Below are 329,577 nucleotides of genomic sequence, written 5' to 3' on the forward strand. Positions count from 1 at the left end.
CTACAAAATAACTGAAACGCCCCCTTTTAGGGGGCTGAATGAAAGCCACCTTCTTCAGAAGGTGGATTCTTTACTTTCTGCTTACTCAGTTTCCATGTAAGCATTAAGCACTACTATTTTAGATGGCCCTGTCGGGTTCACTTGTTTCTGCCTGAGCCGTTTGCTTGTTATTTTTCTTGGTTATTTTAGGGCCTTTACGTAACTTGGCTCGGGTGCGTCTGCGATCGTAATCCGCGCGTTTAAACGACAGTGCTCGCGACAGAATAAAGCCTATAAAACCTGCAACACACAACATTATTTGCTGTAGTTCCATACTCTTTTCATGCAATGCTTTTATCTCTTCAAAAAAATGATTCAGATTTAACCTGACTTCGATATAGCCAAGGTTATTGTTATTTTGAATGACATTTTCAATCAGCGGTGGATAACTGTGCAGCAGTTGCTTCATTTCTTGTGAGTCAGGGCCTAGGTCTTCATTACTAATACTTTGCGCAAACGCCAGTCTCACTCCTTGAGAGTTATACATGTGAACAGATATGACCTTGGGATCTTGTGCCAGTTTTGTAGCAAGCCACTGCAACTGTTGATCGTTTTGCAGATACATAGCTGGGGCCGCACCTGTTGCAGCTTGCTGGGCTAATAAGCGGGCCATGATGTTAGTCTGAGAGTTAATCAAGTTTTGGCCATTTTTAAGGCTGGTTTGCCATAAGTTAATCAAGCCAAAAATGAGTGCTATGGCTAAGATGACTTGAATAATCCTGCTAAACTTTTGCCTTTTCTTAAGACCTTTAACAAAAATCACTTTAATCCTCAGGTGTTTTTCTATTTAATGAGTGTTGCTTGCTTTAGGTGAGGATGAACTACAGTATTGGTTGGCTTACAAGTTCACACACCTTAATGCAATATTCTACTTTCTCACAGCGTGTTATTGCTGATGTTTACCAAAAAACATTGCACACAGTGAGCTATGTTCAGTGTAGCACTATGCTGCAATCAATGAATATAATCGGCGATATTTTGTTATAAATTTAAGTCATTTGGGAGTGTTTTAGCGGATGTCATCATTTGAAAATCAAGCTGTTTTATCATGGTTATTTCATCAAGAGTCAGCCAGTTTAAAAGTCAACCAAGTACACTTTTCACGTTATCAAGAAGCCGATTATGCCAACTTTAGTGCAAAGTTTGATTATCGCTTAAGAATCGTGTTTACGACTCAAGCCGCACAACAGCTTGATGCTTGGTTAGGGCAATTATCAATTCAAAGTGCAATTTGTGTACTTAATCGAGCCAATGATTTACAAGGTATTGAGCTGAGCTTTAACCAAGATATAACGCCCTCACTATCTGAATTAACCTCTTCAACGCAACTTGAATATTTTTGGGTGAAACAGCCGTTAGCAAAACTCCATCAACCAGGTTTATTGGTGATGGACATGGATTCTACTGCGATTGAGATTGAGTGCATTGATGAACTCGCCAAAATGGCTGGTGTTGGTGATGCTGTTTCTCAAGTTACCGCACAAGCTATGCGAGGTGAGCTGGACTTTGAACAGAGTCTTCGTGCCCGTGTCAGTAAGCTTAAAGATGCACCTGCGACAATTATTGATCAGTTATGTTCTCAACTACCTATTATGCCTGGATTGCCAGCATCATTATCTGAGTTACAAGACAATGGTTGGAGGCTGGTTGTTGCGTCGGGCGGCTTTACCCCTTTTGTGAATGATTTAAAGCGTAAGCTAAAACTTGATGCTGCCTACGCTAACGAACTTGTGATTGAGAATGACAGATTAACCGGCGAGGTAACAGGTACCGTTGTAGATGCAGAGTATAAAGCCAAGGTTGTTAAACATTCGAGTCAGCAGTGGGGAATTGAGTTTGAGCAAACCGTATCTATTGGTGACGGTGCCAATGATATCCCAATGATTGAAGCTGCTGCACTTGGGTTAGCTTTTCATGCTAAGCCTAAGTTAAAACAGCATGCCAATGTGGCCATCAGCCATCTTGATTTACGCGCTTTAGTATTTTGTCTTCAGGGTTAAAATAGAATTATTACTCTATAAATGATTGAAATTTGTCGTGGTAAGCATTAGCTTTAGATCACTTTGAGCCGTTTAACCATGATGACTGTATGACACTGCAACAAACCTCTCACTTCTTGCCTTATCGCGATGGACACCTCCATGTGCGCCATATTGTTTCATCAGCTAATCGGCATAATCATGACCCGATTTTGATGTTGCATGGTGCCATGTCTAACGGAAAGGTGTTTTATAGTGAATCTGGCAAAGGCTTAGGGTGTTTTCTGGCTAAGGCAGGTTTTGATGTCTATGTCATGGATACCGCTGGTAGAGGTCTCAGCAAACCCATCATTGATAAGCAATATCGCTTAGGTCAGGGCGAAGTGATCCGTGAGCAATTACCGCAAGTGCATCAATTCATTTTAGATAAACATCCATTGAATCATAAAGTTCATTGGTGTGCGCATTCGTGGGGCGGGGTGTTAATGGCCAGTTGTATGTTGCGCTTTGAGCATTTACAAAGCCAAGTCGCATCATACTTAACCTTTGGCACCAAACGTACTATTAAGGTGAACTCGCTTAAAAAATGGTTGTTAGTTGATATGCTGTGGAATCGCGTAGCCCCTCTTTATGCGAGTAAAGCCGGTTACCTTGATGCCCAAAAGCTCAGAATAGGCATGGATAATGAGAGTAAAGCTTCATTAGACCAAACTATAGACTGGGTGAGAGGAGATTGGGTTGATCACGATGATGGCTTTGATTATTCAGCGTTAGTTTCGAATGCTAAGTGGCCTAAAACTTGGTTTATTGCTGCTAAGAACGATCGAGTGTTAGGTAACCCATCTGATGTGAAAGATATGTTGGCAGAGTGCCAGTTAACTGAGGCTAAATATACACTATTAGCTAAATATAAAGGGTATAAGCGAGATTATGACCATGCATCCATGCTGACGCACCCAGATGCAGTGAATGAACATTTTATTCAAGTAAAACAATGGTATCTATCGCACTAGTCTAATTGTGCATTAAGCTGAATAACGACATTATTTTGCCTATGAACTTGCTTTAGGCGTTGCTTGTTGCAAGCTCGGGTAGCGCAGTTCTACTTCTGAAGTAATATCGATGAACTCACCACGGCCAATAACGCGCCATAGTTCAGCCTCTAGTTGCTTCGCCCGATGTTTAGCATGTATATGGATATACTCAAGTTCACGACGAATATAGCTCATATCGGGCTTGCCTGCTGCGCCGTAATACACTCTTAATGCCATAAACCGACCAACGCTTTTGCTTTGTTGAATATACTGTATTTGATGCATTGAAGTTTCAAGTTCAGATACTGGCTGACATGCTAAACTGATATTGCCACCTGCATGGCGCTTGATTTGAATAAATACCTCAAAAAAGCCCATATCATGGCTGGGTTTCATTTGTTTTAATGGGTCGATAATTTTTTCTTTTAATATGCCTTCGCCCAGTAACGGGGTGAAATTGTACTGCAAGATCTCGTCGGTATTTTGTGAAAACAAATTACTGATGTCGTCGGAACGGGTACCAATACCAATGCAAGAAAATTGAGGTGATTTCTCACTTTTATCAATAAAGAATGGCACACCAACCATTTGTCTCATAGCCAAGCTTTTCATGCCATCAGCGAGCTCTTTTACTTCTCCGTCACTGTCTGAAAGCTGTGACAGTTTTTCTTTGTTGTTAATAATTAACTTATTAATAAACTCTACACCGCTATGAGGGCTATGTCCTACTTTGGCGCTTAGGTGCAATGTTTGACCATTCTGGCGGCTGCGCAGTAATTGGTAGGGTAAGTTCGACAAGTTGGTTTTGCCAGCCATTGACTGTAGGCGGGGGAAGCTTAGTAATACTTCACTATTGATAGTGAGATTAGCTGGATTATCTAAAAATATTTGTAAGCCTCTGGTGGAAATATCATGCGTAATGCCTTGTACTTTTTCATCTCGCTGCTGCACTCTCACTAACGTTTTGAAAGCGAATCTTGCCTCTCTCCGTCTTTCGCTAAACGGCATAGAGACTTTTTTTATGCTATCTTGCTGGATTTTTTGCTGGGCAAACATTTTCAGATTGTTGACATTAGAGTTATCAAACCATTTTCGATAATGTGGCTTGGCATCTTCGTTGGTTAAGTCAACAAGCTGTAGTACATAAGCAAATTGCGATAGTTGCTGCTCTGTTAAACTGGCATAGTGCTGATCGTCACCAGGCAGAGTCGAGTTTTTATAGCTTTTAGTGTGATCGACTTTGTGTGTGGTAACCCGAAATACTCGCCAGCTGGCCTTACTTGAACTAAAACCTAGAAATAGTGGCAGGCTGTTGTGCGCCTTTAATTCTGCTAGAGACGCTGAATAGAATAATAACCTGCCATTGGCATTATGAGTAAAGCAATAAATTAGGTTATGGTCACTATTGTCTGGTTCTTTTATGACGTGAATTAAACGCTTTGTGTTCAACAAACCTGGCAGTTGGTTGATATTATTTTCGTCTTGAAAATAGTGTTGAAGCGGTTGGTTTCCCTGACCGATAAGTTCATGCGAAATATAGGGGCGTCCTTTATTCACGGATATATATAAAGGCAGATGCGTTTGAGCGGGGAGGTAATGTCGCTCATAACCTAAACCACGTGCAGTTACGCACACATCATTGACATCCACTTTATAACGGAACTTATAACCGCGTATTAACTGGGTGATAATTTGATCGAGTTCCTTACCGCCGCCTATGCGTCTGAGTCTGAATATGGCATTGTCGGACTTCTCTTGAATATCAACAATATGATATTCAACCCCTTTTTCAAGATCTTCGAAATAAAACTCTTCGCTAATATCAAGCAGTTTTACCTTTAAAGGCTTATCAGGGTTAAATTGGTGCTTCAGTGGCAACTTGACTCGAGCGCCTCCAACAGATAAATCTAATGTCACGCCAGTCGTGCGTGCCCCATGATCTTGGGTTGCTTCTAATTTAATGCTGTAATTCATCCGCTCTTCACTGCGGTTAAAGTAGTTACCTAGAACTACAGCCGGTACGATGATAGATTCAACTTGATTTAATGCTTCTGATTCAGGTTTTTGTCGAACTCTAACACGTCTTTTTTTGTGAGCTTCAATAACATGTTCATAAACACCTAAGGTATAGGTGTTTCGATATAGAGGAAGTGTTGCCAGTAAGGTTTTCTTAGCCGGTTCATCAAGGAAATGGCGCTGATCAGCTATCACGACTTCTTCACACGGCAGCTCAGAACGGTCACGTAAATCGATAATTCGCGTGCATGGAGCCGAAATACGGTTAAGCTCCATCTTCAATAGAAAACGGGTGGAATTGCTGACATCTGCGGTGAGGCGCTCAAAGAGATCTTTAAAATCTGGTTCCATCATTAATGGTTTGAGCTGCTCTATTAGTGCAGTGTGATTATCTAAACTCATTCTCTAGGGCGTTTTTTAATGATTATTGTTCGGCTGACTGTTAACCTTTATCGGCAAATATAAGGCTTTCTTTAAAAAGCAATTATCCGATACCGGCTGAGCATGGGAGTTTACCCTCCTATACTAGCACAGCAGCATAAATGAATGACAATGGCTTATGGCAAAAAATAAAACAGCATATGTATGTAATGAGTGTGGACAAGACTTTCCGAGATGGCAAGGTCAGTGCAGTGCATGTCAGCAGTGGAACACCATCACAGAAGTCCGTTTAGGCAATTCTAGTGCTACCCGCACACACCAATTTTCAGGCTATGCCGGTACAAGTGGCAGTGAAGTACAAACACTTGATCAAATTGACTTGAATGAGTTACCTCGAATCGCCAGCCCATTTACAGAGTTAGACCGAGTACTCGGCGGTGGTATTGTGCCTGGTAGTGCCATCTTGATTGGTGGTCACCCTGGGGCGGGTAAGAGTACGTTACTGCTGCAAACCTTATGTCAACTGGCGCAAACCATGCCGGCTTTATACATCACGGGTGAGGAGTCGTTACAGCAAGTGGCAATGCGAGCACACCGTTTAGGTTTGCCTACGGGGCAATTGAAAATGTTGTCTGAAACTTCCGTAGAAACTATTTGTGATATCGCCATCAAAGAAAAGCCCAAATTAATGGTCATCGACTCGATTCAAGTCATGCATATGAGCGACATTCAATCGTCGCCAGGCAGCGTGTCGCAAGTCAGAGAGTCGGCATCTTATCTGACACGCTTCGCGAAGCAGCAAGGAGTAGCTGTGATTATGGTTGGCCATGTGACAAAGGATGGCAGCTTAGCTGGACCAAAAGTATTGGAACATTGTATTGATTGCTCTGTGATGTTTGAGGGGGATAGTGACAGTCGTTATCGTACTTTACGTTCCCATAAAAACCGTTTTGGTGCGATTAACGAGCTGGGTGTGTTTGCTATGACCGAACGTGGTCTGAAAGAAGTCGCGAACCCTTCTGCCATTTTCTTATCACGTGGTGATGAAGCGAGTTCAGGTTCGCTTGTCATGGTGGTATGGGAAGGTACACGCCCGCTACTCGTCGAATTACAGGTCTTAGTCGATAACTCTGCTATGGCAAACCCGAGACGGGTAGCAGTGGGAATGGATGCAAATCGTTTAGCGATGTTACTGGCGGTTATGCACCGTCATGGCGGTTTACAAATGTCGGATCAAGATGTGTTTGTTAACGTAGTGGGAGGCGTGAAAGTATCTGAAACCAGTGCCGATTTAACCCTGTTACTTGCCATGGTTTCAAGTTTTCGTGGTGAAGTTTTGCCGGTAGACTTAGTCGTGTTTGGAGAGGTCGGTTTGTCTGGGGAAATTCGCCCAGTACCTAATGGGCAAGAGCGTTTAGTTGAAGCGGCCAAGCACGGCTTTAAACGGGCGATTGTGCCTCTAGCCAATAAGCCCAAAAAAGCACCTCTCGGTATGGAGGTGATTGGGGTGAGTAAGTTATCCCAAGCATTAGAAGCGCTGTAATTAGGAGACTCATTCCGCTAGGAAGATACTGCAATCAGCGCTAGCGTTGCGCTGATTGTTATTGGACTACTTTGGCCGAGAAACGTTAGATAGGTTGCTGACTTTCGGCCAACATTTCTAATTCACGGTTAAGTAGTTCTGCATCGCCCATGTTTAATTCAATAATACGGCGTAAATGACTGATGCTTTCTACATCAATATGCACACAACGTAAACCAAGGTGCTCAGTTGCTTTATGGGCTAAATTCATTTCCATCACAACTTCAATATCTGACTCGGGTAAAATAAACTCTAGATGATAATTACTATTTATCTGCCCAGAAAAATTGTCAGGACGCTTAATTAACGCACCACTTAAACTTAAATCTAAAATTTTAGTTCGCCAAGTATTCTCACCCTGATAAATGTAAGCACTTGCCGCAAACAGTATCCGTGAAAACTTCCGTCGGTCATCCATAATTCACCCATTATGCAACGATTTATTTATCTAATCATACTCGAAATATAGCCATTGAGTATATTATATAAGCTAACTATTGATTGTTTTTAGCATAGATTTGCTGCGGTAATTCGATAATGAATTTAGCACCTACCCCAGGGGCAGTGATCAATTCAACTTTTCCCATCAGCACTTGGTTTACCAAGTTCAGTAAAATGTTCATGCCCAGTCCGCTACCACCTTTGCCGCGTTTGGTGGTGAAAAATGGAGTAAAAATTTGCTGTTTGACTGATTCTGTCATGCCAGCGCCATCATCTTGATACACCATGCGGATGCCATTTTCATGTTCAGTGATAGTTAAAGATAAATTGCCCGACTCGCCTTCTGCGTAAGCATGAATAATTGAGTTGTTTAACAAATTACTTATTATTTGATAGAAAACGCCAGGGTGACTATGCAAGATGATATTTGGAGGACATTGATAATCCACTTTGTGAGGGGTGCGTGAAAGCAGCGGTTGCAGTGACACAAATATCTCATCAATGTAGTGTTTCAAATCAAAGTCGCGTAATTCTTCATGTGACTGATCAACCGATACTTTTTTAAATGATTGGATCAGTTTCGCAGCCCGATTGAGATTGCTTAGGACGAGGGCTGCACAATCAGCGACTTCAGTTTGATATTGCTGAAACTCTTCATGAGAGACCTCACCTTTTTCATAAGCTTGATTAAACTGGTTAACGCGATCAGCAAGGTGGGAATTGGCTGTCACACATATCCCAATAGGGGTATTAATTTCATGAGTAATACTGGCAACTAAACCGCCTAGTGTTGCCATTTTTTCTTTATCAACAAGTTCATTACGGGTGTGGTGTAATTCTTCAGTACGCTGTTTAACGTTATCTTCTAGTTCAAGGTTAAGCTGTTTGAGAGCGGCTTCGGTTTCTTTTAATGATTGAATATTTTTAATGGTACCCGTAACCCGATTGGGTCGACCTTTGTCATCTCTTTCAATCACTTTGCCGCGATTCAGTACCCATAACCAACTATTATCGGGCATTAAACCTCGGTAGGTTAGTTCAAAATCTTCGGTGCCAAATTGAAAGCATTGTTTCACTGTTTCGAGTATTTTTGGGTAATCATCTGGGTGGATCGTTTTCTCTAAAGTGTGCTGTAAACTTTCTTCAACCTCAGGGTATTGCAAGAACACATTGCTACGAATCGCTTTTTTAGAAACGATATCCCAATCCCAAAATTCATCACCACTGCCCCACAGAGCTAATTGCAAGCGCTGTTCGCTTTTAGCAATTTTATCCATCATCGCTTCTTTGGCACGGTATTTACGTAATCGGACTGATAAAAATAGCCAAGTGAGCAATATTAACGCCAGTAAGTAAATACAATATGCCCACCAAGTCTGCCAAGGGGGCGGCACAATAGTGATATCTAAGGTACGAACAGGACTATATTGACTGTTGATATTTTTTGCTCTTACTTGAAATTGGTAAGTGCCAGGGGAGAGCCCTGTAAAGTGTGCAATGTGGCTATTGATATCACTAAACCATTGACTATGCAGCCCTTGCATTCGGTATTCATAGTCTAATTGCTCAGCTTGATGCAGATTAATACTATGAAACTTGAACGAAAATAACGCATCTTGGTAACTGAGTGTCAGCGCTGGTGCATAACTGATATGATTTGCTTGTTCAAACCTAGGCTCTAACTCGACTCTTTGAGAACGGTTCAGTAGAAAAAATTCATCGATAATCGGGGTTTTAGGTTGAGATATTCTGGGAAGATTCTCGGGTAAAATATGATTGAAACCGTTAATGCCACCTAAGTAAACCCTGCCATCAGCATCGACAAAGCCTGCGCCAAAATTAAACTCGTCATCTTGTAGACCATCTATGGCAGTATAATTTTTAATCGTGAAAGTTCGTGTGTTTATCACACTTAAGCCACCTGATGTGCCTACCCAAAGGTTCTCTTGTAAGTCTTTTACCATCAAGTAAGCAACGTTATCAATTAAGCCTGCTTGTGAGTTAAACAGCCTGATATCTTTGTTTTGAGGATCAAATGAAAATATGCCATCACTGGATGATATCCAAAGGCGCTGGTCAATAAAGTAACCTGTAAATAAGTGCTTACTTGGAAAACTCTTTGTGGTTTGTGGATTATAGAAAGTCATATTACCTTCTATGGACATTTTGATTAAGCCGCCGCCATAAGTCAGTACCCAATAGCTACCGGCGTCATCTTGTAAAATGTCTGACACTTCATCGATAGGAAGGCTATTAGGGTCACTAGGGTTACTTTTCCAAGTTTGGAATCCAAGCTCTTCATTGATAAATAAACTCAGGCCACCATCCTTGGTCGCGATCCAAGCTTGTTGTTTATTATCGAAAAACATACTGTATAAATTATTGCTGCCAATACTATTGCTTGAGTGGGGTTGGTGTTGATATTGACGCATCCGGTTCGTTTGTTTGTTGAAGATATACAGACCTTGCCCACGGGTACCAATCCATAGCTCGCCTTTATCATCTTGTTTGACAAAACTGACAAAGCTGAGTGGATTAAAATCGACATGCTGAAAAGGTTTAAACCCCAAAATTTGTTTTTGTTGGTTTTCTTCTGCAATGTATAAGCCTTGTGCTGTGCCAACCCACAACATTTGCTGCTTATCTCTGTATATGCTGCGGATATCTGTATTGAGAATATTACGTTGGGCAAAACTATATTGGTTGATGGGATTAAACACTAAACTGTCTAAGTATGTCCTGTTTAAGCCATCACCTTTGGTGCCTATCCACAGTTGCCGTTCATCATCAAGCCATAGGCGGCTAATGGCTGTGCTGCGAAGGCTGTGAATATTTCCAGGCTCATACTCAAAGTGACTGTACTGTTGAGCGCTTGCATTGAGTTGTAGCAGCCCTATCCCTGAATGGGCATAGGCAATCCATAAGTGTTGATTGACATCGAACAGCAAATCGCTGATGACAAACTGCTGTTGATTGGCGGGCAGTTGCTTTGAAAATACTTCTACCACTGGTGACTCTAACTCTCCCTGAGCAAGGCTGACTGTGAGTAGCTCAGGATCTGTATTCGCAAGCCATAACTGGTTATTAACACCTTGTGTTATTGCACTTATGGGTTGCTGTAAGCTTTGGTGTTGAAATGAATGGAACTGATTGTTTTTAGGGTCATAGAGCTGCAGGCCATTTTCATGGGCAACCCATATGCGCATCGTATCATCACGAAAAACATGACTGATAGATTCGCCAGTTAACCCACTTTGATGCAATTTAAAATGCTGAGTAACTGTTAAGCTGCTCAACGAAAATACAAAAACGCCTTGCTCGCTACCCAACCAGATATTGCCCTGCTTATCTTCAGAGATATCGTTAATACCACTTTGCGGTAAGCCAGAATCTGCTTGATTGAAGTGCTCAAACGAGTCAGTTTGAGCATGATAACGATTTAATCCATCATTGAGCGTAGCAAGCCATAATTGGCCGGACTTGCTCAAGTAAAGCTGCTGAACATGATTGGCGGAAGGGCCCATAGGGCTTGATTTGAGATAGATCTTAATGCTGTCGCCATCATAGCGATTTAACCCTGCCTGGGTGGCAATCCATAAGTAACCAGATTGATCGGTAACAATATCATTGACCGTATTCATTGATAAGCCGTGTTCGGCTGCCAGTGAGTCAAATTGAAGACTTGCATGTGTTGGTAAGGAAAAACTGGCTAATAACCAGAACGTTAAACCCAACAGCATTGTCAGTAAGTGGGTAAAAGGCAATTTCAAACTCGCAATCCAATTGGGTTTTATTGTCAATCTAAGATCATTAAATAAGTGTAGAGCGAATCTGAGAAATTGCGAATATATCAATAAAGTAGCAAATAAAAAGGAGCACACTGTGCTCCTTTAGTTTTCTAGCATCACCAGAAGTGTCTCTGGCTTTGTTTGAGTTATACCAGTAAGTGACCCATTAATGCGATAACCGGAAGCGTTACTAAGGTACGCAAAATGAATATCACAAATAACTCGAAAAAGTTTACTGGGATTTTACTACCAATAAGTAGCGCACCTACTTCACTCATGTAAATTAACTGAGTAACCGATAAGGCTGCAATGACAAAACGTGTTAAATCAGATTCAATCGAACTGGCTAGAATGGCGGGAATAAACATATCCGCAAAGCCAACAACAATCGTTTGTGAAGCGGCACTAGCCTCTGGAATCTGCAGTAGTTCCAATAGTGGAATGAATGGCATGCCTAAATAGGTAAAGATAGGAGTATGCTCAGCCAAAATAAGTGCCACAGTACCAATCGCCATCACTACAGGGATCACACCAAAGACCATATCTACCGCATTCTTAACACCTTCAGACAGTAGACGTTTCACGCCGCCAGCATTTTCTGCGCGTTGCAGTGCTAGTGCAAAGCCATGGGATACCACACCTTTACCTTCTGGTAATGCTTCGTGGCTTACATGTCTTGGTTCATTATTTATATACAGATCTTTCTTACGTGACAGAGGAGGCAGCTTAGGCACAATAATCGCGGCTACGATACCCGCTAAACAAACTGTCAAATAAAAAGGAACAAACAAATGTTCAAGTTTTACTTGAGAAATCACCACCAAGCTGAAAGTAATCGATACCGCTGAGAAGGTGGTACCAATGACAGCAGCTTCACGCTGAGTGTAGAAGTTGGTCTCATATTGCTTGTTGGTCATCAAAATACCGACACTGCCATCGCCTAACCATGAAGCCATACAGTCGATTGCGCTGCGACCTGGCAAGTTAAAAACAGGGCGCATGATCTTTGTTAGCATGGTGCCAAAGAATTCTAGCAATCCAAAATTCAATAATAGAGGCAGCAACATCCCGGCAAAAATGAATACTGAAAAGAGAACAGGCAGTAGATCGTTCAGTACTAAACCACCGGTGTCACCTGAAATAATAGGTTCAGGACCTACTTCAAAGTAAACCAGTACAATAAATATGGCACCTAGAATACGAACAACAGTCCAAAATGGCGATACGTTTAATAGGGTGTTGAAAAAATGGTGCTCAGTAACGGCCTTCGGTTTTATCAGCTTCACTGCAAGCGTTGCTATGGCCATGAATACCACGATAGCAGTAACGAGTCCTGGAATGATGTCGCCAAAATAAGCTTGTACTGATTTAGACATCACTGCGATCGGGATTGTTAGCGCATCTTCATAACTAATAGGGGTCATGAAAAGTAATAGACCTATCAGTGATGGGATCACAAAGGTCAAAATTGTTTTTAAACTGTGTTTTTTTTCTTGAGTCACGTTAATACGCCTTTCAATTTATCTTTATTACACTTCACCAAACGGCGTTGTTAGCATGCTGTATAGGCCACTTTATTGAAGGGGCAAGATTACCCCCAATAATCACTCATGTAAAATGATTCATAAAACGAATAAATATCCCATAAAAGTGAGTAGTTATATTCTAACTTTTTTTGCACAATAAGATCTATAAAAAACATTTGTAATCAATAGTTTGTTGCGATGTTAATCTATCGTTCTGTTGGTGTTTTAAATTTTCTCTTTGGTAAAACTGTCACCTTTTGCTCAAAGGTTGAAAAACTATTTCTTATTCAATAAGTTTTTGATTGATCTGCATGGTGATGAGGGGGGCAAAATCGTGTAAACCTAACCTATTAGCATTGCTCAAAATTAGGGTTAGGTCAGTTTTATTTCATTTTAATTAGGGTAAGCTAACTTTATAACGTTATTTTTTTGATTTATTTTGAAACACAATATTGTATCCACCCTAGCGATTCGTTTTGGTATGTTGGGCTTTTTTGGTGTGATACTGGCGATTGGCACAGCGATACTGTTGCAAAGTGCTGAAGTTGGTATTGCAAATTTGCTCCCTATCAGTTTGAGTGAGCTGGGTACCTATTCGCGTTCGCCAAGTGCACTCATTCTTAATGGCGGGATATTCTTTTCCGGATTAACGATGGCGCTTGCTTGCTTGTTTGCTATGCAGCTGTCTCCTAAACCATGGGGAGCACTCTTTTGGATTACCTTCGCCTTGATGTTTGTCGCCTTTGCAGCCACAGGCTTGTTTCCGATGAATGTTTACCACCTTCATCTACATGCTATCACTGCTTATATTAGCTTTGGGGTACTGAGTAGCTGTTATTGTTTGCTTTATTGTTTCAGCATGCCAAAAAATGAGCGTCTGTTGATTATGGGATTAGCGTTAACAGTGTGCTTAATTCAAGTGACGCAAATTCTACTGCCGCAATACTTTGCTTGGGTAACAGGTCGTGACTTTACCGAATACAAAGTGGTTGTTGATTCAATTACCTCAAAGCCGCCACAGCCTGCAGTGTGGTGGCAGGCGATGCTTATGTGGTTGAGTGTGCTATTTAATCTTTTTTGGCTATTAGCTATGCTGCGCCAAATGTCTGTCAATTCAGCTTCTTTAGCGCAGAATAAAGGCTAGTTAGCTGTGTTGACTCATTCCTGCATCGCCAAACCAATAACCGTTACATTCACTTGAATCGGATAGTTGCGCGGCTAATTGTTGTAAATCTGTTGTTTGATGCTGGGTTCGTATTATCTGATTTGCCAGCGTAATGTCATCAATGCTGCTAACAGACAGCCGCCAATAATCAACGCCCATTTGTTGCATTTTCGGGATTTGCGCAATTAAATTCACTTTGGCTGCAGACTGCGTTTGAATGCCATTAAGGCGTAATAAAGGCTGCTTTTCTTGGGTTTGTGCCAGTAAACCTTTAGGATGTTGTTGGCAGATTGTTTTACAATTATCTTTACTCAAATCATAGTGCTTGGCGGTAAAGCATCGTGCAGAATGAGCCAATGGGATATAACCATGACCGTAAACTTCCACTTCAAAATCAGGCTTATCTGCTATCACCTTTGATAGCCACTGCTGTGATAATTCAAACGGCATGACAAAACGCTGCATGCCTTTTTTATGCAAAATATCCAATGACGCACGGTTATAGTTATTGATGGTTGGACCGCACACGAAAGGGATATTGGCTTGACTCGCCAGATGCACCGCTGCCATGTCGTTGGCCTCAATCATAAACTCGCCATTGTCTATATATCGGCTAAGCTCTGTGAGTTCTGATTGCGCTTCGATCAACGCCATGGTCGACAACACCACATTTTTCCCTTTGCTTTTCAGTGTTGAAGCTATCTCTAAGTAGTCATTGAATTTAAGTTCGCGGCGACGACTACAGACGGTTTCACCGAGATATACGGTATTTATTTTGCTATCAGCAACGGCTTGATAAAAGTCTTGTACTGTTTGTTTATCCCAGCAATAACTTAAAGGGGCCAGTGAAATATTCATTTATGTTCTCTTTCTTCTCTAGTGCAAGTTATTTAGTGAAAGTTATTGCCACTGCCTTGCGTAGGCGCCTAATGTAGTAATTTGCCCTTCAGACACTTTTGCTAAAGCTTGATTCCATGCTGCTGATTCAACAAATGCTTCGGGATTAGCCTGATAACGGTCGATGGCTTGGCGCCAGACTTGCGCTACTTGTCCAACGTAAGCTGGGCTGCGTTGTCTGCCTTCGATCTTGAGTGATTTGATGCCTGCTTTGGCTAGTTTAGGCAGTAAACTGAGCGTGTTAAGGCTGGTTGGAGATTCAAGTAAATAGTTTGGCGTGCTGTCATCCTCAGCCAAATAACGGCCTTTACATACTACAGGGTATCCAAGATGTTGATCTTTGCTAGAGCGTTCAATCAATACATCGTTTAAACGAGTCAGTTTATCTTCACCTTCATCTTGCCACCTTACATGTTTAGCTGGAGAACAAGACCCACCGGTATTTGGCGATTCACCAGTCACGTACGATGACAGATGGCAGCGTCCTTCAGCCATAATGCATAAACTACCAAAAGCAAATACCTCTAGCTCAACAGGGCTGACTTTCGCAAGATCACTCACTTGCTTCATTGACAACACACGAGGTAATACCGCACGTTCGATATTAAAATTGTCTTTATAAAAAGATAACGCTGCGAGGTTTGTCGCACTGGCTTGAACGGATAGGTGCAGTGGCAGTTGCTTGTGCTTAGTATTGGCGTAATCGAGTAATGACATGTCAGCGACGATGAGGGCATCTAGACCGATATCAGCAGCAATATCTATGGCTTCATACCAACGTTTTTCTTCACCGGGTTTTGGAAATGTATTGAGGGTAAGAAAAACCTTACGATTTTGCTGGTGGGCGAGGGTAGCCGCTTTTTGCAATTGAGCAGGGGAAAAGTTTAATCCAGCAAATGAACGGGCATTAGTATCGTTTTTCAGTCCTAAATATACAGCATCGGCGCCGGCATTAAACGCAGCCTTCATCGATGCTAAATTGCCTGCGGGGCATAGCAGTTCCATGTGTTGTGCTCTTATTCTTATTTGAAAGGTTGGCAGTGTAAAAGTGAATGACGTCACATGAATTGATTTAAAACAGGTTTAGTTTGATAAATTCACAGTAAAATGCATCCATTATTTAGAAATGACTAATTGGGATATTTCATGGCAAATGCTTTTACTCATAAAATGGCAAGCGATTTATTAAATGTCGCGCCTAAGATGAGCCGTCAAACCTTGGCGATGGTGCCAGATAAGTTAAAGTTTGAATTACTCAGTCGTCTGGTTAATTTGGTGTTGAGCGAACAGATTGCTGATGAGGAGTTAGATTTCCTTCACGGCAAGTGGGTTGGCATTGTTGTCGAAGATATTCAGTTGTCATTTGCTGTGAGTCTAGATAAGCAATTAAAAATTGCGCCTATGGAAAACCCTGATGTGGTGTTCACGGCCAATGTTCCAGAATTAGTACTGGTTGCAGCGGGCAAAGAAGACCCTGATACCTTATTTTTTCAACGAAAGCTGTTAATTGAAGGTGATACTGAGCTAGGTCTTGAGGTAAAAAATTTATTGTTGAGTATTGAACTTGATGCGCTGCCTAAGCCTGTGCAAGTGGCAGTAGAGAAGCTTGCTGTGACGATTCAAACTTTGCAGGGTTATAGTCAGTAACTGAACAAGGCCGAGTATTCGTATGTTGGATTAGAAAAACGCCTCATTTTTGATGAGGCGTTTTTATACCAATTGGGATAAATAAGTGGTCAGAGATTACGCAGGAAAATCGCTTAGAACAAGGCAGAAATTGCAGCTAGCTAGTTATTCTACCTACAAAAATTCTAACGAAGTGATAAGCGATTTTAACCAGTAAGAATTATCACATACTTGTGCTAATTGGTATTTTTAAGCTTTGCCTGTAATCACAGCATACTTTATCAGTAGCTCATCTTGTGATTCTTTATGATTAGGGTCTGGGTCAATACAATCTATCGGACAAACAGACACGCAGGTTGGTTTGTCGTAATGCCCCACACACTCAGTACATAATGCTGGCTCAATTTCATATATCTCTTCGCCCATGGTGATAGCTTCGTTTGGGCACTCAGGCTCGCACATATCACAATTAATACAGCTATCGTCGATAATTAATGCCATGGTTAACTGCCTTTTAGCTTAAGCTGGAGCTTGTTGATGCGGGTTGCGGGTATCTTGCCCTTGGGGCAGATTACGCATCACAATGGCTTTTTCGACGCAGATATCGGCTGGCACATCTAAAAAGACAAAATGCCCTGAACCTAAACCGGCTTCAACAGACTCGCCTTTACGGTTAATCAACTGCTCAATAGTGAGGTTAAAGTTACCTTGTGGTGTCATCACTTCGATGCTGTCACCGACGCTAAATTTATTCTTCACATCAATTTCAGCTAAACCTTGGTCATTTCGCTTACCTGTAAATTCACCGACGAACTGCTGGCTGTCACTGATTGAGTAGCCATAATCATAATTTTGATACTCATCATGGGTATGACGACGCAAAAAGCCTTCGGTGTAACCGCGGTGTGCTAAGCCTTCAAGGTTGTACATCAGTGTACGATCGAAATCTTTGCCTGAAGCCGCGTCTTCAATGGCTTGACGATACAGCTGCGCTGTGCGGGCAACGTAATAAAATGATTTAGTACGACCTTCAATTTTTAAGGAATCCACACCCATCTTGGTTAAACGCTCAACGTGTTGGATTGCGCGAAGATCTTTCGAATTCATGATGTAGGTGCCATGCTCATCTTCAAACGCTGGCATATACTCGCCAGGACGCCCAGGCTCTTGCAGTAATACGACTTCATCAGATGGCTTACCTGCACCTAATGTTGGGTTTTCAATTTGTACGCCATGCTGGTCTACAATCCCTTGCGGGTTAACTGCGACAATATCGCCTTCCATGGTTTCCTTGGCTTCATGAACATCGTATTTCCAACGACATGCATTAGTACATGTACCTTGGTTTGGATCGCGCTTGTTAATGTAGCCAGACAGTAGACAACGGCCCGAATAAGCCATACATAGGGCACCATGAACAAACACTTCTAGTTCTATGTCTGGGCAACGTTGACGAATTTCTTCAATTTCATCGAGTGAAAGCTCACGAGAAAGGATGACGCGCTTAATGCCTTGTTGTTGCCAGAATTTAACTGATGCCCAGTTAATGGCATTTGCCTGTACGGATAAGTGCACCACTTGCTCTGGGAATGCTTCACGTACCATCATGATAAGACCTGGATCTGACATGATCAGCGCATCAGGATTCATGGCAACCACCGGCTCCATGTCTCTAATATAGGTTTTCAGCTTTGCGTTATGCGGAGCGATGTTGCTGACCACATAAAGCTTCTTACCTAAGGCATGGGCTTCATTAATACCCGTTGCTAAGTTTTCCATTTTGAAGTCATTGTTACGTACACGCAGACTATAACGTGGTTGACCTGCATAAACAGCATCAGCGCCATAAGCAAACGCGTAGCGCATGTTTTTTAAGGTACCTGCGGGTGACAATAGCTCTGGTTTAAACATAACTTCTCTCAAATTAGCTGGAAAATCGCACAGTATGCGGGGGCGGAATTTTACTTAAGGATAGTAGTAGATGCAAATAACATCAGCGTATATCTAGCTTGCTGAGGTGATATTTCATGTGCAATGGCGCAAAAAAAACATAAAAGCGACCAATCACATCAGTATTAGAATGATATAAGGCAATTGAGTGTAAAAAATAATGTTTCAAGGATGCTGTAATCTGAGTTTATTCGTTATAATCTTGTTCTTAAATTGAAAGTGATTGGAAGCCAAGTATGTCAACTGAACATCAGTTATTAGTCGGATTATTAAAAAAACTTAAAGACGATGCATTGGTGTTACCCACATTGCCAGAAGTCGCGATGCGGGTGCAGGAAGTCGTGGCCAGTCCGGATTCAAGCCTCAAACAAGTGGGTGAAATTATTGGTCAAGACGCCGCCATTTCAGCTCGAATTATCAAAGTGGCCAACAGTGTATTGTATTGCCGTGCATCTAAGGCTGAAAACGTCAGTGCTGCTGTGAATCGTATTGGGCTTGTGCAAATCAAATCGCTGTCAACTTCAGTGGCGATGGAGCAGCTGTTTATCTCTACCAACGAAATGGTGTGGGAGGTGATGGATGAAGTGTGGAAAACCTCAATTGAAGTCACCGCAGCGGCCAATGCGCTGTTAAGCATTTACAACAAACGCAAACCGGCGCGTAAGTTCGATAAAGAAACCCTAACCCTTGCTGGCTTGGTACATAATATTGGCGCATTGCCAGTTTTGTCTGAAGCTGAAAAACAGCCTGAAATGTTCACCCAAGTGAATCAATTACGCTCGCTAGTTAGAAAAATGCAAGGACCAATTGGTAAAGCTGTTTTGAAAAGCTGGGATTTTGCCCCAGAAGTGACTGAAGTAGTTGAGCGTTGGTCGGATTTACATTATCTACCAGATGAAGTCAGCTATCTCGACTTTATCCGCAGTGCTGCATTCTATTGTGGTGAGTTGCGTGCTGGTGGAGAGTTAGAACAACGCTTGGATATATTTGCTCAACGTGGTTTGCCTGTGACGCCGGATGATCTGGCTAGTGAAGAGTTTTTAGATATTTACCATTCGATCAAACTCAGTTATCAATAAACCATTTACCCCAGAACTTACTTCTCCAATGACGTTAGCGCTTAAACATACTCAAGCGCTAATTCATCATTCACCTGAATATGAACTGAGTTTTCATCCAAGCGTTACCTTTGTATTGATGTTAATTGTCCCTGTGCCGAAGTTTTGTCTTAATAGGCTGGATTGACATTTATGGACGTTGAGCCGACAGCTGCTCAATTAACGACAGTGGCATGGGAGCTAATTGCCGCTTTTTGTTCATGCATACCATTTCAATGGTGGCGGTTACAGCAGGCTTACTGGCAGCGGGGCGCCAAATTTGTTGCCGCCATACAGTACGATATTTACTTTCAAATGAAAACTGGGTTCGCACATCAATAATATCAGCAAACTCAACACCATCATGGCACAACATATCGCTGCGATAGACCGCAAAGCCTAATCCGTGTTGCTGCCAAAGTTGATTGAGTTCTTGTGCGCCAATCACATGCTCACGGGCACGTTCAAAATACTTTAAAAAGTTTGGATGGTATACAACGCCTGAAAAGTCAGTGTCTTCATAATAAATTTGTACTGGGAAATGAAATACAGCACTGAGTTGATTGGTGGTTAGTGTCATCATTAAGGCTATGGTTATGTGTTCGAAGTGGCAGTGTAACTTTTAATCCTCAAATGGCAAACTAAACTCATATTGGTTTGCCACTGGAGAGGTTATTGAGTCGAGATTACAATTATATTGAAATATTTATTTGACTCGACTGAGGTGAATTGGCTGACTTTGTGTATGCTGTTGTTTCAGTAATTGCTTAGTTAGCTCTTCTGCTGAAATAGCTGGACTAAATAAGAAGCCTTGTCCCCATTGACATTGGTAGTTGCTTAGTAAGGCTAACTGACGTTCTGTCTCTATACCTTCAACAATCACATCTAGTTGCAATTCTCGTCCAAGATTGACTACGTTTTTAAGAATAATATGGCTGGCATCATGCTCTAATGCACCACTCATAAATCCTTTATCTAGCTTGAGTGTATCAATAGGGAATTGGGTTAAATAGTTAAGTGATGAGTAGCCCTTTCCAAAGTCATCGAGTCCAATTCGTACACCTATGTCTTTTAATTTCGACAGCACTAGCTTGGAAAGCTCAACATCTTCAATCAATAACGACTCAGTGATTTCAAGCTCAAGCTTATTAGGGGTGAGCCTTGTTTCATTGAGGATTCTGGCGATGTCACTGACAAAACTGGCGTGAGTTAATTGTATCGGTGAGATATTGATAGAAACATTTGTCTCCAGTAACCCTAGTTCATCCCAATGTTTGGCTTGAATACAAGCTTGCTCTATGACCCATAAGCCAATTTCAATAATTTGTCCGCTTTGCTCTGCTTCCGGAATAAATTTATCTGGTGCGATAAAACCTTCTTGTGGGTGATACCAGCGCAGTAACCCCTCTGCACCAATAATTGAGCGTGTTTTCAAGTCAATTTTTGGCTGGAATAATAAACTTAGTTCATGATTCTTGAGGGCAAAATTTAATTTGTTTTTAATGGATAAGCGTTCAATTAAGGCGGTGGATAGCTGCTCATTAAAGAAGAATGTCCCATTACGGCCACTTTGTTTTGCCGCGTACATCGCAGTATCTGCATGTTTAAGTAAAGTTTTTACATCAGTGCCATCTTGTGGGAATCTTGCAACACCGATACTGGCGGAGCTATTGAGCCAATGTTCATTGATTTGATAGCCAGCATTTAATGCTGCACGGATCCGCTCCATAATTTTAGGCAATTCATCTTTGGCCTTAGGGGAGGTTTCATTGATAATGATGGCGAACTCATCGCCGCCGAGTCTGGCCAATACATCATGTTTCTTTAAGCTGTGTTTTAAGCGTTTTGCAACTTGAATAATTAACTCGTCACCGACATCGTGCCCCATAGAGTCATTGACTTCTTTAAAATGATCCAAGTCAATAAATACCACTGCGCCATAGTTGCTGCTTTGTTGTAGTTGATTTTGCAGTGTTTGATTGAAATTATAGCGATTATAAAGACCGGTGAGACTGTCATAATTCGCGCGTAAACTGAGTTCATTTATTTGTTGATAGCGTTTATAAATGTAAAGCACCACAATGAACACAATCACAGTGACAAGAATAAATAAAGCGTATAACCACCAAGGGCGATTAATTTCGAAGGTAAACTGCGCTTCGTGAGGGCTCCAAATGCCATCACTGTTGGTCCCTTGCACTTTGAATGTGTAGCGTCCTGCTGGCAAGTTGGTATACATAGCTTGCGGAGAGTTTTGCGCGCTAATCCAGCTATCGTCAAATCCTACAAGTTGATAACGATATTGGTTTCTTTCTGGCTCAGTGTAATCAAGTGATGCAAATGAAAATTGAATAATACTTTTGTCATAATCAATTTTGGGAACATGCTTTAGTTGCTGGCCAATTAACTCTTTGTCACCGGCAATCACTGCGGAAGTGATATGTATACGGGGTTGATATGGGTTGGTGCGTATCTGCTGCGTATCAACACTCAGTAGCCCTATATTACTTCCTAGCAGCAACTGTTTATCTACCAAAGCAATTGCTGCTTCATAAAAAGTCATGTTTTCTTGGTTAAATACACTGGGGTAATGGGTAAAACGCTGTTTTTCTATGGAGAACTTCACTAATTGATATCGGGTTGTCACCCAAAGGTCGCCATGTTCATCACCGATCACTGCTTTCAGGCGATTATCCTTCAAACCATGTTGTTCATTAAAATATTGTATGTCGAAGCTAGCATCTTGGTTAACTGTGATTTTAGCAAGGCCTAGGCCTTGTACCGCTGCCCAAATGATACCTTGTTTGTCTTCATAAAGGCCGCTCACTCTTAGGTTTTCTACTTCGGTGCCAAGGTTTAAGTGTTGGGTTGTGTTATTGATTGGATCAATGATAAAAATGCTATTTGTTGTTGCAGCCCACAAGTGTCCTTGCTGAGTTAAAATAGTCTGAAAGCTAAAGTTTCCTCCCGTGACATACAGGTTTGTATTGTCATCAAAGTAAGCATTAAGTCGTTGCTGTTCTGGGTGGAAATAAAAAATGCTGGTCATATAGCCCGTTAACCAAGCGCCGCCTTGATTATCTGGTTCAACCGTATATAAGTCTCTCTCCGGTAAACCGTGCGGGTTACCTTTTCGGTTATTGTAATGCACAAGTTGCTGTTTTTCGTGGTAGTAAACGCTTAAGCCTTCAGCGTGAACGAACCATACATTTTGCTGTTTATCGACTCTCACCCCCCAGACTTCATCATTAAATATGTCTGTAGAATCAGAATATGGGTGTAGCGTCATTGTATTGTTTGGTAAATCAAACTTATCTATACCACCATCGCTGGCAATGTACACCTGATTATCGAAGCTGTTGGCAAGACTGTATACCACCGAGCCAGATAACTCTGAGTTATGGGGCAGTTGTTTATAAATCTGGCTAGCTGACTTTAAGGGGCTGTAATAAGCCACGCCTTTATCGCTGGCGAACCATGTGTTACCAGCCGTATCGACATAGATTTCAGAGATAGAGTTAGAAGGCAATGAGTCATCATTGAATACCTGACTGGTCAGGTATTCGTATTGACCGGTAAATATATTGAGTGAGACAACACCATCATCTAGACCAACCCAGAATTTATCATCGCTGATTTTCTCAAGGTTATGTATCGTATTACGGGGTAAATAAGTACCATCAAGCACAGAGCCTTTATTATGTAATCGCTTGTAATGGCCTGTTTTGGGGTTAAATAACACTAACCCTGAGTAGTGGGTACCGAATAAAATGGTGTCATCTGTTGCGCGAATACCCACATAAAAGTAGTCACCAAAAATCTCTCCCTCAGTGGGGGCTTCGTCAGCCTCCAGCAATAAGCTTGATTCATTGGGCTTAAACAGTGTTAGGGTATGACTATCTGCTTTTTTATAAGCCAGACCAGCATCTGTACCTAACCATAATGTACCTTGAGCATCTTCTACCGTTGCGTAAGTAGAGTTAATGATTTCTTCACCGTCGATGACTAAAGGGAAATGGCTAAATGTATCATCAGGGTGGTATAGGCTGAGACCTGAGCCTGTATTTAACCATAAACGGCTTTTTTCATCGATATACAGTCCAAGGATCCAATTGGACGTGATCCCAGAGTTTTGAGTGTTATAAATAGAAATGTTTCCGGCTTTATCGAGTTTATTGAGACCGTCTTCAGTGGCAAACCAAATATTGCCCAGTTCATCCTCTATAACATCAGTGACAAAGTTGTTGGAAATATGGTTAGGCTTGCCGGGGGAGAATTGATAATGGATGAACTCACGGCCATCATAACGGCTTACGCCAGAGTCGGTGGCGAACCATATGAAGCCATTTTTTTGTTGGTAAATTGTATTTACTATGGTTGAGGGGAGTCCGTCAGCAACGTTGAGCCTATCAAGTGGGAACTTAATCGCCAATGAAGATTGTATGCTGCTAAATAACAGCGTAATACAGCATACTAAAAAAAGTAACAGCTGTTTTATTTTAAACATCAACGCCTTATTAGCTTATTGTTTTATTATTGCCGTGGACATGTTTAAAATGTTTTGCACATTTTGAATGACTGATTGTGACATAAATTAGAGCTGGGTTAAATTAATTTTAATCTCTCGATATCAGTCAGTCTAAGCATTGAAGTAACGATGCAATAACAATGTTGTCATTGTCTTAACGGTTAAGTGAGTAAAGGACATTTGATGCTTGTGTGATTAAGTAAGTTAACTCGAAGTAATTGTGAAGCTTTTTAGCGAGGGTCACAGTACGGGATGATGAATGGATTATGCGCTATTCATTAATTCAATTAGTAAACAAGTCGTTTGTATTTTATGCATTTTTGGTGGGGCAATAGGTTATTCAAAGAAGAAATTCTTTGGTAATACAATGATGTTGTTGGCAGTGATCAAGTAAAGATTTAGCGGTCAGTTCAGGCACACTGAGCACTTGAGTATAACAATTATCTTGCTGAACTCGACGTAAAAGTAAGTCAAAATCTCCATCGCCTGAGAGCAACAGGATGTTATCTACTTTTTCTGCTGTATCCATAATGTCGATGGTAATGCCAACATCCCAATCCCCTTTTGCAGAACCGTCACTGCGTTGAATATAAGGTTTGGTTTTGACTTCAAACCCCATGTGGCGCAATGCATCTTGGAATTTTGTTTGGCCATCGTCTTTTGGGGCGATTGCATAGGCGGTAGCGGAAACCAATTGATATTGTGAGCTGAACTGCTTAAGAAAATAGCGATAGTTGAAACTTCTGCCGAATGCCTGCCTACAGGTGTAGTAAATGTTTTGTACATCAACAAATATAGCTAATGTTTGCATACTCTTTCTCGTGTTATCTAGCACTGCTATTGTTGTTTTCGAACATAAAGTCAGCCTTTCGCATGGTTTTTCTTGATTAACTTAATGTTACTTCTCTAGCGATTGGTTAGTAAATTCGATAATTTACTTCTGAGTTGTAGGCTTGATGCCCATGAAATACTCTTCAGCTCTAACCGTCACAACTTTCTCTGTGCTGTCATCTTACTTAACAGCGGTTTGATCAGCAAATAAAGTGTACATAGTCTTTATCTGCTTTTGGCTCTGGGGCTATTTCTTCTTCGGTTGGCTACTTCTACACGGTTTATTATTTGGCCTTGTGCGGTTCATTAATGCGCTGGTATTCAGTCAGCGCTTGCGTTTTGTCACGCTCTAATACTTCAACGTCTTGGCGATCTTGCACTTCTAATGAGTTGATATTATGCACCGCATCTTCAATATTGCGCTATATCGGCAGCATATTTTGTTGGGCAAAGCATAGAAAAACAGAGGCTAAATCGCCTCTGTTTTTGGTAGTAAGATGTTGCTATTTGGTCATACGCTTATATTTAAGCTTATGTGGCTCAACCACATCAGCGCCATAAGTGTCTTTTAACCAAGTTGAGTACTCAGTGTAGTTACCTTCATAGAAGTTAACTTTACCTTCGTCACGGTAATCAAGGATATGAGTCGCGATTCTATCTAAGAACCAACGGTCATGCGAGATCACCATGGCACAGCCTGGGAACTCCAATAAGGCCTCTTCTAACGCGCGTAAGGTTTCAACATCTAAGTCATTTGTTGGCTCATCGAGAAGTAATACGTTACCGCCAGCTTGTAATAATTTGGCTAAATGCACACGGTTACGTTCACCACCAGATAAAGTGCCGATGATTTTTTGTTGATCACCACCACGGAAGTTAAAGCGACCAACATAGGCGCGGCTTGCTACATCCGTATTGTTGATACGCATGATATCTTGACCACCTGAAATTTCTTCCCAAATTGTATTCTTATCATTCATTGAGTCACGGAACTGCTCAACTGATGCAATTTGCACTGAATCACCCACTTCAATACTACCGCTATCAGGCTGTTCATCACCGGATATCATTCTAAATAAGGTAGATTTACCCGCGCCGTTTGCACCTATGATGCCGACGATAGCGCCTTTAGGCACAGTGAATGTAAGATCATCAATCAATACGCGGTCGCCGTATGATTTAGTCAAGTTGGTGACTTCAATGACTTTGTCACCTAAACGAGGTCCTGGTGGAATGAATAGCTCATTGGTCTCATTACGCTTTTGGTAATCGTTAGTGTTTAGTTCTTCAAAACGCGCCATACGCGCCTTGCCTTTCGATTGACGACCCTTAGCGCCAGAGCGAACCCATTCTAATTCTTTAGCAATGGTTTTTTGCTTGGCACTTTCTGTGGCGGCTTCTTGTTTTAGGCGGTTATCTTTCTGTTCAAGCCAAGAAGAATAGTTACCTTCCCACGGAATACCTTCACCACGGTCAAGTTCTAGAATCCAACCTGCGGCATTATCGAGGAAGTACCTATCATGGGTAATCGCAACAACAGTGCCGTTGTATTCTTGTAGGAAGTTCTCAAGCCAAGCGACAGACTCTGCGTCCAAGTGGTTGGTGGGTTCATCAAGTAACAGCATTTCTGGCTTTTCTAGCAATAAGCGACAAATAGCCACACGGCGACGCTCACCACCTGATAGCACCTCAATTTTTTCATCCCAATCAGGTAGACGCAGGGCGTTGGCAGCTCTATCAAGAATCGTATCTAAGTTATGCGCATCAGTGGCTTGGATAATCGCTTCCAGCTCACCTTGCTCTTTGGCTAGCGCATCAAAATCTGCATCAGGCTCAGCATATAAGGCATAAACCTCATCTAAACGGGTAAGAGCATTTTTAGCTTCGCTGACCGCTTCTTCAATGGCTTCTCTTACCGTTTGCGACTCATCAAGTTTTGGCTCTTGCGGTAGGTAACCAATCTTAAGCCCTGGCATCGGGCGCGCTTCACCTTCAATTTCAGTATCTAAGCCTGCCATAATTTTAAGCAGTGTAGATTTACCTGAACCATTAAGACCTAGGACACCAATTTTGGCGCCTGGGAAAAAGCTAAGTGAAATGTCTTTAAGAATTTGCTTTTTGGGCGGAACAATTTTTCCGACACGTAGCATGCTATAAACGAATTGAGCCATGAGGTCAGTGCTTCCTTTGAACTATGTTGCAGCTAATTCTACGCAATTAACCGTCTAACTCAACTGTTAGCGCGGCTTGTGCTGCAGTTTTACTCAATTACATGATGGCGATACAGGGTGTAATAGGCTTTGGTTCAGGTGAAACACTACCTGATATTTGCAATCGTTTTGAAAATAGAACACAGATAATTTCATGTTAATTGGGCTGTGAATCACATTCGTTGCAGAGTAGAATACCGCGCAACCCTACTATATTAATACATGTGATGGAGTCACCATGCTGAAAAAAGCGATGAACATTGCCGATTATGATCCACAGTTATTCAAAGCCATTGAAGATGAGACGCTTCGTCAAGAAGAGCACATCGAATTAATCGCTTCAGAAAACTACACCAGCCCACGTGTGATGGAAGCTCAAGGTTCTCAGCTTACTAATAAGTACGCAGAAGGTTACCCTGGTAAGCGTTACTATGGTGGTTGTGAGTATGTTGATACTGTTGAAACACTTGCAATCGATCGCGTAAAAGAGCTATTTGGTGCAACGTACGCTAACGTACAACCTCACTCAGGCTCACAAGCTAACAGTGCTGTTTTCATGGCACTACTTCAGCCAGGTGACACTGTATTAGGTATGAACCTAGCCCACGGTGGTCACTTAACACACGGCTCACCAGTAAACTTTTCTGGTAAGTTATATAACATCATTCCTTATGGGATTGATGAGTCAGGTAAAATTGACTATGACGAAATGGAGCAGTTAGCGCTAGAGCACAAGCCTAAAATGATGATTGGTGGGTTCTCTGCTTATTCTGGTATTGTCGATTGGGCAAGAATGCGTGAAATTGCTGACAAAATTGGGGCTTACCTTTTTGTTGATATGGCGCATGTTGCTGGTTTGATTGCTGCAGGTGTTTACCCAACGCCAGTACCACACGCACACGTTGTGACATCTACAACGCATAAAACATTAGCGGGTCCTCGCGGTGGTATTATCATCTCTGCTGCAGACGATGAAGCGTTATACAAAAAGCTAAACTCTGCTGTATTCCCAGGTGGCCAAGGTGGCCCATTGATGCATGTCATTGCAGGTAAAGCGGTTGCCTTTAAAGAAGCATTAGAGCCAGAATTTAAGGTTTACCAACAGCAAGTTGTAAATAACGCAAAAGCGATGGTTGAAGTCTTCCTCGAGCGCGGTTATAAAATCGTTTCTGGCGGTACTGAAAATCACCTAATGCTAGTTGATCTGATTGGCCGTGGTCTTACTGGTAAAGAAGCCGATGCTGCACTAGGTAGCGCTAACATTACTGTGAATAAAAACTCAGTACCTAATGACCCTCAATCTCCATTCGTGACTTCTGGTATTCGTATCGGTTCGCCAGCGATTACTCGTCGCGGCTTCAAAGAAGCAGAATGTAAGCAACTGACTGCATGGATTTGTGACATTCTTGATGATGCGCAAAATCAAGATGTGATTGACCGTGTGAAAGCACAAGTACTTGAGCTTTGCGCTAAGTACCCAGTTTACGCTTAATCAAATTGGCAAAGGCCACTCTGAGTTTTTAGGGTTTTGGCTTAACCAACTGCTATAAATGAGATAAACTTCTATGGCCGCTACTGTTAGCGGCCATTTGTTTTTCTGCAGGAGGCACAATGCATTGCCCTTTTTGTAGCGCGACCGACACCAAAGTTATCGATTCCCGTTTAGTGGCTGACGGCCACCAAGTAAGACGCCGCCGTGAATGTATGGAGTGCCATGAGCGCTTTACTACTTTTGAAGGGGCTGAGCTAGTCATGCCGCGTGTGATTAAACAAGATGGCACACGCCAACCATTTGATGAAGACAAACTACGCGGCGGTATGTTGCGAGCAGTAGAGAAACGCCCTGTATCCATTGATCAGATTGAGCAAGCTCTCAGTAAAATCAAATCCTTCCTAAGGGCGACCGGTGAGAGAGAGATCAATTCTGAGATGATCGGAAATTTGATGATGGAGCAACTTATGGGATTAGATAAAGTGGCTTATATACGCTTTGCTTCCGTTTACCGCGCTTTTGAAGATGTGTCTGAATTTGGCGAAGCGATTGCTAGCTTACAAACCGATAAATCATCGAAAGAAAAATAAGTTAACAGAAATTGAACGATATCATTGCTAAGTCCTGCAATGACAGCCACTTTTGCACACTGTGAATAGGAATATCATGGCTAATTGGTCCCTTGTTGATCGCAAAATGATGACGCTTGCATTGCAACTAGCCGAAAAAGGGCGTTACACCACGCGCCCCAACCCTCGTGTTGGCTGTGTAATCACTAAAGATGATGAAGTGATCGCTCAAGGTTATCATCAACGGGCAGGGCAAGGTCACGCTGAAGCCAATGCGTTAACATCATTGAAAGAAGCTGGTATTTCGGCAGAGGGTGCAACAGCCTATGTGACTTTAGAGCCTTGCAGTCATTATGGTCGGACTCCTCCCTGCGCAGAAGGGTTAATTAATGCCAAAGTAGCCAGAGTTGTGGTGGCGGTGCTAGATCCTAACCCACTGGTTGCAGGCCGCGGCGTTAACTTATTACGCGATGCGGGTATCACTGTTGATGTTGGTTTATATGAAGCACAAGCTTTCACATTAAACCGTGGTTTTATGAAGCGGATGCAGCATAACTTGCCTTGGGTAACTCTGAAGGTTGCAAGTAGCCTTGATGGTAAAACCGCACTGGCTAACGGTGAGTCGAAATGGATTACTGGGCCAATGGCCCGTCAAGATGTGCAGCGGCTCAGGGCACAATCGTGTGCGTTAATCTCCGGTAGTAATACTGTATTGATTGATAACCCCACTCTTAATGTTCGCTATAGTGAGCTTGGCAGTGTTTGTGAACAATTAACTGAGACTGAAACTCATCAACCGATAAGGGTGATTTTAGATACTCATGCTAAACTTCGCCCAGATTTGAAACTGTTCCAGAGTCAGTCTCACATTATCTTAGTGTCAGCGGCTCCTTATACTGATGAAGTTAAACAGGCATTTCCAGACTACGTTACGTGTTTGGATGGTGAATTAGATGAGCTTGGTCGCATAAAATTAGCGCCAGTTCTAGTACATTTAGCCAACCACTATCAGTGTAACTCTGTACTCGTTGAGGCGGGGGCAACATTATGTGGCAGTTTTGTTGATACTAAACTTGCTGATGATTTAGTGCTATATCAGGCACCTAAAATTCTAGGTAGTGCCGGTCGCAACATGCTTAATTTACCTAATTACACTGCGATGACTGACGTGCCGAGTATGCAATTGGTAGATGAACGTAATATCGGCGACGATAAACGATACATAATTGAATTCTAATTTCCTGCCCATATAGCAGGTACAACATTGAAAAGTGAGTGTTATGTTTACAGGGATCATCGAAGCCCTAGGTGAAATCACCAAACTGCAGCGTCAGGCCGATGATATTCGTCTGACAGTGAATAGCGGTAAATTAGATTTATCAGATGTGAAGCTAGGTGACAGCATTGCAACCAATGGTGTTTGCTTAACTGTGGTTGAGTGTCTTGCAACTGGTTATGTAGCTGATGTGTCGGCTGAAACGGTAGCGCTAACCTGTTTTGCTAACTATCAGGTTGGTCAATCCGTCAATCTAGAAAAAGCAGTGACAGCAAATACACGTTTAGGTGGCCACATGGTCAGTGGGCATGTGGACGGCATTGCGACGATTGATGAGCGCGTGATGCGTGGCCAAGCCATTGAGTTTTGGTTGAGTGCACCGCAATCTCTAGCCCGATACATCGCTCATAAAGGCTCAATTACCATCGATGGTGTTAGCTTAACGGTTAATGAAGTCAAAGGTGCACAGTTTAGACTAACCATTGTGCCGCACACCGCAGCAGAAACAACATTAGTTAACATGCAAGCGGGTGACAAAGTGAACATTGAAGTGGATTTAATCGCCCGCTATTTGGAGCGTTTGGTGGACCCAAGTGCCCAAGCGACACAAAATGAATCAGGTGTCACCATGGAATTACTCGCTAAAAGCGGGTTCATGGGTTAAACATATATCAATAATAACTCTACAAGAAAGACGATCAAAAGGTCCTAACATGGCGTTACACAGCATAGAAGAAATCATCGAAGATATCCGTCAAGGTAAAATGGTTATTTTGATGGATGATGAAGACAGAGAGAACGAAGGCGATTTGATCATGGCGGCTGAGTGTGTCACGCCTGAAGCTATCAACTTTATGGCTACCTATGGCCGTGGTCTTATTTGTCAAACCATGACTAAAGAGCGTTGCCAGCAGCTTAATTTACCTTTGATGGTGACTAACAATAATGCGCAGTTCACTACTAACTTTACTGTGTCAATTGAAGCCGCTCAGGGCGTAACCACAGGTATTTCTGCCCATGATCGCGCTGTGACAGTACAAGCTGCAGTTGCTAAAGAGGCAAAAGCCGCGGATTTGGTACAGCCTGGTCATATCTTCCCTTTAATGGCGCAAGATGGCGGTGTGTTAATTCGTGCGGGTCATACTGAAGCAGGTTGTGATTTAGCGAGACTTGCTGGGTTTGAGCCATCAGGGGTGATTGTTGAAATTTTAAACGATGACGGCACAATGGCCCGTTACCCAGATCTTGAAGTTTTCAGTAAAAAGCATGATATCAAGATGGGCACCATTGCTGATCTAATTGAATATCGTAATAACAAAGAAACCACGGTAGTGCGTGAAGCGCAGTGTCAGTTGCCAACACGATTTGGTGAATTTGAAATGGTGACCTTTAGAGACACTATTGATAACCAGTTACACTTTGCTTTAGTCAAAGGCGAGGTATCTGACAATTGTTTAGTGCGGGTGCACTTGCAAAATACCTTCAATGACTTGTTACATTCTGAGCGTGATCAAAAGCGCAGCTGGCCATTAGAAAATGCAATGGAGCGTATTGCTAACGAAGGTGGCGTGTTGGTGTTATTGGGTAATCAAGAACACACCAGCGACATTTTGGCCAAAGTAAAATCATTTGAAGCTGAAGATAAAGGCGAAGCACCGGCATCAGCACCTTGGGAAGGTACTTCTCGCCGTGTAGGTGTAGGGTCACAAATCCTATCTAGCCTTGGTGTGAGCAAAATGCGTTTATTAAGCACGCCGAAGCAATATCACTCTTTGTCTGGTTTTGGATTAGAAGTGACTGAGTACGTAGGTGAGTAGTCACCGCGACTCAATTTAACATTTTCATTAATTGCATGGAGCTTGAAGCGACAGGCTGTGATATCATACCGCCTCTTTCGCCCAGGCTGGGTGCTTTAGCTAAATTAGGTAAGATAAAATGAACGTAGTTCAAGGTAATATCGAAGCGAAAAATGCCAAAGTGGCGATCGTAGTATCGCGTTTCAACAGTTTTGTTGTTGAGAGTCTGCTTGAAGGCGCAATTGATACATTAAAACGTTTTGGTCAGGTAGCTGATGACAACATTACCGTTGTGCGTGTACCTGGCGCAGTTGAATTACCGTTAGCAGCACGTCGTGTCGCTGCAAGTGGCAAGTTTGACGGCATTATCTCACTTGGCGCAGTTATCAGAGGTGGTACACCACATTTTGATATGGTTGCAGGTGAGTGTAATAAGGGCCTTGCTCAAGTTGCACTTGAGTATGATATCCCTGTTTCATTTGGTGTATTAACCACAGATACCATTGAGCAAGCTATTGAGCGCTCTGGTACTAAAGCAGGTAACAAAGGTGGTGAAGCTGCCCTTGGTCTACTTGAAATGGTTAATGTACTGCAAGAGTTAGAACAACAGTTGGTATAGTAGGAAATTTAATGAAGCCTTCAGAGCGCCGCAAGGCACGCCGTTTAGCCGTTCAAGCTATCTATTCATGGCAACTAAGCCAAAATAATGTTGCAGATGTTGAGCATGAGTTTTTAACTGAACAAAAAACTGATGGCGTTGATATTGCTTACTTTAGAGAATTGCTCGCTGGTGTCGCATCAAAAACAGATCAAATTGACGCGCTAATTAAGCCGCACCTTGATCGTGATTTTGATGATGTATCACCTGTTGAGAAAGCCATCGTACGCCTCGCTGCTTACGAACTGACTTTCCGCAAAGATGTGCCATTTAAGGTAGCAATCAATGAGGGTATTGAACTTGCTAAAGCCTTTGGTGCTGACGATAGTCATAAGTTTGTAAATGGGCTACTTGATAAGCTAGTTAAGTAATCAGTCTCGTGGTAAAACGGTATCTTCGGATACCGTTTTTCATTTCTAATCAATATGCTTTTTCTAACAGAGTAGGTTAGTGGGTAACTGCTAAAAAGATTGTGAAAGAATTTCAACTGATTGAAAAGTATTTTCGTGAGCAAGGACTCAAGCGCAAAGATGTCGAACTGAGTATTGGCGATGACTGCGCATTAGTACAGCCTGCCGAGAATAAATCCATCGCGATTTCTTGTGATACCTTGGTAGAAAATGTTCACTTTTTACCTTCCATACCTCCCCGTGCGCTTGGGTATAAATCGCTAGCCGTAAACTTATCTGATTTGGCATCAATGGGGGCGGAACCTGCGTGGATGACCCTAGCCTTGACCATGCCTTCAGTTGATGAAAGCTGGTTAGCATCATTTAGCCAAGGTTTATTTGAAGCTGCAGAATACTATGGTGTTTCGCTGATTGGTGGCGACACCACTCGTGGTCCGTTGTCAATCAATATTACTATTCACGGGCAAGTACCTACAGGGAAAGCTTTGAAACGCAGCGGTGCACAAAATGGTGATTGGATTTACGTTACTGGCACATTGGGTGACTCTGCACTTGGGTTAGATATTTTACGCGGAAATGTGTCAGTGAGTGCTGAGCATGAAGGCTACCTTATTAATCGTCACTATAACCCGACACCTAGAGTCCTTGCTGGACAAGCGCTACGTACCCTGGCGACAAGTGCGATTGATCTTTCTGATGGTTTAGTCTCTGATATTCAACATATTTTAAAAGCGTCTGATGTAGGGGCCAATATTGAGGTTGATGCGATTCCTATGTCACCTTCATTACTAGAAAGCGTTTCACCGCAAGAAGCACTGGGTTATGCACTCACTGGTGGTGAAGATTATGAACTACTATTTACAGTACCAGAATCTCAGCGTGGTGCCATTGATACAGCGTTGATCCATGCTGGGGTTAAGTTTGTTAAAATTGGCCAAATTTGTCCTGGTAATAAATTAAAATTAACTCTTAAAGGTGAGCCGTTTGAGCCCACTTTTTATGGCTTTGAGCATTTCTAATGAAACTTCTTTCTGACGATCCTGCGGTTAAACGTCTCAGCTTATCTAATCCTATCCACTTTCTTGCATTAGGTTTTGGCAGTGGCTTGGCAGCAAAAGCACCGGGTACGTTTGGTACGGTTGCGGCCATTCCGGTATTTTTATTATTAGCACAATTGTCATTACCTATGTATTTACTGGCAACGTTTATCAGTATCGTTATCGGTATCTATATTTGTGATAAAGCTGCTAAAGATATGCAAGTACATGATCATGGTGCGATTGTTTGGGATGAAGTGGCAGGGTTATTAATAACGTTGATTGCTGTGCCTGCTGGCTGGCAGTGGCTATTGCTGGGTTTTGTGCTATTTCGCTTTTTTGACATTCTCAAACCGTGGCCGATTAAGTGGCTCGATGCCAAAGTCCATGGTGGCTTTGGAATTATGATAGATGATGTGCTCGCCGGTATATTCGCTTTGGGCTGTCTGCAAGCCATTGCCTATTTCTGGTAGTTTTTAAGTGGTTAATAAAAAAGTCAGCTTATGCTGACTTTTTTTGTCTCTACGATAATGAGCTTTATTTAGTTGAATAACGCCAATCGCGCTTGCTCAAGTTCATTGTTTGTTTCAACAATTTGCGAATAATAGTTGGGACGATTGAGGCAATTGAAGATCTTTCCAACGGGATTAAAACGCATTGCCCATAGTTTCTCTACAGGTGGGAGGTGACACATAGCTTGACTGTCATTATTAATCTTATCCGTTGTACCATTGAGGTAATGTGTTACTTCTACAGAGAATTGGGCTCTGGTGTTGTCGCTACTTTGCGGCTGAAGAAAATAGCTAAACAATGCATCGCTATAGCTAGATAATGAGCTTATTTCAAATTCTTGTTGGGTTAATTGTGCAAATGTTTGGTGGCTGAATAACCACTCACCGGCGAGTAGCGTATGGTAATTTGATTGTTCATATGACAATGATTGTTGGTAGATGTGGGCAAGTTTAACGGTTTCATTCTGTGATGCGCGGCTTTCTAATAATTGCTGGTACCATTGACGCGTCAGCTGGATATTGGTTTCGAGCATGCCTGCAGCGAACATGTTGCTGTATAAATCCTGCGGATGACGGTAAACATTAGCATAAAGCTGATAATCGTCGGCTAGGAAGTCCAGTATTTCGATGGCGATATTATTTGCTTTATGCTCCGTTTCAGCCCCTCCAACCTCACTTTCCTCCGTTGCATTTAACAGGGTATACAAGAATGCTAGTTGGCTCGCTTTGCCTAGATACTTGTAATTCAAAGACTGTCTTGGCGCATCGAGTTCAGTAGATTGTTGCCACAAGGATAATGTTTGTAGCTGCTGATAAGATTCAATCATCTGCTGCTGAGCAGCAAGTAACGATTGTGCAGCAGTGTGATTATCTTTGATAAACTGCTGACAGTGACTAATATCTTGCTGAATACACGCTTGTTCAAATTCATCCAGTAAACTTATCTCTTCAGTGGATAAGTTGAAATGGCCTTGGACAGCATGGCTGTCATTAAAGATGTCATCATTAGTGCCAACGAGTGTTAAGGCATGTTGAAAGGCATTTTCTTGCTCAGCAATATTGCGCTTATCTAACCAGCTGATGACCGTTTTTGTGTGATTAGATTTTGCCTCATCATTGAAGTTGATTGCAAAGATGTACACAGTAAAGAGGCCAATAATGGTGAAGATTAGCGTAAATAGGGCACCGAAAAACTTAACTATGGCAGACATATATATTGAATGTGGTGAGTGTTGCTGGCTAATTTAACAATAAAGTGGCAGTGAGTACATTAGCTATAACCATTATTGAGGCATAGCTTAACTTCTACTGCCATTGTATGTTATTGCAGTAACTCTTTGGCGTTAGCTAAGGTGTTCTCTGTAATAATATCCCCACCGAGTAACCTTGCAAGCTCATTTACCCGTTGTTGCTTATTTAATGGTGTCATTTTGGTTTCAGTCTGGCCACCTTTATTAAATTTATTGACGAACATATGCTGGTGGCCATTACCGGCAACTTGCGGTAAATGAGTGACACAAAATACTTGAGTAGATTCGCCTAAACTGCGCAACATCTTACCTACTACCGCAGCGGTCGGCCCCGATATACCTACATCTACTTCATCAAAAATTAAGGTGGGTGTTGACACTTTTTTGGCTGTGATAACTTGGATACCAAGACCTATGCGTGACAGCTCGCCTCCCGATGCAACTTTGGCGATAGCTTGCAAAGGTAGCCCTGGGTTAGTGGTAACTAAAAACTCAACTTTATCAGCACCGTTAATACTCAACTGATCTGGGTTATGGTTCACCTCAATCATGAATTTGCCTTTAGGCATATTCAATTGCTGGATTGATTGAGTCACCAGTTTATTGAGCTCTTTGGCATATCGCGTGCGGCTTTGGTTAAGCTTTTGAGCTTGCTGTTGATAAGCTTCACGACTTTGTTGCAGTTGCGCTTTAGCTTCATCCAGTTTTTCTTCATCTGCACTCAAATCGGCAAGTTCAACTTGCAGTGTCTGATGGTAATTTGCTAATTCATCAGCAGGAACGTGGTGTTTGCGGGCAAGTTGCATAGCAGTAGATAACCGGTTTTCGAGGTATTGAAAGTGTTGAGGATCGAGCTCAATACTGGAAACATAAGCTTCTATTTCGGCGCTACTTTCTTGTACTTGGATTAATGCTTGATTGAGCATCTCAGAGACTGAAGTTAAGTTAGGATCAATCTCAGCAAGTTTATCGGTCATTGACATGCTATGTACCAATAAACTATTGATATTAGCCTGCTCATTTTCATTGAGTATATTAAGAGTGTGTTGGCAAGTTTCAATCAGTTCACTGCCATTGGCTAAGCGTTTATGTTCCTGCTCTATTTCAGTGAACTCATCTAACCCCAGGGCAAACTCATCTAATTCTTCAACCTGATATTGTAATAGCTGCTTTCTCGCTATGCGTTCTTGCTGGGCGTGCTCTAGTTCTGCGAGTGTTTGCTCTGCTATCTTGGTTCGTTGATATGCGTTTTGCACGCCATCGAGCAGCATTTTATGGTTTGCGTATGCATCAAGTAGGGTAAGCTGGTGCTCGCTTTTTAGCATGGCGTGATGAGCATGTTGGCCATGAATACCCACTAATAATTGCCCTAAAGACTTTAATTGGCTAACGGGGACAGGATTACCATTAATATAAGCTCTTGAGCGGCCATCAGCATTGATGGTGCGCCGTAAGATACAGTCATGATCCATATCTAGATCATTATCTTCTAACCAACGCTTGGCTAAAGGCACATCTTCTAGAGAAAAACTGGCACTTAGCTCAGCTTTAGTTGCACCTGGGCGTAATGAATTGGCATCTGTACGGTTACCTAAACATAAACCTAGCGCGTCAATGGCAATGGATTTACCTGCACCAGTTTCACCAGTGATGCTGGTCATGCCCGCTTTAAAATCGAGCTCTAAGAAACGTACAATTGCAAAATTATTAATGCTGAGTTGGCAAAGCATAGTGATGTCCTGTCTTAAATTTACTCAACCACTGTATTGATAAACAGTATATACTGATTTTATATACAGTAAAGTTTTTGCAGGTAATTTGTACTAATTTATTAAGATTTATATTTAACCATCTGATTTAAAAGGCTTTATATGTTGTTTTGATAGTTGCTGAATATGTGCGAGGTTTCGCGAGGAGTGATATTACTATTAGTAAGTCGCCGGCCGATTGCTAAATTATTATTGTGTAGTGATTATCTGTAGGATGGCGTTGAAAGATTAATGACTAGAACGAGGCTGAAATATCTCAGTGGCTCGTCCTAGTTTAACGCCTGGTGTGTGATGACGTGAGATATTAGCTAATATCTGTATGATTCAGCGTTAATCTAAACTAATCCCTATGTTAGACACACCGGATTCTATGATCTCTTTTCTTAGTCCTTGAACTAAAGCTTTTGACACGTTTTTTTCTGATTCAATAGCATCGAGTAATATATTTTGCATCTCTTTTTCTTGTTCCATGAAAGGGTGAGCAAAAACATATTCATCGAGGGCTTCGTCAGTCAGAGATTCATCGCTGAGTGCTTCAATATAATGTGCAACGGTGCTTGAAGATAATTTACTAATGTTAGTGATGTCATCTTCTGCTTTGCCTTGAATCGCATTAAGCAAGGTTGATACCGCTACTGCAGCATCCATTGCTGGATATGCACCATAGGCTTCAAACTCTGCTGGCTCTGGTGTGATTTCTTCAATTCTTTGCAAATGAACATCGGTATTAAACTTGAGCTTATTGTCATATTGGCTCTGCCATAATAATTCCATGGCCGTTTGTAAAACCTGCGGATTACCATATTCACATACTTCAGAAAAAAGCTGGTAGTTAGGTAACATTCGCTGACATAAAGCGGTTGCAAATAATTGCTTTTGGGAAAAAGACAGCGCTTTTAGTCGTTTGAAAAATCCACTTTTGTTACTCATTGGGTATATCCACTGATAATTGGTTGATAACTTGCTTAGCTGCGGATTCTACCTTAGTTAGTTCATCAAGTAACTCAAGTATTTCCGGCTCTATGTCATTAATCGAGGTTTGACGCTTTAGTGCCGTTTCAATCTGCTGGCAGAGCTTTTGCGTTCGAGGTACACCGCTATAGCAACTGGCTCCATGCAGTTTATGTACAACCTGTTGTAACACTTCAGCTTTTTCATCAGCTAATGCCGTCTCAATGTTGATGACAGTTTCTGGAATTGAGTCGAGCAGCATTTTAAGCATATCAAAGGCTAAATCAGGCTTTTGATTGGCTTGAGATAAACATAATTCCCAATTTAAAGTGTGCACATCAAAATGGGTAAATTGCGGCGAAGCTACCCACTTATCAATCACGACCTTCAACGATGTTTCGTCGATGGGTTTAGGTAAGAAACCATCCATACCACTTTGTAAAATATTTTCACGCTCTTCAGCAATAGCATGGGCGGTCACGGCAATAATGGGCGTATTACGGTTTAGAGAGTTTTCGCGGATTAATGTAGTTGCAGTTAGCCCGTCAGTACCAGGCATTTGAATATCCATAAAGATAATATCAAATACTTGCTCACGGGCCAGTTCTACTGCTTTATCACCATTATTGGCTGTGACAACATTAATCACTAACTCTTGCAGTAGAGTATCAATCAGTTTTAAGTTTGCTTGATTATCATCAACTGCTAACACACTCACATTGAGTTTATCTGCCATGGTTTCCACCACAGGCTTTTCTTTCAGCATTGATGGTGTTGGTGGATAGATCATTTGCCTTGCGAGTGTGTAATCACTGACAGGCGACTTAAGCAATACATCTGTATTAGGCTTAAGTACATCTACGATCATTTGTTCATTATGGGTTTCATGCAAAACGACCAAGCAGTTTGTATGCTGCTTTGCGTGAGTTAAACAATGTTGGATATCTGTAGCTTGCTCAAAGGATTTACAGCTGAGCATGATGTAATCGAAAAACAGATTATCGTTTTCTAATGTGCTTTCAAAATGGTCTAACTGCCCTACGCTGGTGAGCGACATTCCCCATGCTTCAAATAAGCGATTATAGTTGTCGCGGCTTTGCTCTCTTGGTTCAAACAACAACACGGTCTTATGTCGTAATACATCCATCGGCAAAGCTTCACCAATTTGGAATTGGCTTATTTCAAGCGGTAAGATAAACCAGAAATTAGAACCTTGGTTAGGCGCAGATGTAAAACCTATTTGGCCGCCCATTTGATTGATCAGCCTTTTAGTGATGACTAACCCAAGACCCGTGCCGCCAAAGCGTCTTGAAATAGATGAATCAGCTTGGCCAAATGCTTGGAATAAATATTCTTGCTGGCTTTCGTCAATACCAATACCAGTATCGATAATCTCACATCGAAGCGTGACAGATTCATTTTCTATGCTAGCTAGATGTATTTTTATACTAACACTGCCTTGATCAGTAAATTTAATCGCATTACCCACTAAGTTGGTAATGATTTGGCTTAAGCGCATTGGATCGCCGCTGACGCTTTCTGGCACGTTAGGGTCAATATCGATGATTAACTCCAGCCCTTTCTCTTGTGCGCTAGCAGCAATAATACTGACTGTTTCTGCAATGGTTTCTCGTAATGCAAATGGCATTTTCTCTAACACCATTTTACCGGCTTCAAGTTTCGAGAAATCTAGAATGTCATTGATGATCCCCAGTAAATTACTGGCACTTCGCTCAATGGTTTTGATGTAATCAAGCTGACTTGAGTGAAGCGGTGTTTTGATTAATTGTCTGGCAAAACCAATGACGCCGTTAAGTGGTGTGCGCAGTTCGTGGGACATGTTGGCTAAGAACTCAGATTTGATTCGGCTTGCTTCTAATGCGCGCTTTTTAGCTAAATCAAGCTCAACGTTCTGGATTTCAATTTGCTCCAACGTTTCCCGTAAGTCTGATGTTGCCTGATCAATGTTTTGTTGCATTTCATCGTGGTATTCAGACAAGGAGCCCGCCATGGCATTGATACCTCGCTTAAGTAAATCCAGTTCACCAATTAGATTGCCTTCGAGGCGGGAGTCCAACTTACCTTCACGAATTTTTGCTACTACACGTACCATTTCTGTAATGGGGTGGTTAACGTATTTGACGAGGCGGAAGGTGAAAAACAGATTAAATTGCACCCCAATTAATACAATAATAAAAGCCGCGATTGCAGCGCGATGCTGCGCCAACAGGGCATTTTCCTTATTAAGTAACACAGAAATATAGCCAAGCAATCGTTCATTTTGATGATTGATGATCGCTTTTGTCGGGGTAGTAATGGAGCTAGCGCTAGGAGATGCGTTGGTAAATAACCCTAGATCTGTGTTGGAGATAATGGGAACGCGCAATACCATTGAATCTTCAATGGTTTGATGCTCACTGTCTGCCAGATTTTGTAATGGCTGTTTATAGCGCATGTTTTCAAAATCTTTATGGTAGTGAGAGGTCACAAAAAGCTGGTTATTGGCATCGAAAATGGCGATTGAATGAATTAACGATGCATGATTGAGCTGAGCTGCGGCAAGTAAACGTTTGCTAGAATCTCTGTCTTGATTAACCACACCGAATTCACTGGCAATAGCCAAAGGTTCGGCAATACTTTGACCTTTAGCAATTAATGCGTCTTCCAACTCATAAAAACGGTTTATAGTGAAATAGCTACCGAGTAGAATACCCACCACAATCGTTGGCGCCAATGAGAGCACTAAAACCCAAGACCGAAGACTAAATTTGGTTAAGTTGTCAGTACTTTTCATGATTTCTATGGGTATTTCCGATGATATAACCTAAGTAAAGTCTAGACTGCCAGATTTTAAGCAGCTTTGACCAGTTTTTTATGTGATTTGAGGCAGATATGGCCAATTTTTATAAACCTAAAGCGAATAAATCAAAACAACTCTCTGCCAAAACACCATTAAGTATAACTCAGCTCGATCACATGGGGGCTGGCATTGGTGAGTATCTAGGGAAAGTCGTATTTGTGCCGGGCGCGTTAGCTGGTGAGCAAGTGACAGTGCAGCTGACCGAGCAAAAAAAGCGTTTCGCTAAGGCAAAACTACACAGTATTGATCACGCATCGGATGCACGAGTAAAGCCTATCTGCCAATATTATGAGCAGTGCGGTGGCTGTGATTTGCAGCATTTACAGGTTAATGAGCAAAGGCAACATAAACAGGCAGCCTTGATTAGCCTCATTGAAAAGCTATCTACATTAAAAACCATCGAGCCTAAGTTAATTGCACCAGCCCTTGTGGGGGAAGCCACGGCTTATCGCCGCCGAGCACGTTTGGCCACTTTGGTGAATAAGAAAAACCAACGTTTGCAATTAGGCTTCAGAGCTGCAAACAGCCATAGCATTGTACCGGTAAACACTTGTCCAATTTTAATGCCTGAACTCGCAGCATTGATTGAACCATTTTCAATGATGCTAAATCAGCTCAAGGGCAAGGCGAGTTTAGGTCATTTAGAATTAACTCATGCTGATAATGGTATTTTTGCAGTACTTAGGATCACTAAGTCGTTAGCTAACTCAGATATCAAATGGCTATTTAGCTTTGCGCAGAAGCAGCAAATTATATTGATTCTGCAAACTGAAAATGCGTTACGCCAAGTTTATCCTGAACTAAGTTCACTTGAACTAGTGACACTACCTTATTATGGTCTAAATAATGGCAGCCTTAGTTGTGAGTTTACCCCTGGCAATTTTGTACAAGTGAATGGCCAAATTAACCAAGCAATGGTGGCTCAAGCCGTTGACTGGTTAAACCCACAAGCGGATGAGCGCATCTTAGATTTATTTTGTGGCGTTGGTAATTTCAGTTTGGCTTTGGCAAGTTCGGGTGCGCAAGTGATTGGGGTTGAGGGTGTTGAATCAATGGTGGTTCAGGCCAAACACAATGCTGAGCAAAACCAGTTAGACAACTTAACTTTTTACCATGCCGATTTAAGTGCGGATTTGTCTGAGCAGCCTTGGTTAGGCCAGATTGATAAGATGTTGCTTGACCCAGCGAGAGCGGGCGCATATGAAAGTTTGCACTGGTTAGAAAAGTTGCAACCTAAACAAGTGGTTTATGTGTCATGTAATCCTGCTAGTCTGGCTCGAGATTGCAATGTGTTGTTTGAACAAGGGTATCAGCTAACAAAAATAAACATGATTGATATGTTTCCGCAAACGCATCATATAGAAGCAATGGCGATGTTCGAACTTATGCCTTAATTTAGTTATTAATTTTTGTTCAGTTAATAGATTAAGGATAGGTTCTACTCAGGATTTTGATTACAATAATCAACCATATTTTATAGGTATCAGTCGCCGGAGATTTAGCTTTGGCTATTGGTCGCAGGAAGAAGTGAATTAAGGAATTTACATGGTTTCAGTCCGTGAAGCACACTTTAATACCGAGCCTTTTCAATTAGATGAATGGGTCGCACGTTATATTGAAGATAATGATGATGCTAAACGACTCAAAGATTTGATTATTTCACTGGAAGCGATACCCGTGACAAATCAAATCGCCCATGCTCAGCTTTTAAGTCGAGCTCGGGAAATGATTGAAATTCTTGCGCCTCTAAATATGGACATCGAGACCTTACAAGCCGCTGTATTGTTTGTTGTGCTTGAAGCTGGGCTAATCGATTGTGAAATCATCGAAGAAAAGTATGGTAAAAGCTTGGCCAAACTGGTTGAAAGCGTTGTTACCATGGAAGCCATTGGCGCTTTGAAAGTAGATGGGCACTCTGCCAGGACCGGTGAGTCACAAGTCGATAATATTCGTAAAATGTTACTTGCGATGGTTGCTGATGTACGTGCGGTGGTGGTGAAGCTTGCCGAGCGTGTTTGTTTATTACGTGCAGTCAAAAACTCCGATGAAGAAACGCGAGTACTACTTGCCAGAGAAATTGCTGACATATATGCACCACTGGCTAATCGCTTGGGTATTGGCCAATTGAAGTGGGAGTTAGAGGATATTTCATTCCGTTATCTTCACCCACAAGTCTATAAAGATATTGCTAAACAATTAGATGGTAAAAGGCTTGATCGCGAAGTCTATATCGACAAGTTTGTTTCAGATTTACAAGCCCGTTTGGATAAAGATGATATCCGCGCCAAAGTGTATGGTCGGCCTAAGCATATTTACTCCATCTGGCGCAAAATGAAAGGTAAAGACCTTAAGTTTGATGAGCTGTTTGACGTACGCGCCGTTCGTATCGTCACTGATCGCTTACAAGATTGTTACGGTGCGTTAGGTGTGGTGCATACCTTATGGCACCATATCCCACGAGAGTTTGATGACTACGTGGCCAACCCTAAACCTAATGGTTACCAATCTATCCATACCGTAGTGGTGGGGCCTGAAGGTAAAACCGTTGAGATCCAAATTCGAACCGAAGCGATGCATCAAGACGCTGAGCTAGGGGTCGCTGCGCACTGGAAATATAAAGAAGGCGCGGCCAATGCTAAGCAAAGTGGTTATGAAGAAAAAATTAACTGGTTACGTAAAATTTTACAGTGGCAAGAAGATGTTGCTGAAAGCGGTAATCTCGTTGATGAAGTCAGAAGCCAAGTGTTTGAAGACCGTGTGTATGTGTTCACGCCTAACGGTGAAGTCGTCGACTTACCTTTAGGTTCGACAGTACTCGATTTTGCATATTACATTCACTCTCAAGTGGGTCATAAATGTATTGGTGCCAAAGTTGATGGCAGAATTGTGCCGTTTACATATCAGGTTGAAACTGGTGAACGCATTGAAATCATCACCTCAAAACACCCAAACCCTAAGCGTGACTGGCTAAACCCTAACTTGGGTTATATTAAGTCGTCGCGCTCACGCTCAAAGATCCAGCATTGGTTTAAGCAGCAAGACAGAGATAAAAACATTGTTGCCGGTAAAGAAATGCTTGAAAACGAACTGTCACGAATTGGCTTGAAACTGAAAGATGCCACTGTGGCTATCGATCGTTTTAACTTGTTATCTATGGATGATATGTTGGCGGCAATTGGTGGTGGGGATTTACGTTTAAATCAGGTGGTTAATTACACTGAAGGTCAGATACGTAAAGAGCCTGAAACAGAAGAAGACCTCGTTGAAGACATCATTAAGAAATCTTCCAGTAAGCCTAAAAAGTCAGGTTCAGGACAGGTTGAAGTAAATGGGGTTGGTAACTTGATGAGCCATATTGCTAATTGTTGTCATCCGGTTCCTGGTGATGAAATCTTTGGCTATATCACCATGGGGCGGGGGATTTCTGTGCACCGTAGCGATTGTGAGCAGGTCAAAGAGCTAATGCGTGCTCACCCAGAGCGTAGTGTTGATGTGGTTTGGGGGGAGAACTACTCAGGTGGTTATCGGATTAAAGTGGCTGTTGAAGCCCATGACCGCAGTGGTTTACTACGTGATGTCACGACCGTGCTAGCCGCTGAAAAATCCAATGTTATGGCAATGAGTTCATCATCCGATGTGAAAACCCAAACCGCTACGGTCGAATTGGAACTAGAGTTGTATAACTTAGATGGTCTTTCAAGAGTGCTGGCAAAGCTCAATCAAATTGAAGGTGTGATGCAGGCTAGACGGGTATAACAAGTAGATGCTTGGACAGCTTGGCTATTCAAACTAGTTATACATAGCTAGCATGTATAGCAAGAGCTATTAATTGTAGAAAATAAAATGGGCGATTGTATAAAGGTGAAACCAATATGGTTTCACCTTTTTAGTCAATAAGGCGTGGTTAAACTTTTGCTTCAAGCTGGGTGAGCATTAACCAGCCTAAAACGCCTAACTAACAGCAGTAGAATACCGAAAAAGGCATAAGATGAATCATCGCAACGCAATTGAAAAACTGCAATGGATTATGACGCAACTGCGGGACCCAGAAACGGGTTGTCCTTGGGATAAAGTGCAAGATTTTACATCCATCGTTCCTTTCACCCTAGAAGAGGCCTACGAAGTTGCAGATGTCATTGAGCAAGGCGATTTTGACAGTTTGCCCGACGAGCTAGGTGATTTGTTGTTTCAGGTCATTTTTTATTGTCAATTGGGTAAAGAACAAGGTGACTTTGATTTTGAAGATGTCGCCAACCGTATTTCCGATAAGCTTATACGTCGCCACCCGCATGTGTTCAATTCAAGTGATGTCTCACTAACCCAAACTGATTTATCTACACAGGTTCATCAAGAAGGAGAGGTCGATAATATTGTTTCGACTTCTCAAGTTAAGCAGACATGGGAAGCCATTAAGCAGCAAGAAAGGCATCAGAAGCAGCAAATGTCATTGCTTGATGATATTCCTAAAGCACTGCCTTCACTTAAACGCGCCATCAAGATCCAAAAGCGTGTTGCGCGTGTCGGGTTTGATTGGGCCGAACTTGAACCTGTGGTTGCCAAAGTGCATGAAGAAATAGATGAAGTGATGGCCGAAGCGAAGCACTTAGCCACTGAGCCAGAAGTATATCAACCAAAAGTTGCTGAAGAGATGGGGGATTTATTATTTGCTGTTGCTAATATGGCTCGGCATCTTGGCGTTGATCCTGAGCAAGCTCTCAGACAAGCCAATTATAAATTCGAAAAACGCTTTAAAGGAGTAGAGTCACTTGCGCAGAAAAGTGATAAAGCACTTGAACAACACTCTTTGGAAGAGTTAGACCTTTATTGGGAGCGGGTAAAACGAACTGAGATAAAGTAATAGCACCTAATAGATCGTTAAAAATAGGCTAGAAGCCGTTTTGTTCAAGCTTGAGATTGATTAGTTTTCACCATGGCGTTTAGAGAATTGCCTGCGTGATTTTACTGCAAATGTTGACTGCACTTGTATCACAGCAAAGGAGAGCAAAGATTAGGGCTAATGAGTGCGGTGTACTACACTATAAAGGATCAAAATTTATTCGTTTAGTATTTGTTGTCTAGGGTGTGTTTTGGTACAATGTCGCCCCGTCCTAGTGCTTTCTTACAAGCACGTATTTTCCAACACAATTTCTCAGGTTCAGCATGACTACAAGGTATATCTTCGTAACTGGTGGCGTAGTTTCATCACTAGGTAAAGGCATTGCAGCAGCATCATTAGCAGCAATTTTAGAGGCGCGTGGCCTTAATGTAACCATTATGAAACTTGACCCTTACATCAACGTTGATCCGGGCACAATGAGCCCGACACAACATGGTGAAGTGTTCGTTACAGAAGATGGTGCTGAAACTGATTTAGACTTAGGTCACTACGAACGTTTCATTCGTACCAAAATGAACCGTCGTAACAACTTCACCACGGGTCGTATTTATGAAGAAGTACTGCGCAAAGAGCGTCGTGGTGACTATTTAGGTGCAACTATTCAGGTTATTCCTCATATTACGACAGCCATCAAAGAGAAAGTCATTGCGGGTGGTGAAGGTCATGATGTCGCTATCGTTGAGATTGGTGGCACAGTAGGTGATATTGAGTCCTTACCATTCCTTGAGTCAATTCGTCAATTAGGTGTTGAGCTAGGACGCGAGCGCACTTTATTTATGCATCTGACCTTAGTACCTTTCTTAGGTGCAGCAGGAGAGGTGAAAACTAAGCCGACTCAGCACTCTGTTAAAGAATTACGTTCAATCGGTATTGCACCAGATGTGCTTGTCTGCCGTGGTGATCGTGCGATTCCAGCTAATGAAAAAGCCAAAATTTCGCTTTTCTGTAATGTTGAAGAGCGCGCGGTTATTTCATTGAAAGATGTTGATAGCATCTACAAAATCCCAGCATTGCTTCGTGCACAGGGTTTAGATGAGCTAGTTGTTAAGCGTTTCCACCTTGAGTGTCAGGATGCTGATCTTTCTGAGTGGGAAAATGTGATTTACCAAGAAGCGAATCCAAATGGTGAAATTACTATTGGTATGGTGGGTAAGTACATTGAACTGCCAGATGCTTATAAGTCGGTTAACGAAGCATTAAAGCATGCTGGTTTGAAGAACCGTTTAACAGTGAACATTCAGTATATTGATTCTCAAACTGTTGAAGCAAAAGGTGGTGAAGTCTTACAAGGTTTAGATGGTATTTTAGTTCCAGGTGGTTTTGGTGAGCGTGGCGTAGAAGGCAAAATCTTTGCTGCTAAATACGCACGTGAAAACAACCTGCCTTACTTTGGTATTTGCTTAGGTATGCAAGTGGCCCTAATTGAATTTGCGCGTAATGTTGCAGGTTTAGAAGGTGCTCACTCAACTGAGTTTGACTCTGAATCTGCACACCCTGTTATTGGTTTAATCACAGAGTGGATCAATGAAGATGGTGAAGTTGAAGAACGCGATGAAGCGTCTGACTTAGGTGGCACTATGCGTTTAGGCGCGCAGCTTTGCCATTTAATTGAAGGTACTAAAGCTGCCGAAGCATACGGTAGTGCAAGTTGTGTTGAGCGTCACCGCCACCGTTATGAAGTGAACAACAACTATATTGAACGATTAGAAAAAGCTGGCTTGAAATTCAGTGGTCTTTCTTCTGATCGCAAACTTGTTGAGATGATAGAAATCCCATCGCACCCTTGGTTTGTTGCTGGTCAGTTCCACCCTGAGTTCACCTCAACACCGCGTGATGGTCACCCACTATTTGAAGGTTTTGTAGCAGCCGCTGCAACCTACCAAAAAGGTGATTTAAACGATTAAAACAAAGTAGGCCGTGATTAATAAACACGGCCTTTTTTTATTTTTTTGAACCAACTCGCAACTCAAAAGCGAAAAGCTTATTGATGCAGATAGACTTTAGGTCTATTCTAGTGCTGTTGGTTTTTTATTACAGAAATGAAAGTCAAATACGAATAAGTTTGTTGTTTATGGAGCGATAACAGATTAAATGAAGTTTATTGGTATTGATTTTTTTATTTTGTATTTAACTTTCAACTTTACACAAAAGTAAGAGGAAATTATGGCTAACATCATTAAAGTTATCGGACGTGAAATCATGGACTCACGTGGTAACCCTACCGTTGAAGCTGAAGTTCACCTAGAAGGTGGTTTCATTGGCTTAGCTGCTGCGCCATCAGGTGCATCAACGGGTAGCCGTGAAGCATTAGAGTTACGTGATGGTGATAAATCACGCTACCTAGGTAAAGGTGTTTTAAAAGCAGTCGAAGCTGTGAATGGCCCTATCGCGCAAGCATTGGCTGGCAAAGATGCTATTGCTCAAGCTGAAATTGATCAAATTATGATTGATTTAGATGGCACAGAAAACAAAGCAAACTTTGGTGCTAACGCCATTTTAGCTGTGTCTTTAGCGACTGCAAAAGCTGCCGCTGCTGCCAAAAAAGTCCCTTTATACGCACACATTGCTGATATTAACGGTACTCCTGGTGTGTACTCAATGCCTTTACCTATGATGAACATCATCAATGGTGGTGAGCATGCTGACAACTCTGTTGATATCCAAGAGTTCATGGTACAGCCTGTTGGCGCAGCAAACTTCCGCGAAGGTTTACGCATGGGCGCTGAAGTATTCCATAGCCTAGCGAAAGTATTAAAAGCTGAAGGCCACTCTACCGCGGTTGGCGATGAAGGTGGTTTCGCGCCAAACCTTGAGTCAAACGCTGCCGCTCTTGCTGCAATCAAGAAAGCCGTTGCTAATGCAGGTTACGAGTTAGGTAAAGACATCACGTTAGCTTTAGATTGTGCAGCTTCTGAGTTCTACAACAAAGAAGAAAACATCTACGACCTGAAAGGTGAAGGCAAGCAATTCACTTCTGAAGAGTTTAACCACTTTTTAGAAGGTCTAGTTAACGAATACCCAATTGTATCGATTGAAGATGGCTTAGATGAATCTGATTGGGACGGTTTTGCGCATCAGACTAAATTGTTAGGTGATAAGATCCAATTAGTAGGTGACGATTTATTCGTAACTAACACTAAGATTTTAAAGCGTGGCATCGACAACGGTATTGCAAACTCGATTCTTATCAAGTTCAACCAAATCGGTTCATTAACTGAAACCTTAGCTGCGATTAAAATGGCGAAAGATGCTGGTTTCACTGCTGTTATCTCTCACCGTTCAGGCGAGACTGAAGATGCAACTATTGCTGATTTAGCTGTGGGTACTGCAGCAGGTCAAATCAAAACAGGTTCATTAAGCCGCTCAGACCGTGTAGCTAAGTACAACCAATTGCTTCGTATTGAAGAAGCATTAGGTGAAAAAGCACCTTACAACGGATTAAAAGAAGTTAAAGGTCAGGGCTAATCTGACTAAATCTTAAAAAGGCCACCACTCGGTGGCCTTTTTTGTTGTACTATACTTGCATCGCTTTTCATCAACACTTGTTTCATTACTATGAGATCTTTAGTTGTCATATTGCTAGTGATTATTGGCTTACTCCAATACCGCCTTTGGTTTGGAGAGAATAACTATTCCCAGCAAATGGTGTTGCAGGCTCAGATCTCTGAGCAACAAAAGAGTAATGAAAAGCTAGTTGCACGTAACCAAATCCTCAAGCAAGAAATTATTGATTTAAAAAGTGGCACTGAAGCCATTGAAGAACGTGCAAGAAACGAGTTAGGCATGGTGAAAAAAGGGGAAACCTTTTACCGTGTTGTTGGTAGTGAAATTCGTTCTAGTAACCCATTCGGACAATAATCCCTATTATGACCAAAGATATTATCGCCATTGTACCGGCAGCTGGTATAGGTAGTCGTATGCAAGCTGATATACCCAAACAGTATTTGCCCTTGAATGGTCAGCCTATTATTGCGCATACACTGGCGTGTTTAGTTGAACATCCAAAAATTAATAAAGTTGTTGTGGCACTTAATCCAGAAGACGATATGTTTGCTGAACTTGCAATTGCCACTCATCCTAAAATACAGCAGGTGATAGGTGGTAAAGAGCGAGCCGATTCTGTATTGGCGGCGCTTTTGCAGACAGACGAGCAAAGCTGGGTATTGGTGCACGATGCTGCCAGACCTTGTTTAACCCATCAAGATATTGATGTGCTGATTGATGCTTCACAGCAATTTCCACAAGGGGCTATTTTAGCGTCACCAGTAAGAGATACAATGAAACGTGGTAATGCTCAAGGTCAAATAGTATCTACCGTTGAGCGAGAGCAGCTTTGGCATGCTCTTACGCCGCAATTCTTTCCGGCAAAGCAATTGAAACAAAATCTGCAGCAGGCTTTGGTTCAAGGGGCAAACATTACTGATGAAGCAAGCGCAATGGAGTGGGCGGGTGTTGCTCCTGGTTTAGTAAAGGGGCGCGCAGATAACATCAAGGTGACACATCCTGATGATTTAATGTTAGCGCAATTGTTTTTGTCCCAATAAAACCGATTGGCTGATTGGGTCATGACGTTGACTCAATGACGGCTTTGTTTGAGAAGGTTAAAATATAATGAATATACGAATTGGTCATGGTTTTGATGTTCACAAATTTGGCGGAGATAAGCCGTTAATTTTAGGTGGTGTGGTAGTGCCTTATGATCAAGGACTTATTGCTCACTCAGATGGTGACGTTGTATTACATGCCGTGAGTGATGCAATTCTAGGGGCAGTGGCTCTAGGCGATATCGGCAAGCACTTTCCAGATACGGATCCTGAATTTGAAGGGGCTGACAGCCGCGAATTATTGAAGCATTGCTATCAATTGGTCAATCAAGCTGGTTATTATTTGGGTAACCTTGATGTGACTATTATTGCGCAAGCACCGAAGATGCTGCCACATATCACAGCAATGAGACAATGTATCGCTGAAGATTTATCAGTGGACATCAGTCAAATCAATGTGAAGGCAACCACGACAGAGAAACTTGGCTTTACTGGCCGTAAAGAAGGAATAGCAGTTGAGGCTGTGACCTTATTAACTCATTCAAAATAAATGAGAATAAAATGATAGACCAATTGCATTACCTACACGGAAAACCCGATGTAACTGCCAATATTCGTACGGTAAATGAAGATTTTATTGTGCAAGAAATATTACCCTTTGCACCCACTGGCGAAGGTGAGCATCACCTAGTACACATTCGAAAGTCGGGCCTTAACACGGCACAAGTGGTCGATATGTTGGCAAAATTTGCCAAAGTTCATCCTAAAGATGTGGGTTATGCTGGGCAGAAAGATAAGAACGCCGTCACAGAGCAATGGTTTGGTATTCGTATTCCAGGAAAAGACACGCCCGATTGGAAAGCACTTAATCAAGATAATTTACAGGTGCTTGAGTGTCACCGTCACAGTAAAAAACTGCGAATTGGTGCGTTGATTGGCAATCGCTTCACACTCACTCTGAAACAAGTGTCAGATATTGAAGCCTTATTGGAGCGCTTAAACATTATCAAAGCACAAGGCGTACCTAATTATTTCGGCGAGCAGCGTTTTGGTCATCACGGCAAAAATCTTATTCAAGGTCGCAAGATGTTAAATGGTGGCCGTAAAATTAAAGATCGTAAAAAACGCAGTTTGTATTTATCTGCAGTTCGCTCCAACGCATTTAATATTGCTGCCTCTGCAAGATTAGCAGAGTCGCAGCAGCAACCGCTTGATGGTGATTGTGTCATGCTTTCAGGCAGCAAAAGCTTTTTTGTTGTTGATACATGGGATGAGGAAAATTTATCTCGGCTTGCCAGTCATGATATTCAATTGTCAGCGCCATTATGGGGGAGAGGAGATGCACTATCCCATAAGGATGCATTGGCGTCAGAGCAAGAAGCATTATCAACATTGGCTGATGATTTAGTTAGCTTAGAGCAAGCTGGGCTGAATCAGGAAAGGCGTCCAATAATATTGATGCCACAAGCTGTGAAGCACAGCATCAATGGAGATAGTGTTGTAATTGAGTTTTTCTTACCTGCAGGCAGCTTTGCTACGTCGATATTACGTGAGCTAGTGGATTATCAAGATGTACAAAATCAACAATGGCTAGAGAGCCTAAAGCAGGAAACGAAATGATCAATGTTGTTGTCAGTAACGATGATGGGGTTCATGCACCAGGCATCAAGGCATTAACTCAAGCACTTGAACAAGTTGCGAATGTGCTGACTGTCGCACCAGATAGAAATTGCTCAGGCGCCAGTAACTCATTAACCTTGACCAACCCATTAAGAATTAATAACTTAGACAATGGCTATATTGCTGTTAATGGTACTCCAACGGATTGTGTCCATTTGGCAATAAGGCAATTATGCGAGCATGAACCGCAAATTGTGGTCTCAGGTATTAATGCTGGTGCCAATATGGGCGATGACACCTTGTATTCAGGCACCATCGCTGCAGCAATGGAAGGGCGGTTTTTAGGTTTGCCAGCCATTGCAATTTCGTTAGCAGGCAAAGAGCTAACCCATTATGAAACGGCAGCGCATTATGCGGTAAAAATAGTGCAAGGATTATTAGATCACCCGATTAACAGCGATCAAATACTCAATGTTAACGTACCAGATTTACCATTAGCGCAAATTAAAGGTATTCAGGTTACCCGTCTTGGTGCGAGACATAAGGCCGAAGGCATGATAAAAACCAGTGATCCTGCTGGTAGAGATATTTATTGGTTAGGCCCTGTGGGTGCAGAGCAAGATGCAGGTCCAGGTACCGATTTTTGCGCAGTAGCAGAGGGATATATTTCAATAACGCCTTTAACTGTGGATTTAACCGCTTATAAACAGATAGACCCATTAGCTGATTGGATTTCAAAAATATGACATTAGTGGCATCAAGATTATCATCAAATTTAGCGCAGAAGCTCGCGGAGAGTGGCATTGTGGATAATCAGGTATTGTCAGCGGTGGCAAATACACCTAGAGAATTATTTTTGGATGGCGCTTTGGGGCACAAGGCTTATGAGAATACAGCATTACCTATAGGCCAAGGACAAACGATTTCACAACCTTACATAGTGGCGCGTATGACAGAGCTGTTACTGAACACTGCGCCAAAGAGTGTACTCGAAATTGGCACTGGTTCTGGCTATCAGGCTGCAATTTTAGCGCAGTTAGTGCCTCAGTTATGTACCATCGAGCGGATCAAGTCCCTACAAATTCAAGCTAGGCAGCGCTTAAAGCGTCTCGATCTGCATAATGTGTCATTCAAATATGGTGATGGTTGGAAGGGCTGGCCTAACCGTGGACCTTTTGATGGCATCATGGTCACTGCAGCAGCAGCAAGTATTCCACAAGCATTATTAGAGCAGTTAGCTGAGGGCGGCGTATTAATCATTCCTGTGGGGGAGGAGCAGCAGCAATTGCTAAAAATCACTCGCCAAGGTGATAAGTTTCATTCACAGACTATTGAAGCTGTAAAGTTTGTGCCTTTGGTTAATGGTGAACTTGCATAGGCTAAGGAATAGTTGTGAATTTTTTTGACAATGGATCCGTTAACCATATTTCCAATAACACATACCTATGGCTATGTTGCTTATGTTTTGCATTGCTGATTTTTAGTGGCTGTAGTTTCCAATCTCATCAACCCGCTCCGGTAGACAGTGTTACCTCTGCACAGCCTCGGTATGATCGCGGCTCTTTAACTGCTAACACCTATAAAGTAAAAAAGGGCGATACACTGTATTCTATCTCATGGGGGGCGAGTAAGGATTTTATTGACGTTGCAAAGATAAATAACTTACGTAAACCGTATATTATTTATCCAGGGCAAGTCCTAAAGTTGTCGGGTCAGGTTTCTACTCCGACCAGTGTCAAAAAAAATACAAAGCCTAGCACATCCAGTGTGAAAACAGCGTCTAAAACCACTCCGTCTAACGCTAATTCCATTGCAAATCAACAAGTTGCTAAAAATAGTCAATCTTCCGTCACAAAAAACGATAGTACAAAAAAAGAGCTTGATCAGAAAGCGAAGCCTGCGTATTCTGTAACGACTACCCAACAAAAAGTTAACCAAACTGTAAGTAAGCCTGTTTCGACATTACCAAGTAAGGTGAAAAGCTGGCAATGGCCAGTGAAGGGCAAGTTAATAGGGCGATTTTCTGCTTCTCAACAAGGCAATCAAGGAATAAAGATTGCTGGTAATCGAGGAGATTTAGTAAAAGCAGCTGCTGATGGAAGAGTTGTTTACGCGGGGAACGCACTGAGGGGATATGGAAACTTAGTAATTATCAAACACAACGATGATTATTTAAGTGCATACGCCCATGCAGACAAAATACTGGTTAAAGAAAAGCAATACGTCAATGCAGGTCAAACTGTTGCAACAATGGGGAGTACGGGGGCGAGCAATGTGATGCTTCATTTCGAAATCAGGTATCACGGCAAGTCAGTAGACCCATTGAAATATCTACCTAGACAGTAATCGTTTAGCAACATAATTATCGGAGGATAGGCAAGTGCAGTAGATTAAATACCACATATTAGGTTTGGGAGAGTTACTATGAGCCAAAAAAATAGCGCTGCAACAGCAGAAAATCTTGTCGACTTAGCAAAGGAACCACAATCTAGACCCGTTGCCAATGATGGTGCATCAGGACGCCAGAATGACATCGATGAAAAAGTTCAAGACGACCTACAAAAGAACCTTGACGCCACTCAACTGTATTTAGGCGAAATCGGTTTTTCCCCACTTCTTACCGCAGAGGAAGAAGTCTACTTCTCACGCAAGTCACTCAAAGGTTGTGAAAAATCACGCAATCGAATGATCGAAAGTAACCTACGACTCGTTGTTAAGATCGCAAGAAGATATAACAATCGTGGTTTAGCCTTACTCGATTTGATTGAAGAAGGTAATTTAGGTCTGATCAGAGCGGTTGAGAAATTCGACCCAGAACGCGGTTTTAGGTTTTCTACTTATGCGACATGGTGGATCCGCCAAACAATTGAGCGGGCTATTATGAATCAAACTCGGACCATTCGTTTACCTATTCATGTGGTGAAAGAATTAAACGTTTATTTACGTACTGCACGCCAATTAGCACAAAAACTGGATCATGAACCAACCGCTGAAGAAATTGCTGAAAAACTAGATGTGTCTACTGGTGATGTCAGCCGTATGCTGAAGCTTAATGAACGTATTACTTCAGTTGATACACCTCTAGGTGGCGAAGATAATGACAAGGCTCTACTAGATGTGATTGCTGATGATGATAGCGTTGGGCCAGATCACAGAGTGCAAGATGAAGATTTATCAAAATCCATTGTGGGTTGGTTGAACGAACTCAACACTAAGCAACGCGAAGTATTGGCTAGACGATTTGGTTTGTTGGGTTATGAGCCATCAACACTGGAAAATGTAGGTGCTGAAATTGGATTAACCCGTGAGCGTGTTCGTCAAATCCAAGTGGAAGCCTTAAAGCGTTTAAAAGATTTACTTGGTGCGCAAGGCTTGTCAGTAGAGGCCTTATTTAGAGAGTAAGTTGGCGCTAGCAGCGGTAGATTTATACGCTGAAATAACATTCATATTGTGGTATTTGTGAATAGAAAAGGAGCACGAAATGTGCTCCTTTTTCGTGTGATAAATTCAAGCTAGTGTTTCGCCATATTTTTTAAGCGATATAGCTCATCGAGAGCTTGTCTAGGCGTGAGTTCGTCTGGGTTAATATGCTCTAATGCCAATTCAACTTCACTGTCTTCAGGCGCAGGCATAGTTAACGGTAAACTTGTTTGATTGGTTAAGCCTGATTCTAATGGTCCACCACGAGACTCTAGTTGTGTCAGTTTATGTTTGGCTGACTTTATCACACGGGCGGGTACACCTGCTAAGGCAGCAACCTGTAAACCATAGCTTTTGCTGGCCGCACCTTCTTGAACTGCATGCATGAATGCGATGGTGTCACCATGTTCAATTGCATCGAGGTGTACATTTGCTACCGCTGGGATCATCTCTGGCATTTGCGTTAATTCAAAGTAATGCGTAGCAAATAATGTCAGCGCATTTACTTTGGTCGCCAAATACTCTGCCGCAGCCCAAGCCAGTGATAAACCATCATAGGTGGAAGTACCACGACCTATTTCATCCATTAATACCAAACTATTCGGCGTGGCATTGTGGAGAATATTGGCTGTTTCTGTCATTTCTACCATAAAGGTTGAACGGCCTGAGGCGAGATCATCAGAGGCGCCAATACGAGTGAAAATGCGATCAATTTCACCGATCACGGCTTGATCCGCTGGAACAAAACAGCCGATATGAGCCATTAATGTGATCAATGCAGTTTGGCGCATATAAGTCGATTTACCGCCCATATTCGGGCCGGTAACCATCAACATGCGACGCTGAGAGTTGAGATTAACCGGATTAGCAATAAATGCTTGTTGGCTGACTTGCTCAACCACCGGGTGTCGTCCAGCATCAATCTGCAGGCCAATCACATCTTCCATTTGTGGACAATGGTAGTTAAGCGTTTCGGCACGTTCTGCGAAATTATTCAGCACATCTAGTTGGGCGGCAGCAGTTGCAAAATCTTGCAAGTCTGACAGTTTTGGCAACATTAAATCAAACAGTTGTTCCCACAGTTGTTTCTCAAGTGCCAGTGCTTTTCCTTGGCTTGAAAGTACTTTTTCTTCGTACTCTTTGAGTTCAGGTGTGATGTAACGTTCAGTGCCTTTCAGCGTTTGTCTGCGTTGATAACTAAGTGGCACCTTGTCTGACTGTAAACGGCTTACTTCAATGTAATAGCCATGCACTTTGTTATAGCCGACCTTGAGGGTGTTGATACCCGTTTGTTCTTTTTCTCTTGCTTCTAATGCGACCAGATAATCACTCGCCCCATCACTTAATTTGCGCCACTCATCAAGCTCGCTGTTATAGCCTTCTCGAATAACGCCACCATCACGAATGAGCATGGGAGGGTTATCGACAATGGCTGCGGATAATAATTGGTGTTCTTGAGGGAATTCGCCAAGTAATTTTGCAAGTGCACGTAATTGAGGCTGCTGACAATGTGCTAATGTTTGCTGCAATTCAGGCAACAAGCCTAAAGCTTGTCTTAAACGTGAGAAGTCACGCGGCCTTGCACTGCGCAATGCCAATCTCGCCATGATGCGCTCAACATCACCTAATAACTTTAATTGCTCATATAAGCTGTCGTACAAATTGGCTTCAATAAGCTCACTCACAGCTAGATGACGTGCAGTGATTGCTTGATGGTTTCGAAGAGGCTGGTGGATCCAGCGTTGCAACATACGACTTCCCATTGGTGTTGCAGTGTTGTCCAATACAGATGCAAGCGTATTATCAAAGCCGCCAGATAAATTGACTGTTAACTCCAAATTTCTACGGGTAGCGGCATCTAATACAATCGAGTCAGACGGATTAAATCGAACAATAGAATTGATATGAGGTAGGGCCGTTTTCTGCGTATCTTTGACGTATTGCATTAAACAACCAGCAGCTTGTAATGCACTCGTGTCTTGGGTAATTCCAAAACCACTTAAATCTTTAGTGCCAAATTGGCTTAGTAATAAGTTAACGCTAGTATCATAGTCAAATTCCCATTCAGGGCGTCGGCGTACACCTTTAAACTGAGAAATAATCAGCGTGTTAGTGAAATCTTCGTTATACAGTAATTCTGCTGGGTTAGTTCGTTGCAGCTCTGCTTCTAACGCTTCATCAGTCTCAAGCTCTGCTATCACAAATCTACCAGAAGACACATCTAGCGTGGCATAGCCATAACCCACTTTAGCTTGATACACAGCCGCTAACAGATTGTCTTGCCTCTCTTGTAATAGTGCTTCATCTGTCAATGTACCTGGGGTAACAATTCTAACAACTTGTCTGTCAACTGGGCCTTTGGAGGTCGCAGGATCGCCTACTTGCTCACAAATTGCCACGGATTCTCCCAGTTGAACTAACTTGCCTAAGTAGTTTTCGACAGAATGATAAGGAATACCAGCCATCGGTATCGGATCGCCACCACTCTTACCGCGAGCGGTCAATGAGATCCCCAACAATTCAGATGCTCTTTTAGCGTCATCATAAAATAGCTCATAAAAATCACCCATTCGATAAAACAGCAGCATTTCAGCATGGGCTGCTTTCATGGTGAGGTATTGGCGCATCATGGGGGTGTGATTTGATAAGTTGCTGGTATCAATACTTGTCATTCGGTAATTAGACTCTTGGAAGCTATAGCAATATTTTAAGGAGCTAATCTTAGCAATTTTATGTTGTAAGAAGAAATAGCCGAAACAGATTCGTGTGCTAAAACATTGAAACAAAATGACTAAAAAACTTGCTGCTAAAAAAAGTTTAACCAGCACTTGATACTGTATGATTATACAGTATACTGATCATCATATTGAACAAGAAGCATGTTCTTGCTTCGGCAAGATTACTATATTTATTAGATTATTGAATACCTTATGAGGGTTTTGTAATGTCGGTTGATCCAAATAAAGAGAAAGCGCTTAACGCTGTATTAGGTCAAATTGAAAAGCAATTTGGTAAAGGTTCTATTATGAAGCTTGGCCAAGACCGCACCATGGATGTTGAAACTATCTCTACTGGTTCGCTGTCGCTTGATGCTGCACTCGGTGCGGGTGGATTACCAATGGGGCGTATCGTAGAAATCTACGGTCCTGAATCTTCAGGTAAAACAACACTCACACTTGAAGTGATTGCAGCAGCGCAACGTGAAGGTAAAACTTGTGCCTTTATTGATGCCGAGCATGCACTAGACCCTATTTATGCGAAAAACTTAGGCGTAGATATTGATAACTTACTGTGTTCACAGCCTGATACTGGCGAGCAAGCACTGGAAATTTGTGATGCACTAACTCGCTCTGGCGCAGTAGATGTCATCATTGTTGACTCGGTCGCTGCACTTACACCTAAAGCAGAGATTGAAGGTGAAATTGGTGACTCTCACATGGGCTTAGCTGCGCGTATGATGAGCCAAGCAATGCGTAAACTGGCGGGTAATTTAAAGCAATCAAACACATTGCTTATCTTTATTAACCAAATTCGTATGAAAATTGGTGTGATGTTTGGTAACCCAGAAACGACAACGGGTGGTAATGCTCTTAAATTCTACGCTTCAGTGCGTCTAGATATCCGCCGTACAGGTGCGATTAAAGAAGGTGATGAAGTCGTGGGTAACGAAACCCGCGTAAAAGTTGTTAAAAATAAAATTGCAGCACCGTTTAAGCAAGCTGAATTCCAGATTCGCTATGGTGAAGGTATTAACCGCGTAGGTGAGTTAGTTGACCTAGGTGTTGCCAATAAATTAGTTGAAAAAGCTGGCGCATGGTACAGCTACCAAGGCAAAAAAATTGGCCAAGGACGTGCGAATGCGGGTAAGTATTTAGTCGAACATCCTGAAGTTGCAGCTGAAATTGATGCCGCTCTGCGTGGACTGCTACTTGCCAATAAGTCTGCAGCAGGCACCGAAGAAAATATTGATTTAGAGACAGGCGAAGTATTCTGAATCAGTCAGCAAAATCATACGCGGTCGCGCTGTTAGCGCGCCGCGAATATTCCCGCCAACAGCTTCAAACAAAACTTGAACTTAAAGAGTTTGAGCCGCAAGAAATTCAACTCACATTAGACTATTGTCAAGCCGAAGGCTTTCAGAGCGATCCACGTTTTGCTGGTATGTTGCTTAGGAGCCACATTGCTAAATATCATGGTGTAAACCGTATCCGTCAGGCAATGACACAAAAAGGCCTTAGCAAAGAGGTGATCAGTCAAGCTATTGATGAGTCTGACTGTGATTGGTATGCACTCGCCAGAGAAAAAGCCATTAAGAAATATCGCATTCCAAAAACTAATGACTACAAAGAAAAATCTAGACGGATAAGACATATGGTAGGCCAAGGCTTTGACTTTGATCAGGTCGCCTTTGCATTAGATTATGACCCGTTATCTGAAGAGTATTAGTATTCTAGTTAGTTTGCTTTTGCAGGTGCTATCAATTACCAACAGTCAACTTCTACCAGCAGCATAAAACCGCTTTACGTGTACGCTTTAACAATAAATGCGCTTATCTCAAGTGCAATCTAGCTTAACGCTTGATCTAATCGATTTCTCTATCTCGCAAATTGATAATGAATAGGTATATAATGCGGTCAATTCTGGCGTATAGTCATTGGCCTTGGGCTATATTCCAAAAACAGAATAACGGCTAAATTTCTACTCAGGATCATTTCATGTTTCAGACCACTGCAGAATTAAGAAGTGCATTTCTAGCGTACTTTGAGAAAAACGGACACCAAGTTGTCGATAGTAGTTCACTAGTGCCGCACAATGACCCAACGTTATTGTTTACCAATGCGGGTATGAACCAGTTTAAAGAAACATTTTTGGGTATGGAAAAGCGCAACTATAACCGCGCGACTACTTCACAGCGTTGTGTGCGTGCAGGTGGTAAACATAATGACTTAGATAATGTCGGTTATACCGCGCGTCACCATACTTTCTTCGAAATGCTAGGTAATTTTAGTTTTGGTGATTACTTCAAAGAAGATGCTATTGCATTTGCATGGAACTTCTTAACTAAAACATTGCAGCTACCTACTGAAAAGCTTTGCGTGACTATCTATGATACTGACGATGAAGCATTTGAAATTTGGAATAAGAAAATTGGTGTAGCAGCGGAAAACATCATTCGCATTGGTGACAATAAAGGTGCTGCTTATGCGTCAGATAATTTCTGGCAAATGGGTGATACTGGTCCATGTGGTCCATGTACTGAAATCTTTTATGATCATGGTGAGCACATTTGGGGTGGCCGTCCTGGCACACCGGAAGAAGACGGTGATCGCTTCATTGAAATCTGGAACATCGTTTTCATGCAATACAATCGTCAAGCTGACGGTGAAATGAAACCACTACCTAAGCCGTCCGTTGACACCGGTATGGGCATTGAGCGTATTGCTGCCATCATGCAGGGTGTTCACTCAAATTATGAAATCGATATTTTCCAAAAATTGATTGCTAAAACAGCCGAGATTATTGGTGTTAATGATTTAGAGAATAAATCACTTCGCGTCATTGCCGATCATATTCGCTCATGTGCTTTCTTAATTGCCGATGGTGTCATGCCGTCTAATGAAGGTCGTGGCTATGTATTGCGCCGTATTATTCGCCGTGCAGTTCGCCATGGTAACAAACTCGGTGCCACTGATGCCTTTTTCTTCAAGCTAGTGCCAACATTGATTGATGTCATGGGGGATGCTGCTAAAGAACTTGTGGCTATGCAAGCAATTGTTGAAAAGTCACTAAAAGCCGAAGAAGAGCAATTTGCCCGTACTTTAGAGCGTGGCCTGCAAATTTTAGATGGCGCATTAACTCAACTTGATGGTGACATCTTAGATGGTGAAACTGTATTTAAACTTTATGACACCTATGGTTTCCCTGTTGATTTAACCGCGGATGTATGTCGCGAGCGTGATATCAATGTTGATGAAGCGGGCTTTGAAACTGAGATGGCGAAGCAACGTAGTCGTGCACAAGCAGCAGGTAATTTTGGTGCAGATTACAACGCTGGCTTGATGATTGAACAAGATACCCAATTTAGTGGTTACACTGAACTTAGCACTGAAGCCAAAGTTACCGCTATTTATGTTGATGGTGAACAGGTTGAGTGCTTGCAAGCTGGTACAGCTGCTGTTGTTGTGCTTGAGAATACACCATTCTACGCAGAGTCTGGTGGCCAAGTAGGCGATAAAGGCTTGCTAACTTGGCAAGGCGTTGAATTTACTGTGTCTGATACACAAACTTTTGGTGTTGCGACAGGCCACCAAGGGGAATTGATTAGTGGTGAGTTATCAGTCGGTCAATCTCTTACTGCACAAGTTGATAAGAAGCTACGCCATCGTACTGAACTTAATCACTCGGTGACTCACTTATTACATGCGGCATTACGTCAAGTACTTGGTTCTCACGTTACTCAGAAAGGTTCTTTAGTTGACCCTGAGCGTTTACGTTTTGACTTCTCTCACTTTGAAGCGGTTAAGCCTGAAGAATTAAAAACAATTGAAGATCTTGTTAATACTCAAATTCGTCGTAACCATGAACTGGCTACGGCTGAGATGGATATTGATGAAGCTAAAGCTAAAGGTGCAATGGCATTATTTGGTGAGAAGTATGATGACAAAGTGCGTGTTGTGACTATGGGCGATTTCTCAATTGAACTTTGTGGTGGTACCCATGTAGGCCGCACGGGTGATATTGGTTTATTTAAGATCACTTCAGAAGGCGGTATTGCTGCAGGTGTTCGTCGTATTGAGGCCGTTACTGGTGCAGCCGCGATGGCATACGTTGCCGAGCAAAAATCACAACTAGACCAAGCTGCAGCGCTACTAAAATCTGATAGCGCATCAGTAGTGACTAAGCTACAAGCTCAACTTGATAAAGTGAAAACCTTAGAGAAAGAACTGTCTCAGTTAAAAGATAAGTTGGCTGCTGCGGCGAGTGCTGACTTAGCTGGTGACGCGGTTGATGTTAATGGCATTAAGGTACTGGTGAAAAAGCTTGAAGGTGCCGATCCAAAATCACTTCGTGGTTTACAAGATGAGCTAAAGCAAAAGCTTAAATCTGCAGTTATCGTGCTAGGTATTCCGGGTGATAACAAAGTGAATCTGATTGCAGGTGTCAGTAATGATTTAACCAAGCAACTGAAGGCTGGTGAACTGGTAGCGATGGTTGCACAACAAGTTGGTGGTAAGGGCGGCGGTCGCCCTGATATGGCACAAGCTGGTGGTAGCCAACCTGAATTATTAGATGATGCGCTTGCTTCAGTATTACCTTGGGTTACAGAGCGATTGTAATAATCAGAATATATTTAAATAGCCTATTTTGAAAATAGGCTATTTTTTTATCTATAAAGTTGTATTTATAGGTAATTTTGCTTGAGACAACTAATTAGTTTTGGCATAGTAAATTTCTGCATCTAAAAAGGGATAAGTAATTAGCTTTTATAGACTAATCTAAATCTAGCTACTTAGGGTGTAGCGATAAATTTAGTCAAAATGACCACACTGTTGTTGCTTTTTTGTGCTGCATCTTTTGTGGTAATTACGTGTGAATGTATTAAGTTTGTTGCGCGAACTTAGCTTAATTGGGTCAAAAGAGACGAATATTCGATAAAATGTCGTTTTTGAACAAAAAAAGCTTATTTATCCGCTATTTTTAGAAATAGATACTATGATTTTATCTAAGGCTAACCTTATAATGAGCGCATATTACGGACAAAGCGTGTTATGCAGATTGAACTAAAAGGAGCAATCGAATGCTGATTTTGACTCGTCGTGTGGGCGAAACTTTAATGATTGGTGATGAAGTCACCGTAACAGTACTAGGTGTAAAAGGTAATCAAGTACGAATTGGTGTTAATGCACCAAAAGAAGTCTCTGTACATCGTGAAGAGATTTATCAGCGTATTCAATCTGAGAAGTCAGGTTCTTCATCTGAAGGTGGTAACTTCTAAGTCAGCTTAGTCGTTAACTCACGCTATAGAAGTCAGCATATTGCTGGCTTTTTTGTTTTCTGAATCTATCAACAATTTACTTGGTTAACTTACCTAAGCAGCAATAGATAATGGTTTACTTGCGAGCTTATTTCCTGTTTGCTCTCAACTTTAATATGTTCATGCTAACCCTTACGTATGACATTGTGATGACAATCGTTTTAGGCTGAATAATTAAGATCGTTTAGCGAACAGATAAATCTGATCCATTATGTTTTATGTTATTTGTCATTAATATGTTCAGACAAAAACACATTTTTTAAATTAATTCGGTTTGTTTTAGCACAATATGATTTAAAACTGTGCAAATGACGATGCAGAGCCTAAAAAGGGTTTGACTTATTTTTGTCAAACAGTAATATGTGCGCCAAGAAAACGGAGAGGTGGCCGAGTGGCCGAAGGCGCTCCCCTGCTAAGGGAGTATGGGCTTTAACTCCCATCGAGGGTTCGAATCCCTCCTTCTCCGCCATTTCTTACCCGATATCAGGGCGCGTGTAGCTCAGCTGGATAGAGTACCTGGCTACGAACCAGGCGGTCAGAGGTTCGAATCCTCTCACGCGTACCATTATCGATAGTGTTGCAAGAAAATATAAGATGCGCGTGTAGCTCAGCTGGATAGAGTACCTGGCTACGAACCAGGCGGTCAGAGGTTCGAATCCTCTCACGCGTACCATTATCGATAGTGTTGCAAGAAAATATAAGATGCGCGTGTAGCTCAGCTGGATAGAGTACCTGGCTACGAACCAGGCGGTCAGAGGTTCGAATCCTCTCACGCGTACCATATTTGTGTGGAGAGGTGGCCGAGTGGCCGAAGGCGCTCCCCTGCTAAGGGAGTATGGGCTTTATCTCCCATCGAGGGTTCGAATCCCTCCTTCTCCGCCATTCCTTTTGCAAGTTTTAAGCAATGATTTTGTTTTGAACTATGCTTTATGGAATTAAAACTGATTTGCGCGTGTAGCTCAGCTGGATAGAGTACCTGGCTACGAACCAGGCGGTCAGAGGTTCGAATCCTCTCACGCGTACCATATTAAAATGCCCTGCAATTGCAGGGCATTTTTTTCCTATTGGTCAGCTAAGCAATATCCTTTGTTTCACCTCGACAAACCATCAGTTTATCCAAATGATAAGCGCCCCTTACACACAGTAAATCATCCAAGCCTTAGCAATTTATTCATACCAACAATGACAACGTTAGCAAAAATGAAGTTTATTAAAAAAAGCACTCGTTATTTATCGATTCTTAGTAAAACTAAAGCATTATTTGAATAATATTCATCAAGGTTGTTCGGCTTACTATTATTTTGGTCAGACCATTTTACAACTGGGTATGGTAACTGGTATAGATATGTTTATATTTTGTTATCAAGTAAGGTTTTTTATTCATAGCGAACTATGAGATTCGTTTTAATCTGATTGTCCTGAATGAATAATTACGCAGTAACCCAATGAGTTGATGTCTTGTGCTCCTCGGTTATCTCTTTTCAACAATATCGCCTTTGAGTATTTCAAAGCTGTTTTGATAAAGATTACGCGTTAAACCAAATAATAATGATATAAGAGGGACTATGGAATCAATCACAGAACAACTCACCACAGCGCTGAGCATTATGCTCATGGGGATGGGGTTAGTATTTATATTTTTGAGCTTACTGATCGTTGGTATTAAGGTGGTTGCTAAACTCTTTCCTGTTGTCACAACTCAATCACCATCAACCGTATCTGTTGGAAGTAAACCTGCAACTACACAGCTAGAACCTGCACTTGTCGCTGCAATTACCACAGCCGTTCATCAGTATCGTACAAAGGCAAATTAGTCATGGGAGACGTTATGAATAAGCCATTAGCACTAACCGAGGTTGCCTTACGCGATGCTCATCAATCTATTTTAGCTACCCGTTTACGCATTGATGACATGCTACCCATTGCTCCTTTGTTAGATAAAGTAGGGTACTGGTCAATGGAGTCGTGGGGCGGGGCCACATTTGATGCTTGTATTCGCTATTTGGGAGAAGATCCTTGGGATCGAATCCGTGAACTGAAAAAAGCCATGCCCAATACGCCACAGCAAATGTTATTACGTGGGCAAAACTTATTAGGCTACCGTCACTATGCTGATGATGTTGTCACCCGTTTTGTGGAACGCGCTCATACAAATGGTGTTGATGTTTTCCGTGTATTTGACGCAATGAACGATGTTCGCAACTTAGAAACAGCAGTAAAAGCGGTTAAACAAGTTGGCGGACATGCACAAGGCACTATTTCGTACACAACTAGCCCTGTACACACTCTGAGTACATGGGTTGATATGGCCAAAAGCCTTGAAGATATGGGCGCTGATTCTTTATGTATTAAGGATATGGCTGGGTTACTTAAACCTATGGAAGCATATGAGTTAATAAGTCGCTTAAAATCACAAACTGATCTACAAATCTCTATGCATTGTCATGCTACTACAGGCTTGAGCACTGCAACCTACCAAAAAGCCATTGAAGCTGGCGTTGATGTATTAGATACAGCGATATCTTCAATGAGTCAAACCTATGGTCATAGCGCCAGTGAAACACTTGTGGCGATGGTCGAAGGTACTGAACGTGAAACTACCTATGACATGGCGCTTATGGAAGAGATTGCCGCATACTTTAGAGAAGTGCGTAAAAAATACGTTCGCTTTGAAGGTGCATTAAAAGGCATCGATTCGCGAATTTTACGCGCGCAAGTACCTGGTGGCATGTTAACCAATATGGAAAACCAGCTAAGAGAACAAGGTGCTAGTGATAAACTTGATGCCGTATTGGAAGAAATTCCTCAAGTAAGAAAAGATTTAGGCTATTTACCGCTTGTGACACCAACGTCTCAAATTGTGGGTTCACAATCTGTGATCAATGTGCTGATGGGCGAACGTTATAAATCGCTAACCAAGGAAACTGAAGGGGTACTCAAAGGCGAATACGGCTCAACACCTGCACCTGTTAATGCAGAACTGCAAAAGCGCGTATTAGGTGATTCGACAGCGATAACCTGTCGTCCAGCCGATCTACTTGAACCTGAGTTAGATAAATTACGCACTGAGTTAGCTCAGTTAGCAAGTGAGCAGGGTTTAGAACTGGCTAAAGAGCAAGATGATGATGTGATGACCTATGCGCTGTTTAACCAAATCGGTCTACAGTTTTTGCAAAACCGTGGTAATCCTGATGCATTTGAACCGGCTCCTAGCGTTGATGATATTGACACATCACCAGCTGTAAAACCTGCTTCAACTGTGACGAACGAGCCACAGACCTACACAGTAAATGTGCAAGGTCAAAGCTATGTTGTTGAAGTTGCCGAAGGTGGTGATATCAGTCAAATTGCACCTGTGTCAGCTCCTCAACCAGCGCCTGCTAATACGAGTGTTGCCGCAAATGATGTCGCTGCCGGCCCGGTCAAGGCTGAAATGACAGCACCTCTATCTGGCAATATTTTCAAGGTATTAGTCAGTGAGGGACAAGCTGTGAAGAATGGTGAAGTCGTGCTCATTCTAGAGGCGATGAAAATGGAAACTGAAGTCCGAGCATCTGAAGATGGGGTGGTGACGAGTCTTGCTGTAAAACAAGGTGATTCAGTCACTGTAGGCTCGCCATTGTTGGCAATAGCATAAGAGGCGATCATGGAAGGATTATTAGCATTTTGGAATGAAACAGGTGTCGCTAACTTTGAAGCTGGCCAGCTAGTTATGATTGCCGTAGGGCTATTGCTGCTTTATTTAGCAATAGCAAAAGGCTTTGAACCTTTATTGTTATTACCTATTGGTTTTGGCGCTATTTTGGCCAACATCCCCAATGCGGGTTTTACTGAACCAGGGGGCATGCTTTATTACATTTATGAAGTGGGGATCGGCACAGGTATTTTTCCTTTGCTTATTTTCATGGGCGTGGGTGCCATGACTGATTTTGGGGCACTGATCGCCAACCCGAAAATGTTGTTACTTGGAGCATCTGCTCAGTTTGGTATTTTTGCCACGCTACTTGGTGCCATTGGTCTTAATCTGGTTCCGGGTTTTGAGTTTTCAATGACTGACGCTGCAGCCATTGCGATTATTGGTGGCGCTGATGGTCCCACAGCTATTTTCTTAGCCTCAAAATTAGCGCCTGATTTACTCGGTGCGATTGCTGTTGCTGCATACTCGTACATGGCATTAGTACCGCTAATTCAACCGCCAATTATGAAGCTGCTGACCACACCAGCTGAACGGGCGATTAAAATGGATCAATTACGCGAAGTCAGCAAAAAAGAGAAAATTATTTTCCCCTTGATGGTGCTTGGGTTAACCATTTTATTCTTACCCGCAGCGACGCCACTTGTGGGCATGTTCTGTTTGGGCAATCTTATGCGTGAGTCTGGTGTCGTTGATAGGCTTTCAAACACAGCGCAGAATGAACTGATCAATATTGTGACTATTTTCCTTGGCCTGGCTGTGGGATCAAAGCTGTCGGCTGATAAGTTCTTAACCCTAGAGACTATCGGTATTTTGGTATTGGGTGCGGTGGCATTTAGTATTGGTACTGCCGCAGGTGTACTCATGGCTAAGCTAATGTGCAAACTCACCGGTGGTAAAGTTAATCCACTTGTGGGGGCGGCGGGTGTCTCGGCTGTTCCTATGGCTGCCAGAGTCGTTAATAAAGTTGGCTTAGAAGCTAATCAGCAAAATTTCTTGCTTATGCATGCGATGGGGCCGAATGTCGCCGGTGTACTCGGTAGTGCCGTTGCAGCTGGTGTATTACTGGCAGTATTGGGGTAAGTCTTCATTATTGAATTGTTCAGCAGCTGTTGAGTCGAGTTCAGCCTAGCCACTGTCATCGACTCAATCATTGCTTGGTTATTAAATCCATTTGAAATCTCAGATGGATTTTTTGTTTCTGTAGATAAATCATTTCCCAATAATTTGTATTCTCATTTACCTCTTTTGGTGCATATTTCAGCATTTGTTAATCAGCCGTGCACAAGTATGTACCGTCCTATTACGCTATTACACTGTTGCTTCTGATGTAACTTATTGAATTTTAATAACTCATTAAAGTTGGCACAAAAAGTGGAGTAACCCTTTAGAGATATATTGTGACCAATTTATCTGGGGGCGTTAATTAATCCGTTCGAGATAACGGCTTATTAACCAATGACAATCTGGTTATAGATTAGCAAAGGCGCTATTTAATACTTCGTAAGGGGTATTAAGTTGCGCCTTTTTTGATTAATTAATTGAAAGAGGAAGCATATGAATATCACCAAATCACTGACAAGCAAGTTGTTAAAGTCGGCGGCACTCACCATTTCAGTCGCGGCATCAGTAGCAATGATGCCGGCTCAGGCTGAACTCGGTTATCCCGAAAAAGAAGAACTGACGTTTGGGTTTATTAAACTCACAGACATGGCACCGATTGCCATTGCTTATGAGAAAGGTTATTTCGAAGAAGAAGGTTTGTATGTGACGATTGAGGCGCAAGCAAACTGGAAAGTATTACTTGATGGCGTGATTGATGGCCGTTTAGATGGTGCGCATATGTTGGCGGGTCAACCCATTGCAGCGACGATCGGCTATGGTACCGAAGCACATATCATTACGCCTTTTTCAATGGATCTAAACGGTAATGCGATTACCGTGTCGAACGATGTATGGGCAAAAATGAAGCCTAACATCGCCAAGCAAGCAGACGGTAAACCTGTTCACCCGATTAAGGCTGATGCGTTAAAGCCTGTGGTTGAATCATATATTGATGCGGGTAAGCCATTTAATATGGGAATGGTTTTCCCTGTATCGACTCATAACTATGAATTACGTTATTGGTTAGCCGCAGGTGGCATTCATCCAGGGTTTTATGCACCTCACAAAGGCGATACCTCAGGGCAAATTGATGCGCAAGCGTTATTGTCAGTAACACCGCCACCACAAATGCCTTCAACCTTAGAAGCCGGCACTATTTACGGTTATTGCGTGGGTGAACCGTGGAACCAACAGGCCGTATTTAAAGGTATTGGTGTACCTGTTGTGACTGATTATGAGATCTGGAAGGATAACCCTGAAAAAGTGTTTGGTATCACTGCAGAGTTTGCTGAAAAGTACCCTAACACCACCATCCGTTTAACACGTGCACTTATTCGCGCAGCTAAGTGGTTAGATGACAATAACAATGCTAACCGTCCTGAAGCGGTCAAAATCTTATCGCAATCTAATTATGTCGGTGCAGATTACGATGTGATTGCCAACAGTATGACTGGTACCTTTGAATACGAGAAAGGTGACAAACGTGCAGTACCTGATTTCAACGTATTCTTTAGACACCATGCAACCTACCCATATTACTCAGATGCAATTTGGTATCTCACTCAAATGCGCCGCTGGGGACAAATATCGGAAGATAAGCCAGATGCTTGGTATAAAGATGTCGCTGCTAAAGTCTACCGTCCTGATATTTATGCAAAAGCTGCGCAGTCATTAATCGACGATAAGCTAATAGCAAAAGAAGCATTTCCTGATTTTGCCAATGAAACAGGCTTCAAATCACCACAAACTCACTTTATTGATGATCTCGTGTATGACGGCACACAGCCTAATCAGTACATCAATTCATTTACTATTGGCCTAAAGCAGGGCGATAAGCTGTAAGGCAAGGAGTGCCACTATGAGTTCTGTATCGAATATTCGTCATACGGGATTAGGTAAGTTGAGTATGGCTCAGATAACACAATCAATTTTGCCTAGCTTAAAAGCCTTGTTACTGCCTGCCATTGGCATTGTTGGATTTTTACTGTTGTGGTCGATGACCGCCAGCAGTATTAATACTTCACTGGGAAAGTTCCCTGGCCCTACCGCGGTGATCAGTCAGTTTGATAATTTGTATCAAGAGCATGTAAGCGAGCGTCAAAAGGCGCAAGCTTTCTATGAAAGGCAGCATAAACGTAATGCCGATCGATTGGCTAAAGATCCTAGTTATCAAGCTAAAGTGCGACCTTACACTGGTAAGGAAACATTCTGGGATCAAATTGTCACTAGTTTGATTACTGTTATGTGTGGTTTCGGCTTAGCCGCAGTGTTAGCCATTCCTTTGGGGATTGCTATCGGCCTTAAGCCTGGTTTACAAGCTGCTATAAACCCGATGATCCAGATATTCAAGCCTGTATCACCATTAGCATGGTTGCCACTGGTCACCATGGTTGTCAGTGGCGTGTACGTTTCAAGTGACCCATGGCTGGCTAAGTCATTCATTAACTCTATGTTGACGGTGACCTTATGCAGTGTATGGCCAATGATCATCAATACTGCCATAGGTGTGTCACGTATTGATCAAGATTTGCTCAACGTGAGTCAAGTCTTGCGGCTCTCTACATTCACGCATATCAAGAAAATCGTTCTACCTGCTTCTATTCCAATGATATTCACTGGCATGCGCTTATCACTTGGTGTGGCCTGGATGGTGTTGATCGCCGCTGAAATGCTGGCGCAAAATCCAGGGCTTGGCAAATTCGTCTGGGATGAATTTCAAAACGGTAGCTCAGAGTCGTTATCACGCATAATGGCGGCGGTATTGGTGATAGGTTTCATTGGGTATTTGCTAGATAAAGGCATTGTCACTTTGCAGCGCTGGGTGTCTTGGGAAAAAGTTTAAGCAAACTTGGGGGAGTTTCACATGGGAAGTTTTCTAGACATTAGCGGTGTTGATATGGAGTTTCCAACACCCAAAGGCACGTTTACAGCCTTGAAAGATGTCAACTTGAAGATAGAAAAAGGTGAGGTTATCTCACTCATTGGTCACTCAGGTTGCGGTAAATCAACCGTGCTGAACATTGTTGCGGGTATACATCAAGCTACTCGTGGCGGTGTGATTTTAAATAGCACTGAAGTTAATCAGCCTGGACCTGAGCGCGCTGTGGTTTTTCAGAACCACTCACTGCTACCTTGGTTAACGGCTTATCAGAATGTTGAGTTAGCCGTTAAGCAAGTGTTTTCAAAGTCGATGTCTAAAGCACAAATGCACGAGTGGATTGAGCACAATTTGCAGTTGGTGCATATGGAGCATGCAATGGACAAGCTACCTAGCGAGATCTCCGGCGGCATGAAGCAAAGAGTCGGGATTGCCAGAGCGCTGTCAATGCAGCCTGAAGTGTTGTTAATGGACGAACCATTTGGTGCGTTGGATGCGTTGACTAAAGCGCACATGCAAGACTCGTTAATGGATATTCAGGCTAAGTTGAATAACACCGTCATTATGATTACCCATGATGTGGATGAAGCTGTGCTGTTGTCTGACAAAATCGTGATGATGACTAATGGTCCAGAAGCCACTGTTGGCGAGATATTAACTGTGGATTTACCTCGTCCAAGGGATCGGCTCGAATTAGCGCAGTCTCAGCAGTATAACGGCTATCGTTCGCAGGTTTTAAAGTTCCTTTATGAGAAGCAGCGCAAGGTAGAACCGATGCAGTCCACAAAAAGTGCATTTAAAATGCCTGAATTGAAACAAAATGCTAAATATGTCACAGAAAAGTGAACGGCGGGTTGTTAAAGTTGCCCCGAGGTGACGTAAGGCTTAATGGTTTGTGGCCTTGTGTCGTCGGCAACTTGCATTGCCAAACTAGATAAAAATATAGGGATAGATGATGAATAAAAAAATTGCACTGTCGGCACTGACTACCGCGGTATTAATGGCTATGGGTTCAGCTCATGCTGCTGATGATAATGCAACGTCACTTGCTGAAGCTTTTACAAAAGGTAAAGCAACTGTTGACCTTAACCTACGTTATGAAAATGTTTCTCAAGATAATGCGTTAAAAGATGCTGATGGCTTAACGCTTCGTACTCGCTTGTCATTTGCTACAGCAGACTATTATGGTTTATCTGCAGTGGTTGGTTTTGAAGACTCGCGAAATGTTGCTGGTGTCGATGATTATAACGATGCGATTGGTAACAACCCTGAATACTCTGTCATTGCAGATCCAAATGTGACTGAGCTAGACCAAGCATACTTACAATATCAGTACCAAGGTTTCAAAGGCCGTGTCGGTCGTCAGGTTATTGCTTTAGGCAACCAGCGTTTTGTTGGTCATGTTGGCTGGCGTCAAGACCGTCAAACCTTTGATGCAGTCACAATGCAATATGCATTCAATGACGCATTCAAAGTGGATTACGGCTACATTTATAAGCGCAACCGTATTTTTGCAGAAGTGAAAGATGTTGATTCAAAAGATCATATCTTCAATGCGTCTTACAAGTTAGGTTTCGGTACTGTGACCGGTTACGGTTATTTGCTAGAAGTTGATCAAGATGCATCAAATGCCCTTGATACTTATGGTGTTAACTTTACTGGTTCGACTGAATTAGCTGACACTAAGTTGCTATATAAAATTGAATACGCAACGCAAGAGTCTTCAACAGCAGATACCAAGTTCGATGCTGACTACCTAGCACTCGAAGCTGGCGCGGTTTTATTTGGTGTGACGGCTAAAGTGGGATACGAGAACTTAGGTTCTGATGATGGCCAATACGGCTTCTCCACACCACTAGCAACGTTGCATAAATTTAACGGTTGGTCGGATCAATTCCTAGCGACACCTAAAGAAGGTTTAGTCGATATCTACGCTTCTGTAGGCGGTAAAGCCTTTGGTGGTAGCTGGGGACTTGCATATCACAAGTTTGATGCAGATCAGTCTTCTGCAACAGTTGATGATCTAGGTTCAGAAGTAAATGTGTCTTACGTAATGCCAATTAAAAAGCACTATAAAGTGGGTGTTAAGTATGCGGCATACTCTGCAGGTGATGCGGATGCGGGTAAGGTTGATACTGATAAAGTTTGGCTGTGGGGTAGCGCTAAATTCTAATAGGAGTTTAGTGGTCACAAGACCCATATTAAGCTTTAAAATGAGTTAAAGTGATGTAAAAAAGAGCAGCCTAGGCTGCTCTTTTTTACTTTTTGTTGCTTATATATACAGGCCTATTCAACTACGTGTTTTCACTGACTTAACATTTCATTTACTTACCTAGATTGACACTAATTTACCTTCAAGTGTTGTCTTATGTGTTGAGTGTGTAAGTAAATCGTTAAAAAGAGGTAAGCATGTTAAATTTTAAATTGAGTAGATTAATGTTAGGTAGTGTGTTGTTAGCGTCATTTGTTGGCTGCAGCAGTGATAGTGATGAGGACACGACCACCCAATATAGCTACTTTCAATACTATAACGCTTCAGCGAATAGTACTCTCACTGCATTGGTTTTGGATGATTACACTTATTCAGGCATAGACTTTGCCGATGCGATACCTCGTTACAGCTACTCAGAGGGAAGTAGTGAAGTCAGCATCCTTGGCTTAGATGAAGACGGTAATAGCGTTGAACTGTTAGAGGCAGATACTCAGTTTGATTTAGATACTGAGCATTTGTTCGTGTTATATGGGGATTTTCATACACCGCAACTATTGGATCTACAATTTAACCGTGAAGACATGGATGATCTTAATGATGATGAGGACAATGATTACAGTAAAATGCAGGTGTTGATTGCCAATGTATCAGCCGAAGACTCGAGTTATGATGCGTATATCTCGCTTGCTACCCAAAGTTTTACAGAAGCCACGGCTTTAGGGAACGTTGGCTACGGAGAGTATTCGCAAGAGCAGGTATTTGATACAGGAGAGTACTTGATTTACCTCACAGAGCCTGGTTCAAGTGAGGTTATTTACACCACAAGTATTATGGGGCTAACTGATAATACAGCCTACAAAATGTTGATCAGGCCTAGTTTTGGTGTTGGGGAATTGAAACTGGTGATTGATTCCGTTGATTCAACCACCACGGTGCAGAGTTACCCAGCCTTAGAGTCACTTGCTAGCATCAATATTTATAATGGATTAGATTCACAAGACGTCGATATTCAAATTGCCAGTCAACAAGAAACCCAGTTTGTGTATGACATTCAACCTTTTAGTTTGAGTGAGTTTCAAAACATGGGGTACAACGATTATGCCGTGAGCGGGGTGTCTAGTGCAGATGATTCCAGTCTATTTGACAATGTATTAGTGACGTTTAACCAAGACGAAGTGTATACGCTTATTGTTTATTCAGAAGACGACACGGTTAAAACCATGGCTGTCAGTCATGACCTGCGTCCTCGTCCTTATGAGTCTTTAGTTGCCATCACGAACCTCGTCGATGTGGCTGACAATTTGGCTGTATATTTTGTGCGAGACTCTGAAACCATTGAAACTGCACAATACCAGATGACTGACATAGACTTTGAAGAGCAGCAAAGTGAGTTGATCCCGCATGGTGATTATGACATCAGCATTGTCAAAACGGATGATAATGGTACGCAAACATTAATGTATCAATCTGAAAGTTTTGAATTTAATGGCGACAGTAATTATCAATTCATTCTAGTGCCTGATAGCACTAGCTCGTTTGGACATAGATTAACGCTTCTTTAATGCTATCAAACCTTAAGCATTAAGCATTAAGCATTAAGCCTTGAACCATAAAAAATGCCGCACAATATGAGCGGCATTTTTATGTTTTTATCTAATTGCTAAGTATTAAGCTGTCTGCTCGGTACTGGCAACTTCTTGTGAATTAAACTGTTCTACGTCTAATTGACCTTCACTTTTGCCAACCACAACAGCGGTCATCATGTCACCCGTCACATTGGTTGCAGTACGAATCATGTCAATTACGCGGTCTATGGCTGCAATAAAGGCGATACCTTCAAGCGGTAAACCAACCGCGGCTAGAGTGACGGTTAGCATAACAACTGCACTACCTGGTACACCCGCAGTCCCCACTGAAGCAACAGTTGCAGTGACAGCAATGAGCATATAGTCCGACATATCTAATGGAATACCATAGATTTGCGCAATAAAGATGGCTGCAATAGCAGGGTAAATACCGCCACAACCGTCCATATTCATCGTTGCACCAAGAGGAAGTACGAAAGAACCGTAGCGTTTTGATACACCCATAGATTCAGTACACTTTGTGCTAACTGGCAGGGTACCAAAACTAGAAGCGGTACTAAATGCAACTAACTGAGCTGGCATAGCCTTTCTGAAAAACTTCAATGGGCTTAGCTTAGCCGCAAATTTAATTAGGCCGCCATAAACAAAGATTATATGGATCAATGCTGCAATATAGATGGCTAAAATAAACTTACCCAGTGGCAGTAAGGTTGTTAGACCATATTCACCCACAACCCATGCCATTAGACCAAATACACCAATTGGCGTCAGCATTAACACCATGCGAGTAAGTTGGAACATCACTTCAGCGCCTGCTGCAATCACATCTTTCAATGGAGTCGCTTTTTCGCCTACTGCGTTAATTGCGATACCAATAAGTGCTGCAAACACGATTATTTGTAAAATCTTACCTTCTGCCAGTGAAGCAAATGGGTTCACTGGGATCATATTTAGCAGGACTTGGGCAAAGCCAGGTATATCGCGTTCACGTACTTCAGAGGTCGCAAGTTCGAGCGTGCCCCCCATATCGATTAGGCTACCAACAGTTAAACCGATAAATGAAGCCGCCGTACCGGTCAACATGAACAAGCCCAAGGTTTTAAAGCTGAGGCTTTTAAGGTTTGCTTGCGATCCAAGTGAGGTAATGCTGACGACAATGGCACAAAACACCAATGGGGCAACCAACATACGGATGGCGTTGATGAACAAATCACCTAACGGTTTTAGATTAACCGCAGTTTCGCCCAAAATCACACCGGCTAGAGTCCCCAGCACAAAGCCTGCGAGGACTTTCTGCCAAAATGGGATACGTTTAAATGCTTGTAATATCATGTTATTTCCAGAGTTTATTATTTCATCAATCACCCTTTAGATATGGTGAGAGTGAGTTTATTGTTTGGTCTAAACTACAATTCGAACATCGTTACGGTGAAAGACAAAGCCTAATATAGGGTCTGTATAACAAGGTAAAATCGTTGCAGATTAATAAAGATTAATTGCATTGTATTGAGCGTGAACAAGACAAACAAACGTGATTTGTTATAACTTATACACACAAAACGTCTTGTTGCTAAAATGTTGATTTTATACATTTTATACCAAAATATGAAGTGTTATTTTTAGCGGCTTTTTATGTGGATTTTCAAAGGGTAAGTAAATGCTTGAGTTGTGGATCATGTTTAGCGGCGCATTTTTAGCTGCAACATTGTTACCAGGTGGATCAGAAGTTTTACTTGTTGGCTTGCTTACACAGCAACCTCAAGCATGGATGAATTTATTAATAGTGGCAAGTATTGGCAATACCTTGGGCGCTGTGACCAGTTATTATTTGGGTTATGTTGGTCGTTTTGCTAAATCGCCCGAAGACTTTAAACATAAACATTACCAAAAGAGTGTTGCTTGGATTGAAAAGTACGGCACTTGGTCGTTGATCATGTCTTGGCTGCCACTGATTGGCGACATTTTATGTTTAATCGCGGGCTGGCTAAAACTGCCAATAGGTCGTTCAATTTTGATGATATTGATTGGTAAAACGATTCGCTACAGTGTGATTGTTGTCGGTTTTATGTATTTCTCTTAATGCGTTTATCTATTTGGGCATCAGTATGCTTTAAGTCGATCATCCAAATACTTCAGGGTGTTGTTAAAAGCTGCCTGTAGTTAGAAGAGCTAACCAGCTTATTTATTGAGTAGAGCGGTATAGAATTCAACATCTTGGCGAATAGTCATTGAACCTTTCCTTAATTGATACTCTAAGTTGATATCGCTGTATTTTGTTACACCTTTTTGTGCCATCTTGCGCTGCATTATGGCACTCTCAACTAATCAATAGTTCATAAGAGCAATGCCCAGCGCACTGCCTTGGGATGATTAAAGGAGTGTTAAGTGAAAAAATGGATGCTAGTAGCGGGCATATCTGCCGCACTATTAGGTTGTGCAACCTATCAATCAAACACCTTACCTGATGGTATTAACTTACTTGAGACCGTTGAAGCGCAAGCTGATAAGGTGAATATCCCATACAAAAAGTATCAGTTAGACAATGGCTTAACTGTCATCCTGCATCAAGATAAATCAGACCCTCTCGTCCATGTTGATGTGACTTACCATGTTGGTTCTGCGAGAGAATTAGCAGGTCGCAGTGGTTTTGCGCACTTATTTGAGCACATGATGTTTCAAGGTTCGCAAAATGTAGGTGATGAGCAGCATTTTAAAATTATTACCGAAGCGGGTGGTACGCTAAACGGTACAACCAATACTGACAGAACCAATTATTTTGAAACCGTCCCCAGCAATCAACTTGAAAAAATGCTGTGGTTAGAATCTGATCGAATGGGCTTTTTCTTGCCAGCTTTAACGTCTGAAAAGTTCGAAGTGCAACGTGAAACGGTTAAGAATGAACGTGCTCAACGCATCGATAATCGTCCATATGGCCGTATGAATGAAAGGTTTAATCAGGCACTTTATCCAGAAGGGCATCCATATTCATGGCCAGTCATTGGTTGGCCTGAAGACTTAGAGCGTGCATCTTTAACTGATGTAAAACACTTTTTCCAACGTTGGTATGGGCCTAATAATGCCACGTTAACCATTGGCGGTGATTTTGATGAAGCACAGGCGCTGGCTTGGGTTAAGCAATATTTTGCTGAAATACCAGCAGGCCCTGAGGTGAAGGCTGATGAAAAAACGTCAGTGACACTTGATAAAACGCGCTATTTATCGATGCAAGATAAAGTGCATTTACCCTTGATTTATATTGGCTTTCCTACGGTTTATGCCGGTCATGGCGATGAAGCAGCTTTGGACTTATTAGCCAATATTATTGGTGGTGGTAAAACATCACTGTTTTATAAGAATCTCGTTCGTGATGGCTATGCGGTGCAGGCGGCGGTGAGTCATCCCTGTCAGGAGCTTGCCTGTCAGTTCAGTATGTATGCCTTAGCTAACCCAGCTAAAGGTGGGGAGTTGGACTTAATAGAGCAAAAAATCAATGCTTCTATTGCTGAATTTGAACAGCGCGGTGTGACTGAAGAAGATCTACAAAAAGTGAAAGTGCAATTTGAATCAGATACTATTTTCAGTTTACAAAGTGTTCAAGGTAAAGTGTCGTTATTAGCTGCAAACCAAACCTACTACGGCAATCCCAATCAAATTGAGAAAGACTTAGCGCGTTATGCCAATGTCACCCAAGCAGACGTCATGAGAGTGTTTAACACTTACATTAAAGATAAACCGATGGTGGTAATGAGCGTGGTGCCTGAAGGGCAAACACAATTAATTGCCAATGCGGACAACTTTACTGCACCAACACCTGCGATTGCAGAAGAAGCGGTCGATGGAGAGTTCAATTTTAATCAAATTACGTCCAGTTTTGATCGCAGTGTTATGCCTTCAGAAGGGCCTGCACCAGTGGTAAAAGTGCCACAACTTTGGCGTGATAGCTTAGCTAATGGTATTGCTGTTATTGGCACACAAACTGATGAAACACCTACAGTTGAGTTAGTTATTTACCTTGATGGTGGTCATGCACTTGTCCCTGTTGAAAAAGCGGGTTTAGCTCAAATCACTGCCGCAATGCTCAATGAATCTTCAACACTGCGCTCTAGTGAAGAACTAGCCAATGCCCTAGAGATGCTGGGCTCTTCAATTTATTTTGGCTCGCAAGCAGCGCAAGGCGTGATTCAAGTATCCAGTTTAACGGAGAACCTCGATGCGACCTTAGCTCTAGTGGAGGAGCATTTATTCACGCCAGCATTCACGCCAGAGGATTTTGCTCGCATCAAGCAGCAACAACTGCAAAGTGTTCAACACAGTTTGTCTGATCCTAACTACCTTGCAAGAGCTAAATTTTCAGAGTTACTTTATGGTGATAAAACGCCATCTGGGGTAAGTCAATCAGGTAGTGTAGCGTCTATTTCGGCGATTAGCCTTGATGATGTTAAGCAATTTTATGAGCAACAATACCGCGCCGGTAATGCCAAGATAGTAGTGGTATCAAATTTAACTAAATCACAATTAACGCCGAAGTTAAACGCTTTTGCCAAGTGGCAGGGAGAAGCCGTTGTTGCCAGTACACAACCCAATGAAACTCTCGCCAAGACTGGTAAGATTTATTTGTTAGATCACCCTGGCGCGGCTCAGTCTGTGATTGCTATCGGCAACACATCTCTGCCTTATGATGCTGATGGCGAGTATTTTAAAGCGACATTGATGAACTACCCATTAGGTGGTGCATTTAACAGCCGAATTAATCTGAATCTTCGTGAAGATAAAGGTTATACCTACGGGGCGAGAAGTGGCTTTAGAGGCGGCAAGGAAACAGGAAGATTTAGTGCTGGCGCCAGTGTGAGAACGGATGTAACGGCAGAGTCTCTCACTGAATTTTTCAATGAAATTAGCCAGTTTCAAGCCAATGGTATGACAGATAAAGAACTGGCATTCATGCGTAGCTCCATTTCTCAAGGGCAGGCCTTGAAATATGAAACGCCATATCAAAAAGCCGGATTCTTAAGAATGATCCAGCGTTATAATTTGGCTGATAACTTTACTGAGACCCAGCAAAATATTATCCAAAATGTTGAATTAGATGAGTTAAATCAACTCGCTAGTCAGCTATTGAAGCTGGATGATATGGTGATTTTAGTGGTGGGGGATGCCGCTACGGTTGAAGACAAATTAAAATCGCTCAACTATCCGGTTATAATGATAAAATAATCTGTGCTGGGGCTTGAACTTATGTCATTGTGCCCCATATTTATAACAGCGTAATTATCTCTAAAAACGGTAACCTTCAAGTTGCCGTTTTTGCTTTATGTAAACAGATGTTATCAGCTGCGGCAGCACAAGCATTTATAAGGTAAACTAGCGCTACTGTTGCCCCTGGGTACAAATGAATACAATACACGGAAGTATTGCCTAACAATGACGAAATGAGTCATAGGCATCGCAACGCTGAAGAATAGCTTGCTATGCGTTAACTACATGAGAATCGAATATTGAAATCTTTCAATGAAGTCATCGAGCAGCTTAATAATGAGACTGGGCGCGATGCATTACTGGGGATGCAACGTGGTATTGAGCGTGAAGCATTGCGGATCAATGAGAATGGGCAACTTGCACAAGATCCTCATCCTTCAGCGTTAGGTTCAGCATTGACTCATTCAAGGATCACCACTGATTACTCTGAAGCCTTGTTAGAATTCATTACTCCAGTCAATAATCATATTGAGACCTTGCTTGAAGGGTTAACTCAAACGCATGCCTACAGTGTGCAGAACATGTACGGCCAACGTTTATGGCCTGTGAGTATGCCGTGTTATGTGGGGGATGTTAAAGACATTCCTATCGCCCAATATGGCACGTCTAACACTGGCAAAATGAAAACCTTATACCGTGAAGGGTTAACCCATCGTTATGGTGCACTGATGCAAATCATTGCGGGGGTTCACTTTAACTTTTCTGTGTCTGATGAGTTATGGCAACTGTTGTATGACAAGCAACTTAACAATTCTGACATCATTGCCAATGGCGATGGCTCTAAGCAAAACTTTATCTCAGAATCCTACTTCGGCTTAATTCGTAATTATCGCCGCTTGGTTTGGGTGATGCCTTACCTGTTTGGTTCATCTCCAGCATTATGTAGCTCGTTCATTAAAGATCAGCTGGTAGGTTTTGATTTTAAGAAAACGGGTCATGGTACTTTGTATTTACCTTATGCCACCTCATTGAGAATGAGTGACTTGGGGTATACCAATAAAGAGCAAGAGTCGTTAAATATTAGCTATAACTCATTGCCACAATATCTTGATGGTGTCGGCGCCGCCATTCGCATGCCTTCTGATAACTTTGCCCAAATAGGTGTGAAGGTCGATGGCCAGTATCGCCAGCTAAACAGTAACGTTTTGCAGATTGAAAATGAGTTTTACTCGCCAATTCGAGCTAAACGAGTGACTAAATCTGGAGAGAAACCTTCTGAAGCACTTGCTCGTGCCGGTGTTGAATACATTGAAGTGCGTGCTCTAGATGTGAACCCATTTAGTCCAATTGGTATTGATGCCTCGCAAGTTAGGTTCTTAGATTTATTCTTACTGCATTGCTTATTAACGCCTTCAAAAGCTGGCACTGAGACAGAAGAAGCTGAGATAGCGGCTAACTTGCAGGCGGTGATTGTACAAGGCCGTAAACCTGGTTTACGCCTGACGCGAGATGGACAAAGTGTTGGACTACAGTCTTGGTTAACTGAGCTATGTTCTCAGCTAGCATCATTAGCTCGCTTGCTTGATGATGGCGTTGATGGTGTTTATAGCCAGGCGCTAAAACATTGGCAAGCGGCGGTGGACGACCCGAGTTTAACACTATCTGGTCGTATCCACGATGAAGTCGTCGTCAAAGGGCGAGATCATGGAGACTGGGTTCAAGGCTTAATGACTCAGTATCATCAACAGTTATCGAGTTATGCTTTGTCGGATGAAATGCGAGATAATTATCAGCACGAAGCGCAAGACTCACTTGAGCAGCAACAAAGCATTGAGTCTCAGCCACAACCGAGTTTTGATGATTTCTTGAATGATTATTTTAAAGATGTCGTTAGCTAATCGATTAAGTTGTTTGAAATTACCACGAAAAATACTGACGCGGTTTAGTATTGTCCTCACACTGACTTTTATGGTTACGGCTTGTTCAACCCATCAAAGTCAGGTGGCTGAATGTGGTTTTGTATCTGGCTATTTAGCGCCTGATATAGAATCACATTTATACCGCACTGTGGTAACCAGTGTAAATCAGAAGCCCATCATATCCCGCCCTAATTACCGCTTAGCTCCGGGGACATATGAGTTTACTGTGGCTGAACTCATTTCTGCCCCCGAGCTGAAGGTGAGTGTGGAGTCCAGGCAAACCAAAACTATTAGCATTAATGTCGAGCCGAATAAACGTTATCACTTAGGCGCACAGTTCCTAACTGACAAGTCCTATGTTGGACATGATACTGACTACTGGCAGCCGGTTATTTGGCAAGTTGATGAGGTCGAGTGTCAGTGGCCATCTCAAAGCTAACACGCTGATTTATTTGTTGTGATAAGCCGCATGAATTGGCATCGGTTCACATTGCAATATTTAGCGTTAGATGTGAAACTGTTTAGCAGTGTTGATTTGAATAACGATTGTTGATTACTGTTTTGATTACCCATTTTATTAAGCATCGTCTGGCGCTTTTAAGCTGTTTCTTTGTGCTATTTCTCAGTGGCTGCGCGACGCCTCCCCCAAAAGACCCCGAAAACATTTGTGCCATCTTTAAAGAAAACCGCTCATGGTACAAAGCGGCTGTGAATACCCGTAATAAATGGGGGGTGCCCGTACACGTACCCATTGCGATGATGTATCAAGAAAGTTCATTTAAGCATAATGCCAGGCCGCCAATGCAATATTTCTTAGGCTTTATTCCTACCGGTCGTGCCAGTAGTGCCTATGGGTATGCACAAGCGAAAACCATGACATGGGATGACTATGTTAAAGAAACAGGGAATTCATGGTCAAGCCGCACTAATTTTGCAGATGCCATGGACTTTATGGGCTGGTTTATCGCTAAAACCCATAAGGTGAATGGTGTATCTAAGTGGGATGCGAAGAATCAGTACTTAAATTACCATGAAGGTTGGGGTGGTTATCGTCGTGGAACCTACCGAGCAAAAGCTTGGTTAGGCCCAGTGGCAGACAGAGTTGATGAACGCTCTCGTCGTTATGCTGCCCAATACAATACTTGTAAGGACGACCTTGATAGCTCTTGGTTATGGCGCTTATTCTTCGGCTAGGTTGAGTTAACCAATAGAGCACAAAAAAGGCGCATTAAGCGCCTTTTTTAGTTTGGTATCAACAATGTAACATAATTAGCTGAACTCTTTTAATATCCAATCTAGTGGCGCTTGGTATTGCTCTGGCATCCACTGTTTCAGCGAACCAACGCTGTTATGTACTAACGCTTGATTGTGAGCAGACAGGTTAAGATGACCGACTTTTCGACCCACACGCACTTCTTTGTTATACCAAAATAGCGCTGCGTTTTGCAGACTTATCCAGCGGTCATCCTTTTCAACACCAATCAAGTTCACCATCACACATGGGAAATTAACTTGTGGCGTATCAATGGGCAAATTACACAGGGCACGTAAGTGGAGCTCAAATTGGCTAATGTGACAGCCTGCTTGCGTCCAGTGACCTGAGTTATGCACACGAGGCGCAAGTTCATTGACGAGTAAGTTATCACCGAGCCTGAAGCATTCCATCGCCATCACACCAACATAATCTAAGCCATTCATAATAGTGCTTAGCATTTGCTCTGCTTGTGCTTGTAAGTGATTGAGGCGAGATAGCGGCGCAATAGAAGCCATCAAAATGCCATCTTGATGCAGGTTTAACGCTAAAGGATAAAACAAGCAGCGACCATCTTGGGTACGAACACCCACTAATGAAACTTCTTCATCAAAGTTGATTGCTTGCTCTGCAATGGCTTCGTTGCGCCAATCGCTTGGAATGCTGGTGGACTCAGCTTGTTTTAGCCAATGCTGACCTTTACCATCATACCCACCAGTGCGACGTTTAAGCAGTACTCGTTCACCATATGATTGGTGCAATGTCGCTTCTTGGGTGTCTTGCTCAACAAGTTGCCAAGGGGCGGTGGCGACATTTAATTCGTCCAGTAGGCTTTTTTGGGTAAACCTGTCGGCTAATCTTGCGAAAATTGGACCATTGATAAAATGGGGATGCTCACTGAGTTGTAAACTCGTGGCAGACTCTGGCCACTGTTCACGCTCTGCGGTAATAATATCATTCTCACCTAAAGGTAATTTGTCAATACCGGGTGTCATAATATCGACAGGGCGAACATCGAGTGCAAGCGGTTGACCTGCATGTGCCATCATTGCGCCAAGTTGGCCATTACCTAGCACCCATACTTTTTGTTGCTGCGTCATTATGCTTCTCTCGGATCTGGATTATCTAAAATGCTATTGGTTTGCGCATTTCTAAAACCTTCCAAACGTTGCATTAATTCAGGGTCTTGTGTCGCTAGGATTTGACTCGCTAATAATCCTGCATTGAATGCTCCAGCTGTACCAATAGCTAAAGTACCTACAGCAATGCCTTTCGGCATTTGCACGATTGAGAGTAGGCTATCCATACCTGATAGTGCTTTAGATTGAACCGGCACGCCTAATACTGGCAGTGGCGTTTTAGATGCAATCATACCTGGTAAATGTGCGGCACCACCGGCACCACCAATAATGACTTTATAACCTTTGTCTGCAGCGGTACTGGCAAAGTCCATCAGCTTATCTGGAGTACGGTGGGCAGAGACGACTTCCACATGATATGGCACTTTTAGCTCATCCATAATTTGTGCGGCGGCTTCCATGGTTGGCCAATCACTTTTTGAACCCATAACAACGGCAACAAGCGCTTGCATGTATACTCCTTAAGGTACTGATATTTAGTAATTATATTTTTATGATTTTGATTCAGACCGAGAATATCATTTGGCTGAATTTAGATGGCATAAAAAAAGGGCTAGATAATAGCACGTTGCCTCTTTTTTGGCTGTAGTTCAGTGTTTTTTGCGGCTAACACTCAGTTTATAAAATCGAATATTCAGCAAAATGCCATCGTTGATAAGCAGTCAATATGACTGATTATATTTAGTGCGCTAGTGAATCGTCTTGTTAGTGCCAGTTTTGACAGATTCTAGAATTTTTCAAACTAAATTTGCCCTGCAACACACGCTATTAGTATGAGTTTGTGCTATAAACTTGTTATCAATATGAAGCTTTTTCAGTTGATGCTGTGCAATATTGAACTATTTAAAGATTTTACTTAAGCGCTCTACCTTTCAAATCTCTGCAGGATGCTCGCAACACTAAAGGATGTTTATTACTTTGCTCAACCAATGAGGGCATAGATGCTAACCCATAATAATTATAATTGTGTGTCCCCCCTATTTAGATTAGGTAGTAGAACCAAAAGGCTGATTAAAAAATCGGGGAACAGGGCCTGCTTATTTGCCAGTAGCCTTGCACTGAGCATTTGTTTCGCCTCTTTTGCTAATGGAGCGCCATTACATGGTATTGTGTTTGCAGAAACCGATACGGAAGACGTGAACTTATTAGAACAGCAGCCAATGGGGTTGTTTAGTTTAATCATCAAGAGCAGTAGTGAGAAATTAGCATTCACCCAAGAACAGGTCAGCCTTACTCGTGGTTGGTTTGAGCTGAAACGTTTAGATAATGCTTGTTTATACAATAAGTTTAAAAGCACTCAACGGGAAAAACTTGGCCACTATAGTAAGTTACCCATCAGTGTATATCCGCCACTTAGAGTGGTGACCTTATATGACAACCCAGGTGAACTTCCTGAGTTAATCGATTTATCACAACACCAAGCAGTTTCGCCTGGCAGTATTGGCATTGCCCAAGACCGCTCTTACGGTGATTACATTAACGGTATGGTTGAGCAGCATCCTGAACATTTTTTCAAACGTGGCGGAATGGACTCTTCTGAGACTTTGATTGATATGTTAGTCAAAGGGCGAGTGCAGGGGATAATTGAATATTCCGGTGAAGTTGAAGCCTATATTGACCGTCATAATATGGATGTAAAAGTGCACTCAATCCCAATTAAGCATGTCACGGAGCCTGATTATGGCTACATGGTGTGTTCAAAATCTGCAACTGGTCTAGCTTTAATTGAGGCGATGGATGAGATTATGCAGCAAACGAATTTTCAGCAGCAGTACATTGAGACTCATAATGCGTTTTTTACCGAAGAAGAGCGGCAATTATTAGCACCCGAATTGGAAAAAATATTTAATTAATCGCAGTAAACATGTCTATTGGCGGCATTTTACACTAGGTAAAGCTAACTCAAGCTTTACCTTTTTTATTTTTGAATAACCCTTTTTCGATTTGTTTACGTTTAAATAGGTAACGAAGCAACAAATGAGTGAGTTATATGATGACAATAAAGAACTTACGCTGTTTATTAGTGAGTGGTGTAATCGCGAGCTGTAGCATGTTTACGGGTACCATTAGCGCTGCGACACCTGAATACCTTGGCGCAATACAAAATGTCAAACCACAAGTAGTGGGTAGTGCAGGCATTGCCCCTCCTCAAAAAGTGACCCTTCCCGCTCAATTTATCAGTAATGGAGTTCGTGTTGCAGGTGAAACTCCTCAGTTGCAGATAGTATTGCGTACATCCCCTATTGAGCAGGTTAATTCGTCACTGGCTAGGGATGATATTGCAATGAGTAAGAGCAATAATCCGAGGGCAAGCCACAGTTTATTGAAGCAGCTATATCAATCTCCCAACTTGCCTTATGCCAATACAATTACGGCAGATATGCTCGTTAATCAATTTGAATTTGCCGATGAATATGCATTTGAAGTTTTTGCCGATGATTGTTTCAGCGTGTTTTCAGAGCTAGCGCCTTCTCCATACAATCATGGCGCTTATCTATTGATGCTAGTGGTTAAAGCCAATGGTGATGGGCTATATGCATGTAGCAACAATGGCCAGTTACCGCTAACACTGAACTTTAACCCCAATGTAATCAGTGAATTTAGAATGATAGGTTACAACCCAATTGACCAACGTAACCTTAATGCAAGGACGAGCTACCAGCAGCAACGACAAGCCGTGACGACACAAGCAATCATTTTTATCGAACTTCGCCGCAATGAGTTAGGCTACTTGCAACCTAGGCCGCGTGCTAAATATGAATTGCATCAGCAATCAACTGGAGCCAACTCGACTGTGCAGCCTTATGAGAACACTGCTTTACACAGACAAGTCCAAGACATATTTGCTAAATTGACCTTACCATCAAAGCAAAATAGTAACAGTGTGATGTTATCGCTGGAAATGATGCATAGTGGCCGCCATCAAGCCAGTGAAACTTGGTTGTTTTATGCGGCAGTCGCGGGTTGGGTTCAATTAATTAATCAAAATGTATATTTGCATCACTTCGACTATGCTAATTTGATTGAGCTAGCTCAGCAAGGCATGGCAACTGAGCAAAACGACGATAAGAATGCATTTTATCAGTGGTTAGTTAAGCATAAAGATAAGTTCAAGCAGCGAAACTGACCGCCTATATTGAGGAAATAAGGTGTCACAGGCTTCTACAATACCAACCACCCCAGAAGGGGATGAAGCGTTAATGTTGCAATTTCAGCAAGGCGACGTGCAAGCGTTTGAGCAACTTTACTTGAAGCATAAAGGTCCACTCTATCGGTACTTTGTTAGGCAGATTCAAGACAAACAATTAGCCGAAGATTTATATCAGGATACTTGGAGTAAAGTGATCAATGCTGCTGCTCGATACAGTGTTACAGCCAAATTTACCACTTGGCTGTATAAGATTGCCCATAATTTGATTATTGATCATGTCAGGGCAGTTAAGCCGTTAGATAACACGCAAGCGTTAGACGAAGAGCAAACCATGGACAGTTTTAGTGCTGATGATAGTCATCAACCTGAACATCAGTTTGAAAAAGATCAACAGCAACAATCCATGAAAGATTGCATTGAAAAATTGCCAGCTGTGCAAAAAGAAGCCTTTCTGCTCAATATTGAATTAGGGTTAACGGCAGCCAGTATTAGTGAGATTGCTGGCGTTACCCTAGAAGCCACCAAAAGTCGCATTCGCTATGCTTATAAGAGTATTAAGGCTTGCGTAGATGCTAGGTGGCAGGAGGTAAGTCATGGCTAAACCAACACAACATGAATCAGATGATGAGTTTACTCAGCTGCAGCAACAAGTATCTGAGCAATATCATCAGCAAGCATTAGAGCAACCAAGTGCTCAACTAGATCAAGCCATATTGTCTCAAGCGAACCGTCATGTGCAATTGCAACATGATGAGGCGGATATTTCGGAACCTTCTAACTCTAATGAACCCAATAAGGTAGTTAAGCTAAGCTGGTGGAAACAACATAAGTTAGGCTTATCCAGCGCAGCTTCAGTTGTGATTATTGCTGGGCTATTTGTAATGAACCCACAAGAGTTTGACGATATTAACCAGATGCCTAATGAGCTGCAGATGACCAGCCCTGAATCTATGTTGATGAGTGCGCCACAAACAACGGCTTCTGAGCCAATGTTAATGAACAGCTCTGAGCTGAGCAAAAGCCCTGAGCAGGCTAGCAGCCCTGAGCGAATAAAAGCGAATAGTAGTGAAACATCAAGTATGCCTGCCATTAGATCTTCTCAAGCAGATATGCCAGCGCAATCTTATGAGGATGCCGCTCAACCTATGGTTGATGCCGCAGCTAATCCGTTAACAGGTTCACCGCACGCTAAATTGAAAGGTCGCTCAATTAACGAAATAGCAGCGCATTCTGAAACTCGTGTATCACTTGATACCGCGGAATCTGCTTTAACTCAATTAACTGAACTGCTTAAACAGGGGGAAACGCAACAAGCGCAAGCTTACTTAATGCATATCCAGCAGCGTTTTCCAGAGTTATTGCAGCCGGAGCATCCATTACATCAGCAGTATAGAGAATTGAGTCAGCAATTTACCGATTATTAAAATAAAAATGGAGACCTAAGGTCTCCATTTTTTATGTTTAACTTGGGGTAAATGGCTTAATTATGCTGCGGCCATTGCAGCTTGATCTTGGCGCTGCATTCTCAGTAACCACTTACCATAGATGTAAATACCTACAGCAGAGATAATGCCGATAGCACCAATAATATACCAAGCCATACCAATGTTATTGGCTTCATAAAGCGCATGAGTAAGTTGTTGCGCTTCAATTCCCGTGACCTCTACAAGACGGGTAAAGGCTTCACCTTGAGGAATAGCATCAACTTGGGTTTGAGTTAAGCCGTTGCTCAATAGTTCATTACGAGAAATCACCTCTTTCGAAGCATACATTTGGTAAAGCTTCGGCGCGAAGTAACCCTCTAATGTCCAGCCAATACCTTGAGGTAGCATCACAAACCCTAAGTACATGGCTTTTTTACCTTCAGGGGCAATGTTACCCATAAATTCGTTCTTCTTAGGGCTAATCATCATTTCACCTAAAGAGAACATTGCAATCGCTAATACAATCATCCAAGCAGCATTGAATGCACCAACAAGCATGATAGCAGCGATACTTAGGATACAACCGACTAGCATTGCTGTGGTAATGCGGTACTTTGCGGTAAAAGCGGCAACCAAGAAACAGGTGGTCATGATCATACCAGCGTTAAGGTTGAGCATCCCCTCAGGCATGACCTTGGTTCCTTCATTATTCAGACCTAGCCAGAACTGTAAAATACCACTACTGGTGCCTTCTGGACCAAACAGCGAGGTAACGATAATGCTGGTATCAACCCACTCAGCAATATGGATAGGCAACACATCAAACAATGAGTTAAATAAGAACCAGAAGCCAGCAAATACCAGCATGTAGTAGATGACGACAGGCTTTTTCAGCTCGCGTAGTGCGTCTTTCCACAGTGCTTCTTGTTGGATTTCTCCTGATTTGATTTTCTTGGTGCGCTCAAGGCGCTCTTCTTTACCTGGCTCTTTATACATCAGCAAGAATAAGAAGTTCAGTGAAATAATTGCGGCACAAGCGAAGAATACGTTATCCCAAGACAGTTGACGCATATGTACGGCAACTAGAGGTCCAAGGAAGCCACCAATGTTCACAACCTGATAGAAAATACCCCAAGCCATGGAGGTGTTTTCACGGCGAGTGGATAACACTAATGTGCCTTGAATACCGGGTTTGAAAATACCTGTACCCGCGGCCAGCAACATGGCACCAATCAAAAAGCCCCAAAAACTAGGGAAAAATGCCATGAATAAATAGCCAGCAATTTTGATGATGGTAGATGCAAAGATGGTTTCTTTGTAGCCGACTCGGTCAGAGATACCGCCGGTAAGTACTGGAATGAAAGTTTGCAGCATTGCCCAAACGGCTAGAATGATACCGTAGTCATGCAAGTCAATACCCAGACCACCTTCAGAGGCTGGTGACTTTGCGTAAAGGCCCGCACTGGCTTTTACACCATAGTAAGCAATTCGCTCAACCAGTTCCATGCCGCCTACCAGCCAGAAAATGTAACCTAAACTGGTAATCGAGGCCCACATTCCTAGCTGTTTAACTTCGGTGAGATCGTTTGTTGATTGTGGGTTTGTGCCCATAATTCACCCTTTTATTGATATTATCGTGAAAAACTAGCAGACACTTTACCTAATTTGTAAGTAATTACCAAAGATTGTGTTGCAAAAAAGCAGGTTGTATACCTGCTTTTTAACACAGGGAGGGGCATTGATACCTAAAACGTCTAAAAACCGAACAGAAACTGGGTAGGTGTATTCAGATAATTGTTTTAAGTGTTATCTGTAATGAGTTAATCATAGAAGCGTATTAAAGGAACCATCTTACTGCTAATTGATATTGTTGCTCAGTTTGGGTTTCATCGAGCCCTTGCTCAACCCTCGCAGGTCGGTCACTGTGCACATAGTTGTATTCCGCTTGAATAAACCAGTTTTTGTGTAATCGGTATTGATATGACAGGGTGAATGCCGCGCCATCTTCATTGTTATCATCATCAACCATTGCATCATTATCAGTGACGGAAAATAGCTCGCCGCGCACACTCAGGCGCTGTGGTCCCCACCGTTTACTGAGTAAAACGAAGGCTGAGTCATAGTCATTATTCACTGCATCGCCGCCATCTGGCCCCTGCATCAAGGTGCTGCCAAGCATATATTGGCTGATAAATTCGATGGAGTAAGGCAAGCGCCACTTAATGCCTGCATGACTAAATTGAGTAAGCCAAGTATATTGGCCATTAATGACTATGCTGGTATCGGCGCGGTTATCATAATAACCAGCAGTAAGCTTGCCATGGCCTTGATAGTGCCATTGCCCATGAATATGGTAACCGAAACGGTTATCAAGTTCTTTGAAAGGATCTGAATCTCTGGCTTGATCTTTAAATATGCCATCTAGGCTTGGCATATTACTGATGGGCAAGGTTTCATTGAGTAAGGTTTGCCGAGAGCTTAATGTCCAACCATGCCAAGCTAACATTGCACCCGCGGTGTCATTATTTTTTAAAACGGCACCTGATAGTGCAAAATTATGCTTAGAGTTGTTGGGTTTTCCAAGACGTTCTAAAGTGACCTCCGCACCAAGGTGGCGAAATTCTTCACCTAGCCAACTATTCATGGTGGAGTAGCTTAAGGTGTAAGGTGATGTCCAAGCTGTTGCGACGTTTTCCAAAGAAATACTGGGGTACATTAAACCCAGTTTTGCCTGCCACCTAAGACCAGACTGTGATGGCAGACCGCGGTATTTCACCATGGCCTCTGTGATACCAATATTATTATTGATGCCATCAACATAGCTATTGGCTACGACTATCGCTGACAGCGGATTATCCCAATCAACACGGTATTGCAAACCTGCTTGTGCCAGAGATACTTGAGTGCCTTCATTAAAGCGAAACTTTCCAAGCCCACCTGCAACGTAACTATCTGAGGCAAATCTATCTGCTATGGCATTGCCTGTAGGAGCTGCGATGGCATAACTGTCCAGTGCAGTGGTGTGGGTTAAACGCATATCAATAACAGCAGCAAAATCATGCTCTGCGGCGCAGAGCTGCACAGTGCATAAGCTGAATAATCCTAGCCAATATTTCATCCGTTTTCCTTGTTATTATTTGACGGACAGCGATTTACCGATTGTGAGTGTTGGTCTCTTTTGTAATGCTTGACGCTTTTCTTGTTTCCCTTGTAGATAGTTGCACTCTATTTGACCTTTAGCGGTACTTAGAGCTCATTAACCACTGACTGAGCTTATTGGCATCAACTGGCTTAGATAGATAAAAGCCCTGTCCCATTTCGCAGTGATGTTTGGCCAACCATTGCAAAGAACCTTCATCTTCAATGCCTTCTGCGACAACCTTTAAGCCAAGATTATGAGCTAGCTGCAATGTGGAGCAGACGATAATGCGATCATCTTCGCTCGTCATTAGGTTTTGCACAAATGACTTGTCTATTTTTAGTTCATCTACAGGGAGTTGCTTTAGTTGAGCCAAAGAGGAATAACCCGTGCCGTAATCATCAATGGAGAGTGTCAGTCCATGCTGTTTAAGCTCCGTGAGCTGCTTAATCGCATTTTGTGGATCTGCAACGACGGCATCTTCGGTGATCTCTAAGGTTAGTGCTTCAATTGGCACTTGCTTAGCCTGTATTTGTTGCAGCACATATTGGCCGAAGACGTTATCTTTTAAATTCTCAGCAGAAATATTCACCGCAATACTCAACTCAATACCTTGCTCTTTCCATGCATGATATTGATGTAGTGCTTGGTCTATCACCCAACGCGTTAGTGCATTCATTTGTCCCATCTTCTCGGCGATAGGGATAAATGAATCGGGTGGGATCATGCCTCTTACTGGGTGTTGCCAACGGACTAAGGCTTCAACATGGGTAACCTTGTTGAGCTTGAAATTGAGCTTAGGTTGGTAGAAAAGCACCAGTTCATTATTTTCAATTGCCGGTTTTAAATCATTGACCAACTGTAATCGGTCTAAGGTATTTACATCAATTTGCTGGTGGTATATCTGAAGATGTAACCGATTTTTCTTGGCGTGTTGTAGCGCGGTATCGGCTTGACGAAGTAATGTCTCAATATCGCTTGGGTAATGAATAAAGCTAATACCAATGGTGGTTTGTAGGTGCAAAGAGATATCTTGATAACAGTACTCTGCCTCAACTGTTTGTTGAACATGGCGTATTAATTCAATGAGTTCTTTCTGCTCAGTGTGTTCAATGGCCAACACAAATTCATCGCCGTTTAATCGGCACACTGAGTCAATCTCATCAAAACTCGATAATCGACGGCCAACTTCCTTGATGACAACATCGCCAACGACATGGCCTAATGTGCCGTTGATTTCTGTCATACGACGAATGTTTATCAGACATATTGCCAAGGGGGATTTATTGTCGAACCAATCAGTCGTTATACGCGTGAGTTCATTCTTATTGCCAAGATTGGTGAGTGGGTCATGATAGGCTTGGAAAGCAATTTTATTCTCACGGCTTAAAATGGCGTTCTGCATTGCTGTGATTTCTTCTGCAAGCTCCTGCATTTCTGCGCTGCTACCTACTTCCACTTTTGAACTATAATTGCCTTTTGCGATAAACCTTGCTTGTTTAATCAACAAAGTCAGTGGTTTAGTCACACCTCTTGCAATAATGTATGCAACTAAAAGAGACATGGGCAGCATCAGTAAAATCAGCAGCAGTTGTTGAAACCATTGCTTTTGAGCAGACTCAAGCGCATCACTGCGACTTAAATACATAAAAGCATGCAGCTGGGCATTATTATTTGACGCTAGATTGAGCTCTCCTAAGGCTGACTGCCATAGAATAAACTCATCATTGGTTTGATCATGGGCAATAAAATCATTGATGACTTGGCCATCATCATCAGAAAAGCTTGAGTTAGACAGGCTGATTAATTGGCTTTCTGTCGTGTCACTTACCAGCATAAAACCGGTATTTAAGCCTGTTTGCTCTGATAATGATTGGGTTAACTCATCACCAATAATATAGCCAAAGCCAACCCAACCGATGATGTTCGATGCACCGCTAGTGAGTGGCGAAAAACGTAACTGATAAACATGGTTATCTAGCGGGTATAAAGGGCTGATAGCTTCAAATTCAGTTGAGAGCGGAGTGCGAAACTGCTTTCCCTGCTCGGGACCTACGCTCACTTTGCCCTTATTGATGCCATCAGGTGTTGTGACTAGCTGGCCAATAACGTCACCTTGTATATTTACTGCAATGGCTAAATCGGCATTGATCCGTTTTCTGTGGTTATTTAATGCGACTAAAAAGCTACGGCTATCATCATCGATAAATACGTCTTTCAGCCCGAAGTCTTTGGCAGCCGTTTCTGCAAAGGCGGAGAGGTAGTAGTTTCGGTTATCGTACTCAGACTTGAACACCAGCTCGGCAACCGAAAGCTGATTGGCTAGCTGTTGCTGCTCTAATCGCTTATTTGCATAATATGTAATCGCAAACGATATCGCTTGAACGGCGATTAGAAGCACCATAAAAAAAGCAAAGATGCGTGTTTGAATGCTGTTGAATGATTTTGCCATTAATACCCTTCCAGAAATTCAAAGTCATCTAAGCTTTGCTGAGTGGGAATATCATCCATAGTGGCATTTATTGGTATCGTTAAAGTTTGCGGCAGTGGCGTGCTAAGCTTTTGGCTGTAGGTATTGTCTTCAAGTTGAAGCTGGGGATGCCATACATTCAATTGGTACTCGGTGTCGGGTAGGGCGTTAAATTCAACCTGGCCTTGCTCATTCGTCACGCCATAAAAAGAAGTGTCAACAACCAACACGTGTCCACTCATCCAATCATGGATATTACAACCCATTGAAATATGACCCGCTTGATCAAAAACCATATCTTTTTGAGCACTATCTTTACGTAATTTGAAAGAAAAGCGTTTAGGGCCAGAAGCGGAATAGATATGGTGAGTGATGTCATCATCATTGACAAACTTCAGCTGGTAGCCTTTCTGGATGACAGTAATGTAAGGAGTAAATTGCTTATTTTCTTGATGGACTTCAATCGGTGATTTTGTTGGCTGTTGGCTAAGATCTTGCTCGGTTAATGGAGTTATTGGGGTCAAATAAACCACCATGTTTTCCATGGGAGTGGAATCGGCATTAACTATGGTGAGTTGACTGGTGAGTTGACTGGTGAGTGGATTACTCAAGGCTGGCAAACTTGTTAAACTTGCACTACATATCAGTACTGCCGCAATAGCATTATTTGCCACACTTTTTATGTTCACACTTACCTCTAGTTTCTCATGAGTCAAATCACTAATTTGCTGTCAAAGCTTGTGCTTCATTTGGCAATAATAGTCAGGTCTAGAAAAATAAGAACGTGAATGAGCTTATAATATTTCACAAAATAAATATATTTACTTAACAGTAAAATAGCAAAGAAAAAAGCAAAACGTCAGTTTTGCTTTGGTAGTGGTGTTAAATGCTAACCTAGCCGTTTAATCAGGAATGATTCACTGAAAGTGTTTATCCACCACAACATTTCTTGTACTTCTTGCCACTGCCACAGGTGCAGGGGTCATTGCGATTGATTTTTGCTTCAGCGGTTACCGCTTTAGGCTTATTGATTATTGCTTCAAGTTCAGCAATGTTTTCATCAGTACTGGCATCAACACTAATCGTTGCAAATAGCTTATGGGCCTCAAGGATTAGCTGAATTTCAGCTTGTCTTTCATTGGTTTGTACTGAAAGGATTAATGGTTTGGCTTGAGTGCCCGGTTTAGCCTGACGCTTAGTATTGTAACCACTCTCTCCATAAGCGGGTTTAGGGGTTCTGCGCCCTTTGAAGAAAAATTTATCTGACATGGTATCGCCTATGGTTGTTAAATCGTGGATAGTTTGAATGAAGCTTAGTGGAAAATGACACTTTAGCCTTATCAATGAAAGTTGGGGGTTATGACATGTTATAGAAATTCATGACTAAACCATTATTCAAAAGCAAAGGCAGCCAATAGGCTGCCTTTGCTACAAACATCAAAAGCTGATGAGGGTTAGCGCATTACGCTTCTAATTTCGCTAGCTCTGACTTTTGCTCGTTCATTTTTTCAATGTCACGGGTAAATTCAGCTAACTTTGCGCGCTCTTTTTCAATGACAACTGCAGGTGCTTTCGCCACAAAACCTTGGTTATTAAGTTTACCTTCAATACGCTTGGTTTCGTTTAGCAATTTCTCAAGCTGTTTGTCGATACGCGCCATTTCTGCTGCCACATCAATTAAACCCGCCATTGGAATTAATAACTCCATTTCACCCACTAACTGGGTTGTTGACATTGGGGCTGTTTCATCTTCAGCCAGCACTGTCATTGACTCAAGCTTAGCCAGTGTTTTGAAAAAGGCTTGGTTAGCTTCAAGACGGGCTTTATCTTGCTCGCTGACACCACGAAGTAGGGCATTTAGCGGCTTAGATGGGGCGATGTTTAGCTCAGCACGAATATTACGTACAGCCACAATCACTTGTTTAACCCATTCGATATCTGCCATGGCGCTAGCATCAACAGTGGCTTCATCAAACTGTGGGAATGGCGCTAACATTAGTGTTTCGCCTTCAACGCCTGCTAAACCTTTGACACGCTGCCAAATAGTTTCAGTAATGTAAGGCATGATTGGGTGCATTAAGCGTTGCATTTTTTCAAGTACCGTCACCAAGGTATGGCGCGTACCACGTTGCTCAGCTTCGCTACCATTTTGCAATACAGGCTTAGTTAGCTCTAAGTACCAATCACAGAATTGGTTCCAAGTGAACTCATAAAGCGTGTTTGCTGCAAGGTCAAAACGATAAGCTTCCATGTGTTCATCAAACGTCTTCACCGTTTGGTTGAACAAACTGATGATCCAGCGATCGGCTAATGACAATTGCATTTCACCGCCATTTTGGCCGCAATCTAATGCTTCACCAATGGCATCATCTGCAGCGCCTTCAACTTGTACTTCAGTGTTCATCAATACGTAGCGAGAAGCGTTCCAAAGCTTATTACAGAAGCTGCGGTAACCGTCAAGACGCTTCATATCCCAGTTGATGTCACGGCCAGTTGAAGCCATGGCCGCGAGAGTAAAGCGCAGTGCATCAGTACCGTGGGCTTCAATGCCTTCGGCAAATTCTTTTCGGGTGCTTTTCTCAATTTTGGCAGCAAGTTTAGGCTGCATCATGTTGCCTGTGCGTTTTTCAACAAGCGACTCAAGATCGATACCGTCAATCATATCCAGCGGGTCAAGTACATTACCCTTAGACTTTGACATCTTATTGCCCGCTTCATCGCGGATAAGGCCAGTGACATAAACGGTTTTGAATGGGACTTGCGGCGTGCCATCTTCATTTTTAATGAAGTGCATGGTCATCATGATCATACGGGCAACCCAGAAGAAGATAATGTCGAAACCTGTCACCAACACATCAGTAGGATGGAAGGTTTTTAAATCTTCTAGATTATCAGGCCAACCTAAAGTTGAGAATGTCCAAAGTGCAGAGCTAAACCAAGTATCAAGTACGTCGTCATCTTGGCGAAGTGTCATTGAATCAGCAATCTTGTGCTTGGCACGTACTTCGGCTTCATCACGGCCAACATAAACTTTACCGTTTTCATCGTACCAAGCTGGAATACGATGCCCCCACCAAAGCTGACGAGAAATACACCAGTCTTGAATATCGCGCATCCAAGAGTAGTACATGTTTTCGTATTGCTGTGGTACAAACTTAATGTCACCATTTTCAACGGCTTCGAGTGCTGTTTTAGCCATAGGCGCAACAGCAACGTACCATTGGTCAGTGAGTAATGGTTCAATCACCACGCCACTGCGATCGCCATAAGGTACTTTCAAACCGTGTGGCTCGATTTTCTCGAGTAAACCAAGGGTTTCAAATTCTTCTACAATGGCGGTACGCGCTTTAAAACGATCGAGACCTACGTAGCGTTCTGGTAAGTCGATTTCGACATCTTTATTCGGCGTACCATCGGTATTAATCACTTCAACTTGGCTGCGTACAGCGGCATCCAAAGTAAAAATGTTGTACATAGGTAGACTATGACGTTTACCAACTTCATAGTCATTGAAATCATGTGCTGGCGTGATTTTTACACAACCGGTACCAAATTCCATGTCGACATAATCGTCAGCCACAATTGGAATTAAGCGGTTAACAATCGGCAGTAAAATGTGTTTACCGATCAGTGATTGATAACGCTCATCATCAGGGTGAACTGCAACTGCGCTATCACCTAACATTGTCTCAGGACGTGTAGTCGCGACTTCTAGGTAATCTTTACCATCTGCCGTAAGTGCGCCTTCAGCAAGCGGGTATCTGAAGTGCCACATGCTGCCTTGCTTTTCTTTGTTCTCTACTTCGAGATCAGAGATTGCGGTGTGTAACTTACAATCCCAGTTTACTAGGCGCTTGCCACGGTAAATCAGGTCATCTTCATACAGGCGAACAAACACTTCTTGAACGGCTTTAGATAAGCCTTCATCCATGGTGAAACGCTCACGCTCCCAATCAACAGATGCACCCATGCGGCGTAGCTGTTTGGTGATGGTGCCACCAGATTGTTTTTTCCAATCCCAAACTTTATCCATGAAAGCATCACGACCTAAATCATGGCGTGATTTGCCTTCTTCAGCTTCAAGCTTACGCTCAACGAGCATTTGAGTTGCAATACCAGCGTGGTCAGTACCCACTTGCCACAGGGTGTTTTTACCCTTCATACGTTGGTATCGCGTCAAAGCATCCATAATTGTGTCTTGGAATGCGTGGCCCATGTGTAGGCTACCCGTCACATTCGGTGGCGGGATCATGATGCAATAGTTGCCTTGAGATGCGTCACCGTGAGGCTTGAAGTAACCTTGCGCTTCCCAGTTCTGGTATAGCGTTTGTTCGATAGACTTAGGATTGTATGTTTTTTCCATGGGATCGTATGTTCTTCATTAAAAAATGGGTTAAACGGCAAGAGGTTGCGTGTTCACTTGCATGCCAAGTTGTTGATATTGGCGATAACGCAGGCGAGCGGCTTGCTTTAGGGCAGTGTCTTGCGCGACAAAATCAATTATATGAGGCAAGTTTACCGCAAATTGCGGCACTTGGTCTGCTAGATTGATCAGTACTTGGCGACTTTTATTAGGACCAACGGGATCAAAGCCGATTTCAACGGGCGAACCGGTATGTAGACCTTCACCTTTAAGATTATGTGGTACAAAACTTAACGGATCTAATTGCCACAACAATTCATCCATTTGATGCGCTTGTTGTTTGTCTTGGCAATGAATATAGATGGTCTGTTGTTGACGATAATACTGCTCAGTTAATAGGCAGGCACTGTGCAGCACATCATCAATAGCTGATGAGGTCATAAGTGTGTCTGGCATGAGAAAAAACTGGGCTTGAGGCATTAACGTGTAGTGGTAATTAATTGAACAGGGATTTTATACTAAAACAGGTGGTTTTAGCTAGTTATCAACGACAGATATTCTGTGATTAACCATTTCTAAAGCGTGTAAACTCCAATAAAAAAGGTGAAGCACTGGCTTCACCTTCTTCGAGTAAGCTTTAGCGGATTATTCGCTAATTTCAACGCCTGCTTTGTTAATTAAGTATTGCGCTAATAATGGTACAGGACGGCCAGTTGAGCCTTTATTTGCGCCACTGTTCCAAGCTGTACCTGCCACATCAATGTGTGCCCAGTTATACTTCTTAGCAAAGCGAGATAAGAAACACGCTGCAGTGATAGAACCAGCAGGACGACCACCAAGGTTAGTCATATCAGCAAATGGGCTATCGAGTAGGTCTTGATACTCATCCCATAGTGGCATGCGCCATGCGCGGTCGCCACTTTGCTCACCGGCATTTAATAGTTCATGTGCAAGTGGATTATGTGAGCTGAATAAACCTGATGCATGTTTACCTAAGGCAATCACACAAGCACCCGTTAGGGTAGCGGTGTCGATCACGACTTCAGGCTCATAACGCTCAACATAAGTTAATACGTCACATAACACCAAGCGACCTTCTGCATCAGTATTTAATACTTCAACCGTTTGGCCTGACATTGTAGTTAAGATGTCACCTGGACGGTAAGCATCGCCTGATGGCATGTTTTCACAACCGGCTAAAATACCAATTACGTTAACAGGAAGCTTCATTTCACAAAGTGCTTTCATTGCACCGATAACACCTGCAGCGCCGCCCATGTCATACTTCATTTCATCCATGGCTTCGCCAGGTTTTAATGAAATACCACCTGAGTCAAAGGTTAACCCTTTACCCACAAGAACAATTGGCTTTTCAGTGCTATCAACAGCGCCTTGATACTCCATGATAGTCATGATTGACTCATTGGTGCTGGCACGGCCTACGGCAAGATATGAGTTCATACCCAGCTTAGCCATTTGCTCTTCACCAACAGTAGTGACTTTTAGGGTTTCATAAACTTCAGCCATTTGGCGAGCTTGTGAAGCTAAGTATGCTGGATTACAAATGTTAGGCGGCATGTTAGCTACGTCACGACATAAGCTCATACCTTCAGCAACTGCCGAACCATGTTCAATTGCGCGTTCGCCAATGGTCAGTTCACGACGAGTTGGTACGTTGAATACCATTTTACGTAGAGGACGACGAGTTTCACCTTTGCGCGTTTTTAATGCATCAAAGGTATAAAGGCTATTTTGCGTACTTTCTACTGCTTGACGAACTTTCCAGTAAGTATCGCGGCCTTTTACGTGTAATTCGGTTAGGAAACAAACTGCTTCCATTGAACCTGTTTCATTAAGCGTACTAATCGTTTTAGTTATGATTTGTTTGTACTGACGCTCATCAAGTTCACGTTCTTTACCACAGCCAACCAAGAGTACACGTTCACTGAGAACATTCGGTACATGGTGCAGTAGTAACATTTGTCCTGGCTTACCTTCTAAATCACCACGACGTAATAAATTGCTGATGTAACCATCACTAATTTTATCCAACTGCTCTGCGATACCAGATAAACGGCGGGGTTCGTAGACGCCAACAACGATACAGGCTGAACGTTGTTTTTCGGGGCTGCCGCTCTTAACGCTAAATTCCATGAGCACTCCTAGATTGTTAAAGACAAATTTTTATATTTATAAGATAATGATCTGATTAGGCAAAAATGCCTGATTAATTGCGAAAAGATGATAAACTTCAATCATTCAGAAATTTGCTTGTTATTTTTAGTTGTTAAAGCAAGCAATGAAACGATTTGAAACACCCTCTCAGCTGGTCAGAAAATTATCAAAACTGCTAAAAGTAGACAGTTTACATGAAAGTTACTCTGTTACCAGTAAAAAGATAAGTTTAGCTCTCGGATCCTACTTGTGATTGTATTTAGATACTTGATTGGTGAAGTTTTAAAAGCACAGTTTGCGGTATTAATTGTGCTATTAACTATTTTTATTAGCCAACAATTTGTCCGTGTTTTAGCCGATGCCTCGGATGGCGAATTCCCTGCATCTTTAGTGTTAACTTTACTTGGCCTTAATCTGCCTCAGTTAACCATTCTAGTCTTGCCTCTCAGTTTCTTTTTAGGCATTTTGCTCGCCCATGGGCGAATGTATGCCGAAAATGAAATGGTCATTTTGCATGGTGTCGGTGTGAGCGAGTGGTACGTTACTCGAGTAACCTTGTTATTGGGCGCGTTTAACCTTGTGTTTACCATGATGCTAGCCTTGTACGTCAGCCCATGGGCAGAAGAGCGCCAAAATCAGGTATTAGAGCAGGCTAAATCAGAAGCCGGTTTAGCGGCTTTAGTACAAGGGCGATTCCAAACCAGCCCCAATGGGCGTGCAGTGTTATTTGTTGAGAGAATTGGCAAAGATAATAAGCTAGAGAACGTATTTGTTGCTCAATTGCCAGATAAACAAAGTGGTGAACATATTACCAATGTGGTGGTGGCTGAGCAGGGTAAAGTGATTGAAGATGCATTTGGCAGTCAGCAATTAGCACTCGATAGCGGAATACGTTATCAGGGCAGTCCGCAGGTGCCAGACTATCAAATCATTGAATTTGGTGGTTACCAGATGGAGATCAAAGAGCAGGCGGTGGATGAGCGAAGTCGCAAGCTGTCTGCTATGCCGATTGGTCAATTATTCAAAACGGATACTGCTGAAGCCGTGGCAGAGTTTCATTGGCGAATTGCCATTCCGCTTGCCATCCCGATTATGACACTCATTGCAGTGCCTTTGGCGCGAGTGAATGTTCGCCAAGGTAAATTTGCTAAAATCTTCCCAGCTATTTTGTTATATCTCGGCTATTTTGGACTGATGGTTGCTGGCAGACGCGCCCTTGAAGATGAAGTGATTCCATTGTATCTAGGTATGTGGTGGATCCATGCCAGTGCCTTGGTGTTAGGTATCTTCTTATTGAGTAAAGAGCGGCCTGTGGCATTAAAACTGTTTAACAGCATCAAACGTAAGCAGGTGAAAACAGCATGATCATTGATCTTTATATTGCGCGGATCATTCTAAGCACCTCTGCTTTGTGTTTACTTATTTTGACTGGTTTATCAGGCATTATTAAGTGGGTTGACCAGTTACGTGTCGTTGGTCGCGGCAGTTATACCATGCTTGATGCCGGTATTTATGTGCTGTTTTTGATACCGCGAGATATTGAAATGTTCTTCCCGATGGCTGTGTTGTTGGGGGCCTTGATAGGCATGGGTATGTTGGCATCTAATTCAGAACTGGTGGTGATGCAATCATCAGGTTTATCTCGCTTACAAATTACCTTGTCGGCCATGAAAACGGCTATCCCATTAATGATAATGGTGATGGTATTGGGTGAATGGGGAGCGCCAGCTGCTGAGCGTACAGCAAAAGAGATGCAAGCGGTGAAAACCTCAGGCGGCAGTTTGATTGCTTCCCATCGAGGAGTTTGGGCGCGAGATGGAGACATGTTCGTCAACATAGGTGAAGTCTTGGATGTGACTCATTTAGGCAATATTACCTTTTATGAGTTCAATGATGAGCAAAAGCTTACGCGCATGACCTATGCTCAACAAGCCACATTTGAACAGGGGGTGTGGCAATTGCAACAAGTAGAAACCACACTCGTGACTTCAGATCGCATTACCCCGATGACTTCAGAGACTGAAATTTGGGAGTCGACGTTAACTCCAGATAAGTTAAGTGTGGTGTCGGTGAAGCCTGAAGCATTGTCTATTCAAGGCTTAGTCGGGTATTTGGAATATTTAGAGGCCAACAATCAAGACAGTTCTCGTTATGAGTTAGCTTTGTGGCGTAAGATGATGCAGCCGGTTACGGTTGCTGTGATGATGTTGGTGGCGCTTTCATTTGTATTTGGCCCATTGCGTACCGTCACTATGGGAGCAAGGGTGTTGCTGGGTGTGGTGGCCGGATTTAGTTTTTACATTAGTAACGAAATCTTTGGTCCTATGAGTATGGTTTATCAACTGCCAGCGGCCATTGGTGCGATAGCGCCAAGCTTATTATTTGCCAGCTTAGCCTTGTATTATATTCGTAAGTAGGCTCGCAATAGCATTGACTTGTTATCAGCAATTCAAATAAAAAGAGCAGCCAAGGCTGCTCTTTTTATTTATGGGCAATATGCTTGGATTCAATTCGCTGCGCCATACCGTCTCATTACTTGTCTTGTTATTTAAGCACCGTACCAGTTACGCATTTGGTTGGCCTCTTTAGACAATACGACCACTTCAGATTGGGTCATTTTATCCTGCAGAGCTAGTTTATCGCTATTGAGTAATATCATTAAATTGCCTAAGCCTAGCGCAGACCACACCACACGGGCGCAAGCGGTAATGAAGCCGATATTTTGCCCGTTGGGATGTTGTACCTTTAGGCGCCATGCTCTCATACCTAAAGTCTGGCCGCCTTTACTCCAAAATAAGGCGTAAAAACCACCCACACAAATTGCTAGCCAAAGCTGGTAAAAGCCTTGATAAAGCGGCGTGTTGTTTAATGAATCTGAGATATGTTCATGGCCATTGAGCGACACAAGTCCAATACTATATAAGCCAAAGAAAAAGCCAAAGCCTAACGCACCGGCCACTATAAATACCGCAACGGCTAAAAGGGCATCGTAGATCATTGCGCCTAAGCGTCGAAAAAAGCCGGCTCTAGGAAAGTTTGCATGTTCTGGTGTAATCATGGAGAAACCTAATCTATTTTTATTATGTTATTCGTCTTCTTCGCGGACAAACTTTATGCTGGAAAAGCCATATCGGGCAAATTCACTGCGGCGGAATGCTTTCTCTGCTTTTGCGCCTTTTTTAGAGGTCACAGCAACCTGTGCTTCCATCGCTAAAAATTGGGTTAGATCGATACCTTCAGCTTCAGCGACCGCTTCATATAAATCACGGTGCTTATCGTAACTGAAAGGAATCGTTTTGGTTTTGCCTTTAAATGTATAAATTACTTGGCGCGCCATAAGAGGTCCTTTGAGCGGTAATTGACCCAATGAAAATCTATGAGCCTTTAAATAGGGCTAATTGTCACATGTTACTGGGTTAAGGCCAATGTCAAATTGCACCTTAAGCGGTATTTTTCCTCGCTTTACACTAAACGTAACACTTAGTTCAGAGGTTTTAACATGTACTGTGTATGTTCCGGATAGCTAGATAAGCTGCTAATAAGTGTTGCTGATGGATGTTCAATTTGGCTAAACCCCAGCTTTTGCCAAAAGTGAACAGCACTGGGTAAAGCGACCAAAGCTTGGTGGGTTAATGGGGATTTTTCTGGCTGTTCAAAAGCTGTTGATGACAAAAGTTGAGTTAATGCCCCATATAGTTGTTGAGCGATCCCTTGGCCACGAAAAGACTGAGCAATAGCCATATCATGAATATACAAGCAATCAAAAAATGGAGCTGTGGGTAGTGGTTGATCCCATTTAGGTATGTGATGTAACTGCCATGAATGAGCAAGCACATATCCAGCGATACAGTTTTCAACGTCAATTACTAAGCAGCTATTTGGGCTGAATCGCCATTTATCTTGCATTACAGTTAATGACTCTAGCGTATCATCAGCATAGCACTGTGCTTGAATAGCCATAATTGCTGGCCAGTCGTGAGAGGTTATATTTCTTATCATTATCAGTACCAGATAAATTTACTGAGCAATGACTTCAGCTTTGTTGAAGTGAGCGCTACCCGTGTATTTTTCAATTAATGCTTCGATGGTACCATCTTGCGATAACTGCGAAATGGCCAGGTTAACCTGTGGCAACAATGCATGATGTTCTTTACGGATCCGCAATACCAGTTTGCCGTCCGAATGGATACCGGCTAGTGCTATGTTTATGCCTAACTCATTTGCCCAATATAATGCAGGCAAGTCACCTGAAATAGCCAGATTAACCCGTTTTTTATCAATGGCTTTAACGAGCTCTCTTTCAGAGGTGAAGTCGACACGGTTGAAGGTATCGTCATCGTGATACAAATAGCCTCGTACAGTACCGATATCTTGTCCTTTTATCTTAGCTAAATCCTGCCAGTAAGCCGCATTTTCAGTACGGCAAATAATGTATTCTTTGATAGGGAGTATGGCAATGGATTTGACAAACTTTGCGCCAATGTCGTGGTTTTCAAACCAATCAGGACTGACGACATCAAAGTCAAGTAAGCCAGTTTCTAAAGCTTGATTAGTGCGCTTGGGTGGGTAATTGTGTTTTTCTATTGGCACTTGGGCTTTGGCCATTATCATGGGGACGAGTTCACCTAATATCCCCGGTTGCTCTGATTGGTTCGGAATATAATAGGGTACCCAGCCGCTTGAGGCGTTAACATTGTAACGCAATGGCTGTGCAGCTTGAGCAGCTTGAGCAGCTTGAGCAGTAAAGCTAGTACAAATAACAGCAAGTAAAAACACAAATTTATACAAAGGCATTATCCCATATTAAGAATAGGCTTGTTCACAAAGTTGTTACAGTTAACCATATCAGAGTCTTATGGCAAAACAATAGTCTTGGTCACAAAATGTGAGTGTTAAATGTCCTGCATAATTTTAATCATCAAGCAATAACAAACACAGGTTGGCATGCTGATTATGCGGACTCACTTGATACGTTTTATGATGTTTGATTAAGGAGGTTTTCTTATTGCCTTGGCTGAATATCAAACCCAGTGATAAACCTAAGCTTGCTAAAGTTGTTTCGCTGCCGCGCACATACAGGTTGATAGGCTTAACCAGCTCACCTTTTTCGATGCCTTGTGTTAATTCCTGAGCACAGGCAATAATGCTGGATGAACCATCACTGTTAAGCTTTAATTTAGCATCAATTTCTGTGTCATTGATGACTGTCCAATCTTGTTGTTCTAATTGTGCAAATAACGACTGTAACTGGTCACCAAGTAGTTCGCTCTGTTGCGCTATCGAGTAGTATTTGACGATTTGCTGCATGCGTTTGGGTAGCTGCGCCCCCGCGCCTTGGCTACGTGCCATCCTGATCCACGACTCAATATCCTGCGCAACAAGTTTAGAAAAGCGCTTTTTCTTTAATGCTTCAACTAACCAACTACACAGATAATGGCTTTGCTGAGCGGGTGTGCGAGGGGATTTGAATTGCTCACTCCATTGCTCAAGCTCAGAGATGGCTGTTTGTGCTAATGCTAAAATAGCTTGGTTGTAGTTTTGGGGCGTCATAGTCGGTTTCACTTAAGCTTGAATGCACATTCGCGCTAGATTAAATACTTTTGTGCTGAGGTTAATCAACAAGTGGTTGTGAGGCAGGATTATACACTTTTGTGATGGTACTCGCGTCACATTTTATGGTGCATCTCATTTTATATACTGTACTTTATGAGGCTGCTTCTTATGGCGCTTCTATGGGAATAATAATGGTAAATAGAGTGCCGTGGTCTTCATCAGCTTGTGAACTGTGAATGCTCACATCGCCTCCAAGTACACTGTTGACAATATTATAGGCGATATTCATTCCTAGCCCAGAGCTACCTTTGCCCAGTTTGGTGGTAAAAAATGGATCGAAAATCTTATTGAGATTATCTTTGGCGATGCCGTTACCATTATCACGAAAATCAATATGCACAGTATGGGCATTTTTCTGCGATACGGTTAAGGCTATCAGCCCTTGATCGCGTCCATCAAAGCCATGGATGATGGCGTTATTGAATAAGTTAGTGATCACTTGCCCAAGCGGGCCTGGATAACTATTGAGAGTGATGCTCTGGTCGCAATCAAGCTTAACTGAGTATTGGGTGTTTTTAATTTGGTGCTGCAAGGTATGGAATACTTCGCTCAATACTTCATGTAAATTGAATTGGCGCTTAACTTCACTGGATTGATCAATGGCTACTTGCTTGAAACTATGAATCAGTTCAGCCGCTTGATTAAGGGCTCGTTGCATAATAGCTAACCCTTCAAGGCTTTCAGTTTCAAACTCTACTAAGTCCTCCAAAGTAGCATCGCCATTTTTGGCCTGCTCAAGGAAACGTCGCATATTGTTGTCAAAGGTAGAGCTCATTGTGACGGCAATACCAATGGGGGTATTGATTTCATGAGACACACCCGCAACCAGTGCACCCAGTGAAGCCATTTTTTCGTTGGTGACCAGTTTATCCTTAGCCAGCTCAAGATCTGATAAAGCGGCTTGCAGCTTATCTCTTTCTTGCTCTAAGTGATGTTTGTGTAGTTTTTGCTGCTCTTGCAGAATATCTAATTGCTGTAAATCTTGCTGAAGCTGAGCCACGTTATTGAATACATCACCGAGTTCATCGTTATTGTGCTGTAAGTCGATATCACGCTTACCTTGTCTAAGCTGCTCAACGGCGTCTGCTAATGTGGCAATGGGATGGTAAATGGTTTTACGGGCAAAATATTTCATCGAAATTAAAATAACGATGGCAATCACGCTCAAAGTAATTAATAAAAAACTACTGAGTTTATTAATAAAACTCAACTGAGCTAATTGCTCTGATACCTGCTTTTGTGCGCTTAGAGTCAGCTTTAGCAGTAATGCTTCAATTTGAGCCAGCTCATTTTGTTTCATATCGGTAAAGGTGTACATGGCTTGGGTGTACTTGCCTGGATCATACAATTCAAATAATCGGTGACCATCTTTGATAAGGGTGTTGAAGTGATGTTCAATGACTTGTAAATCTTTAATTTCATCAGGATCTTGCTCTAATGGTTTGAGCAACTCAAACCATTGTTTAAAGTTTTCAGCATTACGTTCAAAATCTTGTTTAGAGCTAATATCGTTTAGTAAGTAGCGAGACAAGGCGTTGTACATATCGCCAGCCTCGTCGACGAGCTGCAAGTAATACTGAATGGCCGGTATATCATCGTTACGTAACTCATTTTCATCGGAGGAAAGGTTTGCGCCGCGGATCTCATCTTGAGCTCTGCTGTCAATAATGGCCTCTAAAGGGATACCGACTCGGGTGATTAAGGTATCGGCAATATTTTTGGCTGCTTGCTCATAACTGGGGTTATAACGGTCAAATATTTGCTCTATGTAACGGGTGTTTATTGACTGTGTTAGTTGAGTAATTTGTTCATATAAGGCTACTTGTTGATCAGAGCTTAGTAGTTGTTGATTGATAATATGTTGCTGGGATTGCTTCAGTTTATCGAGGTTGTCACGATATTTTGCTTTTTGACTGTAATCCCCCAAGAGGTACTCAGCGACATTACTTTGCATGGATTTATGGGCCACACTCATGGTTTCTGCAGCAGCTTCAAGGGGAAAGTCAAGGGTAAGGGTTTTATCGGAAACACTTTGAATTTGGTAGCTGGTAAAAGCAAATAGCGTTGCAATGAGAAGCACTAACGCTGCAATAGAGTTAAAAACCGCATTGAGGCGGGCGAGTATTGAGGTCCTTTTCATAATATTCGCTAAACATGGATGAGTTTATAAAGTGTAGCAAATGAGCTTGAAAATAAAGAAAAAAATTGAATAAATTTGTTGCTGAATAAAAAACGCTGCAAAGCAAATGCCTGCAGCGTTTGGTGGCTAATCAGATTTTAAAAAACCATTAAGTTGATATTACTTACTCACCACAAGTTTTGCCGCCGTCATGATCAACTCAGATGCAGGACGCACCTTGTAGTTCGGGTTGGCATATTGGAAATGAATCAACCCAGTATTATCGGCAATATAGATAGCAGGAACTGGTAATACAAGGCGTTGCTCACCGTTGTCCATCGGGTACAGCTTATTACCAACATTGAGTTTAGACTGGTACATGTCGGTGACTTTTTTGCTGGTAAAAAAGGCCAAACCGAATGCTTTCGCAGCCGCTAGGTTTTCATCTGAAAGTAGCAGGTAGCTTAATTCATTTTCAGTCATCGACTCGCGTAAACTCGCTGGGCTATCAGGCGAAATACCGACTAACTGGAATCCCATTTCAATCAGTTTAGGTTCAATGGCTTTTAGTTGACCCATTTGGATATTACAAAATGGACACCAACCACCACGATAAAAGAAAAATACTGTAGGTTTGCTTTGAGTAAGTTCGGCAAGATTGACTTTGTTGCCTTTGATATCGCTCAGGGTCACATCTGGGATATTGTGGCCATTGAGCAGGGGAGAAATATTGTTCTCATCAACGGCAATAGGTTTAGCATAAGCATTTAAAGTCAGCAGTGCAGTGGCCACTGTAAGTAGTACTTTCTTGAGCATGAGGGTTCCTTGTTATCATACTTTTTATTGGTTCGTACATGAGACCTGTTAACGCTATAAAAAATTTCAAAAAAAGGCGCATTAAGCGCCTTTTTTATTTTCGAGTCATTATTTCAGTTTTTTGTACTTAACGTCAGATGATTTTTTGCCTACTTTAACGTGGCGGTTACTGAGGTTTTTCTCAGCAATCATTTGCTCTCCTGCGTTATCTGAACGCTGTTTTTTCTTAGCAAAGCTGCGTCGTTTTTGAATCTGTTTTAACAGTAATTCACGGCTACTGACTTCATATCCAGGCACAGAAATACGATGAATTTTTTGACCAATTAACTTTTGAATGTCTTGTAACGTACGCTCTTCTTCACGACTCACAAATGAAATTGCAAACCCCGTTTTACCCGCGCGGCCAGTACGACCAATACGATGAACGTAATCTTCTGCTAAGAAAGGCAAATCATAGTTGACTACATATTCTAAATCCTGAATATCTAGGCCTCGTGCTGCTACTTCTGTTGCGACCATAACGCGTGCTTTACCCTCAGTAAACTCTCTGAGTGCGCGGCGACGACTACCTTGGGCTTTTTCTCCATGCACCACAACTGAGTTAATGCCATCTAAGTTGAGCTCTTTCACTAACTCATCAGCCGCTTCACGAGTGGCAGTAAATACTAATACTCTGTGCCAGTTTTTGGTGCCAATGAGCTCAGAAAGTAGTTCTCGCTTACGGCGCTGCTCCACAGGGTAAACGACTTGGCTTACTGTTTCTGCTGTTGAGTTTTGTGCATCGGCATTAATGGTTTTAGGCTTATTCAACATCTCATTGGCGAGGCTTTTTACTGCGCTTGAGAAGGTGGCCGAGAATAATAAGTTTTGGCGGTCTTTATTTACTGCTTGCAAGATTTTTTGAATATCAGCACTAAAGCCCATGTCTAACATACGGTCAGCTTCATCGAGTACTAAGAACTCGACGAGAGACAAGCTCAAATTACAGGCTGTCATGTGCTCAAGTAATCGGCCTGGTGTGGCCACAATGACATGTGCGCCTTGTTTTAGTTTTTGAGCTTGGGTATCAAGCTTAACTCCGCCGTAGATAGTTAATACAGTCAGATTAAGGTTTTTTCCATATTCGCTGATATTGTCAGCCACTTGTGCTGCTAGTTCACGGGTTGGCGTTAAGATCAGTGCGCGGCAGTTTGAGTGTTGAAGTGTTTTTGGCGTCTCAACAATTTTTTGCAAAATGGGTAGGGCGAAAGCTGCGGTTTTACCTGTACCTGTTTGTGCGCTAGCAAGCACATCTTGCCCACGACGAATTGCAGGAATAGCCTGTTTTTGTACTGGGGTCATTTGCTGGTAACCACAGTCAGCAATCGCACTAAGTATTTCTGGAGCGAAGCTATAAGATTCAAATTTCATGGCGTTATTCCTGTGTTGTCTTCAACTGATTAATATAGATGAAGGGATTCGTCTGTAAACGGTTAAGCCAGTTAACCTTGCTGCAAAATGACTTGTTATACTACTTGCCGTGTTAAGTTCATTACTTAGCACAACACAGTGAGTCATGACTTAAGACAACAATGTGCTAACTAAACGTCAGCTAACTAAATGGTAGCTAAGCAAATACAGCCAAATCATTGCTATCACACCACTGCTGTCAAATAACCTCAGTCAAACCCGTCCCGTAAACAATAAGATTTTGCGGCCGCGGAGTATAGCAAACTTTTAGGCTTAGCTTATATCTAATTGATGATTTTTTGAGTAAAACATGCAAAACAAAAGGGAGAAGTTAACCTTCTCCCTTTATCTTGTGTTGTAGCATCATCACTTTTAAGTGACTAAATCGCTTGAGTCACCTTGTTAAGCCACGCTAAATCATCACCACTGAGTAATGGCGATAAGCTGCTGCATACTTTTTCATGGTATTGGTTTAGCCAGTTTACTTCCGATTCGGTCAGTAAGTTTTTATCGATTAAGCGTGTATCCATTGGGATAAGCGTAAGCGCGTCAAATTCAAAGGTTTCACGCTCAGCACCGGCAAGAGCCTGACATGGACGCACTGCCACTAAGTTTTCAATACGGATACCAAAACCATCTTCACGGTAGTAACCCGGTTCGTTAGACAGCACCATACCTGGCAGCAACGCTACGTTATTGGCATTTTTAGCAATACGTTGTGGCCCTTCATGAACACTAAGGAAGTGTCCAACACCATGACCTGTACCATGATCATAATCAAAACCATGTTGCCACAAGTATTGACGGGCAAAGGCGTCGAGTTGTTGGCCCGTTGTGCCTCTTGGGAACCTGGCTTGATCTAACGCAATGTGCCCTTTTAACACCAAGGTGACCATTTTACGTTGCTCATCAGTGACATTGCCGATTGCGATAGTACGAGTAACATCTGTGGTGCCATCCAAATATTGAGCGCCAGAGTCAACCAAGTAAATGCTATCAGGTGTCATCATGCTAGGGCCGGCATTATTGTGATTGTAGTGACACATTGCGGCATTAGCACCGGTAGCTGAAATGGTGTCAAAGCTAGGCTCTTGATAAAGTGGGTCGGTTAATCGAAAGCTTTCAAGCTTATCGGCCAATTGTGCTTCATCATGCATTACGCCTTGCTCAACTTGCGCATCTAACCATGCTAAAAAACGGCTCACTGCAGCGCCGTCACGAATGTGGCTGGCATACATGCCTTCAAGTTCAGCGCTATTTTTTTGAGCCTTTGGTAACGCGACAGGATCAAGGCTTGCAATTAAGTTTGCGCCAGCTTGTTTTGCCGTTAATTGGCAAAATGCGTTAGCAGAATTAGGATCCGCCAGCAGGTTAATGCCACTTAATTTAGTCAGTTCTGCAGCGAGCTCTGTTTCAGGCTTCACCTTGACGCCATCACCTACATGCTCTGCAAAACCTTGTGGTAGTTTTGCCGTGTCGGTAAAGAGTGTCATTGTCCCATCAACACTGAGCAGTGCATTACCAAGAATAACAGGCAATCTAGGTACGTCATTACCGCGAATGTTGAGCAACCAACAGAAAGAGTCTAATGCAGCAATCAGTGCCATATCAGCACCTTGTGATTTGATGATATCGCCTATGAGTTGTCGCTTCTCAATACTGTTCTTTCCCGCGCCTTGGTGATCAAATAAACGGAAAGGGCTTGTTGGAAGTGCTGGGCGAGATTGCCAATGTACATCGATAGGGTTTTGATTGACATTGACTAATGAGATGCCTGCTTTTTGCAATTGGCTTTGTGCCTGCTGATACCAAGCGTAGGTGTGTAAACGAGAGTCAACACCCACCTTACTGCCTTTAGGGAGTGTATCCATTAACCACTGTATTTGCGGATCGTCAGTTAAGCTTAGATATTGAAAAAGCTCACCATTGACCTGTTGACGCACTTGCACTGTATAGCGACCGTCAGTGAAGATAGCAGCGGTTTGCTTCATGACAATAGCCATGCCCGCAGAGCCCGTAAACCCAGTCGCCCACTGTAGCCTCTCATTACGTTCGGGGACATATTCTCCCAAATACTCATCGGCACGTGGAATAATAAAAGCATCGATGTTTTCTACGGTTAATTGTTGACGAATGGCATCAAGACGTTGGCCGATTTCACAAGGCTGAGACATGAGATATGGACTCCAGTTAGGACTGTGTTGGATAGGCTTGATTATCTCAAGCTCGTATTATGCGATGCAAGTTAACCATAATTTGACTTTATCAGGCAAGTTGTAACTTTATATTGTATACAATTACAAACTGGCTATGATAGATACCATCATATAAACAGTCCACTTACTGTTTATTCCTTTATTAGTTTTAAATGTAGACAAATGAGTGTTTTAAGCTGCAAAGCTTAAAGCGACATTTTCTGTCTAGGAGTTACGCTGCCATGGCAATTAATACAGAGACATTTGCTAAAAATACACAAATTAACGGGGCAAAGGGGATTGGTGGGCAATCGCCGCAACAGGCATTAGCCTTATTGTCAGATATGACCCAAGGGGTAGCACCGATTTCATTGGCTGAGTATCAAGCGCGTATTGCCCATGCCCAAACGCTGATGCAGCAGCACAGTATTGATGCGATATACCTTAATGCTGGCACCAACTTGTATTATTTCACTGGCACCCAGTGGTACGCCAGTGAACGTATGGTTGGAGCTATTCTACCTGCTCATGGTGAACTTCAATATATTGCCCCAGCATTCGAACTCGATACCCTTGAAGGCTATATGGTGATTAAGGGGAAAGTGAACACATGGCACGAGGATGAAAGCCCATACGAGTTAGTCTCTAAGGTGCTGACTGATATGATGCCAAATAAAGATATCACCCTTGGCATTGATGAGTCTGCCGCCTTTTTTGTGGCTAACGGCATTGCTAAAGCTGCGCCTTCGATGCAATTAGAGGATGCGAAAGCGATTACCGCGGGTTGTCGCATGATTAAATCAGCCAATGAATTAGCTATTATTCAACGGGCGATGGACATGACGTTGGTGGTGCATAAAGCGGTTGCCAGTATCTTGCACGAGGGCATCACAACAGCACAGGTGACCGCGTTTATTGATGAGGCGCACCGTAAAGTGGGCGCAACTACAGGTTCGTTTTTTTGCATTGTATTATTTGGCGAAGACAGTGCTTACCCTCATGGGGTTAAATCTCCTAAGTCTCTGGCTATCAACGACACTGTATTAATTGATACCGGTTGCGAACTGTTTGGCTATAAGTCTGATATTACGCGAACGTATGTGTTCGGAGAGCCAAGTGACCGCCAGCGACAATTGTGGCAATTAGAGCAACAAGCGCAATTGGCCGCCTTTGATGCGGCTATAGTAGGGCTTGCTTGCGGCGAGGTTGATACTGCTGCGCGTAACGTGCTGGTGGAAGCAGGCTTTGGGCCTGGATATGACATTCCCGGTTTGCCGCATCGAACAGGACACGGTATTGGTTTAGATATTCACGAATGGCCATACTTAGTGAAAAGTGACACCACACCACTTGCTGCAGGTATGTGCTTTAGTAACGAGCCGATGTTATGTGTGCCGGGAGAGTTTGGTGTGCGTCATGAAGATCACTTCTACATGACCAATGATGGCGCAAAGTGGTTTACTCAGCCTGCATTATCTATTGATGATCCTTTTGGTAACGTTTGATCATCTTTTTACTCATTGCTGAACTCTAATTACCTTTCATTGCAAAGCCTCACCCCAATATTAAATTGGGAGTGAGGCGCTATGATCGTTAACAGCAGCTGTTATTACTTTTGCCAAAACTGGCGTCTGCAGCTAAATCTGAAGAGCTAGCTGAAGCGATGTCAGCTTGCTGGCAGGCATGATTTTGAATCGCGCCATTGGCAGCACCCTTTGTGAGTGCTTGTTTTAGCAATTCAAATGATCCCATGATATTTTCTCGTTTGGTGGCAATATTCATTCTCATAAACTGACCACTTTGTTCACCAAACCAAGCGCCTGGTGTGAGTCCCATTTTGGCTTGCTTAAATATTTGCTGTGTAAGCTGGTCTTCACTTAACTCAAGTCCACTGAAGTCGAACCAAACTTGGTAAGTTCCTTGAGGTTGGTACATGCGAAGCCTAGGAATATGTTGCTTGATGAAATCATTTATCCAATCAAGCGTGCCTTGCAAATACGCCATCATGTCATCTAGCCATGCATCGCCATGTTGATAAGCTGCAACAGTGGCATAAGAAGATAAGGCATTAGCATGGTCCAAATATAAATCGCTAATATGCTGCTTGATCTTGCCATGTAAATCTGGGTTATTGATATAGATATAACCGTGTGAAATGCTATGCATACCGAATGTTTTTGCAGGTGAGCCCAATAACGTAATTATGTTGTCACTCTCAAACTGAGTAAGGCTAGTAAATACATTGCCTTGATAAATGATATCGGCGTGTATTTCATCACTGATAATCAACACGTTATGACGTTGAGCTATAGCGACCACATCGGCTAGTTCAGCCCGTGTCCAAACGCGGCCTGTGGGATTATGTGGATTACAAAAAATCATTGCTTTAACCTGATTATCAATGATTTGTTGTTCCATGCCTTTTAGGTCTAGTTGGTATTCCCCTTGAATCAATTGCAGATCATTTTTGATTAACGTGCGCTGTGCTTTCGTTATTAATCCTGAAAACTGGTGATAAGCTGGTGATTGAATCATTACCGCGTCGCCTTTATCGGTCAGTTGCCTTAGTAACAGTGCAATACCAGATAACACCCCTGGCACCTGGACAAAGTGCTCCGGTGAAAGGGTGATTTGATGGCGTCGAAGATGCCAGTTGGAAATGGCTTCAAATACAGCTTTCTCAATAAACTCGTACGAGTATACCCCTCGAGAAACTAAGCGCTGTAGTTCATCGCTAATAGGTTTTGCGATAGAAAAATCCATATCTGCTACCCAATATGGAAACACATCCGTGCTGCCATAGAATTGGTTCAGCATGGCAGGTTTACTTTTAATAAATTGATTGTCTGCGACTGGCGCGTGTGGTGAAAAATGCATTCGTGTTGCACTCCATTAAATTAGGTTATTCCCTAGTTAAGACGGAGTCAGTTAAAAAAAGACGAAATAAAGTTGTGCGAGCGTAAGTGGTGATGAGTAAGAGGTGATCAGTGAGCGCTAAATAGACGCGGTGATAAGTAAGTAGACTAAGCGCAGTGCTTACCTATAACGCTTGCTTCAGCATAGGGCTGAATAGCACACGCTTAGTCATTTATTCGCAATGCAAATATCTGCACTACGGATATTTGCACTACGAAATTAAGCAACAGTGATTAATTGATTGCAAACAGTTCCACATCAAAAATCAACACAGAACCACCTTCAATCTTACCCGTTGCGCGGTTTCCATAAGCCAGTTGACTAGGGATGTAGAAACGGAATTTGTCACCCACACTCATTAATTGCACACCTTCAGTCCAACCCTTAATGACTCGGTTTAATGGGAAATCGATGGTTTGGCCGCGGTCAACCGAACTATCAAACACAGTGCCATCAATAAGAGTGCCATGATAATGCACTGTCACCGAGTCAGTAGCTTTAGGATGCTCGGTATTGTCGCCTTTCACTAGCACTTCATATTGCAAACCAGACAGCGTTTCAAATACCTCTTCGCGTTGGACATTTTGCGCTAGAAACTCTTTGCCCTTAGCGATATTTTCTTTGGCTGCTTTTTGATTATTCATGTGGGTAAAAAAATAAAAAATGACGCCAGCAATAACGACGACAGCAAGTAACATTCTCATGGGGTTTCTCGTAGTGAATTAGCTAAGGGCTTGTTTATATCATATTTACCTGATTTGCGTTAACGATACACGTCCAATTCAGTGACGATATGTATTTATGTGACGGCAAAAGTGGCAGCTTGTAAGTAAACATACAGCAGATATAGCACTGCCAAAGTTTGGAATGCGGCGAGGAACCAAAAGGGAATTAGAAAGGCGCGCTTTTGGGTTTTATGTCGCAGAGATTGCATCGCCCAATAAGCCGCTGGCCAACAAGCGAGCACACTAAACAACAATAAGGTACGCTCCCTAACACGACGCTTTTGTTGTTTATGCATCTTTGCCGCTCGTTTATCAATAAAAAATATCAAGCCAGTCAGCATATTGAGCACTAACCACACGATGGCGATGTAGGGGTGGTAAAGGTAACCACAAGTACCAAATAAGCAAAAACAAATCAGCGCAACTAACATCATGATGGGCATAACTAAGCCTGTTTCTTATTGATTAAATGTCGCAGAAGGTACTCCAGTGGCCCTTGTTTGAAAAACTGCAAATACAGGAACGCGATTAATACTTGCATTAGGCTAAACGCGAGCGCAAATAACATGTAATCAGCTCTATCAAATTGGCTCTGCCATTGCGGAAACACATGCCTGAAGCACATAATGCCAACAATAGATTGAAGGATATATAAGCTCAACGCTAAACGCCCCACTGATTGTAGCGGCACCAATATATTGGCATTGTTTTTACAGACCTTAACGATAATGTGCAGGTAAATCATGGCCATTGGAATGGCTGAAAGGGTCATTAATACATTTGATAACTCAACGAGTACGGCGCTTTCATTAAAGCTCAGCAGGCTATCGGCACTTGATAACAGTAAAGATAGACAAAGTAGACCAAGTAGTTGTTTCTGACGAAAACCATTTTCTAAGTAGCCTTGCTGAAAAAGCGCAATGCCAATTAGCATCATGGCGCTACAATACCAAAGCGTACTAAAAGGTAAGATAAGTAGCATAAAACCTGTCATGACTAACTGCATCAACAACTGACCAAGGTAACCACCTGTCCAAACCTCCAGTTGGGCTTGGTAAAGCTCTGAGCCTCGATAAAATGGCTCATCTTCAAGGGTCATTGAAATAACGGCAATAAATACTGTGGACACAGTCAGCATAATTAATGCTTTTTTGATTAAGCTTTTAGGCGTGTGTTCGCGATAGTGGTACACCAGAAAGCTACACACGCCATAAGTCAGTAATATATCGCCAGAGAAGATGAATATGCTATGCACTGCGCCAAATATTATTAGCCATTTGGCTCTGCTAGCGATAATGGGATAGGGCTCAATATGTTGGGCTTTGATGCGTCGAAATTGTATGTAAATGCCAATGCCAAACAACATGGAAAACAAGCTAATAAAACGACCTTCAAGAAAGAAGTTGCTAAAGATTTCCCAAAAAATATCGACAACCAGTTGCGGCTGGTGGGGCGGATAACCATAAAAGCTATTACCCATAAAATAGATATTGAGAAAGAAAATCCCTAGTAACGCAAAGCCTCTAATGGCATCGAGGTTGGGTAAACGCTCCGTTAGCATTGCTGATGGAACATCGTTGCTGACTGACTCTTTGTGTGCTTGTTCCGTATTAACTTGGCTAACTGCCTGCATATCGAGTTCCATTCGAAAATAAGATGACAAAAGCGTTACGTTTTTTTACTGTGCAACCACGTCAATGTGGTGAGTAGTAGAATGCGGCCAGCTTTTTACTTACGGCTATAACGTCAGTTAATGCTAGAGCAGTCAGGCTAAAGTGGTACACACTCATTACACGGTAACAAGTAATGATGCGAAAAAAAAGAGGTAACCCATAAGGTTACCTCGTAAAGTATCAAGCAGACATTGCTAATGAAGGTTAAAAATATTGAAACTTACTTCATTGGCTTTTCAGAAATCCACAACTTAATGGTGCCTTCAACAACGACGACACCTTTGTCATCGTAAGCTTTGACATCCACCAACATATCACCGACTTGCCATTGCTCAGGATGAACTTGGGCAACACATAAAATATCGCTCCCTGCCTTGGCGGTGTAATTGACACTCATACCTTTAGGGATCCAACGAAGATGCTTAGGGATCGATGCCTCGGCCATCGTGCCCATTGCCATTTCTAACCCGTTACAAATGGCGATGACATGTACAGTACCAATGTGATTTTGTACGCGTTTGCGTTTTTTGATTAATACTTCACAGCGATTCTGCTTTAAGTCAGTCACCTTAGGGTTCACTGTGCCAAAATAGGGCGCCATCCGTGAAACCATTTTAGAGAAAATTTGTTGTCCAAAAGGGTATTTGGTCACCTTTTGATAAAGCGCCATGACTTTATTTACTTTTGTGGTCATCGTCATTCCATGTATAAATCCATCTGGTCGGATGAGGTTAACATTCTTGTTACTTAATTTGAAATAAATATTCATTATCAATGCTGTTGAATCACAGTATAATCTGCGCGAACCAGCATGATTAAGGGCATATTTTGAATAAGTTTGTGGTATATCTAAAAGGCATGGCGATGGGCGCTGCTGATGTGGTCCCCGGTGTTTCTGGTGGAACGATTGCATTTATTACAGGCATTTTAGAGCCTTTTCTTGATGGTCTCAGAAAAATCAATTTTTCCTTGTTCGGCATTATTAAGCAGCAAGGAATAAAAGCCGCCTTCATGCACATTAATGGGCCATTTCTGGTGTGTGTGTTCAGTGGTATTCTAACCAGTATTTTTACCCTCGCTAAACTAATCTCTTGGTTGCTAGAGACCCATCCGATCCCTGTATGGTCATTTTTCTTTGGCTTAATCCTGTTTTCTGTCGTGCACGTGGCTAAACAAGTTAAACGCTATAACTTAGCCCGAATAGCATTGTTTATTGCAGGTGTTGCTTTTGCTTGGGTGATTACTGTGCTTAATCCTATCGCCCTAGAAGCTACTTATTTAAACTTCTTCTTTGCTGGCTTAATCGCAATTACAGCCATGATTTTGCCCGGTATTTCAGGCAGTTTTATGTTGTTGCTATTAGGTATGTACCCTGCTGTGTTAGCAGCGGCAAAAGGCTTTGAAGTGAGTTATTTGGTGTGTTTTGCCGCAGGTTGTGCCATTGGCTTACTGAGTTTTAGTCATGTGTTATCGGCATTGTTAAGGCACTACCATGATGCAACTTTGATGTTTTTAACCGGATTAATGCTAGGCACACTAGGTAAGATTTGGCCATGGAAAGAAGTACTCACATGGCGCGAGAATTCTAAAGGCGAACAAGTGCCGTTAACGGAAGCTAATTTATCGCCAATGCAATTTGAACAGGTAACAGGTGAACCATCACAGTTATTACTCGCCATTGTGTTTGCCATTGTTGGCATTGGTTTAGTGTGGGGCTTAGAGCGCTTTGCTAATCACAATAAATAACACTTAGCGCTTGTATTAACGCTTCTGTTAACGATAGCTAGTTAGAGTCTGACAGTTATTGTCGCAATGAGGTGTTGATGGAATTGTTGGTTGAATATGCTAAGGCGGATCAGAGGCGATCCGCCTTTTGTTTTCAGCCCTAAACCATCTACTTCAGTAGGTGGTTATCATCAATTAGGGTTTGCCTGTATCTTTGTTTGTATGGCATGCCAGCTTGAGGTTGATTCAGCTATGCTATGATATTTAAAGCACGCAGCAAGCACATTCCTGTGGGCTCGACGAAAACATCCATGTTTTCAACGGCTTTAAATATCATTACTCATAGATGCTACTGAGGCTACAAAATAACTGAAACGCCCCCTTTTAGGGGGCTGAATGAAAGCCACCTTCTTCAGAAGGTGGATTCTTTACTTTTTAATTTACGTTGACGTTATCGCCAGAAAAGTACTTTTGCTGTAACTGAGATTTAGGCATTGGTTTATCAAAATAATAACCTTGTATAAGATGACATTTGTACGCAGATAAAGTTTGGTATTGCTTTAGTGTCTCTACACCTTCCGCAACAACTTTGATATCAAAAGTTTGACTGATTGCCATAATGGCCTCAATCAGTGCGTTGCTTTGAGAGTTGTGATTGATGTTTTCAACAAAGCAGCGATCTATTTTAATTTCGGTTATGGGCAAGAAGTTCAAATAGCTTAATGATGAATAACCGGTACCAAAGTCATCGAGTGAAATTCCAAAACCGACATTTCGTAAAGTGTCAAGGATGGGGGTGACTTGGTCTACATCATCAATAAATACATTTTCGGTGATTTCCAGTGTTATCCGCTCTCTATTTATGCCTACCTCATCAGAAACGTCAATCAAGCTATTTACAAAACCATCGCAAAGCAGTTGTTTAGGCGAAATATTAATTGATGCACATAATGCTTCATGTCCATTACTGGATACACTCAATATGTCTTTGCAGGTGGTTTTAAAAATAAATAAGCCAATGTCGATAATTAAGCCTGTTTGTTCTGCTGTTTCAATAAACTTAATCGGCGGCACATCTCCGAGCTTTTGGTTATGCCATCTGGCGAGCGCCTCAACACTCACTATGCGTTTGCTGTCGGTGTCGATTTGAGGTTGGTAATGCACTGTTATTTCATTGTGTTTAAGGGCTTTTCGCAGTTCTTCTTCAACGAGGTAGTCGTGTTGGATTTTTTGGCTGATTTCGTTACTAAAATATGCAATGGCATCACAGCCAGCTTTCTTAGACTGATTGAGTACAATATCGGCTTTTCTGATTAATGACTCTGGTGTATCACCATCTTGTGGGTAAATGCTTATACCAATGTTGCAGTGTGCGGTTAGGTTTTTTCCATCAATAATCAACTTTTCTCTTAAGATACTTTGAATTCGTTGTAATAGATCTGTTAGTTCCTGTTGCTGATTAATATTTGGCGCGCAGAAAATAAATTCATCGCCACCAAAGCGTGCAATGCTGTCATGTTCGCCTAACAAGCTTTCAAATTTACTGCTGATGATTTGTAAGAACTTGTCGCCTGAGGAGTGTCCGTAGAGGTCGTTAATTTTCTTAAAATCAAATAGATCTATAAAAATAATGGCAAGCTGCGTATTTTCTGCCTTTGCAAATTGGATACCTTCGTGGATGTCTTTAGATAAAGAAGCGCGATTAGGCAACCCCGTGAGATTGTCATGCATTGCCATGTGTTGCATTTTTAATTGATTTTCTTGTAATGCATCAAATGACTCCTCGAGGTTTGCTTGAAAACGGTTTAAGCGATTAATAATCATCTGACTGACGACTAGGCTTAATATAATGATGAGCAAGGTTGAAAATACACTTAACAACAAGATGTTGTTGAACTTCTTTTGATTCAATTGATTTAATTCGTTTAACTTCTCTTCAAGGTAGTCATTAAAAATATTGGCACTAAAACTGGTACCTAGGACCCAATTCCATTCAGGATAAGCCTTGATATAGCTGACTCTTTGCGGGTGTGTTTGCAGTCTTGATATTGTCATGTCATAGGTGAGATGAGTACCTTCGTTAGCGAGATTATCAATGTCTGACTGAAAAAGAGATGCATCTAGTTTGCTAATTTCGTTTATATTTTTTCCTCTTAGTTCTGGGGAACTATGAGCGATAATCCTACCTTCCTGATTGATGATGTAGAATTTAGTATTGTTATCTTGCGGAGCATTGTTAAACCACATTGTTAATTCAGACTTTAAGTCATCTTCCACATCATCAAGGTACTCACCAGTGCCAATAAACCAGTCAAAATGTGCAAAATATTTACCGAAACCGAGCTTTTCAAATTCAATATCAATGGGCTGCTGTGGTTTTTGGTATTGCCATTGATAAAAGGCTTCGCCCTGATTATTTTTTATGAGATCGATGTGTTCTTTTAAAATAAGCGTACCCTTTTGGTCTTGGGCATTGATTAGTTGCTGGCCTTCTAAGTGGGTTTTTAATGGGTGCATTACATTCATGCCATCCATTTGAAAGATGAAAAAGTAGCCTCGCTTCTCGGCATAGCGGATAGGCCTTAGTGCATTGATAATCATACTTTTAATTACATCATCAGGCTTATCACGGTTTTTTTGGTAGATGTTTTCAGCAATTTCAATCGCTTCGTACACTCTTTGCTTACTTTGCTTTTTTAACTGTGGGATGACGCTTTGGTATCGGTATTCAATGTAGTCGATAGCTTGGTTGACTTGGGACTGGATTTGCTGTTTTTGAGTTGCAATTATATCGTTTTCTAGAGACTCGATACTTTGTTGGGACTTTTCTTTGTTACTCAATAGAATCATTGAGTTAACTGCGACTGCAAAAGTAAGAATCATTAGGGTAGGCGCAAATTTTATCAATTTTACTAATTTAGCGTCATTGATGTTTGTGCCCATTTGTTTACCTTCCCTATGTGAACATTGATTGATTATAGAATAAACAGTGGCAAGGTTAATGATGGTGCGCACGTTTTTATATATTTTTATCCATGCATTTCACATTTTTACGCACTTAAGAACCTTGTCTATAGCCCCTTGTCTATAGCCATCGCCTTTTTGTTTGATTTGATGCGAATGCGTTAAATACCATTAAGCATAAAAAATTGAACTAATCTGCTATACAGATCGTATATGTTTAAAAATTATATAACTTAACTAATCTGTTGTTGCTGGGTTAAGCCCTTCAGTGTAGTTGGTGGTTAAAGATAGTGGCTATTAGAGCGTAATAATTAGGAATTGACTATTCGCACTTAAATTAGGAGGGGAGTATGTCAAAGCTGCAAAGTGTGTGTGAGCAAAGTTCGAGTCAGGCTAACATTCAGATCGGCATTAGCAGTTGCCTACTGGGGCAACAAGTGCGTTTTGACGGAGGTCATAAGCAATCAATGTATTGTAAAAAAGAGATAGCCGCACATTTTGAATATGTGCCAGTTTGCCCTGAAATGGCAATCGGTATGGGCGCTCCTCGTAAAAGTATCAGGCAAATCAGAGATGGGGAGACGATTTACATCCGCAGTGCTGATGGCAGCGTAGATGTGACTGATGACCTCAATCGATTCAGTGAGCAAAAGGTGGCCGAACTGAGTGATTTAGATGGCTATATATTATGTGCAAAATCACCTACCTGCGGAATGGAACGTGTCACGCAATATAAAATAGGTACCAACAACGGTACTAAGTCAGGTGTCGGGGTATTTGCCCAAAAATTAATGCAAACCTATCCGCATTTGCCTGTGGAGGAAGAAGGGCGATTACATGATCTCGTGTTGCGTGAAAACTTTTTTACTCGCGTCTTTGCGCACAATGATTGGCAGAATATGATGCGCTCTGGCGTGAGCAAACATAAATTGATTCAATTCCACTCGCGTTATAAATACATGCTGATGGCCCATAGCCCTGCTTGGTATCGCGATTTGGGTCCAATATTGGCAAATATTGAAGACGTTGAGCAAACTGCGGCTCAATATTTTGCTGGGTTTATGACTGCGCTGAAAATTAGAGCTACAAGAAAGAATCACACCAGTACCTTGCAACACCTTCAAGGCTACTTTAAGAAAAAGCTTACAGGCCAACAAAAACAAGAGCTGTCGAGCATGATCATGAAATATCGTGAGGGATTAGTGCCATTGTTGGTACCCATTACCTTGATTAATCATTATCTCACGCAATTTCCGACTGAGTACATTGAGAATCAGGTATACCTCAACCCGCACCCTGAAGAAATGAAGTTACGCTATGCCTATTAGTCTGTGTTTGTAAAATCTAGGCCATAATTTGGCGTCTTGAATGTACCGAGTGAACACATCCCCATGAATACATTAATGTGGTTTAGGCAAGATTTACGACTAACTGATAATCAAGCGCTCACACAGGCTTGTAAAGCCGTAACAACAACTGCTGGTGGTAGCGTGAGGGCTGTGTATTTTGCTACGCCTTTGCAATGGCAACGGCATGATGTCGCAGCAATACAAATCGATTTTATCAATCGCCAAGTTAACTATTTAGGCCATGAACTCGCAAAGCTAGGCATACAACTGGATGTGATAACCGTTGCAGATTTTCGGGCGCAAGAAAACGCATTAGTCGAGTATATCGAGCAATATGACATTGACGCAGTTTATGCCAGTGTCGAGCCAGAATGGAATGAATCGCTCCGTGATAAAAACATCGTTGATTTGCTTAGTCGCGGCACCGATAGTGGATTAACAAGGCCATGTCTGCTGCATTTATTTGACCAACACTGCGCTATTGCGCCGGGCAAAGTGACAAACTTGTCTGGGGGCATGTATAAGGTATTTACCCCCTTTGCTAAAAAGTGGCGTTCGCTGGCACTATCGTTACCTTTCCAACCTTTGCCTTGTCCTAGCATCAAACTAGGAGGGCGAATTGCTGTGTCCTTCACTGATGTCCCGTTCGAGTTAGGCAATCATTACCCACAGCAAGTGAGCAGCCAAGCTTGGGCCGTAGGGGAACTCGCTGCCAGTGACCAGTTAAACCAGTTTATTGCCAGCAAAATTACCTTATATGCTCAGCATAGGGACTTTCCTGCAATGCAATTCACAAGTGGGATCTCACCTTATTTAGCCATTGGTATGTTAAGCCCAACCCAATGTCTCGCTGCGATACTGATCCAATTCCCTGATGCATTGGTGAACGAAGCGAGCCGATGTAAAACTTGGATTAACGAGATTATTTGGCGTGAATTTTATCGTCACCTGTTAGTGGCTTTTCCAAAGCTTTCGCGAAATCAAAACTTCAACGCGTTGGGTGACAATATCCAATGGCGTAATAACCTAGAAGAGTTTGATGCTTGGTGTCAGGGGAAAACGGGTTACCCGATTGTCGATGCTGCCATGACACAACTGAACCAAACGGGTTGGATGCATAATCGTTTACGCATGGTAGTCGCCAGCTTTCTCACCAAGCATTTACTCATTGATTGGCGCTGGGGCGAGCGCTATTTCAAACAAAAGCTGATTGATGGTGACTTAGCTGCAAATAACGGTGGTTGGCAGTGGTCTGCTGGTACGGGGTGTGATGCCCAGCCCTATTTCAGAGTGTTTAATCCTCACACACAAAGTGAAAAATTTGACCCTCAGGCGCAGTTTATCAAACAGTATTTACCACAACTGCAACACTTCTCAGCAAAAGCGATTCATCATGGTGAATTGACGACTGTTGCAGATTTATTTGCCCCTGATATCAGTCATTACCCTGAAATGATTGTTGATCATAAAGCCGCACGTCTTCGCGCCATTGAGGTGTTAGGGGCGTTAAAAAAGAAAGCTTAAACAAGTCTAGCGGTAACACTAGGGGCTATACTCAATTCAATCTTGATCACAAATACATGAATTCCTCACTGCTGCTTGGTTAAGGATCGGCGTGTGACCATTGCAGTTTATTTAAGATGCATTTAAAATGCATGTTATAGTGTATTGAATTAAATCAAATTGATTGGGTAGCAAACATGCTAAACATTGATGATCCAAAACTAGTTGAAACCACCCCCGCGCTGTTTCGTTTAGGCTTTAGACCTTTCTTTTTAGGCGGTGCAATCTTGGCTACCGTATTCATTCCACTTTGGTTACTGACCTGGTATCTGCCGCAATTCAGTATTTTCAGCACTGGCTTTTGGGCAAGTGTATTACCTCTGTGGTGGCACCCCCATGAAATGCTATTTGGCTTTGCATTAGCGATAGTGTGTGGATTTTTACTGACCGCGGTGCAAACTTGGACGAATCAACCTACTGTAAAAGGGGCGTCTTTAGCGGTTATTTTTGGCTGTTGGTTAACCGCAAGGTTGTTATTGCTGCTGCCGTTTGAAATCCCCATTATTCTTGCTGCAATTTTTGATAGCTTATTCTTAGGGTTAAGCGCTGCGGCATTATGGCGCTGTATTTACCCAGTGAAGCAATGGCGTAATATTGGCTTTCCGATAATGTTAATGGTGGCCATGCTGGTTAATTTACTCAGCTATTATGCCCTGTATCAACGTGACTTCGTATTGGCGACTCAAATCTGGCAGGCAATGATTTGGTGGGTGGCATTGGTCATCACCATTGTCGGCGGTAGAGTCATTCCATTTTTTACAGCGATGCGCATTAAAGCAGCAAAACCCGATCCCATAGTGTGGTTAGATTGGAGCATTATTTTGCTGATGATCACGCTGTTTATACAAGCTTTGACACATGTGTTGCCAAAAGGTATCGAACAGTTCATTCTTGCCGCCGCTGGCACGTTGCAATTAGTGCGATTTGCCCGTTGGCAAGGGCATAAAACATTGAAAGAACGCATGTTATGGTCACTGCATATTTCATATCTGGCTTTACCGCTAACCCTTTTAGCGTTAGCTTGGCATATTAACAACGAGCACGCTTACCGTACTTTATTGCATTTATTTGCGATAGCAGGCTTAGCCTCATTGTGTTTGTCGATGATGTCTCGAGTGTCTTTGGGTCATACTAGCCGCAATATCTATCAAGGCCCGAATATGACATTGGCATTTTTATGTTTACCCATAGCGGGTTTATTGCGCGCTGTGATGCCGCTATGGATGCAAGAATATAGCCAGTTTTGGTTGTGGAGTGCCTCAGCTTTTTGGGCGGTTGGATTCGGCATGTTTGTGTGGTTTTATCTACCCATTTTATCGCGTCCTAGAATTGATGGACGACCAGGATAAATACTTTCAGGATAAATACTTTTTAGGAAAACAAAGTTATGAACTTACGTGTTAGTGCTGCTTTAGGTTTTGCTGTTGGCATGTCTTGCTTAATGACATTCAACGCAGTCGCAGCGGGTGATAAAGTTGACCCGAATCAACAGAAGTTTCCTGTGCAATACCAAACTTGGTTAGCAACGCAGGAACAGTCTGAATCAGAAGATATGTTGGCCCATTATCCTGCAAGCATTATTTTATGGGCGGGTTCATCATTTGCAAAAGAATACCGCAGTCCGCGAGGTCACCAATTTGCAGTGGCTGATGCTACTCACACGCTCAGAACCGGTGTTGCTGTGCCCGAAGGTGAAAAAGGGCTGTCAGCAAGCTGCTGGACTTGTAAAACCCCTGATGCACCAAGGTTAATGAAAGAAATGGGTGTAGAAGGCTTTTCAGCGGCTAACTTTGCCGACTTAGGCACCGAGATTTCCGCCACGGTTTATTGCTCAGATTGTCATGTTGATGGCAAAGCGGATCTTGCACTACCTAGACCTCATGCCCAAGATGCGATGGCGAAAGTACAACTGCCTTTTGAAAAGCAGTCACTAAACATGCAAGGGGCACAAACTTGTGGTCAATGTCATGTGACGTATTACTTCCAGCCTGAAAAAAGTAATAAAGTTAATATCCCATGGATCTTCGGTAATACCGCTGATGACATTGAAAAATACTATGATACTCGCCGATTCTACGAGTGGATCCACCCAATTTCAAAAACGCCTATCTTGAAGTCTCGCCACCCAGAGTTTGAACACTGGAGCCGCAGTGAACATGCTGAAAAAGGGGTCACCTGTATTACTTGTCATATGCCGGTAGCCACTGATGAAAAAGGCAATGAGTACACTGACCACAAAGTGGGGAAAGCGCTAGATCACTTTGATAGCGCCTGTGCCGGTTGCCACACTAGCGAAGCAGAAATCACCCGTACGTTAGACAAACATAAAGCAGATATTGATGCTAAAGCCCGTCAGGTGGAAGACTTATTAGTCAAAGCCCACTACGAAGCCAAAGCCGCGTGGGATGCAGGCGCAACATGGCCGTTAATGAATGACGCCATCATGGGGATTCGTCATTCACAATGGCGTTGGGACTTTGCCATGTCATCCCATGGTTTATATGCCCACAACCCAGAAGAAGGTCATGCACTGCTGGATAAAGCCATTGAGCAAGTCACCATGGCAAGAAGACTATTAAACATGGTGCTTAAGCACACCGGCGCTGATGATGTGGTTTACCCAGATATTAGCACCAAAGAAAAAGCCCATGCCGCGATTGGCTTTATTGAATCTGATGCAGTGAAAGCAAAAGAGAAGTTCATTAAAGAAGAAGTGGAGAAACACTGGGAGCCAGTGACGAACACGGGATATTAGTTGGTTTGGTCTGATATGACCATATAGCAAAAAGCAGCTTATCAATAAGCTGCTTTTTTGTTGATGGGTAACGCCCCGCGCTCAATTGGCTTGTTATATACTTTATTTAGCGTACCCATTAATTGGCGCAACAGTTGACCGCTGCTCGAAAGTATGGAGTTTTAATAGGTCTAGATTTTTGGTGTTAACAAAAACTATGAAGGTCTCAATACTTCCTGTACTTGAATACGGATATAGAATTGTACCTTTTGGTAATTCTCCAATTGCATCAGGAGATGACTGCAAAGTTAAAGGAGTCGTTAATTCAACCGCGCCGGACTCTAATAATTGCCACTTTTGCCAAAATACTCCAGCTATAAAGCAAAATATAAAACCTAGAATAATTCCAATAAATTTCAATTACGCCTCCATGCTCGACAAGGTATATTACGCCCGCATAGGGGCTATAATTGTGCAGCGAAACGGAACTGAGCCAAGCGTTAGCAGTCCCTTCACTTTATGCGCTTGTTATATGCACGTTACTCATCAAGTCGTCGTTCTTTTTCTGCTTCGGGTAATTTATCCCACAGAGTTTCATAGTAAAACTTTTTAATTAAAGGGTAATTAGCCTGTGCAAATTCTTTTACTTTATTAGCATCAGAATACTTCATCGGCTGATGAAATAATTCGTTAGCCTTTTCCATGAAATCAAATAACTCTACGAACTCATTTGGCGATAATTTAATTGAAGGTAAATTATCTACAATTTCAAATTCAGCATCTTTTGAATCAAAGATTTCTAACCAAATTGTACAGCCATCTTTGTCGCAACACTCAAGATCAAAAGCTCCGTCATAGACATCTACAATAGTTGCAACATCACCAACTTTAGGAGAACGTGTACCTATGTGATTTTCATCCAATGTGAACTCACGATTCAACTTTTTAATTCTGACGACTGAATATTGCTTCATCCGTGACCTTAGTGCATATAACTTTTAAATAAGGGGGCAGGCATGTGGGCTAAAATCCGAACGAAGTGAGCAGCCCACATGTTTGCGTCCCAGCCCGCGCAGCGGGCGAACTTGATTTTTTTGTTAGGTTAATAATTGCCAAACCTTATAAAAAGATAAGACTAGACCTAGCAAAATAAATAATAAACCCATAAAAGAATTAGTTCGCGGATATCCGGTTTCTTGAAGGCCGTTATGAACCCCTGGTACCGGTGGGTGAATTTTAGTTTGCAAAGGGTGATTAATCCATTCACCCATTCCGATAAGGAGGGCTGCTATCGAGAACACCTGAACAGTAGCATTTTCCACTCCTTTTAACTCTACGGTTAACGACAATACTAAAGTTACAGCACTAATAACCATTACTGCTTTATACCAATAATCGATTTTAAGGTTTTGAAGTGGATTACTCATTAAACATCCTTATTAACCTAACATTTATATAGTGCGCATGCGCATTTATTTTGAATACTTTGAAATATGCGCACGGTTAACTATTTATATTTCATTAAGTTATCAGAGAATGACCCAATACACCATCTGGTAAAATGCGCAAGATCAAATAAGGTTTAGTATTTGAGTTTTTCAATATCAATAACGTTGTGGCGTTTTATTAAATCATCATTTCTTAATTAACGTCGTGGTGCTTCGCCCACACCCGAGTTAAGGGGGAAAGCGCTTGTCCCCCTTAACAATCCCTCAGCGCCCCAACCAAGTTATTCTTTCAAAGCGAATAAGCTTCATACTCCAATAAAAATACCTAACAGCTCAGATGGCACATCCATGTGCCCCTGAGCTTTAACCATCATCCATGATGGTTATACGGTATTTTCATCTGCGTATTTCAGCAACTTGGAACGGGGAATAGCTGTAGGCTGCGACAGTGTTATGATGTTTAATACCTTAATTCCCATATTTAGTTTTGAGCTATTACATACGTACCTGCAGGCTCAATATTCTCCCTTGGAAGTGCCCGAATGCGTTGAGTTAATTCACGTGATGAAGGCAGGACGCCGACATAGCCTCAGATGAGCCATGGTCGCTCCTTGGCATCCATGCCAGCGCGACATTTGTATATCCATATACATCAGATGGCGATTATGAGGCGCTAGTTAATTCACTCTGTAGCATGAGGATTAGCACTTCGCGGGAGCTGCGGGGTGATCCAAGAGGGAGTCGCAGTTCACTCCCTTTTGGTCGGGTGTGGGTTGAAAACCCACGACGTTAATTCTATAAAGCCAAAAGGGCAAACGCAGTTTGGAAAAGAATCAACCAATAACCTTAAACAAACAAAATAGTTATGTTTTAACCTTCACCTGTGAATCAACCACAAACTCACCCAACTCACCAGTTTCAACCCTTTCCCTTACCGATTGTAACAGCCCATAGCTCAAAATCCCTATGGTCACAATTTGATAAATCAGCCCAGACCAAGACATCAAATAATACGATAGGCATAGGTTCAGGGCGTTGGTGATAACAAAGGCGATTTTTAATTGGTTGCCAGTGAGATATAGCAGGCTGAAACTCATTATCACACCAGAGGCAACGGCGCACCATTCAGCCCAATGCACTGCAAAAAATAGGCCTTGAGCGATAGCGACTGCACTGAATAGCAATGCAAATACGTGTGCCCGTGATGCCTGTTTACACCATGAGTTTTGGCCAGCAGTGAAGCGTAATAAGTTAAGTAGTTGGTTAGCCATGCCTAATGGGCTGCCCATCATGGCAAAGTGCACTGCGGTAAGAGTTGAGGCTGCCATATTGCCAGACATAAATGCGCGTTGTTGTTTTTGGGCACTGGCCCACCATCCAACAAACATGGAAATAAAACCCACTAATTGGGCCAACATTAACTCTGGTGAAATCGCAAACAACATAACATGACAGCTGATAAAAAGGCCGCGCAGTGTATGTTTTTTGAGCGAGAATGCAGTGATCTACATCATTTTTTACTCATTTGACCTAGGTTTGAGGTGAAATACACTGCCGAATGATATTGGCTGTTTCATAATTGTGTCATTAGGTTTGCTATAGATTTGCGCATTTGTGATGATGGTTGATGTAATTATTCACTTTTTACTGAGAAATTGGTGATCAATTTAGCTTAATTATGCGTATTGAATGATAAGTATGTGCAGTTAATTTTGCGCACAAGATACGTCTAAATTGAAATGGTTAGTCATTCATCTAGGCATGTTCAATTTTTCTCAGAGGAGAAGTTAATGTCATCTGTTGGAAATCAATCACCATTGAGTCATGCCCAATTGTCAGTAGAAGAACCACTGCAAACCGCTGGCACTGCCGCACCAGATGCTTCCAAAGTCAGCCGAGATAATACCGATGTACTGCAAGTGAATGCTCAGTACTCCAATGTATCTGTGCTAGACAGTTTTATTGAAATGTATCAACGCCTTAATAAGAATAATCTTGAGATACTTGCGCAAGTGTATGATGAAACTATTGAGTTTCAAGATCCCTTGCATCAAGTACTTGGACTGACAGCATTAACTGAATATTTTGCTGAGCTTTATAGCAATGTCTCCAGTATCGCTTTTGATATTCATCAAGTGCAATTGATGCAAACTGTTGATGGTTCTCAAGCGCAAATTGCCAATGCTTATCAAGAGCAAATTGCCAATGGTTCTCAAGCGCTACCTGAACAAGGGCTTCAATCAGCGTGTTTATTTTGGACCATGACTTACCAACATCCAAAGCTTAATCGCGGTCAAGCCATCAATGTTGAGGGCATGAGCCAGTTACAGTTCACTGACAAAATCATTAAACATCGAGATTACTTCGATGCAGGTCAGATGTTGTACCAACATGTGCCCATTCTTGGCAGCATGATCCGCATACTCAACAAGCGGATAGGGGGGCAGGCATGAGTCAAGCCGTATTGATCACGGGGGCGAGTTCAGGCATTGGTTTTGAATTGGCCAAGCATTATGTTGCACAAGGCTGGCAAGTGATTGCTTGTGGCCGAAATGCTCAGCAATTAGCTTTGTTATCAGGTGTGCACCCATTGGTATTTGATATCACTGACGCTTCGCAAGTCAAGGCGGCTGGCGAGCAACTTGCACATGTTATTGCGCAGCATGATTTGTCATTATCTGCTGTGATCCTCAATGCTGGCACTTGTGAGTACATTGATGATGTTATTAAGTTTGATAGTGCGCTATTTCAGCGTGTGATCCATACAAATGTCATTGCAACTGGCTACTGCCTTGAAGCATTTTTACCTCAGTTGGCTGCTGGTGGGCGCCTTGCACTGATGAGTTCAAGCGCGACCTTTTTACCGTTTTCTCGTGCGCAAGCATACGGTGCATCAAAAGCGGCAATCACCTATTTAGCCGATAGCTTACGGGTTGATTTAGTGTCGCGAAATATCGGTGTCAGTGTGATTAATCCGGGCTTTGTGGAAACCCCGCTTACTGATAAAAATGATTTTGCGATGCCCATGCGGATAAGTGCCCAGCAAGCAGCTCAAGCCATTTACAAGGGAATGATAAACGGCAAAAGTGACATTCATTTTCCGAAAAAATTTACTTGGTTACTTAAACTGTTCTCTTTGTTACCTAATGCATGGATTACCCGTGCGTTAGCGCCAAAACCTGCGCTACAACATAACGAAACTAGGAAAATGTCATGAAGAATATTGCTGTTATTGGTAGTGGCATTGCTGGCTTAACCTCTGCTTATTTACTTAGCCGTAAGCACAATGTCAGCGTATTTGAGGCCAATGATTATATTGGTGGCCATACCGCAACTGTCGATGTTGAGCTTGATGGTCAATCTTATGCAATCGATACCGGTTTTATTGTATTTAACGACCGGACTTATCCGCGCTTTCAAAAGTTGATGTCGCAAATCAATAGTTCAGCATTGCCGACCGAAATGAGCTTTAGCGTTCATAATGCGATGACTGGGCTGGAGTATAACGGTCATAACCTAATGAGCTTGTTTGCTCAAAAACGTAACGTATTTAACCCACAGTTTTATCGTTTCTTGAGTGAGATCATTCGCTTTAATAAGCAGTGTAAGCAGATTTATCAAACAGGCGAGTACCCTTGTGAATCCTTAGGCGAGTTTTTAGCAAGCTATCAGTACAGCGATTTTTTCTGTCAGCACTATATTCTGCCCATGGGGGCGGCCATTTGGTCGGCCAGTATTGACGATATGCGCGCGTTTGCCTTGCGCTTTTTCATTCGCTTCTTTCAGCATCATGGCTTATTGAACGTATCAGATAGACCGCAGTGGTATGTATTAGAAGGGGGATCAAGAAGTTATATTCCTGGTTTAACGGCACCTTTTAAAGAGCGGTTATTTCTCAACATGGGCGTTAAGTCTATTGTACGTCTAGACGATTCGGTCAAGATTTCGTTCGTGGATGGCAGTTCACAAATCTTTGATAGTGTTGTACTAGCTTGTCACAGTGATCAGGCGCTAGCCATGTTGGCAGATCCCAGTGAAGATGAACAAGCCATTCTATCTGCTATGGAATACCAAGATAATGAGGTGGTGCTGCATACTGACACCGCGCTGCTGCCTAAACGCAAAGCGGCTTGGGCAAGTTGGAACTATCGTCTAGACGGCGTTGACAGTAGTGATATTAATTCACGCCCTGCCAGCGTGACTTACAATATGAATATCTTACAGCGTTTACCTGATGATGCGCCTACTTTCTGTGTCACGCTCAATCAAACAGCATTAATTGACGAGTCAAAAATTTTACGCAAATTCAATTATGCTCATCCTGTATTCAACCAAGCCAGTAGCGAGGCACAGGTACAAAAATCACGCATTAATGGGGTGAATAATACCTACTTTGCCGGTGCCTATTGGTACAACGGATTTCATGAAGACGGGGTGCGGAGTGGAGTTGATGTGGCTGAGTTATTTGGCATCGCACTATGAAAACCACACTGAACTCGGTTGCATCAACGCTAAATACAGCTGTGGCAATGCCAGAAAAGGGTGTGAGTGACACTCGCCAAATGGATAATACTCTGATGACAGGGGTTTATCATGGGCAAGTGACGCATCAGCGCCTTGTGCCTAAGAAACATGGTTTTACATACGACATGGCCATGCTGGTGTTAGATTTAGATGAATTATCTCAGCTAGAGCAAACTTCCGCCGTGTTTTCGGTATCGAAAGCCAATTGCTTGCGATTTAATTGTGCCGATTATCTTAATCAACTGTCTTCTCAATTTGGCGATAAGCTGCAACTCTCCAATGAGCAACTTGCTAATACCCCTACAGGGCTTAAAGCCAGAATCATCGCCACCGTTCGCCATTTAGGGGGCGAAGGTGATACTGATAAAGTTGTGTTTGCTGGGCAAATTCGTCATTTTGGCTGGTATTTTAGCCCTGTTAATTTTTACTTTTGCTATCAAAAGGGGGCGTTAAGGTACATGTTGGCGGAAGTCAGCAATACTCCTTGGAATGAACGTCATTGCTATTTAGTGCAGATCAATTATCACCACGCACAGCCAACGCTCACTGATAAAGTATTTAGCGTCTCTCCCTTTATGGATTTACAAATGGGGTATCGTTGGCGAATTAATACCTATGCTAAACAATTAATGGTTGGTATTGATAATGTTTCACCAGAGTCTAAAACCTTGTTTCATGCAGGGTTGAAGCTTGAAGGAACGCCTATATCTGCTCAATCAATGCGCGGATTTTTATGGCGGTATCCATTGATGACATTCAGCATTATTGCGGGCATTTATTGGCAGGCATTAAAAATTTTCTGTAAACGCATTCCTTTCATAGGCAAGTCCGTTGCCAAATAAGTCTGCATCAGAGATAAGCCTAGTCGGTTACCTTACAGTTAGCAATTCGCGAGTCTGTACACTGAGTGTCATCACAAATCGTTAAGTTTGCTGATTGATTGTCAAGTTTCAGATATGCGCTGTGTAGTTAATTTTCTAAGTTTTCAATGAAGTGGGTGATGATATTTACCCGCGACAGATCTTTTTTATGATGAGGCTCGTATTACTTACTAATTATACAACTGTGCTCAGTTCACTAACTCAGTTCGAGCGTTCAGTTAAAGCGCTCAGTTAAAGAGAAAGTCTACGGTTCGAGAAGCGGAGATAAACATGGAAAATACAGCAATTCAGGCTCAACTCAGTCAAGCCAGCTTTAGTGATAGTTTGGCTAAAAAGGTACTAGTTAAAGCGCTTCAGCATCTTGAGCAAGGTTATTTGACCATTATTGATAATCAAAAAATTAGCAGCTTTGGGCATGAGGCTAGTCAACTGCATGGCACGATTGTGGTTAATCATCCCAGCTTTTACCGTCAGGTGATGTTATCCGGTTCAATTGGTGCGGGTGAGGCCTATATTCAAGGGCATTGGTCTAGCCCTGATTTAACCAAAGTTGTGCAAATTTTTGCCCGTAATCTGGGGTTGTTAGATTCCATCGAACGTTATTTTTCATGGGCAAGTCGCAGTATTAACCGCATTAAGCATATCTTTAATCGCAACTCGCAAGCTGGGTCTAAGCGCAATATCCTTGCCCATTACGACTTGGGCAATGATATGTACCAACAGTTTCTTGATCCGGAAATGCTGTATTCCAGTGCTATCTATCCAAGTCAAGATGCTAGTTTGTCAGAAGCGCAGTTACACAAACTGCATACCATTTGTGAACGCTTGGATTTGAAGCCTGGACAAACCTTGTTAGAAGTAGGCACAGGTTGGGGAGCATTAGCGATTTATGCCGCCAGTCACTACGGTGTGCATGTCACCACAACCACCATATCTGATGCGCAGCATGAATATGCTCAAGATAGAATCAAACAACTGGGTCTTGAAGGGCAGGTAAAACTGTTAAAGCAAGATTATCGTTTGTTAACTGGACAATATGACAGAGTGGTATCGATAGAGATGATTGAGGCTGTCGGTCATGAATACCTCGCAGGTTTTTTCAAAAAGTTAAATCAACTACTGAAACCCGATGGACGTATGTTGCTGCAAGCGATCACTATTGCCGATCAGCGTTACGATAGCTACCGCAGTTCGGTGGACTTTATTCAGCGTTATATTTTCCCTGGTGGTTGCTTACCGTCTATCAGTGAGATGACAAAACATGTGTCTAAATCTACCGATATGGTCGTCAGTGAAATTGATGATATTGGTCAGGACTATGCCAAAACCTTATGGCATTGGCAGCAAAACTTTGAAGCGGCTCATGAGCAAGTTTCGGCGCTTGGTTATGGCGAAGATTTTATGCGTATGTGGCAGTTTTACTTATGCTATTGCGAAGGTGGTTTTTTAGAACGCACGACCAGTGCGGTTCATTTGGTGGCGAACAAGCCGCAATATCGTCAAGCCATTTAGTGGCTTGACTCATTTCACCATGCCACAACTAAGTGGGTGCAATAATGGCTAAGTTTCAATTATCGCAGCGTGAGATTTCACTTCAAGGTGTGGCAAATGCGCCAGCATCATCGGGGTTAACCATGGTACTGTTTAATGCGGCAAGCTTTCAGTTAGTGTGGTGGCTTGGTGTGTTGTACGACAATCAATATTTATGGTTGTCAACGACTGTCATCGCTGTGCACGTGCTGCTATCAAAACAGAAACAGGTCGATGTCATTACTTTACTGGCTTGTGCAATCATAGGTATTAGTATTGATGGTATGCTGGTGTTATCAGGCGTTTTTCATTTCGCTCAATCTCCTATTTGGCTAATGTGTTTATGGTGTATCTTTGCTTTATCGCTTAATTACAGCCTAGCGGCCTTTAAACGTCTTCCCACTCTCCTCCAAGCTACGTTAGGAGGTGTTTTTGGTGCTTTGAGCTACATTGCAGGCGCCAAATTCGAAGCGGTATCATTTCCTCTGGATCTGTTTTTGACCAGTATTCTACTGTTTTTGATCTGGTCAGCCTTATTCCCCGTATTGTTATTTATCTCAAGTTGGGTAAGTCATCATTACATAGGGGAACAAAATGAAAGTGCATCAAGCGGGCGAGAGCGATAACCTCACAGCCTATCCACTTCGCTTAGTACATATCATATTGCTGAGTTCGGTTGCCTTATTCATGTCAGCTGCTTCAATCAAGGTTAATGCTAAACCTGTCGAACAGACATATTTATCGCATTTTAGTGTGGGCAGTGCTGATACTGACACTTTGCAAAAAGTGGGGCAGGCTGAAATGTCGTTAATGTGGTTTGATATCTACAGTGCGCAATTATTTTCGCGTAATGGCGAGTACCAAGATGAGCAATTGCCGGTCATCTTACACATTGAATATCACAGAGAAATAGATGCGCAAGATATTGTCGAGGCGACAGTGGAACAGTGGCTGCATTTAGGCCTCAATGAGCAATTCATTAACCAATACCAACACCACCTCACCCAAGCTTGGCCAGATATTTATCAAGGTGACACCTTAACCTTTAATGTTGATGCGAATGGGCATGGTCAATTTTTTTATAATGGCGCCTTGTATTATCAGGTAAGTGATATGCAGTTTAGTCAAACCTTTCTCGATATCTGGTTATCTGAAAACACCAGTCGTCCTAAGTTACGTCAATCATTAATTGGGTTGGTGAGCCATGATTACTAATAAATTAAGTATTAGTGGCTGGGTGATGAAAACAAGAGTGATAACAGCTTGGTTTATTCACACCAAAGCTAGATTATCCTTGTTACTGCGTAGTAGCCTGATATTGAGTTCGCTGCTGCTGTTGGCCTCTTGTTCAAGTGCCAGCATTGAAGATTATGCCGATACTAACCCTAAGCTTGATTTAGCGAGCTTTTTTGATGGTGAGTTATACGCAGCTGGCGTAGTAGAAGATTTTTCTGGCAAGGTTGTGCGCAAGTTTACGGTAAAGATGCAGGCGAGCTGGCAGGAGAATGAAGGCAAGTTAGAAGAGTGGTTTGTGTATGATGATGGTGAAAAGCAAACGCGTATTTGGTATATCACAGATTTAGGTGATGGTCAGTACAAAGGCAAAGCCGGTGATATTATTGGTGAGGCGACAGGGGTGGCCAAAGGCAGTGCCTTACGCTGGCGTTACGATATGCTGCTAACGGTGGATGACAGTGACTATCAAGTGCATTTTGATGATTGGATGTATCTTGTTGACGAAAATACCATCATCAACAAGAGTGACATCATCAAGTTTGGCTTAACTGTGGCTAAAGTCACCCTAGTGATTAGCAAGATACCAAAAGCGTAATGACTAGGATTACTTTATTATCAAACTGATAAGTTTTTAGCCTTTTAGCTTTGAATTATCAACCTGCTTTCGTTCGTAATAATCAAACGGGAATAGGTTGCGAATTTGCTGGACCAAATCTTCATGAATATTGGCGGAGACATGTAATCTCACATCACCTAATCGCTCTGCACGAATAGTACATGTCAATTTATGCTTCTTAGCTAAGCTCCGGCAATGACGTTCAAACGCTTCTGGAATTTTGCCTTTATGACGATTGAGGCGGCCGTCTTTGAAGTGCATTTCAAAAATCGTCAGTCCTTTTTTACTGCCAAAAATGAACTTGTAAATCAAAAATGCTGCAGCGGCCAGAAACAATACCTTTAACACAGTATCATTCATGATGTTTATCCCTAAAAAAGTATGATTACCTTTTAATAAGATACCTTTATATGAGCGAGGGTAAAGCCATATACATCATAAATTGTGCACTTGGTTGGTAATAATTTGTCTCAAAAAGTGCAATTTTGGTTATTTGTGATAATTTTAAAGCGTTGGCGGTTTTTACCGTTTTATGGAAAACAACTTATTCAAGGATGAAGCTATGGCTATTTCTAATGCGAAACGCTGGTCTGAAATTTGTGAGATGCAAGTAAACATACTCGAAGGGCTCAGACGTCAATTTCCGCAACGTGGCGAACAAATCGAAAATCTCGCTTGCCATTGGCAAGCACTCAAACACCAAGTGGACAATAACCCCTCGTGCATTGACCGCTCTTTGTTTAATGAGATGTTGCTTTAGCCATTCATGCAATAAAACAGCATGATGGTTGACCAAAATGTATTTCTAAATCTGCTGTAGCTGACTCAGCATGTGATATATTCTGCTTCATTGCCTAATTGCAAAGGAGTTGCTGTGCAGCTAGATTCTCACCCCCTTTTTCATCAACAGTGCTTTATTAATGGTCATTGGTGTGATGCCGACAACGGTGCTACTACACCAGTGGTAAACCCAGCTACAGGCGATATTATTGGCCATGCGCCAGCGTTAACACCTGAGCAGATACAAGCAGCCATTACTTCAGCACAACAGGCACAATTAGCTTGGCAGCAACAAACTGCAAAAGTGCGCAGTGAAAAGCTGTATAAATGGTATCAACTACTGGTTGAACATGCGCAAGACATCGCTTTTATTATTACCTGTGAACAAGGGAAACCCTTGGCTGAAGCTAAAGCCGAAGTGATGTATGCGGCATCTTATGTGCAGTGGTATGCAGAAGAAGCAAAGCGCATTTATGGCGAGCAAATACCAGCCCATCAAAGTGATTTATCAATCCATGTTTCTAAACAAGCAGTAGGTGTATGCGCTGCGATTACGCCGTGGAATTTCCCTGCGGCTATGATCACCCGTAAACTCGCACCCGCTTTGGCTGCAGGTTGCAGTATGTTGGTTAAACCTGCCCCGCAAACACCTTTTACCGCTTTTGCTCTGGCTAAGCTAGCCCATCAAGCGGGATTCCCAGCGGGCTTGGTTAACGTATTGACAGGCGATGCAAACATGCTGGGGCAATGTTTTACTGAAAGCCCCATTATTCGCAAAATTTCATTTACAGGCTCGACAGCGGTTGGGGTTAAACTCATGCAGCAATCTGCGCCGACGCTGAAGAAGTTATCGTTAGAGCTGGGTGGTAATGCGCCCTTTATTGTGTTGGCAGATGCTGATGTCGACCAAGCCGTAACAGGGTTAATGTTATCTAAATTTCGTAATAATGGCCAAACCTGCATTTGCGCTAATCGCATCTATGTCCATCAAAGCATCTATGCAGAGTTTGGTGAGAAACTTAGCCAAGCTGTGGCTAAATTGCATGTGGGCCGAGGCGATGACCCTAGGGTTACCACAGGGCCTTTGATTAATTTAGCCGCGGTAGAAAAAGTGCAGCAGCAAGTGGATGATGCGCTGAGTAAAGGTGCAAAATTAATTTGTGGTGGGCAGCGACATCAACTTGGTCGTCACTTTTATCAACCAACGATTCTCGCCAATGTGACTGCGCAAATGTTATGTACAAAACAAGAAACCTTTGGGCCTGTGGCACCGTTAATTGAGTTTGATAGCGTTGAAGATGTGATTAACCAGGCCAATGACACCGAGTTTGGTTTAGCAGCCTATGTATTTGGTGAAAATCGACAACAGCTAAATCATGTCGTTAATGCATTGGAGTACGGTATGGTGGGGATAAATACTGGGTTAATTTCTACTGAGGTTGCGCCCTTTGGCGGTATTAAATCATCTGGGTTTGGTCGTGAAGGTGGCAGGCAAGGGCTTGAAGAGTATTTAACGCTTAAGTACAAGTGTCATAAATACTAAATTAATGGCTATTTTCAGCTCAGTTTAAAACAGACATTGGACGCAATGGAATACTTGTGCATAATCACAATAACAGAAACATGAATATTTTTATTCAATGGTGACAATGACCTATGACTTTCCCTCTGATTGATTTATTAGCGTTTATTTGTTTTGTGGTGTGCTGGTTGGGTTACACTAACTTTTCAAAGCGCAAGGCAAAAACCACTGATTGTATTTCTCGTTGTTTACACATGCACCGGATCCATTGGATGAATCAACTTATTGGTCATGAGGTGAGGGTGGCTGAAGCCGCGCTAATGGCAAATATTGAACGCAATATTGCGTTCTTTGCTTCAACAACCTTACTGGTATTAGCGGGTGTGCTGACCTTATTTGCTCAGGTAGACAGGCTAGAAGAGGTGATTAACTCTATTCCACTGGCATCTGATCCTAACCATGCATTAGTGCAAGTGAAGTTAGGTGTGTTGGTCGGTATTTTTGTGATGGCTTTTTTCCAATTTACTTGGGCAATGCGTCAGTATGGATTCTTGAATGTAATGATTGGTGCTGCGCCAATTGATTTATCCAGTAGGAATGAAAACTTGTTTGCTTATGCCAGACAAATGGCCACAGTTGGCGATCAGGCAGCGCATTCATATAACTATGGTTTACGCTCTTATTATTTTTCAATGGCGGCATTATGTTGGTTTTGGAACCCCTATGCTTTCATCGTTGCTAGTATCTTGGTTGTTTATACCTTGTACCGACGTGAGTTTAAGTCCCGAGCGGTAAAAGCCTTTACCGCTGCTCAAAAACATTTAGAGATAGAAGCGAAGTCCAGAGGCATCGATTTTATTAAGTAAATCGACATTGACCTGTTTTTGTTATTCCTTACAGCTTGTACTAGATGAGCGAGCTAACTTTTTAGCGAGCTCATCAAGTATCATTTATCGCACCATTTGCTCACTAAACTAAGCTCGCGAGTTTGATGTGCCTGTATAAAATGAAATGCTATACGCACTTTCATGTTACTTTCGTACTTTATTCACTTGAATATCTAGAGAATACTTTTAGGCACAATGCGCCGCATTTTAACGCCAATCCGTTTTGATAACTCAACTTGATCATCTGGGTTAAAGTCTTGAGTGATCCGCCAAGCATTATCGGGTTTCATTTCCTCAATCATGAGATGTTTTACATCATCGGTGATATGTTCTGAATGGATGATTACCAAGCTTTCAGTGTTAAGGTGGGCACTGCGTGGGTCTAGATTATAAGTACCTATGACTGTAATTCCATTATCAATCGTCATGGTTTTAGCATGAAGACCAAATATCGGCGTAGAATCGAGGCGTTTGTGCATGTGCTCAGACATTACCTTCTGTCTAATTTTTGCATCAGGTTTAAATTCATATATTTCCACCCCTGTTTTTAATAGCGCTTTACGGTTACGTTGATAGCCGCTAAAAGCTTCTAGATTGTCATTGGACGCCAAACTGTTGGTGAGAATTTTAATACTAATGCCTTTATCCACTAACTGTTTTAAGAAGGTTCGGTCGTCTTTTGTCGTCACTAAATAGGGAGTTTGAATTAATATATTATTACTGGCAGATTGCGCTAATTCGATGAGTTTACTTCGGGTAATACTGCCACCACTTAAAAACGAGGTTTGATCATTTTTACCCGGTTCATCGGCGACATATTCCACATTATCTAAAAAGAGGAATTTTCCAGCTGCTATCAACTCATTAAACGTTTGCGGCACTTGTTCAATACCACGGCGAATATCGGGGTGAAAGTTTTCTGGATTACAGGCATAAGAATGTAGGGTGCTAAAATCTGGGTTACTCGTGTAGGGGTTATCGTCTACCAACTGCTGTACTGACACGCTAATGTTGCTGTTCCAATACTGTTCAAATGAAGTCTCAATGCTGCTTACCACTTTTCCTGCTAAAAATACGTCTCTATCCCTGAAGTTATAACTGTGGTCAAAACCAAAATACTCATCTGCGATATTTCGCCCGCCAGTGATCGCGATTTTACCATCGACCAGAAATATCTTATTGTGCATTCGCTGGTTAAAACCGTGAAAATCAGTGGTCAGGGCTGCAATTTTGTTGATGATGTTCTTGCCAATATTGGCGTTGGGATTGTAAATCTTAATGCTAATATTCTCATGGGCGGCAAGCATTAATAATTCATAGCCTTGTGCTTCAAGCATGATGTCATCAACTAATACCCTGACTTTTACACCGCGCTCTGCGGCTCTGACCAGATGGTCTGTGGCAATTAAACCAACATTATCAATTGAAAAAATAAAGTACTGTATATCAATGCTGTGCTCTGCGTGATCGGTCAGCCAAGCTCTCGACATCATGGCTTCTGTCCCTTGCTCAAGTACATAGACACCGGTTTGCTGCTTGAGCTTATTTTCAAAGGGTTCAATAAATGCGGAAAGTACGTTAGTTGTTTTACTGTCAAGCTGGTCACAATGATTGAGCGTTGATGACGGAACGCTATCTGTTGTCCCATTGCAGCCAGTGATGAGAAAGCTGCCTGTAATGAGCAAGAGACTGATACATACATGGTTAACTAAGCTAAATGGTTTCATGGTGACTTCGCACAAGAAAAGACTTGTGTCTAACATACTGAAATAATTTTATTTTGTCATGGGGTATAGCAAAGAGAGATAAATTGAAATAATCGGTTTTGCGCTAGTGACTAAAGTGATCACAGGCCAGTGTTTATATTGTTAATCTTCGAATGAGATGAGAAGGCATCATTGAGTTCATTTTGGCTGTTAAAGTTATATAACGCTGTATAAGAGATGATATATACAAGACTAAGCAACTAACGCCAGATATGAAAAAGCCGCTTAGATTTCTCTAAGCGGCTTATCAGAATTGGTGGCCCCTCCCAGACTCGAACTGGGGACCTGACGATTATGAGTCTGATTTTTAGCTAAACCTCAGTGAACCTTAATGCACTTCTATATATCTTGATTGTCACTTAAGCTCCTGATTTATAGTTGTTTAATTTTGCTTATCTTGTTCACTGTAATTCATCGCGTAACTTGGTTATACTTTCAATCTGCTACATATTTGCTACACAGGGAGTGGTATGGCTATCTTATCAAAAATTAATGCGACCTCGATAAAGAACTTAACTGTTGAAGATAAGCGGCTCAACGATACCGAGATTAAGGGCTTCCACGCTCGGATTTCAGCAAAGGGAGCTGTCTCCTATTATCTCTTCTATCGTCACAACGGCAAGCAGGTAAATTTCCTATTAGGCAAGGGCAATGCAATTACTCCTACTCAAGCTCGTGATATGGCTAAAGCCCAAGCAGGCAAGGTTGCATCAGGTGTTAATGTTCAGTCAGATAAAAAAGCAGCTAAAGCAAAAGAGTTAGCCAAAAAGTTTAATAAATTTTCAGTCTATGTCGAAGAGAAGTATCACCCTTGGCTCATTGCTAATAGCACTCGAACAGCCGACCAAATCAAAAGTGTTTTACTTAACAATTTTAAAGAACTCGCTGATATGCAGTTATCAGAGATTTCAGCATGGCACATTGAGCAATGGCGCTCTAAAGCCAAAAAGCTCAATAAAGCTGAAGCAACCATCAACTATAACGTGAACACCTTAAAAGGGGCTTTGAGTCGAGCTGTTGAGTGGGGAGTTATAGACTCTCATGAGTTAAGCAAAGTGAAGGCTTATAAGCTCGACAACAACAGAACTCGCTATCTAGACCCATTAGAAGAGAAAGCTCTGTTAAGTACATTGACCGAACGTGACAAGCTAATAAAGTTAAAGCGTTTGAGTGCTAATGAGCATAGACAAAAGCGCGGTTACCCGCAGCAACCATGCCTTAGCAGTCATACCTACGCAGATCACATCGAGCCAATTGTCATCCTTGCAATGAATACAGGTATGCGAAGAGGGGAGATTTTATCGCTCAAATGGTCGAACATAGATTTTTCAGTAAAAGTGTTAACGATTAAAGGTGAATCGGCAAAGTCTGGTAAAACTAGGCATATCCCACTAAACAATGCAGCCTTCAATGTGCTGACCAAATGGCGTGAGCAAAACCCGTTTACATCTTTTGTATTTGAAGGTAATGAAGGGAAGCCGTTAACCGATTTTAAAAAAGGGTTTGCTAAGGTGGTTGAAGATGCAGAGTTACAGGACTTTCATTTTCATGATTTGAGGCATCATTTTGCTAGTCAATTAGTGATGAAGAGTGTTGATCTAAACACGGTGAGAGAGTTACTTGGTCATGCAGATATGACGATGACATTAAGGTATGCTCACTTAGCACCAGAGCATAAAGCGGCAGCGGTAAACTTGATTGGTTAATACAAGTAAGGGAATGACTTGAAAGCATATTATCGACTATCAGAATTAAATGAAACTTGTGGGCTGTCTGATGCGGATATTCAGTATTTAAGCACAGATACCGAAGTATCATTTTGCCTATACTGCCAATCAACAGATGTGCTGATTGGCGGTTGGGTAAAGGGTAAGTTTAGCTGTTTCGGCCAAGCGAAGTATGCAGGGCTTATTTCAATGACCAAAAATCAGCAAACTGAATTGTTTGAAAAAAGCAAAATATATGTCGGCAGTTCGACCATATTGCAACAAAACAAAATTTCCCATTATTCGACCGACTACCCGTTCACTGTTGAGGTGCCAAATACCGTTATTGAAAAATGGTTAGCTACACCTTTTGATAAGATCCCTTTCGAATACATGCCTTTTTACTTTTATCCTCAAGAGCGTACCAGCATGTTAAAAGAGTTTGAGAACATGTGTAAGGGCGTAGCAAGTAGCAGGGATACATCAACGCCCTGTGAGCCTCCAAAGCCACTTAAGAAAGAGTTATTTCATCATAGCCAGAGCTTTACGCTAGATGATGCCTGCATCACTTCAGAAGAGCTTAAGAAAGCTAATAGCTATTTTTCACGCAATATTCGGAACAATTTAGAAGATGATGAGCCCAAACAGCTCGCGAATTCAACTCAAAAAAATAGTCGCCCTATAGACCTTTTATTGCAGACGATGCTTGAGCAATACCCTGATGAGCAAGCAAGTCAGATTTGGAATCGGCTAGGAGAAGATATTTTGAATGATCCTAGACAGTTTGATACTGACGAAATTATTGATGAAATTGGTAATGATATATTGTACTGGTTCGACATAAAGTCTGAGCTTAAACAGATGAAGAAAAAGAGCTTTTATAATTTAATACGAGAACTGAAAAAAACTTTGTCCTAGCAGTCCTAGAAGGACTCCTAGGACTAGAAACGCCTTTTATTGTCCTCCATGAACTTAAACGTACATGGAGGCAAACATGCCAACAGCAATACCCACCGCAGAAACCAAACGCGCACTATCTGAAATAGAAACAGCCGAATATATCGGTATGAGTCGTTCCTTCCTACGTCAGTCGCGTATGGAAGGTAATCGCGATAATAGAACCCCAGCCCCACCATTTATCAAAATTGGTCGAGCAGTTCGCTATCTTAAAGAAGATTTAGACCAGTGGCTTGATAGTTTTTATCGCATGGAACACTTAGGGCAGAGTGCCATAGGTGGTAAACATGCCTAAGTTAACAAAGGAGCAAAATCGATTTTTAATTTGGCTTTCATTAAATGGCAATCACTTTGAAATTTGCCGTGAAGTAGGCAATTCATACCGAAAAACAAATGGGTTAGACCGCTACGTTAGCAAGCATGGCCAGCGATATAAGTTTGATATGCGAACACTCACTAAACTTGTTAAAGAGGGATTAGTTACCAGTGAGATAGTATTTCCTTTTGGCATTAAGTATGAGCATTACTTTTTGACTGAGCAAGGAGCTAATTACCTATCTAAACTCAGGTTTGGAGCTTGCTCAAATGGATAAGTTTCGAAGGAGTAATCTTGTTAAGGCAATGGATAGTGGTGATGAGGTTCTATCACCCTATTTGTCTAAAGTGGAAAGTGCTGATGCAGCTTTTATTTCTAGGAGACTTGCGCTTTTTCCTAATTTGATAAAAAGAACAATATTAGAGGAAGCATTTGCTAAACCAACGCCCTATCTTAGAAATCGTCATATTCTAGACACTACCTCACAGTTGTTTAAGCTTTTACCGAAAAAGTTAGCGCATATGTTTTTTGGTTTTGATGACGATATAAATCTCAAAGCCAAAGAGTGTGCTGAATATTGCAGGCGTATTGTGATAGACCCTAGTGCCGTTCAATTTATCAGCATTCATCATCAAGCGCTCGATGAAACTAAATTTTATATAAATAGCAAAGTTAATCTTGGAAGCGTGCCAGAAACACTCGGTAGTGACACCGAACAGCTTCTTGCATTTAACCTAATTCATCCCGAAAAATACGGGAATGATACCGAATTACTTCACGCAATTGACCAAATCCATCCCGAACAATGCGGGAATGATACCGAATTGCTTCCTGCAATTGACCAAATCCATCCCGAACAATGCGGGAATGATGCCGGATTGCTTCCTGCAATTGACCAAGTCCATCCCGAGAAATGCGGGAATGATGCCGGATTGCTTCCTGCAATTGACCAAAGTCAGATAAAAGATTGCTCTGCTGATACAAAGGAGTTGATTGCAGATTTAACTTCGAAGCAACAGCAAACATTGTATGAGTTTCTATCTAGGTACATTGAGTCATTTGGTCTTAACCGGTTAGATCTGAATCAATCGATGAAAATATCAGGTTGTATAAAACGGTATTCAGATAAGCGCTGGTGGCTAAAGAAGTTTCGTAAAGTTATTACTCAGGCCAATGAAAAGGCAGCATTACACCTCAATTTTGTTAATAGTAAGAGACAGATTTACGCTAGTAATATCACAACTAAGAACCGAATAACTCAACGGTTGAGAAATGAAGAATTATTGAGTTCTAGCATCATCGTTAACGATGCAGGGCAGAGTTACACATTAAAGGAGGTATCAGACCTAAATGTGTCTAATCCAAAAATCAGAAAAGATGAGCTGATTTGCCGTGCTAGAGGCTTTGAAAACTTGGCTAAAGATGAGGGGCATGAGGCGTTATTTATTACCATTACATGTCCTTCAAAGTATCATCGAGCCTTTTCAAAATCAGGTGCCCCTAATCCCAAATGGGAAGGGTTAATGCCAGATGAAGCCAATGCCTATTTAAATCATCAATGGCAAAAAACACGAGCTGAATTTAAGCGAAATGATATCAATCCATATGGCTTTCGTGTGGTTGAGCCACAGCATGACGGAACACCTCATTGGCATATGTTATTTTTTATTGAAGCTGAAAAGCTTGATGCAATGCAAGATATTATCCGTCATTACGCCTTAGAGGTTGATGGTGACGAAAAGGGCGCTTTAGAGAACCGGTGTGACTTTAAAAAAATTGACCCGAGTAAAGGTTCAGCCACTGGTTACATCCTAAAATACATCGTTAAAAATATTGATGGTGAAGGTTTAGGTGAAGACCAATTTGGCAATGATTCACTTTTAGTCGCTCAACGTATTGATGCGTGGGCTTCTTGCTGGTGTATTCGTCAATTTCAGCAAATTGGTGGTGCTAGCGTATCGGTTTGGCGTGAACTGAGGAGACTACGTGAAAAGCTATTTAACACCGATACGGAAAATAATACATCAGTGTTAGAGCAAGCAAGGTTTGCAGCGGATAACAGTGATTGGCAAGCTTACACGACTGCTATGGGCGGCATTTCAATTAATCTAAAAGATAGACCTATCAAATTGCATTATGAGCTCAACGTTGATGAACAAACGGGTGAATGTTTACCTAGTTATTATGATGGTGAGCTTACCACTAAAATTAAGGGACTGTGGTTCGCTGGGCAAGCGATTGCCACAAGGCTTTATCAATGGAGGGTACAAAAAGCATAAGCGGTTTAATAAGGCGGCTAGACGCAATGTCTAATGCTTTAAACTCATGCTTTAAATTACAGTAATATCTACCATCACAAAGCTTCTTTTTTAGCTTCAAAAGCAACAACCATCCTGTAAACCTACTTTAATCCCACGATTTATCATTAGACAGAATGGCTAAAGTGCTTTTACTTGGAGTTCTGTAAATAACTGTACTAATAAAATTTAGAATATACGATTTTAAGATTTTTGATATAAATTAACCATTACTAGACTATGGTTATTGCCTAAATTGATAGAATCGTTGAGAATCTAAAATTGTATAAAAATAAGTCCGTGAAGTTCACAAATCATTATTTATGAATAAAGGAGCATATATTGGCACTTCCTAAATATAAAGATATAGTTGACCTAATTAAAAAGGGATCAACATTAGAAGCCCAAGAGCGTATTCTTGAGTTGCGTGAAGCAGCGTTAGAGCTACAAGAAGAAAACTTAGAGCTAAGAGAAGTGAATGCCAAATTACAAAAAAGGCTAGCTACCAATGAGTCGTTAAAATTTGAAAGTGGTCTTTATTGGCTTATTGAAAATGATAATCGGGATGGTCCGTTTTGTCCCAAATGTAAAGATACTAAAGACCAAATGGTTAGAATGCATAAAGATGATGATGGGTGGTGGTGTTACACCTGTAATCTGGGGTTTGGTACTACGTCGTACACATAAATGTTACTAAATAAAGGCAAGACAAAGCTCGTGATTTTCATTATCTAAAGCAATAATATTACCTTTATTTAAGAGACCAAAATTAGTGTTCCACTAATCTAGTGTCAAATAGGAATGGAAGCCTGTGAAAAAAATTGATTTGCATATTCATACCGTAAGCACTCCTAGTGACAGGAGGTTTAATTTTAGTATTGATCGGTTGAAGTGGTATGTTACAGAAGGAAACCTAGATGCTATTGCTATTACCAATCATAATATGTTCGATTTGGAGCAGTTTCGCACAATCCAACAGCAAATTAAGATCAAGGTATTTCCGGGTATCGAAATTGATATTGAAGATACACACGTTTTAGTCATAGCGGAAGATAATCTAAACGATTTTAAAGCTCGTTGCGATAAAATCACTGCTCTAATACCTAACGAATACACCTCAATTACATTTGAAGAGTTCCAAGCAGTATTTACAGATTTATCAAAGTACTTGTTGATTCCTCACTATAAGAAGTCTCCTGAAGTAAAAGAAGAGACACTCATTAAGCTTTCTGATTTTGTCACAGCGGGAGAAGTTACTAGCCCTAGGAAGTTTACTCACTGCATAAAAGACCATGCTGCTCTAGTTCCTGTATGTTTTAGTGACTTACGTATAGAAGAAAACCTCAAGGTTATTCCATCGAGACAAACTTATATAGACATCGGCGATATTACTCTTAAAGCTTTAAAAGTTGCACTATCGGATAAGCATAAAGTGCATTTATCAAAAGAAGAGGGGCACCAGTTTTTTGAGGCTTTAAACAATGGCCTGAAGATGTCTACTGGGTTAAATGTTGTCCTAGGAGAAAGATCAACTGGTAAGTCACACACTCTGAATCTAATTTCGGAACAAAATAGCACTGACGATATACGAGTTAAGTACGTTAAGCAATTTTCTCTATTGCAGATAGATGAAGATGATGAAAGAGAGTTCTCAAAAAACCTATCCACAAGTCAGTCAAGAATTACCGAAGACTACCTAAAAGAGTTTAAAGTATCAGTTGATTTGATGAGAGATGTTGACCTTTGCCAGTCAAATCGAGAGCTCAACGACTTTGTGAGCTCTCTACTTAATCACGCAAAGGAATCCCATAAACTTGACTCTTTTGCCAAGGCAAGGCTCTTTTCAGAATCAAACTTTACTGTCGATGATTTGGAGTCACTGAATGCATTGGTTATTGCAGCAATGACTTTAGCTAATAACTCTGGCTACAAGGCTATTGTGAATAGACATATTTCAATCGATAGCCTAAAGAATTTAGTCATCGACTTAATAAACGAATATAACAAAAACAGAGAGCTGGAGCTTAAGAAGTCATTTGTGAATGACCTTGTGGACAATATCAAGAGTGAGTTAAAGCTGCACACAGCTGCCGCTCCTATTAGTGAGGTCAACTTATACAAATTTGCTCTCGATCAAAGGAAAGTTGATAAGTTTGATACCCTGTGCAAAGTCATTCAACAAGATAAAGAGTTTTTGCGTAAAGACATACAAGGTTTTTCAAAGGTTGCAAGAAGGAGCGGATTTGCTAACGCTCGTAATGTTGGTGCAGTACTAGGAAAACAGATAGCGTTTTCCAATGCCTTCTCTCATTATGGTACCAGTGGTTTTGCTTATCTTGAAGAACTTCGAAAAATCGAAGCTCTGGCTGAAACTGATTATCACAAGCTTTTCGTAGAAATTAGCTATGATATTTTAAATTCTTCTGGCTATAAGGTATCCGGTGGCGAGCGTTCGGAATACAGACTGCTACAAGAAATAAGTGATGCTAGCCAGTTTGACTTGCTGCTTATTGATGAGCCTGAGTCTTCTTTTGACAATAGATTCCTGTTTAGAAAAGTTAATAACCTTATAAAAGAAATGTCTAGTTTTATGCCTGTGATTCTCGTGACACACAACAGTACCGTTGGCGCATCTATTAAGCCTGACTATTTGATTTATACGTACAGGAGAATTGTTGAAGGTACAGTTAAGTACGAGTTATATACAGGACATCCAACAGATAAAGTACTAGTCGGACTTGATGGTACAGAAATAAATAATCACACGGTATTGCTTGATTGTTTAGAGGCAGGTAGCGAACCATATTTAGCAAGAAGGAGAAAGTATGAAGTGCTTGAAGATCGATAGTAGCAAGGGCTTTTATTCATTGGATGGGGCGATTTGGAAACCACTCGATGAAATTTCTAAAGAAGATATACTAGTCATTGTAAACAAATGCTTAGAAGACAGCTTTGAGATGGATGATCCATCAGAGGTCACAGTGCATAACAAAGCACACGAAATAATCTACAAGAGCCTCTATGCAAAATTTGTAGAACTAAATAGTCAACGTTCTAGATTTAAGGATGAAAGCGAGAATCTATTCAAAGAGTCGCTAGCAAAATATAGCGAGTAGTTGGCCTAATAGCTTACTATCACCGTTCAAATAACTCTGCTACTTGGAGCTTTCCATATAACATTTAGTTGTCTTTCTTGAAATGTAAGAAACGAGTGAATTTGAAAACTATATTGAGCAGTTTAAGATAAGTGGTATTTCTAAGCATGAATTTGATACTAAAGGTCGATATCTGCTACATATTTGCTACACAGAACTCCAGATACGAAAAAGCCGTAGCGGTTACTAACCTGCTACGGCTTATCTGAATTGGTGGCCCCTCACAGACTTGAACTGTGGACCTGACGATTATGAGTCGTATGCTCTAACCAACTGAGCTAAGGGGCCGACTTAAGACAGTCGTCACTATCAAAAGCGCAAAAGAGTATACGAAGTTTATTGGGGCTTGTCACCTGCGTTTTACATTGAAATTTGATTTTCATTGTTGATTGCTTATCTGTTGTACAAACAACGCATTATTTGTGCTGGTGTCGCGATGAGTGATTAGCTCATATTAGACAACACGTATAAAAAAACCTGCCGAAGCAGGTTTTTATACGCATTCTAGTAAAAGTTATTCGTCTAGGAATGACTTCAGAATTTCAGAGCGAGAAGGGTGACGTAGCTTACGCAACGCTTTTGCTTCAATCTGACGAATACGTTCACGAGTCACGTCGAACTGCTTACCCACTTCTTCAAGTGTGTGGTCAGTGTTCATGTCGATACCAAAACGCATACGCAATACTTTTGCTTCACGTGCAGTTAAGCCTGCTAGTACTTCGTGAGTGGCATTACGTAGACTTTCACCTGTGGCTGAGTCTAATGGCAGCTCAAGGGTGGTATCTTCGATGAAATCACCTAAGTGCGAATCTTCATCATCACCGATTGGCGTTTCCATCGAGATAGGCTCTTTAGCAATCTTCAATACCTTGCGGATTTTATCCTCTGGCATCATCATGCGCTCAGCTAGCTCTTCTGGAGATGGCTCACGACCCATTTCTTGTAGCATTTGACGAGAGATACGGTTTAGCTTGTTGATCGTCTCAATCATGTGTACTGGAATACGGATAGTACGTGCTTGGTCAGCAATCGAGCGAGTAATCGCCTGACGGATCCACCAAGTTGCGTAAGTCGAGAACTTATAACCACGGCGGTATTCGAACTTATCTACGGCTTTCATTAGACCAATGTTACCTTCTTGAATTAAATCCAAGAACTGTAGGCCACGGTTGGTGTACTTTTTAGCAATAGAGATAACTAGACGTAAGTTAGCTTCAACCATTTCTTTTTTCGCACGGCGGGCTTTCGCTTCACCGATAGACATACGACGGTTGATGTCTTTAATGCCTGCAATCGTTAAATCAGTTTCTTCTTCAATTGCAGTTAACTTAGTCACGCAGCGTTCAACATCTAGTTCAACCATGCGAAGGCCTTCTGCATAAGGCTTGTTGCTGGTCTTTTCAGCTTCAAACCACGCTAGGCTAGTTTCGTTGCTGGTGAATGCCTTGACGAAGTTTTTCTTCGGCATTTTAGCTTGTTCAACACACAGTTTCAGGATTAGACGCTCTTGTACACGAACGCGATCCATCATGGTGCGCATGCTTTTCACTAGGCGATCAAACTGCTTAGGTACTAGGCGGAATTCTTTAAATAGTTCACCAATAACGAATAGTGAACCAATTGACTCAGGGTGATCACGGCCTTTTTTTGCAATAATTGCTAAGCTTTTTTCGTATGCTTCACGTAGTTGCGTAAACTTCTCTTTGGCTTCTTCAGGACACGGACCTTTTGGACCTTCTTCCTCGTCATCATCGTCATCGTCGCCATCATCGTCTTCGTCATCAAGCTCTTCGTCTGAAAGCTCAGAACCTACGTGAGTAGCAGTTGGGGCAACATCATCTTCGTCAGGATTGACAAATCCAGAGATAATATCAGACAAGCGAATTTCATCAGCTTCATACTGGTCAAATTGCTCTAAGATCATAGCAATTGCTTGTGGGTATTCACTCACTGAGCATTGAACGGTATTAATACCTTCTTCAATGCGCTTAGCAATTACAATTTCGCCTTCGCGGGTCAGTAGCTCAACAGTACCCATTTCGCGCATGTACATACGTACAGGGTCAGTGGTACGGCCTAATTCACTCTCTACTGTTGCAAGGGCGGCAGCAGCTTCTTCTGCTGCATCTTCGTCTGTGCTGTCTTCCGACATCATCATGTCATCGGCATCAGGTGCTTCTTCAAACACGCGGATACCCATGTCATTTATCATCTGGATAATATCTTCAATCTGGTCAGAATCGACCATGTCTGCAGGTAAGTGGTCATTCACTTCTGCATAGGTTAAATAACCTTGCTCTTTACCTTTAGCGAGCAACAGTTTGAGTTGCGACTGCGGAGTGTGATCCATAGATATCATCCAAGTTTGGGTAACTGAAAAACGAATGCAAACTTAAGCGTGTTAAGTTTTATGCGAATCGTCCATTATAGCTGTGGGAGCAAGTCATAGCTAGTCCACAACCTTGTTTGAGCGCAGATTTTTAACATTTATTTGCGCTGTTATTTTATTCCTTTAATGATCGAAATCAGTTTTTGTAACTGAATTCGCTCAGCCTTAGTCAATGATTGTTTAAGGCTCAATTCTTGGTAACGCTGTTCAATATATTGATTGTTCAACCAAACCAAGGTTTGTTTAAACTCAGGTATCAGGTTTTCATCCGCCACTTGATGGTCCCATTGGGCTAATTTAATGAGCATGCCTTTTTGAGGATGCTCTCTATACAATTCAAGTAGTTGTGCGCTGTTTAACTGTTTATCCCGAGTTATTTCAAGCAAACTTTTCAGCATTTCAATGCCGTTCATTTGCAGTTTGTTCAATGCAGGTTGTGTCGGTAAACCGTACCCCAATTGTGGAGCCTGTATCAGTAAGGCTATAGCAAGCCTTAGTGGTGTTCCTCTACCTTGTAAACCTTTAGCATTGAGCGGTTTTGGCTTTTGTTCAACAAAGCCTAATTTCTTTTTTAGATCATCCGCACTGTTCATGCCTAACTTGTGTGCGAGATTCTCAAGTAATAAATTTTGCAAGACAGAGTCTTGTATTTTGCTAATTAAAGCAATGGCTTGCTTGGCTAGAGAGCCTTTGTCGCCAGCGTGCTTTTGACTCAGAGTATCAAACAAAAACTCTGGTAAGCTCATCGCTTTGGTCATCAGTTGCTCAAAGGCAGCTTTGCCTATTTGCCTTACCATGGTGTCTGGGTCTTCACCTTGTGGTAAAAACATGAATTTAACCGAATCACCAGGTTTTAATAATGGCAGTGCAGTTTCTAGGGCGCGCCAAGCGGCTTCTCTACCTGCGTTATCGCCGTCATAACAACAGATAACCTCTTTTGCACTACGAACAAGTAATTGAAATTGTTCAGCAGTCGTTGCTGTACCGAGCGAAGCAACAGCGTAATCCACGCCAAATTGTGCCAGTGCAACGACATCCATATAACCTTCAACAATCAACACATGCTGCGGATCTCTGTGCTGTTGTTTTAGCTCATATAAACCATAAAGCTCATTACCCTTATGAAATATGGGCGTTTCTGGTGAATTCAAGTATTTAGGTGTGCCATCACCTAATACTCGTCCACCAAATCCCACCACACGGCCACGTCGGTCGCGAATGGGGAACATTAATCTATCGCGGAATCTGTCGTAACGTTTGCCATTATCATTGGCAATCAGCATTCCTGCGGTCAGTAATTTGTCTTGGGCATCTTGATTCTGACGATAGCGACCTAATAATCCGTCCCATCCATCTGGTGCGAAACCAATGCCAAATTTTTCAACCACTTCATCACTTAAATCTCTAAAAGCGAGGTAATCAATGACTTTTTGTTTATCTTGATGTTGACGAAGTTGGTTTTGATAGTAGAGGTTTGCCTCATCCATCAATTGATATAAATCACGGCTTAAGCCGGTATCGACACGTTTTCCTGTGCCTTTTTCTCGAGGAACATCTAGCCCGAGTTGCCCTGCAAGTTCTTCTATGGCATCAACAAATTCTAGTCGGTCGTACTCCATGACAAAGTCAATGGCGTTGCCGTGGGCACCACAACCAAAACAATGATAGAACTGTTTGTCTCTGCTTACGGTAAAAGAGGGCGATTTTTCACTATGAAAAGGACAGCAAGCCGAATGGTTTTTACCGGCTTTTTTCAAAGGAACTTTGCGATCAATAAGATCGACAATGTCTGTGCGAGCTATGAGCTCATTGATAAAATCACGAGGGATCGCCATTTATTGCATTATTCTCGAATTTACTTTATCAACCAATTAAAACAAACAAGCCGTGCAGGTGCACGGCTTATTCAACACTAACAACTAATTACTTCAATTTTTCACGGATTAAAGCACCAATGGCACTCATATCTGCACGTCCTTGAACCTTAGTTTTTAATGCTCCCATTACTTTACCCATATCCGCCATGGATGCTGCGCCAACTTGCTCGATGGTCGCATCGATAATCGTTGCGATTTCTTCATCGGTTAGTGGCTTAGGCAAAAATGTTTCAATTACTTGAACTTCTTCTGCTTCAGCTTGAGCCAACTCAGGACGGTTCGCTGCTTCATATTGAGCAATCGAATCCTTACGTTGTTTCACCATTTTGGTTAAAACCGCTATAGCTTGGTCATCAGTCAAAGATTCGCGGGTGTCCACTTCAATTTGCTTGATGGCTGCTAAGGCCATACGAATCGTGCCTAAGCGTACTTTTTCTTTAGCACGCATGGCATGTTTCATTTGTTCTTTAAGCTGGTCTATTAGGCTCATAATGCGATATTAGTATAAACGTACGCGACGTGCGTTTTCGCGAGAAAGCTTCTTCGCAAGACGTTTAACTGCAGCAGCTTTAGCGCGCTTACGTGCAGTAGTTGGCTTCTCGTAGAATTCACGAGCACGCACGTCAGCTAAGATACCTGCTTTTTCACAAGAGCGCTTGAAACGACGTAGAGCTACGTCGAATGGTTCGTTTTCACGTACTTTAATAATTGGCATACGCCATCACCCCTTAGGTGTAGTTGTGTTGACCTTTTTAAATTCCGAATTTTCGGCACCCAAATAGGCCAAAGGCTAATTAAAATGGTGCGGAATTTTACACCGACTCACGCTCAGTTGTAAACCCCTGATTCACTCTCTTTGTTTTTTTGATGGTCGATGAACGCATACAAGGTCGAGTCAGGCTAGATTTGTAGCTGCTATAAACGGCGGCGGCTTTCCGCAATCGGTGTTCAATCGACTTATTCGTCAGTAGTGGCACATTAGATAATGAACAGGTAGAATTAGCTCCCCATTTTTTGAACAAACAATAGAGTGATTATGCGGGTTATTGGAATCGAGACCTCCTGTGATGAAACTGGCATTGCCGTATATGACGACGAGCAAGGCTTGTTATCTCATATGTTGTATAGCCAAGTTAAGTTACATGCTGATTATGGTGGTGTGGTGCCTGAATTAGCATCGCGGGATCATGTTCGAAAAATTATTCCTTTGATCAAGCAGGCGCTTAGTGATGCTAACTCCACTTTAGATGACATTGATGGCGTGGCGTACACCAAAGGCCCTGGCCTCATCGGTGCTCTATTGGTGGGTGCTTGCGTTGGTCGCTCACTTGCTTATTCATGGGGCAAACCTGCCGTAGGTGTGCATCACATGGAAGGCCATTTACTGGCACCTATGCTAGAGGATGATGCACCAGAGTATCCATTCATTGCATTACTTGTGTCTGGTGGCCATACCATGTTGGTTAATGTTGAAGGGATTGGTCAGTACGAAGTGCTGGGTGAGTCAGTTGATGATGCAGCAGGTGAAGCGTTTGATAAGACGGCTAAACTCATGGGGCTTGATTACCCAGGAGGCCCGAGACTTGCGAAGCTTGCCGCTCAAGGTGAGCCTAATTGTTATAAGTTCCCGCGTCCGATGACTGATAGACCTGGTTTAGATTTCAGTTTTTCAGGCCTAAAAACCTTCACCGCTAATACGATTCAGTCAGAGGCCGATGATGAGCAGACTCGCGCTAATATTGCTCGCGCATTTGAAGAGGCTGTGGTTGATACGCTTGCGATTAAATGTAAGCGCGCGCTGAAGCAAACGGGTTATAAAAGGTTAGTGATTGCCGGTGGCGTGAGTGCCAATACACGCTTGCGTGAAACCTTAGCTGAGATGATGAGTAATATCGGTGGGCAAGTCTATTATCCTCGTGGCGAGTTTTGTACTGATAATGGCGCCATGATTGCTTATGCTGGCTTACAACGTTTAAAGGCTAACCAAGTTGAAGATCTTGCGGTAAAAGGTCAGCCTCGCTGGCCGCTTGATAGCTTACCGCCAGTGACAGTGGAATAGCCTAGTCAGTTGAACTAATAAAAATCCCAGCCTTGTTGCTGGGATTTTTATTGGGACTGCTTTTTCTTACGTGAGACTTTTGATTCTTCACCTAATCGCAACCGCTCTATGTTGTCTTTGTGTCGAATTAGGATCAAGGTTGACAGCATTGCCACAGGTAACACAAATCTGTCGTCATAAAGCCATGTAAATACTGGCGCAAGTAATGCCGTGGCCATCGCGGCGACTGAAGAATAACGAGTGATGAAAACCAGCACTAACCAAGTTGCAATTAATGTAAACGCGAGATCCTCACCAATAGGGGCCATTGCGCCGAAAGCTGTAGCGACACCTTTGCCACCTTTGAAACCAAAAAATACCGGATAGATATGACCTAAACAGGCGCTGATAGCGATAAAACCAAGAGATGGCGCATCCAAGCCAATCTTGTAGCCAATATAAGATGGAAGCGCACCTTTGAGCATGTCAAAAAACAGCACCATTGCAGCGGAACTCGCTCCACCAATACGTAACACATTCGTTGCACCAGGGTTACCTGAACCTTCGGTTCTTGGATCAGGTAAGCCACGAATTTTACAAACCAATACTGCACTTGAGATCGAGCCTGCAACATATGCGGCAACAATCATCAATAAAGTAATGGCAAAGGTGGTCAAATTGGTTTCCTTACGCTTCTTAGGGTATTATCGCGCCAACAAAAAATACAGTGATGCCGCCGATATCAGTTTTATGCGCTTATCCTACTGGTTTACGCGGGATTGAAAAAGGTTTATTAGATAATATCAGTCGATAAACCTGTAAATAATCATGTTCAGGCAAATAAAATTGGACTGTTAAGCTGTCAAGGAGATCCAAGTGGACAAAGTGCTTATCCGAGAGTTAGCAATTGAAACCGTCATCGGGGTTTATGAATGGGAAAAAACCATTAAGCAAATCTTATTGATTGACCTTGATATGGCTTGGGATAACCGCAAAGCTGCTGCAGGTGATGACTATCAATATGCTCTTTGCTATGAAACTGTATCGAATAAATTGACTGATTTGATTCAGCAACAGCCCATTGAGCTGATTGAAACAATTGCTGAAATGATAGCTGATACCATTTTAACTGAATTTAAAGTCAGTTGGGTAAAAGTCGTCGTGATGAAACCGGGAGCGGTAAAACAAGCAAAATCTGTTGGTGTAGAAATTGTTCGCCAAACGACGAGTCATTCGAGCAATAACAGTAATTAGCATTCGTTGCATCATTGGATCACTGACATGGCACAAATCTTCATTAGTTTAGGTACAAATATCGACCCGCAACGGCATCTTACAGCCGGGTTAGTTGAGCTACATCAAGCATTCGGTGAGTTACAATTTTCCCGAGTCTTTGAAAGCGAGCCAGTCGGATTTAGCGGAACTAATTTTTTAAATATGGTGGCTATTGCGCAAACGGATAAACCAATTGCCGATGTGGTATCTATTTTTAAACAGATTGAACAAGACAATGGCCGCGTCAGAGGTGAGAAAAAATTTAGCCCGCGTAGCTTAGATATTGATTTACTGCTCTACGATGATGCGGTTTGCTCTGAGCCTGTTGCGCTTCCTCGAGGTGAGATCTTATATAATGCTTTTGTTTTATGGCCATTAGCTGAAGTCGCTCCCCATTTGCTGCACCCGATTAAACAACAAACCTACGCACAGCTTTGGCATGATTATGATAAGAGTACTCAAAAGCTATGGCCTGTTGATTTCGATTTCCCCAAAGCACTTCTAAGTAACGATTAAATTAGGTTTTCCCATGGATACATTTCAGGTCATTCTATTAGCAATCATTCAGGGCATCACTGAATTTTTGCCTATTTCAAGTTCAGCCCATTTAATATTACCAGCGCACATTTTCGGTTGGGAAGATCAAGGTTTAGCATTTGATGTTGCTGTACATATCGGTTCTCTACTTGCGGTGATTATCTATTTTCGCGCTGAATTGTGGTTAATGCTTAAAGCTTGGCTTAACAGCATATTCCATAAGCAACATACACAAGACAGTAAATTAGCTTGGTGGATTATCTTAGCAACTTTACCTGCTGTGGTGATTGGATTTACAGCCAAAGATTTCATCGAGACCTATTTACGTGGACCTGAAGTGATCGCAATTACCACGGTATTATTTGGTCTATTGCTTTGGGTCGGTGACAAGATGTCACGAAACGAGTTAACGGAGTACCAAACTGGATGGCGTAAGGCATTACTGATTGGTTTTGCTCAGGCTCTTGCCGTTATTCCAGGCACATCTCGCTCTGGTATCACTATTACTGCAGCCTTGATGTTGGGCTTGCAACGTGAAGCCGCAGCGCGTTTCTCATTTTTAATGTCTATCCCTGTTATTCTCGGTGCAGCCATTTTAATGAGTAAAGATGCGATTACGCAGCCACAAGTGTTTGACATGCAAGCTATGATATTAGGTATTGTCATGTCGTTTATTGCTGCTTATGCATGTATTCATTTATTCTTGAAAATAATTAGCCGCATTGGTATGACACCATTTGTGTTGTACCGCTTAGCGCTTGGTGCACTATTATGTGGTTTCATTTTCTTTTAAAGGTGACAACCTTTTAGTTGATGACACAATAAAATCGGGCTTAGCCCGATTTTTTTATCTAAATAAGGAAATCTCATGAACGCTTTGCCGTTATCTTGTCCTATTTGTCGTGAGCAGTTACAGCTGCATGTGGCATCAAATGGTTTTTATTGTGTGAATCAACATCACATTGATCCCAGTGAAAATGGGGTTTATTCCTTATTGATTTCGAAAAAGCATAAGCTACAGTCAGTATCTCGTCAGCAAATGCGTACCAAGCAGTTTTTGCTCGCATCAGGTTTGTATGATCCTCTGGTTGATACCGTGAACGCGATGGTTGCTGAATTACCTGTGTCTGAGGGTGAGATGCATCATTTAGATTACCAGTGTGCAGATGGCTTCTTTTTACGTGCGATAGTGAATGCTTGTAAGCAAGATTGGCATCATTGGGGCGTATCAGATGCAGAAAATGCCTTATTCTCTGCCGCTAAACAGCAAACCCCAGGCCGTTTGTTACTCGGCACAATGAAGCGTTTACCTTTTACTGATGCATCAATGGACTTGATAACGGTAATTGACTCGCCATTGAAGGGCAAAGAGTGCCTACGGGTACTAAAGCCTGATGGCAAAATTATCGTGGTGATCCCTGATACGCGTCATTTATGGGAGTTGAAACAGATAATTTATCCAAATCTGGAAGATAAACCATTACAGTTAAATCTACCTAAAGGGTTGGCCGTTGATAAACAAATTGATGTGAACGTTACCCAAAGGGTGAGTGCCCAGCAGGCTAAAGATTTATTGAGTATGGCCAGTTTCAGCTGGCGAGTAGACAGCAATATGAACCATGAATTATTGCAATGCAATGAAATGGATGTGCAGTTTGCTTGGAAGGTATTATTGCTAAGCGTGAGCTAAGCTCTGCTTGTCCGCCAAAATAGACAGCCATTAAAACAAGTTACTGAACAGCGGATACAATTAAGGCTTGATACTCATACTGTCATGAACAGCATGAGTATCAAGCCTTAACAATCAACCTATTAAAATAAGCTAATTAAATGACTCTTACTTCTTGTAAGAAGAAGCCATGTTGTCTAAACGGTCGTTAGCACGCTTAGCTTCAGCTTGAGCGTCCATAGCAGCCGCTTTAGCGCCTTGAACGTCTGCAGAAAGTTTGCTTTGCTCAGACTTTAATGCACCCACTTCAGCTGAAAGTTGGTCAACTTTGTTGCCTAGGTTAGCAACACTCTCTTCTAGTGCAGTTGTATTTGCACAACCACCTAATAAAGCAGTCATAGCAACACCAGCAATCATCATTACTTTTTTGTTCATGGGTAAATCCCTTAATCTATAGGTTGTATACAAAGCAGAGTGTTCTGCCAAGAGCTCTTTATGTTACACAATATTTTATATTCTAACAGTTTTTTACATGCATGAGGCCGTAATGACGGTAGATATAAGATATCGCTTTAAAATAACGAATTTAAGCAAAAATGCAAGTGAGATAGATAAAAACCCTAAATATCAGATGCTTTTTTGTGAATTATTTCGCTATTCACTACTAGTTTAGCTAAAAAATATAACGTTGAGGTGGCAAATAGCAACTAAAGGCTTATTTTTGTTAATTCTTTCGTTGCTTATCCAGATTGTGCAGATAAATAATTTTGCTTTACCGTCTGAATAATTTCGAGTCTTTGGTTAGCTATCTGCTGTTTAATTTCCGCCCCTTTAAAACCTGCCGCAATGATAGCTTTAACATCTACACTGCTAGCTTGCGAGAAACAGTCATTAAGGTAGTCTGCTTCAATATATGGCGTCGTTTCAAACCCTGTGCGCCCTTGGGCATCAGCTTGGCAGCAAATCAGTAAGTCTGGCAGGCGTTCAGGTTTTCGCCACACATCAGCTTTATCAAATATTTTCAATACAGTTTCTGCTCTTAACTGTAAGGCATTATGGATATTTTGATGTTGATCGCTGACGAGAACGGCTAAATCCCTTATGTGATTAGGCACCCGCAAGCGTTGGCAAAGCCGCTTGATAATAGCGATACCTTTTTGACCATGGCCATGATGCTTTGGCCACATAGATTGAGGCGTGACAGCCTTTCCAACATCATGGGTTAAGGCAGCAAATCGAACACTAACGCTGTGGCTTAATAAGCTCGCTTGTTCTAGAACTAACAGAGTATGAATGCCACTGTCGATTTCTGGGTGCCATTGGGCTGGTTGAGGAACACCGAACAATGCATCTATTTCTGGCAATATCACCTTTAATGCACCACAGCTTTTGAGCACGTCAAAAAATACATGAGGCGTTGCCCCCGACAGAACTTTGTCGATTTCTTGCCATACCCGTTCAGGCGTGAGTTGTTCTAGCTCTCCAGAAGCGACCATTTGCTTCATAAGACTCATGGTGTCTGGAGCAATAGTAAACCCTTGTGTGGAGAATCGCGCAGCAAAGCGAGCAACTCTCAGTACGCGCAGCGGATCTTCACTAAAAGCGGCAGACACATGCCTGAGCGTTCGGTTGTTGATATCTTCAAGCCCATTATAAGGGTCGTAGTAATTGCCTTGCTCATCTTGCGCAATGGCATTAATGGTGAGATCGCGGCGCAATAAGTCTTGTTCAAGGGTGACACTCTCATCGGCATGGCAAATAAAGCCTTGATACCCAGAGCCTGATTTTCGTTCAGTACGTGCTAAAGCATATTCTTGATGTGTTTTAGGATGTAGGAAAACAGGAAAGTCTCGACCAACTTGGGTAAAGCCTTGGTCTATCATTGCTTGAGGGGTTGAGCCAACCACGACAAAGTCTTTGTCTTTTACGGGTAGATCTAACAATTGATCGCGTACAGCTCCACCGACGAGGTATACTTGCATAAGTCTCAAATTAGCTAAGTTTCATGGTTAAATAGCTTATCAGAGTTATATTTTTACGGCTAACTTTTGACATCAAAGTCTGCAGGTATTAACTTGACGCGATATTCTTCAGTTTGGATGTATTAAACGCATGTATAAAGCCTTTTATGGATTAAACGATAATCCATTTTCTATTGCACCCAATCCACATTATCTGTTCTTAAGTGACAGGCATAAAGAAGCCCTAGCACATTTGACCTATGGGCTAGGTGAAACCGGTGGCTTTGTATTGTTAACAGGCGAGGTTGGAACGGGTAAAACCACAGTTTCACGTAGCTTGTTACAACAATTGCCTGATAATACTGATACCGCGTTTATTCTTAATCCTTCATTGACTGAACTCGAACTATTAGCAACTTTATGTGATGAGCTACATATTCAATACGGTGAGCAGCCCACGTTAAAACAACTCACTGATTTAATTAGTCAATACCTACTTGAAAATCACAGAAATAAACGTAATACCGTATTGATCATCGATGAAGCGCAGCATTTGCGCTCAGAAGTGCTGGAACAACTAAGATTATTGACTAATTTAGAGACAGATACCAAAAAGCTGCTTCAGGTCATTCTCATTGGCCAGCCAGAGTTACAACAGCTGTTAAAGCGTCAGGATTTGCGTCAACTAGCACAGCGGATCACAGCTAGATATCATTTATTACCTTTGTCTGCGCAAGAAATTGGTTTCTATGTGAGTCACCGCTTACAAGTCGCAGGTCGGCACGAGCCACTTTTCACTGCAAAAGCCATAAAAGCCTTACATAAACACGGTGGCGGCATACCGAGGCTCACCAATTTATTATGCGAGCGCGCCTTGATGGCTGGTTATGGCCAGTCAAAAGTGCCGATTGATCATAAAATGGTGAACCAAGCTGCAAAAGAAGTATTGGGACATGACGAAGTACAAGAAGACAAACGCTGGCCAATTGTGGTTGCTATTAGTTTAGTATGTACCTTCTGTTTAGCTTTCTATGGTTTTTATCAATATAACAGTGGTAGTGCAGACTCTGTATCCGTTACTGGACAAGCGAACGCTGCTCAAGCTAATACGGCTCAAGCGAATACACTTGTTGCTAAGCAGCAAGATGTAGCTAAACCCGATCCCAGCCAGATGCTATTAGATTCAGCCATGAATAGCAGTCGTAGTATTGATGTTGCCCATGCAGGTTTACTCGGAGTGTGGGATAAGCGTCCCTTGATTGGCTTGTCTTTTTGTCAGGCTGCTGAACAACAAGGGCTGACGTGTTATCAGCAACAAGGTAACTGGCATAGTATTATGCAGTTGAACTTCCCCGCGGTTGTGTATCTGTATGATGCAAATATGCAAACCTTTTATGGTGTTGTGGTTGAACGTCAGGGCGAGCAAATATTATTACAACTTAATGAGCAACGTTTTTGGGTTTCAAAGGTGTGGTTTGATCGTCATTTTAGCGGCACCTTTGAGCTACTATGGCAATCTGATAATGCCGTTCAAAGGGAAATTGGTCCGAACGCGAGCGCTGAACAAGCTCAATGGCTTGAAAATAACCTCGCGCTATTACAGCAGCGACCTTCTCGTCGCTTAAATCATTTCGACGACGAATTATCACGACATGTGCAGACTTTTCAGCAGCAAAATGGTTTGAAAGTTGATGGTATTGCAGGCAACCAAACGCTAGTGCGGATTAACCTTAGTTTAAGCCAATCAGGCCCTAAGTTAAGCCGCGAAGGGGACATGCGATAATGTCGATATTACTCGATGCGCTTACACGGGAAAAACAGCAGCAACAGACGGTCAAAGATGTTGTGATGCAGCCAGTGATGCCAACCACTCAAGCAAAAGCTGGCTTGGCGAGCTACCGCATGAGAAAAGTGGCGTGGCTGTTATTAGCTGTTTCTGGCGGTGTTGCTGCGGCTTGGGGATTGAACTGGATGTTGCAACCTGCGCAGCCTTCTTCAAATCCAAGTGCTCATTCAAATACTCAAGACGTTGCTTCAGTCAGTACACCAAACACGGCTAACGTCGATAACCATGGAGCAGACCGAGCCGAAGTCGCATCAGTAAATACGACTCAAAGCACTAGCAATATAAGACTTGCTGGCAAAGTTGCGCTGCCCATTGCACAGCCAATGGAACCAGTTGTTGCTGCTTATTCAAATCAACAAATCAGACAAACCCGTGTTATTGATCAATCTTCATCGAATGACAGCACTGCCAGTAATCGGCCTGAAAATTTGCTGACTGGTGATGTTGCGAGTGATGACAGTGAGCTTTCATTAGCGCTGTTACAGCAATTAAGCAATGAGTATGACTTGCAACAAGGTGATGCAAGTGTGCCAAGTCGTCAGTCAGCTAGCCGTAATAACACTGCCCCCTCGAGTGCTATGGAAGCAGAGGCCGAATCCGAACCCATTATTCTCGGTGCAAACGCTAATCAGCGCGGTAAAGATGAGTTAGCCACTTTGCGTTTGCAAGTGAATCATGCGGCGAATGAGGTTAATTTTTCTCAAGTTAAGCGAGAGCAGCAAGCGCAAGATAATTTAATGCAAGCCTTCGAGGCTGCGCTAAGAGATGTGGAATATGAGCGATCCGCCACGGCAGATGTGACGGCGCCTGAGCTAAACCCTATTCCAAAGACAGTTGATAAAGTATTGCCAAGTTATGGTGAGCTGCCTGCCAGTCTGCAGCTAAAAGTGCCCCAGTTCAATATTATGGCTCATGTATATGCGTCAGATCCTACACAGCGATGGCTGAATGTAGATGGGGCTGAAATGCAGCAAGGGGACAAAATTAAAGGTATGCTGACCATCATAGAAATTCGCCCTAGAGATGTGATTTTAGATATTGAAGGAACAGAATTTAAGGTGCCTGCAATTTAGCTTAAACTAACGAGTTAGGCGAATAACGTCATTGTTTTTACAAAATAAAGAAGGCTAATCAATCGATTAGCCTTTCTTGTATAAGCAAATAGAGTATGCTGATTTATTACTTCATCGCCGCAAATACACGCTCAGCTGCTTCTAGGGTGTAGGCAAGTTCTTCTTCGCCGTGTGCCATAGAAAGGAAGCCTGCTTCATAAGCAGAAGGCGCAAGGTAAACGCCTTCATCTAACATAGCGTGATAGAAGTGACGGAAGTGCTCCATGTTGCACTTAGTCACTTGTTCAAATGATGTCATTGGCGCGCTATCTTCTGTAAAGAAGAAACCGAACATACCACCAACATAGGTGATGCTTAATGGTATTCCGTGCTTATCAGCAGCAGCTTTAAAGCCTTCAGCAATATGCTTAGTTTTTGCTGATAGCTCTTCATACAAACCAGGTTCGCTTAAGGCTTCCATTTGTGCAAGACCTGCAGTCATTGCAATAGGGTTGCCAGATAAGGTACCTGCTTGGTAAACCGGACCAGTTGGCGCAATAAACTGCATAACGTCTTTACGACCACCGAAAGCACCCACTGGCATACCGCCGCCAATCACTTTACCTAGTGTGGTAAGGTCTGGCTTAACACCGTAATGTCCTTGAGCACCGCTTTTAGATACGCGGAAACCTGTCATTACTTCGTCAATGATAAGCAGGGCACCAAACTCATCACAAATTGCACGTAGGCCTTCTAAGAAGCCATCAACAGGTGGAATGCAGTTCATGTTGCCAGCAACAGGCTCAAGAATAATACAAGAAATGTCTTCTGGGTGTTGCTCAAATAGCGCACGTACTGAATCTAGATTGTTGTAAGTTGCTGTTAGCGTGTGCTTTGCAAAATCTTCAGGAATACCAGGAGAGCTAGGCTGTCCAAGCGTTAGCGCACCAGAGCCTGCTTTCACTAATAAGCAATCAGCATGGCCGTGGTAACAACCTTCAAACTTTAAAATTTTGTCACGGCTGGTAAAGCCACGGGCTAAACGAATGGCGCTCATGGTCGCTTCAGTACCTGAACTCACCATACGTACCTGTTCCATTGAAGGTACCATTTCAATGACTTTTTCAGCCATCTGTACTTCAAGTTCTGTTGGTGCACCAAACGATAAACCATTACCCACAGCATCCAGTACCGCTTGACGAATTTTAGGGTGATTATGACCTAAAATCATTGGTCCCCAAGAGCCAACATAGTCGATGTACTTTTTGCCGTCTGCATCATAAATGTATGCACCATCAGCCTTTTCGATAAATAGTGGGTGGCCACCTACGCCATTAAAGGCACGTACTGGTGAGTTAACACCACCTGGGATAGTTTGCTTTGCTTGATCAAACAAGGCTTCAGAACGAGTCATTTGTTGTCCTTATCTATTTCAGCCGACCTTTAATCGGCTTTACGTGAATACCAATTTACTGGGCACTCGTGTTGTTGAAGTTGGTTTTCAACACCTAGTGTTAATGCAAAAAGTGCCATACGAATAAGTAAGCCATTATCTGCTTGCCTAAATATGGCTAAGCTTGGATGGCTGTTTAAATCATTATCTAATTCATTCGCTGCTGAACGTGAATCACGTGGCAGCGGGTGCATGATGACAGTGTTCGATTTACAGTGTTGAGTGTAAATCGAATGATTCAAACGAAACTTACCACGATACTTGTTCGCTTCATCCTGTGACGGGAAGCGTTCCTCTTGAATGCGTGTTAAGTACAGAATATCGGCTTGGTCGAGATTACCTTCTAACTGTTGTGTTATTTTGATCTTATGCCCAGCATTTTCAATGTCACTGATCACATAATCAGGCATTGCTAATTCACTTGGTGAAATCAAAGTGAATTGAATGTTGTTATACATACATAATAATCGTGACAAAGAGTGCACTGTTCTGCCGAACTTTAGATCGCCGACTAAGGCAATGTGCATGCCGTCAATGCCTCGTCCCGAGCTTGCTAGTTCTTTTTGAATGGTAAATAAATCAAGTAGTGCTTGAGTAGGGTGCTCATTAGCTCCGTCGCCGCCATTGATGACAGGCACGCGGCTGCCTTTAGCAAATTCAGTAACTGAATGGCTATCAGGGTGACGCATAGCAATCACATCTGAGTATGTCGATAGCACTCTTGCGGTATCGTACAGGGATTCACCTTTAGACAGTGAAGATGCACCCATACCAACCGTTTCGCGTACATTACCGCCTAACAGGTTAAATGCGCAACCGAAGCTAACACGCGTACGTGTGCTTGGCTCAAAAAACAGATTACCTAAAATTGCACCATCAAGTACCTTCGTCCGCTTTTCGCGTAAGGCATACGGGGTCATTTGGTGAGCAACATTAAAAATGGTGTTAATAGCGTCCAGATTTAACTGGTTTACTGAAAGGATATGTGAACCTTCGAACTGAATCATCAGCCTGTTTCCAAGTTAGGGGGCAATGAGCAGAACAATCTGCAAATTACCTATTGTTATATAGGGTGGCTGAGGCGAAATTGTAGCAAACAATCTTAGGCTAAGCTACTTCAAGTCATGGCTTGTGACTTGAAGTATGCGCTTTGTCTAAAATAATGTTTTTGATTGTTTTCTATGTAAAACGTGGCTTACTGATTTGCGGAGATTAAATGCAACGGAGCCTCATCGCTTAGGTAGGCTTCATCAACTGATTCGAGGTTGTTAAACCGGATCATAGATTGGATGCCATCGACATAAGCTTGACCACGTTCAGAGTAGCGCAGAAGGGTATTAGCTAATGCAATACCTGTAATAGGTTGGTTCTCCAGTCTCAGCTCGGCCCGATATTCTCTTAATTCACGATATGCGTTATTGGTGTTGAGATTGATTAAATAGCCGCGTACTGAATCTAATGGGCTATCGAAGCGGGCGATACCGTAATTGCCAAGTTCCTTGCGCTGTTGTTGCGGCACCATACCGTTACCGCTAAAGTCCCATTGGCCGAAGAAAGCATTCCCTTCTAAGGTAAATCGAGACGTGCCCCAACCACTTTCTTCAGCGCCTTGAGCAAGCACTAATGAGGGGGGAATGATATCGACTCGCAGCAAAAGCTGTTCTCTTTGTTCTGTCGATAACGTGTTTTGGTCTTGAGTTAATATCCGATAGCGTTTAGCAATAGCAATAAGTTGCGGATCATCAATCGCTAACGTTTCCACTCGTTTTCTTTCTAATAAGACTTCCTCATTGGCAATGAGAATTAACGGCGCCATTAAGCGAAAGAATACTTCTTTTTTAAGATCTACTGGTAACTCATGGGAGCTTGTTTGCCAATTCTCACTGACACTTTCGAAGGTTAATCTTGGCACAGTGCGATGACCCCGCTTAAAGGCGGCTTTGTCATAATTTAGCGATTCGAACAACTGCTTCAAATCATCAAGCGAGCTTATAATGACATCTTTAGGGGCTTTTTCTGGGCGCTTTTTAGAAACGTAGACAAAACTATTTTGGACACCTTCATTACCTTCATTATTGATTTTCTGAGGTGACACAATTTTTACTGGATCTGGTGCATCCGGGTTGATGCTTTGTTGAGTTTTCTTGGCAACGTTTTCATCAGTGGCTTGGGAGGCACTTTGACTCGAGTCCGAAGATTCGGAGACGTCATTGCGCGTATCAAGATGATTTGACCTAGAGAAAATGATAAATGAAATCAACGCCAGTATAGCGATGGCAGAAACAATAAATACAGGATGTTTAAGCAAACGGGTCATAATATTCCTCATTACCTATGTTGACACACAATCGGTGACGCCTCGATTAAAGCGCTTTTAACACGAACAAATTCTAATCAGCAAAAATCAGCAGGCTCTAGCTAAATCATGTAATTATAGCTGACCACTACGAATTTCTTGATGTAAATTTGCCCAACTAATCACACCAACGACATTGTGTGAATTACCTCGGTAAATATAGACCTCACCGGTACGCTTAACTGAGAGGACTTCATAAGCTTCATTTAAGGTGCTGTTATCACTTAACCCACGCATTAAGTGACGTGAAAGTGTGGTGTTGTTGTCAGCATTTTGCATTTCAAGGCTGAGCATTTCAATTTTATCACTGGCGTTACGCACCAATACTGGTCTGCCTTCAGCGCGTTTAAGTACTTCAAGTAATAAGTCGGGATCATCATTCACAATGACGAAACGCTTATCCATCAGAGCGCGCACGCCTTTTTTCTGTAGCCCTTGATTCATGGGTGGCACTTTATAGCCCAGCCCCATGATATCTAGCTGCTTTAGGAAAATAGAGCTGGTATTAAAACCTTGATATGCAATCAAAAATGCAGGCACGGTGACAAACATAGCAGGCAGAATAATGGATGCATCATTGGTTAATTCAAGCAATGCGACTAACGCTGCTAGTGGCGCACTTAAACACACGCCCATCATGGCTGTCATGCCAATAATGGTATACAGCCCCACAAAAGGCTCAATGACTGGAAACATGGCCATACTGATTAACGCTAAAATCGCACCAACAAGTGCGCCAATACCATAGAGCGGGCCAATCAATCCTCCTGGAATACCTAGACCAATGGCGGCAATGGTGGCGATGACTTTGGCTATCAGTAAGGCGAGTAGAAACCAAATGCTTGGATCGTCACTGATAGCAGCATGAATAGCTAAATCACCAGATCCTAGGGCTTGTGGTAAAACGAGTCCTATTAACGTCGTTAGCGTGCCCGCCAGCAATAATCGCTGATATAAAGGCCAAGGTTGGCTTTGTGCGGTTACCTTCAATAAGGAAAAGTTAAAAAATGCTGCGGCGCAGCCCAATACAGCACCGCCAATTAATAAGATAGGGTAGTGATCCAATGGAATTCTAATCACATTAATCAAGTCATATTCATGGATATTGCCAAATACCATTTGGCTTGAAAGTGCGCCACAAATCGCCGATAGCATGATAGGGAAGAAGTAATGAATTTTGTATTCTCTAACTATCACTTCAAATACAAACAGTACCGCAGCTAAAGGTGCGTTAAAGGTCGCGGCAATCCCTGCTGCAATGCCGCTTGCACACATAATACGCACACTGTTGTCGGGTAACTTAAATTTCTCAGCAAGCACACTCGCACTGACCGCACCAAGATGAATTGCAGGGCCTTCTCGCCCAACAGAAAAGTTAGTGATTAATGCGGCGAGTGCTTGAAAGAATTGTCCTGGAGCGGATTGCAGCGGCACCTTACCATAGTGCAGTTTGACGCGATGCAGCACATAGGCAATACCCATTCGCCGATAACGCTTAGAGCCAATGCGAGACAGTAACCAAATGGCTAAAGCGCCCAGTAGGGGTAAATAAGTGCGCCAGTCAGTGACAGTTTCTGCCATTGTGGTCGCTTCAGTTAGGGTATAGCCGCTCGCCCAATTGAGCAGTAAACGAAAAAGAATAATCACCGCAGATGCGATAAGCGCAAAAATCAGCGCTAGTCCACAAAGCTGCACACTGATCTTAGCTTGTGAGAGCTTATCTCTAAATTCATTGCGCAGATATTTGCGTGTGACGCGTTTGGCGTGAATAATAGCGGCTTTATTCATTTTAGTTTGCACAATGTTACTCTAAGCTGGTGACATGTAACTGTGTCAAAAAGTATTTAAGGGTTTGTAACTCAATGACAAATTATTACCGCTGGTTGGACCGACTGCAAGCTTTTGAGCATAAAAGTCGCACATCAGGTTTTTATTTATTGAGTTTGATGTCGATAGCATTTTTCCTTGGCGCAACAACTTATAATGTGTGGTTCACTAGCGAAGAGCACGATACCAGTGAGTCTGATGCAAAAATGTTGCAACTGGAGCAGCAAATTCAGACTCAAACCCGTGAAATAGCCGTGACTAAGTTAACCTTGCAGATTGAGCAAGAAGCGAATCAAACGATGCGTGATATGTTCAACCAACAGTTAACTGATCAAAAGTCGTTAGAAAAGGAATTGGCGTTTTATCGTAGCCTAATGGTGCCAGACACGACAGTTGAGGGGATTGGTATTCATGCGCTTGAGCTCGGTCAAGGCATGTTAACCAAGCAGTATCAACTTAGGTTGATTTTGACCCAATTGCAAAAGCGTAAACAAAACTCTAAAGCCAGTGCAGAGATTATTTTGTTGGGTGTTGCGGATGGCGCGGCCAAGGAGATTGATTTAGGCCAATTACTAGAACAACAATTTGGCTTTGATTTTACTTATTTTCAAATTTTGGAAACCGAATTTACAGTACCAGATGGATTTGAGTTACAACGCATCATGGTCAAGGTGAATGTAAAATCTCGCCGTGGCGTCAAAGGGGGACAAACTCAGGAAGTGTACAATGTACCTGAGCTCCTAGGTGAAAAAGAACAACGGGTAATACTTGAACAAAATACTCAGGTAATAGATAATCCCGAACAGCAAACTGAAGTAAGAGGTAGTAATGACTGAACAAACTGATTCAACAATGCCGATTCAATTTACCGATGCCGCAGCGACTAAGGTAAAGGGCTTGTTGGAAGAAGAGCAAAATCCAGAACTAAAACTGCGCGTTTATGTCACTGGTGGTGGTTGCTCGGGCTTTCAGTATGGATTTACTTTTGACGAAAAAGTTAATGAAGGCGATTTCACTATTGAAAAGCAAGGCGTGCAACTTGTGGTTGACCCAATGAGTTTACAGTACTTGGTTGGCGGTGAAGTAGATTACACGTCTGGCCTTGAAGGATCGCGTTTCTTTGTGAAGAACCCAAATGCAACAACAACTTGTGGTTGTGGTGCTAGCTTCTCTGTATAAGCAAGTAACAGCATTTAAAAAGCCGTCTTAAAGACGGCTTTTTTGTGTCAGTAGAACCATTTATCGTCTAGATAGATTAACTGATAATATTCATATTCACTTTGCGATTAAAGCATGATGCCACTTTGCCGCTAAATCCTACCCAAACTTGCCAAACACCTAAGGCAATCAAGACAGTAAAAATAATCCAGTCCGACATAATCAAGTGATATTGACCAATTTCAAACGTCGTTGGGCCAGCCACAAGGTTATCAGGGTCATACATGATAATGGGTAAAAAGCTAAATAGGGCTAATTGCACGACAGCATAAGCGCGAAGTAAATAGAGCGCCGCTTTTTGGCGGCCTAATATTGCAACCACCATCATTAATGTCAGTACGCAAAATAATGCCGATTGCTCTGCTAGTGTGCCGATTGAAATTAAACCGCTCACCGAAGTCAAGATATACACCAGCATTAAGATAATTAAACGCTTTGGGAAAGGGCTCGGCTTAGTTGATTTAGTTGATTTAGTTGATTTAGCTGATTCAGTTGCTGTGGTTTCTGAAGCCGAAACGGTATCGCTTTGCGTGTCCTGTGCTGTATCGACCAATGATTTATTATTGTTATTAGTTTGGTTATCCATCAAACATTGTCCTGATGATGCTGGCAACGGCCACACAAGTGTCCGTTGCCCATTAGTGAGAAAATTAGTGTTTTATTTTCGCACGCGGCGTTAAGCGTTGGTCCACTTCATAAGGTGGAATAACCACACCTAAGTCTTGCTCGACAGGGAATACGGCAACAAATAACTCATCGTCTTCCATGCCGCTGACCCAGCGCTGTTGAAATTCATCTAATGGAATGGCTAATGCAGTGCATTCTTTCCAATCATCCACAGCCCAAAGTTTGGCTGTTTCTTCACTTGGCCACATAGGAATACAATCTTCATCTTCGGTGGTGAGCATCACGCAGCCATCATGATCTTGTAAAGTCCAGATAGTTTTATTGGCTTTGACCTGTTCGATTAGGTAATCGTAGCGGGCTTCAGGTGTCATATTTAATAGCTGTTCTACGGTTTTTGCTTTGCTCATCTTGGTCTCTTTATGCCTGTTAATTGGCAACTTGTCAGAATGTGAATACTCGAAATTATCCGAATAATACCATTGTCAGCGGCTGAGGTTAATCTGCCTTGTATAAACCACCTAAAATAGCGGCTTTCGAAGCGCCTGTTACCGCAGGCAAGTTACCGGGTAAGTGGTTAATAAAGCGCATGGCTAGCCAAGCGAAAGCAATGGCCTCTACCCACTTGGGATTGATGCCTAAATCTGCAGTGCTGCTAACTGAGTGGTTAGCTAATATTTGCTGCAGACGTGTCATTAACACGGGGTTGAGTGCGCCACCACCACAGACAAACACTTCACCATTGGATGTAAGCCTGCGAATATCATTGGCGATGCTGTAGCAGGTAAAGTCAAGGAGCGTGGCTTGCACATCGGCAGGCTCAATTTGACCAAAGTTCGCTAGCTGTTGTTCAAGCCAATCGCGGTTAAATAATTCTCTACCCGTGCTTTTAGGGTATTCCATGGCAAAGTAGGTGTGGGATAACAGCTGTGTTAATAACGGTTTGTGCACTTCACCCGATTGCGCCCAGAGGCCATCTTCATCAAATGTGAGTTGCTTTTCTTGTTGGATAAATGCATCCATTAAGCCGTTACCAGGACCAGTATCAAAGCCGATGACAGTGTCGTTATCGTGACTTAGGAAAGTGATATTGGCGATGCCACCTATGTTGAGAATGACTCTGTCTTGATTGGCTTTGGCGAATACTTGCTGATGAAAAGCCGGTACTAATGGCGCACCTTGTCCACCTAACGCAATATCTTTGCGGCGAAAATCAGCAATCACATCGATACCGGTTAATGCTGCGATGGTATTAGCGTCACCGATTTGCAAAGTAAAACTCGGATCTAGGTTCGGCATATGCCGAATAGTCTGCCCGTGGGAGCCTATCGCAATTACATCATTTGCTTGGATACCGGTTTTTTCGAGCAACGCGTTGACCGCTTTTGCAAACAGTTGACCTACATTACGATCGAGTTGACCGAGCTGGTTAATTTCGTTGTTAGCTGGTACACATAAGCGTTGCAGGCCTGACAGGATATGCGCTGGCATGTCTTCTGTGTGTGCCGCAACGAAAGTAGGTGTACCACTGGCTGAGTCAACAAGCACGGCATCCACGCCATCCATGCTCGTCCCTGACATCAAGCCAATATAATATTGTGGCTTAGGCATAATGTGTCTTCTTTAGACTGGCAGGTTATTGGCTAGCCAGTTGTTGAGTTTGATTGGATTTAAGCTTAGCCATCATTGATTCACTCAGAGCAGTAAATTTGGTTTTTTCGGCTTTAGCTATAGGTTGTGATTTTGGCAGTTTGACCGTTCTAGGATTACGGTGCACGCCATTTACAATGAATTCATAATGAAGATGCGCACCTGTTACTCGCCCTGTGCGGCCCAGTGTGCCAATGATTTGTCCCTGCTTAACGCTTTGACCTTGTTTAACCTTGCGTTTGTTGAGGTGCAGGTATTTAGTGGTATAGGTGTCATTGTGTTTGATAAATACGTAATTGCCATTGTACTGGTTATAGCCAGACTTCACGACCTTACCTTTACCAGCGGATTTAATTGGCGTACCGATGGCTGCAACATAATCCACACCACGGTGTGCTTTCACTTGGCCTGTGACGGGATGCAAACGTCTTGGGTTAAAGTTACTGCTCACATATTTAAAGTCCACAGGCGAGCGTAAAAAGGCTTTACGCATACTATTACCAGACTCGGAATAATACTCACCATCGGTGTAGCGCACTGCAGTATATCGTTCACCTTGGTTATAAAATTCAGCGGCGAGAATATTGCCGTCACGTAAGAACTGCCCGTCAGCGTACTCTTGCTCGAATATCAGTGCGAAATGATCATTTTTACGGATATCCAAGGCAAAATCGACATCCCAACCAAAAATGTTGGCTAGTTGCATAATATGGTTAGCTGATAAGCCCGCGCTTGCAGCCGCATTCCAAAAGTTATTGTTAATATTGGCTTGCACGAAGGCGGTGCGGGTTTCTACTTGCTTAGTATTGACCGTTTCTGCATATTCTCCATCAGTTTTACTAATGACCAAGGTGGAGATTTTGTCCATACGGTAGGTAAGTTCTACAAATTCACCGACATCAGATTTACTGATAGCAATTTCTTCGCCAGGCATAATTTTTAACAAGTTTTTCTTGGCCAATGGCAATTGAGTAATGTCATAAACATCTTTAGGGGTAAGACCTGCACGATTAAACAAGCCACCTAACGTATCGCCTCGGGCGACTTCGTAGTATTCAATATTGACTTCGCTATCATGAACTTGTGATTTTGCCTGCGTAATTTGCTGGTCTATCTGAGTTATCTCAGTAGGAGAAGTAATATCTGATTGGCCTTGGCTATGTTTATTGGCGGCAATATGATTGCTAAAAGCTTCGTCATCAGCGGTGGCTTTATATGCACCCGCTGCACTGACTTGTGATGGCGGTGTAGGGGTTCGCTGAGATAAAGGTAAAGTATGCTGAGAGTCGGTGTTAGTGCGGCTAAGCGTTGATTCAGTCATGCCGGTTTGTTTTGAAGCTTGCGCATTTTCTGATGGGATCATCAAAATAGCTAAAGTGAATACCACTAACAGTGATAGGGCAATTTGATGTGCTTTTGGCAGCAATTTAAATAAAGTGATTAGCTTAGCCATTGACTCAAGTACCAATTTCTCTCTCTCGTTGTTATCTCTTCAGTGTACACTCTTTCATTTGCTGTGGCTAACAAGTAACATAAGCCTCTTTTATTACATTTACCTAGGCGCTGGGAGTTGCGGCACAGATGGCTGATTTAGATCAAGTATTAGCAGAGATAAAACGTGGTACAGATGAAATACTACTTGAAGCAGATCTCATTGAGAAACTAAAAGAAGGGCGTCCATTGCGCGTCAAACTTGGCGCTGACCCAACCGCACCCGATATTCACCTTGGTCATACGGTGATCTTAAATAAATTACGTGCTTTCCAGACGTTAGGTCATGAAGTGATTTTCTTGATTGGTGACTTCACTGGTATGGTTGGTGATCCAAGTGGTAAGAACAGCACGCGTCCTCCACTAACTCGTGAAGATGTGCTTGCTAATGCTGAAACCTACAAAGAGCAGGTGTACAAGATCCTTGACCCTGCCAAAACACGCATTGTGTTTAACTCTAGTTGGTTAGAAGAGTTAGGTGCGGCTGGCATGATCCGTTTAGCATCAAAGCAAACAGTAGCGCGTATGATGGAACGTGATGACTTTAAGAAGCGTTATGGTTCTGGTCAGTCAATTGCTATTCATGAATTCATGTACCCATTACTACAAGGTTATGACTCGGTTGCATTAGAGGCCGATGTTGAATTAGGCGGTACCGATCAGAAATTCAACTTACTGATGGGACGTGAACTACAAAAAGCTGAAGGTCAAAAGCCTCAAACAGTGATCACCATGCCACTGCTTGTCGGTCTAGATGGCGTCAAGAAGATGTCTAAGTCAGCACACAACTATATTGGTGTGAGTGAACCTGCCAATGACATGTTTGGTAAAATCATGTCTATTTCAGATGATTTAATGTGGAGCTACTTCGAGTTACTGTCATTCCGTCCTTTGGCTGAGATTGCACAATTTAAGCAAGACGTTGAAAACGGCACTAACCCGCGTGATATTAAAATTGCATTAGCAAAAGAAATCATTGCGCGTTTCCATGACGATAAGCAAGCTGAAGCGGCTCATCAAGCGTTTATCAATCGCTTCCAAAAAGGCGCAATTCCAGATGATATTGAAGAAGTGACGCTTGAAGCTGGCGATGAAGGGTTAGCTATTGCTAACTTACTTAAAGATGCAGGCTTAGTTGGTTCTACCTCTGATGGTATGCGTATGATTAAGCAAGGTGCTGTGAAAATGGATGGTGAGAAAGTGTCAGATACTCGTCAGCGTTTCAGCGCTGGTGTGACTGCTGTTTTCCAAGTAGGTAAACGCAAATTTGCTAAAGTCACAGTTAGCTAATTAGGTTTTATACTCTAAAGAGTGCATAGTACTCGTGCAGTAAACATTTAAATGCCAGTCATTCGACTGGCATTTTTTATTTTCAATTCCAAAACCACCTTCTTCACAAGGTGGATTGTTTACTAGAGTAATTTGACCAAAATCTGTAGTGTTATTGAGTGGAAAGTTGATCAGCCATTGTTTGGTAATCCATTAAATCTTGGTGTTCTTCAACCCGCTTCTTACTCATATTAAACTTGAGTGTGGTTACACCTGGTACAGCAATATCGATAATTTTACCGGGTTTACCAAATTGCTCACCAGGGCCTCGCAAGCGATAGTTGCCGATTATTACCACTAATGAGCCAGCGTTATACATGTGCTCTATGTCTAAACTGTACTCCAATACACCAGCATGGGCGCGACTGAAAAACTCTAGAATATGTCGGCGGCCGGTATAGGTTACGTTGGCAGTTTTATCGTAAAACACGGTATCGCGGTCGTAGAAATATCTAAGCGATTTATAATCATGTTTGGTTAAAGCTGTGATGTATTCCATGGCATATTGCTGCTCTAATGGCATGTCGCCAAAATTATTGGCTTTTACTGGTACACAAAACAAACAAAGAATAAAACATATATAACGCAAGGTATTATCTCTTAGTTTTCAAATCAAAAGCGGGTAATGATAAGTGCCAATGGATTGCGCTCAAGCGAATGATCAAAGTACTTAACATGGCTAATGCGAGAGAGACCATACTGCCCATGCCCGCTAATAGGCTGAGGGTATAACAAATCCCGCCAACTATTGATGCCGTCGCATAAATCTCGGTACGTAATACCATGGGGACTTGGCGGCACAGCAAGTCTCGAATAATGCCACCACCTACGCCTGTGATCAATCCCATTACGACAGCAGACATACCTGATAGCCCAAGTGATAATGCTTTCTCGGCACCAATCACCGTAAACAAGGCTAAACCAAAGGCATCAGCGGTTGGAAGCGTCAGCCTCGATAACTTATAGGGTTTGCGAATAAAAATCAGGCAAGCAATGACCGTGGCGAGAATGACCAGAATATAATTGGGGTCGTTAATCCAAAATACGGGGGTAGCACCAATTATCGTATCGCGAATAGTGCCTCCGCCCACTGCTGTGACAGAAGCCAGTACCATGACGCCAAATGGGTCCATTCGATGCTTCCCAGCCGCTAATGCACCTGAAAGTGCAAATACTGCAGTACCGCACAAATCAAAGAAGTAAATCCAGTTGCTCATTTGCTCATCTCTTTCAAATGAATGTTCAAGGCATCGACAGAGATGCGTATTTCAACCACAGATAAAATCAGTGAATAAAGTAAAAACACCAAAGATAGACCAAAAATCAGAGAACCCGTTTTATTAAAACCCAGATAGATAAAAATCATGCAAAGCACGCATAAGGCGAAGCTGGTTACGCCAGTTTCTTGCATGCGCCTAATAATGGTAATGCGCTTTTTTAAATTGCTGATTTGATGCTGATTCACAGGTTCATCATTGTTACTTAAGGTTCTGATCAGTGCCGCGAGAGAGAAAAAACGATTGGTATAGGCCAGTAACAACAATGAAATCGCTGGAAATAATAACGCTGGTGTTGTTAATGATATTTGGGTCGTTTCAAACAAAGCGGTGCCTTTCGAGTATGTTTAGCTGAAAAAAACAGCTGAGCATAATACCTGTTTTATTGAAAAATTACATCGCTTGTAGCGAGCGTAAACCTAGCCATAAAACGGGCATTATTACGATTAACGCTAACCAGAAATAATATGCTGGGGTAATCAGCTTTTGCGCTTCAACAATGGACGCAGCACTGGGCAGAGACTGACTCACATTCACTTTCGCTCTGGCAACTCGAATCGTTTCTTTTTGATGTAAATATTGTTGCGGGCCGCCTAACTCAACATTGAGTAAGTTAGCGCCTACTTGCAAGGTGGCGAAGTCATTATCGGCCTGTTGTTGATTTATCTCATCGCCAAGTGCTTTGAAGGGGAGTCGCCCAAAAGGCAAGGAAAGTGTCAGCAGCCAAAGCGTTTTAGGGATGAAAAATAATATTCGGTTTAAAATGAAAACCGTCGCCCCGAATGCATGAAAGTGCGGATGAAAGGGAGGCCAATTCAATTCCAGTTTGCGTAAAAGTTTGGCCGTGAGCACCAAGGGAACGCCACCAATCACATAAAAAAAGATCACACTGAGTAACCCGTATACAGGGGAGGTGAGTTGCTGTTCGATAGTCGCTTTACAAATACCGACTTCTGAAAGAGACTTGGTATGGCTGTTTACCATGGTCGACAAAGTATCTCTAGCTTGTGGCTTTTGGCCTTTGTCCAATTGTTGATAAACGAGTTTAGCCTGTGCACTGGTTTGCCCTTCAGGAATACACAAGTACAAGATGAGAAAGTTGAAAAACCAAGGGAAAGCAGCGAGTGACAACAAAAATGCCACGATAGCCACTATGGGCACCACAATGAGTAAACACGCCATTAATCCAGCTATTTGACGCTGGCTTGGTGCTCGGTTGAAGCGGTTGACCTTATCTGCTATTTGCGTGGCTAATTTACTTAACCAAGTAAGAGGGTGCAATTCTGGTGCGAGTGGGGCAACTCGAGCCAGTATTAAGGCAGCAAACAACACTGCGCAATCAATCAGTAAAGCACTTTCATTTTGTAAAATTTGTGAAAATGACAAACTGTTCATAATGAGTGATTATGCTGCCTTATCGATGGATTACAATTTCTGTAGCAAAGCAATGACCATGAGTGCTGAGTGATGGCCAGCTTTGACTAAGTATGTATCAAAATCTACAGAAGAGTCATCATTAGCGTTATCAGAAATCGAGCGGATAACCACAAATGGGGTATTAAACTGGTGGCAAACTTGCGCAATGGCCGCTGCTTCCATTTCACATGCAGCCATGCTTGGGAAGTTGTCTAGCATGATTTTAGTGCGTTCAGGATCGCAAATAAAGCTGTCGCCAGTACAAATTAGTCCTTCAACTGCTTTGACTTCACCAAGCTCAGCTACGGCTTTTTTCGCGGCTTCTACAAGGCTTGTTTCAGGTATGAAGGCCGCCGGTTGTGATGCCATTTGACCAATTTCATAACCAAACGCTGTCACATCAACATCGTGGTGACGAACTTCTGATGAAATAACAATATCGCCAATCGCTAACTCTTTTAAAAAGCCGCCCGCAGAACCGGTATTGATGATCGTGGTTGCGCCGAATTTCTCAATTACAAGGGTGGTTGCAATACTGGCTGCCACTTTGCCGATGCCAGAGCGAGTGACGATGACTTCTTTATCTGCAATGGTGCCACTAACAAACTCAATGCCCGCAATTGTGGTGCTAACAGGGTTGTTGATAGCTTGAACTAGGTGAACAACTTCCGGCTCCATAGCGCCGATTATACCGATTTTCATATACTTGCCTTACAGGATACAAGGGAAAACAATTGCCACGCAGTATAACATTTGTGAATAAATGACGCGGAAATTATTGTTCTATGAAGGGTAAAAAAAAGCAAAGTGCGATTTTAACCACACTTTGCTTATTGTTATTTATTGATGATCTTAAGCAGTATGGTGGCCTTATTGCTTATAAACCACTCCATCTTTCATCACAAAGCTAACATTTTCCATGACACTGATGTTCTCTAGTGGGTTGCCATCAACCGCAATAATATCAGCTAGGAACCCCGCTTTTAACTGGCCTAGGTTGTCCTGTTTTAGCAGTGCCGCACTGTTGATAGTCGCTGCCTGTAGAGCTTGAGCGGGAGTCATCCCAAAAGTCACCATGCGCGAGAATTGCTTACCATTGTCACCGTGTGGATATATGGCGGCGTCAGAGCCAAATACCATTTTAGCCCCCGCTTTTACTGCTTTTCGAAAACTGTCTCGCTGAGCTTTAGACACTAACTTTTCTTTGTTGATATTTTCTTCTGGCACACCGTTAGCTTCGCCAAATGCCAGTGTGTATTCAGTGTTGTAGATATCACAAGAAAGATATGTTCCCGCTTTTATGGCCATGTTGATGGCTTCATCATCCATAAAACTACAATGTTCAATACTATCAATACCGGCTTTAATTGAAGCTTTAATCCCTTCTGTGCCATGTGCATGTGCCGCGATGACCATGCCTTGCATGTGTGCTTCTTCCACAGCGGCTTTAATTTCTTGATCGCTAAGTTGTTGAATGCCTACTTTGGTCCCTTTAGAGAATACGCCACCTGTGGCACATATTTTAATGGCATTTGCGCCGTACTTAATGTTTTCCCGTACTTTAGCCCGCACTTCCCACGGGCCATTTGCGACACCTTGAGCAACCGAGCGTTTTTCTGGCGCAGAAAAATTATCATCACAATGGCCACCCGTCACACTAATTGAGTGCCCAACAGCCCAGATACGAGGGCCAACAATGTCACCTGCATTAATGCCGTCTCGAGTCGCAATAACCGAGTAACCACTGGCACCGAGGTCGCGTACAGTGGTGAACCCAGCCATTAACGTTGTATTGGCATTGCTGACCGCTTTGATGGTCTTACGAGGAATAGAATCATTACGAGCTGCGAGAAAGTTATCATCGGCATGACTGGATAAATGCACATGCATGTCCATTACACCAGGTAGCAATGTTTTATCGCTAAGGTCAATGAGTTGGTACTGTTGTTTATTAGTCACATCTTGTTGTCGGGTGACTTGGGTTATTTGATTGCCACTGACCACAATGGCTGCATTGGGTATGGTTTTCCCTTTGGCTACATCAACATAAGATTTGGCGATGATAAGAGTATCTTTGGCGAGTGCTTGAGCACTGAGCAATCCCATTGCTATCGCTAGCGTTGTGATTGCTAGGTTTAGTCGAGCCATGCTAATCAATCCTTGTATTGTTATTATTTGTGCTTTTACTCTGTACGTTCAACTGTGAGATGTTGCTTAATACAGCATTTATGTGAATTTGAATTCATCATAATTCAAATCAACCTTTATACCAATCAATATAACGGTGTGATCGCTCAGCGAGAGTTTAACGCTGCTGCAAGGTGGTGTGTGAAAAGCAAGTTCTGCTAAGTGTAAGCTGGTAAACGCAGTGCTAGAATCGCAAAATAATCTGAGTAGAAGTAGATTTTTATACTGATTGATATTATTGACGAGTCTTGATTTGCGATGAGGTATATCAAAAACGCCTAGGCAAAAAAAATGCGCATGGTGACATGCGCAAATCACAAGCAAACTTGTACAAGTTCGATTAGTCGAGGTAGTTCAAAATGCCCATCGCAGCATCTCGCCCTTCTGCAATGGCTGTCACGACCAAATCTGAACCTCGCACCATATCGCCGCCAGCAAATACCTTAGGGTTAGTGGTTTGAAATGGGTTGTCAGCCAGTTTCTCAGCTTTGACCAAGCCCCATTCATTGGTCTCAATGCCAAAGTTTTCAAACCATGGTGCCGGGCTCGCTTGGAAGCCAAAGGCGATGATAATTGCGTCAGCTTCTAGGAGTTGTTCACTACCTTCGATAACTTCAGCCCGCTGGCGACCAGATTCATCTGCCTCACCCATTTGAGTCTCAACACACTCAATACCCACTACTTTGCCATTTTCCGTTTTAATCGCAGTAGGTTGGCGGTTGAAAAGGAAGTTAACCCCTTCTTCTTTAGCGTTTTGTACTTCACGGACTGAACCTGGCATATTTGCTTCATCACGGCGATATGCACATGTCACGCTATTGGCGTTTTGACGAACAGCCGTTCGCACACAGTCCATTGCCGTATCACCACCACCTAGCACCACAACATTTTTGCCTTCAAGGCTAAGGTATGGTGTCTGTGCGCTTTCAGTGCCCATTAAATGATGAGTATTACCAATCAAGTAAGGCAGTGCTTGAATCACACCGTCTGCATCTTCATTGGGTAATCTGGCTTTCATTGCGGTGTAGGTACCCATGCCTAGGAACACTGCATCATATTCATCTAACAAGTTTTGAAAGCTAACATCCTGACCGACAGTCACGCCAAGCTTGAATTCAATCCCCATGCCTTCAAGTACATTACGGCGGGTTGCCATGACTGACTTATCTAGCTTGAATGATGGAATACCGTAAGTCAGTAGCCCGCCAATTTGTGGGTACTTGTCGTATACCACTGCTTTTACGCCATTACGTGCCAAAATGTCCGCACAACCTAAACCTGCTGGGCCTGCACCAATGATGGCGACGCGCTCACTACGTGGCGTAACATGAGTCATATCTGGACGCCAACCTTGGGCAATAGCTGTGTCAGTAATGTATTTTTCAACATTACCAATTGTCACTGCGCCAAAGTCATCATTGAGGGTACATGCCCCTTCACATAGGCGATCTTGCGGGCATACACGTCCACAGATTTCAGGCAAGGTGTTAGTTTCATGAACTAAATCAGCGGCTTCTAAAATCCTGCCTTGTTTAGCTAAGCTCAGCCAGTTGGGAATATAGTTATGTAATGGGCATTTCCATTCGCAATAAGGGTTACCGCAGTCCAAACAACGGTCAGCTTGCTCAGTGACTTGAGGTTGTTCGAAAGGCTGATATATTTCAATAAATTGTGTAGCACGTTTCTCGGCTGCATGTTTAGTCGGATCAACACGTCCCACTTCGATAAATTGAAAATCATTATTCATCGTTTATTACCCCGCCTTGACTGCTAGTTGAGGATCTGGGTTGGCGATTTTAAGTAAATCTGCCACGGCGATATTTTTCGGCTTAACTAACACAAAGCAATCAATCCAGTTATCAAAATCACTCAATATCATGTTGCCGTGTTCACTCCCAGTTTCTTGAACATGGGCCTGAATCAGTTCACGTAAGTGCTCACGTTGAATGCTCGACTCAAGTTTTTGAGTATCGACTAACTCAGTATTCACGCGGCGGTGGAAACGGCGGTGCTGGTCAAACACATAGGCGAAACCACCTGTCATGCCCGCACCGAAGTTAACGCCAGTTTTACCTAGCACCACAACGATACCGCCTGTCATGTATTCACAGCCGTTATCACCTAAACCTTCAACGACAGCAATGGCGCCAGAGTTACGCACACCGAAACGCTCACCCGCTTTACCTGCGGCAAACAAACGGCCACCAGTGGCACCATACAGACATGTATTACCCATAATGGCGCTGCGCTCGCTTTGGAAAGGACTGCCAATAGGCGGGTGGATCACAATCTTACCGCCAGACATACCTTTACCAACATAGTCATTGGCATCACCGCAAAGCTTTAATTCAAGCCCTGGGCTATTCCAGACACCAAAACTTTGACCCGCACTACCATTAAAACCGAGAGCAATGGCTTGCTTGGCACCGTGAAGTCCCACATGAGTGGCAATATAGCCAGATAAACTTGCGCCTACTGAGCGGTCTGTATTATTGATGGCATATTGGCTAGAAAAAGGCTCTCCTGCTAACACGGCTTGTTGGCACTCTTCAACTAATAATTGGTTGAGTAAACCTTGGTCCGCTGGTGGATTGGTTTCTTTCCAAGTGATAGCAGTGGTTTCAGGCACTTGTGGTTTATATAAAATGGGGGCTAAATCGAGACCAGACTGTTTTTCTGTTTGTCCTGAAAGTGCCTCTAACAAGTCACTTCGTCCGACAAGTTGCTCAAATTCCGTCATGCCTAATTTCGCCATCCACTCACGTACTTCACGGGCAACGAATTCAAAATAGGTCACGACGCGTTCTGGTAAACCGTGATAATGGTTGTCTCGCAGGTTTTGATCTTGCGTTGCAACACCTGTAGCACAGTTATTTAAGTGACAGATACGTAAGTATTTACAGCCAAGGGCAATCATCGGTACGGTACCAAAGCCGAAGCTTTCAGCACCTAATAATGCTGCTTTGATGACATCAGTACCGGTTTTTAGACCACCATCCACTTGCAAGCGGATTTTGTGACGTAAACCATTAGCAACCAAGGATTGATGGACTTCTGCAAGGCCTAATTCCCATGGCGAACCGGCATATTTTACTGAGGTAATAGGGCTTGCGCCTGTACCACCATCGTAACCAGATACTGTAATCATATCGGCATAAGCTTTAGCAACACCGGTCGCAATGGTGCCAATACCTGGCTCTGATACCAGCTTGACCGACACCAACGCTGTAGGGTTGATTTGCTTAAGATCAAAAATCAATTGTGCGAGATCTTCAATCGAATAAATGTCATGGTGCGGCGGCGGTGAAATTAACGTCACGCCAGGACGTGAATGACGTAAACCTGCAATTTCTACACTGACTTTGTGACCCGGTAACTGACCACCTTCACCAGGTTTTGCACCTTGGGCGACTTTGATTTGCAACACTTCAGCATTGACAAGGTAGTGTGCGGTAACACCAAAGCGACCTGAAGCGATCTGTTTAATGGCAGAATTGCGTTCTGAATTAAAACGGCTTGGATCTTCACCACCTTCACCCGAATTAGAGCGGCCACCTAAACGGTTCATTGCCACTGCTAATGCTTCATGAGCTTCAGGGCTTAATGCACCGATACTCATTGCCGCACTGTCAAAGCGTGGGTAGAGTTTGGCTGCATCTTCTACGTTGGCGATATCTTGTGCTTGCTGCGTGTCTTTAATGCCAATCAAATCACGTAAAGTTGCAACAGGACGGTCATCAACAAGTTCTGCAAATTTTTGGTAAGTACCATAATTTTGCTGTTTCAAGGCCGTTTGTAATGTGTTGACAACATCAGGGTTAAAGCAGTGATACTCACCGCCTTCTACATACTTGAGTAATCCGCCTTGTGGTAATGGAACATGGCGTCTAAAGGCTGCCGTATGCAAGCTTGATTGGTCTTTGGCAATATGCTCAAAGCCTGCACCTTCAATTCTGCTTACAACACCATTAAAGCATAGCTCTACTACCTCTTTGGCTAAACCAACCGCTTCAAACTGTTGACTGCAACGGTAAGAACCAACGGTACTGATCCCCATTTTTGACATGATTTTACGTAAGCCTTTTTCAATACCGTAGCGGTAGTTGAGCATCAGGCTAGATTTATCTGTCATTTGTTGCTTGCGCGCCATTGCCGAGATGGACTCATAGGCAAGGTATGGGTAAATCGCTGTAGCCCCAAAACCAAGTAGCACGGCAAAGTGGTGCGGATCGCGAGCTGATGCTGTCTCTACGATGATGTTAGTATCACATCGTAGGCTTTGACTCACTAGACGGTGCTGTACGGCGCCAACAGCCATTGCAGCTGGGATAACTTGTACTTTTTTCCCCACGGCTCTATCAGATAAAACCAACAAGGTTGTGCCAGAACGTGCAAGGCGCTCAGCCTCATCAGTAATTCTTTCAATGGCTTGTTTGAGCGTTTCACTGGCGTCGTAATTTAAATCGACAGTGTTTGCACGGTAATAATTACTGTCTAATCCCAGTAGCTGGTTAAAGTCACTGAATAACAGAATCGGCGAATCGAACATGACTCGATAAGCATTACCTGTGGTTTCACAGAATAAGTTTTGCTCACGACCAACACAGGTCGCTAGCGACATCACGTGTTTTTCACGTAAAGGGTCAATCGGAGGGTTGGTTACCTGAGCAAATTTTTGTCTGAAATAATCATAAATGGAACGAGATTTTTTCGATAGCACAGCCATCGGCGTATCATCACCCATTGAGCCTGTTGCTTCTTCACCTTTACAGGCGAGTACCCACAACACTTGCTCAATTTCTTCTCGGCTGTAACCAAATTGCTTTTGGTACTGCAACAGCGTGTGTTGGTCAAACGCGCTATCACCTTGGTGAGATTGTTCAACTTTTTCAGCTGGGACCAAAGTTTGGCTGTTTTTCGCCATCCATTCTTTATACGGGTGGCGACGTTTAAGATCATTATCGATTTCAAACGATTGATACAATTTACCGTTTAAGGTGTCTAAAACTAATAATTCACCTGGGCCCACTCGGCCTTTTTCTATGACTTCATCTGCAGCGTAATCCCAAATCCCAACTTCAGATGCCAGTGTAATAATTCTATCTTTGGTGATCACATAACGTGACGGGCGTAAGCCATTACGATCAACTGCACAGGCTGCATGACGACCGTTAGTCATTACGATACCAGCAGGGCCATCCCACGGTTCCATATGCATAGAGTTAAAGTCGTAGAAGGCTTTTAGTTCGTCGTCCATTTCAGGATTTGATTGCCATGCTGGTGGAATAAGCAGTCGCATGGCGCGATATAAATCCATGCCGCCTGAAAGTAACATTTCTAGCATGTTATCAAGCGATGACGAGTCTGAACCGGTTTCATTTACAAACGGTGCAGCTTGCTGTAAATCGGGCAGTAGAGGTGAGCTGAACTTATAAGCACGTGCGCGCGCCCATTGACGATTACCTGTGATGGTATTGATTTCACCATTATGTGCCAAATACCTAAATGGTTGTGCAAGTGGCCATTTAGGCGAGGTATTGGTAGAAAAACGCTGGTGGAATAAACAAATAGAGCTCTTAAGGCGTAAGTCAGCGAGATCAGTGTAAAAGTTTGGCAAATCAGCAGGCATCAGTAGCCCTTTGTAGACAATGACTTGACCAGAAAGGCTGGCTACATAGAAGTCACTGTCGTCTACAATGCGTTGCTCTGTACGACGTCTTGCCATATATAGACGGCGTTCTAAATCTTTTTCGCGCCAACCCACAGGTGCATTAATCAGGGGTTGATATATTTGTGGCAGACTGGCTTTGCCAATCTCACCCAGCACTGATTCATTGATTGGCACTTTGCGCCAACCTGTAATACTCAAAGTCTCTTTTTGTAGCTCTTCTGCTAATACTTGTTTAGCGTAATCGGCTTTTTGCTGATCTTGACTTAAGAAGATCATACCCACGGCAAAGTTACGACTTAGGTGCCAATCATTTTCTGCGGCAACGGCGTTAAAAAACTCTCGTGGCATTTGCATTAATAAACCGCAGCCATCGCCAGTGCGACCATCGGCAGCAATACCACCACGGTGTTTCATACGGTCTAAGCCATGGATTGCAGTACGTACAATGCGATGACTTGCTTCACCGTCCATTTGCGCAATCAAACCAAACCCACAATTGTCTCTTTCGAAACTGGGATGATATAAGCTCATACAAACCCCCTAAAAGCTCACTAAAGATAAGACTCGGGGCTATGTTGTTATTCCATATATATTCACCCGAACCATTCAAATTAAACTTTGTTCTAGCAAAGGTCAATTAGCAAATTTGCTTCCAAATGAAATTTTATTACAGTTTTTAGGTTGGTTACGACTAAGCTTACGTTAACGTAAACTGTAAATATTTTTGTATAACCTTATGAATAAAAAGCTTTTTTGGTTATCTGTGTAGTTTTGTGCAATTTACTGAGCACTTTGAATATCATTGTTTTTGAAATAAAAAATTAGAATTTTATTTCATGTACAGTACATTCGGTTATATCGCCCTTGTTTGAGTAAATATTCACTTCTGTTAATTTAAAATCTGAAACTTTTGTTTAAAACGTAGGATGAAAGTTGTGTCATTCCTAGTTGTTACTGAGGCTATTTAACACTTCTTTGATTTAGCACCATGTTTATTGTTTAACTTATCACTAAAATAGCGCCCTTTTTGTCTGGCAGACTTTTGAGGCGTTAGCATATGGGCTTGGATGATTTCGTAAACACCTTTGGTGCTGTGTGTAAGCAAAAATACGGTGGACGTATTAAAAAGCTGACTATAGATGCTGCTTTTACATGCCCAAATAGAGATGGCTCATTAGGAAAAGGGGGGTGCACTTTTTGTAATGTGTCTTCATTTAATGAGCAGCAAGGAACAGGCCAGAGTATTGAAGCCCAACTTCACCAAGGTAAGCAAAACCTGTTACCCAGTGCCAAGCAATCGACATCGAAATATATTGCCTATTTTCAGGCTTATACTAGTACCTATGATGAATATCAGGTCTTGAAGCAAAAATATGATCAGGCTCTAGCTGATGCCAATGTGGTCGGCCTGCATATAGGTACTCGACCAGATTGCGTACCTGATGCGGTGTTAGATTTACTGCTTGAATATCAAAATCAAGGTATCGATGTATGGCTTGAGCTGGGTTTACAAACAGCCAATGACGAGACGTTGAAGAAAATTAATCGCGGCCATCAATTTAGTCAGTATGAAGATACCGTGTTGCGTGCCCGAAAACGTGGTTTAAAAGTATGCACTCACTTGATCCTTGGTTTACCGGGGGAATCAGACGTTGACTATCAAGCCAGTTTAAAAGCTGTACTTGCCGCCGGGGTTGATGGTTTGAAGATACATCCGCTACATATTGTAGAGGGGAGTACTATGGCCAAGCAGTGGCGTAATCAAAAGCTGCAAACCCTGACTAAAGAGGCGTATGCAGCTAGTGTAGCAAAACTTATCCGTATGACGCCTTTGAATATTATTTTTCATCGGGTCACCGCTTATGCAAAGAAACCCATGTTGCTGGCACCTGACTGGTGCGCTTTTAGGTGGGAAGGATTAGTTGCAATCGTTGATCAGCTTCGCGAGCACGGTGGCCAAGGTTGTGAAGTTAATGTACTTTCCGCCAATAGATCGAACAATTAAACTACAGTTGTTGCAAGATTGCGATTGGGATAGTTTATCAAGTAGGTTGTGAGTAAACACGTGTTTGTAATTGTTAGGTTTTATGTGAATATTAGCTGTCGATTATGTTGTAAGATTTTACTTTGTTGGCAAAATAAACACCGCGAGTGTTGCTAGTTTGTATGAAGGTAAAGCTCGGTTTTCTAAATTGTTATTAAATTGTTAAATAGCTCTAACTATTCACCTTTATCCGCTCGCAATGGTTGCACCGCTTATAAACCTGAGTATGATAATTGCTAATTAATTTTTTCACCCATCTTATGAGGTTGCCCTAAATGGCCACAACGCAATTAGATTCGATTTTGGATTTAAATACACTTGAGCAATATATCAGTGCAATTGGAGCTGGTACGTTATTAAAAAGCGTCGTGTTGTTTGAACAGTTAATGCCTGAGTATGTAGGGAGCTTAGTTAAGGCAAGTGAAGCAGACGACAAAGACACATTATGTGCAGAAGCCCACAAGTTTAAAGGCGCTGCAGGTTCTGTAGGACTTAAGCGTATCCAACAGTTAGCTCAGTTATTACAACACGGTGAAGAAGCCGCTTGGGATGCTGAAAACAAAGGTTGGTTAGCGACTATTGTTGAACACGCAGAAAGTGATCTGCAACAATTAAAGTTATTCTTAGAAGCCAAGTCATAAGCTTTGGTTTTGACTGAAAAGCTCCTGAGGGAGCTTTTTTTGTATCTAAAATCTGGGATTGTGATCTTTAAACTTGTTTAGCACATTCTTAGCATTCATTATTCTAATTAAATCTATTTAATGTCATCGGTTTTATGAAAAACTTACCCAGCCTCAAGAATTTGTTCTATTTAGTGAATTTGCATCAAGAGCAAAACTTTAACCGTGCAGCAAAAAAATGTTTTGTTAGCCAGTCAACGCTTTCAAGTGGCATACAAAATTTGGAAGAACAATTGGGTTATCAATTAATCGAGCGTGATCATAAGTCATTCATGTTCACAGCCATTGGTGATGAGGTGGTTGAGCGTGCACGCAGCATACTAACCAATGTCGACGATTTAGTTGAGTTGGTTAAGCACCAAGGTGAGCCTATGACCGGTGAAATCCGTTTGGGCTGTATTCCAACCATCGCGCCTTTTTTGTTAAGTCGTGTGGTCAAAATGTGCCAAAAGGACTATCCAGACTTAACACTATTATTGAAAGAAGATACCACCGAGCGTTTACTTGATGCGCTAGGCAAAGGTGAATTGGACTTATTGATATTGGCATTACCTGTAGATACCAGTGGTTTCCACAGTATGAAAGTCGGTGTCGATCCTTTTAAAATGGTTATTCATAAAGAATTGTCTGTTGATGTTGCCACGCCGATTGATTACCAAGAAATGCCAGATGAAAGTATTTTCTTGCTGCAGAGTGAACACTGTATAACAGGGCATGCCATTACAGCATGTCAGTTAGGTAATAGTGCCAAGATTAACCCATTTGCTGCCACAAGCTTGCATACTCTAGTGCAGATGGTGAATAGCAAGTTAGGAACAACATTTTTGCCGCAAATGGCAATTGATGCCGGTATCTTACATGACACAGAATTAAAGATAATGGCTCCACCAGGGGAAGCACCTTATCGTGATATTGGGTTGGTATGGCGTCAAACCACTAGCCGTATCAAAACATTCCGTACTTTAGGTTTGGCAATTAAGCAACAATTGTTATTACAAGCAGATGATGTAAAAAAGAGATAAGCTGGTGTGAATAACTAATTTACGCTTGATTTAAAACGATAAGTTAATTGCTTATCGTTTTTTTTATGGACGCAGCAAAAACTTCAATTGGGTGCTGTTTACCTTTGAGGTTCACCATCCCAAGATTATCAAGTTGATATTCAGAGTTTTGCATTTCCAATCGGTGTGCCAACTCACCTGAAATAAGCATTCTTTGCCCAAGTGGGTTACATTGATCTTGCAGCCTAGCGAGGGTGTTGAGTACATCACTAAAGAAACTGATCTCTTGTTTATGTACGCCAACGACTGCAGCAACGACTTGTCCACAATGCGCAGCGGCTTTGAATTTTGGAACGAAGCCGTATTGTTCTTCAAAGTAAGGGCGTTGCCAATTTAGCTGCTGACAAAACTCATAGTAAATGTTCATGCAGCGATCTTGTTTAATACCTTCTTCAAGCGGCCAGTGGATTAAAACCGCATCGCCCATGTATCGATAAATCTCAGCATCGTTATTACTAACAGTATCTGCCAGCATGCTGAAGCTATCTTGAATTAAGCGACTAAAGCGGTAGTCACCTAACGTTTCAGCATGAGCTGTCGAAGAGGCCATATCGATAAACAAAAATAGTCTTTGTTCATACCTAGGTTGGTGGTACTTGCCCATACCGATATTCATTAATACTCGTGGGCCAACCAATAGTGCCATTTGTTCAATAAATGCTAGCCCAACCCTGACTGCAACCAAGTACATTATTAATGCCTGAAATGCAGGTGTATATAGAATGTGGGCAGTGAGCATTTGTCTTAACGTGACCATATGGTTCTCAATGGCCCACATATTTAGAAATTGAGTCACGTAAGCAAGCGTCATGGCACCCAGTAATAAAAATAGGCCTTTAAAAATGACGGAGAAAATATAGGGGAGACGGCTAATTGCGCTGACATCGGCTATAACGTTGGACATCCAGTGTAGGCTGCCAAATACAATGCCCATAAAGATAGCTAGAGTCGCGAGATCGGATACGCCAATAGCCCATTGTGGTAACTCGGGGGATTGTGAATATCGAAAAAATACAAAAGCAGCCATAGCAACAACCCAAGCCATAATTGCAAATAATAATTTTTTCGACTGACGGCGTGCTCTCACTGAATAAATTCGATATCTATAGCAAAAATAAGGTGGGTATTTTATAGAAATTTGTTTGGTTTTGTTAGTGCAAGGTGTGATTTAGATCAAATGAGAGTAATAAAGTTAAACTTAAATCTGCTTTTCGGATGTGAGTGGCACAGTTATAAACGCTAAGTTGGGGTGTGATTTATATTGTGATTAGCTAAATTAGGTTTGCTAGGTAGTTCATTCAGCTGGTTGAGGAGGTCTAGCTAGCAACTTACCCATTAAATGCTTGCTGTAAAATATGTTGAGTAAAGGCTGTTTTCAAGTAAAAACCGCGTGGGTTAGATAATTTGATTGAGCCATCACTGGCAATGGATTCTGTTAAACTTTGGCTATTGGCGGCTTTGGGGCGTAATTGCAGTACTTCACCATGTCTTGCGGTGATGTGTTCAACTTTGCCTAGAGCAATCATTTCCATGATTTCTTCCCAATCTTGTTGCAAAGCAATCATTTGGGTTTGAGTTGGCTGCCATAGGACGGGGCTACCGATTTGTCTTTGGGCGATAGGTATATCACGGCTGCCTTGAACTGGGATCCACAGTACATGCTGTAATTTGTGAAATACCACACTCTTCTCCCAACTGAGCCCTTGAATATTGATTAATGGCGCAACAGTGACATAAGTCGTTTCCAGCACTTTACCAGTGTGATCCACTGGGATAGTTTTGAGCTCAATGCCAAGGTGCAGAAAGTCTTGTTCAGGTTTTGAACCTGCCAAAGCACCAAGCTCTGCTTCAATCAGTTGCCCAACCCAACCTTTATCTTTTCTTAGGTTTTGTGGTGTCTCAATACCATGCTCATTGGCTAAGTCACCCAAAGTCACGCCGGCCATTGCATGCGCACGCGTCATTAGCTCATCTATTGTCTGGGGAGGTTGATTTGGCATGGTCGACTCAAATAACAGTTTGGTTAAATAGTGGGTTTAAATACGCTTTATATAACATGAAACTATTATGGTTTTTCATTTTGAAAAGCCATGATTATATTGCTTGAACATCATCGCGGTATGATTCTCAATTTTGCTGAGTATGTTCTGAGTAAAAAGCCTTAATAAGGCAAAGATACTAGCAAACATATGGTGGCTTGTATAATGATGTGGTCACTGCTTTATAGCTCTTGGGCAGTGAATTGTTCAGCCAATATAAAACCTATTAATACTGGTTATGACAATCGTTATGGGTGGTTAAAAATGCAGCGTTAATAAATTTTTCTTTATTCTGTTATGTTAAAACCTGCTATGCGCATGTTTAATATGGGTTTTTATTTATTTATATCTACTTTTGGTTGAAAGGTAAGACCAAATACAAAGGGTTTCCCTTAGATTTCTAACATAGTTATCCACAGAAAATTGGGATAACTTTAAAAAAATATGGCTATAACGGATATTTTTAAGCTGGTCAACGTCGTTTTACATAAATAAATTGGATAATTTCATTTTTTTTCATTGTTTTTTGTGAATAACTTTATTGGGCAATACTCATTTATAAAGATAAAAACCAACTGTGTGTTTTTTGTACTCCGTCAGTTTTGTTATAGCTTTAAATTGATGTGACTATATTAAGCTGCTGTTTTTAAATGATTAAACGTTTTTGGTTATTATTTTTTAATGTACTTTTATTGTATGATAAATATTCGATCTCAATCTTTATTCAAGTTTCGAACAGACATATCCACAGATTTTGTGGATAGTTCGAAGAAATAAAAACTTGTTCTGTTGATAAAGTTGTTGGCTTCGTGATTTTATCCAAGTTTTTATTGTTTTGAGCATTTGCTGATAATCATGCTTTATGAAACAATCAAGGCAATAAACAATTTAATGAGATTTCGGAGTCCATGTGATTGACAGCGACGGTTTTCGCGCCAATGTGGGCATCATTATCTGTAATAAGTTTGGCCAAGTCATGTGGGCACGGCGTTATGGACAACATTCATGGCAGTTTCCACAAGGTGGCGTGGATGATGGTGAAACGCCTGAACAAGCTATGTACCGTGAATTGTATGAAGAAGTCGGTTTACGACCTGAACATGTAAAAATTCTCACTACTTCACGTTCTTGGTTAAGATACCGATTACCTAAACGCTTGGTTCGTCATGACAGCAAACCCGTGTGTATTGGTCAAAAGCAGAAATGGTATTTACTACAATTAAAAAGTCATGAAAGTGCGATTAACTTAGATTCTTCTGGGCATCCTGAGTTTGATGACTGGCGATGGGTCAGCTTTTGGTATCCTGTGCGACAGGTCGTGTCGTTTAAACGGGACGTTTATCGTAAAGTCATGAAAGAATTTGCATCTACAACAATGGGGCTTCAGAACAAAGAGTTCCATAAACGAAGAGGTCGCCACAGAAATTAATACCAATTGGGATAAATAAGTGATCAGAGATTACGCAGGAAAAATCGCTTAAAACAAGGCAGAAATTGCAGTGAGTTAGTTGTGCTAACTTCAAAATTTCTAACGAAGTTATAAGTGATGTTAACCAGAAAGAATGATCTCATATTTGTGCTAATTGGTTTAACTGCTTCAAAGGGGATTGAATCAGTGTTAACCAGTCTAAGGGATATTACCCAATCCGTCGCGTCTGCTGATTCTTTTGAGGCAGCTTTAACGACTTTAGTGTCGCAAACAAAAGAAGCGATGGAGACCCAATGCTGCTCAATTTACATTCTTGAGCAGCAACAACTGATCTTATCTGCAACTGATGGTCTGGCGCAAAGCGCAGTAGGTTATGTTGCTATGCCTCTTTCACAAGGCTTAGTTGGCCTAGCCGCTGAGCGTGAAGAGCTGGTTAATTTAGCCGATGCCCGTATTCATCCACGTTTCCAACTATTCCCGCAAGCGAATGAAGAAGAATACCGCGCATTTTTAGCCGCGCCAATCATTTATCAAAAGTGTCTTGTTGGTGTTATCGTTATCCAGCAAGGTCAGGCTAGACAATTCAATGAGTCTGAAGAAGCTTTTTTGATGACTCTAGCGGCGCAAATTGCATCCATGGTGCGCGGGTTTAAGCGCAAAGCACGACTAAATCAGCAGCAAAGTCAGGTAATATTCAACGGGACATCGGCATCCCCGGGTATTGCTATTGCGAAGGGTTTAGTGCTGGGTGGTGAGATTTCTATTGAGCAGCCTGAGCTGCACTGTCAAGACATTGAATTAGAAGTCGCACGCTTATTAGCTGCCCGAGATAAATGTATTGAGCTATTAAAGGGCATTGCTCAACGCCTTGAACAGGATAAAGCGACCGAAGTTGCCTCTATCTTCAACGCTTTCACAGCTTTGCTTGATGAACACAGTTTAGGTGGAGAATACCTTGCATTGGTGAAAGCTGGATGGCGAGCTGAAACTGCGGTAAGTAAAGTTTCACTGCAATACATTAATCAATTTGCAGCCATGCAAGATGTCTACTTGCAAGAGCGAGCCAGTGATATTCGTGAACTGGGGCATAAAATGCTGCGCCAGTTAATTGAGCCGAATAAACTGGCGATGACACTCGATGAACCCGTTGTTCTCATCTCCAAAGAAGTGGATGCGACGCTGCTTGCTGAGCTTCCTAGTAATAAATTAGCCGGCATTGTTACCCAATATGGCGGTGTTAATGCACATACCGCAATTCTAGCACGCGCACTCAATATTCCTGCCGTTGTCGCTGTTGAAGATATTTTCTCAGCTGATATAGAGCAAAAGCAGCTCATTGTGAATGCTTCAAGAGGGCAGATACTGGTATCACCTTCTAAATCTGTGGTAGCTGAATATCAAGCACTACTCGATGCTGATATCGCCAGACAAAAACGGTTCGTGGCTGAGTTATCTCAACCTACTTTAACCTTAGATAGTTATTCCATTCAGCTATATTTAAATGCGGGTTTGTTGACAGGTCTTGAGTCTCAAATTGGCGACGGGGCCGATGGCATTGGTTTATACCGCACTGAAATTCCATTTATGTTACATCAAGGCTTCCCTAGTGAAGCCGAGCAGATTACGGTATACCGACGTATTTTAGCCGCGGCTTCAGGGAAAAGTGTGGTGATGCGAACACTTGATATTGGTGGCGATAAACCCCTGCCTTATTTCCCTATAAACGAAGATAATCCATTTTTGGGCTGGCGAGGTATTCGCTTTTCACTTGATCATCCCGAGTTATTTTTAGTTCAACTTCGTGCCATGTTACAAGCCTCTGCTAACTCTGAGCAATTGCATGTTCTATTGCCTATGGTGAGTAATATCGAAGAAGTTGATCAAGCGATAGCATATTTAGACCAGGCGTTAAATGAGTTAAACCAAGACTTAGGTTTGAATATCACACGCCCTAAGATAGGCATCATGCTTGAAATTCCTGCGTTACTATTTCAAATACCACAAGTGGCCAGCCGTGTGGATTTTATCTCAGTGGGCAGTAATGACTTAACTCAATATTTACTCGCAGTGGATCGTAACAATCCCAGTGTCAGTAGCTTGTTTGATAGTTTTCATCCTGGTGTTTTGAGAGCACTGAAGCTCGCTGTGACCGAATCTGAAAAATACCAATTGGATATTAGTATTTGCGGCGAACTAGCGGGTGAACCAATTGGTGCTTTGTTACTGGTCGCTATGGGGTATAACAAACTGAGTATGAACCAAGCTAGCTTGGCGCGTATCAATTACTTATTGCGGCGAGTACACCGCCATGAGCTGCAAGGTGTGTTATCACAAGTACTTACGTTGGATGATGCGTATCAAGTTAAAGCCGTGATGCATCAATTCATTGCACAACGCGGGTTTGATGATGTTATTCAATAGTTTTTTCAAGGTGATTAGTTGTAAGGGGTTAGTCTGTGGATAGTTTGATGCTGGTGTTTATGATTTGTCTGCTGTTAGGCGCAATTGTTGGCTTTTTAGCAGGATTATTAGGCATTGGTGGCGGACTCATTATTGTGCCTGCATTGATCTATATTCTGCCTTGGGTTGGGGTGACTTCAGCGCAATTGACCCATGTTGCAATTGCGACCTCTTTGGCTACCATCATTTTAACCTCGTTGTCGTCTGCGAATTCGCACAATAAGCGAGGCAATATTCCATGGCCACTATTTAAACCTATTTTGCCAGGCATTGTCATTGGCGCATTAATTTCGGCGTTTGTCTCTGAGCTTATTCCCTCTGAGAATTTACAGCAAATATTTGCTGTTTTTGTTGTTCTGATGGCTATCCAAATGGCGTTTCCGCTCAAACCTGAAGGAGAAGGCAAGTTACCAAGCTTTGGTATATTGCTGTCGGTTTCAGTGGTAATTGCCTTTATTGCGGGGTTAATGGGGATCGGTGGTGGCGTATTGCTTGTGCCATTTCTTTGTTACTGTGGTCTGCAAATGAAGCACGCAGTCGGTTTTGCTTCTGCCACTGGTTTTCTCATCGCTTGCTCAGGGACATTGGGTTACATCATTGCAGGATTGAATGCGAAAGATATGCCTGATGCTAGCTTAGGGTATATTTTTCTACCCGCTTTATTTGGCATCATAATGAGTTCTATGGTGTTTGCTCCCATTGGTGCTAAAGCTGCCAGTACATGGCCAACTAAGGTGCTCAAACGTATTTTTGCATTATTGCTATTAGTGATTGGGCTAAGGCTTATGCTGTATTAAATTTTGAGATTGAAATGTGACTATTGATAATTGAGTGACAGAGTTACTGGTTGTCATTGAATGTCTTTAGCTTTTACTTTCATAAAAAAACACATACCCTAATTAAGCGACATGTGTCATTTTCTTTGAGTTACGATTCACTTTGGTGATTTAGACTGCGAACGGATATGAAATCGCATCGTGGTGCTCATAACCTTCAACTTTAAAGTCATCCAATGTCACCCAAGTTTCAATGTCTTCTAACGATTTGATTTCAGGATTAATGATTAATTTGGGCGCGGGGTAGGGCTCACGCTTTAATTGAATATCACGCATCGGTGCGAGTTGATCTTCATAAATATGAGCATTCACAATTTTATGGTACGCCTTACCCGGTTTATGCCCAGTTATTTGCGCCATTAAAGCTAGTAACACATATACTTGAACCATATTAAAGTTTAAGCCGAGCGGCACATCACAACTACGTTGAGTGCTATTGAGGTACAGTGTATCGCCCAATAATGAGAAGTGATGTTCATACATACAAGGACGTAAACAACCGAGCTCAAATGCTCCTGGGTGTAAGAAAGTTAAGATTTCACCACGGTTGTCTATTCCGTTAGATAGATCATTTACAATATTACGAAGTAAATCGACGCTGCCACCCGTTGGTTTTGGGAATGCACGACCCAATGCACCATAGATTAACCCCATATCATCTTCACCTTTACGGTTAGGGTTTGCTAGCCAAGCGGCATTTTCATTTGCATTAGCGTCCCAAGTCTTTGTGCCCAAAGCTCTAAAGTCAGCTGCATTTTGGTAGCCACGTAAGTAACCGAGAATTTCAGCGATGGCTGACTTCCAAAAGCTTTTACGGGTGGTTACCAGTGGAAATTGATTATTGGCGACATCGTATGTTAGATCAGCATTAATGACTGTTAAACAGCGTTTGTTAGTACGATCATTATCAATCCAAACGCCTTCATTGACGATACGTTGGCAAAGCTCTAAGTATTGTTTCATGTGGGGTAACTCAAACGGTGTTGGTTGACCTATTAATGGCAACGCAATTTTATAATGCTGCAAAGTATACCTAATGGCACAGGTTTATAAACTGTTTGTTGTATCACTCTGAATGAATACCGATAAAAAATAACCCAAAAGCTTCAATCACAGCAGGTTTAGTTCAGCTATGATTAATAGGCTATTTATTAGCTAACTTGCTGGGCATGTTTAGGCAAATGAAGTCAGCTTTTCCAAAACATCTTCATGTCAGTTAACAGCTAATAAGACGTAAGTTGATGAAAAAGCGATTGATAAAATATGCGAAAATATTACATATTTTTTTGGTTGAGATACTGATTGATACAGAATTTACCCATAAAAGTGAATAATTTGCTTAATTTTGTGTGTGATTTCCCTGCAAAGTTATTCACCTTTAGTGTTCTTTGTTCTCATTTATCCACTTTGTTGTGAGGTGGATCGCATAAATGTGTTGTTCAGCTCGGTTTTTCCGAGTTATTCTGCTGAAATATTCGATTATTATATTTGTTAATAGTTAGTTAGACTAGCGCCATTGATTTTTTTGGAGTGATATATGGAACGCGCGATTAAAAACTTCTTAAGCCAAGAATCGGCTGGAGGTATTTTATTAATGGGAGCTGTGGTGCTGGCAATGATCTTTGCTAACTCACCGCTTTCGGTTTTTTATGATGGTTTTTTGAACACTGAGCTACAAGTTCGTGTCGGCACATTAGATATTGATAAACCATTACTATTATGGATAAACGATGGCTTAATGGCATTGTTTTTCCTTTTGATTGGTTTAGAGGTAAAGCGCGAATTGCTTGAAGGCGCATTATCTAGCCGAGCAAAAGCATCGCTACCTACTTTTGCAGCGATTGGTGGCATGGTATTCCCTGCTATGTTCTACCTAATGTTCAACTATGGCGACCCAATGACACAAGTAGGTTGGGCGATTCCTGCTGCAACTGATATTGCATTTGCACTTGGTATCATGGCGCTATTAGGTAACCGCGTACCTGTTGCATTGAAGGTATTCCTACTGGCTTTAGCCATTATTGATGACTTAGGTGTTATCGTGATTATTGCATTGTTTTACAGTGCAGACCTATCGGTGACAAGCTTGATTGTCGCAGCAATAGCTATTGCAGGTATGGTGATAATTAACCGCCGAGGTGTCACATCACTAATTCCTTACGGTTTACTTGGTGTGATCCTATGGGTTGCTGTACTGAAATCTGGTGTTCACGCAACATTAGCAGGTGTCATCATCGCGTTCTGTATTCCATTACGTGCTAAAGACGGTTCATCGCCATCTGAGCACCTAGAGCATAGTTTGCACCCATGGAGCGCATTCTTGATTCTGCCTGTATTCGCATTCGCAAATGCTGGATTATCATTGTCAGGTATGTCTGTTTCGTCATTAGCTGAGCCTATTACCTTAGGTATTATCTTAGGTCTATTACTTGGTAAGCCAATTGGTATCATGTTATTTAGCTGGGCGGCTGTAAAACTTAAGCTAGCTGAGTTACCACCGAATATTGGTTGGATGCAAATTGTACCTGTGTCATTCATGTGTGGTATCGGTTTCACTATGTCGGTATTTATCTCTTCATTGGCATTTGAGAATGCACCAGATGCATTCGGTGATTTTGCAAGATTAGGTATCTTAACGGGCTCACTCATTGCTGCTGTTATTGGTTATGTTTGGTTAGACAAGTCATTGCCAAAGAAGGAAGCTGAGGGTGAAAAGAGTTAGGTTAGCTGTATTATTGGGTGCCATGTTTATCGTGGCACCGGTAAAAGCCGACTCTATAGCTTGATGGATTGTCGGTCAGTTAAATAACTTGTTTGTTAGTTAAATCTTATATTGAGCGTTCAGATGCACTAGATAAGCATTGATTGACAATACCTCTGAGTACTTTAATTAGTATTTAAAAATCCGATAAACTTGGTTTATCGGATTTTTTTATGCAGCACACGCCTCAGTTCATTGCTACTCTTTTCCTTCGTTTTAGTTTTCTTACTTGTTATTTGCTTACACATTACTCAAAAAATATGGGGGAATGAGTGCAGACTTTTATACAGTGATTAAATACAACCCTTAACAGAGTGTGCTAGTCTGCATTACAGTTTTGAACACACGATTACAAACTTTTCAGGTTGATATCAGGTATGCAGCACCTTAATTATAATCATCTCTATTATTTCTGGATGGTGAAACGTAAAGGTTCAGTTGCAAAAGCAGCAGAAGCATTATGTTTGGCTCCACAAACCATTACAGGCCAAATCCGTTCTTTAGAAGATCGTTTAAAGGGCAGCTTATTCAAACGAGTCGGTCGTAACCTTGAAGCGACTGAGCTGGGTGAGCTGGTTTATCGTTATGTCGATAAAATGTTCAGCCTCAGCTACGAAATGTTAGATGTGCTTAACTACCATAAAGATGAGAGTATCCTCTTTGAAGTTGGGATTGCTGATGCGTTATCTAAGGCATTGAGTAGTCGTGTTTTACTGAGTGTTATACCTAGCGATGGGTCCATGCACTTAGCCTGTTATGAAGCTACCCATGAAAACTTAATACAGCGTTTAAGAGAGCACAAATTGGATATGATTTTGTCTGATTGTGCAGGTGAATCGTTAAAGTATCCGGATATTTTGTCGAAAAAATTGGGGGAGTGCGGTGTAGGTTTTTTCAGTTCTAATCCTATAAGTGTTGGCTTTCCACAATGTTTAGAACATGAAAAGTTACTTATCCCGAGTAAACACAGTTCATTAGGGCAACAACTACATCGATGGTTTGCTGAGAAAAACTTAAACGTCAGCGTGTTAGGTGAGTTTGATGATGCGGCAATGATGAAGGCGTTTGGATATTTTAAACGTGGAATTTTTGTCGCACCGAGTGTCTATCGTCATGATATACTTGCACAAGGGATGCACTTGCTCGGTGAAACCGCCGATGTCAAAGAAGAATATCATGTAATGTTTGCAGAACGCATGATCCAACATCCTGCCGTGAAACGCTTATTAGACACCGATTTCACGGACTTATTTGCAGGGCTTGATCCACAGGTCCAAGACTATGATCATCGTATTGCGTTTACAGAATAATGTGTAAGGAGTGACCGTTGGAATTAATGAATATTGCCAGAGTTCGATGGGCTTGCCGTCGTGGTATGTTAGAGTTAGATGTTCTATTCCAGCCCTTCGTTGAAGAAAAGTATTTAGGGTTATCTGAGTCAGGTAAGCGCACCTTTATTCGATTACTTGAGTGTGAAGATCCTGAACTTTTTGCTTGGTTTATGGGCCACGAAGAGTGCCCAGATCCAGATCTCGCCAACATGGTTGCAACTGTCCGTGGCAGAGCCAAAGCTTAGTTTAGCGAACTCATCTTCATTTCCCTCTATCGTTGCCGTTAAGTTAAAGGCATCTTTCAATATGCGCTTAACGTTATTGTCGTTAAGCGCTGTCAGTATCACCAGTTTTATTCTTTGGCCAGCATCAGATAATGCATGGTTCCAAACTCTCTTTTGGACTTGCTGCTTATTAACTACTGGGATAGTAGTGAGCCTGCTAAGGCAACTATGGCACTGGCAGGTGCAGCTGACGATTAGTTTGGTAAGTGATGTTCAGCACATTCAAGTGAATCAGTCTTGTTTAGTGCAATGTAAGCCGCCATGGGTAAGTCCTTTTATGGCGGTGATTTGGCTGTGTGATCCAAACAACGCTAAAAATAAGCGAATGTTGATGGTATTTGCCGATATGCTAACAGACTCGCAGTATCATCATCTATGCAGGACGCTTCTGCAAGCTAGGTAAATCACCGCTTATTTGTGAGGCAATTTTCGATTAGGTAGCCGTGCGAAAAATCGAATACACCCACTGCACTGAGCCCATATTGAGAATGAACTTAAATACACCGGGCGTATCTTAAACTATGAGAATATTATTTAGGTTGTAAAACCGTAGGCTGAGGATCATCAAGCTTATCTGGATAATCTAGGTTGTAATGTAGCCCACGACTCTCTTTTCTTGCCATTGCACTTCGGATAATCAATTCAGCTACCTGAACAAGATTACGTAACTCTAGTAAGTTATTGCTAACTCTAAAGTTTGAGTAATACTCTTGGATTTCTTGTTGCAGCATTAAACAACGGCGTAACGCACGTTCTAATCGTTTATCGGTTCGCACAATCCCGACATAGTCCCACATAAATAAGCGTAGCTCATGCCAGTTATGGGCAATGACCACCTCTTCATCAGAGTCACTTACCTTACTTTCATCCCAGGTTGGTATGGCTTGTGGTAGGTTGACTTTATGAAGCTGAGCTTCAATGTCTTGTGAGGCTGCGCGTGCAAATACAAGGCATTCCAATAAAGAGTTGCTTGCTAATCGGTTTGCACCATGCAGGCCTGTATACGCCACTTCGCCAATAGCATACAGTCCGCTAATGTCGGTTTGACCGTGCAGGTCAGTCATCACTCCGCCACAGGTGTAATGGGCAGCAGGTACAACAGGGATAGGGCCTGTGGTGATATCAATGCCTAATTCCAAACAGCGTTTATGTATGGTTGGGAAATGTTTAATAATAAAATCGGCGGGTTTATGGCTAATATCGAGATATAAGCAATCAGAACCTAAGCGTTTCATTTCGAAATCAATGGCGCGTGCGACCACGTCACGAGGGGCAAGTTCGGCACGCGCATCAAATTCGGGCATAAAACGGGAACCATCAGGACGTCTTAAGTACGCACCTTCACCGCGTAATGCTTCGGTCAATAGAAAATTCTTAGCATCAGCATGATATAAGCATGTCGGGTGGAATTGGTTGAACTCCATATTCGCCACACGACATCCTGCACGCCATGCCATGGCAATACCATCACCGCTGGCAATATCTGGGTTGGAAGTGTACTGGTAAACCTTGGAGCTGCCGCCTGTCGCTAGAGCCACAAATTTTGCCGCAACTGTTTCAACGTGCTCACGATCGCGATTCCAAACGTACGCACCTAGTACACGATTGCCAGGACGGTTTAGTTTGCGCGTGGTAATTAAGTCAATGGCATTATACCGCTCAAGTACTTGGATATTCGGATGGGCAAGTGCTTGTTGTTGCAACGTTGTTTGCACTGCTTTTCCCGTTGCGTCAGCTGAATGAAGAATGCGCCTATGACTATGCCCACCTTCGCGGGTTAAGTGATAAGGGGCATCCGCTTGTGAGCCTTGTTCAACTTCCTCTTTATCAAAGTCGACACCGCATTTAATTAGCCAGCGCATGGCACTTTGTGCATTTTCGGCAGTGTAGGTGACGACTTGCTTGTCACACAGCCCCGCACCTGCAACAAGTGTGTCTTCAACATGAGACTCAATCGTGTCTTCTTCGTCAAATACAGAGGCGATCCCGCCTTGTGCGTAGAAAGTTGAGCCTTCAGATAATGGCCCTTTGGAGAGTAAAGCAACTTTATGCTGCTCTGCTAGGTGTAAAGCAAGCGTTAATCCTGCTGCACCACTGCCAATTACTAATATATCAGCTTGATGTTCAACGGCTTGGTTCATCGGGTTCTAAACGAGATTTGAGGTTTGTATATGGTAAAACAAAATGGCACATAAAGGTATACATTGCCAAGTTTGATCAACAACAATCATGATCAATGATAATATTTATTATGATCTAATCGTGTAGTGTTGTGACCAGATAGTCGCGATCTTTTCAGTTAAACGCTGAATAATACGATAATATATATTGCTCATGGCTTCGTTAGCGCTAGCTTGGTCAATTTATTGGTTGTCATGCTAGATATGAAAAAATATCTAAGCAATTTTTGCAGTAAAGCAAGCTATGCCGCAATAATATGATCGCCAAACAGATCGAATAAAATATTTTGCTTAGATCGATCAAATAGCATCAAGAATATGCGTTACTAGCCATTAATTTGTTTTATTATAGGCAAAACAATGGCTTATTGGGTTGTTGACGTGTATTGGACAATGATAGCAAAAATTATGGCTTGCTCGTTTTTTGAGCGTTAGATCGCATTTTGAGACTATGAGTCGCATAAAATAAATTTTTTTTAATTTTGCATCGAACTTTTTTCACATAGGCCAGTCTATAAATGTGAACGTAATTCGAGCGTCTGAGAAATCAGTAAACAGATTTAGGAGTAGTCGGCTCGGATGAGTGGACAATATAGTGATCAACAACTCGTTGAAAAAGTACAACAAGGTGATAAAAACGCATTTAATCTGTTAGTCCTGAAGTATCAGAATAAGGTGATGAGTTTGGTTTCTCGATATGTAAGAAATCAGGCAGATGTGTCAGATGTAACTCAAGAAGCGTTCATCAAAGCGTATCGAGCTTTAGCCAACTTTAGAGGTGATAGCGCTTTTTATACTTGGTTGTACCGTATTGCAGTGAATACTGCGAAAAACCATCTTACATCTCAAGGGCGTAAAACCCCTGCAAATGATGTCGATGTAGCAGATGCAGAGTTTTATGATGGTAATGACGCTTTAAGAGAGTTAGCAACTCCAGAGCGCTTATTACTTAAAGAAGAAATCAATCAGGTTATCTTCAATACATTAGAAACACTGCCTGAAGAATTGAAAATGGCAATTACACTTCGTGAACTCGATGGTATGAGTTATGAAGATATTGCCAATGTCATGGATTGCCCAGTGGGAACGGTAAGATCGCGTATTTTCCGTGCTCGTGAAGCAATTGATAAACAGCTCCAACCTTTGTTGGAAAAGTAACAGCCTGAATATTGATAGGTGAATAATGCTTAAATCAAATAAAGAATGGGTTTCTGAAATTGTCGATGGTGAAGCAGATAAACATACTGTTGAACATCTCGTTTCTGACTCTGAAGCTCATCAGGAATGGCAACGTTACCATATGATTGGTGATGCAATACGTGGCGAATTACCTGAGAAAATTGATTTAGACCTAACAGCAAATATTTTTGCTGCAATTGAAGATGAGCCAACGGTTATGGCGCCTAAAGCGCAGCAAGCAACACAAGATACCGTTGTTGAGCCATCTTCATCGAAAGTGGTGCCTTTGTTTAAGCAATTTGGCCAATATGCTATTGCTGCTACTGTTGCGATGTTTGCGATTGTAGGTGTACAGAATTACCAGCAGCCAGGTGCTGATGTGGAATCACCATTACCTGTGTTGAACACACGACCATTAGTGGGCAGTGTTTCACCTGTGAGTTTACAAACTGGTCCAGTTCAGCAAACGGCACAAGAGCAAACAAATGAGCAAATGGTTGAGCAAAGACGTCGTGTAAACGCCTATGTTCAGGATCACATGCTGCAACAGCGCTTAAATCCGATTGTTGTCAATCAAGCTAACGATCAGCAATAATAGCGAAAACGACCTATCTACTGAGGAGTTAGCTTGCGAGTATTCCTGCTAGCGCTTTTAGCAATATCATTCTCTTCATTTGCCAATGAAGAACTCTCAGCAAAAGCATGGCTCGAAAATATGAGTCATGCGCTGAAACATCAACAATTCAAATCTTCTGTTATCCAACTACAAACCGACCATATCAGGCCGTTTATTTACTTACATGGCAAGGTTGATGAGCAAGAAGTCGCCTTTTTAGAATATTTAAATGGTCCACCCAAAAATGCAGTAAGAGTAGGTGACACCGTTACTTTTATTGAACACGACCAACCTGCTTACAGTGTGTTATCGCCACGCATTCAAGGTATTTGGCCAGCTTCACTCGCCGGAGATTTAGCCCAGTTAGAATTAGGCTATCAGTTTGTCATTGGTGGAAGAAGCCGTATTGCGGGGCGCCCAGGGCAAATGATCCGTTTAATTGCCAAAGATGAGTATCGTTATGATGCGCAAGTTTGGGTTGATATGAGCACTTACCTGCCGTTGCGATTTGATGTGATTAGCCGTGAAAAGCAGTTGTTAGAACAAATCATGGTCGTCGAATTGATTGAAATGGATGAGCCAGCGTCAATTTTGGTGGAAGCGAGCAAGCAAGAGTGGCCGCCAGTAATGAATCTTGTTGAGCGTAAAGAAGCTCAAAACTGGCACTTTACATGGCTGCCGCAAGGTTTTGAAATGGTCGTCAAAGATAATCATAGATTAATTGGTAGCCATGAACCTGTAGAGTATATCGCGTTAAGTGATGGCTTAACGAATGTGTCTGTGTATGTCGCTAAAGCAAAGGAGAGCCCATTACCCGCTGAGTTAGTCAGCCGAAATGGATTATCCATTGTGACTGAAACCGTAGGTAATGCTGAAGTTGTCGCGGTAGGTAAGATGCCAGCAGATACCTTGCAGCGAATTGCACAAAGTTTAGTGATAAAATAATCACTCAATACCAATGTGTAGTGTTCATATATGAATCCGACTCCGGAAAACTGTCCTACTGATACGCCCGCCATGCTAGAAGAACTTGCTAGTGTGGTGGCTTATGATAACGGCTGGGCAACAGTTGAAGTTGAGCTGAAAAGTGCATGTAATCATTGTCAAAACAGTGAACAATGTGGCACTTCAGCAGTGGCTAAAGCTTTTTCGGTTAAAACTCAGCAATTTTCAATTGCCACTGACAGAGTTTGCGATGTTGGTGACATTCTCAAAATAGCCTTACCTGAATCTGTTGTGGTTAAGGCTGCTGCTATTGTGTATTTATCACCTTTGTTAGGTTTAATGCTAGCGGCATTTTTAGGGCAAAGCTTAGGCTATGCTTTAGATATTGATGCCAATTTGGCTGCTAGTATATTAGGTTTATTGGGTGGGTTTGCTGGTTGGTTGCTTGGCAAACGTGCAGCCAAAAAACTCGAGTCTCAAGCAACGCCAATCGTGGTGAAATATTTAGGTAAGAACACTATCGACATTCAGCAACAAGACTAGTCCCCGTTACTCCCGTACAGCTAGCTATGTTAGTCACTCATCTATTTATCAGTCGCAACTTGTTAATATTTATCTGCTGATTTTGACTAGTTTAGCGCTGTTGACTGAATCTGATTGGTATTCCCCCCTTGATCAGGTACAATTTGCGCACTTTTCTATTATTCAAATTAAGTAATTAATCACAGCAGCATAATGAAACACATTAGAAACTTCTCGATAATTGCCCATATTGACCATGGTAAATCCACCTTATCCGATCGTCTTATTCAGGAATGTGGCGGTTTATCAGACCGTGAAATGGCTGCGCAAGTACTTGACTCAATGGATATTGAGCGTGAGCGTGGTATTACTATTAAAGCGCAAAGTGTTACCCTCGATTATAAGGCTAAAGACGGTAATACATACCAGCTTAACTTCATTGATACACCAGGCCATGTTGACTTCTCTTATGAAGTTTCGCGTTCTCTTGCCGCCTGTGAAGGTGCGTTACTTGTAGTTGATGCAGGGCAGGGCGTTGAAGCTCAGACCTTGGCTAACTGCTATACCGCACTTGAAATGGATTTAGACGTTGTTCCTGTACTGAACAAAATTGATTTGCCTCAGGCAGAGCCAGAGCGTGTAGCTGAAGAAATTGAAGACATTGTGGGTATTGATGCCATGGATGCTGTGCGTTGCTCAGCGAAAACTGGCATTGGTGTAAATGATGTACTAGAAGAAATTATTGCAAAAATCCCATCACCAGAAGGTGATGAAGATGGGCCTCTACAAGCCTTAATTATTGATTCTTGGTTTGATTCATACTTAGGTGTTGTGTCACTCGTGCGTATCAAGCACGGTGTGCTAAAGAAAGGTGATAAGTTTAAGGTCATGTCCACTGGACAAAACTACACAGCTGATCGTGTGGGTATTTTTACACCTAAACAAACCGATACACCTGAACTTCGCGCTGGTGAAGTGGGCTTTGTGATTTCAGGCATTAAAGAAATTCATGGCGCACCGGTTGGTGATACGTTAACTCACGCCAAAAATGGTGCAGATGAACCCTTACCTGGGTTCCAAAAGGTGACTCCGCAGGTTTACGCGGGTGTTTTCCCGATTTCTACAGATGATTATGAAAATTTCCGTGAAGCACTCAATAAGCTAAGCCTTAACGATGCATCATTATTCTTTGAACCAGAAACGTCTAGTGCACTGGGGTTTGGTTTCCGTGTTGGCTACCTTGGCCTATTACACATGGAAATTATTCAAGAGCGTTTAGAGCGTGAATATAACCTAGATTTAATTACAACTGCACCAACAGTAGTATATGAAGTTGTGATGACCAATGGTGAAGTGGTTTATGTTGATAACCCATCAGACTTACCGCCACTCAATAACATTGAAGAGCTTCGAGAGCCGATTGTTGAAGCCAATATCTTAGTACCAAAAGAGTACTTAGGAAACGTTATTACCTTGTGTGTCGAGAAGCGTGGTGTACAAACCAACATGGTTTATCACGGCAATCAGGTTGCGATTACTTATCACTTACCAATGGCTGAAGTTGTGATGGACTTCTTCGACCGTTTGAAATCAACCAGCCGCGGATATGCATCGCTTGAATATAACTTTATTCGTTTTGAAGCTGCAGACATGGTTCGCCTTGATATCTTGATTAACGGCGACAGAGTTGATGCGTTGGCGATGATTATTCACCGAACTAATATTCGTCATCGCGGTCTTGCATTGGTTGAGAAGATGAAAGAGCTTATTCCAAGACAGATGTTCGATATTGCTGTGCAAGCAGCAGTGGGTAGCCAAATTATCGCACGTTCTACGATTAAAGCTTTACGTAAAGACGTTACAGCTAAGTGTTATGGTGGTGACGTGTCGCGTAAGAAGAAACTACTGCAAAAGCAGAAAGAAGGTAAGAAGCGCATGAAGTCTGTAGGTAATGTTGAAGTACCTCAAGAAGCCTTCCTTGCCGTGTTGAAGCTGAATGATTAATCCGATTTAATCTAAAAGCCGATACCGTGATAACGCCGCATATTGCGGCGTTGTCGTTAGTGATGTAGTGTCGTTAACACAGTTTGTAACACTCGACCGGTTTATAAGAAAGCATTGATGGGCATACTCATTATTGCTGGTGCAGGACGCACAAATCTATTTTCACATATTGGAGTTTAACCAGAAATGGCAGCCCATTTTTCACTCATTTTAGTATTGGTTACCTTGATCAGCGGATTAATTTGGCTGGTGGATGTACTCTTTTTTGCCCCTAAACGCCGAGAGGCACTTGAGTTAGCACAAGCCAATGGTGCTCAGTTAACTGAAGAAGCCGCTGAGGAAATCACTCGCGAACCAATGGTGGTTGAAACTGCTCATGCTATCTTCCCCGTTATAGCATTTGTCTTAATACTACGTTCATTTCTTTATGAGCCGTTCCAAATTCCTTCAGGTTCAATGAAACCGACATTATTGATCGGTGATTTCATTTTGGTTGAGAAGTTTACCTATGGATTAAGAGACCCCGTTTGGCGTAAAAAACTCATTGATACTGGTGAGCCTGAACGCGGTGATGTGTTTGTCTTTAAATATCCTGAAAACCCAAATATGGATTACATCAAACGTGTCATTGGTCTACCTGGCGATAAAGTCGTTTACCGCAATAAGCAACTGTGGATTAAGCCTGCTTGTCCAACGGGTGAAAATTGCCCTGAGCTGGAAAAAGTGTCGCAGCAGCCTGTCAATAATGGCGAGTTTACCCAAGAAGGTCGCCCATTAATGCGATTAACTGAACAGTTAGGTGACGTTGAACACGACATCTTAATCAATCCAGCTAGACCAGATTATCGCCAGCATTTTTATGCGCAACCTGGCTTAGCGAATAATGAATTTGTAGTACCTGAAGGCCACTATTTCGCTGTAGGTGATAACCGTGACAATAGTACTGATAGTCGTTTTTGGGGCTTTGTACCTGAAGACCACTTAGTAGGTAAGGCTGTGGCCATTTGGATTAGTTTCGAATTCGAGCGCTCTGCGGACAGCTGGTTACCAGCATGGGTTCCAACTGGCGTACGTTTTGACCGCGTAGGTGGCATTGTTTAATGGAACCGATTAAAAACTTATCAAGGTTGAGCCGTGTTTTAGGTTATGAATTCACTAATCAAGACTTGCTCAAACAAGCATTAACCCATAGAAGTGCGGCTAATAAGCACAATGAACGCCTTGAGTTTTTAGGTGATGCTATTTTGCAAGTGGTGATTTCTGATGCCTTATATCATCAGTTCTCAAAAGTCGCTGAAGGTGATTTAAGCCGTATGCGCTCAACACTGGTAAAAGGCGAAACGCTAACTGAGATTGCTAAAGAGTTTAAGTTAGGTGATTACCTCTACCTTGGCCCTGGTGAATTGAAAAGTGGTGGCTTTAGACGAGAGTCTATTTTAGCGGATGCAGTTGAAGCCATTATCGGTGCGATATATCTCGATTCTGATATAGAAACAAGCCGTAAGCTGTTACTAAACTGGTACGCCTCACGCCTAGAGACAATCAAGCCTGGTGTGAACCAAAAAGATCCGAAAACCCTGTTGCAAGAACATCTGCAAGGGTTTAAAAAAGCACTGCCAGAATACAAAGTTGTTAATGTACAAGGTGAAGCGCATAACCAGACTTTTACTGTTGAGTGTAAAGTTGAACAGTTAGATGAAGCCGTAACGGGTATTGCTAGTTCACGTCGTAAAGCTGAGCAGTTAGCTGCAGCACAAGTGTTGGAGTTGATTAAATCATGAGTAAAGATAACGACATTAAGCCAGAACAAAATGAGCCGAGTTTAGATGAACTGCTCGCTCAAATGAATGCTGCATCACCTGTTGCTGGTGCACAGCATGATGAAACACACTGCGGTATGGTGGCGATTGTTGGTCGCCCAAATGTGGGTAAATCGACGCTACTTAACAAGTTGTTAGGGCAGAAGGTCAGTATTACCTCTAAAAAGCCACAAACAACACGTCACCGCATTATGGGCATCTACAGTGATGGTCCAACTCAGATTGTATTTATCGATACGCCTGGTCTGCACATTGAAGAAAAGCGCGCCATTAACCGATTAATGAATCGTGCCGCAGCTAGCTCATTAGCTGATGTGTCTATGGTCATTTTTGTCGTTGATGGTATGAACTGGACTGACGATGATGAAATGGTGTTAAAGAAGCTGCAGCACCGTAATGATGATCGCAAAATTGTATTAGCCATTAATAAAGTTGATGAAATCAAAGATAAAGAAGCCTTGTTTCCTCATCTTGAAAAGCTATCTGCTAAATTCGACTTTGATGAAATTTTACCGATTTCAGCCAGTAAAGGCACCAATGTGCAACGTCTTTTAGACTTAGCGCAAGAGTCGTTACCAGAAGCGCCATTTTACTTCCCTGAAGATTATGTTACCGACCGTTCACAGCGCTTTATGGCCTCTGAAATTGTCCGTGAAAAGCTTATGCGCTTTTTGGGTGATGAACTGCCATACGATGCAACGGTAGAGATTGAACAGTTTAAAATGATGGAAAACGGCGTTTACCAAATTAATGCCCTCATCTTAGTTGAGCGTAAAGGCCAGAAGCGTATGGTAATTGGCAATAAAGGTGAGCGTATTCGCACGATTGCCACTCAGGCCCGACTGGATATGGAGACCTTGTTTGATAACAAAGTATTCCTTGAGGTATGGGTGAAAGTGAAGTCGGGCTGGGCAGATGATGAACGTGCCTTAAGAAGCTTAGGTTATGGTGAAGACTAGTTTTACTTTTAACCTTAGCTGGGGCCGATGATGCAACGTGCTTACGTTATACACCATCGGCCTTTTCGCGAATCCAGCGTGATTGTCAATTTACTTGTGGATGGTCAAGGCCGCGTCGATGCAATTACCCGTGTTGGCAAAGGTAAACGCTCTATCAAGAGCATTTTACAACCTTTCCAACCTCTTTTAATCCAGTTCTCTTATCAACCCAAAAACCGTGAACAAGGCCTACAAAGCATTCAGACTATTGAGCCTGCATCACCGCCAATGCCACTACAAGGGCATAGTTTATACTCTGGTATGTACATGAATGAGTTGTTAGTGCGACTGATTTCAGTAGAGCATCAAGCGAGTACATTGTTTGTGGCCTATCACCAAGCATTAATGAGCCTTGCTACTGAATTCAATGCTAATAGTCTAAGATATTTTGAAATGGCGTTATTAAACGAGTTGGGGGCGATGCCTGAATTATTGCACGATACTCAAGAGCAAGCGATTGAATCAGGTTCGCATTATCGCTATTTATTCGAGCAAGGCTTTATGCCTGTCTTTCAAGCTGAACACCAAGCTAAGCCTATTCGAAATGTGTACAGCGGCGATATGCTTTTGGCACTGCAACAGCAGCAGTTAACCTTGGCGCAAACGCAGGCAGCCAAAGGCTTAATGCGAATTTTGTTAACCCCTTTGTTAGGCGATAAGCCATTATTGAGCCGTAAGTTGTTCCAAACTTAACCCTCATCACTCTGCTATATTTTTACATATTCCACACTGGCAAAGAATCGCTGCCCAATTTTAGGTTTAAAGCATAATTAGATTTACAGTAGACGCCCTCTAATAATTCAATTGAAAAGCAGTTAGAATAAGCCAAATTTTACACCTAATTAAATTGGTATAGCAGCGTGATAATCAGCGCTTAAATCAAAAAGGAGCGATGTGTGAGCGGTATTTTATTAGGGATCAACATTGATCATATAGCGACATTACGCCAAGCCCGTGGTACAGACTATCCAGATCCTATTCATGCAGCTGCAGTGGCTGAGCATGCGGGGGCTGATGGTATTACCATTCATCTTCGAGAAGACCGACGACATATTCAAGATCGTGACGTGTACCTATTAGCGAAAACCCTTAAAACTCGCATGAACTTTGAGTTTGCTGTTACCGAAGAAATGATCAATATCGCTTGTGATGTTAAACCTGCATATGCCTGTCTTGTGCCTGAAAAGCGTGAAGAGCTCACCACTGAAGGCGGGTTAGATGTTGCAGGACAGATGGACAAAGTCACTGATGCCGTTAAACGTCTTTCGGCGCAAGGTATTAAAGTGTCTTTATTTATTGATGCCGACAAACAACAGATTGATGCGGCAGTGGCTTCTGGTGCACCATATATCGAAATCCATACAGGTTGTTATGCAGATGCTGAAACGGATGTGGAACAAGCTGCTGAGTTGACTCGCATAACCGAAATGGCAGCCTATGCTCATTCTCAAGGGCTTATCGTTAATGCCGGTCATGGATTGCATTATCACAACGTTAAAGCGATAGCTGCTATACCAGAGCTTTACGAGCTCAACATTGGTCATGCTGTGATTGCTAGAGCAGCCATTGATGGCTTAGATACAGCTGTCAGAGATATGAAACAATTGATGCTTGAAGGGCGTCGAGGCGAGTAATGGCAATTGTAGGCTTGGGCACTGATATTGTTGAAATCGCCAGGATAAAGTCGCAGTTACAGCGTCACCCTGAGCGTTTAGCTAAGCGAGTGTTAACAGACACTGAAATGGCAATCTACCTAGCAAGCAAAATGCCTGAGCGCTATTTAGCCAAACGTTTTGCAGCTAAAGAAGCTGCGGCAAAGGCGTTAGGTACTGGCATTGGCCGTGGCGTGTCTTTTCAACATATTGAGATTAGCAATAATGATGATGGTGCGCCTTTGATAGAGTTCAGCTTAGGTGCCTTAGCGCGATTTGAGCAATTGGGTGCAACAAGAGTGCTGATCAGTATTGCTGATGAGCAGCGCTATGCAAGTGCAACGGTGATAATTGAATCCTAATGGCTTCATGAAGCTAATACCGATCCCATAATGTGTTATAGAAAATATTAGCTGCACAATATGAATAACAATAGTTAAGGCGCGCAAGCGCCTTTTCTGTTTCAAGATGAAGTCATTTTGCTTGAAGTCTTTTTAGACTGATTGCCTTGTATTAATGGTCATAAACCTCATGACTTGCTAAGTGATTATCTGTTGAGTTAAATTAACAAGATAATAACAACAGCAGCAGGTCTACATCATGAAGTCCGCAATAGAACAACTTTCTACCTATAAAAGTGTCCATTTGAACCCTAAGAATATCCGCACCCACTTTTTTGGTGTACCCATGATTATTTGGTCGCTGTTCGTGCTTTTAGGGCTAATTCGCTTTTCATATGAAAGCATTGAAGTCAGCATCGCGATGGTGTTTATGCTGATGGTGTTAGCTTATTACTTTATGTTGCATGTCAAGCTGGCTGTCGGGTTGATGCTATTTATCATTCCAGTGTTGCTGACATCTGATTATGTCGCCACTCAAACATCACATCCGCTAGTATTAGCCATTGCGGTATTTGTCATTGGTTGGGCGATTCAGTTTGTGGGCCATAAATATGAAAAAGCCAAGCCAGCATTTATTGATGACTTGAATCAATTGCTCATCGGCCCATTCTTTTTGATGGCGGAAGTGTATTTTATGTTTGGCTGGCAAAAGCAGCTTGAACAAGATATTACCCCCATTGCCCGTGATAAGCGCAGAGCGTTAGAAGCAAAGCGCAGGGAACAGCAAGCGAGTTAACTTAAATAAAAATACCGCCAAATGGCGGTATTTTTAATTAGTAGTCATTAACTCAAGGTCATCAGCTTGTTTGCTTTACGTGATGCTCTGGTAATTCTGCAATAACCTTCACTGTTTTGATCATATTATCTGCAACATCAATCACTTCAATTGGATAGCCAGCTATTTTCAAACTAGTGTGCGCACATGGGATATCTTCTAAATACTCAATGATTAAACCGTTAAGTGTTTTAGGGCCATCGGTAGGGAAGTCCCAGTTCATTTCTTTATTCAGGTCTCTAATATTAATGGTAGCGTCAATGACATAGCTGCCATCTTGTTGCGCATTAATTTCATCACTTGGCGCAGGGAGCATTGAGGTTGTAAAGTCACCCACAATTTCTTCTAGAATATCAGCCAAGGTGACCATGCCTTGGATATCACCATATTCATCAACCACTAAGCCAATACGTTCATTATTTTGTTGGAAGTTAGCCAATTGCACATTTAAAGGTGTTCCTTCAGGGATGAAATACAACTCTTTAACTGTTCTTAATAATGTAGATTTACTAAAGTCTTCTTTTGATTGCAGGCGCAGCGCATCACGTAAGTGTATAAAGCCAACAGCATCGTCAATATTATCTCGATAAACTAATACCCGTGTATGGGGGCTTTGAATCACCTGCTTATTGATGACTTTAAAATTGTCGTTCATGTTGATTGAATAGATATCCGAGCGAGCAATCATCACATCTTCAACGGTCACTTTCTCTAAATCTAAAATTGATAACAGCATATCTTGGTGACGTTGTGGGATTAACGCACCAGCTTCATGCACCACGGTTCTTAGCTCTTCTTGGCTTAGAGCATCATTACTTTTCACTGAGTGGATACCTAATACTTTGAGGAATAAACCAGTGATGTAGTTGAGAGACTTTACCAAGGGAGACAGCAAAATCGACAACCATTTGAGAACAAAACTCGATGGGAAAGCAATTTTTTCTGGGTGGATTGCAGCGTAAGTTTTTGGGGTAACTTCTGCAAAAATCAAAATGATAATGGTCAGCACACCCGTTGCGATACCTAAACCGATATCTCCAAACAGACGTAAACCAATCACGGTTGCGATTGATGACGCAAGAATATTAACCAGATTATTACCAATTAGAATCAAGCCGATAAGTCGGTCAGGGCGTTCAAGCATTTTTTGTGAACGCATTGCGCCTTTATGGCCTTTAGATGCAAGGTGCCTTAGACGATAGCGATTGAGAGACATCATCGCTGTTTCTGAGCCAGAAAAGTAAGCTGATACTAGGATCAATACAAATAAAAAGATTAACAGCGCGCTAGTTGATATCGCGTCCAAAGACATGGGCTCCATGATGTGATGAGTAAAACAAGCATGCAAGTGTTAGAGTCAATGCTTGCTTTATGTCCAAGCGAACATTATTAATCAAAACAAGTGAGAGTCAAGGATAAAGGCTGATTATCCCGACTAAAGTCGAGCATAGTCAGCCTAAGATGAGTTACAGAATCAACTCTTTTACAATACGTGCGCCGAAATAACCCAAAGATAACAAAATACTACCAGACAAGCTGTAGAGTACTGCGGTTCTTATGCGGCAACCGATTGTAAATTGTTGCCATATCATTGCACCGTATACTAGCCAAGCTGCAATTGAGAGGATGGCTTTATGGCCTTTTCCGTCTTCAAACATATCGTCTAAGAAGATAAAGCCAGTCGCCAAAGATAAACTTAGCAAAATAAAACCTATTATCACTAAATGATATAACTGCTTCTCAACCGTCATTAGCGGTGGCATCGCAGGGTTCATGATCATCTTTTTATCTTTCAGTTTTCGCTGAATCAAATACAACTGAATGGCGTATAACGAGGCAATCATTAATGCACTGTAAGCCATTAATGAGAGTACAACGTGGACTAATATTTCTGGGTTCAGTTCAAAGTGTGTAATAAATTGTGGTGGCAATAACCACAACAGTGCAACAGATATGACTGAACAAGCAAAAATGACCGGTAGCACAACCACTACTTTTAATCTTGGTAATACGATTGCAAAAGATAAAGTGATTATCCAGTTCACTAGCGAAATTACATTGGTTAAGCTGAAGTTTTGTCCTTCACCAGTGAAAATAGATTGCGATAAAGCCAAACCGTGAAATCCAACAGCGATAATTGCTGTGCCCATCACCAACTTGCGATTAGGCCCTTCTTTATGGAACAGGCGGCTTGTCACCAGCACTAATGCAATGCAATAAAACAACATAGCCGCAGCTGAAAAAATTACCATTTTAAACCAACCTGTTTCTCATTAAATTGAGTAATAAAAATAAATATATAACACACAAAAACTATAGCCTTAGATTAACATGAATCTTTGCCTATATGGCAGTGACCTAAGACGCAAAATTTAACAGTTAATGTGTATCATCGGCAAATTCTTTACCATCTTTTCTAATAAAGCCAATGAAAAGGCTAAGTCTGTGCTGGCAATACTCGCATATCAGAGGCGTTTGGGTATAATAAGCGCCATTATCGAGTGGCTGAAGGTATAGCACTAACCATGTTTGAGAATTTATCTGACAGATTATCCCGCACCCTGAAAAATATCAGCGGTCGCGGCCGTCTTACAGAAGACAATATCAAAGAAACCCTGCGCGAAGTGCGTATGGCGCTTCTTGAAGCTGATGTTGCACTGCCTGTTGTGCGCGAGTTTGTTAACAGTGTTAAAGAACGCGCTGTTGGCCAAGAAGTGTCAAAAAGCTTAAGTCCAGGTCAAGCTTTCATCAAGATTGTTCAAGCTGAACTTGAACGTGCAATGGGTGAGTCGAACGAAGCCTTAGATCTTGCTGCGACACCACCTGCAGTCATCATGATGGCTGGTTTACAAGGTGCGGGTAAAACAACGTCTGTTGCCAAATTAAGTAAATTACTTCGTGAACGACATAAGAAATCAGTACTTGTAGTGAGTGCTGACGTTTATCGTCCAGCGGCTATTAAACAGCTAGAAACTCTTGCACAAGAAGTCGAAGTTGAGTTCTTCCCATCTGATGTCAGCCAAAAGCCCGTTGATATTGCTAATGCCGCGATTGCTCATGCCAAGTTAAAATTCATCGATGTGGTGATTGTCGATACTGCAGGTCGCCTGCACGTTGACGAAGCTATGATGGATGAAATTAAAGACCTTCATAGCGCGGTTAACCCAGTTGAGACCTTATTCGTGGTGGATGCGATGACAGGTCAAGATGCCGCTAATACAGCTAAATCATTTAATGAAGCACTACCGTTAACAGGTGTGGTGCTAACTAAGGTGGATGGTGACGCTCGTGGTGGTGCTGCATTATCTATCAGAAATATTACGGGTAAACCGATTAAGTTTTTGGGTGTCGGTGAAAAGACCGATGCATTAGAGCCTTTCCACCCTGACCGTATTGCATCACGTATCTTAGGCATGGGTGATGTACTGTCGTTGATTGAAGAAGTTGAGCGCGGTGTTGATAAAGACAAAGCGATGAAACTGGCTTCTAAAGTCAAGAAAGGTGGTGGGTTTGACCTTGAAGATTTCCGTGATCAGCTGCAGCAAATGAATAACATGGGCGGCATGATGAACATGATTGAGAAGTTGCCAGGTGTGGGACAACTGCCTCCAGAAGCGCTATCTCAAGTGCAAGACGGTAAAATGACAGGGCAAATGGAAGCCATTATTAATTCAATGACCCCAGCTGAACGTCAACGTCCTGATATTATCAAAGGTTCACGCAAACGTCGTATAGCTAATGGTTCTGGTACCCAAATCCAAGACGTTAATCGTCTTTTGAAGCAGTTTACACAAATGCAAAAAATGATGAAAAAGATGTCTGGTAAAGGTGGAATGAAAAAAATGATGCGCGGTATGGGTGGTATGTTACCCCCAGGAATGAAATTTCCAGGCCGATAAAAGGCATCGATGAGATTATTGAGAAAACCCAAGCATTAGCTTGGGTTTTTTTATTGCTTAAAAGGAATGCCAGCTGTAACAAGTGTGAATTATTTTGTTTGCTGTTATAGTGAATTAGCGCCTACACTTTGAGCGTAATTAAAGGTAACTGCTTGTTTTTATCTGATGATTTTGTCTCATCTCCCACCTTTGGGATAATGGATTACTTGGGGTCTGTTCATGGTTAGAATCATTTCTTTGCTAAAACAATGTTCGCTAGTTATTGTGTCGCTTATTGCTCTGCTTGGTTGTGAAAAGCCTGAGCCGAAAATCACCCCAAAACTCGTCGTGGTTGAACAAGTCACCTCTGCAACCGTGCCACTTTATGGCAATTATATTGGTGTGACACAAGCATCGCTTGATGTGGAAGTTAGAGCCAGAATCAATGGTTTCGTTGAAGACAAAAGTTTTATTGAAGGTAGTGCCGTCCAAGAGGGCGCACTTCTTTATCAAATTGATAATCGCCCCTATCTCGCGGTGGTCAACCGTCTTAAAGCCAATGTAGAATCACAGCAATCCGCATTAGATAAAGCAAGGCGTGATGTTGAGCGCTTAAAACCCCTATATGAACAAGATGCAACCAGTCAGTTGGATTTTGACAATGCTTTATCTGTGCTCTCTCAAGCCAAATCAAGCCTAGCCGCAAGTAAAGCAGAGCTAGATGAAGCACAACTTGAACTTAGTTATACCGAAATTAAGTCACCCATTTCCGGCTTGGTGAGTCGATCTGAGGTGGATATCGGCGCTTTGGTCGGTAGTAGTGGGCAATCCTTATTGACCCGAGTGAAGCAAGTTGACCCTATCTATGTCACTTTCAATATGTCTGCGCTGGATTATTTAAATGCTCGTCGCAGAATGACCAGCTACTCGAAGCAAAAAGAGGCTGAGCAAGAAGGTAAGGCTGTAGAAGGGTTTGTGACAATAACGCTACCTGACAATACTGAATATCCTTATTTAGGTGATGTGCGTTTTACCGACCCATCTGTCAACCCTGAAACCGGTACATTTCAAGTACGCGCAGAGCTACCCAATCCCAACAAAGAGTTACTACCGGGACAATATACCAATGTTCGTATCAAGCTCACTGAAATAAATGATGCAGTCGTCATTCCGCAACAAGCAACCCAAGTGGAGCAAGGTGGTGTGTATGTCATGGTGGTGTTGCCAAATAACAAAGTGGAGCGCCGGTTTATCGTGATTGAACATCAAGGCAAAATGGGGGTGGTTGTTAAAAGTGGCCTACGAGCTGGTGAGCTAGTGATAGTAGAAGGCATGCACCGAGTACGTCATGGTCAGTTGGCAGAACCACTTTCGCGTGAGGTTTATCAACAACGAGAAGACACAATATTGAAGGAACAGGCGCTTAAACAACAGGCATTAGAACAAGAACAGGAGCAATAACCATGGCACAATTTTTTGTGACTCGACCGGTCTATGCTTGCGTTATCTCAATTGTTATTGTTCTGCTTGGCTTAATTTCCATGTTTAAGCTACCAATTGATCAATATCCGTATATAACCCCGCCGCAAGTTAAAGTGTCTGCTTCATACCCTGGTGCGACCTCTACCACTGCCGCTGAATCGGTTGCTACCCCCTTGGAACAAGAGCTCAATGGCTTGCCCAATATGATTTATATGAGTTCTAAAAGCACTAATTCGGGCAGCGCCAATGTCACCATTACTTTTGATGTAGGCACCAACCCAGATTTAGCGGCTGTAGACGTACAGAACTCGACTCAGCAAGCAACAGGCAGTTTACCGATTGATGTGCAAAATGATGGTGTGTCGGTTTCAAAAGAAGCGTCTGTAGAGTTATTAAAACTGGCATTAACTTCAGAAGACGATCGATATGATGAAATTTATCTAAGCAACTACGGCACAATTAATATTCAAGCTGCACTGAAACGTATTCCCGGAGTTGGACGGGTACGTAATACCGGCGCCCGCAGCTACTCGATGCGAGTGTGGTTACAGCCCGATGTGATGGCGGGTTATGGACTCACCACTGCCGATGTGATTAATGCAATTAAAGCACAGAATAAAGAATCCCCCGCCGGCTCTATTGGATCGCAGCCTAATTCCGAGTCTTTAAGCATGACACTGCCCATTACCGCTGCTGGGCGAATGAGTAGCGTGCCGCAGTTTAATGAGATTATTGTCCGGGCTAACAGTGATGGTTCAATTGTGCGCCTACGTGATATTGCACGTATAGAGTTAGGTTCGTCTTCATATACCTTACAGTCTCAGTTAAATGGCGCGAATGCGACCATTCTTCAGGTGTACTTGTTACCAGGGGGTAATGCGCTTGAGGTCACCAAAAATGTCAAAGTTGAGATGGCAAAGCTAGCGGAGAAATTCCCTCAAGGTATGAATTGGGAAGTGTTTTTTGATGCATCCATTTTCATTGAAAACTCTATCGATGAAGTCGTAAAAACACTTATCGAAGCACTGGTACTGGTTATTCTCGTTGTTTATTTATTTTTGCAAAACGTAAGGGCAACACTCATCCCTGCGATTGCGGTGCCAGTATCTTTAATTGGTACATTAGCGGCCATGTTAGCCTTTGGCTTTACCATTAACACTGTGAGTTTACTGGCATTAGTGCTAGCCATTGGTATTGTGGTTGACGATGCCATCGTGGTGGTTGAGAACGTTGAGCGGCTAATGAATGAAAAAGGATTAAGCTCAGTTAAAGCCACCCAAGTTGCGATGAAAGAGCTCTCAGGCGCATTGATTGCAACAAGCTTAGTACTGGCTGCAGTGTTCGTGCCTGTATCCTTTTTAGCTGGGATAACAGGCATCATGTATCGCGAGTTTGCTATTGCGATTACTGTTGCAGTATTGATTTCAACCGTGGTTGCACTGACATTGTCGCCAGCATTATGTGCGCTGTTATTAAAGCCGGGTGACACGCCTAATCGCGGCTTTTTCAAGTGGATGAATGACAAGCTGGATATCTGCACTAATAAATACGTAGCGTTAGTGTCATTGACCACGCGTCATGCTAAACGCAGTTATCTGCTATTTGCCATAATGGTAGGCGGTGTGTATTTGATTATGTCTAGCTTACCTTCAAGTTTTATGCCCGATGAAGATCAGGGGCGTTTTTTTATTGATATGACCTTACCTGATGGGGCAACAGTTAATCGTTCACAAGCGGTATTGAAGAAAGCAGAAGAAAAAGTCCTTGCTCATCCAGCGGTTGCTTACTCATTTACTTTAGCGGGGGAAAATCGACGCTCTGGGTCGAATCAGGCTAATGGTCAATTTGAAATTATTCTCAAACCTTGGGCCGAGAGAGTAGAGACTGATGCAACAGTACAAAGTGTGATGCGAGATATTAATGCTGCATTGCTAGATGTATTAGAAGCCGAGTTCAATTTATATCTGCCCTCGGCTGTCCCTGGGCTAGGTAATGGCTCGGGTGTAGAAATGGAGCTACAAGATACATCGGGTACCAATTTTAAAGGTTTAATGGAAACGGCAGATGAGCTTGTAGAACTACTAAAATTACAACCTGAAATAGCCACCGCTGGCTTGTCGCTGCAAAGTGCGATTCCACAGTTACATTTAACCGTTGATGAGGCTAAAGCCATGGCTATTGGGGTGAATGTTGCCGATATTTATAGCACTATTCGTACCTTTACCGACTCATCCACTGTGAATGACTTCAATTTATTTGGTCGAGTATATCGAGTAAAGGTACAAGCTGAAGAAGAGTACAGGCAGTTTCCTGAGCAAATAAAAGATTACTATGTGCGCTCATCGACTGGTGCAATGGTCCCCATTGGTGTATTGGCCAAGTATGACTATTCAGTGGGGCCTGCAGCAGTGACACATTACAATCTATTTAGCAGTGCATCCGTTAATGCGACCCCCGCGAGAGGTTACGCATCTGGCGATGTGATTAAAGCAATAGAGCGAGTTGCCAAACCCATTCTCCCTAATGAGTTTAGTTATGAATGGACGGGCATAACTTACCAAGAAGTGCAGTCAGCGAATCAAACGAGTATTGCGGTTGCCTTGGCCATGGTATTTGTGTTTCTTTTTCTCGCAGCGCTATATGAGAGCTGGACGATTCCGATAGCCGTATTACTTATCGCGCCAATAGCGATGTTGGGCGCGGCATTAGGTACTTGGGCGAGTGGAATGGAAAGTAACTTGTTTTTCCAAGTCGCATTCATTGCACTCATAGGTATGGCTGCAAAGAATTCGATTTTAATTGTCGAGTTTGCCAACCAGTTACATAAACAAGGCAAGACACGCCTTGAGGCGGCATTGGAAGCGGCCAATATGCGCTTTCGCCCGATTTTAATGACATCCATGGCATTTATACTAGGCGTACTTCCACTGGTGTTATCTGTTGGTCCAGGTGCTGTGAGCCGACAAAGTATTTCAATCCCAATCCTATGCGGCATGGTATTCGCTACCACCGTGGGTATTGTATTTGTTCCGCTATTTTTTGTCACAACCGCGGGATGGTTAAAGTCAAAGTTGGATAATTATGAAGAGCCACAGAGCCAAGTTTCACAGGAGGGTTCTCATGGATAAGTTACCAACTCACTTACTCGCCAATAATGTGAAACTCAATGCTGAAAAAATGAAGCTTATTGCGCTTATATGTAGTGCCTTGTTTTACACAGGTTGTGCGATGGGGCCAGATTATGAGCGTTCGGATATGGTACTGCCAGCACAGTATCAACAAGAGCTAGTTCAGGAGCAGACCAAGAATGTTGGGCAAGTTAAATGGCAAGAGTTTTACCTTGACCCAAATGTGCAACAGCTTATTAGTCATGCTCTGGGTCAAAACCTAGATTTAGCAGCTGTGCGTTCTCGTTTGATTGCTGCGAGATCGCAAATGACAGTGACGGATGCTGCGTTATATCCCGATGTTGGGATGGAAGTCAACGCTGAGCGCTCTATTGATAGTGGTATCACCAGCACCAATCCAACCCATGGTAATGAGTTTGATATAGCAGGTACTGTATCTTGGGAGCTAGATATTTGGGGAGCAAATCGCCGCCGAAGTGAAGCCGAGTATGCCAATTATTTATCTGCACAGGATTCATTAAATCTAACCGTCATCAGTCTGATCAGCGATGTAGCGAGCCGTTATTACGAATGGTTAGACATTGAGCAACGTTATCGTATATCGACTAATACAGTAGCACTGCGTCGTAAAGAGCGTGATTTAGCTAGGCTGAGAAAACAAAATGGGGTGATTTCTGGCTTAGAAGTGAAACAAGCTGAAGTGGAATATCAGAGTGCAAAAGTGACGTTGCCAGATCTGGACTTTGAGCGTCAACAAAAAGCAAATCAGTTAAAGGTGTTACTTGGAGAGTATGATTACCCACTTGTATTTCCAGATGATATTCAATCATTGATTTCAGCTGACTTATTTCCTGCTCAGTTTAAAGTAGGTATCCCGTCACAAATGCTATCCCAGCGTCCAGATGTGAGAGCCGCAGAACAAGCTGTGATAGCTGCGAATGCGAATGTCGGTGTGGCTAAAACGGCTTTCTTCCCCAAATTTACTATTTCAGGCAGTTATGGCACCGAGACTGATGACTTGGGTAGTATCTTTGATAGCCAAGGTCTGACTTGGTCTTTGTTGGGGGGAATAACCGCGCCCATTTTCAATGCTGGCAGTATTTCTGCACAATATGACATAGCTCAAGAGTCTTCCAAGCAAGCATTACTGGCATATCGTAGCGCGGTGTTATCAGCATTTTTCGAAGTCAATGATGCAATGAATAGCTTTAGACGATCCGAGCTCGCCATTGAAGCCCAAAAAGAGTTAGTTGATGCTTCACGTGATTATGCACATCTTGCGACATTGCGTTACCGCAATGGTGTTGCGAGTTCACTCGATTTGATGGATGCACAAAGAAGTTTATTTAATGCAGAGTTATCATTGAGTGAAGTCAGGCGAGATAAGTTATTAGCCATCATAAAGTTATATCGATCACTTGGCGGTGGCGTGATGACTCAACAACAAATCTCGCAAATGATGACTGACTATGACGCAAACCTTGAGACTCAATAACGTTGAAGGTGTGGTATTATTTTCACGTATGATTCTTTAGTGCCCCTATATTCATTTCTTCAGCACGTTTTATAGCCAAAAAACATTGCATTCGCTGACCATTCAGGTAAAATCTGTCGGCTTTCTTTCTGGGACCTCTGCGAACACGGGTTCCAGTTTTTATTTTTGCTTCATGCAAATCATTAGAGGAATAAAACGCATGGTTACCATTCGTTTAGCTCGTGGCGGCGCTAAAAAGCGTCCATTTTACAACATCGTAGTGGCTGATAGCCGCAATGCTCGTGACGGTCGTTTCATCGAACGTGTAGGTTTCTTCAACCCAATGGCTAAAGGCCAAGAAGAAACTTTACGTTTAGATCTTGATCGTGTTGAGCACTGGGTAGCTACTGGTGCTGCAACATCTGAGCGTGTTGCTAAGTTAATCAAAGACGCACGTAAAGCTGCTGCTTAATTGTGTGTGGGTATAGATAGATGAACGATAACCAACAGCCGATTGTACTGGGTAAATTAGGCTCTAGTCATGGCATTAAAGGTTGGATAAAAATCACTGCCTATACCGATTCTGTTGAAGGTATTTTTGACTATTCACCTTGGTTGTTAAACGAACAAGGCGAATGGCGCGAAGTGAAAGTTAAGCAATGGAAACCTCAAGGTAAAGCGGTTATCGCTGAGCTTGAAGGGGTGACCAATCGCGAACAGGCGCAGATGCTCACAAATTGTGAGATCGGCATTATGCCTGAGCAAATGCAAGAGTTAGCTGATGATGAATTTTATTGGCGTGACCTGATTGGCTGCGAAGTGACTAACACTAAAGGCTATAACATGGGTAAGGTCGATCAGATCGTGGAAACAGGATCTAATGACGTATTGCTCGTAAAAGCTAACGCTAAAGATGCATTCGGCAAAGCGGAACGTATGATCCCCTTTGTCACCGAGCAGTTCATTAAAGAAGTGGACTTGCAAGGTAAACAGGTTGTAGTGGATTGGGATCCTGACTTCTAAGTCGAGGTGCAACATATGTGGTTAGGGGTTGTAACCCTGTTTCCTGAGATGTTTCGTGCCGTAACAGACTTTGGGGTGACGGGTCGAGCCGTGAAAAACGGCCTGCTTGAGGTACACACGTGGAATCCTCGTGATTTCACACATGATAGACATAACACGGTTGATGATCGCCCTTACGGTGGTGGACCTGGAATGTTAATGATGGTGCAACCTCTGCGTGATGCCATTCATGCTGCTAAAGCGGCAGCGGATGACAGAGCGAAAGTGATTTATCTATCTCCTCAGGGGCGCAAGCTGGATCAGCGAGGTGCTTCTGAGTTAGCTAAATCAGACAGTTTGATTTTGGTGTGTGGTCGGTATGAAGGTATCGATGAACGCATTATTCAAGCTGAAGTGGATGAAGAATGGTCAATTGGTGATTACGTGCTTTCGGGCGGTGAATTACCCGCAATGACCTTGATTGATTCAGTTGCGAGGTTAGTGCCAGGCGTACTAGGCAAGCAAGCGTCAGCAGAGCAAGATTCTTTCTCTGAAGGCTTACTGGATTGTCCTCATTACACACGCCCTGAAAACTTAGATGGTATGACGGTTCCTGCAGTGCTATTAAGCGGTGACCACGAAAAAATTCGACTCTGGCGGTTACAACAAAGTCTCGGAAGAACTTTTTTGCGACGACCAGAATTATTTGAAAATCTAGCTCTGACTGACGAACAATCGACTTTATTAGCGCAGTTCGTACATGATACGGACAAGTCCGCATAGTCAACGCTTCAGTTATTCTAGAACGGAGTAAGTTATGAACAACATCATTAAAATGCTCAACGATGAGCAAATGAAAACAGACGTACCTGAGTTTGGTGCTGGTGATACAGTAGTAGTTAAGGTTCGTGTAAAAGAAGGTAACAAAGAACGTCTACAGGCTTTTGAAGGCGTAGTTATCGCTAAGCGTAACCGTGGTTTGCACTCTGCATTCACAGTTCGCAAAATCTCTAATGGTGAAGGCGTTGAGCGTGCATTCCAAACGCACAGCCCACTAATCTCAAGCATCGAAGTGAAACGTCGCGGTCGCGTTCGTCGTGCTAAGCTGTACTACTTACGTGAGCGTTCAGGTAAATCTGCACGTATCCGTGAGAAATTGGCAACTAAGTAATAGTTACCTAAACAGAATAAAGATGCAGTGTTCGCACAATAACCCGCCTAAAGGCGGGTTTTTGTTTATATAGACCAAATTAAATCAGTTTTGTTCTTGCTTTCAGGTGTCGCTAAGGGCATAGTTACCTCTCGGTTGTAATGGTGTAGCGGTACACCTTTACTTTTGGGTTGTTATATCTCAGCTCATAAACAGAAAATACACTCGAATTTATGCAATTAGGTAATGGTTAAAGGCAATTCATATGCAGCAAGATACAATTAATAATGTACACATTAGCGCTGAACAGGTGCTTTCTACTCCAGCACAGCTTAAACAGGAGCGGCCTTTATCAGCTCATGCTCAGCAGTATATTTTGGATGCCAGACAAACCGTTTCTGATATTGTGCATAAACGAGACAATCGAGTATTAGTGGTTGCTGGTCCTTGCTCAATTCATGATATCGATGCAGCCAAAGAATATGCACTGAAACTGAAGCGTTTGCATGATGAACTGCAAGATGATTTATACATTTTAATGCGGGTTTACTTTGAAAAGCCACGTACCACAGTTGGCTGGAAAGGCCTGATTAATGACCCTGATATGAATGGCTCATTTAATGTTGAGAAAGGCTTAAGAATGGCGCGAGAGTTAATGATATGGTTAGCTGAGCTTGAACTACCTGTCGCCACTGAAGCGCTAGATCCAATTAGCCCACAGTATATTTCAGAACTTGTCACATGGTCAGCCATCGGTGCACGTACTACAGAATCTCAAACCCACAGAGAAATGGCATCGGGCCTTTCTATGCCTGTAGGGTTTAAGAATGGTACCGACGGCAAGTTAGATGTTGCAATGAACGCACTAAAATCTGCTGCGAGTAGCCACCGTTTCATGGGCATTAATCAAGAAGGTCAGGTGTGCCTGTTGCAGACTGATGGTAACCCAGATGGTCACGTTATTCTGCGTGGTGGTAAAGCCCCAAATTACGATGCAGACAGTGTTAGACAGTGTGAACAGCAATTACATGCCGCTAAGTTAAATGCGCGACTTGTGATTGATTGCAGTCATGGTAATTCGGCCAAAGATCATTCACGCCAGAAGCAGGTTAGCCAAGATGTGTTTGATCAGATAAGCCAAGGCAATAAATCCATTATTGGTATCATGCTAGAAAGTCATTTAAATGAGGGGAATCAAAGTAGTGACAACCCTGATGCTCTAGAATATGGTGTATCAGTCACAGATGCCTGCATTGACTGGGCAACCACAGAAAAAATTCTGGTGGGTGGTGCTAAGCAACTCGCTCCAGTGCTGCCACAACGTTTTAATACACAGCAAGTCGTAAATGGCTAATGAGTAAATAATACATGAATGAGAAAACCACAGCTGATTTAGAGCAACTGAGAGATTTAATTGATGGCGTTGATAAGCAGTTACTCAATTTATTGCGTAAGCGCTTAGATCTCGTCGCTCAAGTTGGTGCGGTGAAACACGCAGCAGGTGTCCCCATTTATGCGCCACAACGTGAAGCGGCGATGTTAGCCAAGCGTAGGGCTGAAGCCGAATCAATGGGTATATCACCGCAGCTTATTGAGGATGTGCTACGTCGACTAATGCGTGAATCATACCTCAATGAAAAAGATGTGGGTTTCAAACAAGTCAAAACCGACTTAGGCCATGTTGTCATTGTGGGTGGTGAAGGGCAGTTAGGTCAATTGTTTGGTCAAATGCTCAGTCTTTCAGGTTATGAAGTCAAAACACTTGATAAAGATGACTGGATGAATGCTAAACATTTATTTGATGGTGCTGGTATGGTACTGGTAACTGTGCCAATCAAGGTGACTTGTGATGTGATCCGTACGCATTTAACGCAGCTACCATCAGACTGTATCTTGGCTGACTTAACATCGATTAAAGGTGAGCCTGTTCAAGCTATGTTAGATGCTCACCAAGGGCCTGTTGTCGGTTTGCATCCTATGTTTGGTCCTGATGTTGGCAGTCTTGCTAAACAGGTCGTTGTGGTATGTCATGGCCGTGATGAGCATGAGTATCAATGGTTACTTGAACAGATCCAAATTTGGGGTGCGCGTATTGTTGTTGCCGAACCTCAAAACCATGATAGTGCCATGCAACTCGTGCAGGCCATGCGTCACTTCTCAAGCTTTGTCTATGGCCTTAACCTTTGTAAAGAACAAGCTGATATAGATAATTTATTACAGTTTAGCTCACCCATTTACCGATTAGAGCTGGCTATGGTTGGTCGTTTATTTGCTCAAGATCCGGAGCTGTACGCCGATATAATCTTTGCACAGCAAGGCAGTTTGGTGGCTATCAGTGATTATCTTGAAAACTATCAAGAAGCGCTAACGTTATTGAAATCCGGTAACCGTGAAGCCTTTGTTGAGCAATTTAAACAAGTCGCACAATGGTTTGGAGACTTTGCACCACAGTTCCAGCATGAAAGTCGAGCCATGTTACAGTCAGTCAATGATATGAAAGTTGGGTAAATAAATTCCTTGCTTAAGCATTGCTAATTGTGGATATCGCGATTATGGTTAATTAGTAGAAGGTGGTCAGTCACTGGGTTTAATATTTAATTCAGTGATACTTGCTAAATTATCACCTTCTTACTTATCACTCATTTACCATCGGAGATATGCTTATGACGACTGCCTCGCCTCAGATTTGTGCAGACTCCTTGATAAAAGATAAGTCTTTAGGTCATTTCCTCTACGGATTAATGAGCGCATTTCCATTATTTTTCCTGCCAGTTTTAATTAGCTTATGGCTTAATTTAATTCAAAAGCATGTCGAGCCTAGCTCATTGCTAGCGAGTCACTTACGCTGGCAAAAGGTCAGTATCATGGGCTTGGCTGTGATGTTGTTTGCCGGTTACATGAGCGCTGGGTTGTGGATTAGCTTACCTTTGTATCTTATTGCAATTGCTTGGTTTTGTTACCGTGTATTTAAAGGTTGGCTTAGTCTAAATGATGGCGTAAAGCTATAAACTGTTTCAGTTCTCTCAACACTAAAAAGGCACCCGAAGGGTGCCTTTATTATTGACGCTCACTCTCAATCATTATTAATTAAGCATAGCCTGCAATACTTCGGTTTGAATACTTTGCTCAACCTGAATGATGACACCAGATAGGCCTAACTGTTTCACAGCAGTAGCGTGTTGTTGTAAGTTCTCGGTTGTCGCTATCTGTGCAGTATTCACTAATATTGGCAAGTGACTTTTCGCTTTGACAGCTATGATGCTGGCGAGATCTAACATTACTTTCGCGTCATTTGTATTGATTATTCCTGAATCAACAAGACCAATTTGTAGATTACCTTGGTTGAGCAACGTATCAGCACTGGCTAACCATTCATCATTGTTGGCATTTGAATGACGCTCTAGTAACACTGGCTTACTGAGACTCCCCGCTTGAGTTAATAAACCGGTGTCGAACATATATTGCCCTGAAATCATCAATGCATCAGCATCTTGGCAAGTACCCGGAAGTTCATTACCGTGTTCAAGATATAAAATACTGGCTAAACCCGCTTGGCTGATGGCTTTTAAGGCCTCACTAATTTCACGGGAAGCAAGCTTTGCATCGTGCTGGCAAATAACGGCGTTAAAACCAGATTCTTTGGCTTGTTTAGCTTGTAATGTAATCGCGTTAATATCAGATGACAGTGTTAACCATTTGAATGTACTAAATGCATTGTCACTAATGCTGAAATGGCTAAATTCTAGCGTAGTTTGCTCTTTATAGCTGCGATCGTGTTTTGCAATACTTGTTGTTTGTTCTAGCCCTTTTGAACTGTTTGGTTCTATTAATAGTTGTGCTTGTGATAGCTGGGTAGGTTTAACCGTCTCACATGGATAACAGCCAAGCACTTTAATGAATCGTGTGTGTTGGCCGAGCTCTTGAATCGCTTGTTGTACACTTTCAGATGCAAGGTTGGCATCAATGTCAAGGTAGAACATTTCCTCCCATGGTGTACCTGTAATCGGTCTTGATTCCAGTTTTGTCATATTCAATTGGTGATTACGCAATACAATCAGCGCTTCAACTAATGCACCTGGTTTATGACCTGTTGCCATAATTAATGTGGTTTTAGCTGGTAGTTGCACAGGTACTTCCACTGCTTTTCTGGCAACAACAATAAAGCGGCTTTGATTGATTTGTTGATTCGCTAAGTCTTCTTCTATTACTTCAAGTTGATATAACGCTCCGCCTTCTGCACTACCAATAGCGGCAATGTTTACCTCAGTGCTTTCAATGACTTTATTCATTGCTTCAGCGCTGCTAGAGCAATATTGCAGTTTTAACTCGGGATGATTTCTTAAGTAACTACTGCATTGGCTAATTGGCTGCGGGTGAGCATAGACGGTGGTGATATCTTTAGCTGAGGTGCCTTTCTTCGCTAATAAGCAGTGTCCTACTTCGATAGTGGTTTCACCCACAATGGAAAGCGAAGTATGTTGTAGCACATCATAGACTTCGTTTATTGATCCTGAAGAAGTATTTTCTATAGGTAAAAAGCCATAATCAGCATGGCCTCTTTCAACTGCATTGATAATGTCATCGAAGCTTTGACAACCATAATCGACCATTTCGACTTGGCGTCGGTCACAGTAACGTGATGCTGCTAGATAGGAGTAAGAACCTCTTGCACCAAGGTATGCCACAGTGGTTTGCGACTGTTGAGTTTGTTGATTTGCTCGACTATGAAGGTAAGCTTGCTGGTTAAGGACAGAATCTTCAATGATACTCTGGTATAGAGAAATGACGTAATGGGCTTCTAAACCTTGTTCACGCCCTTGTTGAACTAACCGTTCCAGCAATTCCTTTTCTCTTTGAACATCTCTTATCGGTCTTACATCGACTTCTTTGCTTCTGGCAACATCTAAGCTTAGCTCACGTCTTTTAGACAGTAATGATAATAACTGCTTATCTAATGCAGTGATTTGTTCTCTAGTATGGCCTAGCTTAGGTAATTTTGACATTGATTAACCTTTACAAATTTGCTGCTGGATAACAGCAATCACATTAAATACAAAAAAGCCTCCCTGGTGGGAGGCTTATGAATTTTCATTTTCGTTTTTACACAGAAAATCCGCCCCCGAGGATGGAATGAATAAAAAAGAAAATAAAAAATCGGTTCTTTAGCGTGTTCATAGTCTTCAAAAGCGTGTTCAATAGTATTCAAATTAAAGCGAGGTTGAGTAGGTGTCAATGGAAAATTACTCAAGCAGATAATTATTTGCACTAGCGCATGTATTTATTTACAGGTGCATATGGGTTATAAAGCAAAAAGCGCACCCGAGGTGCGCTTGGTTTGAAATGAAATAACTATCAAGCTGCGTTGTCCTCCTGATTTTCATACTCAAACTCATCTTCTACTTCTGGTAAAGTAGCATGGCGTTGTGAGTGAGGTTTATGGGTCAGGCGATTTAGCTGTTTCTCCAGCTTTTGTCCCATTGCAGTAATTGCTGCGTAAAGGTTTTCGTTTTTCGCCTGTGCAAATAATTCGCCACTAGGTATACCAACTGAAGCTTCAATCTTAAACTGCTGTTTCTCCTGCGTGATTATGACATGTGGATTGATTAACTGGATATCATGTCGGCTTAACTTTTCAAGGCGGCCTTCGATACGTTCACGGATAGGGGCAGTGACTTCAAGTTGCTTGCTAGTAATTTTCAGCATATTTAGAACCTTCTGTTATTTGCTTAACTTCAGACTACCAACTTTAGTGGCGTTAAACGAGAAGTTGATCACGTTTTTACTGGGTTATAAATCCGTTTGCTGCAAATTTGAGCGCTTAGATTAAATGGGTTTAATCAGGTCAATATTTGCTTGAAATCCCCTATTTTTAGGTTCATATTTGAATGAATAGCTTACTTAAGCATAGGTTGATTCTCTCAACTTTTCACACTTTTTCTTTCCTCGTTTACTTTCTCTTACGTAAATCTACTTAAACTTTTCTCACTGCTATTTTGTTCCTGATTATAAAAATGTAAGGTTACTTTTTATAAAACGTACGGTTACTGCGGTAAACCATTCTCACTCAATTGAATACATATTAGGTTCTAGGGATGAAGACAAAAATAACAGTATGGGATATACCCACAAGGCTATTTCATTGGAGTTTAGTGTGCTTAATGGCCGCATTATGGTGGACGGCCGATCAAGGTGAGATGGAGTGGCATCAGATCTGTGCCTATGCACTGATGGTGTTAATTGTGTTTCGCTGGGTGTGGGGTGTTATTGGTAGTGACACAGCAAAGTTTACAGACTTTATGACCTTGCCTAGTACTGCCTGGCGCTATTTACGTGGTCAATATAAGGCAAAGACTCTAGGGCATAACCCATTAGGCGGCTACATGGTCATGGCCTTCATGCTTTGTCTGAGCTTACAGTTAATAACGGGTTTATTCGCGACAGATGATATTTTTACTGAAGGGCCACTTTACCAGTATGTTTCCTCTGATATGGCTTCTACTTTAACTTGGCTACACAAGCTGAATTTTGAAATCATTTTGTACATGGTGGCAATTCATGTACTTGCAGTAATTGTGCACCAGTTAAAAGGGGAGAATCTGATTGTCGCCATGGTTACGGGCAATAAAAAAGCAGAACAAGGTGTAGTAGGGCCTTCAATCGCAGCTAGCTGGAAAGCCGTTTTAATTATAAGCGCTTTAGGGGCAATTGTTTGGTATATGCTCATTGCACCAATAGTGGCTTTTTTATAGAAAGGTTTATTTAAGACGCCAACACTAGATCATATCTAATGCTGGCTAACCAATGTCATGTTGATGAAATTTCAGACATAAAAATGCCCACTTAGTTGTGGGCATTTTTAATGATGATAACCACGAAGCGCATGCTTTAGGTTAACAAAACTGCTGGAGTCAAACCTTTAGTCTTTTTTGTAGTTGTCGTGGCAACCTTTACAGCTTTTACCTGTGTTACCGAATGCTTGCTTCAACGTCTTCATGTCACCTGTTGGAGCGACTTCAGCTAGTTTTGCAGCGTTTGCTTGAAAAGTTGTCATGCGCTCATCGAAATCTGCTTTATTGTTCCAGATTTTTGCGAGTGCTTCTGTATCACCTTTATCAGAACCCGTGATAAAGCCTTCATGAGGGATTACTGATAAAGCCGCAACATTCGCTGCGCGTTTAGCAAATACTTCTTGGTCGAAAGGTTTTTTACCTTTCATCATGGCTCCCATATCACCAAAGTTATAAGCAATTAGGCTAAATGCTTTTTGGCGGTATTCGATAGCATCAGCTGGCTCTTTGAAGTTGTTAGCAAATGCACTTGGGATCATCACTGCTGCAGCAGTAAAAGCAACAAGTAATTTTTTCATTTTAGTTGTCTCATTGAGTTAAATTACATGACAGAGAGCCATAATGAAATTGCCAAAGTGGGTACCTCATTATGGGAGTTATTATGACGCGCCTCTCATTTTACATAAAAAATGTCGTTTGTGTAGCCTAGTTTGTAAGTAAGCATTTCGTGAAGTAAATCATATGATTATTAAACTTACCCTAATCGCTTTGCCTTGAGTAAGATGTTTTTGCTACACTCTGTAATGTTATAGCATTACAGGCAATAGAAGGTTTATATGCGAGCTGATTGGAGCTTAGTAGTAGATAAAATTTTAACTCATGCAAACAATGATGATTTAGCAGTGTTGTTTCAGCTGTTATTAACAGAAGAAGAACGCAGTGCAATTGCTGGCCGATTGAAAGTGTTTCAAAGCTTGCTCGCTGGTGAAATGAGTCAACGCCAAATTGCAGCAGAATATCAGGTGAGTATTGCCACAATTACGCGATGTTCAAATTACTTAAAAAATATGACTCAAGAGCATAGAGATTCCATTCAGAAACTCATCCTAGAGTAGCGGTATTCTCCACATTGCCATCTAAAGTATGGCTGTGTGGGGCTTTCATAAAGCCTCAATTTGTATTTTCATGATTTCCCCATTTTAAATTTACTCCGCTTATCCTCAGTTTGTTATTTTTCTAAGACCTATTAATGTTAATGGCTCTGCTTAACCTTCATTTATTTGCTAGTAAGGTTAGCGGGAAAAAATTGGAATGGCGTTAAATAAATGAGAGCTTGCTGGTGGGGTCTAAGTGTATCCTAGAATGAAGTAACCAAAGAAATAAGCTGCACTCATTATTGAGATACAGCTTACTGGAGATCAGTGAGATGAAATTGGGGCCTTATGGTGTCTAAAGCTTGCTCTTCGTATCACAAGGTAAAAGCCAAAGGTCACTAAGCAGATTGCAAATAATGTACTTGAATCTTTAGGGTAAAATCGATATATCAACGCTGCTGTTAAAATGTATAAAAAAGGCAACTGTCCATAAATGAATTCAGGTAATATTCCGCGTTTACGTTTGCGTTTGGGATCAGTTCTTCGGTTTGCAGAGCGTTGATTATAGATATAAGCACCATATATAAAGACTAAAATAGCCGCATAAATTGCATAAGCCGGTTTAGCTACTATTGCGCCTACTCCACCTATAAAAAGGTAAATATAAGGTAAGGTTTCATAAATGGGTTTAGCTAACATATGCACTCCTTCGCATGTATTATCTTGGGTTTTTTACGCGTAAGGCCTGTTTACAAACCTTGTTAAGTCGAGGCAAACCAGCCGAATAAAGTCTAATAGACATCAATAAAGTATAGGAAAAAAAAAAGCGGTTGCCTACAAAATAGACAACCACTTGATTTGATTTGATACTTTATACTGAATTCTAACGAAGTAAATTAGTTCAAAGTATTAGCCATAAAGATTGTTATTGTAAGCTTAGTGACAACCACAACCACAGCCACCTTTACCATCACAACCGGGCTTTTCTTCACCACAGGTTTCATGTTCACCATGATCATGGCCACAGCTAGAACCAGGTGCATGAATGTGGCCGTGTGCTACTTCATCTGCTGATGCTTCTCTAACTTCAACCACTTCTACATTGAAATGCAATGTTTGACCCGCAAGAGGGTGGTTGCCATCAACCACAATAGAGTCATCTTTGACTTCAGTTACTTGTACTGGACGTTGACCCATTTCGGTTTCTGCAATGAAACGCATACCAGGCACGATATCTTGAATATCACCAAATGCTGCAACTGGGACTTCTTGCTTTAGGCCATCATGGTAAGGACCGTAGCCCTGCTCAGCTTCAACTTCTACATCAAGTTTATCGCCAACGGTTTTGCCTTCAAGGGCTGTTTCTAACCCTGGGATTATGTTTTCACTACCATGTAGGTATAGCATTGGTTCTGCTTCGAAAGAGCTTTCAATTAACTCGCCTTGCTGGTTTGAAAGCTTGTAGTGAATTGTTACCGCGCTGTGTTTTGTAATTTTCATGTCAACTCCAACTCATAAGATGGCAGCATGATATCGTTTCTAATTCACCAGTGCGATGACATACATCAGATTTTGCTTAATAAAATTAATCTGCCGTATTTGTTATCACACACGATGCAATATTATTATTCGTGAATATTGTTCATGTTGTTGGTAGACAATCATTTTTTATGCATTGTTGATGCATTACTTTTTGTAAGGATAAACGTAGTGATTTAGCTTTTTTGATTTTACTCTGTTATGTATCAGTACCTTAGGATGGTGTATTGATGGAGTAATGCATTTGTTGTGACTTGTGGTTGATTGAATATCTATGTGGATGTCGTTTTGGTTTGTTGTTGTTAATATATGTCAACCAGTCAATTTGAAATTGTTTTACTATAGAGTGTATTTTTAGGTTGACAATGTGTGGGTAAACAAGGATTCTGTAAATAAGCGCAGGGATAAACCTGCTATTAAACTGATTTATTAGGAAGCGTCCATGTCAATGAGTCATCTTATGGCGACTATTATTACGACCACCACCATTACCATAATGGGGGCGGGCTGACTTTACCCTAAAATCATGTTTTAAAGCCCGCTTCGTTACACGACAAGCGGGTTTTTTTTGTTTATTCAAAATGAAAGTATGTGAAATTGCTCTGGAGAGTTGTATGAAAGTGATGAAATTTGGTGGAACCTCGTTGGCTAACTGGCAACGTTTTTCAATGGCTGCAGAGATTATTCTAACCACGACAAAAACAACTTCAGTGGCAACAGTGCTTTCAGCACCGGCAACGGTTACCAATGGTTTATTAAATATGGTTGATCTTGCCGTAGATAAACAACCCTATGAAGCTGTGGTTGGGCAGGTTGAAAAAGTTTTTTCACAGCTCTTTAGTGATGCTGCGGTGGTGCTAAATGATGCCCAGCAGCAAGCATTGGCTGAGCAGTTATCAACTCAAGTATCAGTTTGGAAAGAAAAGTTACATGGCATACATTTATTGGGTGAATGTCCTGATTATGTCCGTGCAGAAATCATCACGTCTGGTGAAAAGCTATCAACTGCATTGATGGTACAGGTGTTAAATGCTAAAGGAGTGTCGGCTGACAAACTAGACCCGCAAGCGTTATTTTTAGCCCATGGACAAACGTTAGAGTCCAATGTCGATATTGCTGTGAGCAAACCTAGATTTGCTCAACTAGATTTAACGGCTAAGCAAGTGTGGGTGATGCCAGGTTTCACGGCATCAGATGTACACGGCAAAGTGGTGACATTAGGGCGTAATGGCTCGGATTATTCGGCAGCAGTACTGGCCGCATGTATTGATGCAAGTAGCTGTGAAATCTGGACTGATGTTGATGGTGTCTATAATACTGACCCTCGCGTGGTAGTGGATGCAAAACTACTTGAGCAGTTAAGCTACCAAGAAGCCATGGAGCTTTCATATTTTGGCGCTAAGGTGTTGCACCCAAAAACAATTGCGCCTATTGCTCAATATCATATCCCTTGTTATATCCGTAACAGCTTTAACCCCGATGCTCCAGGGACATTAGTTTCCAATCAAGAAGATCAGACTGGGTTGCAGGTTAAAGCCATTTCTAATCTCGATGATCAAACAATGTTCAATGTTTCTGGTCCTGGCATGAAAGGTATGGTCGGGATGGCAAGCCGAGTGTTAGAGGCGATTTCACGTAGCGGAATCTCTATTTCACTGATTACCCAAAGCTCCTCTGAATATAGCATTAGCTTTTGTGTGGCAACTCACGAAGCTAATAAGGCAAAGTGGGCATTAGAGCAAGAGTTTGAGTTAGAAATAAAGTCTGAACTTCTTGAAGCCATTGAATTACGTCAAGATCTAGCGATAGTGTCATTGATAGGTGATGGCATGAAGACGCACAAAGGTGTAGCGGCCAAGTTCTTTAATGCGCTTGCAAAAGCCAGTGTCAATATTGTGGCCATTGCCCAAGGATCTTCTGAGCGCTCTATTTCAACAGTGGTGAGACAAGATAAAACCAAGCATGCAATTCGTGCATGTCATCAAGCCTTTTTTGATGTTCAACAATATCTAGATGTGTTCTTAGTGGGTGCTGGCAATGTGGGGGCAGGGCTATTACAACAAATATTGCAACAAGGTGAGGTGTTAAAACAACAGCACATCACAATGAGAGTGTGCGGTATTGCCAACTCTAAGAAGATGTTACTCGATCCTGAAGGTGTCGATCTGAGTCTGTGGCGTGAGGCGATAGCAAATTCACAACAGGACTTTGATCTATCAGCCATGCTCAACTGGGGTAAAGAGCAGCAAATTTTAAACCCAGTGTTTGTTGATTGTACCTCTAGCGAATTAGTCTCTGATAGATATTTAGATGTGATGGCCGCAGGCTTTCATGTGGTTACTCCCAATAAAAAAGCCAATACGCGCGACAAGGCATTTTATCAATCACTACGCAGTACTGCTCTACAGCATCGCCGTCAATTTTTATATGAAACAACAGTGGGAGCGGGCTTACCTGTCATTGATAACTTGAAAAAACTGTTATACGCAGGTGATAAACTGCTTAAGTTCAATGGAATTTTGTCCGGTTCGTTATCTTATATCTTTGGCATGCTCGATGAAGGTATGACTTTGTCTCAAGCAACGGCGATAGCAAGAGACAAGTGCTTTACAGAGCCAGATCCTCGTGATGATCTAAGTGGTATGGATGTTGCGCGGAAAGTATTAATTCTTGCTCGTGAAGTTGGCTTAGAGTTAGAGCTGTCAGATATTAAAATTGAGTCAGTTTTACCAGCTAATTTTGACGATAGCGGTAATGTAGAGCAATTCATGCAAAATCTTACTAGCTTGGATGAACAAGTATCTCAACGGGTTGCGAATGCTAAAGCGCAAGGGAAAGTATTGCGTTACGTTGGTCAAATTGAAGATGGGCAATGCTATGTCAGAATAGCAGAGGTCGATAGCAGTGACCCACTTTATAGCGTAAAAGGTGGTGAAAATGCACTGGCATTTTATAGTCGCTACTACCAGCCAATTCCTTTTGTTTTACGTGGCTATGGTGCGGGCACAGAAGTGACCGCTGCAGGTGTATTTGCCGATGTATTAAGAACACTTAATTGGTCAAGAGAGGTCGCATAATGCAGTCTGAAAACACGCGTTCAAAGCTCACCATTTATGCGCCAGCGTCTATGGGCAATGTTGGAGTCGGCTTTGATTTGCTGGGGGCAGCACTTGCGCCGATAGACGGGCAGTTGCTAGGTGACACTGTCACTATTGATGCGAGTGAGCAACCAATACAATACAGCCAATCCGGTCCTTGGGCGCATAAGTTGCCCGATAATGATGCCGAGAATATTGTGTATCAATGTGCAGAATTTTTTCTTGAAAAGCAGCAAATATCTCAAGGGGTTTCACTGCACCTACAGAAGAATTTACCCGTAGGAAGCGGATTAGGCTCATCAGCAAGCTCCGTTGTTGCTGCTTTATATGCGTTAAATGCGTATTTCGATTCGCCATATGATCAACAAGCGCTATTACAGTTAATGGGAGAGTTTGAAGGTAAGATTTCAGGCAGTGTGCATTACGATAATGTCGCTCCAAGTTATCTTGGTGGGATGCAATTGATGCTAGATACGCCTCAGGTTACTTGCCAAGGGATCCCACATTTTAAAGAGTGGTATTGGGTGGTGGCTTATCCTGGCATTTCATTGTCCACCGCGAAAATGCGCCAGCTATTGCCTGAGCAGTATCCAAAAAGTATTGCTATTGATTTTGGCCGCCGCTTAAGTGCTTTTGTGCATGCAAGTTACAGCCAACAAGCGGATATGGCTTTGCATGTACTACAAGATGTTATTGCAGAACCTTATCGTGCTAAAGCAATCCCAGGCTTTGAAGCAGCGCGCGCGACATTGACTGAACTTGGCATGAAAACCACAGGTATTTCTGGCAGTGGACCAACCTTATTTTCTGTCACAGATTCACTTATTAAAGCACAAGCAGCACAAGCATGGTTAGAACAGCACTATGTGACAGAACAAGGTGGATTTAGCCATATTTGTCATATAGATATACAAGGCACAAGGGTTATTGACTAAGTCATCTTGTACTGAAATCCAACTTAATTTATTCAAAGGTCGTATTAATGGAACTGTATAATTTAAAACACCCTTCGCAAGTGGTTAACTTTAGTCAAGCTGTCCAATTGGGACTGGGAAAAGACAGAGGGTTGTTTTTCCCAAGCCAAATACCCACGTTAGATAACATTGATGAATTGCTTACAATGCCTTTTGTTGAACGTAGCCAGCAAATTTTAGGTGCTTGGTTAGCCGATGAGTTAGGCCAAGCACAAGTTGATAAGTTGGTCGAAAACGCATTTAATTTTGATGTGCCACTTTCAGCAGTTGATGATAATAAAGCCTGCTTAGAGTTGTTTCATGGTCCGACTCTGGCATTTAAAGACTTTGGCGCTCGTTTTATGGCGCAATGCGTTAACTTGTTGGCAGGTGATAATAAGCTAACGATATTGACTGCTACATCAGGTGATACTGGTGCCGCCGTTGCTGATGCATTCTATGGCTTAGACAAAGTCAATGTCGTGGTAATGTACCCTCAAGGCAAGATTAGTGAACTGCAAGAAAGAATGTTCACTACGCTTGGGAAAAATATATACACCATCGCGGTCAAATCAGATTTTGATGCTTGCCAAGCTTTAGTTAAGCAGGCCTTTGATGAGCCAGATGTGCGTCAAGGTTTGGCCTTAAACTCGGCTAATTCAATTAATATTAGCCGTTTATTGGCACAAATTTGTTATTATTTTGAAGCGGTTGCACAAGCGAAAAAGGCGGGCAAAGATAACATTGTTATGTCCGTGCCCAGTGGCAACTTTGGTAACTTAACCGCTGGATTATTTGCTAAGGCCATGGGGTTACCTATTAGCCGATTCATTGCTGCGACTAATAGTAATGATACCGTGCCACGCTTTTTAGATGATGGGCAGTGGGCGCCGAATCAGACTGTCGCCACAATGTCGAACGCCATGGATGTATCTGAGCCGAGCAATTGGCCCCGTGCTGAAGTGATTTGTCAAAAAATGGGCTGGGATTTATCGTTAATATCAGGTGTGGCTATTTCTGAGGCAAAAACCACTAATGCACTCATCAAGTTACAACAACAAGGATACCAATCTGAACCTCATGCTGCCATTGCTGCGTGTGCCTTAGATGAGCAGTTGAATTCAAATGAATTTGGCGTATTTTTAGGTACGGCACATCCTGCTAAGTTCAAAGATGTGGTGGACGAGCAACTCAATACTGATTTGCCTCTGCCTGTTGAGTTAGCTGCGGTAGCCAATAAAACAATACTCTCTGCAGAACTCGATGCCGACTTCGCACAACTGAAAGCCTATCTTTTTAAGCATTTAGGCTAAGGTCGAATAGTTAATTACTGGGCTCCCATTCAAAATGGGGGCCTTTTTAATGTGCGAAGGTTACTAATTGATAGTGAATGTATAGATTTATGATCTCTGTCATTCACATTTACGACTATCCTTGTAAATATAAGGTACATGATTTTTGACAATTTTTTACCGGGAGTTACAAAATGCCTGAGAAAGCCATGTTGAAGCGATTAAGACGTGATCACCAGCATATTGCCATTTTGTTGGATATTCTTGCTAAAAAACAACGAAAGTTGGCTGTTGGCGAAGGTGTCAATTTTAGCTTGGTAAGAGATATTGTTGAATACATGCAAAGCTATGCTGAGCATTCCCATCACCCCTTAGAAGACATTACTTATGATTTCTTCATGAAGAAAACAGGCGGGTTAAATAGTTCACAGTTGCACGATGAACACACTCGTTTAGCTGAATCTTCTGGCGCATTGATGTATAGCTTAAATATGATTTTAAGCGATATTGTTATTTCAAGAGAAAAGCTCGTCGCCGATCTGAAGTCCTACATTGAACTACAGCAATTACATATGGAATATGAAGAGCGAGAAATCTTTCCGCACTTTGTTAAATCATTAACTGTTGAAGATTGGGCAGAAATTGAAAAGTTATGTCATCAAAAATTGGTGGATGACCCATTATTCAGTGAAAGTGATGAAGTTACATTTGATGAGTTAAAAGCTTATATTGCAGATATCGATAACAAGCAATAGCTTGTTAATGTTTTGTAAATCAAAAAAGAGCGCTTTAGCGCTCTTTTTAGTTTGATGAAAATGAATAGATATTCAAGTTCTAGATATTTATGCTACATGACGAAATTAGTGTCTAAATCAAACGAGTCGTCTATATCTTGTAATTCTTTGAGTAACCTTTGTCTGTCCTTGATGGCTTCAATTTCTCGCCATTTACGCTTTTTACTTGAGCTTCGTGTTGCTCTTGTAGGTTTTTCAACAACTTGTTCTAGCGCACCACCATAGTCTAAACGATCCATGGCAACCTCCTTTTTATTATGATGTCTCTATGCAAATAAGTATCATATTTCATCGATAGTGTGCAATAGAGATGTTTCACTTTTGTTAACTGTGCGCGACATTTTGATGAAAATATCCGAGTGATTTTGGCTAATAAAACCGCAAAAACTAATTGCTGGCCAAAAAAAAGCCAGCTTTCGCTGGCTTCATAGTTTTTTATGCTTTTTTTTATATTTTTCCGTGTCGGAAAATATTAATCAAGTTATTGCTAGAAGCATCTAATTCGGTTGCGTCAGTATCGGCTGCGATTCTATCAAGCACATCATTACCCAGTACTTTGCCAAGTTCAACGCCCCATTGATCGAATGAATTAATATCCCAAATGGCGCCTTGAACAAAGGTGCGGTGCTCGTAAAGGGCTATTAGGGCACCTAATGTACTAGGAGTCAGCTTATCCATCAGCAAAGTATTGCTTGGTTTGTTGCCTGTCATCACCTTATGTTTGGCAATGAGTGCTTTTTGATCTTCATCCAAAGAAGAGTTGGCTAGTTCAGCTGACGCTTCCTCATAAGTTCTACCTTGCATTAACGCTTGAGTTTGTCCAAAACAATTTGATGCTAGCTGTTGGTGGTGTCCACCAAGCGGGTTGTGTGACTGCAGTGGCATAATGAAGTCAGCTGGAATTAACGCAGTGCCCTGATGAAGGAGTTGGTGGTATGCATGCTGGCCGTTAGTACCTTCACCGCCCCAGATAACCGGCCCAGTTGAATAATCAACATCGGTACCATTCAAGGTCACTGATTTGCCATTACTTTCCATATCCAATTGCTGGAAGTATGCGGGTAGTCCGCGTAAATAATGATCATAAGTTAGAATGACATGGGATTGAGCACTATGGAAGTTACTGTATAACACTGAAAGTAATCCCATTATGACGGGCATGTTTTGCTCAATAGGCGCATTTGCAAAGTGCTCATCCATTTGGTGGGCACCTTCCAGTAATTGGATGAAGTTATCCATGCCAATGACAAGGGCAATGGGTAAGCCAATCGCTGACCATAATGAATATCGTCCACCAACCCAGTCCCACATTGGAAAGATATTGTCTGCATCTATACCAAACTCAGTGGCTTTGGTCACATTAGAGGTTACCGCAACAAAATGCTTGGCAATATCTTGCTGAGTGCCGCCTTGTTGGATAAACCAGTCTTTGGCGCTCATTGTGTTAGTCAAGGTTTCTTGGGTGCCAAAAGATTTGGATGACATCACAAACAGGGTTGTCTCAGCATTTAAGCCTTTGAGCTTTTCACAAATTGAGCTTGCATCTACATTGGCTACAAAATGACAGCTAAGCTGTTTACCCCAATAAGGTCTGAGTGCTTGAGTGACAATTTTAGGTCCAAGAAAAGACCCACCAATACCAATACTGACAATATCGGTAATCGGCTTGCCGGTATAACCTTGCCATTGACCAGATTGTAATTGTTCAACAAATTGGCGCATTTTTGCCAATGTCTGTTGTACCTCTGCCACAACATGTCCGCCATCGACTTGCATGTTAGCGTCTGGCTTTGCTCTTAATGCCGTATGAAGTACAGCACGCTGCTCAGTGTTGTTGATACGTTCACCATCAAACATTGCGCTAATTTTGTTTGGTAAGTTGGTTTCTTCAGCTAATGCAAACAGTAACTTCAGAGTGTCGTCATTGACTCGGTTTTTAGAGTAATCGAGTAGTAGGCCACAAGCACTCAGGCTCATTTTGTCGAAGCGCTGTGGGTCATTGGCGAACATCTGGCGCATATGAGGCAAACTTGCAGCGTTATCTTTTAGTTGCTGCCAAGTTAAGCTGGTCGTTAATTGTGTCATGAGTACATCCTTGTTTAAGCTAGCTTTTGCTTAAGCATCTCTTCTAGTTTGTTTTGATCAATTGCAAAGTTACGGATACCTTCAGCTAGTTTATCAACTGCCATGGCGTCTTCGTTAAATGCCCATCTAAACTGTGCTTCAGTTAATGGTGTTGGCGCAGCTTTAATTGGTTCAGAAGTTGCTTTTAGCTGCTCAGTAACAAGCTGTTGGCTATTGGCCATTTCTTCTAATAAAGCGGGACCAATGGTTAAGCGATCGCAACCAGCTAGTTGGATAATTTCGCCTGTATTTCTGAAGCTAGCACCCATTACGACTGTATTGTAGCCGTGGGCTTTGTAATATTGGTAGATTTCAGTAACTGACACTACACCGGGGTCCGTTTCAGCTGTGTATTCTTCACCGGTATTTTTCTTATACCAATCAAGAATGCGGCCAACAAACGGTGAGATTAGATAAACGCCGGCTTCAGCACATGCTCTGGCTTGAGCAAAGCTAAACAATAAGGTTAGGTTACAATTAATGCCTTCTTGTTCGAGTTGCTTTGCTGCACAAATTCCTTCCCAAGTAGAAGCTAATTTAATGAGAATACGAGACTTATCGATACCTGCTTGTTCATAAAGCTTGATAAGTTTATGCGCTTTAGCAATCGATGCCCCTTCATCAAAAGACAGTCTTGCATCGACTTCAGTAGACATTCTACCTGGCACATTTTTTAAAATTTCTACGCCAATATTGACGGCTAATTTATCGCCAGCATCTTCTACTTGTTGCTCTAGATCATCACTCTGGCTTTTTGCCCATGCAATGGCTTCATCTATAAGGTAAGCATATTCAGGAATTTGTGAAGCTTTTAGAATGAGTGAAGGATTGGTGGTCGCATCTTGTGGGTGATAGCGCTTAATGGCTTCAATATCGCCGGTGTCGGCAACAATTGTGGTGAATGCTTTCAGCTGCGAGAGTGTGTTTTCCATGAACAATTTCCTCAAAATCGAGTGAATAAAATGCAATCTCTATAATAGAAGCTATTCTACCTGTTATGCCAATTCATTTGAAAATAAATTACGAGATTTTAGCGTTTTTTTGTGGGTATATGGCGTTTTATTGTAGTAAAACTAACAAAATTAGTTTGTACACTTTGATTTTTAAGCGAGTTCTAAGGTGTTAATTTGTTATTTATCAGTTGTTTGGTGGTTTTATTTCTGTTCTGTAAATAAAAAAGCCACTCTGAATGAGTGGCTTTGAAAATAATTGTATTTGAGAAGTTATTTAATTAAAACTGGGCGCTTCTCATTGGTTGTGACTACAGCTTCAATGCGGCGGTTAACACGGTTAGCTTCTGCAGAACTTCCTTCCATAGCTGGGCGGGTTACACCATAACCAACCGAATCAATACGGTTAGCATTGATACCATATTTTTCAATTAATACAGTTGCAACAGCTTTTGCTCGCTTGTCGGAAAGTGTCATGTTGTAATCTGGGTTACCCGTATTAGATGCATGACCTTCAATTAAGATATTGTGTTCAGGGTTTTTCTCAAGGTAGTTTGCAACCTTATCAAGCACTTCATATGAAGATTGCTTAATGACAGAAGAGTTGTTGTCGAACAAGATACCTTCTAGAACATATTGTGCTGTTACGTTCTCATAGATAGTACAACCGTCAGCATCAACCTTGTGGTTAGCTGGTGTGCCTAAACACTTATCTTGATCATCAAGGACATTATCTTTATCCGCATCGACAGCTACAGCTGCAACGACAGGTGCAGCAACTGCAACTGGTGCTGCTTTCGCTTCTGTGCCAAAACGGTAGCTTAGCTCTAGGCCCCAGTAGTTGCTTTGCATATCTAGGTTAACCCATTCTTTTGCTTCAAAATCTTCATAACGACGATATTTTGCTTGAAGCTTAAGGTTTTCAGTCACCATGTAACCGATGCCAGCACCATAATAGGCAGCAACACCAGAGTCGCTAGAATCTTCACCTGCTAAGTTGTGCACATTTGAGACTGAATAAGCCATACCACCAAGTTCAGCGTTTAAGCTCCAACCATCGGCAAATGGATATGAAGCAACAAGACCTAATGTGGGACCTTTAGCGCCAATATCAAATAAGCGATTGTTGTAGTCAACCCATTCTGCTTTACCTAAGTCACGGTAACCAAGCTCTGCGCCAAAGTAATCACTGAACATATAACCTGCAAAAACATCCCAAGCATATGGGGCGTCTTCACCGCATTGGCTCATGACAGTTAATTCACAGTTTGGTTCATAGTTATTGACGCCCAGCCCTGCACCTACATACCAAGGTGAAAGTTCTTGTTCAGCTGTTGCAGCGAAAGGGACAAGTGAGGCGAGTAATACTACTTTGAATGTTTTGTTCATATTCATCATATTTAGTTCCATTTTAGTTCCATTTTGATTTTACTTCACCAAATGACAGATTGGCACTTTGTATCAACCTGCTGTGTCAGCGCTTAACGTGGTGATCCTTTTTGTATTGTAGCTGGCGGCGCAATTATGGTAGTAAATTCAATGTATTTCCAGACTTAATTACAAAAATACAACTAATAGCGTCAATTAATTAACGCAAGCTGGTTTCTTGTCACTGTTACAATTGTGTTCGACCGGTTGTTTTAGTTGTTTTCGTAAACATAGCGCGTGTTTAAACTGTTTTCGATAGACATTATCTGCTGAGGAATTGTGCTGATATCACTGTTTGATTTTTGATAAGTAATAAAAAAGCGCCTTAAGGCGCTTTTTGTCATGATGAGAAATTTTCTATGAGATAAAGTTTATCGTGTCCAAACCCAATTTTCGATATCTTGTGGGTCAACACCATTGGCTTTGATGTAATTCCTGTGTTCAACTAAGCGTTGTAACATGTCTGTGGTGATGGAAACATGCTGCGTCTCATCAATCACACCTTGTTGGAAAAGCTTGTAAGCCATATCAATGACTAAATGGTAACGTGAAGTGCCATTACGCACCCCCATATCAAATGGCGTAGTCGTTGAGCCTTCTTCCTCATAACCTTTAATACGGAATCTGTGGCTACCTTTATAATCAAAGATTAGCTTCTTAATCGTATTCGGGTACCCATGGTAGTTAAACACCACACCTTTATCCTCAGTGAAGATATCATCCATCTTCCAAGGCTTCTGCTGGAAATTACGGCTGCCTAGCCCGTTACTATTAAGTTCAGTTACGCTAACAAAACGGATGCGTACTCTAGGAAGCAACTCACGGATAAGCACTAAAGATGCCATACATTCCTGTGTGACATAGTCACCACAACCAGCAAGCACGACATCTGGGTTATCGTCAGAGGCAAAGTCCCACACCATCACGCCGTCTTTAGTTTGTTTACGCGCTTCATCCAGTGACAACCATTGTGGTAACTCTTTCTTACCTGCGACCAGAATATTCAGCTTATCGCGATCGGCATATGCACGCTCTGTATAAGTCAGTGTTGAATTACCATCTGCAGGTAAATATGCAGAAATAATGTCAGGATGTTTCTCTAACATAGCGCCTAAGAAAGACGGGTTTTGATGCGAATAGCCATTATGGTCTTGTCGCTCAAGTAGCGAAGAAAGCACCACATTACATGCAGGCACTGGCTTGCGGAAGTGTACGCCTTGACTGGCATAGACATACTTACAATATTGGTCAGCCATAGATGACACTACTTGTGAGAAAGCCTCATAAGTTGGGAACATTGCGTGTCGACCTGTGACCGTGTAACCGTGCATCATGCCAAATAATAAGTTTTCAGAAAGCAGCTCGACAACACGTCCGTCACGGCTCATGTCTTTATCCCAGCTCTCAATCGGCCACTGCCATGCACGTGAGGTTTCTTCAAATACAGCTTGCAGCTGGTTTGAATAAGTTTCATCAGGACTGAAGATGCGTAAATTACGTTGATCGCGATTGAGCTTAAATGCATCGCGCATCCACTCGCCCATTTTGTACATAGATACACCGCGTGTGCCGCGTGGTGTTTCAGGACCATAACTCAATTGTTTGAGATCGGGTTGTGCTAAGGCACGAACCACTTCACCACCGTAGCTTAAGTGTTGGCGACCACAGCAAAGATGTTTAGGAGGTAATAAAGAGGCAATATCTTCATCGAAGATTAACTCGCCTTTGTCATTGATGTGGTATAGCTCTTCAAACTTGTAGCTTGCTAACCAATCATCCAATGCTTTAAGGTGATCTGGGTCTTTGGCACACTTATTAACAATCACTTGGTGAGAGTCACAGTTACCTTCAAGCTTTTCGCCTTTAAATTCAGAGGTACCCGTCCAGCCTTTTGCTGTACGCATTAAAATGACTGGCCAACGAGGTTTAACCACATCTTCACCGTTACGTGCACGCTGTTGGATGTCATTAATCATTTCGTAAGACAAGTCCATCGCTTCAGCCATTTGCTCATAAACGTCTTGTTCTAATTCATCATCAACAATAATTGGGTGATAACCTAGGCCGCGGAATTCTAGATCTAGTTCTTCATGACTCATACGTCCCATGCGTGTTGGACCTGAGATCTTATAGCCATTGATATGAACAATCGGTAATACTGCACCGTTATTGACGGGATCAACTAGGCGGTTGGCATACCATGAAGCGGCCAATGGACCTGTTTCTGATTCACCATCACCCACTAAGCATGCAGCAATAAGACTTGGATTATCAAGTACAGCGCCCCATGCGACAGATAGAGAGTAACCCAGTTCACCACCTTCTAGAATCTGGCCTGGAGCTTCTGGGTTAGCATGAGAAGGGTAACCATATGCAGCTGAGAACTTCTTACAAATATCTTCGATACCTGTTTCATTATAAGGAATGGTTTCTGGATAGAAGTGGCTGAGTGAACCTTCCATAAATAGATTCGCTTGCACAGCTGGGAAACCATGACCTGGGCCTACAAGATATAAAAAGTCACGTTGATGCTTAACGATAAGACGATTGACGTTGGCATAAACAAAGTTGATACCTGGGCAAGTCCCCCAATGACCAAGCAAGCGTGGCTTGATGTCGGTATGTTGTAAAGGGCGCTTAAAAAGCACATTTTGTTTAAGGTAGATTTGTGATGTAGCTAGGAAGTTTGTTGCTCTAACCAGTTTCTTAAGTGAAACGATTTCTTGTGCATTGCTCATAATGGCCTCGACATTTAAATCAAATTATCCTCTATTTGAGAACACTGTATTCTCATTTTTAGTTGAGTAATGTGTTCTAAATCAACTTTTTGGTAATAAAATTTCACAACTTCTATTAGTAGAACGTTATAAACTGGTTAAGTGTATGAAATTTATTGGAAGTCGATCTGTTGCGTGTCATTGGGTTAGAAGTTAATAAACATTTTAATGTGATCATGATCACTTAGGGCATTTTTGTTCTTGTGATAGTTTCAGGCGCAGCTTAATTCTGTACGTATGGCAGCTGATAATTTTGGAATTTAATTAGAAGATGTTAGGCTCGTTACGGAATTACTGAATTACAAACATTTAATGTTGTTCAAGCCCGTTGCAACGCTTAATGAAAGTGTTGATAACCCGCGAGCATTATAAAAATCAAAATATAAGATGATGAAACACATGCGACTTTATAAGTCGTATGCATGGGACAGATCGAAGGAATACAGTATTAATTATGGCTATGTTAGAAACGATAGTTAACTTTATGAACGACTTGCTTTGGGGCAAGTTGTTAGTATACGGACTGGTTGGTGCCGGTTTATTTTTCACGATTCGCTTAGGGTTTATTCAGCTTACCCACTTCGGACATGGTTTAAAAGTCCTATCTAAAAGCCGTCAGCCAGGCAAGCATGGCTTATCTTCTTTCCAAGTATTTTGTACCAGTATGGCTGCGCGCGTAGGCGCCGGTAATATGGCAGGTGTTGCTGTAGCGATTGGTATGGCAGGTCCTGGTGCTGTTTTCTGGATGTGGGCAATTGCTGTGCTTGGTATGGCTACGGCTATGATTGAGTCTACCTTGGCTCAAGTATATAAAGTGAAAGACGATGACGGGCAATACCGTGGTGGTCCAGCTTATTATATGGAGAAAGGTCTAGGTCAGCGTTGGATGGGCATATTGTTCTCTATCTTGCTAATCATCTGTTTTGGTTTGGTATTTAATGCGGTACAAGCTAATACTATCTCTGGTGCAATGACTGCGGTATTTGACTTCAACCCTATTGCTGTTGCTGTGGCTATTTGTGTTTTATCTGGTTTCGTTATCATGGGCGGCTTGAAAAAAGTGGCGCGTGTTTCAGAACTAGTTGTGCCTTTCATGGCATTGATATACATCGGCATCGCACTTGTTGTCGTTCTGATGAATATCAGCGAGCTTCCAGCTGTATTTATGCTGGTTATCAACAGTGCATTTGGCTGGCATGAAGCCGCTGGTGGTGCTGTCGCTTATAGTATTGCGCAAGCAATGCAAGCTGGTATCGCGCGTGGTTTATTCTCTAACGAAGCGGGTATGGGTAGTGCTGCAAACATCGCCGCGAGTGCTTCACCAAATCCAAATCACCCAGCATCGCAAGGCTATGTACAAATGATGGGTGTCTTCTTCGATACCATCGTTATTTGTACTGCAACGGCTGCGATTATTTTATTATCAGGTGATGCTGCTGGTTCTGGTGATGGCATTCAAATGACCATTGCTGCTTTAACCTCCCATGTTGGTACATGGGGTGGGGCATTCATTGCTTTTGCTATTTTATTATTCTGTTTCACTTCTATTATTGCTAACTACTCTTACGCTGAAACAAACGTAATGTTCCTATCGGGTAACAGCAAAAAAGCGTTGCCAGTCTTTAGAATTGTCGTATTGGGTATGGTGCTCTTTGGCGCTCTTGCGAAGATTAATTTAGTGTGGAATCTAGCTGATGTATCGATGGGGTTAATGGCATTGGTGAACATCATTGCAATCACTTTGCTGTCGGGTTTAGCTGTTCGTGTCATTAATGATTATCGTGCACAAGTTAAAGCGGGTCAGGAACCTAAGTTTGATACCAAGGATTATCCTCAGTTACACCAAGACGATGAATTAGTTTGGACTCAAAAGAGTAAAGGCACTTTTGTAGACTAACCATTCGAGTTACTTGTAATGTAAATGACAAGCTCAATTAGCTTAATCGAAAAAACCATGCACATGTTGCATGGTTTTTTTATGGAACTTCAGTATCATGAGCTTAATTAGTAAAAATGGAGCTTATTCATGCTGGTATTAGTGTCACCTGCAAAAACGCTGGATTATGAAAATCCTGCCCCAACAACACAATTTACTCAACCAACGATGCTTGAGCAAAGCCAATCATTGATTGAAATTTGTCGTGAGCTAACACCAGCCGACGTCGCCAGTTTAATGAAAGTAAGCGATAAAATTGCAGCGCTTAACGTAGCGCGCTTTGGTGATTGGCAGCCTGAATTTACCTTAGATAATGCCAAACAAGCGATTTATGCCTTTAAAGGCGATGTATATACCGGGTTTGATGCTGAGTCGATGACTTCAGTTCAACAAGCGTCTGCGCAGGCACATTTACGCATATTGTCTGGCTTATATGGTTTGCTTAAACCGTTAGATTTAATGATGCCTTATCGTTTAGAAATGGGTACAAAGTTAGCCAACTCGGGTGGTGCTAATTTATATGCTTTTTGGGGAGAGTCTATCACGCATGAAGTGAATAAAGCCTTGTCACAGCAAGGTGATGACATCATTGTTAATTTAGCTTCAAATGAGTATTTTAAAGCGGTCAAGCCTAAAAGCCTGCAAGGTCAATTGGTCACTCCAGTATTTAAAGACTGTAAGAAAGGTCAATATAAAGTCATTAGTTTCTTTGCAAAGAAAGCTCGTGGATTAATGGCAAGGTACATTATTGATAATCAGCTCACTGCCCTTGAACAGCTTCAGGCATTTGATCTCGATGGTTACTATTATAGTGCCGAACAATCTACAGCTAACTCGCCAGTGTTCCTAAGGGAGGAGCGCTAATTTAAGCCTTTCAATTATTACTCGCTTCTGTAGGCGATAAAACCTTACAGATATTGCGCTTTATTGACTGCGTGACATCATAAAATTGCATCAAAAATGCCTCGAATAAACGAGGCATTTTTAGTTAAAGACAGTAAGTTACTTACTGTTTTTTAGCGATAGGGCGAAGATTAATATTCGATTGTGCCATGATGTAGGCAAAATGGGCGTAGACGGCCACATTCTGTGCTAGCGACTCTGGTACAATTTTATCTAGCGTGTCATTAGGCGTGTGGTGGTAATCGAAGTAGTCACTGCCGTCTTGTCTTAAAGATGCCACTGGCACACCCAATCTAGGTAACATGGATACATCGGGCCCTCCTGATGCTTGGTTGTTACCTAGTGCGACACCTAATGTGCTAACAGATGTGTGCAGCTGCTGAACTTGTTCAAACACTGCTGGATTGACTCTTAAATCAAGCTGATAGATTTTGCCCGCACCAAAGTCAGATTCTGCTGCAATATAATGCTTTTCTAATTCGTCGGCATGGTCTTTAGCGTAGGTTTTACCTCCGACTAAGCCCACTTCTTCAGCTGCGTATAACACGACTCTAATTGTTCTGGCAGGCTTTTGTGGCAAGTCCTGAATAAGTTTAGCTGCAGCAGTTACAATCGCTACACCAGCACCGTCATCAATCGCACCCGTTCCTTCATCCCAAGAGTCTAAATGTGCACCAATTAAAACAACTTCATCGGGTTTACTACTGCCAGTGACTTCTGCAATAACGTTATAAGACGTTGCAAAACCTTGGTTTTCAGAAGATAAGGTTAATGACATGGTGATATTAGTATCACGCTTTAGCATGGCATTGATTAGGTCGGCATCTGGATTTGACATGGCTGCCGCGGGGATTTTGGCTATGCCCTCTTTATAGCGCATCATTCCTGTATGCGCCATGCGGTCACTGTCAGTACCGATTGAGCGAATGACAATCGCAACAGCGCCTTTTTCTGCGGCAGAAATTGCACCGCGAGATCGTCCACCAACTGTTATGACATAGCCTTTACCAGATTTATGGCGGTGGGTTTTATGATCAATAAACACTATTTTCCCCGCAACTTGTTCGCGAGAAGCTTGCTTTAATGCATCTAAACTATCAAATCTTACAATAGGAGCATGAATGCCACCTTCTGGTGTTGCAATACTGCCTCCTAAAGCGGTAATCACTAGCGGTTGCTCAAACGGTGCTGTGATTGTTGCTTGTGCTATTCCTCTATGCCATACAGGTACTTGCACAGCTTCTTTATAAACTTTATCAAACCCAAGTGCATTGAGTTTATCCATAGCCCATTGAACGGCAAGTAAATCTTTTTCAGTGCCGGCAAGTCTTGGACCCACTTCTACAGTTAACGATTCGACTAATTCGTAAGCGAGATTGGACTCTAGTGCTTTTGAGGCCAGCTGCTGGGCAACAGCTGAATCTGGATTGCTAACCTCTGTAACATTTGAGGTTGGATTGTTATCGGTGTGTTGGCAAGCACTCAGAGTGGCGAAAACCAGCGCTGTTAGGGCTGCGCGATATAAGAGTTTCATGATTTTCCTTTCATTTTTATTAGCTATGTCTCATTTTTTTTTACAATCTACCAAAAAGTGTGGGGCATGTCCCGACTCTATTTTTTAGGGAACGCTATATTAGGGTGGGGGTTAGTTAAGGAGAGATGATAAAGTGATGAACATAGAAAAAATGCAACAGCAGGCAGACAGTGCCGTTGTGTTGTTAAAAGCATTAGCCAATGAGCGAAGATTGTTTATTTTGTGCCATTTATTAAATGAAGGCGAAATGTGTGTTGGTGAGATGAATAAGAAATTAGGATTAAGTCAATCTGCACTTTCTCAGCATTTAGCTTGGCTTCGCAAAGATAATTTAGTGTGCACTCGTAAAGAAGCACAAACTGTCTTTTATTCTTTAAAAAGTTCCGAAGTAAAAGAGTTAATTAACGTACTTAACAACATGTACTGCCATTAGTTTTGATTACCTAAGTAGTAATTAACCCACATTACACCTCGATATCACCAGCGACCTTTGCTGAAATGGTATTGGGGTGTTTTTTTATCTCTATTGAAATTCATTTGATAACCTGGTAATAAAAAACAGGCATAAAAAAACCGGCATAAGCCGGTTTTTATCGCTAAAGCAAAAAATTAAGCAAGCGCTTTGATTTTTGCGTTTAGACGTGCCTTTTGACGAGCAGCTTTATTCTTGTGAATAAGGCCTTTTGTCGCCATACGGTCAACGATTGGTTGTGCAACTGCGAACGCTTCTGTAGCCGCTTTGTGGTCACCGCTCTGGATAGCAGCGATAACTTTCTTAACGTAAGTGCGTAACATTGAGCGACGGCTTGCGTTATGCTGACGACGCTTTTCAGATTGAAGCGCGCGCTTCTTTGCAGACTTGCTATTAGCCAAGGTGCAACTCCTAAAAACTGGATTTGATACTTTTAAAGGCCGAGGAATATGCCTGCTTTTAACCATTTTGTCAATGGTTATGTTTGAATAATCGTCATTTTGACAAATTAATCAAGTAAGCTTGCTTATCTTCAACCCAACTCGTGTAAAATGTGGCGCAATTCTACCAGCTCTTGTGCATCTGTGACAGAGTTGTGTTGGAATATTTGTGATAAAAACCGATAAATTTTTACTGCCAGTGCCATTTCTAGGGGGCCATTTGAGCAAAAAGCTAATAAAGTCAGGGATGATAGTCAGTTTCATGACATTAATTTCAAGGGTGCTTGGATTAGTCAGAGACGTAGTGATTGCCAATCTAATGGGGGCAAGTAGCAATGCTGATGTATTTATTTTTGCCAATAAAATCCCTAATTTCCTTCGACGCCTATTTGCAGAGGGGGCATTCGCTCAAGCATTTGTGCCGGTATTAACCGAGTATCAGCAAAAAAACACCCCGGAAGAAACCCGTGAACTATTAAGTAAAGTAGCGGGTACATTGGGGGCGATAGTATCCGTTGTGACCTTAGTTGGGGTGATTGGTTCACCTATCTTAGCAGCGCTGTTTGGTGGTGGTTGGTTTCTTGAATGGTGGCATGGCGGTCCTGACGGTGACAAATTTTTGCAAGCACAGTTGATGCTTAAAATTACCTTTCCGTATTTATGGTTTATCACCTTTACAGCATTAGCAGGCTCCATACTGAATACCAGAGGCCGCTTTGCTGTTTCTGCTTTTACACCCGTTTTTCTTAATATCTCTATTATTGCGTTTGCGTTGTGGTATGCGCCATCGCTAGAAAGCCCTGAAATAGGTTTAGCTTGGGGGGTATTTTTTGGTGGGCTAATACAGTTTTTATTCCAAATTCCATTTTTAATGCGTGAAAATGCATTAGTTAAACCTTCTTGGGGGTGGAATCACCCTGGTGTGGTCAAAATTCGCACCTTAATGATCCCAGCATTGTTTGGTGTTTCTGTTTCTCAAATTAACTTATTACTCGATACCTTTATCGCCAGTTTCTTAATCACAGGCTCTATTAGTTGGCTGTATTATTCGGACAGATTGTTAGAGTTCCCATTGGGGTTGTTTGGTATTGCAATCGCGACGGTTATTTTGCCAGCATTATCTCGCGAACATGTGAATGCAAAAGGTGATGGCTTTAGTCAAACCATGGATTGGGGGGTGAAAAGTATCTTATTACTCGGTGCACCTGCCATGATGGGCTTAATTGTGCTTGCTCAACCTATGTTGATGGTACTGTTCATGCGCGGTGCATTTGGTATTAGCGATGTGGAAATGGCCAGTTATAGCCTGATTGCATACGGCACAGGCTTATTGAGTTTTATGATGATTAAAGTGTTAGCACCAGGATATTATTCTCGCCAAGATACCAAAACACCTGTTAAGTACGGCATTATTGCCATGGCAAGTAATATGGTATTTAACATTATTTTTGCCATCCCTTACGGCTATGTTGGGCTTGCTATTGCGACTTCTTTATCTGCTTTATTAAATGCCACATTGTTATACCGTGGCTTGCACAGGCTAAACGTTTATCGATTTAATCAAACGACTAAGGTTTTTGCGTTACGCGTTTTAGTCGCTAGCTCACTCATGGTTGCTGCTATTTTGTACGTTTTGCCCTCACAAGAAATCTGGCTGCAATGGAGCTTCATGGAGCGACTTACTGAACTGTTTTTATTGATATTTGGCGGTGCAACAGTGTACATAACAAGCATGTTTGTTTTTGGCTTTAGAATAAAACATTTAAAACAGGCTGTTTAAATCCCTCGTCGGCTTTATGTATCACCTTGTTTGGGTATATAATCTGCCGATTTGTAATTATTAGCACTGGGTGACATGGAATTAATCCGCGGTATACATAATATTTCACCTGCTCATCACGGGTGTGTTCTCACCATTGGTAATTTTGATGGTGTGCATCGTGGTCATGCACGTGTCATCAAAAACTTGGTTGATAAGGCGCAGCATTTTCAATTGCCAGCCATGCTAATGACATTTGAACCACAACCGCAAGAACGCTTTTTAGGCGATCGTGCACCAGCAAGGCTAAGCCTACTTAGAGATAAGCTTCAGCTGCTTGAAGAGTTATCGGTTGAGCGTTTACTGTGTGTTAATTTTACGCAGTCCTTTGCTACCCAATCTGCAAAAACGTTTATTAAAGACTTATTAGTCGACAAACTGGGTGTGAAATATTTAGTTGTAGGCGATGACTTTTGCTTCGGTAAAGGCCGTGAAGGCAACTTTGAAATGCTAAAAGCTGCTGGTAAAGAATACGGTTTTTCTGTTGTAAGTACGCAGAGCTTCTTAGTCGGTTCGCATAGAGTCAGCTCTACTGCGATACGTGCAGAATTAGCGCTTGGCCATCTTGAGCAAGCAAGACGTATGCTGGGGCACCCGTTTGTGTTGACAGGTCGCGTGGCTCACGGTCAAAAAATTGGTCGAACTATAGGCTATCCAACAGCAAATATTGCGTTAAAACGTAAAGTTGTGCCTGTTCGGGGCGTATTTGCCGTAAAAGTTTACTGGCAAGATAGTGATATATATGAGGGTGTAGCGAATATCGGTTTTCGCCCGACTGTCCAGGGGCAAACATGCCAACTGGAAGTGCATTTGTTTGACTTTGACGGCGATATTTATGGTCAGCGTGTTGAAGTTGAGCTAGTAGCAAAGATCCGTGATGAACAACCTTTTGAATCACTGGATGCGCTAAAGAAACAGATTGTAAATGACGCAAATGACGCTAAAGCTTTATTTAGCAACGATGCGAGTTAAAGAATTTTAAGATTACATAAATGGTATGGGATCAATGAGCGACTATAAATCAACTCTTAATTTGCCGGAAACTGAGTTTCCGATGCGCGGTAATTTGGCTAATCGTGAGCCAAAGATGTTATCTCGTTGGACGCAAGATAATCTTTATCAGAAGATCCGTGAAAGCCGTGTAGGTGCGAAACCATTTATTCTGCATGATGGCCCTCCATATGCTAACGGTGATATTCATATTGGTCACTCAGTCAATAAAATTCTGAAAGACATCATTGTAAAATCAAAAACAATGGCTGGTTTTGATGCGCCTTATATTCCTGGTTGGGATTGTCACGGGCTACCTATTGAATTAAAAGTTGAGCAGAAAGTCGGTAAGCCTGGTCAAAAAGTATCAGCAGCTGAGTTTCGTGAAAAGTGTCGTGAATATGCTGCAAAGCAGGTCGATGGCCAGCGTAATGACTTTATCCGTTTAGGTGTGTTAGGTGATTGGCATAACCCATATTTAACGATGGATTACAGCACTGAAGCGAACATTGTGCGCTCATTGTCTAAAGTCATTGATAGTGGCCATTTACATAAAGGCGTAAAGCCGGTTCATTGGTGTACTGATTGTGGTTCTGCATTGGCAGAAGCTGAAGTTGAATATGAAGATAAAACCTCACCAGCAATTGATGTAGCCTTTAATGCTGTCGATGCAAAAGCCGTTGCTGAGAAGTTTAACGCGGTGGTTGATGGTGATATTGCTATGGTGATTTGGACTACCACGCCATGGACATTGCCAGCAAACCGAGCATTATCTATTAGCCCAGATTTAGACTATAGCCTTGTTGAATTTTCTAAAGACGGTGTTAGCCAAACATTGATCCTTGCTCAAGTACTGGTTGAGTCTTGCCTTGAGCGTTTTAGTGCAGAAAGCCATAAAACATTGGGCGAAGTTAAAGGTGCTGAACTTGAGTTATTGCGCTTTAAACATCCATTTTATGACTTTGATGTGCCAGCAATCCTTGGTGACCATGTTACTACTGATGCCGGTACTGGTGTGGTTCACACTGCCCCAGGCCATGGTCAAGATGACTTTGTTGTCGGTCAACAATACGGCTTAGAAGTGGCTAACCCTGTTGGTGATAACGGCGTATACAAAGCAGACACAGAATTGTTTGCAGGTCAGCATGTATTTAAAGCGAATAAAGCCATCGTTGAATTGCTTGAAGAGCGTGGCGCTTTACTTAATCACGTGGCTTATCGTCATAGTTACCCACATTGCTGGCGTCATAAAACACCGATTATTTTCCGTGCAACGCCGCAATGGTTCATTTCAATGGACAATAACGGCCTACGTACGCAAGCACTTTCAGAGATTGATAAGACTCAGTGGCTACCTGACTGGGGTCAAAGCCGTATTGAGAAAATGGTTGAGAACCGTCCTGATTGGTGTATTTCCCGCCAACGTACTTGGGGGGTGCCAATTACCTTATTAGTGCATCGTGAAACTGAAGAGTTACACCCAGATAGCGTTGCAATTATGGAACGTGTAGCGCACCGCATTGAGCAGCAAGGTATCCAAGCATGGTGGGATATTGAGTTAAGTGAACTGATTGGCGAAGACGCTGAGCAGTATCGTAAAGTGACTGACACATTAGATGTTTGGTATGACTCTGGTTCTACTTTCTCATCAGTTGTTGCATCGCGCCCAGAATTTCAAGGTCATGATATCGATTTATACCTTGAAGGTAGCGATCAACACCGTGGTTGGTTCATGTCTTCATTGATGATTTCAACTGCGATGAATGGTAAAGCACCGTACAAGCAAGTACTGACTCATGGCTTTACAGTTGATGGTAAAGGCAGAAAAATGTCTAAATCTGTCGGCAATGTGATTGCACCATTACAGGTAATCAATAAACTGGGTGCTGATATTTTACGACTATGGGTTGCTGCCACTGACTACAGTGGTGAGATGACTGTGTCAGATGAAATCTTGAATCGCAGTGCTGACTCTTACCGTCGTATTCGTAATACCGCGCGTTTCTTATTGGCTAACTTAAATGGTTTCACCCCCGAAACCGACATGATTGCCATTGAAGATATGGTGTCTCTTGACCGTTGGGTTGTGCGTCGTGCAGATGCATTGCAGCAAGAAATCATTGAAGCGTATGACCAATATAACTTCCACTTAGTGGCACAGAAGTTAATGCAGTTCTGTTCGGTAGAGCTAGGTAGCTTCTATCTAGATATTATTAAAGACCGTCAATATACAGCGAAGCAAGATGGTCATGCTCGTCGTAGTTGTCAATCTGCTCTATACCTTATTGCAGAGGCGATGGTACGTTGGATTGCACCTGTATTAAGTTTCACTGCAGATGAAATCTGGCAGCTATTACCAGGTGAGCGTGATGAATATGTGTTTACTCAACAGTGGTACCAAGGCTTAAAGTCAGTCACATTAGCTGATGACTTAAGTGATGATTACTGGCAGCAACTGTTAGATGTGCGCAACGAAGTCAATAAAGTGATTGAACAAGCCCGCCGTGATAAACGTATTGGTGGCGCTTTGGAAGCAGAAGTTACCTTATTTGCAGAGCCTAACCTAGCGGCTTCTTTAGAGAACTTAGGTGATGAGCTTCGTTTTGTATTGTTAACGTCAAAAGCGACCGTTGCCGAGCTTTCTCAAGCTGAAAATGCTATCGATACTGAGATTGAAGGGCTGAAGCTGAGCGTTGTAAAAACTGAAGCGCAAAAGTGTGAGCGTTGTTGGCACCATCGTGAAGATGTAGGCACGATTGCGGCACATGAAACCTTATGTGGTCGTTGTGTTACTAACATTGAAGGCGATGGTGAAAGCCGTCAGTTTGCATAAGGACCTTGATATGCCTCTAAGCTGGAAAGAAAGCGGCATTCGTTGGTATTGGGTAGCTGTGTTGGTATTTATTGCCGATCAGCTATCTAAGCAATGGGTTTTAGCAAGTTTTGATTTACATGAATCAATCCAATTATTGCCATTTTTTAATTTCACTTATGTAAGAAACTACGGCGCGGCATTTAGCTTTTTAAGTGAAGCTGGAGGTTGGCAGCGTTGGTTCTTTGCCATTATCGCAATTGGCTTTAGTGTGTTGCTGACCTATTGGTTGCGTAAACAGTCCCATCGTTTATGGCGCACGAACCTTGCTTACACATTGATTATTGGTGGTGCCATTGGCAATTTAGTCGATCGTTTATTACATGGTTATGTTGTCGACTTTATTGATTTTTATTGGAAAACTAGCCATTACCCAGCGTTTAATATTGCTGATTCTGGGATATTCATTGGTGCAGTATTGATTTTATGGGAAGCCTTTCAGCCGGAAGATGAAGCCCAAACGGAACAGAAAAAGTAAGGAAGATACGCTGACATGACTCAACAAAACGTCACAGCTTTGGTTTGCCATATGAATATTAAGCTGGAAGATGGCTCGACAGCAGACAGCACTCAAGCAAGCGGTAAACCCGCTAAACTTAATATTGGCGATCAAAGCCTCAGTCCTGCATTTGAGGCACAGTTGTTAGGTTTAGCGCAGGGTGATAAACATAACTTTACCTTAGGCGCTAAAGATGCGTTTGGTGAGTCAAACCCAGATGCAATCCACCATATGGATCGTAGCCGCTTCCCTGCAGATATGGAGCTTGAAGAAGGCGTGATTGTTAGCTTTGCAGGCCCTGGTGGTAGTGAAATACCTGGTATTGTTCGTGAAGTTGCTGGAAATTCAATTACGGTTGACTTAAACCACCCATTGGCTGGCCGTGATGTGACATTTGAGTTAGATGTGGTTGAAGTGATTACGGGCTAAGGAATAAACATGTTAAAAGTGGATCCGACTTCATCAGAATTGAATATTTTATTAGCAAACCCAAGAGGGTTTTGTGCCGGTGTTGATCGCGCAATCAGCATTGTTGAGCGTGCGTTAGAGTTATTTGAACCGCCGATCTATGTACGTCATGAAGTGGTACATAACCGCTATGTGGTACAGAACTTAAAAGACCGTGGTGCTATCTTTGTTGATGAATTACATCAAGTGCCAGATAACAGTATCGTTATCTTTAGTGCCCACGGTGTGTCACAAACCGTACGTCAGGAAGCAAAAACTCGTGGCCTGAAAGTATTTGATGCGACCTGTCCACTCGTCACCAAAGTTCATTTGCAAGTGACACGTGCTAGCCGAAAAGGGGTTGAGTGCATTTTGATTGGCCATGCTGGTCACCCTGAGGTTGAGGGTACTATGGGGCAGTATGACAACCAAAAAGGAGGGGTATATTTGGTTGAATCCCCTGAGGATGTTAATTCTCTGCAGGTGAATGATCCCGAGAACCTTTGTTTTGTTACGCAAACCACGCTGTCTGTTGATGATACCTTGGATATCATAGAAGCGCTTAAGCAACGTTTCCCTGCTATCGAAGGCCCGCGTAAAGATGATATTTGCTATGCCACACAAAATCGACAAGATGCAGTTCGCAACATGTCCAGCGATGCCGACTTAATGATTGTTGTAGGATCTAAGAATAGCTCCAACTCAAACCGCCTACGTGAATTGGCTGAAAAGCAAGGCATTAGTGCTTACTTAGTTGATAATGGCAATGATGTAGATGCCGCTTGGTTTGATGGTGTGAAGCAAGTTGCGGTGACTGCAGGTGCATCAGCACCAGAAGTACTTGTTCAACAGGTTATTGAAGCTATAGCCAATCATGCTCCTAGCGTGATTACTGAAGTTGAGGGACAAAAAGAAGATACTGTTTTTGCTGTTCCTGCGGAGCTTAGGTAGTACTTTAGTATTAATTTTTGTTCATTTAAAAACCTAAAGTTTTATACTTTAGGTTTTTTTTACTTGTATTTCAGCAACTACATTGAGCTTGAGGGATTAAATATATCATTTTAAGTTAATATACATTTTTGATACTAGATAGAAACCATAAGGTCAGTTATGATTAACTGTTGTATCGGTTTTGTTTAAGCTTAAGATTTTTATAGATAAACAAGAAAAGTTTAGTCAATAAACTGACGAAATAGGGAGGTTTGACGTTGAAGTCAGCAAAGCGGAATGGATTTTCACTCATCGAAGTAATGGTATCGCTGGTCATACTAGTGGTAGGCCTTATTGGCATTTTTAATCTGCATATTGTCTCTAAAAAAGGCAGCTTTGAATCCTTCCAACAAACTCAAGCTTCTTACTACGCGAACGATATTATAAATAGAATGCGGTTAAATCCAACGCAACTGGGAACATATGCTGGAACTTTCAGTGGTACATCTACTCAACCATCTCCAAACTGTAATACCACTATATGTTCACCTGTAGAGATGCGTGCTTGGGATCTTTATGAATGGCAATCTTCATTCACTGGTGCTGATGAAACTATAGGTACCCAAAATGTTGGAGGGTTGGATACACCAACTGCATGTATTGAACTTAATGCTAATACAGTTACAGTTGTTCTAGCATGGAGAGGTATTAGAGAAACTAAAATTGATTCTGATTCACCTATCGTTGATACATCTACCCCCTGTGCAGCGACTAAAGAGAATCGACGTATTTTTTCCATTCGAACAGTGATCATTTAGATGGTGAAGTATGATTAAAAAATTGAAAACATTGCAATCAGGTATGTCACTTGTGGAACTAATGGTTGCATTAGTCATTGGGCTTTTTTTAACTGCTGGTGTGTTTTCCATGTTTAGTATGTCGTCATCTAATGTGACGACAACTAGCCAATTCAATCAACTACAAGAGAATGGCCGAATAGCTTTAGCCATTTTAGATAGAGATATAAGCCAAGTGGGTTTTTTTGGTGATATGACTGGTACGGACCTTTCAGGAGCTACTATTGATAATGTTGTTCCTGCAGCAAATGATTGTATCGGGTCAGGTCTTAACAATGCGTCTTTACCAAATAATCAACCTGCCAATTTTAGGTTTCTGTGGGGATATGAAAATACTGTCAGCGCTAATGTCTTAGGATGTTTAGCTTCATCAAATGTCAAACCATCCACTGACGTACTTCAACTGAAGAGACTTATTGGACCGAGCACCACACCAAATGGCTCTAACTTTTTCGTATCAGCAAGTAATTCTAAAGCTGTATTTTTCAGTGGCTTATTACCAAGTGAAAGTGAACCTTCTGCAAGAACTTGGGAGTATCAGCATCACGTTTACTTTATTGATGATGAAGATGATGTGCCCGTATTAAGTAGAAAAAACCTGACAAAAAATGGGATGAATAATGATGAGCAGCTTGTACAGGGTATTGAGAATATCAGATATCTTTATGGGGTCGATAGCACTGGTGATTCGACTCCTGAGCAGTATTTAGCAGCTTCAAATATTACAAGTAATATTTGGGATAATTCGGGACTCAGAAGAATTGTCGCGGTCAAAATATTTTTGCTGGTTCGGTCGATACAGCCTGATTGGAGTTATACCAATAAAACTAGCTACTCTTTAGGTGATAAAGACGTTGCACCTCCTGATGATAATTTTAGACGCAAAATCATGTCTTCTACGGTTTATTTAGAAAATCCAGTTTTGATACAAGGTTTGTGACAATATGAAACAAAAACAACAAGGAATAGTGCTTTTTTTCACACTTATCATTCTAGTAATAATGACTGTAATTGGTGTTGCACTAGCAGTAAATTCTACTCAATCTTTGCGGATGGCTTCTGCAGGTTCAGAAAGAGTTGAGGCTAAGGCAATTGCAGATGGTGCTATTTCAGCAATCTTGCTGGATAAACCACAATCTTATTTTGCATTATTGAACACTCAAGGTTCTGAATCATTTTCAGGTGGGACTCAAACATTAACACCAATGCCTTTTGTCGACGATGGTGCTGGAGGAATGATTAGTGATCCTCAGATAGTTAGTTGCAAACGAAGTGAAGATGCTTCTGGAGGCAATTCAATTAAATGCAGAAACACTCAAATTTCTAGTGAAATTAATTTTGGTCGAAATGGATTAGGTCAATTAACTGTTGTATCAGGAATTTCACAAGAATTGCTCAGTGGGAGTTAATTATGATATTTAATAAAATATTAAAAGTCAGTATGGCATTGATATGTTCATTTTATATGGCGGAATCAGTTGCTGATGATACCGACCTATATTTAAATCCAAGTATTACGAATATACGTCCACAAGTTTTAATTATATTTGATAATTCTGGCAGTATGAGAACGATTGTTGAAGGGCTGCCTGGTGGGTACGATCCAGATCAAACCTATCCTCCTGTGGGGAGTTCAAATTCTTATGATGGCAGAATGATATACTTCACAGTAGGTACAGGTATGGATGGTACTTCTTTGCCTGTACCAGACAGCCCATCCGAGTCACGTAGATTCAATGATTTAGTTAATGGATGTAAAGCTGCTAGAGATGCTTTAAATACCTATGGACGCTTTACTGGATACATTAGAGAGTTTAAAACAACAGGACAGGGTAAAGGTTCTTGGCAACCTTTAAAGGAAAATAGTGGTGCAGAAACAAACAGTGCAATTGACTGCTGGGAAGATATTCAATCAGAGGTAAATAGCAATAATAACGATGGTTCTAATTTTGCCACAGGTTACCCCAATGGTTTTCCTCAAAATGGTGACATAGATAACCCTTGGGGTAACTCACTTGAAAATGCCAAACAGTTAGGCTGGAATAATGGCGAGCTTGTTTCCTTATATACCGATAACTATTTGAGGTGGTATACCCTCTATGATCAAGGCCTACTAGATAATTTACCTGAAGAGAGTGCTCAGTCGAGACTTGATATTGCAAAAGAAGCAATATCAGGAGTAATTAGCACAATTCCGTCAGTTGATTTTGGTTTAGCTATTTTTAACATGAATTATAGTCAAGAAGGCGACAGGGACGGGGGACGAATTATCGCCGGAATTAGAGAGCGAACGCCAGCCGAAAGAGATGACATGGTTAATACTGTTAACAACTTATCCCCTTTAACCAATACACCTTTATGTGAAACACTTTATGAAGCTTATCAATATTTCTCTGGTGGCAGCATTACCTTTGGCCATGCTGATGAAGATTATGGCAATGGCAACGATAAGTATACCGCCAATGTACCTCCCTATGATACGAGTGTTGAAAAGAACGGAAAGTATCTATCTCCATTCTCTGCATGTAGCAAAGTAGCCCATATTATCTATATAACTGATGGTGAGCCGACATTAGATGATAGTGCCAATGAGTTTGTAAAAGCGCTAAATGATGATCCGTATGAGTACGCCCCCGAATCAAATGGTAAGCCAGCAAAATTTAGTTACATGCCAGCATTAGCTGAGTATATGTTTAATAATGATTTACTACCTAATTTAGAAAATAAACAGACTGTGATCACTCATACTATAGGATTCAGCTTAGCTGATGACTCTGTTGCTGAACCCTTATTGATAGAAACAGCGAAAAGATCAAGAATCGGCGAAAACCAATTAGGTACCTACTCAAGTGCTGATGATGTAGTCGGTCTACAGGCCGCAATTAGCAATATTATAAATACTCTTCCAAGTACTGGCAGACAATTCTCTGCTCCAGGGGTTGCATTTAGTAATGCTGATCCAACAAGAACACTAGATAGTGCATATTTTGCTGTATTTCGTCCCGAACATGGTCCTAAGTGGGGGGGGAATTTGAAGAAGTTCAAAGTGACTTCAGATGGTACTCTAGTTGATGCTAAGGGGAATAATGCAATCAATAGCTCCGGTGGTATTAAAGACGACGCATGTAGTTTTTGGAGCGACTGTACCATTCAAAATGATGGAAATGATATTGAGTTAGGTGGTATTGCGAGAGGTATCGACCCTGACAAGAGGACTATTTATAGTAACATTGGAGGGATCAGTGGACTGACGGTATTAAATAAAACTAATGCCTCTTTTTATGCTGGTGGTGATAGTGCTCTAGCTACATATTTGGGGCTACCGAGCGTTAATACGGCTGATGAACTAAATAATACCTTTGAATGGATAAAGGGTAAAAACGTAGATGTTGATTCTGATGGTGTGACAATGTCAAGTGACTATGATGGTGTCAGAGGTGACATTATCGGGGACCCTTTGCATTCCGAACCTGTAGCAATTGATTATGGTGCAGGCGATGTTAGAATTTATTTCGGTACCAATCATGGAGTGTTGCATGCCATTAAAGATAAAGGCACAACATTTGTGGAAAGCTGGGCATTTATGCCTTATGAATTACTTCCTAATTTACAAACTATAAGGCGAAACACTTACTTAAGTGGTCACAGTGTTTACGGCATTGACGGTTCCCCTGTTTCCTATATTGAGCGTAATTCAGATGGTTCTATTGCTTTAGCATATATTTTTGTAGGAATGAGAAGAGGCGGAGAGTCATATTATGCCTTTAATGTAACTAATCCTGACTCACCTACTTTGATGTGGAAAATATCTAATACTTCAACAGGCTTTGCTAATTTGGGACAAACATGGTCCACCCCCATTGTCACGAAAGTGCCGAGTAGAGATAAACCAGTGGTTATTTTTGGGGGAGGGTATAATGTTGGTTATGATTCCAATACTGGTAGTAATTCATTTGGCATAGGGGTTTATATTGTCGAAGCCGATTCCGGAAAGTTAGTGCATCAGTTTGGCCCTGATGGTTCTACGAGTTTACCTGGAATTAGCGATTCAATTGCAGCTCAAATAACCCCACTTGATAGTGATGGGGACGGTATTACGGATAGATTGTATGCGGTAGACTTAGGAGGAGCCGTATGGCGAATGGATATGCCAACAGCTGACAAGTCGAGTTGGAGTGCTTTTAAATTTGCATCATTAAATGGATCAGGTTTATTCGACAATCGTAAACTTTTTTATCCCCCAATTGTTGCTCAAACGAAATTTACAAATAGTACAGAAGTGTCAACAACAGCTCCAGATGGAACTGTTACAACTTCGGTGAGCTATCAAGATGTTGCCTATGATGCAATTGCGATAGGTTCTGGAGATAGGGCTGATCCTTTAGGAACAAACACTTATGATCAGCTGTATGTACTGCAAGATCGTAATGTGTTTACCAAAACATTCGGAACTTCACTAAACCCAACCCCTGTAACATTGACAGTGGCTGATCTTTATGATGTTAGTGATTCATGGCCGCATACTGACAATGAGGCGATCGCTTTTGGTAAAAAGCGAGGTTGGTTCTACCAGTTACCTGATAATGGAGAAAAAAGTCTATCTGCAGCTAGTATTGTTAAAGGTAAAGTTTATTTTACTTCTTTTGTACCACTTTCTGCCAATAGTGGAACTATTGAAAGCTGTGCGGTCTCATCTCTAGGCAGACTATATACTTTTGATTTACATAAAGGCGGACGTTACCTTCTTAATAATGGAGAGTGGACGGAAGTTCCACCCGATTACCCATACTCTCCTCCTGTGGTGTGCGTAGATTGTATTTCAGTGCCCCCTAAATTGATTATACCACCTAAGTGTGAGGGCGCTGACTGTGATAAACCGACAGATCCAGGAACGGAAGATGAATGTGAAAGTTCTTTATATGCTTTAGCTGGTAGCGGAGAATGTGACGCCAGTAATGAAAATTGTACAGGTACGATTAGCCTAAATGCTTGTATGGAAACGAAAAGAATTTATTACCATTTAAATGAGAATAATTAATTATGCATAAGCCTCATGGTTTTACATTGATAGAACTAATGATTACTGTCGTTATAGTGGGAATTTTAGCATCAATTGCATACCCATCTTATACTAGCTTTATAATGAAAAGTGGTCGTTCTGAAGGTGTTGCAGCAGTTATGCGAGTCGCTAATTTACAAGAGCAGTTCTATTTTGATAATCGAACTTATGCTACGGATATGACTGAGTTAGGCTTAAGCGCAGATCCTTTTATTTCCGAAAGTGGTTTCTATAGTATAGCTTCTACTGGTAGCAGTAACTTTACGATTACTGCTACGGCAAAAGGTAGGCAAGCGACGCTTGACTCAACGTGTACAACGATTACTTTAACGAGTGCAGGAGTTAAAGGTCCCGTTTCGGAGTGTTGGAAATGATAAAGATTAGCTTTAGTTTATGTTTACTATTTATAATTACTTCAAATCCAGCTTTGGCAGTGGCTGGAAAACAAGATTATAAATGTTTCATCACCAGTTCTAATAAAGGTGACGAAGTGGTGTTTTATCGTTGGGATATAGGTAAAGTAGAGCAACAGCGTAAAGGTTTAATTGGTAAGAAACATAAAGATCTTAAGGGTAAAAAGTCTTATATTAAAGCCGTTGGAGAGTGTGTACCTCTGTCTGCAGATTTTAGTAGCGAAAAAGCACAAGCTGTTGATAAAATGACACTAAGGTAGTGAACGGCTTCATAAAAACTTTGATGATTTCAAGGTTTACGGCTTTATATAAAGAAAATGTTATATGAATCACTTACGTGCAAGGAAGGGAATCATTGCCGTAAGAGATTAGACCGCTAGTGCTGACGCTCACACTTTTTGAGTCTGTACTTTGGCCTCCAGGGCAATATACGATGCTGCCCCCCCCCACATTTACCATACCTTCGGCTGTAAATGAAAGTATGGGAGCAGAGCCTTTGATTTTATCTTGATTGTTAAAGCTATCAATTGCTCTTAATTCGTAATCATTCCCGTCAGAGTCAGTGGTATATACACGAACTCCATTACTCCAGTCTGTTGTTGACCCACAAGAGGTTTCGCTAGCAAAAGGGCATATGATTACCGTAGTTCCGTAGCTTATTGCTTGGCTTCTCGCGAACATTACTATGTTATGAATTTTCTCAATATTACTCTTAGTACGCATTTTCTCATTGAGTGAAACTAGTGAAGGAACTCCAATAGTCAATAAGATAGCTGCAACAGTGATAGTGACCATTAGTTCAACGAGAGTAAAACCAGCTTGATTCTTTAACATGATCTTCATTCCTATAACGACTTTAAATAGTATATGCGAGAATGAAGCCAATATCAGTATCTAAAATATAATAACTAAACAAATTCTTTACATGTGGGTAGCTGCCCTAGATACATTGGTGAGTTACTTGTTTGAACAGATGATGGTTTTATTATCTGAAAACCTAACTCTTCCAGCTTGATTGACGATTATCGCTCTGGAGTGAGGACTATCATAAGTTTCTGGGCAGTATGTGAGTGTACCGTTTGTACCAGACGCGAACCCTGTTGCTTTGAAACGGATAGCTAAACGATTGTATTGAACTATATCATCTTGATGAAAAGCGGAAATTGATTGAATAATTTTATCGTTATCATCGAGTGTATTGCGGTTGGCTCCATCGATGAAAATGCTAAATCCGTTACTCCAATCTCGAGTACATTTATTGTTGACTAATGGGCAAACGGTTATTGGTAAACCATAATTTATTGCCATGTTTCTTGCTAGCTGAATTGATTGTTGAATTGAACTGATGCTGGCATTTGCCCTCGTGTGGAGTATAAGTTCTTTAAAACTTGGATATGCCATTGTAATTAAAGCACTGGCAATAACGATCGTTGTCATCAGCTCCACTAGGTTAAACCCAGCTTGGGATTTATAGTTCATAATTTCATCCTTGAAAAAAATGTCGCCGCCGCATCCTGCAACGGAAATCGAAGTATAGTTAAAAATTGTACAATATCATCAAACTTTAAACTGACTGTTTGCAAATCAAGTTAAAATTGCACAGTAAGTTTGTTTGCTTTAGAGTAAAATACATCTGAATATTTAAGCCCTTAGCGATATATTGATTTGCCAATCACAGGAGTACAAAATGAAAAAGGTAGAAGCCATTATTAAACCGTTCAAATTGGATGATGTACGGGAGTCTTTGGCTGAGATTGGCATTACGGGTATGACAGTATCTGAAGTAAAAGGGTTTGGCCGTCAAAAAGGTCACACTGAGCTCTATCGTGGAGCTGAATACATGGTTGATTTCCTGCCTAAAGTGAAAATTGAATTAGTCATTCAAGATGAAACTCTTGAACAAGCATTAGATGTCATTGTTGACACAGCTCGTACCGGCAAGATTGGTGATGGTAAGATTTTTGTGACAGATATAGAACGTGTTATTCGGATCCGTACCGGCGAAGAAAACGAAGAAGCTGTGTAGCTAGATTTGAAGCATTAAAAAAGCGCCAATTGGCGCTTTTTTAATACGAGTAGTTATTTAGTTTACCGAGTTAGTTAGGCCCTAGTGCTTGTTGAGTCTCTTATGACTGGAGTTGGTGTAAACACTGTGGCCGAAATGTCATTACACTTTCTATGTTTATCAATGAGTAAGTCTGTCGCCACCCTGGCTATCTCAATATTCGGCTGATGCACTGTGGTTAATTTAGGCCAAGTTTGTCTTGAAAAGGGACTATCCTCAAAACCGACAATGGAAAGGTCATTCGGGATATCAAGTCCAGCTAACCTTGCAGCAAACAGTGCTCCAGCGGCTATTTCATCATTACAGGCAACTACTGCGGTAGGTCGCTCATTTAATTTAATTAGGCTATTTGCGCCATTGACCCCAGATTCGAAAGAATATTCACCGTCTAAAATCCACTTAGGATTCACTGAAATTTTATTTTTTTCTAAGGCATATAAGTAGCCCTCTAAACGTGCCTTAGTGGATTCATGGCCATGATCACCACTTAAAAATGCAATGTTATGGTGACCTTGTTGAATAAGATGTTCTGTAATCGCAATGGCACCATGTTTATCGTTGACTAACACTGTTAAGCCCAGGTCATCTTGTATTTGTTCACCAGCAATAATTCGAACGTAGTTGGCTCCAATCGCATCTAATGCCGCTAGAATCTTAGGATCTTCTGACATTGGGGGAGTAAGGACTAAGCCTGCTAATCTGGATTGCTTTACCATGTTGGTGAGCTCTTCACAGATATTGTCTGACTTGGCATTGCAAGGATGAATAAGTAATTCAAAGCCTTTATCTTTACAGGCAGACAAGATACCGTTTTGCATGTCAATGATGTAATAGGCATTGGGATTATCGTAAATGAAGCCGATGACATAAGCGCTCGTGCTGGCCAGATTCCTAGCTGCCACATTGGGTTGGTAATTAAGTGCTGCAATGGCAGCATTTACTTTATCAATGGTAGCTTGTCTGACCGAGGGTTCTTTATTAGTGACCCTCGAAACAGTTTTGATAGAAACGCCCGCGTACTTAGCGACATCATTGATAGTGATTTTCATCTAGTTTTAACTCTTTTTTAACCCTAAATCGTTCGCTTAAAAACCACAAAAGTATAAATACTCTAAATTAAGGTCGAACTGTTCATTTGTATGATTGTTTTTCCAGTATAGTGCGAGGTTTTATTGAATTAAGCAATAAACAAATTGTTATCTACATTGTTACTTTGATAAAAGCGAAAAAATAATCAATAAGATGACACTTTTTATACATTTTTTATCTATATGAATTTTAAGGGGTAATTTGGATTCTCATTTCGTCAGCTATAGTCTGATTGCTTAATAAATGTCATATTTAGTTATTTTGTTGTGGCGATCTTGTTAATTATTGTGTAATGTTTGCTCTAGACATGACAGCGTTGTCATTCCTTAGGGGAATGGTTATGGACTCAAAACGATAATAAAGTTATGGAAGGGAAACGAAGATGCGACCATCTACCTTTAAAAGAAACCTACTAGCGACAAATATTGCCATCTTACTGGGCAGTGCGATGAGCATGAGTGCAGTGGCAGAAGAAGTTCAAGAAGACAATATTGAGAAGATTGAGGTGCGTGGTATGCGCGCTTCGTTAAAAGCTTCTGTAAATGAAAAGCGTTTTGCCAATTCGGTAGTTGATGCTGTCACTGCTGAAGATATTGGTAAATTTCCAGATGGTGACGTGGGTGAGTCACTAGGGCGTATTCCAGGTGTATCTGTTAACCGTCAATTTGGCCAAGGTTCACAAGTTTCAATTCGTGGTGCTTCTAGCCGCTTAACTCGCACGTTACTCAACGGTCATTCAGTTGCATCAACCGGTTGGTATGATCAACAAGAGATTGACCGTAGTTTTAACTACAGTTTACTGCCGCCTGAAATGGTTGGTGCGATTATTGTGCACAAATCATCTACAGCGGATCTACCTGAAGGCGGTGTAGGCGGAACAGTCATTGTTGAAACTCGTAAACCTTTGGAACTTGAGGCAAATACTGTATTTCTTAGCGCCAAGGGTGATTACGGCACCATTTCAGAAGAAACCGATCCGGAATTTTCAGGTTTGTATAGCTGGGCAAATGAAGATGAGAGCTTTGGTTTCTTAGTCTCTGCGGCCGCTTCTGAAACGAATTACCAGCGTAATGGTATTGAATCATTAGTAGGTTGGGGTGACATTGTTCCTTCAACATTTGAGCAAGAACGTGAACGCACTGCATTAAATGCTGCTTTCCAATATCGTCCAACCGATAATTTAAGCTTTGGTTTAAATTTAATGTCGCTTGATATGAAAGCGAACAATGCCAACACCTCATTATTTGTCATGTTCCCTGATGATAAAGATGCGGCTTGTGAGCAACGTAACGCATCTGGTACTTGTACTTTCTATCGTCGTGATGGCCAAGGTCAAAACCCAGGTTGGGCTCAAACTTGGGCTCGTCAAGCTAGCATGGATTCAAATACGGTTGACTTCGACTTTGAATATGAAGCAGATAACTTCACCCTAGAAGGTCGTGTCGGTAATACTAAATCTGAAGGTGGTACTGACTTAACTTCCAACTATGGTTTCTGGTTAGGTACAGCTGCTGACTACGCAGGTACTTATGATGCGACTGGTGACGTGATTAAAATTGACGTTGCTAATAAGAACTTCACCGCAGATGACTTTGGTGGCCCACTATCGCCAGCGGGTTGGTCTTTGAAAAAACAACCTAACTCAGATGAAGAAACTTACGCACAATTTGATGTAACGATTCCAGTAGAGCTAGGGGCAATTACCTCATTTAAAACCGGTGCGCGTTATGCCGATCACGATGTTACTCAGTTAACACTACCAGCAAATTTGGTTGATGGTGTAGAAGGCAAAGATGCATCAGCTTATTACTCTGGTCAGGTTTCATCGGGGGCTGGTTATACTCTACCTAAGCCAAATCTAGATGCGATGTTGGGTGATGCCCATGCTGCAATTGATAGCTTTTCTACAGATGGTGCAGTCTACAAGTCTGGTTACGGCACCATTAATGAAAAGAACTTAGCACTATATTTAATGGCAAATTTTGAATCGGAAGGTATCCGCGGTAACTTTGGTTTACGCTATATCTCTACAGATGCTGAGTCTGACTATTATGCATTACAATCAGATGGCTCATATGCCGACAATATCAGTACCAATAAAGCCAGCTATGATGATGTATTACCAAGCTTGAACGTGATTTTTGATGTGGCTGATGATGTGATTATTCGTACCTCTGCCTCACAAGTTATTTCACGCCCTAACTATGCAGACATGTTTGCATCATCTGCGCTAGTGGGTTATGCAGATGGCACTGCAGGTAACGAAGTCCTTAATACTGGTAATGTTGGTCTATTACCATATAAAGCAACACAAGCAGATGTTGGTGTTGAGTGGTACTTCAGCCCAGATGGTTTAGCGAGTGCAACTTATTTCATTAAAGACATTAGCTCATTCGTCACTACTGACCAGATCCTTAATCAAGAAATTGGCATTATAGACCCAGATTCAGGTGCTGATGATTGGACTGTTTCCAGTCGTACCAATGGTACTGGTGGCGTGATTAAAGGTATTGAGCTGCAGTTGCAAGATGCATTCGATAATGGTTTTGGTTACTCAGCTAACTATACCTTTGCTGACTCAGATGCCCCTGCAGAGAATTACCCTGATGCAGTAAGCGTATTCTCTGATTCTTCGAAGCACACCGTTAACCTAGTTGGTTTCTATGAGATGGAAGATTTCACTGCTCGTGTAGCTTATAACTGGCGAAGTGAGTATATGATCCGCGAATTGCCTTTCTTCTACGGTAACCGTGAACATGAAGCATATGGCACACTTGATTTAAGTGCTAGCTACAACATCACTGACTGGATTGGTGTGACATTTGAAGTGGTTAACCTACTTGAAGAAGATAGTATTCAAAAAGGCATTGCACCATCAAGTGCTGAGGTTAAACCAGAATTGAAAGATGGCTACCCAGCTTGGAGTTTTGAAGGTGAAGCGCGTTACCAGTTAGGTGTTAACTTACGATTCTAAAACAGTTGAATCTTGTTAAAAATTCAAAAGCCTAGCATCAGCTGGGCTTTTGTGTTTTAAGTGGATATCAATTGAGCGGTTTAAAATGATAATAATAAAGGTAGCCATATGACGATAACTAAAGTGGCCATTGTTGGTGGAGGAACAGCAGGCTGGTTAGCTGCTAATCACTTAGGCTTACAATTACAAGAGACTGAAATAACAGTGACTGTGATTGAGTCACCAGATATTCCAGCAATCGGTGTTGGCGAAGGTACTGTTCCCGCCATTAGACAAACCCTGAAAAAGTTTGGCATTAGTGAAACTCAATTTATAAGAGAGTGTGATGTTACTTTTAAGCAGTCGATAAAATTTATCAATTGGTTAGACAAACATCAGCACGGCAGTGGTAATTTCTATCATCATCTTTTTGAAAACCCACAACGATTTGGAGAGCAATTGGCCAGTCAATGGCTGGATGCTAATCACAGTCAACAACGAGCTGTTAATCCATTTGCTCAGTGTGTATCGCCCCAATTTAGCGCTGTTGAACAAAACAAAGCCCCGAAAACCATTACAACCCCTGAATATGAGTCCGTTCTGGCTTATGCCTATCATCTCAACGCGGCCAAATTCGCTCGCCTTTTAGCTGACAATGCTAAGTCAAAGTTTGCTGTTCGCCATCAGCTTGAGAATGTTATTGATGCTCATTTACACACCAATGGCGCAATAAAGTCATTAGTGTTAGATAAAAGCGGTGAGCAGGCATTTGATTTTTACATAGACTGCAGTGGTTTTGAGTCAGTTCTACACGATAAAGTGCTGCGGGCAGAGTTTGTTGATAAATCATCACAACTATTGGTTAATCAAGCTATTGTTGCTCAAGTGCCCACTGAGCCTGATAGTGAAATACCACCTTATACCAAGGCGACTGCCCATAAGGCTGGTTGGATATGGGATATAGCGCTAACCCATCGCCGCGGCGTGGGATTAGTGTATTCAGATAATTATATGCCTAAATCAACTGCTGAAGATAAGATGGCGCAATACTTAGGTGATAATGCCGATATCAGCACACGGCAAATTCCTATGAAAGTCGGCTATCGTAAACAGTTTTGGTATCACAATTGTGTGGCATTAGGGCTAGCACAAGGCTTTTTAGAACCCATTGAAGCCACATCTATTTTACTCACTGACTTTGCTAGCCATTATCTTGCATCACGCTTTCCAAAGCATGGAAATCAAATCCCAATGCTACGCGACAGGTTTAATAAAACCATGACTTACGCATGGGAGCGGGTGGTTGAGTTTGCCAAAATGCATTATTGCTTATCCGATAGAAATGACAGCCCATTTTGGATTGATAATCGCTTGCCAGAAACGATACCTGAACCACTCAGGCAGAGGCTTGAAATGTGGCAACATCAGCCACCGATAACCGATGATTTTTTCTCGCGTTTTGAAGTGTTCAATTTAGATAATTATCAATATGTGTTGTACGGCATGCAATTTCAGAATCAGATGCAAAAACGTCACCTCCAAGCGTCACAAAATGCGTTTGATAGAGTCAGTCAGGTGGCGCTACAGCTTTCACTGCAATTGCCAGAGCATCGCCAACTATTGCAAAAAATTAATCAATTTGGGTTACAAAAAGTATAATTTGCGTTTTTTTTATACGAATAATGGCGTCATTCGAAGATATAGCTAAATTAGCTTGAAATTCGCAGTTAACTTGGTAGTTTCAGGTAAGTTTAATTGGATTAAAAGAAAGCATCCATACTCATAGCATAACTATGCTTGCAAGGATGCGATAACTAGGAGTTAAGATGTCAAACCCAATCACATTACTAGATCATGCTAAACATGGCGATTTGAAAGTGGGAGCAACTGATTTTGCTCATGTTGCAGAGCAACACATTATGCCTATTTCTTTGCATGAAATTGCCCGTGCAGGTACTGAATACCCAGTCGTATTTGTAAAGAACTCGGACTCTGGCGAGTTTCAATCTGTTGTGATGCTTGGCCTAAAGCCAGGTCAAAACTTAAGTGTTAAAGATGGCAAGTGGCAAGGCCTATATGTCCCGGCCGTTATCCGTGACTACCCATTAGGTTTAGTACTAAATCCAGATGTAAAAGACAAAGTTTGGATTGGTATTCGTGAAGAAGCTAAAGAGCTAACTAAAGAAGAAGGCCAGGCGTTATTTGAAGGTGAAAAAGAAACACCGTTTCTTGAAGCACGTAAAAAAGCGCTAATAGAGCACTTCGAGCAAGATCAAGCAACGCGTAATATTCTAGCATTCTTAGCTGAAAAAGAGCTACTGATCAGTCAAACCATTACCGTTGAAGTTAATGGTGAAAAACGTAATATCAATGGTTTATACATCATTGATGAGAAGAAACTAAATGAAATGCCAAATGAAGAGTTCTTAGCGTTAAGAGAGCGTGGCTTATTAGGCCCAATCTTCGGTCACTTAGCTTCTATGAATCAAATTAATCGTTTAGCCCGTACTGAAGGTCAAGCTTAATCACGATACATATTCGTGTGGTGATGAGTTAGTTATCGCTAAATAAAACGCCAGTGAAGTACTGGCGTTTTTTATGCCCGAAGTTATCCCTAAACTGTCTTTGCGACTAATTAAGTACCAACATCACAGCACCCGTTAAGATAATCCAAAAAGCAAAAAATAGTTTTAATCGAGTGATAGAAAACCACAGCGCAATACGTTTAGCATACAAGCCACCAATCATTGCTCCAGGGCCTGCAAACAACAGCACATCAAATTGAGTCTCACCTGAAAGGGCAAAACTCAATGGACTCATAGACCATACTGTTATAGCACTCACCACTACACCTGTCGCAATTGCCAGTTTTGTGCAATATCCTCTAAGCATTAGATAAATGACGATAATCTCTCCCACGCCCACTGAAAGCCATGAAGTGATAATGCCACCAATAAAACTGATGAGCATTATCATAAATATATCAAGACGGTGATATGTTTGGCTGAGGTTGTTTCCGAGATTGCTATTAAGAGTAGAAGAGCCAGGGCGCATCCCATGCCAAATAATAATGATCCCAAGCACAATAGAAAACCAGCTGAAACTGGTATGCAGTGATACAGGCGCTGCAATCTGGGCAACGTTACTACTCCATAAACCCGCAATAGAGCATAAAGCACCAACTATCACGAAACGATAAAATGCTTGCCATGTTGCATCATGCTGGTGGTGAGCTAAATAGTGCCATATCCAGGTAATCGCCCCCACAGTCATGCCAAAGCATTGTATGGCAAAAGAGGTTGAAACCATTTGTTCTGGCGACATACCCAGTGCAGAAAACACAGGTATAAATATGACACCGCCACCTGCGCCAGTCGAATTGGCAAAGATAGCACCAAGCACACCTAAAAATACAAAGCCGCTGTGGCTGATAAGTAGCTCATTGAGTTGTTCAAATTGTAGTGCCCAAATACACCAAACAATCGGGATGATAGCCAACAACACGCTGAAAAATGGCCTTTTCGACAGGAATGACTTAGCGGAATTTACCAACTTGCCTCCGTATTATTATTGTTTTTATTTGAATGTTTATCTGTTGAAAATTAAACAAGTGGTAATGACTATAGGATATTTACCCGTATCAAAATATTGCAAACCTCTTTTTAATCACCAGCTTGATTGCAATATACCTTGGGTAAAGACAAGGTAAAACCGAATATGTGGCCAGCTTGCAAAATAATTGTCAGAAAAGTGTAGATTTTAAACAGCAAATTGGGTAAATTAATCAATGACAGCGTTGTCATTGATTTGTGGTAACCTGTTTCTACTTGGTGAATAAAGGTCATTCATCAAGGTGACGCATATTGAGCTTCCGTCGGCTTGATATGCTTTTTTATACTTTTAGTCTCTCCCCAGAAACGAGTATAAGCTGGGTACATTTTTTATGTCCCAGCTATTTTTTTATGCATGGTTCGCGTATTTATGCACTTATGTCTCTATGATGCTGTAGAGAGTCATTAATATTGAAGCTGCTTGGTTTTGATAACAGGTACAAAAGACAATGAACAGCGAGTTCAGCTTGGGGAGCAGTTTGTAAGAAACTAAGGCTTGAGCATACACAATAATAAAGCTGTCCATCAGCATCAAGACAGTAAACTTGCTATTAATCATGGCGAGTTTTAGGGATAACCCGTTAAGACTTAAGAGGGAAATATGAGAGTCTCATTCGCCATAACAGCACTTGTCATTGCGCTAGGTAGCGCATCTTGTAGTCAATCTATCGATAAGCAATCCTCCAACTCGGCAGTTGAAACAGTTGCTCAATGGTCGCAATCTTCATTAAATCAGTTTGCTGATACGCTTAGTGTGACTTACCGCATTGTCACTAATGTTCCCTCTGAGGCTTGTGCCAGCGACGCAAAAGCGGACGAACGTTGTTTTATTGCTGAAATTGATTTGACGCCTGCTGACCCACTCACTGATTTAGTAGAGCTTACAAATAAGCACTGGCAAATTTATTTCAGCCAAATGCGTCCGGTTTTAGATGTGTTAACAGATGATTTTGACATTGAACGAATTAAAGGTGATTTGCATCGAATTACCCCAACGGATTCATTTTCTGGTTTTGAAGCGGGCAAAACCGTTACTTTGCGTTTCAGAGGTGAGTTATGGCAGTTGTCTGAAACTGACCCTATGCCGAATTATTATATTGTGGCCACAGACAATACTGAATTAACCCCAGCAGTGATCAGCAGCACTAGGCTGGTAACCGATCCACTGACACAATTAGAGCAACGTCCTTATGTTGAGGCATTTACTTCAGCATCAAAACAATATCAGCGAACTGCTACGGATAACTTACCTTGGGCAACAGCAGGGGTATTGTTTGAACAAAACGCGCAGCTTTCAATGCAGAAATCGCATTTGGACAATTCTATTTTGCCTACACCACTTAAGCAGGTAACACATGCAAATCAAGCTAAAGCCGATCTTAGTTTAGGCTTAGATACAAGCAAGGTTGATTTTTCAGCAGTGAACACTTCTGCAAAGCAAATTCAAGCGGCCCTTGAAAGGCTTACTGTGCTAGGTGTTAGTCAAAGTGCCGAAGGTATTCCACTAGTATTAGCAGCTTTAAATGAAGCCGATATGATTAATGGCCAATACAAGCTAGATGTGTCAAGTCAACGTATCATGATCCAGGCTAATGACCCCAGTGGTTTCTCATATGCATTAGCTTCAATTCAATCTGTGTTAGGCACTGACTCTCTCGCTATTGCAGCCATGACAGTTGAAGATAAACCGCGATATGACTTTCGCGGCATGCATATTGATGTAGGCCGTAACTTTCATAGTAAAGCCTCGATTTTTAAACTGATTGATCAAATGGCCAGTTTTAAGCTCAATAAATTGCATTTACACATGGCTGACGATGAAGGTTGGCGATTAGAGATAGATGGCTTGCCAGAGCTGACAGACATTGGTAGTAAACGATGCCATGATCTTAGTGAGCAGCACTGCTTGTTGCCACAGTTAGGCAGTGGCCCTTTTGCCGATGCCAGTGTAAATGGCTATTACACTAAGCAAGATTATATCGATATTCTGCATTATGCCGACGATAGGCAGATTACAGTGATCCCTTCAATGGATATGCCTGGACACTCAAGAGCGGCAATGGTCGCCATGCAAGCGCGCTATAATCGCTTAATGGCTATTGGTGAAGTGGAAAACGCAAATCGTTATGTTCTTGATGATCCACAAGATAAAACGGTGTACTCATCAGTACAGTACTATGATGACAACACCTTAAACGTGTGCCTAGAGTCGACCTATGCTTTTGTCGATAAAGTGATTGATGAAATAGCTAAGCTGCATCAACAAGCGGGTATTCCTTTACAAACCTATCATATCGGTGCAGATGAAACGGCTGGTGCTTGGCTAGAATCGCCAGCTTGTCAGCAGTTTGTTGCCCAATCAGATCAGATTAATTCGTTAGCTGAATTAGGCCCTTACTTTATTGAACGGGTAGCCAATATGTTAGCTGACAAAGGCATTCAACCAGCGGGGTGGAGTGATGGTATGAGTCATACTCGTGTTGAGAACATGCCTGGTAACTCACAGTCAAATGCTTGGGATGTGCTGGCACATGATGGGTATAAACGTATTCATCAGCAGGCTAACAATGGCTGGTTGACGGTATTGAGTAACCCTGAAGCCTTGTATTTTGACTTCCCATATGAAGCCGACCCTAAAGAACATGGCTACTACTGGGCTGCACGCGCGTTAAATACTCAAAAACTGTTTAGCTTCATGACAGGCAATCTACCTGCAAACGCTGAGCAATGGCGTAACATCGAAAATAATCCATTTGTGGCTGATGATCGCGTGCAAACTAATGAACAAGGACAGCGAGTTTCTGGCCCGCTTGAGAAACAACGCAGCGTGGCAGGTATTCAAGGCCAGTTATGGAGTGAGACTATTCGCAGTCCTCAGCAATTAGAGTATATGATTTTCCCTAGAATTTTGATGGTGGCGGAGCGTGGTTGGCATCAACCAGAGTGGGAAGTGCCTTATCAATATGCAGGTGCTGTTTATGACCAGAATACAACAAACTTCACTGATAAAATGCGACAGCAGCAGGCGAGTCAATGGCAAAGCATAGCCAATCATATTGGCCATAAAACCTTAGCCAAGTTAGATAAATTTGCTATTAATTACCGTTTACCAACTGTTGGTGCGAAGGTGCAAGCAGGGCAGTTACATACCAATATTGCCTTTCCCGGTTTAACTGTTGAGTATCGCCAGCTAGAAGGTGATTGGCTGGTATATCAACAGCCCATTGCTGTGAAGGGAAGTGTTGAGGTTCGCGCGGTATCACCAAATGGTCAGCGCCGTGGAAGAAGCTTAACTGTGTCACACTAATGTTGAGTTAAAGCCTTTGATGTTTTCATGATGTTTAAGTTGATCCACAGTGGAGTCCAATCCACTGTGGATTTAACAGCGGTTCTTACTTACCCCCTAATGCTATTAAAAGTATTGGATTAGATACCTAAATAATTAAGTAATATCTTTAATGAAAACAGAGTGATAAAACTCTTAATCAAAATAATTCAAAAAACAAATGACAGCGTTGTCATTTTGGGTGTAACATACTCTTAACGTATTTCGTCAGGTCCAATAAAGAGACACTCAAAAAGACGAAACGAGCAATCAAAAGAGGGAAACCATGACAATCAATCAAAGCAAGCTGTCACAGCTTTACATCGGCATCGATGGTGGCGGTAGCAAATGTCGTGCAACCATTTACTGTTTTGACAAAGGCGTACTTGGTTCGGGGGTCTCTGGTCGTGCTAACCCTTTACACGGTATAGAGCACAGCATTAATTCAATTAAGCACTCTGTTGAATTAGCCTTACAAGAAGCGCAGTTAGCACCTGAAAACCTCAAGCACATGATTGCAGGCATCGGACTCGCAGGGGTGATAATGCCTCAGCTATATCAAGCCATTAACCAATGGCGACACCCTTTCCAAGCAATGTACCTGACGACCGATTTACATACTGCCTGTATTGGGGCGCATCAAGGCAAAGATGGTGCGGTCATCATTACCGGTACCGGATCTTGTGGTTTTGCTAAAGCGGGAAATAAAACGCTGTCCATAGGTGGTCATGGCTTTGGTCTTGGCGATAAAGGCAGTGGTGCGTGGTTAGGTCAAAAAGCTGCTGAATACGCGCTGTTAGACCTTGATGGATTTGGTGATAAAACTAAATTAACCCAAGCATTGCTAACCCAGCTTAATGTACAAGATGCCATAGGCATTGTTGAGAAACTAGCAGGTCAATCTTCAAGTGAATATGCCAAGTTAGCCCGAACCGTTCTGGAGTGTGCTAAAGCACAAGATGCGGTAGCGCAGCAAATTGTTGTTGAAGGTGCTTCCTATATTAGTGAGATGGCGCGAAAGTTAATTGCATTACAAGGTGGCCGGTTTTCAATGATTGGTGGCCTTGCTGAGCCATTGCAAGCTTGGCTTGATGATGATGTGGTTGCACTCATTGAGCCGGCATTAGAACAACCTGAAATTGGTGCAGTTTACTTTGCTAAGCAGCAACATCAACACTGAGTGTAGCAGGGGACTCTAACTGCAGTATCTTTCAAAGCATTGAGTATTAACAGTCATAAACATATACGACTCTATTAGCGAGTAAGGTGGCACTGAAAAAGTGGCATTCAATAAAATATTGGAAAAGGTTTAACTATGAACACCCAAACTATCATGGAACAAGAAGCGCGCACTGCTCCTACAAAAATTGCGCAGCAACTGGTTGAAAATGCGTCTATTACCCATTCACTTGGTGAGGTGCTTCGCGACTTTGCTCCCAAATTTATTATGATTGTTGGCCGTGGTTCATCCGATCATGCGGGTGTATTTGCTAAATACCTATTTGAAATCGAGTTGGGTATACCGACATTTGCCGCAGCGCCTTCTGTTGCCAGTGTGTATGGCAAACAGTTAGCGCTTGAAGGCGGTTTAGTTATCGTTATCTCTCAATCTGGTCGAAGCCCAGATATTCTTGCGCAAGCACGCATGGCAAAAAATGCCGGTGCATTTTGTGTGGCACTCGTTAATGATGAAACTGCGCCGATTAAAGATATCGTCGATGTGGTTGTGCCACTTCGAGCAGGTGAAGAAAAAGCTGTTGCAGCGACTAAGAGTTACCTTGCAACCCTATCAGCACTATTACAAATAGCGGCTAAATGGAAACAATCTGCTGATTTAGAACAAGCGCTTGCGAGCATTCCTTCTGCATTGCAAACGGCCGTAGAGGCTGAGCCACAATTGACTGCGGATTCATTGAGTCAGGTTGAAAATCTAGTCGTACTGGGTCGAGGTTTAGGTTACGCCATTACTAAAGAAATCGCCTTAAAAATGAAAGAGGTATGCTCTATTCATGCAGAATCATTTAGTAGTGCTGAGTTTCTTCATGGCCCAGTGACTTTGGTTGAGCAAAAATTGTCAATTGTTGATGTTACCGTCGCGGATGAATCATTACAGAGCCACTTAGAGCAAGTTGACAATGTGAGACAGCGTGGGGCGGATTTAGTGCATTTACATCAGGCCGATAAAGCAATCCATCCTCGAGTTGCACCTTTGGCTGTGTTACAACGTTTCTATATCGATGTCGCAGCTGTTGCTATCGCGCGTGGTATCGACCCAGATCAACCTAAAGGGTTGAAAAAAGTGACCCAAACACTATAGCACTCTTCCTCGTTTTGATATGAAAAGGGCACCGTAATGGAACAAGGTTTTTTTGCCGACACTGTATTTGATGGTGAGCAGTACCACACCAATGTTGCAATCTCAGTTGCTGATGGCGAGATCACACAGTTTATACCCAATGTGCAGCAGTCTGATTACCCTAAAGCTTTGCACTTGAAAGGGTTATTAGCGCCGGGTTTAATTGACGTTCAGGTTAACGGTGGCGGTGGTGCCTTATTTAATGCGCAGCCTAATTTCAATAGTATTCATACTATCGGTCAAGCACACGCGCAGTTTGGCACAACCGCTTTTTTGCCTACAGTGATCACCGATGAGATTGAGGTGATGCAACAGGCTGCGGATGCTGTTGCTCATGCGCTCGCCAATAATCAAGCAGGTGTGTTGGGTATTCATTTTGAAGGACCGCATTTAAGTGTGGCGAAAAAGGGTGTACATCCGGCTCAGTTCGTTCGCGAGATCTCACCAGAAGAGTTAGCCATTTATGCCCGAGACGATCTCGGTATTAAGTTGGTCACATTAGCCCCAGAAAATGTCGCCCCTAAAGTTATCAAAGCCTTGGTCGAACTGGGGGTAATTGTGTGTTTAGGTCACTCCAATGCTGATTATCAAACGGTGCAGCAAGCCATTGATGCTGGCGCAACAGGTTTTACCCATTTGTATAATGCCATGTCACCACTGACCTCTCGCGAGCCAGGGGTAGTCGGCGCTGCGTTAGTTAATGACGATTGCTGGTGTGGCCTGATTGTTGATGGCCATCATGTTCACCCTGTTGCCGCGAAAGTTGCGTTGAAGTCAAAGCCGCAAGGCAAAATGATGTTGGTGACTGATGCAATGCCGCCAGTAGGAATGTCAGAGGACGCCAGTTTTGAGCTGTTTGGTACTCAGGTCATTCGCCAAGGGGATCGGCTAAACGCACCGAGCGGTGAACTTGCTGGCTGTGTGTTAGACATGATTGGTGCAGTTAATAATAGTGTCGATATGCTCGGCGTATCTGAAGCTGAAGCGTTACGTATGGCATCCTTATATCCAGCTCAGTTTATGAACTTAACAAACTACGGACGCTTAAAAGTCGGCCTGCAGGCCAGTTGGGTGGTATTAGATAACCAACGTCAGGTTTGCCAAACCTGGATTGAGGGTCAAGTAGTGTTTAACCAACAGCTGGTGGATTAGCCTGTGACGACTGAATCTCAATCTAACCATCTGCGGGCAAAACGGCCACAGCCAAAGCCGCGTTTGCAATCTCTCGATGCGTTGCGTGGGTTTGATATGTTTTGGATCTTGGGCGCTGAAGGATTATTTGCAGCCTTGTTTGTGTTAACCGGCTGGGCAGGATGGCAATGGTTTGATGCGCAAATGCATCATAGTGCTTGGCATGGAATGACATTCTACGATTTGATTTTCCCTCTGTTTATTTTCTTATCTGGTGTGGCATTGGGATTGTCTGTAAAGCGCTTAGATCAACAACCTTGGTCACAACGAAAACCAGTCTACGTGCATGCGATTAAACGCTTATTACTGCTGCTAATACTGGGTGTGATTTATAACCATGGCTGGGGTGGTGGAATACCTGCTGAGCTCAGCCAAATACGCTATTCAAGTGTACTTGCCCGTATTGCATTTGCTTGGTTTATTGCAGCAATGTTGGTGTGGCACACCTCTCTACGTACTCAGGTGATCACCGTTGTTGGCTTATTAGTGGGTTACAGTGTGCTGTTAATGTTGGTACCAGTGCCTAATGGCGAGGCTGGGCAATTGACTCTGGAAGGTAGCATTAATACATACATAGACAGTCTACTTAGACCGGGTATCAGCTATCAAAATCTGCCTTTAGACCCGGAAGGTGTGTTGTCACATATTCCTGCTGCAGTGAATGCAATTGTTGGCAGTTTTGTTGGCCGCTTTATTGTATCGCAGCAGCCCAAAGGCGAGTGGTTTAAAGCTGCCATGTTGGCTCTTTCTGGTGTTATTGCCATTGCGTTGGGCTATGGCTTGTCAGGTGTTATACCAATCAATAAAAGCCTGTGGACCAGTACATTTGTCCTTGTAACACTTGGCTGGAGCATGCTGATATTGGCGGTATTTTACAGCATGATTGATATTCTTAAATGGCGAAAGTGGGCATTTGGTTTTGTTGTTATTGGCACAAATGCCATCATCATTTATCTCGCGACGAGTTTAATCAACTGGCAGTATTTGGCCCAAAGCCTGTTTGGCGGCGTGATTAATGCAGTCCCTGAGGTTGTTCAGCCATTACTTACTGTGTGTACATTACTTGTCGTGCAGTGGCTTGCCTTGTATTGGCTATATAAACGTAAGATTTTTATTCGAATTTAGTGGCTTTTGATAGCGAGAGTGATTCTGAAGTTGCCAAATAAGCAGTGATGCTAAGCAAAATGACAGCGTTATCTTTAGTGGAATATCTGTAGTATTCTGCTTGGATAAAGGTTAACCATCAAGTTGTAGGTTAATGATGGCTGCCAATAATAAAGATAATTAATAAAGAGCAGAAATATGGAAATGACAGCAACGACTCAACAGAAACGAAATAGCTTTGTACCCATGGCCATTGTCGCCGTGCTATTTTTCATCCTTGGTTTTGCGACTTGGCTTAACGGCTCTTTAATGCCGTACCTTAAGCAGATCCTGCAACTTACCCCTTTTCAAGCATCATTGATTTTATTCTCATTTTATATCGCGGTGACCTTCACAGCATTGCCATCTGCGTGGGTGATTAGGCGAGTAGGATATAAAAATGGCATGGCACTAGGCATGGCAATCATGATGGTGGCTGGCTTGTTGTTTATTCCTGCAGCTCAAACTCAAGTATTTGCTTTGTTTTTGTTAGCGCAATTAGTGATGGGAACTGGGCAAACCTTGCTGCAAACGGCAGTTAACCCTTACGTGGTGCGTTTAGGGCCTGAAGAGTCTGCCGCGGCACGTGTCAGTGTGATGGGTATTTTGAATAAAGGTGCTGGTGTTATTGCGCCTTTGGTGTTTACTGCGCTGATCTTAGATAGCTTCAAAGATCGTGTTGGCACGGAATTAAGCCAAACACAAATTGACGAGATGGCTAATGGCCTCATTTTACCTTACCTGGGCATGGCATTATTTATTGGTATCTTGGCATTTGCTGTGAAGAAATCACCTTTGCCAGAACTTGAGCAAGAACAAGAGCAAGAAAGTACACAAGGGCAAACAAAAGCAGCTTTAGCACATCCAAGCCTTGCATTAGGTGTTGTTGCGCTATTTGTTTATGTCGCGGTGGAAGTGATTGCGGGTGACACTATTGGTACTTTTGCGTTATCACTTGGGGTGGAAAATTATGGTGTTATGACCTCATACACCATGCTTTGTATGGTACTTGGCTATATTCTTGGCATTATTTGTATTCCACGTTTCATTTCTCAACCTAAGGCGTTAATGATCAGCGCGATTCTCGGTGTTATTTTGACGCTGGCGATAGTATTTGGCAGTAATGACTCTTATGCCATTGCCAGTGTACTGTTAGTGCCATTTGGTGGCGCGAATCTACCAGATACCTTATTGCTGATTGCTTTCTTAGGATTAGCAAATGCCATTGTGTGGCCTGCTGTATGGCCATTAGCGTTATCAGGCCTTGGACAGTTAACCAGTACCGGATCTGCGTTATTAATTATGGGGATTGCGGGTGGTGCATTTGGGCCATTATTCTGGGGGCTTGCAAGCTCTGGTGAATCATTAGGTATGCAAGGTGGCTATATAGTCATGTTGCCTTGTTACTTGTTCATCTTATTTTATGCCGTGAAAGGCCACAAAATGAAATCTTGGTCAAAGTGATAAGCAATTAGCCGATCACCTACTTTCAAATAACAGATAAAAGCCAAGCAAATGCTTGGCTTTTTAATGGGTTTGCTTGAATCAACAAAAAGTGATTGTGGGTTGTTAAAACCGCTTAGGGTAAATTTCTTTTCATCACAGCGACAAACATCCCATCGCAGTTAGCCTGTTGTGGCCATACCGTGAGCATGTCTGCATCCGTTTGTGTAAAAGGGTGTGCAACTGTCTGTAAGCTATAAGTTTCGTTATTTTGTAAAAACGAATCGACAACTTGTTGGTTTTCAATTGGTGATAATGAGCAAGTTGCGTACACCAATTTACCGCCCAACTTAACCGCTTTGGCACTGCGAGTTAAAATATCTAACTGTAGTGAGGCTTTATCGTCTACGCAGCTTCTGTCATCTAACCAACGCATATCAGGGTTGCGACGCCAAGTACCAATACAACTACAAGGCGCATCGACTAGCACGCCATCAAAACCTTCTTCTGAAACGGGAAGTACATCAGATTGCCATGGTGCAGTGTTAATGTGATTAAACTTGGCTCTTTTGGCTCTTTTATGTAGCTCTTCCAGTGGTTTACGGCGTATATCTGAGGCGGTAATACGCCCTTGAGATTGAGAGGATTGCTGCTGCATTAACGAGCGAAGTTGTAATGTTTTTCCGCCTGCGCCAGAGCAGGTATCCCACCAATGTTCATCGGCTTGAGGCTGACAAATTTGGCCAATGACTTGAGAGCCCAAATCTTGAATTTCAATCAGGCCTTGTTGGTAACATTGACTTGCATTGAAGTTGATACTCTTAGTACCTAAATTCAGCGCATCACTAAAATATTCACTGGGCTGCGCCTGAAGCCCTTCTTGATCAAGCTGTTTGATAACATCATCGCGATTTTGACGTTGTGCGCGTGCCCAAATGGGGGGGCGTGTGCTCAAGGCTTGAATAAGCTCAATTCTGTCTTGCTGCTGTTCTACTGGGCACACCTCCCAAAACCAAGCGGGTACCAATTGTTCAATGACGACTTCTTGTCGACTAGTTTGAGTAAATGTTGCTTGCAGCTCAATCACTAGACGGCTCGTGTCAGTTGTCTGAATAATAGGGTTCGTGTTCTGTTGCTCGAGTTGTGGATAAAAGGCATCTAGCTGGTCGAGTTTACCGCTTAAGGTTAACCAAGCTTGACTGACAGGCAGCCAAGGGTGTTGCTCGAGTGCAGAGGCGTAACTTAAGATGAGTAAAGCGTCTTGTGCCTGACTCATATCACCTAATTGCTTCAACCAACCCCACCAACGAAATAGGCTAAACAAACTCTCACGGATCACTTTGCGATCTTTGGAACCATGCTTTTTATGTTCACGAAAATACTCAGCTAGGCAGCGATCTGCTGGCATTTTTTTATTCATAATTTGAGTAAACAGTTGCGTCACTGTGGTGGCGTAACTCAAGGCTCTTTTTTGTTGGCCATTGCTGACCGTGATATCAACAAAACTGGGGGCAGTTAAGTTTTGGCTAACGTGTGTTTGAGTCATTTATAAATCTTTGGCGAGCTTGGAAGATGTGTATGAGGCTAAGTTTATCATGTTGCGCAGATAACGGCATAAAAACTGCTAGGCCTAGAAAACGAAAATGCTGCAAACAGTTTTAACCGTGTGCAGCATTTACGATGGTACTTGGAAAAAGCAGTAATGAATTCGGTTATTTCATAATCACTTCATTAGGGGAGTGAGAAATGATTAGTCAGCTTGATGTTCAAAGGTTCGACCTTGATGAGGCTTGGTTGGTTGACCAAATTGCGTCGCCCGTCTAAAGCCTTGCTCACGTTCAACATTCGGGTGGTGTTCGAATGCATCTGCCGACTGCGCTGCTTTCATTTTTGCTAATGCCCACTTTCGGCCAAATAAACTGAAAGTAATAAAGCTAATCGCGACAAACAGCAATAAGAATGGTAGCAGTGCAATTGATACCATCATAATGGCAATAAACGTTAGCACAGCGAGTACTGCAGGCATATTGTTGAAAAGCTTTTTGGGATGAAATGCCTTAAACAAATGATTCAAGTTCATTGAGTATCCTTAATAACGAAGATTAATCAAAAACAGTTGTTGATTATTCAATGTCGTCATAATGCATCGATATGACATAAAATGTCATGTTAATCTTCGTTAATCTTACGATTGATTCGGTACACTAGGGTCTGTTGATCTTTGCTGATTAGATTTTGTTCGAATTAAAAGCACTTTAATCGCGGCGTGAGCGATGACGTCTAGTCATCTAAACAAACTCGCTCACAACAAAGAGTAAAGTGCTTTTAAACGAACCTTACAGGCAGCACTTGTTGTCATTTCTACTGCGTTAACGACTTATCATGTGGAATAACCACACATCAAAGTCGTTGCCTTGTATAAATCTCCAACAAGTTGCTGCAAAAATAATCTTGAAAGATCAACAGACCCTAGCTACTGTTTCAGCATTGCCTAATAATCTAAATCTAACGCAAAACATAAATAGGCCATCAGTTGTTGCACTTGTCCATACTCCTTTACGCATGTGTCGATAAAGTCATCAGCATAAACTTGTTCAGGTGTCAGTGGCTTAATGGCGATAAAATCTTTGCGTTTAAGCTCACCAATTAAAGGGTGTTGTTTATCAAATCCCCTTGGCGGTCTGATCAAGCTGCTACCTGAGAGCTCAAAACCTGCTGCTGTCAGTTGCGATAATGCTTTTTTGTAACCATTAGGGTTTTCATCAATACAATGACGGATAGCGTTGAGGGCTTTTGATTCTGGGTGCCAAATGCCAGCTCCGAGAAAGCAACCATCATTGGCAATATGTACATATAACCCTGGCGCATGCACATCTTTGCCTTGGAAATGGCGAAATTGAATACCAACATTGAGCTTATAAGGGGATTTGTCTTTACTAAAGCGGCTATCTCGCTGTGGGCGCATCATGCTGCCACCTACTTTTTTAGGCACAGCGGTTAAGCGAGGTGACATCTCAAGAATATGCGGTTTCATTGCTTCAATGAATGCTAATGCTGGTGTTCTCACTTGTGATTCGTATTGGGCTTGGTTAGCTTTAAACCACTCGCGCTCATTGTTATCACTTAATGTGTGCAAGAACTCAAATGTTTGCTTGGAAAACATGCTTCCCCTTGTTTGTCGATTGGGAAGTGTGCCACAGTTTGTATTACTATTTCATCAATGTTAGGTGAAATTCCCCTTTTTCTGATTGTATAATTATGACTCAACAGCATGCTTACATGTGCTATTGCTGACTAAATTGATTCGCGAATAGAAGGAGCGTCAATGACTAAGTCAACGCTAAAAGTTGTCGGCTGGCAAGAGTGGGCGATCTTTCCAGAAATTAATTATGAGCGCATTAAGATGAAAGTCGACACGGGGGCAAAAACCTCTTGTTTGCATGCGTTCAAAATTGAGCCTTTTACGCAAGAAGGCAAGCCATGGATAAAAGTGTGGCTACATCCCCAGCAAGATTCCCACCGAGAAGTGGTATGCAACTTCGCGGTATTTGATCGCAGAAACGTGAAAGACTCAGGTGGACACGTTACTCAACGCTATGTGATAAAAACCCCAGTGGTTATAGGTCAGCAGCAGTTTGATATTGAACTGACGTTAACTGCTCGAGATAACATGCAATTTCGTATGCTGCTAGGTAGGCGTGCACTAGATGGCCGTTATTTAGTCGACTCTTCTGCTTCGTTTTTGCTAGGCAAATAACTCGTAAGCTTATTCAAGCTTAAATCGCTCAACTGAGTTTGTCAGCGAATGGGCCAGCTCATTGAGTTCCTGGCTGCGCTGCGCCATAGATTGTGACTCAATGGCATTTTGCTCCGCGGCCTGCGCTGTTTGCGTCATCGTGTGTTCAATGTCTTGGCTATATTGTAATTGTTGATGACTTGCACTGGTAATATCTTGGCTCATTGCATTGATGGTTTGTAGCGCCGACTCAATCTGTTCAATAGCATCGTGTAGAGATTGGCTCTGGTTCACACATTCTGTGGCTTGACTCTGGCCATTTGAAATTGCGTTTACGGCTTGACCTGTTTCATGTTGCAGCGCAGTGATCATCGTTTGGATTTCAGCAGTAGACGATTGAGTGCGTGACGCTAGTGAACGAACCTCATCAGCAACGACCGCAAACCCGCGTCCATGCTCGCCAGCTCTAGCGGCCTCAATGGCAGCATTTAGTGCGAGCAAATTTGTTTGCTCTGCAATTGCGCTAATGGTGACTAAAATACCACCAATATCCTCACTGTGACGACTCAGCTTAGCCATGATAGTCACTGAGTCTTGTAAGCCGCTTGATAGCTGTTCAATGCGAAGACGGTTGGTGTCGGCAATGGATTTGACCTGCGCGCCTTGAGTCGAAGCCAGTTGGATTTGTTGTTCTGCATCTGCGGTTTGATGGTTCACTTGAGTTGAACTGTTATGAATTTGCTCTGCAAGGTGTTTTGCCTGGCTGATTTGTTCAATTTGATGCTCAGCTTTTTCTGCGAGTTTTTGACCTTGTTGCTGTGAGTTAATTGCAGAGTCATCCAGCATATGTGCATCTTTATCTATTTGACGCAGCAAGTGAGTTAAGTCGTCTGATAGTTTGTTGATGTTATCCATCAAGGCACCAAATTCATCATCATTGCGCTTATTAATTCGTCGACTTAAATCACCACTGGCAATACGATCTAACGATTTATTCACCGCAGTTAACGGTCCAAGCATAGCTTTAGAGGTAAAGTAATAAATCAGAATAGCCATAATAGAAAAAACGACCGCCATTGCCATTACTAGAGTTTGCGCGGTGCTCACCAGATCGCTTCCAGCCAGTTGTAATTGATTAAAGCGGCTGTTAGCAAGTTCTACTAAATTGTCGAGCTGGTTATTACAGGCGACAAATGCTTGGTTGCTTGTTTGGTAACTTTGTTGAGCCGCTGATAGATGCTCAATGACTTTTAATTGAGCTTGGTAGAGTGTTCCTGGCTGTTCGACCATGGTGAGGATCTGCGCTAAGTTGGTATCAAAATCAGACAGGATTTGTGATAAATCAAGTGGTGCAGATTGCTGTTTAAGGTATTGAGCGTAAGTGGACAGGTTACCCAGCAAAATAGCAACGTCTTGTTGGTGGTTTAACAGGGTTTGTTGATTATCAATTCGGCCTAATTCATTGATTGTATTACCCAAGGTATACAGCATGTCATCGATTCGAATACCGGTACCAATAATTTCTTCTAGTAACGACATGTCGTCAGCGCTCACTTCAACTAGCTCCAAATCAATCATATTGTCACTGGTCATGTTGTTAACTTGGATAAACTGCTGTGCTAAAGCGGCAAATTGTTGCTTAGCCTCCACAACAGCAAGTTTGGCGTTGAATACATTGTTTGATTCTAGTTGAAAAGCCTCGAAAGACTGCGTGGCTTGATTGAGGCTTTGTTGCATATTAGGCTGCTGTGCGACTTTTTCTGAAAGACTTGACTGGTTTAGTTGGTAATCCGCTAGACGTGATTGAAACTGCTGATAGCTTTCAGCAATGTCGTTTTGGTCTGTTTGAGAAAAAGCGAGGCTGGTCACTTTCGCCATTCTTAGTAAGGTATTTTGCAGCTCATTGGACTGACTTTGTACGGGTACTGCGATGGATTCTATGTTGTGGTTCGCGGCTTGGATCTGACTTAAAGAACGGTAGAAAAAACTACTACCAGCAATGAGAAGTAGGGCGATAGCAGCAAAGCCTAATGCTATTTTCTGTTTGATAGTAAAAGTAAACATAGCCAATCACCTAGCTAGTTTTGTCAACACTTAAAAACCAGTGATGAACAAAGCCGTCTTAATGCTATTATTTTGTTTAACCTACGATTGAAAATTAAATAGATCAACCTTTTGCATTACTTAGAAGAATAGCTGATTAATATAGTTTCGCTTAACCTCATCACTATTTCGCTTGCGCTATTAATGTGTTATTGAATACAAAATTGTGAGATCCCTTTGTAGTACTTTGAGGCAATAATTCATGCAACATATCAGTATTATCACCCGTGAAACTCATCAAAAAAATGAGAGCACCCCCTCAAAGATTATCTGTATTGGTCGAAATTATGTGGCACATATTCAAGAGTTAGGCAATGAAATACCCACGCAGATGGTTATGTTTGTAAAGCCCAATTCAGCGATTAGTGAACAGCTTAATAGTCGGCATCAACAAGTCTTACATTACGAAACTGAACTATGTTTTAGTGTTCAAAATAACAGATTATTAGCTGTCGCAGTTGGGCTTGATTTAACTAAGCGCGAGTTACAATCTGAATTAAAACGGCGTCAACTTCCTTGGGAACGTGCCAAAGCGTTTAATGGCAGTGCAGTATTTTCGCCGTTTATCACTTTGCCCGCTGAAATGGACGCAACAATGCAAACTTGGAGTTTCACACTGGAGATTAATGGCCAACTTATGCAGCTAGGACATAGTCAGTTAATGATGTATTCCCTTAAGCATATACTGGATGACTTAGCTCAGTTCATGGATCTTGAAGATGGTGATGTATTGATGACGGGCACGCCAAAAGGCGTTGGTGTTGTCACAAAAGACAGCTGGTTTACCGTTAAGCTATGGCAAGGTTTAGATTATGAATCAGATGAGCAATTAAAGCTGGCTATGAAGCAACAGCAGCCGTTGCTGACACACAGTTGGCAAGCGTGCTAAGCAAAACTGAAATAAACTAAGCGTGTTTATTGCTAACATACGGATCCATTGCTCTTCAAAATAAACAAAAAAGGCGACTAGCTAAAACTAGTCGCCAAGAGGCGCGCTGAGGGCATTTAACTGTTATTCTAAGTAGCCATATTCCAAGTGTACATTGTCTCCCATGACTTCCATTGCGACTTTATAATTTGCCATATGTTGTTGCCAAACAATGTTATCTACGGCGATGGAGTAGGTGCCTTCACTGACTTCAACAACATCTAGGGCACAGTCACTTTCAGTTTCACAACCATATAACTGACCTTGATGCCAAGCTATAGCGTACTTGGTTGGATTGCTGTTCCAGGTTGGGTAACCAAACAACATCACATTCATACTTTCTGCGCCAGTGACAACTCGGTCATCATCGCCTGTTAACGCAATAGTAAAGGTACCTTTTTCTAAATTGGACTCTACCAGTTGCGCCGTGAGACTCGTAGTATCATTGATACCGATTGGGGACTCTGGCACTTCACTAACTGGCGGCTCAGGTTCAACAGGGGCCGCAGTGGTGTCATCATCGCTATTACAGCCAACCAGTGCTAACGAACCGATTCCCATAAGTAATAAAATTGATTTTTTCATTTGCTTTCCCTAGTGACCGCCATGGCAATTGTCACAAGTCATATTAGTTTTAACACTCGGTGCGAAAGTCGAGCCGGAAGTGTGGCAGCTTTGGCAATTTTCTACAGTGTCGGTGATAGGGTGGTCATTGACTGTTTCGCCGTCCATAGCTTTATTCAACATAGTGACGATTTCATAAACCACAGAGGCCGAAAGTTGTTTACAGCGCATGCCTTTTTCAGAAAATGACTTACCATTTTCACTGGCCCACAAGCTGATAGATGAGTGACATAAAATGCTGTTTGCTGTTGTAGGCGTTCCGACTTGTGCAAGCGTTTCAGTTTTATCTGCACCAATACCATCGATGAAAGCATCATCTTGATATGGCAGTGCTTCATTTTCATAAAAGCGCATGGTTTGACTCAGCAATGCATTGGCTGGCTCACCATTAATAGAGAGTAGGTTGAGTAACATACCGGCTGCGTTAATATTACCGCATACTGCACCTTCTCCTAATATACCAGCATAACCATAGTGGGCCATGGCAGTGGGAATTTGGGCAAACTTATCGGCATCAGGTGAGGCTGATGTTGCTAAGCTAGAGATAATGCTGTCAAACACTTGGAACATACAGCCATTGCCCGTTTCATAAGCTTTTTTGGCGACGACCATCGGATCCATTTTGGTATAAGCTAGACGGGTTCCAACTTCTAAAGTCCAGTCTCCAGACTCAGTTGTCACGGCCGCAATTACTGGGTTTGCTAATAAAGCGCCGCCTGCTGCAGCTGAAGAAATGCCAACAATGCGAGCTATTGCTTGTCTTCTGTCTAATGTATTCATAAGTACCTTCTTTTTTTATTTTTGCTTGCTTTCATCTAAACAAGTGGTGGCGAATGTCATCCTGAATTGCCGCAAAACTAATGTTTGCTTATCTGCGCACCTGAGGTTGCTCGACACTCAGATTGACTTTCACAATCACTACGGGGTGTTACTGGCTTAGGTACATAATGGCAGGTTATAATTTTTCGAATGAGATCTAGATCACGGTAATTTTTGGGCGTAATTCGCATTAAACACATAGTTACGTCTTGGTTGTTTATGCTGGTTGAGGTTGTATTCTTGGGTTTATATGTTGAGTTTGGTGAGTTATGCGGTGTGTAATACTTATTACGGTGGATTATGTTTGCGATTATCTAAATTGGGTTGTGATGTTTATCGCATTTTTCTAATGGAGTGAGTTGAAGGTGCGATTTTTATACTTATTTGTGGGTATTTTTTGTGGCGTCATCTTGCTGAAAAACATTTCTGGTCATCGATTAACCCATTATTGTGTTACTCACTATCAAAACAAGTATAACGAATAAGGGAAATGTGATTAGGGCAGCTTTTTATCAATAGTGCTTAGCGTAAGATAAATCTAATGAATAAATGCAAGGGATAACATGAGGATTAAGCATTTTGAGTTTGATATAGCCAACAGTACCTTGGTGAATAGTCAAACTCAGGCTCAATATCATTTGACTCGAACTGAATCACAAGTACTAGAGCAGTTGGCTAATCACCCAAATCAGGTGTTAACCAAGGGGCAGTTGGCTTGTGCAGGCTCGCTTGAGCCTGTCATGAGTGGCTCTGCAGTGGCAAAAGCAGTGTTTACTCTACGTAAATACTTTGGTCAAACAGAAAATGAACTAATCGAAACAGTACCTAAAAAGGGTTACCGATTAAACCTTGAGTCAGCTAAACCTCAGTGGCAGTACGCTAGGCAGAAGCGCCAGCGTGTTATCAAAATATCGATGCTGGTAAGTGCATTACTGCTTGCGTTTGGTATCGGTGCAATGCACAAATATATTTGGTTTAAAACTGCACCTTCACCAGTGAAGGATAGCCGCAGTGTAATCCTTGAAAATGACCAGCAGGTAGAGTTAATTTGGTTGCGTTCTCCACAAACTTCCCAAAGACAAATTGAACAAATGGAGCAGAAAATTCTATCTGCATTAAATATGTGCTCCACAATTCAGTGGCGCTATGTGTATTTGGCTTTTTCTAATGATATGCAAGTGCTTAATATTTCTATGGAAGGGCATCGTCACTCAAGTGGCTTGTTTGTTAGAAACATTAAAACCAGTGATTTCACGTTAACACCTACTTTTATCTCCGAAAGTTGGCTAGAGGAGGTATCGCTCTGTGAATAAACACTTTGTTGGCATAACCGTCGGTATATTGTTTGCGATAGTAACAGCTGTGATTGTTTATCAGCATGTAAAAGCCACTGAAGTGGACTTGGTGTTGTCATGTAGAAATGAACTCTTATCTACTGATACCGATACTGAGCCCTTAGAAAAACATGCCCTAATAGCTGACTTTACCTTACAAAAACGTTCGGCCAGCATCAGTTATCGCTATTTTACAGAGTCTGGTGAACCTATTGCGACATTGCAGATGGAAGGTAATATTTTAAGCGCCTATAAAGAAAAAAATGTATATGTGTTGAATCTGATGGAAAGTGAACTTATTCGTTACGATGAAACTGAAGGGTTACCGCAACATGCTAAACATTTACGGGCTTTTGCTAATCGGAACATCCAACGAGAAGGCGTGCATAACCTGACGATTCAAATCGTAAAATCTGATGAAGAAAGTAATCTTGCATTGCTGTACTTCTTACCTAGTACCAACATTTGTGCATGTAACCTAGTGAGAATGAATTAATCACTGTCTAATAGAGTTGCCTTCAATTTTAAACCAATTACTTTAACAGTGATTTAAGATCTTCTGTTTGAGCGATAAATTACCAGCCTAGAGTTTTATCTTATCGATATTAAATAGTTAGATTGTGCAGAAATAACATGATGAAGCGGTGACATTTGAGGCTTTCAATCGCGACTTATAAAGTTGCTTTGATGAAGCTGTAGTGAAACTGGTTTATTAATCTTCCCCCCCTCTCTTGAAAGATACATTTGATACACGTGTTGCGGCTAGCGTCTTGTTTGGTTGCTGCGTTGCTATGTTGGTTTGGTGTGTTTTATATCTGAGTATTCGTCCCCTCATATCCTTTGGAAACATTTACTGAGATATTGTTACAAGCTGGGTGATAAACTTTTAATTTAAAACAATATTTGTTTCAATCGGCAAAATTTTGAAGCAGATGTCATTGAAATTATCAATACATCTTGAGCCTTGTTTTTGGGGGAAAACGATGTTCACTTTACACCACAAAACCACCTTGACTGTGGATGATGTTGTTATCCAGTATCAAATCTTTGATATGTCTCAACCTATTATGGTGACATTTCCACCGAGTTGCCAGGCCTTAACACCCAGTCAAGCACAGCAGCAACACCCAAATGTATGGAGCTTTGATTTCTTTGCAAAGCAGCAAATGAATGTTATCTCATTCAATCCAATTGGCGATGACAATATTTATGGCTCGCAAGCATTTCGTGACTTTGTGATAAAACTTGGTCAGGCATTGAAACCATTTAGTGAACGTATTGGTTATGGTATTAGCCGTGGAGGTTATGCGATAAGGCAATTTTCAGCAGATCTTGGTATTGATAGGGCGCTATTAATTGTGCCAATCAGTTCTTATGATTATCAGCTAGCACCTTGGGAACCCAAATGTCGGGAGATGTCACCAGAGTTAAGCCAATCTTTAACGTCAGACTATCAAATACCTACGACCATCATTTATGACCCATTATATGCAGTGGATACCAAGCATGCTCAGGTATTTGATACTTGTGTAGAGAGTATTCACTTAACCGGAGTGGGGCATCGTGTTGCCAGAGCTTTAGCACATATGGGGGCGCTAAAGCAGTTAGTATTGCAATATCGAACTGGGCAAGTTGATAAATTAGCTTTGTTTCGCGCTTGTCGTCAGCGGCGTCACTTAAGCTATCATTTTCGCAATTTGAAAGAGTTAAATCCAAAGAGGTTAACCTGGAGGCGACGGTTGGTCATTGCATACCATCGTACTTTCATACAGAAACATAATGTGAAGTTTGATAGACGTAAGTTTGAGCTTCGATTACAGCAAAGCTGCTGCAAACGAGTGAATACGATAAGGTGCCTAGTGAAACAAAAGTCTTCATTGATGGGTAAGAGCTTGATTAAAACCAAGCTTTGAGCAAGGTTACATGCTTTCCAAGGCGATAATTTTCCATGTGAGCAATGGAGTTATCACCTTGGAGAAGTGTGTATTAGCCACTGTTAGGGCTTTAAAGCGAGTACATTATCAATATCTTCTGCACTATGGCGATTAGGGACTTGCTCCCACAACTCTCCCCAGCTTCGATTAACGATTCTGCCACGTTCAAAACCTTCACGTTTAGCAAGCTTTTTAGCCCAGTTGAGTAAATGTGGGTAACTTTGTACATCCAAAAATTCAGCGGCATCATAAAGGCCACCTAATACGAGGTTGCCATACCAAGGCCAAATTGCGATATCTGCAATACTAATCTCGTCGCCGGCGATGTATTCACTCAGGCTTAATTGTTTATCTAACACATCCAATTGGCGTTTGGCTTCCATTGAGAAACGATCAATTGGGTACTGGAACTTTTCAGGCGCGTAGGCATAAAAGTGGCCAAAGCCACCACCAAGATAAGGTGCACTACCTTGTAACCAGAACAGCCAGTTCATTACTTGGCTACGTCCAGCTCCGGTGCGTGGTAAGAAGTGGCCAAATTTTTCAGTGAGATAGAATAAAATTGCGCCAGATTCGAACACACTAATTGCTTTTGGATCACTGATATCTTGTAATGCGGGGATTTTCGAGTTTGGATTTACGCTCACAAAGCCCGAAGAAAACTGATCGCTCTCACCAATATTGATAAGATGGGCATCGTATTCCGCTTCTTTGACGCCTAACGCTAATAACTCTTCCAATAAAATAGTGATCTTTTGACCGTTAGGTGTCGCCAAAGAATAAAGCTGTAATGGATGCTTGCCAACTGGCAGCGCTCGTTCATAGCGTGCCCCTGAATCAGGTCTATTAATGCTTGCCCACTTACCGCCATTTTCCTCTTCCATTTTCCATACTTTGGGGGGGGTATATGCCTGTGTCATGGTAGTTCCTTGTTTAATTGATTTGCGGATAAATGTTGCATCAAGCTGATCAGCGCTAAAGCAAATACAGAAGGTTGAAACACCTATTTGAATGTTTGTTCAAATATAATATCTGGGCGCAAAAAGTAAATTAAAACCCCTGATAAAATATTTGTGCGATTGATTGGTTATCAGAAAAAACTAAATTGCATATGAAATTACACCTAACTGACTGAAGTCGTTAGTTTAGCTGGCTATAGCCAATAACCTAGATTTTTAGATTGATAATATATTGTTAAAAGTGAGCGCTTGATCGCGTTAAATGAAACGCTGACGGAGTAAATTAACCTCATTGTACATTTTTTAGAACGCTTAGTTTTGCATTTGGTATGGAGAGGTTATGGAACATCGTTGGCAAATTGCAATATCAGCAGGTTTACTGGCTTCTATTTGGGCTGGCATTGCTGATGTGTTTCATCTGATCACTTGGATTGGTTTTTTAGGTTGTAGCACGTTTTTTGCACAATCCGAGACCGGCGTAAAAGGGATGGCAATGGCGATGGCAACCAATCTTTCAGGAGTTTTTTGGGGGTGGTTAATTATCTCTGGCAGCGGCTTGTTTACTTCGCCAATGTTGGGTTACGGGCTTACGGGTATCGTCACCATGGCAATGTGCTTACAAGCAACTAATAAGAAACTGGCATTTATTCCAGGGGCGTTTATAGGTTGTTGTATCACTTTTGCGATGAATGCTGATATTGCCAGCATCTTACCGCCACTCTTGCTTGGTGCAGTATTGGGGTATTGCATGAGTCTGCTTACAGGCCTACTGATTAATCTCACTCAAAAATGGCAGCCAGATACTTCAGCAGAAAGCGCATCATAATGTGCTTGGCACAAAAGCGGTTTAGTTATCGCTCGTTACCTCAGTCACGTTATTCACACCATCATGTCAGGTCTGATATTTGAGTGACTAATAAATGATCTAGTCACTCAAACTTGCTTTATTACAGTAGCTGGCTTTGTCAAAGTCAGTGATATTCATCGAGACAGTTTCAAACTCTGGGAACATCTGAACCAACTTGCTGACGATTTGCTGTGATAAATGGGCTTTTTGCTGGGTGTTTCTACCTTGCATGATATGGGCAAACACATGAATGAAACCTTGCTGCTGGTTATTGACGGTATAGGTAGAGTAAGGATTGAGTCTGACCTTAATATCCTTTGGATCAAATAATCCTGTGTCATTTGCTACGTGAAATACTTGCTCAAGAATGAAGTTTTCAGCATAGCTATCTAATACGTCTTCTGAACAATCAATAATAAAATGCGGCATGATATTTCCTTATGGGGCAGCGTGTTAGCGCATGACTTAAATGTGTGACGCTAAGGCTCAATGGCTCTTTTTTGCTTCATTGACGTTGAGCCAATTGACTATTATTCGCTTGTGGTCGTTATAGTCCATTTTCGGCACTCGTCGTGACTAAAAGGTTGCAGCGTATATGTATGTTTGGTCATTGGCCAAGGTTCATTCTGTTGAAATGCCTGAGTGGGTGAGCTTAGCAGTTGCTGTTTATTTTCCATTGTATCATCGATATTTTTGCCATTAATCATGACACCTCGATTACGACCAGTTTGTTTCGCGCAATAGAGCAGGTTATCAACCAGTTTGATTGATTCATTCCAGGTTAGCCATTGTGGATGTGCTTTCAGCAGCGGAAGTGTTGACGCACCGAATGAAACGGTGACATTCAGTGTAATCTCGCTCTCATCAATAACAATCGAACTTTGGTTGCAATCATCAAGTAGCTTTTGGCAAAACTGCTTCAAACCTGTTTGAGTGGTATCGGGTAAGACAACAAGAAACTCTTCGCCACCCCAGCGGATCACATAATCACTCTTACGGCATATATTTTTGAGCCGACTAGCAAGGTTTTGGATAACCTCGTCACCTACATCGTGTCCATAGGTATCATTGATGTTTTTGAATAAATCTATATCAATTAATACCAAGCCAATGCGATTAGTGGTTTGAGGGTTATCAATCATTTGTCTTTCAATGCCATTACTCAAATTGTGCTGTAATTCGGTAAAGAAGCGACGATTGTATAAACCACTCAGCGGATCAATGATAGCTTGCTCAGTGAGTTTTTCATTGAGCTCATCCAACAACAGGTTTTTGGCATGAACCGCACGGTTACGATGCCAGATACTGATGACAAAGATAATTAAGGAGATAACAAAACAGACAGCAAAAGCTTGTTGAATATTTTTTGATTTGAGCTTTTCTGAATGAAGTTGGTTCTGCTGCTTTAACTGTTCAATTTCGTTTAAGTTTTTTTGGTTTTGAAATAGCTCTTGTAGTTCAATTACCTGATTGCTATTCGTTTTTTTTATGAGGGCAAGTTGAGCTTCATGCCATTGTTTGTAGTATTCCAAGGCTTGCTGATGATCATTCATTAATTGATAGATGATAGAGAAATCCTCTAACACCCATAATAGTGATTGCTCATTTTCAACTTCTTCATACAAGGCGTGGGCTTGGTTCAACGCGGTGATAGCTTCGTCAAATCTCCCCATTTCTCTGTATGCAATAGACATGTTGTTATAGGCAACACCCAGTTCGTAGGGCAAGTTATATTGTTTAGCCAGCGCAATAGTTTCACTTGACACTGCAAGGGCTTGGCCGAATGTTTCAGCTTCAATATGTAAGCTTTGTAATAGTATTAATGCCCTTAATTCAATGTGAACCGCTTTTATCGCTCGGCTCATGGTCAATATGTCGCTAATTGATTGTTTAGCCAAATCGGTAAATTGCTGCTTGTGTTGTAAATGTTGGCTTTGCATCACTGGATTCGATTCATTGTCCGCTTCATTACCATGTTTAATCATTAACATGTAATAGCTATTCATCTTGCTAGATAGCGTTCCAACTTCAGTGAACTTGTCTTCTAATGTTCTGGCAAGTCTTATCAACTCATCACTATCATCCAATACTTTTTGATAGTCTTGTTGGAAATAGGTAATTAAAAGCCGCTTTTCTAAGATGGCAATGGTGAGTATGGGGGCATCGTATTTATCAGCTATTACTTGGGCGAGATTAAGATTGACAAGGCCTGGTTCAAAATTGTTCTGTGCAACCAGTAGTGAAGCTTTAACAATGAAATACCAAGCATTAAAGGTTTCGGATTCGGCTTGTAAATCATCAGGATTAACTTTATCTAATTGGATTTCAGCTGCAGAATATTTCAAGTTTGATGATAAAACATAACCGTTAAGCATCGCTAACCAATTTTTAAATTGGGGTTTATCTTGGTGAGCTTGTTGTAACTGCTCCATGAGAATGATTGCTTTGTCCAAATGCTGCACTTTGACATATAGCCTGAGTAATAACAGATCTTGTACAAAGGTTTTGTCTTCCGGGGAGAGTGAGTTGAGTCCTCTTGGTAGTGATTCAAGTATTTTAATCGCACCATAGGGGTCTTTGTGTTGCAGCTTTATCGCTTCACTAGGTTTGTCAGTCAGCCGGATTCGCTCATTGGCTTCTGAGAGCAGAGGAAAGCAAAACAATATGATTAATAGTAACTTGATGAATAACTTCATGACATAGCCAATGTGACCACCTTACTTGATACTAATCAAATACACTCGCCGCGACAATGGGTATTCACATTTTCATGCGCTAATTATACGTTGAGAAACTATTAATTGTATTACAAGAAATTCCTAGCATAAGTATTCGCTACTTTCAGCTTTTTTATTCCGTCACGAAAAGTTTTAGCAAGTGGTTCGATAATGCACAAAAAAGCGAGCTTCAATTGAAGCTCGCTTTTATAATTGTCTGCTATTTAGCGCAGTTATTTACTCAACGATAAATTTATATAACCGTTTAGAATGCCATTTCTGGAACATGTTCAGGCACTACAAGTTTCCCAGCCGTTTTCGCAACAATCTCATCTACTGATACGCCAGGTGCACGTTCAAGGAGATGAAAAGCGCCATCTTTAATTTCTAGGAAGGCTAAGTCTGTCATCACTCGTTTAATGCAACCGTACCCAGTTAAAGGTAACTCACACTGAGGCAGTAATTTTGAATTGCCCTTTTTGTCAGCGTGCATCATGGTGACAATGATATTGTCAGCGCCAGCAACCAAATCCATTGCGCCGCCCATGCCTTTAATCAGTTTTCCTGGAATCATCCATGATGCAATTGAACCATTCACATCCACTTCAAACGCGCCTAATACAGTCAAGTCCACATGACCACCACGGATCATGGCGAAGCTTTCAGCTGATGAGAAAAAAGATGCGCCATCCACAGCCGTGACTGTTTGTTTACCCGCGTTAATCAAGTCTGCGTCAATGGTGTCTTCAGTTGGAAACTCGCCCATGCCCAACAGACCATTTTCTGACTGCAACATCACATTCATGCCTTCAGGAATATAGTTTGCAACGAGCGTAGGGATACCGATACCAAGGTTGACGTAAAAACCGTCTTGCATTTCTTTTGCCACACGCTGAGCAAGTTGTTCTCTTGTTAATGCCATTTGCTTGCTCCTTATGCTGGTTTGACGGTACGTTGCTCGATGCGCTTTTCAAAGCTGGCTTTGATCACGCGGTCAACGTAAATACCCGAGGTATGAATATGATTAGGGTCTAATTCACCCGGTTCGACAATTTCTTCTGCCTCAACCACGGTAATTTTACCTGCCGTGGCCATCATAGGGTTGAAGTTAGCTGCTGTTTTACGGAACACAAGATTCCCCATTGTGTCAGCTTTCCATGCGCGAACGAGGGCAAAGTCTGCCGTTAAAGATTCTTCTAATACGTAATGTCGCCCTTTGATTTCACGGGTTTCTTTACCTTCAGCTACTGGCGTGCCGTAACCCGTTGCAGTGAAGAACGCAGGAATACCAGCGCCACCAGCACGGATTTTTTCAGCTAATGTTCCTTGAGGCGTTAAAATCACATTCAGTTCGCCTGACAACATTTGTTGTTCAAACGTGGCATTCTCACCCACATATGATGCAATCATGGTGTCAATTTGGCGCTGCTTTAACAGCAAACCTAGGCCGAAATCATCCACACCGGCGTTATTCGAAATGGCGGTCAAGCCAGTGACACCTTGTTTGACCATATGATTAATCAAACCTTCTGGAATGCCGCATAAACCAAATCCACCTACCATGATGGTCATATCATTACTGAGACCTGCCAGTGCATCATCATAGTTGTGGACGACTTTGTTGAGTCCTGCCATGTTTGTGTCCTTTTTATTTGTGTTCGGTGTAAAGTGCTCATATCCGCTGGGCTACCCCAAAGCATTGGCTACTTTAGAGCCGTTTTTTCTGCCTAGTACCTGACTAATATTGTTGCCTGCTAGGGCAAGCTTTTCGAGCGAAACGCCGGTTTCTATGCCCATCCCGTGAAGCATGTATACGACATCTTCAGTCGCTAAATTACCTGATGCGCCTTTGGCATAAGGGCAACCACCGAGACCGGCAACAGATGAGTCAATCACATTAACACCAGTCTCTAAACAGGCTAGAATATTGGCTAAAGCTTGACCGTAAGTGTCATGAAAATGCAGTGCGAGCTTTTCGACCGGCACTTTGCGCGATACAGCTTCTACCATTTTGCGTGCTTGCAGCGGAGTGCCAACACCAATGGTGTCGCCCAGTGAGATTTCATAACAACCCATGTTGAACAGAATCTCACTGACACGTGCGACTTCATCATGGCTGATGCTGCCTTCATAGGGGCAGCCAAGCACACATGAAACATAGCCACGCACTGGCATATTGTGCTGCTTTGCTTGTTGCATCAGAGGGATGAAACGCTCAATAGACTCTTCAATTGAGCAGTTAATATTTTTCTGACTAAAGCTTTCAGATGCGGCGCCAAAAATAGCGACTTCATCAGCGCCAGCATTTAACGCTAACTCAAGCCCTTTTAGGTTAGGCGTCAATGCGCTATAGGTTACGCCACTATGACGGTTCAGAGAGTGAAACACTTCAGCTGAGTCGGCCATTTGAGGCACCCATTTAGGTGAAACAAAACTGCCAGCTTCAATGCGTGTTAGCCCTGCATGGGCTAAGTCATCAATGAGTTGTCGCTTTGCTGCGGTGGATACCGCAGTCTCATTTTGCAAACCATCACGGGCGCCGACTTCGAAAATACTGACCTTGTTCGGCAACATGTTAAGCTTCCTCTGTCAGCGCTTCGACACTGAGCAATTGCGCGCCATCACTGACAAGTTCACCGCTTTGGAAGTAGAACTCTGCCACGACACCATCAAACGGTGCTTCAATAGTGTATTCCATTTTCATGGCTTCCATGACTAGTAAGCCTTGTCCTTCAACAACCTTATCGCCAACGTTGGCTAAATGAGTCACAACTGTACCATTCATAGGGGCTTTTAACTTATCGGTGCTGTCGACTTCATCTTCAGCGACTTGCGCTGCTACTGCTGTAAATTGATAACTACCAGTACTTAAGAATAGGGTGAAATTATCTTTGTTATGACTAACAGGGACTTTGCTCTTATGACCATTAACTTCAGCGTGCAACACATCGTCTTGAATTGAACCAGCCAGTTTCAATGCTTGTCCATTTAACCCAAGGTGCAAGGCATGGCCTAAATCTGTAAATACTAGGTTGTGCAGTACTTGTTCTTCATTTTCAGTGGATTTATGTTGCAGCGCTACGTGATGCACACTGGCGCTATTTAACCTAAAGCCACTCACTTGGCCCCAAGGAGAATATGGGTCATCGCTATTTGTTGCGTTGATTTGCGCCGCTTGTTGTCTTGCCAGTACTTGGTATAACCCTGCTAACGCAAGTGCATTGGCAGATTCATTCGTGACATCACCAATCAAGCTGTCGCTATAGCGCTCAATAAAGTCGGTGCAAAAGTCGTTCGCTACAAAAGCAGGGTGTTCAGCGATATTGGCTAAAAATTCAATATTATGTTTAAGGCCGCCAATTTGGTATGAGCTCAATGCGTGAGTTAACCTTTGCAGGGCACGTGGGCGTGACTCATCCCATACAATCAGTTTAGAGATCATTGGGTCATAAAAGTTACTAATGACATCGTTTTCTCTAATGCCTGAGTCAATTCTTACATGGCGATTTTCATCAGGTTCACGCAAAAAGTTAAGTTTGCCCGCAGCGGGTAAAAACTCATTGTGTGGATCTTCAGCGTAAATACGTACTTCAAAGGCATGACCATGTATGCTTACTTCATCTTGTTTGAGCGGTAAATCACTGCCACTGGCGACCATAAGCTGCCACTTAACTAAATCTTGGCCAGTGACCATTTCGGTAACAGGGTGCTCTACTTGCAAACGAGTATTCATTTCCATGAAGTAAAAGCTGTCGTCAGTGTCTAATAAAAACTCTACTGTGCCAGCGCCGACATAATCAATGGCTTTTGCTGCAGCAACCGCAGCTTCCCCCATTTGTTGGCGTAAAGCATCAGATAAACCAGGTGCAGGCGCTTCTTCAACCACTTTTTGGTGACGACGTTGAATAGAACAGTCACGGTCAGATAAATAAATTGTATTGCCTTGTTTGTCGGCAAACACTTGCACTTCAACATGGCGAGGTTGGCGTAAATAACGCTCCATCAGTAATTTATCGTTACCAAAGGACGACGCGGCTTCACGGCGCGCTGAGTTGATAGCCTCAAGTACTTCACTTTGACTTTCAACAATGCGCATGCCTTTACCACCACCGCCAAAAGCGGCTTTGATCAACATGGGATAACCGACTTTCTCAGCTTCAACCAGTAAAGTCTCATCGGTTTGGTCGTCGCCATGATAGCCTGGTACTAGGGGGACGCTGGCGTTACCCATAATTATTTTTGCCGCACTTTTACTGCCCATTGCATCAATTGCATCACTGCTTGGGCCGACGAATTCAATACCATTTTGTTCACAGCTTTTAGCAAATTGCGCATTTTCAGATAGGAAACCATAGCCCGGATGAATAGCTTGTGCGCCTGATTGCTTGGCAATCTCAATGATTAAATCGCCTTTTAGATAAGAGTCCGCGGGGGCGCTACCTCCTAGATAAAATGATTCATCTGCAAGTGCAACATGGCGTGCTTCGCGGTCAGCATCAGAATAAAGAGCCACGGTGCGGATGCCCATTTTCTTAGCGGTTTTGATGATGCGACAGGCAATTTCACCGCGGTTGGCAATTAATAATTTGGTAAACATTATTTGGCTCCTTGTGCATTTGCACGGGGGTGCTGCCAAGCTGGCGAGCGTTTTTCAAAGAACGCATTAAGCCCTTCTTGGCCTTCATCTGATACTCTGATTCGGGCAATTTGTTCGCTGGTATAAGCCAACGTGGCATCGTCAATTTCACCGTCTTCTAAGTGTGAAATTAAGCTTTTCGCCCAAGCCATCCCTTGTGGGCTATTGGCTTTAAATGCGTCGATAAATGGCTTTGCCGCAGCGTCTAAATCATCATTAATTTCGTGAATAACCTGATGAGTTAGCGCAACTTCCGCACTAAAACGCTCGGCTGTCAGCATATATCGGCGTGATTGACGGTTGCCCATGGCGCGAACGACATAAGGGCTAATGACCGCAGGAATAAGGCCTAGCTTGACTTCGCTTAAACAAAAACTGGCTCGCTGATTGGCTATCGCAATGTCACAGCAGCAAATTAATCCAAGTGCCCCACCAAATGCCGCACCGTTAACAAGTGCGATGGTTGGTTTGCTGAATTTGTCTAGGCAATGCATTAACTTGGCTAATTCATTGGCATCAGCTAGATTTTGCTCAAAATCCATCTTGGCTTGCTTACGCATCCAATTGAGGTCGGCGCCGGCACTGAAATTTTTGCCATTGGCGTTCAGTATCAATACCTGACAATGGCTGTCCTGATCAAAATGCGTGATGGCTGTGATCATTTCATTGATCATGACTTCATCAAACGCATTGTGTTTTTCGGCGCGGTTTAAGGTTAATTTGGCTACGCCATCATGTATTTGGCACTCAATATGTTGATAATTGCCAACATCTAGGTTTGCTTGATTGTTATTATTCATTGTGCATTTGCCCATTACATACGGAACACACCAAACTTGGTGTCTTCAACTGGTGCATTAAGTGCGGCTGATAAGGCTAAACCAACAACATCGCGGGTTTGTACTGGGTCTATGATGCCATCATCCCATAACCGGGCGCTGGCGTGGTAAGGGTGACCTTCTTTGTCATATTGCTCAACAATTGGCTTTCTGAATGCTTGCTCTTCTTCATCTGACCATTGTTGCCCTTTGCGAGCGAGACCATCGCGGCGTACGGTAGCGAGCACACCAGCTGCTTGTTCACCGCCCATGACTGAGATACGTGCATTTGGCCACATCCACATCATGGTCGGCTCAAATGCGCGGCCACACATGCCATAGTTTCCTGCACCATAACTGCCACCAATAATCACAGTGAATTTAGGCACACTGGCACAAGACACTGCAGTTACCATTTTGGCGCCATGTTTTGCAATGCCTTCATGTTCGTATTTCTTACCGACCATAAAGCCGGTGATATTTTGTAAGAACAGCAGCGGGACTTTACGTTGACAACAAAGCTCAATAAAGTGCGCCCCTTTTTGTGCTGATTCAGAGAACAAAATACCGTTATTGGCCACGATGCCCACAGGGTAACCATGAATGCGAGCAAAGCCGCATACGAGTGTACTGCCGTAATTGGCTTTAAACTCGTCAAAATCAGAGTCATCGACTAATCTGGCGATGACTTCTTTCACATCAAATGGTTTTTTCAGATCTGTTCCGACAATGCCGTATAGCTCATTTATATCGTATTGAGGCGGCTTAACTGGGCTAAGCTGTGCCGCAATTTGCTTTTGATGGTTGAGGCGAGAAATAGACTTGCGTGCTAGCTCTAATGCATGATCGTCATTTTGAGCCATATGATCCGCGACACCCGAAATTTTGGTGTGTACTTCTGCGCCGCCGAGTTCTTCAGCAGAGACTTCTTCGCCGGTAGCCGCTTTCACCAACGGTGGGCCAGCTAAGAAAATCGTACCTTGTTCTTTAACGATAATTGACTCATCTGCCATGGCGGGTACATAAGCACCACCTGCGGTACAAAGTCCCATTACGACTGCAACCTGAGGAATGCCTTTGGCTGACATTTGGGCTTGGTTGTAGAAAATACGACCAAAGTGATCTCTGTCTGGGAAAACTTCATCTTGGCGAGGCAAGTTCGCGCCGCCTGAATCAACCAAATAGATACAAGGCAGGTGACAGCGCTGTGCAATATCTTGAGCTCGCAAATGCTTTTTAACGGTAATCGGATAATAAGTGCCGCCTTTTACTGTGGCATCGTTGGCAATAATCATGCACTCAACACCGCTAACTCGGCCAATGCCTGCAATCACACCTGCAGCAGGGACTGCTTCGTCGTAAACTTCATAGGCAGCGAATTGAGAGATTTCTAAAAAAGGTGAACCAGGATCCAGTAGTTTTTCTACCCGCTGGCGTGGCAAAAGCTTACCGCGTGATAAGTGGCGTTCACAGGCAACGGGACCACCACCTTGTTCGATTGTTGACAGTTTAATTTTAAGATCGTCGACTAAGGCGACCATGTCGTCATGTTTGGCCTTAAAATCGTCACTGCGGGAATTAATACGGCTGCTGATTTGCGTCACAATTCATATCCTTAATGATGTTAGTGAGGCGATGTGCATGGCTGAGATCAATGGGGGACGCTCAACCATGCTCGCAACACTGGCATGTGGCTAAATGTTTGTGCCTGTTAACCTGTCATGCTAGTTAACGTCAGTTGTTAACTCGGGGGCTAACTTTTACGGCCTCTGGCATGTATTGGCCAACATTCATAATGGGAGCTGATTTCGCTCCCGATATTTGATTTCTTGGCTATTTAGTTTCGTTAAATAATTCGCGGCCAATTAACATGCGGCGAATTTCAGAGGTGCCCGCTCCAATTTCGTATAACTTGGCATCTCTAAGTAGTCGACCCGTAGCGTACTCATTGATATAGCCATTGCCACCGAGTAACTGAATCGCGTCTAATGCCATTTTTGTGGCCAGTTCTGCACTGTATAGAATCGCACCAGCGGCATCTTTTCGAGTCGTTTCACCACGATCACACGCTTGAGCAACATTGTAGATATAGGCTTTGGCTGCATTCATGCCGGTATACATATCAGCAATCTTGCCTTGAACAAGTTGGAATTGACCGATTGATTGGCCAAACTGCTCACGTTCGTGGATGTATGGTACAACGATGTCCATGCACGCATTCATGATGCCTAAAGGGCCACCTGACAGCACAACACGCTCATAATCAAGGCCACTCATTAGCACTTTTACGCCATTGTTCAGACCACCAAGAATGTTTTCTTCTGGTACTTCACAGTCTTCAAAAACCAACTCACAGGTATTAGAGCCACGCATGCCTAGCTTATCTAGTTTCTGCGCAGTGCTAAAACCTTTAAAGTTTTTCTCTACAATAAATGCTGTTATGCCGTGCGGACCTTTATCGAGGTCAGTCTTAGCATAAATCACCAAGGTGTCAGCATCAGGGCCATTGGTGATCCACATTTTATTGCCATTGAGGATGTAGCGATCACCTTCTTTGCGGGCGTGTAGTTTCATCGAAACCACATCTGAACCTGCATTGGGTTCACTCATGGCTAATGCACCAATATGCTCGCCACTTACCAATTTAGATAAGTACTTGGCTTTTTGCTCTGCATTACCGTTACGGTTAATTTGGTTTACACACAGATTTGAATGAGCACCATAACTTAAGCCTATGGATGCTGAAGCGCGTGAGATTTCTTCCATCGCCACAACATGAGCTAAGTACCCCATGTCTGCACCGCCAAACTCTTCAGGAACTGTGACACCTAATAATCCCATTTCGCCAAGTTTGGGCCACATGTGATTAGGGAATGCATTGTCTTGGTCCACTTGTGCGGCGATTGGGGCTATTTCATTGCTAGCGAAGCTGTGAACTGCGTCGCGTAGCATGTCGATATCTTCGCCTAGGCCGAAGTTAAGGCTTGTGTAGAGTTGGCTCATTGCTTGTGTCCTGTTAAAACTATTTATGACCCCACGCACTATGATTGGCGTTTAGGGGATTGAAGGTCTTTATAATTATTATTTATTGGTTTGGCTGTCTTCGAGGGCAGCTTTACATTGTTGTTCTGCGGAATTAAGTTCCATTAGCACCACTTTAATGTCGTCCATTTGCTGTTGCAGTGAGGCTTTTTTCTCATGTACTAGTTCCAGCATAGTGTTGAGCTGAGAGGTACTGCTTTTATCTGCATCATACAGTTCAAACAAGCGCCGGGTTTCTGCCAATGAAAAGCCTAGACGTTTACCGCGCAAAATCAGCTTAAGACGGACTCTGTCTTTTAAGCTGTATATGCGAGTTTGGCCTCGACGTTTAGGTTTGATTAACCCTTGATCTTCATAGAAGCGGATACTACGAGTCGTGATATCAAACTCTTTTGATAAATCACTGATTGAATATGTGGATTGACTAGAGATATTCGCGGCCATCTTAATCCCAAAAATGTTTCTTTTGTTGCAAGATATATGAAGTTTACGTAAAGGTAAAGTTTGCCTGTTTTTATTTCAATGTAAAGTGTTAACTCAAGTTGCCATATTGCTTCTCATCCCTGTGTTTACAGATGATTTGGCTACCTAATCATTTTTTTCATGTTTGGTTATTATCCCTTTGTCTAATAGGGGCTTTGTATGAGTTTTGTTCATAATCAGATTTGGATGAATGAATTTCATGGAGAGGGTTATGAGCGATTCTGGGACAATGGTAGAGACAGGTGTCGTCGCGGGTATTGGCAGTCAATTACATCAACAATCGATTTCAGAGCCTGAAAAATTCTGGGCAAATGCTGCCGAAGCGATCAGTTGGGATACCAAAGCGCATAAGGTGTTAGATGATTCTCGTAAACCATTTTACCAATGGTTTAGTGGTGGGGTGATGAATACCTGCTATAACGCGGTAGACCGTCATGTTGAGGCTGGGCGAGGTGAGCAAGTCGCGTTGCAGTATGTGAGCCCAGTGACACAGAATCAATATTCCATTTCCTATGCTGAACTACAACAACAAGTGAGTCGTTTAGCTGGTGCGATGCAAAAACTGGGTGTAGTTAAAGGGGATCGGGTGGTGATCTACATGCCAATGGTGCCTGAAACCGCCTTTGCCATGTTAGCCTGTGCGCGTATCGGTGCTATACACTCAGTCGTATTCGGTGGTTTTGCGGCTAATGAGCTTGCCACCCGTATAAATGATGCTAAGCCGAAATTAATTCTGTCAGCTTCGTGCGGTATTGAGCCATCTGGGGTTGTTGCATATAAACCCTTATTAGATGAAGCACTTAAACAGGCAACGCATGAGGTGGGGCATTGTGTCATTTTGAACCGGGTACAGTATCAAGCTGAATTTCACGGTACCCGTGATGTGGATTGGCAACAAGCTGTAGCTGAAGCGCCTTTTGTGGATTGCGTACCCGTAGAGGCCACTCATCCGCTTTATATTCTTTATACATCCGGCACAACGGGTCAGCCTAAAGGGGTGGTACGCGATAATGGTGGCCATGCCGTGGCGCTTGCTTGGTCGATGAAACACATTTATGACATTGAAGCTGGTGATGTGTTCTGGGCTGCATCAGATGTGGGTTGGGTTGTGGGCCACTCATACATTGTCTATGGACCATTATTAGTTGGCGCAACTAGCATTATCTATGAAGGTAAGCCAGTTGGTACACCTGATGCTGGGGCTTTCTGGAATACAATATCGCGCTATAAAGTGAAGAGCTTTTTCACTGCGCCAACTGCGATACGCGCCATTAAACGTGAAGACCCAGATGGACTTCTCATTAAGCAAGTTGATTTAACCTGTTTAAAGCAGGTCTTTCTCGCAGGGGAACGTTGCGATCCAGATACCTTGATTTGGACACAAACTCAGTTGAATAAACCTGTGATTGATCATTGGTGGCAAACTGAAACGGGTTGGCCTGTGGCTGCTAATTTAATGGGCGTTGAACCTATTGCCGTTAAACCGGGCTCGCCAGCAAAACCTGTTCCGGGTTATCAAGTTGAAGTATTAGATGCAATGGGAGAACAAGTTGCTGCAAATGAAAGTGGCAATGTTGTGATCAAACAGCCTTTGCCACCAGGCACATTAACTACCCTTTGGCAAAATGAGCAACGTTACTTAGATAGCTATTTAAGCATGTACGATGGTTATTACCTCACAGGTGATGCTGGTTATATTGACGAAGAGGGTTACCTGTTTATCATGAGCCGCATTGACGACATTATTAATGTTGCAGGTCACCGTTTATCAACGGGACGCTTTGAAGAGGTATTGTGCCAGCATGATGCAGTTGCTGAAGCCGCTGTAATTGGTGTTCAAGATAAACTCAAAGGCCAAGTGCCATTGGGGTTAGTGGTGTTAAAGAACGGGGTTACTCTTGAAGGGGAAGAATTATATAAACAATTATTATCCCTAGTTCGTCAAGAAATCGGTCCTGTTGCGTCATTTAGATTAGTCAGCGCTGTTCAAAAGCTACCGAAGACCCGTTCAGGTAAGATTTTGCGAGCCACTATGCGTAAAATTGCTGACAATCAGGAATACACAGTACCGGCGACCATTGAAGACCCAGTCACGCTTGATATTGTACAGAACGCGTTAACCCGCATGGGGTATGCCAAAGCAAAAACATGTGAAGTGAGTTAATTTTCATTCATTCTAGAAAAAGCACCGAATTGCGGTGCTTTTTTATATTCAGCTCTAAACTCACCTACTTCAGTAGGTGGTTATCATCCGATAGAATTTGCCTGTAATTTTGCTTTACATGACTTGCTAAATTGAGATTGAGCCAGCTATGCAATGATATTTAAAGCACGCAGCAAGCACATTCATGTTCGGTCAACGAAAACATCCATGTTTTCAACGACTTTAAATATCATCGATTTTATATGCTATTGAGGTTATAAAATAACTGAAACGCCCCCCTTTGAGGGACACACAAAACCAGTTTTTCAGAAGGAGGATTGTTTACTTCTGCTTCAAACAATCGTACCCAAATTTATCGCACTTGGACTATAGTTTAGTATTTGCTGCTCAGAGGCGTAAATTGAACGGTTAACCCTTAACAATTTTAATTGTCATACCAGTTGTCATGTTTTAACAACAACCGAGTCAATCATCAGTAAGTTACTGATAGTTATACTGTGGAAGCAGTTTACTGTGTATCTCTATAATTAGCACAAGAGTTGCAATCGTATGTAGTGAGTTAATTAACTGGTAATTTTGTTACATAAATCGCTATAATTGCGCCCCAGAAAGAATGCTTAAGCATCAAACTCTGTGACCTGCGGATACTAAAAATACATGAATAATCACACCCAGCTTGCTCAAATCGGGGTTATTGGCCTTGGTGTAATGGGTAAGAATCTTGCCTTAAACATCGCTGATAATAACTATAAGGTCGCTGTTTTTGACCTCGACAACCAAAAAGTTAGTGCAGCCCTTGCTCAAGAACAACTTGAACGCCCTCAAAGCAAACCTGCCAGAATGCATGCCTGTAATAATCTTTCAGAAATGCTAGCAAATTTAACTTCACCTAGAGTCATTGTGTTATCCATTCCCGCTGGAGCACCTGTTGATGGTGTTTGTCAGGGGTTAATTGAGGCAGGTATTGAGCAGCAAGATATTGTTGTCGATACCGGCAACAGTTTGTGGACCGATACGGTTGAACGTGAAAAACAGTACAAGAACAACTTTAAGTTTTTTAGTTCTGCAGTTTCTGGCGGTGAAGTTGGTGCGCGATTCGGTCCATCCTTGATGCCAAGTGGCGATGCTTCTGCATGGGAGTTTGTTGCACCTATTTGGCAAGCGATTGCAGCAAAAGTTGACCCTGAAACTGGCTTACCCATAGAGCGATTTGAACCTGGCAACCCAGTGACAGAAGGTGAGCCTTGCACCACCTATATTGGCCCTGCTGGTTCTGGCCATTATGTGAAAATGGTGCATAACGGTATTGAGTATGCGGACATGCAGCTCATCTGTGAGGCATACCAGTTACTGCATGATGGTTTAGGGATGTCGGCTTATGACATTGGTAATGTATTCAAGCAGTGGAATCAAGGCAGCTTAAATAGCTACTTGATGGGGATCAGTGCAGAAGTGTTACAGCAAGCTGACCCGATGACTGGTAAGCCTTTAGTTGAGATGATTCTAGATAAAGCAGGGCAAAAAGGCACGGGGCTTTGGACTGCTGTGAGCAGTTTGCAAATTGGTTGCCCAGCACCAACGATTGCTGAGGCTGTTTATGCTAGAGCTGTGAGCACCCAAAAGTCGTTGCGGAAGCAGCTGCAGCATAAGCTACTAGGCCCAAGTGAAGCACCTTTAGCTGAGCATGATAAAGCGAGCTTTATTGCACAGTTGGAAGATGCCCTGTATTGCGCAAAAGTATGCAGCTATGCGCAAGGGTTCCAGTTAATGGCAATGACAGCCAAAGAACAAGGTTGGAGCCTTAACTTTGCCGAAATAGCCAAGATATGGCGTGCGGGTTGTATTATTCGCGCGACATTCTTGCAATCTATTACTGAGGCGTATCAACAAGATGCAGATATCGCTAATCTATTAATGGCTGATAGCTTTAGTCAAAGCTTGTCGTTAAAGCAAGGTAATTGGCGCAAAACAGTAGCAGCCTCGATTTTATCTGGTATTGCCATCCCTTGTATTAGCTCTGCTGTGGCTTACTATGACAGCTATCGTAGTGAGACCTTGCCGGCTAACCTGCTACAAGGTCAACGAGACTTCTTTGGCGCACATACATTTGAGCGTATCGATAAACCTGCAGGTGAGAAATACCATGTAGATTGGAGTCACCTACAACGAGCTTTGACAAAGGTTAACTAGCAGTCAGTAAAGAAGAATGATGTGATAATAAAAAACGCTTCCAATGAAGCGTTTTTTATTTAATGAATAAGCGTATTAGGTATTAGTGAGGTAAAGTAAACAAAATACCCGCACTGAATAGTGCGCTGAAAGTCATGGTTAGCTTGGCAGTTTGCCCTAATATAGGATTAAGTGCTTCGCCTGTATTATCTTGGAATGCTTGACTTAACCGTCTTGCAATCACAAAAGAAACGCCTGCGAGTAACACAGGTAAGCCTTGTAAAAAGCCCAGTAAAAAGCCGACGATGATAATCACAAAGGGCATAAAAACAAGGCTTTGATAAAGCAGCTTCGATTGAGCTTCGCCAATTCGCACGGCAAGGGTATTTTTACCCGCTTTGGTATCAGTATTGATATCGCGAGTGTTATTCACCAGCATAATGGCAGCGTTAAAAAAGCCTATTGCACTACCGAGTAACCATGCCGATAAGCTAGTGTCACCCGCTTGAATAAAATAGCTACCCACAACAGCAACGAGTCCGAAAAAAACAAATGCAGCGACTTCACCTAGGCCGTGGGAGGCTAATGGGTATGGACCACCACTGTAACAAAGCGCGCCCAATATGGAGGCTACAGCTAAGATAGCAATCGGCCAGCCGCCATGAATGATGAGGTAAAAGCCCACGATAAAAGCGAGTACTAAGCATAGAACCATGGCATTTCTCACCGCGTTTGGGCTGAGCATACCGCTTTGAGTTACACGTACAGGGCCTAAGCGTTCTTCAGTATCAATACCGTTTTTAAAATCAAAATAGTCGTTAGCTAAATTAACTGATATTTGTAATAAAATACCGCATAACATTGAGATACCGGCAATTAGCCAACTGAATTGCTCCAGCTCTAACGCCAACATGTTACCAATTAATAATGGGCCTATCACCGCCGGTAAAGTTCGAGGGCGAATGGCTAAAAGCCATGAATTCATAATGGGTGAATTGTCAGTTACTTGTTTAGGGATACCTGATAGTTTATCAAAAAATGAAGCAAAATGTTGCAATGAAAAAGTGCGCCTTATCACCAAATTAAACACAAATATGCTTGCTTAGGCACTAATTGAGTAAAGGGTTATCTAAAAGAGTGATTTGAGGTAACCTAATATTTATGTTGGTAATTAAGGTTGTAAAATGAGTCAAGTATTAGATGATTTATTGTCGTTATTATCGCTTGAGCAAATTGAGCAGGGACGGTTTAGAGGTCAAAGTCAGGACATCGGCTTTGGTCATTTGTTTGGTGGACAAGTGATGGGGCAAGCGCTGAGCGCTGCAAAAGAGACAGTCGCAAAGGATAGATTTGTGCACTCATTCCATTCGTATTTCTTGCGAGCGGGTGATGAGAAAATGCCGATTGTCTATGACGTAGAAAATATGCGAGATGGCGGTAGTTTTAGTGCTCGTAGAGTTAAAGCGATTCAAAAAGGTCGCCCGATTTTCTACATGACCTGTTCATTTCAATCGCAAGAGCTTGGCTTTGACCATCAAGCTACCATGCCCAGTATACAAGGGCCTGAAGGGCTGTTGAATCAACAAGAACTTGCAATGACGTTGAGGGATAAAGTCCCGCCAGCAGTTCTGGAAAAGTTTATGGCAGATTCGCCATTCGAAATGCGCTTGGTTGATCCACAAGATATTATTAATCCGAAAAAAATCGCGCCTATTCGCCATGTTTGGATAAAAGCGAATGGCAATATTCCGCAAGATCATTGCATCCAAGAATCATTATTAGCATATGCTTCGGATTTTAATTTCTTGGTGACAGCAGCACAGCCTCATGGCGTATCGTTTTTGACCCCTGGTATGCGGATGGCTACCATTGACCATGCTATTTGGTTTCACCGTCCATTCAATTTAGACCAATGGTTGCTGTATAGTATTGAGAGTACCAATGCTAGTGGCGGTAGAGGTTTTGTGAAAGGTCAGTTTTTTGATCAGCAAGGTAATTTAGTGGCTTCGGCGACCCAAGAAGGGTTGATGAGGATGAGCAATAAAGGAAAGTCATCATGAATATGTGGCAAAGACTAATAACTCGTACTTTGGTTTTATTTGCATTAGTCAGTTTAACTGCCTGTGTGACGGTAGAACCAGAAGAACCTGTGGTAGTGAACGGCTACGCTGGCTACCTTGAAAAAATAGCCTTACCTAAGGGCAGTGTGATTAATATTGCAGTGATTGATTTTAATACACCCGGTTCAATCATTGCGCAGAAAACGTTTGATATCGCACGTTCTCCTGTGCCTTTTAAGTTCATATTTAAAGAAGATATGATTGATAGTGATGTTGATTACGGTGTTGTAGCAATGATCACTTATGAAGGGAAAGTGATTTTTCAAACTTATGAGCGTTATGAAGTGATCAATAATGATGTGTTTACTACTGAAGTCATTATGAAAAAAGTGAAGTAATACACGCCTATTACTTTGCTTTCACTGTGGGCTTGCACTGTTTGGACATATAGCTGAGATATTTCGGCTATATGTCACACAATCACTTTGCCCCCATTGATTAATTTTAATGGCGATCAATAATTTGCTTCTTGTGTTGTTTCTGAGCTGTTCTCGTGTCTAGTGCTAAGCCTTGTGAGCCATCTTCTGTTCATACCCGTTTGATCTGGGCGCTATGCCTTGCGTCAATTGTAATTTATGTAAATTTATATACGCTACAAGGTATGTTACCGCTCATTGCGGATCACTTTGTTGTGACTGGTGCTAAGGCCACATTAATCCTCTCTGTAACCAGTTTTTCGCTGGCTTTTTCATTACTCGTATTCGCCGTTATCTCAGACAGAGTAGGGCGCTTGTGGCCGATACTCGCGAGTTTATGGTTGCTGGTGGCTTCAAATTTATTACTGGCCTTCTGTCAAGATTTTGAAGCCCTTGTGGCTGTGCGCTTGCTACAGGGTGTTTTACTTGCAGCTGTTCCAGCGATAGCCATGGCTTATTTTAAAGAGCAACTGCCTGTGGCATTCATGCTTAAAGCTGCAGCTGTGTATATTATGGCCAATAGCTTAGGCGGGATTTTTGGACGTTTGTTTGGTGGCATGATGTCACAGCATTTGGATTGGCAACAATCTATGTGGTTGATGTTTAGTGTTACTTTTGTCGGTGTAACAGTGGTGAGTTATTTATTGCCTCGCAAAGAAACGCGCGCAGATAAGCAAGAAACAGCTGTATTGGAAAAAATGAAGCAAGATATCAGAGGCTTTGTCGGCCACTTATCTGATCAACAGATGCGATTGGTGTACTTCATCGGCGGCATTGCATTTATGATGATGGTGAATCAGTTTAGCTTTATCCAATTACATTTAATGGAGTCTCCTTATTCACTGAGTCGTTTTGCGGCGACCTTGATTTTCTTGTGTTACCTCAGTGGAACAGCATCGTCGTATTTGTCTGCCAAACTGATTGTTAAGTACGGCTCATTGCTGTTGTTTAAAGTGGCACTGTTACTGATGGTGCTGGGAACCTTGATGACTTTGCATGATACGCTAATCACTATCGTGTTAGGTTTCCTCGTAACAGCCAGTGGTTTTTTCCTGTCGCACAGCTGTTGCAATTCGTTTGTGGCAATTAGGGCGACTAAACACCGAGCGAAAGCGACATCATTGTATTTGTGTAGTTACTATTTAGGCGCGGCACTTGGTGGGCCTTATTTGATGCTGTTTTGGCAACAGGCACATTGGAATGGAGTGGTTGTTGGCTCGATGTTATTGATGCTGGTATTATTCATCACTCTGTGGCGCTTAGATAAAGTGCAACAGCGGGATAAATTAGCTCACTAACAATTTGTAAAGTTTATCCAGCCAACCTTGAATATAGCTTTAATTAAACACTTATCTATGAGTTTCAGCGCTATGTTATTGGCGATTTCTCATGAATATGTACGGGTAAGGTAATTAAAAATACCGCACCACCCTCAGGGGCATTCTCTACCCGAATATCACCGTCCATTGACTCGATTATTCGTTTGGCAATAGATAATCCCAAGCCAGAACTTTGTCTATCGTGAGTGGTGTAATAAGGTTCAAAAATCTTATTCATATGCGAGCTTTTAATACCTGTCCCCGTATCTTTTATGCATAAGTGCAGTACTTTATTGATTGTGAGCTTAATCAGTAGCTGTTTACGGTGAGAGTCTTCCATCGCATGGATTGCATTACTGAGAATGTTGACTAATGTTTGCTGTAACTTAAGGTTATCTCCCCAAGCTTGGCAAAAGTCATCAGGAAGCTGGCAATCAAGTTTAATGTGCTGCTTTTCAAGCTCCGGGGTGACAATAATGATCGCATCGTTAATACACTGTTTAATATCAATAGCCTGAACATCATTAGTGGATTTACGGCTAAAGTTTTTAAATCCATTAATGATATCAGTTAGCTTTTGAGTCAGCTCAATCATGATATTGATGTTGTTACGAGCCTCAGCGTATTTTTTTCTGTCCAGCTGTTGCATCGTTGATTCAGCATAGTTTCTCAAAGCCACTAAAGGCTGATTCAACTCATGGTTCACATTGGCAGCAAAGTGGCCAACAACATTCACTTTAGCTACCTGTATCAATTCATCTTGGGTACGTTTTAGTTCGCTGTTGCTATGTTCTAATTCCTGGGTGCGTAACTTTACTTTTTTAGCCAGTACAGCTTTAGCTTGTTGACTGTGCTTTAAGTTTTTACGGCGCTCAAACCCATATAACAGTGTGAGAGCAAATACTGCATACAGAGTACTGCTTAGTAATAACGAAGAAATGAGATTCCGATTTAAGCTATCAAGAGAGGTAAATACGTGAACTGTCCATTTTGCTCTAGGCATAGTTCGGTGAACTTGCACATATTGCTGGCTTTTACCTACATCAGTAACAGTATAAACAATGGGAGTATCTTGTTGTTCTGACGAGAAAGTAGGTGAAAGAGTCAGCTCACCGATTGGCCTACCAGAGTAACGTTTAGCTTGTTTAATGGCGTAACGTTTAGCTTGTGATAAGGGAGTAAGAGAAAGATAGCGCCAATGCTCAATGCTGGAAAGGAATATGATGTTGTCAGGGTCGCTAATAAGGTATTCATCATCACTTGCAAGCGCCATTCTACGGCTTAAATCTTCAATTAGTCCGATATCAACTTTTAATACCGCCACACCGACAATGCTAGCATCATGATATACCGGAGAGGAGTAATAAAACCCCCGCTTATCAGACGATGCACCAACGGCATAGTAGCTACCTTGTTCACCTGACATGGCTTGAATAAAGTAAGGTCTAAACGAATAGTTTTGTGATATAAACGAGTTTTTTTCGCCGGCGTTACTGGCCGCAATCGTCATCCCAGCAGTGTCAATCAAGTATATTTGTGAAACTTGGGTGGCACGCTTTAAATGCAAGAAGTATTCATTGACATGTTCAATCATTTCAGCATTTTGTGGGTTATTGAGAAGGTCAATTATTTGCTGGTTTTCTGCAATAACTTTTGGTGTACTTTCATAACGATACAAAGCATCTTCAATGAACAATACCACTTCATTAAGTTGATGCTCAGCTTCAGCTGCAAGCGATTGGGTCCCTGTTTTAATATGGTACCAATAAGATACTTTTAAGCTGATAAGTAAACCAAGGATAAGTAGAGCAGTTACACCAGCATGTTTCTTTATTGTTTTTTTCAAAGCAAACGACCTCTTCGCTGGTGTGAAAATGGCTGAATGAACCGATACTGCAATATTGCACCAGCATCATAATCTAATCTTAATAGCTATCTAATATCAAGACATTAGAAAAAATACCGTTGTGACGAATGAAGATGTATAGCAGTAAATACAAGTATGGCACTTGATAGTAGGAATACAAAAAACGATAAGGATAAGAAAGTATGGTGGTCGCTACTGGGCTCGAACCAGTGACCCCCTCCTTGTAAGGGAGGTGCTCTCCCAGCTGAGCTAAGCGACCTGGGATATTCTACAGTTAGATTTCATCATTGAAATCATGGTGGTCGATACTGGGCTCGAACCAGTGACCCCCTCCTTGTAAGGGAGGTGCTCTCCCAGCTGAGCTAATCGACCTCGCTGTGTGGGACGGTATTATAGGGAGCAAGCCAAAGGTGTCAACGATTTTTCTATAAAAATATACTGGTCGAATTAAAAATGTGCGCTTTGGTGCTTTGTTAGTCAAGCTTTGAACTATTATTTTCGTGATTTTTAATATTGGATTTAGCGTTTGTATGAAAAGCATTCAGTAAGTCAAATAATGTCAGTCATGGTAATCAAAGGTGTGACTGTGTAGATAGCAATTGTGATGTGACTATTGGCAGCACAAATAAAGCCGGTATTACACCACAACCAACGTCACAAATAGCACCACAATATTTTCTTTGGCAAAGCGATATTGATTAAAGCGTTTTCAGCTATGAGATTGACTGTTAGAATAGCCGCTACTTTTTATTGCTTGTTTGCCTTCATATAGATTGGTGGACGTTATACCAAAGGTTAGTCTCTAATATGACAACTAAGACTCGTTTTGCTCCAAGCCCAACAGGCTTTTTACACGTTGGTGGTGCGCGTACTGCACTGTATTCATGGTTATATGCTCGCGCCAATCAAGGTGAGTTTGTACTTCGTGTAGAAGATACGGATATTGAACGTTCAACCCCAGAAGCTTGCGCAGCTATTTTAGAGGGGATGGAATGGTTAGGTTTAACTTGGGATGAAGGTCCTTATTACCAAACTAAGCGTTTTGACCGTTACAACGAAATTATTCAACAAATGCTAGAGCAGGGCACAGCGTATAAATGTTATTGCTCTCGTGAACGTATTGAAGCGATGCGTGCAGAGCAAGAAGCAAACGGTGAAGCAATGAAGTATGACGGTCATTGCCGTGATCATGCTCCACAAGATAATGACGCGCCATATGTCATCCGTTTCAAGAACCCAACTGAAGGTAGTGTGGTATTTGAAGACCACGTGCGTGGACGTATTGAGTTTGCTAACGATACGTTAGATGACTTAATTATTGCGCGTACAGATGGCACTCCAACATACAACTTCTGTGTAGTGGTTGATGATTGGGATATGGGTATCACTTGTGTTGTACGTGGTGAAGACCACATTAATAACACACCACGCCAAATTAATATCTTAAAAGCATTAGGTGCGCCAATCCCTGAGTATGCGCATGTATCAATGATTTTAGGTGATGACGGTGCTAAGTTGTCCAAACGTCACGGGGCTGTGGGTGTAATGCAATATCGAGATGACGGTTATTTGCCTGAAGCGTTATTGAACTATCTTGTCAGACTAGGTTGGTCGCACGGTGATCAAGAAGTGTTCTCAGTTGATGAAATGATCAACTTATTCAAGTTAGATGACATTAATAAAGCTGCATCAGCCTTTAATACTGAGAAGTTAAATTGGTTGAACCAACATTATATTAAAGAACTTGATGCCGAGTATGTTGCTAGCCACCTTGTTTGGCACATGCAGGAACAAAATATTGATACCAATAACGGCCCAGCATTAGCGGATGTTGTTTCGGCACTATCAGAACGTGCTAAGACATTAAAAGAGCTAGCTGCTTCTAGTCGTTATTTTTATGAAGACTTTGCTGAATTCGATGCCACTGCTGCGAAGAAACATTTGCGCGGTGTCGCACTAGAACCACTTAAGTTAGTTCAAGCTAAGTTAGCAGCGCTTCCAGAGTGGACTGTTGAGTCAATTCATCTAGCAATTGAAGACACTGCAGCGGAATTAGAAGTCGGAATGGGTAAGGTTGGAATGCCTTTGCGCGTAGCGGTTACTGGCGCAGGAATGTCTCCAGCTGTTGACTTGACTTTATTCTTGGTTGGTAAGCAACGTTGTGAACAAAGAATATCCAAAGCGATTGATTTTGTAGCAGACAGAATAAATTCTTAAAAAACGTGTTGACAGTTTTGGGTAGGCTGCATAGAATGCGCCTCGCAGTTGAGACATGAGGTGAGAAATTTCTTGCAGCGTATCCAATCTGTTTTAAGATATTTAGGTACGGGGCCTTAGCTCAGCTGGGAGAGCGCAACACTGGCAGTGTTGAGGTCAGCGGTTCGATCCCGCTAGGCTCCACCACTTACTTAGTATCTTTAGCGTTAAGCTTTAGCCTACAGGGTTTAACGAGTATTCACTCTCTTCAAGAGTATAAAATGAAGACTAGTGTCCCATTCGTCTAGAGGCCTAGGACACCGCCCTTTCACGGCGGTAACAGGGGTTCGAATCCCCTATGGGATACCACTTTTTTGAGTGGTTGACTGTAAAGTTAACGATTCGATAGCGTTGATGTTTAGCCTACAGGCATCAATGAGTATTCACTCTCTTCAAGAGTCTAAAATGAAGACTAGTGTCCCATTCGTCTAGAGGCCTAGGACACCGCCCTTTCACGGCGGTAACAGGGGTTCGAATC

General features: G+C 42.2%; 277 protein-coding genes, 11 tRNA genes, 1 pseudogene and 1 other annotated feature. Of the genes and pseudogenes, 171 read left to right on the forward strand and 118 right to left on the reverse strand.

Annotation, left to right across the window (positions count from 1 at the left end; all coding sequences use genetic code 11):
- Positions 1 to 118: 118 nt before the first annotated feature.
- Positions 119 to 802 (reverse strand): AhpA/YtjB family protein, encoded by a 684-nt coding sequence (locus ACHUGF_RS04230; protein WP_394129549.1) that lies wholly within the window; start codon positions 800 to 802, stop codon positions 119 to 121.
- A 253-nt stretch (positions 803 to 1,055) separates the two neighbouring features.
- On the opposite strand from ACHUGF_RS04230, the gene serB reads away from it, so the two are divergent.
- Both serB and ACHUGF_RS04240 read left to right on the forward strand, forming a co-directional pair.
- A complete protein-coding gene (gene serB / locus ACHUGF_RS04235) occupies positions 1,056 to 2,039 on the forward strand; it encodes a phosphoserine phosphatase SerB (RefSeq protein WP_394129550.1) in 984 nt (327 codons plus the stop codon).
- An 89-nt stretch (positions 2,040 to 2,128) separates the two neighbouring features.
- Positions 2,129 to 3,031: an alpha/beta fold hydrolase gene (locus ACHUGF_RS04240; protein ID WP_394129551.1), complete on the forward strand. Its 903-nt coding sequence runs from the start codon at positions 2,129 to 2,131 to the stop codon at positions 3,029 to 3,031.
- A 39-nt stretch (positions 3,032 to 3,070) separates the two neighbouring features.
- Here ACHUGF_RS04240 and ACHUGF_RS04245 read toward each other — a convergent pair whose 3' ends face one another.
- Positions 3,071 to 5,470 (reverse strand): PilZ domain-containing protein, encoded by a 2,400-nt coding sequence (locus ACHUGF_RS04245; RefSeq protein WP_394129552.1) that lies wholly within the window; start codon positions 5,468 to 5,470, stop codon positions 3,071 to 3,073.
- Positions 5,471 to 5,627: 157 nt separating this feature from the next.
- Between ACHUGF_RS04245 and radA the strand changes: the two genes are divergently transcribed.
- Positions 5,628 to 6,992 carry a DNA repair protein RadA gene (gene radA, locus ACHUGF_RS04250; RefSeq protein ID WP_394129553.1) on the forward strand — a complete coding sequence of 455 codons (1,365 nt, stop codon included), beginning with the start codon at positions 5,628 to 5,630 and terminating at the stop codon, positions 6,990 to 6,992.
- A gap of 85 nt (positions 6,993 to 7,077) precedes the next feature.
- Here radA and ACHUGF_RS04255 read toward each other — a convergent pair whose 3' ends face one another.
- The 3 genes from ACHUGF_RS04255 to ACHUGF_RS04265 all read right to left on the reverse strand — a co-directional run bounded on the left by ACHUGF_RS04255 (position 7,078) and on the right by ACHUGF_RS04265 (position 12,762).
- Positions 7,078 to 7,449, reverse strand: coding sequence for a PilZ domain-containing protein (locus ACHUGF_RS04255; RefSeq protein WP_394129554.1), 372 nt, complete (start codon positions 7,447 to 7,449; stop codon positions 7,078 to 7,080).
- 76 nt (positions 7,450 to 7,525) lie between these two features.
- Positions 7,526 to 11,242 carry a two-component regulator propeller domain-containing protein gene (locus tag ACHUGF_RS04260; RefSeq protein ID WP_394129555.1) on the reverse strand — a complete coding sequence of 1,239 codons (3,717 nt, stop codon included), beginning with the start codon at positions 11,240 to 11,242 and terminating at the stop codon, positions 7,526 to 7,528.
- 164 nt (positions 11,243 to 11,406) lie between these two features.
- Positions 11,407 to 12,762, reverse strand: coding sequence for a YjiH family protein (locus ACHUGF_RS04265; protein ID WP_394129556.1), 1,356 nt, complete (start codon positions 12,760 to 12,762; stop codon positions 11,407 to 11,409).
- 463 nt (positions 12,763 to 13,225) lie between these two features.
- On the opposite strand from ACHUGF_RS04265, the gene ACHUGF_RS04270 reads away from it, so the two are divergent.
- A complete protein-coding gene (locus ACHUGF_RS04270) occupies positions 13,226 to 13,930 on the forward strand; it encodes a hypothetical protein (protein WP_394129557.1) in 705 nt (234 codons plus the stop codon).
- On the opposite strand, the gene ACHUGF_RS04275 is transcribed toward ACHUGF_RS04270, so the two are convergent.
- Positions 13,931 to 14,809, reverse strand: a complete 879-nt coding sequence (locus tag ACHUGF_RS04275; protein ID WP_394129558.1) for a U32 family peptidase — start codon at positions 14,807 to 14,809, stop codon at positions 13,931 to 13,933. It lies immediately after the preceding gene.
- A 42-nt stretch (positions 14,810 to 14,851) separates the two neighbouring features.
- Entirely contained in the window at positions 14,852 to 15,853 is a 1,002-nt protein-coding gene (gene ubiU, locus ACHUGF_RS04280; protein ID WP_394129559.1) for a ubiquinone anaerobic biosynthesis protein UbiU, read from the reverse strand.
- Positions 15,854 to 15,994: 141 nt separating this feature from the next.
- Between ubiU and ubiT the strand changes: the two genes are divergently transcribed.
- Positions 15,995 to 16,495: a ubiquinone anaerobic biosynthesis accessory factor UbiT gene (gene ubiT, locus ACHUGF_RS04285; RefSeq protein WP_394129560.1), complete on the forward strand. Its 501-nt coding sequence runs from the start codon at positions 15,995 to 15,997 to the stop codon at positions 16,493 to 16,495.
- A gap of 228 nt (positions 16,496 to 16,723) precedes the next feature.
- On the opposite strand, the gene ACHUGF_RS04290 is transcribed toward ubiT, so the two are convergent.
- The gene (locus ACHUGF_RS04290) at positions 16,724 to 16,975 is read right to left on the reverse strand and encodes a YfhL family 4Fe-4S dicluster ferredoxin (RefSeq protein ID WP_394129561.1); all 252 of its coding nucleotides are present in this window, start codon (positions 16,973 to 16,975) and stop codon (positions 16,724 to 16,726) included.
- 18 nt (positions 16,976 to 16,993) lie between these two features.
- Positions 16,994 to 18,385: a prephenate-dependent tRNA uridine(34) hydroxylase TrhP gene (gene trhP / locus ACHUGF_RS04295; RefSeq protein WP_394129562.1), complete on the reverse strand. Its 1,392-nt coding sequence runs from the start codon at positions 18,383 to 18,385 to the stop codon at positions 16,994 to 16,996.
- 275 nt (positions 18,386 to 18,660) lie between these two features.
- Here trhP and ACHUGF_RS04300 point away from each other — a divergent pair, with 275 nt between their 5' ends.
- Positions 18,661 to 19,503 carry an HDOD domain-containing protein gene (locus tag ACHUGF_RS04300; RefSeq protein WP_394129563.1) on the forward strand — a complete coding sequence of 281 codons (843 nt, stop codon included), beginning with the start codon at positions 18,661 to 18,663 and terminating at the stop codon, positions 19,501 to 19,503.
- A gap of 169 nt (positions 19,504 to 19,672) precedes the next feature.
- On the opposite strand, the gene ACHUGF_RS04305 is transcribed toward ACHUGF_RS04300, so the two are convergent.
- The 4 genes from ACHUGF_RS04305 to ettA all read right to left on the reverse strand — a co-directional run bounded on the left by ACHUGF_RS04305 (position 19,673) and on the right by ettA (position 27,051).
- A complete protein-coding gene (locus tag ACHUGF_RS04305; protein ID WP_394129564.1) occupies positions 19,673 to 20,104 on the reverse strand; it encodes a thioesterase family protein in 432 nt (143 codons plus the stop codon).
- 123 nt (positions 20,105 to 20,227) lie between these two features.
- Entirely contained in the window at positions 20,228 to 24,028 is a 3,801-nt protein-coding gene (locus tag ACHUGF_RS04310) for an EAL domain-containing protein (RefSeq protein ID WP_394129565.1), read from the reverse strand.
- Between the two features lie 361 nt (positions 24,029 to 24,389).
- Positions 24,390 to 24,860: a LabA-like NYN domain-containing protein gene (locus ACHUGF_RS04315; protein WP_394129566.1), complete on the reverse strand. Its 471-nt coding sequence runs from the start codon at positions 24,858 to 24,860 to the stop codon at positions 24,390 to 24,392.
- Positions 24,861 to 25,383: 523 nt separating this feature from the next.
- Positions 25,384 to 27,051: an energy-dependent translational throttle protein EttA gene (ettA, locus tag ACHUGF_RS04320; RefSeq protein WP_394129567.1), complete on the reverse strand. Its 1,668-nt coding sequence runs from the start codon at positions 27,049 to 27,051 to the stop codon at positions 25,384 to 25,386.
- Positions 27,052 to 27,328: 277 nt separating this feature from the next.
- Here ettA and glyA point away from each other — a divergent pair, with 277 nt between their 5' ends.
- From glyA to ACHUGF_RS04365, 9 genes are all read left to right on the forward strand, one after another.
- Positions 27,329 to 28,582 (forward strand): serine hydroxymethyltransferase, encoded by a 1,254-nt coding sequence (glyA, locus tag ACHUGF_RS04325; RefSeq protein WP_394129568.1) that lies wholly within the window; start codon positions 27,329 to 27,331, stop codon positions 28,580 to 28,582.
- 119 nt (positions 28,583 to 28,701) lie between these two features.
- Complete coding sequence (nrdR, locus tag ACHUGF_RS04330) at positions 28,702 to 29,172, forward strand: transcriptional regulator NrdR (protein ID WP_394129569.1); 471 nt, start codon at positions 28,702 to 28,704, stop codon at positions 29,170 to 29,172.
- Between the two features lie 76 nt (positions 29,173 to 29,248).
- Positions 29,249 to 30,388, forward strand: a complete 1,140-nt coding sequence (gene ribD, locus ACHUGF_RS04335) for a bifunctional diaminohydroxyphosphoribosylaminopyrimidine deaminase/5-amino-6-(5-phosphoribosylamino)uracil reductase RibD (protein ID WP_394129570.1) — start codon at positions 29,249 to 29,251, stop codon at positions 30,386 to 30,388.
- Between the two features lie 43 nt (positions 30,389 to 30,431).
- On the forward strand, positions 30,432 to 31,091 hold the full coding sequence (locus tag ACHUGF_RS04340) for a riboflavin synthase (RefSeq protein ID WP_394129571.1): 660 nt from the start codon (positions 30,432 to 30,434) through the stop codon (positions 31,089 to 31,091).
- 49 nt (positions 31,092 to 31,140) lie between these two features.
- A complete protein-coding gene (gene ribBA, locus ACHUGF_RS04345) occupies positions 31,141 to 32,244 on the forward strand; it encodes a bifunctional 3,4-dihydroxy-2-butanone-4-phosphate synthase/GTP cyclohydrolase II (protein ID WP_394129572.1) in 1,104 nt (367 codons plus the stop codon).
- Between the two features lie 118 nt (positions 32,245 to 32,362).
- Positions 32,363 to 32,842 (forward strand): 6,7-dimethyl-8-ribityllumazine synthase, encoded by a 480-nt coding sequence (ribH, locus tag ACHUGF_RS04350; protein WP_394129573.1) that lies wholly within the window; start codon positions 32,363 to 32,365, stop codon positions 32,840 to 32,842.
- 11 nt (positions 32,843 to 32,853) lie between these two features.
- Complete coding sequence (nusB, locus tag ACHUGF_RS04355; RefSeq protein WP_394129574.1) at positions 32,854 to 33,252, forward strand: transcription antitermination factor NusB; 399 nt, start codon at positions 32,854 to 32,856, stop codon at positions 33,250 to 33,252.
- Between the two features lie 101 nt (positions 33,253 to 33,353).
- Positions 33,354 to 34,310, forward strand: coding sequence for a thiamine-phosphate kinase (gene thiL, locus ACHUGF_RS04360; RefSeq protein ID WP_394129575.1), 957 nt, complete (start codon positions 33,354 to 33,356; stop codon positions 34,308 to 34,310).
- Entirely contained in the window at positions 34,310 to 34,801 is a 492-nt protein-coding gene (locus ACHUGF_RS04365; RefSeq protein ID WP_394129576.1) for a phosphatidylglycerophosphatase A, read from the forward strand. Before thiL ends, ACHUGF_RS04365 begins: the two co-directional genes overlap by 1 nt.
- 68 nt (positions 34,802 to 34,869) lie before the next feature.
- Here ACHUGF_RS04365 and ACHUGF_RS04370 read toward each other — a convergent pair whose 3' ends face one another.
- The 4 genes from ACHUGF_RS04370 to barA form a co-directional block, all read right to left on the reverse strand.
- Positions 34,870 to 36,051, reverse strand: a complete 1,182-nt coding sequence (locus ACHUGF_RS04370; RefSeq protein ID WP_394129577.1) for a hypothetical protein — start codon at positions 36,049 to 36,051, stop codon at positions 34,870 to 34,872.
- A 110-nt stretch (positions 36,052 to 36,161) separates the two neighbouring features.
- Positions 36,162 to 37,820, reverse strand: a complete 1,659-nt coding sequence (gene recN / locus ACHUGF_RS04375; protein ID WP_394129578.1) for a DNA repair protein RecN — start codon at positions 37,818 to 37,820, stop codon at positions 36,162 to 36,164.
- Positions 37,821 to 38,189: 369 nt separating this feature from the next.
- Positions 38,190 to 38,789 (reverse strand): YjaG family protein, encoded by a 600-nt coding sequence (locus ACHUGF_RS04380; RefSeq protein WP_394129579.1) that lies wholly within the window; start codon positions 38,787 to 38,789, stop codon positions 38,190 to 38,192.
- Complete coding sequence (gene barA / locus ACHUGF_RS04385; protein ID WP_394129580.1) at positions 38,782 to 41,604, reverse strand: two-component sensor histidine kinase BarA; 2,823 nt, start codon at positions 41,602 to 41,604, stop codon at positions 38,782 to 38,784. The genes ACHUGF_RS04380 and barA overlap by 8 nt, the downstream gene beginning before the upstream one ends.
- A gap of 98 nt (positions 41,605 to 41,702) precedes the next feature.
- On the opposite strand from barA, the gene rlmD reads away from it, so the two are divergent.
- The 13 genes from rlmD (at position 41,703) to rpoS (ending at position 56,133) form a co-directional block, all read left to right on the forward strand.
- Positions 41,703 to 43,064, forward strand: coding sequence for a 23S rRNA (uracil(1939)-C(5))-methyltransferase RlmD (gene rlmD, locus ACHUGF_RS04390; protein ID WP_394129581.1), 1,362 nt, complete (start codon positions 41,703 to 41,705; stop codon positions 43,062 to 43,064).
- Positions 43,065 to 43,215: 151 nt separating this feature from the next.
- Complete coding sequence (gene relA, locus ACHUGF_RS04395; RefSeq protein WP_394129582.1) at positions 43,216 to 45,426, forward strand: GTP diphosphokinase; 2,211 nt, start codon at positions 43,216 to 43,218, stop codon at positions 45,424 to 45,426.
- A 232-nt stretch (positions 45,427 to 45,658) separates the two neighbouring features.
- Positions 45,659 to 46,528, forward strand: coding sequence for a nucleoside triphosphate pyrophosphohydrolase (gene mazG / locus ACHUGF_RS04400; RefSeq protein ID WP_394129583.1), 870 nt, complete (start codon positions 45,659 to 45,661; stop codon positions 46,526 to 46,528).
- A gap of 302 nt (positions 46,529 to 46,830) precedes the next feature.
- Complete coding sequence (locus ACHUGF_RS04405; protein ID WP_394129584.1) at positions 46,831 to 48,471, forward strand: CTP synthase; 1,641 nt, start codon at positions 46,831 to 46,833, stop codon at positions 48,469 to 48,471.
- A gap of 259 nt (positions 48,472 to 48,730) precedes the next feature.
- Positions 48,731 to 50,032, forward strand: coding sequence for a phosphopyruvate hydratase (gene eno, locus ACHUGF_RS04410; protein ID WP_394129585.1), 1,302 nt, complete (start codon positions 48,731 to 48,733; stop codon positions 50,030 to 50,032).
- 90 nt (positions 50,033 to 50,122) lie between these two features.
- The gene (ftsB, locus tag ACHUGF_RS04415) at positions 50,123 to 50,425 is read left to right on the forward strand and encodes a cell division protein FtsB (RefSeq protein WP_394129586.1); all 303 of its coding nucleotides are present in this window, start codon (positions 50,123 to 50,125) and stop codon (positions 50,423 to 50,425) included.
- Between the two features lie 8 nt (positions 50,426 to 50,433).
- Positions 50,434 to 51,111 carry a 2-C-methyl-D-erythritol 4-phosphate cytidylyltransferase gene (gene ispD / locus ACHUGF_RS04420; RefSeq protein ID WP_394129587.1) on the forward strand — a complete coding sequence of 226 codons (678 nt, stop codon included), beginning with the start codon at positions 50,434 to 50,436 and terminating at the stop codon, positions 51,109 to 51,111.
- Between the two features lie 67 nt (positions 51,112 to 51,178).
- Positions 51,179 to 51,661: a 2-C-methyl-D-erythritol 2,4-cyclodiphosphate synthase gene (ispF, locus tag ACHUGF_RS04425; protein WP_394129588.1), complete on the forward strand. Its 483-nt coding sequence runs from the start codon at positions 51,179 to 51,181 to the stop codon at positions 51,659 to 51,661.
- A 14-nt stretch (positions 51,662 to 51,675) separates the two neighbouring features.
- A complete protein-coding gene (gene truD, locus ACHUGF_RS04430) occupies positions 51,676 to 52,731 on the forward strand; it encodes a tRNA pseudouridine(13) synthase TruD (RefSeq protein ID WP_394129852.1) in 1,056 nt (351 codons plus the stop codon).
- Complete coding sequence (surE, locus tag ACHUGF_RS04435; RefSeq protein ID WP_394129589.1) at positions 52,728 to 53,477, forward strand: 5'/3'-nucleotidase SurE; 750 nt, start codon at positions 52,728 to 52,730, stop codon at positions 53,475 to 53,477. Before truD ends, surE begins: the two co-directional genes overlap by 4 nt.
- Complete coding sequence (locus ACHUGF_RS04440; protein WP_394129590.1) at positions 53,474 to 54,109, forward strand: protein-L-isoaspartate(D-aspartate) O-methyltransferase; 636 nt, start codon at positions 53,474 to 53,476, stop codon at positions 54,107 to 54,109. The genes surE and ACHUGF_RS04440 overlap by 4 nt, the downstream gene beginning before the upstream one ends.
- A gap of 47 nt (positions 54,110 to 54,156) precedes the next feature.
- Positions 54,157 to 55,077 (forward strand): peptidoglycan DD-metalloendopeptidase family protein, encoded by a 921-nt coding sequence (locus tag ACHUGF_RS04445; RefSeq protein WP_394129853.1) that lies wholly within the window; start codon positions 54,157 to 54,159, stop codon positions 55,075 to 55,077.
- 78 nt (positions 55,078 to 55,155) lie between these two features.
- Positions 55,156 to 56,133 (forward strand): RNA polymerase sigma factor RpoS, encoded by a 978-nt coding sequence (rpoS, locus tag ACHUGF_RS04450; RefSeq protein WP_394129591.1) that lies wholly within the window; start codon positions 55,156 to 55,158, stop codon positions 56,131 to 56,133.
- 110 nt (positions 56,134 to 56,243) lie between these two features.
- Here the strand turns inward: rpoS and mutS are convergent, their stop codons facing one another.
- The gene (mutS, locus tag ACHUGF_RS04455; protein WP_394129592.1) at positions 56,244 to 58,823 is read right to left on the reverse strand and encodes a DNA mismatch repair protein MutS; all 2,580 of its coding nucleotides are present in this window, start codon (positions 58,821 to 58,823) and stop codon (positions 56,244 to 56,246) included.
- Between the two features lie 272 nt (positions 58,824 to 59,095).
- Between mutS and recA the strand changes: the two genes are divergently transcribed.
- From recA to ACHUGF_RS04550, 19 genes and pseudogenes are all read left to right on the forward strand, one after another.
- Positions 59,096 to 60,145 carry a recombinase RecA gene (recA, locus tag ACHUGF_RS04460; RefSeq protein ID WP_394129593.1) on the forward strand — a complete coding sequence of 350 codons (1,050 nt, stop codon included), beginning with the start codon at positions 59,096 to 59,098 and terminating at the stop codon, positions 60,143 to 60,145.
- A pseudogene (locus ACHUGF_RS04465) lies at positions 60,142 to 60,261 on the forward strand (recombinase RecX); the annotation flags it as partial. The gene recA and the pseudogene ACHUGF_RS04465, both read left to right, overlap by 4 nt.
- Positions 60,250 to 60,597, forward strand: coding sequence for a regulatory protein RecX (locus tag ACHUGF_RS04470; protein ID WP_394129854.1), 348 nt, complete (start codon positions 60,250 to 60,252; stop codon positions 60,595 to 60,597). The pseudogene ACHUGF_RS04465 and the gene ACHUGF_RS04470, both read left to right, overlap by 12 nt.
- Before the next feature lie 269 nt (positions 60,598 to 60,866).
- Positions 60,867 to 63,488 (forward strand): alanine--tRNA ligase, encoded by a 2,622-nt coding sequence (alaS, locus tag ACHUGF_RS04475; protein WP_394129594.1) that lies wholly within the window; start codon positions 60,867 to 60,869, stop codon positions 63,486 to 63,488.
- Positions 63,489 to 63,949: 461 nt separating this feature from the next.
- Complete coding sequence (gene csrA, locus ACHUGF_RS04480; RefSeq protein ID WP_011865020.1) at positions 63,950 to 64,147, forward strand: carbon storage regulator CsrA; 198 nt, start codon at positions 63,950 to 63,952, stop codon at positions 64,145 to 64,147.
- A 416-nt stretch (positions 64,148 to 64,563) separates the two neighbouring features.
- A tRNA-Ser gene (locus tag ACHUGF_RS04485) sits at positions 64,564 to 64,655 on the forward strand.
- 19 nt (positions 64,656 to 64,674) lie between these two features.
- Positions 64,675 to 64,751 (forward strand) — tRNA-Arg (locus ACHUGF_RS04490).
- A gap of 31 nt (positions 64,752 to 64,782) precedes the next feature.
- A tRNA-Arg gene (locus ACHUGF_RS04495) sits at positions 64,783 to 64,859 on the forward strand.
- A 31-nt stretch (positions 64,860 to 64,890) separates the two neighbouring features.
- Positions 64,891 to 64,967: transfer RNA gene (locus ACHUGF_RS04500), tRNA-Arg, on the forward strand.
- Positions 64,968 to 64,976: 9 nt separating this feature from the next.
- Positions 64,977 to 65,068 (forward strand) — tRNA-Ser (locus ACHUGF_RS04505).
- A 66-nt stretch (positions 65,069 to 65,134) separates the two neighbouring features.
- Positions 65,135 to 65,211 (forward strand) — tRNA-Arg (locus tag ACHUGF_RS04510).
- A gap of 540 nt (positions 65,212 to 65,751) precedes the next feature.
- Positions 65,752 to 66,000, forward strand: a complete 249-nt coding sequence (locus ACHUGF_RS04515) for an OadG family protein (RefSeq protein WP_394129595.1) — start codon at positions 65,752 to 65,754, stop codon at positions 65,998 to 66,000.
- Between the two features lie 14 nt (positions 66,001 to 66,014).
- Complete coding sequence (gene oadA / locus ACHUGF_RS04520; RefSeq protein WP_394129596.1) at positions 66,015 to 67,823, forward strand: sodium-extruding oxaloacetate decarboxylase subunit alpha; 1,809 nt, start codon at positions 66,015 to 66,017, stop codon at positions 67,821 to 67,823.
- A 9-nt stretch (positions 67,824 to 67,832) separates the two neighbouring features.
- Positions 67,833 to 68,963: a sodium ion-translocating decarboxylase subunit beta gene (locus ACHUGF_RS04525; protein ID WP_394129597.1), complete on the forward strand. Its 1,131-nt coding sequence runs from the start codon at positions 67,833 to 67,835 to the stop codon at positions 68,961 to 68,963.
- A gap of 474 nt (positions 68,964 to 69,437) precedes the next feature.
- A complete protein-coding gene (locus tag ACHUGF_RS04530; RefSeq protein ID WP_394129598.1) occupies positions 69,438 to 70,826 on the forward strand; it encodes a CmpA/NrtA family ABC transporter substrate-binding protein in 1,389 nt (462 codons plus the stop codon).
- Positions 70,827 to 70,842: 16 nt separating this feature from the next.
- Positions 70,843 to 71,826 carry an ABC transporter permease gene (locus ACHUGF_RS04535; protein WP_394129599.1) on the forward strand — a complete coding sequence of 328 codons (984 nt, stop codon included), beginning with the start codon at positions 70,843 to 70,845 and terminating at the stop codon, positions 71,824 to 71,826.
- Between the two features lie 21 nt (positions 71,827 to 71,847).
- On the forward strand, positions 71,848 to 72,708 hold the full coding sequence (locus tag ACHUGF_RS04540; RefSeq protein WP_394129600.1) for an ABC transporter ATP-binding protein: 861 nt from the start codon (positions 71,848 to 71,850) through the stop codon (positions 72,706 to 72,708).
- Between the two features lie 109 nt (positions 72,709 to 72,817).
- Positions 72,818 to 74,035, forward strand: a complete 1,218-nt coding sequence (locus tag ACHUGF_RS04545) for an alginate export family protein (protein ID WP_394129601.1) — start codon at positions 72,818 to 72,820, stop codon at positions 74,033 to 74,035.
- A 236-nt stretch (positions 74,036 to 74,271) separates the two neighbouring features.
- Positions 74,272 to 75,636 (forward strand): hypothetical protein, encoded by a 1,365-nt coding sequence (locus tag ACHUGF_RS04550; protein ID WP_394129602.1) that lies wholly within the window; start codon positions 74,272 to 74,274, stop codon positions 75,634 to 75,636.
- A 105-nt stretch (positions 75,637 to 75,741) separates the two neighbouring features.
- Here the strand turns inward: ACHUGF_RS04550 and ACHUGF_RS04555 are convergent, their stop codons facing one another.
- Positions 75,742 to 76,992 (reverse strand): dicarboxylate/amino acid:cation symporter, encoded by a 1,251-nt coding sequence (locus ACHUGF_RS04555; RefSeq protein WP_394129603.1) that lies wholly within the window; start codon positions 76,990 to 76,992, stop codon positions 75,742 to 75,744.
- A gap of 325 nt (positions 76,993 to 77,317) precedes the next feature.
- On the opposite strand from ACHUGF_RS04555, the gene ACHUGF_RS04560 reads away from it, so the two are divergent.
- On the forward strand, positions 77,318 to 77,740 hold the full coding sequence (locus tag ACHUGF_RS04560; RefSeq protein ID WP_394129604.1) for a YqaA family protein: 423 nt from the start codon (positions 77,318 to 77,320) through the stop codon (positions 77,738 to 77,740).
- Positions 77,741 to 77,838: 98 nt separating this feature from the next.
- On the opposite strand, the gene ACHUGF_RS04565 is transcribed toward ACHUGF_RS04560, so the two are convergent.
- Entirely contained in the window at positions 77,839 to 77,967 is a 129-nt protein-coding gene (locus tag ACHUGF_RS04565; protein ID WP_394129605.1) for a hypothetical protein, read from the reverse strand.
- A 90-nt stretch (positions 77,968 to 78,057) separates the two neighbouring features.
- Between ACHUGF_RS04565 and ACHUGF_RS04570 the strand changes: the two genes are divergently transcribed.
- The 4 genes from ACHUGF_RS04570 (at position 78,058) to ACHUGF_RS04585 (ending at position 83,969) form a co-directional block, all read left to right on the forward strand.
- The gene (locus ACHUGF_RS04570) at positions 78,058 to 80,874 is read left to right on the forward strand and encodes a M16 family metallopeptidase (protein ID WP_394129855.1); all 2,817 of its coding nucleotides are present in this window, start codon (positions 78,058 to 78,060) and stop codon (positions 80,872 to 80,874) included.
- 281 nt (positions 80,875 to 81,155) lie between these two features.
- Positions 81,156 to 82,754 carry a glutamate--cysteine ligase gene (gene gshA, locus ACHUGF_RS04575; RefSeq protein WP_394129606.1) on the forward strand — a complete coding sequence of 533 codons (1,599 nt, stop codon included), beginning with the start codon at positions 81,156 to 81,158 and terminating at the stop codon, positions 82,752 to 82,754.
- Positions 82,726 to 83,214, forward strand: coding sequence for a hypothetical protein (locus tag ACHUGF_RS04580; protein ID WP_394129607.1), 489 nt, complete (start codon positions 82,726 to 82,728; stop codon positions 83,212 to 83,214). Before gshA ends, ACHUGF_RS04580 begins: the two co-directional genes overlap by 29 nt.
- Before the next feature lie 137 nt (positions 83,215 to 83,351).
- On the forward strand, positions 83,352 to 83,969 hold the full coding sequence (locus ACHUGF_RS04585; RefSeq protein WP_394129856.1) for a transglycosylase SLT domain-containing protein: 618 nt from the start codon (positions 83,352 to 83,354) through the stop codon (positions 83,967 to 83,969).
- 75 nt (positions 83,970 to 84,044) lie between these two features.
- Here the strand turns inward: ACHUGF_RS04585 and purK are convergent, their stop codons facing one another.
- Complete coding sequence (gene purK / locus ACHUGF_RS04590; RefSeq protein WP_394129608.1) at positions 84,045 to 85,127, reverse strand: 5-(carboxyamino)imidazole ribonucleotide synthase; 1,083 nt, start codon at positions 85,125 to 85,127, stop codon at positions 84,045 to 84,047.
- Positions 85,127 to 85,618 carry a 5-(carboxyamino)imidazole ribonucleotide mutase gene (gene purE, locus ACHUGF_RS04595; RefSeq protein ID WP_394129609.1) on the reverse strand — a complete coding sequence of 164 codons (492 nt, stop codon included), beginning with the start codon at positions 85,616 to 85,618 and terminating at the stop codon, positions 85,127 to 85,129. Before purE ends, purK begins: the two co-directional genes overlap by 1 nt.
- A gap of 657 nt (positions 85,619 to 86,275) precedes the next feature.
- On the opposite strand from purE, the gene ACHUGF_RS04600 reads away from it, so the two are divergent.
- The 4 genes from ACHUGF_RS04600 to ACHUGF_RS04615 all read left to right on the forward strand — a co-directional run bounded on the left by ACHUGF_RS04600 (position 86,276) and on the right by ACHUGF_RS04615 (position 89,741).
- The gene (locus tag ACHUGF_RS04600; RefSeq protein WP_394129610.1) at positions 86,276 to 87,019 is read left to right on the forward strand and encodes a hypothetical protein; all 744 of its coding nucleotides are present in this window, start codon (positions 86,276 to 86,278) and stop codon (positions 87,017 to 87,019) included.
- A gap of 137 nt (positions 87,020 to 87,156) precedes the next feature.
- Positions 87,157 to 88,293 carry a YfbK domain-containing protein gene (locus ACHUGF_RS04605; protein WP_394129611.1) on the forward strand — a complete coding sequence of 379 codons (1,137 nt, stop codon included), beginning with the start codon at positions 87,157 to 87,159 and terminating at the stop codon, positions 88,291 to 88,293.
- Positions 88,294 to 88,366: 73 nt separating this feature from the next.
- Positions 88,367 to 88,918, forward strand: coding sequence for a sigma-70 family RNA polymerase sigma factor (locus ACHUGF_RS04610; RefSeq protein ID WP_394129857.1), 552 nt, complete (start codon positions 88,367 to 88,369; stop codon positions 88,916 to 88,918).
- The gene (locus ACHUGF_RS04615; protein ID WP_394129612.1) at positions 88,911 to 89,741 is read left to right on the forward strand and encodes a hypothetical protein; all 831 of its coding nucleotides are present in this window, start codon (positions 88,911 to 88,913) and stop codon (positions 89,739 to 89,741) included. The genes ACHUGF_RS04610 and ACHUGF_RS04615 overlap by 8 nt, the downstream gene beginning before the upstream one ends.
- A gap of 60 nt (positions 89,742 to 89,801) precedes the next feature.
- On the opposite strand, the gene ACHUGF_RS04620 is transcribed toward ACHUGF_RS04615, so the two are convergent.
- The 8 genes from ACHUGF_RS04620 to pepA all read right to left on the reverse strand — a co-directional run bounded on the left by ACHUGF_RS04620 (position 89,802) and on the right by pepA (position 101,867).
- Complete coding sequence (locus tag ACHUGF_RS04620; protein WP_394129613.1) at positions 89,802 to 91,352, reverse strand: MFS transporter; 1,551 nt, start codon at positions 91,350 to 91,352, stop codon at positions 89,802 to 89,804.
- Between the two features lie 226 nt (positions 91,353 to 91,578).
- Positions 91,579 to 92,859, reverse strand: a complete 1,281-nt coding sequence (locus ACHUGF_RS04625; RefSeq protein ID WP_394129614.1) for a hypothetical protein — start codon at positions 92,857 to 92,859, stop codon at positions 91,579 to 91,581.
- 118 nt (positions 92,860 to 92,977) lie between these two features.
- Positions 92,978 to 95,332 carry an EAL domain-containing protein gene (locus tag ACHUGF_RS04630; protein WP_394129615.1) on the reverse strand — a complete coding sequence of 785 codons (2,355 nt, stop codon included), beginning with the start codon at positions 95,330 to 95,332 and terminating at the stop codon, positions 92,978 to 92,980.
- Positions 95,332 to 96,039, reverse strand: coding sequence for a cupredoxin domain-containing protein (locus ACHUGF_RS04635; protein ID WP_394129616.1), 708 nt, complete (start codon positions 96,037 to 96,039; stop codon positions 95,332 to 95,334). Before ACHUGF_RS04635 ends, ACHUGF_RS04630 begins: the two co-directional genes overlap by 1 nt.
- A 241-nt stretch (positions 96,040 to 96,280) precedes the next feature.
- Positions 96,281 to 96,619: a PBPRA1643 family SWIM/SEC-C metal-binding motif protein gene (locus ACHUGF_RS04640; protein ID WP_394129617.1), complete on the reverse strand. Its 339-nt coding sequence runs from the start codon at positions 96,617 to 96,619 to the stop codon at positions 96,281 to 96,283.
- A gap of 193 nt (positions 96,620 to 96,812) precedes the next feature.
- On the reverse strand, positions 96,813 to 99,713 hold the full coding sequence (locus ACHUGF_RS04645) for a valine--tRNA ligase (RefSeq protein WP_394129618.1): 2,901 nt from the start codon (positions 99,711 to 99,713) through the stop codon (positions 96,813 to 96,815).
- 30 nt (positions 99,714 to 99,743) lie between these two features.
- Positions 99,744 to 100,193, reverse strand: a complete 450-nt coding sequence (locus tag ACHUGF_RS04650) for a DNA polymerase III subunit chi (protein ID WP_394129619.1) — start codon at positions 100,191 to 100,193, stop codon at positions 99,744 to 99,746.
- Positions 100,194 to 100,358: 165 nt separating this feature from the next.
- Positions 100,359 to 101,867: a leucyl aminopeptidase gene (gene pepA, locus ACHUGF_RS04655; RefSeq protein ID WP_394129620.1), complete on the reverse strand. Its 1,509-nt coding sequence runs from the start codon at positions 101,865 to 101,867 to the stop codon at positions 100,359 to 100,361.
- 270 nt (positions 101,868 to 102,137) lie between these two features.
- Here pepA and lptF point away from each other — a divergent pair, with 270 nt between their 5' ends.
- Positions 102,138 to 103,253, forward strand: a complete 1,116-nt coding sequence (gene lptF, locus ACHUGF_RS04660) for an LPS export ABC transporter permease LptF (RefSeq protein ID WP_394129621.1) — start codon at positions 102,138 to 102,140, stop codon at positions 103,251 to 103,253.
- On the forward strand, positions 103,250 to 104,305 hold the full coding sequence (gene lptG / locus ACHUGF_RS04665; RefSeq protein WP_394129622.1) for an LPS export ABC transporter permease LptG: 1,056 nt from the start codon (positions 103,250 to 103,252) through the stop codon (positions 104,303 to 104,305). The genes lptF and lptG overlap by 4 nt, the downstream gene beginning before the upstream one ends.
- Before the next feature lie 131 nt (positions 104,306 to 104,436).
- Here the strand turns inward: lptG and ACHUGF_RS04670 are convergent, their stop codons facing one another.
- The 9 genes from ACHUGF_RS04670 to ACHUGF_RS04710 form a co-directional block, all read right to left on the reverse strand.
- A complete protein-coding gene (locus tag ACHUGF_RS04670) occupies positions 104,437 to 104,946 on the reverse strand; it encodes an RDD family protein (RefSeq protein ID WP_394129623.1) in 510 nt (169 codons plus the stop codon).
- A 27-nt stretch (positions 104,947 to 104,973) separates the two neighbouring features.
- Positions 104,974 to 105,225: a DUF2960 domain-containing protein gene (locus tag ACHUGF_RS04675; protein WP_394129624.1), complete on the reverse strand. Its 252-nt coding sequence runs from the start codon at positions 105,223 to 105,225 to the stop codon at positions 104,974 to 104,976.
- Positions 105,226 to 105,368: 143 nt separating this feature from the next.
- Positions 105,369 to 105,887: a GNAT family N-acetyltransferase gene (locus tag ACHUGF_RS04680; protein WP_394129625.1), complete on the reverse strand. Its 519-nt coding sequence runs from the start codon at positions 105,885 to 105,887 to the stop codon at positions 105,369 to 105,371.
- A gap of 18 nt (positions 105,888 to 105,905) precedes the next feature.
- Positions 105,906 to 106,676 carry a substrate-binding periplasmic protein gene (locus ACHUGF_RS04685; RefSeq protein ID WP_394129626.1) on the reverse strand — a complete coding sequence of 257 codons (771 nt, stop codon included), beginning with the start codon at positions 106,674 to 106,676 and terminating at the stop codon, positions 105,906 to 105,908.
- Positions 106,677 to 106,799: 123 nt separating this feature from the next.
- Entirely contained in the window at positions 106,800 to 107,438 is a 639-nt protein-coding gene (locus ACHUGF_RS04690) for a DUF2913 family protein (RefSeq protein ID WP_394129627.1), read from the reverse strand.
- Positions 107,439 to 107,607: 169 nt separating this feature from the next.
- A complete protein-coding gene (locus ACHUGF_RS04695; protein WP_394129628.1) occupies positions 107,608 to 109,641 on the reverse strand; it encodes a sensor histidine kinase in 2,034 nt (677 codons plus the stop codon).
- A 159-nt stretch (positions 109,642 to 109,800) separates the two neighbouring features.
- A complete protein-coding gene (locus ACHUGF_RS04700; RefSeq protein ID WP_394129629.1) occupies positions 109,801 to 110,436 on the reverse strand; it encodes a peroxiredoxin-like family protein in 636 nt (211 codons plus the stop codon).
- Positions 110,437 to 110,544: 108 nt separating this feature from the next.
- Positions 110,545 to 111,846 (reverse strand): DEAD/DEAH box helicase, encoded by a 1,302-nt coding sequence (locus ACHUGF_RS04705; protein ID WP_394129630.1) that lies wholly within the window; start codon positions 111,844 to 111,846, stop codon positions 110,545 to 110,547.
- Between the two features lie 419 nt (positions 111,847 to 112,265).
- Positions 112,266 to 114,059: an aminopeptidase P family protein gene (locus ACHUGF_RS04710; protein ID WP_394129631.1), complete on the reverse strand. Its 1,794-nt coding sequence runs from the start codon at positions 114,057 to 114,059 to the stop codon at positions 112,266 to 112,268.
- Between the two features lie 263 nt (positions 114,060 to 114,322).
- Here ACHUGF_RS04710 and ACHUGF_RS04715 point away from each other — a divergent pair, with 263 nt between their 5' ends.
- On the forward strand, positions 114,323 to 115,585 hold the full coding sequence (locus tag ACHUGF_RS04715; RefSeq protein ID WP_394129632.1) for a M24 family metallopeptidase: 1,263 nt from the start codon (positions 114,323 to 114,325) through the stop codon (positions 115,583 to 115,585).
- Between the two features lie 88 nt (positions 115,586 to 115,673).
- Here ACHUGF_RS04715 and ACHUGF_RS04720 read toward each other — a convergent pair whose 3' ends face one another.
- From ACHUGF_RS04720 to ACHUGF_RS04740, 5 genes are all read right to left on the reverse strand, one after another.
- On the reverse strand, positions 115,674 to 116,957 hold the full coding sequence (locus tag ACHUGF_RS04720) for a MalY/PatB family protein (protein ID WP_394129633.1): 1,284 nt from the start codon (positions 116,955 to 116,957) through the stop codon (positions 115,674 to 115,676).
- A 272-nt stretch (positions 116,958 to 117,229) separates the two neighbouring features.
- Positions 117,230 to 117,700 (reverse strand): FKBP-type peptidyl-prolyl cis-trans isomerase, encoded by a 471-nt coding sequence (locus ACHUGF_RS04725; RefSeq protein WP_394129634.1) that lies wholly within the window; start codon positions 117,698 to 117,700, stop codon positions 117,230 to 117,232.
- 95 nt (positions 117,701 to 117,795) lie between these two features.
- A complete protein-coding gene (locus tag ACHUGF_RS04730) occupies positions 117,796 to 118,164 on the reverse strand; it encodes a DUF1294 domain-containing protein (RefSeq protein ID WP_394129635.1) in 369 nt (122 codons plus the stop codon).
- A 2-nt stretch (positions 118,165 to 118,166) separates the two neighbouring features.
- Positions 118,167 to 119,354, reverse strand: coding sequence for a DUF418 domain-containing protein (locus ACHUGF_RS04735; protein ID WP_394129636.1), 1,188 nt, complete (start codon positions 119,352 to 119,354; stop codon positions 118,167 to 118,169).
- Between the two features lie 260 nt (positions 119,355 to 119,614).
- On the reverse strand, positions 119,615 to 120,094 hold the full coding sequence (locus tag ACHUGF_RS04740; protein ID WP_394129637.1) for a hotdog fold domain-containing protein: 480 nt from the start codon (positions 120,092 to 120,094) through the stop codon (positions 119,615 to 119,617).
- A gap of 128 nt (positions 120,095 to 120,222) precedes the next feature.
- Between ACHUGF_RS04740 and ACHUGF_RS04745 the strand changes: the two genes are divergently transcribed.
- Positions 120,223 to 121,140, forward strand: a complete 918-nt coding sequence (locus ACHUGF_RS04745) for a polyprenyl-phosphate transporter (protein WP_394129638.1) — start codon at positions 120,223 to 120,225, stop codon at positions 121,138 to 121,140.
- Positions 121,141 to 121,554: 414 nt separating this feature from the next.
- Here the strand turns inward: ACHUGF_RS04745 and ACHUGF_RS04750 are convergent, their stop codons facing one another.
- The gene (locus tag ACHUGF_RS04750; protein WP_394129639.1) at positions 121,555 to 124,062 is read right to left on the reverse strand and encodes a bifunctional diguanylate cyclase/phosphodiesterase; all 2,508 of its coding nucleotides are present in this window, start codon (positions 124,060 to 124,062) and stop codon (positions 121,555 to 121,557) included.
- A gap of 371 nt (positions 124,063 to 124,433) precedes the next feature.
- On the opposite strand from ACHUGF_RS04750, the gene ACHUGF_RS04755 reads away from it, so the two are divergent.
- From ACHUGF_RS04755 to ACHUGF_RS04770, 4 genes are all read left to right on the forward strand, one after another.
- Positions 124,434 to 125,411 (forward strand): YbgA family protein, encoded by a 978-nt coding sequence (locus ACHUGF_RS04755; protein WP_394129640.1) that lies wholly within the window; start codon positions 124,434 to 124,436, stop codon positions 125,409 to 125,411.
- A 63-nt stretch (positions 125,412 to 125,474) separates the two neighbouring features.
- The gene (phrB, locus tag ACHUGF_RS04760) at positions 125,475 to 126,956 is read left to right on the forward strand and encodes a deoxyribodipyrimidine photo-lyase (protein ID WP_394129641.1); all 1,482 of its coding nucleotides are present in this window, start codon (positions 125,475 to 125,477) and stop codon (positions 126,954 to 126,956) included.
- A 176-nt stretch (positions 126,957 to 127,132) separates the two neighbouring features.
- Entirely contained in the window at positions 127,133 to 128,344 is a 1,212-nt protein-coding gene (locus ACHUGF_RS04765; protein ID WP_394129642.1) for an NnrS family protein, read from the forward strand.
- 80 nt (positions 128,345 to 128,424) lie between these two features.
- On the forward strand, positions 128,425 to 129,750 hold the full coding sequence (locus ACHUGF_RS04770; protein WP_394129858.1) for an ammonia-forming cytochrome c nitrite reductase subunit c552: 1,326 nt from the start codon (positions 128,425 to 128,427) through the stop codon (positions 129,748 to 129,750).
- Positions 129,751 to 129,852: 102 nt separating this feature from the next.
- Here the strand turns inward: ACHUGF_RS04770 and ACHUGF_RS04775 are convergent, their stop codons facing one another.
- The 4 genes from ACHUGF_RS04775 to ACHUGF_RS04790 form a co-directional block, all read right to left on the reverse strand.
- Entirely contained in the window at positions 129,853 to 130,149 is a 297-nt protein-coding gene (locus ACHUGF_RS04775; RefSeq protein WP_394129643.1) for a hypothetical protein, read from the reverse strand.
- Positions 130,150 to 130,268: 119 nt separating this feature from the next.
- The gene (locus ACHUGF_RS04780) at positions 130,269 to 130,703 is read right to left on the reverse strand and encodes a hypothetical protein (RefSeq protein ID WP_394129644.1); all 435 of its coding nucleotides are present in this window, start codon (positions 130,701 to 130,703) and stop codon (positions 130,269 to 130,271) included.
- A gap of 123 nt (positions 130,704 to 130,826) precedes the next feature.
- A complete protein-coding gene (locus ACHUGF_RS04785) occupies positions 130,827 to 131,156 on the reverse strand; it encodes a hypothetical protein (RefSeq protein ID WP_394129645.1) in 330 nt (109 codons plus the stop codon).
- 884 nt (positions 131,157 to 132,040) lie between these two features.
- Entirely contained in the window at positions 132,041 to 132,622 is a 582-nt protein-coding gene (locus ACHUGF_RS04790; RefSeq protein ID WP_394129646.1) for a YgjV family protein, read from the reverse strand.
- 345 nt (positions 132,623 to 132,967) lie between these two features.
- Between ACHUGF_RS04790 and ACHUGF_RS04795 the strand changes: the two genes are divergently transcribed.
- The 8 genes from ACHUGF_RS04795 to ACHUGF_RS04830 all read left to right on the forward strand — a co-directional run bounded on the left by ACHUGF_RS04795 (position 132,968) and on the right by ACHUGF_RS04830 (position 139,943).
- Positions 132,968 to 133,630 (forward strand): nuclear transport factor 2 family protein, encoded by a 663-nt coding sequence (locus ACHUGF_RS04795; RefSeq protein WP_463602276.1) that lies wholly within the window; start codon positions 132,968 to 132,970, stop codon positions 133,628 to 133,630.
- Positions 133,627 to 134,394 carry an SDR family NAD(P)-dependent oxidoreductase gene (locus ACHUGF_RS04800; RefSeq protein WP_394129647.1) on the forward strand — a complete coding sequence of 256 codons (768 nt, stop codon included), beginning with the start codon at positions 133,627 to 133,629 and terminating at the stop codon, positions 134,392 to 134,394. Before ACHUGF_RS04795 ends, ACHUGF_RS04800 begins: the two co-directional genes overlap by 4 nt.
- Positions 134,391 to 135,659: an NAD(P)/FAD-dependent oxidoreductase gene (locus ACHUGF_RS04805; protein WP_394129648.1), complete on the forward strand. Its 1,269-nt coding sequence runs from the start codon at positions 134,391 to 134,393 to the stop codon at positions 135,657 to 135,659. Before ACHUGF_RS04800 ends, ACHUGF_RS04805 begins: the two co-directional genes overlap by 4 nt.
- Positions 135,656 to 136,543 (forward strand): DUF1365 domain-containing protein, encoded by an 888-nt coding sequence (locus ACHUGF_RS04810; RefSeq protein WP_394129649.1) that lies wholly within the window; start codon positions 135,656 to 135,658, stop codon positions 136,541 to 136,543. The genes ACHUGF_RS04805 and ACHUGF_RS04810 overlap by 4 nt, the downstream gene beginning before the upstream one ends.
- Positions 136,544 to 136,852: 309 nt before the next feature.
- Entirely contained in the window at positions 136,853 to 138,094 is a 1,242-nt protein-coding gene (locus tag ACHUGF_RS04815; protein WP_394129650.1) for a class I SAM-dependent methyltransferase, read from the forward strand.
- 44 nt (positions 138,095 to 138,138) lie between these two features.
- Positions 138,139 to 138,738, forward strand: coding sequence for a DUF2878 domain-containing protein (locus tag ACHUGF_RS04820; RefSeq protein WP_394129651.1), 600 nt, complete (start codon positions 138,139 to 138,141; stop codon positions 138,736 to 138,738).
- The gene (locus ACHUGF_RS04825) at positions 138,707 to 139,327 is read left to right on the forward strand and encodes a chalcone isomerase family protein (RefSeq protein WP_394129652.1); all 621 of its coding nucleotides are present in this window, start codon (positions 138,707 to 138,709) and stop codon (positions 139,325 to 139,327) included. Before ACHUGF_RS04820 ends, ACHUGF_RS04825 begins: the two co-directional genes overlap by 32 nt.
- Positions 139,317 to 139,943, forward strand: coding sequence for a DUF3833 domain-containing protein (locus ACHUGF_RS04830; RefSeq protein ID WP_394129653.1), 627 nt, complete (start codon positions 139,317 to 139,319; stop codon positions 139,941 to 139,943). Before ACHUGF_RS04825 ends, ACHUGF_RS04830 begins: the two co-directional genes overlap by 11 nt.
- Before the next feature lie 36 nt (positions 139,944 to 139,979).
- Here ACHUGF_RS04830 and ACHUGF_RS04835 read toward each other — a convergent pair whose 3' ends face one another.
- A complete protein-coding gene (locus ACHUGF_RS04835; protein ID WP_394129654.1) occupies positions 139,980 to 140,324 on the reverse strand; it encodes a DUF3634 family protein in 345 nt (114 codons plus the stop codon).
- A 202-nt stretch (positions 140,325 to 140,526) separates the two neighbouring features.
- Between ACHUGF_RS04835 and ACHUGF_RS04840 the strand changes: the two genes are divergently transcribed.
- From ACHUGF_RS04840 to ACHUGF_RS04850, 3 genes are all read left to right on the forward strand, one after another.
- Positions 140,527 to 140,724, forward strand: coding sequence for a hypothetical protein (locus ACHUGF_RS04840; protein ID WP_394129655.1), 198 nt, complete (start codon positions 140,527 to 140,529; stop codon positions 140,722 to 140,724).
- 114 nt (positions 140,725 to 140,838) lie between these two features.
- On the forward strand, positions 140,839 to 142,287 hold the full coding sequence (locus ACHUGF_RS04845) for an NAD-dependent succinate-semialdehyde dehydrogenase (RefSeq protein ID WP_394129656.1): 1,449 nt from the start codon (positions 140,839 to 140,841) through the stop codon (positions 142,285 to 142,287).
- A 113-nt stretch (positions 142,288 to 142,400) separates the two neighbouring features.
- Positions 142,401 to 143,132 carry a DUF599 domain-containing protein gene (locus ACHUGF_RS04850; RefSeq protein WP_394129657.1) on the forward strand — a complete coding sequence of 244 codons (732 nt, stop codon included), beginning with the start codon at positions 142,401 to 142,403 and terminating at the stop codon, positions 143,130 to 143,132.
- Positions 143,133 to 143,326: 194 nt separating this feature from the next.
- On the opposite strand, the gene ACHUGF_RS04855 is transcribed toward ACHUGF_RS04850, so the two are convergent.
- Positions 143,327 to 144,880, reverse strand: coding sequence for a phospholipase D family protein (locus ACHUGF_RS04855; protein WP_394129658.1), 1,554 nt, complete (start codon positions 144,878 to 144,880; stop codon positions 143,327 to 143,329).
- Positions 144,881 to 145,389: 509 nt separating this feature from the next.
- On the opposite strand from ACHUGF_RS04855, the gene ACHUGF_RS04860 reads away from it, so the two are divergent.
- From ACHUGF_RS04860 to ACHUGF_RS04895, 8 genes are all read left to right on the forward strand, one after another.
- Positions 145,390 to 146,625 carry a site-specific integrase gene (locus tag ACHUGF_RS04860; RefSeq protein WP_238102565.1) on the forward strand — a complete coding sequence of 412 codons (1,236 nt, stop codon included), beginning with the start codon at positions 145,390 to 145,392 and terminating at the stop codon, positions 146,623 to 146,625.
- Between the two features lie 18 nt (positions 146,626 to 146,643).
- Positions 146,644 to 147,543, forward strand: a complete 900-nt coding sequence (locus tag ACHUGF_RS04865) for a hypothetical protein (RefSeq protein WP_394129659.1) — start codon at positions 146,644 to 146,646, stop codon at positions 147,541 to 147,543.
- A gap of 76 nt (positions 147,544 to 147,619) precedes the next feature.
- Complete coding sequence (locus tag ACHUGF_RS04870) at positions 147,620 to 147,877, forward strand: helix-turn-helix transcriptional regulator (protein ID WP_238102567.1); 258 nt, start codon at positions 147,620 to 147,622, stop codon at positions 147,875 to 147,877.
- Positions 147,870 to 148,175, forward strand: a complete 306-nt coding sequence (locus tag ACHUGF_RS04875) for a hypothetical protein (protein ID WP_394129660.1) — start codon at positions 147,870 to 147,872, stop codon at positions 148,173 to 148,175. Before ACHUGF_RS04870 ends, ACHUGF_RS04875 begins: the two co-directional genes overlap by 8 nt.
- Positions 148,168 to 150,177, forward strand: a complete 2,010-nt coding sequence (locus tag ACHUGF_RS04880; protein WP_394129661.1) for a replication endonuclease — start codon at positions 148,168 to 148,170, stop codon at positions 150,175 to 150,177. The genes ACHUGF_RS04875 and ACHUGF_RS04880 overlap by 8 nt, the downstream gene beginning before the upstream one ends.
- A gap of 360 nt (positions 150,178 to 150,537) precedes the next feature.
- On the forward strand, positions 150,538 to 150,882 hold the full coding sequence (locus ACHUGF_RS04885; protein ID WP_394129662.1) for a hypothetical protein: 345 nt from the start codon (positions 150,538 to 150,540) through the stop codon (positions 150,880 to 150,882).
- Positions 150,883 to 151,006: 124 nt separating this feature from the next.
- On the forward strand, positions 151,007 to 153,043 hold the full coding sequence (locus tag ACHUGF_RS04890) for a PHP domain-containing protein (protein ID WP_394129663.1): 2,037 nt from the start codon (positions 151,007 to 151,009) through the stop codon (positions 153,041 to 153,043).
- Positions 153,021 to 153,311: a hypothetical protein gene (locus ACHUGF_RS04895; RefSeq protein ID WP_394129664.1), complete on the forward strand. Its 291-nt coding sequence runs from the start codon at positions 153,021 to 153,023 to the stop codon at positions 153,309 to 153,311. The genes ACHUGF_RS04890 and ACHUGF_RS04895 overlap by 23 nt, the downstream gene beginning before the upstream one ends.
- A 250-nt stretch (positions 153,312 to 153,561) precedes the next feature.
- Here ACHUGF_RS04895 and ACHUGF_RS04900 read toward each other — a convergent pair.
- From ACHUGF_RS04900 to rpsU, 5 genes are all read right to left on the reverse strand, one after another.
- A tRNA-Ile gene (locus ACHUGF_RS04900) sits at positions 153,562 to 153,638 on the reverse strand.
- A gap of 226 nt (positions 153,639 to 153,864) precedes the next feature.
- Positions 153,865 to 155,700: an RNA polymerase sigma factor RpoD gene (rpoD, locus tag ACHUGF_RS04905; RefSeq protein WP_394129665.1), complete on the reverse strand. Its 1,836-nt coding sequence runs from the start codon at positions 155,698 to 155,700 to the stop codon at positions 153,865 to 153,867.
- A 149-nt stretch (positions 155,701 to 155,849) separates the two neighbouring features.
- A complete protein-coding gene (gene dnaG / locus ACHUGF_RS04910; RefSeq protein ID WP_394129666.1) occupies positions 155,850 to 157,574 on the reverse strand; it encodes a DNA primase in 1,725 nt (574 codons plus the stop codon).
- An 88-nt stretch (positions 157,575 to 157,662) separates the two neighbouring features.
- A complete protein-coding gene (locus tag ACHUGF_RS04915) occupies positions 157,663 to 158,106 on the reverse strand; it encodes a GatB/YqeY domain-containing protein (RefSeq protein ID WP_394129667.1) in 444 nt (147 codons plus the stop codon).
- 9 nt (positions 158,107 to 158,115) lie between these two features.
- A complete protein-coding gene (gene rpsU, locus ACHUGF_RS04920; protein ID WP_006080725.1) occupies positions 158,116 to 158,331 on the reverse strand; it encodes a 30S ribosomal protein S21 in 216 nt (71 codons plus the stop codon).
- A 321-nt stretch (positions 158,332 to 158,652) separates the two neighbouring features.
- Here rpsU and tsaD point away from each other — a divergent pair, with 321 nt between their 5' ends.
- Positions 158,653 to 159,675 carry a tRNA (adenosine(37)-N6)-threonylcarbamoyltransferase complex transferase subunit TsaD gene (tsaD, locus tag ACHUGF_RS04925; RefSeq protein ID WP_394129668.1) on the forward strand — a complete coding sequence of 341 codons (1,023 nt, stop codon included), beginning with the start codon at positions 158,653 to 158,655 and terminating at the stop codon, positions 159,673 to 159,675.
- 47 nt (positions 159,676 to 159,722) lie between these two features.
- Here the strand turns inward: tsaD and plsY are convergent, their stop codons facing one another.
- Complete coding sequence (plsY, locus tag ACHUGF_RS04930; RefSeq protein WP_394129669.1) at positions 159,723 to 160,331, reverse strand: glycerol-3-phosphate 1-O-acyltransferase PlsY; 609 nt, start codon at positions 160,329 to 160,331, stop codon at positions 159,723 to 159,725.
- 199 nt (positions 160,332 to 160,530) lie between these two features.
- On the opposite strand from plsY, the gene folB reads away from it, so the two are divergent.
- The 4 genes from folB (at position 160,531) to ACHUGF_RS04950 (ending at position 163,156) form a co-directional block, all read left to right on the forward strand.
- Positions 160,531 to 160,908, forward strand: coding sequence for a dihydroneopterin aldolase (folB, locus tag ACHUGF_RS04935; protein WP_394129670.1), 378 nt, complete (start codon positions 160,531 to 160,533; stop codon positions 160,906 to 160,908).
- Positions 160,909 to 160,935: 27 nt separating this feature from the next.
- Positions 160,936 to 161,445: a 2-amino-4-hydroxy-6-hydroxymethyldihydropteridine diphosphokinase gene (gene folK / locus ACHUGF_RS04940; protein ID WP_394129671.1), complete on the forward strand. Its 510-nt coding sequence runs from the start codon at positions 160,936 to 160,938 to the stop codon at positions 161,443 to 161,445.
- Positions 161,446 to 161,458: 13 nt separating this feature from the next.
- Entirely contained in the window at positions 161,459 to 162,259 is an 801-nt protein-coding gene (locus tag ACHUGF_RS04945; RefSeq protein WP_394129672.1) for an undecaprenyl-diphosphate phosphatase, read from the forward strand.
- A 75-nt stretch (positions 162,260 to 162,334) separates the two neighbouring features.
- Entirely contained in the window at positions 162,335 to 163,156 is an 822-nt protein-coding gene (locus ACHUGF_RS04950; protein ID WP_394129673.1) for a methyltransferase domain-containing protein, read from the forward strand.
- A gap of 147 nt (positions 163,157 to 163,303) precedes the next feature.
- Here ACHUGF_RS04950 and ACHUGF_RS04955 read toward each other — a convergent pair whose 3' ends face one another.
- Complete coding sequence (locus tag ACHUGF_RS04955; RefSeq protein ID WP_394129674.1) at positions 163,304 to 163,570, reverse strand: Lpp/OprI family alanine-zipper lipoprotein; 267 nt, start codon at positions 163,568 to 163,570, stop codon at positions 163,304 to 163,306.
- A gap of 305 nt (positions 163,571 to 163,875) precedes the next feature.
- The gene (locus ACHUGF_RS04960; RefSeq protein WP_394129675.1) at positions 163,876 to 165,117 is read right to left on the reverse strand and encodes a multifunctional CCA addition/repair protein; all 1,242 of its coding nucleotides are present in this window, start codon (positions 165,115 to 165,117) and stop codon (positions 163,876 to 163,878) included.
- A gap of 130 nt (positions 165,118 to 165,247) precedes the next feature.
- On the opposite strand from ACHUGF_RS04960, the gene ACHUGF_RS04965 reads away from it, so the two are divergent.
- A complete protein-coding gene (locus ACHUGF_RS04965; RefSeq protein WP_394129676.1) occupies positions 165,248 to 166,879 on the forward strand; it encodes an ExeA family protein in 1,632 nt (543 codons plus the stop codon).
- Complete coding sequence (locus ACHUGF_RS04970; protein WP_394129677.1) at positions 166,879 to 168,015, forward strand: general secretion pathway protein GspB; 1,137 nt, start codon at positions 166,879 to 166,881, stop codon at positions 168,013 to 168,015. Before ACHUGF_RS04965 ends, ACHUGF_RS04970 begins: the two co-directional genes overlap by 1 nt.
- A gap of 106 nt (positions 168,016 to 168,121) precedes the next feature.
- On the opposite strand, the gene hemL is transcribed toward ACHUGF_RS04970, so the two are convergent.
- The 4 genes from hemL to ACHUGF_RS04990 all read right to left on the reverse strand — a co-directional run bounded on the left by hemL (position 168,122) and on the right by ACHUGF_RS04990 (position 173,591).
- Positions 168,122 to 169,408: a glutamate-1-semialdehyde 2,1-aminomutase gene (gene hemL / locus ACHUGF_RS04975; RefSeq protein ID WP_394129678.1), complete on the reverse strand. Its 1,287-nt coding sequence runs from the start codon at positions 169,406 to 169,408 to the stop codon at positions 168,122 to 168,124.
- 29 nt (positions 169,409 to 169,437) lie between these two features.
- On the reverse strand, positions 169,438 to 170,454 hold the full coding sequence (locus ACHUGF_RS04980) for an aspartate carbamoyltransferase (RefSeq protein ID WP_394129679.1): 1,017 nt from the start codon (positions 170,452 to 170,454) through the stop codon (positions 169,438 to 169,440).
- A 188-nt stretch (positions 170,455 to 170,642) separates the two neighbouring features.
- A complete protein-coding gene (locus tag ACHUGF_RS04985) occupies positions 170,643 to 171,764 on the reverse strand; it encodes a glucosaminidase domain-containing protein (protein ID WP_394129680.1) in 1,122 nt (373 codons plus the stop codon).
- A 114-nt stretch (positions 171,765 to 171,878) separates the two neighbouring features.
- Complete coding sequence (locus ACHUGF_RS04990; RefSeq protein ID WP_394129681.1) at positions 171,879 to 173,591, reverse strand: chloride channel protein; 1,713 nt, start codon at positions 173,589 to 173,591, stop codon at positions 171,879 to 171,881.
- A 74-nt stretch (positions 173,592 to 173,665) separates the two neighbouring features.
- Here ACHUGF_RS04990 and ACHUGF_RS04995 point away from each other — a divergent pair, with 74 nt between their 5' ends.
- Together ACHUGF_RS04995 and erpA are read left to right on the forward strand one after the other, a co-directional pair.
- The gene (locus ACHUGF_RS04995) at positions 173,666 to 174,466 is read left to right on the forward strand and encodes a DUF6776 family protein (RefSeq protein ID WP_394129682.1); all 801 of its coding nucleotides are present in this window, start codon (positions 173,666 to 173,668) and stop codon (positions 174,464 to 174,466) included.
- Positions 174,459 to 174,809, forward strand: coding sequence for an iron-sulfur cluster insertion protein ErpA (gene erpA, locus ACHUGF_RS05000; RefSeq protein ID WP_394129683.1), 351 nt, complete (start codon positions 174,459 to 174,461; stop codon positions 174,807 to 174,809). The genes ACHUGF_RS04995 and erpA overlap by 8 nt, the downstream gene beginning before the upstream one ends.
- 76 nt (positions 174,810 to 174,885) lie before the next feature.
- Here erpA and ACHUGF_RS05005 read toward each other — a convergent pair whose 3' ends face one another.
- The 4 genes from ACHUGF_RS05005 to ACHUGF_RS05020 all read right to left on the reverse strand — a co-directional run bounded on the left by ACHUGF_RS05005 (position 174,886) and on the right by ACHUGF_RS05020 (position 178,575).
- Positions 174,886 to 175,434 (reverse strand): hypothetical protein, encoded by a 549-nt coding sequence (locus ACHUGF_RS05005; RefSeq protein WP_394129684.1) that lies wholly within the window; start codon positions 175,432 to 175,434, stop codon positions 174,886 to 174,888.
- A 64-nt stretch (positions 175,435 to 175,498) separates the two neighbouring features.
- Positions 175,499 to 175,882: a DUF2750 domain-containing protein gene (locus ACHUGF_RS05010; protein WP_394129685.1), complete on the reverse strand. Its 384-nt coding sequence runs from the start codon at positions 175,880 to 175,882 to the stop codon at positions 175,499 to 175,501.
- Positions 175,883 to 175,970: 88 nt separating this feature from the next.
- Positions 175,971 to 177,083 (reverse strand): anhydro-N-acetylmuramic acid kinase, encoded by a 1,113-nt coding sequence (locus ACHUGF_RS05015; protein WP_394129686.1) that lies wholly within the window; start codon positions 177,081 to 177,083, stop codon positions 175,971 to 175,973.
- Between the two features lie 25 nt (positions 177,084 to 177,108).
- Complete coding sequence (locus ACHUGF_RS05020) at positions 177,109 to 178,575, reverse strand: peptidoglycan DD-metalloendopeptidase family protein (protein ID WP_394129687.1); 1,467 nt, start codon at positions 178,573 to 178,575, stop codon at positions 177,109 to 177,111.
- A gap of 128 nt (positions 178,576 to 178,703) precedes the next feature.
- Here ACHUGF_RS05020 and tyrS point away from each other — a divergent pair, with 128 nt between their 5' ends.
- On the forward strand, positions 178,704 to 179,903 hold the full coding sequence (tyrS, locus tag ACHUGF_RS05025; protein ID WP_394129688.1) for a tyrosine--tRNA ligase: 1,200 nt from the start codon (positions 178,704 to 178,706) through the stop codon (positions 179,901 to 179,903).
- Between the two features lie 151 nt (positions 179,904 to 180,054).
- Here the strand turns inward: tyrS and ACHUGF_RS05030 are convergent, their stop codons facing one another.
- From ACHUGF_RS05030 to gltB, 8 genes are all read right to left on the reverse strand, one after another.
- Positions 180,055 to 180,531, reverse strand: a complete 477-nt coding sequence (locus tag ACHUGF_RS05030) for a nuclear transport factor 2 family protein (RefSeq protein ID WP_394129689.1) — start codon at positions 180,529 to 180,531, stop codon at positions 180,055 to 180,057.
- Between the two features lie 4 nt (positions 180,532 to 180,535).
- Positions 180,536 to 181,159, reverse strand: a complete 624-nt coding sequence (locus ACHUGF_RS05035; protein WP_394129690.1) for a trimeric intracellular cation channel family protein — start codon at positions 181,157 to 181,159, stop codon at positions 180,536 to 180,538.
- Positions 181,156 to 181,545 carry a DUF2721 domain-containing protein gene (locus tag ACHUGF_RS05040; RefSeq protein WP_394129691.1) on the reverse strand — a complete coding sequence of 130 codons (390 nt, stop codon included), beginning with the start codon at positions 181,543 to 181,545 and terminating at the stop codon, positions 181,156 to 181,158. Before ACHUGF_RS05040 ends, ACHUGF_RS05035 begins: the two co-directional genes overlap by 4 nt.
- A gap of 67 nt (positions 181,546 to 181,612) precedes the next feature.
- On the reverse strand, positions 181,613 to 182,605 hold the full coding sequence (locus ACHUGF_RS05045; RefSeq protein ID WP_394129692.1) for a cobalamin biosynthesis protein CobD/CbiB: 993 nt from the start codon (positions 182,603 to 182,605) through the stop codon (positions 181,613 to 181,615).
- Positions 182,606 to 182,644: 39 nt separating this feature from the next.
- Entirely contained in the window at positions 182,645 to 183,337 is a 693-nt protein-coding gene (locus ACHUGF_RS05050; protein WP_394129693.1) for a 5'-methylthioadenosine/adenosylhomocysteine nucleosidase, read from the reverse strand.
- A 168-nt stretch (positions 183,338 to 183,505) separates the two neighbouring features.
- A complete protein-coding gene (locus tag ACHUGF_RS05055) occupies positions 183,506 to 184,783 on the reverse strand; it encodes a Xaa-Pro dipeptidase (RefSeq protein ID WP_394129694.1) in 1,278 nt (425 codons plus the stop codon).
- Positions 184,784 to 185,162: 379 nt separating this feature from the next.
- A complete protein-coding gene (locus tag ACHUGF_RS05060) occupies positions 185,163 to 186,569 on the reverse strand; it encodes an FAD-dependent oxidoreductase (protein ID WP_394129695.1) in 1,407 nt (468 codons plus the stop codon).
- A gap of 6 nt (positions 186,570 to 186,575) precedes the next feature.
- Positions 186,576 to 191,024 carry a glutamate synthase large subunit gene (gene gltB / locus ACHUGF_RS05065; RefSeq protein WP_394129696.1) on the reverse strand — a complete coding sequence of 1,483 codons (4,449 nt, stop codon included), beginning with the start codon at positions 191,022 to 191,024 and terminating at the stop codon, positions 186,576 to 186,578.
- Positions 191,025 to 191,550: 526 nt separating this feature from the next.
- Between gltB and mnmL the strand changes: the two genes are divergently transcribed.
- The 3 genes from mnmL (at position 191,551) to oxyR (ending at position 194,239) form a co-directional block, all read left to right on the forward strand.
- Positions 191,551 to 192,498 carry a tRNA modification radical SAM protein MnmL/YtqA gene (mnmL, locus tag ACHUGF_RS05070; protein ID WP_394129697.1) on the forward strand — a complete coding sequence of 316 codons (948 nt, stop codon included), beginning with the start codon at positions 191,551 to 191,553 and terminating at the stop codon, positions 192,496 to 192,498.
- 314 nt (positions 192,499 to 192,812) lie between these two features.
- Positions 192,813 to 193,178, forward strand: coding sequence for an Hpt domain-containing protein (locus ACHUGF_RS05075; protein ID WP_394129698.1), 366 nt, complete (start codon positions 192,813 to 192,815; stop codon positions 193,176 to 193,178).
- A 134-nt stretch (positions 193,179 to 193,312) separates the two neighbouring features.
- Complete coding sequence (gene oxyR, locus ACHUGF_RS05080) at positions 193,313 to 194,239, forward strand: hydrogen peroxide-inducible genes transcriptional activator OxyR (protein ID WP_394129699.1); 927 nt, start codon at positions 193,313 to 193,315, stop codon at positions 194,237 to 194,239.
- Between the two features lie 43 nt (positions 194,240 to 194,282).
- On the opposite strand, the gene ACHUGF_RS05085 is transcribed toward oxyR, so the two are convergent.
- Positions 194,283 to 195,305 carry an adenylate/guanylate cyclase domain-containing protein gene (locus tag ACHUGF_RS05085; RefSeq protein ID WP_394129700.1) on the reverse strand — a complete coding sequence of 341 codons (1,023 nt, stop codon included), beginning with the start codon at positions 195,303 to 195,305 and terminating at the stop codon, positions 194,283 to 194,285.
- Between the two features lie 301 nt (positions 195,306 to 195,606).
- Positions 195,607 to 196,278: a DNA mismatch repair endonuclease MutH gene (gene mutH / locus ACHUGF_RS05090; RefSeq protein ID WP_394129701.1), complete on the reverse strand. Its 672-nt coding sequence runs from the start codon at positions 196,276 to 196,278 to the stop codon at positions 195,607 to 195,609.
- 949 nt (positions 196,279 to 197,227) lie between these two features.
- On the opposite strand from mutH, the gene rppH reads away from it, so the two are divergent.
- The 3 genes from rppH (at position 197,228) to ACHUGF_RS05105 (ending at position 201,003) form a co-directional block, all read left to right on the forward strand.
- Entirely contained in the window at positions 197,228 to 197,746 is a 519-nt protein-coding gene (rppH, locus tag ACHUGF_RS05095) for an RNA pyrophosphohydrolase (protein ID WP_394129702.1), read from the forward strand.
- A gap of 186 nt (positions 197,747 to 197,932) precedes the next feature.
- Positions 197,933 to 200,167, forward strand: a complete 2,235-nt coding sequence (ptsP, locus tag ACHUGF_RS05100; protein ID WP_394129703.1) for a phosphoenolpyruvate--protein phosphotransferase — start codon at positions 197,933 to 197,935, stop codon at positions 200,165 to 200,167.
- Between the two features lie 35 nt (positions 200,168 to 200,202).
- Positions 200,203 to 201,003 (forward strand): sulfite exporter TauE/SafE family protein, encoded by an 801-nt coding sequence (locus tag ACHUGF_RS05105; RefSeq protein ID WP_394129704.1) that lies wholly within the window; start codon positions 200,203 to 200,205, stop codon positions 201,001 to 201,003.
- A 150-nt stretch (positions 201,004 to 201,153) separates the two neighbouring features.
- On the opposite strand, the gene ACHUGF_RS05110 is transcribed toward ACHUGF_RS05105, so the two are convergent.
- Positions 201,154 to 202,005: a thymidylate synthase gene (locus ACHUGF_RS05110; RefSeq protein WP_394129705.1), complete on the reverse strand. Its 852-nt coding sequence runs from the start codon at positions 202,003 to 202,005 to the stop codon at positions 201,154 to 201,156.
- Positions 202,006 to 202,579: 574 nt separating this feature from the next.
- On the opposite strand from ACHUGF_RS05110, the gene nhaA reads away from it, so the two are divergent.
- From nhaA to ACHUGF_RS05130, 4 genes are all read left to right on the forward strand, one after another.
- Positions 202,580 to 203,764 (forward strand): Na+/H+ antiporter NhaA, encoded by a 1,185-nt coding sequence (gene nhaA / locus ACHUGF_RS05115; protein ID WP_394129706.1) that lies wholly within the window; start codon positions 202,580 to 202,582, stop codon positions 203,762 to 203,764.
- Between the two features lie 416 nt (positions 203,765 to 204,180).
- Positions 204,181 to 205,113 (forward strand): transcriptional activator NhaR, encoded by a 933-nt coding sequence (gene nhaR, locus ACHUGF_RS05120; protein ID WP_394129707.1) that lies wholly within the window; start codon positions 204,181 to 204,183, stop codon positions 205,111 to 205,113.
- 17 nt (positions 205,114 to 205,130) lie between these two features.
- Positions 205,131 to 205,379 carry an FAD assembly factor SdhE gene (locus ACHUGF_RS05125; protein WP_394129708.1) on the forward strand — a complete coding sequence of 83 codons (249 nt, stop codon included), beginning with the start codon at positions 205,131 to 205,133 and terminating at the stop codon, positions 205,377 to 205,379.
- Positions 205,360 to 205,821, forward strand: a complete 462-nt coding sequence (locus ACHUGF_RS05130) for a protein YgfX (protein ID WP_394129709.1) — start codon at positions 205,360 to 205,362, stop codon at positions 205,819 to 205,821. The genes ACHUGF_RS05125 and ACHUGF_RS05130 overlap by 20 nt, the downstream gene beginning before the upstream one ends.
- Positions 205,822 to 205,948: 127 nt before the next feature.
- On the opposite strand, the gene nadB is transcribed toward ACHUGF_RS05130, so the two are convergent.
- On the reverse strand, positions 205,949 to 207,559 hold the full coding sequence (gene nadB / locus ACHUGF_RS05135; protein ID WP_394129710.1) for an L-aspartate oxidase: 1,611 nt from the start codon (positions 207,557 to 207,559) through the stop codon (positions 205,949 to 205,951).
- 618 nt (positions 207,560 to 208,177) lie between these two features.
- Between nadB and rpoE the strand changes: the two genes are divergently transcribed.
- From rpoE to ACHUGF_RS05195, 12 genes are all read left to right on the forward strand, one after another.
- Positions 208,178 to 208,756 (forward strand): RNA polymerase sigma factor RpoE, encoded by a 579-nt coding sequence (gene rpoE, locus ACHUGF_RS05140; protein WP_394129711.1) that lies wholly within the window; start codon positions 208,178 to 208,180, stop codon positions 208,754 to 208,756.
- A 25-nt stretch (positions 208,757 to 208,781) separates the two neighbouring features.
- Positions 208,782 to 209,372: a sigma-E factor negative regulatory protein gene (locus ACHUGF_RS05145; RefSeq protein ID WP_394129712.1), complete on the forward strand. Its 591-nt coding sequence runs from the start codon at positions 208,782 to 208,784 to the stop codon at positions 209,370 to 209,372.
- 33 nt (positions 209,373 to 209,405) lie between these two features.
- Complete coding sequence (locus tag ACHUGF_RS05150; RefSeq protein WP_394129713.1) at positions 209,406 to 210,338, forward strand: MucB/RseB C-terminal domain-containing protein; 933 nt, start codon at positions 209,406 to 209,408, stop codon at positions 210,336 to 210,338.
- Between the two features lie 72 nt (positions 210,339 to 210,410).
- Positions 210,411 to 210,881: a SoxR reducing system RseC family protein gene (locus ACHUGF_RS05155; RefSeq protein ID WP_394129860.1), complete on the forward strand. Its 471-nt coding sequence runs from the start codon at positions 210,411 to 210,413 to the stop codon at positions 210,879 to 210,881.
- A 192-nt stretch (positions 210,882 to 211,073) separates the two neighbouring features.
- Positions 211,074 to 212,864: a translation elongation factor 4 gene (gene lepA, locus ACHUGF_RS05160; protein WP_394129714.1), complete on the forward strand. Its 1,791-nt coding sequence runs from the start codon at positions 211,074 to 211,076 to the stop codon at positions 212,862 to 212,864.
- A 186-nt stretch (positions 212,865 to 213,050) separates the two neighbouring features.
- Complete coding sequence (gene lepB, locus ACHUGF_RS05165; RefSeq protein ID WP_394129715.1) at positions 213,051 to 213,965, forward strand: signal peptidase I; 915 nt, start codon at positions 213,051 to 213,053, stop codon at positions 213,963 to 213,965.
- Positions 213,965 to 214,645, forward strand: coding sequence for a ribonuclease III (rnc, locus tag ACHUGF_RS05170; RefSeq protein WP_394129716.1), 681 nt, complete (start codon positions 213,965 to 213,967; stop codon positions 214,643 to 214,645). Before lepB ends, rnc begins: the two co-directional genes overlap by 1 nt.
- On the forward strand, positions 214,642 to 215,643 hold the full coding sequence (gene era, locus ACHUGF_RS05175; RefSeq protein ID WP_394129717.1) for a GTPase Era: 1,002 nt from the start codon (positions 214,642 to 214,644) through the stop codon (positions 215,641 to 215,643). The genes rnc and era overlap by 4 nt, the downstream gene beginning before the upstream one ends.
- 30 nt (positions 215,644 to 215,673) lie before the next feature.
- Complete coding sequence (gene recO / locus ACHUGF_RS05180; RefSeq protein WP_394129861.1) at positions 215,674 to 216,375, forward strand: DNA repair protein RecO; 702 nt, start codon at positions 215,674 to 215,676, stop codon at positions 216,373 to 216,375.
- A 203-nt stretch (positions 216,376 to 216,578) separates the two neighbouring features.
- Positions 216,579 to 217,316 (forward strand): pyridoxine 5'-phosphate synthase, encoded by a 738-nt coding sequence (gene pdxJ, locus ACHUGF_RS05185; protein WP_394129718.1) that lies wholly within the window; start codon positions 216,579 to 216,581, stop codon positions 217,314 to 217,316.
- On the forward strand, positions 217,316 to 217,696 hold the full coding sequence (acpS, locus tag ACHUGF_RS05190) for a holo-ACP synthase (protein WP_394129719.1): 381 nt from the start codon (positions 217,316 to 217,318) through the stop codon (positions 217,694 to 217,696). The genes pdxJ and acpS overlap by 1 nt, the downstream gene beginning before the upstream one ends.
- 238 nt (positions 217,697 to 217,934) lie before the next feature.
- Positions 217,935 to 218,471: an Mpo1 family 2-hydroxy fatty acid dioxygenase gene (locus tag ACHUGF_RS05195; RefSeq protein ID WP_394129720.1), complete on the forward strand. Its 537-nt coding sequence runs from the start codon at positions 217,935 to 217,937 to the stop codon at positions 218,469 to 218,471.
- A 61-nt stretch (positions 218,472 to 218,532) separates the two neighbouring features.
- On the opposite strand, the gene ACHUGF_RS05200 is transcribed toward ACHUGF_RS05195, so the two are convergent.
- Positions 218,533 to 219,816: an HlyC/CorC family transporter gene (locus ACHUGF_RS05200; RefSeq protein ID WP_394129862.1), complete on the reverse strand. Its 1,284-nt coding sequence runs from the start codon at positions 219,814 to 219,816 to the stop codon at positions 218,533 to 218,535.
- Positions 219,817 to 219,976: 160 nt separating this feature from the next.
- Entirely contained in the window at positions 219,977 to 220,762 is a 786-nt protein-coding gene (locus tag ACHUGF_RS05205) for a cytochrome C assembly family protein (protein WP_394129721.1), read from the reverse strand.
- 273 nt (positions 220,763 to 221,035) lie between these two features.
- On the opposite strand from ACHUGF_RS05205, the gene ffh reads away from it, so the two are divergent.
- From ffh to ACHUGF_RS05260, 11 genes are all read left to right on the forward strand, one after another.
- Positions 221,036 to 222,409 carry a signal recognition particle protein gene (ffh, locus tag ACHUGF_RS05210; RefSeq protein ID WP_394129722.1) on the forward strand — a complete coding sequence of 458 codons (1,374 nt, stop codon included), beginning with the start codon at positions 221,036 to 221,038 and terminating at the stop codon, positions 222,407 to 222,409.
- A 219-nt stretch (positions 222,410 to 222,628) separates the two neighbouring features.
- A complete protein-coding gene (locus tag ACHUGF_RS05215; RefSeq protein ID WP_394129723.1) occupies positions 222,629 to 223,849 on the forward strand; it encodes an efflux RND transporter periplasmic adaptor subunit in 1,221 nt (406 codons plus the stop codon).
- A gap of 2 nt (positions 223,850 to 223,851) precedes the next feature.
- Complete coding sequence (locus tag ACHUGF_RS05220) at positions 223,852 to 226,998, forward strand: efflux RND transporter permease subunit (RefSeq protein WP_394129724.1); 3,147 nt, start codon at positions 223,852 to 223,854, stop codon at positions 226,996 to 226,998.
- The gene (locus ACHUGF_RS05225) at positions 226,991 to 228,493 is read left to right on the forward strand and encodes an efflux transporter outer membrane subunit (protein ID WP_394129725.1); all 1,503 of its coding nucleotides are present in this window, start codon (positions 226,991 to 226,993) and stop codon (positions 228,491 to 228,493) included. The genes ACHUGF_RS05220 and ACHUGF_RS05225 overlap by 8 nt, the downstream gene beginning before the upstream one ends.
- A 199-nt stretch (positions 228,494 to 228,692) precedes the next feature.
- Positions 228,693 to 228,944, forward strand: coding sequence for a 30S ribosomal protein S16 (rpsP, locus tag ACHUGF_RS05230; protein ID WP_394129726.1), 252 nt, complete (start codon positions 228,693 to 228,695; stop codon positions 228,942 to 228,944).
- A gap of 20 nt (positions 228,945 to 228,964) precedes the next feature.
- The gene (rimM, locus tag ACHUGF_RS05235) at positions 228,965 to 229,495 is read left to right on the forward strand and encodes a ribosome maturation factor RimM (RefSeq protein WP_394129727.1); all 531 of its coding nucleotides are present in this window, start codon (positions 228,965 to 228,967) and stop codon (positions 229,493 to 229,495) included.
- Between the two features lie 15 nt (positions 229,496 to 229,510).
- Complete coding sequence (gene trmD, locus ACHUGF_RS05240) at positions 229,511 to 230,257, forward strand: tRNA (guanosine(37)-N1)-methyltransferase TrmD (protein ID WP_394129728.1); 747 nt, start codon at positions 229,511 to 229,513, stop codon at positions 230,255 to 230,257.
- A 34-nt stretch (positions 230,258 to 230,291) separates the two neighbouring features.
- Complete coding sequence (rplS, locus tag ACHUGF_RS05245) at positions 230,292 to 230,645, forward strand: 50S ribosomal protein L19 (protein ID WP_130601535.1); 354 nt, start codon at positions 230,292 to 230,294, stop codon at positions 230,643 to 230,645.
- 244 nt (positions 230,646 to 230,889) lie between these two features.
- Positions 230,890 to 231,978, forward strand: coding sequence for a 3-deoxy-7-phosphoheptulonate synthase (locus ACHUGF_RS05250; RefSeq protein ID WP_394129729.1), 1,089 nt, complete (start codon positions 230,890 to 230,892; stop codon positions 231,976 to 231,978).
- Between the two features lie 14 nt (positions 231,979 to 231,992).
- On the forward strand, positions 231,993 to 233,132 hold the full coding sequence (tyrA, locus tag ACHUGF_RS05255) for a bifunctional chorismate mutase/prephenate dehydrogenase (RefSeq protein WP_394129730.1): 1,140 nt from the start codon (positions 231,993 to 231,995) through the stop codon (positions 233,130 to 233,132).
- Positions 233,133 to 233,287: 155 nt separating this feature from the next.
- Positions 233,288 to 233,632: a hypothetical protein gene (locus ACHUGF_RS05260; protein WP_394129731.1), complete on the forward strand. Its 345-nt coding sequence runs from the start codon at positions 233,288 to 233,290 to the stop codon at positions 233,630 to 233,632.
- A 75-nt stretch (positions 233,633 to 233,707) separates the two neighbouring features.
- Here the strand turns inward: ACHUGF_RS05260 and ACHUGF_RS05265 are convergent, their stop codons facing one another.
- Both ACHUGF_RS05265 and hpf read right to left on the reverse strand, forming a co-directional pair.
- Complete coding sequence (locus ACHUGF_RS05265; RefSeq protein WP_394129732.1) at positions 233,708 to 235,627, reverse strand: chorismate mutase; 1,920 nt, start codon at positions 235,625 to 235,627, stop codon at positions 233,708 to 233,710.
- Positions 235,628 to 235,675: 48 nt separating this feature from the next.
- Positions 235,676 to 235,794, reverse strand: a sequence feature (Phe leader region).
- A gap of 182 nt (positions 235,795 to 235,976) precedes the next feature.
- Positions 235,977 to 236,327 (reverse strand): ribosome hibernation-promoting factor, HPF/YfiA family, encoded by a 351-nt coding sequence (hpf, locus tag ACHUGF_RS05270; RefSeq protein WP_394129733.1) that lies wholly within the window; start codon positions 236,325 to 236,327, stop codon positions 235,977 to 235,979.
- Positions 236,328 to 236,716: 389 nt separating this feature from the next.
- Here hpf and ACHUGF_RS05275 point away from each other — a divergent pair, with 389 nt between their 5' ends.
- Positions 236,717 to 237,373, forward strand: a complete 657-nt coding sequence (locus ACHUGF_RS05275) for a cytochrome b/b6 domain-containing protein (RefSeq protein WP_394129734.1) — start codon at positions 236,717 to 236,719, stop codon at positions 237,371 to 237,373.
- Between the two features lie 167 nt (positions 237,374 to 237,540).
- Here the strand turns inward: ACHUGF_RS05275 and ACHUGF_RS05280 are convergent, their stop codons facing one another.
- Positions 237,541 to 237,990, reverse strand: coding sequence for a c-type cytochrome (locus ACHUGF_RS05280; RefSeq protein WP_394129735.1), 450 nt, complete (start codon positions 237,988 to 237,990; stop codon positions 237,541 to 237,543).
- Between the two features lie 258 nt (positions 237,991 to 238,248).
- Between ACHUGF_RS05280 and trpR the strand changes: the two genes are divergently transcribed.
- On the forward strand, positions 238,249 to 238,527 hold the full coding sequence (gene trpR / locus ACHUGF_RS05285) for a trp operon repressor (RefSeq protein WP_394129736.1): 279 nt from the start codon (positions 238,249 to 238,251) through the stop codon (positions 238,525 to 238,527).
- Positions 238,528 to 238,830: 303 nt separating this feature from the next.
- Here the strand turns inward: trpR and ACHUGF_RS05290 are convergent, their stop codons facing one another.
- Entirely contained in the window at positions 238,831 to 239,205 is a 375-nt protein-coding gene (locus ACHUGF_RS05290; RefSeq protein ID WP_394129737.1) for a hypothetical protein, read from the reverse strand.
- A gap of 237 nt (positions 239,206 to 239,442) precedes the next feature.
- The gene (locus ACHUGF_RS05295; RefSeq protein ID WP_394129738.1) at positions 239,443 to 240,006 is read right to left on the reverse strand and encodes an FKBP-type peptidyl-prolyl cis-trans isomerase; all 564 of its coding nucleotides are present in this window, start codon (positions 240,004 to 240,006) and stop codon (positions 239,443 to 239,445) included.
- A gap of 653 nt (positions 240,007 to 240,659) precedes the next feature.
- Here ACHUGF_RS05295 and thrA point away from each other — a divergent pair.
- From thrA to ACHUGF_RS05315, 4 genes are all read left to right on the forward strand, one after another.
- Positions 240,660 to 243,122, forward strand: a complete 2,463-nt coding sequence (thrA, locus tag ACHUGF_RS05300; protein ID WP_394129739.1) for a bifunctional aspartate kinase/homoserine dehydrogenase I — start codon at positions 240,660 to 240,662, stop codon at positions 243,120 to 243,122.
- Positions 243,122 to 244,078, forward strand: a complete 957-nt coding sequence (thrB, locus tag ACHUGF_RS05305) for a homoserine kinase (protein ID WP_394129740.1) — start codon at positions 243,122 to 243,124, stop codon at positions 244,076 to 244,078. The genes thrA and thrB overlap by 1 nt, the downstream gene beginning before the upstream one ends.
- Before the next feature lie 47 nt (positions 244,079 to 244,125).
- Positions 244,126 to 245,409: a threonine synthase gene (gene thrC / locus ACHUGF_RS05310; protein WP_394129741.1), complete on the forward strand. Its 1,284-nt coding sequence runs from the start codon at positions 244,126 to 244,128 to the stop codon at positions 245,407 to 245,409.
- Between the two features lie 188 nt (positions 245,410 to 245,597).
- Positions 245,598 to 246,143 (forward strand): hemerythrin domain-containing protein, encoded by a 546-nt coding sequence (locus ACHUGF_RS05315; RefSeq protein WP_394129863.1) that lies wholly within the window; start codon positions 245,598 to 245,600, stop codon positions 246,141 to 246,143.
- A gap of 92 nt (positions 246,144 to 246,235) precedes the next feature.
- Here the strand turns inward: ACHUGF_RS05315 and ACHUGF_RS05320 are convergent, their stop codons facing one another.
- The 5 genes from ACHUGF_RS05320 to ACHUGF_RS05340 all read right to left on the reverse strand — a co-directional run bounded on the left by ACHUGF_RS05320 (position 246,236) and on the right by ACHUGF_RS05340 (position 253,422).
- Positions 246,236 to 246,421, reverse strand: coding sequence for a DUF3545 family protein (locus ACHUGF_RS05320; protein ID WP_394129742.1), 186 nt, complete (start codon positions 246,419 to 246,421; stop codon positions 246,236 to 246,238).
- Between the two features lie 208 nt (positions 246,422 to 246,629).
- Positions 246,630 to 248,267 (reverse strand): glucose-6-phosphate isomerase, encoded by a 1,638-nt coding sequence (gene pgi, locus ACHUGF_RS05325; RefSeq protein WP_394129743.1) that lies wholly within the window; start codon positions 248,265 to 248,267, stop codon positions 246,630 to 246,632.
- A 14-nt stretch (positions 248,268 to 248,281) separates the two neighbouring features.
- Positions 248,282 to 249,238: a transaldolase gene (gene tal, locus ACHUGF_RS05330; protein ID WP_394129744.1), complete on the reverse strand. Its 957-nt coding sequence runs from the start codon at positions 249,236 to 249,238 to the stop codon at positions 248,282 to 248,284.
- Positions 249,239 to 249,529: 291 nt separating this feature from the next.
- The gene (locus tag ACHUGF_RS05335) at positions 249,530 to 250,666 is read right to left on the reverse strand and encodes an OmpA family protein (protein ID WP_394129745.1); all 1,137 of its coding nucleotides are present in this window, start codon (positions 250,664 to 250,666) and stop codon (positions 249,530 to 249,532) included.
- 389 nt (positions 250,667 to 251,055) lie between these two features.
- Entirely contained in the window at positions 251,056 to 253,422 is a 2,367-nt protein-coding gene (locus ACHUGF_RS05340; RefSeq protein WP_394129746.1) for a phosphoketolase family protein, read from the reverse strand.
- 499 nt (positions 253,423 to 253,921) lie between these two features.
- Between ACHUGF_RS05340 and ACHUGF_RS05345 the strand changes: the two genes are divergently transcribed.
- A complete protein-coding gene (locus ACHUGF_RS05345) occupies positions 253,922 to 255,358 on the forward strand; it encodes an alanine/glycine:cation symporter family protein (protein ID WP_394129864.1) in 1,437 nt (478 codons plus the stop codon).
- A 129-nt stretch (positions 255,359 to 255,487) separates the two neighbouring features.
- Positions 255,488 to 256,261, forward strand: coding sequence for a peroxide stress protein YaaA (yaaA, locus tag ACHUGF_RS05350; protein ID WP_394129747.1), 774 nt, complete (start codon positions 255,488 to 255,490; stop codon positions 256,259 to 256,261).
- A gap of 142 nt (positions 256,262 to 256,403) precedes the next feature.
- On the opposite strand, the gene ACHUGF_RS05355 is transcribed toward yaaA, so the two are convergent.
- Positions 256,404 to 257,834 carry a M20/M25/M40 family metallo-hydrolase gene (locus ACHUGF_RS05355; RefSeq protein WP_394129748.1) on the reverse strand — a complete coding sequence of 477 codons (1,431 nt, stop codon included), beginning with the start codon at positions 257,832 to 257,834 and terminating at the stop codon, positions 256,404 to 256,406.
- A gap of 136 nt (positions 257,835 to 257,970) precedes the next feature.
- Here ACHUGF_RS05355 and ACHUGF_RS05360 point away from each other — a divergent pair, with 136 nt between their 5' ends.
- On the forward strand, positions 257,971 to 258,267 hold the full coding sequence (locus ACHUGF_RS05360; protein WP_394129865.1) for an ArsR/SmtB family transcription factor: 297 nt from the start codon (positions 257,971 to 257,973) through the stop codon (positions 258,265 to 258,267).
- Positions 258,268 to 258,443: 176 nt separating this feature from the next.
- Here the strand turns inward: ACHUGF_RS05360 and rpsT are convergent, their stop codons facing one another.
- Positions 258,444 to 258,707, reverse strand: coding sequence for a 30S ribosomal protein S20 (gene rpsT / locus ACHUGF_RS05365; RefSeq protein WP_130601579.1), 264 nt, complete (start codon positions 258,705 to 258,707; stop codon positions 258,444 to 258,446).
- Between the two features lie 259 nt (positions 258,708 to 258,966).
- On the opposite strand from rpsT, the gene murJ reads away from it, so the two are divergent.
- The 12 genes from murJ to ACHUGF_RS05425 all read left to right on the forward strand — a co-directional run bounded on the left by murJ (position 258,967) and on the right by ACHUGF_RS05425 (position 272,892).
- Positions 258,967 to 260,526: a murein biosynthesis integral membrane protein MurJ gene (gene murJ / locus ACHUGF_RS05370; protein WP_394129749.1), complete on the forward strand. Its 1,560-nt coding sequence runs from the start codon at positions 258,967 to 258,969 to the stop codon at positions 260,524 to 260,526.
- A 75-nt stretch (positions 260,527 to 260,601) separates the two neighbouring features.
- Positions 260,602 to 261,537, forward strand: coding sequence for a bifunctional riboflavin kinase/FAD synthetase (gene ribF / locus ACHUGF_RS05375; RefSeq protein ID WP_394129750.1), 936 nt, complete (start codon positions 260,602 to 260,604; stop codon positions 261,535 to 261,537).
- A gap of 34 nt (positions 261,538 to 261,571) precedes the next feature.
- Positions 261,572 to 264,388 (forward strand): isoleucine--tRNA ligase, encoded by a 2,817-nt coding sequence (ileS, locus tag ACHUGF_RS05380; RefSeq protein WP_394129751.1) that lies wholly within the window; start codon positions 261,572 to 261,574, stop codon positions 264,386 to 264,388.
- 10 nt (positions 264,389 to 264,398) lie between these two features.
- The gene (gene lspA / locus ACHUGF_RS05385) at positions 264,399 to 264,905 is read left to right on the forward strand and encodes a signal peptidase II (protein ID WP_394129752.1); all 507 of its coding nucleotides are present in this window, start codon (positions 264,399 to 264,401) and stop codon (positions 264,903 to 264,905) included.
- Positions 264,906 to 264,920: 15 nt separating this feature from the next.
- Positions 264,921 to 265,355, forward strand: coding sequence for an FKBP-type peptidyl-prolyl cis-trans isomerase (gene fkpB / locus ACHUGF_RS05390; RefSeq protein WP_394129753.1), 435 nt, complete (start codon positions 264,921 to 264,923; stop codon positions 265,353 to 265,355).
- A gap of 39 nt (positions 265,356 to 265,394) precedes the next feature.
- Complete coding sequence (ispH, locus tag ACHUGF_RS05395) at positions 265,395 to 266,324, forward strand: 4-hydroxy-3-methylbut-2-enyl diphosphate reductase (protein WP_394129866.1); 930 nt, start codon at positions 265,395 to 265,397, stop codon at positions 266,322 to 266,324.
- A 257-nt stretch (positions 266,325 to 266,581) separates the two neighbouring features.
- Positions 266,582 to 267,121: a type IV pilus modification protein PilV gene (gene pilV / locus ACHUGF_RS05400; protein ID WP_394129754.1), complete on the forward strand. Its 540-nt coding sequence runs from the start codon at positions 266,582 to 266,584 to the stop codon at positions 267,119 to 267,121.
- A gap of 10 nt (positions 267,122 to 267,131) precedes the next feature.
- Positions 267,132 to 268,100 carry a PilW family protein gene (locus tag ACHUGF_RS05405; protein WP_394129755.1) on the forward strand — a complete coding sequence of 323 codons (969 nt, stop codon included), beginning with the start codon at positions 267,132 to 267,134 and terminating at the stop codon, positions 268,098 to 268,100.
- Positions 268,101 to 268,104: 4 nt separating this feature from the next.
- Positions 268,105 to 268,569, forward strand: coding sequence for a pilus assembly PilX family protein (locus ACHUGF_RS05410; RefSeq protein WP_394129756.1), 465 nt, complete (start codon positions 268,105 to 268,107; stop codon positions 268,567 to 268,569).
- 2 nt (positions 268,570 to 268,571) lie between these two features.
- Entirely contained in the window at positions 268,572 to 272,198 is a 3,627-nt protein-coding gene (locus tag ACHUGF_RS05415) for a pilus assembly protein (RefSeq protein ID WP_394129757.1), read from the forward strand.
- A gap of 2 nt (positions 272,199 to 272,200) precedes the next feature.
- Positions 272,201 to 272,593, forward strand: a complete 393-nt coding sequence (locus tag ACHUGF_RS05420) for a type IV pilin protein (RefSeq protein WP_394129758.1) — start codon at positions 272,201 to 272,203, stop codon at positions 272,591 to 272,593.
- Positions 272,590 to 272,892 carry a TapY2 family type IVa secretion system protein gene (locus tag ACHUGF_RS05425; protein ID WP_394129759.1) on the forward strand — a complete coding sequence of 101 codons (303 nt, stop codon included), beginning with the start codon at positions 272,590 to 272,592 and terminating at the stop codon, positions 272,890 to 272,892. The genes ACHUGF_RS05420 and ACHUGF_RS05425 overlap by 4 nt, the downstream gene beginning before the upstream one ends.
- A gap of 73 nt (positions 272,893 to 272,965) precedes the next feature.
- On the opposite strand, the gene ACHUGF_RS05430 is transcribed toward ACHUGF_RS05425, so the two are convergent.
- Positions 272,966 to 273,466: a GspH/FimT family pseudopilin gene (locus tag ACHUGF_RS05430; RefSeq protein ID WP_394129760.1), complete on the reverse strand. Its 501-nt coding sequence runs from the start codon at positions 273,464 to 273,466 to the stop codon at positions 272,966 to 272,968.
- A 123-nt stretch (positions 273,467 to 273,589) separates the two neighbouring features.
- Positions 273,590 to 274,111 (reverse strand): GspH/FimT family pseudopilin, encoded by a 522-nt coding sequence (locus ACHUGF_RS05435; RefSeq protein ID WP_394129761.1) that lies wholly within the window; start codon positions 274,109 to 274,111, stop codon positions 273,590 to 273,592.
- A 208-nt stretch (positions 274,112 to 274,319) separates the two neighbouring features.
- Between ACHUGF_RS05435 and ACHUGF_RS05440 the strand changes: the two genes are divergently transcribed.
- Positions 274,320 to 274,658, forward strand: a complete 339-nt coding sequence (locus ACHUGF_RS05440) for a P-II family nitrogen regulator (RefSeq protein ID WP_394129762.1) — start codon at positions 274,320 to 274,322, stop codon at positions 274,656 to 274,658.
- Between the two features lie 74 nt (positions 274,659 to 274,732).
- Here the strand turns inward: ACHUGF_RS05440 and ACHUGF_RS05445 are convergent, their stop codons facing one another.
- Positions 274,733 to 275,746, reverse strand: a complete 1,014-nt coding sequence (locus tag ACHUGF_RS05445; protein ID WP_394129763.1) for a LacI family DNA-binding transcriptional regulator — start codon at positions 275,744 to 275,746, stop codon at positions 274,733 to 274,735.
- A 422-nt stretch (positions 275,747 to 276,168) separates the two neighbouring features.
- Between ACHUGF_RS05445 and ACHUGF_RS05450 the strand changes: the two genes are divergently transcribed.
- The 3 genes from ACHUGF_RS05450 (at position 276,169) to ACHUGF_RS05460 (ending at position 281,264) form a co-directional block, all read left to right on the forward strand.
- Positions 276,169 to 278,760 (forward strand): TonB-dependent receptor, encoded by a 2,592-nt coding sequence (locus ACHUGF_RS05450; protein ID WP_394129764.1) that lies wholly within the window; start codon positions 276,169 to 276,171, stop codon positions 278,758 to 278,760.
- 108 nt (positions 278,761 to 278,868) lie between these two features.
- The gene (locus tag ACHUGF_RS05455) at positions 278,869 to 280,398 is read left to right on the forward strand and encodes a tryptophan halogenase family protein (protein ID WP_394129765.1); all 1,530 of its coding nucleotides are present in this window, start codon (positions 278,869 to 278,871) and stop codon (positions 280,396 to 280,398) included.
- A 167-nt stretch (positions 280,399 to 280,565) separates the two neighbouring features.
- Positions 280,566 to 281,264 (forward strand): SapC family protein, encoded by a 699-nt coding sequence (locus tag ACHUGF_RS05460; protein ID WP_394129766.1) that lies wholly within the window; start codon positions 280,566 to 280,568, stop codon positions 281,262 to 281,264.
- Positions 281,265 to 281,370: 106 nt separating this feature from the next.
- Here the strand turns inward: ACHUGF_RS05460 and ACHUGF_RS05465 are convergent, their stop codons facing one another.
- The gene (locus ACHUGF_RS05465; RefSeq protein ID WP_394129767.1) at positions 281,371 to 282,291 is read right to left on the reverse strand and encodes a sulfite exporter TauE/SafE family protein; all 921 of its coding nucleotides are present in this window, start codon (positions 282,289 to 282,291) and stop codon (positions 281,371 to 281,373) included.
- 660 nt (positions 282,292 to 282,951) lie between these two features.
- On the opposite strand from ACHUGF_RS05465, the gene ACHUGF_RS05470 reads away from it, so the two are divergent.
- The 6 genes from ACHUGF_RS05470 to nagP all read left to right on the forward strand — a co-directional run bounded on the left by ACHUGF_RS05470 (position 282,952) and on the right by nagP (position 291,829).
- Complete coding sequence (locus tag ACHUGF_RS05470; protein WP_394129768.1) at positions 282,952 to 285,657, forward strand: family 20 glycosylhydrolase; 2,706 nt, start codon at positions 282,952 to 282,954, stop codon at positions 285,655 to 285,657.
- A gap of 304 nt (positions 285,658 to 285,961) precedes the next feature.
- The gene (nagK, locus tag ACHUGF_RS05475; RefSeq protein ID WP_394129769.1) at positions 285,962 to 286,855 is read left to right on the forward strand and encodes an N-acetylglucosamine kinase; all 894 of its coding nucleotides are present in this window, start codon (positions 285,962 to 285,964) and stop codon (positions 286,853 to 286,855) included.
- 135 nt (positions 286,856 to 286,990) lie between these two features.
- Positions 286,991 to 287,992 (forward strand): glucosamine-6-phosphate deaminase NagB-II, encoded by a 1,002-nt coding sequence (gene nagB-II / locus ACHUGF_RS05480; RefSeq protein WP_394129770.1) that lies wholly within the window; start codon positions 286,991 to 286,993, stop codon positions 287,990 to 287,992.
- A 36-nt stretch (positions 287,993 to 288,028) separates the two neighbouring features.
- Complete coding sequence (gene nagA / locus ACHUGF_RS05485; protein ID WP_394129771.1) at positions 288,029 to 289,183, forward strand: N-acetylglucosamine-6-phosphate deacetylase; 1,155 nt, start codon at positions 288,029 to 288,031, stop codon at positions 289,181 to 289,183.
- Positions 289,184 to 289,186: 3 nt separating this feature from the next.
- The gene (nagX, locus tag ACHUGF_RS05490; protein WP_394129772.1) at positions 289,187 to 290,347 is read left to right on the forward strand and encodes a transmembrane glucosamine N-acetyltransferase NagX; all 1,161 of its coding nucleotides are present in this window, start codon (positions 289,187 to 289,189) and stop codon (positions 290,345 to 290,347) included.
- A gap of 183 nt (positions 290,348 to 290,530) precedes the next feature.
- Positions 290,531 to 291,829: an N-acetylglucosamine MFS transporter NagP gene (gene nagP, locus ACHUGF_RS05495; protein WP_394129867.1), complete on the forward strand. Its 1,299-nt coding sequence runs from the start codon at positions 290,531 to 290,533 to the stop codon at positions 291,827 to 291,829.
- A gap of 115 nt (positions 291,830 to 291,944) precedes the next feature.
- Here the strand turns inward: nagP and ACHUGF_RS05500 are convergent, their stop codons facing one another.
- The 3 genes from ACHUGF_RS05500 to ACHUGF_RS05510 form a co-directional block, all read right to left on the reverse strand.
- A complete protein-coding gene (locus ACHUGF_RS05500) occupies positions 291,945 to 293,354 on the reverse strand; it encodes an RsmB/NOP family class I SAM-dependent RNA methyltransferase (RefSeq protein ID WP_394129773.1) in 1,410 nt (469 codons plus the stop codon).
- A 204-nt stretch (positions 293,355 to 293,558) separates the two neighbouring features.
- On the reverse strand, positions 293,559 to 293,888 hold the full coding sequence (locus ACHUGF_RS05505) for a hypothetical protein (protein ID WP_394129774.1): 330 nt from the start codon (positions 293,886 to 293,888) through the stop codon (positions 293,559 to 293,561).
- A 411-nt stretch (positions 293,889 to 294,299) separates the two neighbouring features.
- A complete protein-coding gene (locus tag ACHUGF_RS05510; RefSeq protein ID WP_394129775.1) occupies positions 294,300 to 294,971 on the reverse strand; it encodes a DUF2461 domain-containing protein in 672 nt (223 codons plus the stop codon).
- A gap of 162 nt (positions 294,972 to 295,133) precedes the next feature.
- On the opposite strand from ACHUGF_RS05510, the gene ACHUGF_RS05515 reads away from it, so the two are divergent.
- Entirely contained in the window at positions 295,134 to 295,565 is a 432-nt protein-coding gene (locus ACHUGF_RS05515; protein ID WP_394129776.1) for an ATP-dependent zinc protease family protein, read from the forward strand.
- A 9-nt stretch (positions 295,566 to 295,574) separates the two neighbouring features.
- Here ACHUGF_RS05515 and ACHUGF_RS05520 read toward each other — a convergent pair whose 3' ends face one another.
- Positions 295,575 to 297,608: a methyl-accepting chemotaxis protein gene (locus ACHUGF_RS05520; protein WP_394129777.1), complete on the reverse strand. Its 2,034-nt coding sequence runs from the start codon at positions 297,606 to 297,608 to the stop codon at positions 295,575 to 295,577.
- Between the two features lie 241 nt (positions 297,609 to 297,849).
- On the opposite strand from ACHUGF_RS05520, the gene ACHUGF_RS05525 reads away from it, so the two are divergent.
- Positions 297,850 to 298,536 (forward strand): fumarylacetoacetate hydrolase family protein, encoded by a 687-nt coding sequence (locus ACHUGF_RS05525; RefSeq protein WP_394129778.1) that lies wholly within the window; start codon positions 297,850 to 297,852, stop codon positions 298,534 to 298,536.
- A gap of 123 nt (positions 298,537 to 298,659) precedes the next feature.
- On the opposite strand, the gene ACHUGF_RS05530 is transcribed toward ACHUGF_RS05525, so the two are convergent.
- Entirely contained in the window at positions 298,660 to 299,160 is a 501-nt protein-coding gene (locus tag ACHUGF_RS05530) for a hypothetical protein (RefSeq protein ID WP_394129779.1), read from the reverse strand.
- 9 nt (positions 299,161 to 299,169) lie between these two features.
- On the reverse strand, positions 299,170 to 299,979 hold the full coding sequence (locus ACHUGF_RS05535) for a cytochrome C (protein WP_394129780.1): 810 nt from the start codon (positions 299,977 to 299,979) through the stop codon (positions 299,170 to 299,172).
- A gap of 602 nt (positions 299,980 to 300,581) precedes the next feature.
- Between ACHUGF_RS05535 and ACHUGF_RS05540 the strand changes: the two genes are divergently transcribed.
- The 3 genes from ACHUGF_RS05540 to ACHUGF_RS05550 all read left to right on the forward strand — a co-directional run bounded on the left by ACHUGF_RS05540 (position 300,582) and on the right by ACHUGF_RS05550 (position 303,265).
- Positions 300,582 to 301,331, forward strand: coding sequence for a winged helix-turn-helix domain-containing protein (locus ACHUGF_RS05540; RefSeq protein WP_394129781.1), 750 nt, complete (start codon positions 300,582 to 300,584; stop codon positions 301,329 to 301,331).
- On the forward strand, positions 301,324 to 301,848 hold the full coding sequence (locus ACHUGF_RS05545; RefSeq protein ID WP_394129782.1) for a hypothetical protein: 525 nt from the start codon (positions 301,324 to 301,326) through the stop codon (positions 301,846 to 301,848). The genes ACHUGF_RS05540 and ACHUGF_RS05545 overlap by 8 nt, the downstream gene beginning before the upstream one ends.
- A 487-nt stretch (positions 301,849 to 302,335) precedes the next feature.
- A complete protein-coding gene (locus ACHUGF_RS05550) occupies positions 302,336 to 303,265 on the forward strand; it encodes a hypothetical protein (protein ID WP_394129783.1) in 930 nt (309 codons plus the stop codon).
- 83 nt (positions 303,266 to 303,348) lie between these two features.
- Here the strand turns inward: ACHUGF_RS05550 and yghU are convergent, their stop codons facing one another.
- Entirely contained in the window at positions 303,349 to 304,206 is an 858-nt protein-coding gene (yghU, locus tag ACHUGF_RS05555) for a glutathione-dependent disulfide-bond oxidoreductase (protein WP_394129784.1), read from the reverse strand.
- Between the two features lie 379 nt (positions 304,207 to 304,585).
- Between yghU and ACHUGF_RS05560 the strand changes: the two genes are divergently transcribed.
- Positions 304,586 to 305,071, forward strand: coding sequence for a DUF1097 domain-containing protein (locus tag ACHUGF_RS05560; RefSeq protein ID WP_394129785.1), 486 nt, complete (start codon positions 304,586 to 304,588; stop codon positions 305,069 to 305,071).
- Positions 305,072 to 305,170: 99 nt separating this feature from the next.
- Here ACHUGF_RS05560 and ACHUGF_RS05565 read toward each other — a convergent pair whose 3' ends face one another.
- From ACHUGF_RS05565 to ACHUGF_RS05610, 10 genes are all read right to left on the reverse strand, one after another.
- On the reverse strand, positions 305,171 to 305,521 hold the full coding sequence (locus ACHUGF_RS05565) for a 5-carboxymethyl-2-hydroxymuconate Delta-isomerase (protein ID WP_394129786.1): 351 nt from the start codon (positions 305,519 to 305,521) through the stop codon (positions 305,171 to 305,173).
- A 101-nt stretch (positions 305,522 to 305,622) separates the two neighbouring features.
- The gene (locus tag ACHUGF_RS05570) at positions 305,623 to 307,788 is read right to left on the reverse strand and encodes a diguanylate cyclase (RefSeq protein WP_394129787.1); all 2,166 of its coding nucleotides are present in this window, start codon (positions 307,786 to 307,788) and stop codon (positions 305,623 to 305,625) included.
- 286 nt (positions 307,789 to 308,074) lie between these two features.
- The gene (locus tag ACHUGF_RS05575; RefSeq protein WP_394129788.1) at positions 308,075 to 308,731 is read right to left on the reverse strand and encodes a 3-oxoacid CoA-transferase subunit B; all 657 of its coding nucleotides are present in this window, start codon (positions 308,729 to 308,731) and stop codon (positions 308,075 to 308,077) included.
- 11 nt (positions 308,732 to 308,742) lie between these two features.
- Entirely contained in the window at positions 308,743 to 309,444 is a 702-nt protein-coding gene (locus ACHUGF_RS05580; RefSeq protein ID WP_394129789.1) for a CoA transferase subunit A, read from the reverse strand.
- A gap of 51 nt (positions 309,445 to 309,495) precedes the next feature.
- Positions 309,496 to 310,383 (reverse strand): hydroxymethylglutaryl-CoA lyase, encoded by an 888-nt coding sequence (locus ACHUGF_RS05585; protein WP_394129790.1) that lies wholly within the window; start codon positions 310,381 to 310,383, stop codon positions 309,496 to 309,498.
- A 1-nt stretch (position 310,384) separates the two neighbouring features.
- Positions 310,385 to 312,406, reverse strand: coding sequence for an acetyl/propionyl/methylcrotonyl-CoA carboxylase subunit alpha (locus tag ACHUGF_RS05590; protein ID WP_394129791.1), 2,022 nt, complete (start codon positions 312,404 to 312,406; stop codon positions 310,385 to 310,387).
- On the reverse strand, positions 312,406 to 313,245 hold the full coding sequence (locus tag ACHUGF_RS05595) for an enoyl-CoA hydratase-related protein (protein ID WP_394129792.1): 840 nt from the start codon (positions 313,243 to 313,245) through the stop codon (positions 312,406 to 312,408). The genes ACHUGF_RS05590 and ACHUGF_RS05595 overlap by 1 nt, the downstream gene beginning before the upstream one ends.
- A 14-nt stretch (positions 313,246 to 313,259) precedes the next feature.
- Positions 313,260 to 314,867 carry a carboxyl transferase domain-containing protein gene (locus ACHUGF_RS05600; protein WP_394129793.1) on the reverse strand — a complete coding sequence of 536 codons (1,608 nt, stop codon included), beginning with the start codon at positions 314,865 to 314,867 and terminating at the stop codon, positions 313,260 to 313,262.
- A gap of 229 nt (positions 314,868 to 315,096) precedes the next feature.
- Complete coding sequence (locus ACHUGF_RS05605) at positions 315,097 to 316,266, reverse strand: isovaleryl-CoA dehydrogenase (protein ID WP_394129794.1); 1,170 nt, start codon at positions 316,264 to 316,266, stop codon at positions 315,097 to 315,099.
- A 78-nt stretch (positions 316,267 to 316,344) separates the two neighbouring features.
- Complete coding sequence (locus ACHUGF_RS05610) at positions 316,345 to 316,749, reverse strand: MerR family transcriptional regulator (RefSeq protein ID WP_394129795.1); 405 nt, start codon at positions 316,747 to 316,749, stop codon at positions 316,345 to 316,347.
- Positions 316,750 to 316,999: 250 nt separating this feature from the next.
- Between ACHUGF_RS05610 and ACHUGF_RS05615 the strand changes: the two genes are divergently transcribed.
- Both ACHUGF_RS05615 and gndA read left to right on the forward strand, forming a co-directional pair.
- Positions 317,000 to 318,952 (forward strand): propionyl-CoA synthetase, encoded by a 1,953-nt coding sequence (locus ACHUGF_RS05615; RefSeq protein ID WP_394129796.1) that lies wholly within the window; start codon positions 317,000 to 317,002, stop codon positions 318,950 to 318,952.
- Positions 318,953 to 319,609: 657 nt separating this feature from the next.
- Positions 319,610 to 321,142, forward strand: a complete 1,533-nt coding sequence (gene gndA / locus ACHUGF_RS05620) for an NADP-dependent phosphogluconate dehydrogenase (protein WP_394129797.1) — start codon at positions 319,610 to 319,612, stop codon at positions 321,140 to 321,142.
- Positions 321,143 to 321,224: 82 nt separating this feature from the next.
- On the opposite strand, the gene ACHUGF_RS05625 is transcribed toward gndA, so the two are convergent.
- Positions 321,225 to 322,106: a 1,4-dihydroxy-2-naphthoate polyprenyltransferase gene (locus ACHUGF_RS05625; protein ID WP_394129868.1), complete on the reverse strand. Its 882-nt coding sequence runs from the start codon at positions 322,104 to 322,106 to the stop codon at positions 321,225 to 321,227.
- Between the two features lie 199 nt (positions 322,107 to 322,305).
- On the opposite strand from ACHUGF_RS05625, the gene tesB reads away from it, so the two are divergent.
- The 3 genes from tesB to ACHUGF_RS05640 all read left to right on the forward strand — a co-directional run bounded on the left by tesB (position 322,306) and on the right by ACHUGF_RS05640 (position 324,955).
- Positions 322,306 to 323,181, forward strand: a complete 876-nt coding sequence (gene tesB / locus ACHUGF_RS05630; RefSeq protein WP_394129798.1) for an acyl-CoA thioesterase II — start codon at positions 322,306 to 322,308, stop codon at positions 323,179 to 323,181.
- Between the two features lie 2 nt (positions 323,182 to 323,183).
- A complete protein-coding gene (locus ACHUGF_RS05635) occupies positions 323,184 to 323,579 on the forward strand; it encodes a YbaY family lipoprotein (RefSeq protein WP_394129869.1) in 396 nt (131 codons plus the stop codon).
- Positions 323,580 to 323,734: 155 nt separating this feature from the next.
- Positions 323,735 to 324,955: an MFS transporter gene (locus ACHUGF_RS05640; protein ID WP_394129799.1), complete on the forward strand. Its 1,221-nt coding sequence runs from the start codon at positions 323,735 to 323,737 to the stop codon at positions 324,953 to 324,955.
- Positions 324,956 to 325,025: 70 nt separating this feature from the next.
- Here ACHUGF_RS05640 and ACHUGF_RS05645 read toward each other — a convergent pair whose 3' ends face one another.
- From ACHUGF_RS05645 to ACHUGF_RS05655, 3 genes are all read right to left on the reverse strand, one after another.
- Complete coding sequence (locus ACHUGF_RS05645; protein WP_394129800.1) at positions 325,026 to 326,822, reverse strand: sensor histidine kinase; 1,797 nt, start codon at positions 326,820 to 326,822, stop codon at positions 325,026 to 325,028.
- Between the two features lie 204 nt (positions 326,823 to 327,026).
- Positions 327,027 to 327,102: transfer RNA gene (locus tag ACHUGF_RS05650), tRNA-Val, on the reverse strand.
- Between the two features lie 37 nt (positions 327,103 to 327,139).
- Positions 327,140 to 327,215 (reverse strand) — tRNA-Val (locus ACHUGF_RS05655).
- Positions 327,216 to 327,650: 435 nt separating this feature from the next.
- On the opposite strand from ACHUGF_RS05655, the gene gltX reads away from it, so the two are divergent.
- The 3 genes from gltX (at position 327,651) to ACHUGF_RS05670 (ending at position 329,408) form a co-directional block, all read left to right on the forward strand.
- A complete protein-coding gene (gene gltX, locus ACHUGF_RS05660; protein WP_394129801.1) occupies positions 327,651 to 329,060 on the forward strand; it encodes a glutamate--tRNA ligase in 1,410 nt (469 codons plus the stop codon).
- Between the two features lie 110 nt (positions 329,061 to 329,170).
- Positions 329,171 to 329,246 (forward strand) — tRNA-Ala (locus tag ACHUGF_RS05665).
- Between the two features lie 86 nt (positions 329,247 to 329,332).
- Positions 329,333 to 329,408 (forward strand) — tRNA-Glu (locus ACHUGF_RS05670).
- Positions 329,409 to 329,577: the final 169 nt, after the last annotated feature.

Origin of the sequence: Shewanella maritima, from assembly GCF_043643735.1 — a bacterium.
Lineage (GTDB): Bacteria > Pseudomonadota > Gammaproteobacteria > Enterobacterales > Shewanellaceae > Shewanella > Shewanella maritima_A.

What these genes read in the sequence shown, in the direction of transcription:
- serB (WP_394129550.1), top strand. Translation starts at nt 1,056, where the DNA reads ATGTCATCATTTGAAAATCAAGCTGTTTTATCATGGTTATTTCATCAA.
- ACHUGF_RS04240 (WP_394129551.1), top strand. Translation starts at nt 2,129, where the DNA reads ATGACACTGCAACAAACCTCTCACTTCTTGCCTTATCGCGATGGACAC.
- ACHUGF_RS04245 (WP_394129552.1), bottom strand. Translation starts at nt 5,470, where the DNA reads ATGAGTTTAGATAATCACACTGCACTAATAGAGCAGCTCAAACCATTA.
- radA (WP_394129553.1), top strand. Translation starts at nt 5,628, where the DNA reads ATGGCAAAAAATAAAACAGCATATGTATGTAATGAGTGTGGACAAGAC.
- ACHUGF_RS04255 (WP_394129554.1), bottom strand. Translation starts at nt 7,449, where the DNA reads ATGGATGACCGACGGAAGTTTTCACGGATACTGTTTGCGGCAAGTGCT.
- ACHUGF_RS04275 (WP_394129558.1), bottom strand. Translation starts at nt 14,809, where the DNA reads ATGAATATTTCACTGGCCCCTTTAAGTTATTGCTGGGATAAACAAACA.
- ubiU (WP_394129559.1), bottom strand. Translation starts at nt 15,853, where the DNA reads ATGGAACTGCTATGCCCCGCAGGCAATTTAGCATCGATGAAGGCTGCG.
- ubiT (WP_394129560.1), top strand. Translation starts at nt 15,995, where the DNA reads ATGGCAAATGCTTTTACTCATAAAATGGCAAGCGATTTATTAAATGTC.
- ACHUGF_RS04290 (WP_394129561.1), bottom strand. Translation starts at nt 16,975, where the DNA reads ATGGCATTAATTATCGACGATAGCTGTATTAATTGTGATATGTGCGAG.
- trhP (WP_394129562.1), bottom strand. Translation starts at nt 18,385, where the DNA reads ATGTTTAAACCAGAGCTATTGTCACCCGCAGGTACCTTAAAAAACATG.
- ACHUGF_RS04300 (WP_394129563.1), top strand. Translation starts at nt 18,661, where the DNA reads ATGTCAACTGAACATCAGTTATTAGTCGGATTATTAAAAAAACTTAAA.
- ACHUGF_RS04305 (WP_394129564.1), bottom strand. Translation starts at nt 20,104, where the DNA reads ATGATGACACTAACCACCAATCAACTCAGTGCTGTATTTCATTTCCCA.
- ACHUGF_RS04310 (WP_394129565.1), bottom strand. Translation starts at nt 24,028, where the DNA reads ATGTTTAAAATAAAACAGCTGTTACTTTTTTTAGTATGCTGTATTACG.
- ACHUGF_RS04315 (WP_394129566.1), bottom strand. Translation starts at nt 24,860, where the DNA reads ATGCAAACATTAGCTATATTTGTTGATGTACAAAACATTTACTACACC.
- ettA (WP_394129567.1), bottom strand. Translation starts at nt 27,051, where the DNA reads ATGGCTCAATTCGTTTATAGCATGCTACGTGTCGGAAAAATTGTTCCG.
- glyA (WP_394129568.1), top strand. Translation starts at nt 27,329, where the DNA reads ATGCTGAAAAAAGCGATGAACATTGCCGATTATGATCCACAGTTATTC.
- nrdR (WP_394129569.1), top strand. Translation starts at nt 28,702, where the DNA reads ATGCATTGCCCTTTTTGTAGCGCGACCGACACCAAAGTTATCGATTCC.
- ribD (WP_394129570.1), top strand. Translation starts at nt 29,249, where the DNA reads ATGGCTAATTGGTCCCTTGTTGATCGCAAAATGATGACGCTTGCATTG.
- ACHUGF_RS04340 (WP_394129571.1), top strand. Translation starts at nt 30,432, where the DNA reads ATGTTTACAGGGATCATCGAAGCCCTAGGTGAAATCACCAAACTGCAG.
- ribBA (WP_394129572.1), top strand. Translation starts at nt 31,141, where the DNA reads ATGGCGTTACACAGCATAGAAGAAATCATCGAAGATATCCGTCAAGGT.
- ribH (WP_394129573.1), top strand. Translation starts at nt 32,363, where the DNA reads ATGAACGTAGTTCAAGGTAATATCGAAGCGAAAAATGCCAAAGTGGCG.
- nusB (WP_394129574.1), top strand. Translation starts at nt 32,854, where the DNA reads ATGAAGCCTTCAGAGCGCCGCAAGGCACGCCGTTTAGCCGTTCAAGCT.
- ACHUGF_RS04365 (WP_394129576.1), top strand. Translation starts at nt 34,310, where the DNA reads ATGAAACTTCTTTCTGACGATCCTGCGGTTAAACGTCTCAGCTTATCT.
- ACHUGF_RS04370 (WP_394129577.1), bottom strand. Translation starts at nt 36,051, where the DNA reads ATGTCTGCCATAGTTAAGTTTTTCGGTGCCCTATTTACGCTAATCTTC.
- recN (WP_394129578.1), bottom strand. Translation starts at nt 37,820, where the DNA reads ATGCTTTGCCAACTCAGCATTAATAATTTTGCAATTGTACGTTTCTTA.
- ACHUGF_RS04380 (WP_394129579.1), bottom strand. Translation starts at nt 38,789, where the DNA reads ATGAGTAACAAAAGTGGATTTTTCAAACGACTAAAAGCGCTGTCTTTT.
- barA (WP_394129580.1), bottom strand. Translation starts at nt 41,604, where the DNA reads ATGAAAAGTACTGACAACTTAACCAAATTTAGTCTTCGGTCTTGGGTT.
- rlmD (WP_394129581.1), top strand. Translation starts at nt 41,703, where the DNA reads ATGGCCAATTTTTATAAACCTAAAGCGAATAAATCAAAACAACTCTCT.
- relA (WP_394129582.1), top strand. Translation starts at nt 43,216, where the DNA reads ATGGTTTCAGTCCGTGAAGCACACTTTAATACCGAGCCTTTTCAATTA.
- mazG (WP_394129583.1), top strand. Translation starts at nt 45,659, where the DNA reads ATGAATCATCGCAACGCAATTGAAAAACTGCAATGGATTATGACGCAA.
- ACHUGF_RS04405 (WP_394129584.1), top strand. Translation starts at nt 46,831, where the DNA reads ATGACTACAAGGTATATCTTCGTAACTGGTGGCGTAGTTTCATCACTA.
- eno (WP_394129585.1), top strand. Translation starts at nt 48,731, where the DNA reads ATGGCTAACATCATTAAAGTTATCGGACGTGAAATCATGGACTCACGT.
- ftsB (WP_394129586.1), top strand. Translation starts at nt 50,123, where the DNA reads ATGAGATCTTTAGTTGTCATATTGCTAGTGATTATTGGCTTACTCCAA.
- ispD (WP_394129587.1), top strand. Translation starts at nt 50,434, where the DNA reads ATGACCAAAGATATTATCGCCATTGTACCGGCAGCTGGTATAGGTAGT.
- ispF (WP_394129588.1), top strand. Translation starts at nt 51,179, where the DNA reads ATGAATATACGAATTGGTCATGGTTTTGATGTTCACAAATTTGGCGGA.
- surE (WP_394129589.1), top strand. Translation starts at nt 52,728, where the DNA reads ATGATCAATGTTGTTGTCAGTAACGATGATGGGGTTCATGCACCAGGC.
- ACHUGF_RS04440 (WP_394129590.1), top strand. Translation starts at nt 53,474, where the DNA reads ATGACATTAGTGGCATCAAGATTATCATCAAATTTAGCGCAGAAGCTC.
- rpoS (WP_394129591.1), top strand. Translation starts at nt 55,156, where the DNA reads ATGAGCCAAAAAAATAGCGCTGCAACAGCAGAAAATCTTGTCGACTTA.
- mutS (WP_394129592.1), bottom strand. Translation starts at nt 58,823, where the DNA reads ATGACAAGTATTGATACCAGCAACTTATCAAATCACACCCCCATGATG.
- recA (WP_394129593.1), top strand. Translation starts at nt 59,096, where the DNA reads ATGTCGGTTGATCCAAATAAAGAGAAAGCGCTTAACGCTGTATTAGGT.
- alaS (WP_394129594.1), top strand. Translation starts at nt 60,867, where the DNA reads ATGTTTCAGACCACTGCAGAATTAAGAAGTGCATTTCTAGCGTACTTT.
- csrA (WP_011865020.1), top strand. Translation starts at nt 63,950, where the DNA reads ATGCTGATTTTGACTCGTCGTGTGGGCGAAACTTTAATGATTGGTGAT.
- ACHUGF_RS04515 (WP_394129595.1), top strand. Translation starts at nt 65,752, where the DNA reads ATGGAATCAATCACAGAACAACTCACCACAGCGCTGAGCATTATGCTC.
- oadA (WP_394129596.1), top strand. Translation starts at nt 66,015, where the DNA reads ATGAATAAGCCATTAGCACTAACCGAGGTTGCCTTACGCGATGCTCAT.
- ACHUGF_RS04525 (WP_394129597.1), top strand. Translation starts at nt 67,833, where the DNA reads ATGGAAGGATTATTAGCATTTTGGAATGAAACAGGTGTCGCTAACTTT.
- ACHUGF_RS04530 (WP_394129598.1), top strand. Translation starts at nt 69,438, where the DNA reads ATGAATATCACCAAATCACTGACAAGCAAGTTGTTAAAGTCGGCGGCA.
- ACHUGF_RS04535 (WP_394129599.1), top strand. Translation starts at nt 70,843, where the DNA reads ATGAGTTCTGTATCGAATATTCGTCATACGGGATTAGGTAAGTTGAGT.
- ACHUGF_RS04540 (WP_394129600.1), top strand. Translation starts at nt 71,848, where the DNA reads ATGGGAAGTTTTCTAGACATTAGCGGTGTTGATATGGAGTTTCCAACA.
- ACHUGF_RS04545 (WP_394129601.1), top strand. Translation starts at nt 72,818, where the DNA reads ATGAATAAAAAAATTGCACTGTCGGCACTGACTACCGCGGTATTAATG.
- ACHUGF_RS04550 (WP_394129602.1), top strand. Translation starts at nt 74,272, where the DNA reads ATGTTAAATTTTAAATTGAGTAGATTAATGTTAGGTAGTGTGTTGTTA.
- ACHUGF_RS04555 (WP_394129603.1), bottom strand. Translation starts at nt 76,992, where the DNA reads ATGATATTACAAGCATTTAAACGTATCCCATTTTGGCAGAAAGTCCTC.
- ACHUGF_RS04560 (WP_394129604.1), top strand. Translation starts at nt 77,318, where the DNA reads ATGCTTGAGTTGTGGATCATGTTTAGCGGCGCATTTTTAGCTGCAACA.
- ACHUGF_RS04565 (WP_394129605.1), bottom strand. Translation starts at nt 77,967, where the DNA reads ATGCAGCGCAAGATGGCACAAAAAGGTGTAACAAAATACAGCGATATC.
- ACHUGF_RS04570 (WP_394129855.1), top strand. Translation starts at nt 78,058, where the DNA reads ATGCTAGTAGCGGGCATATCTGCCGCACTATTAGGTTGTGCAACCTAT.
- ACHUGF_RS04580 (WP_394129607.1), top strand. Translation starts at nt 82,726, where the DNA reads ATGATTATTTTAAAGATGTCGTTAGCTAATCGATTAAGTTGTTTGAAA.
- purK (WP_394129608.1), bottom strand. Translation starts at nt 85,127, where the DNA reads ATGACGCAGCAACAAAAAGTATGGGTGCTAGGTAATGGCCAACTTGGC.
- purE (WP_394129609.1), bottom strand. Translation starts at nt 85,618, where the DNA reads ATGCAAGCGCTTGTTGCCGTTGTTATGGGTTCAAAAAGTGATTGGCCA.
- ACHUGF_RS04605 (WP_394129611.1), top strand. Translation starts at nt 87,157, where the DNA reads ATGATGACAATAAAGAACTTACGCTGTTTATTAGTGAGTGGTGTAATC.
- ACHUGF_RS04610 (WP_394129857.1), top strand. Translation starts at nt 88,367, where the DNA reads ATGTTGCAATTTCAGCAAGGCGACGTGCAAGCGTTTGAGCAACTTTAC.
- ACHUGF_RS04615 (WP_394129612.1), top strand. Translation starts at nt 88,911, where the DNA reads ATGGCTAAACCAACACAACATGAATCAGATGATGAGTTTACTCAGCTG.
- ACHUGF_RS04620 (WP_394129613.1), bottom strand. Translation starts at nt 91,352, where the DNA reads ATGGGCACAAACCCACAATCAACAAACGATCTCACCGAAGTTAAACAG.
- ACHUGF_RS04625 (WP_394129614.1), bottom strand. Translation starts at nt 92,859, where the DNA reads ATGAAATATTGGCTAGGATTATTCAGCTTATGCACTGTGCAGCTCTGC.
- ACHUGF_RS04630 (WP_394129615.1), bottom strand. Translation starts at nt 95,332, where the DNA reads ATGGCAAAATCATTCAACAGCATTCAAACACGCATCTTTGCTTTTTTT.
- ACHUGF_RS04640 (WP_394129617.1), bottom strand. Translation starts at nt 96,619, where the DNA reads ATGTCAGATAAATTTTTCTTCAAAGGGCGCAGAACCCCTAAACCCGCT.
- ACHUGF_RS04645 (WP_394129618.1), bottom strand. Translation starts at nt 99,713, where the DNA reads ATGGAAAAAACATACAATCCTAAGTCTATCGAACAAACGCTATACCAG.
- ACHUGF_RS04650 (WP_394129619.1), bottom strand. Translation starts at nt 100,193, where the DNA reads ATGCCTCAAGCCCAGTTTTTTCTCATGCCAGACACACTTATGACCTCA.
- pepA (WP_394129620.1), bottom strand. Translation starts at nt 101,867, where the DNA reads ATGGAATTTAGCGTTAAGAGCGGCAGCCCCGAAAAACAACGTTCAGCC.
- lptG (WP_394129622.1), top strand. Translation starts at nt 103,250, where the DNA reads ATGATCATTGATCTTTATATTGCGCGGATCATTCTAAGCACCTCTGCT.
- ACHUGF_RS04670 (WP_394129623.1), bottom strand. Translation starts at nt 104,946, where the DNA reads ATGATTACACCAGAACATGCAAACTTTCCTAGAGCCGGCTTTTTTCGA.
- ACHUGF_RS04675 (WP_394129624.1), bottom strand. Translation starts at nt 105,225, where the DNA reads ATGGCGCGCCAAGTAATTTATACATTTAAAGGCAAAACCAAAACGATT.
- ACHUGF_RS04680 (WP_394129625.1), bottom strand. Translation starts at nt 105,887, where the DNA reads ATGATAAGAAATATAACCTCTCACGACTGGCCAGCAATTATGGCTATT.
- ACHUGF_RS04690 (WP_394129627.1), bottom strand. Translation starts at nt 107,438, where the DNA reads ATGACGCCCCAAAACTACAACCAAGCTATTTTAGCATTAGCACAAACA.
- ACHUGF_RS04695 (WP_394129628.1), bottom strand. Translation starts at nt 109,641, where the DNA reads ATGAAAAGGACCTCAATACTCGCCCGCCTCAATGCGGTTTTTAACTCT.
- ACHUGF_RS04700 (WP_394129629.1), bottom strand. Translation starts at nt 110,436, where the DNA reads ATGCTCAAGAAAGTACTACTTACAGTGGCCACTGCACTGCTGACTTTA.
- ACHUGF_RS04705 (WP_394129630.1), bottom strand. Translation starts at nt 111,846, where the DNA reads ATGAAATTTGAATCTTATAGCTTCGCTCCAGAAATACTTAGTGCGATT.
- ACHUGF_RS04710 (WP_394129631.1), bottom strand. Translation starts at nt 114,059, where the DNA reads ATGTCTCAGCCTTGTGAAATCGGCCAACGTCTTGATGCCATTCGTCAA.
- ACHUGF_RS04715 (WP_394129632.1), top strand. Translation starts at nt 114,323, where the DNA reads ATGGCAATTAATACAGAGACATTTGCTAAAAATACACAAATTAACGGG.
- ACHUGF_RS04720 (WP_394129633.1), bottom strand. Translation starts at nt 116,957, where the DNA reads ATGCATTTTTCACCACACGCGCCAGTCGCAGACAATCAATTTATTAAA.
- ACHUGF_RS04725 (WP_394129634.1), bottom strand. Translation starts at nt 117,700, where the DNA reads ATGAGAATGTTACTTGCTGTCGTCGTTATTGCTGGCGTCATTTTTTAT.
- ACHUGF_RS04730 (WP_394129635.1), bottom strand. Translation starts at nt 118,164, where the DNA reads ATGCCCATCATGATGTTAGTTGCGCTGATTTGTTTTTGCTTATTTGGT.
- ACHUGF_RS04735 (WP_394129636.1), bottom strand. Translation starts at nt 119,354, where the DNA reads ATGCAGGCAGTTAGCCAAGTTAATACGGAACAAGCACACAAAGAGTCA.
- ACHUGF_RS04740 (WP_394129637.1), bottom strand. Translation starts at nt 120,094, where the DNA reads ATGACGATGACCACAAAAGTAAATAAAGTCATGGCGCTTTATCAAAAG.
- ACHUGF_RS04750 (WP_394129639.1), bottom strand. Translation starts at nt 124,062, where the DNA reads ATGGGCACAAACATCAATGACGCTAAATTAGTAAAATTGATAAAATTT.
- ACHUGF_RS04755 (WP_394129640.1), top strand. Translation starts at nt 124,434, where the DNA reads ATGTCAAAGCTGCAAAGTGTGTGTGAGCAAAGTTCGAGTCAGGCTAAC.
- phrB (WP_394129641.1), top strand. Translation starts at nt 125,475, where the DNA reads ATGAATACATTAATGTGGTTTAGGCAAGATTTACGACTAACTGATAAT.
- ACHUGF_RS04765 (WP_394129642.1), top strand. Translation starts at nt 127,133, where the DNA reads ATGCTAAACATTGATGATCCAAAACTAGTTGAAACCACCCCCGCGCTG.
- ACHUGF_RS04770 (WP_394129858.1), top strand. Translation starts at nt 128,425, where the DNA reads ATGTCTTGCTTAATGACATTCAACGCAGTCGCAGCGGGTGATAAAGTT.
- ACHUGF_RS04780 (WP_394129644.1), bottom strand. Translation starts at nt 130,703, where the DNA reads ATGAAGCAATATTCAGTCGTCAGAATTAAAAAGTTGAATCGTGAGTTC.
- ACHUGF_RS04785 (WP_394129645.1), bottom strand. Translation starts at nt 131,156, where the DNA reads ATGAGTAATCCACTTCAAAACCTTAAAATCGATTATTGGTATAAAGCA.
- ACHUGF_RS04790 (WP_394129646.1), bottom strand. Translation starts at nt 132,622, where the DNA reads ATGTTGTTTGCGATTTCACCAGAGTTAATGTTGGCCCAATTAGTGGGT.
- ACHUGF_RS04795 (WP_463602276.1), top strand. Translation starts at nt 132,968, where the DNA reads ATGTCATCTGTTGGAAATCAATCACCATTGAGTCATGCCCAATTGTCA.
- ACHUGF_RS04800 (WP_394129647.1), top strand. Translation starts at nt 133,627, where the DNA reads ATGAGTCAAGCCGTATTGATCACGGGGGCGAGTTCAGGCATTGGTTTT.
- ACHUGF_RS04805 (WP_394129648.1), top strand. Translation starts at nt 134,391, where the DNA reads ATGAAGAATATTGCTGTTATTGGTAGTGGCATTGCTGGCTTAACCTCT.
- ACHUGF_RS04810 (WP_394129649.1), top strand. Translation starts at nt 135,656, where the DNA reads ATGAAAACCACACTGAACTCGGTTGCATCAACGCTAAATACAGCTGTG.
- ACHUGF_RS04815 (WP_394129650.1), top strand. Translation starts at nt 136,853, where the DNA reads ATGGAAAATACAGCAATTCAGGCTCAACTCAGTCAAGCCAGCTTTAGT.
- ACHUGF_RS04820 (WP_394129651.1), top strand. Translation starts at nt 138,139, where the DNA reads ATGGCTAAGTTTCAATTATCGCAGCGTGAGATTTCACTTCAAGGTGTG.
- ACHUGF_RS04825 (WP_394129652.1), top strand. Translation starts at nt 138,707, where the DNA reads ATGAAAGTGCATCAAGCGGGCGAGAGCGATAACCTCACAGCCTATCCA.
- ACHUGF_RS04830 (WP_394129653.1), top strand. Translation starts at nt 139,317, where the DNA reads ATGATTACTAATAAATTAAGTATTAGTGGCTGGGTGATGAAAACAAGA.
- ACHUGF_RS04835 (WP_394129654.1), bottom strand. Translation starts at nt 140,324, where the DNA reads ATGAATGATACTGTGTTAAAGGTATTGTTTCTGGCCGCTGCAGCATTT.
- ACHUGF_RS04840 (WP_394129655.1), top strand. Translation starts at nt 140,527, where the DNA reads ATGGCTATTTCTAATGCGAAACGCTGGTCTGAAATTTGTGAGATGCAA.
- ACHUGF_RS04850 (WP_394129657.1), top strand. Translation starts at nt 142,401, where the DNA reads ATGACTTTCCCTCTGATTGATTTATTAGCGTTTATTTGTTTTGTGGTG.
- ACHUGF_RS04855 (WP_394129658.1), bottom strand. Translation starts at nt 144,880, where the DNA reads ATGAAACCATTTAGCTTAGTTAACCATGTATGTATCAGTCTCTTGCTC.
- ACHUGF_RS04860 (WP_238102565.1), top strand. Translation starts at nt 145,390, where the DNA reads ATGGCTATCTTATCAAAAATTAATGCGACCTCGATAAAGAACTTAACT.
- ACHUGF_RS04870 (WP_238102567.1), top strand. Translation starts at nt 147,620, where the DNA reads ATGCCAACAGCAATACCCACCGCAGAAACCAAACGCGCACTATCTGAA.
- ACHUGF_RS04875 (WP_394129660.1), top strand. Translation starts at nt 147,870, where the DNA reads ATGCCTAAGTTAACAAAGGAGCAAAATCGATTTTTAATTTGGCTTTCA.
- ACHUGF_RS04880 (WP_394129661.1), top strand. Translation starts at nt 148,168, where the DNA reads ATGGATAAGTTTCGAAGGAGTAATCTTGTTAAGGCAATGGATAGTGGT.
- ACHUGF_RS04895 (WP_394129664.1), top strand. Translation starts at nt 153,021, where the DNA reads ATGAAGTGCTTGAAGATCGATAGTAGCAAGGGCTTTTATTCATTGGAT.
- rpoD (WP_394129665.1), bottom strand. Translation starts at nt 155,700, where the DNA reads ATGGATCACACTCCGCAGTCGCAACTCAAACTGTTGCTCGCTAAAGGT.
- dnaG (WP_394129666.1), bottom strand. Translation starts at nt 157,574, where the DNA reads ATGGCGATCCCTCGTGATTTTATCAATGAGCTCATAGCTCGCACAGAC.
- ACHUGF_RS04915 (WP_394129667.1), bottom strand. Translation starts at nt 158,106, where the DNA reads ATGAGCCTAATAGACCAGCTTAAAGAACAAATGAAACATGCCATGCGT.
- rpsU (WP_006080725.1), bottom strand. Translation starts at nt 158,331, where the DNA reads ATGCCAATTATTAAAGTACGTGAAAACGAACCATTCGACGTAGCTCTA.
- tsaD (WP_394129668.1), top strand. Translation starts at nt 158,653, where the DNA reads ATGCGGGTTATTGGAATCGAGACCTCCTGTGATGAAACTGGCATTGCC.
- folK (WP_394129671.1), top strand. Translation starts at nt 160,936, where the DNA reads ATGGCACAAATCTTCATTAGTTTAGGTACAAATATCGACCCGCAACGG.
- ACHUGF_RS04945 (WP_394129672.1), top strand. Translation starts at nt 161,459, where the DNA reads ATGGATACATTTCAGGTCATTCTATTAGCAATCATTCAGGGCATCACT.
- ACHUGF_RS04950 (WP_394129673.1), top strand. Translation starts at nt 162,335, where the DNA reads ATGAACGCTTTGCCGTTATCTTGTCCTATTTGTCGTGAGCAGTTACAG.
- ACHUGF_RS04955 (WP_394129674.1), bottom strand. Translation starts at nt 163,570, where the DNA reads ATGAACAAAAAAGTAATGATGATTGCTGGTGTTGCTATGACTGCTTTA.
- ACHUGF_RS04960 (WP_394129675.1), bottom strand. Translation starts at nt 165,117, where the DNA reads ATGCAAGTATACCTCGTCGGTGGAGCTGTACGCGATCAATTGTTAGAT.
- ACHUGF_RS04965 (WP_394129676.1), top strand. Translation starts at nt 165,248, where the DNA reads ATGTATAAAGCCTTTTATGGATTAAACGATAATCCATTTTCTATTGCA.
- ACHUGF_RS04970 (WP_394129677.1), top strand. Translation starts at nt 166,879, where the DNA reads ATGTCGATATTACTCGATGCGCTTACACGGGAAAAACAGCAGCAACAG.
- hemL (WP_394129678.1), bottom strand. Translation starts at nt 169,408, where the DNA reads ATGACTCGTTCTGAAGCCTTGTTTGATCAAGCAAAGCAAACTATCCCA.
- ACHUGF_RS04980 (WP_394129679.1), bottom strand. Translation starts at nt 170,454, where the DNA reads ATGATTCAGTTCGAAGGTTCACATATCCTTTCAGTAAACCAGTTAAAT.
- ACHUGF_RS04985 (WP_394129680.1), bottom strand. Translation starts at nt 171,764, where the DNA reads ATGACCCGTTTGCTTAAACATCCTGTATTTATTGTTTCTGCCATCGCT.
- ACHUGF_RS04990 (WP_394129681.1), bottom strand. Translation starts at nt 173,591, where the DNA reads ATGAATAAAGCCGCTATTATTCACGCCAAACGCGTCACACGCAAATAT.
- ACHUGF_RS04995 (WP_394129682.1), top strand. Translation starts at nt 173,666, where the DNA reads ATGACAAATTATTACCGCTGGTTGGACCGACTGCAAGCTTTTGAGCAT.
- erpA (WP_394129683.1), top strand. Translation starts at nt 174,459, where the DNA reads ATGACTGAACAAACTGATTCAACAATGCCGATTCAATTTACCGATGCC.
- ACHUGF_RS05005 (WP_394129684.1), bottom strand. Translation starts at nt 175,434, where the DNA reads ATGGATAACCAAACTAATAACAATAATAAATCATTGGTCGATACAGCA.
- ACHUGF_RS05010 (WP_394129685.1), bottom strand. Translation starts at nt 175,882, where the DNA reads ATGAGCAAAGCAAAAACCGTAGAACAGCTATTAAATATGACACCTGAA.
- ACHUGF_RS05015 (WP_394129686.1), bottom strand. Translation starts at nt 177,083, where the DNA reads ATGCCTAAGCCACAATATTATATTGGCTTGATGTCAGGGACGAGCATG.
- ACHUGF_RS05020 (WP_394129687.1), bottom strand. Translation starts at nt 178,575, where the DNA reads ATGGCTAAGCTAATCACTTTATTTAAATTGCTGCCAAAAGCACATCAA.
- tyrS (WP_394129688.1), top strand. Translation starts at nt 178,704, where the DNA reads ATGGCTGATTTAGATCAAGTATTAGCAGAGATAAAACGTGGTACAGAT.
- ACHUGF_RS05035 (WP_394129690.1), bottom strand. Translation starts at nt 181,159, where the DNA reads ATGAGCAACTGGATTTACTTCTTTGATTTGTGCGGTACTGCAGTATTT.
- ACHUGF_RS05050 (WP_394129693.1), bottom strand. Translation starts at nt 183,337, where the DNA reads ATGAAAATCGGTATAATCGGCGCTATGGAGCCGGAAGTTGTTCACCTA.
- ACHUGF_RS05055 (WP_394129694.1), bottom strand. Translation starts at nt 184,783, where the DNA reads ATGGCTCGACTAAACCTAGCAATCACAACGCTAGCGATAGCAATGGGA.
- ACHUGF_RS05060 (WP_394129695.1), bottom strand. Translation starts at nt 186,569, where the DNA reads ATGAATAATGATTTTCAATTTATCGAAGTGGGACGTGTTGATCCGACT.
- gltB (WP_394129696.1), bottom strand. Translation starts at nt 191,024, where the DNA reads ATGAGCTTATATCATCCCAGTTTCGAAAGAGACAATTGTGGGTTTGGT.
- mnmL (WP_394129697.1), top strand. Translation starts at nt 191,551, where the DNA reads ATGGGCTTGGATGATTTCGTAAACACCTTTGGTGCTGTGTGTAAGCAA.
- ACHUGF_RS05075 (WP_394129698.1), top strand. Translation starts at nt 192,813, where the DNA reads ATGGCCACAACGCAATTAGATTCGATTTTGGATTTAAATACACTTGAG.
- oxyR (WP_394129699.1), top strand. Translation starts at nt 193,313, where the DNA reads ATGAAAAACTTACCCAGCCTCAAGAATTTGTTCTATTTAGTGAATTTG.
- ACHUGF_RS05085 (WP_394129700.1), bottom strand. Translation starts at nt 195,305, where the DNA reads ATGGCTGCTTTTGTATTTTTTCGATATTCACAATCCCCCGAGTTACCA.
- mutH (WP_394129701.1), bottom strand. Translation starts at nt 196,278, where the DNA reads ATGCCAAATCAACCTCCCCAGACAATAGATGAGCTAATGACGCGTGCG.
- ACHUGF_RS05110 (WP_394129705.1), bottom strand. Translation starts at nt 202,005, where the DNA reads ATGAAACAATACTTAGAGCTTTGCCAACGTATCGTCAATGAAGGCGTT.
- nhaA (WP_394129706.1), top strand. Translation starts at nt 202,580, where the DNA reads ATGGAACGCGCGATTAAAAACTTCTTAAGCCAAGAATCGGCTGGAGGT.
- nhaR (WP_394129707.1), top strand. Translation starts at nt 204,181, where the DNA reads ATGCAGCACCTTAATTATAATCATCTCTATTATTTCTGGATGGTGAAA.
- nadB (WP_394129710.1), bottom strand. Translation starts at nt 207,559, where the DNA reads ATGAACCAAGCCGTTGAACATCAAGCTGATATATTAGTAATTGGCAGT.
- rpoE (WP_394129711.1), top strand. Translation starts at nt 208,178, where the DNA reads ATGAGTGGACAATATAGTGATCAACAACTCGTTGAAAAAGTACAACAA.
- ACHUGF_RS05145 (WP_394129712.1), top strand. Translation starts at nt 208,782, where the DNA reads ATGCTTAAATCAAATAAAGAATGGGTTTCTGAAATTGTCGATGGTGAA.
- ACHUGF_RS05155 (WP_394129860.1), top strand. Translation starts at nt 210,411, where the DNA reads ATGCTAGAAGAACTTGCTAGTGTGGTGGCTTATGATAACGGCTGGGCA.
- lepA (WP_394129714.1), top strand. Translation starts at nt 211,074, where the DNA reads ATGAAACACATTAGAAACTTCTCGATAATTGCCCATATTGACCATGGT.
- lepB (WP_394129715.1), top strand. Translation starts at nt 213,051, where the DNA reads ATGGCAGCCCATTTTTCACTCATTTTAGTATTGGTTACCTTGATCAGC.
- rnc (WP_394129716.1), top strand. Translation starts at nt 213,965, where the DNA reads ATGGAACCGATTAAAAACTTATCAAGGTTGAGCCGTGTTTTAGGTTAT.
- era (WP_394129717.1), top strand. Translation starts at nt 214,642, where the DNA reads ATGAGTAAAGATAACGACATTAAGCCAGAACAAAATGAGCCGAGTTTA.
- recO (WP_394129861.1), top strand. Translation starts at nt 215,674, where the DNA reads ATGCAACGTGCTTACGTTATACACCATCGGCCTTTTCGCGAATCCAGC.
- acpS (WP_394129719.1), top strand. Translation starts at nt 217,316, where the DNA reads ATGGCAATTGTAGGCTTGGGCACTGATATTGTTGAAATCGCCAGGATA.
- ACHUGF_RS05195 (WP_394129720.1), top strand. Translation starts at nt 217,935, where the DNA reads ATGAAGTCCGCAATAGAACAACTTTCTACCTATAAAAGTGTCCATTTG.
- ACHUGF_RS05205 (WP_394129721.1), bottom strand. Translation starts at nt 220,762, where the DNA reads ATGGTAATTTTTTCAGCTGCGGCTATGTTGTTTTATTGCATTGCATTA.
- ffh (WP_394129722.1), top strand. Translation starts at nt 221,036, where the DNA reads ATGTTTGAGAATTTATCTGACAGATTATCCCGCACCCTGAAAAATATC.
- ACHUGF_RS05215 (WP_394129723.1), top strand. Translation starts at nt 222,629, where the DNA reads ATGGTTAGAATCATTTCTTTGCTAAAACAATGTTCGCTAGTTATTGTG.
- ACHUGF_RS05220 (WP_394129724.1), top strand. Translation starts at nt 223,852, where the DNA reads ATGGCACAATTTTTTGTGACTCGACCGGTCTATGCTTGCGTTATCTCA.
- ACHUGF_RS05225 (WP_394129725.1), top strand. Translation starts at nt 226,991, where the DNA reads ATGGATAAGTTACCAACTCACTTACTCGCCAATAATGTGAAACTCAAT.
- rpsP (WP_394129726.1), top strand. Translation starts at nt 228,693, where the DNA reads ATGGTTACCATTCGTTTAGCTCGTGGCGGCGCTAAAAAGCGTCCATTT.
- rimM (WP_394129727.1), top strand. Translation starts at nt 228,965, where the DNA reads ATGAACGATAACCAACAGCCGATTGTACTGGGTAAATTAGGCTCTAGT.
- trmD (WP_394129728.1), top strand. Translation starts at nt 229,511, where the DNA reads ATGTGGTTAGGGGTTGTAACCCTGTTTCCTGAGATGTTTCGTGCCGTA.
- rplS (WP_130601535.1), top strand. Translation starts at nt 230,292, where the DNA reads ATGAACAACATCATTAAAATGCTCAACGATGAGCAAATGAAAACAGAC.
- ACHUGF_RS05250 (WP_394129729.1), top strand. Translation starts at nt 230,890, where the DNA reads ATGCAGCAAGATACAATTAATAATGTACACATTAGCGCTGAACAGGTG.
- tyrA (WP_394129730.1), top strand. Translation starts at nt 231,993, where the DNA reads ATGAATGAGAAAACCACAGCTGATTTAGAGCAACTGAGAGATTTAATT.
- ACHUGF_RS05260 (WP_394129731.1), top strand. Translation starts at nt 233,288, where the DNA reads ATGACGACTGCCTCGCCTCAGATTTGTGCAGACTCCTTGATAAAAGAT.
- ACHUGF_RS05265 (WP_394129732.1), bottom strand. Translation starts at nt 235,627, where the DNA reads ATGTCAAAATTACCTAAGCTAGGCCATACTAGAGAACAAATCACTGCA.
- hpf (WP_394129733.1), bottom strand. Translation starts at nt 236,327, where the DNA reads ATGCTGAAAATTACTAGCAAGCAACTTGAAGTCACTGCCCCTATCCGT.
- ACHUGF_RS05275 (WP_394129734.1), top strand. Translation starts at nt 236,717, where the DNA reads ATGAAGACAAAAATAACAGTATGGGATATACCCACAAGGCTATTTCAT.
- ACHUGF_RS05280 (WP_394129735.1), bottom strand. Translation starts at nt 237,990, where the DNA reads ATGAAAAAATTACTTGTTGCTTTTACTGCTGCAGCAGTGATGATCCCA.
- trpR (WP_394129736.1), top strand. Translation starts at nt 238,249, where the DNA reads ATGCGAGCTGATTGGAGCTTAGTAGTAGATAAAATTTTAACTCATGCA.
- ACHUGF_RS05290 (WP_394129737.1), bottom strand. Translation starts at nt 239,205, where the DNA reads ATGTTAGCTAAACCCATTTATGAAACCTTACCTTATATTTACCTTTTT.
- ACHUGF_RS05295 (WP_394129738.1), bottom strand. Translation starts at nt 240,006, where the DNA reads ATGAAAATTACAAAACACAGCGCGGTAACAATTCACTACAAGCTTTCA.
- thrA (WP_394129739.1), top strand. Translation starts at nt 240,660, where the DNA reads ATGAAAGTGATGAAATTTGGTGGAACCTCGTTGGCTAACTGGCAACGT.
- thrB (WP_394129740.1), top strand. Translation starts at nt 243,122, where the DNA reads ATGCAGTCTGAAAACACGCGTTCAAAGCTCACCATTTATGCGCCAGCG.
- thrC (WP_394129741.1), top strand. Translation starts at nt 244,126, where the DNA reads ATGGAACTGTATAATTTAAAACACCCTTCGCAAGTGGTTAACTTTAGT.
- ACHUGF_RS05315 (WP_394129863.1), top strand. Translation starts at nt 245,598, where the DNA reads ATGTTGAAGCGATTAAGACGTGATCACCAGCATATTGCCATTTTGTTG.
- ACHUGF_RS05320 (WP_394129742.1), bottom strand. Translation starts at nt 246,421, where the DNA reads ATGGATCGTTTAGACTATGGTGGTGCGCTAGAACAAGTTGTTGAAAAA.
- pgi (WP_394129743.1), bottom strand. Translation starts at nt 248,267, where the DNA reads ATGACACAATTAACGACCAGCTTAACTTGGCAGCAACTAAAAGATAAC.
- tal (WP_394129744.1), bottom strand. Translation starts at nt 249,238, where the DNA reads ATGGAAAACACACTCTCGCAGCTGAAAGCATTCACCACAATTGTTGCC.
- ACHUGF_RS05335 (WP_394129745.1), bottom strand. Translation starts at nt 250,666, where the DNA reads ATGGAACTAAATATGATGAATATGAACAAAACATTCAAAGTAGTATTA.
- ACHUGF_RS05340 (WP_394129746.1), bottom strand. Translation starts at nt 253,422, where the DNA reads ATGAGCAATGCACAAGAAATCGTTTCACTTAAGAAACTGGTTAGAGCA.
- ACHUGF_RS05345 (WP_394129864.1), top strand. Translation starts at nt 253,922, where the DNA reads ATGTTAGAAACGATAGTTAACTTTATGAACGACTTGCTTTGGGGCAAG.
- yaaA (WP_394129747.1), top strand. Translation starts at nt 255,488, where the DNA reads ATGCTGGTATTAGTGTCACCTGCAAAAACGCTGGATTATGAAAATCCT.
- ACHUGF_RS05355 (WP_394129748.1), bottom strand. Translation starts at nt 257,834, where the DNA reads ATGAAACTCTTATATCGCGCAGCCCTAACAGCGCTGGTTTTCGCCACT.
- ACHUGF_RS05360 (WP_394129865.1), top strand. Translation starts at nt 257,971, where the DNA reads ATGAACATAGAAAAAATGCAACAGCAGGCAGACAGTGCCGTTGTGTTG.
- ribF (WP_394129750.1), top strand. Translation starts at nt 260,602, where the DNA reads ATGGAATTAATCCGCGGTATACATAATATTTCACCTGCTCATCACGGG.
- ileS (WP_394129751.1), top strand. Translation starts at nt 261,572, where the DNA reads ATGAGCGACTATAAATCAACTCTTAATTTGCCGGAAACTGAGTTTCCG.
- lspA (WP_394129752.1), top strand. Translation starts at nt 264,399, where the DNA reads ATGCCTCTAAGCTGGAAAGAAAGCGGCATTCGTTGGTATTGGGTAGCT.
- fkpB (WP_394129753.1), top strand. Translation starts at nt 264,921, where the DNA reads ATGACTCAACAAAACGTCACAGCTTTGGTTTGCCATATGAATATTAAG.
- ACHUGF_RS05405 (WP_394129755.1), top strand. Translation starts at nt 267,132, where the DNA reads ATGATTAAAAAATTGAAAACATTGCAATCAGGTATGTCACTTGTGGAA.
- ACHUGF_RS05410 (WP_394129756.1), top strand. Translation starts at nt 268,105, where the DNA reads ATGAAACAAAAACAACAAGGAATAGTGCTTTTTTTCACACTTATCATT.
- ACHUGF_RS05415 (WP_394129757.1), top strand. Translation starts at nt 268,572, where the DNA reads ATGATATTTAATAAAATATTAAAAGTCAGTATGGCATTGATATGTTCA.
- ACHUGF_RS05420 (WP_394129758.1), top strand. Translation starts at nt 272,201, where the DNA reads ATGCATAAGCCTCATGGTTTTACATTGATAGAACTAATGATTACTGTC.
- ACHUGF_RS05425 (WP_394129759.1), top strand. Translation starts at nt 272,590, where the DNA reads ATGATAAAGATTAGCTTTAGTTTATGTTTACTATTTATAATTACTTCA.
- ACHUGF_RS05430 (WP_394129760.1), bottom strand. Translation starts at nt 273,466, where the DNA reads ATGTTAAAGAATCAAGCTGGTTTTACTCTCGTTGAACTAATGGTCACT.
- ACHUGF_RS05435 (WP_394129761.1), bottom strand. Translation starts at nt 274,111, where the DNA reads ATGAACTATAAATCCCAAGCTGGGTTTAACCTAGTGGAGCTGATGACA.
- ACHUGF_RS05440 (WP_394129762.1), top strand. Translation starts at nt 274,320, where the DNA reads ATGAAAAAGGTAGAAGCCATTATTAAACCGTTCAAATTGGATGATGTA.
- ACHUGF_RS05445 (WP_394129763.1), bottom strand. Translation starts at nt 275,746, where the DNA reads ATGAAAATCACTATCAATGATGTCGCTAAGTACGCGGGCGTTTCTATC.
- ACHUGF_RS05450 (WP_394129764.1), top strand. Translation starts at nt 276,169, where the DNA reads ATGCGACCATCTACCTTTAAAAGAAACCTACTAGCGACAAATATTGCC.
- ACHUGF_RS05455 (WP_394129765.1), top strand. Translation starts at nt 278,869, where the DNA reads ATGACGATAACTAAAGTGGCCATTGTTGGTGGAGGAACAGCAGGCTGG.
- ACHUGF_RS05460 (WP_394129766.1), top strand. Translation starts at nt 280,566, where the DNA reads ATGTCAAACCCAATCACATTACTAGATCATGCTAAACATGGCGATTTG.
- ACHUGF_RS05470 (WP_394129768.1), top strand. Translation starts at nt 282,952, where the DNA reads ATGAGAGTCTCATTCGCCATAACAGCACTTGTCATTGCGCTAGGTAGC.
- nagK (WP_394129769.1), top strand. Translation starts at nt 285,962, where the DNA reads ATGACAATCAATCAAAGCAAGCTGTCACAGCTTTACATCGGCATCGAT.
- nagB-II (WP_394129770.1), top strand. Translation starts at nt 286,991, where the DNA reads ATGAACACCCAAACTATCATGGAACAAGAAGCGCGCACTGCTCCTACA.
- nagA (WP_394129771.1), top strand. Translation starts at nt 288,029, where the DNA reads ATGGAACAAGGTTTTTTTGCCGACACTGTATTTGATGGTGAGCAGTAC.
- nagP (WP_394129867.1), top strand. Translation starts at nt 290,531, where the DNA reads ATGACAGCAACGACTCAACAGAAACGAAATAGCTTTGTACCCATGGCC.
- ACHUGF_RS05500 (WP_394129773.1), bottom strand. Translation starts at nt 293,354, where the DNA reads ATGACTCAAACACACGTTAGCCAAAACTTAACTGCCCCCAGTTTTGTT.
- ACHUGF_RS05505 (WP_394129774.1), bottom strand. Translation starts at nt 293,888, where the DNA reads ATGAACTTGAATCATTTGTTTAAGGCATTTCATCCCAAAAAGCTTTTC.
- ACHUGF_RS05510 (WP_394129775.1), bottom strand. Translation starts at nt 294,971, where the DNA reads ATGTTTTCCAAGCAAACATTTGAGTTCTTGCACACATTAAGTGATAAC.
- ACHUGF_RS05515 (WP_394129776.1), top strand. Translation starts at nt 295,134, where the DNA reads ATGACTAAGTCAACGCTAAAAGTTGTCGGCTGGCAAGAGTGGGCGATC.
- ACHUGF_RS05520 (WP_394129777.1), bottom strand. Translation starts at nt 297,608, where the DNA reads ATGTTTACTTTTACTATCAAACAGAAAATAGCATTAGGCTTTGCTGCT.
- ACHUGF_RS05525 (WP_394129778.1), top strand. Translation starts at nt 297,850, where the DNA reads ATGCAACATATCAGTATTATCACCCGTGAAACTCATCAAAAAAATGAG.
- ACHUGF_RS05530 (WP_394129779.1), bottom strand. Translation starts at nt 299,160, where the DNA reads ATGAAAAAATCAATTTTATTACTTATGGGAATCGGTTCGTTAGCACTG.
- ACHUGF_RS05535 (WP_394129780.1), bottom strand. Translation starts at nt 299,979, where the DNA reads ATGAATACATTAGACAGAAGACAAGCAATAGCTCGCATTGTTGGCATT.
- ACHUGF_RS05540 (WP_394129781.1), top strand. Translation starts at nt 300,582, where the DNA reads ATGAGGATTAAGCATTTTGAGTTTGATATAGCCAACAGTACCTTGGTG.
- ACHUGF_RS05550 (WP_394129783.1), top strand. Translation starts at nt 302,336, where the DNA reads ATGTTCACTTTACACCACAAAACCACCTTGACTGTGGATGATGTTGTT.
- yghU (WP_394129784.1), bottom strand. Translation starts at nt 304,206, where the DNA reads ATGACACAGGCATATACCCCCCCCAAAGTATGGAAAATGGAAGAGGAA.
- ACHUGF_RS05560 (WP_394129785.1), top strand. Translation starts at nt 304,586, where the DNA reads ATGGAACATCGTTGGCAAATTGCAATATCAGCAGGTTTACTGGCTTCT.
- ACHUGF_RS05565 (WP_394129786.1), bottom strand. Translation starts at nt 305,521, where the DNA reads ATGCCGCATTTTATTATTGATTGTTCAGAAGACGTATTAGATAGCTAT.
- ACHUGF_RS05570 (WP_394129787.1), bottom strand. Translation starts at nt 307,788, where the DNA reads ATGAAGTTATTCATCAAGTTACTATTAATCATATTGTTTTGCTTTCCT.
- ACHUGF_RS05575 (WP_394129788.1), bottom strand. Translation starts at nt 308,731, where the DNA reads ATGGCATTAACAAGAGAACAACTTGCTCAGCGTGTGGCAAAAGAAATG.
- ACHUGF_RS05580 (WP_394129789.1), bottom strand. Translation starts at nt 309,444, where the DNA reads ATGGCAGGACTCAACAAAGTCGTCCACAACTATGATGATGCACTGGCA.
- ACHUGF_RS05585 (WP_394129790.1), bottom strand. Translation starts at nt 310,383, where the DNA reads ATGTTGCCGAACAAGGTCAGTATTTTCGAAGTCGGCGCCCGTGATGGT.
- ACHUGF_RS05590 (WP_394129791.1), bottom strand. Translation starts at nt 312,406, where the DNA reads ATGTTTACCAAATTATTAATTGCCAACCGCGGTGAAATTGCCTGTCGC.
- ACHUGF_RS05595 (WP_394129792.1), bottom strand. Translation starts at nt 313,245, where the DNA reads ATGAATAATAACAATCAAGCAAACCTAGATGTTGGCAATTATCAACAT.
- ACHUGF_RS05605 (WP_394129794.1), bottom strand. Translation starts at nt 316,266, where the DNA reads ATGAGCCAACTCTACACAAGCCTTAACTTCGGCCTAGGCGAAGATATC.
- ACHUGF_RS05610 (WP_394129795.1), bottom strand. Translation starts at nt 316,749, where the DNA reads ATGGCCGCGAATATCTCTAGTCAATCCACATATTCAATCAGTGATTTA.
- ACHUGF_RS05615 (WP_394129796.1), top strand. Translation starts at nt 317,000, where the DNA reads ATGAGCGATTCTGGGACAATGGTAGAGACAGGTGTCGTCGCGGGTATT.
- gndA (WP_394129797.1), top strand. Translation starts at nt 319,610, where the DNA reads ATGAATAATCACACCCAGCTTGCTCAAATCGGGGTTATTGGCCTTGGT.
- ACHUGF_RS05625 (WP_394129868.1), bottom strand. Translation starts at nt 322,106, where the DNA reads ATGAATTCATGGCTTTTAGCCATTCGCCCTCGAACTTTACCGGCGGTG.
- tesB (WP_394129798.1), top strand. Translation starts at nt 322,306, where the DNA reads ATGAGTCAAGTATTAGATGATTTATTGTCGTTATTATCGCTTGAGCAA.
- ACHUGF_RS05635 (WP_394129869.1), top strand. Translation starts at nt 323,184, where the DNA reads ATGTGGCAAAGACTAATAACTCGTACTTTGGTTTTATTTGCATTAGTC.
- gltX (WP_394129801.1), top strand. Translation starts at nt 327,651, where the DNA reads ATGACAACTAAGACTCGTTTTGCTCCAAGCCCAACAGGCTTTTTACAC.